The sequence below is a fragment of the Rhodococcus sp. WY5 genome, assembly GCF_018588185.1.
Lineage (GTDB): Bacteria > Actinomycetota > Actinomycetes > Mycobacteriales > Mycobacteriaceae > Rhodococcus_F > Rhodococcus_F qingshengii.
On the sequence record NZ_JAAMPR010000001.1, the window covers coordinates 5,865,619 to 6,276,785 of the forward strand.

395 protein-coding genes, 1 tRNA gene, 6 pseudogenes and 1 riboswitch (1 of these 403 running past the window's edge) are annotated in these 411,167 nt (G+C 61.8%); of the genes and pseudogenes, 198 read left to right on the top strand and 204 right to left on the bottom strand.

The genetic code is table 11. From position 1 onward, the window contains the following. The 4 genes in view from G4D79_RS27035 to G4D79_RS27050 are tightly spaced (at most 28 nt apart) and all read left to right on the top strand, a layout consistent with a single transcriptional unit that may run on beyond the window. Nucleotides 1–357, top strand: the 3' portion of a protein-coding gene (locus tag G4D79_RS27035) for a signal peptidase I (protein ID WP_214514580.1). The gene continues 288 nt to the left of window position 1, outside the view; the window shows 357 of its 645 coding nt (coding positions 289–645); its start codon lies off the left edge, out of view; it ends in the stop codon at nt 355–357. Between the two features lie 28 nt (nt 358–385). After that, nucleotides 386–943 (top strand): SipW-dependent-type signal peptide-containing protein, encoded by a 558-nt coding sequence (locus tag G4D79_RS27040; RefSeq protein ID WP_214514581.1) that lies wholly within the window; start codon nt 386–388, stop codon nt 941–943. Nucleotides 944–948: 5 nt separating this feature from the next. Next, nucleotides 949–2,538 (top strand): signal peptidase I, encoded by a 1,590-nt coding sequence (locus G4D79_RS27045; RefSeq protein WP_214514582.1) that lies wholly within the window; start codon nt 949–951, stop codon nt 2,536–2,538. After that, nucleotides 2,538–3,134 (top strand): alternate-type signal peptide domain-containing protein, encoded by a 597-nt coding sequence (locus tag G4D79_RS27050; protein WP_054782213.1) that lies wholly within the window; start codon nt 2,538–2,540, stop codon nt 3,132–3,134. Before G4D79_RS27045 ends, G4D79_RS27050 begins: the two co-directional genes overlap by 1 nt. 43 nt (nt 3,135–3,177) lie before the next feature. On the opposite strand, the gene G4D79_RS27055 is transcribed toward G4D79_RS27050, so the two are convergent. From G4D79_RS27055 to G4D79_RS27065, 3 genes are read right to left on the bottom strand one after another with little or no spacing between them, the layout of a single operon-like run. Next, nucleotides 3,178–4,401 carry an O-succinylhomoserine sulfhydrylase gene (locus G4D79_RS27055; RefSeq protein ID WP_172403504.1) on the bottom strand — a complete coding sequence of 408 codons (1,224 nt, stop codon included), beginning with the start codon at nt 4,399–4,401 and terminating at the stop codon, nt 3,178–3,180. Further along, nucleotides 4,398–4,826 carry a rhodanese-like domain-containing protein gene (locus G4D79_RS27060; RefSeq protein WP_007726822.1) on the bottom strand — a complete coding sequence of 143 codons (429 nt, stop codon included), beginning with the start codon at nt 4,824–4,826 and terminating at the stop codon, nt 4,398–4,400. Before G4D79_RS27060 ends, G4D79_RS27055 begins: the two co-directional genes overlap by 4 nt. A 46-nt stretch (nt 4,827–4,872) precedes the next feature. Further along, complete coding sequence (locus G4D79_RS27065; protein ID WP_214514583.1) at nt 4,873–5,298, bottom strand: hypothetical protein; 426 nt, start codon at nt 5,296–5,298, stop codon at nt 4,873–4,875. Between the two features lie 230 nt (nt 5,299–5,528). Here G4D79_RS27065 and G4D79_RS27070 point away from each other — a divergent pair, with 230 nt between their 5' ends. After that, nucleotides 5,529–6,926, top strand: coding sequence for an FAD-dependent oxidoreductase (locus G4D79_RS27070; RefSeq protein ID WP_003944405.1), 1,398 nt, complete (start codon nt 5,529–5,531; stop codon nt 6,924–6,926). 109 nt (nt 6,927–7,035) lie between these two features. Beyond that, nucleotides 7,036–7,875: an amidohydrolase family protein gene (locus G4D79_RS27075; protein WP_223304639.1), complete on the top strand. Its 840-nt coding sequence runs from the start codon at nt 7,036–7,038 to the stop codon at nt 7,873–7,875. Here G4D79_RS27075 and G4D79_RS27080 read toward each other — a convergent pair. The 6 genes from G4D79_RS27080 to G4D79_RS35070 form a co-directional block, all read right to left on the bottom strand. After that, on the bottom strand, nt 7,779–8,261 hold the full coding sequence (locus tag G4D79_RS27080) for a DUF456 domain-containing protein (protein WP_042924222.1): 483 nt from the start codon (nt 8,259–8,261) through the stop codon (nt 7,779–7,781). The genes G4D79_RS27075 and G4D79_RS27080 overlap by 97 nt on opposite strands. Next, nucleotides 8,258–9,493, bottom strand: a complete 1,236-nt coding sequence (gene purT / locus G4D79_RS27085) for a formate-dependent phosphoribosylglycinamide formyltransferase (RefSeq protein ID WP_003944342.1) — start codon at nt 9,491–9,493, stop codon at nt 8,258–8,260. The genes G4D79_RS27080 and purT overlap by 4 nt, the downstream gene beginning before the upstream one ends. Before the next feature lie 40 nt (nt 9,494–9,533). Then, nucleotides 9,534–11,039, bottom strand: a complete 1,506-nt coding sequence (locus G4D79_RS27090; protein WP_250887580.1) for a sensor domain-containing diguanylate cyclase — start codon at nt 11,037–11,039, stop codon at nt 9,534–9,536. A gap of 240 nt (nt 11,040–11,279) precedes the next feature. After that, nucleotides 11,280–11,426: a hypothetical protein gene (locus tag G4D79_RS27095; RefSeq protein WP_003944356.1), complete on the bottom strand. Its 147-nt coding sequence runs from the start codon at nt 11,424–11,426 to the stop codon at nt 11,280–11,282. Nucleotides 11,427–11,788: 362 nt separating this feature from the next. Next, on the bottom strand, nt 11,789–11,911 hold the full coding sequence (locus G4D79_RS35065) for a hypothetical protein (protein WP_284731175.1): 123 nt from the start codon (nt 11,909–11,911) through the stop codon (nt 11,789–11,791). A 210-nt stretch (nt 11,912–12,121) separates the two neighbouring features. Then, nucleotides 12,122–12,244, bottom strand: a complete 123-nt coding sequence (locus G4D79_RS35070) for a hypothetical protein (protein ID WP_284731176.1) — start codon at nt 12,242–12,244, stop codon at nt 12,122–12,124. Between the two features lie 320 nt (nt 12,245–12,564). Here G4D79_RS35070 and G4D79_RS27100 point away from each other — a divergent pair, with 320 nt between their 5' ends. From G4D79_RS27100 to G4D79_RS27110, 3 genes are all read left to right on the top strand, one after another. Beyond that, a complete protein-coding gene (locus G4D79_RS27100; RefSeq protein ID WP_021333951.1) occupies nt 12,565–14,298 on the top strand; it encodes an ABC transporter ATP-binding protein in 1,734 nt (577 codons plus the stop codon). Further along, complete coding sequence (locus G4D79_RS27105) at nt 14,295–16,361, top strand: ABC transporter ATP-binding protein (protein WP_042924214.1); 2,067 nt, start codon at nt 14,295–14,297, stop codon at nt 16,359–16,361. Before G4D79_RS27100 ends, G4D79_RS27105 begins: the two co-directional genes overlap by 4 nt. 107 nt (nt 16,362–16,468) lie before the next feature. Continuing rightward, on the top strand, nt 16,469–17,569 hold the full coding sequence (locus G4D79_RS27110; protein ID WP_042924245.1) for a CaiB/BaiF CoA-transferase family protein: 1,101 nt from the start codon (nt 16,469–16,471) through the stop codon (nt 17,567–17,569). A gap of 60 nt (nt 17,570–17,629) precedes the next feature. Here G4D79_RS27110 and G4D79_RS27115 read toward each other — a convergent pair whose 3' ends face one another. Both G4D79_RS27115 and G4D79_RS27120 read right to left on the bottom strand, forming a co-directional pair. Then, complete coding sequence (locus G4D79_RS27115; RefSeq protein WP_054781779.1) at nt 17,630–18,733, bottom strand: bifunctional 2-polyprenyl-6-hydroxyphenol methylase/3-demethylubiquinol 3-O-methyltransferase UbiG; 1,104 nt, start codon at nt 18,731–18,733, stop codon at nt 17,630–17,632. Nucleotides 18,734–18,780: 47 nt separating this feature from the next. After that, complete coding sequence (locus tag G4D79_RS27120) at nt 18,781–20,256, bottom strand: PLP-dependent aminotransferase family protein (RefSeq protein ID WP_214514584.1); 1,476 nt, start codon at nt 20,254–20,256, stop codon at nt 18,781–18,783. 61 nt (nt 20,257–20,317) lie between these two features. Here G4D79_RS27120 and G4D79_RS27125 point away from each other — a divergent pair, with 61 nt between their 5' ends. Continuing rightward, a complete protein-coding gene (locus G4D79_RS27125; protein ID WP_003944349.1) occupies nt 20,318–20,548 on the top strand; it encodes a hypothetical protein in 231 nt (76 codons plus the stop codon). Between the two features lie 45 nt (nt 20,549–20,593). After that, the gene (locus G4D79_RS27130) at nt 20,594–21,064 is read left to right on the top strand and encodes a hypothetical protein (RefSeq protein WP_214514585.1); all 471 of its coding nucleotides are present in this window, start codon (nt 20,594–20,596) and stop codon (nt 21,062–21,064) included. A 52-nt stretch (nt 21,065–21,116) separates the two neighbouring features. Here the strand turns inward: G4D79_RS27130 and G4D79_RS27135 are convergent, their stop codons facing one another. Beyond that, nucleotides 21,117–22,406 carry an adenylosuccinate synthase gene (locus G4D79_RS27135; protein ID WP_003944351.1) on the bottom strand — a complete coding sequence of 430 codons (1,290 nt, stop codon included), beginning with the start codon at nt 22,404–22,406 and terminating at the stop codon, nt 21,117–21,119. Between the two features lie 283 nt (nt 22,407–22,689). On the opposite strand from G4D79_RS27135, the gene G4D79_RS27140 reads away from it, so the two are divergent. The 3 genes from G4D79_RS27140 (at nt 22,690) to G4D79_RS27150 (ending at nt 24,690) form a co-directional block, all read left to right on the top strand. Further along, nucleotides 22,690–23,364 (top strand): hypothetical protein, encoded by a 675-nt coding sequence (locus tag G4D79_RS27140; RefSeq protein ID WP_080961056.1) that lies wholly within the window; start codon nt 22,690–22,692, stop codon nt 23,362–23,364. Then, the gene (locus tag G4D79_RS27145) at nt 23,361–24,131 is read left to right on the top strand and encodes a site-2 protease family protein (protein WP_003944319.1); all 771 of its coding nucleotides are present in this window, start codon (nt 23,361–23,363) and stop codon (nt 24,129–24,131) included. The genes G4D79_RS27140 and G4D79_RS27145 overlap by 4 nt, the downstream gene beginning before the upstream one ends. Nucleotides 24,132–24,201: 70 nt before the next feature. Beyond that, on the top strand, nt 24,202–24,690 hold the full coding sequence (locus G4D79_RS27150) for a GNAT family N-acetyltransferase (protein ID WP_007726792.1): 489 nt from the start codon (nt 24,202–24,204) through the stop codon (nt 24,688–24,690). A gap of 100 nt (nt 24,691–24,790) precedes the next feature. On the opposite strand, the gene G4D79_RS27155 is transcribed toward G4D79_RS27150, so the two are convergent. Together G4D79_RS27155 and G4D79_RS27160 are read right to left on the bottom strand one after the other, a co-directional pair. Continuing rightward, complete coding sequence (locus G4D79_RS27155) at nt 24,791–26,029, bottom strand: HNH endonuclease signature motif containing protein (protein ID WP_214514586.1); 1,239 nt, start codon at nt 26,027–26,029, stop codon at nt 24,791–24,793. A gap of 92 nt (nt 26,030–26,121) precedes the next feature. Continuing rightward, nucleotides 26,122–26,619, bottom strand: coding sequence for a helix-turn-helix domain-containing protein (locus G4D79_RS27160; protein WP_007726791.1), 498 nt, complete (start codon nt 26,617–26,619; stop codon nt 26,122–26,124). A gap of 58 nt (nt 26,620–26,677) precedes the next feature. Here G4D79_RS27160 and G4D79_RS27165 point away from each other — a divergent pair, with 58 nt between their 5' ends. Together G4D79_RS27165 and G4D79_RS27170 are read left to right on the top strand one after the other, a co-directional pair. Beyond that, nucleotides 26,678–28,093 carry an MFS transporter gene (locus G4D79_RS27165; RefSeq protein ID WP_064114292.1) on the top strand — a complete coding sequence of 472 codons (1,416 nt, stop codon included), beginning with the start codon at nt 26,678–26,680 and terminating at the stop codon, nt 28,091–28,093. After that, nucleotides 28,090–29,259, top strand: coding sequence for a thiolase family protein (locus tag G4D79_RS27170; RefSeq protein WP_214514587.1), 1,170 nt, complete (start codon nt 28,090–28,092; stop codon nt 29,257–29,259). Before G4D79_RS27165 ends, G4D79_RS27170 begins: the two co-directional genes overlap by 4 nt. A gap of 28 nt (nt 29,260–29,287) precedes the next feature. On the opposite strand, the gene G4D79_RS27175 is transcribed toward G4D79_RS27170, so the two are convergent. Beyond that, nucleotides 29,288–29,944 carry a class I SAM-dependent methyltransferase gene (locus G4D79_RS27175; RefSeq protein WP_042452162.1) on the bottom strand — a complete coding sequence of 219 codons (657 nt, stop codon included), beginning with the start codon at nt 29,942–29,944 and terminating at the stop codon, nt 29,288–29,290. Nucleotides 29,945–30,184: 240 nt separating this feature from the next. Between G4D79_RS27175 and G4D79_RS27180 the strand changes: the two genes are divergently transcribed. Then, on the top strand, nt 30,185–31,126 hold the full coding sequence (locus G4D79_RS27180) for a DUF808 domain-containing protein (RefSeq protein ID WP_214514588.1): 942 nt from the start codon (nt 30,185–30,187) through the stop codon (nt 31,124–31,126). On the opposite strand, the gene G4D79_RS27185 is transcribed toward G4D79_RS27180, so the two are convergent. After that, the gene (locus G4D79_RS27185) at nt 31,127–32,077 is read right to left on the bottom strand and encodes a YafY family protein (protein WP_214514589.1); all 951 of its coding nucleotides are present in this window, start codon (nt 32,075–32,077) and stop codon (nt 31,127–31,129) included. A gap of 64 nt (nt 32,078–32,141) precedes the next feature. Between G4D79_RS27185 and G4D79_RS27190 the strand changes: the two genes are divergently transcribed. After that, nucleotides 32,142–32,606, top strand: coding sequence for a pyridoxamine 5'-phosphate oxidase family protein (locus G4D79_RS27190; protein ID WP_039972744.1), 465 nt, complete (start codon nt 32,142–32,144; stop codon nt 32,604–32,606). Here the strand turns inward: G4D79_RS27190 and G4D79_RS27195 are convergent. The 3 genes from G4D79_RS27195 to G4D79_RS27205 form a co-directional block, all read right to left on the bottom strand. Further along, complete coding sequence (locus G4D79_RS27195) at nt 32,596–33,525, bottom strand: cation diffusion facilitator family transporter (protein WP_007726784.1); 930 nt, start codon at nt 33,523–33,525, stop codon at nt 32,596–32,598. The two genes, G4D79_RS27190 and G4D79_RS27195, sit on opposite strands and share 11 nt — an antisense overlap. Before the next feature lie 91 nt (nt 33,526–33,616). Beyond that, nucleotides 33,617–34,762 carry an aromatic acid exporter family protein gene (locus G4D79_RS27200; protein ID WP_003944297.1) on the bottom strand — a complete coding sequence of 382 codons (1,146 nt, stop codon included), beginning with the start codon at nt 34,760–34,762 and terminating at the stop codon, nt 33,617–33,619. Then, nucleotides 34,749–35,165: a DUF3151 domain-containing protein gene (locus tag G4D79_RS27205; RefSeq protein ID WP_007726781.1), complete on the bottom strand. Its 417-nt coding sequence runs from the start codon at nt 35,163–35,165 to the stop codon at nt 34,749–34,751. Before G4D79_RS27205 ends, G4D79_RS27200 begins: the two co-directional genes overlap by 14 nt. Nucleotides 35,166–35,290: 125 nt before the next feature. On the opposite strand from G4D79_RS27205, the gene G4D79_RS27210 reads away from it, so the two are divergent. Then, nucleotides 35,291–36,145 (top strand): nuclear transport factor 2 family protein, encoded by an 855-nt coding sequence (locus G4D79_RS27210; protein WP_214514590.1) that lies wholly within the window; start codon nt 35,291–35,293, stop codon nt 36,143–36,145. Between the two features lie 78 nt (nt 36,146–36,223). Here the strand turns inward: G4D79_RS27210 and fbaA are convergent, their stop codons facing one another. Beyond that, on the bottom strand, nt 36,224–37,261 hold the full coding sequence (gene fbaA / locus G4D79_RS27215) for a class II fructose-bisphosphate aldolase (RefSeq protein WP_007726777.1): 1,038 nt from the start codon (nt 37,259–37,261) through the stop codon (nt 36,224–36,226). Nucleotides 37,262–37,442: 181 nt separating this feature from the next. Here fbaA and G4D79_RS27220 point away from each other — a divergent pair, with 181 nt between their 5' ends. Beyond that, on the top strand, nt 37,443–38,180 hold the full coding sequence (locus tag G4D79_RS27220; protein WP_003944390.1) for a VTT domain-containing protein: 738 nt from the start codon (nt 37,443–37,445) through the stop codon (nt 38,178–38,180). 29 nt (nt 38,181–38,209) lie between these two features. Further along, the gene (locus G4D79_RS27225; RefSeq protein WP_003944306.1) at nt 38,210–38,872 is read left to right on the top strand and encodes a DedA family protein; all 663 of its coding nucleotides are present in this window, start codon (nt 38,210–38,212) and stop codon (nt 38,870–38,872) included. 11 nt (nt 38,873–38,883) lie between these two features. Here G4D79_RS27225 and G4D79_RS27230 read toward each other — a convergent pair whose 3' ends face one another. Beyond that, nucleotides 38,884–40,011, bottom strand: a complete 1,128-nt coding sequence (locus G4D79_RS27230) for a GTP-binding protein (protein WP_003944416.1) — start codon at nt 40,009–40,011, stop codon at nt 38,884–38,886. 44 nt (nt 40,012–40,055) lie between these two features. Further along, nucleotides 40,056–41,408: an LLM class flavin-dependent oxidoreductase gene (locus G4D79_RS27235; protein ID WP_058038543.1), complete on the bottom strand. Its 1,353-nt coding sequence runs from the start codon at nt 41,406–41,408 to the stop codon at nt 40,056–40,058. 91 nt (nt 41,409–41,499) lie between these two features. Between G4D79_RS27235 and G4D79_RS35075 the strand changes: the two genes are divergently transcribed. Beyond that, complete coding sequence (locus tag G4D79_RS35075; protein WP_308252609.1) at nt 41,500–42,498, top strand: GNAT family N-acetyltransferase; 999 nt, start codon at nt 41,500–41,502, stop codon at nt 42,496–42,498. Here the strand turns inward: G4D79_RS35075 and G4D79_RS27245 are convergent. The 5 genes from G4D79_RS27245 to G4D79_RS27265 form a co-directional block, all read right to left on the bottom strand. After that, on the bottom strand, nt 42,461–43,168 hold the full coding sequence (locus tag G4D79_RS27245) for an alpha/beta fold hydrolase (RefSeq protein ID WP_054187134.1): 708 nt from the start codon (nt 43,166–43,168) through the stop codon (nt 42,461–42,463). The two genes, G4D79_RS35075 and G4D79_RS27245, sit on opposite strands and share 38 nt — an antisense overlap. Nucleotides 43,169–43,179: 11 nt before the next feature. Beyond that, nucleotides 43,180–44,301 (bottom strand): glycoside hydrolase family 76 protein, encoded by a 1,122-nt coding sequence (locus G4D79_RS27250; RefSeq protein WP_214514592.1) that lies wholly within the window; start codon nt 44,299–44,301, stop codon nt 43,180–43,182. Nucleotides 44,302–44,358: 57 nt separating this feature from the next. Next, nucleotides 44,359–45,051, bottom strand: a complete 693-nt coding sequence (locus G4D79_RS27255; RefSeq protein WP_058227541.1) for a TrmH family RNA methyltransferase — start codon at nt 45,049–45,051, stop codon at nt 44,359–44,361. Then, nucleotides 45,051–45,650: a DUF6636 domain-containing protein gene (locus G4D79_RS27260; RefSeq protein WP_003944380.1), complete on the bottom strand. Its 600-nt coding sequence runs from the start codon at nt 45,648–45,650 to the stop codon at nt 45,051–45,053. Before G4D79_RS27260 ends, G4D79_RS27255 begins: the two co-directional genes overlap by 1 nt. 67 nt (nt 45,651–45,717) lie before the next feature. Further along, on the bottom strand, nt 45,718–46,500 hold the full coding sequence (locus tag G4D79_RS27265; RefSeq protein ID WP_003944309.1) for an SDR family oxidoreductase: 783 nt from the start codon (nt 46,498–46,500) through the stop codon (nt 45,718–45,720). A 34-nt stretch (nt 46,501–46,534) separates the two neighbouring features. On the opposite strand from G4D79_RS27265, the gene G4D79_RS27270 reads away from it, so the two are divergent. Next, nucleotides 46,535–46,978 carry a hypothetical protein gene (locus G4D79_RS27270; protein WP_007726759.1) on the top strand — a complete coding sequence of 148 codons (444 nt, stop codon included), beginning with the start codon at nt 46,535–46,537 and terminating at the stop codon, nt 46,976–46,978. A 4-nt stretch (nt 46,979–46,982) separates the two neighbouring features. On the opposite strand, the gene G4D79_RS27275 is transcribed toward G4D79_RS27270, so the two are convergent. Together G4D79_RS27275 and G4D79_RS27280 are read right to left on the bottom strand one after the other, a co-directional pair. Continuing rightward, nucleotides 46,983–47,696, bottom strand: coding sequence for a lysoplasmalogenase (locus G4D79_RS27275; RefSeq protein ID WP_210378152.1), 714 nt, complete (start codon nt 47,694–47,696; stop codon nt 46,983–46,985). A gap of 49 nt (nt 47,697–47,745) precedes the next feature. After that, complete coding sequence (locus tag G4D79_RS27280) at nt 47,746–48,426, bottom strand: 1-acyl-sn-glycerol-3-phosphate acyltransferase (RefSeq protein WP_003944312.1); 681 nt, start codon at nt 48,424–48,426, stop codon at nt 47,746–47,748. A 64-nt stretch (nt 48,427–48,490) separates the two neighbouring features. Between G4D79_RS27280 and G4D79_RS27285 the strand changes: the two genes are divergently transcribed. The 3 genes from G4D79_RS27285 to G4D79_RS27295 are packed head-to-tail and all read left to right on the top strand — an operon-like array spanning nt 48,491 to nt 50,811. After that, nucleotides 48,491–49,054, top strand: a complete 564-nt coding sequence (locus tag G4D79_RS27285) for a TetR/AcrR family transcriptional regulator (RefSeq protein ID WP_210378150.1) — start codon at nt 48,491–48,493, stop codon at nt 49,052–49,054. Between the two features lie 33 nt (nt 49,055–49,087). After that, nucleotides 49,088–49,531, top strand: coding sequence for a MarR family winged helix-turn-helix transcriptional regulator (locus G4D79_RS27290; RefSeq protein WP_210378148.1), 444 nt, complete (start codon nt 49,088–49,090; stop codon nt 49,529–49,531). 23 nt (nt 49,532–49,554) lie between these two features. Further along, nucleotides 49,555–50,811, top strand: coding sequence for an MFS transporter (locus G4D79_RS27295; protein WP_003944384.1), 1,257 nt, complete (start codon nt 49,555–49,557; stop codon nt 50,809–50,811). 51 nt (nt 50,812–50,862) lie between these two features. Here the strand turns inward: G4D79_RS27295 and pyrE are convergent, their stop codons facing one another. The 5 genes from pyrE to clpB all read right to left on the bottom strand — a co-directional run bounded on the left by pyrE (nt 50,863) and on the right by clpB (nt 56,978). Continuing rightward, nucleotides 50,863–51,396 (bottom strand): orotate phosphoribosyltransferase, encoded by a 534-nt coding sequence (gene pyrE, locus G4D79_RS27300; RefSeq protein ID WP_003944385.1) that lies wholly within the window; start codon nt 51,394–51,396, stop codon nt 50,863–50,865. Between the two features lie 74 nt (nt 51,397–51,470). After that, entirely contained in the window at nt 51,471–52,271 is an 801-nt protein-coding gene (locus G4D79_RS27305; protein WP_037131478.1) for an SDR family oxidoreductase, read from the bottom strand. A gap of 46 nt (nt 52,272–52,317) precedes the next feature. Then, nucleotides 52,318–53,190 (bottom strand): hypothetical protein, encoded by an 873-nt coding sequence (locus G4D79_RS27310; RefSeq protein ID WP_064443500.1) that lies wholly within the window; start codon nt 53,188–53,190, stop codon nt 52,318–52,320. A gap of 87 nt (nt 53,191–53,277) precedes the next feature. Next, nucleotides 53,278–54,267 (bottom strand): hypothetical protein, encoded by a 990-nt coding sequence (locus G4D79_RS27315; RefSeq protein ID WP_209448428.1) that lies wholly within the window; start codon nt 54,265–54,267, stop codon nt 53,278–53,280. Nucleotides 54,268–54,425: 158 nt separating this feature from the next. Continuing rightward, nucleotides 54,426–56,978 (bottom strand): ATP-dependent chaperone ClpB, encoded by a 2,553-nt coding sequence (clpB, locus tag G4D79_RS27320; protein WP_003944290.1) that lies wholly within the window; start codon nt 56,976–56,978, stop codon nt 54,426–54,428. A 182-nt stretch (nt 56,979–57,160) separates the two neighbouring features. Between clpB and G4D79_RS27325 the strand changes: the two genes are divergently transcribed. Both G4D79_RS27325 and G4D79_RS27330 read left to right on the top strand, forming a co-directional pair. Beyond that, complete coding sequence (locus tag G4D79_RS27325) at nt 57,161–58,357, top strand: FAD-binding oxidoreductase (protein WP_042453449.1); 1,197 nt, start codon at nt 57,161–57,163, stop codon at nt 58,355–58,357. A gap of 16 nt (nt 58,358–58,373) precedes the next feature. Beyond that, nucleotides 58,374–59,120 carry an FAD-binding oxidoreductase gene (locus G4D79_RS27330; protein WP_003944435.1) on the top strand — a complete coding sequence of 249 codons (747 nt, stop codon included), beginning with the start codon at nt 58,374–58,376 and terminating at the stop codon, nt 59,118–59,120. A gap of 3 nt (nt 59,121–59,123) precedes the next feature. Here G4D79_RS27330 and G4D79_RS27335 read toward each other — a convergent pair whose 3' ends face one another. Continuing rightward, nucleotides 59,124–60,284 (bottom strand): globin domain-containing protein, encoded by a 1,161-nt coding sequence (locus G4D79_RS27335; RefSeq protein WP_003944359.1) that lies wholly within the window; start codon nt 60,282–60,284, stop codon nt 59,124–59,126. Nucleotides 60,285–60,519: 235 nt separating this feature from the next. Here G4D79_RS27335 and G4D79_RS27340 point away from each other — a divergent pair, with 235 nt between their 5' ends. Beyond that, nucleotides 60,520–61,707: a nitric oxide synthase oxygenase gene (locus G4D79_RS27340; RefSeq protein ID WP_042924169.1), complete on the top strand. Its 1,188-nt coding sequence runs from the start codon at nt 60,520–60,522 to the stop codon at nt 61,705–61,707. A 6-nt stretch (nt 61,708–61,713) separates the two neighbouring features. On the opposite strand, the gene G4D79_RS27345 is transcribed toward G4D79_RS27340, so the two are convergent. Together G4D79_RS27345 and G4D79_RS27350 are read right to left on the bottom strand one after the other, a co-directional pair. Further along, complete coding sequence (locus G4D79_RS27345; protein WP_003944372.1) at nt 61,714–63,099, bottom strand: CitMHS family transporter; 1,386 nt, start codon at nt 63,097–63,099, stop codon at nt 61,714–61,716. A gap of 93 nt (nt 63,100–63,192) precedes the next feature. After that, nucleotides 63,193–64,200: a tripartite tricarboxylate transporter substrate binding protein gene (locus tag G4D79_RS27350; RefSeq protein ID WP_250887583.1), complete on the bottom strand. Its 1,008-nt coding sequence runs from the start codon at nt 64,198–64,200 to the stop codon at nt 63,193–63,195. Nucleotides 64,201–64,357: 157 nt separating this feature from the next. Here G4D79_RS27350 and G4D79_RS27355 point away from each other — a divergent pair, with 157 nt between their 5' ends. Both G4D79_RS27355 and G4D79_RS27360 read left to right on the top strand, forming a co-directional pair. Continuing rightward, complete coding sequence (locus tag G4D79_RS27355) at nt 64,358–66,010, top strand: ATP-binding protein (protein WP_230359592.1); 1,653 nt, start codon at nt 64,358–64,360, stop codon at nt 66,008–66,010. Further along, the gene (locus G4D79_RS27360; protein WP_042452198.1) at nt 66,007–66,690 is read left to right on the top strand and encodes a response regulator; all 684 of its coding nucleotides are present in this window, start codon (nt 66,007–66,009) and stop codon (nt 66,688–66,690) included. The genes G4D79_RS27355 and G4D79_RS27360 overlap by 4 nt, the downstream gene beginning before the upstream one ends. 24 nt (nt 66,691–66,714) lie before the next feature. Here the strand turns inward: G4D79_RS27360 and G4D79_RS27365 are convergent, their stop codons facing one another. Then, nucleotides 66,715–68,289, bottom strand: a complete 1,575-nt coding sequence (locus G4D79_RS27365) for an AMP-binding protein (RefSeq protein WP_031332006.1) — start codon at nt 68,287–68,289, stop codon at nt 66,715–66,717. A gap of 222 nt (nt 68,290–68,511) precedes the next feature. Here G4D79_RS27365 and G4D79_RS27370 point away from each other — a divergent pair, with 222 nt between their 5' ends. The 5 genes from G4D79_RS27370 (at nt 68,512) to G4D79_RS27390 (ending at nt 73,576) form a co-directional block, all read left to right on the top strand. Beyond that, nucleotides 68,512–69,057, top strand: coding sequence for a hypothetical protein (locus tag G4D79_RS27370; RefSeq protein ID WP_042924167.1), 546 nt, complete (start codon nt 68,512–68,514; stop codon nt 69,055–69,057). 126 nt (nt 69,058–69,183) lie between these two features. Further along, nucleotides 69,184–70,380, top strand: coding sequence for a Rieske 2Fe-2S domain-containing protein (locus tag G4D79_RS27375; protein WP_003944428.1), 1,197 nt, complete (start codon nt 69,184–69,186; stop codon nt 70,378–70,380). 51 nt (nt 70,381–70,431) lie between these two features. Next, on the top strand, nt 70,432–71,613 hold the full coding sequence (locus tag G4D79_RS27380) for an acyl-CoA dehydrogenase family protein (RefSeq protein ID WP_003944352.1): 1,182 nt from the start codon (nt 70,432–70,434) through the stop codon (nt 71,611–71,613). A gap of 39 nt (nt 71,614–71,652) precedes the next feature. Then, the gene (gene bphC, locus G4D79_RS27385) at nt 71,653–72,564 is read left to right on the top strand and encodes a biphenyl-2,3-diol 1,2-dioxygenase (protein WP_007726736.1); all 912 of its coding nucleotides are present in this window, start codon (nt 71,653–71,655) and stop codon (nt 72,562–72,564) included. A 229-nt stretch (nt 72,565–72,793) separates the two neighbouring features. After that, nucleotides 72,794–73,576, top strand: a complete 783-nt coding sequence (locus G4D79_RS27390; RefSeq protein ID WP_207624488.1) for an IclR family transcriptional regulator — start codon at nt 72,794–72,796, stop codon at nt 73,574–73,576. A gap of 1 nt (nt 73,577) precedes the next feature. Here the strand turns inward: G4D79_RS27390 and G4D79_RS27395 are convergent, their stop codons facing one another. Next, nucleotides 73,578–74,279: a PadR family transcriptional regulator gene (locus G4D79_RS27395; protein WP_003944324.1), complete on the bottom strand. Its 702-nt coding sequence runs from the start codon at nt 74,277–74,279 to the stop codon at nt 73,578–73,580. Between the two features lie 240 nt (nt 74,280–74,519). Here G4D79_RS27395 and G4D79_RS27400 point away from each other — a divergent pair, with 240 nt between their 5' ends. The 3 genes from G4D79_RS27400 (at nt 74,520) to G4D79_RS27410 (ending at nt 75,764) form a co-directional block, all read left to right on the top strand. Beyond that, the gene (locus G4D79_RS27400) at nt 74,520–75,020 is read left to right on the top strand and encodes a flavin reductase family protein (RefSeq protein ID WP_007726733.1); all 501 of its coding nucleotides are present in this window, start codon (nt 74,520–74,522) and stop codon (nt 75,018–75,020) included. Between the two features lie 112 nt (nt 75,021–75,132). After that, on the top strand, nt 75,133–75,519 hold the full coding sequence (locus tag G4D79_RS27405; protein WP_003944423.1) for a nuclear transport factor 2 family protein: 387 nt from the start codon (nt 75,133–75,135) through the stop codon (nt 75,517–75,519). After that, on the top strand, nt 75,519–75,764 hold the full coding sequence (locus tag G4D79_RS27410) for a hypothetical protein (RefSeq protein WP_007726731.1): 246 nt from the start codon (nt 75,519–75,521) through the stop codon (nt 75,762–75,764). Before G4D79_RS27405 ends, G4D79_RS27410 begins: the two co-directional genes overlap by 1 nt. On the opposite strand, the gene G4D79_RS27415 is transcribed toward G4D79_RS27410, so the two are convergent. Continuing rightward, entirely contained in the window at nt 75,737–76,222 is a 486-nt protein-coding gene (locus G4D79_RS27415) for a flavodoxin family protein (protein WP_003944338.1), read from the bottom strand. The two genes, G4D79_RS27410 and G4D79_RS27415, sit on opposite strands and share 28 nt — an antisense overlap. 119 nt (nt 76,223–76,341) lie before the next feature. On the opposite strand from G4D79_RS27415, the gene G4D79_RS27420 reads away from it, so the two are divergent. Further along, on the top strand, nt 76,342–76,776 hold the full coding sequence (locus tag G4D79_RS27420; protein WP_037131485.1) for a nucleotidyltransferase domain-containing protein: 435 nt from the start codon (nt 76,342–76,344) through the stop codon (nt 76,774–76,776). Then, nucleotides 76,773–77,450 carry a uridine kinase gene (locus tag G4D79_RS27425; RefSeq protein ID WP_214514594.1) on the top strand — a complete coding sequence of 226 codons (678 nt, stop codon included), beginning with the start codon at nt 76,773–76,775 and terminating at the stop codon, nt 77,448–77,450. Before G4D79_RS27420 ends, G4D79_RS27425 begins: the two co-directional genes overlap by 4 nt. On the opposite strand, the gene G4D79_RS27430 is transcribed toward G4D79_RS27425, so the two are convergent. Continuing rightward, a complete protein-coding gene (locus tag G4D79_RS27430) occupies nt 77,428–78,048 on the bottom strand; it encodes a TetR/AcrR family transcriptional regulator (protein WP_042452208.1) in 621 nt (206 codons plus the stop codon). The genes G4D79_RS27425 and G4D79_RS27430 overlap by 23 nt on opposite strands. 91 nt (nt 78,049–78,139) lie before the next feature. Between G4D79_RS27430 and G4D79_RS27435 the strand changes: the two genes are divergently transcribed. Together G4D79_RS27435 and G4D79_RS27440 are read left to right on the top strand one after the other, a co-directional pair. Next, complete coding sequence (locus tag G4D79_RS27435) at nt 78,140–79,510, top strand: cytochrome P450 (protein ID WP_082654885.1); 1,371 nt, start codon at nt 78,140–78,142, stop codon at nt 79,508–79,510. Nucleotides 79,511–79,582: 72 nt separating this feature from the next. Next, nucleotides 79,583–79,825: a hypothetical protein gene (locus G4D79_RS27440; protein ID WP_064114255.1), complete on the top strand. Its 243-nt coding sequence runs from the start codon at nt 79,583–79,585 to the stop codon at nt 79,823–79,825. A 57-nt stretch (nt 79,826–79,882) separates the two neighbouring features. Here the strand turns inward: G4D79_RS27440 and G4D79_RS27445 are convergent, their stop codons facing one another. Beyond that, nucleotides 79,883–81,154, bottom strand: a complete 1,272-nt coding sequence (locus G4D79_RS27445) for an EAL domain-containing protein (RefSeq protein ID WP_082900991.1) — start codon at nt 81,152–81,154, stop codon at nt 79,883–79,885. 236 nt (nt 81,155–81,390) lie between these two features. After that, nucleotides 81,391–81,792 carry an STAS domain-containing protein gene (locus tag G4D79_RS27450; RefSeq protein WP_250887584.1) on the bottom strand — a complete coding sequence of 134 codons (402 nt, stop codon included), beginning with the start codon at nt 81,790–81,792 and terminating at the stop codon, nt 81,391–81,393. 333 nt (nt 81,793–82,125) lie between these two features. Between G4D79_RS27450 and G4D79_RS27455 the strand changes: the two genes are divergently transcribed. Beyond that, entirely contained in the window at nt 82,126–83,559 is a 1,434-nt protein-coding gene (locus tag G4D79_RS27455; RefSeq protein ID WP_054187130.1) for an FAD-dependent oxidoreductase, read from the top strand. Between the two features lie 186 nt (nt 83,560–83,745). On the opposite strand, the gene G4D79_RS27460 is transcribed toward G4D79_RS27455, so the two are convergent. The 4 genes from G4D79_RS27460 to G4D79_RS27475 all read right to left on the bottom strand — a co-directional run bounded on the left by G4D79_RS27460 (nt 83,746) and on the right by G4D79_RS27475 (nt 87,418). Next, complete coding sequence (locus G4D79_RS27460) at nt 83,746–84,048, bottom strand: hypothetical protein (protein ID WP_042924156.1); 303 nt, start codon at nt 84,046–84,048, stop codon at nt 83,746–83,748. A 115-nt stretch (nt 84,049–84,163) separates the two neighbouring features. Then, complete coding sequence (locus G4D79_RS27465; protein WP_063314848.1) at nt 84,164–84,994, bottom strand: mycofactocin-coupled SDR family oxidoreductase; 831 nt, start codon at nt 84,992–84,994, stop codon at nt 84,164–84,166. A gap of 4 nt (nt 84,995–84,998) precedes the next feature. Further along, nucleotides 84,999–85,796 (bottom strand): mycofactocin-coupled SDR family oxidoreductase, encoded by a 798-nt coding sequence (locus tag G4D79_RS27470; protein WP_058038555.1) that lies wholly within the window; start codon nt 85,794–85,796, stop codon nt 84,999–85,001. Beyond that, a complete protein-coding gene (locus tag G4D79_RS27475; RefSeq protein WP_007726712.1) occupies nt 85,793–87,418 on the bottom strand; it encodes an NAD(P)/FAD-dependent oxidoreductase in 1,626 nt (541 codons plus the stop codon). The genes G4D79_RS27470 and G4D79_RS27475 overlap by 4 nt, the downstream gene beginning before the upstream one ends. 357 nt (nt 87,419–87,775) lie before the next feature. Between G4D79_RS27475 and G4D79_RS27480 the strand changes: the two genes are divergently transcribed. Then, nucleotides 87,776–88,216 (top strand): hypothetical protein, encoded by a 441-nt coding sequence (locus G4D79_RS27480; RefSeq protein WP_047269511.1) that lies wholly within the window; start codon nt 87,776–87,778, stop codon nt 88,214–88,216. A gap of 7 nt (nt 88,217–88,223) precedes the next feature. Here G4D79_RS27480 and G4D79_RS27485 read toward each other — a convergent pair whose 3' ends face one another. Continuing rightward, nucleotides 88,224–88,883 carry a response regulator transcription factor gene (locus tag G4D79_RS27485; RefSeq protein ID WP_063314849.1) on the bottom strand — a complete coding sequence of 220 codons (660 nt, stop codon included), beginning with the start codon at nt 88,881–88,883 and terminating at the stop codon, nt 88,224–88,226. 176 nt (nt 88,884–89,059) lie between these two features. On the opposite strand from G4D79_RS27485, the gene G4D79_RS27490 reads away from it, so the two are divergent. Next, complete coding sequence (locus G4D79_RS27490; protein ID WP_007726708.1) at nt 89,060–89,521, top strand: hypothetical protein; 462 nt, start codon at nt 89,060–89,062, stop codon at nt 89,519–89,521. Nucleotides 89,522–89,612: 91 nt separating this feature from the next. On the opposite strand, the gene G4D79_RS27495 is transcribed toward G4D79_RS27490, so the two are convergent. The 9 genes from G4D79_RS27495 to dnaK form a co-directional block, all read right to left on the bottom strand. Then, entirely contained in the window at nt 89,613–90,788 is a 1,176-nt protein-coding gene (locus G4D79_RS27495; RefSeq protein ID WP_007726707.1) for an NADH:flavin oxidoreductase, read from the bottom strand. 132 nt (nt 90,789–90,920) lie between these two features. Further along, a complete protein-coding gene (locus G4D79_RS27500) occupies nt 90,921–91,640 on the bottom strand; it encodes an ABC transporter ATP-binding protein (RefSeq protein WP_003944438.1) in 720 nt (239 codons plus the stop codon). Further along, nucleotides 91,640–93,490 (bottom strand): ATP-binding cassette domain-containing protein, encoded by a 1,851-nt coding sequence (locus G4D79_RS27505; protein ID WP_214514595.1) that lies wholly within the window; start codon nt 93,488–93,490, stop codon nt 91,640–91,642. Before G4D79_RS27505 ends, G4D79_RS27500 begins: the two co-directional genes overlap by 1 nt. A 1-nt stretch (nt 93,491) precedes the next feature. After that, the gene (locus G4D79_RS27510) at nt 93,492–94,349 is read right to left on the bottom strand and encodes a branched-chain amino acid ABC transporter permease (RefSeq protein ID WP_007726703.1); all 858 of its coding nucleotides are present in this window, start codon (nt 94,347–94,349) and stop codon (nt 93,492–93,494) included. Then, the gene (locus G4D79_RS27515) at nt 94,346–95,560 is read right to left on the bottom strand and encodes an ABC transporter substrate-binding protein (RefSeq protein ID WP_007726702.1); all 1,215 of its coding nucleotides are present in this window, start codon (nt 95,558–95,560) and stop codon (nt 94,346–94,348) included. The genes G4D79_RS27510 and G4D79_RS27515 overlap by 4 nt, the downstream gene beginning before the upstream one ends. Nucleotides 95,561–95,892: 332 nt before the next feature. Further along, nucleotides 95,893–96,303, bottom strand: coding sequence for a heat shock protein transcriptional repressor HspR (locus tag G4D79_RS27520; RefSeq protein WP_003944355.1), 411 nt, complete (start codon nt 96,301–96,303; stop codon nt 95,893–95,895). After that, the gene (gene dnaJ / locus G4D79_RS27525; protein WP_003944329.1) at nt 96,300–97,472 is read right to left on the bottom strand and encodes a molecular chaperone DnaJ; all 1,173 of its coding nucleotides are present in this window, start codon (nt 97,470–97,472) and stop codon (nt 96,300–96,302) included. Before dnaJ ends, G4D79_RS27520 begins: the two co-directional genes overlap by 4 nt. A 22-nt stretch (nt 97,473–97,494) precedes the next feature. Then, the gene (grpE, locus tag G4D79_RS27530; protein ID WP_003944430.1) at nt 97,495–98,091 is read right to left on the bottom strand and encodes a nucleotide exchange factor GrpE; all 597 of its coding nucleotides are present in this window, start codon (nt 98,089–98,091) and stop codon (nt 97,495–97,497) included. Next, nucleotides 98,088–99,941 carry a molecular chaperone DnaK gene (dnaK, locus tag G4D79_RS27535; RefSeq protein ID WP_003944365.1) on the bottom strand — a complete coding sequence of 618 codons (1,854 nt, stop codon included), beginning with the start codon at nt 99,939–99,941 and terminating at the stop codon, nt 98,088–98,090. Before dnaK ends, grpE begins: the two co-directional genes overlap by 4 nt. 262 nt (nt 99,942–100,203) lie before the next feature. Here dnaK and G4D79_RS27540 point away from each other — a divergent pair, with 262 nt between their 5' ends. Together G4D79_RS27540 and G4D79_RS27545 are read left to right on the top strand one after the other, a co-directional pair. Beyond that, a complete protein-coding gene (locus G4D79_RS27540; RefSeq protein WP_058038559.1) occupies nt 100,204–100,779 on the top strand; it encodes a hypothetical protein in 576 nt (191 codons plus the stop codon). Further along, nucleotides 100,776–101,780 carry a TIGR03617 family F420-dependent LLM class oxidoreductase gene (locus tag G4D79_RS27545; protein ID WP_042926298.1) on the top strand — a complete coding sequence of 335 codons (1,005 nt, stop codon included), beginning with the start codon at nt 100,776–100,778 and terminating at the stop codon, nt 101,778–101,780. Before G4D79_RS27540 ends, G4D79_RS27545 begins: the two co-directional genes overlap by 4 nt. 19 nt (nt 101,781–101,799) lie before the next feature. Here G4D79_RS27545 and G4D79_RS27550 read toward each other — a convergent pair whose 3' ends face one another. The 5 genes from G4D79_RS27550 to G4D79_RS27570 form a co-directional block, all read right to left on the bottom strand. After that, on the bottom strand, nt 101,800–102,444 hold the full coding sequence (locus tag G4D79_RS27550) for an FMN-dependent NADH-azoreductase (RefSeq protein WP_007726694.1): 645 nt from the start codon (nt 102,442–102,444) through the stop codon (nt 101,800–101,802). 23 nt (nt 102,445–102,467) lie between these two features. Further along, nucleotides 102,468–104,051, bottom strand: a complete 1,584-nt coding sequence (locus G4D79_RS27555; RefSeq protein ID WP_214514596.1) for an MFS transporter — start codon at nt 104,049–104,051, stop codon at nt 102,468–102,470. A 104-nt stretch (nt 104,052–104,155) separates the two neighbouring features. Beyond that, entirely contained in the window at nt 104,156–105,640 is a 1,485-nt protein-coding gene (locus G4D79_RS27560) for a dynamin family protein (protein WP_042452229.1), read from the bottom strand. Next, nucleotides 105,637–107,505 (bottom strand): dynamin family protein, encoded by a 1,869-nt coding sequence (locus G4D79_RS27565; RefSeq protein WP_214514597.1) that lies wholly within the window; start codon nt 107,503–107,505, stop codon nt 105,637–105,639. The genes G4D79_RS27560 and G4D79_RS27565 overlap by 4 nt, the downstream gene beginning before the upstream one ends. Before the next feature lie 123 nt (nt 107,506–107,628). Then, the gene (locus G4D79_RS27570) at nt 107,629–109,926 is read right to left on the bottom strand and encodes an IniB N-terminal domain-containing protein (protein ID WP_007726688.1); all 2,298 of its coding nucleotides are present in this window, start codon (nt 109,924–109,926) and stop codon (nt 107,629–107,631) included. 335 nt (nt 109,927–110,261) lie between these two features. On the opposite strand from G4D79_RS27570, the gene G4D79_RS27575 reads away from it, so the two are divergent. The 5 genes from G4D79_RS27575 (at nt 110,262) to G4D79_RS27595 (ending at nt 118,781) form a co-directional block, all read left to right on the top strand. Continuing rightward, nucleotides 110,262–111,983, top strand: coding sequence for an Hsp70 family protein (locus tag G4D79_RS27575; RefSeq protein ID WP_054187121.1), 1,722 nt, complete (start codon nt 110,262–110,264; stop codon nt 111,981–111,983). Between the two features lie 14 nt (nt 111,984–111,997). Next, on the top strand, nt 111,998–114,433 hold the full coding sequence (locus G4D79_RS27580) for a LuxR C-terminal-related transcriptional regulator (RefSeq protein WP_064114246.1): 2,436 nt from the start codon (nt 111,998–112,000) through the stop codon (nt 114,431–114,433). A 111-nt stretch (nt 114,434–114,544) separates the two neighbouring features. Beyond that, the gene (locus tag G4D79_RS27585; protein WP_047269499.1) at nt 114,545–115,795 is read left to right on the top strand and encodes a hypothetical protein; all 1,251 of its coding nucleotides are present in this window, start codon (nt 114,545–114,547) and stop codon (nt 115,793–115,795) included. A 109-nt stretch (nt 115,796–115,904) separates the two neighbouring features. Continuing rightward, nucleotides 115,905–117,245, top strand: coding sequence for a S1 family peptidase (locus G4D79_RS27590; RefSeq protein WP_054187118.1), 1,341 nt, complete (start codon nt 115,905–115,907; stop codon nt 117,243–117,245). 225 nt (nt 117,246–117,470) lie between these two features. Further along, nucleotides 117,471–118,781: a S1 family peptidase gene (locus G4D79_RS27595; RefSeq protein WP_058038562.1), complete on the top strand. Its 1,311-nt coding sequence runs from the start codon at nt 117,471–117,473 to the stop codon at nt 118,779–118,781. Between the two features lie 79 nt (nt 118,782–118,860). Here G4D79_RS27595 and G4D79_RS27600 read toward each other — a convergent pair whose 3' ends face one another. Next, the gene (locus G4D79_RS27600) at nt 118,861–119,511 is read right to left on the bottom strand and encodes a glycine zipper family protein (protein ID WP_003943407.1); all 651 of its coding nucleotides are present in this window, start codon (nt 119,509–119,511) and stop codon (nt 118,861–118,863) included. Between the two features lie 359 nt (nt 119,512–119,870). Between G4D79_RS27600 and G4D79_RS27605 the strand changes: the two genes are divergently transcribed. After that, nucleotides 119,871–123,068 carry a (Fe-S)-binding protein gene (locus G4D79_RS27605; protein WP_214514598.1) on the top strand — a complete coding sequence of 1,066 codons (3,198 nt, stop codon included), beginning with the start codon at nt 119,871–119,873 and terminating at the stop codon, nt 123,066–123,068. Between the two features lie 173 nt (nt 123,069–123,241). Here G4D79_RS27605 and G4D79_RS27610 read toward each other — a convergent pair whose 3' ends face one another. Beyond that, nucleotides 123,242–123,697 (bottom strand): hypothetical protein, encoded by a 456-nt coding sequence (locus G4D79_RS27610; RefSeq protein WP_029254716.1) that lies wholly within the window; start codon nt 123,695–123,697, stop codon nt 123,242–123,244. Nucleotides 123,698–123,750: 53 nt separating this feature from the next. Beyond that, nucleotides 123,751–124,929, bottom strand: coding sequence for a DUF6745 domain-containing protein (locus G4D79_RS27615; protein ID WP_214514599.1), 1,179 nt, complete (start codon nt 124,927–124,929; stop codon nt 123,751–123,753). A gap of 245 nt (nt 124,930–125,174) precedes the next feature. Between G4D79_RS27615 and G4D79_RS27620 the strand changes: the two genes are divergently transcribed. Continuing rightward, nucleotides 125,175–126,107: a hypothetical protein gene (locus G4D79_RS27620; RefSeq protein WP_042452245.1), complete on the top strand. Its 933-nt coding sequence runs from the start codon at nt 125,175–125,177 to the stop codon at nt 126,105–126,107. On the opposite strand, the gene G4D79_RS27625 is transcribed toward G4D79_RS27620, so the two are convergent. Next, nucleotides 126,097–128,037 carry a prolyl oligopeptidase family serine peptidase gene (locus G4D79_RS27625; RefSeq protein WP_058227559.1) on the bottom strand — a complete coding sequence of 647 codons (1,941 nt, stop codon included), beginning with the start codon at nt 128,035–128,037 and terminating at the stop codon, nt 126,097–126,099. The genes G4D79_RS27620 and G4D79_RS27625 overlap by 11 nt on opposite strands. A 76-nt stretch (nt 128,038–128,113) precedes the next feature. Between G4D79_RS27625 and G4D79_RS27630 the strand changes: the two genes are divergently transcribed. From G4D79_RS27630 to G4D79_RS27640, 3 genes are all read left to right on the top strand, one after another. After that, nucleotides 128,114–129,367 (top strand): pyridoxal phosphate-dependent aminotransferase, encoded by a 1,254-nt coding sequence (locus G4D79_RS27630; protein ID WP_003943683.1) that lies wholly within the window; start codon nt 128,114–128,116, stop codon nt 129,365–129,367. Nucleotides 129,368–129,876: 509 nt separating this feature from the next. Continuing rightward, nucleotides 129,877–131,139, top strand: coding sequence for a YibE/F family protein (locus G4D79_RS27635; RefSeq protein ID WP_003943628.1), 1,263 nt, complete (start codon nt 129,877–129,879; stop codon nt 131,137–131,139). Between the two features lie 384 nt (nt 131,140–131,523). Further along, complete coding sequence (locus tag G4D79_RS27640; RefSeq protein ID WP_308252610.1) at nt 131,524–132,831, top strand: lipopolysaccharide biosynthesis protein; 1,308 nt, start codon at nt 131,524–131,526, stop codon at nt 132,829–132,831. On the opposite strand, the gene G4D79_RS27645 is transcribed toward G4D79_RS27640, so the two are convergent. From G4D79_RS27645 to G4D79_RS27670, 6 genes are all read right to left on the bottom strand, one after another. After that, on the bottom strand, nt 132,813–133,661 hold the full coding sequence (locus tag G4D79_RS27645) for a glycoside hydrolase family 16 protein (protein ID WP_214514601.1): 849 nt from the start codon (nt 133,659–133,661) through the stop codon (nt 132,813–132,815). The genes G4D79_RS27640 and G4D79_RS27645 overlap by 19 nt on opposite strands. Before the next feature lie 103 nt (nt 133,662–133,764). Continuing rightward, on the bottom strand, nt 133,765–134,448 hold the full coding sequence (locus tag G4D79_RS27650) for a glycoside hydrolase family 16 protein (protein ID WP_250888026.1): 684 nt from the start codon (nt 134,446–134,448) through the stop codon (nt 133,765–133,767). Nucleotides 134,449–134,655: 207 nt separating this feature from the next. Then, complete coding sequence (locus G4D79_RS27655) at nt 134,656–134,874, bottom strand: hypothetical protein (protein ID WP_007726658.1); 219 nt, start codon at nt 134,872–134,874, stop codon at nt 134,656–134,658. Beyond that, nucleotides 134,871–137,123: a serine/threonine protein kinase gene (locus G4D79_RS27660; RefSeq protein ID WP_214514603.1), complete on the bottom strand. Its 2,253-nt coding sequence runs from the start codon at nt 137,121–137,123 to the stop codon at nt 134,871–134,873. The genes G4D79_RS27655 and G4D79_RS27660 overlap by 4 nt, the downstream gene beginning before the upstream one ends. Continuing rightward, nucleotides 137,120–139,135 carry a glycosyltransferase family 2 protein gene (locus G4D79_RS27665; RefSeq protein WP_047269050.1) on the bottom strand — a complete coding sequence of 672 codons (2,016 nt, stop codon included), beginning with the start codon at nt 139,133–139,135 and terminating at the stop codon, nt 137,120–137,122. Before G4D79_RS27665 ends, G4D79_RS27660 begins: the two co-directional genes overlap by 4 nt. 2 nt (nt 139,136–139,137) lie before the next feature. Continuing rightward, nucleotides 139,138–140,403: a glycosyltransferase family 4 protein gene (locus tag G4D79_RS27670; RefSeq protein ID WP_308252611.1), complete on the bottom strand. Its 1,266-nt coding sequence runs from the start codon at nt 140,401–140,403 to the stop codon at nt 139,138–139,140. 159 nt (nt 140,404–140,562) lie between these two features. On the opposite strand from G4D79_RS27670, the gene G4D79_RS27675 reads away from it, so the two are divergent. After that, nucleotides 140,563–141,723 (top strand): hypothetical protein, encoded by a 1,161-nt coding sequence (locus tag G4D79_RS27675; RefSeq protein ID WP_007726654.1) that lies wholly within the window; start codon nt 140,563–140,565, stop codon nt 141,721–141,723. After that, nucleotides 141,720–142,406 carry a DUF998 domain-containing protein gene (locus G4D79_RS27680; RefSeq protein ID WP_214514605.1) on the top strand — a complete coding sequence of 229 codons (687 nt, stop codon included), beginning with the start codon at nt 141,720–141,722 and terminating at the stop codon, nt 142,404–142,406. The genes G4D79_RS27675 and G4D79_RS27680 overlap by 4 nt, the downstream gene beginning before the upstream one ends. Nucleotides 142,407–142,424: 18 nt before the next feature. Here G4D79_RS27680 and G4D79_RS27685 read toward each other — a convergent pair whose 3' ends face one another. From G4D79_RS27685 to G4D79_RS27695, 3 genes are all read right to left on the bottom strand, one after another. After that, nucleotides 142,425–143,258, bottom strand: coding sequence for a glycosyltransferase family 2 protein (locus G4D79_RS27685; RefSeq protein WP_054826884.1), 834 nt, complete (start codon nt 143,256–143,258; stop codon nt 142,425–142,427). A 442-nt stretch (nt 143,259–143,700) separates the two neighbouring features. Continuing rightward, the gene (locus G4D79_RS35080; protein WP_284731177.1) at nt 143,701–145,371 is read right to left on the bottom strand and encodes an Hsp70 family protein; all 1,671 of its coding nucleotides are present in this window, start codon (nt 145,369–145,371) and stop codon (nt 143,701–143,703) included. Nucleotides 145,372–145,520: 149 nt separating this feature from the next. Beyond that, nucleotides 145,521–146,840: a UDP-glucose/GDP-mannose dehydrogenase family protein gene (locus G4D79_RS27695; protein WP_054187546.1), complete on the bottom strand. Its 1,320-nt coding sequence runs from the start codon at nt 146,838–146,840 to the stop codon at nt 145,521–145,523. 108 nt (nt 146,841–146,948) lie between these two features. Here G4D79_RS27695 and G4D79_RS27700 point away from each other — a divergent pair, with 108 nt between their 5' ends. After that, a complete protein-coding gene (locus tag G4D79_RS27700) occupies nt 146,949–147,473 on the top strand; it encodes a protein-tyrosine-phosphatase (protein WP_058038968.1) in 525 nt (174 codons plus the stop codon). Here G4D79_RS27700 and G4D79_RS27705 read toward each other — a convergent pair. The 20 genes from G4D79_RS27705 to G4D79_RS27800 form a co-directional block, all read right to left on the bottom strand. Beyond that, complete coding sequence (locus G4D79_RS27705) at nt 147,445–148,869, bottom strand: polysaccharide biosynthesis tyrosine autokinase (RefSeq protein ID WP_064074620.1); 1,425 nt, start codon at nt 148,867–148,869, stop codon at nt 147,445–147,447. The two genes, G4D79_RS27700 and G4D79_RS27705, sit on opposite strands and share 29 nt — an antisense overlap. Nucleotides 148,870–148,999: 130 nt before the next feature. Then, nucleotides 149,000–150,325, bottom strand: coding sequence for a UDP-glucose/GDP-mannose dehydrogenase family protein (locus G4D79_RS27710; RefSeq protein ID WP_165639189.1), 1,326 nt, complete (start codon nt 150,323–150,325; stop codon nt 149,000–149,002). Between the two features lie 55 nt (nt 150,326–150,380). After that, on the bottom strand, nt 150,381–151,349 hold the full coding sequence (locus tag G4D79_RS27715) for a GDP-L-fucose synthase (protein WP_214514607.1): 969 nt from the start codon (nt 151,347–151,349) through the stop codon (nt 150,381–150,383). After that, nucleotides 151,346–152,377, bottom strand: a complete 1,032-nt coding sequence (gmd, locus tag G4D79_RS27720; RefSeq protein WP_007726640.1) for a GDP-mannose 4,6-dehydratase — start codon at nt 152,375–152,377, stop codon at nt 151,346–151,348. The genes G4D79_RS27715 and gmd overlap by 4 nt, the downstream gene beginning before the upstream one ends. A 97-nt stretch (nt 152,378–152,474) precedes the next feature. After that, nucleotides 152,475–153,269 carry a WecB/TagA/CpsF family glycosyltransferase gene (locus G4D79_RS27725; RefSeq protein WP_042452261.1) on the bottom strand — a complete coding sequence of 265 codons (795 nt, stop codon included), beginning with the start codon at nt 153,267–153,269 and terminating at the stop codon, nt 152,475–152,477. Nucleotides 153,270–153,274: 5 nt separating this feature from the next. Next, nucleotides 153,275–154,441: a glycosyltransferase family 4 protein gene (locus G4D79_RS27730; RefSeq protein WP_003943636.1), complete on the bottom strand. Its 1,167-nt coding sequence runs from the start codon at nt 154,439–154,441 to the stop codon at nt 153,275–153,277. Beyond that, nucleotides 154,438–155,334 (bottom strand): glycosyltransferase family 2 protein, encoded by an 897-nt coding sequence (locus G4D79_RS27735; protein ID WP_064074619.1) that lies wholly within the window; start codon nt 155,332–155,334, stop codon nt 154,438–154,440. The genes G4D79_RS27730 and G4D79_RS27735 overlap by 4 nt, the downstream gene beginning before the upstream one ends. Beyond that, nucleotides 155,331–156,542, bottom strand: a complete 1,212-nt coding sequence (locus G4D79_RS27740) for a hypothetical protein (RefSeq protein WP_214514608.1) — start codon at nt 156,540–156,542, stop codon at nt 155,331–155,333. The genes G4D79_RS27735 and G4D79_RS27740 overlap by 4 nt, the downstream gene beginning before the upstream one ends. Next, the gene (locus G4D79_RS27745) at nt 156,539–157,750 is read right to left on the bottom strand and encodes a glycosyltransferase family 4 protein (protein ID WP_214514609.1); all 1,212 of its coding nucleotides are present in this window, start codon (nt 157,748–157,750) and stop codon (nt 156,539–156,541) included. The genes G4D79_RS27740 and G4D79_RS27745 overlap by 4 nt, the downstream gene beginning before the upstream one ends. A gap of 1 nt (nt 157,751) precedes the next feature. Next, on the bottom strand, nt 157,752–159,077 hold the full coding sequence (locus G4D79_RS27750) for an O-antigen ligase (RefSeq protein WP_212633949.1): 1,326 nt from the start codon (nt 159,075–159,077) through the stop codon (nt 157,752–157,754). Beyond that, nucleotides 159,064–160,587, bottom strand: coding sequence for a sugar transferase (locus G4D79_RS27755; RefSeq protein ID WP_214514610.1), 1,524 nt, complete (start codon nt 160,585–160,587; stop codon nt 159,064–159,066). Before G4D79_RS27755 ends, G4D79_RS27750 begins: the two co-directional genes overlap by 14 nt. 1,088 nt (nt 160,588–161,675) lie before the next feature. Next, the gene (locus tag G4D79_RS27760) at nt 161,676–163,130 is read right to left on the bottom strand and encodes a polysaccharide biosynthesis tyrosine autokinase (protein ID WP_064689390.1); all 1,455 of its coding nucleotides are present in this window, start codon (nt 163,128–163,130) and stop codon (nt 161,676–161,678) included. 712 nt (nt 163,131–163,842) lie between these two features. Continuing rightward, on the bottom strand, nt 163,843–165,195 hold the full coding sequence (locus tag G4D79_RS27765) for a UDP-glucose/GDP-mannose dehydrogenase family protein (protein WP_218960347.1): 1,353 nt from the start codon (nt 165,193–165,195) through the stop codon (nt 163,843–163,845). Between the two features lie 99 nt (nt 165,196–165,294). Next, a complete protein-coding gene (locus G4D79_RS27770; protein ID WP_063314873.1) occupies nt 165,295–166,737 on the bottom strand; it encodes a lipopolysaccharide biosynthesis protein in 1,443 nt (480 codons plus the stop codon). Between the two features lie 9 nt (nt 166,738–166,746). Beyond that, nucleotides 166,747–167,490 (bottom strand): polysaccharide pyruvyl transferase family protein, encoded by a 744-nt coding sequence (locus G4D79_RS27775; RefSeq protein ID WP_214514611.1) that lies wholly within the window; start codon nt 167,488–167,490, stop codon nt 166,747–166,749. Nucleotides 167,491–167,527: 37 nt separating this feature from the next. Then, nucleotides 167,528–168,619, bottom strand: coding sequence for a glycosyltransferase (locus G4D79_RS27780; protein WP_214514612.1), 1,092 nt, complete (start codon nt 168,617–168,619; stop codon nt 167,528–167,530). Next, nucleotides 168,616–169,512 carry a glycosyltransferase family 2 protein gene (locus tag G4D79_RS27785; protein WP_214514613.1) on the bottom strand — a complete coding sequence of 299 codons (897 nt, stop codon included), beginning with the start codon at nt 169,510–169,512 and terminating at the stop codon, nt 168,616–168,618. The genes G4D79_RS27780 and G4D79_RS27785 overlap by 4 nt, the downstream gene beginning before the upstream one ends. Then, nucleotides 169,509–170,264, bottom strand: a complete 756-nt coding sequence (locus G4D79_RS27790; protein WP_214514614.1) for a WecB/TagA/CpsF family glycosyltransferase — start codon at nt 170,262–170,264, stop codon at nt 169,509–169,511. Before G4D79_RS27790 ends, G4D79_RS27785 begins: the two co-directional genes overlap by 4 nt. Continuing rightward, nucleotides 170,265–171,665: an O-antigen ligase gene (locus G4D79_RS27795; protein WP_214514615.1), complete on the bottom strand. Its 1,401-nt coding sequence runs from the start codon at nt 171,663–171,665 to the stop codon at nt 170,265–170,267. After that, nucleotides 171,649–173,169: a sugar transferase gene (locus G4D79_RS27800; RefSeq protein WP_007726602.1), complete on the bottom strand. Its 1,521-nt coding sequence runs from the start codon at nt 173,167–173,169 to the stop codon at nt 171,649–171,651. Before G4D79_RS27800 ends, G4D79_RS27795 begins: the two co-directional genes overlap by 17 nt. An 873-nt stretch (nt 173,170–174,042) precedes the next feature. Between G4D79_RS27800 and G4D79_RS27805 the strand changes: the two genes are divergently transcribed. From G4D79_RS27805 to G4D79_RS27815, 3 genes are all read left to right on the top strand, one after another. Next, entirely contained in the window at nt 174,043–175,512 is a 1,470-nt protein-coding gene (locus G4D79_RS27805; RefSeq protein ID WP_232330000.1) for a hypothetical protein, read from the top strand. Continuing rightward, entirely contained in the window at nt 175,506–176,978 is a 1,473-nt protein-coding gene (locus G4D79_RS27810) for a glycosyltransferase (RefSeq protein ID WP_003943718.1), read from the top strand. The genes G4D79_RS27805 and G4D79_RS27810 overlap by 7 nt, the downstream gene beginning before the upstream one ends. A 261-nt stretch (nt 176,979–177,239) precedes the next feature. Next, nucleotides 177,240–177,566: a helix-turn-helix transcriptional regulator gene (locus tag G4D79_RS27815; RefSeq protein ID WP_228232489.1), complete on the top strand. Its 327-nt coding sequence runs from the start codon at nt 177,240–177,242 to the stop codon at nt 177,564–177,566. On the opposite strand, the gene G4D79_RS27820 is transcribed toward G4D79_RS27815, so the two are convergent. The 4 genes from G4D79_RS27820 to G4D79_RS27835 all read right to left on the bottom strand — a co-directional run bounded on the left by G4D79_RS27820 (nt 177,560) and on the right by G4D79_RS27835 (nt 183,942). Further along, the gene (locus tag G4D79_RS27820) at nt 177,560–178,483 is read right to left on the bottom strand and encodes a UTP--glucose-1-phosphate uridylyltransferase (RefSeq protein ID WP_007726597.1); all 924 of its coding nucleotides are present in this window, start codon (nt 178,481–178,483) and stop codon (nt 177,560–177,562) included. The two genes, G4D79_RS27815 and G4D79_RS27820, sit on opposite strands and share 7 nt — an antisense overlap. A gap of 572 nt (nt 178,484–179,055) precedes the next feature. Beyond that, on the bottom strand, nt 179,056–180,204 hold the full coding sequence (locus G4D79_RS27825; RefSeq protein WP_054187559.1) for a cellulase family glycosylhydrolase: 1,149 nt from the start codon (nt 180,202–180,204) through the stop codon (nt 179,056–179,058). A gap of 46 nt (nt 180,205–180,250) precedes the next feature. Further along, entirely contained in the window at nt 180,251–181,984 is a 1,734-nt protein-coding gene (locus G4D79_RS27830) for a glycosyltransferase family 39 protein (protein ID WP_214514616.1), read from the bottom strand. Next, nucleotides 181,981–183,942 carry a hypothetical protein gene (locus G4D79_RS27835; protein WP_054187561.1) on the bottom strand — a complete coding sequence of 654 codons (1,962 nt, stop codon included), beginning with the start codon at nt 183,940–183,942 and terminating at the stop codon, nt 181,981–181,983. Before G4D79_RS27835 ends, G4D79_RS27830 begins: the two co-directional genes overlap by 4 nt. A 306-nt stretch (nt 183,943–184,248) precedes the next feature. Between G4D79_RS27835 and G4D79_RS27840 the strand changes: the two genes are divergently transcribed. Beyond that, nucleotides 184,249–184,971 carry a hypothetical protein gene (locus G4D79_RS27840; protein WP_214514617.1) on the top strand — a complete coding sequence of 241 codons (723 nt, stop codon included), beginning with the start codon at nt 184,249–184,251 and terminating at the stop codon, nt 184,969–184,971. A 33-nt stretch (nt 184,972–185,004) separates the two neighbouring features. Here G4D79_RS27840 and G4D79_RS27845 read toward each other — a convergent pair whose 3' ends face one another. From G4D79_RS27845 to G4D79_RS27885, 9 genes are all read right to left on the bottom strand, one after another. After that, entirely contained in the window at nt 185,005–185,202 is a 198-nt protein-coding gene (locus tag G4D79_RS27845; RefSeq protein ID WP_007726588.1) for a CsbD family protein, read from the bottom strand. 90 nt (nt 185,203–185,292) lie between these two features. Then, nucleotides 185,293–185,556, bottom strand: a complete 264-nt coding sequence (locus G4D79_RS27850; RefSeq protein ID WP_003943661.1) for a GlsB/YeaQ/YmgE family stress response membrane protein — start codon at nt 185,554–185,556, stop codon at nt 185,293–185,295. A gap of 409 nt (nt 185,557–185,965) precedes the next feature. Continuing rightward, complete coding sequence (locus G4D79_RS27855) at nt 185,966–186,550, bottom strand: hypothetical protein (RefSeq protein WP_064689399.1); 585 nt, start codon at nt 186,548–186,550, stop codon at nt 185,966–185,968. Next, a complete protein-coding gene (locus G4D79_RS27860) occupies nt 186,547–187,116 on the bottom strand; it encodes a DUF6286 domain-containing protein (protein WP_064689400.1) in 570 nt (189 codons plus the stop codon). The genes G4D79_RS27855 and G4D79_RS27860 overlap by 4 nt, the downstream gene beginning before the upstream one ends. After that, nucleotides 187,113–187,505 (bottom strand): Asp23/Gls24 family envelope stress response protein, encoded by a 393-nt coding sequence (locus tag G4D79_RS27865; protein WP_099698600.1) that lies wholly within the window; start codon nt 187,503–187,505, stop codon nt 187,113–187,115. Before G4D79_RS27865 ends, G4D79_RS27860 begins: the two co-directional genes overlap by 4 nt. Next, the gene (locus G4D79_RS27870; RefSeq protein ID WP_003943629.1) at nt 187,498–187,677 is read right to left on the bottom strand and encodes a hypothetical protein; all 180 of its coding nucleotides are present in this window, start codon (nt 187,675–187,677) and stop codon (nt 187,498–187,500) included. Before G4D79_RS27870 ends, G4D79_RS27865 begins: the two co-directional genes overlap by 8 nt. 38 nt (nt 187,678–187,715) lie before the next feature. Then, the gene (locus G4D79_RS27875) at nt 187,716–187,904 is read right to left on the bottom strand and encodes a hypothetical protein (protein WP_007726577.1); all 189 of its coding nucleotides are present in this window, start codon (nt 187,902–187,904) and stop codon (nt 187,716–187,718) included. Between the two features lie 70 nt (nt 187,905–187,974). After that, entirely contained in the window at nt 187,975–188,259 is a 285-nt protein-coding gene (locus G4D79_RS27880) for a hypothetical protein (RefSeq protein WP_042452304.1), read from the bottom strand. Next, entirely contained in the window at nt 188,256–188,720 is a 465-nt protein-coding gene (locus G4D79_RS27885; protein WP_003943699.1) for an Asp23/Gls24 family envelope stress response protein, read from the bottom strand. The genes G4D79_RS27880 and G4D79_RS27885 overlap by 4 nt, the downstream gene beginning before the upstream one ends. Before the next feature lie 186 nt (nt 188,721–188,906). Between G4D79_RS27885 and G4D79_RS27890 the strand changes: the two genes are divergently transcribed. Together G4D79_RS27890 and G4D79_RS27895 are read left to right on the top strand one after the other, a co-directional pair. After that, a complete protein-coding gene (locus G4D79_RS27890) occupies nt 188,907–189,485 on the top strand; it encodes an RNA polymerase sigma factor (RefSeq protein ID WP_007726571.1) in 579 nt (192 codons plus the stop codon). Next, the gene (locus tag G4D79_RS27895; RefSeq protein ID WP_233405663.1) at nt 189,482–189,973 is read left to right on the top strand and encodes a hypothetical protein; all 492 of its coding nucleotides are present in this window, start codon (nt 189,482–189,484) and stop codon (nt 189,971–189,973) included. The genes G4D79_RS27890 and G4D79_RS27895 overlap by 4 nt, the downstream gene beginning before the upstream one ends. Nucleotides 189,974–190,193: 220 nt before the next feature. Here the strand turns inward: G4D79_RS27895 and G4D79_RS27900 are convergent, their stop codons facing one another. Further along, entirely contained in the window at nt 190,194–190,442 is a 249-nt protein-coding gene (locus tag G4D79_RS27900) for a hypothetical protein (protein WP_054781913.1), read from the bottom strand. 167 nt (nt 190,443–190,609) lie between these two features. Here G4D79_RS27900 and G4D79_RS27905 point away from each other — a divergent pair, with 167 nt between their 5' ends. The 4 genes from G4D79_RS27905 to G4D79_RS27920 all read left to right on the top strand — a co-directional run bounded on the left by G4D79_RS27905 (nt 190,610) and on the right by G4D79_RS27920 (nt 193,475). After that, a complete protein-coding gene (locus G4D79_RS27905) occupies nt 190,610–190,798 on the top strand; it encodes a PI-type proteinase (RefSeq protein ID WP_233405662.1) in 189 nt (62 codons plus the stop codon). A 259-nt stretch (nt 190,799–191,057) separates the two neighbouring features. After that, nucleotides 191,058–191,477: an STAS domain-containing protein gene (locus G4D79_RS27910; RefSeq protein ID WP_007726563.1), complete on the top strand. Its 420-nt coding sequence runs from the start codon at nt 191,058–191,060 to the stop codon at nt 191,475–191,477. Next, nucleotides 191,474–192,961, top strand: coding sequence for a trehalose-6-phosphate synthase (locus tag G4D79_RS27915; protein ID WP_064075809.1), 1,488 nt, complete (start codon nt 191,474–191,476; stop codon nt 192,959–192,961). Before G4D79_RS27910 ends, G4D79_RS27915 begins: the two co-directional genes overlap by 4 nt. Nucleotides 192,962–193,097: 136 nt before the next feature. Continuing rightward, entirely contained in the window at nt 193,098–193,475 is a 378-nt protein-coding gene (locus G4D79_RS27920; RefSeq protein WP_099698598.1) for a hypothetical protein, read from the top strand. A gap of 24 nt (nt 193,476–193,499) precedes the next feature. On the opposite strand, the gene G4D79_RS27925 is transcribed toward G4D79_RS27920, so the two are convergent. After that, complete coding sequence (locus tag G4D79_RS27925) at nt 193,500–193,802, bottom strand: MerR family transcriptional regulator (protein ID WP_003943719.1); 303 nt, start codon at nt 193,800–193,802, stop codon at nt 193,500–193,502. Between the two features lie 358 nt (nt 193,803–194,160). On the opposite strand from G4D79_RS27925, the gene G4D79_RS27930 reads away from it, so the two are divergent. The 5 genes from G4D79_RS27930 to G4D79_RS27950 all read left to right on the top strand — a co-directional run bounded on the left by G4D79_RS27930 (nt 194,161) and on the right by G4D79_RS27950 (nt 196,392). Further along, complete coding sequence (locus G4D79_RS27930) at nt 194,161–194,319, top strand: hypothetical protein (RefSeq protein ID WP_003943664.1); 159 nt, start codon at nt 194,161–194,163, stop codon at nt 194,317–194,319. 84 nt (nt 194,320–194,403) lie between these two features. Further along, nucleotides 194,404–194,949 (top strand): Dps family protein, encoded by a 546-nt coding sequence (locus G4D79_RS27935; protein ID WP_003943731.1) that lies wholly within the window; start codon nt 194,404–194,406, stop codon nt 194,947–194,949. Nucleotides 194,950–195,022: 73 nt separating this feature from the next. After that, nucleotides 195,023–195,157: a hypothetical protein gene (locus tag G4D79_RS35085; RefSeq protein WP_256082897.1), complete on the top strand. Its 135-nt coding sequence runs from the start codon at nt 195,023–195,025 to the stop codon at nt 195,155–195,157. A gap of 60 nt (nt 195,158–195,217) precedes the next feature. Beyond that, the gene (locus tag G4D79_RS27945; protein ID WP_042925720.1) at nt 195,218–195,889 is read left to right on the top strand and encodes an ANTAR domain-containing response regulator; all 672 of its coding nucleotides are present in this window, start codon (nt 195,218–195,220) and stop codon (nt 195,887–195,889) included. 185 nt (nt 195,890–196,074) lie between these two features. Further along, nucleotides 196,075–196,392 (top strand): WhiB family transcriptional regulator, encoded by a 318-nt coding sequence (locus tag G4D79_RS27950; protein WP_003943622.1) that lies wholly within the window; start codon nt 196,075–196,077, stop codon nt 196,390–196,392. A 9-nt stretch (nt 196,393–196,401) separates the two neighbouring features. On the opposite strand, the gene G4D79_RS27955 is transcribed toward G4D79_RS27950, so the two are convergent. Continuing rightward, entirely contained in the window at nt 196,402–196,839 is a 438-nt protein-coding gene (locus tag G4D79_RS27955; protein ID WP_214514618.1) for a hypothetical protein, read from the bottom strand. Nucleotides 196,840–197,076: 237 nt separating this feature from the next. On the opposite strand from G4D79_RS27955, the gene G4D79_RS27960 reads away from it, so the two are divergent. Together G4D79_RS27960 and G4D79_RS27965 are read left to right on the top strand one after the other, a co-directional pair. Further along, entirely contained in the window at nt 197,077–197,511 is a 435-nt protein-coding gene (locus tag G4D79_RS27960; RefSeq protein ID WP_003943620.1) for an anti-sigma factor, read from the top strand. Further along, nucleotides 197,508–198,290: a SigB/SigF/SigG family RNA polymerase sigma factor gene (locus tag G4D79_RS27965; protein ID WP_003943639.1), complete on the top strand. Its 783-nt coding sequence runs from the start codon at nt 197,508–197,510 to the stop codon at nt 198,288–198,290. The genes G4D79_RS27960 and G4D79_RS27965 overlap by 4 nt, the downstream gene beginning before the upstream one ends. A gap of 16 nt (nt 198,291–198,306) precedes the next feature. On the opposite strand, the gene G4D79_RS27970 is transcribed toward G4D79_RS27965, so the two are convergent. Beyond that, nucleotides 198,307–198,555: a hypothetical protein gene (locus tag G4D79_RS27970; RefSeq protein WP_003943680.1), complete on the bottom strand. Its 249-nt coding sequence runs from the start codon at nt 198,553–198,555 to the stop codon at nt 198,307–198,309. 330 nt (nt 198,556–198,885) lie between these two features. Between G4D79_RS27970 and G4D79_RS27975 the strand changes: the two genes are divergently transcribed. The 3 genes from G4D79_RS27975 to G4D79_RS27985 all read left to right on the top strand — a co-directional run bounded on the left by G4D79_RS27975 (nt 198,886) and on the right by G4D79_RS27985 (nt 200,907). Continuing rightward, entirely contained in the window at nt 198,886–199,323 is a 438-nt protein-coding gene (locus G4D79_RS27975; RefSeq protein WP_054187566.1) for an STAS domain-containing protein, read from the top strand. 86 nt (nt 199,324–199,409) lie between these two features. Then, nucleotides 199,410–200,387, top strand: coding sequence for a YihY/virulence factor BrkB family protein (locus G4D79_RS27980; protein WP_003943713.1), 978 nt, complete (start codon nt 199,410–199,412; stop codon nt 200,385–200,387). Nucleotides 200,388–200,703: 316 nt separating this feature from the next. After that, nucleotides 200,704–200,907, top strand: coding sequence for a cold-shock protein (locus tag G4D79_RS27985; protein ID WP_003943666.1), 204 nt, complete (start codon nt 200,704–200,706; stop codon nt 200,905–200,907). A gap of 130 nt (nt 200,908–201,037) precedes the next feature. Here G4D79_RS27985 and G4D79_RS27990 read toward each other — a convergent pair whose 3' ends face one another. Next, on the bottom strand, nt 201,038–201,277 hold the full coding sequence (locus G4D79_RS27990) for a CDGSH iron-sulfur domain-containing protein (RefSeq protein ID WP_003943717.1): 240 nt from the start codon (nt 201,275–201,277) through the stop codon (nt 201,038–201,040). Between G4D79_RS27990 and G4D79_RS27995 the strand changes: the two genes are divergently transcribed. Next, nucleotides 201,278–202,327, top strand: a complete 1,050-nt coding sequence (locus G4D79_RS27995; RefSeq protein ID WP_099698944.1) for an iron-containing redox enzyme family protein — start codon at nt 201,278–201,280, stop codon at nt 202,325–202,327. It abuts the gene before it with no gap. On the opposite strand, the gene G4D79_RS28000 is transcribed toward G4D79_RS27995, so the two are convergent. Further along, nucleotides 202,284–202,982, bottom strand: a complete 699-nt coding sequence (locus tag G4D79_RS28000; protein ID WP_037131016.1) for a HemK2/MTQ2 family protein methyltransferase — start codon at nt 202,980–202,982, stop codon at nt 202,284–202,286. The genes G4D79_RS27995 and G4D79_RS28000 overlap by 44 nt on opposite strands. A gap of 109 nt (nt 202,983–203,091) precedes the next feature. Between G4D79_RS28000 and G4D79_RS28005 the strand changes: the two genes are divergently transcribed. From G4D79_RS28005 to G4D79_RS28025, 5 genes are all read left to right on the top strand, one after another. Continuing rightward, complete coding sequence (locus tag G4D79_RS28005; RefSeq protein ID WP_003943624.1) at nt 203,092–203,859, top strand: GAF and ANTAR domain-containing protein; 768 nt, start codon at nt 203,092–203,094, stop codon at nt 203,857–203,859. A gap of 219 nt (nt 203,860–204,078) precedes the next feature. After that, nucleotides 204,079–204,783, top strand: coding sequence for a glycosyltransferase family 2 protein (locus tag G4D79_RS28010; RefSeq protein ID WP_042452319.1), 705 nt, complete (start codon nt 204,079–204,081; stop codon nt 204,781–204,783). Next, a complete protein-coding gene (locus G4D79_RS28015) occupies nt 204,780–205,718 on the top strand; it encodes a hypothetical protein (protein ID WP_007726542.1) in 939 nt (312 codons plus the stop codon). The genes G4D79_RS28010 and G4D79_RS28015 overlap by 4 nt, the downstream gene beginning before the upstream one ends. Further along, a complete protein-coding gene (locus G4D79_RS28020) occupies nt 205,712–206,470 on the top strand; it encodes a PIG-L deacetylase family protein (RefSeq protein ID WP_003943643.1) in 759 nt (252 codons plus the stop codon). The genes G4D79_RS28015 and G4D79_RS28020 overlap by 7 nt, the downstream gene beginning before the upstream one ends. Then, entirely contained in the window at nt 206,467–207,081 is a 615-nt protein-coding gene (locus G4D79_RS28025; protein WP_042926398.1) for a class I SAM-dependent methyltransferase, read from the top strand. Before G4D79_RS28020 ends, G4D79_RS28025 begins: the two co-directional genes overlap by 4 nt. A gap of 52 nt (nt 207,082–207,133) precedes the next feature. Here the strand turns inward: G4D79_RS28025 and tatA are convergent, their stop codons facing one another. The 3 genes from tatA to G4D79_RS28040 are packed head-to-tail and all read right to left on the bottom strand — an operon-like array spanning nt 207,134 to nt 209,601. Further along, complete coding sequence (gene tatA / locus G4D79_RS28030; protein WP_003943732.1) at nt 207,134–207,310, bottom strand: Sec-independent protein translocase subunit TatA; 177 nt, start codon at nt 207,308–207,310, stop codon at nt 207,134–207,136. Beyond that, nucleotides 207,310–207,981 (bottom strand): Rid family hydrolase, encoded by a 672-nt coding sequence (locus G4D79_RS28035; RefSeq protein ID WP_007726540.1) that lies wholly within the window; start codon nt 207,979–207,981, stop codon nt 207,310–207,312. Before G4D79_RS28035 ends, tatA begins: the two co-directional genes overlap by 1 nt. Nucleotides 207,982–208,020: 39 nt before the next feature. Then, a complete protein-coding gene (locus tag G4D79_RS28040) occupies nt 208,021–209,601 on the bottom strand; it encodes an FAD-dependent oxidoreductase (protein WP_007726538.1) in 1,581 nt (526 codons plus the stop codon). A 238-nt stretch (nt 209,602–209,839) separates the two neighbouring features. Between G4D79_RS28040 and G4D79_RS28045 the strand changes: the two genes are divergently transcribed. Both G4D79_RS28045 and G4D79_RS28050 read left to right on the top strand, forming a co-directional pair. Beyond that, nucleotides 209,840–211,351 (top strand): APC family permease, encoded by a 1,512-nt coding sequence (locus tag G4D79_RS28045; RefSeq protein ID WP_099698945.1) that lies wholly within the window; start codon nt 209,840–209,842, stop codon nt 211,349–211,351. Continuing rightward, the gene (locus G4D79_RS28050) at nt 211,351–212,103 is read left to right on the top strand and encodes an IclR family transcriptional regulator (RefSeq protein WP_007726535.1); all 753 of its coding nucleotides are present in this window, start codon (nt 211,351–211,353) and stop codon (nt 212,101–212,103) included. Before G4D79_RS28045 ends, G4D79_RS28050 begins: the two co-directional genes overlap by 1 nt. A gap of 3 nt (nt 212,104–212,106) precedes the next feature. On the opposite strand, the gene G4D79_RS28055 is transcribed toward G4D79_RS28050, so the two are convergent. The 4 genes from G4D79_RS28055 to dcd all read right to left on the bottom strand — a co-directional run bounded on the left by G4D79_RS28055 (nt 212,107) and on the right by dcd (nt 214,838). Beyond that, complete coding sequence (locus G4D79_RS28055; protein ID WP_099698946.1) at nt 212,107–213,630, bottom strand: hypothetical protein; 1,524 nt, start codon at nt 213,628–213,630, stop codon at nt 212,107–212,109. Between the two features lie 30 nt (nt 213,631–213,660). Then, the gene (locus G4D79_RS28060; RefSeq protein WP_007726530.1) at nt 213,661–213,867 is read right to left on the bottom strand and encodes a hypothetical protein; all 207 of its coding nucleotides are present in this window, start codon (nt 213,865–213,867) and stop codon (nt 213,661–213,663) included. Between the two features lie 91 nt (nt 213,868–213,958). After that, nucleotides 213,959–214,243, bottom strand: coding sequence for a hypothetical protein (locus G4D79_RS28065; protein WP_054187570.1), 285 nt, complete (start codon nt 214,241–214,243; stop codon nt 213,959–213,961). A 25-nt stretch (nt 214,244–214,268) separates the two neighbouring features. Continuing rightward, complete coding sequence (gene dcd / locus G4D79_RS28070) at nt 214,269–214,838, bottom strand: dCTP deaminase (protein ID WP_003943702.1); 570 nt, start codon at nt 214,836–214,838, stop codon at nt 214,269–214,271. A gap of 305 nt (nt 214,839–215,143) precedes the next feature. Between dcd and G4D79_RS28075 the strand changes: the two genes are divergently transcribed. Further along, nucleotides 215,144–215,217 (top strand) — tRNA-Gly (locus G4D79_RS28075). Nucleotides 215,218–217,454: 2,237 nt separating this feature from the next. On the opposite strand, the gene G4D79_RS28080 is transcribed toward G4D79_RS28075, so the two are convergent. Next, nucleotides 217,455–217,643: a hypothetical protein gene (locus tag G4D79_RS28080; RefSeq protein ID WP_099698828.1), complete on the bottom strand. Its 189-nt coding sequence runs from the start codon at nt 217,641–217,643 to the stop codon at nt 217,455–217,457. Nucleotides 217,644–217,701: 58 nt separating this feature from the next. Here G4D79_RS28080 and G4D79_RS28085 point away from each other — a divergent pair, with 58 nt between their 5' ends. Genes G4D79_RS28085 through G4D79_RS28095 form a run of 3 tightly spaced genes read left to right on the top strand, consistent with a single transcriptional unit; the run spans nt 217,702 to nt 219,733 of the window. Then, on the top strand, nt 217,702–218,064 hold the full coding sequence (locus G4D79_RS28085) for a GntR family transcriptional regulator (protein ID WP_099698827.1): 363 nt from the start codon (nt 217,702–217,704) through the stop codon (nt 218,062–218,064). Further along, entirely contained in the window at nt 218,061–218,996 is a 936-nt protein-coding gene (locus G4D79_RS28090) for an ABC transporter ATP-binding protein (protein ID WP_099698826.1), read from the top strand. Before G4D79_RS28085 ends, G4D79_RS28090 begins: the two co-directional genes overlap by 4 nt. After that, a complete protein-coding gene (locus tag G4D79_RS28095) occupies nt 218,993–219,733 on the top strand; it encodes a hypothetical protein (protein ID WP_007726514.1) in 741 nt (246 codons plus the stop codon). The genes G4D79_RS28090 and G4D79_RS28095 overlap by 4 nt, the downstream gene beginning before the upstream one ends. Nucleotides 219,734–219,882: 149 nt before the next feature. Here G4D79_RS28095 and G4D79_RS28100 read toward each other — a convergent pair whose 3' ends face one another. Beyond that, nucleotides 219,883–220,374 (bottom strand): FBP domain-containing protein, encoded by a 492-nt coding sequence (locus G4D79_RS28100; RefSeq protein WP_007726512.1) that lies wholly within the window; start codon nt 220,372–220,374, stop codon nt 219,883–219,885. A 200-nt stretch (nt 220,375–220,574) separates the two neighbouring features. Beyond that, nucleotides 220,575–221,192 carry a DUF1109 domain-containing protein gene (locus G4D79_RS28105; RefSeq protein ID WP_042452341.1) on the bottom strand — a complete coding sequence of 206 codons (618 nt, stop codon included), beginning with the start codon at nt 221,190–221,192 and terminating at the stop codon, nt 220,575–220,577. Nucleotides 221,193–221,743: 551 nt separating this feature from the next. Between G4D79_RS28105 and G4D79_RS28110 the strand changes: the two genes are divergently transcribed. The 5 genes from G4D79_RS28110 (at nt 221,744) to G4D79_RS28130 (ending at nt 226,211) form a co-directional block, all read left to right on the top strand. Then, complete coding sequence (locus tag G4D79_RS28110) at nt 221,744–223,039, top strand: hypothetical protein (protein WP_180279698.1); 1,296 nt, start codon at nt 221,744–221,746, stop codon at nt 223,037–223,039. Nucleotides 223,040–223,085: 46 nt separating this feature from the next. Next, nucleotides 223,086–224,339: a wax ester/triacylglycerol synthase domain-containing protein gene (locus G4D79_RS28115; protein WP_099698825.1), complete on the top strand. Its 1,254-nt coding sequence runs from the start codon at nt 223,086–223,088 to the stop codon at nt 224,337–224,339. Between the two features lie 137 nt (nt 224,340–224,476). Continuing rightward, complete coding sequence (locus tag G4D79_RS28120) at nt 224,477–225,361, top strand: MBL fold metallo-hydrolase (protein WP_042452347.1); 885 nt, start codon at nt 224,477–224,479, stop codon at nt 225,359–225,361. A gap of 186 nt (nt 225,362–225,547) precedes the next feature. Then, nucleotides 225,548–226,009 (top strand): Hsp20/alpha crystallin family protein, encoded by a 462-nt coding sequence (locus G4D79_RS28125; protein ID WP_007726499.1) that lies wholly within the window; start codon nt 225,548–225,550, stop codon nt 226,007–226,009. Between the two features lie 58 nt (nt 226,010–226,067). Beyond that, nucleotides 226,068–226,211: a hypothetical protein gene (locus G4D79_RS28130; RefSeq protein WP_168422070.1), complete on the top strand. Its 144-nt coding sequence runs from the start codon at nt 226,068–226,070 to the stop codon at nt 226,209–226,211. 356 nt (nt 226,212–226,567) lie between these two features. Here the strand turns inward: G4D79_RS28130 and G4D79_RS28135 are convergent, their stop codons facing one another. Further along, the gene (locus G4D79_RS28135; RefSeq protein ID WP_099698824.1) at nt 226,568–227,284 is read right to left on the bottom strand and encodes a TetR/AcrR family transcriptional regulator C-terminal domain-containing protein; all 717 of its coding nucleotides are present in this window, start codon (nt 227,282–227,284) and stop codon (nt 226,568–226,570) included. Nucleotides 227,285–227,507: 223 nt separating this feature from the next. Between G4D79_RS28135 and G4D79_RS28140 the strand changes: the two genes are divergently transcribed. The 4 genes from G4D79_RS28140 (at nt 227,508) to G4D79_RS28155 (ending at nt 231,078) form a co-directional block, all read left to right on the top strand. Beyond that, nucleotides 227,508–228,839: an ice-binding family protein gene (locus G4D79_RS28140; RefSeq protein ID WP_099698823.1), complete on the top strand. Its 1,332-nt coding sequence runs from the start codon at nt 227,508–227,510 to the stop codon at nt 228,837–228,839. After that, nucleotides 228,840–229,493, top strand: coding sequence for a class F sortase (locus G4D79_RS28145; protein WP_003943710.1), 654 nt, complete (start codon nt 228,840–228,842; stop codon nt 229,491–229,493). Nucleotides 229,494–229,588: 95 nt separating this feature from the next. Beyond that, nucleotides 229,589–230,740: an alkane 1-monooxygenase gene (locus tag G4D79_RS28150; protein WP_007726486.1), complete on the top strand. Its 1,152-nt coding sequence runs from the start codon at nt 229,589–229,591 to the stop codon at nt 230,738–230,740. Beyond that, entirely contained in the window at nt 230,737–231,078 is a 342-nt protein-coding gene (locus G4D79_RS28155) for a hypothetical protein (protein WP_003943650.1), read from the top strand. The genes G4D79_RS28150 and G4D79_RS28155 overlap by 4 nt, the downstream gene beginning before the upstream one ends. Before the next feature lie 78 nt (nt 231,079–231,156). Here G4D79_RS28155 and G4D79_RS28160 read toward each other — a convergent pair whose 3' ends face one another. The 4 genes from G4D79_RS28160 to G4D79_RS28175 form a co-directional block, all read right to left on the bottom strand. Continuing rightward, entirely contained in the window at nt 231,157–231,573 is a 417-nt protein-coding gene (locus tag G4D79_RS28160; protein ID WP_042452357.1) for a hypothetical protein, read from the bottom strand. 13 nt (nt 231,574–231,586) lie between these two features. Beyond that, nucleotides 231,587–232,348, bottom strand: coding sequence for a pentapeptide repeat-containing protein (locus tag G4D79_RS28165; RefSeq protein WP_099698822.1), 762 nt, complete (start codon nt 232,346–232,348; stop codon nt 231,587–231,589). Nucleotides 232,349–232,592: 244 nt separating this feature from the next. Continuing rightward, on the bottom strand, nt 232,593–233,393 hold the full coding sequence (locus G4D79_RS28170) for a peptidoglycan DD-metalloendopeptidase family protein (protein ID WP_235868014.1): 801 nt from the start codon (nt 233,391–233,393) through the stop codon (nt 232,593–232,595). 689 nt (nt 233,394–234,082) lie between these two features. Beyond that, on the bottom strand, nt 234,083–235,798 hold the full coding sequence (locus G4D79_RS28175) for a 3-ketosteroid-delta-1-dehydrogenase (protein WP_003943733.1): 1,716 nt from the start codon (nt 235,796–235,798) through the stop codon (nt 234,083–234,085). Nucleotides 235,799–235,985: 187 nt separating this feature from the next. On the opposite strand from G4D79_RS28175, the gene G4D79_RS28180 reads away from it, so the two are divergent. The 4 genes from G4D79_RS28180 to G4D79_RS28195 all read left to right on the top strand — a co-directional run bounded on the left by G4D79_RS28180 (nt 235,986) and on the right by G4D79_RS28195 (nt 239,073). Then, the gene (locus tag G4D79_RS28180) at nt 235,986–236,126 is read left to right on the top strand and encodes a hypothetical protein (protein ID WP_156423194.1); all 141 of its coding nucleotides are present in this window, start codon (nt 235,986–235,988) and stop codon (nt 236,124–236,126) included. A gap of 159 nt (nt 236,127–236,285) precedes the next feature. Beyond that, nucleotides 236,286–236,834 carry a hypothetical protein gene (locus tag G4D79_RS28185; protein WP_064074889.1) on the top strand — a complete coding sequence of 183 codons (549 nt, stop codon included), beginning with the start codon at nt 236,286–236,288 and terminating at the stop codon, nt 236,832–236,834. A gap of 468 nt (nt 236,835–237,302) precedes the next feature. Continuing rightward, nucleotides 237,303–237,725, top strand: coding sequence for a hypothetical protein (locus tag G4D79_RS28190; protein ID WP_047269059.1), 423 nt, complete (start codon nt 237,303–237,305; stop codon nt 237,723–237,725). Nucleotides 237,726–237,822: 97 nt separating this feature from the next. Further along, nucleotides 237,823–239,073: an amidohydrolase gene (locus G4D79_RS28195; protein WP_042452366.1), complete on the top strand. Its 1,251-nt coding sequence runs from the start codon at nt 237,823–237,825 to the stop codon at nt 239,071–239,073. A 66-nt stretch (nt 239,074–239,139) separates the two neighbouring features. Here G4D79_RS28195 and G4D79_RS28200 read toward each other — a convergent pair. Then, nucleotides 239,140–240,315: pseudogene (locus G4D79_RS28200) on the bottom strand (MFS transporter); the annotation flags it as partial. A gap of 49 nt (nt 240,316–240,364) precedes the next feature. On the opposite strand from G4D79_RS28200, the gene G4D79_RS28205 reads away from it, so the two are divergent. Further along, the gene (locus G4D79_RS28205) at nt 240,365–240,814 is read left to right on the top strand and encodes a helix-turn-helix domain-containing protein (protein ID WP_007726458.1); all 450 of its coding nucleotides are present in this window, start codon (nt 240,365–240,367) and stop codon (nt 240,812–240,814) included. Nucleotides 240,815–240,837: 23 nt separating this feature from the next. Then, nucleotides 240,838–241,440: a hypothetical protein gene (locus G4D79_RS28210; protein WP_099698820.1), complete on the top strand. Its 603-nt coding sequence runs from the start codon at nt 240,838–240,840 to the stop codon at nt 241,438–241,440. 107 nt (nt 241,441–241,547) lie between these two features. On the opposite strand, the gene G4D79_RS28215 is transcribed toward G4D79_RS28210, so the two are convergent. Further along, entirely contained in the window at nt 241,548–241,769 is a 222-nt protein-coding gene (locus G4D79_RS28215) for an RGCVC family protein (protein WP_075832430.1), read from the bottom strand. Between the two features lie 238 nt (nt 241,770–242,007). On the opposite strand from G4D79_RS28215, the gene G4D79_RS28220 reads away from it, so the two are divergent. The 3 genes from G4D79_RS28220 to G4D79_RS28230 all read left to right on the top strand — a co-directional run bounded on the left by G4D79_RS28220 (nt 242,008) and on the right by G4D79_RS28230 (nt 245,008). Then, a complete protein-coding gene (locus tag G4D79_RS28220; protein WP_214514619.1) occupies nt 242,008–242,352 on the top strand; it encodes a nitroreductase/quinone reductase family protein in 345 nt (114 codons plus the stop codon). Nucleotides 242,353–242,586: 234 nt separating this feature from the next. Continuing rightward, on the top strand, nt 242,587–243,318 hold the full coding sequence (locus tag G4D79_RS28225) for a response regulator transcription factor (protein WP_039972719.1): 732 nt from the start codon (nt 242,587–242,589) through the stop codon (nt 243,316–243,318). Beyond that, complete coding sequence (locus tag G4D79_RS28230) at nt 243,308–245,008, top strand: GAF domain-containing protein (protein WP_042452382.1); 1,701 nt, start codon at nt 243,308–243,310, stop codon at nt 245,006–245,008. The genes G4D79_RS28225 and G4D79_RS28230 overlap by 11 nt, the downstream gene beginning before the upstream one ends. A 3-nt stretch (nt 245,009–245,011) precedes the next feature. Here G4D79_RS28230 and G4D79_RS28235 read toward each other — a convergent pair whose 3' ends face one another. Beyond that, nucleotides 245,012–245,392, bottom strand: a complete 381-nt coding sequence (locus G4D79_RS28235; RefSeq protein ID WP_007726436.1) for a VOC family protein — start codon at nt 245,390–245,392, stop codon at nt 245,012–245,014. A gap of 199 nt (nt 245,393–245,591) precedes the next feature. Between G4D79_RS28235 and ctaD the strand changes: the two genes are divergently transcribed. Genes ctaD through G4D79_RS28250 form a run of 3 tightly spaced genes read left to right on the top strand, consistent with a single transcriptional unit; the run spans nt 245,592 to nt 248,374 of the window. Beyond that, a complete protein-coding gene (gene ctaD / locus G4D79_RS28240) occupies nt 245,592–247,334 on the top strand; it encodes a cytochrome c oxidase subunit I (protein WP_099698713.1) in 1,743 nt (580 codons plus the stop codon). Beyond that, a complete protein-coding gene (locus G4D79_RS28245; RefSeq protein WP_099698712.1) occupies nt 247,327–247,578 on the top strand; it encodes a hypothetical protein in 252 nt (83 codons plus the stop codon). The genes ctaD and G4D79_RS28245 overlap by 8 nt, the downstream gene beginning before the upstream one ends. Continuing rightward, nucleotides 247,556–248,374, top strand: coding sequence for a universal stress protein (locus G4D79_RS28250; protein ID WP_099698711.1), 819 nt, complete (start codon nt 247,556–247,558; stop codon nt 248,372–248,374). Before G4D79_RS28245 ends, G4D79_RS28250 begins: the two co-directional genes overlap by 23 nt. A 17-nt stretch (nt 248,375–248,391) precedes the next feature. Here the strand turns inward: G4D79_RS28250 and G4D79_RS28255 are convergent, their stop codons facing one another. The 3 genes from G4D79_RS28255 to G4D79_RS28265 form a co-directional block, all read right to left on the bottom strand. Continuing rightward, entirely contained in the window at nt 248,392–248,865 is a 474-nt protein-coding gene (locus G4D79_RS28255; RefSeq protein WP_003941446.1) for an NUDIX domain-containing protein, read from the bottom strand. Nucleotides 248,866–248,944: 79 nt separating this feature from the next. Next, nucleotides 248,945–251,167 carry a catalase/peroxidase HPI gene (katG, locus tag G4D79_RS28260; protein WP_003941458.1) on the bottom strand — a complete coding sequence of 741 codons (2,223 nt, stop codon included), beginning with the start codon at nt 251,165–251,167 and terminating at the stop codon, nt 248,945–248,947. A 36-nt stretch (nt 251,168–251,203) separates the two neighbouring features. Beyond that, nucleotides 251,204–251,647, bottom strand: a complete 444-nt coding sequence (locus tag G4D79_RS28265; RefSeq protein ID WP_064443491.1) for a Fur family transcriptional regulator — start codon at nt 251,645–251,647, stop codon at nt 251,204–251,206. A gap of 248 nt (nt 251,648–251,895) precedes the next feature. On the opposite strand from G4D79_RS28265, the gene G4D79_RS28270 reads away from it, so the two are divergent. Next, a complete protein-coding gene (locus G4D79_RS28270) occupies nt 251,896–252,204 on the top strand; it encodes an amphi-Trp domain-containing protein (RefSeq protein ID WP_037129603.1) in 309 nt (102 codons plus the stop codon). A gap of 27 nt (nt 252,205–252,231) precedes the next feature. Here the strand turns inward: G4D79_RS28270 and G4D79_RS28275 are convergent, their stop codons facing one another. The 10 genes from G4D79_RS28275 to G4D79_RS28320 all read right to left on the bottom strand — a co-directional run bounded on the left by G4D79_RS28275 (nt 252,232) and on the right by G4D79_RS28320 (nt 265,856). Then, nucleotides 252,232–254,529, bottom strand: coding sequence for a serine/threonine-protein kinase (locus tag G4D79_RS28275; RefSeq protein WP_214514620.1), 2,298 nt, complete (start codon nt 254,527–254,529; stop codon nt 252,232–252,234). Between the two features lie 86 nt (nt 254,530–254,615). Further along, nucleotides 254,616–256,031: an FAD-dependent oxidoreductase gene (locus G4D79_RS28280; RefSeq protein ID WP_099698709.1), complete on the bottom strand. Its 1,416-nt coding sequence runs from the start codon at nt 256,029–256,031 to the stop codon at nt 254,616–254,618. Between the two features lie 60 nt (nt 256,032–256,091). Then, nucleotides 256,092–256,871 (bottom strand): glucosamine-6-phosphate deaminase, encoded by a 780-nt coding sequence (gene nagB / locus G4D79_RS28285; protein ID WP_003941456.1) that lies wholly within the window; start codon nt 256,869–256,871, stop codon nt 256,092–256,094. Continuing rightward, a complete protein-coding gene (gene murQ / locus G4D79_RS28290; protein ID WP_047269010.1) occupies nt 256,872–257,789 on the bottom strand; it encodes an N-acetylmuramic acid 6-phosphate etherase in 918 nt (305 codons plus the stop codon). It lies immediately after the preceding gene. 97 nt (nt 257,790–257,886) lie between these two features. Beyond that, nucleotides 257,887–258,762 (bottom strand): MurR/RpiR family transcriptional regulator, encoded by an 876-nt coding sequence (locus tag G4D79_RS28295; RefSeq protein WP_003941452.1) that lies wholly within the window; start codon nt 258,760–258,762, stop codon nt 257,887–257,889. Further along, nucleotides 258,759–259,955 carry an anhydro-N-acetylmuramic acid kinase gene (locus G4D79_RS28300; RefSeq protein ID WP_054780860.1) on the bottom strand — a complete coding sequence of 399 codons (1,197 nt, stop codon included), beginning with the start codon at nt 259,953–259,955 and terminating at the stop codon, nt 258,759–258,761. The genes G4D79_RS28295 and G4D79_RS28300 overlap by 4 nt, the downstream gene beginning before the upstream one ends. 46 nt (nt 259,956–260,001) lie before the next feature. Continuing rightward, nucleotides 260,002–261,333, bottom strand: a complete 1,332-nt coding sequence (locus G4D79_RS28305) for an MFS transporter (protein ID WP_042452397.1) — start codon at nt 261,331–261,333, stop codon at nt 260,002–260,004. A gap of 104 nt (nt 261,334–261,437) precedes the next feature. Then, the gene (locus tag G4D79_RS28310; RefSeq protein WP_099698708.1) at nt 261,438–262,418 is read right to left on the bottom strand and encodes a linear amide C-N hydrolase; all 981 of its coding nucleotides are present in this window, start codon (nt 262,416–262,418) and stop codon (nt 261,438–261,440) included. Nucleotides 262,419–262,435: 17 nt separating this feature from the next. Then, on the bottom strand, nt 262,436–264,343 hold the full coding sequence (locus G4D79_RS28315) for an alkyl/aryl-sulfatase (protein ID WP_099698707.1): 1,908 nt from the start codon (nt 264,341–264,343) through the stop codon (nt 262,436–262,438). A gap of 109 nt (nt 264,344–264,452) precedes the next feature. Continuing rightward, nucleotides 264,453–265,856 carry an MFS transporter gene (locus tag G4D79_RS28320; RefSeq protein WP_075832419.1) on the bottom strand — a complete coding sequence of 468 codons (1,404 nt, stop codon included), beginning with the start codon at nt 265,854–265,856 and terminating at the stop codon, nt 264,453–264,455. A 112-nt stretch (nt 265,857–265,968) separates the two neighbouring features. Here G4D79_RS28320 and G4D79_RS28325 point away from each other — a divergent pair, with 112 nt between their 5' ends. Further along, nucleotides 265,969–266,571 carry a helix-turn-helix domain-containing protein gene (locus G4D79_RS28325; protein WP_064075792.1) on the top strand — a complete coding sequence of 201 codons (603 nt, stop codon included), beginning with the start codon at nt 265,969–265,971 and terminating at the stop codon, nt 266,569–266,571. Here G4D79_RS28325 and G4D79_RS28330 read toward each other — a convergent pair. Continuing rightward, nucleotides 266,568–267,347 carry an IclR family transcriptional regulator gene (locus tag G4D79_RS28330; RefSeq protein WP_070160312.1) on the bottom strand — a complete coding sequence of 260 codons (780 nt, stop codon included), beginning with the start codon at nt 267,345–267,347 and terminating at the stop codon, nt 266,568–266,570. The two genes, G4D79_RS28325 and G4D79_RS28330, sit on opposite strands and share 4 nt — an antisense overlap. Before the next feature lie 167 nt (nt 267,348–267,514). Between G4D79_RS28330 and G4D79_RS28335 the strand changes: the two genes are divergently transcribed. The 3 genes from G4D79_RS28335 to G4D79_RS28345 are packed head-to-tail and all read left to right on the top strand — an operon-like array spanning nt 267,515 to nt 270,137. After that, nucleotides 267,515–268,282, top strand: coding sequence for a CoA transferase subunit A (locus G4D79_RS28335; RefSeq protein ID WP_007726398.1), 768 nt, complete (start codon nt 267,515–267,517; stop codon nt 268,280–268,282). After that, complete coding sequence (locus G4D79_RS28340) at nt 268,279–268,941, top strand: 3-oxoacid CoA-transferase subunit B (RefSeq protein WP_007726396.1); 663 nt, start codon at nt 268,279–268,281, stop codon at nt 268,939–268,941. Before G4D79_RS28335 ends, G4D79_RS28340 begins: the two co-directional genes overlap by 4 nt. Beyond that, nucleotides 268,938–270,137, top strand: a complete 1,200-nt coding sequence (locus tag G4D79_RS28345; RefSeq protein WP_063314911.1) for an acetyl-CoA C-acetyltransferase — start codon at nt 268,938–268,940, stop codon at nt 270,135–270,137. Before G4D79_RS28340 ends, G4D79_RS28345 begins: the two co-directional genes overlap by 4 nt. A 72-nt stretch (nt 270,138–270,209) precedes the next feature. Here the strand turns inward: G4D79_RS28345 and G4D79_RS28350 are convergent, their stop codons facing one another. After that, nucleotides 270,210–270,425, bottom strand: coding sequence for a BldC family transcriptional regulator (locus G4D79_RS28350; RefSeq protein WP_003945782.1), 216 nt, complete (start codon nt 270,423–270,425; stop codon nt 270,210–270,212). A 111-nt stretch (nt 270,426–270,536) separates the two neighbouring features. Between G4D79_RS28350 and G4D79_RS28355 the strand changes: the two genes are divergently transcribed. Then, a complete protein-coding gene (locus G4D79_RS28355; RefSeq protein ID WP_007734708.1) occupies nt 270,537–270,944 on the top strand; it encodes a RidA family protein in 408 nt (135 codons plus the stop codon). Nucleotides 270,945–270,966: 22 nt separating this feature from the next. Here the strand turns inward: G4D79_RS28355 and G4D79_RS28360 are convergent, their stop codons facing one another. Then, nucleotides 270,967–271,236 (bottom strand): DUF4235 domain-containing protein, encoded by a 270-nt coding sequence (locus G4D79_RS28360; RefSeq protein WP_007734706.1) that lies wholly within the window; start codon nt 271,234–271,236, stop codon nt 270,967–270,969. Nucleotides 271,237–271,424: 188 nt separating this feature from the next. On the opposite strand from G4D79_RS28360, the gene G4D79_RS28365 reads away from it, so the two are divergent. Next, nucleotides 271,425–271,640: a hypothetical protein gene (locus G4D79_RS28365; RefSeq protein WP_003945874.1), complete on the top strand. Its 216-nt coding sequence runs from the start codon at nt 271,425–271,427 to the stop codon at nt 271,638–271,640. A gap of 7 nt (nt 271,641–271,647) precedes the next feature. On the opposite strand, the gene G4D79_RS28370 is transcribed toward G4D79_RS28365, so the two are convergent. The 4 genes from G4D79_RS28370 to G4D79_RS28385 all read right to left on the bottom strand — a co-directional run bounded on the left by G4D79_RS28370 (nt 271,648) and on the right by G4D79_RS28385 (nt 274,203). Continuing rightward, nucleotides 271,648–272,805, bottom strand: a complete 1,158-nt coding sequence (locus G4D79_RS28370) for an AI-2E family transporter (protein ID WP_099696955.1) — start codon at nt 272,803–272,805, stop codon at nt 271,648–271,650. Nucleotides 272,806–272,869: 64 nt separating this feature from the next. Next, nucleotides 272,870–273,346, bottom strand: coding sequence for a hypothetical protein (locus G4D79_RS28375; RefSeq protein ID WP_003945539.1), 477 nt, complete (start codon nt 273,344–273,346; stop codon nt 272,870–272,872). A 135-nt stretch (nt 273,347–273,481) separates the two neighbouring features. Then, nucleotides 273,482–273,637: a DUF6131 family protein gene (locus tag G4D79_RS28380; RefSeq protein ID WP_003945564.1), complete on the bottom strand. Its 156-nt coding sequence runs from the start codon at nt 273,635–273,637 to the stop codon at nt 273,482–273,484. Between the two features lie 164 nt (nt 273,638–273,801). Further along, the gene (locus G4D79_RS28385) at nt 273,802–274,203 is read right to left on the bottom strand and encodes a nuclear transport factor 2 family protein (protein ID WP_003945624.1); all 402 of its coding nucleotides are present in this window, start codon (nt 274,201–274,203) and stop codon (nt 273,802–273,804) included. 101 nt (nt 274,204–274,304) lie between these two features. Between G4D79_RS28385 and G4D79_RS28390 the strand changes: the two genes are divergently transcribed. Further along, nucleotides 274,305–275,660, top strand: coding sequence for a DUF1254 domain-containing protein (locus G4D79_RS28390; protein WP_099696956.1), 1,356 nt, complete (start codon nt 274,305–274,307; stop codon nt 275,658–275,660). 50 nt (nt 275,661–275,710) lie between these two features. Here the strand turns inward: G4D79_RS28390 and G4D79_RS28395 are convergent, their stop codons facing one another. Together G4D79_RS28395 and G4D79_RS28400 are read right to left on the bottom strand one after the other, a co-directional pair. After that, nucleotides 275,711–276,502 (bottom strand): SDR family NAD(P)-dependent oxidoreductase, encoded by a 792-nt coding sequence (locus G4D79_RS28395; RefSeq protein ID WP_007734701.1) that lies wholly within the window; start codon nt 276,500–276,502, stop codon nt 275,711–275,713. Between the two features lie 166 nt (nt 276,503–276,668). Then, on the bottom strand, nt 276,669–276,827 hold the full coding sequence (locus G4D79_RS28400) for a hypothetical protein (RefSeq protein ID WP_156423192.1): 159 nt from the start codon (nt 276,825–276,827) through the stop codon (nt 276,669–276,671). A 156-nt stretch (nt 276,828–276,983) separates the two neighbouring features. On the opposite strand from G4D79_RS28400, the gene G4D79_RS28405 reads away from it, so the two are divergent. The 7 genes from G4D79_RS28405 (at nt 276,984) to G4D79_RS28435 (ending at nt 283,922) form a co-directional block, all read left to right on the top strand. Next, complete coding sequence (locus tag G4D79_RS28405; protein ID WP_099697073.1) at nt 276,984–277,841, top strand: siderophore-interacting protein; 858 nt, start codon at nt 276,984–276,986, stop codon at nt 277,839–277,841. A 41-nt stretch (nt 277,842–277,882) separates the two neighbouring features. After that, nucleotides 277,883–278,064, top strand: a riboswitch (cobalamin riboswitch). Nucleotides 278,065–278,121: 57 nt separating this feature from the next. After that, entirely contained in the window at nt 278,122–279,135 is a 1,014-nt protein-coding gene (locus tag G4D79_RS28410) for an ABC transporter substrate-binding protein (RefSeq protein ID WP_042452430.1), read from the top strand. Continuing rightward, nucleotides 279,136–279,888, top strand: coding sequence for a trans-aconitate 2-methyltransferase (locus G4D79_RS28415; RefSeq protein WP_099696957.1), 753 nt, complete (start codon nt 279,136–279,138; stop codon nt 279,886–279,888). Beyond that, nucleotides 279,885–280,925 (top strand): iron ABC transporter permease, encoded by a 1,041-nt coding sequence (locus tag G4D79_RS28420; RefSeq protein ID WP_042452436.1) that lies wholly within the window; start codon nt 279,885–279,887, stop codon nt 280,923–280,925. The genes G4D79_RS28415 and G4D79_RS28420 overlap by 4 nt, the downstream gene beginning before the upstream one ends. Then, nucleotides 280,922–281,695: an ABC transporter ATP-binding protein gene (locus tag G4D79_RS28425; protein WP_058038896.1), complete on the top strand. Its 774-nt coding sequence runs from the start codon at nt 280,922–280,924 to the stop codon at nt 281,693–281,695. Before G4D79_RS28420 ends, G4D79_RS28425 begins: the two co-directional genes overlap by 4 nt. 25 nt (nt 281,696–281,720) lie before the next feature. Continuing rightward, nucleotides 281,721–282,581 (top strand): hypothetical protein, encoded by an 861-nt coding sequence (locus G4D79_RS28430; protein ID WP_099696958.1) that lies wholly within the window; start codon nt 281,721–281,723, stop codon nt 282,579–282,581. Nucleotides 282,582–282,719: 138 nt separating this feature from the next. Next, on the top strand, nt 282,720–283,922 hold the full coding sequence (locus G4D79_RS28435) for a CaiB/BaiF CoA-transferase family protein (RefSeq protein ID WP_058038894.1): 1,203 nt from the start codon (nt 282,720–282,722) through the stop codon (nt 283,920–283,922). Here G4D79_RS28435 and G4D79_RS28440 read toward each other — a convergent pair. Continuing rightward, on the bottom strand, nt 283,880–284,488 hold the full coding sequence (locus G4D79_RS28440) for a TetR/AcrR family transcriptional regulator (RefSeq protein ID WP_007734687.1): 609 nt from the start codon (nt 284,486–284,488) through the stop codon (nt 283,880–283,882). The two genes, G4D79_RS28435 and G4D79_RS28440, sit on opposite strands and share 43 nt — an antisense overlap. A 115-nt stretch (nt 284,489–284,603) precedes the next feature. Between G4D79_RS28440 and G4D79_RS28445 the strand changes: the two genes are divergently transcribed. From G4D79_RS28445 to G4D79_RS28470, 6 genes are all read left to right on the top strand, one after another. Continuing rightward, a complete protein-coding gene (locus G4D79_RS28445) occupies nt 284,604–286,160 on the top strand; it encodes a long-chain fatty acid--CoA ligase (protein WP_063315142.1) in 1,557 nt (518 codons plus the stop codon). Between the two features lie 12 nt (nt 286,161–286,172). Further along, the gene (locus G4D79_RS28450; RefSeq protein ID WP_063314921.1) at nt 286,173–287,357 is read left to right on the top strand and encodes an acyl-CoA dehydrogenase family protein; all 1,185 of its coding nucleotides are present in this window, start codon (nt 286,173–286,175) and stop codon (nt 287,355–287,357) included. A 59-nt stretch (nt 287,358–287,416) separates the two neighbouring features. Continuing rightward, nucleotides 287,417–287,788 carry a YidH family protein gene (locus G4D79_RS28455; protein ID WP_081557457.1) on the top strand — a complete coding sequence of 124 codons (372 nt, stop codon included), beginning with the start codon at nt 287,417–287,419 and terminating at the stop codon, nt 287,786–287,788. Further along, nucleotides 287,785–288,099 (top strand): DUF202 domain-containing protein, encoded by a 315-nt coding sequence (locus G4D79_RS28460; protein WP_007734680.1) that lies wholly within the window; start codon nt 287,785–287,787, stop codon nt 288,097–288,099. The genes G4D79_RS28455 and G4D79_RS28460 overlap by 4 nt, the downstream gene beginning before the upstream one ends. 132 nt (nt 288,100–288,231) lie before the next feature. Beyond that, nucleotides 288,232–289,557 carry an MFS transporter gene (locus tag G4D79_RS28465; RefSeq protein ID WP_099696959.1) on the top strand — a complete coding sequence of 442 codons (1,326 nt, stop codon included), beginning with the start codon at nt 288,232–288,234 and terminating at the stop codon, nt 289,555–289,557. Nucleotides 289,558–289,631: 74 nt separating this feature from the next. Continuing rightward, nucleotides 289,632–290,843, top strand: a complete 1,212-nt coding sequence (locus G4D79_RS28470; RefSeq protein WP_081557456.1) for a serine hydrolase — start codon at nt 289,632–289,634, stop codon at nt 290,841–290,843. A 15-nt stretch (nt 290,844–290,858) separates the two neighbouring features. On the opposite strand, the pseudogene G4D79_RS28475 reads toward G4D79_RS28470, so the two are convergent. Continuing rightward, a pseudogene (locus tag G4D79_RS28475) lies at nt 290,859–292,234 on the bottom strand (wax ester/triacylglycerol synthase family O-acyltransferase). 369 nt (nt 292,235–292,603) lie between these two features. On the opposite strand from G4D79_RS28475, the gene G4D79_RS28480 reads away from it, so the two are divergent. The 3 genes from G4D79_RS28480 (at nt 292,604) to G4D79_RS28490 (ending at nt 294,999) form a co-directional block, all read left to right on the top strand. Further along, nucleotides 292,604–293,476, top strand: a complete 873-nt coding sequence (locus G4D79_RS28480) for a hypothetical protein (RefSeq protein ID WP_007734676.1) — start codon at nt 292,604–292,606, stop codon at nt 293,474–293,476. A 70-nt stretch (nt 293,477–293,546) separates the two neighbouring features. Beyond that, nucleotides 293,547–294,335 carry a hypothetical protein gene (locus G4D79_RS28485; protein WP_021333197.1) on the top strand — a complete coding sequence of 263 codons (789 nt, stop codon included), beginning with the start codon at nt 293,547–293,549 and terminating at the stop codon, nt 294,333–294,335. A gap of 49 nt (nt 294,336–294,384) precedes the next feature. Beyond that, nucleotides 294,385–294,999: a hypothetical protein gene (locus tag G4D79_RS28490; RefSeq protein ID WP_054827310.1), complete on the top strand. Its 615-nt coding sequence runs from the start codon at nt 294,385–294,387 to the stop codon at nt 294,997–294,999. 124 nt (nt 295,000–295,123) lie between these two features. On the opposite strand, the gene G4D79_RS35430 is transcribed toward G4D79_RS28490, so the two are convergent. After that, on the bottom strand, nt 295,124–295,597 hold the full coding sequence (locus tag G4D79_RS35430) for a MarR family transcriptional regulator (protein WP_349304091.1): 474 nt from the start codon (nt 295,595–295,597) through the stop codon (nt 295,124–295,126). 47 nt (nt 295,598–295,644) lie between these two features. On the opposite strand from G4D79_RS35430, the gene G4D79_RS28500 reads away from it, so the two are divergent. Together G4D79_RS28500 and G4D79_RS28505 are read left to right on the top strand one after the other, a co-directional pair. After that, complete coding sequence (locus G4D79_RS28500) at nt 295,645–296,520, top strand: haloalkane dehalogenase (RefSeq protein ID WP_054827312.1); 876 nt, start codon at nt 295,645–295,647, stop codon at nt 296,518–296,520. Between the two features lie 168 nt (nt 296,521–296,688). Then, the gene (locus tag G4D79_RS28505) at nt 296,689–297,327 is read left to right on the top strand and encodes a PAS and ANTAR domain-containing protein (RefSeq protein ID WP_037132380.1); all 639 of its coding nucleotides are present in this window, start codon (nt 296,689–296,691) and stop codon (nt 297,325–297,327) included. Nucleotides 297,328–297,466: 139 nt separating this feature from the next. Here the strand turns inward: G4D79_RS28505 and G4D79_RS28510 are convergent, their stop codons facing one another. Then, nucleotides 297,467–297,613 carry a hypothetical protein gene (locus G4D79_RS28510; protein ID WP_003945804.1) on the bottom strand — a complete coding sequence of 49 codons (147 nt, stop codon included), beginning with the start codon at nt 297,611–297,613 and terminating at the stop codon, nt 297,467–297,469. 181 nt (nt 297,614–297,794) lie between these two features. Here G4D79_RS28510 and G4D79_RS28515 point away from each other — a divergent pair, with 181 nt between their 5' ends. The 4 genes from G4D79_RS28515 to G4D79_RS28530 all read left to right on the top strand — a co-directional run bounded on the left by G4D79_RS28515 (nt 297,795) and on the right by G4D79_RS28530 (nt 301,030). Next, nucleotides 297,795–298,982, top strand: a complete 1,188-nt coding sequence (locus G4D79_RS28515) for a zinc-dependent alcohol dehydrogenase (protein ID WP_064688498.1) — start codon at nt 297,795–297,797, stop codon at nt 298,980–298,982. A gap of 114 nt (nt 298,983–299,096) precedes the next feature. Further along, nucleotides 299,097–299,624 (top strand): SRPBCC family protein, encoded by a 528-nt coding sequence (locus tag G4D79_RS28520; protein ID WP_007734657.1) that lies wholly within the window; start codon nt 299,097–299,099, stop codon nt 299,622–299,624. A 51-nt stretch (nt 299,625–299,675) separates the two neighbouring features. Next, on the top strand, nt 299,676–300,263 hold the full coding sequence (locus tag G4D79_RS28525) for a TetR/AcrR family transcriptional regulator (RefSeq protein WP_007734655.1): 588 nt from the start codon (nt 299,676–299,678) through the stop codon (nt 300,261–300,263). After that, nucleotides 300,260–301,030, top strand: a complete 771-nt coding sequence (locus G4D79_RS28530; RefSeq protein ID WP_007734653.1) for a glucose 1-dehydrogenase — start codon at nt 300,260–300,262, stop codon at nt 301,028–301,030. The genes G4D79_RS28525 and G4D79_RS28530 overlap by 4 nt, the downstream gene beginning before the upstream one ends. 13 nt (nt 301,031–301,043) lie before the next feature. On the opposite strand, the gene G4D79_RS28535 is transcribed toward G4D79_RS28530, so the two are convergent. The 4 genes from G4D79_RS28535 to G4D79_RS28550 form a co-directional block, all read right to left on the bottom strand. Next, nucleotides 301,044–301,793: an enoyl-CoA hydratase/isomerase family protein gene (locus tag G4D79_RS28535; protein ID WP_099696961.1), complete on the bottom strand. Its 750-nt coding sequence runs from the start codon at nt 301,791–301,793 to the stop codon at nt 301,044–301,046. A 23-nt stretch (nt 301,794–301,816) separates the two neighbouring features. Next, complete coding sequence (locus G4D79_RS28540; RefSeq protein WP_007734649.1) at nt 301,817–303,064, bottom strand: CaiB/BaiF CoA-transferase family protein; 1,248 nt, start codon at nt 303,062–303,064, stop codon at nt 301,817–301,819. Nucleotides 303,065–303,102: 38 nt separating this feature from the next. After that, the gene (locus G4D79_RS28545) at nt 303,103–304,701 is read right to left on the bottom strand and encodes a bifunctional 3-(3-hydroxy-phenyl)propionate/3-hydroxycinnamic acid hydroxylase (RefSeq protein WP_042920183.1); all 1,599 of its coding nucleotides are present in this window, start codon (nt 304,699–304,701) and stop codon (nt 303,103–303,105) included. A 161-nt stretch (nt 304,702–304,862) separates the two neighbouring features. After that, nucleotides 304,863–305,552 (bottom strand): DAPG hydrolase family protein, encoded by a 690-nt coding sequence (locus G4D79_RS28550; protein ID WP_007734646.1) that lies wholly within the window; start codon nt 305,550–305,552, stop codon nt 304,863–304,865. A gap of 257 nt (nt 305,553–305,809) precedes the next feature. Between G4D79_RS28550 and G4D79_RS28555 the strand changes: the two genes are divergently transcribed. After that, nucleotides 305,810–306,970 carry an MFS transporter gene (locus G4D79_RS28555; RefSeq protein WP_250887585.1) on the top strand — a complete coding sequence of 387 codons (1,161 nt, stop codon included), beginning with the start codon at nt 305,810–305,812 and terminating at the stop codon, nt 306,968–306,970. 113 nt (nt 306,971–307,083) lie between these two features. On the opposite strand, the gene G4D79_RS28560 is transcribed toward G4D79_RS28555, so the two are convergent. The 4 genes from G4D79_RS28560 to G4D79_RS28575 form a co-directional block, all read right to left on the bottom strand. After that, entirely contained in the window at nt 307,084–307,821 is a 738-nt protein-coding gene (locus G4D79_RS28560; protein ID WP_042452480.1) for an IclR family transcriptional regulator, read from the bottom strand. 2 nt (nt 307,822–307,823) lie between these two features. Beyond that, on the bottom strand, nt 307,824–308,252 hold the full coding sequence (locus G4D79_RS28565; protein WP_232319050.1) for a nuclear transport factor 2 family protein: 429 nt from the start codon (nt 308,250–308,252) through the stop codon (nt 307,824–307,826). Further along, nucleotides 308,228–309,235, bottom strand: a complete 1,008-nt coding sequence (locus G4D79_RS28570) for a DUF3500 domain-containing protein (protein WP_268959881.1) — start codon at nt 309,233–309,235, stop codon at nt 308,228–308,230. The genes G4D79_RS28565 and G4D79_RS28570 overlap by 25 nt, the downstream gene beginning before the upstream one ends. A 251-nt stretch (nt 309,236–309,486) precedes the next feature. After that, the gene (locus G4D79_RS28575; protein WP_047269287.1) at nt 309,487–310,206 is read right to left on the bottom strand and encodes a FadR/GntR family transcriptional regulator; all 720 of its coding nucleotides are present in this window, start codon (nt 310,204–310,206) and stop codon (nt 309,487–309,489) included. 99 nt (nt 310,207–310,305) lie between these two features. On the opposite strand from G4D79_RS28575, the gene G4D79_RS28580 reads away from it, so the two are divergent. Further along, nucleotides 310,306–311,157, top strand: a complete 852-nt coding sequence (locus G4D79_RS28580; RefSeq protein WP_099696964.1) for a fumarylacetoacetate hydrolase family protein — start codon at nt 310,306–310,308, stop codon at nt 311,155–311,157. Between the two features lie 31 nt (nt 311,158–311,188). Here G4D79_RS28580 and G4D79_RS28585 read toward each other — a convergent pair whose 3' ends face one another. After that, nucleotides 311,189–311,743, bottom strand: coding sequence for an RNA polymerase subunit sigma (locus G4D79_RS28585; protein WP_099696965.1), 555 nt, complete (start codon nt 311,741–311,743; stop codon nt 311,189–311,191). Nucleotides 311,744–312,127: 384 nt separating this feature from the next. Between G4D79_RS28585 and G4D79_RS28590 the strand changes: the two genes are divergently transcribed. The 3 genes from G4D79_RS28590 to G4D79_RS28600 all read left to right on the top strand — a co-directional run bounded on the left by G4D79_RS28590 (nt 312,128) and on the right by G4D79_RS28600 (nt 316,950). After that, entirely contained in the window at nt 312,128–313,015 is an 888-nt protein-coding gene (locus G4D79_RS28590; protein ID WP_047269285.1) for a class I SAM-dependent methyltransferase, read from the top strand. 184 nt (nt 313,016–313,199) lie between these two features. Beyond that, nucleotides 313,200–314,606: a serine hydrolase gene (locus G4D79_RS28595; protein ID WP_099696967.1), complete on the top strand. Its 1,407-nt coding sequence runs from the start codon at nt 313,200–313,202 to the stop codon at nt 314,604–314,606. A gap of 1,165 nt (nt 314,607–315,771) precedes the next feature. After that, nucleotides 315,772–316,950 carry a glutamate--cysteine ligase gene (locus tag G4D79_RS28600; protein ID WP_075832389.1) on the top strand — a complete coding sequence of 393 codons (1,179 nt, stop codon included), beginning with the start codon at nt 315,772–315,774 and terminating at the stop codon, nt 316,948–316,950. Here G4D79_RS28600 and G4D79_RS28605 read toward each other — a convergent pair. Beyond that, on the bottom strand, nt 316,944–317,099 hold the full coding sequence (locus G4D79_RS28605; protein ID WP_003945912.1) for a DUF6131 family protein: 156 nt from the start codon (nt 317,097–317,099) through the stop codon (nt 316,944–316,946). The two genes, G4D79_RS28600 and G4D79_RS28605, sit on opposite strands and share 7 nt — an antisense overlap. 145 nt (nt 317,100–317,244) lie before the next feature. Here G4D79_RS28605 and G4D79_RS28610 point away from each other — a divergent pair, with 145 nt between their 5' ends. From G4D79_RS28610 to G4D79_RS28620, 3 genes are all read left to right on the top strand, one after another. Next, on the top strand, nt 317,245–317,448 hold the full coding sequence (locus G4D79_RS28610; RefSeq protein WP_003945456.1) for a hypothetical protein: 204 nt from the start codon (nt 317,245–317,247) through the stop codon (nt 317,446–317,448). 77 nt (nt 317,449–317,525) lie between these two features. Continuing rightward, nucleotides 317,526–318,608 (top strand): M48 family metallopeptidase, encoded by a 1,083-nt coding sequence (locus G4D79_RS28615; protein WP_003945574.1) that lies wholly within the window; start codon nt 317,526–317,528, stop codon nt 318,606–318,608. 201 nt (nt 318,609–318,809) lie between these two features. Further along, nucleotides 318,810–319,844 (top strand): hypothetical protein, encoded by a 1,035-nt coding sequence (locus G4D79_RS28620; protein WP_007734628.1) that lies wholly within the window; start codon nt 318,810–318,812, stop codon nt 319,842–319,844. A 40-nt stretch (nt 319,845–319,884) separates the two neighbouring features. On the opposite strand, the gene G4D79_RS28625 is transcribed toward G4D79_RS28620, so the two are convergent. Both G4D79_RS28625 and G4D79_RS28630 read right to left on the bottom strand, forming a co-directional pair. Further along, nucleotides 319,885–321,051 (bottom strand): MinD/ParA family protein, encoded by a 1,167-nt coding sequence (locus G4D79_RS28625; RefSeq protein WP_003945525.1) that lies wholly within the window; start codon nt 321,049–321,051, stop codon nt 319,885–319,887. A 309-nt stretch (nt 321,052–321,360) separates the two neighbouring features. Continuing rightward, nucleotides 321,361–322,068, bottom strand: coding sequence for a hypothetical protein (locus G4D79_RS28630; protein WP_003945876.1), 708 nt, complete (start codon nt 322,066–322,068; stop codon nt 321,361–321,363). 220 nt (nt 322,069–322,288) lie between these two features. Between G4D79_RS28630 and G4D79_RS28635 the strand changes: the two genes are divergently transcribed. From G4D79_RS28635 to G4D79_RS28650, 4 genes are all read left to right on the top strand, one after another. After that, nucleotides 322,289–322,819 carry a hypothetical protein gene (locus G4D79_RS28635; RefSeq protein ID WP_007734626.1) on the top strand — a complete coding sequence of 177 codons (531 nt, stop codon included), beginning with the start codon at nt 322,289–322,291 and terminating at the stop codon, nt 322,817–322,819. A 108-nt stretch (nt 322,820–322,927) separates the two neighbouring features. Then, nucleotides 322,928–324,358 (top strand): PepSY domain-containing protein, encoded by a 1,431-nt coding sequence (locus G4D79_RS28640; protein ID WP_007734624.1) that lies wholly within the window; start codon nt 322,928–322,930, stop codon nt 324,356–324,358. Nucleotides 324,359–324,383: 25 nt separating this feature from the next. After that, nucleotides 324,384–324,884, top strand: coding sequence for a copper chaperone PCu(A)C (locus tag G4D79_RS28645; protein WP_003945769.1), 501 nt, complete (start codon nt 324,384–324,386; stop codon nt 324,882–324,884). Next, entirely contained in the window at nt 324,877–326,094 is a 1,218-nt protein-coding gene (locus G4D79_RS28650; protein WP_099696968.1) for a Dyp-type peroxidase, read from the top strand. Before G4D79_RS28645 ends, G4D79_RS28650 begins: the two co-directional genes overlap by 8 nt. An 80-nt stretch (nt 326,095–326,174) precedes the next feature. On the opposite strand, the gene G4D79_RS28655 is transcribed toward G4D79_RS28650, so the two are convergent. Next, entirely contained in the window at nt 326,175–327,311 is a 1,137-nt protein-coding gene (locus G4D79_RS28655; RefSeq protein ID WP_054800699.1) for a GIY-YIG nuclease family protein, read from the bottom strand. A 45-nt stretch (nt 327,312–327,356) separates the two neighbouring features. Further along, on the bottom strand, nt 327,357–327,944 hold the full coding sequence (locus G4D79_RS28660) for a TetR/AcrR family transcriptional regulator (protein ID WP_223304676.1): 588 nt from the start codon (nt 327,942–327,944) through the stop codon (nt 327,357–327,359). A 178-nt stretch (nt 327,945–328,122) separates the two neighbouring features. Between G4D79_RS28660 and G4D79_RS28665 the strand changes: the two genes are divergently transcribed. The 3 genes from G4D79_RS28665 to G4D79_RS28675 all read left to right on the top strand — a co-directional run bounded on the left by G4D79_RS28665 (nt 328,123) and on the right by G4D79_RS28675 (nt 331,330). After that, nucleotides 328,123–329,688, top strand: a complete 1,566-nt coding sequence (locus G4D79_RS28665; RefSeq protein ID WP_003945495.1) for an LVIVD repeat-containing protein — start codon at nt 328,123–328,125, stop codon at nt 329,686–329,688. Beyond that, nucleotides 329,685–330,341: a DUF305 domain-containing protein gene (locus G4D79_RS28670; protein WP_007734614.1), complete on the top strand. Its 657-nt coding sequence runs from the start codon at nt 329,685–329,687 to the stop codon at nt 330,339–330,341. Before G4D79_RS28665 ends, G4D79_RS28670 begins: the two co-directional genes overlap by 4 nt. Before the next feature lie 65 nt (nt 330,342–330,406). Continuing rightward, on the top strand, nt 330,407–331,330 hold the full coding sequence (locus tag G4D79_RS28675) for a DUF2797 domain-containing protein (RefSeq protein WP_054187969.1): 924 nt from the start codon (nt 330,407–330,409) through the stop codon (nt 331,328–331,330). Between the two features lie 7 nt (nt 331,331–331,337). Here G4D79_RS28675 and G4D79_RS28680 read toward each other — a convergent pair whose 3' ends face one another. Next, nucleotides 331,338–331,808 carry a hypothetical protein gene (locus G4D79_RS28680; RefSeq protein WP_003945723.1) on the bottom strand — a complete coding sequence of 157 codons (471 nt, stop codon included), beginning with the start codon at nt 331,806–331,808 and terminating at the stop codon, nt 331,338–331,340. Between the two features lie 704 nt (nt 331,809–332,512). Between G4D79_RS28680 and G4D79_RS34675 the strand changes: the two genes are divergently transcribed. The 4 genes and pseudogenes from G4D79_RS34675 to G4D79_RS28700 all read left to right on the top strand — a co-directional run. Further along, entirely contained in the window at nt 332,513–332,881 is a 369-nt protein-coding gene (locus G4D79_RS34675) for a hypothetical protein (RefSeq protein WP_020906454.1), read from the top strand. 112 nt (nt 332,882–332,993) lie between these two features. Beyond that, the gene (locus G4D79_RS28690; RefSeq protein WP_047269305.1) at nt 332,994–333,359 is read left to right on the top strand and encodes a pyridoxamine 5'-phosphate oxidase family protein; all 366 of its coding nucleotides are present in this window, start codon (nt 332,994–332,996) and stop codon (nt 333,357–333,359) included. Nucleotides 333,360–333,437: 78 nt separating this feature from the next. Beyond that, nucleotides 333,438–333,776, top strand: coding sequence for a hypothetical protein (locus G4D79_RS35435; RefSeq protein ID WP_374223439.1), 339 nt, complete (start codon nt 333,438–333,440; stop codon nt 333,774–333,776). 286 nt (nt 333,777–334,062) lie between these two features. After that, nucleotides 334,063–334,770: pseudogene (locus G4D79_RS28700) on the top strand (HNH endonuclease family protein); the annotation flags it as partial. Nucleotides 334,771–334,811: 41 nt separating this feature from the next. Here G4D79_RS28700 and G4D79_RS28705 read toward each other — a convergent pair. From G4D79_RS28705 to G4D79_RS28715, 3 genes are read right to left on the bottom strand one after another with little or no spacing between them, the layout of a single operon-like run. Next, nucleotides 334,812–335,411 carry a DUF6262 family protein gene (locus G4D79_RS28705; protein ID WP_073511952.1) on the bottom strand — a complete coding sequence of 200 codons (600 nt, stop codon included), beginning with the start codon at nt 335,409–335,411 and terminating at the stop codon, nt 334,812–334,814. Next, entirely contained in the window at nt 335,408–337,615 is a 2,208-nt protein-coding gene (locus tag G4D79_RS28710) for a site-specific integrase (RefSeq protein ID WP_099696970.1), read from the bottom strand. The genes G4D79_RS28705 and G4D79_RS28710 overlap by 4 nt, the downstream gene beginning before the upstream one ends. Then, on the bottom strand, nt 337,612–338,718 hold the full coding sequence (locus G4D79_RS28715; protein WP_073512087.1) for a tyrosine-type recombinase/integrase: 1,107 nt from the start codon (nt 338,716–338,718) through the stop codon (nt 337,612–337,614). The genes G4D79_RS28710 and G4D79_RS28715 overlap by 4 nt, the downstream gene beginning before the upstream one ends. Nucleotides 338,719–338,834: 116 nt before the next feature. On the opposite strand from G4D79_RS28715, the pseudogene G4D79_RS34685 reads away from it, so the two are divergent. Next, nucleotides 338,835–339,005 (top strand): annotated as a pseudogene (locus G4D79_RS34685) (HNH endonuclease); the annotation flags it as partial. A gap of 80 nt (nt 339,006–339,085) precedes the next feature. Beyond that, on the top strand, nt 339,086–339,988 hold the full coding sequence (locus G4D79_RS28720) for an HNH endonuclease family protein (protein WP_070160272.1): 903 nt from the start codon (nt 339,086–339,088) through the stop codon (nt 339,986–339,988). On the opposite strand, the gene G4D79_RS28725 is transcribed toward G4D79_RS28720, so the two are convergent. From G4D79_RS28725 to G4D79_RS28735, 3 genes are read right to left on the bottom strand one after another with little or no spacing between them, the layout of a single operon-like run. After that, on the bottom strand, nt 339,885–340,283 hold the full coding sequence (locus G4D79_RS28725) for a DUF6262 family protein (RefSeq protein WP_047270891.1): 399 nt from the start codon (nt 340,281–340,283) through the stop codon (nt 339,885–339,887). The genes G4D79_RS28720 and G4D79_RS28725 overlap by 104 nt on opposite strands. Nucleotides 340,284–340,301: 18 nt before the next feature. Beyond that, a complete protein-coding gene (locus tag G4D79_RS28730) occupies nt 340,302–342,461 on the bottom strand; it encodes a site-specific integrase (RefSeq protein ID WP_083291452.1) in 2,160 nt (719 codons plus the stop codon). Continuing rightward, a complete protein-coding gene (locus tag G4D79_RS28735) occupies nt 342,454–343,629 on the bottom strand; it encodes a tyrosine-type recombinase/integrase (RefSeq protein WP_058037612.1) in 1,176 nt (391 codons plus the stop codon). Before G4D79_RS28735 ends, G4D79_RS28730 begins: the two co-directional genes overlap by 8 nt. Nucleotides 343,630–343,821: 192 nt before the next feature. Between G4D79_RS28735 and G4D79_RS28740 the strand changes: the two are divergent. After that, nucleotides 343,822–344,094: pseudogene (locus G4D79_RS28740) on the top strand (HNH endonuclease family protein); the annotation flags it as partial. A gap of 16 nt (nt 344,095–344,110) precedes the next feature. On the opposite strand, the gene G4D79_RS28745 reads toward G4D79_RS28740, so the two are convergent. The 4 genes from G4D79_RS28745 to G4D79_RS35290 all read right to left on the bottom strand — a co-directional run bounded on the left by G4D79_RS28745 (nt 344,111) and on the right by G4D79_RS35290 (nt 347,495). After that, nucleotides 344,111–344,281: a hypothetical protein gene (locus G4D79_RS28745; RefSeq protein ID WP_007734610.1), complete on the bottom strand. Its 171-nt coding sequence runs from the start codon at nt 344,279–344,281 to the stop codon at nt 344,111–344,113. 353 nt (nt 344,282–344,634) lie between these two features. Further along, complete coding sequence (locus G4D79_RS28750; RefSeq protein ID WP_235867732.1) at nt 344,635–345,000, bottom strand: hypothetical protein; 366 nt, start codon at nt 344,998–345,000, stop codon at nt 344,635–344,637. A gap of 289 nt (nt 345,001–345,289) precedes the next feature. Continuing rightward, complete coding sequence (locus tag G4D79_RS28755) at nt 345,290–346,408, bottom strand: Ig-like domain-containing protein (protein ID WP_099696972.1); 1,119 nt, start codon at nt 346,406–346,408, stop codon at nt 345,290–345,292. Nucleotides 346,409–346,463: 55 nt separating this feature from the next. After that, the gene (locus tag G4D79_RS35290; RefSeq protein ID WP_235867733.1) at nt 346,464–347,495 is read right to left on the bottom strand and encodes an Ig-like domain-containing protein; all 1,032 of its coding nucleotides are present in this window, start codon (nt 347,493–347,495) and stop codon (nt 346,464–346,466) included. A gap of 476 nt (nt 347,496–347,971) precedes the next feature. On the opposite strand from G4D79_RS35290, the gene G4D79_RS28765 reads away from it, so the two are divergent. Genes G4D79_RS28765 through G4D79_RS28775 form a run of 3 tightly spaced genes read left to right on the top strand, consistent with a single transcriptional unit; the run spans nt 347,972 to nt 350,579 of the window. Continuing rightward, nucleotides 347,972–349,471 (top strand): SulP family inorganic anion transporter, encoded by a 1,500-nt coding sequence (locus G4D79_RS28765; RefSeq protein WP_099696973.1) that lies wholly within the window; start codon nt 347,972–347,974, stop codon nt 349,469–349,471. Between the two features lie 35 nt (nt 349,472–349,506). Beyond that, nucleotides 349,507–349,932, top strand: a complete 426-nt coding sequence (locus G4D79_RS28770) for a MerR family transcriptional regulator (RefSeq protein ID WP_047269546.1) — start codon at nt 349,507–349,509, stop codon at nt 349,930–349,932. A 26-nt stretch (nt 349,933–349,958) separates the two neighbouring features. Next, entirely contained in the window at nt 349,959–350,579 is a 621-nt protein-coding gene (locus G4D79_RS28775) for an L-threonylcarbamoyladenylate synthase (protein WP_003945756.1), read from the top strand. Nucleotides 350,580–350,588: 9 nt separating this feature from the next. On the opposite strand, the gene G4D79_RS28780 is transcribed toward G4D79_RS28775, so the two are convergent. Then, nucleotides 350,589–351,548, bottom strand: a complete 960-nt coding sequence (locus tag G4D79_RS28780; protein ID WP_099696974.1) for a helix-turn-helix domain-containing protein — start codon at nt 351,546–351,548, stop codon at nt 350,589–350,591. A gap of 163 nt (nt 351,549–351,711) precedes the next feature. Here G4D79_RS28780 and G4D79_RS28785 point away from each other — a divergent pair, with 163 nt between their 5' ends. After that, nucleotides 351,712–352,824, top strand: coding sequence for an NDMA-dependent alcohol dehydrogenase (locus G4D79_RS28785; protein WP_054827326.1), 1,113 nt, complete (start codon nt 351,712–351,714; stop codon nt 352,822–352,824). Between the two features lie 43 nt (nt 352,825–352,867). Here the strand turns inward: G4D79_RS28785 and G4D79_RS28790 are convergent, their stop codons facing one another. The 3 genes from G4D79_RS28790 to G4D79_RS28800 form a co-directional block, all read right to left on the bottom strand. After that, complete coding sequence (locus G4D79_RS28790; protein ID WP_235867734.1) at nt 352,868–354,655, bottom strand: alkyl/aryl-sulfatase; 1,788 nt, start codon at nt 354,653–354,655, stop codon at nt 352,868–352,870. A 224-nt stretch (nt 354,656–354,879) separates the two neighbouring features. Beyond that, nucleotides 354,880–355,443: a TetR/AcrR family transcriptional regulator gene (locus tag G4D79_RS28795; RefSeq protein ID WP_054826166.1), complete on the bottom strand. Its 564-nt coding sequence runs from the start codon at nt 355,441–355,443 to the stop codon at nt 354,880–354,882. Continuing rightward, nucleotides 355,440–356,675, bottom strand: coding sequence for a cytochrome P450 (locus G4D79_RS28800; protein ID WP_099696975.1), 1,236 nt, complete (start codon nt 356,673–356,675; stop codon nt 355,440–355,442). The genes G4D79_RS28795 and G4D79_RS28800 overlap by 4 nt, the downstream gene beginning before the upstream one ends. A 108-nt stretch (nt 356,676–356,783) precedes the next feature. Here G4D79_RS28800 and G4D79_RS28805 point away from each other — a divergent pair, with 108 nt between their 5' ends. Next, a complete protein-coding gene (locus tag G4D79_RS28805) occupies nt 356,784–357,629 on the top strand; it encodes a hypothetical protein (protein ID WP_099696976.1) in 846 nt (281 codons plus the stop codon). 113 nt (nt 357,630–357,742) lie between these two features. Here the strand turns inward: G4D79_RS28805 and G4D79_RS28810 are convergent, their stop codons facing one another. Then, complete coding sequence (locus G4D79_RS28810) at nt 357,743–357,901, bottom strand: hypothetical protein (protein WP_156423205.1); 159 nt, start codon at nt 357,899–357,901, stop codon at nt 357,743–357,745. Nucleotides 357,902–358,106: 205 nt separating this feature from the next. Here G4D79_RS28810 and G4D79_RS28815 point away from each other — a divergent pair, with 205 nt between their 5' ends. Beyond that, a complete protein-coding gene (locus G4D79_RS28815; protein WP_042452547.1) occupies nt 358,107–358,868 on the top strand; it encodes an SDR family NAD(P)-dependent oxidoreductase in 762 nt (253 codons plus the stop codon). Here G4D79_RS28815 and G4D79_RS34695 read toward each other — a convergent pair. After that, entirely contained in the window at nt 358,850–358,987 is a 138-nt protein-coding gene (locus G4D79_RS34695) for a hypothetical protein (protein WP_003945592.1), read from the bottom strand. The two genes, G4D79_RS28815 and G4D79_RS34695, sit on opposite strands and share 19 nt — an antisense overlap. A 219-nt stretch (nt 358,988–359,206) precedes the next feature. Between G4D79_RS34695 and G4D79_RS28825 the strand changes: the two genes are divergently transcribed. The 3 genes from G4D79_RS28825 to G4D79_RS28835 all read left to right on the top strand — a co-directional run bounded on the left by G4D79_RS28825 (nt 359,207) and on the right by G4D79_RS28835 (nt 362,477). Further along, the gene (locus tag G4D79_RS28825; protein ID WP_042452549.1) at nt 359,207–360,151 is read left to right on the top strand and encodes an alpha/beta fold hydrolase; all 945 of its coding nucleotides are present in this window, start codon (nt 359,207–359,209) and stop codon (nt 360,149–360,151) included. A 262-nt stretch (nt 360,152–360,413) separates the two neighbouring features. Continuing rightward, entirely contained in the window at nt 360,414–361,187 is a 774-nt protein-coding gene (locus G4D79_RS28830) for a VOC family protein (protein WP_042452552.1), read from the top strand. A gap of 135 nt (nt 361,188–361,322) precedes the next feature. Continuing rightward, nucleotides 361,323–362,477 carry an alkaline phosphatase family protein gene (locus G4D79_RS28835; protein ID WP_007734589.1) on the top strand — a complete coding sequence of 385 codons (1,155 nt, stop codon included), beginning with the start codon at nt 361,323–361,325 and terminating at the stop codon, nt 362,475–362,477. On the opposite strand, the gene murJ is transcribed toward G4D79_RS28835, so the two are convergent. The 4 genes from murJ to G4D79_RS28855 all read right to left on the bottom strand — a co-directional run bounded on the left by murJ (nt 362,463) and on the right by G4D79_RS28855 (nt 367,246). Then, nucleotides 362,463–364,091: a murein biosynthesis integral membrane protein MurJ gene (gene murJ, locus G4D79_RS28840; protein ID WP_235867735.1), complete on the bottom strand. Its 1,629-nt coding sequence runs from the start codon at nt 364,089–364,091 to the stop codon at nt 362,463–362,465. The two genes, G4D79_RS28835 and murJ, sit on opposite strands and share 15 nt — an antisense overlap. Nucleotides 364,092–364,188: 97 nt before the next feature. Next, nucleotides 364,189–365,217, bottom strand: a complete 1,029-nt coding sequence (locus G4D79_RS28845; protein WP_003945837.1) for a beta-ketoacyl-ACP synthase III — start codon at nt 365,215–365,217, stop codon at nt 364,189–364,191. A 161-nt stretch (nt 365,218–365,378) separates the two neighbouring features. Further along, entirely contained in the window at nt 365,379–366,020 is a 642-nt protein-coding gene (locus G4D79_RS28850) for a response regulator transcription factor (RefSeq protein WP_003945784.1), read from the bottom strand. Beyond that, on the bottom strand, nt 366,008–367,246 hold the full coding sequence (locus G4D79_RS28855; protein ID WP_235867736.1) for a sensor histidine kinase: 1,239 nt from the start codon (nt 367,244–367,246) through the stop codon (nt 366,008–366,010). Before G4D79_RS28855 ends, G4D79_RS28850 begins: the two co-directional genes overlap by 13 nt. Nucleotides 367,247–367,355: 109 nt before the next feature. Here G4D79_RS28855 and G4D79_RS28860 point away from each other — a divergent pair, with 109 nt between their 5' ends. From G4D79_RS28860 to G4D79_RS28875, 4 genes are all read left to right on the top strand, one after another. Next, nucleotides 367,356–368,138: an ABC transporter ATP-binding protein gene (locus G4D79_RS28860; protein WP_099696978.1), complete on the top strand. Its 783-nt coding sequence runs from the start codon at nt 367,356–367,358 to the stop codon at nt 368,136–368,138. After that, nucleotides 368,138–370,621, top strand: a complete 2,484-nt coding sequence (locus G4D79_RS28865) for an FtsX-like permease family protein (protein WP_058039136.1) — start codon at nt 368,138–368,140, stop codon at nt 370,619–370,621. The genes G4D79_RS28860 and G4D79_RS28865 overlap by 1 nt, the downstream gene beginning before the upstream one ends. 21 nt (nt 370,622–370,642) lie before the next feature. Further along, nucleotides 370,643–371,275 carry a bifunctional 2-polyprenyl-6-hydroxyphenol methylase/3-demethylubiquinol 3-O-methyltransferase UbiG gene (locus G4D79_RS28870; protein ID WP_058039137.1) on the top strand — a complete coding sequence of 211 codons (633 nt, stop codon included), beginning with the start codon at nt 370,643–370,645 and terminating at the stop codon, nt 371,273–371,275. A gap of 89 nt (nt 371,276–371,364) precedes the next feature. After that, on the top strand, nt 371,365–373,200 hold the full coding sequence (locus G4D79_RS28875; protein WP_007734578.1) for an acyl-CoA dehydrogenase: 1,836 nt from the start codon (nt 371,365–371,367) through the stop codon (nt 373,198–373,200). A gap of 86 nt (nt 373,201–373,286) precedes the next feature. Here the strand turns inward: G4D79_RS28875 and G4D79_RS28880 are convergent, their stop codons facing one another. Continuing rightward, nucleotides 373,287–373,919, bottom strand: a complete 633-nt coding sequence (locus G4D79_RS28880; RefSeq protein ID WP_223304492.1) for a hypothetical protein — start codon at nt 373,917–373,919, stop codon at nt 373,287–373,289. A 179-nt stretch (nt 373,920–374,098) separates the two neighbouring features. On the opposite strand from G4D79_RS28880, the gene G4D79_RS28885 reads away from it, so the two are divergent. Next, nucleotides 374,099–374,821 carry an ATP-binding cassette domain-containing protein gene (locus tag G4D79_RS28885; RefSeq protein ID WP_054826521.1) on the top strand — a complete coding sequence of 241 codons (723 nt, stop codon included), beginning with the start codon at nt 374,099–374,101 and terminating at the stop codon, nt 374,819–374,821. A 5-nt stretch (nt 374,822–374,826) separates the two neighbouring features. Continuing rightward, nucleotides 374,827–376,839, top strand: a complete 2,013-nt coding sequence (locus G4D79_RS28890; RefSeq protein WP_058039138.1) for a YhgE/Pip domain-containing protein — start codon at nt 374,827–374,829, stop codon at nt 376,837–376,839. Nucleotides 376,840–378,273: 1,434 nt separating this feature from the next. Here G4D79_RS28890 and G4D79_RS28895 read toward each other — a convergent pair. Both G4D79_RS28895 and G4D79_RS28900 read right to left on the bottom strand, forming a co-directional pair. Further along, complete coding sequence (locus tag G4D79_RS28895) at nt 378,274–378,810, bottom strand: hypothetical protein (RefSeq protein WP_054781872.1); 537 nt, start codon at nt 378,808–378,810, stop codon at nt 378,274–378,276. A gap of 877 nt (nt 378,811–379,687) precedes the next feature. Further along, nucleotides 379,688–380,266: a nucleotidyltransferase family protein gene (locus G4D79_RS28900; RefSeq protein ID WP_099696979.1), complete on the bottom strand. Its 579-nt coding sequence runs from the start codon at nt 380,264–380,266 to the stop codon at nt 379,688–379,690. 65 nt (nt 380,267–380,331) lie between these two features. Between G4D79_RS28900 and G4D79_RS28905 the strand changes: the two genes are divergently transcribed. From G4D79_RS28905 to G4D79_RS28915, 3 genes are all read left to right on the top strand, one after another. Next, complete coding sequence (locus G4D79_RS28905; RefSeq protein WP_007734566.1) at nt 380,332–380,577, top strand: helix-turn-helix transcriptional regulator; 246 nt, start codon at nt 380,332–380,334, stop codon at nt 380,575–380,577. Further along, nucleotides 380,574–381,062, top strand: coding sequence for a hypothetical protein (locus G4D79_RS28910; RefSeq protein ID WP_003945861.1), 489 nt, complete (start codon nt 380,574–380,576; stop codon nt 381,060–381,062). Before G4D79_RS28905 ends, G4D79_RS28910 begins: the two co-directional genes overlap by 4 nt. Before the next feature lie 86 nt (nt 381,063–381,148). Next, nucleotides 381,149–382,132 (top strand): LLM class F420-dependent oxidoreductase, encoded by a 984-nt coding sequence (locus G4D79_RS28915; protein ID WP_180279551.1) that lies wholly within the window; start codon nt 381,149–381,151, stop codon nt 382,130–382,132. A gap of 4 nt (nt 382,133–382,136) precedes the next feature. On the opposite strand, the gene G4D79_RS28920 is transcribed toward G4D79_RS28915, so the two are convergent. Together G4D79_RS28920 and G4D79_RS28925 are read right to left on the bottom strand one after the other, a co-directional pair. Next, nucleotides 382,137–384,377, bottom strand: coding sequence for a VanW family protein (locus G4D79_RS28920; RefSeq protein WP_099697077.1), 2,241 nt, complete (start codon nt 384,375–384,377; stop codon nt 382,137–382,139). Nucleotides 384,378–384,671: 294 nt separating this feature from the next. Next, nucleotides 384,672–386,027: an acetyl-CoA C-acetyltransferase gene (locus tag G4D79_RS28925; RefSeq protein WP_003945465.1), complete on the bottom strand. Its 1,356-nt coding sequence runs from the start codon at nt 386,025–386,027 to the stop codon at nt 384,672–384,674. Nucleotides 386,028–386,157: 130 nt separating this feature from the next. Between G4D79_RS28925 and G4D79_RS28930 the strand changes: the two genes are divergently transcribed. Further along, nucleotides 386,158–387,504, top strand: a complete 1,347-nt coding sequence (locus tag G4D79_RS28930) for a 3-oxoacyl-ACP reductase (protein ID WP_003945596.1) — start codon at nt 386,158–386,160, stop codon at nt 387,502–387,504. Beyond that, nucleotides 387,504–388,367 (top strand): MaoC/PaaZ C-terminal domain-containing protein, encoded by an 864-nt coding sequence (locus G4D79_RS28935; protein ID WP_099696980.1) that lies wholly within the window; start codon nt 387,504–387,506, stop codon nt 388,365–388,367. Before G4D79_RS28930 ends, G4D79_RS28935 begins: the two co-directional genes overlap by 1 nt. 100 nt (nt 388,368–388,467) lie before the next feature. On the opposite strand, the gene G4D79_RS28940 is transcribed toward G4D79_RS28935, so the two are convergent. Then, nucleotides 388,468–389,067, bottom strand: a complete 600-nt coding sequence (locus G4D79_RS28940) for a TetR/AcrR family transcriptional regulator (protein WP_003945885.1) — start codon at nt 389,065–389,067, stop codon at nt 388,468–388,470. A gap of 72 nt (nt 389,068–389,139) precedes the next feature. Further along, nucleotides 389,140–390,318 (bottom strand): glycoside hydrolase family 3 N-terminal domain-containing protein, encoded by a 1,179-nt coding sequence (locus G4D79_RS28945; protein ID WP_099696981.1) that lies wholly within the window; start codon nt 390,316–390,318, stop codon nt 389,140–389,142. Between the two features lie 101 nt (nt 390,319–390,419). Between G4D79_RS28945 and G4D79_RS28950 the strand changes: the two genes are divergently transcribed. The 4 genes from G4D79_RS28950 to G4D79_RS35295 all read left to right on the top strand — a co-directional run bounded on the left by G4D79_RS28950 (nt 390,420) and on the right by G4D79_RS35295 (nt 396,702). Continuing rightward, entirely contained in the window at nt 390,420–390,887 is a 468-nt protein-coding gene (locus G4D79_RS28950; protein WP_003945900.1) for a universal stress protein, read from the top strand. A 45-nt stretch (nt 390,888–390,932) separates the two neighbouring features. Further along, on the top strand, nt 390,933–392,021 hold the full coding sequence (locus G4D79_RS28955; RefSeq protein WP_099696982.1) for an isochorismate synthase MenF: 1,089 nt from the start codon (nt 390,933–390,935) through the stop codon (nt 392,019–392,021). 129 nt (nt 392,022–392,150) lie between these two features. Then, a complete protein-coding gene (locus tag G4D79_RS28960) occupies nt 392,151–392,324 on the top strand; it encodes a DUF2613 domain-containing protein (RefSeq protein WP_003945488.1) in 174 nt (57 codons plus the stop codon). A 43-nt stretch (nt 392,325–392,367) separates the two neighbouring features. After that, nucleotides 392,368–396,702 carry an alpha-(1->3)-arabinofuranosyltransferase gene (locus G4D79_RS35295; protein WP_099696983.1) on the top strand — a complete coding sequence of 1,445 codons (4,335 nt, stop codon included), beginning with the start codon at nt 392,368–392,370 and terminating at the stop codon, nt 396,700–396,702. Nucleotides 396,703–396,725: 23 nt separating this feature from the next. Here the strand turns inward: G4D79_RS35295 and G4D79_RS28970 are convergent. Further along, nucleotides 396,726–397,775, bottom strand: a pseudogene (locus G4D79_RS28970) (acyltransferase family protein); the annotation flags it as partial. A 216-nt stretch (nt 397,776–397,991) separates the two neighbouring features. Between G4D79_RS28970 and G4D79_RS28975 the strand changes: the two are divergent. Together G4D79_RS28975 and G4D79_RS28980 are read left to right on the top strand one after the other, a co-directional pair. Then, complete coding sequence (locus tag G4D79_RS28975) at nt 397,992–399,125, top strand: DUF3068 domain-containing protein (protein ID WP_099696984.1); 1,134 nt, start codon at nt 397,992–397,994, stop codon at nt 399,123–399,125. 169 nt (nt 399,126–399,294) lie between these two features. Continuing rightward, nucleotides 399,295–400,251: an ABC transporter substrate-binding protein gene (locus tag G4D79_RS28980; RefSeq protein WP_099696985.1), complete on the top strand. Its 957-nt coding sequence runs from the start codon at nt 399,295–399,297 to the stop codon at nt 400,249–400,251. Here the strand turns inward: G4D79_RS28980 and G4D79_RS28985 are convergent. Continuing rightward, nucleotides 400,232–401,458, bottom strand: coding sequence for a lipopolysaccharide biosynthesis protein (locus G4D79_RS28985; protein WP_064688524.1), 1,227 nt, complete (start codon nt 401,456–401,458; stop codon nt 400,232–400,234). The genes G4D79_RS28980 and G4D79_RS28985 overlap by 20 nt on opposite strands. 33 nt (nt 401,459–401,491) lie before the next feature. Here G4D79_RS28985 and G4D79_RS28990 point away from each other — a divergent pair, with 33 nt between their 5' ends. Next, nucleotides 401,492–403,231 (top strand): hypothetical protein, encoded by a 1,740-nt coding sequence (locus G4D79_RS28990; protein ID WP_099696986.1) that lies wholly within the window; start codon nt 401,492–401,494, stop codon nt 403,229–403,231. On the opposite strand, the gene G4D79_RS28995 is transcribed toward G4D79_RS28990, so the two are convergent. Beyond that, nucleotides 403,178–404,392, bottom strand: coding sequence for a glycosyltransferase family 4 protein (locus G4D79_RS28995; protein ID WP_099696987.1), 1,215 nt, complete (start codon nt 404,390–404,392; stop codon nt 403,178–403,180). The two genes, G4D79_RS28990 and G4D79_RS28995, sit on opposite strands and share 54 nt — an antisense overlap. Nucleotides 404,393–404,565: 173 nt before the next feature. Here G4D79_RS28995 and G4D79_RS29000 point away from each other — a divergent pair, with 173 nt between their 5' ends. The 5 genes from G4D79_RS29000 (at nt 404,566) to G4D79_RS29020 (ending at nt 410,176) form a co-directional block, all read left to right on the top strand. Further along, entirely contained in the window at nt 404,566–405,336 is a 771-nt protein-coding gene (locus G4D79_RS29000; protein ID WP_003945692.1) for a bifunctional 2-polyprenyl-6-hydroxyphenol methylase/3-demethylubiquinol 3-O-methyltransferase UbiG, read from the top strand. A gap of 4 nt (nt 405,337–405,340) precedes the next feature. Beyond that, nucleotides 405,341–406,228 carry an ROK family protein gene (locus G4D79_RS29005; RefSeq protein WP_007734524.1) on the top strand — a complete coding sequence of 296 codons (888 nt, stop codon included), beginning with the start codon at nt 405,341–405,343 and terminating at the stop codon, nt 406,226–406,228. A gap of 139 nt (nt 406,229–406,367) precedes the next feature. Then, nucleotides 406,368–407,555: a phosphotransferase family protein gene (locus tag G4D79_RS29010; protein ID WP_007734522.1), complete on the top strand. Its 1,188-nt coding sequence runs from the start codon at nt 406,368–406,370 to the stop codon at nt 407,553–407,555. Between the two features lies 1 nt (nt 407,556). Beyond that, nucleotides 407,557–408,726 carry a hypothetical protein gene (locus G4D79_RS29015; protein ID WP_042452600.1) on the top strand — a complete coding sequence of 390 codons (1,170 nt, stop codon included), beginning with the start codon at nt 407,557–407,559 and terminating at the stop codon, nt 408,724–408,726. A 4-nt stretch (nt 408,727–408,730) separates the two neighbouring features. Continuing rightward, nucleotides 408,731–410,176 carry an aldehyde dehydrogenase gene (locus tag G4D79_RS29020; RefSeq protein ID WP_003945530.1) on the top strand — a complete coding sequence of 482 codons (1,446 nt, stop codon included), beginning with the start codon at nt 408,731–408,733 and terminating at the stop codon, nt 410,174–410,176. A gap of 330 nt (nt 410,177–410,506) precedes the next feature. On the opposite strand, the gene G4D79_RS29025 is transcribed toward G4D79_RS29020, so the two are convergent. Continuing rightward, nucleotides 410,507–411,167, bottom strand: a 661-nt coding sequence (locus G4D79_RS29025) for a (2Fe-2S) ferredoxin domain-containing protein (RefSeq protein WP_214514621.1), incomplete at its 5' end; no start/stop codon positions are given.

A 411,167-nucleotide genomic window follows, 5' to 3' on the forward strand; every position in this document is an offset into this window, starting at 1 on the left:
CGGATCATCGCCACAAGTGAAAACCAGAAGGGTGAAAGAACTTTCATCACCCAGGGCGATGCGAACGGTGAGCCTGACGAGAAGGAAGTGCGGCCGGTGCAGATCCGGGGAAAGGTCTGGTACAGCCTGCCTTATCTCGGTTACGTGAACACCTGGCTGACGGGAGAGCAGCGCACCGTGATCGTGGTGATCGTAGTGACCGCTCTACTGCTGTACGCGTCGTACATGATGATCAGCGGCATCCGTGACGGCCGGAAGGAGCGAGCTCGAGCCCGATTGGCTCCTGACCCTGCAACTTTCGCGCCCGCAGACTCCGCCCAGATCGAGAAAGGCCAGCACGATGCCCTCGCGCCCTGACCGTCCGGCCCATCGGATTCGTCACCTGTTGACCAGCACGCGTTTTCGCGCGCTGCTCGCGCTGGGGATGGTGCTTGGTGTCGGCGGAGTGACCACGCTCGCGGCCTGGACGTCTTCCGCCACGGCAACCTCGGGCAACATCACGACGGGTTCTATCAATCTGCAGTTGAACAGCACCGCCCAGCCCACCCTGACCAAGTCCCTGAATTTCAGTGAGCTTGGCAAGTCCGGAATGATTCCCGGTGATTCGAACACCGCTCTGATCAAGGTCAACAACCTGGGCACAGCGGCAACTGTCCCACTGAAGTACACGATCACGTCTACGAGTGATGGTGCGTTGACGACTTCTCTACGAATGACGGTTTCCTCCAACGGAACTGTTGCCAACAAGTGCACTGACGGCGCCAACGTTGTGTCCTCGCTCGCGCTGACACTCACCGCGAATCAAGCCATCGGTAGCCCCGACCGCCCACTGGCGGTCGGGGCTACCGAGAATTTATGTGTCTCGGTGCAGCTTCCGACAACACCGACACCGCCGACGAACAGCACGTCGAACATCGTCCTGACCTTCACGGCAAAGGTGTGATGGCAATGGCTCGACACACGAAAAAACATGCAAAGGCCTCGATGCCGAACCGGGTACGGGAAGTCCTACTCAGTCTGGGAGCCCTCGCAGGCTTGGTATCCATCATCATTTTCATCGCCGGTCTGGCTTTCGGTATCACCCCGCTGATCTTTCGGAGTGGATCGATGTCACCCACGATCGATACCGGTGCTCTCGCATTCGCGCGCACCGTGCCTGCTTCGGAAGTGCTGGTCGGTGACATCGTCAGCGTCTCCGACAGCCAAGGCACGCGCATCACCCATCGTGTGGAATCAATAGATCAGCAGGGCAACAACCTTGCCGTCGCACAACTGCGTGGTGATGCAAATCCGATCGCCGATCCCGATCCCTACGTCATCACCGAAGCCGATCGCGTCTTCTTCAGCATCAACCGCCTCGGATACGTGGCAGTCTGGCTGTCCGGACCGAGTGGGCTTGTGCTTGGTGCGATTGCCGTCGGCGGGCTCCTGTACATCGCGTTCCGTCGACGTGAGGCTTCCGACGCGGAGGAACCTCAGCGGGATCGTCAGGACATACGCGGCGACTCCCATGCCCTCAAGGCCATCGTCGCCTTGGCTACGGTCGGTCTCACGGTGGTCGGTGTGTCCCAGATCGGTGGTACCAAGGCGGGGTACACCGACACAGCCGCGGCAACAAGCATTCAGTTCGGCACTGCTGCAACCTTTCCCACGTCGCCAAGCACAGCCAGTTGCGCGGTGAATTTTGCGCTCGTTGTTCCGGTCGCAGTAACGATCACTTGGCCCGCGACTGTCGGAAGCTCATACCGCCTCATCGCTCGCGACGCCAGCGGAAACCTTTTGGGGTCGAACGACTACACCGCAACGTCTACTACAGGCTCCATGAGATACGGCTCGGGCGGTACAACAGTCGCGTTCCCGCTCATAGTCGGCACCTACAACATCGAAATCCATGGACTGAGCGGCACGTCGGTCACGCCGTCGTACTCCGGCTACCAATTCAGCATTCTCGTCGGCCTGCTCTACTCGTGTGGCGGTCCGATCAGCGGGACATCTGCTCTCAGTCGATCGGCAGCGCCGGCACTGGCGGCAGACGCTCCGAGCACTCCTACTACGGCCGTCACTTCCACGACCGCCTCATCCACCACGCCCACCACGACATTGGCGCCGGCTGTGACAACCACCAGCACAACTGCACCGTCGACAACCACCAGCACAACTGCACCGTCGACAACCACCTCGTCACCGGCTACAACTACGGCGCCCCAGACGACGACCGCTACAACGACAACGGTGCCACCAACTACGACCACCCCGAGCGAGGTTCCCGTCGACGCCCCGGCGACCACGACCGGTCTCAGCGCCCAGAAGCTCTCGACTGCCAGCGGAACGGTTGTGTCCGTGTCGAATTCATCGGGCGCTGAGGTATATCGAGGTCCCGTTGACAGCGACGCTGTCCTGCATTGGCTCACCGGTACCGATCAGCTATACGTAATCACCCCTTCCGGAGTCACCGTCATCGACACGTCAACGGGAGTCTGGGCCGAATCTCCTACCCCGAGCGAACTTCCGGACGAAATCAAGGCACTGGTGCCGTGATGAAGAAGACGACGAAGGCTGCAATGGCAGTCGCCGCGGCCGGAGCTGTATTGCTCGGCGGCTCGGGTACATTGGCGAAGTGGACCGACAGTGCGACCCTGACAAGCGCCGCTGTCCAGTCCGGGACCCTGGATCTGGGAGCATGCGTGACCACGAACGGCGGGGGCTGGTATTCGCAGGTCTACGTCAACGCGCCCACCAATCCGAATCCACTCGTATATATCCCGGACATCACTACCTACCGGCTCAAGCCCGGATTCAACTACACGTATTTCTGCGATTCGAAGGTGATGGCCACCGGCCCACGTCTGAAAGCGAACGTGACAGTCGACAAGACCAAGTTGAGCGGCGGGCTCGCAGCCGCCAACATCGACCTTCGCACGTACGTCACGGATCAGAGCAACAATCTGCTGTACGACAGCACAGCACCGACGCCGAACCTCATCGCGGTCACGTCGGCCCTGAACAACACCAATCTGACGGCGCAGGTGTTGTTCACGATCTACCCCACCGACACGACAAGCTCAGGTCTCACACTGAATACGACGGCGTTGACGATCGACGTCAAACAACTGGGTCTCACGCCCGCACCGTAGAACGCCTTGCCGTCGGAAGTTCGAGGCAAGGCGCTCCAGCGATTCAGCCGAGTGCTCGCTTCAGATCAGCCAACAGATCAGCCGTGTCTTCGAGCCCGACGGACAGACGGACAACGCCGTCTGTAAGACCCACTGCTGCACGGCCTTCCGGCCCCATGGCCCGGTGCGTTGTCGTGGCGGGGTGAGTGATCAACGACTTGGAATCTCCCAAGTTGTTGGAGATGTCGATGACGCGCAGGCCGTTGAGAACCTCGAACGCCCGCTTCTTGCCCTCTCCGTCAGGCGCATCGAGCTCGAACGTGACAACCGTTCCGCCACCGCTCATCTGAGACTTCGCGAGCTCGTGCTGCGGATGCGACGTCAGGTACGGATACTTGACCCACTTGACGCCGGAGTGTCCTTCGAGGAATTCGGCGATCTCGAGTGCCGAAGCCACGGAGTGCCGAATACGAACCGGCATCGTCTCCAGGCCCTTGAGCAGAGTCCACGCATTGAACGGGCTGAGCGCAGGACCGGTGTGCCGCATCAGTTCTCGAACGGGACCGCTGATGTATTCCTCGGTACCGAGAATCGCGCCACCAAGCACGCGCCCCTGACCGTCGATGTGCTTGGTGCCGGAGTACACCACGACGTCGGCCCCCAGATCGAGGCTGCGCTGCAGAAGCGGCGTCGCGAAGACGTTGTCCAGCACTACCTTTGCACCGGCTGCATGAGCAAGCTCCGACACCCGTCGAACGTCGACGAGAGATTGCATCGGGTTGGACGGCGTCTCGAAGAACACTGCCGTGGTAGGCACGGACAGCGCCTCTTCCCACTGCGCGTTGTCCTCACCGTCGACGAAGACGACCTCGACTCCCCAGCGCGGAAGAATCTCGTTGCACACCACGAAGCAGGATCCGAAGAGACTGCGCGCAGCCACCAATCGGTCGCCGTTGGCCAACAGTGCGCCCAACGCCGTGAAGACTGCCGACATTCCGCTGGCAGTCGCAAAGCAGGCTTCTGCACCTTCGATGAGACGCAGACGCTCTTCGAACATCTTGACGGTCGGGTTGCCGTAGCGGGAGTAGACAAAATGATCCACCTCGCCGGTGAAGGCTTGTTCGGCGGCTTCTGCACTCTCGTAGACGAATCCGGAGTTGAGGAACAGCGCTTCGGAAGTCTCCTCGAACCCGGTACGCATCAGTCCGCCGCGAACACCGAGGGTGCCGAGACCGACGTCGTCCGGCAGCGCTCGTTGAAATGCGCCACCCTGGGGAATTCCGCTCACTGCTGCCTCCATGGCAAGCCGATGGCCCGCCAACCTACAAGTCCGCGATGTCCGTCGGCACCCAATGCGCCTTCGAACCCGTCGAGCACGTTGTACGACGGGCCGATGCCCGCCGCAGTCGCAGCTTCCGCCGCACCGATGGAACGTTGTCCGGATCGACACAGGAAAATCACCGGACGCTCCGACCCGGAGGAATCAGCAGTGATGCCGGCTTCCTTCAACTGGTCGACGAAGTTGTCATTGCGCGCGCCGGTCGGGTGGCTCACCCATTCGATCAGTGCAGCCTGCTTGCCGAGGGAGGACACATCGGGGACACCGACGTACTTCCACTCCGCATCGGTCCGCACGTCGACCAGCACGGCGTCGGGGTTTTCGCGGAGCAGCTCCCAGGCTTGCTCCGGCGTCAGATCGCCTGCGTAACTCACGTAGTCCATGTTTTCACAAGACTGCCGTGAGCGCCTGAGCGGGCCGTCAGTTGCAGACGACCCAACGGTTGCCGTCACGGGTCAGGGCCCAGGTCGAGACTCGCTCGCCCGCTCCGCCACCGGTGATCGTCACGTCGGCCCGGGCGCGATCGCCGTTGACCGCGACCCCGTCCACACCCTTCAGCTCGACCGTCCCGTCGACGCCGGCCATCGGACCAGTGCTCGAATTGAAGCTCGCGCAGGTCAGGGTCTTGACCGTCTCCGCGTCATTCCGATTCTCGGCATCGACGTAGTCGGTGACGGAGCGGCTCACGCGGTCCGACTCGGTGACGTTCTCCTCGGCCGGCGAGATCCACGATGCGACGAAGATTCCACCCAGGATCAAGGCGACGATGGCGACAGCCAAGAGGAACGGCCCCGCAGACGCCTTCTTGCCATCGATGTTGTCGGATTCGCGCAGCTCGTCACTCATAACGCCAATAGTCCCCCACAACTTGAAATTGTGGCCCGTCAAGGATCAGGCCCCTACCCCGGATACCCGAGACAACAGGAGAATGGGAGGAAAGAATAGGTTTACCCACAACCGATCGAGTGAGAGTGTGGATCCGTTCGGCCGCAACCGAGGCACTGTGCTTAGGTTCGGCTAAATTGGATACTTGTCGATATGTTGTCCGAACTTCGAAGAAGGTAGCTGTCCTCACGATGACTGACTCCAACCGCCCACTCCGGGTCGCGATCGTCGGCGCCGGCCCCGCCGGCATCTACGCCGCCGACGCCCTCATGAAATCCGACACCGCAGTTTCCGGCCGCGGCGTCAGCATCGACCTCTTCGAGCGCATGCCCGCGCCCTTCGGCCTGATTCGTTACGGCGTCGCGCCTGATCATCCGCGCATCAAGGGCATCATCACCGCCCTGCACAAGGTGCTCGACAAGCCTCAGGTACGCCTGCTCGGCAACATCGACTACGGCACCGACATCACCCTCGACGACCTGCAGTCGTTCTACGACGCGGTCATCTTCTCCACCGGCGCCAACGCCGACCGTGCGCTCGGCATCCCGGGTATCGAACTCGACGGCAGCTACGGCGCGGCCGACTTCGTCTCCTGGTACGACGGCCACCCCGACGTACCGCGTACGTGGCCGCTCGAAGCCGAGAAGGTCGCCGTCCTCGGCGTCGGCAACGTTGCGCTCGACATCGCCCGCGTTCTCGCCAAGACCGGCGACGAACTGCTGCCGACCGAGATCCCCGCCAACGTCTACGAGGGCCTCAAGAACAACAAGGCCGTCGAGGTTCACGTCTTCGGACGCCGCGGCCCGGCCCAGGCCAAGTTCACCCCTCTCGAACTGCGCGAACTCGACCACTCGCCGACCATCGAGGTCATCGTCGACCCCGAGGACATCGACTACGACGAGGGTTCCGAGCAGGCTCGCCGCAACTCCAAGCAGGTCGACATGGTTGCGAATACGCTGCAGGACTGGGCAATTCGCGACGTCGGAGCCCGTCCTCACAAGCTGTTCCTGCACTTCTTCGAATCTCCCACGGAGATCCTCGGTGAAGACGGCAAGGTCGTCGGCCTGCGCACCGAGCGCACTCAGCTCGACGGCACCGGCAACGTCAAGGGCACCGGCACGTACAAGGACTGGGATGTCCAGGCCGTGTACCGCGCCGTCGGTTACCTCTCGCAGAACATCACGCAGTTGCCGTTCGACGACCAGGCCGGCACCGTCCCCAACGACGCCGGACGCGTCGTCGCCGACGACAACGCCGAGGGCGCAGCCCGGTTCATGCCGGCCACCTACGTCACCGGCTGGATCAAGCGCGGCCCCGTCGGCCTCATCGGCCACACCAAGGGCGACGCCAACGAAACCGTCGCGAATCTTCTCGAGGATTCCGTCGACTTCGCGGGCGCCGCGAACCCCGACGAGAACGCAGTCATCGAGTTCCTCGAAGGCAAGCAGGTTCCGTACACGACCTGGCAGGGCTGGTACCGCCTCGACGCGCACGAGCGCAGCCTGGGCGAGCCCGAGGGCCGTGAGCGCATCAAGGTCGTCGAGCGTCACGACATGCTGAAGGCATCCGAGCCCGACCGCGCGAACTGAGTGCGCGGAAGTAACTGAACAGAAGCCCTCCACCGGCCCGACGCGACCCAGGTCACATCGGGCCGGTGGTGTGTGCAGGGACCCAGGGCAACAGGGCAAAATAGACCCCGTGTTTGACGCCCATGTGCATATCATCGACCCGCGCTTCCCGCTGGTCGAGAATCACGGGTACCTGCCTGAGCCCTTCACCGTGGCCGATTACCGGGCCCGGATTGCCTCGCTGAAGGGCCTCAGCGTTGACGGCGGCGCGGTAGTGACCGCGTCGTACCAGGGCAATGACCAGGAATACCTGAAAGCTGCCTTGTCCGAACTCGGTGAAGGCTGGGTGGGCGTCACTGCTTTGCCACTCGATGCGACGGACGAAGACATCGTTGCGCTGGACGCGCTGGGAGTGCGCGCCGTCCGGTTCAACCTGCGCCGAGGCGCCACCGACCTGCGTCTACTCGCCGATCTCGCCAACCGCGCATTCGATCTGGTCGGCTGGCACGCCGAGTTCTACGTCGATGCCACGCTGTTGCTGTCGTTGGAACCGGTCTTCGCCAAATTGCCCGCGGTGAGCATCGACCATTTGGGAATGTCCACCCGCGGACTGCCGTATCTCCTCAACCTCGTCGACCGCGGAGTGCGCGTCAAAGCCACCGGGTTCGGCCGCACCACCATCTCCGACGTCAGCGATGTGCTGCGCCAGATCCACGCGGTCAATCCCGCTGCGCTGATGTTCGGCACCGATCTACCCGGTACACGGGCACGTCGAGCGTTCGAGGTCCACGACCTGGACGTGATCGCCGACGCTGTCGGCGACGACCTGCCCGCGGTCATGTGCGACAACGCCCGCTCCTGGTACCGCTGCGCTCAGGTGAACGCAACGGCTCCCAGCCACAGCCCCGCCGCGATCAGCGCTCCGAACAGTTCCACCAGCATGGACAATCCGACTGCCTTCACCGCGTGAAGCGTCGACGACCAAGCGATGTCGTAACGGCGCAGCCGCGCTAGTTCCGCGAAATACGTTCCAACGATGAATCCGAGGAACAACCCCACGACCGGAATCACGAAGAACCCGATGATGCCGACGACGCCGCCGACCACCACCGACAGGTTGGGCACTCCCCCGGACTTCATCCGCTTTCCCGGCCACGTGTACTTCACGATCCCGGTGACCACCAGTGCCAGCGCGGACAGCGCGAACACCGTCCACGCCGTGGCACCACCGGTCATGATCGCCCACACCAGAATTGCACCGAAAACGAGAAGCGTCCCCGGGAGAATCGGAACGACGACACCGATCAGACCGACCAGGATGACCAGCCCGACGAGGACCTCGGCCGCTGGACTCATCCGACGGGACGCACCTTCGACGCAGCCTCGCGAGCACGGTCGCGTGCAGTAGGCACATCGGCGGCCGTCGACACTGCAACACCCATGCGACGACGCGTGAAGCTCTCCGGCTTGCCGAAGAGCCGCAGGTCCGTCTCGGGAACCGCGAGCGCCTCGGCGACGCCGTCGAATCCGATCCCCTTTGCCTCCACTCCGCCGTAGATCACTGCCGATGCTCCCGGAGACGTGAGCGTCGTGTCGACCGGCAAGCCCAGGATCGCGCGGGCATGCAGTTCGAACTCCGAAAGTCGCTGCGTCCGCAGAGTCACCAATCCGGTGTCGTGCGGCCGTGGGCTCACTTCGGAGAAGAAGACGTCGTCGCCTTTCACGAATAGCTCGACGCCGAAGATGCCTCGCCCGCCCAGAGCCGTGGTCACCTTCTCGGCGACGTCTCGGGCCGAGGCGAGGGCAACCGCGGACATCTGCTGCGGCTGCCACGATTCGATGTAGTCTCCGGCCTCCTGCAGGTGCCCGATCGGTTCGCAGAACGACGTCTCGACCTGACCGCTCTCACCGACGGCTCGAACTGTCAATTGCGTTATCTCGTAATCGAAATCGACAAAGCCTTCGACGATCACCCGGCCGTGATTCACACGACCTCCGGCCATCGCGTAATCCCATGCGGCGTCGAGATCTTCGGCGGATCGAACCGTCGACTGTCCCTTCCCCGACGAGGACATGACTGGCTTGATGACGCACGGGAAACCGATTCGGTCTGTCGCTGCCTGCACTTCGGCAAGCGAGTCCGCGAAAGCGTACGGCGAAGTGGGCAGGCCCAACTCCTCGGCCGCGAGCCGACGGATTCCCTCACGGTTCATCGTGAGCTGGGTGGCTCGGGCGGTCGGAATGACCACCGCACCCCCGCGTTCTTCGACGAGTGCAAGCGCATCCGTCGCGATGGCCTCGATCTCGGGAACCACGAAGTGAGGCTTTTCCAACTCGATGACGGCAAGCAGTGCTTCCGGATCGGTCATGTCGACGGTATGAGCACGATGAGCCACCTGGTGCCCAGGGGCATCGGGATACCGATCCACCGCAATCACTTCGACGCCCAGACGCTGCAGCGCGATGACAACTTCCTTACCCAACTCGCCTGATCCCAACATCATCACGCGGATGGAGTTCTCGGTCAGTGGGGTTCCGAATCGGAGCGGAAGCGTCGGCAGGGGCGAAGGCGTCGAATCAAGCTGCATGGGTGCGACTATATGCCAATCCCGATGCAGGTCAGCGCGGTTATCGGCCGTCCACCACACCTTCGCGGCCAAATCCTCGCCGGATCGTTCGGGGTAGCGCAGGTTTGCGATAGGTGCGGGTGGCAGTGTCCGGCTCGGAATTCCGTTGCGGCACGGTGTCGTTGCCGACGCGGTGCACTTTCACGAGGTTGCGCCCAGCACGCTTGGCGTCGTACAGAGCCTCGTCTGCGACGCTCATGAGGGTCGACAGCGCCGGCGTCGCATGATCGACCCACGCGACGCCGACGCTGACGGTGCTCGTCACATCTGATTCGGCCGAGTACTCGACTTGCGCGCCGCGGACCGCCTCGGCGACATCGATTGCTCGCGCGTAGCTGCAGTCCGGAAGCAGAACGGCGAACTCCTCGCCGCCGAGCCTTCCGATCAGATCGCCGTCCGACAATCGGTCAGCGGCCCGCTCGGCGAAGTTCGCGAGAACGCTGTCACCGGTCATATGTCCATGCGTGTCGTTGATGCTCTTGAAGTGGTCCAGGTCGAGCATCAGAAGGCCGACCGGAGATTGTGTGCGAGCCGCGTCGGCAAGTTCCGCTTCCGCGTGGCCGAGGAACGCACCGCGCGAGAGGACCCCGGTCAGATGGTCGAATTCGACGGCAAGGAAGAGCTCACGCTCGGCAGCACGGCGTTCCTCGGTCGCACAGGCAACCGCTATCGGCCCCAACGCGATCAGGGTGACCGCTATGGACGTGATGACGTCCTCGTTCCACGTCGAGGCGGCTTGATCTCCGATGTCGAGTCGACCGCTACCCGCCATCATGAGTGACCACACCGACCAGACCACTGAAACGAAGGCAGTGCTCGGAACCGAGATGCGAGTGGCACACCAGAGGAGAGCCGGAATCGGAAGGACCAGCGCAATCGGCCCTTCGATACTGAGGGCGATCGGCACGCAGGCTGCAGTGGCGAGTAGCGGAACGCTCATAGCGGCGACAGTTCTGGCGGTCAGTTTCCTGCGGAACTCGGCAAGGCTCGACGGGATGGAGAGAGTGAGAATGAGAGGAAGGACCAGCAGGTACGCCATGACCTCGGTGGCACCCCAGTGAAAAAACGTGTCGGCAAAGGACTGACCGCGTAAGAGCCGGTCCAAGGCGCCGGCCGTGGCCGCGGTACCAGTCGCCGCGACGAACGAGACGAAGACCATCCATACCAGCGACTGCGAATCGACCAATCGGAACGGTGTGCGCTTCAAGTAGTACAGAACGAGAACACCGAGCGTCACTCCGGCGAGGTTGGCCCCGTTCAACTGCACCGCAAGCGAGAGCGAGTTGCCCGTAATCAGGTCAGCGCAGACGTATCCGACAGCCGCAGCGATCCACGTCCGCCATTCGATCAGGACCGGCCATCTGACCATCATTCCCAGCAGAATGGCGTTGGCGCACCAGAATGTCGCGAGCAAACCTGGTGGGCGCGTGAGGATGCCGATCAACGAAGCCGCAAGTACAACGGCCAGCACTAGGAGAAGGCGCAGAAAGCGACTCGTCCCTACCATGCGTCACCTCGCGGTCGGCTACCTCTGAATTCGGGAGCACCGGACGTCGCGGTGACCGTATGCCGATGTCGTCGAACCATCGTACGCAGGTGCTGCCACTCACAGTTCTGTGTTCACATGCCAAAACGGCAACTACGAACATCTCCGCAAACGCGGATGCCCTCCGGCCACGACAGTGGACAGAGGGCACCTGCATCCAATCCGATCGGCAGAGCCGAATGGACCTGCCGGAAGGGATGACTACTCGGCAGATCCGCTGGACAGACCCGAGAGTGAACCGGTGGACGAGCCCTCGCCCTCGCCGGACAGCGATTCGGTGGGAACGGACTTGAGGAAAGCTCCGAGCGCGGTGAGCAGGGGTCCGAGGGTGCTGAGTGATCCGAACATAGGAGGTTCTCCTGTATGTGAGGTGATGTGATGTTCCAGCGCCATTCCGGCCGCAGGCGGTGGCCGATATGGTTCGGGAACTTCTGCCGCACGGATGGCTGAACCGCCCCCCGAACAACATCCCGAGCTGTGATGTAGCGCACTGACTTGGCGCTGCCTGCATTTATAGACCGGCTTTCCACACTTGTCTAGCTACCTAATAGCTATCAATGCGGACTTTCGGTCACACCTTTACGGATAATTGCAGTTCAAAGCGCAAATTCACCCTCTAGAATGTCCCGTAATGTGATTTAGCTCACAGTGAAAAGCCGAAAAGTGTGACCCGCAGACAACTGCGAGCCACACTTTCGGACAAACTGGACTTACTTATCGGCCGCCGATCCCATCCCAGGGGTGAGAGAGCCACCACCGAGTGCCGTGAACAGGTCCTTGAGCACCGGAATGAACGTCTTGACGACGCCGCTGAAGTCTTCGAATGAACCCATGTCGGGCCTCCTTTTGTCGGAATGCAGTTGAGATGAAGTGAGGACCGAGAACTACTCGGCGGCCGAACCGGCCGAACCCGAGCCGTCTGCCGATCCCGCGTTCAACTTGGTCACGAATGCAAGAACGCTCTTGAGGAAGGCGTCGAGATTCTGAATCGAGGTCATGCGACTACTCCTGTGTTGTTTCGGAAGATTTCTCGAGGTCGAACGTCAGGAGTTCGAGCTCGCGGTGTCCAGCCCCTGAAGGGTTTTGAGCATGTTGACCAGGGGAAGAAGCTGGAGAATGCCCCAGCCCATACCGTTGGCCTTGAGAAGGTTTCCGAAGGATCCCATATGCGACTCCTTGCATGAATATCTATGACACGGCGCACGTTTTGTTCGCTCCACGTCTTTGTAGCCAAGCTAAATACGTACGTCCAGTTTGTTTCTGTCCAAGCGAAAACGTGACATATTGGATGAATATGTAAACCTGCAGTTCAGGTGCTGTGACCTGAATCCAATATCGATTTCAAGTGTGTTCGAGATCACAGTCAATTGGGACAAAAGGATGCAATCGTCAGAGTCGGTGCCAACCTCGACCGCGATCTGTCATACCGTGTGCGTGTGATCAATCGCGAACGAGCGGCAACCGAGGCAACTCACCGGGAACCGTCGTGCTAGCAAAACTCCTCAAGACGTACCTGCCGCCGTACCGCTGGTTGCTTGCCGGGGTCCTCGCACTGCAACTCTTCGGGGCCATCGCGTCGTTGGTCCTCCCCACGCTCAACGCGCGGATCATCGACGACGGCGTCGCCCGAGGCGACACCGGATTCATCATGTCCACCGGCGGGATCATGCTCCTGGTCTCGCTTGCGTCGATCATCGCGTCGGTCGCATCGACCTATCTGGCTGCAAAATCGTCGATGGGCTTCGGCCACGACGTTCGAGGCGCCTTTTACAAGGCAGTCGGCAGTTTCTCGGATCGCGAATTCAACAGTTTCGGTGCGCCGACGCTGATCACACGCAACACCAACGACGTCCTGCAGATCCAGGCCCTGGTCATGCTGACGTCCTCGATGCTCGTCAGCGCCCCACTCATGTGTATCGGCGGCATCATCATGGCTCTGCGCGAGAACCTGCAGATGTCCTGGCTCCTGACGATTTCGGTACCACTGCTCGGCATCACCGTCTCGGTCGTGGTGGCCAAGCTGATCCCACATTTCCGGACGATGCAGACGCGGATCGACAACATCAATCGATCACTGCGCGAACAGCTCACCGGTATGCGTGTCATTCGCGCCTTCGTTCGCGAACCCGACGAGACGATCCGCTTCGACAAGGCCAACAAGGAACTGACCGACACCTCGCTCCTCATCGGCCGGTACCAGGCGGTTCTGCTGCCCACCGTCATGTTGATCGCCAACCTGTCGAGCGTGGCGGTCCTGTGGTTCGGCGCGCATCTGGTCGACACCGGGGACATGCAGATCGGACAGATCAGCGCCTTCCTCGCCTACGTCATGCAGATCCTGATGTCGGTGGTCATGGCGACCATGTTGGCCGTCGTGATCCCCCGCGCGGCCGTGTGCGCCGACCGCATCACCGAGGTACTCGACACCGAGCCGACCGTGCCCGCACCGGCCCAGCCCCTTCGCCCGACCAGCCCATACGGCGTTGTCGAGTTCGGTGGAGCCGGATTCACGTATCCGGGAGCAGAAACGCCGGTCCTGTCGAATGTCTCGATGCGATGCATGCCAGGAACGGTCACCGCGATCGTGGGCAGTACCGGTAGTGGCAAATCGACCCTCGTCTCACTCATCCCCCGACTCTTCGACGTCACCGCCGGCGCCGTCCTGGTCGACGGCTTGGACGTCCGCGGCTGGGATCAGGACGAACTCTTCGCCAACTTCGGATACGTGCCCCAGAAGGCCTACCTGTTCGCCGGCACGATCGCGAGCAATATCCGCTACGGAAACCCGACCGCCACCGACGACGACATCTGGGCAGCCCTCACCATCGCCCAGGCAGACGACTTCGTCCGGGAGCTGTCCGACGGTCTCGAGTCACCGATCGCCCAGGGCGGCGGCAATCTCTCGGGCGGACAAAAACAACGTCTCGCCATCGCCAGAGCGGTGGTCCGCAGACCCCGGATCTTCGTCTTCGACGATTCGTTCTCCGCTCTCGACATGCATACGGACGCCGCGGTCCGACGCGAACTCCGGACGGTTTCGACTCATTCGACGGTCATCATCGTGGCTCAGCGCGTCGCGTCGATCATCGATGCCGACCAGATCATGGTCCTCGAAGACGGTGCGCCGGTCGGCCTCGGCGACCATCAGTTCCTTCTGGCCAACTGTCCGACGTACCAAGAGATCGTGGCTTCCCAGATTCCCGCGGAGATGAGCGCATGACCAGCCCGCAGGACCCGACATGGGGCGGCCCCAACAGCCAGTACTTCGACGATGCCCCGACGGTGGTGTTCGCCAAGATCCCGAGCGAACCTGAATCCGCGGACGGCGATGCGAAGTCGAGTAACCCCGAGACCCCCGACAAAGAGCCGAAGCCCGCGCTGACCGCGACGGACACCAAACCTCGCCACTTCAAGGCGACGATGAAGCGGCTTCTCTCGCTTCTGCAGCCGCACAAGTTTGCAGTCTTCTGTGTCGTCGTTGCGACGATCGCCAGCATCGCGCTGTCGGTCGCAGTGCCGAAAATCCTCGGTCACGCGACAGACCTCATCTTCGCCGGGTTCATCGGCAAGAGCCTGCCCGCAGGACTCACCCGCGAGCAGGCCGCAGACGCCATCCGGGCATCAGGGAATTCGACGTTCGCCGATCTTGTCGCCAACTCGACCGACGTCGTTCCCGGTGTGGGTCTGAACTTCGACGCCATCGGCAAGGTTGTCATGCTCGCGATCGGCGTGTACTTGCTCTCGTCGCTGCTTGCCTGGTTGGAAGCATTCCTCCTCAACATCATCGTCCAGAAGACCATCTACAACCTGCGTGCCTCGGTGGAGGCGAAGCTTCACCGTCTCCCCCTTCCGTATTTCGACAAGACACCGCGCGGCGAGATCCTCAGCCGCGTCACCAACGACATCGACAACATCTCGTCGACGCTGTCGTCGACGTTGACCTCGCTCCTGACGTCGGTGCTCACCGTCCTCGGCGTCCTGACGATGATGTTCGTCATCTCTCCGATGCTCGCCCTGATCGCACTGATCGCGGTGCCGGTATCGGTGCTCCTCGTTGCCAGGGTCGCCAAGCGAGCACAGGTGTTGTACAAGGCTCAGTGGACCGAGACGGGCAAGATCAACGCGCAGATCGAGGAGAACTACAGCGGTCGCGACCTGGTACGCGTGTACGGGCATCAGGCCGAAGCCGAGCGTGAATTCGCCGAGCAGAACAAGAAGCTCCTCGACGCGTCCTTCGGCGCACAGTTCCTCTCCAGCCTGATCATGCCGGTCATGAACTTCGTCGGAAACATCACCTACGTGCTGCTCGCTGTGGTCGGCGCTCTCAAGGTCGCCAGCGGCAACATGTCACTCGGTGACGTTCAGGCCTTCATCGTCTATTCGCGCCAGTTCAGCCAGCCACTGACGCAGATCGCGTCCATGTCGACCAGCCTGCAGTCCGGAGCCGCGTCGGCGGAGCGGGTCTTCGAGCTTCTCGACGAACCCGAGCAGTCGCCCGACATCGACGTGCCGCTTCTCCCCGAGCCCGCCGGACGTCATCGCAACGTCGGTCACATCGAGTTCGAGAACGTCTCGTTCCGGTACGAGCCGGACAAGCCGTTGATCGAGAACGTGTACCTCACGGCTCGGCCCGGGCAGATGGTCGCCATCGTCGGGCCCACCGGTGCCGGCAAGACCACCTTGGTCAACCTGCTCATGCGCTTCTACGAAGTCGACTCCGGCCGAATCACTCTCGACGACGTCGACATCTCGCAGATGCGCCGATCCGACTTGCGCAAGCACGTCGGCATGGTTCTGCAGGACACCTGGCTCTTCGGCGGCACGATCCGCGACAACATCGCATACGGCCGACTCGACGCCAGCGAATACGAGATTCACGAAGCCGCACGCGCTGCCTTCGTCGACCGCTTCATCCACACCCTCCCGGACGGGTACGACACCGTGCTGGACGAGGAGGCGTCGAACATCAGCTCCGGCGAGAAGCAGCTCATCACGATCGCTCGTGCATTCCTGTCGGAGCCGTCGCTGCTGATTCTCGACGAGGCGACGAGCTCGGTCGACACACGTACGGAACAGCTTGTGCAGCAAGCAATGTCCGCGTTGCGCGTCGGGCGGACCAGCTTCATCATCGCGCACCGGCTTTCCACCATCCGTAACGCCGATCTGATCGTCGTGATGGAGTCGGGCAAGATCGTCGAGCAGGGCACACACGACGAACTCATCGCAGCGGCGGGCGCGTACTTCCGTCTCTACAACGCTCAGTTCGAGGGTGCCGCCGTCTAGTGATCGGCGCCTCCCTCGGTGGACACAGTGCCCCGGAGCACACCTGATCGATTCGACACGTTACCGTCGGGTCAGAAGTGTTGTCACCGTCTGAATTGGGAGTGCGTGTGTCTGCAGAAGCTGTGGAGAAGAAGGGCCCGCTCGCGGGCATTCGGATCGTGGAATTCGCTGGATTGGGACCGGGCCCGCACGCCGCGACACTGTTGGCGGACATGGGCGCCGACATCGTCATCGTGCAGCGCGCAGGGCAGATTCCGCAGGACTCGAACGCAACCGACCAGATCAAGCGCGGCCGCCGCATCGTCGAGGCCAACCTGAAGGACCCGGCCGACGTCGCGAAAGTGCTCGATCTCCTGGGCCGCGCCGACGTCCTCATCGAGGGTTTCCGCCCCGGCGTCATGGAACGCATGGGACTCGGACCCGACGTGGTCTCGGAGCGCAATCCGCGCCTCGTCTACGCCCGTATGACGGGCTGGGGACAGGAAGGACCGCTCGCCAACGCCGCCGGTCACGACATCAATTACATCTCACTGACCGGTGTCCTCAACGCCATCGGACGCAAGGGTGAACGTCCCGTCCCGCCGCTCAACATGGTCGGCGATTTCGGCGGCGGTTCCATGTTCCTGATCTTCGGCATTCTGTCGGCTCTCGTCGAGCGCTCGACGTCCGGTAAGGGCCAGGTCGTCGACGCGGCAATGGTCGACGGAACCCTCGCGCTCTCCCACATGATGTGGGCATTCCGCGGTCGCGGCGTCTGGTCCGACGAGCGCGGCGTCAATCTCCTCGACACCGGCGCTCCGTTCTACGACACCTACGAGACCTCCGACGGCAAGTACATGGCCGTCGGATCCATCGAACCCCAGTTCTACGCATTGCTGCTCGAGGGCCTCGAACTCGATCCCGCGACGCTCCCTCACCAGATGGACACGTCCAAGTGGGACGACATGAAGAAGCTCTTCACCGAAAAGTTCCTGTCCAAGACTCGCGACGAGTGGGCCAAGATCTTCCTCGGCACCGACGCCTGCGTCTCCCCTGTCCTGACTTTCGCCGAGGCTCCGTCCAACGAACACATCGCGGCTCGCGGTTCGCTCATCGAACTGGACGGCGTCACCCAGCATGCTCCCGCACCGCGCTTCTCGCGCACGCCCACCACGACGCCTGCTGCGCCAGCGCGTGAGGCGACGGATATCGATACGGTCTGGACCTAGGGCCTTCGGCCCCTGTGCGCCTTTTTGGTAGTTACTGCAACCAAAAAGGCGCACGGGGCGTCAGCCCAACCTGTAGAACCTGAACATCTCGTGCTCGATCGGCAGCACGTCCACCCGCTCGAAACCTGCCGCCTTGGCATAGCTTTCGAGTGTCGAGTGCCTCATCACCGTCCCGGTGGCAATGCTTCCCGGATGCGAAAGACTGTCCGGTAAGCAGCAGGTCAGCGAAAATCCGTACAGCAATTGCTCGATCGGACCCGCCTCGGGATCGAACTCATCCGCCGTTCGTTCGTCCATCACGATCACCGGAGCGCCCGGCTGGGCAATCGCCCGAGCCGTGGACAGAAAACCCACCGGATCCGGAACGTCGTGAAGGCACTCGAAAGCGAAGACGGCGTCGTAGGTCCCGGCATCGGCTCGCCCGGCCTCAGGAGCCTGTCCGGCGACGTCGACCAACGAGAAATGCACGCGGTCGTCCACCCCCCGATCATGAGCGTTACGACGGGCAGCGTTCACCGACGCCGCGTCGACGTCGAAGCCGTGCACTTCGATCTTCGGGTATCCGAGGGCGAGCGCGATCGACGACCAGCCCTCCCCCATCCCGAGATCAGCGACCTGCCCGCCGTCCGTAAGTGTGGCGTGCAGGTCGGTGACTACCGGCAGAAACTGCTGACAGAGCTGCTGGAGATACATCGGCCGGTTCAGCAGTGCCTGACCCTCGCGAGCATCGGGGCCCATCGATTCCCACGTGACTCCCCCGCCGTGACGATAAGCGTCGAGTAGACGTGGCATCGACGACGTCGTCGCGACGAACAGCCTCGCCAACGGCGCCAGGAAAAGAAGGTTCTCGTCGTCGACCAGAACATCGGCGTGGGCCTGCGGCAGGCTGTACCGGCGATCGGCATCCGAATTGACGTCCACATAACCGGCGACGGCCTGCTGCTCGAGCCACTCCCGCGCATATCTTTCGACGGTCCCTGTCCGGTCCGCCAGCTCCGTCGACGTGAGCGGGCCGTGATCGCTCAGCGCGCGGTACCAGCCCAACCGGTCGCCCAGATACACGGCCTGCAGTTCCGATGCCCCGAGCGTGGCCGCGAACAATCGTTCTGCGAGCGCTTCCGCCGCACTGGTTCCCGCTGCGCCTGTACCGTCTACCGCCGTCATGCCCTACCTCCTGGTTTCACACCACTTTCAGGGTGTGTACCCAGTTCTCAGACGACGACCATTCGTTGGTCTGCCGTGTCGCGATCCGTCGCGAGAGTGTCGTACGCAGCGGCGATGGACGCAACGCCGCGAATGAGGTCCTCGGGAGAACGTGCGTACGGCACGCGGATGAATCGTTCGAACGCACCTTCTACGCCGAAACGGGGGCCGGCGGCAAGGAGTACGCCGAAGTTGGGTGCCACCGCCGCCAACGCCGTCGAGACGGGCGCGGACATTCGCATCCAGACCGACATTCCGCCGGAACCGATGGTGGGACGCCAGTCCGGCAGATGCTCGGCCACCGCACCGAGGAGTACCGCACGCTGTTCTCGCAGAACTTCGCGACGCTGTTCGAGCAACGAGCGGTCGTCGGCGAGCAAGTAGGCGGCTGCCAACTGATCCATGACGGGAGTACCGAGGTCGACCGCGGCACGCGCCCCCACCAACTGGGTGATGAGCGCGGCATCGGCGCGAATCCAACCGACACGTAGCCCGCCCCACAGCGACTTCGCCGTCGAACCGAGCGTCACCACTTCGGTTTTCGCTGCGCCTCGCCCATGTGAGGCGACCGGCGCCGGCGGTGGTGCGTCGAGCCACAGATCCACCATCGTCTCGTCGACGACCAGAGTCATTCGCGTTTCGTGCGCAATCTTCGCAAGCTCGGCGCGGCCGGAAGAGTCCATGCAGAGACCGGTCGGGTTGTGAAAGTCGGGGATCAGGTATGCCATTCTGGCAGCGGTTTGCCTTGCTGCACTACGAATCCCGTCGAGATCCCAGGCTCCGGCCGCCGCGAACTCCGGTCGGACCGGAACCGGTACGGGCCGAGCGCCGTTTCGCCGAATCGCTTCCAGCGCATTGGGGTACGTCGGATGATCGACCAGCACTCGCTCGCCGGGTGAGGTGAGCACCGACAGCAACAATCGAAGCGCGTGCTGCGCACCCGAGGTCACCATGATCTGTTCGGCGGTGGTGGGAAGACCCCGCGCCGTGTAGCGCTGCGCGATCACTTCACGCAAGTCGGCGATCCCGACCGGTTCCATCCCGTGCGTGGGAAGGAAGTTCGGAAGTTCCTGCAGCGCAGACGCATACGCCAGTTCGACCTGAGCGGCGGGAGCTGCCATCGCCGCGTAACTGAGGTCGACGACGGGTCCACTCGGCCCGGGTTGATGGGAGCGGAACATCAACCCGTTCGGCCGCGCGCCGGCAGGCAATGCCACGGTGCTTCGCGAACCCTGCCTGCTGATCAGGTACCCCTCGTCTCGCAGCACCGAGTACGACGACGTGATCGTGGTTCGACTGAGTTCGAGTACCGCCGCAAGTTCACGCTCACTCGGCAGTGCGACTCCCAGCGGAACGCGACCGTCGTGCACGAGCAGGCGGATACCGTCGGCAAGCGCACGGTACGCGGGCCTGCGTCCGGACTCTTCCTGCCAGGATCCCAGATCGCGCGCAAGCGAACGGGCACCGAGAACTCGAGTCATCATGCAGTCCAGTATCGACAACTTGGCTATGTAACTCAATACCAGTCGAGTTGATCATATGTCCATGACTACCTTCGCAACCCTGATCGGCATCGGACTCTTCGTGGCACTCGTCTACTTCTTCGCGCCCGCCGAAGGTGAAGGTACATACATTCGTTTGGAGCAGTTTCGCCTGGCAGCACCCCTCGGCGGCATCTTCCACGACAAGACTTCAGACCGCGAGAACGACGCTGTCAGACCCCCGTGCGATTGTGATCAGGGGGAAGAATTCACTGATCTCAGTCCAGTTGCGTAAAACTGGACTCTTTTCGCACTCAGAAAGTCTCCAGAGAGGGTTCCCATGCCGGCTTCCAAAAAGATTCTCTACGTCGATCTCGACAACACCTTGGTCAACTTCCAGTCGGGCATCGATCGCCTGACCCACGGCGTCCGAGAGAAGTACAAGAACGACCTCGACGAAGCGCCGCACATCTTCTCTCGCATGGATCCTCTCGACGGCGCTATCGACGCCTACCACCAACTGGCACAGCAGTTCGACACCTACATCCTCTCGACAGCGCCGTGGAAGAACGCCACAGCCTGGCACGACAAGGTTCTGTGGGTACAAGAGCACCTCGGAATGGAGGAAGGCAGCGTCGCATACAAACGTCTGATCCTCTCGCACCACAAACACCTCAATCGTGGCGACTACCTCGTCGACGACCGCGGAGCAAACGGAGCAGATCGATTCGAGGGCGAGTGGATCAAGTTCGGCAGCACCAAGTTTCCCGACTGGAAGACCGTCACCGCGCACTTGTCGAAGCTGGCTTGAAACACGAAATCCCCGCTCATGCTTGCATGAGCGGGGATTTCGAGGGAACGAACTAGCGGACGATCTCGCGCCGGACGATCGTCTCGTCGCGGCCGGGGCCGACACCGATGCAGGAGATGAACGCACCCGAAAGCTCTTCGAGACGAAGCACGTAGTTCTGCGCATTCTGCGGCAGTTCCTCGAAGGTGCGAGCCTCCGAGATGTCTTCCCACCAGCCGGGCATCTCTTCGTAGATGGGCTTGGCGTGGTGAATGTCGCTCTGTGACATCGGCATTTCGTCGTGGCGGACACCGTCCACCTCGTACGCGACACAGATCGGCACGGTGTCGAGGCTGCTCAGCACGTCCAGCTTGGTGAGGAAGTAGTCGGTGATGCCGTTGACGCGCGTCGCGTAGCGCGCGATGACAGCGTCGAACCATCCCGTACGACGAGCGCGTCCGGTGGTGACACCGACCTCGCCGCCCTGCTTCGCCAGGTATGCGCCGTGATCGTCGAACAGCTCCGTCGGGAACGGACCAGAACCGACACGCGTCGTGTACGCCTTCAGGATGCCGAGCACTGTGGTGATCTTGGTGGGACCGATTCCCGAACCGACCGCCGCACCACCCGAAGTGGGGTTGGACGAGGTCACGTACGGGTACGTGCCGTGGTCGACGTCCAGCAGAGTGCCCTGCGAACCTTCGAGCAGAACGGTCTCGCCGCGCTCGAGGGCGAGGTTGAGCTCCAGGCGCGTGTCCGAGATGCGGTGCTTGAAACCCTCGGCCTGCGTCAGTACCTCTTCGACGACCTGCTGCGGGTCGAGTGCCTTGCGGTTGTAGATCTTGACCAGCACCTGGTTCTTGAATTCGAGTGCTGCTTCGACCTTCTGGGTCAGGATCTTCTCGTCAAGGACGTCCGCGGCACGGACACCGACACGGGCGATCTTGTCCTGGTAGCACGGGCCGATACCGCGGCCGGTCGTGCCGATCTTCTTCGCTCCCAGGAAGCGTTCGGTGACCTTGTCGATGGCCACGTGGTACGGCATGATCAGGTGCGCATCAGCAGAAAGCAGCAGGCGGGACGTGTCCACGCCGCGCTCTTCCAGGCCTGCCAATTCGGTCAACAACACACCCGGGTCGACGACGACACCGTTACCGATGACGTTGTTGACGGCGGGGGTGAGGATTCCGGACGGGATGAGGTGCAGTGCGAACTTGTCACCGTTCGGCAGAACCACGGTGTGTCCGGCGTTGTTACCGCCCTGGTATCGCACGACCCACTGAAGCTGCTCGCCCAGTAGATCTGTAGCTTTGCCCTTACCTTCGTCGCCCCACTGGGCGCCGATCAGGACGATTGCCGGCATGACGTTGTCTCCTACGGTCGACGTGCAGCAGTTGTCCCGCCGCATTGGTACTGCCTGGCTTCCGCGCACATGATGCAGCGCCGAACTGTTGCAGTGACCGAAGGAGCAGTCTAGCCCAGAGCACCAGACCAGACCTGACGGTCCAGAATTTGGCCGGTGACCATCACGATTGCGAGTCGACACAGAGACTCGCACTAAGATCGTCGGCAGTGATTCGGACGGCCATTTCGGGGAAGGGTGGCGAGGTCCCACTACCCGAGAAGAAGTCTTGATCGAGCTAGGAGTGGCTTTGACCCCTGTGGTGCTCAAATGTGGCGATTCGCCGGTTCCACTCCCCCTGGGTGAACTCACGTCGTTCACCGTCCCTGAACTTCCGGAGAAGCAAGACTTCGACGAGGCCCTGTCCCAACTGCAGGTCGTCACGGAACCTCGCTTGATCGTCGTGGGTAACGACGGCGCGTTTGCCGCGGCATTGACGCGGTTGATGCGATTGGAGCGACTCAACGTCGAACTCGCCTACGTCACCGAGAACAGGTCCGACGCAACCGACGCGTACAAACTCGCGACCGGTGCACGAGCTGCGCGCACGGCCTTGAAAGGCACAGTCCACACCGTGCCGCTCATTCGCGACGACGCTGGAATCGCGCTGGTAGGTGCAGCAACTGTCACGGGTCCGGCGGATGCAGACGAACTGATCGGCGAGGCCTACGTCGACGACAACAAGCTGTTCTCCGGTACAGTCCCCGGCATCCGGATAGTGCCGAGCCCCAAGCTCCCCGGGATCAAGGCATCAGTCGACCGCAAGAGCCGCTGGAGCGGGCGACGCTGGCTGGAAGGCCGAGCCATTCAACTGGGCTCGCCGGCAGCGCGACTGGTTCGCGACGGGGTGGCCAACCCACGCGATCTGAAGCGTTCGACCTTCTACCGGCACGACAAGACTTGGTTGTTGGTCAGGTGAGAACCGGAGCAGCACGGTCGGCGGTTCGGCCGAGCCCTGTCTTCCTCGGCGTCGTTGCGATCACTGTCATCGCCGGAATCGTCGCTTGGAACTCGACGTGGGGTTCCATCGCGGGCCGCGCGGGTGTTTTTGTCCTCGTGGTTGCCGGCTGGGTGGTCACGCTCTGCTTGCACGAATTCGCGCATGCCTATCTGGCGTGGCGTCATGGAGACACCGACGTCGAGGCTCGTGGCTACCTGACGCTCAACCCGCTCAAGTACAGCCATCCGATGCTCTCGATCGGTCTGCCGGTGCTGTTCATCGCATTGGGCGGCATCGGGCTTCCCGGCGGCGCCGTGTACCTGCGCACCGGGATGTTCCCGCCCAAGGTGCAGGCCCGAATATCGCTCGCCGGTCCGTTCACGAATGCCGTCGCCGCCGTGATCCTCCTCGTCGTCATACGTACGTACGGCTCATCGGCCGAGCATCTGACGTTCTGGGCCGGCCTCAGTTTCCTGGCTTTCTTGCAGGTCATGGCAACAGTTTTGAACCTGCTCCCAGTCCCGGGTCTGGACGGTTACAACGCGCTGGAGCCCTACCTCGCACCCAATACACGGCACCAACTCGACCAGTTCAAGCCGTACGGACTGCTCCTGCTGGTTGCGCTCCTGTTCGTCCCACAGATCAATGTCGTCTTCTTCGACGCGATCTACTGGATCTTCGAATTGAGCGGCGTGTCCGACTACTACGCCATGCTCGGTAACGCCCTCATGCGTTTTTGGACGTGATCGAGTGCGCTGGAGGAGACTCGTGAGAGTCTGACATTTCAGACATTCATTCTTCTTCAGGGGAGCATCGATGATTGCGACGTCATTTCAGTCCGGCGGAGTGGAGTACACCCTCACGCGGGCCGAGATTCGACACGTGGAGGCACTGATCGACTTGCTCGCCGACGACCCGATCGGCAGCACCCGGGAGACGACCAACCCCGAAGCCCGAACGATCTACGAGGACGCGTTCAAGCGAATCGACGAGGATCCGGCTCAACTTCTCGTCACCGTTCTGGTCGGCGACGCGGTAATCGGCACAATGCAATTGACCTTCATTCCGGGTATGAGCCGGATGGGTGCCACGCGACTGCAGATCGAAGCTGTTCGCGTCCACGAGGACTACCGAAGTAAAGGCATCGGCAGTTCGATGATCCGCTGGGCCTGCGAAGAAGGTGCCCGGCGCGGTGCGTTTCTGGCGCAGCTCACCTCGGATCAAACTCGCAAGGAAGCTCACGACTTCTACGAGCGACTCGGATTTGTGGCCTCCCATGTCGGGTTCAAGAAGTCACTGAGCTGACGCCCTGCCACAAAACTCCCAAACGCGGGGACTCCCAAACGCGAGCTCGAGCACCGGGGCGTAGAGGTGCCCCGGTGCTCGCGTCTCGAGTTGTTTCACTTCAGGCGGCTGTTGGTGGGCTGTTCCCGCCGATCGGCTGCTGATACGGATCGATCGACATCGGTGGATAGAACACTGTTTTCCGATCCGGCCCGATCTCCACCCGCCACTCCGTGTGGTGCATCGTCCGATGATGATGACCGCACAACAAGATCAGATTGTCGAGATCTGTTGGGCCGCCATCGTTCCAGTGAACAATATGGTGAGCATCGCACCACCCCGACGGCGTCCCGCACCCTGGAAACGCACACCCGCCATCCCGAACCGCCAACGCCCGCCGCTGCGGAACCGTCGCGGTCCTTGCTTCCTTACCGCAGTCGAGCGGAACACCATTCTCGTCCAGGAGGATCCGCGTCACGGTGCAGTCGCACGCCAACATCCGGGCGGTATCGATACTGATCGGACCCACCCAATCCGCCCACGCGAAACCCAGTTCCTGAGTCGACGGCAGTAGATCCTTCAATGCTTTGAGGTCGGTCATGTCTTTTGCACTGGCGGTGACTGTGATGTGCGGTTTCACTCCGCCCTCGATCGGACCCAGCCCCGCCCGCTCGTACCGGCGCAGTAATTCGCAGAACCCGTCCGCGCGCCGCAGCGCCGGCGTACGCGTGTCCTTGACGCCGTCTTTCTCCGGCGTCGGCGCAGACAGGCTCGACAGCAACGTGATCAACCGGGCCCCGTTGATCGCATCCAGGTCGCCCTTCACGGTCACCCGCCCGTACAAACCTTTCGACGCGTAGAACTCGTTACGCTCCGAATCCTCACCCACCGGAACGCCGTCCTCACGGTTTCCGTACTGCTTCTCGATCCGCCGAATCGCCGCCCGCACCGCATCACAATCCGCAATGTTCTTCGACGCCAAACCCAACAGGATCCCGCGAGCCTTGTCCACATCCGCCAGGGTCATGTTCTTGGGTGGATGCTGACAAAACGACGCCACCTGACGGGCTTTCAACGCATCCACGTCACCACGATGAAACGCATCGCCGACAACCGGTTCGAGCATCAACAACCGCGCCAACCCGACCAGCAGACTGCACTCACCGATCTCCAGATTCGTCGAACCATGCAACCACTGCGCGATCACCCGAAAACCCTTCCCGCCAAGAACCTCCCGGGAAAACATCTCCACGATCAGCAACACCATCCGCGACTGCAACTCGTGTCGGGCGCGCACCAGATCCAGAACCTCACCCTTGAGGTCCTCGCTATCCAGTTGCCATGCTTCCCGACTGTCCATGCTCAAAGTTTAATCGAACATACTTTCGATAACCAGAGACAAACCGGACAACTTCAAGAAGACCTACACTCGAGAGCTGTTGAGATGCATCGCTATTCGCGCAACCGCCGACGCGATTCGTTGACAGAGACTCGCAACTCCCCCAAAGGCACTTCACGACCCGACTCACTGCGCACCTCGACGCGAACGCGCTCACCAGTAGCGTCGTCGGCCACCTCCAACGGTCCACCTTTTCCGCCGTGCAGATACTTGTCGCCCCACTGCATCAGCGCGAGAACCGCCGGCAGCAGGTCACGGCCCTTCTCGGTGAGCACGTACTCGTGCCGCGTCCGCTTTCCAGGCTCCTTGTACGGCACACGCTCGAACAGTCCCGCCTCAGTGAGTTCTTTCAGCCTCGCCGACGCAACCGCCTCGGTGATGCCGACTCGCGACGCGAAGTCGTCGAAACGCGTTGTGCCGTAATAGGCCTCTCGCAGAATGAGTATCGCGGATCGAGTGCCGACCACTTCCATGGCCCGCCCGATCGAACAGTGCGTGGCCCGCCAGGCGTCGCGATCTTCGAGCACTCCGGTCAGTCGTACAGCGTCCATGCAATTCACCATACCCCCTGGCTTGCCATAACCATAGCCAGAGTCTAGATTGCTGACTATGGAACTTCATAGCCAGCCGGTGCGGACCGGACCCCTGCTCGCGATACTGTCGGGGGCGCCGTTTGTCGCCAGCCTCGATCTTTTTGTGGTCAACGTGGCCTTCGGCGACATCGCCAAGAGCTACCCGGGTCACTCGCTCGGCGAGTTCAGTTGGATCCTCAACAGCTACGCGATCGTCTACGCCGCACTGTTGATACCCCTCGGACGCTGGGCGGACAGGATCGGGCACAAGCGCGCCTTCATCGCCGGCCTCGCGCTGTTCACCCTCGCCAGCGCCGCCTGTGCCTTCAGCCCGTCCTTGTGGGCACTGGTGGCCTTCCGTATCGTCCAGGCAGTCGGTGCCGCTGCGCTCACCCCGGCCAGCCTCGGGCTTCTGATCAATGCGCTTCCCGCCGCGAAACGTCAATCCGGCGTTCGCATCTGGGCAGCCGCCGGCGCTGCAGCAGCTGCATTCGGCCCTGTCGTGGGCGGCATCCTCGTAGAGGCCTCGTGGCGCTGGGTCTTCCTGATCAATGTTCCAGTGGGCATCGTGTTGCTCTACTTCGCAGTCCGACTCGTACCGGATACAACACACAAGGACCCCGATGCCGGTATCGACTTCGTCGGCGCTGCCCTCCTCACCGTCGGAATCGGCTCTCTCGCCCTGGCACTCGTCCAGGGTCCGGACTGGGGATGGACCGACAATCGCGTTCTGATTGCCTTCGCCGTGGCCGCCGTGACACTACTCTCGTTCTGGTGGAGCAACTCTCGTCACCGGACTCCGTTGATTGCTCCGGATCTTCTGAAGATCCGCTCGTTTGCCTGGTCCAACGTCACCGCCATCCTGTTCAGCGCAGCATTCGCCGCGGGTCTTCTCTCGAACATCCTGTGGCTCCAGGAAGCCTGGGGATACTCCGCTCTGCGAACCGGTTTCGCCGTCTCACCGGGTCCGCTTCTCGTTCCGCTGTTCGCCATCGCCGGCGGATCGCTGACGCGGAGGTACTCGGCGGGACGCGTCGCCGCACTCGGCAGCCTTCTGTGGGCAGTCGGAACCGTACTCGTTCTCGTCTCGGTTGATACGACGCCCAACTACGCGACCGGACTCCTACCAGGCTGGATCATCGCCGGGATCGGTGTCGGCCTTGCCCTGCCGACCATCCTGTCGCAGGCCACGGCGGATCTGGCACCTGCCAGATCGGCCACCGGTAGCGCAATCGTCAGCATGAGCCGACAGATCGGAACCGTTCTCGGCGTGAGCGTTCTGATCGCGGTTCTCGGCTCTGCTGTCGACTACGACACCTTCCGCCAGGCCTGGTGGGTGATCTTTGGCGTCGCGCTTGTGTCTGCCCTGGCATCACTGGGAATGACGCCTGCGACCACACCCACCCCGGTTGTCCCTGCTGAATCCGCCATCCCTGAAAGGAATTTGTCATGAGAGACGCAGTTATCGTCGAAGCCGTTCGCACTCCGATCGGCAAGGGAAAGGCGAACGGCGCCCTGCACGGCATCAACGCCGTCGACCTCCTCGCCCACAGCCTCAAGGCGGTAGTCGAACGCACTGGAATCGATGCAGCATTGATCGACGACGTCATCGGTGGAGCGGTAAGCCAAGTCGGTGAACAGAGCCAGAATGTCACTCGCACTGCCCTTCTCGCCGCAGGCTACCCTGAGTCGGTACCGGGAACCACCGTCGACCGACAGTGTGGAAGTAGCCAACAAGCAGTTCATTTTGCCGCTCAGGGCGTTATTGCCGGTGCGTACGACATCGTTGTCGCTGCCGGAGTCGAGTCGATGAGCCGAGTCCCTATGGGCTCGAGCAGCATCGGGCGCGAATCACTCGGCATGGGTTTCGAAGAGCGCTATCCGGACGGTCTGGTACCGCAGGGCATCAGCGCCGAATTGATTGCCGCCAAGTGGGGACTGAGCCGCACCCAACTCGACGAGTTCTCGGCGTCGAGTCATCGGAAAGCCGCGCTGGCAACCGAGAGTGGGTACTTCACCAAGGAACTCGCCACGCTCCCGCAGCTGTCGGTCGACGAGGCCATCCGCCCCGGCACCACGGTCGAGACCCTGGCCGGCCTACGGACCGCCTTCGAATCCGACTACTACGCAAAGCGATTCCCACAGATCGACTGGTCCATCACCGCGGGCAACAGCAGCCCGCTTTCCGACGGCAGTTCGGCGGTGATGATCACGACCAGTGAGATCGCCGCGACACTCGGCCTCACCCCGAAGGCACGGTTGCACAGCTTCGCCGTCGCCGGCGACGATCCGCTCTACATGCTCACCGCGGTCATCCCGGCTACGCAGAAGGTCCTGGCCCGTGCGGGATTGACGGTCTCGGACATCGATCTGTTCGAGGTCAACGAGGCCTTTGCCCCCGTCGTCCTCTCGTGGGCAGCGGACACCGGCGTCGACCTGTCCAAGGTGAACGTCCACGGCGGCGCCATCGCGCTCGGCCACCCGCTAGGTGGCAGCGGAACGCGGATCATGACCACCCTGGTCAACGCGATGGAGCAGCGCGGCGCGCGCTACGGACTCCAAACCATGTGTGAGGCAGGTGGGCTGGCCAACGCAACCATCCTGGAGCGCTTGGGCTGAGCGGTCACCGCTGGACGGCATTCCGACATCAGTGACCGAGTGCCGTCCATTCGGGATCCGGCTTGCGCGCAACGACCCGAAACACGATTCCGCCCCGGCCGCTGCGCTGCACCTCGTCGATCAGGAAACCGGCGTTTTCGAGGTATTCAACCGGTTCACGGGTGAGATGATCGGCACCGAACCGAACAAAAAGCGGTTCGACGACCTTCATCAACGTACGAGCAACAACGTTCTTGCTCGGTCCGTGCTCGGCGAGGACGAATCGACCACCGGGTACCAGGACTCGAAATGCTTCGTTCGCAACTCGGTCCGGATCGGGGATCGTGCAAAAGGCGTAGGTCGAGACCAACGTGTCCACGCACTCGTCGGGAACATCGAGTGCTTGCACGTCTCCGAGTCGTAGGTCGACTTCGGTCTTCACTCCTTCGGAGACCTTGAGCCTGGCCTGATCGAGCATCGCAGTCGAGATGTCCACGCCGATGACGTAATCGACGTCGTCTCCGTAGAGAGGCAGGTTCAGTCCGGTACCCACGGCGATCTCGACCACGCGGCCATGCGCCTGGTCCACGGCCCATTTCCGGGCGTCACCGAGCACAAAGCGTTCGAAGCGCCCGATCTGTCGGTCGTAGTGCGCCGCCATTGCGTCGAAAGTCTTGGCGACCTGTGCAGTGTCTGGTTCACGCATAGTGCCCCGTTTCGATCGATCTTCTGTGCAGTCTTACACGCGAGCACCGGGTCGGGAAGACCTTTCGTGACGAAGGGCAACCGACCTCGCGAGGTCGTCCCTGACGGATGCCCCCGGTATCGTTCCAGGTGACCTGACCTCACCTACGACGATCATGGATAGAGACCTCGTGCGATCAAGTAACTGCGTCACCGGTTCGGTCCGGCCACCTTTTTCCACTGATTCCACTGGAGGTCTGTGATGGCCGGCGGACTCTTCGCCCTGCTCGACGACGTCGCAGCCCTGGCTCGCATGGCTGCCGCCTCGATCGACGACGTTGCCGCCGCAACCGGTAAGGCGACCGCCAAAGCGGCCGGCGTGGTCATCGACGACGCAGCCGTCACGCCGCAGTACGTCCGTGGGCTCGCAGCCGAACGCGAGTTGCCCATCATCAAGCGCATCGCCATCGGATCGCTGCGCAACAAGCTGCTGATCATCCTTCCGATCGCTCTGCTGCTGAGTCAGTTCCTCCCCTGGCTGCTGACGCCACTGTTGATGGTCGGCGGCTGTTACCTCAGCTACGAAGCGGTTCACAAGATCTGGGGTGCAATCTTCGGCCACGGTGACCACCACGAGGCCGCTGACGAGCATCCTCGCGACGAAGAAGCAGTGGTTTCGGGCGCCGTCCGCACCGACCTGATCCTGTCCGCCGAGATCATGGTGATCGCACTCAACACCATCGCAGGCGAAGGCTTCTGGAGCCGATTGGTGATCCTTGCCGTCGTTGCGGTCGTCATCACCGTGGTCGTCTACGGCGTCGTCGGACTGATCGTGAAGATGGACGACATCGGATTGAAGATCGCCGAGACGTCTTCGGGCTTCACCCACAAGGTCGGCCGTGGTCTGGTTCGCGGCATGCCTCACGTGATGTCGGTGCTCTCGGTGGTGGGCACCGCCGCGATGCTGTGGGTCGGTGGCCACATCCTGTTGGTCGGCATCGACGAACTGGGCTTCCACCCGCTGTACGACGCCGTTCATCACGGCGAAGAAGCAGTCAGTGACATCGCCGGAGTCGGCGGGGTACTGGCGTGGATCGTCAACACCCTTGCGTCGGCGGCACTGGGTCTGGTGGTCGGCGCCATCGTCGTCGCAGCTCAACTGGGTATCACCCGCCTGCTCGCAAAGCGTTCTGCAACGGCCTAGTCACTGCGAGTTGTGGCGGAGCACCATCTGCTCCGCCACGGCGCGCAGTCCTTCACGCAACGACCGTGGCTCGAGCGCTTCGACGTCCGCTCCCAGACCGATCAACTGCGAGAGCGCGACAGCTTCGCTCTCGAGTTTCAGCTCCGCACTCACCCATCCGTCGTTGTCCTCTGGCCCCACTTCGACGGCAGCGGCAAGCTCGCCCACCACATCGGGGAGCCGGCGCCTGCCCTCTGGTGACAACCGCACGCGACACTCGAAGCGAAGCAGCGAACGGTCGAACTCGGCCATCGACGCCGCCCACCACGACGGCAGGTCGAAATCCGCCGGGCGGGCGAACGAATCATCCTCTACGACGGCGTTTTTGATGCGGCCGACCCGGAACGAGAGCGTACGTCCGTTCAAACCTGCCACGAGATACCAAATTCCGGCTTTGATGACCAGACCCAGCGGATCGACCGTCCGCTCGCGATCGCGATAGACGAAGCGCAGTCGACGCGAGTCCAGCACAGCGGATGTGACGATCGGAAGCGCAGAGATGTCGTCGACGCCGCCGAACCAACCCGGAACGTCCACGAGAATGCGGTCCTGCCACAGTCGTGCACTCTCGCGCAGGGGACCGGGCAGGGAGCGGAGCAGTTTGGCCCCCGCCGAACCGACGGCGTCGGATCGCCCGAGATCTGCAGCGATGGACGGCACGCCCAACAGCATGAGTGCGGACGTCTCGTCGTCGGTCATACCGGACAGCTTGGATTGCCAACCGTCGAGCAGACGGATGCCACCACCGGGGCCGCTCTCGGTCCAGATCGGCACGCCGGCAGCCGACAACGAGGCCACGTCGCGGTAGATCGTCCGCACCGAAACGCCGAACTCTTCGGCCAACTGATCGGCGATAACGCCGCGACTCCCCTGCAAACGCAGCATGAGTTGGAGCAACCGCGCGGATCTCATGGACCGAACATTACCGAGAATTACTGACAGAAGTTGTCAGGAATAGGGGTGCACAATGACCGTCATGGTCACCTGGAAGCAGTTCTCCGAAGAAGTACCCGCTCTTGCCGACGCGGTCCAAGCACGATTCAAAGCCCACAAGCATCACGTCCTCGCAACGCTGCGCAAGGACGGTTCACCACGGGTCAGCGGCACCGAAGTCGAAATCCTCGACGGGCGTCTGGTGCTCGGTTCGATGTTCGGCGCACTCAAGGCGAAGGACCTCATCCGTGACGGGCGCTACGCCCTCCACAGCAATCCCGGCGAGCACACCATGGAGGGCGGTGACGCGAAGATCGCCGGAATCGCACGCGAGGTGACCGGCGACGAGTTCGAAGCCGTGCTCGCAAGCTACACCTACGAGGTTCCGAAGCCTCTGCACCTCTTTGTCCTCGACATCGACGAGGTGGTGCACACGACTGTCGACGACGAACACATGTATGTCGACCTCTGGAAGCCGGGCAAAGATATCACCCGCTTCACCAAGTGACGTTCTTCTCGCAGTGCTCTCCGTTGGCACACGATTCCACCTGGACGGTGGCGTGGGAAAGACCGTGACTCTCGAGGACGGTGCGCGCGGATTCCAGAACATTCGACGAATTCGCGTCACTGGTCAGGTGGACCGTGGCGACATCCATGCCGGTGGTGAGAGTCCAGACATGTAGGTCGTGGACACCCATCACGCTCGGCAGCGCGGCCAGGTCGGCCTCGACTGCCTCGACGTCGACGTCGGCCGGCGAAGCCTGCGTCAGAATGCGCAGCGATGCTGCGGCCAGTTTGATCGCGCGCGGCACCACCCAGAGCGAGATGAGAACACCGACGACGACGTCTGCCCACGTCCAGTTGAACAGCAGGACAAGGCCACCGGCGATCAGAACGCCGACGCTACCGACGGCGTCGGCAAGCACTTCGAGGTAGGCGCCACGCACGGCCAGGCTGTCCTTGGAATCGCCGCGCAGCATCAGCATCACGACGATGTTCGCGGCCAGGCCGGCGGCCGCCGTGATGATCAGGGCGCCGCCCGGGATCTCGGGTTCGTTACCGATGCGGCCGATTGCCTCGTAGAAGACCCAGGCGGCGACAGCCAGCAGCATCACCGCATTGGCCATGGCGGTCAGCACTTCGGCGCGGTGCCAACCGAAGGTCCTGGCCGCGGTGGTGCTGCCCCTCTTCGCGAGCAGCAGCGCCGTCAGTCCCATGGCCATACCCACCACGTCTGTGAGCATGTGACCGGCGTCGGCAAGCAGAGCCAACGAGTTGATCAGGATACCGACCGTGGCCTCGAGTACGAGGAACGCAACGAGGATCGCAAGCGCGATCGCCATTTTTCTGATGCGTTGCGGTGACGGTCCTACGCCGACCGAATCTGCTGCCGAGTGGCCATGTGAATGACCGTGCCCTGCTCCCATTTGTCCTGTTCCCTCCCAAGTCCTTCTCAGAGCATATGCATACATTCGCATACATACAATGAGTTGCTCAGTGAGCGGGAAACGGCAGAGGTCAGTGATCCGGCTCGTAGGCGGGATGAGGCACGGTGGGCGGCAGAGTGGCGATCGACGAGATTCGCTTCATGCCCGCGACCTGCAACAGGTCGACGACCAGCGATCGAATCTGGGCGAACACCACCGTCGAGGACAGGCCCGCGTTCTCGACTATCGCCGGTTTCAGTTCCTTCGCCACCGAGCGCAGGACGCGCGCTGCTTCGGCCTGATCAGGCTGCTCCCCCGGCTCCGCCAGGATCATGTCCTCGAGAACTTCGACGGCTTTCGACAAGCGCTCGACCTGAGCCACCAGACGCGGATCGAGGATCTCGTCGTCCCTGACCAACGTCAACGAACGACGCGCGAGCACTCGAATGTTGCGCATCGCGTTGTCGATGGGATCGGCTGTCGCCATGAGCCTTTCGAGGCGAGGCCGACTGTTCCAGTACAGCGGGGAGATTCGGCTGATCTCGCGCCCGCCGAGAAGGTTACTGCGCAACCCGTCGATGGCACCCTGAGTTGCGCGCGCCTTCTGCAGTGCCTTCACGATCGGGTCCGGGTCATTCGCGACGAGGCCGTCTGCCACCAATTGCAGTACCTCGGAAGCGGTTCCGAGGATCGATGCGGCATCCTTGCGCGCGCGTCGTACCGGGTGGGTGGGGATGATCGCGACCACCGCGATACCCACCAGGCCACCGACAAGGGCATCGATCATGCGATCGGGACCGCCGCTGCCGCCCGGCGGGATCAGCGTCGCCACCAGCACAGCCGAGTTTCCCGCCTGCATGGAGAAGATCGGCCCGCTGTTGAGAAGCACCGCGACGGACATCGCCAGCACGACAACCAAACTGATCTGCCACGGTCCGCTCCCGATACCGGAGATGATCAGATCACCGATTCCGATACCGACCGTGACTCCCGCAACCAACTCGAACGAGCGTCGTAGTCGTGCACCCAACGACAGACCGAGCGAGACCACAGCGGCAATCGGCGCGAAGAACGGCGCGTGGTGCCCGATCACCGTGGTGGCAACCCACCACGCCAATCCGGCCGCCAAGGCACATTGAATGATCGGTAGCGCCGACGTCTGAAGCCGACGCACCGATTTGCGAGCCCGGTCCTTGATGCCGGCCCGGCTCGGACGGAAACTGCTAACCGAGGCCAAGCGCTTCGGCGGCGTTGGGATCGCAGTCTTCGAGCAGATCGAGGCAACGCGCGTACTCGTCGGCTTCACCGATCGTCTTCGCGGCCTTGGCCAGGACTGCGACGCAACGCAGGAAACCACGGTTCGGTTCATGGCTGTAGGGCACGGGACCGAAACCCTTCCAACCGTTGCGACGCAGTTGGTCGAGTCCGCGGTGGTATCCGGTACGCGCGTAGGCGTAGGCCGTGATGGTTTCGCCCTTGTCCAGGGCAGCCTCGGCCAGGTAGGCCCACGCAATGGAGGCAGTGGGGTGGTCGGCCGCTACCTGGGCCGGTTCAGCGTGGTTGAGCAGTGCCGATTCCGCGTCGTCGTCGCCGGGAAGCAGAGTGGGCTTGGGTCCGAGCAGGTCACCGAATTGGGTCATGCGCTCATTGTGCCCGCTACGCCTTTCTGCCACAGGACCGCCTCGCCGACGGTCGGAGTTATGCCCGGTACATACCGGTCGTTACCCTGACATGGTCATTGCTGCATAACACCGAAGGGTTACCCGTGCCGGACTCGAAAGACGACAACTCGAAAAAGAGCGCAGCACCGAAGGGTGCGCCCGAGAAGTCGGCCCCGACCGAACCTGCGACTGTGGCGATCCAGAAGACAGACAAGGCCTCGAAAGCGGACGGCGACGCCAAAGCTGCCAGCGCACCAACCGTCGCGATCCCCAAGGCAACTCAGGCACCCACAGCAGCACCGACACCCCAGCCCAAGCCGGAGCCCGCCACCGTCGCGATTCCGAAAGCCGCGCAGCCGACACCACCACCCCGGCAGGCTCCGACCCCACCACCACCGCAGCGCGCTGCGCCTCAACCGCAGCAGCGCGCCGCGCCTCAACGTGTGGGTGTCGCAGCGACCCCACCGCCGGCTCAGCCGATGCCGACTCGCATCGAGCCCGCCGCGCCGGAGAAGACCAAGCGCAGCGGCAAGGGCTGGTACATCGCGGCAGCAGCGGCCGGCGTCGCCGTCCTCGCGGCGATCGGCGTCGCCGTATTCGTCTCGTCCAACAGCGGTAGCGGTGAAAGCTCACCCGAAGCTCAGGTCCAGACCGCCATCTCGACGTATGTCGACGCTCTACAGACCGGCGATCTGGCAACGCTGCGAACGTCGACCTGTGGGGCGTTGGGCGAGTACTACCGCACCATTCCCGACGCAGCGTTCGCTCAGGTCCACGACAATGCCGTCGCGCAGAAGACGATCCCGCAGGTCGGAGCCGTCGACGCGGTGCGCATCACCGACGACACCGCGATCGCTCAGGTCCAGGCAAGTTTGCCGAGCACGGGCGAGCAGTCGTGGCGCACGTTCGACCTCGAGCGCCAGGACGGCACGTGGAAGGTCTGCGATCCCAGCAAGTAGGTACCTGAACAGAAATGCGCGCCGGCGAGAATTTCGCCGGCGCGCATTTTGTTCTGTGAAGCGCAGTTGTGAAACCGATCAGCCTGCCGACACCGAGCGTCCGGCCGACTTCAGGTCGTTGCACGCCTCGACGACGCGAGCCGTCATGCCGGCTTCGGCCTTCTTGAGGTAGCTGCGCGGGTCGTATGCCTTCTTGTTTCCGACCTCGCCGTCGACCTTGAGGACGCCGTCGTAGTTGGTGAAGAAGTGTCCGGCGATCGGACGGGAGAACGCGTACTGGGTGTCGGTGTCGACGTTCATCTTGACGACGCCGAAGTTCAGCGAGTCCTCGATCTCCGACTTCAACGATCCCGATCCACCGTGGAAGACGAAGTCGAAGGGCTGCGAACCGGAAGCCAGACCGAGCTTGGCAGCGGCGACCTTCTGGCCCTCTTCGAGAACCTCGGGCTTGAGCTTGACGTTGCCCGGCTTGTAGACGCCGTGGACGTTGCCGAAGGTGGCGGCAAGGAGGTACTTGCCCTGTTCGCCGATGCCCAGAGCATCGACCGTCTTCTCGAAGTCTTCGCTCGAGGTGTAGAGCTTGTCGTTGATCTCGGCTTCGACGCCGTCTTCTTCGCCGCCGACGACACCGATCTCGACCTCGAGGATGATGCGTGCAGCCTTCGAGAGGGCGAGCAGTTCCTTGGCGATGGCCAGGTTCTCGTCGATCGGGATAGCCGAGCCGTCCCACATGTGCGACTGGAAGAGCGGGTTACGACCGGCGTCGACGCGCTCCTGCGAGATCGCGAGCAGCGGACGCACGTAGGTGTCCAGCTTGTCCTTTGGGCAGTGATCGGTGTGCAGCGCGATGGTGACGTCGTACTTTGCCGCGATCACGTGTGCGAACTCGGCGAGCGCAACAGCGCCGGTGACCATGTCCTTGACGCCCAAACCGGAACCGAACTCGGCGCCGCCCGTCGAGAACTGGATGATGCCGTCACTGCCGGCGTCCGCGAAGCCCTTGATGGCTGCGTTGATGGATTCGGAGCCGACACAGTTGATGGCGGGGAAGGCAAAGGAATGCTCCTTGGCCCGACCAAGCATCTCGGCATAGACCTCGGGAGTTGCGATAGGCACGGCGGGAGTCCTCCATATACGTGTCGTTCGGAGCGCTCGGCGATGTGAAAGCGCTTCGTGTGGTCCTAGCAGTATGGCAAGTCCGACTCGTCACGTCTCTTTGCGGTCTCGGCCCGCCGCCACCGACGCGATGACCTGCGGTGGTGGGAAACACTCAGATTCGGCCGGTACTCTGGCCACCGTGAATGTGCAGGCAGCAACTGAATCCGTGACGAACCTGGCCTTGCTGCCCGGCTTCCTCGATCCCGTGAACCTCTTGAATTCCTTCGGAACGTGGGTTCTGGTGGGATTGCTTCTGGTGGTCTTCATCGAATCAGGCCTGCTGTTTCCGCTCTTGCCCGGCGATTCGCTCCTCTTCACCGCAGGGCTGATCGCGGCGTCCAAGTCCACCGAGATCGAACCGTTCGCGCCACTGTGGGTGCTCCTGGTGACGATTCCGATCGCCGCGATTCTGGGTGACCAAGTCGGGTTCTACATCGGCGCCAAGGGCGGAACTGCCCTGTTCAAGACGGACGACGCGCGGTTCTTCAAGAAGAAGTACATCGACGAGTCACACGCCTTCTTCGAAAAGCACGGCCCGATCACCATTATCCTGGCTCGGTTCGTGCCGATCGTGCGTACTTTTGCTCCGGTTGTCGCCGGCGCTTCGAAGATGAAGTACTCACTGTTCCTGACCTACAACATCGTCGGCGGCATCCTGTGGGGTGCCGGCGTGACTTTGCTCGGCTACCTCCTGGGGCAGATCGAATTCATCCGCGACAATGTCGACTACATCTTCATCTTGATCGTCCTGGTGTCGGTTCTGCCGATCGTCTTCGAAATCGGGAAGCGAATTCTGGCGTCGAGACGTGGTGAAACGGCGAATACTTCCACTACGGACAATTCGACGGTGACAGTCCCCGAAGACCCCACCCCCTGATTGCAGAACGAGGCGAAGAACTGACGACGATGACGCTCGCATCCGGCAGTTTCTCCCCGCTCGAGACTGCCGGGCCTCTGTTGGTCTGGATCATCGTCGTCACGTTCGTCTTCATCGAGTGCGCGATCATCCTCGGGTTGTTTCTCCCCGGTGATTCGCTTCTGATCACAGCCGGAATCGTTCTCGCCGGCCACGAATCCGGCGCGGGCCACGTGTGGGCGTTGTCTGTCGGTGCGATGATCGCGGCCATTGCCGGCAACCAGGTCGGGTACGTCATCGGCCACCGGACCGGCAATCACATCAAAGCCCGTAAGGGCGGCAAGTACTTCACCGAGAAGAACCTGCACCGCGTGAACATCCTGTTGGAAAAACACGGGTTCTGGGCGGTCCTGATTGCTCGCTGGGTTCCGTGGGTGCGCACCCTGTGCCCGATGGTCGCGGGCGCAGCCAAGATGAACCACACGCGCTACACCATCGCGAGCACCATCGGCGCGATCATCTGGGCGCCCGTGCTCCTGCTACTCGGTTTCTACGGTGGCTCGTTCCTCGATCGCGTGCCGTGGTTGCTGCCCGCCGTGCTGATCGTGATGATGGTCAGCTTGGTCATCGGTACTGCGCTGGGAATCTGGCAGTACCGCAAGGAGATGGCCCGACCGGCCGAAGACGTCGAGGTCGAAGAAGTCCTCGACTAGAAGCTGACTGCTCAGTGCAGGTGGCTCTGGTCCCACGCCGGCAGCGGGTCTTCGTAGCGAGTCCATGCCCGCGGTCCTTCGCGTAGTTCGTCATCGGTCAGCAGAGCCGGATCGAGGATTCGTGACGGCGCCGCCGGGTCCAGTTTCACTCCGATGAACACGATCTCCTGCCCTGGCACCTCCGCCGCCGACGCCCACAGTTGAGCCGGTTCGATGACGAGGTTGGGACCTGCCTGCGACCAGATCGCGGCGAACTCGGGCCGACTGGCGATCCAGCAGAATCCCTTGCTCCGCAGGAGTCCGGCGAACTGACCGAGCGCGGCCTCGAGTCGCGCCGGATGAAAGGGTCGCGAGGCGCGGTATGTGACGCTGCGTATTCCGTATTCCTCGGTTTCCGGGGTGTGCCCACCGGCCAGTTCCTCGTCCCAACCGGGTACCTGCGCAGCAAGTTCCGGGTTGTAGAGACCGGTTTCGAGGACACGGTCGAGGGTGACTTTGCCGTGATCTGTTCGAATCAGTTGAGCGGTGGGGTTGAGCCTACGAAGCGTCGCCTCGACGGTTCCTGCCGCCCGCGGGCTCACCAGGTCGGTTTTGTTCAGCAAGATGACGTCGGCGAACTCCACCTGATCGACCAGGAGATCGGAGATGCTGCGTCCGTCCCCCTCCCCTGCTTCGAGGTTGCGCTCGTCCAGTCGTTCGCCTTTTGCCAGCTCGCCGAGGAAGGTCGACGCGTCCACCACGGTCACCATGGTGTCGAGCTTCGCGAGCGAGCCGAGGCTGAATCCGTCCTCGAATTCCCAGTCGAAGGTGGCCGCCACCGGCATCGGTTCGGAGATGCCGGTGGACTCGATCACCAACTGATCGAACCGTCCTTCTCGCGCGAGAGCGCCGACGGCGTCGATCAGATCCTCACGCAGCGTGCAGCAGATGCATCCGTTGGTCAGCTCGACCAACTTCTCTTCCGTGCGGTCGAGATGACCCTGGCCCGCGACGAGGGCCGCGTCGATGTTGATCTCGCTCATGTCGTTGACGATGACGGCGACCCTCCGGCCATCGCGATTGGCGAGAATGTGGTTGAGGAGTGTGGTCTTGCCTGCGCCCAGAAATCCGGACAGCACGGTTACCGGTAGCTGCTTCATTCCTTAATGGTAACCATTGTCATTATCGACAACAGTGGGCGGGCCTACTGCACTGCAGAGGCACTACCCGAGAACTGGCTCTCGGGCCTCGGCAAACCGAAATGATCACGAAGGGTCGTACCCGAGTATTCGGTCCGGAACAGACCGCGATCCTGCAGGATCGGGACCACACGCTCGGTGAAGATTTCGAGTCCACCCGGGTAGTACGGCGGCATGACGTTGAATCCGTCAGCAGCACCGCTGGTGAACCATTCCTCGATCGTGTCAGCCACCTGCTCGGCGGTTCCGGCAAACACCCGGTGCCCGCGCGCACCCGCCAATCGATGAAGGAGGCCACGAACCGTCGGACGCTCGCGCTCGACGATGCCGGCGATCACCTGCAATCTGCTTTGCTTGTTGTCGGTGACATCCCCTGCAGCCGCGAACAATTCGACAGGAACCGGTGCATCCAGTTCCAGATTCCGAACATCGGCCCCGGTGAGTGCACCGAGTTGCGCGAGGCCGTACTCCGGCGAAGTCAACTCGTTGAATTCTCGCTCGAGCGCCTTGGCCTGCTCCTCGGTGTCACCGATGAACGGGCTGATTCCGGGCAGGATCTTGACGTGGTCGGGGTTACGCCCGAACTGCGCAGCCCTCGACTTGATGTCGGTGTAGAACGCCTGCGCATCGGAAAGTCTCTGGTGCGCTGTGAAAATCGCCTCCGCGTACTGACCGGCAAACGCGCGACCGTCGTTGGACGCCCCGGCCTGCACCAGCACCGGGTATCCCTGCGGCGTTCGCGGTGCGTTGAACGGTCCCCGCACCCGAAGATGCCGGCCGACGTAGTTGATCTCGTGAATCTTGTTTCTGTCCGCGTAGATTCCGTTCTCCCGGTCCAGACTGATCGCGTCGTCCTCCCAGCTGTCCCACAACCGCACCACCGCGTCGACGAATTCCCTTGCACGCGAATACCGGTCCCCGTGATCCGGGTGCTTGGCCAGCCCGAAGTTGGCTGCCGCCAGATCCGTACCCGTGGTGACGATGTTCCACCCCGCGCGTCCGTTCGAGATGTGGTCGAGCGAGGCGAACAGCCGAGCCAGGTTGTACGGCTCGTAGTACGTGGTCGACGCCGTCGCGATCAATCCGATTCGCTCGGTCGCCACTGCAATGGCCGTCAACAAGGTGATCGGCTCCAATGTTCCTGCGGGACCGTGCTCGACGTCGCTGCGCAACGCGGGACCGTCGGCGAAGAAGATTCCGTCGAACTTCGCCGCCTCAGCAGTGCGAGCGATCTCCTGGAAATACGTGACGTCGAACAGACGTTCCGGGGTTGTCCACGGATGACGCCACGCCGCTTCGTGATGACCGGCGGGGTGGATGAACGCGTTGAGGCTCAGTTGGCGCGGAGAATCAGACATGCCTGAATGCTGGCAACTGCCGCCGCAGTCCGACAGGGTTAGGGTTCGCGTGATTCCAACTCAGGGTGGGCAGGTCGGTATCGTCACATGGGTGAGCCGCGTAGTTGTAGCCGGGTTCGTACCGTCCGGAGCGACAGCAACTGTTCTTCATCAGTGGTGTGAGGTGTTCGCCGAAGGCCAACGTCACCTGTCCGGGACTGCGCCGACAGCGACTGCGCTGATGGAAATGATCGAGGCCGAGGACAATTCGGCCGATGTACGGCGTTGGATTGCACGCGACGCCGGCACCGACGAGGTCCTCGGCATCGCCCAGGCACGACGCAACTCGGCCGAAGCCGATCTCGCAGAGTTTCGGATGTACGTGACACCCCACGCGCAGCGACGAGGGGTGGGACGAGCGCTTGCCGAACTCGTCGAGACCGACATCGCCGGGTTCGGCGTGCGAAGAATCAGAGTGACGGCGCTCGTCGGAAGCGCAGCCGAGCATTTCCTGCGATCGTTCGACGGTCACCGCGTGTTGCTTCGGTTGGCCAACCAGGTTCAGCACCTCAGTGGTCCCACCGCACACAGCGCTCGCCCCGGCTATCGAATCGTCAGTTGGCGCAACCGAACCCCGGACGAGCTGATCCACTCCTTCTCGGAGGCTTTGAATCGACTCCTCGACGCGCCGGGCGCCGAACTGCAGATACCCGAACGTAATTGGGGAGCCGACGAGGTCAGATCGTGGGAACAGAAGATGACGGACGGCTCTCAAGCCCTCCTGGTGTGCTGCGCGGTCGACGACAGCGTCGGCGAAGTAGCCGCAGCGACAGTGGTGACGGTGGACGAACATGACAGCACCCACGCATCGCAGCACGACACCGTGGTACTTCCCCAGCACCGCGGGCACGGTCTCGCTCAGTGGGTCAAGGAGCAACAAGCGTCTGTATTGGCAGCTGAATTTCCCTCCCTTCGAAAGATTTACACAACGGTGAACGCGGAGAATCACCCGATGCTGACCGTCAATCGGAGCCTGGGATACCAGACCGTCGCGGAGCGGATCCTGGTGGAAATCAGGAGAGCCGAGAGTGCGCCGCACAAGCCTCGGTGACGATCTTCCTCCACAGGAGCGGGTGAGACTGCCAGAAGTTGTGCGCGACACCGTCGACGACCTCGAAACTACCGTTAGGCACGAGCTCGGCCAGTTGCTGCAACGGCCACGACGGGCGAATGTCGTCGGCCGCCGCGAGAAATGTCATGGGCACTGGTGAGTCGGCCAACTGCCGAAACAGCTGTGGTTCATGGATCCATTCGATGAACGATTCTTGAAGCGATTGCCAGACAACAGGTTCCCAAGGTATCTGCGGGTCCGGCTCGATTCCCGCTTCGTACTGCTTCGACCATGTCCGGTCCTTGTGGAGGCCGTGCCCCGCGATGCCGACGACGCCGGACACCGATTCCGGACAGTCGAGTGCGTACCGCACCGCCAAGTCGGATCCCCACGAGTGCCCCAGCACGACCCAGCTGTCGATCTCGAACGTGCGGCGGACGAGTTCGAGGTCCGCAACGGCCTGCGCCATCGTATGAGCGCCGCCACCGGACCGGCCGACTCCGCGTGGCTCAGGGCACCACGCGCGCATTCCTTCCGGAACCAGCTCGTCGTGAGCAAGATAGTGAACGCATCCCGGGCCGCCAGAGAGAACCAGAACGTCCGCCCCTGCCCCACCGACATCGACGTGAAGACGTACGCCGTCCGTGTCGACCACGTGCCGGGATTCCATGAGGAAAAAGCCTAACGCTTACGCGGGTATCCAGCCGCCGAGACGACAAATGCCGCCTCCATGAGCATCCACCCACCTACCTGCACCGAGAGGTCTCGCTCGGGCACGCTCGACGCGCGCACGGTTCCGGCGGCGAAGGTGGCGATGTCGCCGGACAGACTCGGCAACTGAGCATCCTTGGTCCAGTCGTGCCCGAACAGCGGCAGACCTTCGATCTGCAGTCTGTTGTTCCAGGCCGCTTCCGCGGAGGACAGAACGATCTGCGCTGCGAGTTCGCGCGCTCGCAGGTCCTCGTGAGTCTCCCAGGACAGGTTCACCACCACGAACGCGAGGTAGCGAGCCAGGATTGCGTTGAACAGCCCGCCGTCGCCTCCGCCACCGCCCGTGATAACTCCGTACTCGGTCATGCCGTCGTACACGGCGTCGACGAGTTTGTGGACTCGCTCGCGGTGACGCGGCTCGCCCAATCGCGTCGACAACTCGGTTTCCAACCCCAGCGTGACGCCCTGACAGTACGAATAGATCCCGCGCTCGAGGGTGCCGTCGCGGCGGATACCGTCGAAGATCAGTCCGGAGTCCGGATCCCGCAGTGTCTCGTGGATCCAGTCGGCCGTTGCCTGCGCACGCCAGAGTTTTCCGGTGCGCGCCAGCATGATTCCGGCGGGTCCGTTTGCCGGTGTGTTGTAGAAATCGGAGCCTTTGCACCACGGAATACCGCCGCCGTCGGCCGGGGACCACGAATCGAAGAGTTGCGATTCGAGCGCCTGAACCGCGGTTCGGTGATCGACCGAGAACATGCGTTGCGCACGTTCGAGCGAGAGGCCCAGCCACGCCATGTCGTCGTAGTAGTTGTTGGTCCACGCCGAGACGTTGCGGACCCGCACACTGCGGGCAACCTTCGCGACCCGGCGACGACGCTTGGGGGTCGGGTCACGTTCGAGTGCGTCGATCGCAGTATCGAGCAGGTGCGCTTGCCACCAGTAGTGCCACGGCTTGAACATCCGCTCGCGTCGAACAGCAGGCCAGGCAACCACGCCGAGTGCTGTCCGGGGCATTCCCCACAGGCGCCGAAGGTGACGACTGACTATCGCGCCCTCAGCCGCATCGGCCCGCTCTGCCCACACTTCCTGCATAACTACCTATCCTGTCTGGTCGAGGCGCTACACGCTAGCCGGAATTCGCGAGCGAGATCAGCGGGAATCGGCGAGATCGGCATGCTCACGTACCCACGCGTGCATCGCGATGCCGGCCGCGACACCGGCGTTGATGCTGCGAGTCGAACCGAATTGTGCGATCGAGACCGTCATGGACGCAACCTCTTTCGCATGATCGGTCACTCCGGGGCCTTCTTGACCGAACAGCAGGATGCACTCCCGCGGCAGGCTTGCCGTTTCCAGCGGCACCGACCCCGGGGTGTTGTCGACGGCCACGATCGTGAGTGAATTCTCACGGGCGTACTCGACGAGTTCGCCGATGTCTGCGTGGTGAACGATGTGTTGGTATCGATCGGTCACCATGGCGCCCCGCCGATTCCAGCGCCGACGCCCCACGATGTGGACCGCGGCCGCGGCAAACGCGTTGGCCGTGCGGACCACCGTGCCGATGTTGGCGTCGTGCGCGAAGTTCTCGATGGCGACATGCATCGTGTGACGGCGCGAGTCGATATCCGCGACTATCGCTTCCCGCGTCCAGTACCGATACTCGTCCAAGACGTTTCGACGATCACCCTCGGCCAGAAGTACCGGGTCGTAGCGCTCGTCGGTCGGCGGTTCCGTGTCGTGCTCCTCGGCCCAGGGTCCGACGCCGTTGGGATTCTCGCCCCACTCGGTGGGTCCCGGTTCACCGGCTCCGCCGGACACGTCGTCGGCTGCGACTTCGGACATCAGAACACCTCGTTGGAATCTGCAGCCACGGTGAAGCCGTGCGTGGTCTGATCGTTGACACACGAGACGTCTGTCGCGGTGGTCGTACAGGTGAAACCCAGTTTGCTCAGCGGTTGACCGGCCGCCAACACCGGATCGGCGTCGGGGCCGCCAGAGGTGTACACCTCTCCGCCCGAACACATGAAAGCACCCTCACCCTCGTCGGTGACGCGAATACCGTTGCCCCAGTTGACCATGCAGCTCTCCGGCCGCGGCGGAACGGGAGTGGTCGTTCCCTCGCACCCGGCTTCGATTCTGGTGGGCAACTTGATGATGCCGCACTGGAAGTTTCCGTCGGGAGTGGTGAAGTAGTACGACTCGTTGCGCTCGAACTGCACGTCCGTGAGTGTCGTCGTCGGTGGCAGCGTCGTGGTCGGTGGTTCGGTGGTCGTGGGGACGACGGGCGCGACGGTGGTGGTTGTCGTCGGCACTGCGGTAGTGGTGGACGAACTGGGCTGCGCCGCTACGGTCGGCGCTGAATCCGCCTCCCCGCTGCACCCTGCGAGCACGAGCGCCGACCCGACGCCCAACAAGACGAACCCCACCCGAACACGAACCACCCGACTACCTCCACACACGTCATCTTGGCCCAGCAACAGCCGACAGTGCACTCTATCGTGTGGTCGACTAAGTGCTGGTGACGCGCTTGTTCATCAGCCGTGAGAGCCACGCGGGCGAGAAGCGCGACGCGCTGAGGAAGAGCTTCGCCTGAGTTCCGACCGGGTAGTGAACCTTGTGCATCCGTCCGGCGCCGCGTGTGGCCGCCCACAGTTCCTGCGCGACGTCGGTTGCAGTCAGCTTGATACCCAACGATCTGGTGGCTCCGGTGTCCATTCCAGTGACCATCGCGGTCTGGACGAACAACGGCCAGAGCGCGAGAACACGGATGTCGTGCTGTGCCCATTCCAGATCGAGCGCCTCGGTCAGGCCGCGGATCGCGAACTTGGTTGCACCGTACGTCGCCAGTTCGGGCTGGCCGTAGATCGCCGAAGCGGAGCACAGATTGACCACCTGAGCGCCGACGGTATCGCGGAGGTACGGGAAAGCCGTGTGCGTGCCGTTGAGGGTGCCGGTGATGTTGATGTCGACCATCCGGCGATGCGCCGCAAGAGAAATATCCTCGAACCGTCCCGACGAGAGCACGCCCGCATTGTTGATCAGGATGTCCAGACGCCCGGACTCCCCGGCAAAATCGGCCAGACACTGCGCCCATCCCGCCGGATCGGTGACATCCAGGACACCCGTCACGACACTGCCGCCGAAACCGTCGATCTCGGCCTTCAAGGAGGCAAGGCCGGCGTCGTCGATGTCGAACGCGCCGACGCGGTATCCGTTGCGCGCGAACAACAGCGACGTCTCCCGCCCGATTCCAGCCGCAGCACCGGTGATGAAGACGTTCGGTTCGCTCATCCGGTCAGGCTATCCTGGATGTGGAGGAAATCTGATGAATCACCGTCGCGTCGTACACACCGTGTGTTTCATCGCGGTGGGGTATCTGATCGTGCTCGCCGTGTGGCTCGGATGGCTGGTCGAGCACACCCCACCTGGCACGCTGCCCTATCAGATCGGCGGGCTGCTCGCCGCTTTCGGCTCGGTTCTCGGATTCGGAATGGCATGGGCCAACCGCCCGACCCGCGCCGAGCGCAAACTCGAAAAGCACGGCCTCGAAGGGTGGGCACGAATCGACACCGTCACACCCCTGCGCCGAACCGTCGACGGCGAATTGGCCAAGCTCGCACTCCACCTCACGGTTCCAGGTTCCGATTCGTACTCGGGCCGGATCGAGTACGAGATCCGACCCGAGTACAAAGACAAGATCACTCCCGGATCCACGGTCACCGTCATGGTGGATCCGAAGAACCGAGACCGAATCATGCTGTGCCCGTGAAAGACTAGACGCTCTTCTTGCGCCCCAGCGCCAACATGCCCTCCACCAGCATCAGCTGCGCTCCCGCGTACGACGCCAGGATCACACCCTCGGCAGCAGCGCGGCCGGCGGTCCCGCGGATGAACAGACGACGCACCACGATCAGTCCGTCGGATGCGGTGAAGAGCACTCCGCCCAATCCGAGCCAGGAGCGTCGATCCTTGTTCGGGACGACCACGTCGAGCACGGCCTTGGACTGCGGTGCCAGAGCGGGGTCCGCCGACAACGTCGAGGTGGTTCCCAACATCAATCCGTATCCGGTGAGCGGCGTCGACACGCTCGGGGCCTTGGCACGGAGCAGTCCGGACGCCGTCGACCAACCGCTGATGCGGGGCCGCAGGGCAGCGCGGGTCGGCCGAGCGCCGCGCCGCAGCAGGAGCGCCGAGTAACTGGCCTGCATCACCGCGAACGAGGACGCGCCCTTGATCAGACGAGCATCGTTGTCCGGGTTGATCATGAACACGTCGCCGACAGTTGCAGCGGCGAGACCGGCCAGAAGCAGTGCGGTATCGGCAGTTTCCGTCTCCGAGCGCTTGCGCAGCACTCGGGCGGCCAGAGCGGGTGCGATCAACGGCTTCGCGATCTGCTGAACCCGCTCGTTACCGACTACTGCCCCGAACACTGTCGCTGCCGTCGCCGCCGCAAAAACTGCGTGCTCGATGCCCCACTTGCCCGCCATCACAATCCTCCTGTTGGTTACACGTCCAACAGCGACCGTACTGGGTCACTCAGGCGGCATCGCCGGATTTGACGTCCGCGCCGTAGACATCGACGTATTCCTGCCCCGACTGGTCACAGAGCACTGCCATCAATTCGTCCGTCGCCGCACGCACGACGGCCTGGTAGCCACGAAGTTCGCGGTACCGAGAGAAGTCGATCGGCTCCCCTACCGTGATCCGGACCTTGCTGAAGCGCCACATCCGCGTACCCGGCGGGTTGACTGCGTCGCCGCCGTGTACGACGACGGGAATGACCGGCGCCCCGGTTTCCAAGGCAACTCGAATCGCTCCGGTCTTTCCCTTGTACAGGCAACCGTCAGGTGATCGTGTTCCCTCGGGGTAGATCCCCCAGACACCACCCTTGTCGAGAATCCCGATGGCCGTGTCCAACGCCGCACGGGAGGCGTCGGCGCCGCTACGGTCGATCGGCACCTGACCGGCCCCACCGAAGAACCAGCGCTGCATCGCGCCCTTCACACCGGTCCCGGTGAAATATTCACTCTTCGCGACGAAGGTGATGCGTCGGCGCACCATGAGAACCAGGAAGAACGAGTCGACGACTGCCCGATGGTTGCCGGCGAGAATCACCGGCCCTTTCTTGGGGATGTGGTGCTGACCCTCGATCGTCGGCCGCCCGAACAGCCAGAGGACCGGGCCGATCAGGACGTATTTGAACAGCCAATAGAGCACAGGGCATCACCTTTTTCCGTCTAGTAGACAGTGTCTACGACGAGAATAGTAGACACTGTCTTCCATGACTGTCAGCAGCCTTCGCGAAACACTCGTCGCCACCGGCGTCGAGATTCTCGATGCCGACGGCGCCACAGAACTGACGCTACGGGAGATAGCGCGTCGGGCGGGCGTGTCGCACGGCGCCCCGCGGAGATACTTTCCGACCCACAACAGCCTGCTAGCCGCAATTGCCTCACACGGCCTGCGCGATCTCGCCGACAGACTCGATCCCGTCCTCGCCGGCAAACAACCCGCTCGTAGCCGATTGATCTCGGCAGCAATCGAATACGTGTCATTCGCCCAGGAGCGACCGGCGATGTTCGAGTTGATGTTTCGCCACGACCTCCTCGAGGGCGCAGGCAGCAACCTCCGAGAGTCTTCTCTCCCACTCTTCGCCGCCCTGCAATCCCTGACCGAAGAGGCCGACGCCTCCGATCCCACCACATCTGCGTTGAACATCTGGACCGGAACCCACGGCATCGCAGTGCTGGCGGCAAATCGAAGCCTCACACTCGTCGCACCCGACCTCGATGTGCCGTCGCTGGTAGCCACCGCCGTGACGGACCACCTGCCGAACACTCGTTGATTTACATAGTTAACCTATGCAATAATATTCTTCGTGACAGACGAAGAACAGCAACTGCACGAACTACTCGTCGACCTCGTGAGCAATACGCACCGCTTCGCGAAGCTGGCAGGCTCCTTCGCGTCCGATCAGTACCCACGCGCCTGGCTGCGCGCACTCTCGTTACTCGAGGAATACGGCGAAATGCGGATCAGCGACTTCGCTCGACTCGACAGAAGCTCGCAGCCCTCTGCCACTGCACTACTGCGCAAACTCGGCGAGAACGGTTACGTCGAACGCCACGCCGACCCCGAGGACGCCCGGGCAGTTCGAGTGGCCATGACGGACAAGGGCCGAAAGATCTTGAACGACGGTCGAAACGAGATCGCCGACGCTCTAGTCCCCCACTTCGTCGAACTCGGGCCCGAGCAGATCAAGAAACTGGCCGACGGATTGGCCGAATTGCGTTCCATCATCAAGACTTCCGATCCCAGCTGAAACACCCACCACTGAAAAAGGAGGTGGCCGTGAGCAACACGACCGCGACATCAACGCACCAGAACGAGGCTCCGCCGAGCCTCCTGAAACAACCGAAAGCGGTGTGGGCGGTAGCCTTTGCCAGCGTCATCGCCTTCATGGGCATCGGATTGGTCGATCCGATCCTCAAACCGATCGGCGAACAACTCGACGCCACACCGTCGCAGGTTTCGCTGCTGTTCACCAGCTACATGCTCGTCACCGGCGTGGCCATGCTCATCACCGGTGTGGTGTCCAGCCGCATCGGCGCCAAGAAAACACTTCTTGCAGGCCTTGCCATCATCATCGTGTTCGCTTCTCTGGCAGGCGCTTCCAGCACCATCGGCCAGATCGTCGGATTCCGTGCGGGCTGGGGACTCGGCAATGCACTGTTCATCGCAACGGCGCTCGCGGCAATCGTCGGCGCGGCCAGCGGCGGCGTGGCACGGGCGATCATCCTGTACGAGGCTGCACTGGGCATCGGTATCGCAGTCGGACCGCTGGTCGGCGGAGTTCTCGGTGACATCAGCTGGCGCGCACCGTTCTTCGGCGTCGCAGCCCTGATGGCGGTCGCCTTCATTCTCATCGTGGTGATGCTTCCGAGCGCACCCAAGCCCGAACACCACACGTCCATCGCTGCGCCCTTCCAGGCGTTGCGGCACCGCGGGCTACTCACCGTTGCCATCACCGCGCTGCTCTACAACTACGGATTCTTCACGCTGCTCGCGTACACGCCGTTCCCCCTCGACATGGGGGCGTACCCGATCGGATTCATCTTCTTCGGTTGGGGCCTGATGCTGGCGATCTCGTCGGTTTTCCTCGCCCCTCGCCTGCAACGACGCTTCGGCACCCTGCCGATGATGATGCTGGCACTGACCCTGTTCGCACTCGACCTGGGCATGATGGCGCTGTTCACCGAGAACAAGATCGTCTTGATCGTCGGTGTCGTCCTCGCCGGTTTGTTCCTCGGCGTGAACAACACACTCATCACCGAAACCGTCATGATCTCAGCTCCCGTGGAGCGGTCGACCGCCTCGGCTGCTTACAGCTTCGTTCGATTCGTCGGCGGCGCCGCTGCTCCGTGGGTAGCCGGCAAGCTCGGCGAATCCAACGTCCACATGCCGTTCTGGGTCGGCGCGGTGCTCACCCTCGCCGCCGTATTCGTCCTGTCGAGCGGACGTAAGGTTCTCGCTCACGTCGACGACCACGATCCCGCGCCGCACAGCGTCGACGAAGCACTCGCCGTCACCGTAGGCGACTGACCCCTGTGAGTGGTTGAGGAGTGCAGGGACTCCTTAACCACTCACGGGGCGTCAGCTCAGGTTCAGATCTTCCAGGCCCAGCAGCGAGCGGTACTCGACGCCCTCGGCACCGATCACCGCATCCGCACCCGTCGCGCGATCGACGACCGTAGCGACTCCGACCACGGTGGCCCCTGCCTCGCGCAGGGCCTTCACTGCTGTCAACGGCGAATTGCCCGTCGTGGTCGTGTCCTCGACAACCAGGACACGCTTGCCGACGATGTCCGGGCCCTCGATCTGGCGCTGCATCCCGTGGGCCTTCGCGGCCTTGCGGACGACAAACGCATCGATCGGTCGGCCGGGAGCGTGCATCACTGCCATAGCGACCGGATCGGCGCCCATCGTCAAACCGCCGACGGCGTCGAAATCCCAGTCCGCGACCAGTTCACGCAGCAGCGAGCCGATCAGCGGCGCTGCCTTGTGGTGAAGTGTCGCGCGGCGAAGGTCGACGTAGTAATCGGCTTCCTTGCCCGAGGACAACGTCACCTTTCCGTGTACAACAGCCAATTCGCGCACCAGCGCAGCCAAATCCTCACGATCGCTCATGAGTGCTCAGCCTACCGACCACTGCCTTGTGTTCGGCTTCTGCCTCTGGGCTACGTCCGGCTTCCGCCTCTGGGCTACGTCCGCCCGCGGCCACGTCCGACGATGTTGGTCAGCCGGCGAACCAGCCCCTTGGGAACGAGACGCCCGGCCGTCGTGAGGACCTTGTACTGGAATCCCGGAATACTGATGACCTTGTCGTCACCGAGATCCTTCATCGACGCCGCAACCACCTGGTCGACGCTCAGCCACATCGGCTTGGGGATCGTGGACATCTCGATGCCCGCGCGCTCGTGGAACTCGGTGCGAATGAAGCCCGGGCACAGCGCCTGCACGCGCACTCCCGTCCCGGCCAACCCGCCGGACAGCCCTTCGGTGAACGAGATGACATAGGCCTTGCTTGCCGAATACGTCGAACCCCGCCCGGACAGCAGGCCCGCGACGCTCGCCACGTTGACAATCGTTCCGTGCGCCGACGCGATCATGCTGGGCAGCGCCGCACGGGTCAGCCGCATCACGGCGGTGACGTTGACGTCGAGTTGAGACTGAAGAAGCGCCGGATCGGCGGTCCAGAACTCGCCGGAGGTACCGAATCCGGCGTTGTTCACCAACACCTCGACGCCCTTCTCCAAACGAAGCGCGACCGTGTCGCGTCCGGCCTCCGATGCGAGATCGGCAACCAGAATCTCCGACTCGGTGCCGAACATCGTCTTCAACTCGGACGCGAGGTCGTGCAATCTGACCTCGTCACGTGCGACGAGAACCAGGTCGTATCCGAGGGAGGCGTATTTCTTGGCGAAACCGGCGCCGAGACCAGAGGTGGGTCCGGTCACCAGGGCAACGGGACGCACAGGGCGATCCGAGTGGGAAGTCGACATACCGGCCACGCTAGTGGTTATCGCGCCTGGACGGGAACCTTAAAGGTCAGTCGACCGGGCGAATTGTGCCCGAGCGCTGCGACGCCGGGCGCTGAGCCGGCTTGTCAGCCGCCTCGGGCTTGCGCAGCGATTGATCCGGACGTGGCGCAGATTCCCGCGGTGCGGGCTCACGCGGGGCAAATTCACGCGGCGGAGCGTCACGGGGCGGCTGTTCTTGACGCGAACGGGGCTGTTCTACCGGATCCGGAGTTGGGCGAGACTTCTCGGCGCCCGGCCGCGGGCGGCTCGGATCGTGATCGACCTCGAGTTCGTTGGGATCGGTGACGGGAGGCAGGACATGCAGAATGCCGGACAGGCGCGCAACCGACTCGATTGCCGCGTCCCAGTCCCGGCCGTTACTGGTCACCGGAAGCGAACCGAGCGTCCACTGCCCTTCGCTCCACAGCATGCTGATCGACGGCGGAACCGATTCGGTGAACGCCACCATGCGCTGATCACAGACACGACGTGCGATCTCGAGATCGGTCGCGAAGACGACTCGTGAACCGATCGCACCCAACAGGTTCAGGTCGCCGTCCTTGGGCGGAGCCGTCGACTTCAACCGAAGATCGATGTCGACGTCCGACCCGATCTCGCGGCGAACGGCCACGATGGTTGCGGTCTCTTCCAGGTCGAACAGCACGAACTGTTCTCCGCGACGGCGGCCGCGGACGACGTCGGTAGCAGTGAGGTAGTCCTGCTTGGCCATGACCGCGCGGTGCCATTCGCCTGCCAGCTGATCGTCAGTGGCCGTGTACGTGTAACCCTGCGCCTTGGCCCAGATCTGACGCACTCGCCCGGATTGATCTCGCCTCGTCCTGTCGACGTACAGAAGCGCACCCGCGCCTGCGAGTGCAATTGCTGCCAGTCCGAACCACATTCCAGTCATCACCCTCCAGGGTAGCGACTCGCGGCCTCAACCTCCCGGCGACACCCTGGTGGACTCGCCCGATGTGTCGTGAACGACTCAGTTGCCGAACTTCGGCAGCGACGTACTCAGAATCGTGTTGGCGGTCATCGTGCCGTTCTCCACCGGCGTTCCGTCCACGACGATGTTGTCTCCCGGTTGCAGATCGGCGATGGTGGCGCGGTTGAGCGCGATGAGCGTGGTGTCCGCGGTGGTCAGAATCGTCACCTGCGAACCCCCGATCGAATCGATGACCAACGTGCCGCCGTCGTTCGACTTCACGGTGCCGACGGCTCCCCCGGCGTCACCGATGACTTCGCCGAGCCCGCCTGGAAGCTGGCTGAGCGGAGAATCCGTCGTCGGAGTCGGCGCCGTGGTGCTGGCCTTCGGCGGTGTCGTGGTCGGCGCCTGCGTCGTGGTGGTCGGGGGAACGAAAGCGGTCTGGGTGCCCTTGTCGTTCGAGCCGAACGCCGAGAACGCGATGATCGCGATCACGGCGACCAGGATCCCGACCACACCGGCGGCCACCCACGTCGCGAGCTTGCGCTTCTTACCGCCGCCCGACGATCCATCGTCGATGAACGGCTGTTCCGGCGGAACTCCACCGCCACCACCGGCAACCGGATACTGCTGTGTATTTCCGTACTGCTGCGTGTTCCCGTACTGATCCGGGTTCCCGTACTGCTGAGCGGTGTACGGCGGATAGGCCTGCGTCGCACCAGGCGGCGGCGCCTGCGGATCGAACTGCGGGTTGTAGGCAGGGAACGCCTGAGTGGGATTCGGCTGCTGCCCCTGCTGCCCCAAGTACTCCGTGTTCTGATCCGGTCCGCCGTAGGGATACTGCTGTGCCCCCGGATACTGCTGTGCCCCCGGATACTGCTGTGCCCCCGGCTGCTGACCGAAATACTCCGTCGGCTGGTTCGGATTCTGGCCGGACACCGTCCCGTACTGCTCCGTCGGCTGGTCGGGCGTACGCCCCCACACCTCGGTCGCCTCGGGATCCTCACGGCGCGGCCCACCCGAGTTACGCGGATCGTTCTGATCGGTCATGCCTGGCTCACCTTCGGTTGGGACGAAAGAGCGTCGGAGTCGTTCGGAGAGGCGCGGGTGCACTCGTCCCCGGTTCGAGCATCCAGCCATCCAGGGTAGAACAAAATGCGAATGCCCCGCCGATCCAAGTGGATCGACGGGGCATTCCGCTTACCGAATCAGGAGAGAACCAACTGATCCGCGTCCTCGCTGACACCGACGTGCACGGTGTCGCCGTCCTGGACCTTGCCGGCCAGGAGCAGCTTGGCGAGCTGGTCGCCGATCGACTGCTGAACGAGTCGACGCAATGGCCGAGCGCCGTACAGCGGGTCGTAGCCGCGCACTGCGAGCCACATCCGAGCCGCACCGTTCACCTCGAGGGTGAGACGACGCGCAGCCAGACGCTTCTGCAACTGCTCGAGCTGGATGTCCACGATGTGCTCCAACTGCTCCTCGGAGAGCGAGTCGAAGATGACCACGTCGTCGAGACGGTTGATGAACTCCGGCTTGAACGCGTGGCGTACCGCATCCATGACCTGCTCCCGCGTGCCACCGGATCCCAGGTTGGAGGTCAGGATCAAGATGGTGTTGCGGAAGTCCACCGTGCGGCCTTGACCGTCGGTCAGTCGGCCTTCGTCGAGCACTGCGAGCAAGACGTCGAACACGTCGGGGTGTGCCTTCTCGACCTCGTCGAAGAGGACCACCGAGTACGGGCGTCGTCGAACTGCTTCGGTGAGCTGGCCACCGGCTTCGTAGCCGACGTATCCCGGAGGAGCACCGACGAGTCGGGCCACCGAGTGCTTCTCACCGTATTCGCTCATGTCGATGCGGATCATCGCGCGCTCGTCGTCGAAGAGGAAGTCCGCCAAGGCTTTGGCGAGCTCCGTCTTACCGACGCCGGTCGGGCCGAGGAACAGGAAGGAACCGGTGGGCCGATTGGGGTCGGCGACACCTGCTCGGGCGCGGCGAACCGCATCCGAGACGGCGACGACGGCGTCGGTCTGGCCGACGACGCGCTTGCCGAGTTCGGACTCCATGCGGAGCAGCTTCTCGGTTTCGCCTTCCATCATCCGGCCGGCGGGGATTCCGGTCCAGGCTGCGACCACGTCTGCGACGTCGTCGGGCCCGACCTCTTCCTTGAGCATCACGTCACCGTCGGAGGCAGCTCCGGAAGCGGCTGCTGCCTCTTCCAGTTCCTTCTCGAGCGCCGGGATACGGCCGTAGCGCAACTCGGCTGCCTTGCCCAGATCGCCGTCACGCTCAGCGCGTTCGGACTCTCCTCGCAGGGTTTCGAGCTGTTCCTTCAGCACGCGCACCGAGTCGATGGCCTGCTTTTCGTTCTGCCAGCGGGTGCTGAGCTGATTGAGCTTTTCGCGGTCGTCCGCGAGTTCCTGACGTAGCTTCTCGAGCCGAGCCTTGGACGCGTCGTCGGTTTCCTTCTCGAGTGCCACTTCTTCGATTTCGAGTCGGCGAACCATGCGTTCCACCTCGTCGATCTCGACGGGACGCGAGTCGATCTCCATACGAAGTCGCGATGCGGCTTCGTCCACGAGGTCGATGGCCTTGTCCGGCAGGAACCGCGACGTGATGTAGCGGTCCGACAGCGCGGCAGCCGCCACCAACGCGGAGTCGGTGATGCGCACGCCGTGGTGCACCTCGTAGCGCTCCTTGAGGCCGCGCAGGATACCGATGGTGTCCTCGACAGAGGGCTCACCGACGAGCACCTGCTGGAAACGACGCTCGAGTGCTGCGTCCTTCTCGATGTACTTGCGGTACTCCTCGAGTGTGGTCGCACCGACCAGCCGCAGCTCACCACGGGCGAGCATCGGCTTGATCATGTTGCCTGCGTCCATCGCGGATTCACCGGTGGCTCCGGCGCCGACGATGGTGTGCAACTCGTCGATGAAGGTGATGACCTGTCCGGCACTGTTCTTGATGTCGTCGAGGACAGCCTTGAGGCGTTCTTCGAATTCACCGCGGAACTTGGCACCGGCGACCATGGACCCGAGATCCAGGGACACGACGGTCTTGCCTCGCAGCGATTCCGGGACGTCACCCGCGACGATGCGTTGGGCAAGGCCCTCCACGATCGCGGTCTTGCCGACGCCGGGCTCACCGATGAGTACCGGGTTGTTCTTGGTACGACGCGAGAGCACCTGCACGACACGGCGAATCTCGGTGTCGCGACCGATCACCGGGTCGAGCTTGCCGCTTCGTGCGGCTTCGGTGAGGTCGGTGGAGTACTTTTCCAGCGCTTGGTAGGTGCCCTCGGGCTCCGGGCTGGTGACGCGAGCGCTACCGCGGACGGTGGTGAAGGCTTCACGCAATGCGTCCTGGGTGGCGCCGTGCCGTACGAGCAACTGTGCGACGTCGGAGTCCCCGCCGGCCAGTCCGTAGAGGACGTGCTCGGTGGAGACGTATTCGTCGTCCATCTCGGTGGCGAGGTGCTGAGCAGCAGTGAGTGCCGCGAGTGCCTCACGCCCGAGTTGCGGGGTGGAGCTTGCGCCGGTTGTCTTGGGCAGGCGATCGACGATTGCCTGTGCTTCACGGTGTACGACCGTGGGGTCGACGCCTACAGCTTTGAGTAGTGGGGCAGCGATGCCGTCGGTCTGGTCGAGCAATGCGACCAGCAGATGGGCAGGCCGGATATCGGGATTACCCGCCGACGACGCCGACTGCAGTGCAGCCGTCATCGCAGCCTGGGTCTTGGTTGTTGGTGTGAACGAGTCCACTTGTCACCTTTCTGGCGAAGTCCAACGGGAAGAGCCGCGACCGGTTGGTATTGCGACTGTGTCAATATGCTCAACGCGGACAAACTTGAGTCTATTCCGCTCAAGTTTGTTTTCGCCAGGCCGAGTTGGTTTCGTAGGTCACATTTTCAGCCGTACTAGAATTGTGGCGAGAGTTGCAGCTGGTGCGAAAGGGGGATGGATTGGATCCGACAGTGATCGCCCGTCTGCAATCCAGCCTCGATTCTCTGACCGACGACGAAGAGAGCCGTGCGCACTTCTCGGCAGTGTTCTACACCGGCCTCTTTGCGGAACATCCTCTGTACCGCTCATTGTTCCCGGCCGGGATGGAATCGCAGGGCCACCGTTTCTTCAGAGCCATCGAGTTCGTCGTGAAGAATCTGCCCCAGCATCGCCGAATCCGGAAGTTCCTCACCCAACTCGGCCGCGACCACCGTCGCTACGGCGTCGAGCGTGAGCACTACGAGGCCGCCGGCGTCGCTCTGAAGCGTGCGGTTCGGTCGATGTACGGCACGAGCGCGCACAGCCGCTACAAGTGGACGCCGGATCTGGACGAGGCCTGGTCTCAGTTCACCGACCTCGTCGTCGGCACGATGGCCGACGGCGCCGAATCCGATACGACCCCGGCGCTCTGGGGCGCAACCGTGGTCAGCCACGAACGAGTCCTCGACGATCTGGCGATTGTGCGCCTCGAAGCCGACCCACCCATTCCGTACGGGGCGGGGCAATACGTAGGTGTTCAGATTCCCCAGCGCCCGAAAATGTGGAGGTATTACTCACCGGCGATTCCGACCAACCCTTTCGGTCAGCTCGAGTTCCACATCCGCAAGGTGTCGGGAGGATGGGTCAGCCCAGCGATCGTCAGCGAAACCAACGTCGGTGACCGCTGGGTCATGTCCACTCCCCTCGGCGGTCTCGAGGTCGACTTCACCAGCGACCGTGACGTTCTCATGATCGGGTCCGGCACCGGTATCGCTCCACTGCGGGCACAGGTGATGGAAATGTCTCAACGCGCGCACAACCCGCGCGTGCACCTGTTCGTCGGCGGCCGCTATCCGTGCGATCTCTACGACCTCGAAACCCTCTGGCACATCTCGCTCAGCAACCCGTGGTTGACCGTCGTGCCGGTTTCCGAAGAACCCGAAAACCCTTGGTGGCACAACGGACCGGTGCTCGAACCACCGTTCGGAATGCACAGCCGGCTGATCGGACCGATCGGAAAAGTGGTCGCGCAGTTCGGTTCGTGGGCCGACCGTCAGGTGCAGATCTCGGGGTCACCGTCGATGATCAAGACAACCGTCTACGCCTTGCGTGCCGGCGGAACTCCGCTCGACCAGATCCGGCACGACCCGCTCTACTGACTACAGGAGAACTTTCATGGCCCAGCGAACCTGGTCGAGCACAGTCGTCGAACATCACCGTCTTCGTGAGGATCTGGCGGTTGTTCGTCTTGTCGGCGACGTCGTCCCGTTCCGACCGGGCCAGTACGTCGACGTCAGCGTCCCGCAGAATTCGCGGTTGCTCCGTCGACTCTCCCCCGCACTGCCTCCCTCACACGACGGGAAGTTGGAGTTTCACGTCAAGACGGTTCCCGGTGGTTGGGTCAGCGGTTCGATAGTCAAGGACACCCAGCCTGGTGACGTCTGGCAGATCCTCGACCCGCGCGGCAACCTGTCCGTCGACGAGAACGGCCCCACCGTCATCATGGTCGCGGGCGGAACCGGTTTGGCCCCACTCCGGTCGATCATTCTCGATCTGGCTCAGACCCCGAACCCGCCGCAGGTGTACCTCTTCTTCGGTGGCCGAACGCTTCGTGATCTCTACGCTGCGGACATGCTGTGGCTGCTCGCCGACCAGTTTCCGTGGTTGCAGCCCATTCCTGTCGTCGAAGATCTCTCCGACGGCGGCCCGCCCGACGGATGGTTCGACCGGTTGAACGTCGACATCGGATTCGGCGACGATCATCTCATCGAAGGCACGCTCGCCGACGTCGTCGCGTCGTACGGTGCGTTCACCGAACATCAGGTCCTGGTGTGCGGATCGGCGGCCATGGTTCGGTCGACGCGTGATCGATTGATCGAGGCCGGAACGCCGGCCGAGGTCATTCAGTTCGATCCGTACTGACGGTCAGTACGTCGGGTCGTTGCGAACGGTATCGACGTCGATGCCCACTGCGCGAAGCCTGAATTTGGTGCTGTTGACCATGGATTCGCTGCCGACGACCTGAATGTCGTAGCCCGCCCAGTCCCCGAACGAGGTCACGACCTTACCGACCTTGCCGACGATGCGCCGCTTCATGCCGATCGGCGGCAGTGGCTCCGCTTCGGTGTGCCACCACGGATTCTCGTCTTCTTCGGAGACCGGGATGATCGTGAGCCACGGGTACTTCTCTGCCAGCTTCCACAGATGTGGAAGGTCGTAGAGATCGCACGGATGCTGTCCGGAGTAGAACAGTTGGACCTTGCGGGTGTTGCCGCGTCGGATCAGTTCGAGGATCTGAGCGCGAAGAGGCGCGACACCTGTTCCCGACGCGATCATCAAAAGGTCCTTGGAGTTCTCCGGAATCCCCAAGGCGCCGATGGGCGAACCGACCACCCAGGTGTCACCGACAGCGGTCTGGTTCACCATGACCGGGCTGACCCACCCGCCGGTGACCTGGCGGATGTGGAACTCGAGGATTCCGGTCCCGTCGTACGGCGTGGCCGGAGAGAGGTAGCGCCACATCCGTGGCCTCGCGGCGACCTGCACGCTGACGTACTGACCGGCGCGGTACTCCATCGTCTGGTCGAGTTGCAGCCGCACGACGGCGACGCCCTTGATGACCGGGCGGCATTCGATGACCGTGGCACTCCACGCGGGCGGACCGTCTTCCGCGTTGGCGGCGTCCATCATCGCTGCCGAGATGATCGCGAGCGCGTTGCGCCACGCGCTGTCGACCTCGTCTGTCCACATTTCGGCGCCACCGAAAGTCTCGAGTGCTTCGATCAGGGCATTGCCGACTGCCGTGTAGTGCTCGTCGGTGACGCCGTACTTGCGGTGATCGCGGCCGAGCTGCGCGAGGTACTCGAGTATCGCGTCGGACTCGTCGAGGCGTTCGACGACGTGAGCGATAGCGCTGACAAGCCGGTCACGCTGCACATCCATCGCTGCCGGAAAGAACTCCCGGGTTTCGGGCGATCGAGCGAACAGGATCGAATAGAAGGTACGGGCGAGCCGTTCCGGACCATCTTCTACCGCAGCGACGGATTTGAAGCTCGACCGGACCAGAGAGATTGCTTGCGAATCCACGCTCATCCTCGTCCCGACTAGACGCGGCAAGACCCGCCGCGGAATTTCGTCTGCAGCTTATGTCACAAATGTCTGACTCGTAAATCATTCTGGACAAGTGTCACAATGCGACCCCATTTCGCGGTGTGACCGTCCCTTTCTTATTCTTGCGTGCAAGATAAACAAGAGCTTCGACACTCTCGATCGCCGAGCTAACGTTCAGCGAAATCTCAACCAGCCAAACAGGAGTCGTGCCGTGGATTTTGTTCGACAGGACGAATTGCCCACCGATAGCGGGCTTACGTCCCAGATCGCCTCCACTACCCCGACGCTGACCGAGCTTCAACGTCGGGAACTCGAGTGCGTCGAATTTTTCGACTCTCCGGAACTGGGCCACCTCCCGACGTCTCGGCGGCGTGAGGCCTTGCGTGAACTCCATCGGACCGGCACCTACACGCACACAGCGGAGGAATTGCTCGTCGGCGCCAAACTCGCGTGGCGAAACCACGCCAGGTGCGTCGGTCGCGCGCATTGGCGGACCCTCAAACTCATCGACGCGCGCGATGCCGTCACGGCTTCCGCTCTCGCCGAAGCATGCTGGGAGCACCTGCGACTGTCGACCAACGGCGGCGCTCTGCAGTCGGTCGTGACGGTCGGACCACTCCCCCGCGAGGACGGTCAGGAGTACCGAATCCTCAGCCCGCAACTGATCCGCTACGCCGGCTACCGGCAGCCTGACGGCACCATTCTGGGCGACCCGTGGCACGTCGATCTGACTGCTCAGGTCACCGCGATGGGGTGGAAGGGCGCCGGTACGCCGTTCGACGTTCTCCCCGTACTGATTTCGGTCCCCGACGAACCCCTGCAGTACTTCGACGTCCCGACCGACCTGGTTCTCGAGGTCGAGATCGAGCATCCCGAATACAGCTGGTTCGCTGATCTGGGGCTTAAATGGCATGCCGTCCCTGCGGTCTCGGACATGAACCTCGACATCGGCGGAATCGTTTATCCCTGCACGCCGTTCAGTGGTTGGTACGTCAGCACCGAGGTAGGCGCACGCAACTTCAGCGACACCGATCGCTACAACATGTTGCCCACCATCGGAGCGATGATGGAGCTCGACATGAGCCACGACCGCACGCTCTGGAAGGACCGCGCACTGGTCGAACTGAACCGTGCAGTTATCCACAGCTACCGCAAGGCCGGCGTCATCATGGTCGACCATCACACTGTCGCAAAGCAATTCATCGATCACATCGCGCGTGAGGACAAGGCCGGGCGCAAGTGCCCGACCGACTGGTCATGGGTGAACCCGCCCATGTCCAGCTCGCTCACGCCGACGTTCCACCGCCTGTACGACGAGCCCGATCTCGACATCCGGCCCAATTTCGTGACAAAAAAGAAGAAGGGCACCGACCAAGGCCGGTGCCCCTTCCACAACTGATCGCGCTCAGAAGGGGATCTGCCCCAATCCGACGCCGACCACGAGCATCGTGATCGAGATCAGGCCCGCTCGCCACAGAACCTTCTTGTGGTGATCCGCCAGAGAAACACCGGCGAGTGTGACCAGTAGCAGGATCGCCGGGACCAGCGGGCTCTGCATGTGCACGGCCTGCCCGGTGATCGAGGCGCGCGCCATCTCCACCGGCTCGATGCCGTACTGCGCTGCAGTCTCGGACAGCACCGGCAGCACACCGAAGTAGAACGCGTCGTTGGTCATGAAGAACGTGAGCGGGATACTCAGGACGCCCGTGATGACGGCGAGGTGCGGGCCCATCGCGTCGGGGATGACCTGAAGCAGCCACTCTGCCATCGCCTCGACCATGCCGGTTCCCTGGAAAACGCCGGTCAGCACCGCTGCTGCCAGCACCATCGCGACCACCGAGACGATGCTCGACGAATGGCGTGCGATTGCTTCACCCTGATCCTTGACCGCCGGGAAGTTCACCGCGAGGGCGATCGACGACGCGATCATGAACAGCACCGGGATGGGCAGGATGTCCATCACGAGTACGACGAGAAGGATCGTCGTCAGCGCAGCGTTGAACCAGAGCAATTTCGGCCGCAAGGTGTCCCGCTTGGGGTCGAGGCCGTCGATGAATCGTCCGGTGTCGCCGCCGTCGTCCTCGGAGTCGTTCGAGCCGCCGGTGCCGGCGCTACCGGTGCTGGAACTTCCACCGTTTCCGACCTTTTCAAGGATGCGCTCAGAAGTCAGGACCAAAGTCCCGATCCTGCGGCGCTCCATGATCCCGAGGTGAATCGCGAATCCGAGCACCATGATCAGGCCGACGATCAACGACGGCACCATCGGCACGAACACGTCGGAGGGCGAGAGTCCCAGCGCGCTCGCGGCCCGGACGGTCGGGCCGCCCCACGGAATGATGTTCATCGTCGCGTTGGACAGGCCGGCGATCACCGTCAGAACGACGGGACTGACACCGAGTTTGAGGTAGAGCGGAAGCAGCGCCGAGGTCACGATGATGAAGGTCGTCGAACCGTCTCCGTCCAGCGAGACCACCATCGCGAGCACTGCGGTTCCGACCACGAGCCTCATCGGATCGTCACGCACCATCCGCAGGATGAGCTTGACCAGCGGATCGAAGAGTCCGACGTCGATCATGATTCCGAAGAAGATGATCGCGAAGAACAACAGCGCCGCAGTGGGTGCGAGCGACTTGATGCCGTCGGTGATCATGTCGCCGATTCCGAGGCCGGCCCCGGCAAGTAGTCCGAAGGCCACCGGAACCAGAGTCAGTCCCACCACCGGGGTCGCGCGTTTGGTGAGGATCAGGAACATGAACACCGCAACCATGAGAAAGCCGAGTGTGACGAGCATGATGAACTCCTTTAGTGCTGAATTGCCGAGAAAAACGGCACGGCAAATCGAGCCGGTGACCTTCGTGGAGGTGAAACGAAACTTCGGTAGTGCTCAGTTGATGCCGGGCGGATCGAGTGTTGCGTCGACGAACCGGGATTGATCGGTGAGGAATGCGGAGAACTCGGGTTCGGTGAGAACTGCACTGTTCCAACCGTTTCGGCGAGACAGCTCGTTCCAGCGCGGGCTTGCCGCCAGATCCCGCACCAAATTCTGCAAGTGCTGACGCTGATCGTCCGTCAGGCCCGGCGGCGCCATGAGCCCGCGCCAATTGGTGAACGTGACGTCGACGCCAGACTCCGCCATCGTGGGCGCATCCACCGCCGGGGTACGGGCCGGCGAACTGACCGCAAGGACCCGAACCGTGCCTGCCGCAATCTGATCGAGGTATTCACCGATACCGGTGGCGGCTACGTCGACCTGCCTCGTGAGCAGTGCGGGAAGCAGTTCGCCGCCGCCGTCGTAGATGCGGTACGGGGAGCGCGACGGATCGACGCCGACCGCCCGTGCGAACAGAAGGCGGAACAACCCGTCCGGTCCACCTTCACTCGAACCACCGCCGATCGAGATCGACGACGGATCCGCCACCCAGGCCTGCGTCAGATCGGCGAGAGTTTTGTACGGTGAATCTGCTGGAACCAGTAGCGCTTCCGGTTCTTCGACGAGTCTCGCAATCGGTGTCACGTCGGCAAGTGTGTGCTCGGACGGCAGTATCTCGAGCGAACCGAGAACTCCGAGCCCCATGACCATGAGTAGGTCGGGATTCCCGCTTTCGAGAGCCAACCGGTTGAGTCCGACGATGCCGCCCGATCCGGGCAGCACAACGACGTCGGCGTCGACGGTCCCTTCGTCGGCCAGTGCTTGCACCATGGTCCGGGCGGTCAGGTCGTAACCACCACCGGCCACCGAGGGCACCAGTACGCGCAGTTCTTCGGAACTCTCACCCGCTCGGCCACCGGCGACGAAGGACTCGACCGGAGTGCATCCGGTCGAGAGCACGAGACTCATCGCGCAGGCACCGAGCAGGGCGATATGCCTGCTCAGCCGCTTCGATGTGCTCATGGCTTCGTCCTTGTCTGCCGGTACCGATGTGTGAACAGGTTTCATACTGACGCACTTTGTGACTGGGGTCACCATTGGGAAAGCAAATTGATTTGTGCTCATTGTGCTCACGAACGGCCGCTTTCCCGGCATCGAACTGAAGGCTAGGGTCTGGCTGGTGTCCTCAGGAAACGAGCAGGCGGAGCGAGAGAGCAAGTCGTCTCTGTTTGCCCGGCTGTTTCGCCGCCGGCACACTCTGGCGACACAACTTCTCGAACTGCAACTTCTGATCGTCGTTGCAGTTCTCGTGTGCGTCACCGCCCTCTCCCTCGCACAGTCGTCCGCGAGTTTCCAACGCGAGGAGGGACGTCGCGCACTCTCGGCAGCGGAATCGCTCGCAGCCAATCCGGCAGTACGCGAGCTACTCCCCCAGGCGCAGACCCGTCTCCGCTCCGGACTACAAGGTTCGGTCGACTCGGTACGCGCCATCTCGGGCGTCACCTACGTCTCGCTTGCCGACGCCGACGGCAGTGTCGTCATTTCGACGCGTCCCGGTGATGTCGGCATCGACGCACGTCAGACAGAGGATCGGTCGTGGACGGGTTTGGTCGACACGCCCTCCGGCAAGGCCGTGGAGGCGCACGTTCCGATTCTCGGCAGCGAAGGAGCGATTACCGGAACCGCGATCGTCGGCATCGAGTACCCCTCGATCTGGACGCGACTGCTGCAATCTGCACCGAACCTCCTGGTATACCTCGCGGTGGCCTCGCTTCTCGGGGGCGTCGGTTCGATCCTGTTGGCCCGCAGGGTCAAACGGCAGACTCTCGGCATGGAGGCCGGCGAGATCCTGGACCTGGTTCGCCAACGTGAGGCGATGCTGCGTGGCCTCAAGGAAGGTGTCATCGCATTCGACGCGCAGGGAAAGGTGGTGCTGATGAGCGACAGTGCCCACCAACTCCTCGACATCCCACGCGGCAGTGCCGGCAGATCGGTGCGGGACCTCGGTCTCGACGACCGCCTCCAGAGTGTACTGACCTCCGGCACAACCGAATCCGATCAGTTGGTTCTTGTCGGCGATCGCCTGCTCGTCCTCAACACCGTCTTGATCGAATCGAAAGGCCGCACCATCGGGTCGGTCACCACTTTCCGCGACCGCACCGAATTGCGCTCCGTGGAAGAAGAACTCGACGTGACCAAAACCAGCACCGACGCACTACGCGCCCACATCCACGAGTTCGACAATCAACTGCACACCATCTCCGGCCTCATCCAGCTCGGCGAATACGACGAGGTGGTCGGCTACGTCGAGGGTCTGACCATGGAGCGCGCGCAGGTCAGCGCGACCGTGACCGAGAAGATCGCCGACGTCGGCACCGCCGCACTCGTGATCGCCAAGATAGGTGCTGCTGCACAGGGGTTGGTCACGGTCGAGCTGGCGGCGGACACGCATCTGGAACCGGTGGACCGCAGACTCGGACGAGATCTCGTGACAGTGGTCGGAAATCTCGTCGACAATGCCGTCGACGCCGTCGGTGAGATGCCGGAAGCCGCGCGCCGCAAGGTTCGGTTGTCGATTCGGGGCCGTGGCACCGCGGTCGAAGTGCGGGTCGAGGACGCCGGCCCCGGTATCGCGCCGGAGAATCGCGACAGGGTGTTCGGCCAGGGTTGGAGCACCAAGGGACAATCGAGTGACGGACACGGTTTCGGTTTGGCGCTGGTGCGCCTGACGTGTCGTCGGCGGGGCGGCGACGTCACCGTGAGCACTCGTTCGGCAGAGGACATCGAGTGGACTGTCTTCAGCGCAGTCCTACACGACGGAGAGGGCGCATGATCCGGGTACTGGTGGTCGACGACGACTTCATGGTGGCGAAGGTGCACAGCGGATTCGTCTCGCGGATAGACGGTTTCGAAGTGTGCGGCGTTGCCCATTCGGCCGAGACCGCACTGGCCGCAGTCGGTGAGTTGCAACCCGACCTGGTTCTTCTCGACGTCCACCTGCCCGGCACCACCGGACTCGATCTGATCGCCCCGTTTCGCGAGCTGGCACCGGAGCTGGATGTTCTTGTCATCACTAGTGAGCGCGAGGCCGGCTCGGTCAAGAAAGCGCTGCGCAGCGGCGTCGTGCATTACCTGATGAAGCCCTTCACGTTCGAGGTTCTCCGTGAGCGTCTCGAGCGGTACCGATCGACATATGCGAATCTCGACAGCTCCGGCGAAGCAGAACAGACAGCAGTGGACGAGGCCTTCGGTGTGGCAGGTGGCGCGCCCGGGGCGTCGTCCCACAAAGGTTTGCCCAAAGGACTCAGTCCTGAGACCCTTCAGCTGGTCGAGGCAGCACTACGAGACGAAACCGAACCCGCCTCGGCCACAGATATTTCCGAGAGGGTCGGCATCTCACGCGCGAGCGCGAGGCGCTACCTCGAATACCTCTACGAAACCGGGCGGTCCACCACTTCGCTGAAATACGGAGTGGTGGGCCGCCCGGAACGTCGTTACGTCTGGAAACGCTGACCCTTCGCTACCCGACGCTGGTTCCTAGACCGCGCGGGCGCTGGTCTCCCAGTACCGCGCACGCAGCGCCTTCTTGTCCAGCTTGCCCAGCGGTGTCAGCGGAAGGGAATCCACGAAGTCGATGCTCTTGGGAGCGTGAACCGAACCCTTGGCCGCCTTCACCTTGTCGACCAGTTCCTCGGTGTCGACGGTCAGTCCGGCACGAAGTACGACACAGGCCTTGACGGCTTCGCCCCACTTGTCGTCCGGCACACCGACTACCGCCACCGACGCGACGGACGGATGCGCCGAGATCACGTCTTCGATTTCGCGGGGGAACACGTTGAAACCACCGGTCACGATCATGTCCTTCTTGCGATCGACGATGGACATGAACCCGTCCTTGTCCTTGCGCGCGATGTCGCCGGTGTGCAGCCAACCACCCCGGAACGCCTCAGCGGTTTCGGCCGGCTTCTTCCAGTAGCCCTTCATGATCAGCGGGCCACGGACGCAGATCTCACCGAGTTCTCCCTGCGGCACCTCGTTGAGGTCGTCGTCGAGCAACCGGACGTCGAGCCACGGCACCGGACGCCCACACGTGGCGAGGCGGGCCGGATCGTCGGCGAGGTGTTCTTCCTTGCGCAGCACCGAGATAGTCATGCCGCACTCGGTCTGACCGTAGAACTGGAAGAAGATCTGACCGAACTTCTTGATGCCCTCCTGCAGTCTGGCGGGAGACATCGCGGACGCTCCGTAAAACAGCGTCTGCAAACTCGAGACGTCCCGCTTGGGCAGATCGGGGTGGTCCATGAGCATGTAGATCATGGTGGGCACCAACATGGTTGCCGTGATCTTGTGCTTCTCGATCGCTTCGAGCACAGCACCTGGCTCGAAGGCAGGCAGGACGATCAACGCACCGCCGCGCAGCAAGGTCGGGATGAAGAACGCTGCACCTGCGTGTGAGAGTGGCGTGCAGATGAGGAAGCGGTTGTCCTCGGGCCACTGCCACTCCGACATCTGGATCTGATTGAGCGCAGCACCCGAACGGAAGGATCCGACAACACCTTTGGGCTTGCCGGTCGTTCCACCGGTGTAAACCATGCTGCTGGCGTCTTCGGCGTCGACGTGCGCTGCCTTCAGCGGCGCGGGCTCGAACGTGGCAGCCAGCGCGAGGATGTCGATTCCCACCTCGGACGGCCCCATCGAGAGCACGTTGGTCAACGAGGGTGACGACGCCTTCAACTCGGCGGCACGCTCTTCGAAGGCATTGGGATCGAAGATCAGCGTCTCGATCTCGGCGTCGTCGACGATGTACTTGTGGTCGTCGAGCGATCCCATCGGGTTCAAGGCGCTCGCCCGGCAGCCGGTGATCATGGTCGCGCCCATACTGATCAGAACCTCGGGGCGATTCTTCGACAGCATCGCGGTGCTGGTGCCCTGAGTGATTCCCAAAGACGCGAGCGCCTGGGCGAAGCAGCTGATCTGATCGCGCATCTGACCGCCGGTGAGGATCACGTCGCCGAGGTACAGCGCGGGCTTGTCGTGATTGCGTTCCAGAGCGGTGATGAGCAGGTCCGGACCGTATACCGGTCGGTGCAGGTCAGCGAACTCGTCTGTCATCTGGTCTTCCTTCTGCTCGGCGCGTGCAGTCATCGAGATGTGCTCCCGGTCACGGATACGATATCCAGAATTGCACAAAACTGGAACAGGTTCCACCTCTTCGATCGAATCCGAGAATGCTCCCGATCAGCGGGAAGCCCGTCGTCACCCGCGAGAGCGGTGGTTAGCGTCGATGTACCCACCGAGACGACAGCGTCTCGGTCGCGTCCAACGGAGAGTGTCATGACTACCAACCTCGGTACCGCCCACTTCACGGCAACTGCTCCGCGTACTGCCACCACGCTCCTCTCCGATTTCGACTCGTTGTACGGCACCGTGCGCTCGGCACCCGACGGGGCCGTCGTCGAGCAGGACGTCGTGTTCTTCGGGCGCCCCGATCCCGGCGCACTGCTCACCGGATCCGTGAGGGCGCTGAGTTCGGCACTCGAGCGGATCACCGAATACCACGACCAGACCGGGCATCTGGTGGCCGAGGTCTTCGTCCGGGAAGCCCCGACAGCGGGCACCGGAACCGATTCCGTTGCCGCCCTTGCTGATTTCGCTGCTCGTCGTTACGGCTCGGCGTCACTACGACGCTTCCGCGGACGTTGCACCGCGACTTCCACGGGAACAGATCTGCACTGCTCCGTGACAGTGCTCGCGACGTACGAGAAGGACCACGAGAGCGTGGCCGACGTAGCTCTGGTCGCCACCGATCCCGCTGGGGTGGTCACTGCCCGGGCCTGGGCGACTTACGCGATCGACGATGTGGCGACACTCGCGAGCTGAATCTCTGCAGGTCACCGAGTAGGCGTTCCATCCAGCGGGAACTGCCGTATCTCCAGCGGACGCTTCGTCGTTGTATGAGACGGATCACATCACTGGAGCGTCGCAAGACGCGGCTCGGAGGAAGACATGGCACTCGGAACCGGCCCACTCACCACTACGGACACCCCGACGCAGACGGGCGCCGGCGAGGAAATTCGAGAAATCGAAGCGGCAGCGCCTCCCGCACGGTTCGCACGTGGATGGCACTGCCTCGGACTGAGCAATACCTATCGCGACGGTCAGCCCCACCAGATCGAGGCATTCGGCACCAGCCTTGTCGTCTTCGCCGACAGCAAGGGCGACATCAAGATTCTCGACGCATACTGCCGCCACATGGGTGGCAACCTTGCTCACGGAACCGTCAAGGGCGATTCGATCGCCTGCCCGTTCCACGACTGGCGTTGGGGCGGTAACGGAAAATGTACGGCGATCCCCTACGCACGACGCGTTCCGCCGCTGGCCAAGACGCGGGCATGGATCACTCTCGAGAAGAACGGTCAGCTGTTCGTCTGGCACGATCCCCAGGGAAATCCCCCGCCCGCCGAGGTCACGATCCCCGACATCGAGGGCTTCGGAAGCGATGAGTGGAGCGACTGGAGCTGGAACACGCTCACCATCGAAGGCTCTCATTGCCGCGAGATCGTCGACAACGTCGTGGACATGGCCCACTTCTTCTACGTTCACTACTCGTTCCCCAAGTACTTCAAGAACATCTTCGAAGGTCATGTCGCGAGCCAGTACATGGAATCGGTGGGACGTGAGGACGTCATCAGCGGCACCAACTACGGCGATCCCAACGCTGTGCTCCGTTCGGATGCTTCATATTTCGGACCGTCGTACATGATCGACTGGATCAAGAGCGAAGCCAACGGGCAGATCATCGAGACCGTCCTGATCAACTGCCACTACCCGATCTCGAACAATGCGTTCGTCCTGCAGTACGGCGCGATGGTCAAGAAGCTACCCGGTATGGACGACGAGTCCACTGCCGCGATGGCCGCGCAGTTCACCGAGGGCGTCGAGATGGGATTCCTTCAGGACGTGGAGATCTGGAAGAACAAAGCTCCGATCGACAACCCACTGCTCTCCGAGGAGGACGGCCCGGTTTACCAGTTGCGTCGCTGGTACAACCAGTTCTACACCGACGTCGAGAATGTCACGGAAGACATGACGAAGCGCTTCGAATTCGAGATCGACACCACCCGCGCAGTGGAGAGCTGGAAGCGGGAAGTCGCCGAAAACGTTGCCGCACGCGACGCCCAGGCACTTGAGACAACCTCCTGATCCGCAGTCGAAAACACTGCTGAGACAACCAGACTGGATGCAAGGAACAACATGACGTACGAAGTGCTCGAACAGATCAACGCGATGGCCGACGACATCTTCGCCGAAGGCATCGAGGCCGAGCGGATCGGCCGGGTGGCCGACGACACCGCCAAGAAGATGAAGGCAATCGGTTCCATCCGCATGCTGCAGCCCAAGGAGCATGGCGGCATGGAGGCGCATCCGCGCGAATTCGCCGAAACCGTCATGCGGATGGCTTCACTGAACCCGTCGGCCGGCTGGGTCCACGGGATCGTCGGAGTTCACCCGTGGCAACTCGCGTTCGCGGATCCCAAGGTGCAGCAGGAGATCTGGGGATCCGATCCCGACACCTGGATGGCATCGCCGTACATGCCCGGCGGAATGTGTATCCCCACCGACGGCGGCTACAAGTTCTCCGGTCGCTGGCAGTTCTCCTCCGGTACCGACCATTGCGACTGGGCATTCCTCGGCGCGATGGCGTGTGACAAGGACGGCAACATGGAGATGCCGCCGCGCATGCTCCATGTGATCATTCCGCGCACCGACTACGAGATCATTGAAGACTCGTGGGATGTCATGGGACTTCGCGGCACCGGCTCCAAGGATCTCGTAGTCAAGGATGCGTATGTCCCCGATTACCGCGTCATGGACTGCGACGAGGTCATCGACGGCACGGCAGTGCGCAAGTACGGGCGCACCGAGACGCTGTACCTCATGCCGTGGTCGAACATTTTCCCCCTCGGAATCACCGCCGCCACGATTGGCATCTGCGAGGGAATGCTCTTCCACGCCAACGAGTACCAAGCCGATCGCATCAACGCGCAGGGCACGGCGATCAAGGACGACCCGTACACCTTGTTCGCCATCGGTCAGGCAACCGCCGACATCCGGGCTGCGCGCGACACCCTGCTTGCCAACGTCGACCGCATGTGGGATCGAGTGGACGCTGGCAAGGAAGTGACCTTCGAGCAGCGCGCGGAGGGACGTCAGACTCAGGTACAGGCCGCCTGGCGCGCCGTCAACGCAATCGATCAGGTCTACCCACGCTGCGGTGGCAACGCATTGCGGATGGACAAGCCGCTTCAGCGATTCTGGCGCGATGCTCATGCTGGACAGCATCACGCAATTCACGTGCCGAGCACCGTTTTCCACGCCGCATCACTGAGCCGTCTCGGCGCAGACCCGCAGGGTCCGCTGCGGGCGATGATCTGATCAGACTTCGACACAAGAAATCGACAGGAAAAAGACACGATGACACGCACCGACATCAAGGGACTTGGCTACGTCAAGATCTCGACCAACGACATGGCACGTTGGCGCACTTTCGCTTTCGACGTTCTCGGCTTCGCCAAGGGCAGTGGGCCGGACGAGAACGCGCTCTACCTACGACTCGACGAGCGTGCTGCTCGCATCGTCGTCGTCGAGGGTGAGCGCGACGAGATCGTCAACATCGGTTGGGAGGTCGCCGACCACGCCGCACTGCGCCGCGTTCAAGAAGCACTCGAGAAGAACGGCACCGAGGTCGAGCAGCTTTCGCTCGCCGAAGCAGATGCTCGACGGGTCGAAGAGGTCATCGCCTTCACCGATCCCGGCGGAGCAGCCATCGAGGTCTTCCACGGAGCGATCCTCGACCACAGCCCCGTGGTGACGCCCTTCGGCGCTCGATTCGTCACCGGCTCACAGGGTCTCGGCCACGTCGTACTCCCCGTCATGGACAGTGCTGCGAGCTTCGACTTCTACACCGAGGTGCTCGGCTTCTACCCGCGCGGCGCCTTCCGCCTGCCGGCCCCGCCTGAATTCGGGCCGCTGCGAATCCGTTTCATGGGCGTCAACGAGCGTCACCACAGCTTGGCCCTGTGCCCGGCACCGCACGGCGGCGCACCCGGCCTGATTCACATCATGGTCGAGGTGGACACCCTCGACGCCGTCGGCCAGGCACTCGACCGCGTGATGAAGGACGGATTCTCCGTGTCGTCGACCCTGGGTCGTCACACCAACGACAAGATGATCTCCTTCTACGTCCGCGCACCCGGCGGCTGGGACATCGAGTTCGGCACCGAGGGCGCGAGGGTGGATCAGGACTCGTACTCCTCCGAGGAGATCACCGCTGACAGCTACTGGGGCCACGACTGGTCCGGAAGCGAACCACTGGCAGCTATGTAGTACCGCCGGTGGCGATCAATACCTGCCGGTGGCGATGTAATACCTGCCAGTAGTTAAACGACGAGGGGGTTTGCGCGAGCATTCGCGCAAACCCCCTCGTCGTTTCCACCGCGACGCGCCCGAAAACAGACCGGTGATCCACTTCACAAATCCGTAACTCTATGACACTATTTCTAATTGAAATAGCCAGTTCACTGGTTGTGGAGCTCTAAGAGAAGTGAGGTACACGATGACACTGCAGGCTGTGGATGCTTTAGGCGCCGATTCGGCCCCGACAGCAATTCTCGATCGCGTCTCGCTGGTTCTCGACGCCTTCGACGGTCCCGGCAGGTTGACGCTCGCTCAAGTCGTTCGGAGCACAGGCCTTCCCCGCTCGTCTGCCCACCGCATGCTCGAACGTCTCGTCTCGATGCGTTGGCTGCGTCGCGACGGCCGTGACTACGAACTCGGTATGCGCCTCGTCGAACTGGGATCGCTCGCGGTTCATCAGGACCGCCTCCACGCTGCAGCCATGCCGCTTCTCCACGAGCTCTACCGAGTCACCGGATTCGTGGTTCACCTCGGCATCCTCGACGGGCCCGATGTGGTCTACATGGAGAAGATCGGCGGACGCCTCGCCGCCGCAGTGCCGACGCGTGTCGGTGGTCGACGCCGCGCCGAGACCACTGCGATCGGTCAGGCACTGCTCGCGTTCGGTTCGCCGAAGTCCCCGGGCTACGCACTGCCCCACCTCGCCAGAATCCGCGAGTCCGGGGTGGCCTTCGAATCCGGAAACGGCCTACCGGGATTCAGCTGTCTTGCGGCACCGATCGGCCCCATCGGCCGCGCCGTCGCCGCGGTATCCATCTGCGCGCCGTCGAAGGCCCTCCGCCTCGACCACGTCAGCGCAGCGCCGGTCCGTATGGCGGCCGCTGCAATTTGGCGAGGCATCGACGGCGGATCGCTGAGCGTCACTCCGACTTTGCAACGTCGTCATCTGCTGCGCAACATGCCGACCGCAGCCGGGGCTTGACTCAGATACTCGAACCGTTGCCGGTGAGCCCGGCTTGCTCGAGCGCCAACACGTACTCCTCGACGTTCTTCCATTTGCCAGGCGTCGAGGGCAACGGTGATCCCAGTCGGTCGTGCTCGGCGACGTTCGCGAACTCGGCGGTCGCACGATCGATGTCGTCGAGCAGTTCGCGAGCAAGTTCGATCTCGGCTCGGAAGTACCGTTCCGACCATCGCAACGTCATGACCGGGAACGACCAGGCCGGCTCGTTCTCGGCATGATCTGCGTGGAGTTTCGCGCGTCGAATCTGCTCTTCGACATTGGCGATGTGGGCTTCCACCAGCGCCTTCAGTCGCTCGGGCTCGTTGAGGTGTCCCATCCACAGACGCAACATCACACCGTGCTTGAGCACCGGAACTTCCACCGGTGCCTCCCGTGACCACGTCCGGACGGCGTCGGTTCCTGACTGAGTAATGGAGTAAAGGCGCTTGCCTCGCACCCCTGGTTCGGAGACGACCCGGGACTCCACGAACCCGATGCTTTCGAGCTTCTTCAGTTCTGCGTACACCTGGCTGATGGACGGGCTCCAATAGAAGAAGCCGACACTCCAGTCAGCCCACTTCTTCAAATCGTTTCCGGTCAGCTCCTCCCCGAACGTCAGCATCCCGAGCACTGCCCAGCTGGTAGCGGGAAGTCCTCGGGACACGTCATCAGGTTCGGACATGCCCGAAGTCTAACAATCACTGGTCATTTGCTGGTTTCGTAGAATCCGAACGGACCGCTGAGCGGGATCAAATTTGCTCGAAACCCCTCCACCTGCCACTCGGTCGGTCCTGACCCGTGCCGAGAAGCCATTGCTGCCATTGAGTGGGACTGCCGCTGGATTACGGCCGCGGCGCCACACATCGTTGCTTCTGAAGCTGTTTGCAGAGTTTTGAACAAAAGATTTGAACAAGGAGACGACATGACCGTGGAAAACGCCGAGCCGCCAGTTCTGGACGGACGCACACTTCGCAACGTGATGAGCAATTTCTGCACCGGCGTCACCGTCATCACCGCTCACGACGGAAATTCACCCCTCGGTTTCACCTGCCAGTCCCTGGTCTCGGTATCGCTTGATCCCCCGTTGCTCTCGTTCTGCCCGGCGAAGACGTCGACAAGTTGGCCGAAGCTTCGCGAAACGGGAACTCTCTGCATCAATGTTCTCGCCCACGATCAGCAGGACATGTGTTCGGCGTTCGCTCGCGGCGGGACGGACAAGTTCCTCGGCGTCGAGTGGGATGCCGCCGGCAACGGTGCTCCGGCGCTGAGCGGCGCGCTCGCCCGCATCGAAGCAACGGTCGAGCAGGAGCACGACGCCGGTGATCACACCATCGTCGTCGCACGCATCACCGATCTGAACGTGCTACGCCACGACGGTCCGCTTCTGTTCTACCGCGGCGGGTTCGGACGCTTCGACGCCTGAGTGCTCAGGCTGTCCCGCTGCGTGGGAGATGCCGGCGCCGAATCGAGCCCGCACCGATAGCGTCCGAAGTAGTTGTCAGACCCTGAACTTCTCGACTGATCGGACTAACTCGATGACCACTCTCGAACCAGACACCACGGCCGCGATCACGGCGACGGTTACCACCTACCTCGACGCCGTGGCTCGCGGATCGTCAGCGGACATCGCCGCCCTCTACGCCGAGAACGCGACGCTCGAAGACCCGGTCGGCAGCGAACCCCGCGTCGGCAAGGCCGCGATCACCGAGTTCTACGGCGCTCTCGAGGGCGGTTCGCAAGAGACGGAACTGCTTACCTTGCGGGTGAGCGGATCCAGCGCGGCCTTCCACTTCCGCGTCGTCACACCGGTGGGCGATCAGGTCTACGAGGTCGAACCGATCGACGTCATGACTTTCGACGAGGACGCCAAGATCACGAGCATGCGCGCCTTCTGGTCACCGGCCGATCTGATTGCACGCTGATGCGTCAGGTCAGTTGCCGCAACTGCGGAAACCGTGTCCTCGTCGAGAAGTACAGCGAAGCGCACACCAGCGTCCAATGGCTCGAAGAGTCGCAGGAAGTGTGCCCGGAGTTGGGTCGCGCGAACAGCCGTGCCAACGCTCAGCGGACGTGTGGCGCTCTGCGCCAGACGATCAACGACCTTGCCGACGCCGGTGAGCTGGAGATGAGCCTGCGCAGCTACCCGGTGCCGGGCAAGCTGTCCTGAACGCTTCCGCGTAGCATTTCGGCGAACATGCGCGCCGATTCCAAGTCGTCGGCGTTCGGCCGCCCCTTCCGGATACCGCCGAAAGGCTTGAACGGGAGATAGGTATCCCACGCACGGGACGAGAAGGCTGCGACCACATCGAAGCCCTTCTGTTCGAGCAACTGAACCAGTGGACGCGAGAAGCGATGAATCCCCTTGTCAGGAAAACCACTGGTGGCGAAGACAAAAGCCTTGGATCGCCGTTCTTCGGGGAGTGCCTCGACGAACGAGCGTAAATCTGCGTGGTACGAGCGTAGGTAGATGCCGGAGCCGAACCCCACCAGGTCGTAGTCGGCGAGCTGCGCGGCGTCGATGTCACCGGGCTCGACCACGCGAGCATCGAGAACTTCTCCGATGACGTCGGCGATCAGCTTCGTATTGCCATGGGAGACAGAGGTACACACGATGATTGCTTTCATCGGCTGAGTTCTCTCATTTTGGACATACGCATCCCTCCGCCTGGTTTGTCACTGACAGTTCCAGGATAGAGGTCCGGGCGAAGCTACGGACAATGGTGGTGATGGGGAATGATGCCGGTATGTCAGCACGATTGAAGGGGCGAAGACGTGCGGTGAACGCGCTGCTCGTCGACGTCGAACGATGGGCCGCTGAGCACGATGACGTCAAAGCTGTGGCGCTGGTCGGGTCCTACGCGCGCGGCGCGGAGCGTATGGCGAGTGATCTTGATCTGATGATCCTGGCCGACGACGCGAACGCGCTCGCAAATGAAGACTGGTTCGACCGGCTCCGCCCCGACGCGCGATTCATCAGAGCCGCCAACTGGGGGCCAGTCCGAGAACGACGCTTCCGCCTACGGTCCGGTCTTCTCGTCGAACTGAATTTCGCGAGCGAGAGCTGGGCCGACCTTCCGCTCGACGCGGGCACTCGACGCGTCCTCGAAGACGGCCACCGAATCCTGTACGACACCGGGCCTCTTCGCGTCGCTACGAGCGCGGGAAGAACTGCTCGATGAGCACCAAGACGGTCTTCGAGACCTTGGCCGCCGAAATAAACGCGCTGCGCGGCTCTCCCGTCGTCGCGATCGACGGCGTCGACGGGAGCGGCAAGACGACATTCACGAAAAGTCTTGCAGCACAGCTGAATGAACGCCCCGCCATTGTGATTCACGTCGACGACTTCCTCAATCCGCCGGAGATTCGCCATCGCAGAGGTCGGCTGTCACCGGAAGGCTTCTGGCTCGACAGCTACGACTACGACGCCCTCGAGCGTCATGTTCTCGCCCCTCTGAGACCGGGAGGTAACCGCGAGTACCGACCACGACGGGACAGCGACGCGTACTTGCATGCAGCCGACGGAGCCGTGGTCCTCGTCGAGGGACTCTTTCTGCATCGGGACGAATTTGCTTCCCGATGGGACTATTCGATCTTTCTCGACGTGCCCTTCGAGATCACCGCCGAGAGAATGAACCTTCGCGAAGGAACGAACGCGGATCCGGAACACCCGTCGATGAACCGTTATGTCGGCGGCCAACGTCTGTACTTCGCGGCTGCAGAGCCCTGGACCCGCGCGGACAGTGTCATCGACAATTCAGACCCGAAACTGCCTCGAATCACGACACATGCCGCCCACTGGAGTTGGCAGTCCGCATCGCCGGCCCCGCGTTTCATCGGTGCGCTGTGGATGTGAATTGGAAGGTTGCGGCATCCACGATCTCAGCGGGCGTGATGTCGATTTCGCCGTTGAGCCAGGCCGTCACCAATTCGGCCAGGCCGCCCACGAACAGTAATCCGTTGATCTCACCCTGATGGGGAGGCCAAGCTCGATCGCCGTACAAGAGCGCAGCCTCGTCGGCCACCATCTGCGCGAACCCACGCAGCGCTCCCCGCCGGTGAGTGCGCAGCGGCTCGTAAGCCACCGACTCGACCATCGCGACACGCCCTTTCCGAGGATCGTCCGTCAGGATGTTGACGAACGAAGCAATGGCGCTCCGCACGCGCTCCTCCCGTGTCCCCTCGGTCGTTCGGAGTGCAGCCATTCCGGCCACGCGCACCTCGTCGACGATTCCGTCGAAAACCTGCTGGAGGAGCTCGTCCCTGCTGGTGAAACTCTCGTAGAAATATCGCTCTGTCAGCTTGGCATGCGCACAGATGGCGGTCATGGTGGCACCCTGCCTGCCCGCGGCCGCAAACACGTCCAGTCCTGCTGCGAGCAAGCTTTCACGCCGAAGCGCGGCCCGCTGCTCACCACTCAGACCGGCATATCGACGGGGCGTGGGAGAAGCCATGAGTCGATCTTGACAGACGACGCGACTGTGACGCAGACTACCCCCATCTGACAGGCACCACTGTCAGATGAAAACGGAAGGCAGGTACGTGATGTCGAAAATCCTGGCCGCTCCACCCATCCGGTCGCAGTTGCGTCCCATCTCAGGCAACTCGGGACTACCCGGAATAGGGCAAACTTTCGAATACATCCGCGACCCTCTCGCTCTGATGCAAAAACGCTGGGATCGTTACGGCGAAGTCTCGTGGTTCTCGATGGCCGGTAGACGATGGGTCGCAGCCCTCGGGCCCGACGCATGCCAAGAAGTTCTCCAGAACAAAGACCGCGCTTTTGTCAACAGCGACGGGTGGTCAGTGCTCATCGGTCCCTTCTTTCACGGGGGTCTGATGCTTCTCGACTCCGAAGAGCACCTACGACAACGACGCATCATGCAACAAGCCTTCACGAGATCGCGTCTCGAAAAGACCGTGGACGTGCTGAATCCCGCGATCGCCTCCGCGCTCGACGCCTGGACTCCGTCCGATGGCTTCCGCGCCTACACCGCTCTCAAAGCTCTCACACTCAACCTCGCGACCGACATCTTCATGGGCGGCGCGGAAGGGACCACTGAAAGCGAAATCGACTCTGTGAAAAAAGCTTTCGTCGATTGCGTGCAAGCTGCAACCTCGGTGATCCGTTATCGAGTTCCCGGCACCAGATGGAAGCGCGGCCTCGACGGGCGCCGAACCCTCGAAAACTTCTTCCGCCGCTACCTACCTGCGCGCCGTTCACGCGAAACCGACGACCTGTTTTCCGTTCTCTGTCACATCGAATCAGACACCGGACAGCGCTTCAGCGACGGCGAGGTGATCGATCACATGATCTTCCTGCTGATGGCCGCACATGACACCTCCACCATCACCATCTCGACAATGATGCAATATCTCGGCCAGAATCCTCAGTGGCAGAACAGATGTCGGGCGGAATCACTCGCACTGAGTACGTCGACGCCGAGCTATGCCGAACTCGACCAACTCGCCGGCTTGGACCTGGTGATGAAAGAATGCCTCCGACTCGTCGCTCCCGTGCCGGTCATGGCTCGCCGAGCGGTGTGTGACACCCAGATACAGGACCACTTCGTACCCGCTGGGACCTACGTGTCAGTGGTGCCACATTTCACTCACCACATGCCGCAGTACTGGCCCGACCCCGAACATTTCGATCCCGAACGTTTCGCGGACCACCGACGTGAAGACAAGGTGCACCGGTATGCCTGGGAACCGTTCGGTGGAGGCGTGCACAAATGCCTCGGCATGCACTTCGCCGGCGTCGAAATCAAAACGATCATGCACCACCTGCTCACACGCTTCGATTGGCAGGTCGCGCCCGGCTACACCGCCCCTCTCAACTACATGTCCTTGCCGTTCCCCTCCGACGGACAGCCGATCGATCTGAAACCACTCACGACTTCTCATGACCGGTAGCGACCGAACCGACGTCAGGATCAACTCGCACATGACTACCGGCACAGACGCTTTCGAAATCCAGAGGAAAACATGAGCACTCGGCCTGCCCGAAACCGGCATGCACGCGCTGCTCCGAAACCAGAGGTCGTCGCAGCGGCGGAGTTCCTACTCGCAGAATCCGACGCCCATGTCTTCCGTCGCCGCTATCTCGAACTGCTCACCCACACCACAGCACCGGATGGCGCAACCGTCACGGACTACACGGTCGCCGAAAGGTATCTACTCAACTCTGCAGCAAAGAGACGTGCTGCGCGGCGCCCGGCCAATCCTTAGCCACGATCGCCGGTCGGGCAGCGCTCGCGGCGAACGTCGAGAACCTCGGCACCGGTTTCACGAATTCGTCGTGGGGTAACGACGAAGAATAGAGTGCGCTGCCTGGGTGACGGCGGTGCGATCGTAGGTTTGCACGAAGTCGAAGGTCCGCTCGAGATCTGGACCGTTGTCATGAAGATCTCGCGCCGACAGCATCGCCGCATGGTGCGGTCCCAGAGTGACGACCGTCCACTCGTTGACGAGATCATCACCCGGGTCGAGCGGCGCGTGTTGAACTTTACCGTCGAGCATCACGGACAGTCCGACACCGTACACACCGGCAAACCCTACGGTATCGGCGAGGTGACGCCACCGTGCTGTTGTGGATGCGGTGAAATGCTCGGCTTGTTGAAAGGTGCCCAGAACAAGCATCGAGGAACCCGATGTGGCGGCTTGCGCTTCGAGGGACTTGCTCAGTTGGATCAACAGACGCTTGGTACCGCGCCGGATCCGGCTGTGAGCAGACACGATCGAGTAGGGAGTGCCCACCTCGGGGATGGGATCACTCCACACCGGACTGTCGGGCATCGCGACGACCGGTTCGGACAACAGTGAACTCGGATCGTCGACTGCGGGATACAACTCACCCGTTCCGTATGTGGCTCCGATGGTGATTGCGGCAAGACGGGACGATTCCGAGTCGACACCCTCGGCAAGGATAATCGCGTTCGATCGCTCGACGTAGGCGCCGAGCGCGTGCACCGTCGTTCCCACTTCGAAATATGCTGCCTTGGAAAGCAATTCAGCGGAAGTGATAATGATGTCGGGTTCGACCAAAGACAGAAGTGTCGCCGAGTGCCTGTCGATGCCGACACCGTCGAGTGCAATCAGACGCCCGCCCGCGCGGGCTTCTCTGATCACTGCCAGAGAGTTGTGGGGATCGGTAAGCACCGATGCGCTGTCAACCGTGATGACGATCCGTTGCAGATTTCTCGTCGCTCCTTCGATACCAGGAGCGTTCAGAGCTGCTCGGGAAGCCGAGTCGACTGCCACCAGCAACGGCAGACGATCCGCGACGGTGCATGCGAGTGCAGTACGGGACATGGCCAGTTTGTGACTGTCGAATTCCGAGCGTTGCTGCATCAATTGCGAGGCGCGACGAAGGGCATGCGCCGAACACAGAGAGGAATTGTCAGGCCCACGCAATTGCAACTCGGCGCCTGCAAGTGCGTGGTCGTCGAGGCGGCGTATCGGTGCGAACTGCATGCTTACTTCCAGACCAATCACATCGGAGAACTGGGTGATCGGAGAATTCGACGATGTCGAACCGTTGCTGGTGTCATACGCCATGGTGTGGCTCTTCACTACGAGTCGGGACCACCAAGCGTTCATGCGGCCGGACGCGTCGATGGCAGCGCCGGCTGCTCGACACCGAACGAGACTACCGCAAATCTCGGCGCAACCCGGTGACGACAACCTGACCCCGCGCCGCAAAGTGCACATCGACACGCAGATCAGACCAGAAACCAAGTCAACGCGTATCGAGCACTGCTCACTTCACATCGTTCGTGGGAGTTGTTTCCGGCTCAAGCACCGAGAGCATCAGCGGTCGACGTGGCATCGCCCGCAATGAGTTCGGAGGCGCCGAGAGCCTGAAAGATCATGGAGACCGCTCGCGTCGGGGCAAACAAGCGAATGCGGTTGTTGCCACGCCCCGCAGCATCGACAACGGCATTCGCCACTCCGGACGACATGAAGGTCACGCCGGAGAGATCGACGTGAATATCGGTGCCGACCAGGAGAAGTCGGTCGAGCGCGTGCACCAATTCCACCCGCTGACCCATGTCCAATTCTCCGGCAAGTCTCAGTACCGCATACGAAGGGGTGTAGCTTTCCACGTCGATACTGTACCGATGCCCTTCTCGGCCGGCGCTGTCGAAGAGATCGAGAACATTTGCAGCTGAAGAACGTTCGTTGATCGTAGTCATGAAAGCCTCTTGTCTGGACTCGGCGTGCCCCACCGCCCGAATCAGCGATGAATCACTGTGCGTCGGATAACCAACCGTGTCGGTCACTGCGTTCCAGACGAACTCTGCCACCGGCAGGTTTCGCCGACACAACCACATCTATAACGCTAGGGTCTCGAAAACGTCACAGCGCGATATCGCACTTTTGGCGCCACCCCCGACGCACTGAACCGCTACCTCGCCTGGCCCCCGACGTGCCTGCGGGGCGACGTCTCTGCGGCGTCGACCACTGGCTTTCTCGCTCATCGGGAAGGTGGGTTCGCCGCACCACCATTCCGCAATACCTTCTGTGACATGGATAACATTGTCGACGTACTCGTCATCGGATCGGGAGCTGCCGGATCGGCCGCAGCGCTCCAAGCGCACGCCGACGGCGCATCGGTCGTGATTCTGGAAAAGAGCGGACCTGATTCCGCGGGCGGCAACACTCGACTGTCCGGCAGTGGATGGTTCGTCAACCAGGACCCCGCTGCCGCCCGAACCTTCCTGCGTTCGTTGAACGGGGAGTTCCCCGTTGCCGAGGACGTCATCGATGCCTGGGCCGAGAACACTCACGGACTGTCCGACTGGATCCGCAGTCTGGGTGCAACTGTAGCGATGACCGGCGATTTCCATTCCGCGGCAGAGTTCGCCGAACTTGACGGAAGTTCTTGTTACGCAGGGATGGACACCGTCGAAGGGAAGATGGGCAATGAACTTCTCTACCGGTTCCTCGTCTCCGCTCTCGCTGAACGCGGCGTCACAACACTATTCGACACCGAAGCCACCGGACTGCTGACGGATGAATCCGGAGCGGTGACCGGAGTCGAGATCCGTTCGGGTGAAAAGACTTCGCAGATCCAGGCACGCCGGGGCGTCATCCTTGCCACCGGAGGATTCGAAGCAAATCCGACGATGGTGCGCGACTACTTGCGTCTGGAGAATCCAAAGATCTGGGGCTCACCATCGGCAACCGGCGACGGTCACCGCATGGCACAGGCCGTGGGCGCCGATCTGTGGCACATGAACAACATGATGACCATTACGGGAATTCCCGGCGACCTCGAAAATCCGACTGGATTCTTCCTCGCACTGTGGAACGCGCACAACTATGTGTTCCTCAGCCGGGAAGGTAGACGCTTCACCGACGAGTCAGCCGAAATGCGGCATGGTCATGTGTTCAGAGAGGGTTCTTACCAACACTTTCCGGTGCAACCGATGAACGTCGTCTTCGACGAGACGATGAGGTTGGCCGGACAGCTGAGCCCCGGCCGCGACGCACTGCCCGTCGGCCACAGGGTTCTCGACGAAGGGTACGAGTGGAGCTCGGACAATCAAGCCGAGATCGACAAGGGATGGATCCTAAAGGCGGACACGCTCGCCGAACTCGCCGAGAAACTCGGACTGGACCCAACAGTCGTGGAAACGAGCGTGCGACGCTACAACGAGGCGTGCGCGGACGGCATCGACCATTCGTTCGGCCGCAATCCCGAAACTTTGGCCCCGGTGGCTACCGCTCCGTTCTACGCCGTCTCCGGGTCGCCACTGCTGGGATGGAGTAGCGGTGGGCCGCGCCGCGACGGTCATTCCCGCGTACTCGATACTGCCCGCAATCCAATTCCTGGCCTCTACGCCGCGGGCGCGGTCAGTTCCACCTACAGCGCGGCGAAGGACGGCGGATTCCACATTGCCGACGCCTTCGCATTCGGCCGTGTCGCCGGGGCCCATGCCGCCGCGCGTAAAGCTTGATATCGCCGGCCTTTCGACTGACTAGCCACGCACGATTACGTGGCTGGTCAGTGGTGATCGATCGTCACGCAGATGAATCCTCTGCGCCGGATGAAACCGGGATTCGTACCGGGACGCTATCGTGGCAGCGTACGACATGCTCGCCGAGAGAATCCGAATCATCCGCGCCGAAGGTCTTCTGCCGATTCACGCCCGAGCAGCCTTGACCTCGTCGAAGAACGCGATGACGGCTGCCTCGTTCTCCGGCGGAACAGTCAGCGATGCCCGTGGACCCGCTACCGCGATCGAGTCGTCGGCGAGCCTGTTCCCGATGGTGAGTTTCAGTCCCGACTTCGACGGTTTCGCCTTCACCGCAATGTGTTCGACATGCCAACGAGCCACTTCGCTCGTGCTCGCGGCGGTGCGGTCGAAGACCTCCACCGTGCGGTGGTCGAGGACCATCACGATGTTGGTCCCGACGGTGACTTCCAGATAGCGCCGTTCCGCCACGGTGTACGCCTTTCGGTTAGGTGAAACCGACGCTACACACCGTGGCGGAACTCAGCGTGTCAAAACCTCAGCTGTTCAAGATTTCAGCTGTTCAAGATTTCAGCTGTTCGAAACCTCAGCGGGACGAACTTCCTGCATCCACCGGCAGGGCGACCGACGTGATGTAGCGAGCCTCGTCGGAAGACAGGAACAGAGCAGCGTTCGCTACGTCCACCGGTTCGATCCACGGAATGGCGAGCATGTTCATCGTCATCGCTGCGGCAGCAAATTCTTCGCGCGTCGGGTTCTCGAGATCGGGGCGGAACTTGCCGCGCACCAACGGGTTTTGAATCATGAGGGTGTCGACGTTGGTGGGATGGACCGTATTGACGCGTACGTTGTGCGGAGCCAGTTCCTTTGCCAGCGAACGCATCAGACCAACGACTCCATGCTTGGCTGCGGTGTAGTGCGCGACTCCGACCAGCCCCCGAAGTCCGGCGATGGAGCTTGTGAGTGTCATCGATCCCCCGCCCCGCGCGATCAAGTGCGGAGCCGCGACGGTCGTGGTGTGCCACACGCCGGTCAGATTGACGTCCACCATGGTCTGCCACATCGTTTCCGACATGGTCAGGGCCCCATCGGAGGACGTGATACCAGCTGTAGCGCAGACGATGTCGAGACCACCGAGCGTTCCGACGGCCGAGTCCACGGCACTGCGTAGTGCCTCGAGATCCCGAACGTCCACTACCGCAGATTCGACCTTTCGCCCCAGCGCCCGGATCTGCGCCACTGTCTCATCGAGATCGGCCTCCGTCGCGGGCGGCGTGACTGTGGTTTCCACCGAGGTGCACACGTCGACCGCGATGATGTCCGCGCCCTCTTCGGCAAAACGCACGGCCTGAGCCCGCCCGATTCCTCGTGCCGCACCCGTGATCAGCGCGATCTTGCCTTCCAATCGAGAAGTCATCAATTCACACTTTCTGGGTCAGGCCGGCGTCGACAACCAACTGACAGCCGGTCATGTAGCGGGACTCCGCGGATGCGAGGAACAGGACCGCATTACTGACGTCCACCGGATCGACCCAGGGAACGGGCAGCAAGTTGCGAGCGCTGAGCACTGCAGCAGCGTCTGCTTCGGTGGGATTCTCGATGTCCGGGCACAGGTTCGCGAACACTCGCTCGTTGATGATCATCGGGGTACGTACCGAACCCGGATGCACGGAGTTGACGCGGATACTCTGCGCCCCCAACTCGTTGGCCAGCGTTCTGGCCAGGCCCACCACGGCATGCTTGGCTGCGCTGTAATGACTTGCTCCGGCAATACCTTTGATTCCCGCTGTCGAGCTGACCAGAACGACGGATCCACCGTCGCCGAAGTGCGGAACGCAGGCCTTGACGGTGTGCCACGCCCCGGTCAGATTGACGTCCAGCGAGCGGTTCCACACTGCAGGATCGATGGTCCACGACGGTCCCGGCGTGTCGTAGACGCCTGCATTCGCGACCACGACGTCCAACCCGCCGAGTTCGGTAACGCACTCGGCCACGACGGCGGCCAGACCGTCGAAGTCCCGAATATCCGCCACACCGGTGACCGCGACACCGCCTCGATCACGCACTGCCTGAGCGGTTTCCGCCAACCCCGATTGCGCCTGTTCGACATCCAACGCGATCACGGACGCGCCTTCCTCGGCGAGCCGCTCACAGTGTGAGCGTCCCATTCCGCCGGCCGCACCCGTCACGAGTACCCGCTTGCCCTCCAGCCGGCTCATGCGTGCACCGCGCTGTTCAGCTCGAAGCCTCGGTATCCCGCTGCTGCCACGTCTGCACAGATGTCGGAGTAGACACCGAAGCCTCCGATGAAGGGCATGAATATCCTCGGCTTTCCCGGGATGTTGGCTCCCATGTACCAGGAGTTCGCGGATGGGAACAATGTTGCCGACGCCCGGCGTGAGCACTCCTCGAGCCAGTTGTCCACGGCTTCGGCACTCGGCTCGATGGTGTCGATCCCCGCCGAATCGAGGTGGTTGATCGCGTCGGCGATCCAGTCGACGTGCTGTTCGGCAGCGAGAATCATGTTGGACAGCACACTCGGGCTGCCCGGCCCGGTGACGATGAACAGGTTCGGGAAGCCGTGAACTCCCAAACCAAGATAGGTTCTCGGACCCGCATGCCAGTTCTCTCGCAAGGTCTCGCCGTTGCGGCCACGGATCTCGATGCGATCGAGTGCCCCGGTCATCGCATCGAAACCGGTGGCGAACACCAATGCGTCGAGTTCGTAGTGCGAGTCGGTCGTCTTGATCCCGGCCTCGTCGATTGCCTCGATCGGTGCGCTCTTGAGATCGACCAGGCTCACGTTGTCACGGTTGTAGCTCTGGTAGTAGTCGGTGTCCGTCACGATCCGCTTGGTCCCGATGGGGTGGTCGTTCGGGATCAGCAGGTCGGCGATGGCCTGATCTTCGACCACCGATCTGATCTTGGCCTCGGCAAATGCGGCCGCCGTCGCGTTGGCGTCGATGTTGCTGGTCTGGTCTGCGAAGGTTTTGGCGAACAGAACACCGCCGAGCTTCCACCGCTCCTCGTAGGCCGCGTTCCTCTCGGCCTCGGACACCTCGAGCGCGCTGCGAGGATCCGAAACGAACGGAGATCCACCGCCACTGCGCTTGGACAGCGCTCGACGCTCGGCGTAGTCGGCCTTGATCTCTGCGCGTCGTTTGTCATCGAGAGGCGTGTTTCCCGCCGGCACACTGTAATTCGCGGACCGCTGGAACACGAAGAGGTGATCGGCCTGCTCGGCGATCAACGGAACGGACTGGATGCCCGACGATCCGGTGCCGATCACTCCCACTCGCTTGCCGGTGAAATCGACGCCCTCGTGCGGCCAGAAGCCGGTGTGGAAGACCTCACCGCCGAAAGTCTCGCGACCTGCAATGTTCGGAACGTTCGCGGTCGAGAGGCTGCCCGTGGCGCACACCACGAACCGCGAGGTGACGTCATGACCACCGTCGGTGTGCACTCGCCACGTCGACGAGTCCTCGTCGAACTGTGCGCTCAGGACACGGGTATCGAAAGTGAACCCACTGCGTAGGTCGAAGCGATCGGCGACGTGATCGAGGTAGGACAGGATCTCCGGCTGCGCGGCGTACTTCTCGCTCCAGTCCCAATCCTGTTGCAACTCTTCGGAGAACGAGTAGGAGTAGTCGAAACTCTCGACATCGCAGCGTGCGCCCGGGTAGCGGTTGAAGTACCACGTGCCGCCCACTCCGGAGCCCGCCTCGAAGCCGTGGACACGCAGCCCCTGCTCGCGAAGTCGGTGCATGGCGTACATGCCGGCGACGCCGGCGCCGATGACTACGACGTCGAGTGGTGCGGTGGAGAAGTCAGGATCGGTCATGGTGGCCACGCTACGAGTGGGTTGAATGGTAGAGGAACAGGTTCTCCCGCTGGGTGGGCGAAGCCTCCACCCCATGACGCTGGGTGGGCGAAGCCTCCACCCCATGACGCTGGGTGGGCGAAGCCTCCACCCCATGACGCTGGGTGGGCGAAGCCTCCACCCCATGACGCTGGGTGGGCGAAGCCTCCACCCCATGACACTGGGTGGGCGGAGAGCGCTGTGTCCACCGATCGGGGGACAGCGATGTCGTCCAGCACTCGGACCCGTAGGTGGACAGACCCGAAGGGATTTCGGGGCCATAGTTGTCTCATCACAGAAACACACGGTCACCAAGACCGACAAATCGAGGAGAACATGATGAGCACCAACACAATTCGACCTGAAGCACTTTCCTTCTCCGGCCTCAGCATGGCAGCTCTGGTTGCCCGCTCCGCCGGTGCGAACACGGTGAAGTCGATGACCGACACATCCGTCACGACGGCGATGATCAGCAATTCGGGTCGCGGGGCCCTGTATCTGGTCGACGCATCCAACCCGAACGGCGACTGGGTCGTCCCGCCGGCGGACTACATCCTCCCCAACATGAACGTGAACGTTGTGGCCACGAGCAAGAACCAGAACGACTTCCCCATCGTGCTCACGTACCGCTCCGACGACGGTGGAGTGTTTGTCTTCAGTGCTACCAACTCGAAGACCAGGGCGGATGCCGGAGGTACGTACGCCCCCGACAGCCACGACGTCACGGTGACGATGACCTCGGGTTACCCGGCCATGAACGTCACGTACGTGCTTCGGTGACGCTTGCTCACTCCAACAATCCCTGCCGCATCGCAGCGGCGACGGCGGCGCCTCGATCGTTGACTCCGAGTTTCTCGTAGAGGCGCTGCACGTGAGTTTTGACGGTGGAGGGCGCAAGAAAGAGTTGTGAGGCGATGACCGGGATGCTGGCGCCCTGCGCGATCAATCCGAGAACCTCACGTTCGCGGGCGCTGAGCGTCGGACCGGACGGTTCACTACGACGCCGAACCTCTCCTACCAATCCGGCGGCGATACTGGGCGGCAACACATCTCGTCCCGCAGCACAGTCGAGCACGGCACTCACGATCTCGGCGCGAGTGGATTCCTTCGGCAGGAATCCGGCAGCACCGGCTTGCAGGGCCTGGTACACGACAGACGATTCGTCGTGAGCGCTGAGCAGAAGCACACGCGTCGGAAGCTCGTCTCGAACGACTGCGGCGGCGACCTGAGTTCCATCCAGGTGCGGCATCCGGAAGTCGAGCAGCGCGACCTGCGGGCGTAGTTCGCGGATCATTGCGAGCGCTGCTGCGCCGTCGTCGGCCTCGCCCAGGACGTCGATGCCGTCACTGCCGGTCAGAGCCCGAACCACGCCCTCACGGAACAGTGGGTGATCGTCGCCGACCACCACGGAAACCTTGCCGGCCAGCGGCTTCGTGCCTTCGCGCATTGCTCACTTTCTCACGCCCGTACCAGCAATGCGAGCACTTACGCCTCCCCCGATCGGGGGACAAGAGATTCAACCCCGCCACGGCCCCGTCGGCGGACATACTGCAGCACTCATTCGCGACAAGATTGATTCATCGCCGAGAACGGCAACCACACACCATCCCAGGAGCAGACATCATGCGTACCAACACCACTCGCTTCGTAGCAGTCACCGCAATCGCCCTCGCTGTCGGCGGAACCGCACTGGGAACCGCAGCGATCGCCAACGCCGGCACCATGCCCACCGACGGCCCGACGGTTGCCATGACCATCACCAACAACACCGACAACCCGATGCTGCTGGACAGCGCGTCCAACCCCTACGGACAGTGGATCAACGGCCCCCGCTCCTACCTGGCCCCGCACACCACCGAGATCGTCACCGCCTACAGCAGCGATCCCCGCGGTATCGGTGTCGACGTCACCTACAACGTCGCCGACGGCGTCCAGACGGTCATGGCTGCCAACAACTACGTCGGCAACCCCACCCTCGACGGGACTCGCATCATCGGCGACCCGACGCACGTCATCCTCACCGACTACATGGCCACCGGCTACCCCACGATGAACGCCTCCTACGACGTCTTCACGCAGAACTGAACCAAGCGTTGATGCAACCACGAACTTGATCCGCTACGGCCCACGACCCGGTATCCGCATGGATGTCGGGACGTGGTGTGCGCTGACCAGCTCAGACGCGTTCGACCAACACGCAGCGGGCGCCACTGAAGATCGTGGGCATGCACTTGTTGCAGTGGATGCACAGTGATTGGGTATCGGATTCGGCCGCGATCCGATTGATCAGATCCGGTTCTCTGAGCAGCGCCCGTGCCATGGCGACGAACTCGAACCCTTCCGCCATTGCGGTATCCATGCCCGCTTTGTCCGTGACACCCCCGAGCAGCACGAGCGGCAACTTCACCGCAGCACGAATCTGCCGAGCCTCTTCCAGCATGAACAACGGCTTGTACGGATAGGTATGCAACATGCTCTTCCCCACCAACTGCACACCGAGTCGAACAGGTTGCGGCATCGCCGCGGCGAACTCGCGGATCGGCGCATCGCCCTTGAACAGGTACATCGGGTTGAGCAGTGAACTGCCCATCGTCAACTCGAGCGCGTCGACGCTTCCGGATGCTTCGAGCCACTGCGCCACCTGGATTGCTTCGTCCACCCAGAATCCGCCTGGCACACCGTCGTCCATGTTCAGCTTGGCCAAGATCGCGACCTTGTCACCGACGGCATCGCGCACACTGCGTGCAGTTTCGAGTACGACGCGAGCCCGGTTCTCCAGCGATCCGCCGTAGGAGTCCTTACGACGGTTGAGTTTCGGGCTCAGGAACGAGCTCGCGAAATAGTTGTGACCGAAGTGGATCTCGACGGCGTCGAATCCTGCCTCGACGGCAAGTCGCGCAGCGCTCCCGTGCGCGGCCGCAATTCTGATGATGTCCGCTGTCGTGGCAGTGCGAATCATCCTCATGCTCAACGGATTGAACGAACTCGACGGTGCCAGCGCGGGCAGTCCGGTCGACTTCTGATTCGCCACGGGACCGGCATGGCCGAGCTGCGCCGACGCAGCAGCACCTTCGGCGTGAATGGCATCGGTGAGCCGCCGAAGCCCGGGGAGGGCATCGGGCCGCATCCAGAGCTGGCCGTATTCGGTGCGCCCTTCCGGTGCGACGGCGCAATACGCGACGGTGGACATCCCGACTCCGCCGGCGGCTGGGCGACGATGGAACTCGATCAGCTCGTCGGTGACCAGGGCGTCGGGAGTTTTGCCTTCGAATGTCGCGGACTTGATGATTCGATTTCGAAGGGTCACCGGGCCGAGCTTCGCCGGGGCGAGCACGTCGGGAGCAGTGGTCATCGAGTTTGCCTCTCGCGGGAGTTGTTTGCAGGACGGTAGATCGATGGCCCCGAGCCGGCTAGGGCCCGTGCCACGGAGCGGGAAACGGCTTCAGCCCGGCCGAGGTGGCCGGGCTGAAGCCGTCATTGCCGTTCAGACGCGTCCGAAATACGCATCCTTGAGCACTGCCAGGTCGTCGATGTCCTTGGCGTCGGCGTCGAGAACCACCTTGCCGATGTCGAGGACCGTCACATGATCGGCGACGCTCATCGCGGCCTCGACTGCCTGCTCGACCAGTAGAACAGCCAGGCCGGTTTCCTTGAGTTGTTGGACGCGGTCCATCACCTCACCGACGATCACGGGAGCGAGACCGCCCGAAGGTTCGTCGAGAAGGAGCAACCTAGGCTGCGCCATCAGCGCTGCGCCGATCGCGAGCATCTGCTGCTGACCGCCCGACATGGAACCGGCGGGAAGCGAACGCTTCTCCCCCAGGATCGGGAACATCTCGTACATCGATTCGACGGATTCCATAAGCTCGCCGCGCTTTGCCTTGCGGGTGTACCCGCCCAGCAGGAGGTTCTGCTCGACGGTCTGCTTGTGGAAGACCCGCTTGCCCTCCTGCACGTACGCCATCCCCTGTCGTACCCGTTTGTGCGCGGGGACTCCGGTGATGTCGGCGCCGTCCATCTCGACGGTTCCGGAGGCCACCTTGTTGAGGCCGGACAGGGCACGGAGCGTGCTCGTCTTGCCTGCGCCGTTGCGTCCGAGCAGGGCGGTCACCTGACCGGGATAGACGTCGAACGAGACATCCCAGACGACGCGCAGATCGCCGTACCCGGTCTGCAAGTTTCGGACCTTCAGAATCGGTTCCATCACTTCACCTCACTGGTCTGATGGTCTACCGCGCCGATTTCTTCGAGAAGTGCTTCTTCGTCACCGGACTTGACTCCGAGGTACTCGCTCAAGACGCGTGGGTGATGTTCGATGGTTGCCGCATCGCCGGTGGCGATCACCTGCCCTTGCGCCAGCACGACTATCTCGTCGGCCAGCGAGAGGACGAGGCGGAAGTTGTGCTCCACCAACACCACTGTCGCCCCGGCATCTCGCAGTACCCGGGTCAGATCTGCCAGGCGTTCGAGTTCGTCCTCGTCGAGTCCGGATGCCACCTCGTCGAAGAGGACGACCCTCGGTTCGGCGATGACGGCGCGAGCAACCTCGAGCATGCGACGCATCCCCAGGGGCAGCGACGTCGCGATCTCGTTGCGCAAGTGCGACATCCCCACGAGTTCGAGGACACGCTCGGCCTCGACGATGTCGGCCTTCGCGATCCTGCGGAAGCTGGGCAGGCGAAGCACAGCCGACGCCATCGACGCTCGGTGCACCGAATAACGTCCGGATGCAACAGCTTCCAGAACCGTGATGTTTTCCGGAATCGTCGGAGTTTGGAACGTGCGCGCCACACCCACGCGCGCCACCTTGTGCGGCGACGACTGCGAGACCACCGTGTCACCGATCGTGATCACGCCCGCATCTGCGGTGTAGAAGCCGCAGATCATGTTGAGCATGGTCGTCTTACCCGAACCGTTGGGCCCGATCAACGCGGTGACCTTACCGGCCTCTGCGGTCAGGGTTGCCGCATTGAGCGCCTGGTTGCCACCGAACGCTTTGGACACTCCGTCGACCACCAACCGTGCTCCGTTGATCGGCGCCAGTTCCGGTGTCCCACCGCTGTTTTCCTTTGCAGTGACTACGCCCAGGCCGGCCTTGCGATCGAGTTTCGAGACGATCGCTCGCCCGACCTTGGTCAAACCCCCGGAGAGAAGCACACCGCCGATGATCAGGAAGCCGCCGTAGAAGATCAGCGAATACTCCTGGAACGCCGTCGACTGGTTGGGACCGAGCTGCATGATCGCGGCACCGACCACGGCGCCGTACACACTTGCCGCACCGCCGAGGATCGACGCCGCCAGAACTGCTGTGGCAAAGGTGAACCCGAAGGCTTCCGGCGAGATGAACAGGTCGGTGTTGGCGAACAGCGCACCCGCCAGACCGGCGGGGAACGCACCGATGGCATAACCGAGCAGCTTCATCCGGAACACCGATACACCCTGCGACGACGCCAGAACCGGCGACTGCTTGAGCGTGCGGAACGCGATGCCGTGCCGCGAGACCACCAGGTTACGCATCACCGCGAACCAGAGCACGGTCACGACGACGACCACCATGTAGTACTGCTGGGTGTCGAGTTCGGAACCGAAGAACGTCGGCGGCTCCATACCGGTGAGGCCGTTTCGGCCGCCGGTCTTGCCACCGAAGATCGCCAGTACGTCCGGTACCAGCAGAACCAGGAAGAACGACGTCATCGCCAGGGACCAGTTGCCCAGGCGCAGACCGGGAACACCGGTCAGGATTCCGACCGCCAGTGCCACTGCTCCGGAGGCAGCAAGCTGAAGCAGAATGTCGGTGTGACCTGCCTGGGACATCAGACCCGCGGTGTAGGCACCGGCCGCGTACATCGCTGCCTGGCCGAGTGCCAGTTCACCGGCAAAGCCGAGGCTCAAGTTCAGGCCACTGACCACAAGTGCCAGGATGCAGGCCAATTGAATCTGACGTGATGTCGACAGGTCGAGTCCCATCACGGGCAGCAGCAGGATCACCACGGCCAGGACGAGTGGGATGATCCAGCTCGGTAGGGAACGGAAAGTCCGCCACGCACTTACCATCTCACACCACCCGTTCTCGGACATTGCCGAACAGTCCAGCCGGTTTGACCATCAAGATGACGATCAGCACCGTGAAGACGGCGATATTGCTGTACTGACTTCCCGCCCACAGGGCGGTGAACGATTCCACCAGGCCGACGGTCAGACCGCCGATCAAAGCGCCAGGCAGAGAGCCGAACCCGCCGATCGCCAACGCCACGAATCCCTTGAGGGCCAACGCTGCACCCAACGTCGCAACTGCAAACGTCTTGGGGCCGACGAAGAGTCCGAGGACACCGGCCAAGGCACCCGAGAAGGCAAACGCTCCCAGTGCCAACCGTCGTACGTTGACTCCTCGCAGCATCGCCGCTTCACGATCCTCGGAGATGCCGATCAGAGCCAGACCCGTCATCGTTTTCTTCGAGACGTAACTCAACCCGACGACCAGTGCGATCGCCGCAACCAGCAGAGCGATCTCGACCGGGTAGGTACGGCCGCCGAGCAGGGTGATCGGTTCGTTCGATCCGAAGAACGGAACCGTGAGAGGTTCACTACCCCAGATCAATTGAGTGGCGCCGTTGAGCAGAGTTGCGACACCCAACGTCGTGACCAACTGGTTCTGGTGATCGGCCACCGGTCTGATCGCGACGATCTCCTCGACCGAGGCGAGGAGCATCACGGTCACGGTAGCCATGACGGCCACCACGAGAACGGGAAGTTTCAGGGTCACCAGACCCGTGTAGGCGACAAAGGTGCCCACCATCATCAGCTGAGCTTGAGCGAAGTTGAAAGTGTTGGAGGAAACGAAAACGATGTTGTACCCGATGGCAACCAGCACGTAAACCGCGCCGAGCGCCAACCCGGACCACAGAATGGTCATGACGCAGCCGGGTTTCCGAACTGACCGTTGAGGATCTTCGTCGGGCTGATGAACTTCAGCTCGCTGGTGTCCGGGTTCGGGCCGTGGTTGTCGGAGCTGAAGTTGTAGCGCGAGAGGAATGCGGTCTTGGCATTCTCCTGGACCTCAGTGGTTTCCAGTGCTTCGGCGAGCTTCTTCGGATCGGTCGAACTGCCGACCTTCTCCGCTGCCGCCGCGACGAGGGGGAATGCGTCGTAGTTGTCTGCGAGGATCAGCGTCGACGGGATGGAGCCCAGCGAAGCCATCGTGTCCACCATCGTGTTGACGAGTGCGTTGTTCGGATCGAACACCGTGCTGCTGAACACCTGCGTCACCAGGTTCTTCACCTGCGGGGTGCCGAGCACGCCGGCGGGCGGATCATTGGCGATGAGGTTGGTGGCAGACACCGAGGTGTTTCCGACCAGCGGCACGTCCCAGCCGAGTCGCTCGAGGCTCTGCAACACGTATCCGAGAGGAGCGCCGTACGCATCCAAGGCGATTGCCGCGGCACCCGAATTCTTGAGCGACTGCAACTGCGCCGTCATGTCCAAAGCGGCGGCGTCGTACTCCTCGTTACCGGCGGCCTTCAGACCTGCGGATTGCAAAGCACTGGTCATTTCTTCGCCGAACAGCTCACCGTAAGCGGTACTGCCGTGCAAGACTCCGACGCTGCTGTAACCCTTGGACTTCGCGTACTCGGAAATTCCGCGAGCGGTATCGGTCGCACCCGGAGCCAGATCGAAGTTGAGCGGGAACTTCGAGGGGTCCGTCGAATCGGGCGAGGGAGCCATGCTCATCGAGAGAATGTTGTTCTGCTTGAGGATCGGCAGAACCGCAGCCGCGATCGACGACGGACCCGAGTTCAGGTAGAGGTCAGGCTTGTTCCCCGAATTGATGGCTTCGCGCAGCTTGGTGACGGCGATGGTTGCGTCACCCGCGTCGTCCACCGTAGTGAGCTCGATCTGACGGCCACCGATCCCCCCGGCTTCGTTCTGGACCTGAACGCCCGCCTTGGTGGCGAGCAGCGAGGTCTGCGAATTAGCCGCGAGGACTCCCTGTGCACTGATCCCGCCGGTCAGCAGCACACGGTAGGGCGAGTCCGCACCTCCGTCGGACTCCGAAGAACCACTGCACCCTGCGAGAGCCAGAGCCGTCACGGCAACTGCCGCAACAAGAATGGGCCGACGATTCATGTCTGCACTCCTAGAACACATGTATGCACCGAACGTCAGGCGAATACCTGACGAAAGAATGATCGGCCGGTGGACGTGCCTGATTTCGAGCACCAGCCAACCAAGCACCCGCTTGATGATCTAGCAAGCAGTTGCTTGGGATGGAGCATAGAATGTGATCTGGATAACGTCAAACGCTGAAAAGTGGAGTCATGGAAGCGGACGCTATGCACATTGAGGCGGCGTCGACAGATCTCTTCCCGCTGGGTGGAAACGCCGAAACGGCTCCACGCCCTGGCGGATTCGACGAAATGAATCCGACAGGGCGTGGAGCCGTTTGTGTAAAGGTCCGACTATCGCTGGTTGCGGGGCTTCCAGACCACCAACGCGTTGTTGCGCGGAATCGGCACGAGATCCCGGCGATAGCCCGCATGGACTTTCGCGATCTCCTCGGCCAATTCGCGGACGCGATGCTGCAGAGCCTCGACCTGGTTGGTCAGTTCGATGATTCGTTTGATTCCGGCAAGGTTGACTCCCTCGTCCTGCGAAAGCCGTTGTACTTCACGAAGAAGCGCAACATCGCGCGGAGAGTAGCGTCGTCCGCCACCGGTGGTTCGATGCGGGGTGACCAACCCGAGTCGGTCGTAGTTACGCAAAGTCTGCGCGTGCATTCCGGCCAACTCGGCTGCCACCGAGATCACGAAGATCTGAGCGTCAGGATCGACCGTCGCATCCCATTGATTCTGCGGTCGCTCTGTCATCATGCACCGGCCCACCCGGCCCGTGGATCGAACCCGCTCGCCTTCTCGGCTTCGAGATAGGTTTTCAGCGCTTCGATCGCCGGGTCGTCCAACTTCTGCGGAACGGATACCTTGACCGTGACCAGAAGGTCACCGGCACCGTCCGGCCGCTTGGGGATACCGCGTCCGCGAACTCGCAGAATGCGTCCGTCCACCGTTCCAGCCGGAACCTTCACTCCGACACGGCCTTCCAAAGTCGGCACGGACAGTGTCGTTCCCAGCACCAGCTCGCCGTAGCTCACCGGAACCGTCAGTGTCAGGTCGTCGCCGTTGCGTCCGAAGACACTGTCCGGCTTGACGCGGATGTTGACGAACAGGTCGCCGGCCGGAGCGCCGCGGAGTCCCGCTTCGCCCTTGCCCTTGAGTCTGATCTTCTGACCGTCGCTCACACCGGCAGGCACGCGAACCGTGATGGTCCGTGTGCGATTGGTGACTCCGCTACCGTGGCAGTCTTCACACGGCGAGTCGATGATCGAGCCGGTTCCCCGGCAATCGTCACACGGCTCACTGAATCCGAAGGCGCCCTGGTTCCGGCTGACCACGCCGGTTCCGTTGCAATGTGGGCACACTCGCGGGCTGGTGCCTGGCTTTGCGCCGCTGCCGTGACACGTGGTGCACGACGTAGGGCTGGTCAGACGAAGAGGGACGGTGACACCGAGCGCTGCTTCACGAAAGGCGAGCGTCGTCTCGGTCTCGAGATCCTTGCCTCGACGCGGGCGGTTGGGCGCAGCTGTTCGCTGGCCCGCTCCCCCGCGGTTGAACAATCCGCCGAAGATGTCTCCGAGACCCGAGTCCTGCCCACCGGCCCCGCCGCCGAACAGGTCGTTGATGTCGAAACCACCAGCGCCGGGGTTGAATCCGCCGCCGCCCTGCGCGCGGGGGCCGAAGCCGCCGCTGGCAAAGAGGCGCCGAGCCTCGTCGTACTCCTTGCGCTTGTCCGGGTCAGACAGAACGGCATGAGCTTCACTGACGGACTTGAAACGCTCTTCGGCCTTCGCATCGTCAGGGTTGGCGTCGGGATGAAGATCCCGAGCCAGCTTGCGATACGCCTTCTTGATTTCGTCGGCCGTCGCGGTGGACGAGACGCCCAGCTCCTTGTAGAAGTCCTTCTCGATCCACTCCCGTTGACTCACTGGGCGTCTCCTCCTCTCACTCTTACTTCGCTTCTTGTTCTGAACCGTCTGCAGGCTTGTCGCCTACCCGGTCCGTCACGGCCACCATTGCGGTCCGAAGGACCCGGTCGCCGAGCTTGTATCCCTTGCGCATGACCGTCCCGAGTACGGGGTCGTGGCCTTCGCCTTCATGTTGCACCGCTTCGTGGAGTGCGGGATCGAAATCGTCACCCTCGCTGCCGAAGTCGGTCAAACCCAGACCCGTCAGGGTCGTGTTGAGTTTGTCTGCGAGTGCACGCAGTGGACCCGATTCGAGGTCACCGTGTGCCCGAGCGCGATCCAGGTCGTCGAGAATTCCGATGAGCTCGGTGATGACCGAAGCCCGCGCGGTTTCCTTGATGACCTGCTTGTCACGCTCGACGCGACGACGGTAGTTGGTGAACTCCGCCTGAAGTCGCTGCAGATCCGCAGTCCGTTCGGCGAGCTGATCGGTGGCGGATGCTTCCTCCACGATCGACTCTGCTTCCTGAACTACCCCTGTGTCTTCCGAGTCGAGCGGCGGCAGGGATTCCCCCGCCGCCTCTCCCTGTGCACCGGTCTCGGGGTCGACCGGGTTGTTCTCGGGGTTGTCCGAGGTCACTTCTTGTCCGAGTCGGTGGGCTCGTCGACAACCTCGGCGTCGACGACGTCGTCGTCATTGCCTGCGCCGTCGGTGTTTCCGGCCTCGTTTGCAGCGGAAGCCTCGTAGATGGCCTGGCCCAGAGCCTGCGACTCGGTGCCCAGCTTCTCCACTGCGGTCTTCACTGCAGCGATGTCGGTGCCTGCCAGGGCGTCGTTGACGTCCTTGACCGCTGCCTCGACCTTGGTCAGGATCTCCTCGGAGACCTTGCCCGCGTTCTCACCTTCACGCTGCTCCTTGACGAACTTCTCCGTCTGGTGGACCAGCGACTCGGCCTGGTTGCGAACCTCTGCCTCTTCGCGACGGGCCTTGTCTTCCTCGGCGTGAGCCTCGGCGTCCTTGACCATGCGCTCGATCTCTTCCTTGGACAGACCGGAGCCGTCCTGGATCTTGATCGTGTTTTCCTTGCCGGTGCCCTTGTCCTTCGCCGTCACGTGCACGATGCCGTTGGCGTCGATGTCGAAGGTGACCTCGATCTGCGGAACGCCACGCGGGGCGGGCGGCAGATCGGTGAGCTCGAAGGAGCCGAGCAGCTTGTTGTGCGAAGCGATTTCGCGCTCACCCTGGAAGACCTGGATCTGCACCGAAGGCTGGTTGTCGTCAGCGGTGGTGAAGGTCTCGGAACGCTTCGTGGGGATCGTGGTGTTGCGCTCGATGAGCTTGGTCATCACGCCACCCTTGGTTTCGATGCCGAGGGAAAGCGGCGTGACGTCGAGGAGCAGAACGTCCTTGACCTCACCCTTGAGCACACCGGCCTGGAGTGCGGCGCCGACGGCGACGACCTCGTCCGGGTTGACGCCCTTGTTGGGCTCACGGCCACCGGTCAGTTCACGAACCAGATCGGAGACGGCCGGCATACGGGTGGAGCCACCGACGAGCACGACATGGTCGATGTCCTTGACGGCGATTCCACTGTCCTTGATCACTGCCTGGAACGGCGCACGAGTGCGATCGAGCAGGTCCGAGGTGATCTTCTGGAACTCGCTGCGGGTGAGCTGCTCGTCCAGGAAGAGCGGGTTCTTGTCCGCGTCGACCGTGATGTACGGGAGGTTGATGGAGGTGCTCTGCGAGCTGGAGAGCTCGATCTTCGCCTTCTCCGCAGCCTCACGCAGACGCTGCAGGGCCATCTTGTCCTTGGTCAGATCGATGCCGTTCTGAGCCTTGAACTTGTCGACCAGCCAAGCGACGACGCGCTCGTCCCAGTCGTCGCCACCGAGGTGGTTGTCACCGGAGGTTGCGCGAACCTCGACGACACCGTCGCCGATTTCGAGCAGGGAGACGTCGAAGGTGCCGCCACCGAGGTCGAAGACCAGAATGGTCTGCTCGGTGTCACCCTTGTCGAGTCCGTATGCCAGTGCAGCCGCGGTGGGCTCGTTGACGATACGAAGGACGTTGAGGCCGGCGATCTGGCCGGCTTCCTTGGTTGCCTGACGCTGTGCGTCCTCGAAGTACGCGGGGACGGTGATGACGGCGTCGGTGATGTCTTCGCCGAGGTAAGCCTCCGCGTCACGCTTGAGCTTCATGAGCGTGCGGGCGCTGATTTCCTGCGGCGTGTACTTCTTGCCGTCGATTTCCACGTTCCAGTCAGTGCCGATGTGGCGCTTGACGGAGCGGAGGGTGCGGTCGACGTTCGTGACTGCCTGGTTCTTCGCGGGCTGACCGACGAGAACCTCGCCGTTCTTGGCAAATGCGACCACCGAGGGGGTGGTACGTGAGCCTTCGGCGTTGGCGACCACTACGGGCTCGCCGCCCTCCAGCACTGCAACTACCGAGTTGGTCGTACCGAGATCGATACCGACTGCACGAGCCATAGTGTTCCTACCTTTCGTTCTGCGGTTCTCTGCCCGAGTGGTTGATCTCGAACATGACCGCGAGTTTTTCGCTTGGTGAGCGTCCTCCGCTCAAGTTTGCCTCCGACCGTGGCCGAGAGTCAACTTGAAGTTGAGCCGAGGGCGCTCAAGCTTGTCGAAATGGTCAACTACAGCCCACGTAGATTTGTTCCCGCCTTCCCCGAAAAGCCGGAAAAGTGCGCCACATCACTTCCGTATCTCTCCGAATGGCTACGATCGGCCGGTGACCGATCCCGACAATTCTCCCGCGCGACCTCCTCGCCCGTCACCTCCACGCCCGGCACCCGAGCGACCCGACGTCTCGGTTCGGCCGCTCCGACCTGCAGCGAGCGACGAGACACCCAAAGCCGTGACATTGTCCACCTCTGCCTGGATCGGCTCGTTCGTCGTCCTGGCCGGAATCGCCGGAGTGGTAGTCACCAGCCTCGACGACGTCCGGTCGGCTCTCGAAGAATCGACTGCGCGCGACAATCCCGGATACTCGTCCACCGACATCTCCGATGCCGTGACCGTCGTACTCGCCGGCAGCGGCGGCGGCGCTCTCGTCCTGGTCCTGCTCGCACTTTTGAGCCTTCAACTCCTCCGCGCACGCAAGAACGCCGGGCGGGTGATGACGGCGATCGTGGGAGTCCTGAGCATCGCGGCCGGACTCGGCTTCATGTCTCTGGTCGACGGCGCAGCAGACATCGGCGCCGGAGTTCTGAGATGGGGTCCGATTCTCTACTGCGCCCTGGTCGCGGTGGCGGCGATCGCTCCGTTCGCTCCCGGTGTCAGCACCTGGCTGCGGGGACGCCGATGAAGGTTCACGTACAACTGGACTCCGCGCCGGGCGCGGGCGCTGCTCGTAGCCGTGAACTCGCGGAGACCGGCGCCGGTGGCCTGTTCACGTTCGAGGGACCACACGACGTGTTCTTCCCGCTCGTCGAAGCAGCATCGGCCGTCGACCTCGACCTGATGACCAACGTCGCCATCGCATTCCCCCGCAGTCCCATGCATCTGGCGCATTCGGCCAACGACCTGCAGTTGCTCAGTCGCGGCCACTTTCGACTTGGCCTCGGATCGCAGATCAAACCGCACATCGAAAAACGCTACAGCGCAACGTGGTCGCGTCCGGCGGCCCGCATGAAGGAGACTGTCGCAGCGGTCAAGGCGATCTTCACTGCGTGGGAGAACACCTCGACGCTGAACTTCCGCGGCGAGTTCTTCACCCACACGTTGATGCCTCCGACGTTCGATCCAGGCCCCAACCCCTATGGGCCGCCGCCCATCCTGATGGGTGCGCTCGGACCGGTGATGACCAGGACAGCTGCCGAGGTGGCCGACGGACTACTGGTCATGCCGTTCCACACGCAACGTCATTTCCTCGAACGAACACTTCCGGCCGTCGGTGCCGGTCTTCGCGAATCCGGCCGCACCCGAGACGAATTCACGATCATCCCGCAGGTCATCGTCGGCGTCGGCCGCGGCGACGATCAACTTGCCGCGGCCGCCAGAGGCGTCCGAGCCCTGCTCTCGTTCTACGGTTCGACGCCCGCATACCGTCCGGTGCTCGACGTCGAAGGGTGGGGCGAGGTCCAACCGGAACTCAATGCCCTGTCGAAGCGAGGTGGCTACACCGAGATGGCGTCGCTGATCACCGATCCGATGCTGACCACACTCGCCGTCGTCGGCACTCCCGAAGAGTGCGCCACCGAGATTCGGCGGCGGTTCGGCGAACATGCCGACGAAGTGTGCTGCTATTTCCCCGGTTACGACGTAGAACCGTCAGACGTGGCGTCGATGATCTCGTCTCTCACCTGAACCCGGTCGAACTTCTTGATCAGGCCCCCAAGGTACGGGCCAGCTCGGTCAACGACTCCCGGGCAGCACGCAGGCTCGCGTCACCCTGCTCGATCAGAGGTGCCATCGCCGGAATACGTTGCGCCAAAGTCAGTTCCGCGGTGATGACGGAGACATCCATTCCCATCGACACCCCGAGCACCTGAACGAGTGGCGGGACGGTGTGATCGTTGGCCTCGTTTCCCGAGCCCGGCGCATAGGTGTTTCCGCGGCTGGAGACGATCACCACCGGCTTACCTGCCAGAGGCTGAGTACGCGTGTCGAAAGGCACCGTAGTCCCCAGGACGTGTACGTAGTCGATCCACGCCTTCAACGTGGACGGGATCGACCAGTTGTACATCGGCGCACCGATCACGACGACGTCTGCAGCGGTAAGTTGCTCGATGACCCGAGCCTGGAGTGCTTCCGCGGCGGGATCCGGAATCTCGCCCTCGACTCGCAAGCGTGGTGCATAGTGCAGGGCCGCGTCCGCGAGGTGCGGCAAGGGATCCCGGTGCAGGTCCAACGTCACCGTCGTGTGATCCGGACTGTTCTTCGACCACTGCTGAGCGAACAGTGCGGTCAGATCACGTGAGGTCGAGTGGTGGAGTTCGGCGGACGAATCGATGTGAAGTAGCTGTGGCATCCCTCATCACTACCAGAGCGCGCTCAACTCTTCTCCGCGGCTAGATCGGATTCCGCTGCGTACTGCGCCAGCAGGACTCGTTCGCGCTCGCGACGCGGATAGAAGAACGTCACCACCGCGGCACCGGCACACACGATGATGATCGCCGCGATGTAGGCGTTTGTATCCCCGTCCAGGAAGGCGTTTTTGGCGGCGGTCATGATTTGGTCCGCGTATTGCGGGTAGCGTTCCGCGAGAACTTCGGCGCTGGAGAAGGATTTGGTGAGCGCGGCCTGAGTTTCGGGAGTCACTTCGGATGCGTTCGGCGAGGACGAGATCGCATTTCCCAACGATTTTGCGTACCCGGCCGTGAGTATTCCGCCGAGAATCGACTGCATGATGGCGCCGCCCAGGTCGCGTTGCAGGTCCGAGGTTCCCGACGCCATACCAGCGCGGTGCACGGGAACGGATCCGGTCAGCGAACGCGATGCCGGTGCGCCGGCCAGACCGACGCCGATGCCGACAAGCGCATAGGCCAGCGCGACCTGCCAATACTGTGTGCTTTCGTTCCACAGGAACAGCGCGACGAACAAACCGAGAACCACGAACAGGTAGCCGGCGAGCAGCGTGACGCGGGCGCCGTACCTTTCGATCATGGTCGCCGAGCGCGGCGCGACGATCACCATCGCCAGCGCAGCCGGAATGATCGCCGCACCGGCTGCCAGCGTCGAGTACCCGAGGACGTTCTGCAGGAACTGCTGGCCGATGAACATCGCGCCCATGAGCGAACCGAACACGACCAACCCACCCACCGCCGCGACCCAGAAGGTCGGGCGCGCAGCTACGTGAAGATCGAACAGCGGATTGGCCGCGCGTCGCTGTTGCAGGAAGAACCCGATACCCGCGACAACTGCTATCGCCCCGAGCACCAGAGCCAACGTGCCCGAACCCTTCACCGGCGCAAAGTTGATGGACAACACCAGCGCCCCGATGAAGACGATCGACACTATGCCGCCGAGGTGATCGACTCGCTCGGTCGTCTCGTTGACGTGAGCGGGAACCAACACCAGGGAACAGATCAGTGCCACAAGGGCCAAGGGAAGGGTGACAAAGAAGACCGAACCCCAGTGAAACTGCTCGAGCAGCGCCCCCGAGACGATCGGACCGAGTGCTGAAATCGCGCCACCGATTGCCGACCACATGGCAATCGCCTTGGTTCGTGCCGGTCCGGCCCACAACGCCGTGATGATTGCCAGCGTGGTCGGGAACGCCAGACCTGCCGAGACGCCTCCGACTATCCGAGCGAGGAACAGCACTTCGAAGTTCCCGGCGAATCCCGCCACGATCGACGCCGGAATGGACAGCGCCATGCCGGTGACCAGCAACATCTTGCGGCCGTATCGGTCTCCCAAGGCCCCCAGGTAGAGCACCGTTCCGGCCAGGCCCAGCGAGTAGCCGACCGCGATCAGGTTCAGTTGCGTCTGACTGGCGTCGAAAGCCCGCCCGATATCGGGCAAAGCGACATTCGCGACCGAGAGATTGAGGTTCGCGACCGCAGCGACCAGGATGAGCGTCCCCAGGACGAGGGTGGCTCGATCCGGTGAAGCGGACTTGATGTCACTCGCCATGCGCGTGCTCCCATCGAGGTGGGACCCGAACCTGGTAGTTATGTCCGGATCATCCCGAACTCAAGATAGAACCCTCGTCCGGCGCTCGCATAGTGAACGGGTCCCTATTCGGGCACAATTTCAGCCAGGACGCCCTCGGCGCTGCGGGCGGCGACCAGGCAGGCGCGCGAGGTGAACCTGTCGAAGAGCGGATGTCTGGACAACTCGCGCCATCTGCGGACAGCCGCCGTGGCCCGCGCACGCTGCACCTCCGGCGATTCTTCCGGTTCGCAGCCCAACCGGTCACTTGCCCGGATTCCGTAGCCGCCGATCAGTCTTTGCAGTTGTGCCAGGTCGTCGGGTGGCAGATCCGTGTGTACCGAACGAAGACGCCCGAGCAGGCGAAGTTCGTGAAAGCCGTGAACATCGGCAAGCAACCGTTGCGCCTCCGCCGCGATCTGATCGCCTTCCTCGCTCGGATCGGCTTCGAGGATTCTTCCCAGCGTCACCAGCGCCGTGTGCGATTTGAGCTGATCTGCCCGCTGCCCGAATTGAACGTCGATCACCTGACGCAGTTCGTCCAGGCCGCTGCGCTCCAACAATTCGGCCGCCAGGGACGGTGAATCAGTGGCCCCCAACTTGATCGACGTCACGGCGAGGCGAATTCCGAAGAGCCCGAACCGATCGGCCAATTGCGCCCGCATGGCCGCATCGACCGGCAGCGGACTGTCCTGCCTGGCAAAGCGATCCGCGGAGAGGAGCGCAAGGCTCAGATCCTCGGCCGGAACCTGCGCGAGCGCCGAGAAGGCCGCGAACTCGCTCTGCCTCATCGTCCGAGCAGCGAGCGCGAGCAGACCTGCCACCGGAACCACCGACTGGCACAGGCCGGTTCGCTCCAACTCCTCGGCAAATCGCGCCGCGACGTCCTTCGCCGAAGACAACGCGTCGAGCCTGCCTGCGCCGACCTCATCGGCACGCGAGAGAACTCCGATCACTCCGAGTGGCCCGGATTCTCCGCCCACGTGATCCGCGATCTTCCCGAGGAACTGCATGTCACTGGCATTGAGAGCCCGCAGGAGGTAGACCACTGCATCCGCGCCTGGTGCCTCACCGTCGGGAACGAGCATGTCCCAGGTGCGGGCCGAGACCTCGGTCGAGAGCGACGAAGTGCCCGGTGTGTCGATGATCGTCGTACGAGCCAATGCCGAAGACGGCCAGTCGACGTCGATGCGGTCCACCGAGTCTGCGGTGTACTCGCCCAGATCGAACGTGAGCCTTCCGTCGCGGCGCGTCACCGGCACGTTGAACTCGGCACCGTTCTCGGCCGTCGCGGTCACCTGCGGCGTCGTCCCGTTCCGATACCAGGTGACGACGCGTGTGCATTCCGTCGCGTCGGTAGGCGCTATATCCTGTCCGACAAGCGAATTGAGCAGCGTCGACTTACCCGCTTTGAGGGAGCCGGCGAGCGCCACCCGGAGTGGCTCGTCGAGCCTGGCCGCACATTCTTCCAACTGGGCGCGCGTCTGCGGCTGATCGGCGTAGGCACGTCTGGCGTGGTCGATCAGGGCGTGTGCCGACTCCACTGCGGTCACGGTGGTCGTGGCATTCATGCGTTGGTCACCTTTGCCGAGGCAGGAGCGGGAGTTTCGCCGTTCAGCGTTCCGGCAACGGCGTCGAGCTCCGCGACGACGCGCATGTCGGTCTCCAGACGCTTGATCCGAGCGGCATGTTCACTCGACTCCAACTGCGCGGCTTCCTGAGTGGCGCGGAGGGATTCGTTGATCGAGCGCAACGCCTGCTCGGCGATGTCGGTGAAGTGATCACGCAACAGCCGCTGCACCAGGCGTAGGCGATCCTTCGACTCCTTGCCCACCTGGAAGCTGACGTCGTCGGCAAACCGTCGGATAGCCGCTTTCGCCTCAGCGCGACGCTTGAGCACCTGAGCCTGCTTGTCTTCACGATAAGCCTTGGTGCCCAGCAGAACCCCGGCGCCGATGGAGATCGGGTTGACCAGAGCCATGCCCATCATCGTGGTGATCAAGCCGAACATGAGCACGCCGCCGTACGAGCCGCGCATGCCGACCAGGACTTTCTGAGTGATGCCGATTCGGCCGGATTCGAGGTCCGCCAATGCACCGACCGGTTCCAGGAAACCGTCGGTGTCGGCGACGTCGAGATGCGGGAGCGCGACGTCACCGGTCTCCGCAAAGTGCTGCGCCACAACTTCTGCCAGCCACTGTGCGCGATCATGCGCCCACACGAAGTTGTCACCGATCGCGGTGGCGATCTCCTGTTCGAGCCACTCCCCCACGACGTCCCAGTCCTTACCGGGATCGCCTTCGTCGACCGTCTCCTCGGCCTGGCGGGTCACCCGGCGCAACCGGTCCCGGAGGTCGTGATCGATGTCGGCGGCGAGGTCTGCGATGCCGTCACCGAGGCTCTGCTGCCACAGTGAGGTCTTCTTGTGCAGTTCCTCGGCCGCTGCCCGGGCACGCTGCAGTCCCGCGACCGCTGCCTGAGCGGTCGACGGATCCTTCAGCGCCGCAAGCTCACTGCCCATCTCCAACGTCAGATGCGCTGCCGCAGAACGCACATCCATCGCAACTGCGCGTCGAGTATTCGATTCGGCACGCGCAACGACGTTGTCCCGCAAGAACTGATAGAGGTCCAAGAATCCGGATTCCGCTTCGAGTTCCTTGTCCCCCAGCCTCAGCGCGTGCGAGCGCAGTACCGAGGAGATCGGAATGAGCGGCAGATCCAACCCGGCACGCTGGAGATGTCCGCGATCGGCGTCGAGGATCTGCCGCCAGTGCGGGTACAGATCGGTCTTGCTGATCAGCCCGGCTACCGCAGGACACAGATTGACGACCTGGCGGATGAATCCCAGCTCCGGTTCGGTGAACTCCTGGCTGGAGTCCGACAGAACCAACACTGCATCGGCCGCAGTGATCAATCCCAATGTTCCTGCAGCATGAGGATTTCCATGACCGCCGACACCAGGGGTGTCGATCAGAACCAAACCGTCGGCCAACAGCGGACTGGGAACACCCACTTCCACACGCAGAACCTCACGCCCTTCGGCGCGAGGCGTGGCCGGGGTGATCCCCATCAGTTCCTCGAGCGGGAGGGGCACCCGAATGGGCGCCGCACCCGGATCGGCGAGAATCAGTTCGGCGACCGCGGTCTCCGCGTACTGAACTACCGTCGCCACGGCCGTGGTCTCGTCGTCACCGACCGAGCACACGTCGATGCCTAGCAGAGAATTGACGAACTGGCTCTTGCCCTGCTTGAGGGGTCCGACCACCACGATGCGAATACGCGGGTCGTTGACTCTCACCTGAGCGTTCTCGAGTCGGCGCACCAGATCCGTGCGCCCGAAATCCTTCGCCACGACGGCTGTTCGTTCGAGCAACGACGCCGTCGACGACGCGACGCGCGCCTTCCGGCTGCTTACCTGACTCGCTGAATCACTCATGAGCTACGTTGACCCGCAATTCTTCCCGACTCGAATATCCGGCCCTGCGAACGCATAGCGCACGCAGGGCCGGATTTGTTACATCAGGTCATTTTGACCGATTTCAGTTCCTGCGTCAGCAGATCAGGGATGCAGGTGATCGACAACCGCAACCGGGTCGATGTGATCGACCGGCGCTGCAACCGAATCCTCGGCGAAGAGCGAGTGTTCGGTATCGGCGCTCAGACCCGAAGTGGAACCCGAACCGAAAGCATCGGTCGCATCGATCGACGACCACGGGTTCAGCGCACCGGTCAACGAACTCGTCAGGTCGGACACTCCGCTCACTGCTCCACCGAGGGATCCGCCCAGGTCAGCGACTCCACCGCCGCCAACGGTACCGCCGCCGTCGACTGTGCCACCGGCAGCTGCGGCTGCGTCGGCTCCGATCGAACCGGTCACGTCGGTGACTGCTCCGACAGCCCCGCCGAGCGATCCACCGAGATCGGTGACGCCGTTCAGTGCGCCGCCGAGCGACCCACCCAAACCAGCCGCAGCGTTCGTGGCCGCGTCGAGACCTGCTGTTGCGTCGAGACCTGCTGTTGCGTCCAGCGCGCCGCCCACAGTTGCTCCGAGGTCGCCGGTCACACCGCCGAGGTTCAGGCCTTCTGCCGCGATGCTTCCGAGGTCGACGGAAGGCAGTTCAGCGGAGATCGGGCCGAGGTTCACAGCGCCGAGGTCGACGGAGGGCAAGTCGGCACCGATCGAACCGGTGTCGATTCCGCCGAGGTTCAGTGCCGTGTCCAGCGCTCCACCGAGTGCACCTTCGGCACCGAGAACGCTGTCGAGAGAGCCCCCCAGCCCGAGGCCCGCGCCCAGCGCACCGTCCAGCGCGCCGGTCAGGTCCGTGCCCACGGAACCGACAGCACCCAAGCCGCCTGCACCTGCGAGGGCGGTGTCGAGAGCCGCAGCGACACCGGCTGCCAAGCCTGCTTCACCGCCCAGACCGAGTGCACCACCGAGGTCGATTCCGGTAAGTCCGCCTGCGCCCAGCGCTGCGTCGAGAGCGCCGCCGAGACCGCCCGCGAGCCCGGCATCGACGCCGAGTGCCGAACCGAGAACACCCTCGAGGGCCGTCGACAGATTCGCGCCTCCGGCCAGAGCTGCCGCGAGGTCTGCGCCGAGACCGCCTTCGAGGTCGAGTGCTCCCCCGAGCAGTCCACCGAGTGCGCCACCCAGGTCGGCTCCGACCGTTCCCCCGGCACCGAGGGCGCCGGAGAGTGCCGCGCTGAGCTGCGCGCCGAGGTCTGCTCCGCCGCCGAGTACGGCGTCGAGGTCGAGTCCGCCGCCGAGACCCAGTGCTGCGTCGAGTGCGCCGCCCAATGCAGTTTCCAGACCGCCGCCGACGCCGAGTGCTCCGCCGAGGGCGCCACTCAGGGCAGCACCGAGATCGAGGCCGCCCGCGATATCGGTGAGAACGCTGACATCCGTGATCGCGCCGAGGACGCCGCCGAGCGATGCACCCAGATCGGCGCCGATCGTGCCGCCGGCTCCCAGGACGCCCGAGAGCGCGCCGGACAATGCCGTGCTGAGGTCGCCTGTCAGAGCGCCGGCAAGATCCAGGCCGCCGCCGAGTGCAAGAGCGGATTCCAGTGCGCCGGTCAGGCTCGTGCCCAGTTCGCCGCCGATGTCAAGGAGACCGCTGAGGTCTGCTGCGCCGCCGAGGAGTCCACCGAGAGCCAGGCCGAGATCGGCTCCGAGGTCACCACCGATGGCGAATACGGGTGCGAGAGCTCCGCTGAGCCCTGCCGTCAGGTCGAGTCCGCCGACTGCGCCGATCGCGGCGTCGAGGGCTGCTCCCAGCTCCGCAGTCAGGCCGCCGGTCACACCGAGGGCGCCGCCCAGAGCCGCGCTGAGCTGTGCGCCCAGATCGAGAGCTCCTTCGAGATCGAGTGCGCCGCCCAAACCGAGACCGGCTTCGATCACAGCGCCGAAGGCTGCGCCGAGTTCGGCACTGATCTCGCCACCGATGGCAAGCGCAGCGCTGAGGGCTGCTGCGAAGTCGCCGACCAGGTCGAACTGGCCGCCGAGGGCGCCTCCGACTCCGATTCCTGCACCGGCGCCGAGACCCAGGCTGCCGCCGAGGCCACCACCGAGACCACCGGTGAGTCCACCACCGAGACCACCGCCGAGTCCGAGACCGCCGCCGATTGCACCGGCAGCGGACGCACCGGCGTTGACGATCGCGGACAGGTCGGCGCCACCACCGGCAAAGAGTCCGGACTCGGCGACCAGCGGAGCGACCGCGACGATGTCGGCGGGGCTGACGTCGCACAGACCGGCAGCATCGAGTGCCGCGGTCGGGTTGGCGCAGTAGTTGGCAGCTGCCTCGTCGTCACGAAGTAGCCCGAGGATGAATTCGAGTACGGCGTTCGTTGCCATGGCGGGTTCTCCTGAAGTTCGTTGACCGGGTTGTTGCCGGTGGGTAGTTGCCGGTGGTCCGGAAACTGGTGCGCTGCCAGAGGTAGCGAGTGGAATCAACGCTAAGAACTTTTGCGAGTGGGGCCAACGGGGAGCACCCCCCTCTTCTCCAGGGACAGGTGGGGAAGCCCCCCATTGGGCTACGCCCGGTCGGAATAGGGGATTTGCCCCGATTAGGGGATCGGTCCCCTACTTCGTCGCGACGCCTCCGATCCGGTAACGATCTAGGTCCTGAAACCGACATCGCAGACAACCGCGACAGTCCTTCTGTCGCCCACGACCAGGGGAGTTCGTTCATGGCGGCAGGGCTCGGCATCAGCATCGGTTCGGCCACTCTCGTAGCTGTCACCGACGGCTCGACCGGTGAAACGCAACAGGTCCGCTTACCCAGTGCGCTGCAATTGGACGACGGATCCGTCATCACCGGATTTGTCGAGCGCGTCGGAGACCCGATTCCGATACTTGCCGCCGACGGTACCGAGTACCGCGGCGAGGCTCTCGCGGCGACAGCGGTCGGCGCACTGGTAGACCAGGCAGGCGGTAACGAAGGGCCAACTGTCGTCCTGGCTCACCCGGTGGGGTGGAACCGCCACACGGCACGCACCATGGAGTCCGCTCTGGACGACGTCGGAATTCACGGGGCGACTCTCGTCGCCGAACCCGCAGCCGTCATGGCGTGGCTCGCCGCTTCCGGAACTGTCGTCAGCGACGGTCTGACCGTCGTCTACGACCTCGGTGCTCGCTCGCTCGACGTCACGATGATGTCCACGACCGACGGACGAAGCGAGATCTTCGGTAAGCCGCTGCGCAGCGAGGACATCGGCGGCGACGAATTCGATCACCTCGTCACCGTTCACCTGCTCGATGCGGTTTCCGACCAGTTCGCAACCCTTGATCCCTTTGCACCCGAGACGATTGCAGCGCTGGAAACTCTGCGCGAGCATGCCCGCGCAGCCAAGGAGGAACTTTCCACCGAGACGGAAACCGTTGCCCGCGTGGCGCTTCCCGGTGCCGTCAGCGACGTTCGACTCGTTCGTTCCGAACTCGAAGATCTGATCCGGCCCGCCCTCACCGAATCGGTGGCATTGGTTCGCGAAAGCCTGCGATCTGCCGGCGTCGAGTCCAGTGACGTCAATCAGGTTGTCCTGGCCGGCGGAAGCTCGTCCATTCCCCTTGTCGCCGAACTACTGTCCGCGGAGCTTCGTGTCCCGGTGATCGCCGACGCCGATCCAGCGTCGTGCGCGGCGTCCGGCGCCGCGGCCCTCGCACTCGACGCCAGAGACTCGCAAGTACCGGCCGCCGCCACTGCAGTGATTCCCGCCGAGCCGTCTCGCAAGCCCGCACCAGTTCCCGCCTTCTCCACTCCGTTGCTTGCCGAGCCGACCGAAGAAGAGAACACGGCGACTCGACGCTCGTCGAGGGTCGGCGTCGTTGCTGCAGTGGTGGGAGCATTCATCGTGCTCGCCGCAGGCGGGCTCGGAATCGGAACTGCCATGGACAAGATCAACGTTCCGTCCAGTTCGGCGAACACCACCAGCGAGTCCACCTCCTCGACCGCTTCGACCACCGCGGGCTCTACTCCCGGCAGCACCACGGCAGCGGAAGCGGCAGGCACCGGATCCACGACTGCGAACAACGGCACTCAAAGCAATCAGCCCGGTTCTCCTGCTGCCGCAGGCGGCTCGACGACGGCGCCGGGGGCAGTTCCGGTTGCCGGCGCACCGGCGGGATCCTCGCCCGCACCGGGCGAGACCGCTCCGTCGGCGCCTGCACCTGCCGCACCCGGCGCCCCGGCGCCCGCACCTGCTCCCGCCCCGGCACCAGCACCCGCGCCTGGAGCCGGCGTCGGGACCGGTGTCGGTGACGCTGCGACCGGCATCGGAAACGGAGTCGGCGGTCTGGTCGACGGTGTCGGCAACGGAGTCGGCGGCGTGGTCGGAGGTCTCGGTAACGTCGTCGGTGGTGTCGGAAACGTGGTCGGTGGTGTCGTCGGCGGCGTCACCGCACCGATCCGCTGACCGGCGGTCTTTCGATGAACCGTGACAACGGCACCGAATCGTCGTTCATCGCAGGACTTTTGCGCGACGTCGACCTGACTGCATCGCCACTGCGCCTATTCGTCACCGGGACCGATGCCAGCGCTCGGCCCCAAGTGACGAGGGTTGTACGGAAGCGAATCGAATCGGGTGACAAGCCCGTGGTCACCGCAGTCACGCATGACGTCCCCGCCGACGCGATTGTGGTGATCGCGGACGCGCAAGCTCTGACCTCCGATGAAATCCGTGCCCTGAAAGAGCTTGTCCAACGTGACGACCTCGGAGTTGTCGTAGCCTCCGATCGGATCGATCCACCACTCGCACCGATCTACTCGAACATCTCGAGTTTCGGCACCGTGTTGCATCTGAACCCGTTGAACCGAAACGATATTCGGAAGATCGCGGCCGAGCGAAGAGTCCCGCTCGACGACCGCGCCGTGGTGGCGCTCGAGCATCTGTCCGGTGGTTCCTTCGGGGCGATCGAAGCGTACTTCGCCGCCGCCTCGGCAGGCCGCCTGGAAATGCCGAACGCCATACGCACACACATCCTCCACCAGGTCACCGCTCTGCATCCGATCGAGCGCGAGATCCTCGAAGTTTCACTCGCCGTCCCGGACATCGACGCCTTCGAGCTCGATCTGGGACAGGAGAAGTTCAGCCTCACAGCTGCATTCGACCGGGCACTGGCGACCGGACTGTTCGGTTCGCGATCACCACTCGTCGCGAGCGTGCTCGCCGAGTCGACGAGCACCGGGCGTATCCGCAGCGAGCTGATCAGAATCGTCGCATCACGCGCACACACGAGAACCCTCGATATCGACACAGCACGAAGACTTTTCGACTCCGGAATCCGCCACCGCGATCTCACGGGTGTACTACGAGACGCCGTCGAGGCGAGCACGCCGGCGGTCGCGGCAGATCTCTTTCGCCGCGTGAATTCGATCGAGCCTCTCGGCGTGGCCGACACGCTGCTGTACGCCCAGGTCTCGGCTCGCAGTGGTGACCTCGACACTGCCTGCCGTCTGGCCGATTCCGTCATCGCCGCACCCGATCTCGACGACGCGAGATTGGCTGCGGCGGTGCGAATCCGCGCAGCTTCGTCCGCAGCATGCGGCCAACTCGGCGCCGCTGCAGATCTCTACACCTGGCTGGGGCCAGGGCGCACCGGAAACGAATCCCCCTTCGCCGCAATCACTTTCCTCGGCATCGGCAAGGTCGATGACGCGAACGCGGCGCTCACCGGACACACCGGATCACCGTCGAGCTCGACGGTCGGCGCTACCACACTGGCCAACGGACTGATGCAATCGGTCACCGGGAGCGCACCGAGTGCGCTCAACACGATGTCGCGCGCACTCTCGCTCCCCGGCGGAGCCGACACATCTGAATTCCAGCCTGATTCCGCCCCGGCGCTGGTAGCTCTCGCACTCCTGCACAACGGCGCCCATGAACGGGCCGCCGCTGTCGTCACGTCCGCGATCGCCGCCGACGACGCAAGCAGCCACACGTGGGCGCGACTTCACCTTCTCGGCGCCTGGATCGCGATGGTCCGCGGGCAGGACACGATTCTCGAAGACCTACCGCAGGAGGTAGTCCGCGGCCCCCTCCGTGAGCGTGACGCACTGTTTCTGCATGCTCTGATCGTGGGTCTCGCTCGGCGTTCCGGCGATCTCGCCCAGCTGCGTCGAGCTTGGTCGGGCGCGGCAGGCACCCTCTCGTCCTGCAGCGTTGATCTGTTCAATCTGCTTCCCATCGGCGAACTGTGGCTTGCGGCAGTACGGCTCGAGGAGACCGAGCAGGTCGAGCATCTCGTCGACGACGCGCGCTCACTCCTCCGCGCGCTCGGCGAGCCGCCGCTGTGGTCGTCGCCGCTGCATTGGTACGGCGTCCAGGCGTCGATCCTCTCGCAGTCGCCGGCCGATCTCCTCCCACACGCCCATACACTCGCCGAATCAGCCAAAACTCACACTTACGCAGCCGGTTTGGCGATCGCCGGACGCCAGTGGCTCCTACTGATGCAAGGCAACGTCGACGCAGACGGTGTCGAAGCCGCCGCACGAACGCTCAGTCGGATCGGACTCCCGTGGGACGCCGCTCGCCTCGCCGGCGAAGCAGCGCTGCGCACCCCGGACACCAAATCGGCCACGGCACTGCTCCACGTTGCGCGCTCGCTACGCACAACGTCGACGGCCGAGACAAGTGCAACCGATACCGCCACAAGTGCGGCGCCACCGTCGGTGTTGACCGAGCGCGAACAAGAAGTTGCCGAACTCGTCGTCGTCGGACTGACGTATCGGGAAATCGGCGAACGCCTCTACATCTCCGCTAAAACCGTCGAGCACCATGTCGCACGCATCAAGCGGCGCGTCGGGGCGCAGTCTCGTTCGGAACTGCTCACCATCCTTCGCAGCATGACACCGCCGAACAAGTAGTTAGCTGCATATTGTCCAGAGGGTTGCGTATATCCGTTTAAGTGATAGTTTTCACAGGAATCAGGACATGCCTGCCGAGCAAAGTTCGGTAACTGTGAAACGGGGATCGCTATGAAGTGGGGAGTCGGACTCGCCGTCGGCAACAAACGAAGCATTGCTGCGATCGCGAGACCTGACTCGGAGCTGGTGACCCTCGAACGCGAATCGGTTCTGCACCACGCCCCCGACGGCACCGTGCAGCTAGGCGGAACCGCGGCGGGGTCCACCGGGTTGCGCGGGTTCCTCGACAGGGTCGGCACCGACGATACCGACAACTTCTCCGAGCACATGACGCGAGGGGAGGAACTGGTAGCGACAGCAATGTATTGCCTGGTCAAGGAAGTCCGAACACTCACCGATCAGAACCTGAACATCTCTGCGGTGATCCCCGCAGGTTGGTCGAGCGATTCCGTCGACGTACTGCGCGGCGCACTCGACAGCATGAATCTCGACGGCGTCGAACTGATTTCAGAAGATGAAGCCTCTGCGGCTTGGCTCGCGGATCCTGACGCCGACGACCGTGCTGCTCGCGGAGCCGCAGCGTTGGCCGCACCCTTCTCGATCACCTCTACCTGTCCCGAACCCCAGCCAACCGATTTTGCCGAGCCAGAGGACACCCCCGAAGAGTTTCCGCCGTTCGTTCTGATCGAACCGGAGCCGGAATCCGGCGTGGAGGCACCGGTCACGAAAGAACCGAGCATCGACGGTTGGCTGAATCGCCAGTGGCGGTCGGAGCGCCGACCGATCATCGCCGCAGCAGCCGCCGCAGTCTTTCTGACGGTGTCGGGTTGCGCGGCAGCGGTCATCATCGGACACACTCCGACCATTTCAGCACCCAGGATTCTCGACGCACAATCTTCCCTGTCCCCCGGGACGGACACAGCTGCCACCCCGACGAGTTCATCCGGGACAGGCACGCAATCAGCGACCTCACCCCCACCGGAAGTACCCGCTCTCGGCGCGCAGCCGACGGCGCAGTCGTGGGCATCCGAAGCGGAATCGACCTCATCCGAATCCCAGCCCATTCCGGTGAGTCCGGGCACCGGTACAGAGAAATCCACTACGGCGAACGTCCCCGCGCAACAGGGATCGCCGATCACCATCCAGATCGATCCCCTTCGGATCGAGAACCTGCCGCCGGTCGTCGGACCGCTGGATCCGGTCGATCCGGATACCCCGGACACTCCCGCCGTGACCGCCCCCACTGATACACAGACAACGCCGACGCAGCCGTCCAACCCGACCGACACAACCGATCCGGTGGTTCCGAATCCCGACATGCCCGTCATGCCATTGGCCCCGAGACCCGGAATGCCAAGTTAGACAGAATAACTCGACTTGCCGACAACAGGCACATATTCCTCGTCGAAACTTTTCCCCTATGGTGGGTGCGGTACCTACCGGCTCGGTGCCGGGGACTTGAAGGGATTTCATGCGTAACTCGTTGGCGATCCGCACCGCTGTGGTCGGCGCCTCGGCACTACTGCTCGCAGCTCCATTCACCACGACGGCATCGGCAGAGCCCGCCTCCGACACGCATGTCGAACAGCTCGGGGCAGATCAGCTTCCGGCTGAGCTGATCGAGGCGATCACGCGCGATCTGAAGATCTCCCCACAGGAGTATCTGGACCGCGCTGCCAAAGCTCAGGAACTCGGTGCATACGCCCAGGAATTCAAGTCCGAGCGCCCTGGCGACTACGCCGGCTCGTGGATGGGACTCGACGGTCAACCCGTCGTAGCCGTCACCACCACCGAAGCTGCACGCATCGCGGCCGACGACGGTTACCGCACGCACGTCGCCCCCGTCTCCGCCGACACCCTCGAGAAGACGCTGGCCGACGTCAACGGATGGATTGCCGGGCTGCCCAAGGAAATCTCACGCGCAGTCAATTCGGCGACTATCGACGTCCTGAACAACCAGGTCGTCATCGACGTCGCGAACAGCCCCGTCGGGCAGGCGCTCAATCTTCCGACCCTGCTCGAGAACACCAAGATCGTTCTCAGCCCGGACGGTGGCGGATCGGTTGATCCCGGAGCACTCGGCGGCGACACCTACATCACGTCGACAGGCCCCATTCGCGAGACACCGACCGAGAACATCTCGGTCTGCTCGTTCGGGTTCAACGCCGTCGACGATCAGAACAATGCTCTCAATATCAGTGCCGGACACTGCAATCCGGCCGAGGGTTCGAAGTCGCCCGTCTACCTGCCGAATCACGCGAACGTCGACGACAGTCAGTTGATCGGAGCATTCTCACAGTCTTCCGTCGGCAACAACGCCGGCGATCTCGATTACTCGGTCATCAAGTTCGACCAGTCCGGCATCGACGCGGGCCTCGACCGTGCTGCCGTCCGCGGTGCCAACGGGACCACCCTCGCGATCACGGGAACAGCACGTCCCGTGATCGGCGCTCCCATCTGCAAGTCCGGCCAGACGTCGTCCTTCACCTGTGGTGTCGTGGCAGCCGATCGCGTCGAAACTCAACTGGTCATGGCGGACGGTGATTCACGAACCGTTCGCGGATTCGCCGGTACCGCGTGCACCCTCGCCGGGGACAGCGGCGGCGCCATCGTCTCCGGAACCTTGGCTCTGGGCATCACCAGCGGCTCCAACAGCAGCGGAGCACCCAGTTGCAACGAAGCGAACCTGGTACTGGCGACCTCCGGTGGAACCTCGAATCTGGGTATTCCGGTCGGAGACATCCTCGACGCGGCAGATCGCGCTTCCGGTGGCGGTGTCGGTGCCGGAATCCGCGTCCGCACTGCAGGTTGACCAACCACTGATTCACGCACTGTGCCCGCCGATCCGTTTCGCGATCGGCGGGCACAGTGCTGTTGTCGGTCGGGGTCAGCGCTGTCTGCTCATGTAACGGGTGGGAATAGCGCGTTCGAACCCATATAGTCATGGTCGACTGTGATCGGCTCACCACAAGTCCGTGAGCCGTATCCGTGTGCTCCCAGGGGGGTGGTACGCGGTCAACGAAGTGGAAAGGCCCACATGCGAAGCTCCATCGCACGTCGCGCCGCAGTGTTCGGTTCGGCCGCGCTGCTGCTCCTCGGACCGATTACCGCGGTCGCGAACGCAGAACCGAACGAATCCGGGGTATCCGATCAGGCAGCCCATCTGCCCGTCGAACTCGCCGAAGCCCTACAGCACGACTTGGCGCTGACGCCCGACCAGTTCGTCTCGCGTTCCGAACTCGCGCAGAAGCTCGCGGAGTTCGCCGCCATCGCGCGCGTCCAGTTTCCCGACTCTTTTGCCGGAGTGTGGCTCGACGACCTCGGCAAGGGCATCGTCGCTCTCGCTGACGGTCGCGACAAGGATGCTGCCCGCGAGGCCGCCGAGAAGGCCGGTTTCGAGGTCAAGGACGTCGCGCAGAGCGAGCAGGCTCTGCAAGGTCAACTCTCGGCACTCAACACCTGGCTCGATTCGCAGCCTGCCGAGGTCGCAGACCTCGTGCGTGGCATCGCCGTCGACGTCGTCGGCAACGGAGTCGCCCTCACGGCCGATCCTGCCGCCGGCATCGAATTGCCTGAATTCCTGAAGCGGACCGTCGTCCATACCGCTGCTCCGCTACTGGTTCCCCCGATCGTCGCGGACCTCATCCCCGCAACCGGATCCGCAACCGGCGACGCTGCACTGGGCGGAGACGCCTTCGGCGCAACCTCCGGTAACACAGGACTGCGTTGTTCATTCGGCTTCAACGGCACCGACGGTTCAGGACGCACAGTCAACATCAGCGCCGGTCACTGCGATCCCAACCGTGCCGCTGCCGGCACCTCGAACTCCAGCCAGGTCTTCCCGATGGTGAACAACCAGACCGGGCCCCGCGTCGGGTACTTCGCCAAGAGCAGCTTCGACGGGCGCGACTACTCGATCATCAACATCGACGACAACGCGAAGTACCGCTTCGAGAACAACAGCGTGCGGGTCCCGTTCAACCGCTCGGTCAACATCACCGGTACCGCCGATCCTGTCGTGGGCGCCCCGGTCTGCAAGGCAGGATCGACCACAGGCTTCAGCTGCGGCGTCGTCACCGGCGTCAACCGCGTCGCAAAGGTTTTGGATCACACCCTCGACAACGGCTTCACCACCAACATCTGCGTCCTGCAGGGTGACAGCGGTGGCCCCATCGTCTCCGGAACGTTGGCAGTGGGCATCACGAGTGCGTCCAACGTCGCCACCTCTCCCCTGTGCGAGATCGCTCAGGCAGAGACACTGTTCGGGCAAGATGCCCCGACCCAGTACGCGACGCCGATCAACGACATCCTCGCCGCCAACCCAGGCCTGAAGGTTCGCGACTACTGATCACACGCATTCCTCGAGACAGCAAAACGGGCGCCACACCTTCTGAAGGTGTGGCGCCCGTTTCGGCATTCGTGACGTTCTACTGGAAGAGAGTTGTTCCAGCCGGAGCGTTCAGAACCTTGATCAGGTCCAAGCCCGCGACGACGGCGGTTCCGCCACCGGCGAGGATGGTACCGGCGACTCCACCGATACCGGCCCCTGTGACCATGCCGGGCAGGCAGCCGACGACCAGGCCGGGCAGACCCACGATGCAACCGATGACCGCCCCGACGATCGTGCCGGTGAGGCTACCGATCTGCGTGGCAAGCCCGAGCTGTGACTGGAACTTCTCGATTGCCTTCTGATCCTCGTCAGGCGAAGCAACCGGGGTGAACTCGGCAGCGACCGGCTTCGGCTTGGAGCTGGCCGGGTCCAGGTTCGGCTTGAGGGTGAGGGTCTTGCCGTCCTCACTGACGGTCTCGTCGAACGGGAACTGAACGTCGCCGAGGTTGAACGCGAGCGGAAGGCTCACGAGAGTTGCGCCCTGGCTGTTCTGCAAGTCGACGTGAGTTCCGTCGCCCGAGACCCGGAATGCTCCGGCGTCGATGGTGGTGACAACGGCCTGGTCGACGACCTCGGCGGTGTACGAAACGTCGGGTGACGTCTCCGGAGCTGCGTAAGAAGTACCTGCAGCGATGCCCGTAGCGGCAATGGTCATCGCTGCGACGGCCGCAGCTTTTCGAATGAACATTTTTGATCCTCCCCGGGATCGGGCGGGCGTCAGTCGATGACTCACACCACCCGTTTCCCCTGTGCGTGACGGGCGTAACGATAACAGCCGGTCGGTTGTTCTCACCTGCTCGGAACCCGACTTAGGGCTGCCTGACAGATGGACACCTGACGGGCACCGCCTAACGTGACGACCAGACATGTCTGCGTCTGGCCCAGCCCGTCCGACGCAGAAGATCGATCTCTCCAGGCCACGAGCGGTTACCAGCCGGTACCTACAGGCTGGTAATGCTAGTTACTGGCGGGTAACATAACGCAGGTTAGTATCAGTGGGCTGTCCCGAGGTGGCCGACGCGTCGCCCTGAAACGAAAGGCCGCGACATGAATGCCCTGACGATTACGTTGGGCACGATTGGTGCTCTGCTGAGCTTGGTGTGTTGGTACATCTTCCTCTCAGGCGCGCTGAGGATGTTCAACACCGTGCGCATCGGCCAGTCGGCACCCGATCGATGGCGCCCGTTCTTCCCTCGCTTCAAGCAGATGATCATCGAGTTCATCGCGCACACGCGCATGAACAAGTTCCGCAGCGTCGGCTGGGCCCACTGGCTCGTCATGGTCGGCTTCCTCGGTGGGTTCCTGCTGTGGTTCGAGGCCTACGGCCAGACGTTCAACCCCGAATTCCACTGGCCCATCTTCGGTAACACGTGGGCGTGGCACCTGTGGGACGAGATCCTCGGCCTGGGCACCGTCATCGGTATCACCACGCTGATCGTGATCCGTCAGCTCAACCACCCGCGTCTGCCCGCGCGCCTGTCCCGTTTCGGCGGCTCCAACTTCAAGGCTGCCTACGTCATCGAAGGCATCGTCCTGCTCGAGGGCCTGGGCATGATCATGGTCAAGGCCGGCAAGATCGCGACCTACGGTCACGCCAACCCGTGGACCGACTTCTTCACCATGCAGGTCGCGAAACTGCTTCCCGCCAGCCCCGTCATGATCTCGGTGTTCGCATTCGTGAAGCTGATGACCGGCATGATCTGGCTCGCGATCGTGGGCCGCAACATCACCTGGGGCGTCGCGTGGCACCGCTTCTCGGCGTTCTTCAACATCTACTTCAAGCGTGAAGACGACGGCACCGTCGCCCTCGGCGCGGCAAAGCCCATGATGTCCAAGGGCAAAGTCCTGACGATGGAGAACGTCGACCCCGACACCGACACTCTCGGCGCCGGAAACATCGAAGACTTCTCCTGGAAGGGCTGGCTCGACTTCACCACCTGCACCGAGTGCGGTCGTTGCCAGTCCCAGTGCCCCGCGTGGAACACCGGAAAGCCGCTCTCTCCCAAGCTGCTCATCATGTCGCTGCGTGACCACGGCTACGCCAAGGCCCCGTACCTGCTCGCTGGTGGACGCAAGGACATGGGCGGCGACGAGATCGGTCTCGTCGACAGCGAAGGCAATGTCAAGGAAGGCGCCCTCGCAGCCATCCCCGAGGCGGCACGCCTCGAGGCCGACCGCAAGCTCGTCGGTGAAACCGTCGAAGGCGAGATGGCCCCGGTCATCGACGCCGAAACCTTGTGGAGCTGCACCAACTGCGGCGCCTGCGTCGAACAGTGCCCCGTCGACATCGAACACGTCGACCACATCATCGACATGCGTCGCTACCAGGTCCTGATCGAATCGGAGTTCCCCTCCGAGCTCGCCGGCCTGTTCAAGAACCTCGAGAACAAGGGCAACCCCTGGGGTCAGAACTCCAAGGACCGTCTCAACTGGATCAACGAGATGGACTTCGAGATCCCTGTCTTCGGCAAGGACGCCGACAGCTTCGAGGACTACGAGTACCTCTTCTGGGTCGGCTGCGCCGGCGCCTACGAAGACCGTGCCAAGAAGACCACCAAGGCTGTCGCCGAACTCCTCGCCACCGCGGGAGTGAAGTTCATGGTCCTCGGCGCCGACGAAACCTGCACCGGCGACTCCGCACGTCGTGCCGGCAACGAGTTCTTGTTCCAGCAGCTCGCGATGCAGAACATCGAGATGCTCAATTCGGTCTTCGACGGTATCGAGCAGAAGAAGCGCAAGATCGTCGTCACCTGTGCGCACTGCTTCAACGCCCTCGGCAACGAGTACCCGGAGGTGGGCGGCGACTACGAGGTCGTGCACCACACTCAGCTGCTCAACCGTCTGGTGCGCCAGAAGAAGCTGATCCCGGTTGCGTCCGTGAGCGAAGACGTCACCTACCACGACCCGTGCTTCCTCGGACGCCACAACAAGGTTTACGACGCTCCCCGTGAACTCATGGAAGCCTCAGGCTCCAAGCTCGTCGAAATGCCGCGTCACGGCGAACGTTCCATGTGCTGTGGTGCCGGTGGTGCTCGCATGTGGATGGAAGAGAACATCGGCAAGCGCATCAACGTCGACCGCGTCGACGAAGCGCTCTCCACCAACCCCAAGAAGATCGCCACGGGTTGCCCGTTCTGCCGCGTCATGCTCACCGACGGCGTCACTGCCCGCCAGGAGCAAGGCCAGGGCGAAGGCGTCGAGGTCGTCGACGTCGCGCAGCTGATGCTGAACTCCGTCACTCGTCTCGATCCCGCCCAGCTCGGCGAGAACATCAAGGTGATCCCACGCGAGAAGGCACCGGTCGCTGCTGAGGCAAAGGCTGAGACCGTCGAGCAGGATCGGGTCGCCGAAGTCGAGGAAGCCGCCGCGACTCCGGAAGCCAAGGCTGCACCGGCAGGCAAGGGTCTGGCCATGAAGGGCCTCGCCAAAGCACCAGGTGCAAAAGCTCCCGGCGCCAAGGCACCCGGCAAGGGGCTCGGAATGGCCGGCGGGGCCAAGGCTCCCGGCGCCAAGAAGGCGGCTCCCGCCGCAAGCGCGGAAGCTCCCGCTGACGAAGCTGCTGCACCGGCAGCACCTGTCGCAAAGCCCAAGGGTCTCGGCTTGGCAGGCGGGGCCAAGGCACCCGGCGGCAAGGGACTGCAGATGAAGGGCGCCGCCAAGGCACCCGGAGCAAAGGCCGCTGCCGCACCGGCAGCGGAAGCTCCGGCTGCTGAGGCTGCTGCACCCGAAGCTGCTGCACCCGTCGCCAAGCCGAAGGGTCTGGGCCTGGCGTCCGGCGCCAAGGCACCCGGCGGCAAGGGACTGCAGATGAAGGGTGGGGCCAAGGCTCCTGGTGCAAAGGCTGCTCCTGCTTCTGAAGCACCTGCTGCTGCTCCGGCAGAGGCTCTGGCAGAGGCTCCGGCTGCACCGGCAGAGGCTCCGGCCGCCCAGGCGGAAGCCCCGAAGGCTCCGCCTGCCGCCAAGGCCGGCGGACTCGGATTCAAATCGGGCGCAAAGGCTCCCGGTGCCCGGAAGGCAGCTCCCGCTGCGGCCCCGGCGCCGGCTGCTGAGGCCCCGGCTCCCGAGGCCGAACCTGTGAAGGCAGAACCCGCCGCCGAACCTGTGAAGGCAGAACCCGCCGCTGAAGCGCCTGCTGAGGCGTCCGCACCCGCGGAAGCTCCGGCGCCTGCTGCCGCGCCGCCCGCCCCCAAGGCAGGCGGACTCGGATTCAAGGCCGGCGCGAAGGCTCCTGGCCGCAAGAAGTAAGCGCACCACACGCGAATGCCCTCACCGTCACGGTGAGGGCATTCGTGTTTGTGCGGGAGCCTTTGCCGACCGAGCACCCTTTCCCTCGACCCGACACACCGTCCAGCACACGGAAACCGGTGCTCGCCCTGTGCAAGTGGTGCTCACTCCCCCGCCAACTCGAGGCCGGCGTGTCAATCGGCGACAAGCATCACCGCACCGCGCGCACGCCCGACGCCCCTTTCCTGCTGCCGGCCGATGACGTATCGTCCCGGAGCGATGCCGGTCGCGCCGTGCTCCGGGTGGATGAGGTACGCGGTCACTCGGGTGTCGAGCATGCCGAGTGCAAGGCCCCGAGCATCTTTCACCGGCGTCGACCACGTGCACTCCCCTTCGTCTGCAACCAGACTGTGGGGGTTCCCTCCCGCCGCACTTCGCAGCAGTTCCACGCCGGAGAGCGGCACTCTCACAGAGCGTGTCCATGGCAGGGGCGCCACGATATTTGCGAGCAGCGAAAACGGGATCACGATGAGATCGCCTTGCGCCTGGAGTCCGTCGATCACAGGAATGGACACTTCCTGGTCCAGGTAGTCGAAGACATCGAGGCCGGTGAGGGTGGTGAGAGCGGACAAGGTCATGTTCGAGTTCATAAGTATCACCCAGGGTTTGAGGATTGAGGGTTCGAGGATTGAGGGTTCGAGATTCAGGTTCGACGAACGAGACGGGAATAGTCGGTACCGGTGATGCCATAAGTCCATCCGGCGGCATCCAACGCGGAGGTAAACCATCCGGGTACGTGAAGGCCGTATCGACGCCGATGCCCGTCGCGTTCGAGAGAACCGTTGACCGCGAGGAGAATCCGTCCACTTCGACCCCAGCCCTCCGGCGACGCGTAGAGCTGCAGCAGGCAACCGGCGTTACCGGGATCGTCGGTTTGGTCGACCAGTGTCAGGCCGGCCAGCTCGATGTAGGAATCCCACCCGATCCGCTCGATTGCACATCGACGGATCTCTACATTGCGCTCGTGTGCGATGCGTTCGGCGGTGGGATCGAGCACCACCCAGTCGGGAACGATCGCTCCGTGTAGAACGAACGCCTTTGTACCGTCGACGAATTCGATTGCGGGGGAATCAGAATGATGCAAGCGTCGTGCCCCCTGCGCGCTGCCCGGTATCGGTTCGGCATGTAAGGCGGTGGGTCGTTCCGCCATGATGCACGCGTCGTCGAACGCCCACCACCACCCGGTCGAGTCAGCCAGTGCGGTCTGCACGTCGAGGAGTTCACGGTCTTCCGAGCGGAAGGTCGCAAGACCGAATCGATGGCATGTGTCGTAGTACGCGATTCGATGTGCGTCCTGCTGCCCGTACCAGGTCACTTCCCCGGCCACCGGGGTCAACATCGTTCGTATCGCAGCTGCGACGCCGTCGAACAGCGTGGTGTGCAACGATTCCCAAATGGACGCCCTGATCAGGCGCTCCCCCTGCCGGCGTTCCATCTGCCAGTCAGTTCTCCGACATTCGATTCGCGCGTCCATGCGTCGGCGCGAAGCCGCAAACATGCTCGCGATATACCCGGAAGCGCAGTCGAGGCCGGTGCCGTCCAATGACATCTTGGTCGACAGTCCTTCGGTGACGATCAGGTCCGAACCAGCAGACGGCGACGGGACCCAGACGAACTCCGGTTTCGGGAGCCCGGAGCGTCGATACAGTTGCGCGACAGAGGCTTCTGCGGTGTTTCGATCAGCAGGACGAGTACACAATCCGCGTTCGAGCCACACGTCGCGGATCTTTTCCAGGGCCAGACTGTCTTCATCGAAGAGATTGAAGTTCTCGGGCAATGTCGCTCGATGTGATGCCGACGAGCGAATCGGTGCGGCGCTCACGCGACGGTGGCGGAGTCCGCCTTTCCTGTAGTCATAGTTGAACAGCCTGGCACGCGAACGCTCCGGACGCAAGGGTTTCCTAGAGCGCGACACCGGGAACCTGCCACCGTTTCCCCATACCGAACACCCCCTCCAGCGACGCGAAACCGGTTCGAACTGTGGACAAGTGGTGTTCACTCACGGCTATCCACACCCCCGGGGTCACGGCTTCCTTTCCAGCGCCGGGCGCAGCAAGATCGATCGACATGGGGGAACAGACACATATCATCCGCAGGCCGGACCAACTGTCGATCGGTCGCACCGATGCCGAGATCCGACAGGCCTGCGCTAGTGGAACCTGGGCCAGAATCCATCGTGGTGCGTACGTGGACAGCGGCCACCTGTCCCGCCTCGACGCATACGGACGACATCGATTGCGGGCAGAGGCCGTGGCCTGCGCCGCTTCACCCGGTGCCACTGTCAGCCACGTCTCGGCTGCGGTTCTGCACGGTTTCGAACTCTGGAACACTCCGCTCGACGTCGTTCACCTGTCCCGGAACCGGCGAGGTGGTGGCCGAAAGTCCGCTCGACGTCATGTGCACTCGACATGGCTGGCGGACAACGAGATCACCGAAGTCGATGGGCTGCGCGTCACGACTCCGGCACGAACTGTTGCGGATCTCGCGAGGACACTCACTTTCGAACAGGCTCTCGTCGTGGGCAATTCAGCGTTGCACCGTTCAAGGTTGACCAAGGACGCGGTTGCAGCCTCGCTGGCACTCAGCCCGAACCATCCGCGCCATCGACATGCGCTCCACGCGCTCACCGCGATGGACTCCCGTATCGAAAGCGTCGGTGAATCACGGAGCCTCGCATTGTTCCTGCACGAACACCTGCCGCTCCCCGAACCCCAGGTCGACATCCACGACGCTCGAGGGTTTGCCGGCCGCGTCGACTTCCTGTGGCGTGAGCAGCGCACCATCGGAGAGTTCGACGGCCGCATCAAGTACGGCCGACTGGTGCCCGCCGGTCGCAGCCCCGAGGACGCGCTCTGGAACGAGAAGCTCCGCGAAGACCGACTCCGTGACGCAGGGTGGGAGGTCGCGAGGTGGACGTGGGCCGACCTGTCGACCCCGTCACTGGTGGCAAGCCGGATCCTGGCGGCCTTCGCGCGCAGCCACGGGGCCGTCAGCTACTGATCGCAGGCTTCCACAGCTCGAGCGTCGGAATGCCGGGTGGAGTGAATCCGAGCACCTGCCCGTAGAAGGACAGCTCGGCGTTGCGTGAGCTGATGATGGTCGACTGCTTGCGGAATCCGTGAGATTCACCCTCGTAGGCCAGGTACGCGTGCGGAATGCCCTTGGCCACCAGAGCATCCCGGAATCGCTCCGCCTGCGAGGGTGGCACGATCGGATCGTCGAGACCCTGGAGAAGCAACACCGGGCAGTTCAACCCGTCGACGTTGTTGAGTGGAGCACGTTCCGCGTACAGGTCGGCAGATTCCGGCAGCGGGCCGATCAAACCGTCGACGTAACGCGATTCGAAATCGTGAGTTTCCTGCACGAACAGGTCCAGTTCAGCCACGCCGAAATAGGAAGCACCACAAGCGAACACGTCGGACGTCGTCAGTGCGGCCAGAACGGTCCAACCACCGGCGGATCCGCCTTCGATGGCAAGGCGGGCCGGATCGGCAAGCCCCTGCTCGGCCAACCCGTTGACGGCGGTGACGACGTCCTGCACGTCGACGACACCCCACTGACCACGCAATCGATTACGGTACTCACGTCCGTAACCGGTCGACCCGCCGTAGTTCACGTCGACGACGCCGATTCCGCGGCTGGTGAAGAAGGCGTAGACGAGGTTGAGGGCCGGTGCGACGTGCGCCGTCGGCCCACCGTGAACAAACGCGACATACGGCGGCAGTTCATCGTCGGGCCCTTTGTATCGCGGACTGCGCGGCGGATAAGCAACGGCGTGAACTTCTCGCCCGTGTCCGTGAGCCACGACGGCTCGCGCTTCCGGAAGATAGGCAGACTCGGGCAATTCTTCGACCGACGAACGGATTTCGGTGAGTTCGCCGGTACCGAGGTCCAGTTCACGTAGCGCGCCCGCCAGTTTCGCGCCTCCCGAGATGAGCAGTAACCGATCTCCGCGAACCTGCATGAGGCCGATGCTGGTGACACCCGGGATCGTGATGTCGCGCAGTTCCCCCGACGCCGGGTCGAGTACCGCCAGCGTGTCGGTTCCGACGGTGCGTGCGGTGAGCAGGTGCCCGTTGCCGAGTTCGACGAACCAGCGCCCACCGAAGCGCCACTGCGGGCCACCGAAATCCGCGTTCACCGGGCAAATCGGGCTGATCTTGCCGCCGACGCGATAGATGTTCCACCAGCCGCTGCGATCGCTGATTGCGTAGAGTTCGTCGTCGGTGATCCACTCCGGCTGCAGGACGGACTCTTCAAGTCCGCCGATCAGCACGGAATACGCCTGAGCGACGCCGTCGACGAGTGGAGCTACCCGCAGTTCGGTACCGTCCCAGGGCATTTGCGGATGGTTCCATGCGATCCAGGCGATCTTGGTTCCACTCGGCGAAAGCCTCGGTGACGAGAGGAAGTCCGAGCCGCCGACGATCGAGCGGATGTTGCCGGAACCGTCCAGCGGAATCGCGCAGATATCGCGAGTGATCGCCCCGTCCTCCGCGTGCGCTTCCCGAACCGCCCACACCTCGCCGTTCACGATCTGCAGGTCTGCGTATCGCCACGCGGCCGGCGACGCCGGTTCGGGCGTCAACGCCCGTGGAGTGACTCCTTCGAGGATGTACACCCGTTGATCGGAGAATTCACTGAAGACCAGTTTTCCGGACTCGGTGACCGTCCAGGCGCCACCGCCGTACTCGTGAACCCTGGTACGCGCGTTCCACGGCGCGGGGAGGATGTCGACGGGTTGGTTGTCGAGACCAGATCGACGGATCGAGGTCCGACCACCCTCGGTCGGACGAAGTTCAGCCCACCAAATCTCGTCACCGACGTATCGTCCACCCTCGACAGGGTGCCCACCTGCAGCCAGATCAGCTGCTCCGATCGGAGAAGTCCACGATCCGTACGGGGCTGCAATCTGCTCGCTGGGGGTCATCGCTCGACAATAGCCAACGGGGCGTGCGACACGGTCCCCGACAATGCACTTGCACAGTGGTGGAATCATGTAACTCGTGAGCACACCAGAACCCGTCCGCCACCGTCAGCCGCAGCGCGAGCTGGAGCAGTCGTCGAAGCTCCAGAACGTCCTGTACGAAATCCGTGGACCGGTACACGCGCATGCCGCCCGGTTGGAGGCGGAAGGACACCGGATCCTCAAGCTCAACATCGGCAACCCGGCACCGTTCGGATTCGACGCCCCCGATGTGATCATGCGGGACATGATCGCCGCCCTGCCCTATGCACAGGGCTATTCGGAGTCGAAGGGCATTCTGTCGGCGCGGCGCGCAATCGTGACGCGTTACGAGCTGGTTCCCGGCTTCCCCGAGCTCGACGTCGACGACATCTACCTCGGCAACGGTGTTTCCGAACTGATCACGATGACCATGCAGGCCCTCCTCAACAACGGCGACGAGGTTCTGATCCCAGCACCGGACTACCCCCTGTGGACTGCGATGACGAGCTTGTCCGGAGGCACGCCCGTCCACTATCTCTGCGACGAGGCCAACGACTGGAATCCCGATATCGCCGATATCGAATCCAAGATCACCGACAAGACCAAGGCTCTCCTCGTCATCAACCCGAACAACCCCACGGGTGCGGTGTACTCGATGGAGGTTCTGCAGCAGTTGGTCGATCTGGCACGCAAGCATCAGCTTCTGCTGCTCGCCGACGAGATCTACGACAAGATCCTCTACGACGACGCCAAGCACATCTCGCTGGCAACACTTGCCCCTGATCTGCTGTGCCTGACGTTCAACGGCCTCTCGAAGGCCTACCGCGTCGCCGGCTACCGCTCCGGCTGGGTGGCGATCACGGGCCCGAAGGATCACGCGGCCGGCTTCCTCGAGGGACTCGATCTCTTGGCGTCGACCCGTCTGTGCCCCAACGTCCCCGGACAGCACGCCATTCAGGTCGCCCTCGGCGGTCACCAGAGCATCGAAGACCTGATCCTGCCCGGCGGCCGCCTGCTCGAGCAGCGCGACGTCGCTTGGGAGCGATTGAACATGATTCCGGGCGTTTCGTGTGTGAAGCCTCGCGGCGCGCTCTACGCGTTCCCTCGTCTGGATCCGAACGTCTACGAGATCCACGACGACGAGAAATTGGTTCAGGACCTGCTTCTCCAGGAGAAGATCCTGATGGTTCAAGGCACCGGGTTCAATTGGCCGAATCACGATCACCTTCGGATCGTCACCCTTCCGTGGGCCCGAGATCTCGCCGTGGCCATCGAGCGATTCGGCAACTTCCTCACCAGTTACAAACAGTAGATTCTCACGCTGAATCCGGCTGAAATCGAGTAAACAATTCGTTGTACAAATGCCCCGTAAACGTAAAACTGCGGGGCATTTGTGCGACCTTGGTCACATTTTTCGCAAACCATGCGGTTTGATTGACTCTTTAACTATTTAGTGACCTGCCCCGATGTGAAAACGGTCCAACCGGTACGTGATTCGTTGTGAAATTGGTAGTTGGACAACGCGCCAAATCGGTTTGAAATTGGGTACATTAGTTAGCAGCACTTCGGTGCCGCGAGCACCTGGTATCCCTCCCCCCCCTGTGGATACCAGGTTGGTGGCGGGGACAACCCCCCCTGTTCCCCGCCACCCAGCTCGACCAATCCCAGTTTCACAACCCCTCATCGGTAGCACCGGTTTTCGCCGACTCTGCCTTGCGGCGACACTGCCTTTCACCGACACTGCCGTCAGAAGCTGACCATTCGCTTCGGAGCCGATAACATTGCACCGGTGCAAATCCCCAGTCCGACACTCAGTTTCCGATGAGTCACGGCCATGGCCACGGTGGCCCCATTCAGATCGGCCCCACCGCATCACGCGTCGTCATCGGGTTGCTCGTCGTCATCGGCATGGTCGTCGTCGCGGCAGCTGTCGCACTGTGGCCGGACAAGAACACCATTCCCGTCCCACTCCCCTTCCAGAATGCCGACGGCAGCTCGGTGGAAACCGAGGCGGGCACCGTCACGATGCAGGATCTCGGCGACTGCGGAAGTTCCTCCGCCGGAAGGGTATTCGTCGGTGCCCCGCAACCGCCGCCTACCTCCGCCTACCAGTGCCAGCGAAGTATCGTCGATATCGAATCCGGGCCGAATGCCGGAACGAAGACATTGCTCGAGGTCATTCCGGGCGCCGGTCAGCCGGACCTTCGCGTGGGTGACCACATTCGGCTGGTGCGTCAGACCGACCCGAACGGAAACACGCAGTACTCCTTCGAAGACTATTCGCGTGGGCTCCCGCTGGCGTTGATCGTCATCGCGTTCGCCGTCGTCATCATCGCAGTCGCACGGTGGAGAGGGCTGCGCGCACTCGTCGGCCTGGTGATCGCCTTCGGCGTAGTCGTCGGGTTTCTCCTACCCGCTCTGCTCGACGGCAAGCCTGCGATACCGGTTGCGCTGGTCGCCGGGGCGGTGATCTTGTACGCGGTTCTCTATCTGGCGCACGGGGTCTCACTCAAGACCAGTTCTGCTTTGCTCGGCACCCTTGCCGCCATGGTGCTCGCCGCGGTTCTCTCCTACCTCTGCATTGAACTGACACACCTCACCGGTTTGTCTGAAGAGCAGAACACCAATGTTCAGACCTATATCGAGCACATAGACATTACCGGCCTGCTGCTGGCGGGCTTCATCATCGGCTCGCTCGGCGTTCTCAACGACGTCACCATCACCCAGGCATCCTCGGCATTCGAGTTGGCCGAACTCGACAAGCATGCGTCCCGTCGAAAAGTCTTCGGCGGTGCGATGCGGGTCGGACGTGATCACATCGCCAGCACGGTCTACACCTTGGTTCTCGCGTACGCGGGTGGGGCGCTGCCACTGCTACTGCTCTTCAGCGTCAGCGGGCGCCCTCTTCAGGACGTCCTGGTCGGTGACGCCGTCGCAATCGAGATCGTAAGGTCCGCTGTCGGCGGAATAGCCCTGGCGCTTTCGGTTCCACTCACCACTGCCATCGCCGTGATTCTCGCCCGTCCGCCCGGTAGCGCGGTCAAGGCCGGCCCCACGTCAGGTGGCCGACACTCCAAGCGTTGACACCAGCTGTTCAGCGAAGCAGACGGGAAAGTATGCTCCCACGACGCTTGAACCTGACGCAGTCACAGAGGGCGCAGTCGGTTCCCGCACGATGATGGCTGTGTGCCACCTCTGCATGACCGCATGCACATACTTCGCCCTCGCCATTAGCCACGGCGCCATCGTACTGGACTGCACAAACCCGACCAGTCGGTCGCATCAGGCAAATCGCTCGCACATGGAGTTTCACAATTTATTCGCGCTATCACCCGCCTTGAAGTGCAACGATTCTCAATAGAGCAATTTTGACCGACCCGTCGACATGCACAAGTTAACTACTGGCAAGTAGCATCGGAAGATCGACTTCCGAAAGTGGACATGACGCACTCATCACCGGTCACAACCGTGGCATCACCAGAAACGCCAGCTACAGACAAGCGCAAGTTCGAGTACGACTCGATCGCCGTGCTGATCTCGGGCGCCGTCACGGCAGTACTCGGGCTGGTGTTCTGGGCAGTCACAGCTCGGATGTATCCGGTCGACGTTGTCGGCCGGGCATCTGCGGTGATCAATTCGGCGGTGGTACTGTCCACTCTGTCTACGTTGAGCCTCGGATCGATGTACGAGCGATTCCTACCTTTGGCAGGAAGCCGTGCCGGCGCACTGGTGGCGCGCGGATATCTCCTCGTAGCGCTCCTCGCGACAATCCTCGCCACCGCACTGTTGATGTTCGGTCCACGTGAAAAACTGTTCTCCTCGGGGTGGGCCATGCTCTCGTATGTAGGGCTCGTCGTTACCCTCGCGCTGTTCGCCCTCGAAGACCAGACCACCAACGGTCTTCGAGTTGCGAGGTGGTCAGCCGCGAAGAACATCGTTCATGCCATCGCCAAACTAGCTCTTGTCGCGTCACTGGCATTCACAGCGCATGAACTTGCTGTCGTCGGAGCCTGGGGTGGGTCGGCGGCGATCGCGGCCCTGGTCCTCGGTGTTGCGATACGTCGGAAACTGCGCACGCGAGGTGAGTCCGCGGCCCAACCGGCACTTCCCCCTGCACGTGAACTGTGGTCGTACTTCGGCCACTCGTACGGCCTCATGACGCTCGGTTCCCTTGCCCCGCTTGCAGTGCCGCTCGTTGTCATTTCACTTCTCGGCGCGGAGGAGAATGCATACTTCGCGATAACCTGGGCATTGGTGAGCGCCCTGTTCGTACTCTTCTACATGCTCATGGGCCCATTCGTCTCAGAGGCGAGCGCCTTTCCGACGCAGATACAGTCACTGACCCGTCGATTCATCGCACTACTGTCCGGACTCGCCGTTCTCGGTGCAATCTTTCTCGCACTCGTGGCACCGGTTGCGCTGGGATCCGTCGGCGATCACTATCGGACAGAAGGCACGACCCTACTTCGCTTGTCTGCGATCATCATTCCGATATCCGCACTCGTCGTTCTACACAACGCACTCGCCAGGGTGTACCAAAGAATGGGCTCGGCTGTTGTTGCGCAAGTACTCAACACCATCGTGGTCATCGCCGGATCAATTGTCCTGACACCTCACGTCGGCATAGCCGGTGTCGGCTGGTCCTACCTCGCGGCCGAAATTCTCTCCGCAGCAATTGTTTCGGTTCCACTGGCCGGAATGTTGCGACGCGCCGCACGTACTCCGACTCAAATCGAATCCAACGAATCGACGGTCGATCACCAGCCGGGGGCATAGACGCTCACCCAATCGATTTCGACGTTCGAGACCGCAGGCGTACCCGCAGATGGACAGGACCCCACTCCCCACGCCACTTTCCGCGCGCAGGCCCCGGACTCGGTTTGCAGTCCGAGCCACATCGGCGTCGCCGGAACCTTGGTTGCAGATTCGAACGTAGTCCACACGCGACCGTTGAGAGTGCCGCGAACAATTCCTGGCCCCCACTCCACTCCCACCGTATTCCAGTTGCTGAAGTCGCCTGTGATGTCTGCTTGCCCCTGACCGAATCCATCTGTCGGTGTATTCCAGTGTACGAACGCCGACATCGACTTCCGGTTTCCGTCAACAGTTTCCGCAATGTCGATCTCGGGGGGCCATATTTCATTCTTCGGCCACAACAGAAGATGGAAGCTGATCTCGTCGGACTTGTCTGCTCTAAATCTCATTTCCCATTTGCCATACTGCTGCGCGCGGGTGAAGTTGGAAACCCCACCCGTGAGCCATCGACCATCTACTTGTTGCGCACGAAGCTGCAACTTGCCACCGTCGAGGCGAACCATCGACGGATCCCACCAGCTCGCCGAATTGCCACCTGGTGCACCATAGTAAGGACCCCAGTCCCCGCCCAGCGAACACCGGTCGAAGTTGTCGATGAAGATCTGGCGCCACTTCGGCCAGGTCGAAATATTCCCGACCGGAGCAGGTTTGGTACCGGAGCTCGCTACCGAAGAACACAGCGGAGCTGCGCTCACAGTTGCCTGCGGCACTATTCCCACAAGAACAGACAGAAGAAGAAGATTGAGCCAACCGAAGAACCGCTTCGAAACACGCTGCCGTGGATTTACCATCATGCCACCGTCTAGTCGCAGTGAATGTTCATCTGCTACCAGAGCATAACGCACCAATTGGGACTAAAGGTATAAATTTTCAGCGACAATTAATCCACAGCTACTACCGACGTGGAGTCAGTTCGATCAGTTCGAGATCAGTACTTCCCGCAGACTCGACAGCTGCCAGAGCCGCGAAATCGGGCGAGTAGACGCTGACCCAATCGATATCGATGTCAGCGATTGCCGGCGACCCCGAAACCGGGCAATCCCCCGTTCCCCACTCCCTCTGCTTGTCACATGCCCCGGCTTGCGCCTGAATCCCCAACCACATGGAAGTCGATGGAACAAAAGATGATTCGAATTCAGCCCACTCACTATCGTCGACAAGGTATCGAACAATTCCCGGGCCCCACTCCACACCGACGGTATGCCATTCGTCGAATCGACCAGTTGTGTCCGCTTGTGCGAAGTGATGCTCACCTTCGTCGGACCAATGAATGAAAGATGACATCGACTCACGTCGACCCGACACACTTTCCGCGATGTCGATCTCTGGCGGCCATACCTCGTCTCGCGGCCACAGCAACACATGATAGCTGATCTCGTCCGATACCCCCGCCCGCAGACGAACCATCCATTTCCCATAAGTTTGCGACACTGCACTGTTAGAAACACCGCCAGTGACCCACTGGTCGCCATCCTGCTGCGCACGCAGGCGCAAAACCCCCTCGGTGACACTGACTTGCTCAGGCTCCCAACAACTGTGAGGATCACCCCCAGGTTGGCCGCTGTACGCCCCCCACATTTCTCCCAGCTCGCAGCGATCGAAGTTGTCCACGAATACTTGCGTCCACCCGCGCAGATCCCCTGTCGGCGCATTCGTGGTGCCTGGCGCGCTCGGTCCTTCTTCACATGCGTCGGTTGGCACGTCACCCGTGACCGAACACCCCACTGACAAGCACAAAGCGACAACTCCACCGAGGGCCGTTATTTTGTTGAACAACAATGTGTTTCACTCCTGACTCGAGATCAGCGCGATCTGGTCGAATCGTAAGAACACCACGGCGACTGCACACAGGACCAGGACGACCCCGAGAACGGTAAGAGCTCTCGCAGCCTTCCCACGGCCGATGGTGCCGAGGTCCGGCACCTGCCGTTCCCGCGTCACCGTAATCAGAGTGAGCACAACGAACAACAATCCGAAGATGCATGCTCCCAACAGATTTGTCATCGCTGTTCCAGGTCGATCTCGGGGGCACCAGCGCGACGCAGCACGGTGACATCGGCATTCTCGACGACGATCTCGAAATTGCCGGACGCGAGCATATCGGCGATGGCATCGTCGAACATTCCCGCAGGGTATCCGTATTGAAGGGATATCTGGGAGGAAGCCTGCTGCGCAACGAATACGTAGTCCGGATCTCGATCAGCGACACATGTATCGAAGTTGTCCAGGCAATCGATCGAATCAACTTGAGAAACCGTCACTCCGGTGAGAATTCGCGGGGAGACCAGTTGCGCGGACGGTCCCCACGCCATGATCGTGGCACCGTCCGGTGCTGACGCGAGGAGTGCATCACCAATCCGGATCTGATAAGGCGACGAGTGCTCGAATGAGGTGTTCAACCCTCGAGTAGCGGTGAGAATGACGGAGAGAACGAGAATCGACAGCGACGCCATGACAACACGCGGTATACGCCCGCCACGCCGTCGTCTCGAATTCATCAGAACGTTCCGAAGCGCAGCGGCACTACGCACAATTGTCACGGCGCCAAGTGGAGCCAGGATCGGAGCTGCCATGACAAAACACCGAATGACCACTTCGCCGCCGTAACTCTGTACTGCCACCAATCCGAAGGGAACCACACACAGCACTCCCGACATCAACCACGTCTTTCGTCCACGTGTCAGAACCCAGCCGAGGAACCCGAGCAATCCCATGAAACCTGTAGCTGCGAGCCGCAGATATTGCATTGCTTGGTAGGTCGGCCCGGAGCCGATGCGTTTGCTGACACCGCCTTGCACCGCGCCGCTCACCTGCCCGACATCCGACAGCAACGCCTGAAGGTGGCCTTTCCAGTAGTCGACTGCGCCGTAGCTGAACCAGACGAGAAAGAGCGCGCCGGCGGCCACCCACAACAACCGATAGCGAGTCGATCCCGTCAGCGTGAACATCAACAGTGCACCGACCATCACCATCGGCGTCAACTGGTGTGTCACAACCATCGCCGCCAGAATCACAACCAGAATCGCCTCTACGGCGAGGGTCTGCGCCGAACTCTGTCCAGGCACACGCCCCGGAGTGCGACGAGATGCGCCGACAGTTCTCGCCACCAACCCTCCCTCGACCACGGGGAGTGGAGCACGACGCAGTTGCCACAAGAGCACTGCAATCACGCTGGTGTAGAACATCATTGCGGTTGGTTGTGGCGCAAAGTAGTCCTGTTGGTACCAGTTGAAAAGCAAATAGACAAACACGCCCAGCCATGCCACACGTCGACTCCGTGATATCGACAACCCGATCGAGTAGATCGGCAACGCGATCATCGCGTTGAAGAACACGGGTGCCCAGATGAAAATGGCGGTGAAATCGGTAATCCCGTAGGCGGTACTCATTTGGGCGCTCCCGGAGAAGAATCCAGCCCAACTGAAGCGCGCGTCGGAGGGTGGTGGAAGTTCTCCGAAATGGACGAGTATCTCGATGAGACCACGATGTACGTAAGCTGTGGGGATTGATGTCACCCCGTCTGCAAGGCTTACCAGCAAAGTCGTGAATGTGATCAAAGTCAGTGCTGCGACAGTCAGCACTACTGCGTCGAGTCTGCGCGAAGTCAGTGCGATCCCGGCTACGAGTGAGACCAGGAAAAGCGCAACGTAGTACGCCCACCCGATTTCTGGAATGATTCCTGCGGCGCCTGCGGCAGCGGTGTCCAGAGTTCGAACTGCCACCGCGAAGAAGAGCACTGCAACCGTGATCGTCACACCGGCGAGCATTCGCCGACGCCCTACCCGCGGCGGTCCGATCTCTCGATAGGGCATAACCTTCCACGCCACCGCACAGGAGAGGAGGGACAGCCCGCACAGCACTGTCTGAATCAAGGTCGGATGAAATGCGCCGATAACGAACTGAGACTGCGCAACAATGATGTTGACCGAGAGTGAGAGGCTTATCCCCACTGCCGTCGTGATCACTGGATCCGGAATGCGAACCATGAGTGCAATAGGCACACCAGGAACCAGAACCGTCGTCGCGACCCCGATCAACACGCGCAGTGAGAATGGAACTCCCTCCCCTCCATCGCGGCGAACAAGCAACGCGAGAATCAGCGCGGTACAGGTCAATACAGCGATTGCGATGAGGACGACATGATCGAGTCCCAGTTGTGCGGTGCGAGTGGTTCCGCCGTCATCGAGGTCACCTCGATGACGACCTCGCTTCGTTTCCGCGTCCCCCTTAGTCGACGCCTGTCCGACGATCATCGGGACAACTGATCCGCCTGCGCCCGCCTACGACGCAGGCGTAGCTTGCTGGAAGCGTACAGATAGGGGCCGGCCAGATACCCGGCCAGTTCCACTCGCTTGAGATCGCCGGGCATCGTTGTACTTCTGTCACCGAAACGCGCAGTGTCGGGAACGAGAAGCATGCGCACACCTCGGGGCACGACCTTCAACAAACCCAGAGCAGTCCGGTCGCCGCCCGAAATGATCTTGACCAAAACCGCGGACATTCCCGTTCCGTAGCCGTACATCTGGTCCCGCAACTCCGCGACACTCGCGCGGTGATGGTGTCCTACTGTTGCCTCGGGGGCGTAAACCAGCGTCGCTCCAGCAAGAACTACCCGCCGAAACAGGTCGAGGTCTTCGCCTCCGAGCGTCGGTGTTCCGGGTCCGAGTGCCTCGTCGAACCCGCCGAGACGTCGGATGCTTTCGGTGCGGAAGGCCATGTTGTTGCCGCTACCGAGTTCGCCTGCCGTGTAGGGGAAAAGCGGTGAAGTCCCCCGCTGACCCAATCCGATCGAAGCAATTTTCGGCGTCTCCATCGCCCACAAGGTCGTGGTATCGCCCTTGTCGAATATGCCCACTTCCTCGAACCACCGTTGTTCGGCGGTGTCGATGCCAATTCCCACAACGCGACCGGTCACCGCAGCAACCTCGTGGGAGGCGTCGAGCACGAAGACGTCCAAAATCTTCTCGATCCACAATGGGTCGGGCTCCGCGTCGTCGTCGGTGAAGGCCACGATTCGCCCGTTCGCGTGGTGAAGTCCGAGATTACGCGCGGCAGAAGCACCTTTGACTGGTTGTCTCAGTATCACGCAACGCTCGTCGTCCATCGCCGACAGGACCTGGTCCACGCGATCGGTATCAGGTTTGTTGTCGACCACCAGAATTTGCAGATTGTGGTGGCTCTGACCCAACAGAGCGTCCAGTGTCCGAGCGAGCGAATCACGGCCGACGGTGGCCACGACCACAGACACCAGTTCATCGGCGTTTATGTCGTCGCAGTCGTCAACCAGGTGCTCTCCACCGAATACGGTTCTCGCCGAAAGGAACCCGAGCAAGGTGGCAAGGAACCCGAAAATCAGAGCTGCCGCGCGGGCTGGCGCGAAGCGATCGCCTCGAATCGAATCCTTGGCTGCGGTGAAGATTCCACTGCTCAAGACACCGACGACGTACGCCCGTTCGTTGGACAACCCGTCCGCGCTCCCCACCGCTTGGGTGAGAATTCGCTTGGACCGACCTTCGTAGAAACAACGTCGACGAAAATAGCGAAACTGCTGGCGGTCGGCAGGAACAAAATGATCGACTGCGAAATCACAGACTCGCAGTATCTTGGCAGTGCGATCCCGCTGGCGGATCTTGATTCCCATCAGCGTCTCCTCACAACCGACCGGCAACGTGCCGACCCGCCCGAGTTCGCTCGAGAACCCGCCGATGGACTCGAGCGCGGTGCGCCGAACCGCCATACATGCGCCGATCGGATTGCGAATCTGTTCTCCGTCTGGTGGGAGGCCGCGGTAGTCGCAGCCGACGACCCAGCCGTATTCCTCCGGAAACCACCGAGCCTTAGACCCCTCGTACCGTGCGTGCACTGCCCCTCCGACTGCCGCAATCGTGGGATCTGCACTCATCGTTGCTCGGATCGCGTCGATCCCGCCAGTTCGGAGGATCGCATCGTCGTCGAGAAATGCCACCAGATGACCGTTGCCTGCACTGATTCCGCAGTTTCTCGCGCCGGACAAGCCCTGCTCGGCAGTGTTGGGCACCACCCGGACCCCCGTTGGTACGTGTGCACGAACATGAGCAAGCATGGACTCGTTGTGATCGATGACAACAACGACCTCGTCGCCTGGGCCGTTTGCCTGGACAGTGGCGGCATCAACCGCAGCGAGCAGCATCTCGAGCCGACTCATGCTGTACGCGCAGATCACCACGGATACCGAACATGTTGTCTTGTCGAGGAATTCGACCTTCGAAACCGGCGACGAAGACATGATCACCCCTGCCCGTTCGAATCGAACCTCGATATTCGCCTCCGCCGTCCTGCGTCACGGAGCAGAGCTCTGTACGTCGTGGCGAACGAATCTGCTCGTCGCTCGATGGACAGGTCGTCTCTGGACCGGCCCAACGCCTCGGCGGCGATTCGGGTGCATAGTGCGGGATCGCTGAGAAGCCGTTGTGCGGCAACGGTCAAAGAATCGACGTCCCCTGTCCGGAAGACCACGCCGGTGCTGTTGTCGTGAACGAAGTCGCGCAATCCTCCACTGTCACTGGCTATCACCGGGACTCCGGAGGCTTGAGCTTCCAACGCGATCAGCCCGAAAGGCTCGTCGCGAGACGGGCACGCGAGGACGTCGACGGCACGCAGAATCGACGGAATGTCATTTCTGGGCGACAGGAACCGATGGGCGCCCGGCATCGATGCCCGCGCCAAGGTGTGCAACGCGTCGACAAATGCAGCGTCATTCTTGGCCGGTGCGCCGACAACAGCCAGATGTACGTCAACTCCCGATCGACGCAACGACCCCAGTGCCTCGATCAACTCGCCGATGCCCTTCTCTCTGTCCAACCTCCCCACCACCGCCACGAGCAATGCTCGGGGATCTGCTGACAGCTCGGCGCGAATCGATGGATCGGCCACTCCCGGACTAAATCGAACAGAGTCGACACCTTGATGGACGACCCGGGTCTTCCTCCGTGCCAGCGGGCCCAACTGCTCGAATACAGCCTCGCTCACGGCGACTGCTGCGTTTGCGGTGGACACCGCACTACTCATCACCAGCCGCCCACCACCTGGGGGCACGATGTCGTGCAACTCGAGCAACGACGGCCTTCCTGCTAGTCGCGCGGCGAGCACGACGTCCACGTGAGTCATCAAGTCGTTCGAATGGACGACATCGAAGGAACGAACCTTCCCGATCAAAGCCTTGACCGCGCGCATACTTTTCGGGACTTGCGAGAAAAAGTCATACTTGGAGTTGAAGCCTTCCCCGCTTGTCGGACGCAATCCAACTCGTTTGGGAATTTCCAGCGGAACATATTCAAGGTTCGATTCTGTCCACCAGCGCCGGGTCGGGGTATCTCCGGACGGGCCTGCCAGCGACAATTGAATACCTTCCGAGGCAAGAACGAGAGCTAGATTTCGGAAGCTGTGATCGGTTCCGCCGACATTCTCCGAAAGCGTCACTCCAAGCACTTTGATAACCTCGCTACGCGTCACTGAATTAGCATACCAAGAAAGAATCACGCGCCATGAGGACACAATTTCCGAAATGTCGCATATCTCCCCACTTTCTACTATTAGAAAGGCCTCACCGTGCGAAATGAGATTCAGCCCACGCGCTACAAAGTTACCGATCTCGACGTTGCCATGGTTGAAAACTGGACATTAGTCGCAATGGGGCCAATCGACCATGGAGGTGTGGAAGGAGTTCGCGCTGCGCTCCGCACGATCGCGTCCGCGGGCCCACACGCGCGAGTCGGACTGATCCCGAGCAGTCGAACTCGGAATTGGGTGTTCGAACCGGACTCACTGCAGCGCGGCGTGCACGAAATCCCTGCTGTTCACACACAAGACCTACCTGCCACCCTCGCCGCTGCGGTCCGCCTGGCCGACGTGTCGCTGCCTATTGCGGTGACGGTCTGCGGCCGATACCTGATCGTGCGACTTGCACACGGAGTGGGAGACGGCCAGACCACAGTCAATCTCACGCGCGCGCTCGCTGACCCTGCGACGCGTACCGGCAAAGTCCCACAATGGTGCACTGCGCTACAACCGACACGATTCCCTCTGACGGCTGCCTCCTGGAATCTTTATGCGTCGAGCCCCGGCAAGCTTCTCCGCAGCGTGACCGCAGGGAGACCGAAAGAGGTTTCTTCACAACCAATTACAGCGAAGTGGCAACCTTCCCATCACGTCGGATTCGCAACATCGTCACCCACTGCGCTTGGCGATCTCGCGGCTTGGAGGAAAGCAAACGCCGTTCCCGCGTCGTTGTCGTCGATCTTCTTCGCCTCCATAGTGCGCGCACTTCGAGAGGAAGGTATCAAGGTGGACAACACCGTAAAGGTCCTGTTCGACGCCAGGCGGTACCTCCCCGAGAACCACCGGACGCTCTCCAACTTCGCGGCAGGCCTGGACTTGTCATTCGACGATGCGGGCTCACCTGCATCCGTCGGGGACGGTATCTCCGCCGCGGCCGATTCGGGTCGACCGCTGCTCAATCTCGCCGCCACTTCAGTAAAGTCCCGACTCGGTCGCATTACGCGCAGGCCGGTGGGAGACGCTGTGACGAGCGCTCCGGCACACCCTCGTGCGCGCATCGCTTACAGCGATATGTCAGGCGCTCCGCAGTTCAAGAATTTTCCATTGACCGGCACCCCGAAAGAATCTGTCTATATCGCGACCTTGTTACCTGAAAGTCCCGAACATATCGTGATTGCAGTCGGACGACTGGGAACCTTGAACAATGTCTCATTTTCGTTTCACGACAATGTATTCGACGCCGAAAGAATCGGATCCGCATTCGAGAATGCATGCAAAAATCCACTGAAGTTCTTCAGAGAAGGAATCGCTGAATGATCCACTCGGACTACAACGAAGAATTCGTCACAAACAAAGGAAACGGCAAATCCTCGCACATTATCGAGCTGTTCGCCAGATACGCGTGGATTTCGACACTCCTGTTTTTTGTGTGTGAATTCTTGACCGCGTGGAGCTGGCGAGGAAACTACTCGCGCCGCAATCAATTCGTAAGCGAACTAGGTGTTCGTGTCTGCGACAGTCGTGCGGGCGTGTGCAGTTGGTACTGGTTGATGAACATTTCTTTCGTGACCACTGCACTGGGAATATCTGTCGGCACACTATTGTGGTGGAAGTCGCGAGTCGTATCGCCTACAGAAGGCTCCTTTCTACTCGTGTCGGCAAGCGGTTTGATCCTGATCGCCGTGTCGTCCCTCGACCGCGGATCGATCCTCCATGGAATCGGTGCAAACATGTATTTCGTCTTGGCCAACACCGCCGTGATCATGATCGCGACCTCGTCCCGGACGCTCCGCAGACCGTCCCCAGCAAAATGGGTCGCCCTCGCAGCCGGAGTACTCGGACTGAGCGCCTACTTCATCCACACAGTCGGCGGTCTCGGCATGCTCGGGATGGGCACGATCCAAAGGTTCACGGTGTACCCCTCACTGATCGGCCTGATCGCGCTGGCGACGGTCCTGGGCTCCGAACCGGCAACCAGACGCGAACAGGAACCGATTTAATGTGCGCTCCAACCTGCTTCAGCTGACGATCGACTCAGGCAACGTCAATTTTTGCGGGTCGAGAGGGATGGAACGACGCGAGGTGGCGCCCCTGCGCGCGCTGCGTCGGCGGCGCCACTCCATCCCGATGATACGCAGCACGCGCATTCCGTCAGAGAAGGCATTGAGGTTGCTGACACCGTGAATTCGATCGGCCTCGAAGCTTCCGACTTCCGCAATTCCCAATCCGGCGGCAGCTACACGAACATTGATCAACGTCTCGATCTCGAATCCGTCACCCCACTGAGCTGCAGCAATGCCTGTATCCGGGAGCTGCATGACGTCGAGTGCATTGCGCCAGAACGCGTTGTACCCATAGCAAAGGTCTGTGAAATGCGTACGAAAGAGGATATTCACCAGGGAATTCAGGCCGTAGTTGCCTAGCCGCCGCAACTTTGTGATGTCCGAACTTCCACCCCCTGCGATAAATCGCGAACCCTTGGCGAAGTCGGCCCCATCCACGAGTGCCTGCACGAAGAGCGGAATCTCGCCGGGGTTGGTGGACCCGTCGGCATCGATCATGACAATTATGTCGCCGGTCGCCGCCTCGAACCCGCACGCCAGGGCGTTTCCTTTTCCTTTGCGCGTTTGTGTGATCACCGTGGCGTCGGGCCACAACATCGTGGCGACCTCGACGGTGTCGTCAACCGAATTTCCATCGACGAACACGATCTCGTCGATTCCCTTCGGCATCTGAGCAGCCACGTGAGGCAGATTCTTCGCCTCGTTCATCGCCGGCACGATCACCGTGACACGGGGGCGCATCGTCGCCGAACGCATACGCTCGTCTGCCGCAGGGGCGTCGTTGTCCATGATGTGCTTCCTTCGGTCGTGTGCCTCACAGTGATGCTCAATCGATACAGATTCATCGAATCGCTACCAATCAGCAAATCGAAACCTACACGAATCTGCGCCGAATGCACGGGATAGTCGTCCGTCTGAGCGCAAACCATGACCTCGTTTGTATAAGCCAAATCGTCGCAAGATACTGTTCGCAAGGCGAATAATTACAGCTCAAAGGGGGAATTGCCTGAATTTTTGGGCGAAAAGAGACCAACAACCCGGTTATTGGAACACGAAAGCAAAGAAATTCGGCACCTAAGTAAAGTAGCTAGAAATTTGCTCATCCAGCCTTCGGGAACCCTGTGAAGTCGATCACCGGACCTGCTTTGCGAAGGCCGCGCCGCCCGTCAGGAACAGCCCAACCGGCCCCAGAGTCCACGAATCGGCGACTCAGGGACCAGGAATCAACTGCTCAGAGTCCGGGAATCGGTGGGAGAACCGGCAACAGAATCGGCGGAAGCCCCGGGATGTAGATCGCCGGCGGTGGCGGCGCGGGCGCGGGCGGCACGTAAGTGTCCTGCACGACTGGCGGAGCCTCGACGACCGGAGGGGCTTCCTCCGTCGTCGTCGGGGGCGGGGTCGTTGTGGTCGTAGGCGGCGGGGTAGTCGTGGTCGTCGGTGCCGTCGTGGTCACCTCGGTTGCCACGGGTCCGGCGTCCTCGGAATCGAAGACCTTTCCTCCGTAGCCCAATCCCAGCCCCACGATCACGATCGCCGCGATCACACCGGCGCCGAGGCCCGCGAACCGTAGCGGGTTTCTCGGCTCTTTGGATGTCGATTCAACGGGTTGTGTCCCGGCGAGCCAGGACGGGTGTGCGGTTCCTGCCCCGGGTCCCTCGCCTTCGTACATCGCCGAGTACGCCTGGGCGTCAACCATCACGGCCTCGGTGTCTGCGTCACGTTCTGTGCCGAATCCGTCCGTGGCCTGGTCGCTGTCGGCGACCACGAGATCTGCGGCCGGATCGAATCGTTGCTCGTGTCGGTTCGGTCGCGGCTGAGGCAGTTCCGCCGCGTAAGGGCTCGGCACCTGTTCCTGCGGAACGGACTTCGTACCGGAAGCGGCTTCGGACAAGGCATTCGGCCGCTCCGATTCCGCGAGCGTTGCCACCCCTCCGTGGCTGAACGCCTGAACCGGAACGGGTACCTCCGCCGGGGTGTGGATCGGATACGGCGCAAAGATCGGCGCTACAGCCGGAACCTGAACCGGGGCAGATACCGCGCGCGCCGATGGCGTCATCGACGACTCCGCGATCAGCGCAGCACCTTGCGCAGTCACGAGTTCCGGCTGCTCGGGCGCGATGAGGGGGCACTCCAGCCACGCGGCGAGGGTCGCCCGCACGATCGGAATGCGTGCACCGCCACCGATCAGGAGAATCGCGTCGGGGTTACGGCCGGACGTTGCGATGACCTCTCGTATCTCGCGTGCGAAGGCCTCCACCGACGTGACGACCAACGAATCGAAAACTTCCCGCGACAGCAGGAGAAGCCCGCCGGGGCCGGGCAGGCACACCGCACTTCGTGAGGACAGCTGTTCCTTCGCGAGTCGGCATCGCGCCTGCAGTTCGGCATCGCCGCCCGGGTCGGCCGGCGTAGCTATACGGCGACGCACGGTCTGATCCGAGTAGACGAGCTCGTCGAAGTGATCTCCACTGACCCGCGTCGACCGGGCGGTGACGACGGTAGACCGCATCTGCCTGTCCACAATGCTGATCGTCGATCCAGAACTACCGATGTCGACGACGACGACTGTGCTCTGGTCGGTCAACGCACCGGACTCCTCGAGCATTCGAAGCGTCGCGACTACTTCGGGAACCAGCTCGAAGTTGTCGATGCCCTTCTGTTCGAACGCTGTTTGGAGTGCTCCGGCCTGCGCTTGATCCCGGTAAGCGACGACCGTATTGCTGCCGAGGTCGGCATTCTCGGTCAAGGCCACGCCGGTTGCCTCCGCTGCGACTTCCTCGGGAATCTCGCGGCCTCGATCGACCGCTCTGGATCGGAACACCGGACCACTGTGGTCGGGCGTCCCCGGGCGCGCCAAACGCACAGCGCTGGCTCCCACCGTCACACCCAAAACCAAGTTCATGATCCACCTTCGTCGACCGTCGACGGGTTCCGTCACCAGACCCCGTCATTCCCCGGCCGGAAGTCTACCCACTGGGCATGGTCTGCGAGGTTCGCGCATCTCACCTAAGGCCTTCTCGCAGCTATTTTCTCGCTACCTGGACGTTCGACCTACCGCCCCAATCCGCGATAGTTCCAACCGGCGGCGCGCCACAGGTCCGGATCGAGGCAATTTCTGGCGTCAACGATCACCCGCCGCCGAACGAGTGGTTCCAAATCGGCGGGCATCAATGAGGCGAACTCGTCCCATTCAGTGGCGATCAAGACCACATCAGCATTCCTGCAAGCTTCTGACGTGGAGGTTGCGTAGTGAAGGGTGGGAAACAGTCGGCGAGAATTATCCATTGCCTTCGGATCGAAAACGGTGACCGCCGCCCCGTGCAACTGCATCATTCCTGCAACGTTGAGCGCAGGCGAATCGCGTACATCGTCGGATTCGGGCTTGAACGCGGCTCCCAGCACCGACACGTTAGCTCCCAGCAAACTGCCATCGCAGGCTGCCGTCACCAGTTCCACAGCTTTTGTCCGTCGTCGCATGTTGATGCTGTCGACCTCGCGGAGGAAGTACAGCGCCTGGTCGACACCCAACTCCCCGGCGCGTGCCATGAACGCCCGAATGTCCTTCGGCAGGCAACCACCGCCGAACCCCAAGCCCGCATTGAGGAATCGTCTACCGATCCGAGCGTCGTACCCGAGAGCGTCGGCCAACATCGTGACGTCGGCGCCGGTCGCCTCGCACACCTCCGCAATCGCATTGATGAAGGACACCTTGGTCGCGAGAAACGCATTCGCAGATCCTTTGACCAACTCGGACGTCGCCAGATCGGTCACGAGGAAGGGCACCCCCGCGTCCAGTATCTCGGCATACACCTCGCGAAGAACGCCTTCGGCGTTTCCCGGCCGGTCACGATCGATCCCCAGAACCAACCGGTCAGGGCTCAAGGTGTCCGCGATCGCGTGTCCTTCACGCAGGAACTCCGGATTCCAGGCCACCTCTACCGAGCCACCCGCCGGCGCAGTCGCTCGGAGCCGCTCGCCGAGAGCCGCTGCCGTGCCTACCGGCACCGTCGACTTCCCGACTATCAGCGAAGGCTTTCGCAACAACGGCGCCAACATGTCGATCACCGAATGAACATGACTCAGATCTGCGGCGTACTCCCCCTTCTTCTGAGGCGTCCCCACACCGACGAAATGGATGTCCGCAAAATCCGCGGCATCGGAGTAGGAAGTCGTGAACTGCAGCCGACCCGACGCCAGATTCTTCTCCAGCATGTCGGTCAGACCCGGCTCGAAGAACGGGACCTCCCCACGAGACAACTTGTCGACCTTGGACTGGTCGATGTCGACTCCCAGCACGTCGTGGCCAAGTTCGGCCATACACACTGCGTGGGTCGCCCCCAGGTATCCCGTTCCGAACACGGTCATCTTCATGTGTTGTTGGTATGCGTCCGAACTTTCCGAAACGCGTACGCCAGGTGGGCGCGAAACCAACATCGGGCGTACGACGAGTGCGTCGCGTGTGCAACCTATGCTTCTGCCATGCACGTTCTCTTCGTTTGTACGGGAAACATCTGCCGATCACCCACGGGCGAACGCCTTGCACGTGCTTATGCCGCCGAAGCCGGGGTCACCGGATTCACCGCCTCGAGTGCCGGAACCCGGGCGATGGTCGGACACCCGATCGAGCCAACTGCTGCGAGGGTTCTCGCGGGGCTCGGCGGCGACCCCACGGAGTTTCAAGCCCGACGCATGACAACAGCGCTGGCCTCGGACGCCGACCTCATTCTCACGATGACCGAAAGTCAGCGAGACAAGGTCCTGGCGATGGCTCCGGCGCGGCTCAAGCGCACGTTCACACTTCGAGAAGCCGCACGGTTGGGCTCGCTCGCAGATGCAGGAACTGTCGAGGACCTCGCCGCCGCCAGACCCCGATTTCGTGCCACCGAACCCGAGGACGTCATGGATCCGATGGGTAAGGAAGAGAACGTGTTTCACGAGATCGGACTTGAGATCGCCGATCTCCTCGGCCCGCTGCTCAGCCGACTTCGCTTCGGTGAGCGTTGAGCGCGGGCACCGCGGTCAACTGCGGTAGCGACTTGTCCGACTCATAGTAGTAGCTGTACTCGTACGCATTGCGTCCGCGAGACGGCGTCATCGTGATGACAGTGCCCAGGACGTGCGCACCCACACTCTGTAGGTTTCCGACCGCGCGCGCCAGTTGATCGCACTTCGTGGAGCCGTGTCGGGCGATCACCAGGGCACCGTCCGACATCGCGGCCAGGACCGCGGCATCCGTGACGGGTAGCAACGGCGAGGCGTCGATGATGACGTAGTCGTATCGCGCCCGCAGTTCCTCGAGAACATGTTTGGCCGTGTCCGTGCCGAGTAGTTCGCTCGGGTTCGGCGGGATCGGTCCGGAGGCGAGCACTGTCAGCCCGTCGAACTCGGTCGGCTGAAGCACATCGTCCAGCGTCGCTTGACCGGAGAGCACCGAACTGACGCCGACACTTCCGAGCAATCCCAAATACTTCGATACTCGCGGCTTCCGGAGGTCGCCTTCCATCAGGCACACTGATTTGCCGGCCTCCGCCAAGACGAGAGCGATGTTCACGGCCGTGGTCGTCTTACCTTCGGAGGGAAGCGAACTCGTGACGACGATGACACGCGGTGGATGGTCCACCTCGAGGAACTGAAGGTTGGTGCGCAACTCACGGAAGGCTTCGGCACTCACGGAACTTCCGTCACTGAAAGCGATCGCGTGATTGACTTCGACGTCCTTGTCGAACGGGATCGTGCCCACCATCGCCGAACCCGCAATCTCTTCTACAGTTCGACGATCTTTCACCGTGTTGTCGAGTCGATCACGAATCAACGCAAGCGCGATCCCCACAACCAGTCCCGCCACTGCGCCGAGCGCGAGGTTGCGCGAAGTCTTGGGTGACACCGGAACAGTCGGCTGTTGAGCCTGCTGTTCGACGACCACACGTGCAGGCGGTGTTCCGCCGTTCTCGGGTGTCTCCAGTTCCTTTGCCAATGCCACGAATTCGGATGAGAGAGTGTTCGCGATCTCGCGTGCGAGTTCCGGTGACGCGTCCTTGACTGCGAGGTCGATCAACACAGTGTCGGGCGCCGACGTCGCAGTGACCTTGGAGGCCAACTCGTCAGCCGACATCCCGCCGACCACCCTCGGTCCCAGTTCGTCGATCGTCCGCTGTGCGAGTGTTCGGCCGGTCAGGAGTTTTGTATAGGACAGAACTCGCTGCTGTGAAAGTTGACTGCCCTGCAGTGCCTCGTTGACCGAGGTACCCGCCGACGTCGAAACGAACAGCCTCGTCGAGGCCTGGTAAACGGGCGTCGAAAGAAGAGAAGCGCCAAGGGCTCCGAGGATTCCGAGCACGGTTACAGCAGCGACGATTCGCCATCTGGCTTGCAATATCTTCAGGTAGTCGACAATTTCCATCTTGATGTCTCCTTCGGCTCACGCATGTCCACTGCGGGTCTGAGCGGTCTTTGCCGGTCGGACCGCGAGGGCGAACCGGGCTTTATCAATTTCGATATAGATCAGCTGCGACGGACGAGACGTCCTGTGCTCACGGGCGTCCCAGTCCGCGGTAGTTCCAACCTGCGCCTCGCCAGTCGTCGGGGGAAAGGCAATTGCGCCCGTCGACGATCACTTTGTTGCGAACCACCGAATCGAGATCGGACGGCTGCAACTTCAAGAATTCGAGCCACTCGGTCAATACCAGGACGACGTCGGCACCTTCGCAGGCCTCCAATGCATTTGCCGAGTAGGTCAGCGTCGGGAACAGCGCGCGCGAATTGTCCATGGCCTTTGGGTCGTACACGTTCACTGCAGCACCTTGGAGCTGAATCTGACCCGCGACGTTGAGCGCCGGCGAATCACGAACGTCGTCCGAGTCCGGTTTGAACGCGGCACCCAGAACTGCGACTCTCGCACCGAGAAGCGATCCGCATGCCTCCCGCGCCAGTTCGACCATGCGTGTACGTCTGCGCATATTGATGTTGTCGACTTCGCGCAGGAACGTCAGTGCTTGGTCGGCACCGAGTTCACCGGCGCGAGCCATGAAGGCGCGGATGTCCTTCGGCAAACACCCTCCGCCGAAACCAATTCCCGCGTTGAGGAATCGACGTCCGATCCGAACGTCGTGCCCGATCGCGTCGGCGAGCACTGTGACGTCGGCGCCCGCGGCCTCGCACACTTCGGAGATGGCGTTGATGAACGAGATCTTGGTGGCCAGGAAAGCGTTCGCTGACGCTTTCACCAACTCCGCCGTCGCAAGGTCCGTGACGAGAAACGGAATCTCCTCATCGAGGAGCTCTGCATAAACTTCGCGCGCAACAGATTCCGCTCGACCGCGGACATTTCGATCGACTCCGAGCACAAGTCGGTCCGGGTGCAACGTGTCCTGGACGGCAAATCCTTCACGGAGAAACTCGGGATTCCACGCGACTTCGACGCCGTCACCGATCGGTGCCAGTTCCCGCGCGCGTTTGCCGAGCCGTTCCGCGGTGCCCACCGGTACTGTGGACTTGCCGAAGATGACCGAGGGCTTGGTGAGCAGCGGCGCCAAAGTCTCGATCACGGCATCCACGTAGACCATGTCCGCGGCGAACTCACCCTTCTTCTGCGGCGTACCGACCCCGAGGAAGAACACGACCGCAAATTCAGCGGCTTCCTCGTACGACGACGTGAACTTCAGTCGCCCTCGATCGATGTTGTTTCGTAGGACCTCGCCCAACCCTGGCTCGTAGAACGGAACTTCACCTGCTGCCAGTTTCTCCAGCTTTGCCGCATCGACATCCACTCCGAGGACCTCGTGACCGAGTTCGGCCATACAGGCCGCGTGTGTCGCGCCCAGGTATCCCGTGCCGAATACTGCTATGCGAGTGCTCATGTTGCTCGATCTGCTTTCTCGAGAGTGTGCGAAGTGTGTTGATGGGAAAAGTGATTCAGGTGCGTACGGCACCGATGTTGTCGCGGTACCACGAGATCGTCGACGCGATTCCTTCGCGCAATCCGATTGTCGGCCGCCATCCGAGTTCACGAATCATGCTCACGTCCAGCAGTTTCTGCATCGTTCCGTCAAGCTTCGAGGTGTCCCACTGCGTCTCGCCGGTGTATCCGACCTCGTCGGCGACCATCGAAGCGATCTCGCGAATTGTGTGGTCTTCGCCGGTTCCGACGTTGACATGCGATGCACCGTCGTAGTTGTCGAGCAGATGCAGACACGCCGACGCCAAGTCGTCGACATGCAGGAATTCACGTCGCGGATTGCCACTCCCCCAGTTGACAACCGACTGGACTGCCGACGACTGCGCCTCGTCGTAACGCCGAACGAGGGCGGGAAGTACGTGCGATCCGCGCGGAGAAAAATTGTCTCCCGGGCCGTACAGGTTGGTGGGCATAGCTGAGATCCAGGGGCGACCATGCTGCCGCCTGGCAGCTTGAACATGGAGTATTCCCGCGATCTTTGCTATTGCATAGGCGTCGTTGGTCGGCTCGAGATGCCCGGTGAGCAGGTATTCCTCCTTGATCGGTTGCGGTGCCAATTTCGGGTAGATGCACGATGATCCGAGGAACAGGAGACGCTCGACGCCGTGTGCGAGGGCAGCGTCGAGCACGTTCACCTGGATGCGCAGATTCTCCGACAGGAAGTCGACGAGGAAAGTGCTGTTCGCCGCAATCCCCCCAACTTTTGCTGCTGCGAGGATCACGTTGGTCGGCTTTTCGCGGGCGAAGAAATCGAAAGCAGCTTCCCGGTCACGTAGATCGAGTTCGGCCGACGTCTTTCCGAGCAACCTGGTGAAGCCCGCAGATTCCAGGTGTCGCCACACCGAAGAGCCGACCAGACCTCGGTGGCCGGCCACGTAGAACGGTGCGCCTCGATCGAGTGGTCGCGCTGCGAATGAATCACTCATCGCGTCGCCGACCAGTCGGGAAGTGCCGGAGTGTCGATCCACGGTCGCCCTTCGTGTTCGAGCGCTTCGATGTCTGCCTCGACCATGATCCGGGCCAGTTCGGGTGTGTGCACGCCGGCCTTCCAACCGAGTTTGCGCTCGGCATGACTCGGATCCCCGATCAGTGCGTCCACCTCGGTCGGCCGAAGATACCGTTCGTCGAATCGAACGTGGTTTTCCCAGTTCAGACCTGCATGTTCGAACGCGACGGTCAGGAAGTCGCGCACCGAGTAGTTGCCACCGGTGGCGAGCACAAAATCCTCAGGCTCGTCGACCTGCAGCATGCGCCACATTCCCTCCACGTACTCCGGCGCATATCCCCAGTCGCGAATCGCATCGAGATTGCCCATGTACAGATGATCCTCGATACCTGCCTGGATGCGTGCGACCGCGCGCGTGATCTTCCGCGTCACGAATGTCTCACCACGCCTAGGGGATTCGTGATTGAACAGAATTCCGTTCACAGCGAAGATCCCGTATGCCTCACGATAGTTCTTGGTGATCCAGTACGAGTACACCTTCGCCGCACCGTAGGGCGAACGTGGGTAGAACGGTGTCTCCTCGTTCTGCGGTGGCGGTGTGGCACCGAACATCTCGGAACTCGACGCCTGGTAGAACCGGCAGTCGAGTCCGGCCATCCGAACCGCTTCGAGTAGTCGGATCGACCCGACGCCAGTGGTGTTCCCGGTGTGTTCGGGTTCGTCGAAGCTGACCCTGACGTGAGACTGCGCAGCGAGGTTGTACACCTCGTCCGGCTTGATCTGCGCGAGTAGTGTCACCAGGCGCGCTCCGTCACTGAGGTCACCGTAGTGAAGAAAAAGTCGAGCATCCGCATCGTGCGGGTCAACGTAGATGTGGTTTATCCTCGAAGTGTTGAACGTCGAGGATCGACGGATCAGTCCGTGAACCTCGTAGCCTTTGGAGAGCAGCAACTCGGCAAGGTAAGAGCCGTCCTGCCCCGTGATTCCGGTAATCAGTGCGCGTTTCATCCTGCGTTCCTTCCGTTGCGGGACAGCCCGCCTGATAGTTGCGAAACCACGGTTGTGGTCCGTAGTCCTCCGAATCGCTCGGCAGTCTTGATCTCGCTCATGCGCGTCCCCCCAAACGGCCGAAGACTTTTCGTATGTCACGTGATGCCAGCCGTATGAATGTCGAGTTACCGAACAGGTAGCGCCGCCACAGACGTTTGGGTTCGGATACAAGTCGATACAACCACTCGAAACCCGAGTTCTGGACGAAAGATGGTGCCTCCGAAACAGTTCCGGCCAAGAAGTCGAAGGCCGCGCCGACACCGACGGCCACGTAGTCGGTTCGATCCGCTATCGCCTTCGTGACAAAGTCCTGCTTCGGCGCACCCAGACCGACCCACACGATGTCCGGTGACGTCGGATCGATCTTCGTGATGATGTCGTCGACGAACTCCTTGCTGAACGCGGCAAACGGCGGGGCATATGTGCCGGCCACCTTGATTCCCGGGTACAACTCCTCGACTCGATCCGTCAAGAGATTCAACGTCTCTTCTGTCGTGCCGACAAAATGGTGACGAAGGCTGTAGCGGCGTCCCTTGTCCAGGGTGGCCTCGAAGAACGACGGACCCCGGACTGGTCGAACACCGACGTGATCGGCGGTGCCGCCGATCAGGCGCATCACCCAGCTGACCGGGGTTCCGTCTGCGAAGTTCACACCCGGACCCTTCAAAACCGCGGAGTAGTCGCGATCACTGTGCGCCGCCGACACGCAGTAGGAATTCGACAACCTCACGGAGACTCCGGTTCCTGCTCCCTCTCGTCTGTCGTTGACTACCCAATCGGTAGCTCTCTCGAGATTGGTCGCGGCAAACGGAATGCCACCCACCTCGATGACCTCGAACGGACTGCTCATCTGTCTCACCACTTTTCCGAGTTCGTATGTCGACGTTCATTGCACTGGCCGTAGCTGCGCGACAAGACCGATGTCAACCGGGACCGAGTCCAATCACGCTGCGGTTCAAAGAGAGAAAGCTCGGTCTCGACAATCGATCGAGCGATACGAGAGGAGAGAGTCGACGCCGGAGCAACCTGGATCGTCACGGCGTTCCTACCTGCCAGTGTCGGCACACCGCCGAGATCCAAACAGACCACCGGCAGGCCCACCGCAGCCGCTTCGGCCGCCACCCAGCCGCCCGAATCGTGCATGCTCGGGAAGAGCAGAGCGGAGGAGGCCCCCATCTCGCTTACCACTTCCGATCTGTCGCGCCATCCGCGAAGCGTGACCTGACCGCGCCGATACGGAAGCGACTTCTCGATCCGCCCGCGGGCGGGTCCCTCCCCGACAAAGGTCATGGACCAATCGGTGCCCAGCTGCTCGAGCGCATCCAGAATCAGGTCGATTCCTTTGTATTGCAACAGTCTTCCTACGAACAAGAGTCTTCGTTTCGGTCTGGGTACCGCTTGCTTCTCGATTCCGTCGTAGTCCAGAACACAATTGGGTTGGACGACGACATTGCGTGCCCGCGGTGCGCCTCGTCCGCTGTCGGAGTTCATCGCGATGAAAGTGTCGACTCGTCCGGACATGAAGATGTGTGTCAGTGACCGAACGGCTTTCGTGGAGCAGGTCCGAACTGCCGTGGTTGCCAGGTACCGCATACCGATGCGCCTGGCGAGCGGCATCGGCGGGTAGGTGTTGCCCCCGGCAGGCCCCCATACCAGTCGTACTCCGCCGGCTCCACCGAACAGCACCGGTGGGGGCAACCAGTCGGAGGCGAACGTTGCATGATGCAGGACGTCGAAGTTTGCCGCTTCACGCCGAACGAACAGTGAGGTGTGCCAGAGCCATCGGAGGTATCGACCGTACGATCCGGCTTCTTCCGCGGGCAAAGTCGCTATTCGCACGACACGAACTTCGCAACCGAGCTGTTCACACTCTGATTCCAATGCGGGAGCCTCACCGGAGCGAGTCACCACCGTGATCGACTCACACAGTTCGGAAGCTGCCGAGAGAAGCGCCCAACCCGCACCGGATTCACTCCCCTGATTCGGATCGCAGGCGTATGCCGTCATCAACAACCGTGTCATCGCGCTACCACCAGCCTCTGTGCGCGCGGCGTCCGAGAATCGCTGCGGCTGAATCGCTCTGAGAACCAACCGATGTTGCGTGCACCGTTGTCGAGAACCACGCGCTTGATCCGTGGACTGATCAAGGCAACGGGGATCAACGTCGCCGACGCGAGGACGAGCAGAGCGCGTTTGGCACTCTGAGCCGCCAACAGTGGCAGCTCGAGCTGTCCCTGACAGACCGCGAGGATTCGTCCGTTGTTGACATACCGGGCGAAGAGCCAGGAATCCCGACGCCGATCCTCGCCTACGGGTTCGTACGCAAGCGCCTCGTCGCACCACAACAACCGGACACCGCCGGCGCTCATCCTGAGCGTGAACTCGGTGTCCTCGCCGCCAGGTAGATCCCAGTCGTCACTGAAGTTCAAGCCGTTCAAAGCCTTCAGGTCCAACAACAGATTTCCAGCGCCTGCAGACGCAACCGGGGTGCCGGTCGAATGGCGAACGCGAGTGTGCAATGGAAGTTCCGAGGCAGGCAGACCCACCGGAATCACAGGACCGGCCACAGCACCTGCGTCGAAATCTGCTGCGCAGGTGAGGAGATTCGACAGCCAGTCGACATCGACGTACTCGTCGTCGTCGACGAAGACGATGTAACGACGATCTCGTGCACGGGCGAGATCGACGAACGCACGTCGCGCCGGAGATACCCCGCCGAATCCGAGATGCAGTCGTTCGATCCCGTCGGCAACATACGTCGGCGTGGTGGATTCCGGATCGTTGTCGCCTACTACGACCTGGGCGGAGGCACCGGAAGCCTGGATCGATGCCCGGACGCTGTCGATGCAGACAGCCAGTTCCGATTCACGACGGAAGGTCAGAATCGCCACTACGACGCCGCTGGGATTCTTCATGAGAGGTCAACTTTCGGTCGGGCGTCACGGTTCATCGAAACCAGAAGTGCGACGCTCGCGCTGACGCACGCCGACGCGGCCAATGCTCCTGCGACGGGTACGGCGCTGTCGGTCAGTCCCGCCCCGAGAACGATCAGAAACTGCAGAGGTAACAGCAAGGCGCGAAATCTGTTGAGGTTTCCCGTCTTGTCCACGACGCGGATCGACGTGCCGACTCCCAGCAGAATCCCGTTGAACGCCACCGCCAACCCGCACAGCAGAATGACCGGTATCAAGTTCGGAAAGTGCGACCCGACCAGATGATCCATCAATCGCACTCCCGAGAATCGAATCTCGAGCGTGAGACAGATCAGCGAAACGCAGATGATCGAAACCCAGAAGATCTGCAAGCCCACTCGGCGGCCGAGTGTCATGCACTCGCTCGGGCTCATCGCTTCGACACCACTGCCGAACTTACGCATCAGAATTGGCGAGATGCCCGCGAACATCAAGGACAGCGGACCGAGCAGTGTCTGGGCAGTTCTGATCTCACCGATCATCGAGATCGACGCCACCACAGTGAGTATCAAGAACATCGCCTGCTGCGCAGCTGATCCCATCAATATCTCGATCGCAAACGGCACGGATCTATATCGGTGAGTGCGCGAGTACCTGATCGACGGTACCGGCGGTACCAGACGCATGGATGCGTGACCGAGAGCGAGCGCGACGAAGACACCGACCGTATAGGTCACGAGTGCAAGTGTCAGATTCTCGACCAGGAAAGCTGCAATAAGGACGAACGAGAGTGTCACGATCTGTATCGACACAGAGATCCAACTCGCACCGTCGTGCATCAGCATCGTGCGTATCACGTCCAACACCACGAAACCAGCTGCAGCCAAGGCGTATACCGTGAGATTCATCGAGTCCGAGCCGGCGATCACGAACAGTGCCCACACCGATGTCACCGATACCGCCGCAAGCACGATCGTGGGCGCCAACGCCGGTCCACGCTCGTCAGACCCCGCCCCTCGCGACAGCCAGACGTCGACGCCGATCGCTCTCCCCAGTGCCAGTGCCAACAGACCCGCCGATTGAATCACGGCAACCTGGCCGACTTCGATCGGACCACCGAGTCGTGCCACCGAGGTGAGAACGACAAAAGTGAGGACGCTCGAAAGCCCTTGATCGGCCATGAATGTCACATGCCGAGTGCGATCTTTCACGATCTCACCTCGTCGATGAGCTCACGCATCGACGTCGCCGCTTTGCGCGATGTGAAGCGATTCGAGTAGTGACGATAAGCGGATCTGCGTATCGCCGATCGATCGTCCGCTCCGAAGATTCGATCGAGGGCCTCGCGTATCGACGACTCTTCCAAGGTATGGAGAGGCGTTCCGCCCGGTCCGACGATGTCCGCGAGTGCACCGTTGGTTGCGTAGATGACCGGGGTGCCAACCGACATCGATTCGATCGCAACGCGTCCGAACGGTTCTGCCCATTGAGACGGCACCACGGACGCCGCACTGTCGCGAAGTATCTCGATCACATCTTCGTGCGAAGTGAATCCGGCCAGCGTGACGTTGTCGAGAGCTGCGCTTATGCTGGAGATCTCGCCGTACTGCGGTCCGTCACCGAGAACTGTGAGCGAGGGACTTCCAGCGCCCTGCGGCCAGTTGCGCACCAAATCCAGGACGCCCTTCTCCGGTGTCAGTCGGCTGACGCACACAACCGAATCAGTGCTCCGAAACTCGGGTTCATTTTCTTCGAATCCGAAGTTCGGACGAACCACGACGCGGCCAGAACTGATCAGTCGTCCTTCGACCAGACGTGCTGTCATCGCGCTCGTTGCGACGAACCTGTGCTGCTTCCACCCAAAGACGCTCAGCTTGACCGCCGTAGCGCTCAGGTAGCAGACAAGGCTCTGCAGTCGGCTGTTTCCGTAGCATCCGTTGCGGACACAACTCGTGAAGTATTTGGTGGAACCGCATTCGGTGCACGTGCCATCTGCGCGCAACTTGGCTGACGGTGTGGCGAGGCGATAGTTCCGAACCGCCTGCAACGTAGGAATTGCGGCGGCTCTTGAGGCCACGAGCAACGAAGCCGAGAACGCCGGCCAGAGATTGTTCACGTAGATGACGTCGGGGCGCTCCGAACGGATGATGCGCAACGCATCGACGAGTACGCGAGGACTGAACACTGCGGTGACTGCCGCCCACGGTCCCCGGGAGATCTTGGAATTCTCGGTGGTGCACTGAACCGTCTCGTATCCGATCGATTTCAGGAGCTTGGATTCGTTGGCGAAGCTCTGCTCCTCACCACCCGGATTCCGATAGATCGCATGGAACATCAAGGCTTTCGGCGGCGTGAATCCACCGGCGGACGTCGGGTGCACTTCAGGCTTCGAACGCGCTACATCGAACGACTTGTACATCTCAGTGACCTCCTCTTCGCTCCGGAGCGAACCTGTACGCGTCGTTCTTGTCGGCACGAACCCCACGGATCGACAACTCGGCGTTGCCCGCATTGTGGGAGCGGTGGGTCGAGGGTCCGTACGGCGCCAGGAAGACCCATGCGATCAGCCACATGGCGCCGAAGAAGAGCGTCGACTCCGTCAAGTCCATCGAGAAGACGAGAGCCATGATCGCGACGACGGCGATGTACTCCGTTCTGCTGCGGGCTCGCCCGAGCGCCGTGCTCAGAAGCAGGTAATAGCCGGCCAACAGCAGCAGGAATCCGATCCAACCGATCTGCAGCCGAATGTCGAGCATTCCGTTGTGTGCGCTGGTCGCCGGAAAGGACAGCTTTGACCGAATCATCTGCCCCACTGCACTGTCCGGCGCCCACACCGAGCCGAAGCCCCATCCGAGCAGAGGCCGCTGTTCGGCGTAGTAGTCGGATACCGTCCAGAGATGTAACCGGCCGGTCAGCGTGACATCTCGCGAGAGTAGCGCCGCGACATCGGGTCCGAGCACCTTCATCGCGCCGGACACCCCGAGGTACAGGCCGATGATCACAGTCGAGGCGAGGTGAGCGTTCGGTGTCCGTCTAAAGCACCTCAGAGCAAGCATCGTCGCCAGCGCAATCCCTGCAGCGACGAGACCGGTCTGGCTCCGGGCCTCGAACAACACGATGCCGGCGACAGCAAGCGCCGCCACCCACGGAATACGCTTGACGTCGGGAAGCATGAGCATGACACCGACAAGTACAACTTCGATGGCAGCCATTCGTCCCAAAGTGTTTTTGTGCGTGAAGATTCCGCGATAAGCAACGGCGCGGGTGTCCACGTCGATGCCAGTCGAAGGATCGAGGAACACGACCATCAGCGACAGCACGAGAAGTACCAGCAAGGTGAGGGCAACAGTCCGCACTCGCACCGCGAAGGTCAACTCACGGGCGACGATGATTCCCGTGATCGCCAGGCACACGACGACGATGCCGGCGACGGCGGAGTTCCGGGGCAGTGTCGACCAGTACCAGCTGGTTGCCGGGACGCCGGCCGAGATCATAAGCGTGAAGACAGGCCACGTCGTATTGCGTGAGTATCGCCGGTCGAGGAAGTAGACCAACGCAAGTGTCGCCGAAAGAACGGCCGAACCGTGTACGAGCAACGATCCGAGCGCTGTCCTCTGCGTGTACGCCTGAAAGGCTCCGCTCGCGCCGATGACCGCGATCACCAATGCCGTTCGCAAGATCAGCGGATTGTTCGGCGCCTCATTTTCGCAAGGCGCCGGTACCGCCTTCTTGTCAGTAGGCGCCATCACTTCCCACCACCGCCTTGAGCGTCTTCGCGACGATCATGACGTCACCCATCATCGACCAGTTGTCGACGTAGGAAAGGTCCAGGCGGACAGTGTCTTCCCACGAAAGATCAGAACGTCCACTGACCTGCCACAGGCCGGTGACACCGGGCTTGACCAGTAGCCGACGACTGACCGCGTCGTCGTACATCTCGACCTCGCGCCGAAGCGGTGGCCGCGGTCCTACAACACTCATCTCTCGCCGGAGGACATTGACGAACTGGGGCAACTCGTCGATCGAGTATCGGCGCATGAATCGACCTACCGTCGTCACACGCGGATCGTCTCGCATCTTGAAAAGCACTCCGGCGCCTTCGTTCTCCTTCATCAGTGCCGTGACCTGTGAATCCGCATTCTGGACCATCGAGCGGAACTTGAGCATGGGGAACGGCTGACCGTCCAACCCCATCCGCTCCGACTTGTACAGAACCGGACCCTTGCTCGTGAGCTTGACGGCGATCGCAGCCGCCAGAAGCACCGGACTGATCACGGCCAGCACGAGCGCCGCGAAAGCAACGTCGAAGGTCGTCTTCGAGAACTTCTGTGCGCCGTGATAGCGCGGACGCTCGACATGAATCAGCGGAAATCCTGCGACCGGGCGCATCGAGAGCCTCGGCCCGGACACATCCAGAATCCCCGGTGCGACAACAAGGTCCACATGATCGCGCTCGAGATCCCAGGCCAGCTTGCGCAGCCCTTCCGGTCCGAGTCGCTCCGACGCCGTCACCGCCACCGTGTCGGCACCGACCTGTTCGAGTGCGTTCGTGACACTGTGCTCGTCTCCGAGCACCGGAATGTCCCGACCGTTCACTGTGACAACTTCGCCCACGTCTCCTCCGTAGCCGGGTACGCAGACTCCGACAACTCGGTATCCATGGGCATCGTCGCGCTCGAGGTTGCGTGCAAGATCGACAACCGCCCCTCGCACACCGACCACAAGTACGGCAGTTCGAAATTCACCTCGGGCTCGCTCACGAGCAATCACCCGTCGCCAGATCCAACGACTCGCGATCAAGGCGGTCAATCCCATCGGAAACGCCACGGCAAGGTACAGGCGCGCGATCTCCAGGTGAAGGAGAAGGCTGGCGATCGCAATCAGTCCGAACAGGCGGAGCGTTCCGACAGCGATCAATCGGTACTCTTCAGGGCCGCTTCCGATCACGCGAGGAGATCTGGTCCGAAATACCCTCAGTACGGCAAACCAGCCGATAATCAGGGCGAAAGACAGTGCGGTGTAGCTGAAATGGCCGAATGCTTCACCGTCGACGACATCCGCGTCGCTACCGAATCGCCACCATTGAGCCAGAAACACAACTGCCGCAACGATGATCGTGTCGGTGATCGCCAGACGACGAAGATACGCAGATTGCCATTTCCTGCGTGCGGAAACTCCACCGGCCCTCTCCGGCGTTACTCGTCGGTGTTGTTGTGGCCGCTCTTTCGTGGGCGCGGCCATCTCGAGAACCGTCATGTGTTCAGAAACCTTTCCCCATGCACAGAATTCGGCCTGAAGATGTTCACCGGCCGAGGTCCATCGGACCGCCTTGCCGATTCCCGAAACTTCGACAGCGAAGCAACTGCTCCGCATTGCTGCGTTCAGTGCGTATGGTCGCATTACGTGCGCCTTGCAGTTAACCCGGCGACTATTGTCAGGCCTCGGCCCAACTGTCGATTATTGCGGCATTGCCGCAGCTCACACCCCATGATTGAAGCAGAGTCCACTAACAACCCAAACACAGGACGATCGGCGATTTCTCCTCGCCCGCTGACGTCGCCGGCCTCGATATTGCCAGGACTCACATCTTGGCAACTCTTCGGCTAGCTGGTCAGTACCAGTGAGGAGTTTGCCACATTCCGGACAGCGTGGCAATAGCGCTTTCCGAAGTTCTTCCCGACGCCAGCATTGACGTCAGTTATTCACCCTCCGACAAGAAGGAGTGAACATTGCCCACCATTACCATTGCGTACCTATAGTTTTCATTGCCTAGCCCATTCGGGCTCCGCGTTTGGACGGAAACCGGCACACAGTTGGTAATCGCTCCGCAAATCGAGCCATCGCGGGTCCGGCGGCGCTGCAATTCTGAACAATCGTCCGAGCTTCGCCGATGAGAGCGTCATGCGACAGTTGAAGACGAACTATTCAGCAAATTGGGCCAGACCCACCATAGGTTGATGCAAGTCGAAAATGATTGCAGTACAGAACTATTCGCAAATTGGGCCGAGCGCCGGCCCGAAACTGCAGTGCGCGGAGCCTGCTGCCGCATGTTACTGGCCCGATGATCATCGGCACTAATGGGAAGGAGAGCACGTCGACTGACGTTCGTAAACTGCTGAATCCCAATCGATCCAGCTCACCCAGACCGAATCAGACGTTGACAGGCCGGGTACTCACCGCATCCATTGGCAGGTTCCGAAACATCGAATCGGTTGGATGTAACGCGGCTCGGCGCGATTCCGCCGAGACCAGCGGATGCGCCGTGACGAGAACGGGCCCCCGAGCATTGCTCGGGGGCCCGTCAGCGCGGACGCGGGTACTACAAAGGTCAGTACTTGACCCATTCAGTTGACTGTCGACGGTGCCCGCACTTCGTTGAGTGCCCTGCCACCGACTGAACTTCCCACAGCCACATCAGCCACATCAGCCACGACAGGATCGGAGTCGTAGTAGTACTTGTACTCGTAAACGCCGCGACCGTTCAGCGGAGTCATCGTGATGACAGCGCCGAGAATCGTCGCACCTACGCTGTGGAGGTTGCCCACCGCCCTGCTCAACTGTTCCCTCTTCGTTGAACCATGACGAGCAATAACGAGAGCGCCGTCAGCCAGAGCAGACAGAACTGCAGCATCCGTAACCGGAAGCAGCGGCGAGGCGTCGATGATGACGTAGTCGAACCTTCGTCGCAGATCGGCAAAGACTGCATGAGCAGTGTCGGTCCCCAGCAATTCGCTCGGGTTCGGAGGAATCGGGCCCGAGGCAAGAACCGTCAGGTCCGCATTGTTCGTCACTTGAAGCACATCGTCCAGGTCTGCTTGCCCGGCCAGGACCGAACTCAGGCCGACACTTCCGATCAGTCCGAGGTACTTCGAAACACGCGGCTTGCGAAGGTCGCCTTCAACGAGACATACCTTCTTGCCCGCCTCGGCCAGCACGAGTGCAATGTTGACGGCGGTCGTAGTCTTGCCCTCCGAGGGAAGAGAACTCGTGACGACGATGACGCTCGGGGGGCGATCCACGGCCAAGAACTGCAGATTGGTTCGCAGTTCACGGTATGCCTCGGCGCTGGCGGAGTTGCCCTCGTGGAAGTTGATCGCCTGATGAACTTCACGTTCCTTGTCGAACGGAATGGTTCCCACCATCGCAGCACCAACGATGTCTTCGACTGTCTTGCGTTCTTTGACAGTGTTGTCCAAGCGGTCACGCAACACAGCCAGACCGATCCCCAGCAGTAGACCGATCACTGCTCCGAGAGCGACGTTCCTCGTGGTTTTCGGAGATACAGGTTCTACCGGGGTTTGGGCTCGCTGCTCGACAACTACGCGCGCAGGCGCAGTGCCGCCGTTAACGGGCGTGCTCAAATCCTTGACCATGAAGACAAATTCGTCCGAGAGCGCATTGGCGATATCGCGGGCCAGCTCAGGCGACGTATCTTGCACGCTCAGGTCGAGAAGTACCGTATCCGGTGCCGATGTGGCCGTCACCTTCGATGAAAGCTCCGCGGCAGAAAGGCCACCGAGGCGATCTGGCCCCACCGCATCGATTGTTCGCTGGGCGAGCGTCTCCCCGGTGAGGAGTCTCGCGTACGAAGTGACCAACTGTTGCGAGAGCTGATTGCCTTGGAATGCCTCGTTCACAGTCGTTCCGGTCGAAGTAGACACGAACAGGCGAGTAGACGCCTTGTACACCGGCGTGGCAATCAACGAGGCACCTAATGCACCCAAGATCACGACCACAGTAACGACAGCGACGATCTTCCACCGTGCCTGCAAAGTCTTCAGGTAGTCCCGTACATCCATCGTCGAATCTCCTTCGGCTCGAATACGTATCGCGCATCCGAGCAGTAATCACCGGCCGTCGGTCGAGCCACTACCCCCGCTCTTGTCTGAACAGGACAGCCATCCGTATTGACGTTCTTCCACGTATCGCGGCAACAAGCTGGCGGAGTAAAGACACAACGATCCCATTGAACGGAAGACAATGCAGGGTGAGAACAACTCACTCCTCGCCCTCACCGGCCCGGTCTGTCAGGTCTTGAACTGCGGCTGATCCCGTGAATCCAAGGGAGCGAACACCACGAAGGGCTGAACTGAACATTACTGTCTCATCACACTTTTCACCACTCCAACCACCGTATACACCCCGCGACTTCGCATCTCGTCGCACCGATGAACGACGTAGGCCACTCATCACGCGCTACGCTTGGGACCTAAGTCCGACAACGAATATCAACGATGAATCCACAACATCCGAGAGGAACGTCCGAGACATGACGCTTATCTCATCCGATCAGTGCGTCGAATCGACAATCGGCGAGTGAATCGTCGACCACCGCGGCGCGGTGGGTTGCTAACGGTGGACTCGCCGGTAGTTGCCGTTCGACACCACACGAATGCCGATGCGTTACCGGATATCCGATCGGAATCTCCGGTGACGACTGGACAATCAACCAACAGACCTTGGTCCCGACTTTCCAAACAGAGTTGAGGTTCGAGCCGATTGAACTGAGCCCTAGGGTCGTCCGAGCCCTCGGTAGGTCCACCCAGCATCTCGCCAGATTGCCGGTTCGAGACAATTCCGCCCGTCGATGACAACCTTCTTTCGAACAATGTCGTCGAGATCCGAAGGCAGCAACTTCCGAAACTCCGCCCATTCCGTCAAGATCAGGACGACATCTGCACCCGCGCAAGCTTCCTCCGTGTTCGCCGAATAGGTCAACGTCGGAAACAACGATCGAGAATTTCCCATCGCCTTCGGGTCGTACACGCTGACAGCCGCGCCTTGAAGTTGAATCTGGCCGGCGACATTCAAGGCCGGTGAGTCTCGAACATCGTCGGAGTCCGGCTTGAAAGCAGCTCCCAGCACAGCTACTCGGGCTCCCAACAACGATCCACATGCCTCGCGCGCCAACTCGACCATCCGTGTCCGGCGACGCATGTTGATGTTGTCTACCTCGCGCAAGAATGTGAGAGCTTGATCTGCACCCAATTCGCCTGCACGCGCCATGAATGCGCGAATGTCCTTGGGTAGGCAACCGCCGCCGAAACCGATTCCGGCGTTGAGAAATTTTCGACCGATTCTCTCGTCGTGCCCGATCGCGTCCGCCAGTATCGTCACGTCAGCACCCGATGCTTCACATACTTCCGAGATCGCATTGATGAACGAGATCTTGGTTGCCAGAAATGCATTGGCTGACGCTTTCACCAACTCCGACGTTGCAAGATCCGTGACGACAAATGGCGTACCCTCGTCAAGGATCTTCCCGTAGACCTCGCGAGCGACAGATTCGGCACGCCCCGGGCGCTTGCGGTCCACGCCCAGTACCAACCTGTCCGGGTGCAGGGTGTCCTTGACTGCAAACCCTTCTCGGAGAAATTCCGGGTTCCAAGCGACCTCGACGTCCTGGCCGGCCGGTGACAATTCTCGTGCTCGGACACCAAGCCTTTCCGCGGTGCCGACCGGCACCGTGGATTTTCCGAAGATCACGGCAGGCCGCGTCAGCAGCGGTGCGAGACTGTCGACGACGGAATCGACGAAACGCATGTCCGCTGCGAATTCCCCCTTCTTCTGGGGAGTACCCACACCGAGAAAATGAATGTCCGCAAATTCCGCGGCCTCTTCGTACGACGATGTGAATCGGAGACGACCTGCCGCGATATTGCGCCGCAGTACCTCCTCGAGGCCGGGTTCGTAGAAGGGAACTTCGCCGGCTTCGAGCATGGCAAGCTTGCTCGGGTCGACGTCGACGCCAAGGACTTCGTGGCCCAACTCGGCCATGCACGCCGCATGGGTCGCCCCGAGATAACCGGTACCGAATACGGTCATCCGGCGCGAAATCGATTCAGTCGGGCGGAGCTCAGTCATTGAAAACCTTTCGGTCGAAGTTCATGTGGACGAGGTCGTCGGGGCGTCCACTCCCGTGTGGCCGAGTACTCCGTTTTCGGAGGTCGTTGAACGGCACTGTCAACCGACCACCTTTCTGCACGTGTCCACCAGCGCATTCAAGTCCGAACGCACCGACTTGGTAGTCAGGGCAACAACTCCCACGAAGACGACGCAGACCATTCCCGCAAGTGCGAGCGCTACGAAATTCGGAACCTGTTGAAAAAGGATTAGAGAAAGTGAAGCAACGCCGAACATCGCAGCGAATAGCACCATCGGCCGCACAGCGCTTCGGACCAAGGGCCCCGTCCCGATTCCGATCCGTGGAATGGCGACAAACGAGTAGATCAACCAGACTGCAACAAAGCCGACGCTGCTCCCGATCGCCGTGCCCAAGCTTCCGAATATCGCACCGACACAGACTGCAACGATCATCAATCCACGTCCCAAAAGGCTATACCGAAGGTGCATATCGACTCGGCCAGTGGAAAGGAACACCCAGTAGTAGATGTATGACAAAGCTTGAAATGCACCACCTACGGCGAGGATCCGGAAGATCGGCGCCGCAGCATCCCAACCACTTCCGAGCACGAGATCCATCAACGGGTTCGCCACGGCTGCCGCGTAGGCAAACGCACCGAGCATGACGTAACACAGTACGGTCTGAGCTCGGACCAGATACGCCATATAGAGAGCAGGATCGGTAATTCGCGAAAGCACCGGCAACGCAACACGTGTCATCGGCGTGGCCAATTGCGCGATCGGTATCTTGAAGAGCTGATATGCCCGATCGTAAACACCGACTTCAGTACTGCCGTGAAGCTTTCCGAGTGCCACGGAATCTGCGTTCGCACTCGAGTAGGTGACCAGTTGCGTCAGCATGGTGTTGGTGCCGAACGACAGCAGGGACCGCATGTCTGCACGACGTGTCGGGAGATTCGGAATCCATCGAAGAAGCATCGCCGAACTGCCCAGGAGTACCGCAGAGACGATGATTTGCTGAGCAACGAGTGACCAAACTCCGTAGTGCAACAGGGCAAGCGGAATCGTTACGGCCAACGCGATCCCCTGTGCGGCAATTTCGGTCACCGTCAGTTTCACGAATTTCAAATTCCGGGTCAGATCCGCTCGCAACTGTACGGTGAGCCCGTTCAGCACGAAGATCACCGACACCGCCCTGACAATGTCAGAAAGCCCGTCGACGTCGTAGAACCGGTCGAACAATGGCGCTGCGGCGAAGACCAGGACCGTCAACAGCAATCCGATTGCCGTGTTGATCCAGAAGAGATTCGAACGCTGATTCTCCGATATCTCCGACGCTTGTACGGAGGCAAGAGAAAGCCCGAAATCGCCGATCACCGTTGCAGCTCCGACCACCGCCATGACCATCGCCATCTTGCCGAAGTCGTCCGGGCTCAGAACCCTCGCAAGTACGGCGATTGAGGTGAACTGAATGAGGAACTTGACCCATTGTCCCCCCAACGTGATTGCGGAGCCGCGCGCAGCAGTTGTACCCAATCCCACTGCGTGCGCCTACTTTCCGAAGAGATCGTGGGGAAACGCTTCGCGAAGCGGTCCGTCATTCCACCCCAGGCCAGGCGCGCCACCCATTGAAATAGCAGCCTTCACAGTTGGTGCGGTGGACAATTCGCGGCCGGTACCGAGGTAATAGTCCGCATACTTGAATTCCGCTTCCGAACCTGAGGGAATCAAACGCGCTGGAATGCCCAGCGCTTCGGCAACGATCACGGCATGAAGCGAACTGCCGACGACGAGTCGACTGCTCGCAATAGTTCGGAGGCAAGTCTGCAAATCCTCGGTTGGGTCGAGAACCGACGGCGTGTCGAACCACCGCGGCAGGTCGTTCAGATTCGGAACGACAACGACGTCGCGCGAAGGGTTCTTCGTGAGTTCGACAAGTTCAGGAAAGACGGAAGGAACGAGCAATCCCGGGTCGCCGTACGTGGGCGGAGTGTGAATTCCGCGTATTTCCAGGAACTCACGCGAAAGCGGTCCACGAACTGCCCGGACGTCGAGCGCATCGAAGCGATACTCGTCAGGAGTTATCTTGCCGTTGACCCCCGTTCCCCAGATGCAGTCTCCAGTTCTCGCCATGTGCATGATGGAACCGACCGCCAGCAGCCGCTGGTCGCGCTTGCTGCGCGCTCGTCTGGCACTCTGCTTCGACATCCATGCGACCACGACCGGACCCAGAAGGTCGCCGAAGTTGTTGATTCGTCTCCCGATCCGCAACTTTCGCGAAATACCTGGGATCACGACTTGGTTCCTGGGATTCCAGTTGACAACCTCGACATCAGACATTCGCGACCCTAGTCGAGGGAACATGAGGAATCGTCTCGTCGAGCACCGTGCGGACAGCAAGCGTCCACTCCCTCGTCGCGCGGATGTCATGATTGCGAGCGGTTTCTGCAACGACAGCGCGGTCCGCCTCGCTTGCGCGGACTGCACAATCAGCGAGCATCTTCGTGTCTCCGGTATCGGCGAGGCTGTCGGTGGAAAGCATTTCGAGGAGAACGTCCGATGTGAAGGCGGCCACGGGCAATCCCACTGTGAGTGCCATCAAGATGGTTCCGGATGCAGTGACATCCCGGTACGGCGCCACCAACACAGATGAGGACTCCATGTATCGGCGTACGTCCACATCCGACATATGTGTAGACGGTTCGGCCAGAATATCGATGTTCTCGGATCGACGGAGAAGGTCGTTCTCCCCAGATGTCAGCCTTCCGATTGCACACTGCAGCCTGATGTTCAGATGCGCCAGATCCTCCGCCAGCTTAGGCAACACGTCGAATCCCTTGTCTGCGCGAGCACTCCCGAGATAGAGGGCTGCCGACGAACTATCTCGAGGAAGGCGCATCGCTCCTTCCGTAGACTCCGACCACGCTAGGTAGGCGGGGTGCGCGGCGACCAGGACGTTCGGATACTCTCCGACTCCCGCAAGGAGCGAAGAGTCGTGAACCAACAAGCCGCTCGCGCCCGAACGAATGGAACGGATGATCGGGTGATCGTCCGCATCGTCCCGACTCTTAACGGGATTGTGCACAACTACGAGCGTCCGGCATCCCGAAAGCTGAAGTCCACGAATGATTCGTCGTTCCAATTCGGAATTCATCCAGCAGACCACGACGAGTGGCCGTCGAACGATTGTGTAGACGACAAATGTCGCAAGCCCCGCCAGGTACTGCACCAGCACCCAGATGTTGCGAGAGCCTGCTGCAGGCGGAGGGAGCAGACCGACGGATCTGACCCGATCGTGAGTGATCCCCTGACCGCGCCGGCCGAAGCGAAGCACCGACTCATGCGTATCCGCAATCACTCGGGCGACTTCCACCCCGTAGGGATTGAAGGGGTTGGGATCCCACACCACGATTTGCCTACTCACGACGCCACCCGCTGACGAAGTCGCTTCCCGAACTCGACCGCACCGTAGAGCGAGACGATCAGTGCCGCTGGATGAACACGGGCCTTCGAAAGCCCGGATGCTGCGTACACGATTCCCCGTCCGTCTCCGGCAGCCAGTGCAGATCTCAGTATTTGAGTGGCGATGAAGTCGCCCCTCGCCGTCTTCCCCAACGACGACGCGTGCTTGTCGTAGAACGGGACGCTTCGCCTCCAATTCCGCACAGTCGAAATTGAACTCTTGCTGGCCTGCTGGACGTGAACGAGAGGCTCGTCTACATACGACACCTTCTCGCCTACTTCTTCTTCGAGACGAACCACGAGGTCCCAATCCTGATGCTTGGAGAGTGATTCGTCCCAGGCGACGTGCTGGGCGAGTCGACGAGTCAGCATGATCGAACTCGACTGCACGTATCCGTGCCCGTGCCGCAACCCAGGCCGCAAGACTAGGTAGTCGCCCATCGACGAGCCCTCACCGTACCGAGTGATCGGAAGAGTACGCACTGTGTTTCCTGAGTGGAAGTAGGTTGCGGTGTAGGAGAACTCGGTTGATTGTCGAGTCATACTGGCGAGCTGCTGCTCGATCTTGGTTGCTTCCCACCAGTCGTCGTCGTCGAGAAACGCGACGAAGCGTCCGGACGCCGCTGCGACTCCCATGTTTCTTCCCACTGCTGCACCGCGACCGCCCCCTGTGGTCAGCACGATGTCCGCTCCGGTTGCAGTGCCACCCTCGTCCATGGCGGTATCCAGCACGACGATGATTTCGATATCGCGGTGCGTCTGGTGCCGAACACTCTCGATCGTGCGAACCAGTTCACTCCGCCCCAGCGACGGAATTACGACGGTGACCAGTTGATCGTTTACTCCATCGGTCACAGAATTCCTCGTCTCTCGAACTGAAACTCGACAGTCACACGCATCAGCTTGAAAGGCTCCACCAGATACCTCGACGCAAGCCTCTTCGGGTCCGAAGCCAGCCTCCACAGCCATTCGATACCCAACTTGCCTGTCCACCGAGGAGCCAGGCGCTGCTGTCCGGACAGTTGATCTATGGCCCCGCCTACAGTTGCAAAAACCGCGGCGGGCAATGCATCCCAGTGATCGAGCAAGAACTCTTCTTGGATCGGCATACCCAATCCGATCAATACGAGATCTGGTCGAAATGTGCGCAGGGACTCGAAGCCTTCGGAAATCAGCGCTTCCTTGCCCGCGTATCCGCTCCACCCTCGAACTTCGCCATGCTCGGCCATTCTTGAAATCGCATCCACAGCAGATGAATTGGAACTCGGGCTGGCACCGATAACCGCGATACGAATCCCATCGTCGATGTCACCGACCAGCGGAATCCAGTCCGTCGAACCACAGCGTTGCGACACGCTTAGCGACGGTTGTTGTCTCCGAAATCTGCGAATTGCCAAAGCCACCAGTATCGGCATTCCGTCGATCAGAGTCAGATCCGAACTGGAATAGAGACTGCGAAACTTTTCATTCGTGAGGTGGAGGTACGTGCTGTGCAGATTATGGTTCAGCAAGACCTTCTTTTCACCCTGATTGTTCCTGATCCATTCGATGACATCATCGGGCGCACAGGGTTTCACGCGTATTCCCCACAGATCGATGGTATCCATTCAACTAACCCGCCCATAGTTATTCTTGCCCGACATAGTCAAAGAATCCTGCGTACTCAGAACAACGGCGACGACCATCCAGAACATCATCGCCACCGACCCGCTACTGAAATGCGAATGAAAGGAAGAAATGACGAGAATCCCGACGAGGGCGATCCCGATTGTGCGAAAACTGGTGACGCCCGGTAGGTCCGAGGTCGTCCATACCTTGCTGACGGCGTAGACGAGAAGTGCCACCTCCAGCACGGCCAACACGACACCACTGGCAACAGCCGTTCTCATCCACTCGGATTCAGGAGACGGCCATCGCAACGTCGAAGGTGCCGTCCCTGCGGAAATGCGGTTGTAGACATTCGCCCCGTGCCCGAACAGCGGACTGTCCAGGACGGCCGGGACAGTCTCGTTGTTCCATATCCCGACGCGGTATCTGATGGTCTCTGGAATCCAGCGAGGGAGACCATCTTTGGACGGGCTGCTCAGTTGCGAGGTCAGTCGATCGCCAACTTGCTCGTCGAACAGCAAGAATGCCGCGCCCCCGATACTGACCAGAGAGAGAAGGCCGATGAAACGAATCTTGACCTGCACTGCCGTGTAGAGCATCGTCACGATCGCGACCAAGATCGGCGCAAACGTGAATGTCGACACTTGAGCGACGAAGAGGATGCCAATGCCGAGAACCAAAGGCTTGGGGATCAGCTGCGAACCCGATTTCTCTACAATCAGATAACAGCCGATGGCGATCGCGATGGCTAGGTATCCACCCAGTGCCGTCCAGTGGCCAAGGGTGCTCGTGGCGCGCAATGGCCATCCGAGATCAAGCCTGCCCTGCAATCCTGGTGCAATGGTGAATCTCACCAGAAGTTCGCTGACCTGACGGCCGCCAAGCATCTGGGCGATTCCCAGCACTGCAACCGGAATCGCTGCAATGAACACGCCCTGGAGCACACGGAGACCGTCATTTGCGCTCGTCACGACCAGTCGGCACGCGAAGTACACAGCAAGCACACCGACCAGGTTCAGAATCGTCGACAGCGAAAAGGCGGCGTCCGAATAGGTTACGTCGAAATACTCGACCAACGCGATGGCCGTCACGTACAGCAGGAGGAATGCATCCAACGCCCGCAAGCGAAACCGAACCATGCTTCCCCGCGGCGATGCCAGGCATGCAATGACCAGAGCCAGTGCTGCGACTGGCAGTGATGCATTAACCGTCGAGGGCAGGCCAGGCAGAGAAACTCCGGTAAGAGCCGCGGCAGCACCGGCAACGATGCCTACCCAGGAGGCGCTCGACATCTTCCGGCTGTGATCATTCGTCGATTCGCTCGGAGCGCGAAGCGCCGACGCGCCAGTCATTTCGTCGTTGCGGGCATCGGTAAGCGGGAAACTAGTAGGCGCCGTCACTGGCCAACACCGCTTTCAACGTTTTGCCGACGATCAATACATCACCCATCAGCGACCAGTTGTCGACGTACGAAAGGTCCAGTCGTACAGTCTCTTCCCAAGAAAGGTCCGATCGTCCACTGACCTGCCACAATCCTGTAATCCCCGGCTTGACAAGAAGTCGGCGACTGACAGTTCCGTCGTAGGCCTCGACCTCGCGGCGAAGCGGAGGCCTGGGGCCGACCACGCTCATCTCGCGCCGAAGAACATTGACGAACTGGGGCAGCTCGTCAATCGAGTAACGGCGCAAGAAGCGCCCGACCGGTGTAACGCGAGGGTCGTCGCGCATCTTGAAGAGCACACCGGCGCCGTCGTTCTGGGCCATCAACGACTCCACCTGTGAGTCTGCGTTCTGGACCATCGAACGGAACTTGAGCATCGGGAATGGTTTGCCGTCCAGTCCCATTCGCTCCGCTCGATACAACACCGGGCCCGGGCTCGAGAGCTTGACCGCCAGAGCCGCGGCCAGGAGAACAGGTGCAATTGCTGCCAGTAACAATGACGCGAAAATTACGTCGAACGAAGATTTCGCAAAGCGTTGCGCACCATGATATTTCGGGCGCTCGACGCGTATCAAAGGCTGACCGGCCACCGGCCGCATCGACAGGCGCGGCCCCGACACGTCGACGATACTTGGCGCAACGACCAGATCTACGTCCCGCGATTCCAGATCCCAGGCAAGCGCACGGATTCCATCCGAGCCGAGATGTTCGGTTGCCGTCACGGCAACGGTGTCTGCGCCGACCAGTTCCAGCGCTTCGACCACCGATGTCTCACCACCGAGGAGCGGTATGTCACGCCCGTCGACTGCGATGGACTCGTCCGCGCGCCGAAGGAACCCCGGCACACACACTCCGACCACGCGGAAACCGTCTGCGCTACCCCGCTCGAAGTTTCGTGCAAGTTCAGCGCCGGCATCCTTGCTGCCCACCACCAGTACCGATGTGAGGCACTCCCCGCGAGTACGCCTTCGCACGATCACCCCACGCCAGAGCCAACGGCTCACCAGTAGCGCGAGAAGGCCGACAGGGAACGCGAATGCGAGGTAGAGCCGGGCGATATCGAGACGAAGCAGAAGGCTTACTATCGCAATGACGCCGAACAATCTCATCGCGGACACCAGGATTCGCCGATACTCCTCAGGACCGCTTCCGATCACACTCGCAGATCTGGTCCTGAATATCTGCAACGTCGCCAGCCACGCGATCACCACGCCGATCGACAAACCGGTGTAGCTGAACTGCCCGAGCTCACGAGCGTCGACGGCGGTCGGCGCGGCGCCGAATCGAAGCCACTGCGCAGCCGAAACCGCCGCTACGACAATCAGCGAATCCGTCACTGCCAGAGCACGTATGTATCGATGCTGCCACGCAGCACGCGAGGAAAACTCCGCACGGGAGTCCGGCACGATGCGCGGACGCCGATACCCGAGCGACGGCGCCATGGACATGTCCAATGCCGACATCTGACCAACCTTCCCGTTTGCGAGCCGCCAGGCCCCGACCGTTCTTCGGAATTTCCCGTTTGCACCCGAACGCTTCAGGCACAGCTAAAGATGGAGAAGAGCAAATGTTCCGCTTAGGTATCGGCAACATTGCAACTCGATAATCCGGAGGCATTGCACGTGCCGCGTGAGTACTATGAGAACATCTCCAAGGCCGGAGTTCAATTCGAATAATATTGCAGGTCAAGACTCTAACCGGCAATTTTTCTTCCCAGCACACACCCAAAGAATGTTGGACGATCGTTCACGTTCAATCGCCGCAATGTCACGGTGCCATTTACGCTGTAGTTACCATTTAGTAGCTATAGTTCAGCTATTGAGTAAATCCGCGGAAACGTCGAGGGCTTAGGTCCCGACGACTGCAATAGCTCACAAAGCGGACATTGCCTCTCACTGCTGACCACAGTTCTTTCGCATGGGTAACTGGACCCGAATCCACGCAACCGAGAACCGTCCCTGCACGCCGGGGACCTATGTCCCCGTAGGTCGAATCCGCCGGACCTGATTGAACTTTCTGCAATTCGCAAGTGAATTGCCCTTCGATATGGAGTAATTCGGCAGACCCGAAATCCCGCCATGCCATCCGGCCAACCCAGACCCGCACTGGGTACCGAAAAAAAAGATTTCAAAATTCCCACTATGTGAGATGTGAGCATGTGAGACGTTCCGGCCGGACTGCTCGGGGACTGGCGCTTCGACGTGGCGAGGGCGATATGTCTCGATCAAGTAATGTCTGCATATGGCGCCGGACCGATGGCGATGGTCGGCAGTCCCCAGCGGTGCGCAGCCTCGAATCGCACGCAGATGTCGGGTAGTAAGCGAATGGAACTGGAAATGTTGAAGATTCGTGAGATCCGCTCCGAGTCCGGGATCATTCCTCGACTCGCAGTGCGGTGGTTGATGATCGCGCTCGCCACGATCTTTGCATTTTGGCCCACCTGGACCAAGCTTTGGCAGAGCACGGCCAGCGGAACTGCCATCGGCTACGTCTTCGCTCTACCGCTCTTGTGCCTGGTTGCAGCCGTCGGAACAGACTTGAGGCGCGGCCCGGAGCTTCCGATTCACGATCGTGAGACCGACAAGATAGTCGGCTGCATCGGTCTCTTCGTCGCGTTGGGACTTCAAGCGCTCCTGCTACCGCGTTTCGCCGAGACCTACGAACTGATGCATATCGACGTCATCGCAGCCTGGGTATTCGTCTGGAGCGCAGCGGTTCTGATGTTCGGCCTCCGTCCGGTCAATCGGTACTGGGCAATCTGGGTGGTCCCGATCATCTTGGCGCCGCTGCATTACCGCGCCATCGCGACCGAAATGGGCGGGACTCGTTTCGACTACAGCGTCCTCATGGTGCTTGTCGCGTCTGCCGCGACCACGATCGCCGTCAGTAGAACGTGGAGGCGAGGGGCGATCGCCTTCGTCGCCGCAACGGTGCTCGGTGTGGTGATTCTCTACTTCACGATTCAGAAGTATCCCACTGCTCCGCTTTTCGCCGTGCAGTTGTTTCCGGCACTCGGAACCGCAATCGTCGTCGGCGGCGCCTTCTATCTGTACGAACGCCGGGGTAAGTCGCTCAAACCGTTCGACCGACCACTCCGAAAGCCTTCGACAGCCACAAGCAACTGGACCATCCTCGCGGTGTTTGCCGCCGCAGTGCTGATGTTCTTCACGCCGCTGCCATCGACAAGTTTGACCGTCAACGTCGGTCCGCCCCCGGCTACTGCGGATCCTCGACTTGTCGTTCCGCTGGGCTGGCATCAGATTGGAGCATCCGAATACGACTGGCCCCGTCGCTACTTCGGCAGCACCGCCGAACTGAGTCGTCAGACCATTCGGGCCGACACTCCGAATCCCGCTTGGGACTCACAGATGCGGCCTCGCACGGTACAGATTGACGTCGTCCAGGTCCGTCGACCCTCCACGCTCGCCGTGTATCCCAGCAAGACCACCTACGACCTGGAGAACGCGAGAGTCAGCCCGACGGTCACGCTGGAGCTGCCGCACGGGATCGTCGCCGAGATGTACACGATCGTCGACGACGCTCTCCTTCTCACATGGAGCAATCTCAATTTCGTCTGGACGCGGGGCGACGGAGCCGCGCAACGAGTCAGCCTGATCAGCGTCGACAATCACGAACCCGACGCCTACTTCCCCGAACCGAAGCCGTCGATGGCGTCCAACGGTAGCAATACCCTCGCCGTTCTACTGCGTGGTGAAACCTCGACCGAAGACACCGAATCCGAGTACAAGGACCTGGACATGCTCGAAGCACTCGCTCGACTACTCGTGGAGGCTCAGACGTGGTGAACGAAAACCGAAGCCAGTCCAACAGTGTCGTGGTCAGCGGTGACCCGGATACAGCGGAGTACCGCGAGGCCGCCCTGCACGATGCAGTGAACGGTCTACGCGAGCGCCATCCGATCTCATCCGCCTCCGTGGCCTTCTATCCGTGGCAGCGAAATACGTTGTTGGCAGGCTTTGCGCTGGTCGTCGTCAGCCTCGTGTTCTTCCTCGTCCCGACTCTCATCGCGCTGACATTGATCTGCACCATTGGATACATCTGGGCGATGGTCGACCGTCTGATCTTGTTCACGAGGGGTCTCGATGCGTCCTCGATCATGACGATCAGTGACGAAGAGGCACTTGCTCTTTCATACGACGACCTTCCCACCTATACCATTCTGGTCCCCGCATACAACGAGCCTGAAGTCGTCGGCGACCTCATCGCAGCCATGCGAGCGATCGAGTATCCGGCAGACAAGATGCAAGTCCTTCTCCTACTGGAGGAAGACGACGCCGTCACTATCGAAGCTGCACTTGCCGCCGGTGTGGACGAGGTCGTCAGCATTCTGAAGGTGCCCGCGGCCGATCCACGAACCAAACCGAAAGCATGCAACTACGGTCTGCATTTCTCGACGGGCGAGATCGTGACGATCTACGACGCCGAGGATTCCCCCGACCCACTCCAATTACGTCGAGTAGTCGCAACTTTCGCGAAACTTCCCGAGAACACTGCTTGTGTTCAGGCCAAACTTGCATTCCACAACGGAACTCAGAACCTGTTGACCGCGTGGTTCACCGCCGATTACGCGCTGTGGTTCAGCTTCATCCTTCCTGGATTGATGCGGAGCAATTCACCGATTCCTCTCGGCGGCACTTCGAATCACCTACGCCGTAGCGTCCTCGACGAGATCGGGGCGTGGGATCCTTTCAATGTCACGGAGGATGCGGACCTCGGCGTGCGGATTGCAGAGAGCGGATATCGCACCGCGGTCTTGAATTCCACCACGCTCGAAGAAGCCAACAGTGACACGATCAACTGGATCAGACAGCGCTCGCGTTGGTACAAGGGCTATTTGCAGACGTGGCTCGTCCACATGCGCCAACCCGTCAAATTATGGCGAGGATTGGGTCCGATCGGCTTTCTCCGATTCACGATTCTCATGGCCGGCACACCTTTGGTCGCCACTTTGAACATGGTGTTCTGGCTCATCAGTCTGGACTGGATTCTCGGACAACCTGAAGTGATCCACCAGGTCTTCCCCAACTATGTCTATTTCCCCGCGTTGATCTCTCTGGCATTCGGTAATGCCGCTGTTCTCTACATGAACCTCGTGGCGTGCCGAGAAACGCGAAACGCGATGCTCCTCCTCGCCTGTCTGACTGCTCCGTTGTATTGGGTGCTGATGAGCATCGCGGCGATCAAGGGGACCTACCAATTGATTCGCAACCCGTCCTACTGGGAAAAAACCTTCCACGGTCTGAACACGTGACAACGCAACCCTCACGTTCTACACAGGTGTGAGTTATGTCTACTGATCCGCCTCACCCACAATTTCACCCGATTTCGGGTTTCACCGGAAAACGCACAGCTAGATGGTTGCAGTAAACACACAATCCAGTCACAAAACTTAACTACCGGTACGCGAGAACTGCGGTGATTGGTTGCCGAATGATCACAGATCAGCCGTCGAGCGCCTTACGTGTCGAGACGGCGCTGGCTTACCGCGCAGCACTCAGGCACTATGACCGGTATGAGCGGTTTTTCGGAATGGGTGAAGCATCAACTGGAACTTCGCCAAGAAACTGACGTAGCCGATGCTGCGCGTGCGCTGGGAATACGCCCCTCCGAGCTCGGTCGGTGGCTGTCCGCGAAACGCCCTCCCACGCAGGACACGATCAGAACTGCTTGCCGCGTCTTCGACGTCCACGTCCAGGAAATTCTTGTCGCGGCGGGCTACATGACACCTGACGAGTCGGGTCTGGACGACAAGCCGATTTCGCTGTCGTCGCTCAGCACGCAAGATCTCCTCGATGAGCTGGCGAGACGCTCCGCGTCGCATAGCCTTGCAAGTCAGTAGGTCAGCTGCGGATCCGGCTGATCCAATCGTTCCTTGAGCCAGACTCGCAACTCCGGTCCGTACTCGGTGCGACTGAGCGCATGGTCGAGAGATGCTCGCAGAAAGCCTCCCGGGTTACCAAGATCGTGGCGGGTTCCGTGATGGACGACGACGTGAACCGGATGCCCCTCCGCGATCAACAGCGCTATCGCATCCGTCAGTTGTAGTTCGCCACCCTGCCCGGGTGAGATTCGTCTGAGCGCGTCGAACACGGCGCGATCGAGAAGGTATCGTCCGGCCGCGGCGAGAGTGGACGGAGCATCCTCAGGAGCCGGCTTCTCAACCATGCCGATGACGGCAAGCACATCGGGATCGCTGCCCTCCACAGGTGTTTGGACGTCGAATACTCCGTAGGCCCCAACACGATCGGGCGCGACGTCGAACGCGCACAGCACAGAACCACCACGCTCGGCACGTACCTTCGCCATCGCGTCGAGAATGCCGCAGGGGTGGACCAGATCGTCGGGAAGCAGCACCGCGAACGAGTCCTCGTCCGCATCCAGCACCGATTCGACCAGACCGACAGCGTGTCCCAATCCCAGCGGAGACTCTTGCACAACCGGCTCCACCGAGATCAGGCCCGGAGCCCGACGCACACGTTCGAGTAGATGGTGCTTCCCGCTGGCGGCGAGCTTGCCCTCGAGCACCAGGTCCTCGACGAAATGCCCGACGACCGATGCCTTGCCCGGCGCAGTGACAATTACCAGACGTTCCGCGCCTGCTTGCGCCGCTTCGCTTGCGACCAGCTCGATCCCGGGTGTATCGACCACGGGGAGCAACTCTTTCGGAACCGTCTTGGTGGCCGGGAGGAAACGAGTCCCCATCCCGGCAGCCGGCACCACAGCAGTCTTGAAAGGCCGTTCAGCGCACCCAGTCATCGTTCACCTCTCCGCTCACACGATGCTCCACACACTTACCGTTACGCGCATGCAGCGGTCGTCCCCTCATTTCGACGACCGAAAGCTCACATCGCATGTACAGCCTGCGCACAAGGTCTACCGGGCGGCCGATGCCGCCGCAAGTTGACTCGAACTCGGAATTCGTTGCGCGCGAGAGCTACACACCACCCCTCGATGTCACTTCCACGAGGGGCACGCCGCACTCCGCGCACTACCCGTTACCGCGGCGAACGGTTGTGATCGTATTTCGACGTTGACCACGGCGGGACGTAGCAACTGGCCAAAGAGACAGGTACGACACAACTTCCGAACTCAGCACCTCAACCGGACCGTCCCCAGCCGACCCGGACGAAGGTCCTGGAAGCGTCGCATCGATGGTCCCGTGCGACTTCACCCGTCTTCAAGTTCGGTTATCCACAGGTGAATGCCACTGAATACCATTGAATACGAACGAAATACGGTCATCACGCCACAACACCAGATTCAGGTTGTTATCAAATCGTGACCATACTCCCACTGGATGGAACTCCCAGTGGACTACTAGCAGTGTCCTAACTTGCCAGTGAAGCAATCACGTCGAAGAGTGGATCGTCAGGCCCGATATCCATTGTGCATTCGTTCGGCCGTGGATCCGGCACGAATGCCCACAGGAGAGCTCCGGCCGTACCGGCCACCTTCTGCCCCGTCAGCTTCGTCTCGATATTCGTGGCTCTGGTCGCCAGTGATTCACAACTGCCTGCCAATTCGCCTGTCTCGGCGACCAACAACGGCTTACCGACGTTCGCGGCCTGTTCGATGCGACGCGCCAGTCCGTTCCACTGGTCGCCCGGAAGCGGAACCCCGTCTGCTCCGTAGTCGTGATACTGCAGAACGTCGACGAAGTCGGACTCGCTCACGTACTGGTAGTCGTCACCCGCAGTGCCGCACTGACCGCCCCCGACGTATCCGGCCGTGATCAGGGTGTTCGGATCGATCGCCCGAAGTTCGGCGCCTGCCGTGTCGAAGAACTCCCGCAACACCTGCGCGGAATCAGACGGGCACGTTCTTGTCCACCAATTGCAGGCGGCATCGGTACACAGGCTCGGTTCCGGCTCCCCCACCAATTCCCACGCCGCGACGGAAGGCTCGTTCTTCCAACGGTCGACGGCGGTGTGCATCCAGTCCTGGAAGCTCATGGTGGCTCGACCTGGGATCAGGTTCGCGACCTTCCACTCGTCGGTGTACCAGTCCCTGGATTTGAACAGCCCGTCATCACACCCGCTGTCCTGGGGTGAGAGCACCGGAATCGTGAACTGATTGTGTCGCGCCGCAGCGTCGAACACCGCGTCCATCGGGCCGAAATCCATCTCCCCGGACACCTTGTTCACCGCGAGCGCCTGGAACGCGTTGAAACGCGTGACGGAGTTCGGTGGCAGAGAACCGAAGTAGGCATCGAGATCGACCATGGCGCCACAGCCGAAGTTCACCGACCAATCAGTGGCCAGTTGATAAGCATTCAGCCCGGTAGGCCACCATGGCTGTCCGTCGAGCGTCAGTCCGCTCGACGACGCTCCCACCCGAACTGTCTTGGGCGAATCGGCAACCACCGGCGTCGTGAACATTCCTGTCACCACCGCGACGGTTGCAAAGCTGACTACAGCGGCAGCGATACGGCGACGCACTGTGCCAGGCACACGCGGACGCACTTCTTCAGAAGACATCTACAACCATCCACGTCATACGGACAATCCTCCCACACGAATTGCCTCATCGACCCGTTTGCCGTTCACCGGTGACGCGATACAAACGCCAGGCCGAAGGGTCCATGCCGCCGTCGTTGGGAACCTCGAGTACCAGCGCTCCCACACCGCCGGCCCCGGTGTCGTACATCGTCGGATAGCGCCGATTGACCGCGTCCGACACACCGCGACCGGTGTTCGGCACCGACAGGATGTATTCGACGTGATGTTCGGCGGGGTTGTTCAGTACGCGCACGAAGTCCGCATCGGAAGGCACGACGAATTGCCGAGGGTTGTTCGACGACGCCACGACGGCATAGCTCTGCACGGTGTCGAGCAGAACCGACCCCTCCGGCAGAGCCAAGTCGTCCAGGTACCTGGCGATGCGACGCTCGGCCGCAAACGTGCGCAGATTCGTCTGCTCCTCCAGGTTCTGCCGGCCCGGAATGATCGCACTGGCAATGGAATGCTCGAGCACTGCGATCCGCGCATTACCCATCGCGACAAACGTGACCAGCGTCGACCCGACCAGCAAGCACAGAGAGATCACAAGGGGCAGAGAGGGCCCCGACTGCTCGGGGTACGTCGATACCGAGCGTGACGCAGCAGCCCCCGGTCGACGCGTGACGACCGGCGCTCCGCGAGGTGCGATCAGGACGACCAACACGAAACACAGCGGAATGATCGAAATGTAGAAGCGCAGAAGGGGAAACGTCGATCCCATCACGTAGAGCAAGGTTTGGGCACCGAGGATGGCGCCGAACAACACAAGAGGCACGACCACTTCGGTGTCGCGCCGCCGAAGTGCGTAGATGATTGCAAGGACCGCGAGCACCGGGAGCGCCGGGCCGAGTACGGCCATTTCGGTAATCGAGAACGCGAGACGGGCGATCGGTGATTCGGTTCCGGCACCAGCCTGCTCCAGGATGGAACTGTTCCCGTAGACCGACGAGAACTGTTGGAACGCTTGACCTGTGATGAGCCAACTGGCAAACGACCACAAGGCGAAGGCAAGGAATCCCGGCATCAGCACTACGGCACCGTCGAGGGCTGCTGCCCAGAGCCGCAAGCCGGGCCCCGCGCCCTCGCCGCGCTCCTCCGCAGTCGGACGGAAACGAAGCCAACTCACCACGGTCACCAGCACCACCGCGACGAACAGCGGGGCCAATGCGTCGTATCTGGTGAGGTACGCCAGAGCGAAAGCGAGGCCGGCACCGATGAGGTCGTGTACGTCGTCGCTTCGCATCCACCGAATCAATCGACGTGTCGCCCACAGAACGAAGAAGAGGAACGGAGCTTCGCTCATTCCGCTCGCCGCGTACATGACGATCATCGGGTTGACAGCGAACAGCACGGTCAGGACGACGGTGACCCATCGCGCACACCCACGGTCGCGGCTGATCCCACGTACCTGAATCACAGCACCAGCCATGAAGGCCGCGGACATCACGACCGCAGTGATGTTCCACCGCAGCAGATCCGGCCACCAATGACCCATCAGGCCCATCGGAATCTGGACTGCCGCCGTCAACGGGGTGAACACGAACCCGATCGCCGCGAAGTGCGGATCACGGCTGAGCAGCATCGCCGACACCGCGGCGACGCGGCTGAGCGAATCGGTGAAGATGAACCCGATACCCGCGTTCATCCACACGCCCAACGCGGTGTAGATCGCGAAGAGCGCGACGAACATCCGCCATGGCTTGCGGCCCGGTAGATCGTGGACCGCGACGGACAGGGCCGGGCGATCGGTGACGGTCACTGTCCGCGACGCCGAGCCACGAGCACACCACCGACGGCAACAGCGATCAGAACCACGGTCCCGAATCCGATCCAGCCGATCGTGACCGCGCTCAGTCCGGTCTCCTCTTCGGCCGAGGTCGCGGTGCCCAACGGGGCGACGTTGACTCCGACATCGAAGGGCTCACTTCCCCGAGGCGCGACCAGGAGATCGCCGGTCAGTTCTGCGAACCGGTCCTTCCCACCTTCCAACCAGTTGAGCAGACCGTCGGCATCGGCCGCATCACCCTCAGAGGTCAGCGCCACCACTTCGTTGTGCGAACCCGAAACCACCTGCAAGGCACCGTATTGTCCACCGAATTCCAGACCCTGCAAGCGCAGGAGCCCTTGATCTGCTGTGTCCATGGGTAGAGCCACCGGAGTGGGAAGCTTCCCGTCCGCCGCAATCAACAACGCCGGCAGCGAACTGGTCGCCGCGTCGCCGAACGGGAGCACACGCGGTTGCAGCGGCAGATAGCTCAACCGCTGCATCGCGACAACGAGGCGCTGCGCGCGAACGAGATCTGCGAAATCACCGTGACTCAAACCGACATCGAGTGTGGGCAGCATCGACTGCGGTAATGCCTGGAATCCTCCAGGCGTCGGCGGGAATCCGGTAGTGGACGTGATGGTGCTTGCCGGATCGACAGTGAGCGAAGACGGGCTACTGGTGCCGCATTGGAAGTCGCCGGTCACATCCATCGAGACTTCGAAGGTCAGGTCGCGACGCAGGAGTTCGTTCGGAACATCGACGCCGATGTCGAAGCGCCCTGTCTCGTTCACCGTCTGCGAAGCAAGCCGTGAGTCCCCCAGCGAAATCGACAGTTCTCCGTTGCGTGAATTCGGCAGCGGTACATAGGAACCGATCATTCGGATCGACACGTCCTTCATCGGACGCCCCAGTTGCGACTGGCTGAACGGGACGTCGACCTCGATGTGATTGAGACCGGAAGCCGTCAACGTTCCGAGCTTCAGCTCACCGACGGTGATGGCGTCCTGGGAAATCTGGGCAACTGTGTTGTCCGGTGACGCGAGCGCCCTGCTCGCCGCCCAGTAGCCGTCGAAGTTCGCCGCCAACAGACTGACCTGAGGAACGAGGGTCTTGTCGTCCCCTGAAATTCGCAGCACTGGTGCACCATTCGGAGCAGCCGCGAGATCGATGCCGGCGTCCCCACTGTTGCCGAGTACTACAGCTCTCTCGAACAGTCCCGGCTCAGCGGACGGCAGACTCTGGCCGTTCGGCAGTTGTTCCACCACCACGGCGTCAGGCTGACTTCCGTACTTGTTGACAATCGCTGCACTCAGCTGCAGAGCCGCACTCTGCTGTGACCGTGACGAACCATCCGTGACGTAGATGGTTGCCTTCCTCAAAATCGGCGGAAAGAAGGTTGCAACAGTCGTGGGCTGCTGCTCGGCACCGTCGTAGGCGACAAAGGCATCCCGGAGCGCAAGGGGCTGGTATCTCGTTCGGTCGTAGCAGCGGTCGTCGACGGGAACGAGGTGAGCGATCATCGACACGGTCACGCTCCGGTCGACCACTTCGAGACCTTGCAACGGAACCGAAATCGGTAGGCCGGTTCCGGCCTGCCCGGCGTCGAAGTCGACGCGGCTCACCAATCTGCCGTCCGCAGTCACTTCGAGCCAACCCCTACTGAAGTCGGTCGGGGCGGTCAGGATTCCGGTCACGGCTGTTGCGGTGAGTCCGTCCGGCACCGGCACGGTCACCAAGACGGGTGCATCATCGGAGGAGAACACGATGTCTGTTCCTCGTCCGAGTTCGGTGAAGGAGATCGGAGTTGTGGCTGCGGCGGCCACCGAAGTATCTGCGTCGTCCTCGAAATCCTGGGCGGAGGCGACACTGCCGAGCGGAAGCAACAAAGTGACCGCGACAGCCACCGGCATTGCCAGCGCGCGCGTCAGCCAGGTTCGAGAGTGGCCCATCAGCGTGTCTCCTCGACATTTCTTGTTTCCGCGCAATCACCAAACACAAATCACGAGTAGCAATCTCGCCAGTTCGCGACGGTCGCAGGTCCGATCGCACCGTTACGGACGAACAAACCATAACGACCAATTTATGCGTTTGGCTAATTATCCCGGCGGGCGAGACTTTTGTTACGGCATGTCACATGATTAGCAATCACCACCACTGGGAAGTCGAAAGACGCCACTGAAAAGCCCGTCAATACGCCTGAACGTCCGTCCAGTCCGGGCGCTTCACGGGCGGAGAATTCTCAGATAAAGGAAGCTGTGACGATCAATTCGATCATCCCCGCCGGCAAGAGTGCGATCGGGAAGCTGGTCGGTGGGCCGTTCCACTTCGCATCATCGCTGCGCATGGCCAGGGTTTTTCACCCTCACGGGATCGAACTGAAGGGAACATTGAAGCCGGCCACCCCATGGTGGCCGGTATCGGAGTCGTCGACGATTACCGTCACCGCTCGAATGTCGAAAGCCCTCGGAACACCCGGAGACCTACCCGACGTACTCGGCCTGGCGCTTCGGTTGCACGATGTCGGCGCAGATGAAAACCCGTGGGACATTCTTCTCGCAACATCAGGACTTTCTACCTTCTCGAAAATGTTTCCAGCTCCGGCTTTCTCGTGGAACGGCGCGAGATACAGCACACTGGTTCCTTACTCACGCGCGGGCGGTGCCGCGGCGTGGCTGATCGTGACACCGCGCGGTGTCCATCCGGCCGGCACTTCTTTGTCTGCATTGAAAGCTGCGGTCGATCATTCCCCGCTGCACTTCTCCGTGTACCTCGCGAGGATTCAACTTCAGTTGATACCGATCGGACATCTCTGCCTCGACGAAGTCGAGGACCACCCGGATTGCCTCCAGCCGTCCTTCGATCCGATTCTGAACACACCGGCCCACATGCGCATGCTTCCGGAGTGGCTCGCAGAAACGCGCAAGTTCGCGTATCGCGGTAGCCGCAACGGCCGGGGAGGCACACAAAAGCGCGGTTGACCGGACGTGCCGATCAACCGCGCTGAAGCTCACTCAGCTTGTGAACTTGTCCTTGATATCCGAGACCTTGTCACTGACAGTGTCTCCGGCCTTCTTGACCTTCGCCTCGCCCTGATCGGCAACACCCTCGGCAGCCAGATCATCGTTGCCCGTGGCGTTTCCGAACTTTTCCTTCGCCTCGCCGATGAGATCCTCAGCGCGGTGCTTTGCCTTGTCGATGAAGTCAGACATGTATTTCTCCTTCTTGGATTCGGTCGTGCGTTCAGCCGTGGAATTCGGTCGTGGATTCAGTCGAACTGGAACTGCGTGGACAAATGCGTGTCAACGTTTTCCGGTGACTGCCTTGACCAGGAACAGCAAGATGACAGCGCCGAGGAGGCAAGTGAGGAAGCTGAAGATCCAGCCCGCGCCCTCGACATCGACCCCGAAGACTCGAAGCAGGAAACCACCGATCAGACCGCCGATCACACCGACAACGATGTTGAGGAAGATCCCCTGCTGCGCATCGGTTTTCATGATCTTACTGCCGATCCAACCCGCCAGTCCACCGATGATGATCCAGGCGATGATACCGAGAGGAAGCATTTGAACTCCTTAGAGTAAAGAGGGGCGGCGCAATGAGAGACTGCCGGTGAAGGGAGAGTTCCGAGCGATCGGCCCGCGCAACTAGACCGTGATCGCGGGTTGTGTTTGCACACAACCGGACTCTCCGCCGCACGACGCGGGGGATCGTGCACTCAGTAGCAGCCACATTGTCTGCTTACCTTTCTATCAGGTGTTCACGACAGAACCAAAATGACTGGCGATTCACCACATACGAGAAACGACACTCACCGACGCGCACATGATCAGCGTCACTACGATCGCGATCGCCATCGAGGTCACGGTCGCAAGGAGCAACGTGACACACAGTGCCACAGCAACATCCATGACTCTGTGCACGATCGGGAGGTCTACCAATACCCGGTCACCGGGAGGCTCAAACCTCGATTGATCAGAGAGTTCTCGGCTCATCGCGTTTCGCGCTTTCCACGGCGATGTGAGTTCTGGTCGCGACGGATGGATCACCGACCATCGACTCGACTTGATCCACCGTATCGGTGACGCGAGAAATCAACTCGGACAACGTTTCCGATCCGGATACGACGCTACGTCTCAATGTCACTCGCAAATCGATCGTGCGAACTCCACGATCGAGCAACGCTTTTCCTCGGACACGCGACACTTCGTCGAAGTCCTCCAGTGATGCGGTCGCTCCTTCCGCCACTGCACCCAGATCCGCGGTGATGGAATTGTGCGAGTTCGACCCAGGGACCGTGACCTCCTTCACCCGACGCAGCGGCACATGCGCGATCAACCACCGCAACGCGAGGAGGACTAGCAGTACTCCCCCAGCTCCGACAGCCCATGGCCACCACGAGTGATCGACAAGATCTTCAGCCCACGGGATCTCGATACGCGCCGGGAAATCCTTGATCACGTCGCGATTCCACAGGATCGCTGCAACTCCCAGCGCTATCGCAAGCATCCCTACGACGCATGTCGCCATACGATCCATCGCCGTCGCCGTCCGAGTCATGACAGCGATCCCGTCTGGATACGAACCTTGATTCGCGGCGATGGTGACAGCGACCCGGCCAAGTCCCCCAGCACCGCACGGATTTCCGATTCAGCGGTGGCGGCTCCATCGGGCGTGACCGAGGCCTTCACTTCCAGCTTGCGCCGGGTCGCGTGTGACGAAGCGGATCGAACCTGGGCCAGTGACTCGACGCGAACAGACGCTATCGCCGCTACATCGGCGGGATCGATCCACGTATTCGCGACTCCGACCAAGGCATTGGCAGTCTTTCGTCGCGGTTTGAGTCCGAGGATGACGAACCACAGGCCGAGAACGACGGCTGCGATCCCCGCCGGCAACATCCAACCCTGGTACGCGAGCCCGTCCACATATGCGGCAGCACTTGGTATCCACTGCGACCCGGTGATCACGCCGGTATCCACCAGCGCGTCGCGGACGCCGACCACGCCGAGCGCAAGTAGCGCCGCGGCGATGAGGAATCCCGTGACGGCCGATCCGGGCACCGCAAGGGGAACAGGAGCAGCAGCCCTCGAGGCAGTGGGTGGTGCGACCTTGTCGGCGGTCATCGCACTTTCCTTCCCGCGTCACGCTTGGTCGATGCCGGGAGAACGCTCACGATCGCCACGTCCACGCCGTCTACGTCCAGGCCCGATACAGACTGCAACTGGGTTGTCACGTTCTCTCGCACCGCGGTACCGATGACCGACAAGGATCCGGGCCACTCGATCGCGATGTCCACCTTGGCCCGTACCCGCTTGCCGGATACCAGCACTCGCGCCCTCGGCAATTCGCGCCCGGTCAGTTTGTCCATGCCGGCGGCGTGATGGCGCACCCCCGGGGTTCCGCGCGTCGCCTCGAGAACCAACTTCTGCGCGACTCTGTCTCGAATCGTCAGCGTTCCGCGATCGCCCGGCTCGGCAAGCACAGACGACTCCGGTCGAGCTGTCTCAGCCACGTCCGCGACCCTTCAGCATCACACCGAGATCGAACTCGCCGTCACGCTGACCACCGACGAGGTATCCGATCACACCGAGAACCAGAGCGATGAGGAATCCGGTGAAACCGCCTGCAGCAGCTGCGACTCCGAGAAGTAGTCCTGCCAGTAGGCCGACAGTCGAGGTGGTCATGTGAATCCTCCGTTGTGAATGATGTTCGTTGGTGCGAGTCAGATCTCGGTGTAGGTTTTGGCACCCGGAAACCGAGCGCGCAAACGCGTGTACTGGGTCCGAGCGGGTTTCGCTATCTGCCGCATCGTGCCGCGCAGTGTCCTGCGCACACCCACACCGATCGGGGACGCGAAGTCCCGGTCGACGCGTTCGAGTGCTCGATTGAGCGCGTCGGCAGATCCGCCCACGTCGGGGTGGTAGTTCCTGATCGCCTCTCGGCGTGCGGATCGTCGATCAGGAACTGAACCCCGAGAGTGCTCAGGCATCGTGCGCACGACCGACTACGTCTTCCACTGTCACGTTCACGGGGCCTGTAACGAGTCCTGAAACCGCTTGGCGGATACGTAAAGCCGTGTCTCGAACGGCGGCGTCGGCGAAGATGCACACATGGATGTCTGTCGACGACTCCGTCACCCGCACGCCGACGACGCGGCGACCGGGGAGGTACGTGCCAACCTCGCCGAACATTCCGGCATGAAGCGAGGCGACCCCAGGTATCCCCGTCACAGCCGCCGCGATGGTGTCGGCGATTTCGGAACTCACTGCACCCGTGCAGTCTTGGGCTCGCCGGTTTCGTCGTCACTGCCCTCGTCGAGGTGAACGTCGTGAACCGTGATGTTCACCTCGGTCACTTCGAGACCCGTCATCCGTTCGAGCGCCGCAATGACGTTGCGGCGAATGCCGGTGGCCAGATCGGCGAGCGATACGCCGTACTCGGCCACGATGTCGATGTCGACCGCTGCCTGCTTTTCGCCGACCTCGACCGATACTCCCTGGGAGTGGTTGACACTCGCGCCGGGGATCCGCTCGCGCAGTGCCCCGACAACCCGCGACGCTCCGCCGCCGACGTCGTACACGCCGCTCACCTCTCGCGTAGCGATGCCGGCAATCTTCGAGACAACGGTGTCGGCGATCGACGTCTTTCCTTGCGAACTCACGAGAGCCGAGTCGTTCGATGATGCAACATCCTTCGTAGATGCTGTCGCAACCTGCGTGCTGACCATTGTCATCTCCTCCTGTTGATCGATCTACCTGTGTAGTCGTCACTCGAAGGCAAAACCGAATGCCCCAGTCAGGTGACGTGCATCACTGACACTTGTTAGTTACTGTCCGTAACATTCAACGCCCCGGCCGGGCGAACAATCTTCGAACGCAGCCGAGTTTTCCGCATTTCCGCGAGAGGAGCGACTGTGGCGTTACCGCACACACAGGGGCTCACCGAAGCACCTGACGGCTTGGACACCGCAACGGTGAACGCTGCGATACTCGGCGACCGAGAAGCATTCGAGTCACTGGTGCACTACTACGGACCTGCACTTCACCGCTATGCGCGTCGAATGCTCGCAGATGAAGGCGACATTCTCGAGGTAGTCCAGGACACCTTCGTGGCCGCGTGGCGCCGACTCGATTCATTTCGTGGCGAATCGTCGATGCGAACATGGCTTTTCGCGATCTGTTCCCGAAAGATCGTGGACAGCTATCGAATCAAGAGAGCGCAACCGATCGACGACAGATTGCTCGATCCTCTCGTGCCGTCTCCCGAGGCCGGCCCGTTCGACACGACCTCGAACTCCGCATTCCTCGAGGCACTGGAAGAAGCGTTGGGTGAACTGCCTTATCGCCAGCGTGCGGCATGGACGCTGCGAGAGGTGGAGATGCTCACGTTCGTTCAAATCGGCAAGATTCTAAGACTCACCCCGGATGCGGTGCGCGGGCATCACCATCGTGCACGGGCTAACCTGAGTGAACGAATGACGAGGTGGCGATGACTGAATCACGAACCGACGCATTGATGGCGCACGCATCCGACGCCCTGCGGAACGCTCCCGAGCCAGGCTGGGATCGAATCAGCGACAAGGTGATCCGGGCGCTACGGTCGACCTCGGCGTCCGGTTGGCCGCTCGACGCACACGCGTCGGAAGGTCCACGTCTAGGCACGGTGTCGGTGAGCGACCACGTACTCCGCACCCACTTGGCCGCCGAGATACGTTCTCGGCACCACTGCTCGCCGAGCAGCATCGAGTTCTTCGTCGACGGCCACGAAATACGTTCACTACGTATCGAACTGGCAGCGCCATACGGAGTGGATCTGGCCGAACTGTCGGACCGGGTTCGGTTCACCGTCGTGGACGTCGTTCACCTGATCCTCGGCGACACGGACCCACCGGTCTCTGCAGAGAGCATCCACGTCGCCGTAGTCGACATCGTCGATGATCTACCTGCCGAAGGGAACACCAAAAGCCACTCCGAACACTAGGTGTTTGTTCGGCAAGTGTTTGGGAACCCGGCACTCATGACCACTCCCCCACCACCGGATCCGGGCCCCGCCCCCGACCCGGGGCCGCCGACACCACCTGCGCCGACACCACCCGATCCGATGAATCCGCCGCCCGTGCCACCGACTCCGACGCCACCGAACCCGTACCCTCCGGATCCGATCCCGCAGATCTGACGTCGGCTGCCCCGAACTTCGGAGTTCAACCGCCGAGTTCGGCGATCATCTCGCTCAACGATTCTGCGGCGATACGTAGTTCACCTTCGTCGGGGTTGTCGGGTGAGGACGGTAGACGTTCGGCCAACTGCTCGCGAGTGACAAGCGAGATACCCTCGAGACCGAACCCTTCTTCATCGGGGACGTAGATCTCGATCTCGCCCCCGACCGCTACCAATTCCGAATGGGGGCCACTGCCCAGCAGTGCACGCAGGTGGTCGGTCGTCACGGTCATATGGTTCACGTGAAATCTCCTGCTTCGGTGACAGCTGACTTTGCCGGTATGGACTCGACGTGACGTACTGGCTCGACGTGACGCACTACCCCCTACTGAGTACCCCTCGCGGGTGAGCAGGAAACGACAAGTACATGAACAACGACTTCCCGAAGGAAACGCACACCATGAGTGAACAGAATTCCACCGATCGCACGGATCAAACGGAAGAGCCGCAGACCACCGGCACCGACCACGGTCCGGGAACCGGCTCCGACACCGCACCCAAGGACGTTCAGACCGATCCGTCGGGCGAGCGTACGTGGGCCGACGAGGGCGGAGCCTCGAGCACCGGCCCGGCGACTGACACCGACTGATCCCGGAAGGTCTCAACCATCGGGACCAAGGTCCCGTGGGCCGACGCTCACGGGACCTTGAAATCCGTACGGATCTAACGCTTTTCACCTGGGTTTTCGCGATGCGGTAAGGTAGGCACTCAGCACGGTTGAGTACCCAGCCGTTGAAGACGAGCACGGTTCGTGCGTTGCTTCCCGTGCCGTTTCCCGGTTTCGAACGAAACCGTTTCGAACCAGACCGTTCGAACGAACCGTTTCGAGCAATCCGTCAGGAGTTTCGATGAACGAGTTTTCGAGAACTACAGATGAGCGTACGGACAGTCCCCCCACCTTCACGACGACCTGTGCCGAAAACATTCAGTCGCTCGTGGTCAGCGGCGAGATCGACGTCCGGTCCCGAGCTGATTTCGCTGCCTGCGTCGACGACCTGATCGGTGAGCGACACCCGTTCGTACTCGACTGCTCGGACGTCCAGTTCATCTCCGTCGGAGGTCTTTCCATCATCGAGACTCTGTCGGCCAAGGCACGGAGGCTCGGCGTGCCGTGGACGCTCGTCGCAGCGCACCCTGTCAGGCGTCCGCTGTCTCTTCTGAAGATGGACACCGACATCGTGTACACCGACTCGACAGCCGATGCAGTCGCGTACCTGTCCTCGACCTCCGTCCTGGACGAGACCCTGGCGGAGCCGATGTCGGCGTGAGTACCGATCTCGAAAAGCTCTCCGAATTCGTCGTCGTCGCAAACCGACTGCCGGTCGATCTCGAAACCGACGAAGACGGAAGCAAGAACTGGAAGCGAAGTCCGGGTGGGCTCGTCACTGCGCTCGAACCCATCCTGCGACAGCGGGATGGCGCCTGGGTCGGCTGGCCGGGGGTCGCGGACGAGAAGGTCGATCCGATAGTGGTTGACGGCCTTCGTCTGTTTCCCGTCGAGCTGACCTCTCAGGACCTCGCCGAATACTACGAGGGGTTCTCCAACGACACGTTGTGGCCGCTCTACCACGACGTCCTGGTGGCTCCGACGTTCGAGCGGTCGTGGTGGCACACCTACGTCGCGGTCAACCAGCGGTTCGCCGAGGAAACCGCGCGTTGCGCCGCGGACGGAGCGACTGTCTGGGTGCAGGACTATCAGTTGCAACTTGTGCCGGCGATGCTGCGCGAGCTGCGGCCAGATCTGACGATCGGGTTCTTTCTTCATATCCCGTTCCCTCCGGTCGAGCTCTTCATGCAGCTTCCGTGGCGCAAGGAGATCGTCAGGGGAATGCTGGGCGCCGATCTGATCGGCTTCCACTTACCTGGTGGCGCAAACAATTTCCTGTTCTTGGCCCGCAAACTTCTCGGCCTCAAGACGACGACCGCGGGCGTCGGTGTTCGAAGTGCGCTCGGGCATGTGGATTTCGATTCTCGCGTCGTCAAGGTGGGCGCCTTTCCCATCTCCGTCGATTCTGCCGAACTCGAGCGCCAGTCGAAAAGCGATTCGGTCCTGCGTCGCGCGCGCGAATTGAAGGAAGAGCTGGGAAATCCCGAGAAAATCTTGCTGGGAGTCGACCGGCTGGACTACACCAAGGGTATCGACCTGCGGCTTCAAGCCTTGAAGGAACTCCTCGACGAGGATCGTCTGGATCCGGAGAAGTACACGATGGTGCAGCTCGCGACGCCCAGTCGTGAACGCGTGCAGCACTATATCGACCTGCGTAGCGTCATCGAAGAGCAGGTGGGCCGCATCAACGGTGACCACAGTCAGATCGGCCGCCCCGTCGTTCACTACCTGTATCAGCCGGTCGACCGTGAAGAACTGATCGCACTGTTCGTCGCTGCCGACGTCATGCTCGTGACGCCGATGCGCGACGGGATGAATCTGGTAGCCAAGGAGTACGTGGCCTGTCGTGGCGACCTCGGAGGTGCTCTCGTTCTCAGCGAGTTCACCGGTGCCGCAATGGAATTACGACAGTCATACCTGGTCAACCCGCACGATTTGGACGGCGTGAAGAATACGATCCTGACCGCGGTTCATCAGGATCCGAAGGAAGGCCGTCGCCGTATGGCTGCGCTGCATCGACAGGTCATGACACACGATGTGCATCAGTGGGCCGAGTCGTTCCTGACTGCGCTTGCCCCACCCGGACCGCTTCCGGACGATCAGTTCGTCACGGAGCGTGAGTCGAACTTTGCGCGCAACAACTGACCCTCACGGGCTTGCGTCAGTGCGCTCGGAGACTCGAGCTAGGATTGGTTTCAGTTCATCGTCAAGCAGCGGCTGCGAACTGATCTCCTCGACATAGCCGTGCAATGCTGCATCGGCCCAGAAAGACAGGCCGACCATGCCCCTCACGATGAAGTACTCCGAAACCTACAACGACGCTCTCATTGCGCTCGCTGCCGCTACTCATCGGCCGGCCAACGTGGTGAACCTGTTCGGCGAGTACGCCATTCGTGTTGACCTCGAATACAACCGGTTCCTTCTGGCGACCAATACCGCGGCTGGACTCTCCGATCGACCCGACAACGGAGAATCATGGATGGTGCGGTTCTTCCAATCCGAGAACACCGACACTCCGGATCGCCTCCTCGCGGAGGCGTCGCATCAATGGTTGGTCGATGCGTTGGACGCCGCGCTCGAACAGATCGCAGCGGCAGGGAACAAAATCTCCGCCGACGCGGACTTCGGCGACCCTACCCGCACCGAAACTCCATCCTGAACGGCATCGTCTCGAGCAGCACCACTAGTCCCCCTCGGCGGTCAACTGGCTGATTCGAGCCGCTAAGACTGCATTCTCGGCCTCGAGGGACAGAATCAGACGAATACCGACGAGATTGACTCCGTCGTCGATCAGCGCGGTGATTCGTCCGAGCGTATCCAGGTCGGCCTCGCTGTACCGGCGCGTACCGCCATCGGTGCGGGTTGGTGTGAGCAAGCCCCTTCGCTCGTAAAGGCGCAGCGTCTGAGGTCCTACCCCGGACAGTTCAGACATCACTGAGATCCCGTACACGCCGCGCAGCGCCCGGGTCTGGGATTCCGACGTCACTGGAACCTCCTAGTTCGGTGTGGGCTGTCTCAATCGGCGTCACCCGACCTTAGCACCATCACGCAGTGAATCTGACGCCCAGGACATAGATTTAAGCGTGTCCAGGACCACTGACAACAAGAATCGTCCAGCAGAAAAGGCGTGAAATGGCAGATCAAAGCCGATTTCGGCAAGATTGCACAATGCGCTTTCCTTCGCCCGCGAATCGAAGTAGCCTTGCCAATTATCTACATCGGCTGATATAGATTTTGTAGCACCTGAAAGCGCCATAACTGGAGCTCGAAGGCGCAGAACACCCAGACGTCGGAGCCGGTGGTTCAGCCGACTCCCTCACGGCACACTCTTCACCGGGAGCAAGATGACGACGATCGACATCCCGCCCACACAGGGCGAGAGCACCACCGGCATCGGAATCACTGTCGCAAGTGCGACTTTGACAACCGAAGAGGTCAAGCGCCGAATCGCGATGATGTACGGCGACCCGGTGACAGAGGAGCCAGTAGCACTCGCGCACTGAACCTGACCGACACGCGATCCGATTGACGATGGCGCGAGACCGCCCCACTGGAGGGCGATCCCCATCAAGACGAGAGGAAAACATATGTCCGAGTTCACCGTACCGGGACTGAGCAGCGCAGACGGTTCGTCCGTCGCCGATATTCTGCAGGAACGCCTCAGCGCCTACAACGATCTTCACCTCACGCTCAAGCACGTTCACTGGAACGTCGTGGGCCCCAACTTCATCGGCGTGCACGAGATGATCGACCCTCAGGTGGAGTTGGTTCGCGGCTACGCCGACGATGTGGCCGAACGTATCGCGGCACTGGGTAACTCACCCAAGGGCACCGCGGGAGCAATCGAGCGCGATCGAACGTGGGACGACTACTCCGTCGGCCGCGACGACGCTCGTGCGCACCTCGCTGCGCTCGACCTCGTCTACACCGGGATCATCACCGACAGTCGCACCGCAATCGACAGCGTCGGCAAGATCGATCCGATCACCGAGGACATGTTGATCGGCCAGACGGCGCAGTTGGAAAAGTTCCAGTGGTTCGTTCGTGCTCACCTCGAGAACTCGGGTGGCAGCCTCGTACACGAAGGCGCGTCCACCGAGCAGGATGCCGCAAATGAGGCGCGTCAGAACTGACGCACCGTCCGCGGTTTCGGCCGATCGGGGGTCGGCCGAAATCGCACTCCCCACAACAGGAAAGGGCAAGAGCATGTCTGCGGACTCGCGCGGCACGTCGACACAAACACGTCGCGAGTATCAGATGTTCGTGTTGCAGCAGCGTTTGTTGTTCGGATCGATCGTGGCAGGCACCGCCCTTGGAGTTCTCGCGATCACCTACTTCTGAAATATCATCTGAAATATCAGGGGCCGCAACCGTCGAAGACAGGACAGAAACGACACAATCATGAGTTCGAGCACTCTCCGCTCGATCGTTCGTAGCGATCGATTTGCGGCAAGCAGTTCTTCTCTTCTGCTCGTGGACAGCGATTTTCGTATCCAGGGCGCAAACGACGAATACCTTGCCGTATCCGGTCGCAGCCTCGATCAATTGCACCGAGTGGAAGTGTTCGAAGCCTTCCCCGACAATCCCGACGACTCGTTTGCCGATGGAATCTTCTCGTTGACAGCGTCATTCGAGCGCACGATGCGGTCCCGAACTCGGGACGCACTGCCGACTCAGCGTTACGACGTGCGCGACGAGCGCGGGAGCGGGATGTTTGTCACCCGCTATTGGAATACGGTGAATTCCGCCGTCACCGATGATGACGGCAGGGTCATCGGTGTGCTTCATCGTGTATACGAGGTTCAACGACCGCTGGCTCAGCAGTCCAGTTCGGCGTCAGACGTCCTCACCCGCCTTCGCGCGGAAAATGACGAACTGAGAAGAGCTTTGGATTCTCGGCCCTTGATCGAGCAGGCCAAGGGATTACTGATGGCCGAGCGTGAGTGCTCGGCCGACCAAGCCTTCGACTTTCTGGTCCAGATGTCGCAGGAATGGAACGTCAAGGTGCGCGACATCGCCGGTGGTCTTGTCGCCGCAGCAGAACGACGTGCCGTGGATCGAAAGAATTCCTGACGACCGGGATTCAAAAGTTGTACGGCTGGGTAATGACCGACCAGAGGTACCCCCGAAATCTTCCCCCTCGAGGGAGGAGCCTCGAAGGTCCCGCCGGTTCAGGCCGGCGGGACCGAGCTTTGCCTTAACACCCGACCTGGATCCGCGATCCGAGTCGAGTTCGTCACGCAGCGAAGGGAACGTCCATGTTCATGCGCTCCTACACATCTCCCAGGCCCCTTGCCGACGAGTGGGATTGGCAACTGTCCGGCACCTGCCGCGACACCGACCCCGCTCTGTTCTACGACGACACGAACGAGCGCGGCTCCAGGCGAGCGAAGCGCGAGAGTTCGGCGAAGCTGGTGTGCGCCAGATGCCCTGTCGTGCAGAGATGCCTGGTGCACGCCATCCAGACCGGGGAACCCCACGGAATCTGGGGCGGCATGACGGCGACCGAGCGAGAATCGTTGCGCAAAGCTCGAACTGAACCACTGATCAGTGCCGCGACGAGCTCACGAGAGTAGACAGGAACCTCAGGGCCTGGCCTCGTGGTGCCGCAAACCGTGCGTGCGGCGTCGCTCCTTCATCTCGGCTTCGAAGAGGTGCGGCACTCCGCCTGCCAGCTTGTCGCGCACCACTTTCTCGCATTCACGAAAAAACGACCAGTAGTTCTCGTCGAACTCTTCGACCAACTGGAAAGTCCAGCGCCCCTCGACCACGTTCCGGCCCATCAACTCGCCCTCGACCTGGTCGGCCAGGTCGTCGTTGCCGCTGGATCGCAGTAGCTCGACGACCTCGTCGAGCATCAGATCGGCATGCCCTATCAGCTGATGGAAGTCGTACAGAGCACCGCGTGCCCGTTCCACCGTTTCAAGGGCGTTCGACAGCACTCCTGCCGCCTTCACCTCGTCATCAGTTACACCTTCCGGTCGTTTGTGTACGGGGATCTGTCTGTCCGAATGGGTGTCCATGAAGCGGCTGTACCCGAACGACGCGAAAATGAAAGATGAGGATTCGGTACGTCCGCACCACAGGTGATGTGTCTCACAATTCATCCTCTAGTTCGGGTAAAGAGGGTTAGTTCGCCGGGCGAAGGGTAATCCAAGGCCATGAATACTTCCGGGGTAGAGATGGCTGGCACGCACGGCCGGTACCGGTCCTTGCCTCGGTCCGCCGGAATTACGCCACATCTACCTACAGGAAGCCCCTTGATCCCTCTGTCGAGTCCGACCGAAACCGAACTAACTCACGACTCCATCGCCTCGCTCCGCGTCCGCGCGTCGTACTCTCAACTTCCCACTCTGCGCGGAATCACCCGAACGGTTGCCAACAACACCGGACTCGATGTCGACGGAACAGCCGACCTTGCTCTGGCGATGGACGAAGTCGCGAGCATCCTCATCGGCCACGCGATACCGTCCAGCGACTTGACCTGCCGATTCGACACCGTCGGCCGCACACTTCGGACTGTCGTGTCCGTGATCGCGCACTCCGAGATACCCGACAAGTCGCACAGCTTCGGATGGTTCGTTCTCGAAGCGCTGGTCGATTCCGTCCGCTTGGAACAGTCGGAAATCGACGCGGACGGTCACATCACCCTGACGATGACGCTTGAAAAGGGCTTGCCCCAGGAGCGTGCGTGACCGCTGTCCCACCGGACAAGAAGGACCAGTACGAAACAGCTGTCGAACTGTTCGTCTCGATGGCCTCGCTTCCGCCGAATGATCCCAGCCGAGAAAAAATAACCACCTCGATCATCGAACTGTGCCTACCCCTGGCCACACACGTCGCTCGCCGATACCAGGGGCGTGGCCAGCCTTTCGAGGACTTGGAGCAAGTTGCTCGCGTCGGGCTCATACAGGCCGTGCAGCGATTCGACGTCGACAAAGGATCGGATTTCCTCTCGTTCGCCGTCCCGACCGTCATGGGTGAGGTTCGCAAGCATTTTCGCGATCACGGCTGGTCCGTGCGAGTGCCTCGTAGCCTTCAGGAACGGCACCTTGCCCTCAACCGGGCGCTCACGACTTTGTCCCAGACGCTCGGCCGTGCACCGACAGTCGCGGAACTCGCCAAGGAACTCGACATCGAACCGGACGAGGTCGAACAAGGTTTGACCGCCGGTAATTCGTACCGAACCACACCGCTCGACACCGCGTCCGCCGGCGACGGGAGTGGTCTGACTCTGATAGACACTTTGGGACAGTACGACGAAGCGATCAGTCGGATCGACAATCACGAAACCCTGCGGCCCGCGCTCCTGGCACTACCGGAGCGCGAGCGCACGATCGTCGTTCTCAGATTCTTCGGCCATCTCACCCAATCCCAGATTGCCGAAAAGGTCGGCATCTCTCAGATGCATGTATCCAGAATCCTCACTCAGTCACTGAAGCAGCTACGCACCGAGATGGGTGAAATCTTCTGAAGGTACGTCTCGAGGATCAGATGTATTCCTGTGCAAGACGTTCCAGCTCGTCTCGATCGATGAGACCGGGCTGGCCGATGTCGAGGGCCTCGAGATACTTGTTGGCGAGGCGGTAATCGTGCCCCCACCGGCCGTGCTCGCCGTCCTGCTCGGTGCGCTGCACACTGGAACCGGGCGGAACCTCGTCCCGCAAACCGTTGGTCTCCGCGCCGATCAGTGTGTCGAGCTTGGTCGAGATGGCCGTGAGTGCATCGCGGTCGTTCATCTGATTCCCTTCGTCCGGTGACGCTGATCTTCCACCATACCGAAGCGTCGAGCCAAAAACATTGCACCGCTTAATATTTGACCTCTCACCTGGACCGATTCACGCCCTCGAGCTACACTGAACGGTACCGAGGTTGAGAATACAGCCGGGGTTGAAGCCACTGGCGCTCGGTTCGCATCAAGGCTCTGGATCAGGTGAGCATTTCCTGCGCACATCTGTACTGTTCATTTCCATTGAGCTCTAAAGCTTTCCACGCCTGGACGCATTAACTTTCCGCGCCGCCAGATCGGTCGTCAGCCTTTCGATGAAAGCACACAGACCGGATCTGCCATGAATCTGAATGAACTCGACCACACACCGATCGATTCCATCGATCCCTCAACACAATTGGGGCCGATCGTGGAAACGCATGGTTTCGCGGCCTGGCGGATAGCGCCCTCGACAGTCCTGATCCAGGTCGAGGTCGACCTCGACAAACTCTCCGCCCCAGCACTACGAGAACTTCTCAACTCGTACGCTGCGGAGTGGTCTCGCGTCATTCTGGACTTGTCCAACTCACTGTTCGTCGGTGCGGTCTGCCTCGAACTGTTCGCCGAGCTGAACTCCCGTTCGCGAGCCAACGACTTCCAGTGGGCCGCGATCGGGTCACACCCGCTTCGACGCTTGCTTCGCGCGGCGCGGGCGGAAGAGGAATTCCCGGTCACCAACTCTGTCGAGGGAGCAATGCGCGCGCTCGACGAAGCAGAGAAGTCACTCGAAGCCTCCTGACGCGACGGCTGCACCGGCGTCGAGCGCCGGGCGCTCGCAGCGACTAAGGTTCGTCGGGCTGTCCGACGAGCTGAGAGAGACCGAGAATGACAATCGCCAAGCGCCTCGATGCCTTGCAACAGAAGCATCCGGCCCTGGGGTTCCCGATAGCGGTCCTCTACAAGTTCCTCGACGATCAAGGTGTTTATCTAGCCGCGCTGATCGCTTACTACGGCTTCGTCTCGCTCTTTCCTCTTCTTCTGTTGCTCTCGACCATTCTCGGCTTCGTGCTGTCGGGCAACCCTGAGCTTCAGCAACAGATCTTGGACTCCGCGCTGCATCAGTTTCCGGTGATCGGTGACGACCTGGGCAATGCGCAACAGATCGGCGGCGGTGTCACGGGTCTGGTGATCGGAATCGTCGGTGGTCTCTACGGTGGCCTCGGTGTCGCTCTGGCTTGCCAGAACGCGATGAACACGGTGTGGTCGGTGCCCCGAAACATGCGACCGGATCCCATCCGCGGGCGTCTCCAAGGGCTACTACTCCTCGGCACGATCGGTCTCGCGATCTTGGGGACCACCGCTGTCTCCAACATCGGCGGTGCGCTTCATCTGGGCGGTTCGTTCAGCTTCCTACTGACCCTTGCGGTAGTCGTCTTGAATGCGGGCATCTTCATCGTCGCTTTCCGGCTCACCTGCGCCCGCCCGCTCTCGGTAGCCGATGTGGCACCTGGAGCGATCGCCGCTGCTGTTCTCTGGCAAGCACTTCAGTCCTTCGGTGCCCTCTATGTGACCTCTGTGGTGCGGGGTGCCTCCACCACCAATGGCGTCTTTGCCATCGTTCTGGGTTTGTTGGCCTTCTTGTTCCTCGCTGCAGCCTCGATCGTCATGTGTGCGGAAATCAACGTCGTGCGAGTCGACAAACTCCATCCGCGGGCGTTGTTGGCTCCGTTCACCGACAACACCGAACTCATCGAAGGCGATCGGCGCACCTTCGCCGATCAAGCAAAAGCACAACGCGCGGTTCCCCACGAGAACATCCATGTGACGTTCGACGGGCACACCAAACCCGACGATTCGGACTGATCTCGACCCCGATCGAGTTGGGTATTTGGTCCCCTCCTCGGTATCGGGGTGGCATTCTGCGCCGCGAATCCAGATTTAACACAGGTGTTGTCATTTCGCGCTGCATCGAAGGGACGAATACATCACAGCAGGTAAACGCGCATAGTTGAACAATCACCTGCTTCCGACGTGGTCCCGGAACGGGACAAAGCCGTCAAATACTGCAACTCGCCATGCATGTAATTGGAGACAGAAAAAGAAGAGCATGGCAGGATCAGGTGTGAGACCGGACTCTCGATGGGAGGGCTCGGCTCGATGGATCCAGGAGAATTTGGTTATGGCTCAGGGCAGTGTCAAGTGGTTCAACGGTGAAAAGGGCTTCGGATTCATCGAGCAGGAAGGTGGCGGACCGGATGTGTTCGTTCACTACTCGGAGATCCAGGGCAGCGGCTACAAGTCCCTCGACGAGGGCCAGAAGGTCGAGTTCGAGATCGGACAGGGCCAGAAGGGCCCCCAGGCTCAGAACGTTCGCGCCATCTGAGTTCGATCCCAGTCTGACTTCAGACTGAAAAGGCTGGACGCTGCACCGCATGGTGCCGGCATCCAGCCTTTTCTTGGTTTCCGGGTCGTCTTGGTTCACGGGTCGGGCTTGTTCCGAATATTGGCACCGGTTACGTCGCTCGCGCCCGCTTCTTCTTGTGGGAGCTGTCGCAGAACGGCGCGATGCCGGTCCGCCCACATCGACACAATGCAACCGTAGAGCGCTTGTTCTCTATCGGGGTTCCGTCGTCACGGAGCAACTCGAAGTCACCACGCACCAGCAGCGGGCCGTCCGTGCAGGCGGTTATGGTGGTGTTGTTACCGGGAACACTCGGTGTTTCGGCAGATGACGATTCGGGAAACGCGGTCATATGTCCTCTTCAGTTCTCGATTCGGCCACTGGTGTGCCCACTTCCATGCCTGTTCCACAGGCCCGCGGCCCACTGAGCGCCACTCTCGTTTCCATTCTGCGCTCCTCGGCCGATCCGAGGGAGATTACGGCTGCCGCTGACGCGTACGAGGATGCACAGTCCACCGACCTCACCTACGACATTCTTCGTGACGACGACGCTCAGCTGACCCTGACGCTCCTCTACGAGCTTCATTTGCAGGGAATCGAGAACGTCTCGGACAAATGGGAGTGGAATCCGGACCTGCTCGCGGTGCGGTCTCGGCTCGAAGAGCGTTTCGAGTCCGCCATCGCGCAACTCGTGGGGACAGTGGAGTCGTCTGGCGACGTCGTGGCCGACCTCTGGTCGATGACCGCCCCCAGTGCAGGCCCAGGTCTTGCGTCCTTCATGGCGAAGGATGCAACGATCGATCAGTTCTCGGAGGTGCTGATTCACCGTTCGCTCAATCAGCTCCGCGAGGCGGATGTGCACACCCTCGGAATTTCGCGTCTCTCCGGTGCCGTCAAGGCCGCCCTCGTCGAAGTGCAGAGCGACGAGTACGGAGGCGGTCGCGCAGAGCGAATGCATTCGCGTCTTTTTGCCGACACCATGCGGGCTGTAGGTCTTTCGGACCGCTACGGCCACTACATCGATTCTGTTCCCGCGGTAACGTTGGCGTCGTTGAATGCTCTCTCGCTCTTCGGTTTTCATCGCCGCCATCTCGGAACGATGGTCGGGCACCTGTGCGCTGTCGAGACCACGTCTGCGCTGCCGAGCAAACGATACAGCGCAGGACTGCGCCGACTCGGATTCGGTTCGGGCGCGACACTGTTCTACGACGAGCACGTGGAAGCGGATTCCGTTCACGAACAGATCGCCGTTCGTGACCTTGCCGGCGGTCTCGCTTCTTCGCAGCCGCACCGGACTGATGACATCTTGTTCGGCGCCGCAGCGTGCCTGGCGTTCGACGATCTTCTCGGCGATCACCTCACATCGAGTTGGGAGAAGGGCAAGACTTCGTTGCGCGAATGATCACGAGTTGTTCGATTTCCTGACCGGTGGTGATCAACCCTCGTGCCTCGAGCATGGTGCGCCTCTCGCGCATCACGGGTCCGAAGGGAACGTACTTCCGCGCTGAAATCTCTACGGCCATACCGTGTTCTTCGAGTATCGCCTCGGTCTTGTCGACCCCACACAGCACCGATTGCAGGAGAAGCAGTGTGCCGCCCGGGACGAGCACCTCGTGAACGGTGGCTGCGATCCTGTCGATGAGGGCGCGTCCGTCCTTGCCTGCGTCCCAAGCACGTTCGATTCCAGCGGTAGGGAGATCATCTGCAAGAGCAGGGACGTACGGCGGGTTGGAGATCACCAGATCGAAGAGTTCGCCGTGCACCGCCTCGGTGAGGTCGCCACGACGGGAGTCGATCGAGGTTCCGTTGAGGATCCCGTTGAGACGAGCATTGGCACACGCTCGGCGAGATATGTCGACCGCGACGACGTGGCCTGCGCCTGCCGCTGATGCCGCGACAGCGAGGGCGCCGGTCCCCGTGCACAGATCCAGCACCCGACTGCGAGCGGTGAGGCGCTCGAACAGCAGCGCATCCGCCAGTAACGACGTGTCGTGTTGCGGTGGATACACACCAGGTAAACGCAGGATCATCATCGGCTCCTCTTTTTCAGGCGACATCGCACATCGCTGCGTGCGGCTACCCAGGAACCTCGGATTTCATGCAACATCGAAGCAAAGACCGCCTGGAACGGTTACATCGCCGCAATTTGCGGAGTAGACCTGAATCATGACAGGCAATGCGGACACCCCACAGGGAGCCGCGGCGTTTGCTTCCGCAGCAGATTCGCTCGACACCCTCGCCGAAGCGATTGCCGGACTCCGGTCCACTCTGAACACGGACGCGCATCTCGACTCCATGCTCCAACGTCTGGCCGAGACGGCGGTCAAAGCGCTGCCGGATGCCGATGCTGTCAGCGTGACAGTGCTGTCCGCCGATGGCCCACGAACTGCTGCATCTACCGCGGACTACCTTTCCGCGATAGACGATGCCCAGCATTCCGCCGATCGTGGTCCGTGCGTTGACGCCGCGCGCACCATGTCGTCGGTTCGGTCGAAGGTGGGTGATCACGACGACAAATGGCCGGAATTCACCGCCGAGGCCCGGAAACAAGGTGTCCGGTCCTACTTGTCCGTGCCGCTCACCATGGGCGAAGGAAGCACCGAACTTCTCGGCGCGTTCAACGTCTACGGATTCGCCTCGACAGAGTTCAAGCCCTTCGACGAAGAGTTGATGAAATTGTTCACCGCCGGTGCGGGCGCGGCGATCGCAGATTCACGACGCTGGCGTCAGGCACACGAGCACATCGAACAGTTGCACTGCGCCATGGAATCTCGTGCCGAGATCGAACAAGCCAAGGGCGTGCTGATCGCCATCCACGGCATCGACGCCGACGAAGCATTCAGCCGGCTCGTTCAGCAATCGCAGCACACCAACGTGAAACTGCACGAGGTGGCCCGGATGCTCGTCGATTCGGTGCGCCACCGCCGGTTCTGAAGATTCTTCGGTGCGAAACCCCGTTTTGCACCCAAAACCCCGTCTTGTACCCCGCCGGCACATCTCTCAAACGTATCCAGAGATGTTTCACCGAAACAGTTTTCGACCTGCACGGCTGCTGGCGGTCGCGCGGCGGCCCCCGTCCGAAATGTGGTTATCTGTTGAGAACCGGGACGAAAGAAGACCCGACCGTACCAGGGTGAGGAAAGGATCGTCACTGTGCCAATCGACCAGGTTCTTGTCGTAGTTCCCGCCCACAACGAAGCCGAAGACCTCCCCAATTGCCTTCGTGCACTCGCAACAGCGGCGTCTGCTTGCGTTGTCCCCGTCCGAGTGGTTGCCGTCCTCGACAACTGTTCGGACGGAACCGCGGGGGTCATCCCCGACGGGGTGGAAGTACTCCGCGTCGAGCATCAGAACGTCGGCCGTTCGCGAGCGACGGGTTTCTCTGCGTTCGGCTCGGATTTGGGGGCCTCAGCGTGGTTCGCCACGACCGATGCCGATTCGGTGGTCGGCCCCACCTGGATTGCGCGCCAATTGGAGTATGCGCGTACTGCGGACGTCGTCGCGGGCACCGTTCGCATCGCGGACTGGGAAGGCCATCCGCACTCCGTTCGCGAACGGTACGAACGTATGTACCACGCACATCCCTATGGTCGACACGGTCACGTCCACGGTGCCAACCTCGGTGTCCGCGCCGATATGTACTGGGACGTCGGAGGATTCTGCGATCTCGAAGAAGACGAGGATGTCGATCTCGTCCGGCGGTTGAGCGAGGCCGGTGCCTGTATCGCGTGGGCAGAGGACATTGCGGTCACCACGTCTGCGCGTCTCGACGGCCGAACTCCGGGCGGCTTTGCCGGACATATCCGTAACCTGGGTGGTACGACCGCCGATAACGAAGAAGCGGAGTTGGCACGATGAAACGACTACACACACTCCTGGACGCAGGTGGACTGTACTTGCCGCTGCCCGGCGGCGGCGCGACGGCCGCACGGTGGACCTCCCTGGCAGAGCTCACACGGGAGAATGTGGTTCTCGGCCGGATGGCTGAGGCTCACACCGATGCCGTCGCGATACTCACCGAACTCGATGGACCGGATCCCGAACCCGGGCAGCTGTGGGGAGTGTGGGCGGCCGAGCCACCCCAACCTGTGGTGAATGCGTCTGAGCACGTGGGGATCTGGACGCTCACCGGTCGCAAGTTGTGGTGTTCCGGCGCCAACACCTGCACGCATGCACTGATCACCGCCTTGGTCGACGGTGTCCCCTCCCTCTTCGCGGTCGAGCTCGGACTACCTGGGGTGCATCCCGTTCCCGATTCGTGGAAGGCCGTCGGTATGGCCGAAAGCGACTCCAGCGCGGTCGACTTCGACATGGTTCCGGCCATACCGGTCGGGACGGCAGGCGACTATCTGAGCCGCCCGGGGTTCTGGCACGGCGCGATCGGCGTGGCTGCATGCTGGTACGGCGGCGCCTGCGGCGTCGCTGATCCGTTGTACGACAAGGCTGCAAGCAGCGAAGACCCCTACGTACTCGCACACCTCGGTGCGGTCGATGCAGCGCTCGCCGCAGCGCGCAACGCGCTCGCAGTCGCGGCGGCCGAGATCGATGCGGATCCCTTCGACGAAAATGCCGAGGCCATGCAGCGGGCACTCCGTGTGCGCGCAATTGTCGAGCGCGCCGCTACCGAGACCCTGGATCGGGTGGGACGCGCTCTCGGCGCCGCACCGCTCTGCATGGACGCCGCGCACGCCGCACGGGTAGCCGATCTCACCGTCTACTTGCGGCAGAGTCACGCCGAGAAGGATCTCGCCGAGCTGGGCCGGATTGCAGCCAAGGGGAAACGGCCGTGGTGAACTCGAAACTGTTCGCGCAGAAGCCTGTCGACGACGGCGGTACTCCCGAATCGACATGGCGGGAGTGGGGAAGAAGTTTTCCGGAACTGGATCTCACCGGATGCTCACGATTGATCATCGTCGCTCCCCATCCCGACGACGAAATACTCGGTCTGGGCGGAACCGCTCTTCTGGCAATACTTTCCGGCATCAGTGTTCAGGTCGTATCTGTCACCGACGGCGGAGCTTCGCATCCCGATTCACCGACCGTGACTCAGCCCGAGATGGAACGCCGTCGACGGTCCGAGTCGGATCGGGCAGCGCGTGTCCTCGGAATTCCCACACCGGTTCGATTGAGCATCCCGGACGGAAAGATCGGCGAGAACCGACAGGAGTTGACCGACCGCCTCAGCTCGATTCTCGGTGATTCCTCGGCGGATACCTGGTGCGCCTCCACGTGGCGCGGGGACGGCCACCCGGACCACGAAGCCACCGGAGACGCGGCGGCGAGGGCGTGCGCGGACACTGGATCGCGCTTGATCGAGTATCCCATCTGGGCGTGGCATTGGGCCGCGCCGGATCATGCGGCAGTCCCATGGGAAAGAGCACGAAAGGTGACCTTGCCCTCCGACGTTCAGGCTGCGAAATCTGCTGCCACCAATGAGTTCACTTCACAGATCGCTCCGCTTTCCGATCATCCCGCGGATGCACCCATCCTCCCCCGCCACGCGATGGAACGACTACTGAGGCCGTACGAGACGGTGTTCGTATGAGCGATCGTGAACTCCCCGCGGATTACTTCGCCAAGATGTATGCCGCACAGTCCGACCCATGGGATTTCGAATCCCGCTGGTACGAGCAGCGGAAGTACGCACTCAGTGTCGCTATGCTCCCGAAACCTCGATACCGTCGCGCATTCGAACCGGGGTGCTCGATCGGGGTTCTCACCGAGAAGTTGTCCGAGCGCTGCGACAGCGTTCTCGCCACCGACATCGTCCCGACCGCACTCGAGAGCGCTCGAGCGAGGCTTACCGGACATGACTCCGAATTTCGGCTCTGGGCGTTGGGTGACGACTGGTCCGACGAAACCTTCGACCTCGTCGTCATCAGCGAAGTCGGCTACTACCTGACCTTCGAAAAGCTCATCGAGGCAATGCTGCAGGTCGTCGAGCATCTCGAGCCTGGCGGAACGCTGCTGTGCGCCCATTGGCGTCACGTCGTACCGGAGTACCCGCAAAACGGTGACGCCGTTCATTCGGCTGTGCGCCAGACGCCGGGGTTGGCGCAGTTCGCGTCGTACCAGGACGAGGACGTGCTGATCGATGTCTTCGTGAAGGGTCCGCCGTCACCACCGTCGGTAGCTCGTTCCGAAGGTCTGATCTAGTAGACCTGTGCGCGGTTGAGGAGTGTGGGGACTCCTCAACCGCGCACGGGGGTCAGTCTCGCTGCTCCAACGCGAGGTCCGTATCCGACTGCAGTTCACCGACTTCGGACTTCAGGATCCGCATCGACCTGCCGAGGCCCCGGGCCGCGTCGGGCAGCTTCTTCGAACCGAACAGCACCACGAGCACTACTGCGACGATCGCCCAGTGAGTCGGGCTGAGCGCGCCCATCAGGCGGGTTCCTTGCCGTCGGGGTACACCGCATCGACCTCTACCTCGACGAGCCAACCGGCAACGGGCAGTCCGGCAACCTCGAGGGCGAATCGGGTGGGCCGGGCGCTGTTTCGCTCGATCGGAGCGATCGGCTCGGCCGTGCCCATCGGCACCAACTCGGTGTCACCCGTGTCGAGATTGGTGTTGGCGAAGAACTGCCGGTACGCGCGATTCCATCCTGTGTAGTCGGCCTTGTCCGATCCCGGCGCGTTGTCGAGGAAGACGCGCATCGTCACGACGTCTTCGAGACTCAATCCCTGAGCTTCGAGGTTGTCGCGGATCTTCTTGAGTACATTGATGCCCTGCGCCTCGGTGACGGTGACACCGGTCGGCAGAACACCGCCGGAGAACTGACCGTCGATGTACGACTCCGGCGAACCTTCCGGCGCCGCCTTGTTTCCTGCCGACGGACCGATGCCGCTGGTCTTGTAGATTGCGGTGTCGCCGCCGATCGCGACGCCCTGAGCGATCATCGGGTTTGCCTGCCCCGCTTCGAGAATCGATTTCGAGACGAACGAACTCGATGTGGTCTCGGCGTCCGCCTCGTCAGACGAGCAGGCAGTGGCGAAGCCCAGTAGCGTGGTGGCGGCGAATGCCGCTGCAAGGACCTTGGTGCTGCGAGATTTCATGATTAGACCTCCAGAAAAAGTGATGGGAAACGAAGCACGTCAGGCAGTTTGCGCAACACGCTGATGCAGGTGGGTCACGACGTCCTGCGCGGACGTGAAGGCCCCGTGCTGCCAGGCGATGGCGTTGGAGAGGTGATCGCCGGCGAAGTAGATCCGGTCGACGGGTTCGAGCAGCTTGGTGTACTCGGGAGTTGCCATGCCGCCGTGGGAATCTCCCGCGCCGGCCCATGATGCCCAGGCGGATTCCGAATACTTGGTGCGACGCCAGCTTCCGGAGAAGGACGACGAGATGTCGCGAGTGTATTTGTCGCCGTGGATTTCTGCGCCTTCGGCGATGGCCTTTGCCAGCCGCTGACGGTGGGTGAGCGATTCGAAAGCCTGTTGACGCTTACCCGAGCTGTAGTACGCGACGACGACGCCGCGGTCGGAATTGTAGTGATCGTAGGGGAACATGATCTGGGAGATGTCGCGGTCGGTGTTGGACGCGCCACCGTAGATGCGGTCCTCGGTCTCCCACCACCGACGCGAGTATTCGATACCGAGCTTGCCCGACGACGACGGCTTGGCTGCATCCAACGCGAGCAGGATGTCGGAGGGCAGATTGTTGTTCAGCCGCTTGATCAAGTGCGGCGGGATCGTGCAGATTGCGTAGTCGGCGGTGATCGACTTGGATTTGCCGTCGACGACGTAGTCGACGGTGACGCCTTCCGGCACGTTCTTCATGCCGCTGACCTCGGCGCCGAACTCGATGTTGTCCATCCCGATCGCGTCCTGGAACTTGTAGTAGATCCGGTCCATGCCACCGACGGGGGTCATCATCGTCATGGCCTGGTCGTAACCGAACTCGAAGGAGAATGCACGCCCGATGCCGCCCTGGATGACATCGCTCATCCCGAATGGTTCGATCTCGGTTCCGAAGTTGAGGCCGGCGCCCGGCTCCGCGGAGTGCCCTCGACGCGAGGATCCGACATAGCGGCCGTCGCTGGAGAGATCGCCGAAGTCGGTGAGGAAGGACGAGAGTGCTTCTTTGTCTTCCTTGCTCAAGACCTGGTCGAGAGCGCCCTGATTGGTGGCCTTCTGCAGCAGCTCGGACATGTATCCGTAGGTGTCGGCTTTGGCTGCTCGGTAGGTGATCGACTGATTCGCCAGCGGCTTGTTGCCGGTGTAGTTGACGAAGGTGTTCGCATTCTGGTTTCCGAACATCTGCAGTTCGACGCCCAGTTCGCGGCAGTAGTCGATGGTGTTGTGATTTTGCGGAATACGCGTCGCACCGAGGTTGTAGAAGTGCCCCTCGGAGAACGAACAGGTCTGTGTCTCACCGTTCAGGTCGGTTTCTTCGGTGCCGTTGCGGATCGACCACACCCGACCACCCGGGCGGTTGCGTGCTTCGAGGACGGTGACCTTGTATCCGGCCTTCTGCAGTTCGTAGGCAGAGCACAGCCCGGACGGTCCGCCGCCGAGGATCACGACGGAGTGATTTCCCTTGACCTTTCCGATCAGGTCACCCGCAGCAGGTGCCTGAAATCGCCTCGGCGTCGACGCCACTGCCGGCGCCAGGCCGATGGACGACATAGCACCGAGTGCCAGGCCGGCGCCGCCGGTGATTCCCAGGCTGCGCATGAAAGATCTACGTGTGTATGGCATTCGAGCTCCCCAGTGTGCTCCCGGTGACCCGGGTGGTTGGTGTTGAACACAGACTTCAGGAGCGTTGGGTCCGGAACTTGACGCGCAGGAAACAGTCGGTGGGGACCGAGTGAGAAACGTGCGAGCGTTCGCATCTTGCTCTCTCACCCGAGTGCGATCAGCGGAAGCATGCCCGCAATATCGGCGTTACAGAACCGGACTAGCGTGACGCGACATGTCCGCTCTCACCGAAGCCATCGCGCGGTCCTTCACCACGCGCGAGAAGCAGCCCCCGGCGCGATCACCGCTGCGGGCGTTGGGCCGTCGGCAACTCTCGGGCGCCGAAGTGCTGGCCCAGTCGGTGGCAACCACTGCCCCTGCTGTGTCGATGGTCGTTCTGCCCGTCACCATGCTGACACACGGCCGGTTGTTGAGCGGGATGATCACCATCATCGCGGCCACCGTGCTGGTGACGCTCATAGCCTTCTGCGTTTCGCAGTTCACTCGCCGAATGGCTGCGTCGGGCGGATTGCACAGCTTCGTCTTTCGTGGCCTGGGCACCCGGGCAGCATTGACCACCGGCATCGCCATGCTGGTCAAGTACGTCGGCAGCGCGGTGATGACGCTCTATCACGGCGGACAGGCCGCAATCGCATTGCTCGGCTTCGCGGGTGTGCACGTGGACAAGACTTTTCACGTCATCGCGCTCTATCTGGGGATAGCCTTGCTGATTCTCGGCGCTCTCGTGCGAAGTGTCAGATTTGCCGCGCTCGCGATCCTCGTCGTCGAAAGCTGTTCACTTCTGTTCATCGTCGGGCTCATGATCCTGGGCGGTTCCGGAAGTCAACAAGCACAGATCGTTCCACCCACCTCCGGCCACGGGTTGTTACTCACCGCCCTGGCTGCCGTGTTCGCTCTCGCCGGATTCGAGAGCGCGGCCTTCTTCGGCCCCGAGGCCCGTCGTCCGCTGGTAACCGTCACCCGCACAGTCCTTCTCACTCCGATCATCTGTGGATCGCTCTTCATCTTCGCGGGCTGGGCCGCTTGGTCCGGGCGCAGTGACACCCTCGTCAACGCCTATCTCCACGGAACGGCGACGGGCGTGAGCCCCGGTGTCGTGATCGCGCTCAACGTCGGTCTGGGGTGCTCGTGGCTGGCGTCCTCGATGGCGTCGTCCAATGCTGCGTCACGCCTGGTCTATTCGTTCGGTGTCGAGCGCCTACTCCCCCGCCGGTTCGCCTCGGTTCACAGTGCCTTCCGTACGCCCTACTTCGCATTGACTACCGTGGTCTGCACCGTCCTGCTGGGCGGCGGAACCTTTGCCGTTCTCGGGCGCGGAGAAATCTTCGACGACGTTCGACTGACTGTTCGCGGCGCCGTCATCGTGGCCTATGCACTGACGGCTATCGCATCCGTTGTCTTCCTGACACGGATCGGCGAGCACACTCCCGGCGTTCTCGCGGCCGCGTCGTGTGGCAGTGGTGCCGGAGCGATAGTCCTCGGTTACCTGGTTTATGCCAACACGATCGACCACGCGTACGTTGCACCGATCGCCGTGCTCGTGATCCTGACTTCGGGCACACTCTGGCAGTTCTACCTGCGACGCCGAAGCCCCGCAAGTCTGCTGCACGTCGGCGCTTTCGACAGTCCCGAAACCGAGGACGTACTACCAGGAGCTGGGGTGTTCGCCACCGACGCAGCCGGAAACATCGTGCTGGTGGGCGAGCCGACTGCCGGCGCCCGCTGATGGTGGGCCGACCACGCGACCTCGGTGGGCACGAACCCCGAGCGGTTCAGCGCGCCCTTGCCCTCCTCGAGTCGGCGGCCAGGCTCGGATCGGGAGCCACCGCCAAGGACATTGCCGCCCTGGCCGACATCCCACCTGCCACTGCGTATCGGTTACTCAACATCCTTGTCGCCGACGGTTACCTGGTTCGGATCGCCGACCTCTCCGGCTTCGCACTAGGCCGACGCACCCGTGAATTAGCCGGGGCTGCCGCCGAACCCACACCCATCGACAATTCGGTGCTCCTCGAAGAACTCCGCGAACAGCTACGGTTCGGCGTCTACCTCGCGTCGTTTGCAGAAAACAGAATTCGGCTCGTCGATCGCGATCCCGACCACGAACTCAGTGGTGAACGGACACTGGTCACAGCCGTTCACGCGTCGGCTATCGGGAAGCTGCTCCTCGCCAACCGACCCGAATTGGCCGAGGCCCCACTGCGAAAGGTCACCGCACACACCATCACCGACGGCGACGCGTTGGAACTCGAGCTCTCGCGGATCCGGCGCGGTGAGGCCGCCCGTGAGGTCGACGAGATTCGTGTCGGGCGCTCCGCCGTCGCCGTCCCGATCCACGACGCGGAAAGGTGTGTCGTCGGTGCCTTGGCTGCGATAGGTCCGACCGGCAGACTTTCCGTCGACGACGCAGACCTGGTGGCACTGCTGCGGGAGTACGCGGAACGCATCGTTGCACCGACGATGTCGAAGGCAAGCTGAAAGTCAGAGGCCGAACACACGTTTGGCAAAGCCGAGATGCTCGTCGGCCCAGCCGATGACGCCGAGCGTGGAATCGAGATTCTGCGGCGGAGTGCGCACCAAGGTGTCGCGTCGGACGAGTCGGTCGAAATCGACCTGAGCGCGGTCGAACTGGACCCCGGCCGTGACCATGATGTTCGCCAGTTCTTGCGCCATCACCCCGTACGCGACTGTCGTGGGATGAACGCCGTCGAGCGAGAAGAGGCCGCCCGAAGCGCGGCCGCCGCGACCGTCGGCGGAGAGGAACAGCGAGTCCGGCACGGGTTGCAAGTCGGTCAGCGCCTTGGGAAGGGGGTACGGCGTCCACCATGACGGCCGCGCATTGACGTCGGTGACGTAGCGCCGTGAGGCCACGCGCTCGAGCAACCCGGCAATATCGCAGAGGTACCAGTCCTTCCCCACCCGACGGGCATTCGCGACGGCTTGCTCGATTCCGTCGTTGTACATGTCGATTGCGGTGTCGACGGCCCACGCCTGCGCGCCGGTGATGTGCTGATCGCGTTGTGGGTCGAAGTCGGTGTCGCGCACCCACGGTCGTGCGTAGTACGGGAAGTAGCGGGATCCGATTTCGATCTTCCCCCCGAGCCCGTGGGCGATCGGTGCGATGGTCACGTGTGGGACGGTGCAGAGGATGACGTGCTGCGCGTTGATCTTCCGGATCGCGGCGAGCACCTCGGCATACTCCGACGCGAAGTGCTCAGGCCGCCACACCGTGTAGTCGCGCTTGCCGACCGGATCACGGAAGTTGTTGCCGCTCCACTCGACTCGGAGTTCGGTGACGGTGCGGAGCGCGTTGTTGGCACCGAGGAAGACGATCAGAGTTTCGATGCCTTCCTTGCCCAACTCCGCTGCTGCGTCGAACGCGGTCATACGCTTCTCGGCGTCGGAGCCTCGCGGCAGAACTCGCAGTGCGGCGCGCTCGCCGTTGTTCTCGACGATCTGGCTGATCAAATCGTCGTGCGGTTGGTGAAGAGCATCCTCGCAGCCCTGCGCCGTCTTGGTCAGAGCGTCACGAAGATCCCACCCGTACACCGAGAGGTTGTGGTTGATTATCGAGAATGTCGGCGCTTCGCTGCCCGGTCCGCGTTCCCAATAGTCCTCTACCTGATCCATGAACGCGCGCGCAGCAAAGAGTGCGAGCGGCACCTCCCAGAGGTCGAGCCGTGGGCCGAAGCGCTCCTCGAGGGTGCGGAGCAACAGTTCGATGTTGAGCGGAAGCCCGCCCGGGCCGCCGTAACGGGGAAAGCGGAACTGGTCGAGCCGGCCCAGCTGGTGAGCAATGATCGCCGGGTACGACAGATCGGTATTGAAGATCGCCCCGCTCTGGAATCCCTGCGACAGCGAATCGCCGATGACCACCAACCGGTGGGGAGCATCTCCCCCTGGCGGAACTACCGGAATCCCCACTGTGGGATCGAACTGCGGAACCCTTGGTCCGCCGGCGGCCGCGGCCACGACGTCGTCGGGAGTATCGGATGGAAGTTCCATGCCCACTCACCTCCGGAAAAGTCGAGCTGGTCAGCTGATCAGTGGTGGCTTACGCCGATCGGCATTGTCCTGCTCCGATTGCTTCTCGATCGACCTGACAACCTCGTCGGCCCACTGTTGATTTCGCCCGTCGAATTCCGCGCGGTCCCGACGCGCGATACCCCGCCCCACCAGGATGGCAATCGGAATGGAACACACGACCCATACGAGTAGTACGCCTCCGACAATCCACCACATAACCAGTAATTGTGCCCGATTCGACGACTGTTGTGCTCCAGGTCGAAACATCTGTCCGAATCGTGGCGGTCAATCCAGGTGAGCGCGCAGGTCAGAAACGATCTGCGCCGACGGTTTCGCGGGCTTTGCGAACCTGATTCCAACCACGAGCGGCGATGCCGAAGGCAACAAGCGACATCAGATCCGAGACCGTCAGACCGTGTTCTCTGTTCAACGACCACAAGACCTGACCTTCCAGCGGTCCATTGAAGAACAGCCACGCCACCCCTGCACAGACGGTCACAACAACACTGGCTTTGGACGGCTTCATCAAACACACGGTGCTGGTCACGAACAACAAGTTCATGAAAACCAGACCGTAGAAAATTCCGATCATGCGACTCCCCCCGAAGTTCGTTCGTTCAGCCGCGGTTGAAGTTCAGGTACGCCTTCGACGGTGTCGGGCCGCGCTGGCCCTGGTATTTGGATCCGGCCTCGGAGCTTCCGTAGGGGAACTCTGCAGCGCTCGAGAGCTTGAGCAGGCAGAGCTGTCCGATCTTCATTCCCGGCCAGAGCGTGATCGGCAGGTTTGCGACGTTGGACAGCTCCAGTGTGATGTGGCCGCTGAAACCCGGGTCGATGAAGCCGGCGGTGGAGTGCGTCAAAAGGCCCAGGCGCCCGAGGCTCGACTTACCTTCGAGACGGCCGGCGAGGTCGTTCGGCAGTGAGCACACTTCGAGAGTCGAACCGAGAACGAACTCGCCGGGATGAAGCACAAACGGCTCGCCCTCTGCCGGTTCGACCAGGCTGGTCAACTCGTCCTGGCGAAGTGCCGGGTCGATGTGCGTGTACCGCGTGTTGTTGAAAACCCGAAACAGACCGTCCAGGCGCACGTCGACGCTCGACGGTTGCACCATGGAGTCGTCGAAAGGGTCGATACCCAGACGTCCAACGGAGATTTCGGCACGGATGTCACGATCGGAGAGCAGCACAGGTAGAGGCTACCGGTTCTGCGGGCAGTGCCGGCCCATCGCCGGGGCGATCACACTGTGGTTACCGAACACGATGCGCGGGTTCTGGACTCCCACTGGAGAGCCCAGCCCCACCTATCTCAAGTTCTCCATCCCGAAAGGTGTTCCTGCGCACAAATTTTGGGCAAATCATTTACCGAAGGCGCCGACTTCGACACGCCTGTGTTGATCAATGGCGGCCGGGGACACCGCCGCTTGAAAGCTCGTCTGATAATGTTCGGAAAGCACGTTGATCGGCGGTGAAAACACGTCCGGTCGGCTGCGACGCCGATGTAGTTCAATGGTAGAACATCAGCTTCCCAAGCTGAATACGCGGGTTCGATTCCCGTCATCGGCTCCACAGATTCTCCGCAGTTCAGAGCCCTTTTGGGGCAGTCGAACTTCGCTTGTTTGGGACCCAATCCTGTGACAGGTACACGGCAGGTACACAACCCCCTCCATTCAGTGATCAGTCAATGTGAATCCAACGAAAATGGGGGTGCTAGAGGACCGCGTCTCGGAATTCTGCAGTTCATCGATGCAGTCCGACTGGTCGTCCCCCGGCCTGAATCGGTGTCCATTGCGCGCACTGTCAGGAGAGTGCTGTCGACCTCGAAGCCGATGGTCGCCGGTACCTCGGTTCGTTTGCCGTCCATCAGTGATTCGAGCGCGACTACCAACCGATGGGGTTGGAAACTGTCTCCGCTCGGACTCCGCGCGCTTATCAGTTGAAGTTTTTGAAACCGATCTGCCGTAGCGCACCCGGACACCGGGGACCACAACTCACGCAAGAATGCAGATCTTCTCACAATCACAACTGTGAAAATACCCAAGTCCGTCAAAAATCACCTTCGAAAAGAATCAAGTACGTATTCTTCCTAAGTATCGGACGCCCTAACCGTAAGTGCCAATGTAAGACCATCGCTCTGCACGGATCCGGAGAGCCGGATAAAGCTCGAAGAAATACCCCAGTTTCGAGGAATGTCACATTAGCGTCGTGCTACCTTCCCGACGATCTTTAGAAACCGGCAGATTGGCCCCAATTCGATAGAAGGCCGTAGGTGTCCAGAGTCGAAACCTTATTCCCCGCAAGCATCGCAGCGCCTTCCCTGGTTATGACGTTCGGAGCTACGGCTTCTCACGCAACTCCCAAACCGGGCAACTTTGGCGCAGGTGCTTCTGGTGGACCTTGGTTGGTGGACTACAACTCCTCGAATCGCCTCGGATATATCAGGACAGTCACCTCATTCGGTCCAGGCTCGCCCGCTTACATTGCAGGTCCCAATTTCGATAGCAGGACATCTGCCCTGTATGCAGTGGCGAATCTTGCCGGGCCCTAGACGGAGCGAGGAGGTGAATTCAAATGGATAACGTCCTCTTTGCTATCGTCAACATGATCGTGGCGATGGCGAACGGTTCCACGATCCCCTTCTCATTAGAAGGCGCAGGGCCACTAACCGCTCCCGACTTGTAGAGAAGATCGGCCGACCGCATGTGGATGACATTTTCAGCTCTGCCTGAAACCTGCATATCAGAAGATGCGTGGATCGTGCGGTGGTCACAAACATAAGCTCCCCTTCCTGGCCAGGAAGGGGAGCTTATGTTTGACAGGTCTCAAATAGTCGGTCGAGGCCGCCCCGAATAGGATCAGCAACCGAATGTCACAGCGCCGACTGGTTTGATCACGCGAGTGTGCACCGTGAGCAGAATTCACACAGAGGTCGATTAATGTGCATCTGCTGAATCAGCCTCCTCAGCTCCGTTTGATCGAATACGTCTGCTGGCTCGACCCTTGCCACGGTGAGGCAAGCTACCGATCTCGGACGCGGGCGGGCGCTGTCTCTTGATGTTGATGTTGACCACGATGGACCTGTACCTAGTTGGCACTGACCAATTTAGGTCGTCGAACAGGTAGCCGGTGGAAGCGCTTCGGTCTTCGGCCTCATCACGAGCGGCCGCTATGTGGTGAGAATCGGTCGGTCTCCTCTTGAAATGTAGTCGGCGAATCGTTCAATTCCTGCTTGTGAGAAGCTTCCTCGACCTGCGCGTCTAAGTGCGGCTTCGACGAATGGGAGCGGTTTCCTGCGGTATGTGCGGTAGATGCTGTCTAGTACTGGTTGCAGTGCCCGGCGTGCGAGGTCTGCTGTTTCCGGGTCTGAACCCCCGAATTTCACTGTCACATTCGGCATAGATACCCCTGCTGGTCGAGTGTCCGATTCCCTGGCCGGAAGCGTACGTATCGGGATTGCAAATCAGTACAGAAACACCAAAACGGGGCGCTAAGTCCCTACTTGCGGTGGATACGACTCCGTCTTTGGGTTGACGAAAAGGGGCCCGACCGCCGCGTGCGGTCCGGCTTCCGTTCTACGACTACGGGTTACGCCCCGAAGCCGAGGCCGCGGGTTTCGTCTGTTCACGTTGGGTGGCGAATTGCCGATGCTGACGGGTGTTTCGGTCAACGCGTACGTGAACTCTCCATCGACAACGTCCATGCAGAATGACCCCCGCGACATAGTTGCCGTCTTCGATGAGGTGGCCGAATTCATTGAGGCAATAACTACCGGCCACCCGAAGGTGCCCCGTCCCGTGGTCAACCACCTAGATCGGCGGTTCCACGGTTCCGCAGAAGCTCAATGCCTGTGCGCAACGCCCCGGGATCTGGAAGTCGTAGCTGGTCTGCATCCAAGCTGTTCCATCAGCCTCTGCGATGAATGCCCCGATGGGTAGCGCTCGGAGACCCACGTCATCGGTGCCAGATTCCGCGATCTCATTGCCAACATGCTCCACGACGTTCTATGGTTCATTACATGAGTAATGAACCAGTGAACACCGGGCGTCGATCATCGTGATCGACGACGGACGACCACTGTTCCAGCAGATCGCCGAGCAGATCGAAGGCTCGATCATCGACGGCTCCCTGCCGGAAGACGGGCAGGTGCCCTCAACCAACGAACTGGCCGCGTTCCACCGAATCAATCCGGCGACGGCAGCCAAGGGCCTCAATCAGCTCGTAGGCGAGGGGATCCTCTACAAGAAACGGGGAATCGGAATGTTCGTCACGGTCGGTGCCCGCGACGCACTCAGGTTCAGACGCCGAGAAGCGTTCGCGCGCCAGTACATCGAGCCGCTGTTCGCAGAGGCCGACCGGCTCCAGATTTCCCTCGACGAACTCAAATCCATGCTGGACGACAGGAAGGCGGACCGATGAACGCGAGCACGACAACGACCAAGTCGCACGTCAGGCGTTTCGACGAGACCGAACTCGTCGCCTCGATGCGTTCGGTGGACAGACAGTACGGGGATGTCGACGCGCTCGCGGACGTCTCGTTCGAGATCAGCCGCAACAAGATCTACGGCCTACTCGGCCGTAACGGCGCAGGCAAGACGACGATCATGCAGATACTGACCGGGCAGGACCTGCACACCAGCGGCGACGTCGAAGTTTTCGGGGCCGCCCCTTTCGAGAATGCCGACGTCCTGGCGAACGTGTGCTTCGTCAAGGAAAGCCAGACGTACCCCGAAGACCTCAAGGTCAAGCACGTACTCGTCGCCGCCGGCCATCTACTCCCGAATTGGGACCACGCGTTCGCCGAGACACTGCTTGACGATTTCCAACTTCCCCTGTGCCGCAAGGTGAAGAAGCTCTCGCGCGGCATGCGGTCAGCGTTGGGAGTGATCATCGGACTTGCCTCCTGTGCACCGCTCACGCTTTTCGACGAGCCGTATCTCGGTCTCGATGCCGTTGCACGCCAACTGTTCTACGATCGCCTGCTTGCGGACTACGCCGAACATCCTCGCACTGTGGTGCTTTCGACTCACCTGATCGACGAGGTAGCCAATCTACTCGAGCACGTGATTGTCGTCGACGGCGGCCGGATTGTCGTCGACGCAGACGCGGATGCACTGCGTAGCCGCGCCGTGGTGGTATCCGGTCCCATTGATGCGGTGGATGCCGTTGCTGCGTCCGGCAGGGTCCTGCGCCGGGAGACACTGGGCGCCCACAGCCGAATCATGTTGCAGGCCGATGTGACAGAGACCGAGCGAAACCGACTGCGGGAGGCAGGAGTCCAAGTGGAACCGGCATCTTTGCAGGAACTTGTCATCGCGACTTCGACGCAGCGCAAGGAGATCACCGTATGAGTATCGCAACGACAGAGCCACGGACGGTCCCGAAGACGCCCGCTCGGTCCAGGATCGGTGCCGTCCTACAACTGCACACGGTCGCGTGGCCGTTGCTGATCGCCTGGCCGGTGGGCATCCTGTTGATCTCGTTCCTGATCAGCTTCACTATCTACGCGATCGTCGGGAATGAGGAGGGTGAGGGATTCACCGGCAGTGTGTTCTCGGTCTACGGTTTCGTGCTGGCGTTCTACCTCCAGTCGATGACGCAGACGTTCCCATTCGCGCTCGGACTGAGCGTGACTCGCCGCGAGTTCTTCACTGCCACCACGGTTATGGCGCTGGCACAGTCCGCAGTCTTCGCAATCGCGCTGCAACTGCTGTCCGTGCTGGAGTCCGCCACCAACGGCTGGGGTGTGCACATGCGCATGTTCGGCATCGCACGCTATTTCACCGACAACACCGCCGTACAGTTGCTCGCACTGTTCGCGACGCTGCTGCTGACCAGTTCGATCGCAATGCTGGCAGGTGCTATCTACCAGCGGTGGAGGATCACCGGTCTACTCGCCTCCCTCACCGGGCTTTTCGGCTTGCTCGGCTTGTCAGCGATCGCGATCACCTGGGCTGGGTGGTGGCCGGCGATCGGTTCGTGGTTTGTCGATACTCCCCGAGTGGTACCGATGGCACTACTCCCTCTGGCCCTTGCCATCGCGTGCATCGCCGGAGCCTGGGCGACGTTGCGTCGAGCAACGCCGTGACCGCGCAATCATGTGCGACGCCACATGTCGCGTCGTCTCGAAGTGCTCGTCGGATCAAACCCGTCTAGACAGCTCGTCCCCCTCCCTGAGTCAGGAAAGGGGGACGAACGTCGCAACAGGGTGCTATCTCGTCCCCGATTTGGTCCGCTCTACTGCCGAGCCACCCGCTCGACAAAACTCGAAGCCCGCAGCACCAGTTCATCTTTCCGGTTCTGGCGCGCAGCGGCGGCATCGTAGCCGGCATACGGGAGCGGGGGGTCGTTACGAACATTGGACGAGCACTGGAAGTCTCGGCAGATCAGTGTTCCGACCGTGCTGCCACGTCGACCGGCGGGCCCGGCCAACTTGGCGCCGTAGAAGACGACCTCGTTGGGGAGTCGCGTGTCGCGGCACCAGGAGCACTGGGCGCGCGATCGCGGAGTGGCCTCGGCTTGAACGAGCAAGACTCCGATGGTCTCCCCGTCGAGTGTCGGGACGATCGCGTAGGCGCGTCGGCCCATTTTCGGATCTCGCCAGCCCAGGTAGTCGAGAGCGTCGAAGTCGATGGTGCCGAAGCCGTCCGGCAGGGTGAGATCGGACTTCTCCTTACGACTCGCGTTGACGAGGCTGGAACGAATAGATGTATCGGTCAAAATGATCATGGGTGTATACCAATCGTGGCTCGGTGAAGGTGGGTACAGCTCATGGCCCGATCAGCACCAAGTGCTGTCGGGTCCGAAATGCGCTATCTGTCGCCGGCGAAGACGACGCCGACAACCCCCTCACGCCCATGGGGCGTCACCGTGTACGTATCCACACCGCGATGGTAGCTACAGGCCTGCGTTACAGGCCACTCGATTTATCAGTCACGCCATACCGCCGTGAACTCGTACCAAGGTCCGCCGAGGTGAGTTGCGGAGAAATCATCGAACCCCGATGGTGGGCCGCTGGGCGAGTACACCCACCCACTCGAGGTGATGAACATGCTGTCGTTGTCGATGAAGTAGACCTCATCCGGCCGCACGACATGGGCACTACTGATATCGAACTGGCCGATCTCGAGCTCTTCCACGGTCGATTCAGGCTGCTCCAAAAGACCAATCGCGATGGTCTCGAACTCTCCGCTCTTGTCGAGGAAAGTTGCCGGCGGCATCAACAACACCAGAGCTACTGCAGCGATGACGGCGATCGGGGAGGACAGAATCCACCACGACCACCGCCGGTCCTGGCCAAGGACATAGAGGGTGCGGATCGCCCACACCAGACCGACCACGATCAAGATGAGCAGAGCCGCGGCGCTGACGAGGAAGGGATCCAACCATCTGTACTCCCCGAACGGCGAAGGCCACCAACCGTAATGCCGGCAGACCAACGCAATGAGCGGAACAACGGTGAATGCCAAAAGAATCGGCCCCGGTGGCTTGGATGACTCCGGAGGGTCAGCTACCAACCATTCACCCAGCGACTTCGGCCTTCTCATCACCCCACCGTATCTGCAGGTCGTGGCAAACTCAGTTACACGGCTAATACCTTTGCAGTACAAGCACTCTCGTTCCACTCACAACAACCAACGCAGCGATCGGCACTCTCGCCGCAACCGACACAGATGGACAAACCTCACAATTCGCAGATTCAACGTGCCGATCATGCGACAATCGGACGGTGAACGAGACCGCGAGTGGAGTTTCGCACCCGCACCGACCGCGACTGCTGAGCGTCGGCGTCCTACTCTCCGCCGCCCTCCTGTGGTCCACTCCCCTCGCCGCTGCCGCGCCCACCGAACCTGGGCCGGCCAGTTGCATATCATTCGGAACCGCCCAACTGCCACCAGGTGCGCCCTCCGGTGGAGGTCGAGTCGGGTTGGCAAACCTGCCGACATTCACCGGTTCAACCGCCCCCAGCTCGGTCCAGATCCGCACGCCAACTACGCAATTCAATCGTTTCTGGGACTTCGCGCTAGTCGACCACGACTTACTCGCTCGGCCGCGAGAGACAGGCGCATCAACGGCTCAACCGTGGCGTTTCGTGCCGATGCCCGAGTGCCTGCGTGGACGACTGGTCGGGATATCACTGGACGACGACGAACTCGTCGCGGTCGACGACAACGGCTGGATCTACACGATGGACAACGCATCCCAGGATCCGCTGGTGTGGAATTGGACCTCGGCATGGGGCGCACCGCTGTGGAGCGGTCCCGGCCGACAACTCCCCGGAGACCACCCGAACGGGTGGGCACTGAGCGTCTCGTCGCCTTGGGACAACCAAACTTTCACCGACGTCGCAGGACGGATTCACTTCGTCGGACTCGCCAAGATGACGATGATCCCCACGTTGACCGGGGACGGCAGCCGAATAACCTACGCGGACCCGTGGCTGCCCAACGACGACAGCTACGAGATCGGCGGCCCGCTCGGCGGGCGATTCCAGGCGGACTCGCTGTCGGCGGCCGGATCAACCACTTTCGTGATGAACAAGTACGGCGACATGTACACCCGCACATTTGATTTCGATTCTTCGGGATCGGACTCGATCTTCTTCCGCTACAGCTGGGAAGATCAGTCGGACAAGCCGTCGGCACCCAACCTCGTGGCCGAAACACTGGACCGCAGCACCGCCGCGATCCAACTTCCGGCCCCCGACTGGGTGCACCAGCCCAAAATTCCCGGTGAAGTTACATCCGCGATCAGTGTGCACTCACTCGGTCCCGGCCCGAACCGGCGGGAATTGCGTGTCGAGGGTCTCCGCGGCGCCGAATCCGGCTTCTGGCACAAGGATCTCGTCGGCGGCGACTGGGAGTTCACACCGACCGGCGCGTCTCTCCTCGGCGCACTGGTCGAAAACGCGCCGACAGACCGGTCGACGGATACCCTGTCCCCCGCTGCCCCCTGGCACTTGTCCACGACCCTGCCCGCCCGCGACGGTGCCATCGACGGTCAGACTCTGATCGACATCGGGTTTCCGTACTCTGTGGTGGATCCGCGTCTGCTCGACGCGATCGGCCAGCACGCACAACCGTCCGGATACCGACTGGACGTGGACCATTTCGACCCGGTCGCCACCACGCGGACCGCGACCGTGACTGCACCGGATGGCACGGTTCTTCCGGTCGTCCTGCACACCGCCGACGGACTACGGATGACTCCCCGCGCATCCGGCCTCGATGCCGATCCGCGCCACCTCGTCGGGGCAATCGAGATCCCGTCGGACGCGTACGCGGATCGGGCATCGAACCCCGCTCTGGACGCGTTCGTGCAGGACTGGATGCATGGAAACCCCATTGCCGCGATCACGCTCAGCGCCACCGACCACGACTTGGTGATCCGCTAGCCGAAACCAGCGCCGTCCACCGTGTCGCCTCGATTAGGCTCAGCAGATGGTCGACACCACACCCGACGTGCCGATATCACCCGTCGACGCTGCGAGCTTCCAGCTCGGTGTGCACGTCCAGCCCTACCTGGTCACTATTGCCGGACTGCTCGCTCCTGGTGGCTTCGTCGATCGAGACGGTCGACCTGATCTAGTGCGACTTCACCGCACTCTCGCCGCTCACATCGCGCAGGAGCCGTTACTGCGGCAGCGACCGATCATACGGAACGGGTCATGGTGGTGGACGGAAAACGACATCGACTTCGACCTCCATCTCTCGCTTGACGAACGCGGGCCTACAGAACCCGACTTCGAATCCGTCTGTGGTCGACTCGTGATGCAACCCCTCGACACCACCCGACCGTTGTGGCACATCGCCTTTGTTCCTGCAGCTCGACCGGGTCTGTGCGGCATCGTCATCCGAGTGCATCATGCGGTTCTCGACGGCGCCAGAGCCAGCGACCTTTTCGAGCGCTTGTTCGCTCCACCTGATTCGAAAAGTACCGACCCGGGCGCTCCCGTGCCGAACATCCCTCCGAAGGCCGCCGGTTCCCTCGACCTCCTCCGATTTCGAATCGGTACTTTCCTGCACCGGCCAATCCGATCACGGGTGTTGCTGGGCGCCTTTGGTCCCACGAGATCGATCTCGTCCGTCAACGTCCGCACCTCTCTGATCGAGCATGCCGCGCAGCAAGCGGGAGGCACTTTGAACGATGCCTATCTCGTTGCGGTGGGCGGCGGACTGCGATTCATCCTCCAAGAATGCGGCGAGCCCATCCCCAAGTCGATTGCGGTATCGGTACCCGTCGCAGTCACAGCGATCGGTAGCGCACGCAATGCCGTCGGGTTCATGATCATCGACCTTCCACTTCGTGAAACCGACCCACAACGCACAGTCGCGATCGTCGCGAAGCAAACCGCTGCGGCCAAACCTTCCGCACGCGCTGCGGGAACAACCTTTCGGTCACCGCGTATCGCCGGCGTTTTCGACAAGCTCGCAAAGCGGCAGCACATGATCGGTGCAGTCGTGTCCAACGTCCATGGACCGCGCGGCCCGCTCACGCTCGACGGGGCAGCGCTAGTCGAACTCTGGCCTCTGGGCCCGTTGGCGGGCAATGTCCGCGTCGGCTTCACCGCAGCGTCCTACAACGACACATTCTGGATCGGAATCCAGGCCGATGCCGAGCATCTCCCACCTGCAAGCAAGATCGCCCGAGCCGTCGAACGGACTCTCGACGAAATAGCCGGCACTGCACACTGACTGGATCTACTGCCACTATCCGATGCACCTCGCCGCTTGGGCAACGGATACTGTCGAGACGTCTCGACAACATCTCCACTGATTCGAGCCTGCAAGCCGGTGTCGTCACGACACGATCGTCACGAGGAAGGCGAAAGATGTTCACACCTGCAGAATTCGGCAAGGTCTCGGTACTGGTTCCTGAGAACGGTGGTGCCGTCCCCTACGGGAACACCGTGGTAGTGCACGGATCTGAAAGCACGCTCGTCATCGACCCTTCGCTCTCCCTCGACCGCGACCCCGTCGGCGCAGACCTCGTATTCGTCAGCCACGGGCACGAGGACCACATCGCCGGACTACGCCATTTCGACACCCCGGCCTATGCGCACCATCTCGACGCACCCGCAGTCGCATCCCTCGACACGATGCTCACCAATTACGGCCTTCCTCCGAACGAACGAGTCGAGGTCCAGCAGTCGATCGCTACGCAATACGGCATACCCCCGACCCACGAGAACGTGTCGGGGATCGCGGGCGGCCACGTCTTCGACCTCGGCGACCGCACTGCGACAGTCATTCATTTGCCAGGGCACACCCGCGGACACTGCGGGGTCCTCGTCGAACCCGACGGCTTCTTCTACGTCGCCGACATCGACCTCACCTCCTTCGGCCCGATGTACGGCGACCTGGGTAGCAGCGTCAACGACTTCCTCGACTCCATCGACCACGTCGCAACGATCGACGCACGCTGGTACGGAACATTCCATCAGAAGGGCGTGGTCGAGGGCAGCGACGAGTTCCGTCGCCGGTTGTCCGCATACCGCGACAAATTACTGAGCCGCGAAGACCGTCTCATCCAATTCCTCGGCGAACCAAAACTCTTGGAAGACATAGTCGCTCATCGACTCGTCTACCGCCCCCACGTATCGGCCCCGTACGTCGACGCCGTCGAACGACGGACAGCTCAGCTACACCTCGAACGACTCATCGCATCCGGTGCCGTCACAGTCGACGAAGACAAGGTGTTTCGCCGGACCCTCTGACATCCCTGGCGAACTGATCGCGCCATTTCGGATACTTCCGAAAATCGGACCGAAGTTCACCGAAAAAATCTGGCACTCGAGGTTGCAGAGTGCCAGTTTGGCTGGTTATCATGTTCTCGCACAGTAAGTTCGGTCGCCGTCGAGGTGACGGTGACCTTTCTTAGACGATACGGGAGGTGTGTTGCTGTGCTTCGTTTCGATCCTTTCACCGACATCGACGCGATCACCAAGTCCCTGCTTGCCACCGGAACCGGCAGCAGCCGAAGTCCACGCTTCATGCCGATGGACCTCTACAAGATCGATGACCACTACGTCCTTCACGCCGATCTTCCCGGCGTCGACCCAGGATCAGTGGACGTACAGGTAGACGGCTCGACCCTCACCCTGACCGCGCACCGCAGCGCCATTTCCGAAGAGGGAGTGACGTGGCTGGCCGGTGAGCGTTTCACAGGAACATACAGAAGGCAGCTGTCCATCAGTGAGGACATCGATTCCGAACGGATCGTCGCCTCATACGACAACGGCGTGTTGACCGTGACCTTACCGATCGCAGAGAAGGCGAAACCGCGGCGGATCGAAATCTCGTCGGGGCCGCCGTCCCGCACCGCAAACTCCGAGGTGAAAACCCAAGGACAGATCGAAGCCTGACCTGAACGGCTTGGCACGAAATCGACTGTACGAGAGCCTTTCATCCAGGAGGTCCACTATGCCCGCGCCAATCATGCCCCCCGCCGCAGCTCTGGCTGAACCGGTCGTCTGGAACGAAGACCCGCAGCGGCAAGGCTGGTGGAAGCGCATCCTCGCGGCCACCCCGCCCGAGAACCCCACCAACGAAGAATTTCAACCCTGACAAAACCAGACCGTGTTCGCCGAATACGGTCACCCACAAATGAATTGATGCCTTCCGTCCGTCCACCGAGGCGGACGGAAGACATTTACAGGCGCTCTACACACGTTCAGCTCGATGAAGCATTCCGGCCGAACCGAAGAGCCATCACCTGCAGCAGGTCAGGAACCGCCCGAAATGGGCGAAGCAGGACGAAACACTCACACAACAAGGACGAAGCTCGCCGCCACCTGCCAACCGTGACTCGTACGGTTGAAATGTAGACGTCAGTGACTGCGCTGACGCTTACCGACCTCGTCGGTCCCCTGAATTGTGTGGCCGTCGAGGTCGTCTCATGTCGATACCCAAACTGAAAGTGGTCAGCCCTCAACCCTCGTCGGAGGAGATGCCGTCGCCAGACCCTCCAGAAGGATTGCCAGACCGCGCTCGAGTTCGTCCTGCCCGTCGTAGTGAGCCATGATCGTAGCCATCGACCGCAGTCTCGGAAACTCGGCAAGCGCAAGCCGATGCAGACCGAGCCGCAAGAGATCGTCCGTCTCCTCGGGATTTTCGACTATTTCCTGAAGCTCGTTGAGAATGTGCCCGTTGAGGAAGCCGAACACTGCTCGGTAGATGTGTAATGCGTCTTCAGGAGTGAAACCGGCCCGTATCAGCAGTTCGAGAATCGCTTCGACGTAGCGCAACGTCCCGGGAGGACGCAATCCGAGCGGGGTGGACAGCGGCCGAGTGACCAGCAAAGGAACCACGTTGGGGTGCGCGAGCGCGAGGCGGCGATACCCGTACGCAACTGCGTGCAGCTGCCCCCTCCAGTCGCGATCGGACGGGTCGACGACCAGTTGTTCGAGCACGGTCTCGACGACCCCGTCCAGCAGGGCCGCCTTGTTGGCCGCGTACCTGTAGAGAGTCATCGGATTTCTGTCGAGCGCTTTGCCCAGTCGGCGCATGGAGAGGCCGTCGGCACCTTCCTCGTTGATGATCGCCAACGCCGTCGAGAGTACGAGCGCCCTGGTGAGGGGCTCCTCGCGGTCCGCGGCGGGAATCAAACCCTTAGTGCGATCTGGCGAGTGTCCGGTCATCCACAAAACATACATCGTATGCCTACGCGTTGACAGAACAGTACGGCTGGTTTACTGTTCGGATACGCCCTATGCATACAACGTATACACACAACGTATACCCGGAATGTCCGGATTTACGTGGGCGCTCATCGATACGTCCCGGCGCCGGAGTCGGCGCGGACGTACGGACTCACTTTCGTCGCATGAGTCCCTTCTTCAAAGGATCGAAGATGAACAGAACATGACAGCACCCACCGCAACACGACGCTCGCGGTTCTTTCAATTCTCGGGTATTGCAACGATTTCCGTTTTCTCCGTCGGCATTCTCGTCTTGCCGGCCGGCACTGCCGGCGCGGAAGCGACTGCTGTCGGACTCGGCACCGCTGAGCCCTTTGCAGTCCTTGCCGGAGCAGGAATCACCAACACCGGACCGACAACCCTCGGCGGCGATATCGGCACGTATCCGACTCCAACCATCACCGGTGTATCGGACCTGACGATTACCGGCACCAATCATGGTGGCGACGCGGTATCGCAGGGAGCGAAACCCGACGTGTTGACTGCCTACAACACTCTTGCCGGTCAGGGACCCACACAACCGACGGGAGCCGACTTGACCGGTCGGACACTGGTTTCGGGTGTCTACAACTCCGGTTCGTCGATCGCACTGTCGGGAACCGTCACCCTCGACGCGCAAGGTGACCCCGATGCAGTCTTCGTCTTCCAAGCGGGATCAACGCTGATCACATCGTCGTCCAGCACCGTTGCACTGATCAACGGAACGCAGGCGTGCAATGTTTTCTGGCAGGTTGGAAGTTCCGCCACCCTCGGCACCAACTCCGTCTTCCGAGGAAACCTCTTGGCGCTGAAAGACATTACTGCCACAACCGAGGCAACCGTCGAGGGTCGACTGTTGGCGATCAATGGCGCGGTCACTCTCGATACGAACACCGTTACGATCCCGACCTGTGCGCCTCCTGTCACGACCACGACTCCGACCACTACGACGACTACAGTCCCGCCTGACACCGCGACGACTACCACCACGACGGTGGTCCCGCCGGAGGTGACTACAACCACGACGGTCGTCCCGCCGGAGGTGACTACAACCACGACGGTCGTCCCGCCGGAGGTGACTACAACCACGACTGGTACACCGGTGGAAGCGACGACCACCACACCAGGGCCGAACGGCACGACTACAACCACTGTGGACGTACCGCCGATCATCACGACCAGCCGAAACATTCCGTCCATACCCGAGATTCCCGGTCTCCCACCACTGCCGGGAATACCTCCCACCGTTCCGGGGACGGTAACCGTCCCGTCTCGGGTGCCGACGACGTCAGCTTCTCGAACGGGTACCCCGACCACTCAACCGGTAGGCCCGGGATCCCCGAATGTTCGAGCCCCTCAGGTGCAGCAGGTACCACGAGGGTCGGTCGACACCGGTGACGGAAGCACACAATCCCAACGCGGCGGACAGTCCAGTGGAGGGTGGATCGCCCTGCTCGTCGGCTTCTTCAGCGTCGTGGCTATGTCGGCCCTCGTCATCCGTCGGACAAGTCGATAGATGAAAGACGAAAACTCCGTGATGGCTCCGCGAACTCGCCGAGCCATCACGGCTCTCGCCCTTACTGTTTCAGTACTCGTAACGGTGGTCGGATGCGCCGGTGGACAATCCGACAGCGGAAATTCACAACCACACTCGTCGCCTCGACAAGACACCACATCCGCGCCACGCGCCACTGACTCTGCACTGCCCGAAAGGGCGCCGGTAACTGCTGAACACCGCCCCGCGCGCCTCGAAATCCCGTCCATCGGCGTCGACACCGACATCATCGATCTCGGACTCGATACCGATGGAGCACTCGAGGTCCCACCGGATGGGAAGGACGCAGGGTGGTACACCGGCGCTCCCGCACCCGGTGAGGTCGGACCGGCAATCATCGCCGGCCACGTCGACTGGCAAGGCACCGACGGGGTCTTCTTCGATCTGCGGAATCTCGAAACAGGAGCCGACATCATCGTCACCCGCGAAGACGGAAGTCGCGCAGTGTTCACCGCTACCAGTGTCGAACACTTCCCCAAAGAGGACTTTCCCACCGACGTCGTATACGGCGACATCGACCACCCCGGACTCCGGATCATCACGTGCGGTGGATCCTTCGACGAAACCGCACGCAGTTACAACGACAACATCATCGCATTCGCAGACCTGGCCTAACCGCCTGAGACGCCGCAGCACACCACTTCGAAAGTCCGCACGAACCGTTGGAGAGCAATGACCGTATTCCACTTTCCCGTGCTCGAGAAGTTTCGATGACAGACACCGACGACATTCGAGCGAGCGCCGAAGCAGGTGTCGACGCTCCTGCATGGCGGGATCGGAAGCGTTACTGGTGGCCGTTGGGATTGCTGATCCCGCTGAGTCCCTTCCTGTCCTGGCTGCTGGTCGAATATTTGCACCTCGGCCTGTTCTGGGCGACCGGTGCCTGGATCCTGATTCTCGTCATCCCGATCGTCGACGTCGCAGTCGGCGCAGATGGCCGCAGCCCACCGGACAACGTGATCGCGGCATTGCAGGACGACCGCTACTACCGATGGTGTACCTACCTGTTCGTGCCACTTCAATACGCTGGCCTCGTCTTCGCCGCATGGTGTTGGGCGCACGCCCCGATGGCAACCGGAGAGAAGATCGCACTGGCGATGACCGTCGGCGTCGTTGCGGGCGTCGGTATCAATGCCGCACACGAACTAGGCCACAAGAGCAGCCGCCTCGAGCGGCGGTTGGCGAAAATTGTGCTCGCTCAATCGTTCTACGGGCACTTCTACATCGAGCACAATCACGGTCACCACGTCAACGTTGCGACGCCGCGCGATCCCGCCAGTGCTCGTTTCGGGGAATCGTTCTGGATATTCCTGCCCCGCAGCGTATTCGGAGGTCTGAAATCGGGCTGGCGGATCGAATCAGCACGCCTGCGCCGGCAGGGTTCACCCGCACTGTCGCCTCGAAACAACATCGTGCAGGCATGGTCGCTGAGCGCCGCACTGTTCGGGACGTTGATCACCTTATTCGGGTGGCAGATACTGCCCTGGCTGCTCCTGCAAGCCTTGGCCGGGATCACGTTCCTCGAGGCCGCAAACTACCTCGAACACTACGGATTGCTCCGTGCGCGAAGACAAGACGGCAGCTTTGTCAAAGCCCGGCCCGAAGACAGTTGGAACAGTGATCATCTCTTGTCCAATTTGTTCCTGTACCAATTACAACGACACAGTGACCATCACGCGAATCCGCGTCTGCGCTACCAATCTCTGCGCAGCGCTCCAACCGCTCCGCAACTCCCTGCCGGATACGCGGTGATGATCGTCTGCGCTGCCGTACCACCACTGTGGCGGCGGATGATGGATCACCGTGTCCTCGGCTACTACAACGGCAACGTCGAGCTCATTCACACCAAGGCGACGATATGAATGACAATGCCCGAGACGACGACCACAGCGACGGGCACTACACGGCCACCGGGCCGACCAAACACGCCAGAGCTGCGTACCAGCCGGCGCGCACCCGGCTCAGACGAGCCGCACCGAGCCTGGACGTCGTCGCTGCCGCGGAGTACCTGTTGACCCAGCCCGACGCATACCTCTATCGCCGCCGATACCTCGACCTGATCACTCAAACCCCCGGGCCCGACGGAACATCGATCACCGACTACGCCGCAGCTGAACGCTACCTACTTGTCACCGCTACCGCGCACCGCAGAACTCATAGTGAGGTTCGTCCATTGCCGGCACCCGGCGATTTTCTGTGAAGTGGTCACCGCAGTGTTTGATGCCAGAGAGTGACAACAGCCTGACGAATTCGGGAGCGCAGCATTTGTCATTTGCCATCACAGCTTTGATTCGCGCTCGCCAATGTCATCGAGGATCAAGAACTCGATCTTCGCTCGCTCCCCGTCCGCATCGAAGTCGTTGTCGCGGTCTGAGACACGCGTGATCAGTTCCGTCAGTGCCGCATGGATCGTCGTGTACAGAAATGCACGCGGGTCGGGCACCCCCATCACGTCGTCAGTGTTCATCTGTACCTGCGCCGTAGCGGTACGCCTGCCCAGAAATACACGCGGAAGCCGGATCCCGGTCGGATCGGTCACCACGGAGATGTCGCCACCAACGACAACAAACAGATCGAAGTCGTACTGCATCGCGATGCCCCTCAGCCGGTGTCTGAGCCGAGTCAACTCCTCGATGAAGTCAAGCGGCACCGACGGTCCACCGAAGACTGTCCTGAACGTGACCCCGCGAGTCATCGATCTGCCCCCTTTACGAATCATCCATTTCAGGATCGAGGGCCATACCCTCTGTGTCCCCCACGCCAAGTGCTCGGGCATATCGACCGGCATACCGCTCCAGTGCGACTGCTGAATCGGCCTCACCTTCCCATTGATCCGGAATCGCGGTGCCGTCACACGTTGTTCGCGACACTTGCGCCTCGGAGAACTCGACAGCGGTCCGGATGAAGGAACACCGCACAAAACTCGTGGCCGCCGAGAATCGTGCGCCGCCGAAAGTGCACTCCACGAATGAGGTATCGGCGAACTGCGCACCAGTCAGGTCTGTGTCGTCGAATGCGCATCGTTCGAACACAGTATTGGGCACGGAGCGGAGCCCGCGTGCTTTGGCTCCAGTGAAATCGCAATCGACGACCCTCGGTCCGAGCGCCAGACGAGAGAGCGTCGCACCCCGGAAACTGCACCGTTCGAATCGGCGATTGAAACGGGGCTGTCCGGTCAGTGCCACGAAATCGAAACGGCAGTCGAATAATTCGGATTCGAAGACGGAGATCGGACCCCGAGCGAAACTCAGATCAATCCGTTCCAACGTGAGATACCGGATGTCCAATCCAGCGCTACCCGCTGTCAGGCCACGCACATCGATCAGCCCGTCATCGGTCTCCGCCCATGGGGAGACGAGAGTGTGGGGCGGCTTGACGATCCGCGACTGATCGAGCAGCTGCGCCCGTAAATTATCGACGCCCTCATCTGACCAACGTCGACGTAGGGAGGTGATCGCGGACCGGTTCACGGGCTCAATAGTATCGGCAAGATCCCCAGCGATTGGCCGTGGCTGCCCTAGAAGCGAACCACCACACATCAGTACTTCGGTAGGAATCACTTCTCGGAGCGCGCAAAACAGCCGGACCGTGAAATGCACGGCCCGGCTGCAGCGCTCACGCGCACGAAGTGGAACTCGGAGTCAACTGGGGTACTGAAACCGGTCGTGTACGAGCCGTTGACTCATCTCCGGATCAGTATCGAATTATCAACTCTCACAAGTTGATCACGTCGCCCACAAGGATCTGATCGGGATTGACGATCTGCGGATTCATGTCCCACACCTGCTGCCAGGTGAGACCTCGTTCTGTCGCGAGGTCGAACAATGTATCACCGGCTGCAACGACTACCTCTGAGCCGGGCGCTGGAGCCTCCGACTCCGGAATGCTTTCTAGCGGTACAGATTCGGATGCCTCAGAGTAGACAACGGGAGCAGGCGCCGGTTCCGGTGCAAATTCGGGTGCTACGTCCTGTGCCGGCGCGGGCGCGGGAACAATACTTGACCCGGTATCGCACGCCCCGATCGAACTCAGGAAGGACATGGGATCGACGGCGCCTCCACTGTGAATGCGGAGATGCAGATGTGGGCCGGTGGAGCTACCGGTGTTACCCGTTGCCCCGATCTCGTCGCCTACCTCAACGTGTTGCCCCACACCGACCCATGTTTCGGAGAGGTGGCCCATCTGAATCTGCTCGCCACTGTCCGCTTCCAACTGGATGTACGTTCCATATCCACCCGGATCATTGGGTCCGGCAACAGAAATCGTGCCCGATGTGGGCGCGTGGAGCGCGGTGCCGACGTTGACAGCGAAGTCGACTCCGTCATGTCCCGCGTGGTAACCCTGCGAAAGTGATCCGCTTACCGGCCACTCCCAATTGCAACTCGCCGACCAGCCCTGCGCACCGGCGGTACCTGCATTGGCTACTGCTCCGGCCCCCACAAGGGCGCCCAGTCCCGCAGTTACGGCGATGAATCGTTTTGTGCTGGAAGGCTTGTGTTTTCTGTGCTTACTCATGTTTTCCTTGACTGATGTGCTCGGAGCAGGTGCAGGCTCTACCCGCAGACAGCACTCAATACGTGCTGAGCTACTTGGTGTATCGCACCAAGACTCCGTTGGAGTGAAATGTTCGGATCGCGCCATGGAGAGAGGTACGGTGACCGCTCTCGAACGCGAGCGCGCGCATAGACCCGCAGGTCTGCATCTCCTGGTGACAGCACAGGAGATACGGGTTCTACATCGAGGCAGTGCCTGAATCGATCGTTGATCGAGGACTACGAATGCCGGAACAAACCGAAGGCTTCTCATTCGAAGATCGACAGGGTGGGTGTCTACCCGGATGGTCGGAAAGGGGGTGGAACATGGAGATCCTTGCGTTGCGGATGAGGAATCACCTCATACGCTGTCGCTTCACGACGCTCCACACCACGGTTGAATTACCTGGGTACATACCTGTTTTTGCGCATTCGACCCGACCGGTCGATATCAGGCGCGCCTTCGGTAGATGGCATCTGGTCGCACAATCGCCAGTGCCCCATGTCACTTCTGGAGACGATACCGCGTCTTGGTCACCCGGCGCGTCAGCGTTACCGAGATGGGACATACAGGCGGCATTGCTCCTACAAGCCGAACGGGAGACCAGTGCACGTTCCCGGCATCGGAAACGCGTGCTGATCTCCCGTTCGGCGATCTGTTGCCTAGTGGATCTACTGCTGAGTCGAAGCTACTTTCTCGGCTGCGTGGTGAGCGGCAATGTATCCGTAAACCAGCCCCTGGCCGATCGTTGCACCGGCGCCCGGGTAGGTGTGACCGAATGCGTTGGCCGCAGTATTGCCGATCGCGTACAGGCCGTCGATCACGCTGCCGTCCTCACGAAGCACGCGTGCATGCTCGTCTGCCTGCACACCGCCGCAGGTGCCGAGGTCGCTGAGCGTCATCTTCACTGCGTAGAGGGCACTCGTGTCGAGCTTCCTCAGGTTCGGGTTCGGGGACACTGTCGGGTCGCCGTAGTACCGATCGTATGCACTTCCGCCGCGACCAAATTCCGCATCGCTACCGGCAGCAGCGGCCTCGTTGAACTTCTCGAAGGACTCGGCAAAAGCCTCCTCGGGAAGACCGACCTTGCGGGCAAGTTCGACCGGACTGCTCGCCTTGTGCGCGATGCCGGAGTCGAAGAATGCCTGCGGAAGCGGCTGACGAGGGAAGATACCGCCTGCGAACACGTAGCTGTTGCGGTACTCCTGGTCGAAAACAAACCACATCGACTCGGCCGGATCTCCGGCCTTTTCCCGTTCGAGCACGCGCTGGCCGAACGACATGTAGTCCGTCGCCTCGTTCACGAATCGACGACCGGTCTGGTCGACGATGAACGAGCCTGGCAGCGCACGCTCTGCGAGCATCACCATCGGCGGGCGGCCCTTGATGCTTGCCACCGCGGGGAACCACCACGACTGATCCATCGATCCGATACCTGCGCCGAGCTCTTGTGCTGCCTCGATCGCTTCGCCGGTGTTGCCCTCTGCGCCCAGGCTCTCGTGCTCACCGAGGCTCTCCGACTGGTACTTGTGGCGCCACTCCATGTTGTGGTCGAACCCGCCGGCTGCCAGAACGACACCACGCCGAGCGGTCACCGTCACTTCACGTCCGTCTTGCACCACAACTGCACCCGTTACGCGGCCATCTTCGGTGATGAGTCGAACCAACGACGTTTCCGTCCACACCGGGATACCGGCCTGGACCACACCTGCGAACAGGCCGGCGGCGAGCGCCTGACCGCCTGCGATGTATTCACGCTTGAGTACGTACTTGCCGTAAACGCCCTGCGCCAGGCGGCGGATGATGCGAGGGAAAGCCTTGCTCGGCTTCTTCACCATCAGGTTCATCCACTTGTAGTCCGCACCTGTCACCGGCATCGGCAGTCCGGCTTCCATCAAACCGGGCCGCAGGCGACCGCGTTCCGCGCCGAGTACCGACGCGTCGAACGGCAGGCACTCGCAGGTACGTCCGGCGGCGCTACCTCCCGGCAGTTCGGGGTGGTAATCGGAGTATTCCTTGGCCCAGAAGAACTTCATGGGCGTCGTGCGGTAAAGCATGTCGACGGTGGCGGCACCGTTGTCGACGAATGCCTCCCCACGTTGGGCAGGGGCAGTATCACCGACCACCGAACGCACGTATGTCTTCGCGCGCTCAACGGTGTCGCCCGCACCGGCTTTCGCCAAGATCGGGTTGGCAGGCATCCAGAAAGCTCCACCGGACCGCGCCGTCGAACCGCCAACGTACTGCGTCTTCTCCACGATCAGCGTGGACAAGCCGAGCTCGTTCGCGGTGAGGGCGGCAGCCATGCCGGTACCGGACCCGATCACCAGTAGATCGACAACGATGTCCTTGGCTTGTGTCGCGGGGGGTGCCTGATTCTTCGCCATTGAACAAATCCCTTCACGTGGTTATCGACGTAGAACGCTAAGGCAGTCGCGGCGCAGAAGGTTCCGGATGCCCAGTCAGCGGGACATTGCGAGTGGATTGGCGAAGAACGGCTCCTGCCACGGTTCGGGCGTTGTGCCCGCCCCAGCAGAATCGCGGCTTGCCTTCTTCGATGTCTACGCTGCTCACGTGAGGACAAATCCCAGCTTCGGCATCGTCGACGAAACGCTCGGCACCCTTGCACGCGGCATGCTTCCCCGCCTACGCCACGTCTTCGAGCAGCACCAGGCTCTTCACCGTCTGGCCGTCGAAGCGATTGTCAACGTCTGACAGACTCGTGCGGTTTGCATTTCATGGACGGGTACTGGCCGGCAGTTCGCTTCAACGGCGACGATGGCGTGATCGAGGTGACTGTCGAATCCTGACCGCGATCCTCGTCTCGGGCTGTCGGCTGATGTTCCTCGGCACTGATGAAGAATAATCATCTACATGAAATGGAACACCCCTACAGAGACCGGCTGGTTCGTCAACCTCGCCGAAGGTGGTTCGGCCGTATCGATATTCGATCCGTCGGGGAACGTTCAAGGCGAACTGATTCCCGCATCCGACGACGGATCGGAGAGCGTTGCCAGCGGGCGGAAGAGGAAATCGTCAACAGCCGAGCAGGATCGATCCAGGCTCACATTCCGCAAAGGCCGACCTGCATCACTTCGATTGTCCGACGGAACGATCGGGACCCTGATCGACCAGAAGCCCAAGGCCATGCGCCGCAAGAACAAGCTGTGCGAAGTCGATATCGCGGGCAGAACATACCTCTTCGTTCATTCATCGGGCCGAAAGGCAACAGCCCGGCGTAACGGAATCGCATTGGCACACATGGAACGTGGCCGATGGTCCGCTAGAAGCACCGTCGCCAGAAGAACCCTCACGGCAACGGACGCCCTTGACGAATGTGTCCTGACACTGTTTCAGAAGGTAGTGACACCTGGACGTACCGGCGCCTTCGATCAGGTACTGACCGACCTCAGCAACATATGACGTACGCCATTCGGTGGATCTCAACCGCACTCGAGATACTGACTTTCAACTCTCAGGTCCACGGACATGCCTTGGACACAATGAGTTTCACATCGCGGAGCGGAAGGCTGAAACCAGATCATGGTCAATGTCGACGCTTTGAACACGCTCGCCCAGCGATTGTCGCCAGGTGCGATGATCACAGATCCAGATCTACTCCAGTCCTATCGGCAGGACTGGAGTTTCGATCCCGCAGCCGGAACACCGGTTGCCGTAGTACGTGCTTCGACGACGGCAGAGGCGGTTCGACGGACGGCATCTGAGGCCGCCACATGTAGCGAATAGCGACGAGTACCTGAATTCTCCTGTGCAACCGGATATGGTGAGGCTGTCGTCTTCAATGCGGCGATGCAAGAAGGGAAGCTACGACCAAAACGTTACGTCGGGGAAGACAAGCAAATCACCTGGACATGGCTGGAGGCCTCCGTGATGAATCTCGTTCGCCGACTGAGCGTCTGCACATCCGTCGTGATCGCTTCTACTCTGACGTCGGTAGCGCTCGCATCCGCCGCGGTGACCATTCCATTCCAGATCAACCCTGCGCCGTACGGCAACCCGAACGGCAGCTTCGACGCGCCGGCCGTCCGCTGCGTAGCTGTCGTCGGTGAACAACCCGGCACGGTGACGATCACCGGAGGCAAGGAAGGCCGGTGGGGATGCCTGCTCTCGTCCGAAGTGCGCTGGCTGAACCTTTCGACCGGGGCCTCCGGCTCCGCTCGGCTCTCGGACGGTCTCAACGGAGTCCCAGCAGAGGCGATCGTGCAGACCGGGACCGGTCAAGTCGCTGTTGCCGTGCTGTCCGTGGCCGGATCCATCATCACCCCAGGTGTCACATCGTTCTACGTGCCGTAGCACCAGACTCCGCATCACCGGCACCGTGGGACCTAAGGTCCTGTTTACCGACCCGTCATCCCGGTTAGCCTGAAAAGACGCTACCGAGAGGACACTCATGACCTCGTCAGTGCACGAAACGATCGCCGTGGATCTGGATTTGATCGACCTGTACAAGGACCTCCACAGCCATCCGGAACTGGGGTTTCACGAGCAACGAACATCCAGTCTGGTGGAAAGACATTTAACAGCACTTGGATTCGACACCACCACCGGTGTCGGGACTACCGGAGTCGTCGGAGTCCTGAAGAACGGAGCGGGCCCCACAGCGCTGCTGCGTGCGGATATGGACGCCCTCCCGGTTCGGGAAGAAACCGGATTGGACTACGCCAGTACCGTGACAACGACCGACGATCAGGGGAAGACCGTCTCGGTCAGCCACGCGTGCGGCCATGACCTGCATACGACCTGCTTACTCGGTGCGGCCCGGATCCTCTCTCAGGATACGACGACCTGGTCTGGCACTCTTGTCCTCGTCTTCCAACCGGCTGAGGAACTTGGCGCGGGTGCGCAAGCCATGGTCGACGACGGACTGTTCGAGCGATTCCCGAGGCCCGACATCGTTCTCGGACAACATGTATCGCCGCTACCGGCAGGCACGATCGCCGGGCACGCCGGCCCCTCGTATGCGGGATCGGACTCACTTCGTGTGAGACTGGTCGGAAAGGGCGCCCACGGATCTATGCCGGAGAACTCGGTCGATCCCGTGGTCATGGCAGCCGAAACCGTGTTGCGTTTGCAAACTGTCATCTCACGCGAGGTCCCGAGTACTGCCACAGCTGTCCTCACCGTCGGCTCCATCCATGCTGGAGATGCCGCCAACGTCATTCCCGGCGAAGCAGAACTGCAACTCAACATCCGCAGCTACGACGCAGGTGTGCGTCAGCGCATCCTGGACAGCGTCGACCGCATCGTCCGGGGCGAAGCGGCCACCGCCGGTGCACCCACCTCACCGACCATCACAGAGACGGAGCACTTTCCGATCGTCGTCAATGATCCGGCAGCGCTGGACAAGACACTCGATGCGTTTGCCGAATGGTTGGGGACGAACAAGATTCTCGATCCCGGTGCGGGAGCAGGTAGTGAAGATGTCGGCATTCTCGCGACCAGTGCCGGTGCGCCACTGTCGTACTGGCTGTTGGGCGGTACCGACCCTTCACTGTTCACGACAGGTGACATGACTGATCCGGCCTTGCGAACCGTGCCGTCGAACCACTCTCCGCACTACGCTCCCGTGATCGAGCCGACCCTGACCATCGGTGTGAACGCCTTGGTCGTCGCGGCCAGGACGTGGCTCCCAACTCCCTAGAGTGTTGCGGGTCCGCAATCGATCGATCGTCCATGCGATCAAGGCTGCAAACGCGTAGGCGCCGCCGAGAATACTTGCAGCGCCCCACCCTGCCGCGTCGAAAACCATAGTGGTGGAAACCGCCCCAGCCGCGCTGCCCAACGAATAGAACACCATGTAACTACCGATGATCTGCCCCGACGATTCCGGTGTGTTCGCGACGATCAGATTCTGGCTCGTGACATGAACAGCCTGTACGGCGAAGTCCAACGCAACAACACCGACTACGAGTAACACCAGCGAGTGCGTCGCCTGCGCGTTGAATACCCACGACAGCAAGAGAACGACCAAAGACGCCCCGGTGACGCGTTGCGCTTTGCCTTGATCGGCCCACCGACCGGCACCGACCGCGCCCAATGCTCCAACCAATCCTGCGATTCCGAAGAGCCCGATCTGTGTGGTCGACAACCGCCATGGTTCCTCACTCAACGGCAGGGCCATTCCGCTCCACAAAGCACCAAAGGACGCGAAAAGGAACAAGGCGATCAGGGCCCGGGTGCGAAACAGTCGGTTCGTAAGCGTCAACGTCACGACAGACCCCATTGCACGCACGTACGAACGCCTATCGTGTTGCAAACGAGGATCTTTCGGCAGCATCGTCAGCGCGACGGCCGCGACCAGTACCGAAATGAAAGTGGATCCCGCGTAGACCGCCCGCCAGCCTGCCAGATCCGCAACTGCGCCGGCGACAGTCCGAGCGAGGATGATGCCGACGACAACGCCGCTGGTGATGACACCGATGTTTGCGCCCCGCTCGTCCGGGTCACTGATTGCCGCAGCATAGGCAACTATGACTTGAACAACTACCGAGAACGTGCCTGCGACCGCCATCCCGATCAACAGCTGCAGATTCGTGGTGGCCAGAGCAACAAGCATCGTTCCCGTTGCAGCAGCGACGATCTGGATTGCGATCAATTTCTTTCGATTCACGAGATCGCTCAATGGCACCAACACGATCAACCCCACCACATAACCGAGTTGGGCGAGTGCGACTACGAAACCGAGGCCGGCCGGAGGAATGGAAAGATCCGAGCCTATTTGCCCGAGGAGCGGCTGTGCGTAGTAGATGTTGGCTACCGAGACCCCGCAGAGCACTGCGAGCAACAGGCGAAGTCCGCGAGACATTTTCAACTTGCCCCGCGAGTTCTCGACAGCATGACGTACAGGCACTTCCACCTCAACTTGGTTGCGTTTTGATACCATTTGGAGGTTACGTCAATACAGTTTCAAAACGCAACCAATGAGGAACTCGATGCCGGATCGCGCACAATGGACAGACCCGCACTGCCCGACGGCCCGAGCGGCCGACATCATCGGCGACAGATGGTCGCTGCTGATCGTGCGTGACGCCTTCGACGGGTCATCGAGATTCAGTCAGTTTCAACGAAACCTGGGCATCGCAAAGAACATTCTCACGGACAGGCTCAAAGTCCTTGTCGAGCAGGGAATCTTCGAAGTCCAACCGAACGCGCAAGGTACCCGCAACGAGTACATCCTGACCGAACGCGGTATGGATCTGTTCATCGTGATCATTAGCCTGCGACAGTGGGGAGAGCGCCACGCCTTCGATGACGGTGAGCCACACTCGATCTTGATCGACGACACCACGGGCGATCCGGTTCCCAGGCTTCGACTGATCAACACACGGAATATCGACCTGGACCCTACAAGTACACATGTGGAGAAGGTCGAGGAAGGTTGACCCGCAACTCGCCAGATTGACAGATGGGCGCACATGATTCGAAGTACGCGCATACTCCGACCATGACTGTCGATCTCGAGTTCTCCTGGCCGCAGTTTCTCTGGATTGCATTCATCTTCGTCGGCGTGCCCGCAACTATCGGCGCGAGCATCATCTGGACAATCTGGCGTTCGGAACGAACTGGCCTGGAGCACTCCACGACCGCCCTCGGCGGCGGGCACACGGGATCGGGCTCACTCGGACTGTGGAGCACCGGCCTGTTGGCCTTTGCACTGGGCTTTCTGTCTTGCGTGGGCTGGCTCAGCTGGTCAGCCGACTACAAAGGCGGATTCCGCGGCCCCGGCCTGCCTGCCCCGACACAGTTCCCCACCTGGCAGGTCGTCGCCTGTGGACTGACAGTGATTCTGGCGTGTTTCGGTTCCGCCCATTGCTCGCGATGGATGAAGGCCGGCGGTATGACGGCCGCTGCCGGCACTGCTGCAGGATTCACCACCGCATTCAGCATCGACGCCAGTGCCGATGTCACCGGACAGGCAGGCGTGGGCGTCGCACTGTCCACAATCGGATGGGGCCTCACCCTTACCGCACTGATGCTTCTGCGCAGCAAGCGGTCGCAACGAGGGTGAATCTGTCACTCAGTGCGGTTCACCCGCGGCGCGTTCAGTGGCGCGGGCAGTGTCGTCGAGGTGACAGTCGAATCTTGGCGTATGAATTGACGTGATGCCCAGGCGGATCAGTATCGCGAGTAGTGCTGAATTTCCTCACGATCGGCAGCGCAGATGCACTTTCGATCGAGACCGCGGTCGGCAGTCACTGCGCAGAAGCGAACCCCGAGCGGATCGTGGGATTCCATACTGTGCTGACACGCCGGGCAGATCGACGGTGTTTTCTGATCCTCGTCAGTCGACTCGGATTGCCCTCGTGCATTCGACACATCGGACGGGTTCGACGCCATACAGGCGCTCCAGTTCTCGGCCGTTCGACCACAGACCGGGTTGGCGTCGAGGACGACATGGCTTGACCGCGCATATTCGAATGACCCTCGACGTACCCCACGCTACTCGCTTCGGCACACCGGTTTGTACCAATTTCTGCCCACGCGACAATCCCGGTCGAGCAGGATAGAACTACTGCACGCACCATTTCCGTGCAGGATTCGAATTCGTGCAGCATTCGTCGTGAAAGGGCTTCTCGTGAACACTTTCCAACGTGTATCCGCCGCCGTGAACGTAGTGGTCCAACCACTGATCGGCGCTCCGACCGTAGGCAAACTACTGGGCCGTTCCATGACCGTCATCACCTACGTCGGACGCAAGTCCGGTCGCACCTTCAGCGCGCCCGTGTCCTACAAACGAAAAGGCGACCATGTGACGATCGGCGTTGCCATGCCGGACAAGAAGAGTTGGTGGCGCAATTTCTACCCGGAACAAGGTCCGATCGTTCTCCAACTGGACGGTATCGATCGCCCCGGCGAGGCACTCGCACACCGAAAAGGCAAGGGTGTCTACGTCTCCGTCGAACTCGCTCCCGTCGACTGAGCGGATCGAACAGCCACCGGTGCAATCACATTCAGCTCACACCCACCGCCTCACGAGATCTGGGTGATTCAGATCTCGTGACGGTCGGGACCTTTGACTCTGTGCAATCGAGACTCGGTCTCGCACCCTTCGACGCGGGTTTTTTGTCGACCATCGGTCGGACAACCCGATCCTGTCGGGACATTACCGTCCGGTAACATCGACGGCAGGCGTGAGCTGGAAGAGGTGACCACCGTGACGATCGGCATCTATCTGGTCGACGACCACGAGATCGTCCGTCGTGGATTGGCAGACCTGTTGAATCAGGTATCGGGATTCAACGTTGTTGGCGAGGCGTCGTGTGTTCGCGAAGCCTCGGCCGGAATACCCGAATGCCGACCCGACGTGGTTGTCATGGACGTCAGACTTCCCGACGGTAACGGTGTGGAACTGTGCCGAGAACTGGCGTCGACCTACCCGAGCGCCGCCACTTTGATGCTCACGTCGTACTCCGACGACGACGCACTGCTCGACGCCCTGATCGCCGGCGCACGAGGATTCGTCCTCAAGAACATCCGCGGCCACGACCTGGTGTCGGCGATCCGCACGGTTGCTACCGGCAAGTCGCTGTTGAACACCCAGGCGGTGATCGGTTTGGTCCGGCGCATCCGGTCCGAACAGGAGTCGGGTACTGCGGCAGCCCTGTTGACCGATCAGGAGCTCTTGATATTCGAGTTGATCGGCAAGGGACTGAGCAATCGAGAGATCAGCTCGCACGCAGAACTCTCGGAGAAAACAGTCAAGAACTACGTCTCACGCATCCTCGAGAAACTGGGTCTCGAACGTCGAACGCAGGCCGCAGTTCTGGCGACAAAGCTTCGTGCGGGCACTTCGCACCCGGATCCTTCGGGCCAGGCGACCACTCACCTGCTGACGCCATCCGGCTCGCCCTTCTCCGCCACCACGGGCACGCACCATGCCAGGTAGCCGCGACGCGCTCATGCTCAGCCTTTTCGGCGACATCGCCGGAAGCGCAGAGCTGACTGCTCTCAACCCGACTGCAATTCCCAAACTGCTCAGTGCCGTGTTGACCGTCGGGTCCACACTCCAGCTCGACGAAACCCTGCAACAGATAGTCGACGTCGCGCGACATCTCCTCGAAGCGGACTACGGCGCGCTCGGCGTGAAATCCCCCGACGGACGCTTGTCCCGATTCATCCACTCCGGTTTGACTCAAGGGCAGGTTGCCAAGATCGGGCATCTTCCCGAAGGACACGGCCTGCTGGGCCTGGTCGTTCGAGAACCGTGCCCGGTTCGAACCGACCGAATCTCCTCACATCCGTCCTCGGCAGGGTTTCCGACCAATCACCCGCCGATGGACACGTTTCTCGGTGTTCCGATCTTCGTCAGGGGCGAGGTGTTCGGCAGCATCTACCTCGCGGACAGCTCAGAACGGACTGCATTCGACGACCGCGACGAGGCTGTACTCCAGATTCTGGCAAATGCTGCGAGCATCGCCATCGACAATGCGCGTCTATTCGAGGAATCCCGGACGCGAGAAGCCTGGCTCAAGGCCGTCGCCGCCGTCAATGCACGTCTGCTCAGCGGCGGATCCCGCGACGAGACGCTGGCGGAACTGGTTCGGACGACGCGGCACCTCACGGATGGAAATCTTGTGTGCGTCGTTCGCTACGACCTCGGCAGAGAGCCGGTAGTCCACGTCGCCGATGCTGCTGATTCCCAGCCTGTCCCCGCGACCGGATCAGCCGTCGATCTGTCCGGGACCGTGATCGACGACGCTGCGCGGAGCCGGCGGCCGATCTCTGCACCACATGGCAGTTCCGTTCCGGCGCTGAACGTTTCCGGCGACGAATCAGTGGTCGCACTCCCCCTCTCCGGGACCTCGTTCGGCGGCGGTGTTCTCTTCGCGTCACGCCGCAGCAACCGCCCGTGGGGAGTGGACGAGATCGAGCAACTGACGGCGATGGCAGACATCGCTTCTGTCACTGTCGAATTCGCAGAACAGCAACGGAAAGAAAGACTGGTCGACGTCCTCGAAGATCGCGACCGAATCGCGCGGGATCTCCATGACCACGTCATCCAACAGCTGTTCGCCACCGGGTTGAGTTTGCAGGGGGTGCTGCAACGTCCAGGCGACGAGGACACCGTTCGAACCGTATTGGACACCTCTGTCGATCAACTCGATCGAACAGTCCGTGAAATCCGCACCGCAGTCTTCGACCTCCATACGAGCGAGATGTCTACTCCCACAAGCCTGCGGCGGCGACTACTCGATGCCGTCAACGGTCTGTCCGGCCACTCGTCGATCACTCCCAGCGTCACTTTCGAGGGAACCATCGACAGTTCCGTCCCGTCTCGACTTGCCCCGCATGCCGAAGCCGTTGTGCGCGAGGGCTTGAGCAACGCTCTGCGGCATGCACATGCCGATGCCATCGACGTCACCATCCGGGCCACCGAGGAGCTTGTCATCAGCATCGTCGACGACGGTGTGGGAATCGACCAGGCAACCAGAATCCACGGTCTCGACAACCTGGCGACCCGCGCTCGTCAGTGCGGAGGCTCGAGCAACATCACCAGCGAGAACGGTGTCACCGAACTGGTGTGGCGTGTTCCGCTGAGCCCCAGGCGAAGTCCGTTGCCGATCCAGCATCGTTGAGCGTCAGAGCGGATCCAGTTGGGCCTTGAGCAGGCAGAACTCGTTACCTTCCGGATCGGCCAGGACATGCCATTGTTCGTGCCCTGTCTGGCCGATGTCGGCCGGCCGCGCACCAAGACTCAGCAGGCGTTCCAGTTCGGCCTCCTGATCGCGATCGGTGGCGTTGACGTCGATATGCAGGCGGGGCTTGCCCTTCTCCGGTTCGTCTCTGCGACTGAGGATGATCGTCGGCTGCGGACCGCCGAACCCTTCGCGTGGGCCGATCTCCAACGAACCGTCGTCCATTCGATCGAGCACGACGAAGTCCAGGACCTCGCACCAGAACCGGCCCAGCACCTCGGGTTCCCGGCAACCGAGCACCAGTTCACTGATACGACATGCCATGACCATCTCGCTTTCTTTCGGCTCGTGAAGACAACTCTCTCGACCGTACCGGACCACGTGATCTACGCCATGCCTCTGTTCCGATCCTAGGGACCTTTTCCCCTCGTCCGAGTTCCCGGTCGCCACGATCATTGCGTTATGTTCCAAAGTCCCAGGCATTCTCGGTCTTTCGTCACGTCGATGTGCGTAGGCGGCCATCGTGGTTGATCTCGCGCCCCGGCCGGTCGGTGAGGTCGATTCCCCCGCCGATGCAATTCCCCGAACCGCTCCGAAGGGTTCGAAACTGGTCGAGATCCTCAGGACCACCGATCACAAGATGATCGGTCTGATGTACATCGTGACATCGTTTGCCTTCTTCTTGATCGGCGGACTGATGGCACTACTCATGCGCATGGAATTGACCGTTCCGGGAATGCAATTCCTGTCCAACGAGCAGTACAACCAGTTGTTCACCATGCACGGCACGATCATGCTCCTGCTGTACGCGACCCCGGTGTTCTTCGGATTCGCCAACTACCTCATGCCACTGCAGATCGGGTCGCCGGACGTGTGTTTCCCGCGACTCAACGCCTTCAGCTACTGGCTCTATCTCTTCGGCGGCCTGATCGCGTCCGCCGGATTCGTAACACCTGGTGGTGCGGCAGATTTCGGCTGGACCGCCTACGTACCGCTCACCAGCGAACTCCACTCCCCCGGCATGGGCGCCGACCTGTGGATCATCGGTCTCGCTCTCGGCGGGGTCGGCACCATCCTCGGCGCAGTCAACATCGTTTCGACGATCGTCTGCCTGCGCGCCCCGGGTATGACGATGTTCCGCATGCCGATCTTCACGTGGAATGCGCTGGTCGCCAGCATGCTGATCCTCCTCGTTTTTCCGCTGCTCGCTGCTGCCTTGATCGGACTGTGGGTGGACCGGCACCTGGGAGCGCACCTGTTCGACCCCGCCACCGGTGGAGTCATGTTGTGGCAGCACCTGTTCTGGTTCTTCGGCCATCCCGAGGTCTACATTCTGGCGCTGCCGTTCTTCGGCATAGTCTCGGAGATCTTCCCCGTCTTCAGCCGCAAGCCGATCTTCGGATACACCGGATTGGTCTACGCAACATTGGGAATTGCTGCACTGTCGATCGCTGTGTGGGCGCACCACATGTACGCAACCGGCGCCGTTCTTCTCCCCTACTTCTCGTTCATGACCTTCCTGATCGCAGTTCCCACCGGAGTCAAGTTCTTCAACTGGATCGGCACCATGTGGAAGGGGCAGTTGACTTTCGAATCGCCCATGCTGTTCTCCGTCGGCTTCCTGGTCACATTCCTGTTCGGCGGACTCTCCGGCGTCATCCTTGCCAGCCCGCCCTTGGACTTTCATGTCACCGACTCGTACTTTGTTGTCGCGCATTTCCATTACGTCCTCTTCGGAACAATCGCGTTCGCGACATACGCCGGAATCTACTTCTGGTTCCCGAAAATGACCGGCCGGATGTTGGACGAGAAGCTCGCCAAGATCCATTTCTGGTTGACCCTGATCGGCTTTCACGCAACATTTCTCGTCCAGCATTGGCTCGGCGCCCAGGGCATGCCTCGGCGGTACGCGGACTACCTGCCGTCGGACAATTTCACTCTTCTCAACACGATCTCGACCATCGGCGCGTTTGTGCTCGGAGCCTCGACGATTCCGTTCATCTGGAACGTTTTCAAGAGCTACCGGTACGGCCGAATTGTGACCGTCGACGATCCTTGGGGCTTCGGAAACTCGCTCGAATGGGCGACGTCCTGCCCACCACCGCGACACAACTTCACCGAACTCCCCCGAATCCGCAGTGAGCGGCCGGCATTCGAACTGCACTACCCCCACATGGTCGAAAGAATGCGCGACGAGGCGCATGTCGGACTGCTTGGTCACAAGACGGTTTCCGACGTGAGAACTGAGGTGAAACAACATGAATGACGGCACGAAGTACCGAGCCTGGGCAGAAAGGCAGCACCACGAACGCCGAGCGAAACCCGGCCATCTCCTCGCCCCGTTGCTCGTGCTCATGTTCGCTGTCACGACGCTCGTGTGGTTGCCCCTGACGACTGCCGCGTGCTCGATAATCGTCGCAGGATTGCTGTTCGGCACTGTCCTGCAAGCTAGTTCGCGTTCAACAGACACAGCTCGAGGAGTTCACGATGAAGCCCGAACTATCGACTGATCTCATCACCTCGGAGTGGTCCGCGGACGGAGCGGTGGTCGTGTGCATCGACGAATCCCCGCTGCGCCCCGACGTGATCACGTGGGCGGCTGAGTTCGCACATCGCCACGGTCTCTGGATGCGAATCGTTTTCGTAGCTCCGAGCGCCGATCTGAACACCTCGGCATCGCCGACCGGCCTGTTCATGGAGGCCATTCAGATCGCCGAGTCGGTGTCGCCAGATCTTCGGATCCGGACCGATCTGATCTCCGGGGAGAACACCGCAATCCTCACCGCGTTGACGTCCGAGGCCGCCTTGATCGTCGCAACACAGGACGATCCCGCCGCACCTGGTCCGACATGTTCGTTCGCAAGAGTCGGAACACCGCGTGAAAGCAGCGCTGCGGCAGCCTTGCCGGTTGTCGTCGGTTTGGACGGAAGCGCCTACAGCGAAAGCGCTCTGGCCATCGCGTTCAAGGAAGCAGAGGCAGCGAACACCGAACTGGTCGTCGTGCACGCAGCGCCGCCAGAGGCCGAGCTGCGTCGAGACTTCGCATCCGGGCACTCGCCCCAGCACTCGACGCCGCTGACGTGGCAACTGTCGGGTTGGGCCACGCTCTACCCTGGCGTCGCGATCCGTCAGATCGAGTTCGACGGCCCCTCGGTTGCCATTCTTGAACAACTCTCCACCGAGGCACGGCTTCTCGTCGTGGGCCGGCGCGGACGAGGTTCGTTCGACGACACCGCTCTCGGCACCACGAGCAGTGCGATGATTCGAAAAGCACACTGCCCGGTCATCGTTGCCAGCGAAGCCTGAATCAGATCCTCACCCGGTCAGAAGCCGTAACTGTGGATGGGTGCGAGCTGACCGGAGTGATGGGCTTCGATTACGAAACGCTCGTGGTCGACCAACTTCTCCGGGAGTTCGTCAACCGGCCACCACCGCAGATCTGCAGATTTTAACGGCTCCATCCGGCGTGGTTCACCCGACCACGTGCGGCATTCGTAGAAGAAGTCCACTCGATGATCCACCGGTTCGCTCCCGTCCGCGTGGCGGCGATGCAACACGGTCAGCGGCTTCAGTTCCGAGGAAAGCAACTCGACACCAAGTTCTTCCGCAGCCTCCCGAACGGCAGCGTCGATCGCCGACTCCCCCAGTTCGACGTGGCCCGCAGCAGCGTGAGCCCAGTATCCGTCCATGAATCCCGTGCCCTCGCGCAATTGCAGCAGCACCTCGCGCCGTTGTACCGGGTTGCTTCGACAGAACATCACGTACACCGCTGGTACCAGCGCAAATTGATCGGCCACACGACCACGCTATCGTGCGCGTGAAATGACGGCGCCCCGCGAGAACAAGCTCGCGGGGCGTCGTCGACGATCTGCCGGATCAGTTCACGTCGAACCGGTCGAGGTCCATCACCTTGGTCCAGGCTGCGGCGAAGTCCTCGGCGAACTTCTGCTTGGCGTCTGCGCTGGCGTACACCTCGGCGAGTGCACGCAGTTGCGAATTCGATCCGAAAACGAGATCGACCGCAGTTGCCGTGTACTTCGGATCGCCCGTCACGCGATCAACGCCGTCGTATACGTTTTCGTCCGTCTTCGACGGCTTCCACTCGGTACCCATGTCGAGAAGGTTGACGAAGAAATCGTTGGTCAACGTCTCGGGACGATCGGTGAACACGCCGTGACGGGTATTGCCGAAGTTCGCGTTCAGCGCGCGAAGTCCGCCGACCAGCACTGTCACCTCGGGCGGGGTCAGCGACAGCATGTACGCGCGGTCGACCAACAGAATCTCTGCCGGAATCTTCTCGCCTCCCTTGAGGTAGTTCCGGAATCCGTCGGCCCGGGGTTCGAGTACCTCGAACGAGTCGACGTCTGTCTGCTCCTGCGTTGCATCCGTTCGGCCCGGCGTGAACGAGACCGTGATGTCCTGTCCGGCGTTCTTCGCAGCCTGTTCGACGGCCGCTGTACCGCCCAGAACGATCAGGTCGGCGAGAGAAACCTTTGCTCCACCAGCCTGGTTGAAGTCCTGCTGAACACGCTCGAGAGTCTGAAGCACCGCGGAGAGAGCTGCAGGCTCGTTGACTTCCCAATTCTTCTGCGGCTCCAGTCGGATTCGCGCACCGTTGGCGCCGCCGCGCATGTCCGTGCTGCGGAAGCTCGCGGCAGACGCCCACGCCGTCGATACCAACTGCGAAATGGACAGCCCGGAGTCGAGAAGTCGACTCTTGAGGATCGCGATGTCTGCGTCCCCGATCAGTTGATCATCGGCCGAGGGAACCGGGTCCTGCCACAGCTGCGGCTCGGGAACCCAAGGTCCCAGGTAGCGCGTGACCGGTCCCATGTCACGGTGAAGGAGCTTGTACCAAGCCTTGGCGAACTCTTCGGCGAATTCTTCCGGATGATCGAGCCAGCGCCGGGTGATCTTCTCGTACGTCGGATCCAGGCGTAGGGACAGGTCGGTCGTCAGCATCGTCGGGGTGCGTCCGGCCGACGAATCGAACGGATCCGGGATGGTGCCCGCCCCCGCGCCGTCCTTCGGAATCCACTGCCACGCACCCGCCGGACTCTTGGTCAGCTCCCAGTCGTAGCCGTACAGAATCTCCAAGAAGGTGTTGTCCCACTTCGTCGGAGTGGGAGTCCACACGACTTCGAGACCACTGGTGATCGCGTCCTTACCCACACCCGTGCCGAAGGCACTCTTCCAGCCCAGTCCCTGCTGCTCGATGGGAGCACCTTCCGGCTCCGGTCCGACGAGGTCGGCCGGTCCGGCTCCGTGCGTCTTGCCGAAGGTGTGACCGCCGGCGATCAGCGCAGCTGTCTCCACGTCGTTCATCGCCATGCGGGCGAACGTTTCTCGGATGTCGCGGGCGGCCGCTACCGGATCCGGTTGCCCGTTGGGTCCTTCGGGATTGACGTAGATCAGGCCCATCTGCACGGCTCCGAGCGGTCCGGACAGCTCACGGTCTCCGCTGTAACGCTCGTCGCCGAGCCAGGTGTCCTCGGGACCCCAGTAGATCTCCTCGGGCTCCCAGATGTCTTCTCGGCCGAATCCGAAGCCGAAGGTCTTGAACCCCATCGACTCCAGGGCACAGTTGCCCGCGAACACCAGCAGGTCGGCCCAGGAAACCTGCTTTCCGTACTTCTGCTTCACGGGCCAAAGCAGGCGCCGGGCCTTGTCGAGGCTGGCGTTGTCCGGCCAACTGTTGAGCGGGGCGAAACGCTGAGCACCTTGGCCGCCACCGCCGCGGCCGTCTGCAATGCGATAGGTGCCGGCAGCATGCCAGCTCATACGCACGAAGAGTCCGCCGTAGTGCCCGTAGTCGGCCGGCCACCAATCCTGCGACGCCGTCATCAACGCGATGACGTCGCGCTTTAGCGCCTCGACATCGAGCTTGGCGAATTCCTGGGCGTAATCGAAGTCGGCACCCATCGGATTCGACTTCGACGAATGTGAATGCAAGACAGAGAGATCCGGCTGATTCGGCCACCAGTCGCTGTTTGTTCTCGGACGATTCCCGGTAGGCGTCGGAGACGGGATTGCGGGGTTTTCACTTTCGCTGGTGCTCTCGGTGTTTCCGTCGTGAGCAACCGGGCAACTATCGGACACGATAATCCCTCCATGAGCGAGTAGAACGGACTTCGATCACGTTTGTGATCGCAAACTCTGAGTTGTCGAGCAGTCGGGACACAGGCCCCAGTAAATGACCTCGGCTTCGTCGAGAACGAAACCGTTGTGCGCCGACGGCGTCAAACACGGTGCCTCTCCGACTGCGCAGTCGACATCTGAAACGACCCCACAGGACCGGCAGACGACGTGATGATGGTTGTCGCCGACGCGTGACTCGTACAGCGCCACCGATCCGGACGGTTGGATCCGCCTGATCAGCCCGGCGTCGGTGAGAGCGTGCAACACGTCGTAGACCGCCTGCCGCGACACCCCAGGCAGAACAGCCCGCACAGCATCGAAGACAGTCTCGGTGGCTGCGTGTGGGCGTGCATGCACAACCTCGAGCACCGTGACTCTGGGACGAGTCACGCGAAGCTCAGCGTTACGCAGTTGGGCTGCATAATCCGGCGTCGAAGGCACCTTTCCACTATTGCGCAATCTTCTGGACTGAACCCAGACTTTCGCGAAAATCATCGCTGACAGGGCCCTCCCGCCCGATTCGTCCGTGCTGGAAGTGAGCCGGATTCCTCGCTCTTTCTGGCGTCCCCACACCGCCTTCAGGTTTGTTGCGCGTCGACGCGTCCTGCTGTGTGGTTCCACAAACTCCGACAATCTCCCCTTCGTCCAACTACCGTGAAAGGGAGAATCCGCCGAGGTCAGGAGTGCTCGTGCCCAAACTGGAGATCAAGAGGAAGTCAGAACTCTCACGGCAGGAAGTCGCCGACCGACTCATCGCCCTCGGCCAAGCCCTCGCCAGTGGATCGGAAGTGGAGCTGGGGTCGGGTGGGGACTCGATCGAAATCAGTGTTCCGGAACAGGTTCGGTGGGAACTCGAGATCGAAGTCGACGGCAACGAAGTCGAGATAGAAATCGAGATTCACTGGCGCGACGACCCTCAGGAAGAATCGGAAGAGAAGTCTCCGCCTCGCACCAAAGCAGTTCGTCGCAGCCGACCACGCAAGAGCACTTCCACATAGGCCGACTCGAATACGGTTGTTCGGCACTTACGGAGACGCCGACACCTCGAGAGACACGACGCGCAGCAGTGCTCGGAGGTCACTTTCGATCCGTCGAAACAGTTGATACACAACGATGAATCCGGCGATCCCGCCCAAACACAGCGCACGGACTGTTGCGTTGAGTTCCTCACCGGCACCCGAACCGACAAAACTGAGCCCCGCGATTCCCACCAGGGGAACCGACGCCGCGACTGCGAGGTAACGCGTGCTGCTCCGACCCAGTGAGCGAATATCGCGTCCGTCGTCGCTTCGTAACTCGCCGTGCGACAACAAGATCGGATACAGACATCGAACCGAGTAATACGTCAGGATGAAGAACGGATACGCGACTGCGACGGCGCCGCACACCGCCAGCGACGACATCAGGTGCACGTAGGCTCGCTGCGGAATTCCGCCGGCGGCAATCTGCAATGCGACCGGATATGCGATACCGGCCAGAACCCACAGCCCGAATGCGATCACCACCGCGCGATGTCCGACATTCAGCGTCGCGGTACGCGCTTTGTTCAAGACCTCCGCGCTGTACGTCTGACCGTTGCGCAGTCCGTGAGGCACGGTGAGTGCAAGCCGACACCAATACAGGATCGCTGCGGCACCGAGAGAGAACGCAGCCACCCCGATGACCAGATGAACCTGCTCGAGATGCTGCTGAGCCTGCGGCGAGAGACCCGAGATGATCAGCATCTTGTTGTAGTAGTAGTTGTAGCCCGCCGCAAGAAGATTCGGATTTCCGATCGCGGCAAGCACTATCGGCAGCGCCCACTTCCACAACGTCGAACGTGGACTCCCTTCCGGTGGGTCCACCAGATTGCGAGCAGACCGGTCCAGACACAGTGCGAACTGACGAGCCAACTTTCGGCCGCCAGACCACCTTCCGTCTCTCTCCGGCGAGAGAGACTTGACCAGAACTCGGCGCAGCGCCGGCGGACAGTCGTCCGGTAGCCGTGCCTCGGCTGCGGGATCCACCCCGCGCCGGCGGGCCTCGAGCGCCTTCTTGGGCGACGGTGGGCTCTCCCCCGTACCGTCGTCCGTGAAAGGCCTACTCCCGGTGAGGAGTTCCCACAACATCACGCCCAGTGCATAGATGTCGCTACGGGTGTCGAGTGTGCCAGGCGCCCCCACCGCACAGGCCTCCAATTGCTCCGGAGACATGTAGGCAAGCGAGCCTCCGACAAAACATGCAGTGTCCTCGGTCGAGACCTCCTCACTCGAGCTGACGTTGAAGTCGGCGAGCTTGGGGATGCCTTCGACGCTGAGCAGGACATTCGCCGGCTTGATGTCCCGATGTAATACGCCGTGCTCACGCGCATACTCGAGGGCATCGGCCAGTCGCATCCCCATCCAGGCCACGGTCTCCGGCCACGACATCGCAGCGATCTCGCTCCTCAGGCTCGTCTCGCTGGGCTTCATCTCTCCCTTCTTCGCCAGGGTCTTGTCGATGGCGTCGAGAAGTAGTTGTCCGGACCGCTGCGCCTGCGGTGTCACGCGGACAAGTTTGACCACGTCGAGCAGGGTCCCACCCGGCACGTATTCCATGAACAGGACTCGCAGTGCGCGTTCCTCGAGCAACCGTTGATCGAAGACCCGGACGATGTTGGGATGGTCGAGCTGGGCGAGAGTCTGCGGCTCGACTCCGACGTTGCGCGAGATTTTCAACGCAACCCACCGCTGCATCGAGAGTTGCCGAGCGAGGAACACTCGGGCGAATGCGCCGTGCCCGAGTTCCAACACCAGCTCGAAATCGTCCAGGTGCTGCCCGATTTCGAACTCGTCGAAACCCGAGAGTCCCAACATCATCACGTCTTCGCGACCGGCCATCGAATCACGGTCGAACATCTGCTCGAAACTCTCTGCCTGCAAGGGAAACTCGCTGAGGTACTCGGCTGCTGCGACGTCCTCCCCACCCTGCTTCCGCAGCCGGAACTCCTCGTACAGGAGCTCGGCCGGTAATGGTTCTTCGAGTAATTCGGGATACTCGGCACAGTAATCCGTGAGCCGTTTCGGGCAATCATTTTTCAGCCAGCGGTACTCCATGTCGATTCCGACCAATTCGATCAGCGCCGCCCGACGAATCTTGGCTGGATCAGGCAGATAGTCGCTCAGGTCGGACGGGGTTCGTCCCTCCTCCCAATCCGCCACAAGGCGGCCGAGGCCGTCTGCACCGTTCTGGCCGTCACGCATCACCGGCAGCGTTGAGGGGCGCAACTCGGTGACGGTGCCCCGTTCGGTCAGGGGCCCGCTCGCGATTGTCGCGTCACTGGCCTGCGCACCACGTTCATTCATGACACTTCTGTTCCGCACCTCGATCACAATGAATCGGAGTGACTCACTTCAGCGTAACCCCGGTGGTACTCCAGACCCCAGCGAATCTATTCGGCGTGAACTGCCGACTCCGTGCCGATGCGAACGAGTTCGTCGCGCTCTTTGATTTTGATCCGATCACGCCCATGCTTCACACCGAGGGCACGTTCGGCGGCATCGATGCGAAGCCATCCGTCCCAATCGACGGGCACCACTCTGCCGGCCCTGAGGACCTCCGCGATACGGCCATGGCCGGCTCGACGCTCGTATGCCGAATCCATCTGTCGCAGCAAGGTTTCGACGGTTTGGCGTGCATCAGGCCGAGCCGCACCGATCAGCCCGGCGGCACCTCGCTTCATCCAGCCCGTCACGAACAAACCTGCGATCGGCGAGCCGCTCTCGTCGACCGCTGCGCCGCCCTGGTGCGCAACATTGCCGCGTCCGTGATCGAAAGGCACCCCGGCAAGTGGCGTCCCGAGAAATCCGATTGCCCGGTACACAGCTTGAACCGGATAGTCGGTACAGATACCCGAAGCGGTGACGTGACCGTATCCGTCCGGGACTGTCCGCTCGACGCGGAGTGCCTCGACTTTCCCGTTGCCGAGAATCTGCGCCGGCTGTCGGTAGAAGTGCAGGTGAACTCGACGCTGGGCAGTTCGGTCGGCAGGCGCAGTGTCCGCGAAACCACGGAGTGTCTCGACTGCCAGTCGGGTGTGCACCAACTGTTTGGTCATCCGCTCGACATGCCGGTCCGGTACGACATCGACAGAATCGACGACAACATCTACGCCGGGTAGTTCACCGAGAGCGCGCAACTCGTTCGGGGAGAAGCGAGCGTCGGCTGGTCCGCGCCGGACAAAGATGTGTACTTCGCGAACTCGACTGCCGGCGATCCCTTCCCGAACTTGGTCGGAGACGTCCGTGGCCTGCAGCGATTGCGCCTCGGCGAGGAGCATACGGGTGACGTCGAGTGCGACGTTGCCACCTCCGATCACTGCGACCGATTCCGCGTTCAGCGGCCACTGCGGCGAGCTGTCCGGGTGATCGTTGTACCAACCGACAAACTCGGCGCCACCGAAAGAACCTGGAAGCTCGACGCCGAGAATGTCGAGAGGTGCATCCCGCGGCGCACCGGTTGCAATGATCACGGCATCGTAGGACGAACGTAGGTCATCGACGGAAAGGTCCTTTCCGATCTCCACGTTGCAGAACAGCCGGAACTCACTGGCGACCAGCGTGGTGTGCAGAGAATGGGCGAACTTTTCGGACTCGGGGTGCCCTGGTGCGAGACCGTAGCGCACCAGTCCGTACGGCGTCGGTAGACGCTCGAACACGTCTGTCTTGGTGCCGGGCGCAAGTTCGGCGAGAGCGCCGGCGGCGTGGATTCCCGCCGGCCCCGCTCCGACGATCGCGACACTGAGCGGTGGTGAGAAGAATCGGGGCGCCGCAGGCGGGGATACCGCTGGACCTCTGGCGTTGATCATCCCCCGAGGCTAGGACCTCAACTGCGCTGGAGATCAAGTCCGCTTTCAGCAGCCCGCTTTTCAGTAACCTTGCTCTGCAGGCTTGTGCTCGGTTGTGTAGCGGTAGAAGTCCGCTAGTTGGAGTTCGCCGGCAGCTGCCTCGTCGACTATGACGGTCACGTGTGGATGCAGCTGCAGCACCGACGCCGGGCAGAATGCCGAGACCGGACCTTCGACCGCGGCCCGGACGGCGGGCGCTTTGCGGGCGCCGTCCGCGATCAGGACGAGATGCCTTGCATCACTGATGGTTCCGAGCCCTTGCGTGATCACATGATGCGGTACGTCGGCTGGGTCTGCAAAGAACCGTGCATTGTCGGCGCGGGTCCTCTCGGTCAAGGTCTTCACTCGGGTGCGCGATGCAAGCGAGGAGGAGGGCTCGTTGAAACCGATGTGTCCGTTCAGGCCGATGCCGAGGATCTGCACGTCGATGGGACCGTTTTCGGCGATGGCAGCGTCGTAACGCCGGGCAGCGTCACTGGGATCCGCGGCCCCGCCGTCGGGGCTGAACACTCGCGCATTGTCGATGTCGAGGTGATCCACGAGTTCCGTGCGGATGGTGTGCGCGTAGGACTGCGGCTGATCGGACGTGAGACCTACATACTCGTCGAGAAGATACGCGCTCATCGCCGCGAACGACACTCCCGATTCTCGATGCCTCTTGATCAGCTCTCGATACGTGTGCAGCGGTGACGATCCGGTCGCGAGGCCGAGCGTCCGCGCTCCGTTTTCGATTGCGCCGCACACGATATCGGCAGCGATTCGCCCGCCGTCCTCAGGACTGGGAACTATGACGATTTCCATTCAGACTTCCTCACTGCTCTTGCCGGCTCCGACGATGGCCTCACGTACCGAACCCGAAGCGCGGTCCAACAGTTCGGTTGCTTCGGCGAAGTCGCATTCGGCCAACAACATGACGACCGCTGCCTTCACATGACCATCGGCATCGTCGATGGTCTCCGCAGCGATCTCGGTATCGACTCCGGTGGCTGCCGCGACGATCCGGTTCGCACGATCGACAAGCTTGGCATTGGTCGGCCGAAGATCGACCATCAGATTGTGGAATGCCTTCCCGGAGCGAACCATACTCGCCGTGGAGAGCATGTTGCACACCATCTTCTGCGCAGTTCCGGCCTTGAGCCTCGTCGATCCGGTGAGGATCTCGGGGCCGGTCTCCACTTCGATGGCCACGCCGGCGTGAGAACTCATTGCCGCGTTCCGGTTGCACGAGACTGCCACTGTTGCAGCGCCGAGTTCGCGGGCGTGATCGAGTCCCCCGATGACGTAGGGGGTACGACCGCTGGCAGCCAGACCCACCACGACGTCGTTGGCGTTCAACGAGATTGCGTCGAGATCGACCCCAGCCGCTCGCGGATCGTCCTCTGCCCCCTCGACGGCGTTCAGAAACGCTCCAGGGCCACCGGCGATGATGCCGATCACCTCGCCCGGATCGGTCCCGAACGTCGGAGGGCATTCCACCGCGTCGAGAACTCCCAGACGCCCACTTGTCCCCGCTCCCAGGTAGATCAGTCGACCACCTTGTGCTCGGGCCGCGACGATCAAGTCGACTGCGGCTTCGATGGCGGGTAGTACCGCTGCCACCGCGCCGGCCACGATTGCGTCCTGTTGATTCATCACCGTCAGCAGACCCGACACCGACATGACATCGAGATCGCGGGTCAGAGGGTTGGGTCTCTCGGTGGAGAGCATTTCCAATTGCATTGTGGCGAGTCCTCCTCGATCGATATTCATTACGACGACTCCTCGTCAGTATTCACAGCGACGACTCCTCGTCAGTACTCACAGCGACGACTCCTCGTCAGTGCCGCTTCGAAGCAATGGCATCATGGCTTCGTTGCAGAGCAGAGAGTGCGCTGGGCAGCGAGTGCGCCACCATCGCAAAAATTGTGTCGACTACCAACAGCTGACCGGTGCGGCTTGCCATCGCAGCCGATCGGAAACCGAATTCTCTACCGGCAGTGAGCAGAACGTGATGTGACTGCACGGCGAGCGTCGATCGTGCCCCTCCGGTGATCGCAGCCGTCGACGCCCCGGTTCGACGGGCAAGGGCAAGTGGTTCCACGACATCCGAAGTCTCACCCGAATGTGAGATCCCCACTGCGATGTCGTCCGGTCCGAGCAAGCTGGCGCTGACCATGGCCGCGTCTCGGTCGAGATGAACCCGGCAGTTGACGTCGATGCGAGAGAGCTTCAACGTGAGGTCTTGCGCGACGATGCCAGAGGCGCCGATGCCGTAGACCTCGACGCGGCGGGCGGATCGAATCCGGGACACAACTTCTTCGAGCGCAGCAGGATCTGTCAATTGCGCCGTGCCCTTGAGTTGTTCGGATTCGAACTCGGCGAGCTTGGCCATCACCTCACCGGCCGAGTCGGCAGCAACGATGTCCACACCGAGCGGGATCGTGTTCTCTGTACCGGACCCGCTGATCGCCGCCAGCGCGAGACGAAGCTGTGGATAACCCTCGAAACCGAGTCGTTTGGCTGTGCGGACCACTGTCGCCGTGCTTGTCGACGCTCGTTCGGCGAGGTCGTTGACCGTCAGGGTGGAGGCCAGACTGGGGTCGGCTTCGATGATTTCGGCAATCCGCAGCTCGGCAGGCGAGAGGCTGCTCAGTGATGCACGAATACGAGCAAGCAGGTCGACGGACGCCGGAGCACTCCGGTCCAAAGTCATAACGCCTCGATTCGCATCGTTTTCGGAGCTGACGGCACCGATGTGATTCTAGGCAGCCCACGGCTTCCTGGCGTCAGAGATCCGAGCACACTGGCGTGACGCGCACCGGTGCACGAAGCGATGCTGCCGGGCAATCCGTGTGCGGTGAGATAGCCGAGAACCGCGAAAGCCAATGCTTCCTTGATATCGGAGGTGACGCCGAGCTCGTCCGAAGAGACAAGCGCGATGTCGCCCAGTTCGTCACGGAGCATCGCCATCAACGTCGGGTTCTTGGTGCCACCGCCTGACACCACCACTTCGGTAGCCGCCAGCGCTTTGACGGAATCGGCGACGGTCCGGGCGGTCAGTGCAGTCAGTGTCGCGACGATGTCGGCCAGAGACAAGGATTCGTAGCCCCGCAGTGCGGCGAGTAGGTAGTCCCGATGGAACAATTCCTTGCCTGTGCTCTTGGGAGCGGGCTGCGCGTAATACGGTTCGCTCAGTAGTTGTGCGAGCAGATCGACGTTCGGTGTGCCGGCTGCGCCCAGAGCACCTCCGAGATCGAACCACTGCTCCCCGGCAGTGAATTCGCCTACCGCAGCGTCGATCAACGCATTTGCGGGGCCGGTGTCGAAGGCAATCGGTACTGCGGCACCATCTGCCGTCGATGTCGGAGCGCCTCCCGGAGCAGTGACGTTCGCGATGCCACCGAGATTGAGCGCGACGGAACCCGAAGTTCTTCCGTTGAGCCACAATACGTCGAACGCACTGACCAGTGGTGCACCCTGACCACCCGTCGCCACGTCGCGAGAGCGCAGGTCCGACACGACCGTGCATCCGGTCTTCTCGGCTATCCAGGCCGGCTGCCCGAGCTGAAGAGTGCCCTTTACTTGCGCTCCTTCGACCCAGTGGAACATCGTCTGACCATGTGAGGAGATCAATTCCGCACTGCCACCGCACAGTTCCTCGTTCGCCCGCGCAGCCACGGCCGCAAATGCCTGTCCGATCTCGGTGTCGAGTTGGCAGATCTGACCGACAGTGGTGGACGCCGGCGGTACCGCAGCCGCCACCGCAGCCCGCAACTCACCGGAATACGGTTCGCTGACCATGCCCAGTGGGGTGAGCACAAGAGTGTCCCCGTCGATCCGGATGTCTGCTGCGGCAGCATCGATAGCGTCGTACGAAGTACCGGACATCAGACCGATGACTCTCATGAAATATCCCTTACTCGCATCGTTTCGGCATTCGGAAGAACTGCGGTCAGTCGACGAGTGCCCGCTTGTGGGCATTCCCTCGCAAGGTACTCAAGGCGATCGCGCTGACGGCGCACGTTGCCATCACGAAGTAGGCCGGAATATCGAGATTGGAAGTTTCCTTGATCAGCCACGTGATGATCAAACCGGCGCAGCCCGAAAAGACCGCGTTGGACAGGGAGTATGCGAGTCCCAATCCGGTGTACCGAACCGAGGTGGGGAACATCTCGGAGAGCATGGCGGGTCCGGGTCCGGCAACAAGTCCCACTGCGGCGCCGGCGGCAAACACTGCAAATCCCTTGGCTGTCAAAGACGTCTGCTCGTTCTGCAGGACGTTGAGCAGCGGCAGAGCCAAGACCAGAATTATCACGGTGCCGGTGAGCATGACCGCGCGTCGTCCGATGCGATCGCTGAGTCCACCCGCGATCGGAATGGTCACCGCGAAGCCCGCATTGGCAAGCACGGAAGCAACAAGTGCCTGATGGAACGTCGCGTTGAGCGAACTCTGAAGATAAGTCGGCATCACGACGAGGAACGTGTAACCGGCAGCAGACCACCCCATCAACCGCCCGATTCCGAGCAGAATCGCCCTGGCCGTCTCTCCGACAGTCGGCTGCACTACCGGCGCCGGCGCATCAGCTGTCGGTTCGGACTGGACTGATCGAGCACGCTCGAACGACGGCGTTTCTTCGAGCCGGAGCCTGAGCCACAGGGCAACCAGCCCCATCGGCAGTGCAAGGAGGAACGGGATACGCCAGCCCCAGTCACCGAGCTGTGACGGGTCGAGGACAGTGGCGAGGAGTGCTGCGATACCCGCACCGGCGAGCAGTCCGAGTGCGACGGTGAACGACTGCCACGAGCCGTACAGCCCACGTCGTCCGGGCGGAGCGAACTCGGTCATCACCGACACCGCACCGCCGAACTCACCACCGGCCGACAATCCCTGCAGAATTCGAAGGACCGTCAAGAGAAGCGGTGCCAGAATTCCGACGCTCTCGTAGGTGGGGAGCACACCGATCAGGGTCGTCGCAGCCGACATCAGCAGAAGAACGATCACCAGGGTGGGACGTCGGCCGATGCGGTCACCGAGTCGACCGAACAGCGCGGCCCCCACTGGGCGGAAGAAAAACGCCAACGCAAACGACGCATACGTCTTGATCAGGCTTTCGAGGTCGCCGGAACCGTCGGCGCTGAAGAAGTTCGACGCGATGATTGTCGCGAAGAACCCGTACACACCGAACTCGTACCACTCGATGAAATTTCCGACGGAGCCGGCGACGAGCGCCCTGCGCCGTTTGAGCTGCGCACCATCATTCCGTGTCTGCACTGTGATGCCCATGCCGTCCTCCGTTGACGAAACCCGAATATGCAACAAAGTTTCATCTGAATGGAGTAGAAATGTCAAGAAGTTTCACGATTGGATTTTTACTACGCCCCGAAGCCTTATGCTCCCGCGAACGTGAATGCCTCCGCCCGTTCGAACTGGTCAGTGGAGTCACCGGAATAGACGGTGCTCTCGTTCGGTCCGAGTCCGAGCTTTCGGACGGGTGTCCCTTCCGCGAGATCCATCGACGCCACGTCCACCCAGAAGGTATTGGGCGTCATTGCCGACTCGAAGAAATAGAGCGTGCGTTTGTGATCGACGACCGTACGCCAACGGGTCGATGAAATGTTGGGCTCGTCGGGAGTCGAAATACCGAGGGGCACCGACACATTCCGAATAACGCTGAAGGTGGATGCCAACGCCGCCCGCGGATCGTCCGTCTGCGGTATCGCATCCACATAGAACGATGCCCGCGCGAATCTGTCAGCGGCACGGTTGGTTCCGGGCAGCATGACGGTTCCGTTGATCTGCTTCCAGTACTCGTTGACGGCGAGTTGCTGATCGAAGATCGGCGAATTGGTCATCACCTGGTACTCACGGCTGTGATGAATCGTCGGGCGTCCACCGACGTACTCGATGATCGCGCTGTCTCCCCCGGCGTCCGAGAGCGACATGTGCAGCGTTGCGAGGCGGTCTTCGCCGGGAACGGCAGCGGTCACTACCGTGAACGGTTCCGACGCGAGCACTTCGACCGCTTCCTGAACTGTCGCAAAGCGATCCAGGACGTATTGCGCCCACGCCGCGATCGACAATCCCGGGGTCGAACCGTCATACGTCGGGTACTCGGACTCGACCAACCACAAGAGATTGGCAGACAGTCCAGCCTCGTTGACCCCGTCGGTCGTGCACATGTCGTAGGCCGTCGCGACAACACTTCCGTATTTCGACGTCCACTGTATCGAGTTCGGACCTGCGCAGCCCCCTCTGGTCATGCCGCGCGGGAAAGCCCAGAGGTTTGTTCCGAGATCGACCTTCCAATCCATCGATCGAGCAGTCATCACAGTGTCGTTGGGCCCCAAGTAGACCAAGCGTGTACACATCGAAAACTATCCCTTCGTTACGGCGTGACGATATTGAAACTGGGATCGAAGGTATCGAGCAACCCTCCCAGCGTCTCGAGCGCTGATTCGTCTCCGTCGAGCGAAATCTTCCCGGCCTTGGCCAGTTCGGCGGCCGCGCCCGGTTGCAGAAGCGCTCCCACGAGTGCCGCTTTCGGGCCCGAGACCGTCAGTTGTGTGTTCGGTGACGCGCCCTTACGTGCATTGAGGACGCCGCGCTTGACCCACGCAGTCCATGCCTCGTCGCCGCGATCGGTGAACACGAAATCGATCCGCAGTTCCGCGTCGGTGGCCTTGTCGCCGATGAGATGTATTGCAACGAAGTCGAAGAGGATGTCGATGGGCATCGCGAGGACACTGTCCTGGCTCGCGGTGACATAGGGGGCGGGCTGGGCGCCTTCACGGAGCTCCAGGGCGGCCGAGAGATAGATCCCACGCCACTGCGGCCCCTCGGCTTGATAACCCATCTGCTCGTAGACGTCGGCTTGCAGATTCCTCGCTTCGGTGTTCTCCGGTTGCGCGAACACCAACTTGTGCAGGATCTCTGCCGCCCATCGGTAGTCCGCGGCGTCGAATGCCCGCTTACCCTCGTCCAGGATCTTCTGCGCGCCAAGGAGATCGACGAACCTCTTCGCCGATTCGACCGGCGGATGAGGATGAAGCGACACCGGATCGCCGTCCCACATTCCCAGTTCCTTGGTGTACACGGCGCGAACGTCGTGGTGCAGAGTGCCGTGATATCCGCGGTTGTACCACTTGCGCCCGAGTTCGTCCGGTAGTTCGATCACCTCGGCAGCTTCGAGCGGCGTGTACCCCTTGTTCGCGAGACGGAGTGCCTGGTCGTGAATGTACTTGTAAGTGTCCCTTTGCGATTCGATGAACGGCACCAGGTTCTCGTTACCCCACACCGGCCACGTGTGCGGTCCGTAGTGAACAGCCGCGTCGTCTCCCCACCGTTCGAGAGTCTCGTCCAGATACCGCGCGAAGTTCCGAGCGTCGCGAGTGCGCGCACCTCTTAAGGTCTGGATGTTGTGGAGCGAATGATTGGCGTTCTCCGCACAGGTCAGCGCGGCGAGTTCGGGGATCCAGATGTGCATTTCCTCCGGGGCCTCGGTATCCGGCGCGTAGAGGAACTCGAATTCCAGACCGGCTATCTCACGCTTCGTTCCGGTCTCCGTGATGCTGTCAGTGGGGGAAATATACGAGACAAGTGGACCTTTCGTGCTGATCGTGCCGATGCCGCAGGTAACCATCCCTTTGGCATCGAGATCGAGCAATCCACCGAAGGCGTAGAAGGACCGTCTCGCCATGGCATTTCCGGCGACGACGTTTTCCCCGATCGCGAACTTGTCGAACGACGCGATCGTGCCCGGTGCGATGATCGGAACTCGCCCGGACGTCACGTCGTCCAGATCGACGATCCCTTTGACTCCGCCGTAGTGGTCGATGTGGGTGTGCGTGTAGATGATCGCCGAAACTGGCTTATCGCTGACGTGCTCACGAATCATCTTCATACCCTGGCGCGCCGATTCGACCCCCGCCATACAGTCGATGACGATCAGTCCCTCGCCACCTTCGACAACCGTCAAATTTGCCAGGTCGTTGTTCCGTACCTGGTAAAGGCGATCCGTCACCTGATACAGACCACCTCGGCGCATCAGTTGTCCTTGACGCCACAGGCTCGGATTGACTGTCTCCGGCGCGGCAACATCGTCACCGAGGTATGCCATCGCATCGGGATCGAAGACCGTATGCCCGTCATCGGCGACAACCTTGCCCGGCAACGGAGCGATCAATCCTCGATCCGCGTCGGCAAAATCCTGCCGGTCGTCCATGGCATACCGTGCGACTGCCTCGCGATTCGCCGTGACTGTGGCCGGTGTTGCGTCCTTAGGTGTCTGGCACATGGCACTCCCCGCTCGGATACGACGATCTGATACCCCATCATCTGTATCGGTTGGGCACGCGCTTGGAATCACCCGCGCAGGGTGAAGCTCCCACGAACACGCGAGGTGATCAGCCGGGGAGTTCCTCGGAATTCCGAGATGCGAGTGCAATCACCAGGACCGCGATCCCACATCCGGCAACCAGGATCCATCCCGACCTCGATGCCTGCGCGACATCCACCGATGCACTGCCGCCGATGATGCCACCGGCCAGCGCAACACCGAGAGCAGCACCGAATTGGCGTGCACTGGAGGTTATTCCACCAGCAAGCCCCGCCTGCGATCTCGGCAACCCGTTGACGGCGGTGTTGGTGATCGGGGCATTCGAGAATCCGAATCCGATACCGAGGAACAGGTAAGCGGCCAAGAGCATCGGAATCGCCGTGTTGTTGTCGAGCGAGACCAGGCACAGCCCGCCGAGTGTCGTGAAGCTACCAGCAATGAGTAGCGGCCGCCGCGGGCCGAAGCGTCCGACGAGTATTCCGGACAACGGCGCGCAGACCGTTGCCGCAACAGCCATCGGAAGGGTGATCGCGCCGGCCAGTGCCGGACTCATTCCGCGGGAGTGCTGCAAGTAGAACGTGCCGAGCAGTAGCGTCACGTTCAACGCCACGAACACCACGACAGCGCCGACCACAGCCGACGAGAACGTTCTGCGGCGAAAGAGTGCCAGATCCATCAGTGGCTCGCGCTTGCGTGATTCGACGCGGATGAATGCGGCCAACGCTGCAGCAACAAAGACGTACCCTGCCGTAGCCGCGGCAGAGAACCATCCGATTCGCGGACCCTCGATCAGAAGGGCGACCGCCCCGCCGACAAGAATCACCAGTAGCAACTGACCGGGAAGATCGAGTCGTCGCGACTGCTGCGCTCGGGACTCCGGTACAAACACAGCAGTCAGGGCGAGCACGGCCAAGATCACGGGCGCGTTGATCCAGAAAACCGATCGCCAGCCGAAACTTTCGATGAGCACGCCGCCGACGATCGGACCTGCCGCCATACTCAGACCGAAGACCGCGGCCCACACCCCGATTGCCTTGGCCCGCTCCTTCGGGTCGGTCATCACGTTGACGACGATCGCCAAGGCAACCGGACTGAGCATCGACCCGCCGACGCCTTGGACGATCCGCGCCGCGATCAACATCTCGACGGACGGAGCGAGCGCGCAGGCAATCGACGCCACCCCGAAAACCACCAGACCGATCTGAAAGACTCGTCTCCTGCCGAAACGATCGGCCACTGCTCCGGACGAGATCAGCAAGCTCGCCAGGACGAGTGTGTATGCGTTGACGACCCATTCCAGACCACGGGTTCCGACGCGAAATCCCTCACCGATCGTCGGCAGGGCCACGTTGACGATGGTGGTGTCCAACCCGACGACGAACAGGCTCGTGCAGCAGATCGCCAGGATGCCCCATCGCCGCCGTGCATCAAGTCCGATCACTTGCGGTTCGATCCCGCTCGAAGGTTTCATGGTCGGACTCCATCTCTCGAAGTGCTCTGCCGTACTCGACTGTCGAAAGGATCGTTGCTCTCCAGCGTCCGAAGTCGGTAAGAATTTTGCGGAAACTGCAAAGATGGACGGCATGGATGCTGAATTCGAGCAGTTGATCACCGATATCGGACCGAGACTGCGCACGCTCCGACGCGATCGCGGATTGACCCTCGAGGGCCTGTCCGAAGCCACCGGCATCTCTGTCAGCGCACTCTCACGCCTCGAATCGGGGAAGCGTCGTCCCACCCTCGATCTGCTGTTGCCGCTTGCCCGAGCGCACCGGGTCGCGCTGGACCAACTCGTCGGCGCCCCCGCTACGGGCGATCCTCGGGTCCATCTCACCCCGAGCCGACGCAAGAACGGCAGTGCCGTCGTTCCGTTGACGCGCTATCCCGGCCGCGTGCAGGTCTTCAAGCAGGTGATCGGTCCGCGTCCACCGAAGCTGGTCACCCACGCCGGCTACGAATGGCTCTACGTCCTCGCCGGGGATCTGCGTCTCATCCTGGGGGCGAACGAGGTTCTCTTACACCCCGGGGAAGTCGCGGAGTTCGACACTGCCGAGCCCCACTGGTTCGGGCCTGCCGATGAACAGGTGGTGGAAATCTTGCATCTTTTCGGCCCGCAAGGCGAGAAGGCACATGTGCGCACGAAGGCAAAAACTACTACTGCACAAGACCTGGTTCCCGAAAGTTAGTTCACTGCATGCGTTTTCAATCGGTTCGACAGTGTGTGAGCGTGCTCGAGGAGCAGCGTTCCCAACTCGGCATGACGCGCGGGCCGGAAGCGTGTTTCCACTCCGGTCAGGCTCAGCGCCCAGGCCGGGCGACCGTTGCGATCGAACACCGCGGCACCCATCCCCCAGCTTCCCTCGACGATGAGGGCTGGATTGACCGCGTACCCGGTGACACGCGTCGACTCGATTCGCTCACGGATCGATGTCTCACTGTGGATCTCACCCCATTCCGAATCCAGATTCACCCGGGCGAAATAGTCGTCGACGTCCCGCGTCGGTAAATGGCTCAAGATGGCAAGCCCCGCCGACGCGACCCCCAACGGGAACCGCTTCCCCTCGTGCAGCACGTGAGATCGCAGTGGAAAACTACCTTCCTGACTCAGGATGCAGACGGTCTCGTCACCTCGGCGTGCCGACAGGAAGGCGCTCTCCCCCGTGACCCGGGCAAGTTCGTCGACGACGTCGCGAGCCCGGTCGGTGATGTCGTACCGATTTCCGGCCGCCGCCCCCAGGAGGTACAACTCCGGGCCGAGAGACCATCGACCGGTTCGTGCGTCACGGTCGACCAGTCCTTCGGCAGCCAGGGACGTGAGCAGTCGGTGCGCAGTGGGCCGAGCGAGGCCGGTGACCTTGCCCAATTCCGTGGTGGAAGTGCCCGTTGGTTCGGACGCGCCGAGGGCTCGCAGAAGTGCAGCCACCCGCGCGACCATGGCCGGCGATTGCCCGTGAGTTGGCATGCAGCCATCCTAGCGTCCATTCAATGAACGAAATTCCTTCAGACGATCAGTAGTCGATCAGTCCTCGGTTGATGTTCGAGATTCCTTGAACCTGTGAACTGGAGATAGTTCACTGGATATCGAAGTGAGTGAGTGTCTACTCAATGAACGCTTGGCAGGGAGAGAACATGACAGCAAAGGTGTACGAGTCCGCAGCGGAGGCGGTCGCCGACATCGTCGACGGCGCAACGCTGGCCGTCGGCGGATTCGGCTTGTGCGGCATCCCCGACGTGTTGATCGACGCGATCGCAGCTACGAGTGCAACCGACCTCGAGGTGTTCTCCAACAACTGCGGCGTCGACGATCACGGTCTCGGAATCTTGCTGAGCGCCGGCCGTATCCGACGAGTGACCGCGTCGTACGTCGGCGAGAACAAGGAGTTCGCCCGGCAGTACCTGGCCGGCGAACTCGAAGTGGAACTGACGCCGCAGGGAACGCTCGCCGAGCGTCTGCGCGCCGGCGGAACCGGAATCCCCGCATTCTTCACACCGGCCGGAGTGGGTAGCCCCATCTCCGACGGCGGAATGCCATGGCGCTACGACGCCGACGGCTCGATCGCTATTGCATCGCCTCCGAAGGAGACTCGCGTCTTCGGAACCAAGCGTTACGTGATGGAAGAGGCGATCAACGCCGACTACGCACTCGTGCACGCCGTTCTCGGTGACACCGACGGCAACCTCGTGTTCGACAAGACCGCGATGAACTTCAACCCTCTCGCTGCCATGGCCGGTCGCATCACCATCGCGCAGGTGGAACGCCTCGTCGAACCCGGTGAAATCGATCCGGCGTCAGTGCATCTACCTGGGGTCTTCGTCCAGCGCGTAGTCCACACCGGACCTCAGAACAAGCGAATCGAAAAGCGAACCGTCAGCGCTTCGGAAGGAACCACACGATGACCGCACCAGTGACAGTGACGGGTTGGACGCGCCAGCAGATGGCAGCGCGGGCGGCCGCAGAGATGATCGACGGCGAGTACGTCAACCTCGGAATCGGCCTTCCCACACTGATTCCCGGATACCTGGGCTCGGACGTTCGTGTGGTCCTGCACTCGGAGAACGGAATTCTCGGCACCGGACCGTATCCCACCGAGGACAACGTCGATCCTGACCTCATCAACGCCGGCAAAGAGACCGTAACCGTCAATCCCGGTGCAGCATATTTTGATTCGGCCCTCTCGTTCGGGATGATCCGAGGCGGCCACATCGACACCGCAGTCCTCGGCGGTATGCAGGTGTCGAAGACGGGCGACCTCGCCAACTGGATGGTCCCCGGGAAGATGGTCAAGGGCATGGGCGGCGCGATGGACCTGGTCCACGGAGCCCGACGCGTCATCGTCGTCATGGAGCACAACGACCGCGACGGCAACCCCAAGATCGTTGACGCCTGCACCCTGCCGCTCACCGGCCAGGGCGTGGTGAATCGGATCATCACCAACCTCGCCGTCATCGACGTGAGCGAAGAAGGTCCACTCGTCCTGCGTGAACTCGCCCCCGATGTCAGCGTCGAAGACGTAGTCGCCGCAACCGGCACCGAACTGAAAGTTGAACTGGCATGACCGACACGACCACTGTGATTGTTGCGGGAGCTCGTACCCCGATGGGTCGACTCCTCGGATCGTTGAAAGACCTCTCCGGGTCCGACCTCGGCGGCATCGCCATCAAAGGCGCCCTCGACAAGTCCGGAGTCGCACCCGAACAGGTCGACTACGTCATCATGGGACAGGTCCTCACCGCCGGCGCCGGCCAGATGCCCGCCCGCCAAGCCGCCGTCGCCGCCGGCATCCCCATGAACGTCCCCGCCCTGAGCATCAACAAAGTGTGCCTCTCCGGCATCGACGCCATCGCCCTCGCCGACCAACTCATCCGCGCCGGCGAATTCGACATCGTCGTCGCCGGCGGGCAGGAATCGATGTCCCGCGCACCCCACATGCTCGAAAAAAGCCGCGAAGGCTTCAAATACGGCGACGTCACCCTCCGCGACCACATGGCCTACGACGGCCTCCACGACATCTTCACCGACCAGGCCATGGGCCTGCTCACCGAACAGGTCAACCAACAAGAAACCGCCCACATCACCCGCGCCGAGCAGGACGCCTTCGCCGCCGCCTCACACCAGAACGCGGCCCGCGCCTGGAAAGACGGCCTCTTCGACAACGAAGTCGTCCCCGTCTCCATCCCCCAACGCAAGGGCGAGCCCATCGTCTTCGCCCAGGACGAAGGCATCCGCGCCGACACCACCACCGAATCCCTCGGCAAACTGCGTCCCGCGTTCAGCAAGGACGGCACCATCACCGCCGGCTCCGCCTCCCCGATCTCCGACGGCGCCGCCGCCGTGATCGTGATGAGCAAAACCAAAGCCGAAGAACTCGGCCTGACCTGGATCGCGGAAATCGGCGCCCACGGCGTCGTCGCCGGACCCGACTCCACCCTCCAGTCCCAACCCGCCCGGGCCATCGCCAAAGCCTGCGCGAAGGAAGGCATCGACCCCACCGACCTCGACCTCGTCGAAATCAACGAAGCATTCGCCGCCGTCGGGATCGCCTCCACCCGCGAACTCGGCCTCGACCCCGCCAAGGTCAACGTCAACGGCGGCGCCATCGCCGTCGGCCACCCCCTCGGCATGTCCGGCGCCCGCATCGCCCTGCACCTCGCCCTCGAACTGCAACGCCGCGGCGGCGGCATCGGCGCAGCCGCACTCTGCGGCGGCGGCGGACAAGGCGACGCACTCATCGTCCGCGTCCCCAAGGCCTGATTACTTCCTGCTGACCAGACAGGTCGCCGAGCCCTCATCATGCTCGGCGACCTGTCTGTTTCGTGCCGGAGGTTATTGGTGATCGAGCGTCGTCGAGCGGTTACGCAGCAACGTCTCGATCTCCGATCGCCGGTACCTCCGATGCCCGCCAAGCGTTCTCAGAGTGCCGACTTTGCCCTCCCTCGCCCATCTGGACACCGTGGTCCTGTCGACGTGGAACAGTGCTGCAACCTGTTTGGTCGTCAGCCACTCGTCGACAGGTGCTGTGTGCTCTTCTTCTCGGCTCATTGGCAGTCATTCGTAGCTGCCGACTGAAGGGATGGGTCCGACGATGAATTGGCAACCCCTGGCGTGCTGTGAAAGACTCGCTGCAAAACTTTACTATTCCTTGGGGAAATAATGTCGAAGTCGGTAACTCTGATCCGTTCCACGTCACTCTCTTCGGTGGCTGAATATGCCTATGCAGCAACGGCTCCCGCCGATGCACGGCTGATCTTCCTGGCCGGATCCTGCCCGTTGAACGAGGACGGCTCCACTGCCGCCATCGGTGACTACGCAGGACAGGCAGCCAAGGCCGTCGACAACCTGAGAACTGCTCTCTCGGACGCGGGCGCGTCCATCACCGACGTGATCAACACCCGCGTCCTGGTGGCGTCGAGCAATCAAGCCGACCTGGTTGCGGCGTGGGAGGTAGTCCGCGACGCGTTCGGTGATCACGACGCCCCGAGCACTCTGATGGGTGTGACCGTTCTCGGTTACGACGATCAACTGGTCGAGATCGAGGCAATCGCGGCCGTCGTCGACTGAACTCGAACCGAACCGGGCGTCCCTACCGAGGATCTTCATGAGCAAGGGCCTGGTAGCCCTTTGCCCCCGCACGATCCACTGCGGCTCGCACAACAGCGAAGATGGCTCCCTGCAGGGCTGCGGCGATCAGGACTTCCTTGCTCGACCTGCTCAAGTCTTTGGGCTCGGGCGCATTCTTGTCGTCACCGATGCGCTTCCACACCTGCTGGAAGACAGCGCCGGCCAAGATGCCGCCCAGGACGCTGGTCGCCAGTGAGAGTGGCTTGTACATCGCTTTCGATACTGCGCTCATTGCGCGGATCCTCCGTGGTTCGATACGTACCGCCTGAGCGGGCTGACCGACTCTCACTACCCGGCAGGCGAGGTGTCGAAACATTGCACCGGCAAGGCACGAAGACGACTGTCGCACGTTGTGTTCCACGGGTTTGCCACTTCTCGAGCCGGGTAGGATCGTCTTAGCGAAAGAAGGTTGTGTAAGTCATGGAAAACTACAGAATCGAACTACCGGACGGTACAACGGTGATGGAAGATTTCGTCTCGGATCGCGCCGCAATCGCATACGCGGTCGATCTGAATCACGGTTGTAGCGAGAAAGTCTCGGTATTCCGTATCACCGCCGAGGGAGAAACCATCCCGACTCGGATGTGCCCCAAGCCGAATCCTGGTTCTCGGCGTCGCGCGCGAAGCGTCCGATAGAAGCCGGTCAAGAAGCGTCGAGGCGCGGAAAGAGCGTCTCCCTTGCAAGCAGCAGCAAGGCCGCAGCGACCGGAATCGCCAGCAATGCACCGACAATACCGAGCAACGCTCCACCCAACAGAACCGCGACAACGGTCACCAGTGCCGGGACCGCCACCGTCTTCCCGATGATCTTCGGAACGAGCAGGTAGTCCTCGAGCAGACGTAACGCAATGAAGAACGCAACTGTCGCCAATGCCGTTGGGACAGAGACTGTCAGGGAGACCAGGGCGACGACAACCCCTGCGATCGTGGAACCGACTATCGGGATCAGATCGAGCAGAGCGACCAGCAGCGCCAGGATCAACGGATACGGCACGTCGAAGATCAACAACCACGCGAAGGTGCACACTGCGGTGATCACGGAGATCAGAACATTGCCGAGGACGTACCCACCCACACTTGCCAGTATCTGATCACCGATGGCGATTGCTCGTGGCCGCCGCGAATGTGGCACCAGCCGATACAGATTCGTGCGGATTCGTGGATAGTCGATCAAGAAGTACGTCGTCAGTACCGCAACGATTCCAGCGTCGGCGACTGCGCTGAACACCGCGCGCCCCGCTCCGAGCAAACCCGTCGCGAGCGCAGACCCCGAACCGTCCAGTTGGGTGGTGAGGTGCTCCTCGAGGTGATACTTCTCGTCGAGGTCGCTGATGATCGGATACCGGTCACGAATGTGTGTCAGAAGTTCGGGAGCGTGCGATGCGAACTGACGTCCCTGCTCGACCAGCGGAGTGATCGCAGCAACGAGAAACAGCGCGAGCATCACCGCAATTCCGAGGAGTACCACGGTGACCGCGATCCAGCGCCGGAAATGTCTCCGCTCAAGCCAGACGATCATCGGTTCGATGCCCACCGCGAGAAACAGCGCGACCACGATCAGGATCAGCATGCCTCGCGCCGCCAGGAGCACTTCGATCACCGCGTACGTCACGGCAACACCGGCCGCCGCGCTCAGACCGATGAAGAACGGTGAACGACGATCGAACCTCGGCCCCGGTTCGCCCAGCGGCCGGACGGGAGTCGCCAATGCTGCGGCTTCACGTTCGGCTTCCGCCATCGGATCTGCCGCTTTGACTTCACTGTCGGAGTCCGGTGAGGTGTCCGCGGAACTGGGATCCATTCAAGCCACCTCACGATCCGCGCGACTTCCCGGCACGGGAGTGAGTACCCGTGCCGTGGCCGGATCAACCTCGAGGCTTCTCCGCTCCGCTTCGGGTCAGCGCGAGACCGGTTCCTACCACTCCGATGATCGACACAGCGATGGCGATGCTGGGCCAACCGTCGCTCTGCCAGTAGACGTCGTCGAGAGTGATCAGTAACGCAGCCTCGTCGACGATGAGCCCGAGTGCGATGCCCAACGCGATGCCCATCCATGTTCTTGCGCGAGGGCTTCGGTCTACGAGTCCGAAGATCGCCACCCCGGCCAACAGCAGAATTCCCCATAAATAGTGATGCAGATGAGTGCCACCGGCGCTGATGTCGCCGACGTCTCTGGTGTCGATCTGGATCAACCACGTCACCAGACGTGCTCCGCCGAACGTCAACGTGAAGGCCACCCACGCCAACACCAAACCGCGGCGCGATTCGTCAACCTGATTCCATCTGCGAGGGAATCTGAATCGCTCGGCAGATTTCTCTTCGTCATGGTCTCGAGAAAGCATCCTCCATGTTTACCCGATACCGCTCAGATCGATAATTTGGGGTAGAGAGACCGAAAACCAGTTGGAGCACAAAAAGCGGTACCCGATCTCCGAAGAGATCGGGTACCGCCTTCTCAGCTACTCGCGCAGTATTGATCAATACCAGACTTTTCGTCCGCCCACTGCGCGCCCGGTAGCACCGAGGATGGACAAAACTGCACCTACGACGACCAAGATGATGCCGACGGTGGTCAGAATGCTCAACCCCGTGAAAAAGCCGATCAACGCCAGAATAATGCCGAGAACAATCATGTGAGAACCTCATCCGGTATGCGTATCAAAATGATCTACTCAACTGACGCTACTACAGAAACTTCACAATCGATAAATCCGATAAATACATTCATAAATGCGAAACTTGTATTACTACCCCATAGCGCCTCCGTTAAAACATCAGCCTTTCTCTTATCTCTACCTCACAGTTCCACGTCCTCGATCTTCGCCTCGACCGTCGGCGTGATGTGGCTCAACACGCAGCGCCAACGACCGTCTCGCCGCGCGAACACGTCGGTGGTCCACTCGTCGGCGTCGTATTGTCTGCCGCCGTAGTGCGCGGTATTGACGATCCGCGTGGTGAACAGTGCGACGTCACCGAAGAAACGCACGCGAGCGCTCCCGACGCGGTCCATCGCCGAATGAGTCAGGTCGCCCGAGGCCACGAAACCCAGGAACTCCGCTTTGGTCGACACTCCGGATTCCGAGACGATCACCCAGTCGTCTGCCATGAAATCGCCGATCCGTTCGGCGTCGTTCGAGCACATCGCGACGTTCCACTCGTCTGCGACAGCGACCAATGCCGCACTCTCCTGATCCGACATGTCTTCTCCCTCTACCGTCGTCACCCTCGGCGGGTGATGCCCCGACGGCAGGGTTCCCGCAGGGTGGACTTCGAACCGACGTGCACGACGAGAGGGCAGAGATGACAGACACCAGTCGCACCGAGCTTGCAGCTCAGGGGTATATCTACGGATTCCCCCTCGTTTTCAATCTCGACCAGGTCCATCGGTATGTTCACAACGGTGTCGGAGCGAACCCCGCCGCACCTTTCAACACCTTCAGCCACGCCCGCACACTGGCCGGGCCGGCAGACACTTTCGTCACGATCAACAACGACACCGTGTACTCCATGGCGCAGATCGACCTCTCTGTCGGCCCCGTTGCGCTGCACGTCCCCGATACCGATGGCCGTTACTACGTCCTCCAGTTCGTGGACGCCTGGACAAACAATTTCGCTTACGTCGGGCATCGGGCCACCGGCACGAAGAGCGGAGACTTCCTTCTCGTCCCACCCACCTGGACGGGAACCCCGGCGGACCAGACCACGGTGATCAGATTTCCCACGAACATTGCGTCGATCGTGGGCCGCTGGGCATGCGGTAGCGACGACGACCTCCCTGCGGTGCACGCCTTGCAGGACGCCACCACGCTGACCGTCGTCGACTCCACCGGAAACTCGGCGGGTCTCCCAGTGCCCGAACCCGGGGTAAGCCAGGACCTCCTGTTCCTCGAGAAACTCCGCATCTGGTCACAGGCGTTTCCGCCGGCCCCACGCGATCGAGAACTCCAGGATTCCTTCTCCCCGATCGGAATCGACGAGCCCGGGGCCTCTCCCTATAGCTCACACTCTGCCGCTTCACTCTCTGCCGACGAGGCAGCCGCGTTGGCTGACGGATTGACGATCGGTGAGAAGAACCTGCTCGAGGCCCTCACGAAAGGCTCCAGCCCCGAAGTCAACGGATGGAAGCTCACATTCCACGCCTTCGACTACAACCTCGACTACTTCGAGGTCGGCACAATCGACGATTCACAATTCAAGATCGCCGATCCCAAGTTGCGCATCGTCGAACGCGCCGCGGCTGCCAAGGGCGGGCTGTGGGGCAACCACCCTTACGAAGCGGCGTACATCATGACCTACGTCGACGATCAGGGCGAGCAGTTGAACGGAACCCACACCTACACAATAAGACTCGACCCCACTCCGCCGGTGAGCGCCTTCTGGTCGCTGACGATGTACTCGGTGCCGGACTTCTTCCTCGTGGCGAACCCCGTCGACCGATACTCGATCGGCGACCGCACTCCAGGAATCGTCCACGACGCCGACGGTGCGTTGACGATCACGATCAGCCACGAGGAGCCGAAAGACCCCACGGCGAAGGCAAACTGGCTGCCCGCACCGCGCGGGGATTTCCGACCGGTACTGAGAATGTACGAACCTTCGCCCGCCGTGCTCGATCAGTCCTACGTCGTCCCCGCCATCACTCGCTCGCGAGAATGACGGCTCGCGTCTGACGGCCTGCCTGTGCGGGCCGTCAGACGGACGCAGAATCAGGCGTGCGTGCCGCCGTCGATCCGGATCTCCGTGCCAGTGATGAAGGCACCATCGTCGGATGCCAACATCGCGATAACTCCCGCAACACTTTCCGGCCCGGCCATGGGGGCACCACCGGACTCCAGATCAGTGCTCAGAATCGGTGACAACTTGCCGAAGAGCGACCAGTCGGTGTCTTCCGGCAAGTACGACGCCGTAGTGTCGGTGATCCCGCTCTTCACACTGCCCGGAGCCACCGCGACGGCACGCAGACCCTGCTTGCCGTATTCGAGAGCCAGTGCGTGAGTGAAGGACTGGATTCCTCCCTTACTTGCGGCATACGCGGCCATGTACGGGTGCGCGAAGGCCGCGGAGGTGGAACTGAAATTCACCACGACTGCGTTGCCGGTGGCAAGGAGAGCCGGCAGTGCCTGGCGGGTAACGAGGAAAGTGCCCGTCAAATTCACGGAGAGCACCTGATTCCACAGGTCCAGCGAGGTCTCGTGGGTGTGCCCACCACGCAGTATCCCGGCGGCGTTGACCAGTACGTCCAATCCCCCGAGAGACGAAATCGCCTGACCCACAACCCTGATGACGGAACCCTCGTCACCGATATCGACGACGAGGGTGTCGAGGCGATCCTCCGTCGAAGCATGTTCTGCCGATTTCCGGGTGTTCGCCAAACCCTGCTCGGAGATGTCGGCAGCGACCACGCGGCCACCTTCGGCGAGCAACCGCAGCGCGGTGGCCTGCCCGATTCCAGATCCTGCGCCGGTGACGAGAATACGACGACCTTCGAAACGATTCATTGCTGTGTACCTTTCACGAAAACGAGTTGGCTGGCATTCCAGGCTCGGTGGCGCCGACACTCACAACTCACCCGCGAGAAATCTCAGGTACGGGAAATGCGCAGCACTGCAACAGGTGTGGCACTGCAAAATCCCGGCGAGGCAATGCTCGCCGAAGTGGCGAATGTCAGACGGATCCGGCCGGTGCGGCCAAGGCTCTTTCGATCCAGACAAGACCGGACGGGCGGCGGTCGATCGCCTTACGCCCACGTCGGAAAGTCGCTACGCCGAATCGGGCCGCGCGCAGTGCACGGCCGGAAGCGAGAGAACAGCGGCGTATGGACATCACAGGCACGGTAGCAGCGCCGGCACCACTCGCTCAACCGCGTCGTTTCGAGACCCGAATCATTCAGGTAATCAGATGTCACTTCTGGACAACTCGCTCGACTTAGGCAGCGCTAACCTGGCGGCATCCCGAAAACCCGATCCAGGAGCACAGTCGATGACACATGCAGACGCCTCGCGCACAACAACTCCCCCGATGACTGTCCTACGGACCGCTGACCACAATCGCGGACTCAACGACGTTCTCGCGATCGTCGAAGCGATGGAGCGACCGAGCGATCACCTGCTGCGGATCACGGCTCGTTTGACGGAGTCGACCGACGATCCGACCTGGTCACGCCCGAATGTGACCGTACGCATGAATCTCGGGCCGGCCTTCGACGACGCTTCGCGCGTGTACACGGTGCGTTCCTACGATTCAGCGAGCGGATCGATCGTCGTCGATGTGGTCCTGCACGGACAGACCAGTCCGATGATGAGGTGGGCAGCAGCGTTGGCCGTCGGTGACACCTTCGGCCTCACCGGTCCGCGGCCACACTTCTTGATCCCTGATGTTCCTGGTCGACGTATCGCACTTTTTCTGGACGGCACCGCAATACCCGCATTGCACTCAATCATCGAGCAGTTACCTACCGACGTCGTCGGAATCGGCTGGGTCACAACAGATGACGAGGTCGCCTTCGCCGAACTGCCCGCCCTCCCCGGCCTGGAGCTTCACCGCGTGAGCGCAGATCCGGCCGAGCCCGACGGCCCACTGGCGGTACGAGCACGCGAGCTCGCCAATCCCGCGAGCTACGTCGTGTGGGGCGCCGGTGAACGCAACGAGATGCACGCAATCCGGAAGCACTTTCGATCGACCGTCGGACTCGACAAAAACGACGTCGCGATATTCGGATATTGGAAGGAGGGCGTCAGCAACACCGAAATCGACCTCCGTCGACGCGAGAACTACGAGCGCATCCTCGCCGACGGCGGAACCCTCACCGACATCGACGACCTGGCCATCGAGATCTGATTGCCTCACACCAGCCGACCTGACCGGCGGTGCACTGCGGTGATAAGTTCCTCTGTGCCAGCGGACCTCCACACAGGGGGTTAGGGAATCCGGTGTGAATCCGGAACTGACGCGCAGCGGTGAGGGTGACCGCCCGGGCTTACGCCACTGGATGAGAATCTGGGAAGGCGCTCGGGTGGGGCGATCTCGAGTCCGAATACCGGCTGGCAGCAGGGGTCAACAGGCGCCTGTTCACACGGTAACGGGCTCCGCGAACGAGCCCCTGCGAGAACGAGATTCCATGCGTCTGTCCAGACTTCGCCTACCCGCCGCCGCCGTCGCTGCCCTGTTGAGCGCGTCGTTGGTTGCCTGCTCCTCCGACGACAGTGCTGCCCGACAATCCAACTCTTCCGAACAATCGCGCGTGACAGTCCAGAACTGTGGCCGAGACGTCACGGTGGAGCGACCGATCGAACGGGCAATCGCGGTAAATCAACCTGCAGCAGAGATGCTGTTCGCGCTGGGAGTGCAGGACCGGATGGCCGGGTACGCCATGAGCGATGACGATGTCCTCCCAGAACTGCGCGAGGCGCGTGGTCAGGTCCAGGCGTTCGACACCGAGTTCCCGTCATTCGAAAGTGTCCTCGAACGCGAACCGGACATGGTTTACACGACGTTCAACTACACGTTCACCTCGGAGGGCATCGCCGACCGGATCAAGTTCACCGACCTCGGTGTCGCGACATATCAGTCACCCAGCGAGTGCACCGGTCAGGATGCCGAGCAGAGCAAGGCCCTCACGCTCGACGACTTGTACGACGAAATCGACGACGTGGCAACACTGTTCGATGCCAAGGACAAAGGTGTCGAGCTCACCGAGAGTTTGAAGGATCGCGCGGCCACCGCCACGGCGGCACTGGGAGCTGAGAACGTGACGCTGGCGTGGTGGTACGCAGCCACGAAGACTCCGTACTTCGCCGGGTGCTGCGGTGCACCGGGAATCATGACCGACGCGGTGGGTGCGAAGAACGCCTTCGACGACAACAAGCAGTATTGGCCCGAAATCGGTTGGGAGAGTGTGCTCGATCGAGACCCGACCGTGCTGGTGCTCGCAGATCTCGACCGCGGTGGAGACGGCGACAGTGCCGCAGACAAGATCGCGTTCCTCGAATCGGACCCGGTCGCCAGCAAGCTCACCGCAGTGAAGAACAAGCGTTACATCATCCTCGAAGGAACGACGATGGATCCCTCGATCCGCAATGTCGGTGGCATCGAACAGCTCTCCGACGGGCTGCGCCAGTTGGGTGTGGTCTAGATGTCCGCGCAGATCAGTGAACTGGTGCGTCGGTGGGACGACCAGCAGGCGGCATACATCGCCGACCGTGAGAAGCGCTTCGACGTGATTCTCGACGTTCTCGAATTGCAGCACGCGCACACCCCGTTCACGGTTGTCGACCTGGCCTGCGGGCCGGGTTCACTGAGCGCCCGAATTCTCGAGAAGTTCGAGCATGCGAGCGTTGTGGGGATCGACTACGACCCGATGCTGCTGGAGCTCGCCCACCAGTCGTCGACGCGTTTCGGTGACCGACTGCAGCTGATCGACGCAGATCTGGCGGGAGCCGATTGGCCGAATTCGGTGGCTGCGCCGGTTCAGGCGATAGTGTCGACAACCGCGCTGCACTGGTTGCAACCGCAGCAGCTCGTCGAGGTGTACCGGCAGTGCCGCGAACTGCTGAGTCCGGACGGAGTCCTGCTCAACGGTGATCACTTTCGTTTCGACAGCCGCTTCCCTGTCATCGGGCGATGGGCGAAGGCTCACGACGAGCAGACGCAACGCTCCGCCTTTGCTGCCGGTGCTCCCGAGTGGGAGAGCTGGTGGGAGGAGTTGCGGGCAACTCCCGGCATCGGACCAATGACCGACGAGCGAGAGCGCAGATTCGCCGGACGTGACGCCACTGCGCCCACGGCCGTCGACTTCCAGTTGGCGGCGCTCGCGCAAGCAGGTTTTCGGGAGTCGGGGACGGTCTGGCAGCTGTTCGACGACTACGTGGTCTACGGCGTGAGATGACGACAAGAGTTCGGCTGCGTGACAACCCGACGACCGTCACCCTGCTGTGGATGATCGGTGTTGTCACGCTGGCCGGATCGGCTGCCGTGGCAATCACGTTGGGGCCGGCCGGTCTGTCGGTCGGTGAGGTGGCTTCGATCGTCGTCGGCCATCTCGGCGGTACCGCGGCGGACGTCACCCCTATCCGTGACGGCATCGTCTGGGACCTCCGTCTGCCGCGTACCCTGCTCGCCGCGCTCTGCGGTGCCGGTCTCGGGTTGTGCGGTGCGATCATGCAGTCGCTGCTTCGCAATCCGCTGGCCGATCCGTTTGTCCTCGGTATCTCGTCCGGCGCCTCGACCGGTGCCGTACTGATCGTGATCCTCGGAGTCGGGTCGGGAGTGATCGGCTTGTCGAGCGGCGCCTTCATCGGCGCGGTGATCTCCTTCGCCCTTGTGTTGCTGCTCGCCCATGCGGCCGGCGGCACGCCGGATCGGGTGATCCTGGCCGGTGTCGCCGCGACCCAACTGTTCTCCGCGCTCACCTCGTTCATCGTCATCACCTCGGCCGATCCCGAGCAGACCCGCGGCGTGATGTTCTGGCTCCTGGGCTCACTCGGCGGCGCCGACTGGCTCGACGTCGCACTCTGCGCTGCGGTGGTCGCAGTCGGCCTCGTGGTCTGTCTGACTCACTCCCGCGCACTCGACGCCTTTGCCTTCGGCGAGGACGCGGCGTCGTCGCTGGGGGTGAACGTGTGGCGGGTGCGTGTGACCCTGTTGTTGGCAACAGCCTTGATGACCGCGGTGATCGTGAGCGTCGCAGGCGCCATCGGCTTCGTGGGCCTGGTCCTCCCGCACGCGGCGCGGGCTCTCGTCGGTTCGAACCACCGCCGACTCCTGCCTGCGTCCGCACTGATCGGCTCCATCTTCCTTGTCTGGGTCGACGCAGTAGCACGCACAGCCATTGCGCCGCAGGAACTCCCGGCCGGTGTGGTGACCGCGCTGGTCGGTGTGCCTGCGTTTGCCGTCATCCTCTGGAGACGGAAGGCCAGGCCATGACACTCGAAGCTGCCGGCGTCAGTTGGCGGGTCGGCGGGGCGCTCATAGTCGACGACCTCGACGTCTCGCCTACAACCGGAAGTACGGTGGGGCTTCTCGGCCCCAACGGTTCGGGGAAATCGACGCTGCTGAAACTGCTTGCCGGGCACAATCGTCCGACGTCCGGTGTCGTGACCCTGGACCGAACCCCGTTGTCCGACTGGAAACGCCGCGACGTCGCGCGTCGGATCGCGACCGTTGATCAGCACAGCAACACCGAGATCGATCTGACGGTCGCGGAGGTAGTCGAACTCGGACGCACACCGCACCGCGGACTGTGGGGTGGGCAGTCGGATTCCGATCGCGACGCCGTTCGGGCAGCGATCGAACACACCGACCTCGCCGGCATGCTGGACCGGTCGTGGCACACCCTGTCCGGCGGGGAGCGCCAACGCGTCCAGATCGCGCGCGCCCTCGCTCAGGAACCTCACGAGTTGCTACTCGACGAGCCGACCAATCACCTGGACATCAACCATCAACTCGAATTGCTCGCGCTCGTGCGACGCCTCCCCACCACCACGATCATGGCATTGCACGATCTGAATCTGGCCGCCATGTTCTGCGATTCGATAGTGATGCTGAACCGGGGATCCATCGTTGCCCACGGAAGCCCGACCGAGGTCCTCACCGCTGACCTGATAGCCGAGGTCTACCAGGTCGACGCCGAGGTTCGCCTGGACGGTCCCGGCGGAGTACCTACCGTGCGATACCTTCCGCCTTGCCACATGTAACCGTTCCGAGTGCCAATATGGATACGTGACCCTCGATGATGTCGCCAACGAACTGTACGGGCTCGACCCCGGCGAGTTCGTCGAGGCGCGTACACATCATGTGAAGGCCGCCCGGGAGGACAACGACCGCACATTGGCCGCGGAAATCGGCAAACTTCGGAAGCCGACCACCGTGGGGTGGTTGGTCAATCTCATCTCGCGCGATGCACCAGAGGATCTGGATGCACTTCTCGCGCTTGGCGAATCGCTACGCGACGCTCAACGCCATCTCTCGGGCCCGGACTTGCGACGGCTGACGACACAGAGGCAGGAGGTGGTGCGGAGTCTCGCCCACAAATCCGGTGAGATCGCGGCTTCACGGGGAAAAAGCGTCGGCGAGGATGCTTTACGTGATGTCGCGCAGACCCTCAATGCCGCTCTGGCCGATGAGGAGACTGCCGCGCAGGTTCGACTCGGACGGGTCGTGACCGCGGCGAGTTACAGCGGTTTCGGACCCGCCGGGCTCGCCGTGGTGAATGAGAAATCACCGCAGCACGCCGCGATTGAAGAGCCGACGACTCCGAAGTCGAAAACTCCGGAACCGAAGGCCGAACAAGCCAGAGCAAAAGCAGAATTGAAGGAAGCCACGGCGCAGGCCGACGAGATCCGCCGCCGGGTGAAGTCCGAGACCGCCGAACTCCAGGAAGCCAGAACGACGCTCTCCGACGTCGAACGGCGCGTTGAAGAACTGCGCACCGAACTCGAGCACGCTGAGCAGCAACGGCAGTTCGCACGGAACGCCGAGAAGACCAGTGACGCTGCGGTTCGAGAATCCGAGAAGGAACTCCGTGTTGCTGAGCGTCGCGTCGACAAAGCAGAACAAAACCTCGCCGCAATCAATTCGTAGACATCCTGTTCATTAATCGATAGTCTGCCAATTATCGATCAGGTTGATCATCCTGGGATCCAGCAGTTACGAACAATGCCGTGCCGATGAGGGTTTGGCGTTATCGGCTACTGCCTCGACAGTCTTCGGAGTGTGAACATGGACAGCGACAACACGTCGGAATGGAGTTTCTTACACGGCAAGCGCGTTCTCGACCTCTCTCGCCTTCTGCCCGGCCCGTTTGCGACGACGCTGCTCGCAGATCTGGGCGCCGACGTGGTCAAGGTCGAGAACCCGAAGCGACCTGATCCCACGCGGGCAGCTGGTGAACGGATGGCTTCGTTGAACAGGAACAAGCGATCGATCGCGCTCGATCTCCGTCTCGAATCCGATCGCGAGACGTTCCTTCGACTAGTCGAGACTGCAGATGCAGTGGTCGAGGGGTTCCGGCCACAGGTACTGGCAGGCATGGGACTCGGCTACGACGTACTTCGAAAAGCCAACCCACGCATCGTATTATGTTCGATCACCGGTTACGGGCAGTCCGGACCCTATGCCGACAAGCCGGGGCACGAATTGAACTTCCTCGGCCTTTCCGGCTTTTTCGCAGTTCCCGGGTGCACCGACGGAGTCGTCACCCGCCCTGGTATCCGGGCCGGTGATCTGGTGGGTTCGATGTACGCAGCACTGTCCATCTCGGTTGCTCTCGCCAGCGTGGACAAGCACGGACGCGGACAACACATAGACATTTCCCTCGCCGAGGCTGCAACCGCCTGGTGCGCGCCTTTCGCGCTCATGATCCGCGATATCGAGAACCCTACCGATTCACCGACCGTCCAGGGAGACAACGACATTTTCGAGACGTCCGACGGTTGCTTGCTTTCACTTGCCACTTTCGAAGACAAGTTCTGGATCGAGTTCCGAACAGCATTCAGCGCTGAGTTTCCGGCACTGAACACACTGCGCTACGACGATCGATGGACCCGAACACAGCACAAGGCAGAGTTGCGGGAACTCCTGGTCACCACCTTCGGTACGCACACATACGGGTGGTGGGAAAAATCGTTGACTGCGATCAATGCCCCGTGGGCGCCGGTGTTCACCGACGCCGGACAACTGATGAGCGATCCCCATGTCGTCGCTCGAAACCTGTTCAGCGAGGTCGCGACCGAAAACGGAGAAAGCTGGCCCCAGATGAGATTCCCGGCGCAATTCAGCTTGGGACTGAACAGTTTTCGACTTCCGACTCCGTACGTGGGCGAGCACACCGAGTCGGTTCTCGACGAAGCCGCCGCGGCAACGGCGAGACGTGACAGCGGCTATTCGGATTTCAATTCGCCGTCGAAACCCGAAGACCAGTAACGTCCCCGCAACGAAAGTTCGAGCAGCATCTCGGTGACTTCTTCCGGCGTCAGCGGTGGCGGGTCGGACTCGAGCCACCACTGCATGACCGCGATCTGTTCACCCACCCATGCCCGCGAGAGTACTTCGATGTCGATTCGCGGAGTAACCCCGAGCGCTTCTGCCCGTGCGGAAAATATCCGCACAGCGGCGACGCTGCGGTCTTCGACGAACTTTCGCAGCGCCTTGCCATCCCCCTCACCACGCAGGATCACACGGTAGACGTCACGTTCCTCAGCGGCATGCCTGAACATCTCGAGCACAGGCTTGCCGGTGAATCCGATCGAAGAGGCGGGAATGAGTGGACCGAGCCGCTCTTGCAGGTCATCGGCCAGATCGGACACGACTTGACCGAGCAAATCGTCTTTGTCGGTGTAGTGACTGTAGAACGTCGCCCGACCCAAATCTGCACGGTCCGTGATGTCTTCGACGGTGATCCCGGCATATCCCCGTTCCAGAACGAGCGAGACCAAGGCATCCCGCAGCAATCGTCGGGTACGCCGGACACGTCTGTCTTCTGGAGGCATTGGGTTCCCTTCCTTCGCACTGTTGTACGAAGCATAGTTCAACATTGACAGGACGATCGAATATAGACAGACTGTCCATTAACATTCGTGATGTCGATTTTCTCTGGAGATGTCCATGAACCTCGGTACTTATCTCGCCCGAAGCGCCAGCTACTACCCCGATCTCGAAGCCCTTGTCTGCGGCGAAGGCCGGTGGACCTACAGCGAGCTCGATACGGCCGCAAACCGTCTCGCGTCCGCTCTCGCAGTGACCGGGACACGGCCCGGACACATGATCGGAACCTTTGCCGGAAACTGCGGGGAACTCGTAGTGACCGAAATGGCCTTGTACAAGGGAGGATTCGTCAGGGTGCCGATCAACGCACGACTGGGCGCCGACGAACTCGGGCATATCCTCGCCGACGCCGATGTGCGTGTCCTCTTCGTCGACCCCGCCCATGCCGAGATGGCGCTGAAGGTCGTCGCCGACGCAGGGCTGAACTGCAGGGTGATCGACTACAGCACTTCGACTCCCGGCGCGGACAGTTATCACGAACTGACGACAAGGGGCAGCGAAGACAACGTCGAGGTGGACGTCGACATTGACGCCCCGGCTGTCCTCAACTACACATCCGGGTCCACCGGCAAGCTCAAGGCTGCGGTCCAGAGTCACGGCAACCGCTTGGCGAACATGCGCAAGCGACTGATGAGCCCCGAAGGCGCGCCGACTGTTGGTGATCGCTACCTCGCCCCCGGCCCGATCACACACGCTTCCGGCATGGTGATGCTCGGAATGTTCGCCAGGGGCGCCGCAGTGGTGATCCTGCCGGCATGGGACACGAGGACGTTCCTGCAGACCATCGAACGTGAGCGGATCACCACCACCATGGTGGTCCCGACGATGCTCAACTTGCTGATGGACCATCCGTCGGTTACCGAAGTCGACCTGAGCTCTCTGCGCTGCATCGGCGTAGGCGCAGCGCCGGTTTCTCCACAACGGTTGCGCGACGCGGTAAAGGTGTTCGGTCCCATCGTCATTCAGGGATACGGGCTCGGCGAAACGACCAGCGTCGTCACTGTCTTGACCGCTGAAGACGTGGTGCGCGGTATCGAATCCGACCCTGAGCTTCTTCTCTCGTGCGGCCGGCCGGCATACGACACCGATGTTCGCGTGGTCGACGACAACGGCGTACAGGTCCCGGCCGGCACGATCGGCGAGATCGTAGCCAGTGGTCCGGACTGTGTCCGCGAATACTTCCACGAACCCGAGCTGTCGGCTGAGACGTTCAGGAACGGCTGGGTCCACACGGGCGATGTCGGCTATTTCCGCGAAGACGGCTACCTGTTCATCGTCGACCGCAAGAAGGACATGATCATCTCGGGCGGATTCAACATCTACTGCAGCGAGGTGGAGGCCGCTTTGTACGAACATCCCGCCGTTTCCGAAGTCTGCGTAGTGGGAGTTCCCGATCCGAAGTGGGGCGAAGCAGTCAAGGCTGTTGTCGTGACCAGAGATGGAACTGACACCACCGCAATGGAATTGATCGCGCACTGCTCGACGCGTCTGGCAAGCATGAAGAAGCCACGTTCGGTCGACTTCGCAGATTCGTTGCCTGTCAACCGAAACGGCAAGATCGATCGCCGCGCGATTCGCGCGACCTACTGGACCACCGCTGACCGTCACGTCAACTGACAGGAAATAGACATGTCATTCGCTCTCACCCCTACCTACGAAGACAATCCAAGACTTCAATCGCTCGTCGAGCGTCTACGCGACTATCTCGACGGCGAACTAGCCGAGTACGAAGCCGAATTGGGTCTCACTCAAGAATCCCACTACATCCGTGAGACACTCGAGCCAGTGTGGAGACGCAGCCGCGAACTCGGCTTCTACGGAATACACCTCCCCACTGAACTCGGCGGCCAGAACCTCACCTATACCGAACTCGCCGCACTCAAAGAAGAGGTCGGTGCATCGCCGCGGGTCCTCGCGACGTCCGTGCTCGGAGACATGGGTGGCCCACTCCGCGCGGGATCGATCTTTCAATACGCCACCGAGCACCAGTTGGAAAAGTACTTGATTCCGGTGCTGCGAGGAGAGAAGGCGTGCTGCTTTTCTCTCACCGAGAACGACGCAGGTTCCGATGTTCGCGGCATGCTCACCACAGCTACCCCGGACGGTGCCGGATGGCGCCTGAACGGCCACAAGGTGTTCTCGTCCGCGGGCCCCTTCGCCGACTTTTCGGTCCTGATCGCAAAGATGGCATCCGACGGCGACGGACCGGATTCGTACTCGGCCTTCCTGGTCGACTTGGATTCTCCTGGCTGCACAGTGGCGGACGGTGACGTCCCGATGTCCGGTCAGCACATCGAAGCGGACATCATCCTCGACGGCTGCTACGTGGGGCCGGAACAGCTTCTCGGAAATGTGGGCGAAGGCTTGAGAATCGGACTCGGTCGAGTCACAGTCAACCGGTTGTTGCACTGCCCCACCGTCCTCGGCGGAGCCCGCCGAGCACTGGAATTGTCGTTGGAGTACAGCAAGACTCGCCAGGTGCAGGGCGCTCCTCTTGCGATGTTGCAGTCCATCCAACACAAACTCGCCGACATGGCGACCGACTACTACGCTGCGCGCTCGATGACCTACGACGCACTCGCCACACTCGATGCCGGTGGGAGTCCGCGTACCGAAGCATTTATGTGCAAGCTGTTCGTTGCCGAGAAGGCCTTCACCATCGCCGACCACGCAGTTCAGATTCACGGAAAAGCCGGGGTCATCCGTGGTTCGGAGGTCGAATCACTGTTCCAGCGGTTGAGGATGTTCCGAATCCTGACCGGCTCCTCCGAGATTCAGAAGAACGGAATCGCGCGTCAATTACTCACCACCTGAAGATCATTCAAGGACAGTCGTATCCAATTTCGCGCCCGCCGGGTCGTCATACGCTCGACGTGACGGCCTGGCGGGCACTCGACATTTCGGAGGCAATCACCGTGATCGATCACGAACCGGACTACAGATTCAGTCTTGCGAACGAACGAACATTTCTGGCTTGGATACGAACTGCGTTGGGGTTGTTGGCAGGCGGCGTCGCAGTCGGTCAGTTCTACGTATCCGAAAACGACAACAATATGTACAAAATGCTCGGAGTCGTGTGCACCGTCGTGGCGTCGGCTGTAGCGCTCGGCGCGCTCAGACACTGGAAGGCCGTCCAAACCGCGATGAGGCGTGATCTTCCCTTACCCACGTCACCGATGATCGCGCTTCTCGTCGGTGGGGTGTGTGTCGTTGCGGGTCTCGGCGTAGGGATGACCGTGTTGTGACGAAAAACGAGCCGCCCGGACTGCAACCCGAGCGAACCGTGCTCGCCTGGCGACGAACTGCCCTCTCCTCTGTGACTGTGTCAGTGATCACCGGTCGCGAAATCGCTTTGCATCCGTCCGTTCTACGAATCGCAGTGTTCGCCACGCTCATCATTACGACTGCCGGAGTCATCGTGGGCACGACAATCCGTCATCGTCGACTCAGTCTGGACGACAAGGATTCTCGAGAAATACCGTTCATTGTCATGGCGACTTTGGCCGTAGGCGTCACGGTTGCGGGACTCGGCACCTGCACTGTCATCCAACTTTGAACAAAGAGATAGACAGTATGTCTATTTATGTATATTGTCTCCATTAATGCTCACTGTGACTCAGTGCACAGTCGACCGCCGAGCGCTGCCCACCGCGCCCAAGCAATCATCGGCATTTTTCGAGAGGGAACAATGACCACAGAACTTGCGGCACCTACTCAGTTTCCACGCAGTCGGCGAGGTAAGAACCTCGCACTCCTGACCGGCTCCACGGCAATGGACAACGCCGAAAGCAGCGTGACGTCCGTGCTCTTCCCGCTCATGCGCGAGGCCATGGGATTGTCATCGGCGGCGCTCGGCACGATCGTTGCAGTGGCCAAGGCCGTCGGGGTCTTCACGGCAATCCCCTGGGCGTTCCTTGCCCGACGATATTCTCGTAAGTCGGTACTTGCCATCTGTTCAGGGTTCTGGGGTGTCTGGGTAATCCTGGCCGGATTGTCCGGCAGTTTCACTCAGTTTCTCGTCCTCTATGCGATCGGCGCCGCAGGTTTCGCCGGCGCCGGCTCGATTGCATTGTCCATCCTCGGAGATCTGTACGAGGACGCCCGGAGGGGCCGCGCAACGGGATTGGTATACGGCGGCGTCGCCGTCATCACCGGCGCGACCGCCCCGATATTCGGGCTTTTGTCTCGCTTCGAAGATGGATGGCGCTACGGATACATCATCACCGGTGCAATCTGCATCGCCATCGGTGTGCTTATCATGCTTTTCCTCGACGATCCTGAATCCGCCGATGCGCGCGCACAGACGACCACCGACGATCTCGGCTCCAAAGCAAGATTCTGGCGCGAAGGGATACGAGAGCTACTCGCTATCAAGACATTCCGATACTTACTCGTACAACGCGCATTCTCGGGCCAGAACGTCATCATGAGCTTCAGCATCGTATTTCTCGTCGAGGAGCACGGATTCACGACCGCAACTGCTTCGATCATCGCACCGCCCTTCGCAATCGGGTACCTGCTCGGCACGTTCGTCGGCGGACGAGTCAACGACGCCGTACACGTCAAACGACCCCGAAACGGTCGCATCATCATGCTTCAGGCCAGCCAACTCGGATTCGCGGCCGCAGCACTGATCGCTACGCAGATTTCCTGGAACAGCATCGGCGTCTACGCGGTCTTGTTCGGGATCGTCGGCGTCCTTCAAGGTCAGGTCCCAGTGGTCAATCGGCCGATTATCATGGCCGTAGTTCGTCCGGAACTGCGAGCCCTGGCCTTTGCCGTCTCCGTCTCGACAGTCGAAGCGCTGGCCTACGCCGGATACGCTGTCTTGGTCGGAACCCTCGGCGACAGAATCGGATTGCAAGGCGCGCTCTTCATCGTCACCGTAGTGCTGACCACCGTCAACGGGGTCGCTTCAGGCGCACTGTATCGCCCCTACGCCCGCGACAGTGCGGCCCTACTCTCCGGGCCATCCGCCAACCCCCTACATGAACAGAATGCGCTTCGGCACTAGGCAATTCAGTTCATCAACTACGAACGCGGCAATCAACACTCCAACTCGGCAATCAAGACGGAAGTAGACCTCAGATGGCACGAAACATCGCAACGGATGACATCCCCTGGGCGCGCGGATTCACCGACCCGGCCGACGTGCGCCAACAAGCCACAACCATACGAGAGATGGTTGCGACTCGCCGTGTGTGGCGCGGCGACGGACCCAAATGGACCCTCCCGACCGACTACACGGATCTGTCCGGTGTCACATTGAACCTTCCGGATCAGCCGAAGCAGACGGTGTCCGAGTTCCTCGCGGGTGCGCACAGTGACGGTATCGCAGTGCTACATCGGGGACGCATCGTGTACGAGAGTTACTTGCACGGTTGCGAACCGCACGAACCGCACCTCAATGCATCGATGGCGAAATCCTACGTCGGTTTGATGGCTGCACTGGTCGAAGCACAAGGATTGTTCGACCGCGACGATCGGGCGTCGAAATTCATTCCCGAGTTGGCAGGAACTGCGTTCGGAGACAATCGGATTCAGGACCTTCTTCACATGGGCACTGATGTAACGTACGGCGGTCGGCCGTTCCATCGCACCATCGAAGCCAGCCGTTTCTGGGCCGTAGTCGCCCCGAAGCTGCGCCCCATGAATTACCGCGGCCCGGAGACCATTCTCGAGCACCTCGCCACGGCACGCACTGCGGGCCCGACCGGCGTCGAATTCCGCTACGAGAACGGCAATGTCGAGACTGTCGGAGAAATACTGCGCCGCGTGACCGGAACTTCACTCGCCGAACTACTCAGTGAGCTGGTCTGGTCAAGAATCGGAGCCGAAGAAGATGCGTTCTACATAGTCGACTCCGCTGGAACGGAAATGGCGGCGGGCGGATTCAGTGCGACCCTTCGAGACGTGGCCAGAGTGGGTGAGATGATTCGTTGTGACGGTGCCGTCGAGGATCGTCAGGTGATCCCACCGCACATCGCGCGATCGATGACCGCGGGAGTGCCCGCAGGCTATCCTTCGGAGGTCAGAAGCCCGCGTGCCCCTGTCGATTCCCCCGCGACGATGAGCTACCACGACTACTGGTGGATCCTCAATGATCCGTTCGGATCGTTCATGGCAAGCGGAATCCATGGCCAGAGGCTCTTGATCTCACGCGACCTGGAGTTTGTGGTCGCGCATTTCGGAGCCCACATCCTTTCGCCTGCAATCGACACCCCGAACTTCGTACCCGCGTTCCTTCAGATCGGCACTCACTTGGTATCGAACGCTCGCGGAGCGGTCCCCGTCAGCTGAGGTTTCCTCACGCATTCAACCTGCGGCGGCTTCGAGCTCACTCAAGGATTCCTCGAGATGGCCGAGGAGCCGCTGCAAGTGCGGAACATTGCGGCGGCAGCCGACGAGCCCGAACTGCATGGTGTCCGCGTAGCCGATGACGGTGATGTTCATCGCCTGCCCGTCCAACGGAATCGATGCCGGGTAACAGCTCTCGAGCTTCGCGCCATTCCAATAGCGCGTCGTTGTCGGGCCGGGGACGTTGGAAATCACCAGATTGAAGACTGGACGCCCAGTGATCAGTCGGGATGAACCAGGGATCAGCGGCAGCCCGAGACCCGCGACGTTCAATGCACTGAGCGCCGTGATCTGCAGGGGCGTCAGGCCCGACATCAGAGACTTGGCGCTACTCATCGAGTCGTGAACTCTCTGAAGTCGGGCCGCCGGATCTGCCAATTCGGTTGCCAGATCACACAACACCGCACCTACGGCATTGCCGGAAGCCTCACCCTCTTCACCTTTGCGAAGGGATACCGGCACCATCGCGATCAACGGTTTGTCCGGCAACTCATCCAGTTCGATGAGGTATCGCCGTAGCGCACCCGCGCACATTGCCAACACCGCATCGTTGAGCGTCACGTCTGCAACGCAGCTGACCTTGCGCAGGCGCTCGATCGGCCACGACTGCGCGGCGACACGCCTCGCTCCGGTGATCGGGACGTTGAAGATAGATTTCGGGGCAGCAAACGGCAACGGTGCGACGTGGTCCTTCACTGCCGAGGCAGCGGCGTTCACTATCGCAGGCCGACCCCGACCACATCTTGCACAGTCTCGATCACGGAGCCCACCCGCCTCTGCAGGTCCAGCCCGCGACCGGCACGAACCCGCCCCGAAGAAGGTCGCTGCGCCCACGGAGGCATCGATTCTCGATCGAGCGGGTCCGACGAGAGGCTGCGGTACCACGCCTGAACAGCAGACACACCATCCATGAGCGCGTGGTGCGTCTTCATGTACACGGCAACTCGGCCGTCGGCGAGACCTTCGATCACGTACGCCTCCCACAGCGGCCGATGCCGATCGAGCAGCGTGCCGTGGAGCATGGAGGTCAGCTCGAGCAACTCGCGGACTCGCCCCGGCTTGGGCAGCGCGAGCAACCGGACGTGATATTCGAGATCGACGTCCTCGTCCTCCGTCCAACGCACCGGCGCGAAGTTCGACAAGAACTGCACCGGCTTGCGACGGAAGAGGGGCCGAATCGAGTCGACGTCGGTCAGCGAACGGTAGAGCGACCTGGCGAATTCGCCGTCGTCCCCTTCCGGCGGAACGAAAAGCGACAGGCCACCGACGTGCATGGGATGCTCCCGTGACTCCATCAGAAGGAACATCGAGTCGAGCGGCAGCATCAGCGTCATGGCGATCCGTTCTCTCGGGCAGCTGCCCGGAGTACCGATCAGCCGCTGTTCGACAAAGTTACTCGCCCTGACTTCCCTCATTGGCGACTCCGACAAAACATTGCCCCCTCGATTTCGACAGGAGTCCGATATTCCCGTCGACGAACGCCTTTTCGGGTCGAAGCACCTCACAGCGATTCGTGGGTGAATGACGAGACACAGAGCACTGCAACAAATTTCAATCCTCACAGCCACAAGTAGTAGCGGAGGCGATCGCAGTAATACTTTTGTCGGAATTGTTTCAAATTGTCTGTACATCCAAGTCACACGTGACTACCGTCACTCATCATCACAATCCCGACTGGTCGGTTGTACCCAAAGGAGAAATACATGTCCCGACGTTCGACGTCGCGTGGGCTTTTCGGCGCACTCGCCACCGCAACTGTGTTCGCCACCGCCGCTGCGGTGGGAAGCTTGTCAGCAAGCATTGCAGGAGCCGCCCCGGCAGCGGAGATCCCCTTCGGCGGTTGGGATTCATGTCCGATCGACAATCCCGAGACCAGCACCTGTATGGACGTCACGGTCACCGGCGGAAACATGAAGATCGGCAAGCTTTCCGTCAGCATTCCCGCCGGGGCGATGCGCATCGCAGGCGGAGTTGCATACCGGGAGAATCCAGAGGCTGAATTCGGATTCGACCAAGTATTCATCCCGCCGAACGACAACAGTCGGGGGATCTACGCCAAACCCATCGACATCCCCGGGGGCGCACTCGGAATCGACCTGCCATTCAACAATCTCTTCGGACTGAACAAGGCTTCGGCCACCGTAGAGTCGACGTCTGCACTCCCCACCGTGGATGCATTTCAGCTTGGTGTGAAGCTACCCGTCAAATTGAAGATCGCGAACCCTCTCCTCGGCGGCAAATGCTACCTGGGCTCGGACAACAACCCCGTCCAACTCAACTTGGATGTGACCGAATACGGTGTCCTCGAAGAGGTTCCAGGTTTCCCGGATACTGCCGTCGTTCGAAACACCGGGCACACCGGACAGCCCTTCGCGGTCCCGACAGCTTCCGGGTGTGGCCCGTTCGGCGTTCTGAATCCAATCGTCAACTGGCGCGCCGGGCTTCCCTCGTCCACCACGTCCAACTCCCTCGCCACGACGAGTGACGTCTACAACATCGGTGCCGACAGCCTCAGGCCCCAGCCGGCCGGCTCACCCGAACCCGCTGCCGTCGTTGCCGAACGTAGTGCCAACTAGCAATCCAACCCACTGCCACAGAACCGTCATCGACGACAGATTGCCACCTCGAAACGGAGTTCACTTGTCCATGCGCACAATACGATTCAGAGCCGCGCTCGCTGTCGTCGCAGCGGGAGTCCTCACTCTCGGGGCGGTGTCAACCGCGACGGCGGCCCCGCTGCCCAATGCGCCGTTCGGGGGCTGGGGAAAATGCCCGATAGCCAATCCGGAGACAAGCACCTGTGTCGACGTCGTCGTCAAAGGCGGCGAAATGAACATCAACGGGCTCAAAGTACCGATTCCTTCCGGCTCGTTGAATATCGCCGGCGGTGTCGCCTATCGCGAGAACCCCGACGCAGAATTCGGGTTCGACCAGATCTTCATTCCTCCCACTGACGGCACCAAAGGCGTCTATTCCAGCCCCATCGAGGTACCAGGAGGAATCTTCGGGCTCGGTATACCGTTCCCCGGCGGCTTGACCACCATCAAGGCAACAGTCGAACCGGTCGCGTTGCCAACAGTCGACGCATTCCAACTCGGTGTCACACTTCCGGCAAGATTGAAGATCTCCAACCCCTTGCTGGGCGGCAACTGCTATCTGGGTTCTGCGAGCAACCCGATCATGTTCAAACTCGGAGTGTCCGAGAATGGTGTCCTGGAAGAAGTTCCAGGATTTCCGGATACCGCCGCCGTCAGAAACGTGACGCACGCCGACCAGACGTTCGCGGTACCGGGCGCATCTGGATGTGGACTGTTCGGCGCATTGAATTGGGCAGTCAATCTTCGCGCCAACGTTCCGTCTTCGAGTGGTCACAACTCGTTGACCACCACAAGCGATGTGTTCAACATCGGCGCCGACAGCCTGCGGACGCAGTAGAGCAAGCACCGGCGACTCACGAAGTATCACCGACAACAAGGAGATATCGATGTCCCATGCAGTTCGCCGCACCACCATCGTCACAGCTGCCGCCGCAGCCGCGATTGCAGTCGCAGCCGGCACCGCTCTGGCTTCGACCGTCGTCACTCCAGCGGGTCAAACCGTGACTGCTTCGAGCAGCAATCTCAGTATCAAGACAGGAACGATCACACTTACCTGCTCCAGTACGACGGGCTCCGGGACCATCCCATCCGCGCCGGGTAATTCCAACACCGGCACCGGCGGAGTCAACGTCAATATCGGCACCCCCAGCCTGACCGGGTGCAAGGCTAACGGCCTACCCGCTGTGGTCACCACCTCCGGCTCGTGGCTATTGAACGTCTCGGCAGACACCGGATCGGCTCAGGGATCCCTGGTCATTCCTGCAGGAGGCGCAGTCGTGACGATGCCCGGATCCACGTGCACAGTCACCGTCGGGGCCAGCACTATCGGACCGCTGCCATTCGATATTCCCAACCAGCGCGTCGTGGCCAGCAACACCGGCACTGTGAACTACACGCGTACCGGCACCGGGCCCGTCTGCCCCGCCGCAGCCACTGGCACGGCAACCATGTCCGGCACACTGCAGTTCGCGTCGGCCTCGCCGATCAACGTGACGCCGTAACGATCGACAGCTAGACAATAGGCTCGTTGGGGGATCGACGCTTCCGTCGCTCCCCCAACGAACGTCCTGAGGACCGGGTCCGCACACGATCGCCTTCGGTTACGCCACGAAGCGGACCGGCGCGTTATCCATCTCCTGCTTCGGTGGCGTCGAGTAACGCGCCAAGGGCGCGGTGGAGCTCGGCGAGTTCCCGCCCTCCGGTTTTCGTCAGCACTTCCGTATTCTTTGCATCCAATTGGCGGACAATGTCTTTAGCGAGCTCTATGACTCGTTTGCCCTCGTCACTGAGATCGAGGCGAACGGCTCGCGCATCGCGACTATCGCGTTCACTGACAACAAACCCGCTCTTCTCCAACGCTCGCACGAGCTTGGATATGTAGATTCGCTGCAATCCTGTGTGCACTGAGAGTTCTCGCTGACTCGGCCTCTCCCCCGCACTCACCAGACCATGCAGAGACGCGAGCACTGAATACTGGGCGTGAGTCAACCCCAGGTGCGCGATCGCTCGGTCAACCCCCGCCCGCCAGCGCAAGCCAAGGTGCCACACCAGCGACCCTGTCGTCCATGTTTCTCGATCTTGCATACAAATAGAATACATGGCTACTATCTCAATTAGAGTATATGGAAACTATTTGAGGAGTCGCAATGCCCACAATTCCCGTGCTCGACTCGACCATGGCCTACCGCTCGCGCGGTGAAGGACCACCCTTCGTACTCATCCACGGAAACCCCACATCCTCGCACTTGTGGCGAAACATCCTGCCGCAGATAGGAAATCTGGGCCGTGCACTTGCCCCTGACCTCATCGGAATGGGGCGGTCAGGCAAACCGCCAATCAACTATGGCTTCCTCGACACCGCCCGCTACCTCGACGCCTGGTTCGACCAGATGGAACTCGACGACGTCGTACTCGTCGGACACGACTGGGGCGGGGCGCTTGCACTGGACTGGGCTGCCCGCCACCCCGATCGCGTCCGAGGTGTGGCCTTCTTCGAAACGATCCTTCGTCCGATGACCTGGGACGAACACTTCCCGGGAGAGGCACGGGCACGGGTGGAAGCTCTGAGGGACTCCGACACAGGAGAGACGAAGGTACTCGACGAGAACTTCTTTCTCGAAATAGCGCTTCACAGAACGGTTCTCGGTGAAATGACCGAAACCGATGCCGAGGCCTATCGCTCCCCTTATCCGTCACGAGAGAGTCGCCGACCCCTTCTCGAGTGGCCACGATCCTTCCCCATCGAAGGAACTCCCGGTGACGTGAATGCACGTGTGGCGGCGTACAGCGATTGGCTCGCAGAAAGCACCGACGTACCCAAACTTCTTCTCACCTTCAGCGGCCCCGCAGAACTTCTCATGATCGGACCTGACGAAGTCACGTGGAGCCGATCGAATATCGCAAATCTCGAGGTGGAACAGTGCGGTCCCGCAGGACATCTCGCCCCCGAGGATCAGCCTGCGGCCATCGCGGCGGCGATCACCGAATGGACACAGCGGCAACACTGTTTCAACCGCGAGTGACGTGGGACCGTCGCCAAGTACTCTGAGGGCCGGTTTCCCCGACCCATGCGGTAGCGATCCAGACGATGCTCCGAAATATGGGACCGACACCACCTCCGCCGGATTTGTCCGATATAACTAACTGGCGAGTACGCCGGTTGGGACGAGGTCGAGAACGAGGGGGCGTGTGTGGTGAACGAGGACGGGTTGGGGCGAACGTCAGGATCGGGGGCTCCACACCGGGTGGGCGGCTTTCTCTATCACCGCAACGGCGATCGGTGGGAGTGGTCGGACGAAGTTGCACGGATTCACGGATACGAACCCGACCAAGTAGCTCCGACGACAGAATTGATGCTCTCGCACAAGCATCCCGACGACCGAAGACACGTTGCTCAAACACTGCACGCCATCCGCACTTCAGGCGGACCGTTCAGCAGCCGCCACCGCATCATCGACACTGCAGGGGACACTCACTCGGTAATCGTCGTCGGCGACAGCGTCGTGGACGAGTCGGGTGCCGTGGTCGGCAGCTCAGGCTTCTACATCGACGTCACCGAAACCCTCGACAGTACGGTGAAAGCGTCTGTCGACGTGCTGGTCAACGAAATCACCGCTTCTCGCGGAGTAATCGAGCAAGCCAAAGGCATGCTCATGGTGATCTACGGCATTTCGGCCGATCGCGCCTTCGACATCCTCGTGTGGCGTTCTCAAGAGACCAACGTGAAACTCCGGGATGTTGCCGAACAGTTGATAGTTCGAACGCTTGACGACTTCCGGGTCCCGACACTACTGCGGACCCGATTCGATCACGTGCTGTTACAGGGTTGAATGACAACAGGGTTGAGGGATCTGCTTAAGGCGGTTCCCGTGGCTGGCTGCTCAACCTCGAGGAACCTCGCCCGCATTGATTCCGGGACGGTCCGATGCGGCCTATCCCCGTTGTTACCCAACGCGGAGTAAAAGGAAACTACTCGTCGTCAGACTTCTCGTCGGAGGTCTCCTCGACCAGTTCAGGCGCCTGTTCTCGCGTTGCCATTCCCCCGTCGCCGCCCTTGTCCACGGGTCCTGGGTGCCCGCCCTTGGGCGACTGGTCGTTGTCGTCTTTGTCGGTCATGCGATCGTCCTCATCATCTCGTCGTCTCGGTCCTGGAGCCGGCGCAAAGAGACCGGGACCCAGCTCCATCTCAATCTAACGCGCTCAGGACTTCTCGCAACCCTCACCGATTTTGTTTGCATTTCAGTGCTTTCGGGCAGGTGACTGCGAACAGCATTTCCACGATGAGAGGTCGATCCCAGTGCGCGCAGTGACTTGGCAAGGCAAACGGAAAGTAAGCGTCGATACGGTTCCGGACCCGAAGATCGTCGAACCCACCGACGCAATCATCAAGGTCACCACGACGAATATCTGCGGATCCGATCTGCACCTGTACGAGACTCTGGGTGCGTTCATGAATGCCGGCGACATTCTCGGCCATGAACCGATGGGAATCGTCGAAGAAGTCGGTTCGGAAGTCACGAATCTCGAGATAGGTGACCGCGTCGTGATTCCGTTCCAGATCTCGTGTGGCAACTGTTTCATGTGCGATTCGAGCCTCTACACACAGTGCGAGACGACGCAGGTCCGCGATCAGGGAACGGGCGCAGCATTGTTCGGCTTCTCCGAGCTCTACGGCTCGGTGCCCGGCGGGCAGGCTGAGTACCTCCGAGTACCGCAAGCACATTTCACACACATCAAAGTTCCCGAAGGTCCCGCGGATTCGCGATTCGTCTACCTCTCCGACGTGCTCCCCACCGCTTGGCAGTCGGTCGAATACGCCGACATTCCGCCGGGTGGGTCCGTGACAATCCTCGGCCTCGGACCGATCGGTGACATGGCGGCTCGTATCGCCCACCACAAGGGGTTTCGAGTAATCGGTGTGGACCGTGTACCCGAACGCCTTGCGCGCCTTGCCGAACGCGGTATCGAGACCCTCAACCTGGACGACTACGGCAGCAAGATCGGCGATGCCATCAGAGACGCGACAAACGGCCGCGGAACCGATTCGGTGATCGACGCTGTCGGTATGGAAGCGCACGGGTCTCCGATCGGAAAGCTCGCGCAGCAGTTCGTCGGACTCCTTCCCGATGCTCTTGCCGCGCCTGCGATGCGTAACGCAGGAATCGATCGCCTTGGCGCTGTCTATTCGGCCATCGACATCGTTCGGCGCGGCGGAACCATTTCTTTGATCGGTGTCTACGGCGGAATGGTCGATCCGCTGCCGCTGATGACCATGTTCGACAAGCAGATTCAGCTCAGGATGGGCCAGGCGAACGTCAAGAAGTGGGTAGAGGACATCATGCCCCTGCTCACTGACGACGACCCACTCGGCGTCGACACCTTTTCCACCCATCAGCTGCCGCTCGATGAGGCGCCACACGCCTACGAGATCTTCCAGAAGAAGCAGGAAGGCGCGGTCAAGATCCAACTGAAACCGCACCTGTAGTTCAACGCCGATCAGTTCGACGGTTCATCCGCCACGTCCGCATCTTGTTCGCGAAACCACCGATCGTCATACTCACACCTCACACACGCTCGACAGAAAGAACCTGAAACCGAAATGGCTCGCGAACTTACCGTCTCCGACAGCATCGTCGTCAGCTCCGACGCGCTTTCCCTCTACGAGGTCATCAGCGATCCCACTCGTATGGGTGCCTGGAGTCCCGAAAACATAGGCGCAACCTTGCGGGGAGACCGCGAAAGCGCTTTCCTGGGCATGGAGTTCGACGGGCACAACAAGCGTGGGCGCGCGCAGTGGACCACGCGATGCACAGTCACCGCTGCCGAGGCCGGGAAGCTCTTCGAATTCCGTGTTCACAAGATCGGCCTCGGTACTCCCCGGATCCCCGCCTCTATCGCAACCTGGCAGTACCGATTCTCGCCGGTGCCCGACGGAACCCGAGTTACCGAAACGTGGACCGACGACAGGCGCGGCTGGCCGGACTTCGCCGCCGACATGTTCGACAAGATTGCCACCGGAGGAAAAACCTTCGCCGACTTTCAGCGCGGCAACATCCGCAAGACGCTCCTGAACCTCAAGAACGCAGTTGAGCAGGAGGTTTCCGGAATCGAAGGTAACGTCGGCTGACCGGCCGACACCATTTGTGGCAGTTTCTGCCACTTTTGGTACAGTGCGGATATGGCAACAGCCCGCCGCACTGCACTACTTCTCCGCGTCTCGCAGAGTTGTGCTGCCGCTTTCGTCGAACGCGGCGACACTTCGACGACCATCGCGGAGCTCGCCGAGCGGGCAGAAATCTCCGAGCGAACGTTCTACCGTTGCTTCGCCACCAAAGAGGAGAGCATCTGGCCGATGCTCGACGAGGGAAACCGCAGTCTGGCCACGGCACTCAGCGCGCAAGCCCGCGAATTCGGGCTCGCAGCGGCTGTGAAGAATGCCTTTATCGCATCGGTCGGCGAGTCATTCGAGCCGATGACCCGATCACTGATGCCCATCATCTTCGGTGATGCGGCACTCCGGAGAGTTTGGGAATCAGCAACTTTCGAGACGATGGAACTGATTCGCCCAGAAGTCGCACGCCTGATCGACCGTCCGGAAACCTCGCTCGACACCACAGCGGCTTCGGGCCAGGCAACACTTGCGGTAGTCGCCGCACTGCGTGAGATGGCAGACCTCCGGACGCCCGCACCCGAGGCCATCACCCGCGCGCTCGGGGCGTTCTCGAAGCCATATCTAGCAACACCAACAGGTAAGGAACAATCATGACTCAGGATCTCTCCGGAAAAGTCGTTCTCGTCACTGGCGGCGCACGCGGCCTGGGCGAGGCGTTTGCCCGCGGCATCGTCGCGGGCAACGGCCGCGTCGTCATCGGCGACCTACTCGACGACGACGGTCGAGCAGTGGCCGAATCTCTCGGCGACGCAGCGCGTTACGTTCACCTCGACGTCACCGATCCAGCGTCTTGGAAGTCCGCCGCCGAGTACGCGGTATCCGAGTTCGGCGCGATCAACGGTTTGGTCAACAACGCCGGAATCTCGGCGTCCGGCCAGACAGTCGCCGAGGAACCACTCGAGACGTTCCAGCGCATCATCCAGATCAACCTGGTGTCCGTGCACACCGGTATCCACACGGTGGTGCCGTTCATGAAGGCAGCCGGCGGCGGATCCATCGTGAACATCTCCTCGGCCGCCGGCCTGATGGGCATGGCTCTGACCAGCGGTTACGGCGCAGCCAAGTGGGGCGTGCGTGGGCTGAGCAAGATCGCCGCCGTCGAACTCGGCCGCGACAAGATCCGGGTCAACTCGGTTCACCCCGGCATGGTCCTGACGCCCATGACTGCACCGACGGGCATCAGCCTCGAAGAGGGCGCATTCCCCAACAATCCGTATCGCCGTGTCGGTCGCCCGGAGGAGTTGGTCGGCGCGGTCACCTACCTGCTTTCCGACGATGCCTCGTACACAACGGGTTCCGAGATCGCCGTCGACGGCGGTTGGACTGCCGGCCCGTCGATCGAATACATCGCCGGCCAGTAACAGCCTTGCAGACTCACGTATGCAGAATTTGCGCGATGCCAAGTTGGAGGTCGCGCAAATTCACGGCCGGACCGAGGGTGTGGTGAGGAGGAGGGCCGGTAACAGCAATCAATGCCTCCTTCGCCGCACGCACGGCTGATGTCGGCTGGCGAACAATCTCCTCTACCAAATCCCGAACAGTCGACGCGAGGAGCTCGCCGTACACACACCGATTCGCCAAACCTGTTGTTACCGCGTCCGGTCCCTTCACCAGCCGTCCGGTGTAGTGCAGTTCAGCGGCCACAGCCGGTCCCACAACACGGACAAGGCGCGCCGCGAATGCCGGACTGGGTCGAATCCCGAGACGCGCAATAGGCATTCCGATTCTGGCGGAAGTCGCCACGACTCGAATATCGCACGCGAGTGCCAACTGACACCCTGCTCCAGCTGCTACGCCGGAAATCTGTGCGATGACAGGAACGGGACAAATTTCGATAGCGCGGAAGGCTGCCTCCATTTGCGCGAACGACTCCTCCACGTCCTCGGCACAGGCACCAACCCACTCGGTGACATCGGACCCGGCGCAGAAGGTATCGCCGACGCCGCGAAGGACGACAACACCGAGCGATGCGTGGGTCGAGACGCCAATGATCTGATGCGCGAGATCTTTCCAAGCATCACCGTTCAAAGCGTTTCGACGACGGCCTGTGCCGATCGTCACCGTCGCGATTGGGCCGTCGAACGTCACATCGACCATGCCGGAGTCGCGCCGGCTCGGCCTCATAGCAGAAACCATCGATGTCTGTCTCATCGGCGTGCTTCGCTGAGCCAACCGGTGATAACAGCGTTGTCTGCACCGAGAAGCGGTGGAGCCGAGTGACAGTTCTTCGTGACCTCCATGCCGTCCACAGAGAAGAACCGGAGTGGGGGTCCAGGAAGCGTTATCCGACCTAGGCTTTCGTGTTCGACTTCGACCATCAACCCCTGCGAACGAGTCTGTTCCCAGCGGTACACCTCGTCGATTCCACGAACACGTCCCGCCGGAATACCCGTACGGTCCAGCTCGAGCAGCAGCTCGTCCGTGCCATACTTCGAAAAAATGCTTTCGATAAGCTGGCGGACCGCCTTACTGTTTCGAACTCGTTCGGAGTTGTCTTCCATCCCGGGGGCATCTGGGGCCAACCCGAAGCCCGAGCAGAACCGCTTCCAAAGTCCTTCACTACCAACCGCAATCTGAACTACGCCGTCAGCTGTCGGAAAGAGCCCGTAGGGGCAGATCGACGGATGGTGATTCCCTTGTGCCTTACCAGTTTCACCAGCGACGGTAAATCGAGTTCCTTGGAAGGCGTGGATACCTACTATGCCGGCCAGCAAAGAGGTTCGTACCGTCTGCCCAACGCCGGTTCGCGCTCGCTCCTGCAGTGCCGCGAGTACACCGAATGCGCCGTACATCCCTGCCAGTAGGTCGGCTATCGGAGTTCCGACCTTTTGGAAGTCGTTGGGACCCGAACCTGTCAGCGACATCAGACCCGCCTCCCCTTGTGCGATTTGGTCGTACCCCGCACGTCCGCCTTCCGGTCCGTCGTGACCGAATCCGCTGATGGACAGCACGACGAGCCGCGGATTCAGCTCCGAAAGTCGTTCGGCGGTAAGCCCCAAACGATCGAGGACGCCGGTCCGAAAATTCTCCATCAGAACGTCGGCGCGTGAGACAAGGGATTCCAGTAGTGCAAGACCCTCTTCAGATTTCAGATCGAGTACGACTGACTTCTTGTTTCGATTCGTGGACAAGAAGTATGTCGATTCTCGCTGTGCACCTGCAGGTTCCATGAAAGGTGGCCCCCAGCCGCGCGTATCGTCGCCGGTACCGGGTGTCTCGATCTTGATGACCGTCGCCCCCAGGTCGCCGAACATCATTGAAGCGTGAGGTCCCGCGAGTGCGCGCGTGAGGTCTGCAACGACTATGCCTGCCAAGGGCCCTCTTCGAACATCGGATCCGGATTGTTCCGAAGATGATTCGACCGAATCGATGTCGTCGGTCACTGAGTTGAACATGTAACTTCCTGTCGATAGTCGATGTGGCGGTCGCGCTGTCAGGCAAGCGTCCGAGCAGGTTCCGGCACACGCAACCTGTGTAGAAAACCTGCTGCCAGCTCGGTTGCCTGGTGCGTTCCAGCAACGCCGTAGACGTGAAAATCCGGTCTGACCAGAACGACATCTGCGTCCTGATCGTCGAGCCAGCGCGTGTAGGTGAGGTCGACGTCGTCGACAACGGTCACGCCCGCCGATTCGGCACCTCCGAGCGCTACGAGGTCGATCCCCAACGTCGCCAAAGCTGTTCGCGTCGCCTCCGGAACTTCTCGCAGCGCGGCCGATGTGCGTGAAATCAAAGCCCCTGGCCCATCGAACGCATCGTCGAACTTGGCAACTTCGCCATCTCCGACTCGAACCTGACCTTGTAAAGCCAGACTGCCACCGGCAGTCCCGACATGTATCCCTGGGCCGAGCCCTGGTCGTGGCGGAGCAGGAGGCTTCATTCCCGCAGTCCAGTTCGCCACCATGCGGGCATCACGTTCAGCAGCTTGCTGCGGGTCGGACATGCAGATGACTTGACCTAGTTCGGTCGAGAACTGCACAAAAGCTTGTGCGTGCCTTAGTCGTTCTGTTCCATATGTATCGAGCAGGTGGTCGTCCGCTGCCGAACGCAACACCGCATCGAGCTTCCACGACAAATTCATCACGTCACGGACACCAGCACCCAGGCCTTGTCCGGCGAACGGCGGCATAAGATGCGCGGAATCGCCGGCGAGCAACACGCGTCCTTGTCGCCATCGCGTCGCCCAGCAAGCCTGAAACGTGTACACGGAATGCCGTTCAAGGATTGCATTGTCAGGGGTCAGCCCATACGGCTCGAGCAGTTCCCATGCCGTGTCTTCGCGCTGAAGGGATTCTCGACTCTCTTCCGGCAGTCGCATGAACTCCCAGCGACGGCGGCCCGGACCACCGGGAACCATCGTGGAAGGGCGTCGGTAGTCGCAATTCTGCGCGGCAACGTTCGGAAAACTGGTTCCGCCCGAAGGTTTGACGTCCACAACCAACCAATCGTAGAAGTACCCCTCGTCGTGCCAGTCGATTTCGGCCCATTGACGAACGCGACTGTTCGCCCCGTCTGCACCGACAATCCACTGCGCATCGACGGCGACACACCTACCGCTGTCCACGGATTGGACGACTACTGTTGCCAGTGCCGAATTCTGCGTCAATGCCACCGCTTCCCACCCCCTCATCACCCGAATATTGGACAACCCGGCGACAATGGCGTCCAAGGCCTCTTCCAATGCGGGCTGACTGAAGAAATAGGTGTTGTACCAACCGGATTCACCTTTACCACTCCAGTCGACCTCCACCAGTGTCCGCCCGTCACCGTTTCGCCACACATACATGTCGTCATAAGGTTCGGTTATCTCGGGAATGGTGTCCGGCGCCAGCCCGACCGACTGCAGGATTCGCGCGAAATCGGCGCAATGGGTTACTGCTCGCGGCAGAGGGTATCCGACTTCATTTCGATCCACGACGACGACATCGTGGCCCTTCCGAGCGAGTTTGACGGCGAGAAGCTTCCCCACCGGCCCGAAACCGACGATCATCACGTCAGCAGCTATCCTCGTTGCTTCGGCGTTGACACTCTGCACAGCGAATTCCGTTCTGGTGAAATAGCTTTGATGTTGAGAACAAGGATCGGTTCGTTAATTCCTTTTGTCACGGATCAGGTCCCGGAAATCGGGACGAGCCAAAATTCTCGGTGCCGCCTGAAACGGCTGCACGACCCTGGCGGGCACCGAGACAACTGCCGTCACCACGGTGCTCGCGGCGGAGATACGTCCCGGTTTTCGGCTACGTAGAGCGACGGCAGGAAACGAGACAAAAATGTGAACTCGTCGTACGCGTGCTGCAGGAGTCCTTGAGCGAACTCCACAGTTGCTTGTGCCGCAATCTGTTCCGCGGTTTGCCCGAGTGTCTCGAGATCGTGTCCGATGAAGAAGTGACTTCGCAGGGCCATCCCCCACTCGGTATCGCGAGCGATGTGCAGCAGCCTGCCGCCGAGCACGCGCCCGTCCGGGAGACGAGGTGGATTGTGGGTGACCCCCAATCGTCCGACAACCACTCCGGACACAGCGCCGGATTCTCTTGCTCTGGAATAGGCGTCTTCGTCGAAGAACTCGGACGGATCCCGAAATTGGATGACCAGATCATCGGCCGGCTGCCCCGAGAAGTATTCGGTGACGACGTGCTCGCTGCCGATATGAGTGTCGTCCGAGAGATTACCCTGCCAACTGCTGTACGTGTGGTCAATGGGATGCCACCAGATGTATTTCTGTGTGTCGCAACGCCAGCGGACCCACCATTCGAGCATCTCGCCGGTGCAACCGTGCATATCCGTACGGACTGCGACGTGCAGCCCTCCAGATGGCAGTCGCTCGTATCCCATCTCCAATTGCAGAGGCTTCGGATCTAGTAGAGCGGTGACTTCTGACAGGTCCATTGATTCAGCTCCTCGGATCGAGTTTTTCCAACGAGCTGAAGGTATGAGCCAGATGTGCTGCGCGTCACCCCATTTGTCCCGGTTTCCGGGACTAAACGGTTACGCCCGAGAAGTCGACATCGGACGATGGCACGCATCACATCGACCGCCCGAATCGGGCTCACTGTCTGGAGAGACAACACATGCATCTCAATGCACCCGCGCGAACCGATGAACGTGGGGAGACTCGATCCCACCCCGCAGTCATCGGGTTGTGCATGGTTATCACCGTGATCGAGGGATTCAACCTGATCGTCTACGGATCTGTTATTCCGTTGCTGTTGGAAGACTCGTACCTGCGCATAACCGATCAACAAGCAGGGCTGGTCGGCGGGCTCGTCTATATCGGAGCCATCGCCGGATCAGTACTGGCCCCTCTCGCTGCCGAGCGCTCCGGTCGAAAGTGGGTTCTCATTGTTGCCATCGCACTGTTCGCTTTCGGAGCCGTGATCACCGGAGCGTCGATCAGCATCGTCATGCTCGCAGTGGGTCGATTTGTCACTGGATTCGGCGTGGGCGGCGCGCTCACCACCGCGATGACAGTCGCTCGCAACAGTGCGGCATCGTCACGGGCGTCGTTGGTCGTCACGATCACAATGGCAGGTATCCCACTCGGCGGCGTCGTCGCGTCACTGCTCGCGATTCCAGTGCTTCCTGCGATCGGATGGCGCCCGATGTTCTTCATCGGTGCATGTACGGCTCTGGTGATCCTCGCCGCCGTCGTGATAATCGACATCCCGACCGACACTCCCCAGGAGGTGGCGGGGCGTTTATGGTCTGGTCGGCAAAAGATTGCCGCACTGTTCACCGGCCGCGGGTCCACAATCGCACTGGTTGTCGCGGTATGCGCAATCTCCAACATGGTTGCGTGGCAGGGACTCAACGTGTGGGCAGCGCAGTCGATTATTGACTTGGGGTACACGCTGAACACTGCTCTTGTGATCACCTTTACTCTGACCGGTGCCGCAGTAATCGGTTCCTTTGCCAGTGCGTGGGCGGCCGACCGCCGCGGGGCCTCAGTTGTAGCGGTAGCCACCAGCGCGTGCACGCTCGTCGGACTTCTCGGAATGGTCTATCTGCCGACATCGTTGACGGGGACCATGATTTGTGTGGCACTGATGGGCATCGGCGGCCATTCCACGATGAATCTGGTGCACACGACCACAGCCGATGTCTACCCGTTGCCTGCACGAGCAACTGCCCTTGGTTGGTCGAACGGGACATCATTCGTCGGGGCGTTCTTAGGCCCGGTAATCGGCGGTACCTCCATTGCGTCGGGTGGAGCCGTCGGATTGTTCAGTACGTTCGCGGGTGCCGCGGCAGTGTGCTTGGTCGCGGTCTGTGCACTCTGTTTTGCAGATAGGCGCATCAGACGGTAGGGATACCACTGATCACGAATCAGTTCCCGACCTCCCAGTAGGAGCCGGGAACTGATTCGCGCGATCTGCAAAAGTCATGGGAGCACACAGAAGAAGCTCTCAGGCAGTCGCATTCAGAATTGCGCTCGCGACAAACCCAGATCCACCTGACTGTTCACCACTTTGAGACCTTCGACCGCGAGTTCCTTCTTCGCTTTGAACCGCCCGGACGGAATGACGATGGCGATCGCTTGAAGCGCGCCAGTCGGTCCGATCATTGCAGTAGCCACGGCGCAGATCCCTACGTCGTGCTCCTCGATGTCGACGGAGACGTGGGAGCGACGCACCTCCGCCAGTTCCGCCAGCAGCGCCGCCCGTTCGGTGATCGTCTTATCCGTAAATCGCGGTAGAACCGGTGACAACAACGCAACTGCCTGCTCCTCCGGCAACTGAGCAAGCATGGCCTTCCCTATACAACTCGCATGCAGCGAAAAGCTCTTGCCGACCTTGGTGACGCCTCTGAGCCTTTCCGGTGAGGCAATCTGATCGACGACGACAACCTCGCGACCACTGAAGATCGCCAACTCCACGTTCTCGTTGACGGTACGAGCCAACGTCGCCAGCTGAGATCGATTGGCCGAGAGTAGCCGTAGGTGAGCATTCATCCCGAACTTGAGTAAGCCGGGGCCCAAGATGTATCCGGATCTGTCCGGAACTCGGACCACGTACAACTCACGTTCGAGAGCTTGAATAACTCGGTGCACCGTCGAACGTGGAAGTCCGGTGCGGGTTGCGAGGTCTGTCAGCGTCATCGGCCAGCGACTCTCGGCGATCGAATCCAGAATCACCGTGGCCCTGCCTATGTTCGCCACGACTAACTCCTCGTCCAGGTCCTGGTTACCGCAAGTTCGATGATGCTCCAGTCTCGTTCGTCGACAACCATCGTGTATTCACCGAGGGTGTGCACCGAGGGATCGGGTTCGAACACCCACCGAGTGTAGTGCGCGTGAGCTTTCCACACTCGGGGGCCAGACCCGGCGAGCACCACGAGGTTGCTGACGTCATGGCGATGTGCGACAGGTGATTTCCACAATTCTGCGAAGAACTTCTCCGCATCGTCCGGATGATCGAAACCCGTCCCGGGGAAGCTAACCCGGGCAGAAGCCAGGAGCCCCACAGCACCGTCGACGTCTTTGCGGTCCGCAAAGTCGACGTACGTGTGAAGTAGGTTCGAAATCCAGTGTCTGGCCGAGACGACTCCCTGGAGCTGACTGCAGGTCACGATTCCGTCTGCTCTTGCCACTGTCGAACGTAGGAACGTCCGTAATCGTTGCCATGCGGAGTGCGCATCACCGTGTGAATATGGAAGGGCTGAGGAGTGTCGTAGTCGAGGAAGACACCGCAGTGGTGATCCAGTTCAGCTATCAAGACCGGGGATTGGATGCGGTAGTAGAAGACGTCTCCAGGGCGGTGCCCGCCGATCCAGCAGAACCATGTCCGGTCCAGGTGCTCTTCGATCTCGCGCAGACGAGCAGTCCGAGGTCCCGCGGGCAACAATGCCACGAACTGTTCGGCGATCGCGAGCACTAGTTGTCTGGCACGCGTGTCCATCTGATCGACGGGAATGCCTTCGAAGGGAATCACTCGGTTGTCCTGAAACGCTCCGGCGAGGTGCCGCTCATCCCCGGGGTGTACTCGCCCGGGAGGCATGGCCGGATCGTTCATCAGCCCGTATACAGTGGCCTCACGCCGCTGGTCGTCAGTGAGTGCGGCCATCAGTTCTATACCGAGTTCGATTCGACCAGTGAATGATTCGATGCCGGCGTGGGGACCATCGTCTATCTCGTTGGGTTCCGCGCCGAGAAAGACCGGACTCACAACCATCCGCCCGCCGATGATCAGACAGTTGACCGCGCAGTGGTGACCGTACAATTGCCATCCCCACGGCGAGACGACACTCGGTTCACCGTACAGAGCGACGTTGTAACTGAATTCGTTGAGTATCGTCTCCAATCCGACAACCTCGCCGAGAAAACCATTGATCAACATCATGTTTCGGACGATTCGGAAACCTTCGGGGCTCAGCGAGGCCTCGACCAATCGCAAAGCCAACTGTCGAACACGTTGCGATTGGAACTCGAGTCGTACTCCGGTGTCGAACTGCATGAACTCGGGGTTCGCCCACGTCTGCCACTCGACAGCATCGATCGGATAACTGATCCTGGAGCGATCGGCGTCACTCAACTCCGCAAGTAGATCTCTCGCAGCATCCACCATTTCATCCACCGGAGCCTCTTCACCGTGCGTGACGGCTGTCAAAGGGTAAAGCCCGTCCGTGATCGTGCCGTTTTCGGTGACTCCTCGAAATTCGTTGAGATATAGCGGCTTCCATCCCTCAACGAGATCACCGGTAAAGGTCCCAGGCCGCCTTGACACATCGCGATAGGCGTAGGGATCCAAACCTCGAACACTCGATAGTCGGCGATGGTCGTGAGGAAACAGATGTGAGCGGAACTCACCGGACATGAATCGTCCTTTCAGACTGGAGTGTTGTGCCGTACGACGGCCGCACGTACTGCAGCCACATCGCCGGCGGAGATTGCGTCGACAAGTTCGACGTGGATGTGAAACCTCTCGGTGCGGTAGCCCGCTGCGTCACGCTCGTTGTCGAACTCGGTGGCCGTGCCGTGCAGCGGGCCCAGAGTGCCGATATAGACCGATCGCGCAAGGTCATTGGGAACGATCGTCGCGATTCGCTCGTGCAAGGCCCAGTTCGCTCGGAGGAAGGTGTCCCAGTCGGGGGCGGATTCCATCCGCTTCAGGTGTGCCCCCAAGTCGGCGATGTCGGCCCGGCTTCGATGCCGAGCCGCAGCAGTGTCGATCAAGATTTCGAGGTGATCACGCAACTCGATGGCATCCGCGACGACCGAGGCCCCCTCGCTGACACTCAGCAACGTATGGCGCAAGCGAACCGCCGGGCTTTTCTCTGCGACAAATAAGCCGCCACCTCGCCCCTGGCGGATCTCCAGCACTCCCCGATCACGAAGCAGTCGAACCGCTTCGCTGACAGTCGAATATGCAAATCCGGTCTCGCCGCGAAGCGATTCCAGCGTGCCGATTGGCGCACCGGGCTCCAGGTTCTGCTCCCGAATCCGGCTGTCGATCGCCGCCGCCAACTGCTCGGCTCGGGTCCCCCTCCCCACCGCTTTGGACAGCACAGAAATCGGGTCACTCGGCGCAACAGAAATCCGGGGCATGCGTCCGCCTTGTCCATCTGGGGTGTCGTGAGGCATAGTCCTATGAAACCATAAACCTCCGAAGGTTTATAGGTTTAATTCGAACCTGAAAGGCAACTGATGAAAATCGTTGGGATTCAGCAACCCGATCGTGGAGTTCAGGTGGCTCGACTGTCCGAGGACGGCTCCCACGTGAGTGTCGTGTGCACTCTCGAAGAGTTCTGGTCGGATCCCGCCGGCAAGCTCGCGACGACTCCGACCGGGCCACACCTGCCGGTAGCCGACATCGAGTTCGTTCCACCGGTCCTGCCGGGCGCGAGGGTGGTCTGCATCGGACTGAACTATCTTGCCCACGTCGCAGAGGGGAGCTACCGCGCAGATCCTCTACCCGCCTATCCGACTCTGTTCGCCCGGTGGCCCAACTCCCTCACTGTCGGCGACACCGATGTCCCCGTTCCAGCCAACGAGCAGGGTCTCGACTGGGAAGGAGAGGTGGTCGCCTGGGTTGGGCAAAAGCTTGCCGACGCCACTCCCGACCAGGCCCTTGCAGCTGTCGTCGGATACTCGACGTTCAACGATCTCACCTGCAGGCGAGCACAGAAACTCACCTCGCAGTGGATACTCGGAAAGAACGGTGACCGATCCGGCCCACTAGGACCGATGGTTCCTGCGAGCGAAGTCGGCGACCTGCGCGACGGCCTGCGAATACAAACCCGCGTCAACGGCGAAATCGTTCAGGACGCCCGCACCGACGAAATGGTCTATACAGTCGGCGACACCCTCTCTCACATCTCTCAGACCTTCACACTGCACCCCGGCGATCTCCTCGCTACGGGCACACCGTCGGGAGTCGGCTACGCACGCTCACCCCAATGGCTACTACAACCAGGCGATCAGGTCGAGGTCGAGGTCGAAAAGCTTGGTATTCTTCGAAATACATTGGTATCCAGGGATACTCGATTCGAAGGCTGAGCAAGAACGAGGCACCATGTCACGAGAGCCATCAGTCCGAGATGGGCGATCCCCCAGATCGCCCTCGACAGACGCCAGAGTGCCAACCTTCGCCGACCTCACGGGTGACTGTCAATACTTTTCTGATTGCATTCGGAGAAGACAACTTTCGCAGTCGCCGCAGCGCCCGATGCAGGTCGAGTGACACCTCGTCTGTCGTACGGGCAAGCGACGTTGCGGTCGCCTTTGTATCGAGCCCGACGATCAGCCGCAACACCAGGACATCGCGTTCGACAATCGGGAGCGTTGTCGGAGGCGGGAGCGATCCACCGCTGAACCCGTCGGATGCCGCCCGAGCAATCGCGATGCTTGTACTCGCGTACAGCACGCGTAGAAAAGGCTGATACGTCTCCGATCCGTCGCACACTGCCGTGAGAACGGCGACGCACGCGGCATCCGCGGCGGAATCGGAAACGGCCTGATCAAGCTCGGCGCGGCACCGCAGCACAACCATCGGACGAAACGCCGCATACAAACTGGCCATGGACTCACGGCTACCGCTCCGCGCCGCGGCGGCCAATACATCCAGCGAGCCTTCCTGCAACATGGGCTCACATCTCTCTTTCTCGACGGGACATTCGTTGTGCGGTCCGAGAGATCAACTGGAACCGAACGGTCCCACGAAGTGGTTCCGGCGGATGGTCATGCCACGATCAATCCCCTGCCCGAAGGATTCTCGAGGCTCTCTCTCAGCCCTGAGGCACACCCCAGTGAAGTCCTGCATCCTTGCCGCTCACTGGCACTGACCTGGCAAATTCCTGGCAGGATGCTGATTCAAACCGAACGCCTTGCACTGCAGAATTTTTCGATCCGGTCAGCGTGTATTTGCTGCTCCAAGTCCGACCGTTCCGTTCCAGGCGACGAGGGGTCACACGGGCGTAGGGTCGAGAGAGTTCGGCTCAGTCGTCAAGAGCGGAAGGACACCCAGACAATGCGGAGCGATGGAGATACGTGGGACATCGTCAGTAGCGTCGGACTTACCGCGCTGGCAGTGGCAACGTTCCGAGCACTGGAGAGCACCCGTCCGGACGCGATCATCGAAGACAAGTTCGCATCGTGGTTCGTAGAAGCTGCAGCCGAGCCGCATTTCACAGCTCTTCTGAAAGATCCCACGCTCCTCGAGGACACCCCCTTCGGCGGTTTCATGGGGTTGCGAACCAGGTTCTTCGACGAATTCTTCTCGTCGTCAACCGAATCCGGAGTAAGGCAGGCGGTAATCGTTGCAGCAGGGTTGGATTCGCGTGCGTACCGGCTGGATTGGAGCTCAGGATCGACGGTATTCGAAGTGGATCAGCCAAAGGTGCTGGAGTTCAAAGCCGAAGTGCTCGCGGCGCACGACGCCCAGCCGAAGACCGATAGACGCACTGTGCCTACTGATCTGCGAAACGACTGGCCGGCCGCACTCGAGGAGGCTGGTTTCGACCCGAACGAACCCACGGCCTGGTCGGCGGAAGGCCTGCTCGCCTATCTCCCCGGCCCGGCCCACGACGCCCTGTTCGAGCGGATCGACGAACTCTCGGCCACCGGTAGTCGCCTGGCGGTGAACGACTTTCCGGCCGGAACCGACCCGAGCAAGCTTGCGGCCATCAGATCCAAGTACTTCGCCAAGGACCCGTTCGGAGACCTGGACATTTCGCAACTGTTCTACAGCGACAAGCGATCCGATCCGGGCCAGTGGTTGGCTGAACACAATTGGACTGTCCGACGCTTCAGCTCGGTCGAGTTGGCAGAACTGTACGATCGCCGGATCCCCGAACTCCCCGAAGAAATCGCAGCGCTGTCAACGCAACCCTCCTTTTTGGCCGCGACCAAGAACTAGCTCTCTCAGTCATCACGAAAGTTCTTCGAGTGCAGCCTTTCTCCCATTTGTCCAGCTGCAAGGTGCGTGTCACCACTACAAGTGGTTGACGGTACTCCAGGATGAAGCGATTCAGTACCTCAGGCTGAGTATGTCTACACCTCAGACGGACGCGCGCCGAAGAAGATGCTGATGAAATAAGTCCATGAAACTCGAACACCCACGCAGGAAAGGCCGCCCGCTCGCGCTGGTAGCACTTGCCTCCGCAGCGGTATTCGCCCTCGCCGCATGTACTTCCGGGACTGATTCCGCACAACCCACTGAAAACAACACAAAGACCTCCCCCACCGCGGCACCCGCTACGGTCACGATCCCTGACAGCTCCGTCGGCAAGCAGATCACCTGGCTTCTCAGTGCGTTCAACACGAGCACGCCGTTGACCCAGGAAGAAATCGCCGAACACTTCGGGCCCATTGCACCCGTAGTCCTGACACCTCCGGACTTCGACTCCATCCGAGCCGGACAGCCTTGGACAACAGTGAAGTACAAGGGAGGCGACTCCGACGGCACAGTTTCCATCACCAGCACCTCCGGCGGTGCGTTCGACGTCAACGTCGTCGTCGACGGCAACGTGCTGATCCTCGGGATGGCGATCACACCGACCAAGGACGTTCATGTGCCGGCGGCATCTTGGCAAGAACTCGAGGCAGCTGTCAAAGCGCTTCCCGCGCCGACCAATCTGACCGTCACCGAGGTCACCGAAGGAAAGAACGCCGAAGTCTTCAGTGTCGGCGACACCTCACCACAGCCCACAGGGTCAACGATCAAGCTGTACGTTCTCGGCGCGGTCGCGACGGCCGTCCAGAACGGGACACTCTCCTGGGATCAGAAGCTCACCATCACCGACGACCTCGAATCGATGCCCGGCGGGACCATGCAGGACCTGCCATCGGGAACTGAAGTCACGGTCCGAGATACCGCCGGCAAGATGATCTCGATCAGCGACAACACCGCCACCGACATGCTGATCGCTGCTGTCGGGCGCGAGCAGGTAGAAGCCGAGTTCGCCCCGATGGGCATGGCAAATCCTTCGCTCAACATCCCGCTCAAGCCGACCCGCGCACTGTTCCAACTCGGCTGGGGTGACCAAGGCGCACAACGTATCGCTTGGCGCGACGGAACTCCGGACGAGCGTCGAGCGATACTCGCGGCACTACCTGGCGGCCTGGTGGACATCCCGGCGTCAGCATTCACCACCCCCGCATGGCCTTTCGACATCGATTGGTTCGCCTCGCCCGCCGACCTGCGTGCCGCGTTGGTCACGTTGCAAGAGAAGGCGAAGACCGAGAGCGGCGCACCGGTTCGAGACATTCTCGCCGAGGATCCGGCGCTCAGTGACGAGTCCGCGAAATGGTTCACTTACGGCGGATTCAAGGGCGGCAGTTCCATCGGGGTCCTCGCGGGTGCCTATTACGTGGAACACGACGATCGTGCCTGGGTTGTCACCATGCAAACTCATGGTGACGACGCTGCACTGGTTGCCGACCCGGCACTGTACTTCGATCCGGTCGACGACGCGATGCTCTTGATCCAGACGGATGCAACCAGTTAGTGCCCAGTGGCGGGCCGAAACCACGCACGCCGATTCATTGCCTTCGCCGATGAAGGCGCCGGATACAGAGAAGCCGCTGCACATCCAGTGTCATCCGGATGCACAGCGGCTTCGCTAAGTCTTAGCCCGTGGGGGGCTCGGTCTCGTCCGACGAGAATCCGTCGAAGAATGCGATGACCTTCTGAAGAAGTGCCGCGATGTCGAAATCTTCCAAGCTACCCATTGCGTTCGTCCTTTCGTTTAACACTGAGGATGAAACGTGCATCTTGCAATTTCCAATGTAAAGCATGAAAAGCATTATTTCTCGACCGAGCGACACTTCGGTTGCAAATACGTCACTCAGCAAGATATGGGCAAATCACCGGAAATAACAGCTCCCACCCGCAATATTTCGGCCTTCCGCAACCCGCTTATTTCCCCAATTCGCAAGTGGGTAAATCTTGAGAAAAATTTCCCGGCGCGTCGATCACGAAAGATATTCCTGGTGAAACTCTCAATCCAAGAACACAAAGACAGAGGAAGCTCCGACACAGCTGACACGCAGTTTTGCCCGCCTTCAAGAGTCGTCATCCACGCACATAGTGGACACTCGTCTGCGATAACGAACCGGTAGCAACACAATCCCAGGCACTTTCTCCCATCTTCTGACTTTTACTCATGACCACTGAAGATTTGCGCTGGTGAAACGCAATACCAGTTCGAAAGTTCCACAACTTCTCCGGATGCTGTGCACGCGATTAACTGATCAAATATCTGTTGACTCACCGAACCCACACACTCCGCCAGAACGTCACATCCGAATGCTGGACGTTAGTTTAGATGGGTTCGTATTCTCGGAATCTGCTCGATAACGGCGGCCCCACGGATAAAACCGAGACTGCACCACCTCAGGCCGCCAGGTCATGATCCGCGACTCGGCGAAGGGTGTGCGGACAAGTCCACACGAGGGTGAAATAGGGGGTGAGACATGCCTTGGGGTCTCGTTTTACCGAGTCCGACACAGTACGTTTTCCCAGGCACGCCAGTCCCCAGATTCATACGGTGTGCAAGGACTCGTTGACGCTTCCGAGATGTTGGCAAGGCCGACCACAGGCCCCGTTCTCCCGACGAGAACGGGGCTTCCTCGGGTCGGTTTCCGCCTTCGACCGACCGGGTAGACGCGAGCATGGGCGCCACCTGCTCGACCGAATCCACCGCTGGCCGCCACGAATCGACGACCCCGACCGTCGGCGTCGAAGAAGAATTCATCCTCGTCGACCCGACCTCCTGGTTGCCGTCCACCGACAATGCTGCGGTTGCGGAAACCGCGTCGACACTGGGTTTGGATCTTCAGCTCGAGTTGTCCCGCTGCCAAGTCGAGACCAACTCTCCCGTGTGCTGTGGCATCGACGAACTCCGAACCCACTTGACCGACATGCGTCGGCTCGCGGCAAAAGCTGCAGAGTTGAACGGCTGCAGGCTGTTGGCCGTCGGCGCACCGCTTTCGGGGCCTTCGCGTTTCGAGATCAGCGACTCGCCTCGTTACCGCCGGATGGGCGAACGCTTCGGCGCCCTCGCTGCCGAACAAAGCATCTGCGGTTGCCACATACATGTGGGCGTCGCTGATCAAGTACAGGCCGTGCAGGTCTGCAATCACGTGCGCATCTGGTTGCCCGCCTTGTTGGCACTGAGCGCCAATTCCCGTGTCCACCAAGGAGTCGACACCGACTTCGCGAGTTGGCGGGCGATCCAATGGTCCAGGTGGCCCGTCGCCGGGCCGCCGCCGTACTTCGAGACCACCGGGGACTTCGACACCGCGGTTGCGAAGATGGTGGATTGCGGCGTGATGCTCGACAAGCGGATGGCCTACTGGGATATCCGACCTTCCTGCCACCTACCGACCGTCGAGATCCGAGTCTGCGACGTTCAGCCGACAGCAGAGGATGCAGCGCTACTTGCAACCCTTGGACGAGCTCTGGTGGCAACTGCGTTACGCGCGATAGACCGGGGCATCGAGGCTCCGAACATTTCCCTCGAGAGCCTCCGCCTCGCAACCTGGGTGTCCGCGAAGGAAGGCGTCCTGGGAGCGTCGATCGATCCGATTACCTCACAAAGAATTTCAGCCACGGAACTGTTGCACCGGCTCCTGATCCATGTCCGTGACTCCCTCGACGAGGGAGGCGAGTACGCGAGCGTGGAGTCGGCGCTGCAGCTCAAGTCAGTCACAGGCAACGGCAGCGACTGGCAACAGCGAACGCTGCGCCAGGTCTGCCTTCGGGAACTGATTGCGCGTGCCGTTCAGCGCACCGTACCGACCGCGCCGACTGGCACGGATACGCACGACGAGCCGACAACGGATCAGTAGTAATGCCGCCGACCACCGATGGCGTGCCCGGCCGCGCCCAGCGCGTACAGGATGATTCCGATCACCAGCAAGACGACACCAATCGTCCACAGGATCGGAATGTTCACCACGAAACCGATTATCAGCAGGATCACGCCGAGGATGATCATCACAAGCTCCTTCAGTGCGTTCACTCGGGCGGATACGCCCGCCTCGAGCCGCATACACCGTGGATACCCGTCGGCAGAGCGTTTCATACCCACTCTGACCGGGTATTTCGCTGGGCACCATAATATTTGAAGAATCGAGCCCGCCATGATGAGAATTGTGACTCTGATCGTTCTGATCTGGCTGATAGTCGGGGCCGTCGCGGCCGGCCAACGCGGCTACTACAGCAGTTCGCCGACCAACTGCGCCGGCGTCGGGACCATCGCGCTCACGGTCATCGCGGGTCCGCTGAACTACTTCGGCGTGAACCCCAAAGTCACCGATTGCACGCTCCCCCAGCCCACCGAGTGAGCTGCCGGAAGTCCACGCTAAACCGACTAGTCGTTACCCTGGAGGTGAGTCGACACACATCGAAGTGAGGGGCCACCATGACCACTGCACCAGATCGCACCCGAATCGAGTTCCCGGACATCAGCTCGCGTGCGTGGGAACACCCAGCCGATCGGGCTGCATTGGTGACGCTCCGGACGCTTCGGGGGTTCGACACTGTTCTGCGGACGCTGTCCGGACTGCTCCAAGAACGTCAGCACCGCCTCATGTACCTCGCCACGTCGGTGCGAGTCGACGAACGCCAGTTCAGCGACCTGAACGACCTGCGCCGTGACTGCGTCGAGATCCTGCAGGCCGACGAGACACCCGAGCTGTTCGTACTCCAGACCCCGATGGTCAACGCCTTCACCATCGGCATGGACAAGCCGTTCATGGTGGTCACTACCGGCCTATTGGACGTGATGAACTACGAGGAACAGCGGTTCATCATCGGCCACGAACTTGGCCACGCGCTGTCCGGTCATGCTGTGTATCGGACCATCCTGATGCATTTGATGCGACTGGCCGGAACCATCGGATGGCTGCCCGTCGGCGGATGGGCATTGCGCGCGATCATCGCCGCCCTCATGGAATGGCAGCGCAAGTCAGAACTGTCCGGTGATCGTGCCGGACTGTTGTGCGGGCAGGACGTACACACCGCGATTCGCGTCCAGATGAAATTGGCGGGCGGATCCCGAGTCAGTGAAATCGACATCGACGCGTTTCTTGCCCAGGCCGCCGAGTACGACGCCAGCGGCGACCTCCGCGACGGTGTACTCAAGCTCCTCAACATCGAACTGCTCTCTCACCCGTTCTCGGTGCTTCGCGCCGCCGAGCTCAAGAAGTGGGTGGACAGCGGAGACTACGCCGCGATTCTGCGCGGAAACTACCCCCGTCGCGGCGATGACGACGGAGCGAAGATCAGCGACGAGTTCAAGAATGCAGCCAAGACCTACAAGCAGAACTTCGACGAGTCGGAGGACCCTTTGATCCGCATGGTGCGCGACATCGGTAGCGGATTGGGCGGTGCGGTGGGCGCCGTGGGGAATGGCGTCGGCGATGTAGCGTCGGACATCAAGGAACGATTCACCCACTGGCGCAAGAGTTCCGACAGGTCGAAGGGCACTGACGACGCCGAGTAAGCAGAATCGGGACCTGCCGCCGAAGGCAGTCGGCGGCAGGTCCCGGGCTCTTGGCGTGAAGGTGATGCAGGCTTCCCTCTGCACCACCCTCACGTTCACAGACAGTACCAGCAGTCGAACAAACGTGCGAACTGAAAGCGGTCGTGTCGAATCACCGGTTGTCGGGTACGCGGCATAGGACCACTACAGAAGGGAGCCGACATGCATGCTGGGCGACTGAAGAAGGTCGGTTCGAGTGACGGCCCGTTTGCCTCCGTGTACTTCGAAGACGTCCGTAACCGGGAAGATGCGCGCGAGCGCTTCGAACTCGAATGGCGCTCGATGCGCAATCAACTCACGAAACAGGGAGCATCGGAATCGCTGATCGCACGACTGGACGAGGTGAAGGACAACCATCACGGCATCTCAGGTCGCGCCGGACGCGCGATCGTCGCCACTTCCGAGGCAGTGCTGATCGACGATATTCTGCTCGAACCTGCCGGCTCCACTATCGCGACCTTGGGCGAACTGCCCTACCTGATTCCACTGATCGCACACGGATACGACACCGAACCGTTCCTCATCGCCAAGGTCGACCACACTGGCGCGGACCTGTGCGTGCGCGATGCTCGCGGGCGTGACGTGTACGGCGAAACGGTAGACGGAGACGGCTTCCCGGTCCACAAGGCACACGTGGGCGGTCAGGAGCGATACACCGACAGCCAAAGCCTCGTGGAGGAGAATATCCGGAAGAACCTGACTCAGGCTGTGGAGCGCGCGGCGGCGCTCGCCCGTGAACACAAGGTCGCGCTGGTAGTTGTCATCGGAGAAGTACAATCCCGCAAAGCTTTTGCACAGCTTTTGCCGTCGACGCTACGGGTGGTGGACGTCGAAAAGGGTTCGCGTTCAGTCGGTTCGACACCCGCCGAGGTGTCCAAGTCGATTCGTGAACTGATCGACACGCAGCGACTGCGCAGAATGGATGTGGAAACCGAACGCTACGTCGCCGAGCAGGGCCGGGACTCCGGCCTCTCCATCGACGGGACCGCACGCGTCCTCGACGCCCTCGAACAGGGCAAGGTCGAGACGCTGCTGCTCACCGATCCTGACGACAAGGAAGTCACCAGTGGAGAGTTGATCGGGCCCGCCGATCGCGTACTCCCCTACATCGCAATCGGGACCGGCACCGAGTTGGTACAGATCGACGAACGCCTCGTTCTCGCCGACGGATACGGCGCGATACTTCGACACCCTTGAACGCCGGAGCCTGCTGATCAGATTCGGTGGCGAGCACGTTCTATCGAGAAGCGTGCTTGCCCACCGAGTCCGGGAACCCATCGGCAATTGCTGCGACGAGTTCCAGATATGCCCGTGCCGTGCGCTTGTTCAACAACTTCAAGTCGATCGGACCGCCTTCGCCCAGGTGATCGTCGTAGGGCAACGTCTTGACCGCTCGCACTCCACGCTGAGCGAAAACGTCCTCGAGTTGATCGAGGTCGAGCGAAGACGAACCCGGCCGCGTCGAATTGATCGCCACGACCGACCTGCTCACCAGATCTGCGTATCCGTGCTTGGTCAGCCAACTGAGCGTTGCTGCAGCACTACGGGCACCATCCTGAGCTGTCGGGCTGACGACAACCAAAGCATCTGCTTCGTCGAGAATTCCGTACATGGCCGAGTGCATGATTCCGGTGCCACAGTCGGTGATGACGATGTTGTAGTGCACCTCGAGAATTCGGAGAGTATCGAGGTAGTCCTGCTCGTTGAACGACTCCGAAGTTTCCGGATCTGCCTCACTCGCAAGGATTTCGAGTCGGCTGTCGCCTTGCGAGGTGTAGTAACGAACATCGCTGTACGTACGAATGTCACCGTCGGCCAACAGATCACGAACGGTCAGGTGATGTTCACGTCGTTCGCGATCAGCCAGGGTCCCCAGGTCGGGATTGGCGTCGATGGCTACGATTCGATCCCCACGGATCGATGCGAACGTCGAACCGACAGTTTTGGCCGCCGTGGTTTTCCCCACTCCACCCTTGAGTGAGATGAAAGCAATCTTGTACACGCCGCGCACCGTTCGGTTGGCACGGCGCACGAGAGCCTGGTGTTCGAGTTCGGCAGCCGACTGCCCAGTGTTGATCCGGCCCCCGGTGAGTTTGAACAACACACTGCCCAAACCGCGTTCGGGTGGACGCTTCGCCCGCTTGATGATGTCCAGGTCGTCGACGGAGGTCATAGGCCTGGGCGTCGAGGTCCGGAAATCGGTCGGCTCTTCACGACGTTGCTGGCGCATCCGCTGACTGGGCAACGGTTTTGCTGCAGGCTCGTCGAATTGTGGTGTGAAGGTGACGGTTCGAATCGACGTTGCATAGCCGTCGTCGGACGCGTCGAAATGGCCGTCGCCCTGAGTCGTTCCGGAGTTGTTCCCCAGGACTCCGTTATTCGAACCGTTGTTATCGCTGCGCACCGTTTTCCTAGGTCGAGTTCGGAATCATTTCGGACATAGCCTCTCGGACGCTATCACTCTGGCGGGCTTGCCGTTCTCTGCTCAATACCGTCGTGGCACAACAGACCGTTACACCCGCACTTCGATGACTTTGGTCCCCAAGCTTGTGCCGATCTCAGCAAATACGAACGTCGTAACGATATGCGGCACAGATATCTTCATCTGCCGCTAGAAACAGCCTTCCGCAATGTCAGGGCAAATCCCTTGGTAACAAACGAGAAAAGGGAGGGCGATCGCCTCGGCGATCACCCTCCCTTCATGGACAAGTGTTCAGCTGCTGCAGAATTCCGAACTACCGAGACTTCCGAAAATCGTCGACAGATCCACACTTCCGAACGAACTGCCCGTATCGCAGCCGTCGGCAGTGAGCGCGAAGTCGACACCGGTGACGTCATTCGTGCTCAGATTCACCGGAATTACTGCTGGATCGGCACCGCATCCGCTGCCGGGAACCACTTCTACGGAATAGCCGTCCTTGGCCGGCTTGTACTGAAAGAAGTAGTCACCGGAATCATCCGTCGTTGTCGTCGCGATTTGCGTGCCGGCATCGAGGAGATTCAACGTCACGTCAGACGCCCCGACCCCGTCAGCACCCGGACACCCAGTGACAGTTCCGACGATGCTGAACACCTTCACCAACTCGAAGTCGATCCCGGTCGCGTCGGACGTCGTCAGATCTACCGCCGTCCTGTCGGGTACGGATCCGCATCCAGCCGGCGAGTATGGACTGACCGTGTAATTGCCCGGAGGAACGTTCGTGATCGTGTATGCGCCACCCACCCCGACAGTGGCCGAGGATATCTGCGTCGAGCCATCCCATACGACCATCCATATCCCGACCGGATCGCCAGTATCGCTACACGAGTTGACAAGGGTGCCCGACACGGAGCGTGTGACCGGGTCCGCCGAGGCCACCGAAGACAGGAAGAGACCGAACGCACCCATCAGGGCGAATATCGCAAAGAATCGACGCCTCATGAAACTCTCCTATGTGTTTGCCCTGCCGTCGACCCGTTGCCGGCGACCAGAGCCAAGTCTGGCACCGGAAAATGACCGTCACGTTTGTTTCACCCGGTCCTCGGCAAAGTTTGGCGAATCGGACAAATCCCCCACCTAACGCGTTCGTCGGTCGGCCACCGAAACGATCTCGACCGATCACCTACTAAGCCCGGTAGTAGGCGCCTGTATCCTTTCGCGTATGACGCCGGGTCCGAAAGATGTCGCGCAGCTGCGCGGCGCTTTCGTGGGCGGCACCTCCGGCGCGGTTTCCGTCGCAGCCCACGCGCTCGGTGGTGGCGGCATGGCCCCGTCCGAAAGCGCTGTCGTGTTGCTGATCCTCGCCTGCGCGAGCGTCGGCGCGGTGGTCACGTCCATCGACACCCGTCGCTCCCCCGCGCTCTTGCTCGCCCTCATGCTCGCTGCGGGTCAGGCCATCGGTCACGCGACGTTGACCATCGCTTCGGATCATCAACACGGCCTGCTCCTGTCCCTTCCGATGCTCGCGGCACACATCGCTGCCGTCGGAGTGTGCGCAGTGCTGATCCGCGGCGCAGAACGCGGATACGTCGTGGCCGCATCGACGGTAGCGGCAATCGTCGCCGTTCTATTGCGCCCGTGGGCAGCTGAACCGTCACCGTTCGCTGCACGTACTCGATACCGCGCCAAAGTTGTTCTACGTCAACTTCTCACCTCAGGCCTGGGCACTCGCGGCCCACCGGCATTCGTGTAACTCACCTCCCCTTTCCTTTCACGCACGTGATTACGTGCGCCACTTTGCTGTGCGCCTTTATTAACCGCCCGCGGTTAACAAAGGCGCACGGCGGGATCGAGTACACGCATGTCCGCACCCGAATTGGAGCGCGCACAGACGCGCGCGTCCAACGACAGTTCTCCCCCGAAGAAGCAGGTTGGCGGGGCCAGACCACTGATCCTGCGTCTGCACTTCTACGCCGGCGTCCTGATCGGACCGTTCATCCTCATCGCCGCATTGAGCGGCGGCCTCTACGCGATGGCACCCACCATCGAGAAGTTCGTTTACAGCGACTACCTCCAGACCGACACCACCGGACAGATCGCGTCACTGAACGACCAGATCCGTTCCGCTCAGCAGTACCGTCCCGACTTGACGGTCTCGGCAGTACGTCCGTCCCCTGCTGCCGGCGAAACCACCCGAGTCCTGTTCACCGATCCGTCACTGGGCGAATCGGAGAGGCTCGCCGTCTTCGTCGATCCGGTGCTCGCACAGCCGGTCGGCGAGCTGGCGGTCTACGGAAGCAGTGGTTCGCTGCCGCTGCGAACCTGGATCTCCCAACTGCATCGCCACCTTCATCTCGGCGAACCCGGCCGCCTCTACAGCGAATTGGCCGCGTCGTGGATGTGGGTGGTCGCACTCGGCGGTGTCTACCTCTGGTTCCGTCGTTACCGCACCGCCCGGAACGCTCGACTGCTCACGATCGACCGAGCATCCACCGGACGAAGCCGGACCCTGAACTGGCACGGGGTCGTCGGCATCTGGATAGCAGTTGCATTGGTCTTCCTCTCGGCGACCGGCCTCACGTGGTCGACCTACGCCGGAGAGAACGTCAGCAATCTGAGAACCGCGTTGAGTTGGACGACGCCCTCAGTTGTGAAAACTCTCGGCGACGCTCCCCCTCCGGCGACAGGCGGGCACGAGGGTCACGACATGGCCCCCGCCGCCACCGGCACGCTGACGGACACCAACGTCGGACGCGTCGACACCGTCCTCGGTATCGCCAGGTACAACGGGATCACCGGTCCTGTCGAAGTATCGATACCCGCGAACGCCGAGACGGCGTTCACCGTCGCCCAGACACGTCAGCCCTGGGTGTACAGCAACAACACCATCGCAATCGACGGAGCGACGCAAAAGGTCACCGACGAGTTGTGGTTCTCGGATTGGCCACTCGCAGCCAAACTTTCGGCCTGGGGAATCCAACTCCACATGGGCCTGCTGTTCGGTCTTGCCAACCAGATCGCACTCGCCGCACTGGCACTCGCACTGGTCAGCGTGGTCATTCGGGGCTACATCATGTGGTGGCGCCGACGCCCCACTCGTGGCTCCGACTGGGCAGTCGGCCGGGTTCCTGCCCGCGGCGGAATCCGCAACCTCTCCCCGGTCGGCCTCGTTGCTCTCGTCGCGATCACGGCGTTGGTCGGCTGGTTCGTTCCGCTACTCGGCATCAGCCTTCTCGCATTCCTGCTGATCGACCTGTGCATTGCGGCGTTCAAACGCCGTGCCACCACCTGACGCTTCACGAATTACGGAGACACACATGACTGTTCGCACAAAGATATTCGCAGCTGTTGCACTGTCCGCAGCTCTCGCCCTGACCGGCTGTTCTTCCAACTCCGACAAGGAAACCGAAGCTGCACAATCCATCACAGTTCAGGATCAATGGGTCAAGGCCGCGCCGGAAGGAATGAGCGCGGCGTTCGCCGAACTCGTCAACTCCAGTGACAAGGACGTACGCGTGGTCTCGGCCACCAGCCCCGCGTCGTCTCGACTCGAACTGCACGAAGTCGTGACCGGCGACGGCGGAACGATGACGATGCGTCCCAAGGACGGCGGTTTCCTGGTCCCTGCCAACGGGTCCGCCTCCCTCACCCCGGGCGGTGACCACCTCATGTTCATGGACCTGTCCGCGCCGCTGCTCCCAGGCGCAGAAACCGACCTCACCTTGATCTACGACGACGGTTCCAGCACCACGTTCACAGCCCAGATTCGCGACTTCTCCGGTAATCAGGAGAACTACGACCCGAATCACGGTGGCTGAGAACACGAACCCGCCCAGCCGAGCACTCAGCCGGCGGCGCCTTCTCGGAGGAGGCGCCGCCGCGCTCGGCGTCGCGGGAATAACTTGGGGCGCAACCACAGTGGTGGAGCGCAGCGAACACGAGCAGCAAGCAGGCAAGCTGGTGGAACCGTTCTACGGCGTCCACCAAGCTGGGATCGCCACCACTCCGCAAGCGCACGGCACGTTCATCGGGTTCGACCTATTGCCTGGAGCCGATCGAGCTGTGGTCGTCGGGATCATGAAGATGTGGTCCGAGGATGCGTCACGGCTGACCGCCGGTAACCCGGCGTTGGCGGATACCGAACGGGAACTGGCCGTGGATCCGGCCCGCTTGACGGTGACCGTCGGCTACGGTCCTGGCCTGTTCACCAAGCTGGGATTGCAAGCACGTCAACCGGACTGGTTCGAGCCGTTGCCGAGCTACGAGATCGACCGACTTGACGACCGATGGGGCGGGTCGGACCTGTTGCTGCAGATTTGTGGCGACGATCCGGTGACCATTGCTCATGCTGTGCGAGTTCTGACCAAGAACGTCCGATCACTGACGACAATCCGGTGGACACAAAAGGGATTCCGCAACGCTCGCGGCACCACGCCCGAGGGAACCACGATGCGCAATCTCATGGGCCAAGTGGACGGGACGGTCAATCCTGCTCCGGGAACAGTGGATTTCGATTCACTGATCTGGCACGACGGCGCCGGTCAACCGTGGCTGGCGGGCGGAACCTCGTTGGTACTGCGACGCATTCGCATGGAAATGGATACCTGGGACGAACTCGACCGTTCGGGGCGCGAACTCACGATGGGGCGCACGTTGTCCAATGGCGCTCCGCTCAACGGAACCAACGAATTCGACGAAGCGGATTTCACACTCACGGACAAGTTCGGGATTCCGGTGATCCCGCCAGGATCACACATCGCGCGAGCCCACCAGACGCATGAGAAGGAGCAGTTCTTCCGTCGGGCATACAACTACGACGACGCACCCGAGAGCGGGCAGACCTCGAATTCGGGATTGATCTTCGCAGCATTCCAACGGGACATCGCCGAGCAATATCTACCGGTCCAACAGCGATTGAGTGACTTCGACGCACTCAACGAGTGGACGACGCCGATCGGTTCTGCGGTGTATCTCATTCCGCCGGGATGCACCGAGAACGACTATCTGGGAAGCGGATTGCTCGGCTGACAACCCCGGGCAACGATATTGTGGGGGCTGGATCCGAACGGATCCCGCCCCCACAATTCCTTCTACCTGAAGTTGTTGCGTTACTTGGACTTACGAGGTCCCGGCATGACCGCACCTGGACGGGCGGTAGTCAACCTCGTGACCCAACCACTGACGGGCCACTTCTTCAGTCCGACGTTGTGTGGGGTGACCTCGGTTCCGACGTACTTGGCAGCAAGCTCGTCGTCGACGGTTCCGTTGAACCGCCACAGTTGGCTTCCGTCGGCATTGCGGGTGGACACCTCCCATGACTGAGCACGGAAGGCACCACGAATGATGCTGTCGGCAAACACCAGAACGGGAATTCCGATCTCGGCACGAACAGCCGCACCGGCAGACCACTCGGCGCGCGCGAGTTCGTAGATCTCTTCCGGCGTTGCTCCCGGACGGGCGGAGGCCGGTACGTGGAGGACGATGCTCGGCGTCGGGAGTTCCGGCGCGGGATCAGCCGAGTAGCGCAATGCGAGTTCCTCGACGCGGGTCGCTCGGGCGTCCTTGTCCGAGGTATCGCCTGCGAGATTGGTCAGACCCTCTCCCGCGTCGGTGATCCGCAAGGCTTCCACGATGCCGCGGACGACCTCGTCGGTAGTGGCGGCCGAATCCGTGGCGGCAGAGACCGAGCGGAGGAGTACGAAGTGCTCCACCGCCGAACCTGCGTCGTAGATCTCGCGGATCCGAGCGATCTTGGCTGCCGTCACAGCACCATTCGACTCGGCCGGAGCGTCCGCTCCTTCGAGGTTCGCGAGTTCACCGAGCGCTTCGAATACCGGCGCGAATACTTGATTTCCCGTGCCGTGCCCGACATGGAACACCTGGTCGTTACGCGGGTCACGCAAAGCAAAGACATACTGCCCCAGCCTCTTCCCGACCTTCTCGGAGAACGGCTGCGGAGCGGGCTTCCTGACGACGACCTCGGTGGACAGAGTGCGCATCACGGCCAGACGTAGTGCGTCTGGCACGCTGGTGGAACCGGCAGCACCGGAAAAGATTGCCGCCGAAGCAGCGCTGATCGAGGTGAACGTGCGGCCGACTTGCTTCTCGAGAGAGGCAGAGACCGTACCGACCGCAGTCAGTTTTGCATCGAGGGTGCCGTCACCCTCGACAAGGAACTCCTTGATCAACGGAGCAACGAGCAAGGTGGAGCCGATAGCGCGAGGAACTGTCCAGACAATAGCCATGCCACGAGCCTAGGCGATCACCTCGAGGCGCGAGGCGAACGCGACTCAGCCCGCCGCTGCCGGCCCGGCCAGTCCCTGCACAAGTAGGTTCCAGGCCGAGTGCGCGACTTCTTTTCGCGAGCTCTCGGCAGTCCGTTCCATGATCGCGGCGAACATCGCGATCGCCAGAATCACGTCCTCAGCAGTCACGGACTCGCGTATCTTCCCAGCTCGACGCGCCTCCTCGAGGCGTCCTTCGAGGAGATCGGTCAGGCGGGTGCCTGCCGAATTCAGTCGTGAGTCGCCGAAGGAGACGGGCTTGATGACCTCCACGAACACGATGGAGGTGGTGATCTGGTCTACCAACAATCGAAAAAGATCGTCGAGAGTCGAATCCGGATCGGCAGCCATATCTTGCAGCTCGACGATGTTCTCGTCGAACACCGCGAGTGCGAGGCTTTCGCGAGTGGGAAAGTGCCGGTAGAGGCTGCCCTGACCGACGCCGGCCGTGCGGGCGATCAGGCTGAGCGGAGCAGCAAAACCCTGAGTGGCGAACACCTCACGAGCTGCTGAGACGAGTGCCGCACGATTGCGCGCCGCATCTCTCGGCCCTCTGTTGAGAGATCCGCTATTGACGCGGCCAGACGATGTCACGCACACTACGATACCAACCGGACAGCATTGTCCGGTTGGTTGCGGCCCGACACCGGTTCACACCCCGACCCGATCGTCGTGAGCGCTCGAACACGCGCCTGCCCTCCGTGCTGCCTGTCCGTGAGATACGTCTGCCCGTGAGATACGAAAGGCAATCCCGCACCGGGAGTTGGACTCGATGAAATCGTTCACGACCATCAGAACCAGATCTGCCATCGCACTCGTCGCCTTGATCACCGTCCTTCCCGTGTGCGTCGCGTCGGCTGAGCCCGCCACTGCCCCGGGCTCGATCCACGAGAACCCGGGTGTCGCTTCCACCGCCGCAAGCCGCGCCGAATGCGGCCCGGGATCGATGCCCGAGACCGGGTTGCAGGGTGATGTTCCGGCCGAGGACCGAAACAGCGGACGCAGCCGAGACGGCTACAGCTGCAACATGTCTCAGATCGGCGGCTACTCGGGTCGCGGCGGCGGGATCACGTCCACCAACTTCGAACACTGCTCGTACGTCGGCAGTTTCTTCCCCGGGAACCTCCTGGGCCCCGCCCAGGGCGTCCAAGTTCTCGACGTATCGGATCCTGCCAATCCTGCTCTCACCGCCACGCTGACCGAACCCGCGATGCTGGCCGGAACGTGGGAGAGCCTCAAGGTCAACACCGCGCGAAAGCTGCTGGTGGGCACGGGCGTTCCGCTCTTGACCGGCGTCGGCCTGATGTCGGTCTACGACATCTCCGATTGCGCGCACCCGAAACTACTCAACCCCGGACCAGGAACCGATCTGGGGATGCTGCTGCCCATCACCAATCACGAGGGAGGATTTTCACCGGACGGGAACACCTACTGGTCTTCCGGCACCGCTCCCGGCGTGGTGAGCGCCGTCGATCTCACCGATCCCGCCAACCCACGCGTCGTCTGGCAGGACCTCATCGGGTTGTCGACGCACGGCTTCGGAATCAGTCCCGACGGAAATCGCATGTACTTGTCGAACAATCTCGGCGGAATACATGTCCTCGACATCAGTGAGGTTCAGCGCCGCGTCCCGAATCCTCGGGTGCGCCAACTGTCCCAGCTCTCGTGGACCGACGGGTGGGCCACCCAACACAGCATTCCGGTCACCTACGACGGTTCGCCGTACCTGTTCACCGTCGACGAAGGTGGTTCCGGCGGAGTCAAATTGATCGACGTCTCCGATGACGACGAACCGTCGGTCGTCAATTCAGTGAAGCTCGAAATCAATCTGCCGGAGAATCAAGACGCTGCGCTGGCGTCTGCTGCCGGCGGATCGCTGTTCGCGTACGAATCTCACTACTGTTCGGCAGATCGCCCGGTCGACCCGACGGCGCTGGCATGTGGATGGATCTCGAGCGGGATTCGGGTCTTCGATGTTCGAGATCCCTTCGACGTCCACGAAATTGCGTACTTCAACCCACCTGCTCGGACCGGCGGCAATCTCGAACTCGCCAACTCGCCACACGCTCTCGCGTCGCTCATCGGGGTACCCGTTCTCAGCACCCCGGCAATCGCGCAGTCGATCGCGCAGGGCCAGTTCGACCCCGGCCAAGCACTGAGTTCGCGGTCGGGCATGGTCGCTCTCGGCGACATCTCGACCGATTGGTGCTTCTCCCCGCCCGAATGGCGCGGGACCACGTTGTGGGCGACGTGCGCCGACAACGGCTTTGTTGCCATGCAACTCGAAAACGGTGTCTACACACCACCGGCTGACCAGAAGACGACCGTGGGATCATGACGGCACCGCGAGCGGTCAAAGCCGTCGCACTCGTGGCTGCAGCACTGATGCTGCTCGTACTCGGCGCAGCACTGCGTCCGCTGTTCGCACCCGAGAACCACACGCAGAGAGCTGTTCTGAGCGAAACCGAAATCGGATTCGTGCACGACATGGCGGCCCACCATCAACAGGCCCTCTTCATTCTCGCGCGTCTGAGTCCCGATGTGGACCCGGCGGTGACGAGACTGGCCCAGCAGATCGACGATGTTCAACGAACGGAAATCGGTGTCATGCTCGGTTGGCTGAGGTTGGCCGGTGTCCCGCCGAACAGTAGAACGCCGATGGCGTGGATGGAGGCGTCGCCGAGCGGCGCGGGTGACTCTCGTCATCACCCGGCAACGCTGGACACCGAGACCGACTCCATGCCTGGTATGGCTACGACCGAAGAACTCGAGAAACTGAGCAGCGCTCGCGGGCTCGACGCCGAGGTCCTTTTCCTTCAACTGATGGAACGCCACCACCGTGGCGGGATCGCCATGGCGCAGGCCGCCGATGCCCTGCTCGAGAGCGGGCCGGTGAAACAGTCCGCCCGCGACATGATCAACACCCAGAGTCAGGAATCCGGGCTGATGACGCTGATGCTCGAACAACGTGGGGCACAACCACTGCACTGACCCGCATGTGCAGTGACTACCATAGGTGTCGACCTGCGAACTACAGAAGGAATCGACACTTCATCATGACCCTGCTCGTTCGCGGAATCGATTGGTCGAACCCGACAGCACCGCGGATCCGATGCGTCGACGACACCACTTCCGCTACGACCTTCTTCACTCACGACTCGGTGCTGCGATTCTCCGTCGACGAGACGAAGGGCCGCCGCTGCCTCGGCTGGCGAGATCTCACCGCCGAAGGTCCAGGACACTCGCCGTGCGACCGCGGGGCGACGGTCACCGCAGGACGCCAATGCGACCGATGCCGAAATCGTGAGGGGTTCACCACGGTTCATCAGGCACACGTCAGCGGCGCGCACATTCATCCGAATGTGCGTACCTACCTCGCACAACCACAATGGCTCTACGTCGACGTATTCGCCGGCGGCCAGATGAAGGTGGGGACGGCTTCCGAGTTCCGCAAGCATCCGCGAGTCGCCGAACAAGGGGCAGTCTGCGCATTGTTCGTAGCGCGGTCGACGGACGGTTACAGCATTCGCGCCCTCGAAGCCCGAGTTTCGGAGCACTTCCACTTGAGCCAGGCAATACGTACGTCTCGGAAAATCGAAGCGTTGACAGGGCCCTTGGATCGAGAGAAACTACGAAAGTCGTTGCACCACTTCGTATCGTCGATCAAAGACGAGCTGAATGACATCGGATCGGACATCGACGGAATCGAGATCCTGGAGGCTCCCGAAGAATGGACGGCGCCGGCGTGCGCTGACATGGTCTTCGATGCGGCACCGTTGATCGCGTACCCGCACACTTTCGAGTCCGGCGAACATTCCTTGTATTTGGAGGGCCTTGCCGGTTCGATCGCCTCGCTGCGGATCGACCCCGACTCTGAATCGCCACGCTTTGTCGCGGACGTGTCCGGACTGGTCGGTCGAACCATCACCGTCGGCGAGTTCGAGTCCCCTGGCGTGGCGATTCAGGAATCGTTGTTCTGAAAGTAGGTCAGCAACTTCCCGCAGTCGCTGCGGCGAATCCGCGAGTGACCTCGGCCTGCTCGTCGGCAGACAGGCTCGACCATTCGGGATAAGCCTGGATGGAGGTCAGCATGTCGTTTGCCAATGATTCACGCGTCATGCCCATTTCCTCTCCGGACTCGTCGATGGCCGGCTGGTAGGCGTCGAGGTACCGGAGAACGTCGGAGCACGCCTGCGCGTAGGTCCGTGGCAGTGCCGAACTCACATTCGGGTCGGACGGGACCTCAGCCGGAGCACTCGAGTCGACCGAAGGGGTCTCGGTAGGTATTTCCGACGACGTCGCCGGAGCCTCGGATGACGTCGTCGACGTCGCCGTGGTGGTCGCCGAAGCAGAGGAAGTGAGTGTTCCGACCTCGGTCGGCTTGTCTCCGTCAGAACCGCAGGCAACCAGCGCCACCAGCGAGCAGGCACCGATGAACCCGGTGATCGTTTTCTTCATCCCTCAAGGATGCCAGAGGGCCACTGGCATTCGAACGGACCGGCATCGCCCGTCAGCGCCAATTGCCCGAGCATCCTGCCGAATCCGAGCGCCTCGCCCTCCCGACTGCGGGATTGGACTATATGCCCCGTTCGCGAACCCATGCTACGGTGACTTAACTGCAAAATAACTACGGGTGGGATTGTCCGGTCTGCCGCGTTCATCCGGAACGCTCCGATCGGAAATAGTTCGTCTATAAGGGGCTGGAACGAGTGGGACTTTTTCGTCGACGAGGTTCCCGCGAGGAAGACGACGATCGCGGGCAAAACCTCGATCGCAGCGACCCCGGGTACGCCGCCTGGTTCGCGAACGTCGCCGACGCGGGTGGTCAGCCGATTCCGTACAAGCGACCGCTGACCGCACCGGTGTATCCGCAACTCCAGCCGCCGGCCCCGGACTACGAGACGGATACGAGACGGCCACTCAACGCACCCGCCGGAGACAGCTGGCTACCCGCAGACCGCATCGACGAATTCGAGTCGTCGAATGGCCGCCCATCTGCACCGAACGGAACGAGCCCACAAATCTCACAAACTGAAAAGTTGCCGCCCGACCCACTCCCGACGCCGCAACCAACGATTCCACCTCGAAATGTACCGATGACTTCACCACCGAAGCATCACCTGGAGTCGCCCCGCGCGACTCGGCCCTACCAAGGAGAAGCAATGAGCAACATCGACAAGATCCTCGGCGAACTGATGCGCATCGACGGTGCCAGCGGTGCAGCCGTCGTCGACGCCGACAGCGGAATGGTTCTCGGCATGAGCGGCAACCCGTCATTCAGCCTCGAGTACGCCGGCGCCGGCAACTCCGAGGTTGTGCGAGCAAAGCTCCGCACGATGAGTAACTTGGGGATTACCGACACCCTGGAAGACATCCTGATCACCCTGAGCAACCAGTACCACCTCATTCGCGTCCTCGAGACGCCCGGACTGTCGACGCTGTTCGTGTACCTCGTTTTGGACCGTGCGCGTGCGAACCTGGCGCTGGCCCGCCACAAGCTGGGCGAACAGACCCCCAAGATCGAGATCTGACGCTTCCACTCCCTTCCCGACAATGCCCGGTCCTCGCCAACGGCGAGGGCCGGGCATTGTTCGTTCCGAACACTCGATTGGTGAACCTCGCGCCGGCGCCGATACTGGGACCGTGACTATCGCGGATGCTCCTTGCGTGTGGTTGACCACCCTCCGAAGCGACGGCTCGCCGCACACGACTCCGGTCTGGTTCTTACTGCATCAGAACACATTCTGGATACCGAGCGCTGAGCAGAATCGTAAGGTTCGGAACCTGCTGGACGATCCTCGGGTCTCGTTGGCAGTCGACGGATCCGCTGGCGACCCATGGGTCGCACAGGGCCTCGCGACAATTCATCACGATGTCGGCGAATTCGTCGACCTCCTGAGACTTTTCGGCGAGAAGTACGACGGCTGGGATGCCGCAGACGAAACTCGTGACGGTCCGCGGGTCCTCGTCTCGGTCCCGGTGACTCGATGGTTTCTTCGACCAGACTGACAGACAGTGCCGGTTAGGCCCGAATTGTCGTGAATGACATACTTGTAGTTCATCTCTCGCAGAAATGGACTCTCACACATGGCACGCACGGCACATCACAGGCGCGGCATCACCGGCGTCACCATCGGCATTGCTGCCGTGATCGTGCTGGGAGGTTGCGCCAATTCCAACGCCGACGCGCCCGAAACATCTTCTCTCGGTTCGGGAATCGGATCCGGTGTCACCACGACGGTCGTGACCGAAGCCTCGGCTCCTTCGTCCGCCGCAATTGAACTGCTGGCACAGATCCCCGTCAAGGGACGCGCACCCAAGACCGGATACGACCGCGCGCTGTTCGGTACCGCCTGGACCGACGACGTCACCGTCGAATTCGGCCACAACGGCTGCGATACGCGTATTATCTGCACGCATTTTTGACATATCTCAAAACCTCGCTGGTAGGGGTTCCATTGTTCGATGTCGACGGTGTGAGTTATGTGAGTGACGATGGTCAGTTCGTGTGGCAGTCGGCTGATTCGACCGCACAGATAGGGACGATGGCATGTTCAAACACGCATGTGGCCGGTTGATTGGTTTCGGAGGATGTGTGGCACGACTGGTCTGATGTCGGGATTTCCCGACAATCATCCTCATGAGTTTTGTTGATAAGAGTGTAGATCCTCTGCACTGCATATGATTTAGGAGTTTCACGTTGCATAGTCGTTTGGTGCGTTCCCGTTCCCTACTGGTTGCCGTCACTGCTTTTGTTGGATTGTCGATGTCCGGTTGCAGTACGACGTTGGCGGATGTGGTCCCAGCAGGATCGTTGTCTGTGGAGAGCCCTGTCGGTCAGCACGATGTTGATGTGGCTTCCTCCGTCGCGCTGTTGGAGACGCTTCCGGTGAAGGGGCGTGCTCCGAAAACTGGTTACAGCAGAGATCAATTCGGTCAAGCCTGGTCTGATGATGTCGATGTGGAGTTCGGGCATGACGGGTGCGATACGCGCAATAATCTGTTGGCTTCGCGGCTGACTGATGTGGTCTTCAAAGAAGGAAAGAAGCTATGTGTTGTTCTCTCTGGCACGTTGGCTGATCCTTACACTGGAAAGACCATCAATTTTGTTCGGGGACAGGACACTTCGACTGCGGTTCAGATTGACCATGTGGTCGCGTTGAGCGATTCGTGGCAGAAGGGTGCGCAACAATTGAGTCTTCAGGAGCGCACGAATCTGGCGAACGATCCCCGAAATCTGATCCCGGTGGATGGGCCGACGAACGCGAAGAAGTCTGATTCCGATGCCGCATCCTGGCTTCCCCCGAACAAATCCTACCGATGCACCTACGTCTCGAAGCAGATCACGGTGAAGTCGATCTACCGCCTGTGGGTGACTCAAGCAGAGAAGGACGCGATGTCTGCCGTGTTGTCCGCGTGTTGATTCACAGTTCTGAGTGGGCGCGATGCCCACTGAGGTATTCATGTCCGGATAGCGTCGATTCGTCGTGCTGGAGAAACGCTTTGAACCATCCTTTTGAGTGAGGCGCGGGCGGCGGTGAGCTCGTCCTGGAGTTCTTCGGTTCGTGTTGTCATGGTGTCGGCGCGTCTGCGTTCGGAGTCGAGGTCCGAGCGCAGCTCGGCTGCGATCTGTTCGAGCTCGTGGATACGGGCGAGCAGTGTGTCGTGTGGCAGGTGTTCGAGTTGGTTGCCGAGTAGGAGTTGCACTTTGGTCTCGAGCTTGGTGCGGTCCGTTCGTAACGCCCGAACTTCCTCACGCGCCATCAACAGTTCGGCGTGAAGACTGTCCGCCGTGGCGGACGTGCGTCCGGCGCTGCTTCTGGTGGCGGTGTGGGAGTGCTCTTCGGTGGCGCGTTCGACGGCGGTTCGAATTGCTGCGGTGTTGTAGATGAACCATGGAGAAACGCCTGCGCGGCGAGCTATTTCGCTGATGTTGATGCGTTCGCCAGCGGACGAGAGGTCGGCGATGACTGTCAGCGTTCTGCGTTGTTTGTCAGCGCTGTCACGTCGACGGGAGGCGATGAGCCGTTGGGTTCGTATGTCACGGTCATCGGCAGTCATCGTTGTTCGTCCTCGTTCGTGTGTGTGGTTACGGACTCGAGCGGGATGAAGGCAGCTGCGGTCCGCGCTTTCCGCAGTTCGCGGGAGGCATCGTCGATGACCGCACGCTGGTCTGCGGGCAGGTCAGCAAGCATTGCGTCCATCGACGAGATGACGTCCGTGAACGCGTGAATTTGGGCGTCGAAATTGGTGATCACCCACGACGCGGAGTCGGTGGCGATTGCAGTTTCTTTGTCTGTGCGCAGCTCTGCGAGATGCTGCTCGATTGCGGGCCGGTAGGACGGGTCCGGTCGGTAGAAGGAGCATCCTGCGCACTGGAATCGGATCGGGCAGTGTTGGCCGCCGGCTTTGATGTTCGAGGGTTCGGTGCAGTTTCCGAAGGGTACTGCCACCGACTGTCGCTCGTACTCCGTTACCGACGTGAATCCCGCCGGTCGTCCGTGTCTGTCGATCGCGAACTTCGAAATCTCCTCGGTGGCTTGGCGTTTACGTTTGAGTGTGACGGAGAAATATCCCATGGTCGTGTCGACGCTGCGATGATCCATCAATTCACGCAGGACGTCCACCGGCGTCCCGTTGTCAGCGTGCCGCTGAGCGTAGGAGTGCCGCAATCCATAAGGAGTGATCATTGATCTGTCGTAAAGAGCTGGGTTTCCGTCATCGTCGAGTCTTTCGTCGACAAGTTCCGGGATTGCATCGATCCAGATGGCGAAGGCCCGGGACCCGAACTGCGCACCGCTCAAGTGCCCGCGGCGAATGTTGTTGCGGGTTCCTGGCGTGGGAAAGAGCCAGTCGCACAGTGTGTCCGGAACGGACAGCGATTGAAGGTGGTCGAGCCATTGGTCGATCACGGTTGCCGTTGCAGTGCTGATCGGCAATCTACGCCCCATTCTGCGACGTTTACGGTTGTCGTAGACGAGTGTGGGCTTGCCGTCGACCCAGTCCAGGCATGAGCGTTTGAGCCCGACGATTTCACTCGGGCGTCGACCGGTGTCCCGGATGATCTGGTAGACCGTCTGATACATCATGGCGTAGTCGTCAGGGTTCCAGCCCGGCGCGGAGTACGTGGAGTGCCTACCCAGCAGCTCGAGGTGTTGATCGAGTTGTGCGATGACATGTTCGGGGATCGTGCGTCCGAAGTCGTCCTCGCTGGTCTCGACCTGGGCAATTGTGTGCGAACGCAGATCGAGTGCGAAGGAGCCGGGGATGTCATCCATTGCGCCCGTGCGGCGTGAGAACTCGAGAAGTCGGCGCCACCACCCGAGCAATGATCTTCGATGGGTGAAGGAATGGGGCTTGCCCTCTCGATCGGCGCTGGTGCGGAAACCCTCGACGACAGCGCTCATGTCACCGTGGTCGAGTAGTTCGGGGTGATCGCCGTTCGTGCGCAGCGAGAGTTGCCGTGAAGCGATTTCGGCGGCATGAACGGTATGCCGCAGTGTCGTCACGGGTGGGCGTACCTCGCGGCCGAATTGTTTGGTGATCTCTCGAAGCCATCGCTGTCTGATCTCTCGGAAGTCCACAACGCCACCGGCCGCACTGTATCGCCGGTCCGGAGCAGCTTGCAGGCCCACGACGGCAGGTTTCCACACGTCGGCCATGGTGGGATCAGTACCGGAGTACACGACGTGCGCCCGCTGCAGATGGGTGACCAACGACCGGAACACACCACCGGCTGCGGCTCCGAGTGCCTTCTCGAACTGGCGATTTCCGGCGACATCGAGCAGTGAGCGACAATCCGGTGGGAGGTGGGAAACTATGCTGCGGATCCGCATCGGAACCAAGATGATCTGATCACGGTCACGCTGCTGCACTCCGTAAATAATCTCCGCCGCAACAGTGCCGTTCACCTCACTGAGTTCGAAATCGACTTTCGAAAAGGCTTTTTCGTCTCTTCGTGGAACCGAATCGGGGTCGAATGTCCGGTCGAAGAATGAAGGTGAGGTCCCGTTGAGCTTGCGGTGGCGTTCGCACCGCCTGCAACGGCGGTCGAAGATTTCCACGACCGTCATGCATTGGTCGACTCGGCACAGATAGACCGCTGTCATTTCGTTGTCGACGTCTCCGGTGAATACCTGTCGGCGTGAATCCCATTCCGCGACTCGCCATTGCGGGTCGATTCGTTCGATCAACCACGCTTTCCAGGTCTGTTCGTTTCCAGTCGAGAGGGCTCTCGACTGGACGGGTAGAGCGGTGATGCTCATATGCCCACTCTTTCCACTGCCGCCCTCAGGTCCTCCGCGTCGGGGTGTTGATAGATCGCGGTCGATGCTCGGCTCACATGACCGAGCAACGACTGAACCACGTCGATACCGGTGCCGTTGCGCGTCCAGATTGTGGCTGCCGTATGCCGGAACATGTGGGGCCGCAATCGGAAACCGGCACGGTTGCCGATCCTTTCCACAATCTGTTTTGCGTTCGAATACGACATCGGCGAACCGGCGTGATGCCCGAGAAGGTTGACGAACACGAAGTCCGAGGTCATTGCGGTGGGCACGCTGTCTCGTTCGAGAAGGTACTCGCGATACTGAGTGACCACCTCGTCGCTGACCGGTACGACTCGGGATTGTCCTTTAGCGCGGGCACCGTTCGAATTGCCTTCACGCCGAACAACATGAACATGAGGTCCACGTTCCTGGCATCCCAGATGAACCGAGGTCGGAAGGAAATGCAGGTCGCTACGGCGCGAACCCAATGCCTCTCCGATTCGGAGTCCGGAACGAACCAGCAACAGCACCAGAAAACGGTCTCGTTCGGTGTTCGCGGAGTTCAGAGCATGCGAAAACTGTTCTTCAGTAATAATTTCCGGAGGCTTTACGACTTCCGGCGCTTTGAGGGTTCTGGCACGAATCAGCCGATGCTGACCGGATTCACCTTCGTGGAAATCGCGGGGTGCGTAGGCCAGATACTTGGGCTGGGACAGCCCAGAAACAACATCTGCGGAGACCAATCCACGCATTCCGCAGAACCTGAGGAATTCGACGACAGCAGTCATCACTGCGTTGACCGATCTGCCGGAGCGCAGCCGGTGGTGGACGGTTGGGGTGTGTTCGACGGCGAATTTGAAACGAGTGAGTTCACCTACACGAATCTCGTGCCAATCCAGTCCGCGACCGGCAGTCCAGTTCAAGAACCAACAGACCCGAGGAACGTATGCGCGGATTGTTTGAGGTGACCTTCCGGCGCCTTGCATGAACAGCACCCACTCGGAAGCCTCCGCGACCGGGCGCATGGATTCTTCGTCCACGATCACCCAACCCGACTGCCCCGTCGTCAGTGAAATGACCTTCTCTACAGCACACGACATCGCCACTCCTATGGCTGTCCCACCTGTGACATAGACGCTATTGGATAACCACGAGGGACAGGCCCACCGACACGCCGTGCCTACCGTGCCTTTCTCCTGATACGGCGCTAGAGATAACTCGCAACGACATCCTGCGGCGTGACCTCACCGACCTGACATTCAAGGACGGCTCCAAAAGCTGCTCGGTCCAAACCGGTACGCTCCGTGACCCGTACACGAACAAGACCATCGCGTTCGCCCGCGGCCAGGACACGTCTTCTGCAGTCCAGATCGATCACGTGTTATCAGCAGCTTTGTCAAGGAGTCTTCCTCTTTCTGCTGGTCATTATGTCGATGTCATGCCGCTGATGGCTGTGGTGGCAGTGCGATGGGCCAGAGCGTGAGCGGCGTCGCGGCGGTGGCTGCGGCGTTCGTTGTCGCTGTTTCTGGTTGCTCGGCCCTTCCTGCTGATGGCGGGACGGTATTCGCCGCTCCGGTGTCGGAGACCGCTGCGCCTGGTGCGCAGGTTGAAGAGGCACTGTCCGCGTTGGAGCAGCTTGCGGTGAAGGGTCGTGCGCCGAAGACGGGGTATGCGCGCAGCGAGTTCGGTGCCGCGTGGACTGATACGAACACCGCTATGTGGGGCGGGAACTCGCTGAGCACTCGCGAGGACATACTCTCCCGTGACCTTATGGACGTCACGTGCAAGGGCCGCTCAGGTGTGGCCGCGCCGCCGTGCGTGGTGCAGTCGGGAGTCCTTCACGATCCGTATACCGGGACCACGGTGAATTTCGTTCGCGGGGAGACGACTTCGCCACTCGTCCCGATCGAGCATGTAGTCGCCCTTGGTGATTCGTGGCAGAAGGGCGCGCAGCAGTTGTCTGCCGCCGAACGTGTCGACCTGGCGAATGATCCGCTCAATCTCATCGCCACTACGCAGGCTCCGAACTCGGCGAAGAGTGACTCCGATGCCGCCTCGTGGCTTCCTCCGAACAAGGCGTTCCGATGTGCTTATGTGGCTCGTCAGGTCGCGGTCAAACTCCGGTATCGGTTGTGGGTGACCAAGGCGGAGAAAGACGCGATTGCCGCTGTCCTGTCGACGTGTCCCGGCCTGGCGCTTCCCTCCAATGCCGAGGCGGCGGGTCGTGTTTCGTGGACGAGCAGCGAAACCGATTACCCTCAGGGCGCTAGCGGGAGTCGGCGAGTCGTCGCCGCAGCGCGAGGTTCTCGCCGTGGGCGACCGCGAGCGCCTTGCGCAGCTCGCCGAGCTCTTCGGCGTGCCGGCGTTTGAGTTCCTTGAGCTGCGAGGACAGTGCTCTGACCGCGGACGATGCGGACTGCCGTTCGCGTTCGGACATCTGTTCCGGAGTTGTTCGGTGGTGCGGGCGCCTGGTGCGGAGGTCGTTGATCTTTGTGCGCAGGTCGGGCTGGTTGTAGAGGAAGTCGGTGGAGACCGTGGCGCGGCGAGCGACGGCCGCGAAGGTGACCGGCTCGCCTGCATTGCTGAGTGCCAGCAGAGCCGCTTCCGCGCGCGCTCTGGTCTCGGTGTGGCGTTGTCGCGCTGCGGCGGTGAGGTGTTCGGGCACGGGCTTGTTCTCCTTGCTCTAGGTGGTGGTTCCGGGGCCGCGAACGGCCTTGTCGGCGGCGGAAACATCGTTGATCGAGAGCAGGATCCGGTTGAGCGAGTCGACCTCGATCCGGCGGCCTTGCAGCCAGATGTTCGTCTCGTCCATCGGGGCGCCGTACTTCGCGGTGAACACTGCTTGCCGGTGTTCGATCAGGGTTTCCGTGTCGGTGAGCTGGGTCCGCAACTGCGGGGCGTGAGTGGAGTCGGTGACGAACTTCGAGCAGGACAGGCAGGCGTTTCCCTTATCGCACAATTGTTTCGGTGGGAGCGTGCACCAACCGTTGGGCAGAATGCGGTCAGCTCGCTTGTCGAGCTGGATCAGATCGTAGAGGTCGGAGCTGTCGATCGAGGCGGTGCGGCCGTCGCGGGTGACTTTCTTGTATCGGAGGAATTCCTCCTCCATGGTCTGCGCAGAGGTCACGGCGTAGTGCAAGGTCATGTCCGGGGAGACATGACCGAAGTAGCGCATCACGACGTGAAGCGGCACTCCAGCGTTGATCAGGTTGGTCGCGGCGGTGTGCCGGAAGCGGTGTGTCTTGGAGACCGCGACCTGACGGCCGACGGAGTCTCTGATGTTGAGCAGTCTGGTGAGCCTGCTGAACCGCAGATGCATTGTCGGAAGCGGGTAAGGCTTGTCGCCCAGTCGGTTTCGGCTCGCGCAGAGGAACAGGTATTTCGGCGTTACGTCAGAGTTTCCGAAGTGCGCCATCATGTCTCGGGCGTGCTTTTGCTGGGCTCGGATGATCGTGACGATCTCCTCGTCCACGGGGATCGTGGGTGCGACGTTCGATTCGATCTTCGTCTGTTGATACCGCATCCGGGCGACGAAGCCCGCGCTGTCAGGATCACCGTATGTGCGATTGTGCAGGATCGGTTCGAGCGGGTCGAAGTCCATCATCAGCACCTCGTTGGCGCGACGTCCGGTGCGCAGCAGAAGCATCAGGATGTGGAAGGCTTGCAGGTCGCCGAGCCCGCCCTCCTTCACAGGCTGTGCGAGCAGGCCGCTGCCCTCGGCGATCTGCTGCATGACATCCTCTTCGAGGACCATGTCGTGTGCCTTGACGTTGGCCAAGCGGGGCTTGTCCTCGGGGCGGAACAGCACGCAGTGCTCGGGTCGCAGAGTGGCCCAGGCGCTGATGCCGAGTTCGGTGGCGGCTTCATCCCGGTGGTCATACATGAACTGGTAGAACTGCTCGATCGCGGTCATGATCTGGCGGCGTGGGTTCGTCGCCAGCGCCTTGCCCGCGCGTACCCCGGACTCGATGCGGTGTGCGAGGAGCATGTCGCAGAAGCCGCGGATGAAGTCCCGCAGGCGGTGTGGGTCCGTTGTCAGGCACGGGCCCTGATCGGCGGTGGTGTCGATGTAGCGTTGCAGCCATTTCAGGGCGTCCAGGCGCGATTTGACCGTGCTCCACGAGTACCGCTCCGTGGTCAGGCCCGCCGAAAGCCAGTACTTCGCTCCTTCACGCAACCACAGGCTGGTCAGGTTGGTGAAGTGCATTGTCGTGCGACCTTGCGGTTCGTGGTCGCGTTGGGGCACCCTCGGGTCGAGGCTGGGATTCCAGACGTTCAGCTCCCACCACGGGCCGCGGTGATAGGCGTACCCGAGCACGGCGGCCATGTGCCCGAGGCGGTAGGTGCCGCCTTTGAACGCAGATTCGCCGATCTTCGCACCGCGCATCTGTGCTTTCCGTGCGGATCGCACCCACTCGTCAGGCGAACGGTGCAGCAGCGATTGCGCCGACCGGCACTCGTCGTCGTGATTCATCGCGGCGCGCAGCAGGATGAAGGCGGCATTCGTCTCGATGACGCGGACGAAGTGACCCAGCTCGATGCGCCGGTGGATGATCCAGGCGATCTCCCAGGTCATCGGCTCCGGCAAACCGCGGAAGTTCAGGTAGCAGGAGGTCCAGCTCCCGCCGACGTTGACTTCGCGGATCGCCGGTCGGTAGTGCGCCGGCATCGTCTTCTTGTCGAAGTGATCGCTGCGGCATTCTTCGGGCAGAGAGTCCCAGAGCCTGCGGGCGATGGTGAGGTCGAACATGTCCGCTAGTGCCAACCCCGGGTCGATCTGGTGCAGTCTCTTGGGGCTGCGCGACCATGACGTGATGGCGGGATCGGTTGCTGGGCTAGACATTCGGGTACTCCCATCCGGCGACGTATTCGCGCCAATTCGCTACCGAGGCCAGCTCGGCGTCCTCGGTGACGTGGCCGTAGATGTTCATCGTGGTCTGCACGCTCGCGTGTCCGAGGCGGCGGCTGACGGTGTGGACGGGACTCCCCGCCAGCAACAGCGCGGTGGCGTGGGTGTGCCGAAACCAGTGCGGTGTCATCAGGTTCGGGAGGGCGGTGTCGTGATGCTTCATCGAGCGCAGGTGCGCATAGACCGACTCGGTACGCAGGGGCGCGAACAGCGGGTTCCGCATCACGTTGCAGAAGATGTAGCTGCTGTCCCAATCATCGAGGGCGACATCGGCGCCTCGGTCGCACAGCCACCACACGTAGTCGGCGTAGAGCCGGTCGAGCCGCGACCCGATGTGGACCTCGCGTTCCCCGGACTTGGCGGACAGGCCGTACGGGTGTGGCCTGCTCACGATCGCGACCCGGGCGCTCTTGCCGCCGATCCCGGTGTTCCAGTCGCGGTGCTCCAACGAGAGGGCTTCGCCGATCCGCATGCCCGATTCCGCCAGGACTGCCCACAGGAACCGATATCGCAGGTCACCTCTCCACTCCTCGAGTGTTGGGTCGTAGGTGGCCTCGGCGCCTTGGAGGGCGTCGATCGTGGTCGGCGCCAGAACCGGGATGGCCTTGCGGGCGGCGCGGATTCGGATGGCGGCGCGCTTCTGTGGCGCTCGCCTGGCCACGTGCTCGAGGAACGAGAGGTAGCGGCCGGATCGGACGTGGGCTTGCTTCCACAGGAACGGCGCAGCGTCTGTTCCGCTGTCGGCTTGGTAGCGGTAGAAACTCATCACTGCGCGCATGCGGAGATTCACCGTGCTGTCGCTGAGCGTCGGTCGGGGGCGGAGTTCGCGGATCGGCGAGTCCTGCTCGCCGTAGCGCAGGGCCGAGATGAAGTCGCCGAAGTCGTGCAGCTTCACCGCATCCCACGACGTGCCGGTCACTTCCAGGAACGACCACCACTGGGCCAGGCTCTGTGCGTAGGCGCGGGTGGTGTTCGGCCGGAAGTCGATTTGCCGCCCGTACTCGAGGTAGGCCTCGACCGGCTCAACGAGACCGAACGATCTGTCGATCACCGTCCAGGTCGTTGTACCGTCGTTGAGAGTGACACGTTGCGCTGTAGCCATCAGCCCGCTCCCGTTCGTCTGAAGTCGAAGCTACGCCCGGCGCTGCCTAATTCGAGGCACCCGAACGGCGCGTGTCTGCGGTGTCATCGGCGTACTTCGCTACCTGCAGATAACACCGTCGCCCACATGTCCCGAATCTGTGGAAGGAAGCTCAGGATGATGTCAACGGCACTAACTACTAGCTACGGATTACATGTAGTCGCACTCTCGGACGCCTGGCAGAAGGGCGCACAACAGCTCGATACACAGACGCGAACCAATCTGGCCAACGACCCTCGAAACCTGCGCGCTGTCGACGGGCCCACGAACCAGAAGAAGTCGGATTCCGACGCGGCGACCTGGCTGCCACCCAACAAGGCCTACCGCTGCCAGTACGTGACTGCTCAAGTGGAAGTCAAAGCGGCATACGGTTTGTGGGTCACCCAAGCCGAACACGACACCATCGCAGACATTCTCGCGACCTGCTGAACTCTTGCGGTGATCAGCGGCCCTTGATCAGATACCGCACAATCGCCATTCCGAGCGCGAGGCCCACTACGGTGGCGAGCGCTGCAACCAGACCGTGACCGGTCAGTGCGACGAACACACCGGTGATGACTGCGACGACGGCAATGATCCCCGCGTCCACTCTGCTTTGACCACGTTCAGGCATGGCACTCTCTCGTGCTGTCAGGTCCGTCCGCTCCCCTCGTAGCGGACGGACCCAGCGGCAATCTGTCGAAATGCGCGAACTCCGGTGGCCTCACCGGGCTGACTTTGCGGGCGGTCCTGCGAGGCCGGCACGTCCCCCGGAGCCAACTCACATCGGTTCACGAAGTCCGTACCTTCGCAGAATATACCGATTGGTAGGTAATTACCGAGGGCTAAAGTCCCTGGTCATGGACTCATGCGACGAGTGGTCGGAAACTCGAGACGAACGAGCACATCCGCGAGGCGAGCGTTAGCCGAGATAGCAGAGGTCCGTGGCCACGGCCAGAGGCCCATCTGGAATCAGAGCGGCGACGTCTATGACCCGAAAAGTGATCCGAGATCCAACGATCCGACTGACGACACTCGCTTCCAATCAGAGCAATATGCGGTGGTGAAGCGAGAATCCGTCAAGAGAATCGTGACTGTCGCCGGTTCGAGGGTGCTTTCGAACTCGAGTACATTCAATTCACCATCGCCGTCGACTTTTGCTCGGCCGTATATGCACGGCATGTCAGCTGATACGGGCCCAGACGTCGTGTAGGTTCCCGGCAACACCTCCCACGGCACGTCGAACAGCCCGTGACCGGGAATCGTTCCCGGCGCTGCTGAGGCCGACGTCCCGATCATTGCCACACCGACAGCTACTGCTGCAGCGGACGCGAGCAAACTAACCTTGCGCATTTTCCCTACCTTGTTCATACCTGAACCGCAGCGGCGAGTTCGAAGGCTTGTTGATGTAAGAACCCGCGGTTCGCGCAGTTCTTCAACTCACGGTAGTAAAAGGGCACGAGTTTTGGTGAGCTACCTTTTTGTGGTTCTGGCCCGATTTCCGTGACGGAGACTCCCATTGAGAAGATCAGAGAACGCCGGCGTTGCGGCTCTCGGCATGATTCGAACCTGTCATTCCAGTATTCGATCACACACCCGCATTCGAGCCGAAACGTCGACGCTCCCCTGCCGTTTGGGTGACTCAGCCTCCGAGTGAGCCCGTCGGCAGCTTCGAGAAGATGTCCCCGAGGCTTCCGGTTCCACCAGGAGTTTCCGGTTCCGTCGGATCCACCGGCTCGACGACGATGACACCAGGCACGGTGACGGTCACGGTCTTGTCCGCAGATTCCGAAGAACTGAACTTCTTGGTACCCAAGAACTTTGCGGTGATGCGATGCTCGCCCTGGTCGCGGAACCGCCAGACCAGTTCTGCATGGCCATTGGAATCGACTGTGGCGCTGCCGATCTTCGTATCGCCGTCGAAGAACTCGACCGTTCCCTCACCCGGGTTCGGGTCGATACTCGCCGCAATCTTGACGTCTTCGCCCGTCAGTGCCTCCAGTACGACAGCGACCATCGTCTCGGTCTGGTTGGTCGTGAAGACCTCGGTAGTCGAGAGGGCGCTGCGTCCCTCGCCCGCAGCAACACAATACCCAGCGGCATTGACCCACCGGGACTCACCGAAACTCATGCTCGTGTCTTTGATCTTGATACTCGGGCTCGTCGCCCCGGCGCGCAGGTGCGTCGTCGCGTTTCCCTCGTCGGACCGAGCTTCGAGTTTCAATTCGACTGCCGGTAAACGAAAGTCCGTGTTGGCCTTGACTTGCAGCCCTTCCTTGGGCTTGTTGTCGTTCGCGCTCGGACCGTCGTTGACTGTCTTGTTGCCGGTACCGGTAATTCGCAGGTACTCACCCGCCGGGTTCGCGTTTCCGTCTGCGCCCACCCGGAGCAGCACCGCAGTCTCGCCGGTCAAGTTGGACGACGAATCACCGACGAGGGAGTACGAAACCAGGGTTGCCCCTTGCGGTAGTGCGATGTCGTACTTGATACGACCGGTGTCCGAATCCGAACTACGCATGGTGCCTGGATGCAATTTCACTGTGAACTGTTCGCCGGGACGCACGGACGTGGGCGCCGTTACCTCCATGTTGTCGGAGAACGACGAATCCCAATCGGTGGCGCCGTCGACCCGGCACTTGTGTTCGAAGGAAACTGTCCGCGTCACGGTATCGGAAGCCGCTGCCACCGGCGCGGACACAGCGAGGAGTCCGGCCGCGAGTGCTGGTACGACAGCGCAAACTGCCAGAGTGCGGGGGTTCATGTGTTGCCTTTCAGAAGAACTCGGCCATTGAAAGTTCAGTGAGGTAGGACCGTGATCACTTGCCACCGAGCGAACCCGTTGGCAGCTGCGGCAGAACGGACTCGAGGCTGCCGAGACCGCCCGGAGTGCCCGGATCGGTCGGGTCGGGATCGACCGGACCTGTGGTGTCACCGGTCACCGTGAGTACGTGTGCCGCCGACGTGTACTTCGCCTCGTCTCCGGTAGCGGTGAATACTGCAGTCACGGACTTGGTACCCGCCTTACCGAAGGTGAGATCCAGGCGCGCAATACCGCGAACCACCGGCCGCGGGTCACCGACGGGTTTGCCGTCGACCATGAACTGTACTGTTCCCGTTGTGTTTTCCGGATCGACGTGAGAAGCAAAAGACACCTTGGTACCGGTCGCGGCGGTAGCCGGTCCTTCGAGCTTAGTCACGATGTCCGCGCCTGGCTCAGGATCAACGGGCCCCAGGTCCCCGTCGATCTTCGTGGATGCCAGGGCGCCGGCACCGGCATTGAGGGGGCCGGTCTCAGCGTCGCGCGGCGAGCAGGATGTGGGCGCCCAGATGGTTCCCGCGAGCCAGTGACTGACCTGAGGGAGGAAGGTCAAAAATGACTCGGGCCCGCCGAAAGTACCTGCAGCACCCGAAGTCCGGACATTGGTTTCGACTGCGCCGGACGGCCCGGCCTTTACGGTGATTCTGATCTTCGGAAAGACGATGTTGGTCTCGACTCCGGACTGAGCATTGATCGCAAGCCCGCCGTGCGCACCCGACGACGATGACGGACTGTTGCCGATCGCTTCGTTTGCGCCGGACAACCGGAGTATCGGACCGTCCGCTGCGGGAGTGCCGTCTTCGTTGACACGAATCACCGAAGCAGGTTTCCCGGCAATAACATTGCCCGGATCGGTGACCGTCGCCGAAACGAACTCCGCGTTGGTCGGAATCGGCAGATCAATCTTCAGACGCGAGATCTTCTTGACGCTTGCGCCGCTCACATCGTTCGGGATCTGGACGCTACCCGGATCCACGTCGATGTCGAAGACCTGACCTGGCGCGACTACCGTCGGAGCCGAAACCCGCACCGTAGCAGGCTTTCCGTCTGACGACCGGAGAACGCACTCGGAACTGCGCGGCACGTGACCTGGAACATTGTTGACGTGGTTTCTGCAACGGGCGCCGCGGTCGCCGGAATCACGGCCGCAGCGGTTCCACCGGCAAGGAGGCCGGTAAGGAGCGCAGCACTCAGTAGGCGTTTTGACATGATGTCCTCTCGGAACAACCTGATTGACGTTTGCCGCCGAACTGTAACGGAGCCAGCGTCCGAGTTGACCCGTTTTCAATAAACAAAACCCACACAGTAGGTAAATACTTGGTAAGAGTTGCCGGTCGTCACATCTGACCGCCGCCGCAGACCTTTCCCCTCTCGATCAATCTCCCGATTCGAGATTCACTGCGGGGAAACACAATTCGACAGAAGTTCGCACCGTAGCGAGATCTCCGGTCATACTCTACCCTTACAGGAGGGTAGAGTATGAGAACCTCGTCAGGACGGAATCTCATGGCAGTAACCATCGCTTCATCCACCAACGACAATTCGGTTCGGGCCGCGCTCCGGTCACCTCACCGTCTCAAAACGGAGGTTTTGGCCGGACTGGTCGTGGCGTTGGCACTGATTCCCGAGGCGATCTCGTTCTCGATCATCGCCGGCGTCGATCCGCGGGTAGGACTGTTCGCGTCGTTCACGATGGCAGTGACCATCGCCGTCGTCGGCGGACGACCCGCAATGATCTCCGCAGCTACCGGCGCCGTCGCACTGGTCGTCGCTCCACTGACGCGCGAGTACGGAATCGACTACCTGATTGCGACAGTCCTTCTGGCCGGCCTTCTCCAGATCGTGCTGAGCCTCCTGGGCGTCGCAAGGTTGATGCGCTTCATTCCGCGCAGCGTCATGGTGGGATTCGTCAACGCACTCGCCATCTTGATCTTCATCGCCCAACTCCCCCACCTGATCGATGTTCCGTGGCTCGTCTACCCACTCCTTGCAGTCGCACTTCTGCTACTCGTATTCCTGCCGAAACTGACGAACGCCGTCCCGGCTCCACTGGTGGCAATCGTTCTACTGACCACCGCCACAGTCATTTTCGCGTTCAACGTCCCCAATGTCGGCGACGAGGGCGAGCTTCCGTCGAGCCTGCCGACGCTACTGATCCCCGATGTCCCCCTGGACATGCACACACTGTCGATCATTGCGCCGTACGCATTGGCCATGGCGCTCGTCGGACTCCTCGAATCGTTGATGACGGCCAAGCTCGTCGACGACGTCACGGATACGCACTCGAACAAGACCCGAGAAGGGTGGGGCCAAGGCGTCGCGAACATCGTCACCGGCTTCTTCGGGGGCATGGGAGGGTGCGCGATGATCGGCCAGACCATGATCAACGTCAAGGTCTCCGGCGCTCGCACTCGAATCTCGACTTTCCTGGCGGGCGTGTTCTTGCTGATACTCGTGGTCGGCCTCGGCGATGTCGTGGCGTTGATTCCCATGGCCGCATTGGTGGCCGTCATGATCATGGTCTCGGTCGGCACTTTCGATTGGCACAGCATCAATCCGAAGACCCTGCGCCGCATGCCGATCGGCGAGACAGTGGTCATGTTGGTCACCGTGGCAGTCACCGTCGCGACCCACAATCTTGCCTACGGCGTGATCGTCGGAGTGATCACCGCGATGGTCATCTTCGCTCGCCGCGTCGCGCATCTCACCGAAGTGATCGACGTCGCGCATCCGGACGAGGACACCCGTGTCTATGCGGTTCGAGGCGAACTGTTCTTCGCATCCAGCAACGATCTGATCTACCAATTCGACTACGCCGGCGACCCGAAGAACATTGTCATCGATCTGTCCGAGTCTCATGTCTGGGACGCGTCGACCGTCGCGACACTGGACGCCATCACCACCAAGTACGCGGCCAGAGGCAAGAATGTCGAGATCGTGGGGCTCGACGACGCATCGGCCGAGCGCCACCTGCGCCTGTCCGGTCGGCTGGGTGACGGTCACTGAGAGTATGGAGGCCCAGCGCGAGGAAAGTGGGAGTGATGTCTGAGCCGGAACATGCGGGCCAAGGGCCGAACATGCAGATCGGACAGGTTGCCGAACGCACCGAACTGTCGATCAAGACGATTCGTCATTACGACGAGGTCGGTCTGGTTACTCCGTCCGAGCGGAGCGCCGGAGGATTCCGCCTCTATACCGAGGCCGATGTCCAACGGCTACTGGTAATCCGACGAATGAAGCCGCTCGGATTCAGTCTCGAAGAAATGAAACAACTTCTCGATTCTCTGGCAGTGCTCGGCGACGAAGCTTCGGACGCGCCAACGCGCACCGCTGCAACCGAATTCGTCACCGACTGCCACACCCGGGCGGAAGAAAGCTGCACACACTTACGTAAGCAACTCGCCTACGCCGAAGAGCTGACGGGTTTGCTCGCCGACCACAGTCTCAACGGTGAACGGCATTCGTGATCTGCAAGCTGAACTAAGCTGAGTTGATGGCCCGATACTTCGACGTTCACCCGGAAAACCCGCAGCCGCGCGCGATCAGCCAGATCGTCGAAATGCTGCGCAACGACGCGGTCATCGCCTACCCCACCGACTCCTGCTACGCCCTGGGCGCCCGAATGGACAATCACTCGGGCACCGATCGGATCCGCGAGATCCGTCATCTGCGTTCGGACCATCACTTCACGCTGGTCTGTGCCGATTTCGCGCAGCTCGGGCACTTCGTCCACGTCACCAACTCTGCGTTCCGCGCGGTGAAAGCGGCTACGCCTGGGCAGTACACGTTCATCCTTCCCGCCACGAAGGAAGTTCCGCGTCGGCTGGCACACGCCAAGAAGAAGACCGTCGGAGTGCGTATCCCCAGCCACCCGGTAGTGCGGGCACTCTTGCAAGAGTTGGGTGAACCCATCCTCTCCAGCACCCTTCTCCTGCCCGGCGCCGAGGAACCGATGACGGACGGCTGGCAGATCAAGGAAGAACTCGACCACCAACTCGACGCCGTCATAGACTCGGGTGACTGCGGAACCGAACCCACCACAGTCGTCGACTATTCGTCCGGTGTTCCCGAAATCGTGCGGGTCGGCGCGGGAGATCCTTCTCGTTTCGAGTAGGCCCCGACGTCAGCTCCGCATTTTCCGAGAGCGGAAGGCCGCCGGAGAGGCCCCGAACCGTTCTTTGAAAAGTCGCGAGAAGTGGCTTGCGTCGGAGAAACACCATCTGGTGGCGATCGAGGTGATCGAGCTGTTCGTGCGACGCAATTCCTCGCGTGCCCTGGCCAACCGCCGCGCCCGTACCGTCCCGTTGAACGTCTCACCAGATCGGCCGAAAACTCGCTGGACCGTCCGGGCCGAGACCGCGTGGGCGGCGGCAACAGAGGTCAACGACAACGACGGATCACTCAGGTGCCCGTCGATCCAGGCATCGATCGACAAGCGCAGCGCGGCGGAACCGACAGCGTCCTCAGTTCCGATGGTCTGGCTCACTGCCCCGTCGAACAGTTCGAGGGTGGCATTTCTGGCCGCTGATATCGCGGATTCAGGAAGTTCGGCCAACGAATCGGCCAGCATCGACAGATAGGAAACCAACAAACGTACCGACGGTGAGTCCCGTTCCAGCGCGCCGCCGAAAGCCGGCCACGCTCGACCGGAGACTTCCGCCAGGGCCGAGCGCGGAATCAGCAGATTTATCGAACGAATCGACTCCAGAACCTCGAACTCGGCCTGATTGCGCGTATCCCACAGAACTACGTCACCAGCGCCCACGAGAGTCGTCTCACCTGCTCGTGTCAGCGCTTCGCGTCCTGACTGGATTGCGATCAGCACCACCCAGTCTTCTGTGGCGTCGGATACCTGAGTTGCGGTTCGCTTTCCTGTGCACGGATCGCAGCTGAGGTCGACGAGACCGAAGTCGTCCAGCGAGCGTCGCTTGACCGATGCGGTGAATCCCTCCCGGAGATCCGATCGGGATACCTGCACATCAAGGGGAATGAACTGCTCCCGCAGACGAGATTCCCACCATTGGCCTCCCATACCGATAGGAATGCCGTCGGCAGTCTTCTCTCCAGACCGGATGGTGACCATAACTAAGATTATCGCAAATTCACTTCATGGATGGGTGAAACGGCGCGAAAACACCAAACCGTGGCGCGCAGATACATGACCGAGGCCCCCGACGGGAGACAGCATGTGTCCAGGAGCAGACGAGATGACACTGCACCGCGAAGCACGCTCGAAGGGAATGTCGATGAAGGCGAAGGCAGCCGTGCTGTGGGATCACAACACACCGTGGAGTGTCGAGGAGATCGAGCTCGCAGATCCGAAAGAACGTGAAGTCCTGATCAAAGTGGTTGCCAGCGGCATGTGCCACTCCGACGATCATGCTGTGACCGGTGATCTGGCAGTCCCGCTCCCCGTGATCGGTGGCCACGAAGGTGCGGGCATAGTGGAGAAAGTCGGCCCCGGCGTACGAGACGTCGAGGTGGGCGATCACGTCGTCCTCTCGTTCATTCCCTCGTGTGGACGCTGCCGCTGGTGCGCAGTCGGACAGAGCAACCTCTGCGACCTCGGCGCCATTCTGATGGCCGGCGCGCAGGTCGACGGAACGTACCGCGCGGCAGCACGCGGGAAGGACGTCGGAACCTTCTCGCTTCTGGGCACTTTCGGCAATTACACGGTTGTACCGGAAGCGTCGGTCGTGAAGATCAACAAATGGATTCCCCTCGAGAAGGCCTGCCTCGTCGGTTGCGGAGTCACCACCGGTTGGGGATCTGCCGTCAACACCGGAGAGGTCTCGCCAGGCGACTCCGTGGTCGTCGTCGGAATCGGCGGGATCGGTGGAAGTGCCCTCCAAGGAGCGAAAATCGCAGGCGCGAGGCACATCGTGGCAGTCGACATCTCGCCGGACAAGAAAGCCATGGCCGAGACTCTCGGAGCAACACATTTTGCTTCGTCGATCGACGAAGCCATGACGCTGGTCAACGAATTGACCTGGGGCGTCATGGCTGACGTCGCGATCCTGACCGTCGGAGTAGCGAGCGGCGACATGATCCAGCCGATGGTCGGACTGATCCGCAAGGGTGGCCGCGTGGTTTTGACGGCAGTCTCACCGATGGGCGCCACCGACACACAGTTGCACCTCGCCGAAATGACCCTGTTCCAAAAACAGCTCCGCGGAAGCCTGTTCGGCGAATGTAACCCTCGCGCCGACATCCCCCGACTACTGAACCTCTACGAAGTCGGACTGCTGAAGCTCGACGAAATGGTCACCACCGAGTACCGCCTCGAAGACATCAACCAGGGCTACGACGACATGAAGTCGGGAAAGATCATGCGCGGAGTCATCATTCACGAACACTGATCACCGATCAGTCGCACCAGTCACGGCGTGACTGGTGCGACTGTCACGGCGTGACGATATCGAACCACAGATCGAAGTCCTCCAGCAGCGAGATGAACGTCTCCAGTTCGGACTGATCTCCCACAGCTTTTGCCGTTCCGGCCTTGATGGATTCGGTGAGCGAGGTCGTTCCCAGATACACCTCGTTGAACACGGCACGGGTCAAGGTCAGAGTCAGGGCGGCCGAAGCATCTGCCTTGTCCATGTCGTAGTTCAGCACGCCGTTGCGCACTGTGACCAGGACGTTGTCCGCGGTATCCGACAACACGAATCGCAACGACAGGTCTACATCGGCTGCTTTGGGACCGTCGAGGCGAACTGCCCAGAAGTCCAGCATCTGCTCGAGCGGCATCACTGCGACCACGGCCGGGCCAGTGGGGTTGTTGGACGGCATCGGCGCCAGCGGATGCCGCAATTCCATCGCTCCGACCAGGTAGAAGTTGCGCCACGTACCGTTCTCGGCTTGGTAGCCGAGTTGTTCGTACGTGTTCGCCAACAACTCTCGCGCTTTCTGATTGCTCGGATCGGCGAACACCAGATGGTTCACCAGCTCGGCCGCCCAGCGGTAGTCGCCGTCGTCGAACGCCTGCTTGCCCTTGGTCAAAAGTGCGTCCGGTCCGCCGACGGCTTCGACGTAGCGCTTGCCGTTCTCCACCGGCGGATGGGGATTGAGGTGAGCGGGAACGCCGTCGAACCAACCGAGATAGAAGGTGTAGATCGCTTTGACGTTGTGACTGAGCGAGCCGTAGTACCCACGGTTGTACCACTGCTTTCCGATCGCGTCGGGTACCTCGATCTGGTCGGCAATCTCTACCGGTGTCAGTCCCTTGTTGGCAAGGCGCAACGTCTGATCGTGCAGATACTTGTACAGATCTGCCTGATCCGACATCAGATTCAAGATCTTGTCGTTGCCCCACGTGGGCCAATGATGCTGCGCAAAGATGATTTCGACGTCGGGGAACAGTTCCATTGCCAGACGCACGTAGTGCGACCACGCTTTGGCGCCGCGAGTCTTGGCGCCGCGCAACGTGTATAGATTGTGCATCGTGTGCGTGACGTCCTCAGCTGACCCGAGAGCCTTGAAATCTGGTAAATAGAAGAGCATTTCGGACGGCGCTTCGGTTCCCGGCGCGAGCATGAACGTCACGCGCACACCGTCGATGACCTCTTCGTGCACCGGTTCGGTGATGACGTCGGTAGGCACGGCGAACGTCGAAGTGCCGTGAGAAGTGGACAGGCCGAGACCACCGGATACCTGCCCTTGTGGCCCCGGACGCAGGAACGATCCGTACATGTACATTCCGCGACGTGTCATCGCCGTGCCGGCAAGTACGTTCTCGGAAATCCCTTCCTCCGTGAAACTGTCTGGTGCGTAGACCTTTACGGCACCGGACTCGATCTCTTCGTCGGTGACAAATCCTTTGACACCGCCGAAGTGATCGCCGTGGGAGTGCGTGAAGATGATTGCCTTGACCGGAACCTTCGGGCGGTGCTGGTAGTACAACTCCAGCGCGAGAGCGGCTGTTTCCGCGGACATCAGAGTGTCACCGATGATCAACCCGGTGTCGCCCTCGATGATCGTCGTGTTCGACAAGTCCTGGCCGATCACCTGGTACAGACGATCAGCCAGCTTGAACAGTCCACCGCCCTTTCCCATTAAAGTGGCTTGGCGCCACAGACTCGGGTTGACGGTATCCGGTGCATCGCCGTCGGCGAACCCGTAGGCGTCGTACGAGAAGATGAACTGCCCTTTGTCACCTTTGACCAGTCCGCCATCGATGAGCGGTGCCACGAGACCTCGAGAAATCAGTTCGAAGTCGAAGGTGTCGTCGAAAGGAAGGTCACGGAGAACCTGGGCATTTGCCAGGCGGTCGCTTCGGTGGCGGGCTTGGGGTCGAGTTCGAACGGTGTAGACATCTTCTCTTACGCTCCTCGGGAACTCGCGATGACCTGTGTCGGGATATCGGTTCATCCTCGATCCCCACGCAGCCCTCGCACATCACCCGGAAGGGATGATCAGGTGGCCCGTCCAGCAATCAACAGCGCAACGACGAACTCACGCACCAACGTCCGCTCGTCGTTCTCGTCCGCCCCCGGCACCATGAGCAGCGAGAGAATCACTCGCACGATCCAGCGCGCCCGCGACGCTGTGCCTGCTCCGAGTTCACCCAGCATCGCGACACCAAGTCCGTTGATGACGTCGGATGAATTGGCAAGTTCACCGGCAAGACTCGCATCACCCGGGGTGAACCATGCAGCCAACGTCGGAGTGCTACGCACCGCGGACACTGCAGTGAGTATGGCCGTCTCCAGACGCTCACTCGGATCGTCGATGGTCGCTACCGATTCCGCGATCGCAGTTCCCAGCCTGCGAGCTTCGCGGTGAACGAACGCAATGTGAAGAGCCTGCCGATTCTCGAAGTACCGATACAAGGTGGCCCGGGAACATCCTGCAGCAGAGGCTATCTCCGCCATACCGACCGCGTTGACGCCTTTCGCGACGAACAATTGTGCCGCGCTGTCGAGGATCTTCTCGGCTGCCGCCAAGGCGCGCCCCTCGCCGAGCCAGTCGTTGCTCATGGCCGAGTCACCGACATCGGAGCCGAGAGCGGACGGCGCACGTAGTTGCCCGGCGCGTATTGCATCGCGTCGATGTCGACATGGAAGTCGGGAATCCGGGAAAGCAACTCTTCCAAAGCAACTCGCGCCTGCATTCGAGCTGCCGACGCGCCCAGACAATGGTGGGCGCCATGACTGAAGGTGAGAATCTTCTGCGGTCGACGCAAGACGTCCAACTCCGCCGCGTCGGGTCCGTACTTCTCGGGATCACGATTGGCCGCACCGTACATCAGCAGAACCTTACGTCCTGCCGGAATCACTTTGCCACCCAAGGCCACATCTCGCGTCGTGGTGCGTGCCAGTCCTTGGACCGGCGAGGTGAGTCGAAGCAACTCGTCGACCGCGTCGGTGATCAATGCGGGATCGTCCAGCAGGATCTGACGCTGATCGAGGCGTTCGGTCAGCATCGCCACCGAACCACCCAGCATTCCTGTCGTGGTGTCGTTTCCACCGGCCACCATGGTGAAGGCGAAGCCCAGAATCGACAGCAGGCCGGACATGTCGCCGTCTTCACCGAGTCCAGCGGCGAGTAGGTGCGAAATCGTGTCGTCACCCGGTTCGACCTTGCGGCGTTCGATCAGCGAAGCGAAGTACATCATCAGCTCACCGGTGGCGGCCTGCGCCGTCGTCGCTGCCGCGGCCACACCACCTGCCGAATTGGCAGCGACAATGGCTTCGGTCCAGCCGTCGAACTGGTCACGGTCCGATTCCGGCACACCCAGATAGTGTGCGACAACCATCGACGGCAACGGTTTGAAGAGCTCGACGACGATATCGCCGCTGCCACGCGCTTTCAGCGCCTCGATACGTTCGACGACAAATTCGCGAACCATCGGCTCGACCGCCGATACCTGACGCGGAGTGAAACCCTTCGACACCATGCGCCGGAACTCCGACTGCACTGGCGGATCCTGCATCACGAACGGCGGATTGTCCTGCATCCCAATCTGTTCGAGTTCACCGTAGACAGTGGTCAATCCCTTTGCCGACGAATACGTCTCGTAGTCGCGAGCGGCGTTGTAGACGTCTTCGTGACGGGTGAGCACCCAGTAGTCGTCCTGCGGCGCAGCGTCCGGCACAACGTTGTGCACCGGGTCGTTCTCGCGCAATGCGTCGTACATGGCCCAGGGCGAACGCCAGGACTCCCCGGTGGAAGGTACAAACCGTGGCGAATGTGACACAGAAGTTGTCATGACTCGACTATGAGACAAATAGCCGAATGTGTCAACGTTCTACGATCAACCGTTCCTACGAGCAGCATTGAGTAACTCGCATCCACGCAGAGCACTATCGTGTGTCGGGTGATCACGGATCCGAAGAATCATCCGAACAGCTCTGCCTCCGGGCGCCGCGCCGTGGTTGCGGTCCTGCTCCCCCGCGAACATCTCCCCTTCATCAGGGACTGGTGCCTGCACCACATCGAGCAAGGCTGGGAGGTTGTTCTCTACGACAACACCGGTTCCGTCGGGTCCACCCGCAAGACAAGCGCATTCAGTCTCAACCGTTGGCACGGCCGCAGCGAGGACAAGAGAGGCAACTCTTACGGCGCCTTCACTCGATCGATGTCGGACAGTGAAGTTCAGGTCGCATTCCGCAAAGAACTGCACGACCTTCCGGTGACGATCGTCGACTGGCAACCGCGCGACGCGGACGGTCGGATCGTGCACGGACAGGTAGAGGCGTACGTCGATTACGTGAGCCGGTACCGCGACACCGTCGCATGGGCAGCATTCATCGACGCCGACGAGTACCTCCAACACGCACCAGGATTGGACTGGGAGGTTCTACTTGCCGGCGTTACTCAAGCGGGTTCGCACCGCGTCGTTCTCGATGCTCTGGTCTACGAATCCAGGTGGACGCGCGACGGGCAATTGCGAGACGTCGAGGAATTGAAATGCCTTGGGCTACAGAGCCATGGTTGCAAGAACATACTGGAGCTGTCGGAGATTTTGCGAGCAGACGTCCACTGGGGATGGAAGACAAGCGAACCGGACAGCCTGGTGCGGCCCGACCGATCCCTCTTCTACTTCCACCATTACCGCGGTTCGGAGGCGGCACTCGACTTCACTCCGCTGCCGAACTTCGGACCCCAAGCCCACGAAGAAGGTGCGGATGTTCCGGCGGCAATTGACGTATCACAGAATTGAATGTGCCTGCAAGACACAGGTATTCATCTGCAGACAAACCTCCGGCCCGCATCCACGAAGGCAATACCTTCAGAATGCGGGCCGGGGGCCGTAAATCCGGTTCAGCGAAGCAATCAAGCCTTCGGCTGCGAGCTTCCTGCGCCACCAATTGCGCCGAGAAGACCTGCAACTGCGCCGATGCCGACGAGAACGCCGCCCAGGCCTGCAATGATCTTCTGGAAGTCGCCGAGAGTTGCGAGGTCCGTCTTGCTGCTGCCAGTGGTGAATGCCATGTCTAGCTCCTCATCATGGAATGTGTACGCGGTCCGCGCGCCCGGTATGTAACGGCGCTCACAATATACGTAAGACGACCGAAATTTGAAGCGGTGCCGCTGAGTGGGACGTAACTCACATCTCATCCAGCGGGAACCCACGAGTAACAATGCGCGATTCGGACAACGCTTCGGGAACCGTTGAATGACGAGCAGGAGAACAGCAGTGGGCAAGTTGGATGGAAAAGTGGCCCTGATCACTGGCGCAGGGCAAGGCGTCGGCCAGGGAGTTGCGTTTGCGCTCGCCAAGGAGGGCGCTTCCGTCGCGGTCGCGGGCCGCACTGAGTCGAAACTCGTCGTCACATGTAACGAGATCGCCGAACGCGGAGGCCGTGCCGAACCGGTGCTCATGGATATCGCCGACGCGGATTCCATCACCGGAGCCGTGGCGCGAACGGTGGAACTGTTCGGCGGCGTCGACATTCTGATCAACAACGCCAGCCTCAACCCGCTCGGCAACGTCCTCGACCTCACTCCGGAGCGCCTTGCCGACGGATTGACGTCCGGCCCCGTCGCGACTCTGCGAACCATGCAAGCCTGTTACCCGTTCATGAAGGAGCGCGGCGGCGGGGCAATCATCAACATGGTCAGCTCCGTGGCCGTCCGCTGGGACGCTGCCGGCTACGGCGGCTACGCGGCCGTGAAGGAATCCGTCCGAGCCCTCAGTCGCGCGGCAGCATGCGAATGGGGCGTCGACGGGATCCGGGTCAACGCGGTTGCTCCCCACGCGTCGTCGCCGGGGCTGCAGCGGTGGGCAGATGCACGCCCGGAGGAGGCTGCCGCCTTTGTTGCCGGGATTCCGCTACGGAGGATCGGCGACTGCGAAACGGACATCGGAACCGCGGTGGCTTTCCTGGTCGGCCCGGATGCCGCGTATCTGACTGGAGCAACAATTCCGCTCGACGGTGGTCAGTCACGCTGGGGCTGAGAGCTGGCGTCGTCGAAGGCAAGCACCGCCGACTTGGCTTCGGCGATCGGGCGGCGGAAAACGAAACCGACCAGAACGGATGCCAAAACCAAGGCGGCCAGAACAATGAGCCCGACCATCCACCACATGGTTTTCAGTATGCCCGAACCGACCTCCGCCGGACGCGCGCCACGGCCGCCGGAAAGCGGCGACAGCCTCGAAAAGTGCTGAACACCAGTCAAATTCCGTTTTGCCCGTTTCCTGAGCTTCTTGAGAAGCCGTGATCGATGACACATATTCGGATCCCGAACCGGAACGAGTGCGTGACTACGACGACACCTCGGTGCATCCTGGCAGGTATGGAATCCGCTGTTTCGGCCCAACTCACCGACGGAAGCACCCTCACACACCCGTGGGGCGGGACAAGCAACATCACCGATCTCGGCGGTGACGTTCACTGGATCGACTTCGGCGGTCCCAGCGGAGCGCCGCCCATCGTGCTCGTTCACGGTCTGGGCGGCTCGCACCTGAACTGGGTGCGGGTCGCACCGGCGCTGGCGGCGCGCACGCGCGTGTACGCACTTGACCTCGCCGGATTCGGACTCACCTCTGCCCGTGGGCGACACACCGGCGTCGACGCCAACGCAGTACTTCTGAATCGCTTTCTCGACACAGTGGTGGGTGAGCCCGCCGTCCTGTTCGGCAATTCCATGGGCGGAATGGTCTCGGCAATGTCGACCCATGCCAGTCCCGAATCAGTCGCCGGCCTGGTCCTGGTGGATCCGGCGCTCCCCCTGCCCGTCCAACTTCCCGATCTGACCGTCGCCGCCCAATTCGCGCTCTACTCGATGCCGTACGTCGGTGAGCAGGTTCTCGGCTTCGGACGCCGAAAGATGTCAGACCGGCAGTTGGCCGCTCAGATGACCAGATTGTGTTTTGCCGATCCGACGCGAGCCGACCCCGCGGTCCTCGACGCGGGCGCTGCCTTGACGGCGATTCGCCGCAACGAACCTACCCAGGATGCCGAATTCCTTCAGGCAGCACGGTCACTGCTGATGACCCTCGCCCGTCCTGCCTCCTATCGAAAGACATTGCGAGAGATCACGACTCCGACGCTCCTGATGCACGGCGATCGCGATCGGCTTGTCCCGGTCGAGGCCGCACGGGCAGCCGCTGCTGCACATCCACACTGGACCACCATCATTCTCGGCGACACCGGCCACACCCCACAATTGGAGATTCCGGACGAGTTCACCCGTCATGCGCTCGCGTGGCTCGATCGCACGGGGCTGATCAGGAGCTGACACGTACCAACACTCCCCGGTGGAACGCCCTTGCCGATCGAGCAAGTGCCCCATCAACTTCGGAGTATCAAGAACGATTCGGCGGTCGTCTACGTTGGCAGGTCCGGCCCACCGGGGAACGCGAAACGGACACATACCCCAAAGCTCTCGAACCCTGGGAATGTGTCGGGGTACGCGCGTAGCGTGAGATTCAGGCCTTCCTCGGCCAAGCATTTCCGCGTCCCCTGCTTGTGTATCCGTTTCGGTTAAGGAGAGTTTTCAGATGCCCGCACGCACAGCGCTCGACGGAACACCCTGTTGGATCGACCTCACCAGCTCCGACACCGAGGTTGCCAAATCCTTCTACACCAACGTGTTCGGCTGGCAGGCTGACACAAACGACGACCCGCAGTACGGCGGCTACGCGATCTTCAGCAAAGACGGGCAGCCCATCGCCGGGCTCGGACCCCAGCAGGAGGGAAACCCCTACGGCAACGTGTGGACCACCTACATCTCCTCGACTGATGCGGCAGCGTCGGCGTCCAAGGCCCAAGCCGCGGGCGGAACGATCATGATGCCGTCGATGCAGGTCGGTCCTCAGGGCAGCATGGCGATCGTGGGCGATCCGGCCGGTGCCGTCGTCGGCATCTGGCAGGCAGATCAGCATCACGGCTTCGGTTTGGTCGGCGAGGCCGGAGCGCCGGTCTGGCACGAGACCTTGTCCAAGAACTACGCCGCGGTCCTGCCGTTCTACACCGACGTGTTCGGCTGGACTTACGAGTCGATCGGTGACAGCGACGAGTTCAGGTACTCACAGGCCAAGCAGGGTGACACCGTCGTCGCCGGTTTGATGGATGCCAGCTCGTTCCTCCCGGCAGAGGCGCCGTCGTTCTGGCAGGTGTACTTCGGGGCGGACGACACCGATGCGGCCGTCGCCAAGGTCGTCGAATTCGGCGGCAGCGTCTTGCGCGATCCCGAGGACACGCCCTTCGGTCGTCTCGCGTCGGTGGCCGATCCACTAGGTGCCAAGTTCCAGATCTCCACGATCATGGAATGAATCTCCGCGCGGAGGCCGCACCGGTCCGCGGTCTCTGCGCGCTGATCATCTGGAAAGTCCGGATTTGACCGCACAGATTTGAACACTCGCCCAGAAGGTATGCAGTTTTCTGCGTCCAACGCCTAATCTCATGGGATGCCCGCCCCCGCCCCTCTCCTCGATGTGTACTCGCAGCCGACTCTGTCGACGCTTGCGCCGTCGGTACTCGCTTCTCTCGGAGTGAGCGGCGAAGCGAACCGTCTCGATCTACAGCCCAGCAAGAAGACCGTAATTCTACTGGTAGACGGGATGGGCGCGAACTTGCTCGCCCGCAACGCCGAACACGCACCATTCCTGAATTCACTCGTCGGAACGCCCATCCGGGCAGGCTTCCCCACGACGACGGCCACCAGCATCGTCTCACTGGGGACCGGTCTGCCTTCGGGAGCGCACGGCATCACCGGCTACCAGTCCTACGTCGAAGAAGCCGATTCGGTGTTCAACTGGCTGGGTTGGCACAGCGCGGGCAAGAAGGAATCTCAGACCGACTCCATCGTCCCGGAGACCCTGCAGCCGCAGGCCACGACGTTCGATCGCGCCGCCGCAGCCGGCATCACCGTTACAACCGTCGTACCGTCGAAGTTCGACGGCAGCGGCCTCACCCGTGCCGGGATGCGCGGTGCCCAGTTCGCCGGAATCCAGGCATACGGAGACCTCCTCGCTCGCACCGTGGCGGCGTCGAAATCTGCCGACCGCACGTTCACGTACTGCTACATCAGCGAGATCGATGCACTCGGCCACGTCTACGGACCCGAGTCCGAGCCGTGGATCTTCCAACTGATGCTGGTCGATCGACTGGTCGAGCAACTCGCCGCGGCTCTCGGCCCGGACGTGAGATTGCTGGTGACGGCAGACCACGGAATGGTCGACGTGTCGGACGAGAACAAGATCGACTTCGACAACACTCCGATTCTGTCCAAAGATGTACTCGCTCTTGCCGGTGAACCTAGATGTCGTCACATCCACACCCGAGAAGGCGCTGCACAAGATGTTGCGGACCGCTGGCGCGCCGAACTGGGTGACCGCATGTGGATCGGGACGAGGTCCGAGGGCATAGTCGCAGGATTGTTCGGGCCTGCAGTGCATTCCGAGTATCACGGCCGGATCGGTGACGTCATCGCCATTGCGTCCGGGGACGTGGCCGTCGTACGTCGATCTGTCGAATCGGGACTGTCCGGCCTCCGTGGACAGCACGGCGCCCTCACTCCGGACGAACTGCTGGTACCGCTCTTGTCCTCAGGACAGCAGTAGGGTTCGCGCCCGGCGAATCTCGGGAACACCGACGACCTTGCATGCGCCCAACAGGACGACGGCACCGACGGCCGCACCCGCCGACAATGAAATAACAGCAGCAAGCCTGGGCTCGGGAACTCGGTTCTGAACCGCCACCACCAAAGCGAGCGCACAACCACCTGCCAGAATTGCCGCCGCCGAAATCCTTCCGACGGTGGCCTGCACGCGACGGAATCCCAACAGCCCGTATCGCTTTCGAAGAAGGATGTGGCCGAGCACCGCTCCACACACGTAGGAGAACGAGCCGGCGGCACAGACGGCCAGGACCAGCCTTTCGTCACTCGCCGACAGTGACGCAAGAAGGACGAGCGCAGTCTTGGCGACCACCATCACCAGGGCGATCACCGCGGGAGTTCGGGTGTTGTTGTCGGCGTAGAACACTCGCAGCTGAAGCATGACCATCGCAAAGGGCACCAGCCCGAATGCACTGACCGCAACGGCCGTCCCGATCAACCGGGCACTGCTGCCGTCGACCCGGCCGAAGAAGATCAAGGTGGTCAACGAGGGACCGAACACCATGAGCGCCACAGTCACCGGGATCAGCGCCACCACAGAATACCGGGCTCCCCGGCCGAGATCGGATACGACGCCGACGTCGTCACCCGCAGCAACCGACCTGGCGATCCGCGGCATCAGCACCGTCAACAACGACACACCGAGAATGCCGTACGCCACTTGAAACAGCAGATCCGCGTGCGTGTACATCGAGTAGACGTGACGGGAGAGAGTGACCTTCATCGTCACCCACACACCGATCTGGCCGGCAACGACGTACACAAGTACCCAGCCGAGCAACGGCACCCCGACGCGCACCGGGCGCCAGGTGTGCGGTACGACCCGCACGCGAAGGCGCCACCGAAACCCGTTGCGGTGCAGCGCTCGAGCAACGACGGCGGTTTGCGCCACGATCCCGAGCAAAGTGCCGACACCGATCACCAGAACCTGCGCGGTGGTCATCGACTCGGGAGTCAGAGCCACCGGCCCCGGGATACACAGGAAGACCGCGACCGTCACCAGAAGGACGACGTTGTTGATCACCGGCGCCCAGGCCGGCGCGCCGAACACCGATCGAACGCTGAGCACAGCCGTCATCATCGCCGTGACGCCGTAGAAGAAGATCTCCGGAAGAAGCAAGTACGCGAAGAGCGTCGTGAGCTCTCGTTGAGCCGGATCATCGATCACGGCCGAGACCAGAGGCGGCGCGCACACCACGGCCACTACCGTCACGAGCGCAAGAGCCAGCGCTCCGACGGTGAGAACGCGCTGCGTCTGCTCTCGTTCGAGCGTCCGCCCACGGCTCCGTTGCCGCGTCAGATACGGAAGCAGGACGCTGGCGAGAATCCCGCCGAGGAGGAGCTGATAGACCATGTTCGGGAAGCTGTTGGCCGCGTTGTACGCATCACTGACCAGGGCGATGCCCAGGACCGCGGCAAGGGCAAGGGTGCGGACGAAGCCGCTGATGCGACTGACCGTGCTGGCGAGCGCCACTTGCCCGCCCATCTTTGCCAAGCTGCCGCCCGTCACACCATTACGTTCGGACTCCCGTTCGGACTCCCCCACGTTCTCGACCATCTCGCCAGAGTGCCACATCGCAGACGTTCGACGATCCGGACGGAAACGGAAGGGCGCCCCGAACCGTGGGTTCGAGGCGCCCTTCCGTAAGGAACAATCAGGCGGATTCTGCTCCAGCCAACGGCGGCATGACGACAACCTGACCGGCGAAGGACAGACCCGCACCGAAGGCGAGAAGCAATGCCTTGTCGCCCGGCTTGCACTGGCCGTCGCGCAGCATCTGCTCCATGGCGAGCGGGATCGAGGCCGCGGACGTGTTGCCCGTCTCGGCGATGTCGTTGGAGACGGGGAAGCCCTCGGGCAGCTTCATGCTGCGAGCGATGACCTCGTTGATGCGCTGGTTTGCCTGGTGCGGCACAAAAGCGTCGATGTCCTCGATACCCAGCCCCGACTTCTCCAGGGTGCGGGTGGCGACCTTGCCCATCTCGAAGGCAGCCCAGCGGAACACCGCGGTACCGGCCATCTTGATCCACGGACGAGGTCCGGTCGGGTTCTTGGTGTAGTCGAGCCAGCTCGGCTCCTGAACGATGGCGTCGGACTGGCTGCCGTCCGAACCCCACTCGACCGGGCCGATTCCGACGGTGTCGCTCGGGCCGACGACAACTGCGCCTGCGCCGTCACCGAAGATGAAGCGCACGCTGCGATCGGTGGGCTCGGTGGCCTCGCTCATCAACTCGACGCCGACGACGAGTACGTGATCAACCGTGCCACCGCGAACGAGGTCGCTGGCCACTGCAAGAGCGGTACAGAAACCGGCGCAACCTGCCGCGACGTCGAATGCAGCCGGACCCTTGATGCCGAGTTCGTGGGCGACGATGGACGCAGCCTGGGGAGTCTGCAGGTCCCACGTCGACGTCGCGATGATCACGGCACCGATCTGCTCGGGTGCAATGCCGCTGACGTCCAGTGCTTTACGGGCCGCGCTGATCGACATCGCGAGGATGCCTTCACCTTCGCCGGAGAACCGGCGCGACTTGATACCCGATCGCGTCTGGATCCACTCGTCGGTGGAATCGATCAGCTCACAGATCTCGTCGTTGGTCACGACTCGCTCTGGGCGGTGAACGCCGAGCCCGAGAAGGACGGACTGCCGACCTCCGGCCACACTGGCAATCGGCTTACCCATTGATCGATCTCCTCGTTGGTTTCTGGTGATGACGCGCATTCGACATCACACGTTACGTACAGGACATAAGCCCCTGCCTCTCAGGTCACCGTTCGATCACGGCAACAACATGAGGCTGGCTCACATTACGCTTCGGTCAGGTATGTAGTCCAGATCCACGATCAGGCGCGCAAATGAGCTAGAACTGCCAAAACACGACGATGCCCGCTTTCGGAAGCCGACAGGCCGAGTTTTGCGAAGATATTTCCTATGTGCTTGCTCACAGCGGTGTCGCTGACGACCAGTTTCCTGGCGATTTCCTGATTTCCCAACCCCTCCGCCATCAGTCCGAGAACTTCGGACTCGCGTGGAGTCAGCGATCTGATCGGATCGTCGGCGCGTCGACGGCTCATCAGTTGGGATACGACCTCGGGATCCATCACGGTTCCACCGTCGACGACCCGGTTCAATGCGTCGACGAACTCGGCTACCTTCCCGACTCGTTCCTTGAGCAGGTACCCGACCCCGCCGGCGCCTCCTGCCAACAATTCACCGGCGTAGCGATCCTCGACGTAAGCGGAAAGGACCAGGACGGGAAAGCCCGGGCGAAGCTTGCGCACCTCGATCGCCGCTCGAAGTCCCTCGTTGGTGAAAGTAGGAGGCATCCGGACGTCGAGCACCGCGGCGTCGGGGGCGGTCTCCTCGAACACCGTGAGGAACTGTGCGGCGTCGGAGACGGCAGACACCTCGAAGCCCTCGCCGCGAAGCAGCAGTGCCAGCCCCTCTCGCAGGAGAGCGTCGTCCTCGGCAATCAGAATCCGCACGGTAGTTCCACCCTCATCGTTGTCGGTCCACCCTCCGGGCTCTCCAATACTGCGGTTCCTTCGAAAGCCTCGACCCGGCGTCGAATACCCGCCACGCCGCCGCCCGGGCGTTCGTTCGCGCCGCCGTGACCGTCGTCGATCACGTCGATGAGCATCGTCTCACCCGACGAGTCGTCCGACGTCTCCGTCCGCGCCGTGACGGTGACCCTGCGCGCTCCGCTGTGTTTTGCGACGTTGGTCAAGGCCTCGGCGACGACGAAGTACGCAGCAGCCTCGACGGCAGCCGGGGCGCGGCGGAGCTCGTCGATCGCGAGTACGCAGGGCACGGCGGAGCGCCCGGCGAGCGCCGAGATCGCGCCCTCCAGCCCCAACTCGTCGAGGATCGGCGGGTAGATGTCGTGCACCAACGTCCGGAGTTCGCTCAACGCCTCGGTGGCCGCATCTTGGGCCCGATGCAGTTGTGGCAGAGCCTGGTCCGGATTGTTCTGCAACGACCGCTCGGCCATCCCCAACATCATCACCACCGCGACCAGACGGTTCTGCGCGCCGTCGTGCAGATCCCGCTCGATGCGCTTGAGTTCGGCCGAATGCGCGTCGAGCGCCGCAGCGCGGCTGGCCGTCAGGGCGGTGACGCGCTTCGAGAGGTCCGAACGCGTATCCGGCGCAAGCAAAGTCGTGGTCGACCAGCTGATCCATTTCGCCATCGCGGGGATCAACCACCACGCGATCAGGAGGTACAGGATGCCGATCAACGGCATTCCGGCAGCGCCCAACCACGACGTCACGGGGTACGGATTGTTGACGGGTTCACCGGCGGGCATCTGCTGCCAGTACAGCGGGACGGCAATCGAATTGAGTGCACCGAGTGGCAGAGCAATGGTCAGCATCGCCGCGACGAAAGCCCCCAGACCGTGAATCGACAACCAGGCCGCGTCGCGCCTCGTCGACTGATCGGTGAGGAACCGGCGCCAATCCCCGAAGGTCGGATTGCCGGGCATCGGTGGGTATCGCTGCAGAACAGGGCGTCCGGTGTACGCAGCCGTTCGCCCTCGAGCCAGGCCGGCCCACCACCGGAGCACTCGCACGTACGACGGCAACAGCAACCAGCCGACGATCAGAATCGAGAGCGACAACAGAATGAGACCGACCATCAGCAAGAACAGGGAGACCACAGCTGCCGCGCCCTCGACGAGCACGTACACCGCAGCCCTGGTTCTCTTCTTCACTGCCCCAGCATGCCGCACCTGACGCCGCGATCCACTACAGCTGGGTACACCATTGATTCGGGACCCTGCTGGATGTCGACGAATGCCGAATCTCCATAGCGTTCTTCCCATGAAGAATCGACACTCGGTCCTCGCCCCGCCGGCCTCTGGTGCCACGGCCGCCCGAACATCCGCCGTGCGACTCGAAGGGGTCAGCAAGGTCTACGGCAACGGCCGCGGCGCCGTGACCGCCCTCGACAACGTCAGCCTCACTCTGCCGCGCAGCACCTTCACCGCCGTGATGGGCCCATCCGGCTCGGGTAAGAGCACTTTCCTGCACTGCGCCGCAGGGCTCGACCGCCCGAGCAGCGGATCGGTGTGGCTGGGCGACACCGAAATTTCACAGCTGAAGCCGAAGGCCCGCAGCATCTTCCGTCGCGACCACATCGGTTTCGTCTTCCAGGCCTACAACCTGCTCGGCGCTCTCGACGTCGAGCAGAACGTCACGCTCCCCCTACTCCTCGCCGGGCGACGAGCCGACAAGCAGTACCTGACCTTCGTCCTCGAATCCGTCGGACTCGGATCACACCGAAAGCGCAAACCCTCCGAACTGTCCGGCGGTCAGCAGCAACGCGTCGCCATCGCACGCGCCCTCGTCACCCACCCCGACGCACTCTTTGCCGACGAACCGACCGGCGCCCTCGACTCCCGCAGCGCCAAGCAGGTTCTGGAGTTGTTGCGCCGGACGGCTGCCGAGTTCGACCAGACCATCGTCATGGTCACGCACGACCCGGTGGCCGCGTCGTACGCCGATCGTGTGCTGTTCCTCGCCGACGGGAAACTTGTCGGGCACATCGACCGCCCGACCCCGCAGCAGATCGCCGAGCGCATGACACACCTCGGGGACTGGTGATGATGAAAGCGCACACCTTTGCGCACCTGAAAGCGCATCGCTCCGGTTTCGTCGCCGTGTTCGTCTCCGTATTCTGCGCAGCGCTCCTCACCTGCGGTCTGGGTGTGCTGCTGGAATCGGGAGTGCGAGGCGGTGTCTCACCACATCTCTACGCCGGTGCCGACGCCGTCGTGAGTGCACCACAGGCGCTCGAGGTCAAGGAAGACGCCGATCAGCCCTTTGCCGAGCGAGTTCTCCTCGACGGCGATACGGTCCGCAAGCTCGACACACTCGATGTCACGGTGGTTCCCGACATCTCCGTGCCGGTCAGCACGGCCGAGGGCGTCGTACTCGATGTACATCCTTGGAACACAGCACAATTGGCGCCGTACTCGCTCACCGAGGGGCGCGCTCCGCAGAGCCGCGACGAGGTGGTCTCGACCACGGGCGCCGCGCTCGGCGAGCGAATCACGCTGGCTCACGGCGCGGTAACGGACGAGTACACCGTCGTCGGCACAGCTGATTCGGCTTCGGTGCCGTCACCCGACCGTCCGGCACTCGTCTTCCTCGACGACGCAGAGGCCGAACGGTTGTGGCCGCACCAGAACGCTGTCACCGCAGTCGGATTGATCGCTCCCGAAGGCGTGGATGCTGCCGCTCTCGCCCGCGATGCACTCGCCGGAACCGGTGCGGAGGTCTCGACCGGCACTGCACGCGGAGGCATCGAATTCCTCGACGCCGGTGCTGCGCGGACGCAGTTGATCGTGCTCTGCGCGTCGTTTGCCGGTCTCGCGTTGATGGTCAGTATGTTCGTCGTTTCCAGCACGCTGTCGCTCTCGATCAACGCCAGGCGCCGAGAGTTCGCTCTGTTGCGGGCAATCGGGGCCACCACGCGGCAAGTGCACGTCATGATCGGACGTGAAGTGCTGCTCGTTGCTGCTGCGGCGGCAGCTCTCGGCGCGGTGCCCGGATACCTGCTCGCCCGAGTACTGGGCGCGCAGTTCGCCGACGCCGGGGTCATGCCCACCGATTTCGCGCTGGCCTACAGCCCGCTTCCGGCGATCGCAGCTTTCCTGATCTGCGTACTCACTGCCCGCGCGGCAGCGGCGATCGCGGCACGACGACCGGCGAAGCTCGACCCCGTCGAAGCGCTTCGCGAATCCGAAAGCGGCCCGGCGAAACTGAGCCGCGGACGCATCGTCACCGGGCTGATCTTCGGCGCCGCCGGCCTCAGCGCCTGCGTCCTCCCTGCTTTCCTGCCCGGCAGCGTGGCGGCCGCTGGAGCCGGTTCGAGCGCACTGTTGTTGATCTTCTCGGTCGCGCTGCTCGGCCCCTTGTTGGTGCGCGGCATCATCAAGGTGATCGGCGGTCCGCTGCGCCGCAGTGGGTCGGCGTCCAAAGTTCTCGCTGCCGCCAACGCCGAATCCAATTCGAGACGGCTCTCGTCGGCGGTTGTTCCGTTGGCTCTCGCAATCGCACTGGGCTCGGTGCAGTTCTTCAGCCAGAGCACCGTCGCCGCCGAGGCGACCAACCAGTCGATCAAGGGCGTCACCGCCGACCTGATCGTCGGCGCACCAGCCGGTATCGCTCCCTCGCTCCTCGAGTCGATCGCATCGGTGCCCGGAGTGAGTGCGGCAAACCCGGTGGTCCGCAGTCAAGTCCTCCCGGTACCCAGCGGAGAGGAAGGCGGCTCAGCCGACAGCGCGATCGCGGCCCAGGGCATCGACGCCGCCAGCGCCGACGCGACCCTCGATCTCGCGGTGACCGAGGGCGACCTCAGCGCTCTGACCGGCGATACCGTTGCCGTGAGCGAAGACGGCGCCTTCACACTCGGAGCCAAGGTAGGCCAGCGCGTCGACCTCTATCTGGGTGACGGAACACTGGTACATCCCATGGTCGTCGCAAAATATGGTCGCGGCCTCGGATTCGGGGACGTGACCATGCCGATCGAGACTTTGCGTCAGCACTCCACCGACGCTCTGATCGACACCGTTCTGGTTGCTGCCGAACCCGGACGGTCGGCCGAAGTCCAGCAGTCGTTGCGCTCGTTCCCCTCGATCGCCGCGATGAACCAGGACCAGTTCGGGGCCGCAGGCGAAGATCAGCGTCGCATGCAGTCGTGGGTCAGCATCCTCGCCGTCCTCGTCCTGCTCGGCTATCTCGCAGTCGCAGTCGTGAACACCCTGGTCGCCGCCACTGCCGAGCGTTCCCGCGAGTTCGCGCTCCTTCAACTGGTGGGCTCGCGGACGAGGCAGGTCCGAGCAATGATGCGCATCGAGTCGTTGATGGTGGTGGGAATCGCCGTCGTGGTCGGATCACTGATCGCCCTGCCGCCTCTGATGGGCATTGCCGTAGCGGTGTCCGGGCAGCCGATCCCGGCGATTTCACCGGCGATCTACGGTTCCATCGTCGCGGTGACCGCTGTTCTGGGATTTGTCTCCATCGCGATCCCGACGCGCGCCGCTCTACGCAAGAACCCGATGGACGGAGTGCGTAACCACTGAGTGGCACTACCGTCGTCATCTATGGATGCGGCGGCCTGGGACAAGAAGTACGAAGAAACCGAGCTCGTCTGGGGCGCTCCTCCCAACGAACTGCTGGTGGAATACGCGACGGCCCTCCCCCACGGCCAGGCACTGGACCTGGCGTGCGGCGAGGGCCGTAACGCGTTGTGGCTCGCGACCCGCGGTTGGGAGGTCACCGGCATCGACTACTCGGCCGTCGCGATCGAGAAAGCCCGCACGATCGCGGCCCGCTCACCCCGATCGGTTCTCGACCGGCTCGACTACCGATGCGGCGACGTCACCGTCGCGGATTACGCCTCGAGGAACGAGCAGGGATACGACTTGGCCCTGCTTCTTTACCTTCATCTGCCCGCACCACAACGCACCCTGGTTGTGAACCGTGCCATAAATTCTCTGAAACCTGACGGAATCCTCATGATTTTGGGTCACGACCGAAGCAACATCGACTACGGCGTCGGCGGGCCACAAGATCCCGAAATCCTTTACACACCAGAAGAATTGATGCAGGAGTTCCGCGGAAAGCTCGAGTTCGAGATCGCCGGAAATCCCCACAGGCACACCGAAACGGGAATCGCGGTCGACGCGCTTGTCATCGGACGCAAATCCGGTGTTGGCAATGCAAAGAACGGCTAGTAACATGTATTAAGTTACCGACGAGTAATAAACTTCGGGCGGTACTAGGAGTGCTGGACCGCACCACCTCACTGGGAGAAGCAGAAGACATGGGCCATTACAAGAGCAACGTTCGGGACCTGGAGTTCAACCTCTTCGAGGTTCTCGGACTGGAGAAGCCACTGAGCGAAGGCGCTTGGGGCGACCTGGATGCCGACACTGTCCGCAACATGCTGGCAGAGGTCGCACGCCTGGCCGAGGGACCGCTTGGCGAATCTTTCGCCGATGCGGACCGCAACCCCCCTGTCTTCGATCCCGAGACGCACACCGTTGCACTTCCGGAATCCTTCAAGAAGTCGTTCAAGGCTCTGTGGGACGCCGAGTGGTACCGCATGGGATTGAGCGAAGAGGTCGGCGGCGTGCCGGTTCCCCGCTCCGTCGTGTGGGCCATCGGTGAGCTGATCCTGGGCGCACAGCCTGCAGCGCACATGTACCAGGCCGGACCCGCCTTCGCGGACGTGCTGTTCAACAACGGCACCGAAGAGCAGAAGAAGTGGGCAGCCACCATCGTCGAACGCGGATGGGGCGCCACGATGGTCCTCACCGAGCCCGACGCCGGCTCCGACGTCGGTGCCGGACGCACCAAGGCGATCAAGCAGGACGACGGCTCCTGGCACATCGAGGGCGTCAAGCGCTTCATCACCTCGGCCGACTCGGACGACCTGTTCGAGAACATCTTCCACCTCGTTCTCGCTCGCCCCGAAGGCGCCGGACCGGGCACCAAGGGCCTGAGCCTGTTCTTCGTCCCGAAGACGCACTTCAACTTCGAGACCGAAGAGTTCGGCGAGCGTAACGGTGTCTTCGTCACCAACGTCGAGCACAAGATGGGCCTGAAGGTCTCCGCCACGTGTGAGGTCACCTTCGGCGGACACGGCATCCCCGCACAGGGCTGGCTGGTCGGCGAGGTCCACAACGGCATCGCCCAGATGTTCGACGTCATCGAGCACGCTCGAATGATGGTCGGCACCAAGGCAATCGCCACCCTCTCCACCGGTTACCTCAACGCTCTCGATTACGCCAAGCAGCGTGTGCAGGGCGCAGACCTGACCCAGATGACCAACAAGGCAGCACCGCGCGTGACCATCACGCACCACCCCGACGTGCGTCGTAGCCTGGCAATGCAGAAGGCATACGCCGAGGGCCTGCGCGCGGTGTACCTCTACACCGCAGCACACCAGGACGAGGTTGTCGCCCAGCTCGTCTCGGGCGCAGACAAGGACACCGCGTTCCGCGTCAACGACCTGCTGCTCCCGATCGTCAAGGGCGTCGGCTCCGAGCGTGCGTACCAGTACCTGACGGACAGCCTGCAGACCCTCGGTGGCTCCGGCTTCCTGCAGGACTACCCGATCGAGCAGTACATCCGCGACTCCAAGATCGACTCGCTGTACGAAGGCACGACGGCCATCCAGGCTCAGGACTTCTTCTTCCGCAAGATCGCTCGTGACCGCGGCGTCGCGCTCGCTCACGTTGCGGGACAGATCAAGACCTTCATCGACAGCGAAGCCGGCAACGGTCGTCTGAAGGCGGAGCGCGCACTGCTCGCCACCGCACTCGAAGACGTCCAGGCCATGGCTGCCACGCTCACCGGCTTCCTCATGGGAGCTCAGGAGCAGCCCACCGAGCTGTACAAGGTCGGCCTCGGCTCCGTCCGCTTCCTGATGTCCGTCGGCGACCTGCTCATCGGCTGGCAGCTGCTCCGCCAGTCCGAGATTGCTCTCGCAGCACTCGACAACGGCGCTTCCGACAAGGACAAGGGCTTCTACGAGGGCAAGGTCGCCATCGCTTCCTTCTTCGCCAAGAACGTCCTGCCCGAGCTCACCGCTTCACGCGAGATCATCGCGAACACCGAGAACGACATCATGGAGATCGACGAAGCAGCATTCTGATTCGTTCCTGATTCATGAAAAGTGCCGGTCCCGAGAACGTTTCGGGGCCGGCATTTTCGGTTGTCGGCACTCGGTGGTGACTGGTGTCATCTGCGCTCGATGGTCGGGCAACTGATCTGCGCGGACAGTACCGACGTCGTCGGTTGCTCGCCCGGTCGTGCCGCCGTACCCGCCAGGGAAAGCGCCACGCGCCTGCGGTCCGGAGAACTGACTATTTCGACGGACTTGTCGTCGCCACCGCCGAAGGACACGAACTGTCCGCTCTGATCCGAGAACTTCATGATCGCGGACCCGTGCTGACCTGGTTCGGGTTTCTCGTTCACGTAGACCTGCAACTGGAAATCACGTCCCGGATATTCGCCGCCGCCGTCGTACTCGTAGAAGGAACTCGTGTGCACCTCGTAGGCCCACTGACGGTGACCGGCGGGCAGCGAATCCGCCCAGTTGTGCTCGAAACACGTGACGGATCCAGGCAGCGAGACATTGGCTGCGCCGCTCCACCCACCGGACAGGGTGATGGCTCCGTATGGCGCTGCTTCGGACTCGTGCCGATCGGAGGGCAAGGGCGGCACCGTCAAGGGTCCGACATTGCGACCGGTGAACTCGAAAAGCCTTTCGCTCGACACGAACGGGGGCGACTCGCGCTCACCGGCACAGGAGACAACCGACAGGGTGGCCATGACCAGCACCGCGCACATCCCGCGTCTACGAACCGGCACCTCGACTCCCCCGTTCCGTTTCCAACAGAATACATACCGTTCGGTCTCCAAGTTGCCGGACGTGTCCGACACATCCCATTCATGGGACAGCTCGCCCGCTACCGATGTGATTGGGTGAGCACGAACGTCCACTGAACCAGCACTCGGTTCTTTCGAAGGCCGAGTAGATCAACAGACAGGTGATCATCGTGGTCGCACCAGAGCACGCACAACCCGATTACGCCCCTGACCTGGCATTGACCGCCACGGACTTGGCGCTCGACGGCCCATGGGGGCCGGTGTTCGGACCCGTCAATCTCGAGATTCGTGCGGGCGGTGTGACCATCCTCGAAGGCTCGGCCGGTTCAGGACGTACGTCCTTACTTCTGACACTCAGCGGGCGAATGAAAGCCAGTTCCGGATCACTGTCCGTCTTCGGTCGAACGCGTCCCCGAGAGATCTTCGAGATCGCCGGGATCGCCGGGTTCGAGGACATCGACGAGCTTGCCGAGTCCGTCACCGTCCGCGATCTGATCACCGAACAAATTCGCTGGGATGCTCCCTGGTACAAACTCGTCGGACGCGCCGGAGACCGCGAACTCGAAGCGGTGTGCGCTCCCGTCTTCGGCGATCATCCGTTGCCTGCGCTCGGCCGATACGTCAGCGATCTCGGGGAACTCGAGGCGACCCTGCTGCGTATCGCCGTCGCGAACACGAAGAAGCCGGCCTTGCTGGTCGTCGACGATCTCGAACAGGTGCGGCGTGACTCCGAGCGCGCATATCTCGTCGAGCGACTGGTCGAGATGGGGAGCTACCAGACCATCATCGCGTCGACCGTCAACCCGCTGCCCGACGGATCACCCATCGATGCCGTCACCCTGCTCCAAGAAGTCACCAATCCCGACCAAGAAGGGGCGAGGTAACCGCGATGCTCGCTGGAATGTCTCTCGGAACCGAACTCAAGCGGTTCTCCCGCGGCGCGATGCCCAGGATCGCACTCGTCACCATCATCTTGATGCCACTGCTGTACGGCGCGATGTACCTGTGGGCCTTCTGGAATCCGTTCGGTGAGGTCAACAAGGTCCCCGTCGCGCTGGTCAACACAGACCGCGGTGCGATGGTGCAGGGTCAGGAACTCAACGCGGGCGACGAGGTAAGCCAAGCGCTGCTCGATTCCGGTGAGCTCGATCTCCACCTGGTCTCACAGCAGGAAGCCGCTCAGGGAGTCTCGGACGGCACGTACTACTTCTCTCTCACCTTGCCTGAGAATTTCAGCGAGGCCGTGGCCTCCCCGACGACCAAGGACCCCCACAAAGCTCAGTTGCAGTTCACCTTCAACGACGTCAACAACTACCTCGGCACCATCATCGGCCAAAACGCCGCCCAGCAGGTCCTCAGTCAAGTCAGCGACAAGATCGGCGCGCAGTCCGTCGAGACGGTCCTGGTCGGATTGACCGACGCGGGTGCAGGTTTGAAGCAGGCCGCCGACGGAGCACTCCAGCTCTCGGCCGGAGTGAACACTGCCAACGCCGGAGCCGGCGAATTGGCGTCGGGCTCGAAAACGCTGGCCGACAACATGGTTACCGCACGTGACGGCGCAGCCACTCTTGCCGGCGGTACAGCGCAACTCTCGACCGGTATCAATACCGCCACGGACGGTGTCCTCGCACTGACCGACGGTTTGGGGCAGCTCGATCTCGGGGCCGTCCAACTGGGCGACGGCGCAAGCCAACTCAGTGGTGGCGTCACCCAGGTCGTCGACCAGCTGAGCGTACTCGGGAACACACAAGCAGACGTCGCACAGCTGGTCGGTCAGGCAGTGGCCAGCCTTCGACTGAACCCGGATCCCGTCAGCCAACAGATCGCCAACGCCCTCGCGCCTGCCCAGGACATGCTGCGCACTCAGGGCTTCGGCGAAGCGACCATGGGTCAACTGGGCGAACTCAAGAGCGGCGCACAACAACTCGCTTACCAACTCGACGATCCCTCGAGCACCTTCCGCGCCGGGCTCAGCGCCGCGGCCAACGGCGGCGGTGAACTCCGCAACGGCCTGGTACAGCTGCGTGACGGCGGTCAGCAAGTCAACGACGGCGCTCAAACCCTCAGCAGTGGACTGGTTCAACTCACCGACGGCAGCGTCCAACTCTCCGACGGTGCAGCCAAACTCGCCGACGGAACCGAGCAACTCCGTGCCGGGTCTGCCGAACTCGCAACCAAACTCACCGAGGGCGCCGGCCAGGTTCCCAGTTGGACCGATCAGCAGCGAACAGCAACCGCTCAAACCCTCTCCAGTCCGGTCGAGCTGCAGGAGACCTACGAGAACCGGGCAAGCACCTTCGGTACCGGTTTTGCTCCGTTCTTCCTGCCCCTCGCACTGTTCGTGGGCGGCATCATCACCTGGATGCTGCTCAAGCCGCTCCAGAACCGGCCTATCGCAAACGGACTCGGCGCGCTGCGAGTGGTCCTCGCCTCGTACTGGCCGGCCTTGCTCATCGGCATCTGCCAGGTGATCGTGATGTACCTGGTCGTGCACTTCGCCGTTGGCCTGCACCCCACGCACGCCCTCGGCACCGTCGGATTCCTGATGCTCATCACTGCCACGTATATGGCGTTGATCCAGGCGTTCAACGCCATCTTCGGAGTCTCCGTCGGACGCGTGATCACCCTGGCGTTCCTGATGCTGCAACTGGTTTCGGCCGGCGGCATCTATCCCGTGGAAACCACCGCGAAACCGTTCCAGATCATCCACCCGTTCGACCCCATGACCTACGCGGTGAACGGGCTTCGACAACTCACCGTCGGCGGCATCGACTCGAGGCTGTGGGTCTCGATCGCCGTCCTCGGCGGCCTTCTCGTCGCCTCACTCGGGGCCAGTTCACTTGCTGCACGCCGAAATCGGCAATGGACCATGGACAGGCTGCATCCGCCGATCGAAGTCTAGGTCAGGGTCTCCGGCCAAGGCTCCACGGTCAGCGCAGGCCATTCCCTGCGCCACCGTGCTGCCTTGGCCTCGTAAACCTCTCGCGGCGCCAGCACCGGGAGGGGCGGACGATCATGTTTTGAAGCTGCCTCGCACGTGATGCAGACCCTGCCAGGAACCTTTACGACAGGGTCTGCATTCGGCTATCTCAGATATCGTCGGAGCTGCCGATCAGCTCACGTCGAATATTCTATTTCGCGCTCATCGATCGAGGCTTGCCCACCCGCCGCCTTCCATTGATGCGGTCCACAACCCGACCAACGTCAGCCCGTAAAACGCTAGCGTGTTCTTGACACTTCCGGTCCAGAAATCAGACGACATGAGTTCACCCTTCTTTACGAGAGTCCGACAAGGAATTGTTGAAGCGGAAACCTAAGGGCGTAGAACGTCATGGTTGCAAGTTCAGCCAGGTCCGTGCTCATTGCGTTGAGCGACATCTAGTTTCTCCTCAGATTGAACAGGGTCACCGGGGGTAACCGAATGACAGTTGGAGCGGGATATCCATCAGATATGTAAATAACATCGGAAGCATCTGTTCTACGGTCTGCCCCAGCGACGCGGTACCTTGCTGCACGGATCCCATCAGCCCTCTCCTCCACTCGCGGACATGTCGAGCGAGATGGCGTTCAATCCATCAAGCCCGTCGCCTAACGATGTTGCAAAGGACGGGATAAATGCCCGCAGGAGGGCCATGAACTGACCTAACATTTGTTACTCCGTTTCCAGTAGGTAATTGCTCTGACTGTGGCGCGGGGCCAGGTCGGTTTATCCGGCACAACAGTGGTTGCCAAGCGAGGTTTTGGGGAAGCCCGCAACTCCTCGTGGTGCCGACAACTGTACCCAAAATTTGCAAATTAGGAACTCGTTCTAGGAATTTTTCTTGCCATAGATGGAATTCATTTAGTTAGCACTAAAGTCCTAGTACTATAGTTCGGTTCATTAAATCTTTAGGACTAGAAATTTTGCACCGAAAGCGAGATGGAACCGCTTGCAGGATCAGAAAGCCACCCGAATCACGGATTCAGGTCGCGCAGCCAACTTCCCGATCACGGCTTCACGAACACTATTCGGTGGCACAAGAATTGATTGCGAGCCAACCTTACGGCGATTGCCCATAAGCCATGACTTCGAGACGATACCGATGCCGTCCAATCCGTGCCGGACGACCGAATTACATCGAGCAGGCTGCGAGACAAAGCCGCAGAGACAGGCCTGCATTCGTCACAGCCGAAGCAGCATTCGCCATCTCCCTGGCGACACCCGCGCCCATTGTCACAATTGCCGAAACACACACCCGAACTCGCAACACGGCGTCATACGGCGAACGGGTTGGAGCACGGAGACCCGCACTCCAACCCGTCCAGGTTCTTACGATCAACCTTGCAGCCGATCGACTTACTGGTAGTAGAAGTTCACCTTCGAGGCCCTATCCGAAAAGATGAACGCATTGCCATGGAGGAGGAACTCCCCTGCATCGATGACGGCGTCCGCCCCGCCGCCCGACCACTGCCCTGTGCGAGTTGTTGTGCCGTCCAACACGGTCGGAGTGTCGGTGGACATCCTGACCTCACCACCGCTCGTCACGGTGCTAGCCATCGCCGAGTCACCCTGCATGCACCATCCACCCGCGGCATTCGTTGTGGCGGTGAAGGTCGTGATCGGAGTCGTGCTGGAGGATGAGCTGTATAGCTTGCCAGTGACCTGGGCGCCCACTACCGCTTTGGCACCAGAAGGCACGCCCGCCACGTGGGCGTCCGGGCCGACGTAGAAATTGCCACATACCTGATACGCAGAGGATGCGGAAAGAGTTACGGCGGAGCCAGCAGCGCCGACGGTGGCAGCGGATGCAATACCGGTTCCGGCGAGCACCATCGCACCGGCTGCGGTACCGAGCAGGACACCTCTGACGGAATTCTTGGCAGTCAACTTCACGAGTTCTTCCTTCGGTTGAATTGATAGACCCCAGGCGTTCAATTCATAGGCGAGAGCGCGGAGTCCTTAACGCTCCAACCCGATCTGTTCTGACCATCTCTTATCACCAACCGACCTGCTATCTTCGGGGCTATCGCCAACTTCGCATTTATGGCCCTGCTCGCAGGGCTACAGCTTTCCCTAAAAGGGAATGCCCTGGTGAGAGCTCGCATTGAACAGGACCCGAAGCTCTGGTGACGTGAGTCACTGTACTCACATTTTGTCCATCCGGGAACAGGTTCTAGAAATTTTTCTTCCAACCTCGATATTTTTCTCAATGAAATTTCGAGCATCGAATGCAAAGCGTTTAAACCGACAATCCAAATAGTCGAGAAGTTTGAAAAGCCTCGACAGTCGTCGAGCAGAAAATATTCCGATATATCGCACGTTGCACGAAAAGTCACATAGACAAACCACACTTTCACCGTAGAATGTTCATTTGTTAGTGATGATTGCTATTCACATTGGAGAAACCTTATTAGCACTAAAGAATTAGACGTAAAGTATTAGAAACAATCCACCAAATATCGGAAGAGATTTTCACCATGAGGGGACCCAGACAATCATGGATGAACGTCGCAGCACACTGAAAGTTCGTGAAATTAGCGCAGACGATTCCGAAAGGCGCAAGGTCTTGCGGGGGTTCAACTACCAGAACTACAGCTGGATGCGTTGAATCCGGCCGGTTGTCTCCATGCACGGACGGACGAGACAGCAGGGTCGACACGGATCGGCCACAGTTCGTGGCCGTGGCGGACGCACTGCGACCAGGGAAGACACGCCTCTCACGCCGAAATCGGCAATGGACCATGGACAGGCTGCATCCGCCGATCGAAGTCTAGGTCAGGGTCTCCGGCCAAGGCTCCACGGTCAGCGCAGGCCATTCCCTGCGCCACCGTGCTGCCTTGGCCTCGTAAACCTCTCTCGGCGCCAGTACCGGATTGGGGCGGACGATCATGTCGAAAAGGTCGTCGTATCCATGCGGGGCATACACGTCGACGGTGCCGTCTGATCCCTTGGTGATCCCGAAACAGCAAGTTGTGGAAGCGAAGTGGTCGACAGCGTCGCGGCAACTGGTGAACGGAACGCCGGGAATCCCGAAATGCTGCTCGTACCACAGGTGCACGCGGGCTTCGTTGCGTACTTCGACATCGGCATCCACATCGGCGAACAGTTCTGCCGCCGAACGAATCACACGGTCCTCCGCGTCGTAGCTCAGATCGCCGGCGTCGAAATAGAAGAGGTCGTAGTCCTTGATCCCGGCGCCGAGGTCACGGCCGTCGATGTGATTCCAGACGGTTTGGAAGAGCCCACCCGCCGTCAGGTACCACTCCGGCAATCCCAGCTTCGGCGCACGATCCACGATCGTTGCGACCACCGGATTGGCCAGGGCGATCTCGAGAAATCGTTCACGCATGCTCTTCGGCCTCTCATATGACAAGCAAACTTGACATCTAGTGACAAGTATTCTTTACTTTTTGCATGACTGGAAAGGCTGGCGACAACAACGTGCGGGAGCACCGACGCCTCGCCGGCCTCACCCAGGCGCAACTGGCCACGGCAGGTCAGGTGAGCAGACAGAGCATCGTCTCCGTCGAACGCGGCGACTATGCACCGAGTGTCTACCTGGCACTTCGCCTGGCCCTGGCGCTGGGGACCACCGTCGAAGCGCTCTTCCCCTTACCCGAATCGGAACTCACCACAGAAATTCCAGAGGAGACGGCATGAGCACCATGATGAAGGCAATGCGGTTCGTCGGAGATCTGGACGACGACTTCTACAAGGACGAGCGTCAGCGCGACGTCTGGAACGAAGCCTCGGCGGTGGGACTCCAGAGTGTCTTCTGGGCAATATTCGTCAGCTCGGCGATTCTGCCCTGGGTCGCCGGCCGAACAGGGGCGTGGATCTCGCTCGCCCTGCTGATCGTTGCGTTGTTCGGCTCGTTGATCACGATCATCTATGCGAAGCGCCGCGATGTGGACGTGTACCTGCTGTCCACCTACGGCCGCCCTCGCGTGGTGATCAGCATCGCGCTCTACCTCGTGGCCGCTGTCGGAATCATGGCCCGTCTCGAATTCGATTCGTACGAAGAATCGTCAACCTGGGTCGGCGCGCTGGTAGGCGCCATCATCGGCGGTGGCATCGCAATCGCAGTCGTCAAACTTCACCAGCAGCGCGCCAAGCGACGCGACGCGGCCGAAGAACTTCTCTGACTTCCGGAAAGTCTGCCCAGCACAACGGAATCCATAGAGTTGGTAAAATCGTGCCAGGTCAACCGATCGCGAGTAACGTCGAAACGGTGAGCACTCGCCTCGGATACCAGATGCCCAACTTCAGCTACGGCGGTCCGGTCAAGGACCTCTTCCCCACCGTCATAGCGCAGGCCCGCGAAGCCGAAGCCGCAGGCTTCGACACTGCATTCGTGATGGATCACTTCTACCAACTCCCCGGAATCGGAGCGCCGGACGCCCCGATGCTCGAGGCCTACTCGGCGCTCTCCGCGCTGGCGACGGCCACCGAGACCATCCAGTTGTCTGCACTGGTCACGGGAAACACCTACCGCAATCCGCCCATGCTCGCCAAGACCGTCACCACCCTCGACGTGGTGAGCGGCGGTCGGGCCATCCTGGGCATCGGCGCCGGTTGGTTCGAACTCGAACACAATTCGTTCGGATACGAGTTCGGAACGTTCACCGAGCGCTTCCAGAAACTCGACGAAGCACTGCAGATCATCGCGCCGATGCTCCGCGGTGATCGCCCCACCTTCGACGGCAAGTGGTACCACGTCAAGGACGCCATCAACGAGCCTCGCGTCCGCGACGACCTGCCGATCCTGCTCGGCGGTGGCGGTGAGAAAAAGACGTTCGGCCTCGCCGCTCGCTTCGCGGATCACCTCAACATCATCTGCGACCCGTCGGAACTGCCGCGCAAGATGGAAGCACTTGCGGCACGCTGCGACGAAGCCGGTCGCGATCCCGCAACCCTCGAGACCAGCTTCCTCACGTTCATGATGATCGACGAGGACGGCGACAAGGCTCGCGCCCATCAGCGAACGTTTCTCGCGGAGCGTGGCCTCGACATCACCACGGCGCCGGAAGACGTGGTCGCCAAGGCCACCGAACGCCATTTCGTCGGCAGCCCGGACGACGTCGCCGAGCAGGTTCAGACGCGCATCCTCGACCAGGGCATCGACGGCGTCGTGATCAACCTGATCACGAACGGCGAAGAGCCAGGCATCGTCGACCTCGCGGGCCGCACCCTCGCCCCACTCGTCGGCAAGTAGTTCCCTACTCGCACTTCACGATCGGCACCGGGTCGTACTTGACGGTCCGGGTGTTCGAGGAAATCTCGGCGCCACTCGCGTGGTCGGTGATCACGCGAGTGTCGCTGACCGTGAACCCGGGCGCACCGCTCGAAGCCACACAGCCAGGCCCCTCCGGCAAGGTCACGGTGTTCGGCGACGTCGGCGACGTCCGCGGGCCGGTCGTCGACGTGACATCGACAGTTTTGGTTCCCCAGATCCGAACGGTGATGTTCGACGACGTCGCAATCGTCTCGATCATCACGCCGGTCTTCGCCGGATTACGGAACTGCAGGTCGATCGCACCATCGAAGATGGTCGCCTCACGAGCCTCGGGGTACCGCGAGATGTAGTAACTGTGCTCGGTGTGCGCGACGTCCTCCATACCTGCGAAATACGTCGCGTTGTAGAGCGTCGTCGCGAGCTGGCTGATACCGCCGCCGACAGCCTTGTCCGGGCGACCGTTGTTGATGATCCCCGACTCGATGTATCCCTGCGCCGCACCGCGCGGGCCCGTGTACTCGTTGAGCGAGAACGTGTCACCGGGCTTGATCACGGCCCCGTCGATCTCCGACGCGGCCAGGCCGATGTTCACACCAGACGCGTATTCGAAACCACCGGTAGTGAATTCGCCGATCACCTCATTGATGCCGAGGGCCTCCGCGGCTTCGGTGGTCAACGCCGGCGGGACCGGTCCGTAAACGGCGGGCGTTGCCCGAGAAGCCGTGCTGCCCAACAGAACCGGAAGTTCCTTGACCGTGTCCGGCCAGTTGATCAGATCACCGACGACACCGGGCACAACCGACGGTTTGCCACCGGCGAAGGTGAACGACGCGTCCTTGGGTTGTACTTCCGTCGACGCCAACTGCGGAGTCAGAATCTTGATCGCAGCATCCGTGTTGTACTGCGGAGTCAGCCCACCCGAGCCGTCGGGTGTGAAGGTCAGAAACTCGCCGATCTGATCGACGCCGAGTGTCGCGACCTTGCCGTCACGGCCGTTGACCACGACGTCACCCGAGACAGCTGGAATAGCGATCTCCTGCAGCGCACGATCGACACCGGCCTGAGTGACCGTCACCGGAACCTCGTCGACCGGAAGATCGACGACGCCACCATCGGACCATTCAGCGGCGAAGGTCGAACCCGCCTGCTGCGTTTCGAGCGCCTGACCGGCAGCGGGCGAAACACCAGTCGCCTTCCCGTTCTCGAACACGACTGCACCTTCGACGGGCGCACGATCGCTGTTCGCCGCGAGCTGCGCCATCGACGCATCCAACGCACCCTGGTCGATTGCCGACACCACGGGCACCTCGCGGGAGCCGAAGAACGACGTGATGCGGGTGATCGGGTTGATGGGCTGAGCGTTCACGCCCGACAGCGTCGCCGACCAGTCGACGTCCACACCCGCAGACGCGGGAACGATCTCGGAGTCGACGCCGCCTGCATGTACCGCTACCGGTTCGACGAGCCTCGGGCCGAGTTGGGCGCGCAGCGTGGCTTCCGCGTCGGCGGGCGTGAGATCACCGATGTCCACCCCGGCAACCTGAGTGCCGCGTGGTGTCTTCCCGGACGAGGTGAAGATGTCCACTCCGTAGGCAATCGCTGCGACGGCAAAGATGGCGCCGACTGCTATCGCCGGTTTGACCCACTTGCGGGAAGACTGCGAAGCGGGCGCCACCGGTTGTTGCGGCGCCGGGGGTGCAACTACCTCTGGTTCTCGGACAACAGGCTCGTACTGCTGCTGGATGGGTTCGAGTTGCTGGGTGTCGTACTGCTGCACGAACTCGGGACGCGGCGGCTTCGGGGGAACCACCACTGCCGGGGGCTCGAACTGCTCTGTCTGCTCGTCGATGGCTTCTGTCGCCGGAGCCGAGTCGACCAATTCCGTCGGCGGTGCGTCCTCCGCTGGGACGACAGGGATGACGGTGGTGACCTCGTTTGCCGATTCGTCGACTGTCGCTTCCGTGGAATCGCTTGCTTCTTCGTCGACAGGCCTTGGTGCTTCGGCTGGTTCAGGTTCTACTGATTCAGCCTCGACAACGGCCTCGGTGTCCTCAGGGGCCTCGGGTTCCTCGACCGACTGGGGTTCCTCGACCGACTGCGTTTCCTCGACCGACTCGGTCTCTTCGACCGCCTGAGGTTCCTCGACCGACTCGAGTTCCTGTTCCGGGAGGGACGAGTCCTCGCTGTTCGTCTTCTCGACGGACGGACCCTCTTCGTCACTCACCTGTTGGCTCCTCGCTGCATCAACCGTCGCTGCGGCGCTCACCGACAACTCAGTACAGGATATCCGGACATACGAGAGCCCCGCGCTGCTGCCAGGTCGGGGGTCAGGCAGCAACACGGGGCTGTCATGAATATCGGTAGCTATTCTGCAGCGTTACACGCCTGCGCGAAAAAGTTTGCAAAGAGTTCGGGGATCCGGCCACCCCTCGTGGCCGGATCCCCGATTACGCATCCCCTCGCGACGATCACTGCAGGTGAGCGCAGTTTTCAGTCGCATGGGGAGATTGTGGAGCGGTTACCGCTCGATGATCGCCGTGACACCCTGGCCACCGGCCGCACAGATCGAGATCAGGCCGCGGCCCGAACCCTTCTCCGCGAGCATCTTTGCGAGGGAAGCCACAATACGTCCGCCGGTTGCCGCGAACGGGTGACCTGCAGCCAAGGACGATCCGTTGACATTGAGCTTGCTTCGGTCGATCGATCCCAATGCGCCGTCGAGGCCGAGACGTTCCTTGCAGTACTCGTCCGACTCGAAGGCCTGCAGGGTTGCCAGAACCACCGAAGCGAAGGCTTCGTGGATCTCGTAGTAATCGAAGTCCTGCAAGGTCAGACCGTTGCGGGCCAGCAAACGCGGGATCGCGTACGTGGGAGCCATGAGCAACCCGTCTTTGCCGTGGACGTAGTCGACGGCAGCGGTTTCGGAATCGACGAGGTGCGCCAGAACCGGAAGATTGCGTTCGGCTGCCCACTCGTCGGTGGAGAGGAGCACTGCAGAAGCGCCGTCGGTGAGCGGCGTCGAGTTGCCTGCCGTCATCGTCGCGTCGCCGAGCTTGGTACCGAAGACGGGCTTGAGCGTCGACAGCTTCTCGACGGTCGAACCGGGACGGAGGTTGTCGTCGCGGGTCAGGCCGAGGAACGGGGTGACGAGGTCGTCGAAGAAGCCGCGGTCGTAGGCAGCTGCCATGTTCTTGTGGCTGGCAGCGGCAAGTTCGTCCTGGTCCTCGCGCTTGATGCCGAATTCCTTGGCGGTGATCGCAGCGTGGTCACCCATCGACTTGCCGGTGCGAGGCTCGCCGTTGCGCGGAATCTCCAGGCCGAGCATGCCCGCACGGACGTTGCCGAGCAGCTTGATGCGGTCGCCCGTGGACTTCGCGCGATTGAGGGAGAGCAGGAACTCGCGCGCCTGATCGTTGACGCCGATCGGGGCGTCGGACGTGGTGTCCGTGCCGCCGCCGATGCCGGAATCGATGCGGCCGGCCGAAATGGCGTCGCCGACGGCGATGATCGACTGCAGTCCCGTGCCACACGCCTGCTGAAGGTCGTACGCCGACGTGTACGGGCTCAGCGCGCTGCCGAGAACGGACTCGCGAATGAGATTGAAATCACGGCTGTGCTTGAGCACCGCACCGCCGACGACCATGCCGAGCTTCTCGCCCTGCAGATTGAATCGGCTCACCAGACCGTCGAGCGTCGCAGTGAACATGTCCTGGTTGGACGCCTGTGCGTACGCCTTGTCCGAGCGTGCGAAGGGAATGCGATTTCCGCCGACGATCGCAACCGGACGGCGCTGACCTGCAGAATTTGCAGCGGCTGCGGCCGGTGCAGTGCGCGGTGCGGCGGGCTTTGCATTTGAACGGGCTTTGCTTGTCACTTGCGTCTCCAAGGATGGTGCGATTAGCTGTTGAAGACTATTCTTACTCAGTAGTAAGTTACTTGTCTATCGCCGCATTCTTTCGATTGCCCGGTGAGAGACAACCCGAAACACAACAGAAGGTAGGACCGTGGCAGCCAGCAAGGGAGCTCCCGACCTCTATTCACAGTTCCTCTCGTCCGCCCCCGGCGCATTCATCGCGTCGAAGGCCGGCCTGCCCAGGCCCGAGAACCTGCGTCGATACAAAGCAGGAGAACCCGCACTCGCCGGACCTGTCCTCATCGGCGGCAAGGGTCGACTCGCAGAACCACTTCGCGTACTGCTCTCCGACTACCCGGCGGCTCAGGCACACGACAGCAGCTTCGGTGGACTCGTGTTCGACGCCACCGGAATCACTCAGGTCAGCGAGCTCGAGCAGCTGTTCGAGTTCTTCCAGCCCGTGATCCGCAACCTCGCACCGTCGGCTCGCGTCGTCGTTCTCGGCACGACGCCGGAAGAAACGTCGAGCGTCGACGAGCATGTCGCGCAGCGCGCTCTGGAAGGCTTCACCCGCAGCGTCGGCAAGGAGATCAAGCGCGGCTCCACCGCTCAGCTGGTCTACGTCTCCCCCAAGGCATCCACCGGACTCTCCGGCGTGGAATCGACTCTGCGCTTTCTCCTTTCGGCAAAGTCCGCCTTCGTCGACGGCCAGGTCATCGTCGTCGGCGCTGAAGATTCCGTCGCGCCCGCAAGCTGGGACAAGCCGCTCGAAGGCAAGGTTGCCGTCGTCACCGGCGCAGCCCGCGGTATCGGCGCCACCATCGCCGAGGTCCTGGCCCGCGACGGCGCGCACGTCGTCTGCGCTGACATCCCGGCCGCCGGCGAAGCGCTGTCCGAGACCGCGAACAAGGTCGGCGGCACGTCCCTCGCCCTCGACGTCACGGCAGCCGACGCAGCCGAGGTCCTCGCAGCTCACCTCCTCGAGCGTCACGGTGGAGCGGACATCATCGTCCACAACGCCGGCATCACCCGCGACAAGACCCTCGCCAACATGGACGAGGGCCGCTGGAACATGGTCATGAACGTCAATCTTCTTGCACCGCAGAAGATCACCGAGCACCTCGTCGAGAAGGGCGCTCTCAAGGAAGGCGGCCGCGTCGTCGACGTCTCCTCCATCGCCGGCATCGCGGGCAACCGCGGGCAGACCAACTACGGCACCTCCAAGGCCGGCGTCATCGGCCTCGTACACGCCGAAGCTCCCGTCCTGGCGAAGAAGAACATCACCATCAACGCCGTCGCACCGGGCTTCATCGAGACCGCCATGACCGCAGCCATCCCCTTCGCCACCCGCGAAGCCGGCCGCCGCATGAGCTCGCTCCTGCAGGGCGGCGAGACCGTCGACGTCGCCGAGACCGTCGCATACTTCGCCAGCCCGGCCTCCAATGCCGTTACGGGACAGGTCGTTCGCGTCTGCGGCCAGAGCCTCCTGGGCGCATGATGGCAACAAAGACCGTCGCGCTCACCGAGCAGCCGAAGACCCTCGACATCTACTCCCGCGCGGTACTGGGATTGTTGCCGTGGAACAAGTCCAACTCGCGCTCGGTGCCACAGCAGACCTTCACCCTCACCGGACTGAAGGTCGACACCGACAATCTGGCGGCGTACTGCCGCGTGACCGGACTGCGGTTCGGCGACACTCTGCCGATCACGTACCCCTTCACCTTGGCCTTCCCGACCGTGATGAAGCTGATGGTGTCGAAGGACTTCCCCTTCGCCGCCGTCGGCTCCGTTCACGCCGAGAACGTCATCGAATCACTGCGGCCCATCTCCGTCAGCGAACCGCTTGACCTCTCGGTGCATGCCGAGAACCTGCGTGAGCACCGCAAAGGCTTGCTGATCGACGTGGTCACCGAAATTCGGGTGGGACGGGAACTGGTCTGGCGACAGACCTCGAGCTTCCTGAACCAGCAGAAGACCTCCCTGTCCGGCCAGCCCGGTCCGGAGCCCAAGGCCGACGAGGTCCCGCCGATGCCGATGAGCACCATCCGCGTCGACCAGACCACGATCAGCAAGTACGCCGCTGTCTCCGGCGACCGCAATCCGATTCACGTCTCGTCTCTGGGCGCGAAGGCTTTCGGTTTCCCGAAGACCATTGCTCACGGAATGTGGAGTGCCGCGGCAGTTCTGCGGACCGTCGAGGGGTCCGTCGCGGACAAGGTCACCTACAGCGTGCGTTTCGGGAAGCCGATTCTGCTACCGGCGACGCTGAATGCCTACGCTGATCGCACCGACGACGGCTGGGATCTGTCACTGCGCCACCCGAAGAAGGGTTACCCGCACGTCACTGCGACGCTGCGCTGACCTGAGTTTTGTCGGGTTCCCACCCGCCCCAATTGAGCGAACGTACCTTTCGGCGCCTTGGATGCGCTGAAAGGTACGTTCGCTCAGATTGGTTTGAGAGCTATTCGGACTTCTTCTTGCCCGACAGACCGCGCCACGCGAGGGATTCGAGTAGATCCGCTGCGGCATCCACTTCGATTTCCCCACCCGCGACCCGGTCGGCTACCGCCTCACCGGCGCCGACGAGCGCGATGGCGATGATCCCGTAATCATGCGCGGCATCAGGATCCTTGGTGCTGGACTCGAGCAGATGCGCGGTCAACTCGATCAACCGATCGCGGCTGGACTGCACGGTTCCCGCAAAAGCCTGCTGCCCGACGGCCTGACGGTAGAGCACCATCCACGACTTGCGGTTTGCGCCCACGAACCCGAGGAAGCCCTCGAGAGCGGCGCGCAATTGTTCACGCGGAGTCAGGTTCGGCGCGCCGGCCGGGGCGAGGGCCTCGAGGAAGCGGAGCCCTTCACGATGAATGCACGCCGCGAACAACTCTTCCTTCGAGCCGTAGTACAGGTACAGCATCGGCTTCGAGATCTCGGCTTTGGCTGCGATGGTGTCCATCGAAGTTTCGTGAAACCCCCTGTCGGAGAACACGTCCACAGCCGCGTCGAGCATCTGCTGCTCACGCACTGCGCGTGGCAGTCGCTTGGTACCGCCGGCCATGCTTCCTCCAACCACAGGGTAAATGTCGATCTTACTCTACGGTAAGATTGCGCGTCGAATCCTGACTTCGACTCAGCAGGTCACGGCACCTTTGGCAGCGGCAACTGTGACCACAGCCTGATCGACCCGCGTCTGCGGAAGCTCACCCGACGCGACGGCCTGCTCGAGATGATCGAGAACCCGCGGAACGTCGTCGGTGGTCAGCCACAATGCCTGATCGACTCCAGCCACCAGCGCAGCCTGAACCGCGTCGGCAATATCGTATCGGTCGGTGATCGCCTGCATTCCGCTGAGGTCGTCGGTGAATACCGGGCCGGTGAACGGCGCTGCGCCGTAACCCACTCCGTCGCGAAGCAACGCAACGGCTGCGGGGCTGATGCTGGCAGGGGTACCGGGCTCGGTCAGACCGGGAACCTCGAGGTGACCCATCATGACGCCGACTCCCGTTCCCGACAGCTCACGGAAGGGAATCAGGTCCGACGCGATCAGATCCTGCAGCGGCGGCGTGGTCACCTCACCGCGGTGCGAGTCACCCGACGCGCTGCCGTGCCCCGGAAAGTGCTTGATCACCGGGAAGATTCCGGCGTCGCGCATCCCCTGCGCGTACGCACCGGCGTAGGCAACCACGGTCTGGGGGTCGTCGGAGTACGAGCGGTCCCCGATCACGGAGTCGTCGGGTTGGCTGCTGACGTCGACGTCGGGGGCGTAGTTGACGGTGATCCCGAGATCCTTCAAACCGCGTCCACGCTCGAGTGCCATCTGGTACGTCTGTTCCACTGTCATGGTCTGCGCCGTTTCCCTGGCCGACGGATCGGGCCCGAGGATGTCCGCGACGCGCGAAACCCGTCCACCTTCTTCGTCGATCGTCACCATCAACGGCAACTTCGACGCCGAAGCAACCTGCGGCACTTCGCGATTGGTGAGCATCGACTGATCGGTCCAACTTCCGACGAAGATACCGCCGATCTCCTCGTTCTGCACTATCGACAACGCGTCGTCGGTCCCGGTGACGCCGACGTTGAGCAGCTGGGCAAGTTTCTGACGCAAGGACAGCGAGGCTAGAAGGTCGCTACCGCACGATGCGGCGACGGGTGCGGAGCTCGATGCCGCAGACGTCGACGTGATCTCGGTGCTGGTGCTGGTCGGGGCGCTCGAAACCGGATCGGCGGTCCCGTTTTCGCCCGAGCATCCCGCAACCAACCCTCCGCACAATGCAATGGTCGTTGCAGCCTTCAGAAACTTGATCCGCATACCTCGACCGTAACGGACCCGGTACCCATACACTCCCTCACGGGCACATCGGGACGGTAGCCTGGAAGAGAACCGATTCCCCCGCTGACGAGGAGGTCGTGATGCCACAAGGTCTGATGCTCATCGCGTACGACGGTTCCGACAACGCCAAGCGTGCAGTCGACTATGCGGGGCGTTTCCTCTCCGCCAATCGTGCTGTTCTCGTCACTGCCTGGGAGCCCATGGTTCGCCAGGCCGCTCGCATGTCCGGCCTGTCCGGGGTGATGCAACCGGAGTGGGTTCCCGACGACGACGTCGAGGACATCGCCTACACCGACGCCAAAGTCACCCTCGCCGAGGGCGTCGCACTGGCCGAGGCCGCAGGCCTGACCGTCGAAGGCAGAAGCGCCGAGTGCCGATCCGCGATCTGGTCTGCAATCTGCGAAACCGCAGACGAATTGGACGTCGACATCATCGTGACCGGCACCCGTGGCACCACGGGTTTGCGGTCGCTACTGCAGAGCAGCGTCGCGGATCATGTTCTGCGTCACAGTCATCGGCCGGTGTTGATCGTCCCTCCGGGGAAGTGACCTTCGCGCATTCCTGATCCGTGGCCGACTAGTGTCGAAAGCACCATGGACGGTTTTGTTCTCTCGCGCCCCGATCACAGCGTGGTCACCCGCGGCGTACGACGCAGCTTCGACAGCTCCGACGCGGCCACCAACGCTCTGTCGGCAGGTACGACAAAGCTGATCGTCGGAGCGCTCCCCTTCGACCCCGCTGCCGCAACGGCGTTGTACGAACCCGCCGAGGCGACGATCGCGTCGCGGCCGTGGCAACCGCGCGATCCCCAGGCCCTGCCCACGACCCGGGTTGACCGGGAGATCCCGTCGTCGTCGGAGCATCTTCGTCGAGTGGAAAAGTTGATCGGACGCCTCCGCAGTGGAGAGATCGACAAGGTTGTCGCGGCTCGCACTGTGGAACTTCGCACGCAGACCCCGATCTCCCCAACCGCGCTCGCCGCACGCATGGCGGCGCTCAATCCCGTCGCCAACACCTTTGCCGTCGACCTCTCTGCTGCGGGAGCCGAATTCGCGGGCCACAGCCTGGTCGGCGCGACGCCCGAAGTATTGGTCAGTCGACGCGGGCGCGTCGTGACGTGTCGCCCGTTGGCCGGGACCACCAAGCGATCCGCCGACGCCGATCAAGACCGCGAGGCAGGCGAAAGCCTTCTGCATTCGACGAAGAATCTGGCCGAGCACGCCTTCGTGACGTCGTGGATCCGCCAGGTCCTGCAACCGATGTGCAGTGATCTGTCGGTGCCGGCAACTCCCGAACTGACCAATACTCACGAGGTCTGGCACTTGGCCAGCCCGATCCGCGGCACACTGCGAAACGACACCACTGCGCTCGACCTCGCCATCGCGCTGCATCCGACGCCCGCGCTGTGCGGAACACCCACCGACGCGGCACTGAAGGTCATCCGCGAGACCGAGGAGCCTCGGCGTTTCTACGGCGGCGCCGTGGGATGGTGCGACGAGGCCGGTGACGGCGATTGGGTGGTTGCCATCCGCTGCGCCGAGATCAGTGCCGACGGCCGCAACGCCTGGGCCAGCGCGGGTGGTGGAATCGTCGCCGAATCGGATCCGCAGGACGAACTCGACGAGACATCTACGAAACTGCGCACTCTGTTGACCGCGCTTGGCGCCGAAACCCTCGACTGACCAGCACGTCACGAGGGTAATCGTCCGGATTCTCGAGTGCGGGTGATACCTTGACCCGAGCAGTTCGTACGGGCCGGTAAGTCCGTCCGACCGCGAACGACCGACTAACGACCAATTGGGAGATCCGCGATGACGAAGTTCCTTGTCCCCGGTGTGGCCAGCGCTGTCATCGGTGCCGTTCTGGGTGCCGGCGTCATCTTCGGTGTCACGGCCGCCGCGTCGGACAACACTCGTCCCGAGATCGACCGCAGCGGAAACGCAGATTCTTCCGTGCTGAACCAGGTTGAGTACGGCAGCCGCTGAGAGCGCAGGCCTCGCGAGTTCCCGTTCTTCCGCCGACGCAGCGGTGTCTTCGGTAGACACCGCCCCGTCGGCAGAGCCCCTGTCGAAGCGGTGGCTGTTCGGCGCCTCCGTCGTAGCGTTTCTTCTCACTTTTCTGCAATCGCCGGGTCTGATCACCGCTGACACCAAGTACGACCTGACGCAGAATCCGTTCGGTTTTCTCGAACGCGCCTCGCATCAGTGGAGTAGTCAGGCCCCGCTCGGCCAGGTTCAGAACCAGGCCTACGGATATTTCTTTCCGCACGGGCCGTTCTTCGCGCTCGGCGAGTTGGCGAACGTTCCGCCGTGGGTCACCCAGCGCATCTGGTGGGCGCTGCTTCTGATCGCGGGTTTCTGGGGCATCATCCGCGTTGGCGAGGCTCTCGGAATCGGCAGCCGTAGTTCGCGCGTCATCGCAGCGGTTGCCTTTGTTCTTTCTCCCCGCGTGCTGACCACTCTCGGTTCGATTTCCTCGGAAACCCTGCCGATGATGTTGGCGCCGTGGGTGTTGTTGCCGGTGGTTTTGGCCTTCGGCCCTGTGCGTGGAAAAGGAGTCCCTGGACTCCCTAACCGCTCACGGGGGTTGAGGCGGTTGGCCGCACAATCCGCGCTTGCCGTCGCACTCATGGGTTCGATCAACGCCGTCGCCACCGCCGCGGCCTGCCTGGTCGCGATCATCTGGTGGCTCTCGCACAAACCCAACCGAACATGGCTGACGTTCACCGCCTGGTGGGCCCTGTTCGTCGCTCTCGGCACCCTCTGGTGGATCGTGCCGCTCCTGCTGCTCGGCAAGATCAGCCCACCGTTTCTCGACTACATCGAGTCCGCCGGTGTCACCACTCAGTGGGCATCGCTCGCCGAGATACTTCGCGGCACGGACAGTTGGACCCCGTTCGTCTCCCCCGAACGCATTGCCGGCGCCGTCCTGGTCACCCAACCCGCAGCAGTCGTCGCCACCGGCCTGGTTGCCGCCGCCGGCCTCGCCGGGCTCTGCATGCGGTCCATGCCTGCTCGCGGCCGGCTGACGCTCATCCTGTTCGTCGGTATCACCGGCCTGGCCGCGGGTTACGTGGGTGAACTCAGCTCGCCGGTGTCGGAGTCGGTGCGCCTGTTCCTCGACTCGGCAGGCGCGCCGCTGCGCAACGTCCACAAGCTCGAGCCGTTGGTCCGTCTGCCGCTGGTGCTCGGACTCGCACACCTGCTGGCCAAAGTGCCGCTGCCGGGATCAGTTCCACTCGCCCGATGGCGGCGTGCGTTCGCCCATCCCGAGCGCGAACCGATGGTCGCACTGACCAGCCTGATCCTCGTTGCCCTCACCCTCTCGACCGCCTTGGCCTGGACGGGAAAGCTCGCTCCCCGCGGTGCGTATCCGGACGTCCCCTCGTACTGGAACGAAGCAGCGCAGTGGCTCGAGGACAACACCTCCCCCGGATCGGAAGCCGAACGTGCCCTGGTCGTCCCGGGAGCGCCCTTCGGCAGCCAAGTCTGGGGTCTGACGCGCGACGAACCGCTTCAGGCGTTGGCGAGTACGCCGTGGGCAGTACGTGACTCGGTCCCCCTGACCCCTCCCGGCGCCATCCGAGCGCTCGATTCGGTGCAACGTCTCATCGCCGACGGACGTCCGTCGGACGGCCTCGCACAGACCTTGCTGGGGCAGGGCATCCACTACCTGGTGATGCGCAACGACCTCGACGGCGAAACGTCGCGCTCGGCCAGACCGATACTCGTGCACCAGGCGGTCGAAGGCTCGCCGGGGATCAAGCGAGTCGCCCACTTCGGTGAAGACGACAGCCCCGAACCGATCGAAGGGCTGGTCGCGGACAGCGATCTGCGGCCCGGTTACCCAGCCATCGAGATCTTCGAGGTCACCCCGCCCGACGGCACCACGGCGGTCAGCGGCCCGTACTCCGTCGACCTGAACCAGGTTCCGCGTGTACAAGGTGGGCCGGAATCGTCTGTGCGACTTCACGAAAGCGGGCTGGTTCCGGGGACCGGGCCGATGATTCTTGCCGCCGACGCCGAAGCTGCGGGACTGCCCGTCGATTCGGTCACCGTCACCGACACACCGCGCGATCGAGAAACCGATTTCGGTCAGGTCGACAACCACAGTTCCGCCCTGCGCACCCCCGACGACGCTCGTCGTACCTACAATCTGGTGCCCGACTACCCGGTTGCGAACACGCCTCTCGTGGAAGGCCGTTGGAGCGGAGCTTCGATCACCGTCTCCAGCGCCGCCTCGGATGCCACCCAGCTGGGCGGCACTTCACCGTCGAGCAGTCCGGCATCGACGGTCGACGGCGATCCCGCCACCGGCTGGTTCAGCAACGGCATCGAACGAGCCCTGGGCCAGTGGTTGCAGATCGACTTCGACACACCGATTTCCAGTGGGTTGCTTCATCTGACAACCAGTGCCGCGGCAATCGGTGCTCCCGTCAAATGGCTCGAGGTCTCGACACCGAACGGCAGCACGGCGGTGAAGGTGGAGCGTCCCGGTGAGCCCATCACCGTCTCGATTCCGGGTGGCAACACTCCGTGGGTACGCGTCACAGCGACTCACACCGAAAACGGATCGCCTGGAACACAGTTCGGCATCAGCGAACTCTCCGTCGAAGACTTCTCCGATCGCAGCGCGCCGAAGACCGTACCGATCCGTTTCGACACGGTCCTGCCGAGTACGCCGACGGGCGCATCTGTGAACGCGTGGAACCTGAGCCAGGAGTTCCCCGGCCGCAACGCCTGCGCCGACTCGACCGACCGCGTGCGGTGCAGCAATGCATTCATGGCGATACCGGAAGAGCCGAGCCGCTTCCAGCGCACGCTCACGGTGCCCGAAAACACAGTCGTTGCACCGACACTGACCGTCCGAGCGCGTCAGGGCAACGCCCTCGAAGATCTGCTTTCCGTCCCAGGCCGAATCACGGCTTCGGGTTCGAGCGACATCGGCGACACACGCGGATCTGCCTTCGCTGCCACCGACGGCGACGCACGCACCACGTGGTCGGCGCCGCAGAGCACCACCGAACCGGGCGGCCCGAAACCGACGCTGACTCTCAATCTTCCCGAGCCCACCCTGGTCACCGGCCTGGACATCACGCGGGGACTTGGCACTCTGCCGTCGCTGCCGACCAGTGTCGCGGTGAATCTCGGCAACGGGCCGCAGGTGCGAGAGCTGCCCGAGCCCTCGGACGACACGCCTCAAACCAGTCGAGTTACCCTCTCCCCCTTCGTCACCGACAAGATCGTCCTGAGCATCACCGATTGGGAACCGGTCCTCGATCAGACGGCGCTCGGCTTCGCCCAGGCGCAGCCCACCGGCCTCGCCGAGGTCGGCGTCGTCGGTGCCGACGGAACCCCGATCGCCGGTTCCGGAGTGCAGGGCTCGGACTCATTCGACAACCGCACCGTCACCGTCACCTGTGGCGACGGACCGACCATTTCGGTTGCCGGACAGCAGTTCCCCACCTCGATCACGGCGACGGCAACGCAACTCCGGACCGGCGCACCCGTCGAGGCACGTGTGTGCGATCTGGACGCGTCGGCGACTTTGCCGGCGGGACAGCCTGAAGTGGTCGTCGAACCAGGCCCCGCACTCTCGGTCGACAATCTCGACCTGACTGCGGTCGGTCCTTCAGCCGCGCAGCGGAATACACCGCTCGAATCGACCGCGTGGACGGCGAATCACCGCGAACTCACCGTCACGAACTCGTCCGCCGATCAGCTGATCGTCAATCCCGAGAGCACCAGCATCGGTTGGATCGCCACGGCGCCGGACGGTTCCGAGCTGACGCCGGTGGTCGTGAACGGTTGGCAGCAGGGCTGGATCGTGCCGGCAGGCACCGCGGGAACCGTCACCATCGACTTCCCCAGCGACCGTTGGTACCGCCTCGGCATATTCGGCGGGCTCGTGTTGCTGATCCCGCTGCTGTTCGCGGCACTTGTCCCTACGCGCCGAGAGCCCAAGTCCCTCACACCACCCCGTCCGTGGCGCAGCGTCGCGGCAGGATGGGTGGGCGTGCTCGCGGCGGCCACCGTCATCGGCGGCGGAGTGGGAGCGGCGATCGCAGTTGTGTGCTCGATCCTCGGACTTGCCGCGCTGCGAATCTTCGGCCCCGCTCGGACCGCACGCATTCTGGTCGGCACTGCCGGCGTAGCCGCGATGATCGGCATCACGCTGCTCTCGACCGGACCGTGGCGGGCACCGGGCGGCTATGTGGGCGATTCGTTCGCGATTCAGTTCTCGATGTTGGTGGCCTTGGTCGTGACCGGGTTGGCCGCGTTGCCCTTTGCCGGTTCACCGATATGGCGGCGCTTCTCCCAGCGCGTGACCGCGACGCGCGCCGGTTCCTCCACCAAGGCGTAACTGGCCGAGGCCACAGCGACGCTCAGGACGACCGTCAGCGCCAGGACGTAGAAGAAGTTGCCCGAGAACGGAACTATGCCGAACACGGGGAACACAGCGTTCAGTACGGCCAGGTGCCAGATGAACAGGCCGTAGGACCAGCGTCCGATTGCCAGCGCCAGCGGGCTCGCCAGGAATCGATGCTGCGATTGATCGCGCAGAACCAGTGGAGCGATCAACGAGAAGCTGATGATCGCACCGAGTGCAATCTTGATCGCGTACTGCCACGGCTCAGGCCGCACCAGACCTTCGGGCCCGGCCAGATCAGTGCACGAGAGAACGAAGGCGATAAAGGCAATGAGGGTCAGGAGTACCCGACGGTGCGCGAGGCGATGCACCCACGTCGACGGGCCCACGGCCAGCTCGGCCAGCACCATGCCGGCGCCGAACCACGGCAGGTAGCCCGGCAGCCAGTTGTCGTGGTGAATGGCGTCCGGAGTCGGGATCGGAATGAAAGCCCACGTCAGCGCCAACACTGACACCCCGAGCAGAAGCGGTAGCCGGAACCGGGCCGAGTTTCCGCGTAGTCGCACCATCAGATACGCGAACAGCGGCAGTAGTACATAGAACGCAACCTCGACCGACAGGCTCCACATCTGCGTGAGGCCCTCGGTGAGTGTCAACGGCACGAACACCTGCGCCAACCCGAGATTCGCCAGCCATACCTGGTAGCCCCCGCCGGCTCCGGGCAGGAACAGCAGGATCAGCACCACCGCCACCCAGTACGCCGGCAGGATTCGCGTTGCACGGGAGATCCAATATCGGACCGTCGGCTGCGGTTGCCCGATTCCGCGGGCCTTTGCCGCGTGGGGGCGCCACAGGAGAAATCCGGACAAGGCAAAGAACACCGCTACGGCGAGATCGAGTCGACCGAACGCGCGCCCGAACGCGCCGGACTGCGCTTCACCGGTTTGGAACGCGACATGGGTGACGAGGACACCGAGCGCCGCCAATCCACGCATACCGTCCAAAGCCGGAACGAAGCCCCGAGCCTGTGGCGGGACCGTCTGAGGGGAATTCGTGGAACTGATCATCACGGATAAGTGTGCACCCCAGGCCGATTGAGGGAAACCACCAGGGACTCACAATAAAATGCCTGGCCAATTCATGCCCTCATGCGACAAACCGGGCCGGTGGACTGTTAGTGTTCTGCCACACATGGTGTCCATCGGGGGCCCCATGCGATCTGCGCAGCTCATATTGTGCCGGTTGGGGAACCTCGAAAGACTTAACGGGTTAGGAGTCACAGCATGGCGGAACGCTCAGGGCCGAGCCGGATACTTCCTTGCATTCTGGTGGGCCTCGGTGCCTTCCTTTTGGCCATCGCCATCCTCATTCCTACCTACACGGTAGGCAAGCTGGAGAAGACGCCACTCGACCTCGAGGTGACCACCGTCGCCACAGGCACCGGTAGCGTCCTCAACTCGGCGGCCCTCCTCGCCGGTAAGGCGCAGGTCGACAACAACGTGCCGATCGTCGCTCAGCGCTACGTCACCACGCAGGACCCGTCCGACGCCGACATCATCACCGTCGAAGCCGGCCAGACCGTCCGTCGTACCGACAAGCAGGGCGACACCGGACTGCTGACCGCAACCCTGGACCGCGTCACGCTCGATCGCGTCAGCTCGATGCCGACCAACGATCCGGTCGGAACCGTCCAGACGTCCAGCGACCAGCCCGCCGAAGAAGTTTCCCGCGACGGTCTGCAGTACAAGTTCCCGTTCAACACGGAACAGAAGAGCTACCCCTACTTCGACCTGAACGCTCGCGCCACGAAGGACATCGACTTCGTCGAGGAGACCGAGATCAACGGTCTGAAGGTGTACCACTTCCAGCAGACGATCGATCCCGTCGACCTGTCGAAGGTCGTCAACTCCCCCACCAACAAGCTGAGCCTGCCCGCCGACACCTGGGGCGTTCCCGGTGGCGCTACTCCGATCACGATGACGCGTTGGTACACCAACGTCCGTGACCTGTGGGTCGAGCCCAAGACCGGCGTCGTCGTCAAGGGCCAGGAGCAGTTGCACCAGTACTACGGACGCAACAAGGACTCGGTCGACGTCGAGGTTCTCAAGGTCACGCTGCCCTTCGACGAAGCAACCATCGAGTACCAGGTCCAGCAGGCACGTGACGGCATGGACAAGCTCTCGCTGTTCGGCCGCACAGTCCCGATCGTGGCAGGTGTGCTCGGCGTCATCGCGCTGATCGCCGGTATCTTCCTCGGCATTCGCGGCGGCAAGGGCGGAACTCCGGCCCGCGGTGCACACGGCGGAACGAACCAGAATCCCAGCGGCCAGGGCTCGCCCGAGCCGGCTCCGGGTGAGCACGACTGGACCTCGGACGACACTCAGGTGATTCCGCGTCCGGATCTGCGCAAGGACTGATTCAGACAGTAAGCAGAGCGCCCCTTCCACACGGAAGGGGCGCTCTGCTGCGTTTCGGGGCTTTGTTGCCGGATCGGCGTACGGATTGGCGCAACGGGTCGTTCCCTCCGCGTGGTTGCGGGCTTAGCGTTTTCTGGAAGTCCAGACCACCCCGAACACGAGGAGCCACATGCCCGCATCAACAGTTCTGGGTTCGCACATCTGTGTCAGCGATCTGACGCGACGGAGATTTGTTGTCGGCACGGCTGCATTCTCCGGGCTGTTCGCCGCCGGTTGCGCGAGGTCCGCCGATACCGAGGGCGATTCGGCCGGGATGCGCACGGTCACGACCTCGCTCGGAACCTACGACATTCCGGTGACACCGAAACGCGTCGTCGCCATCGACTCCAGACTCGACCTCGAACCAGCCGTTGCGATGGGCCTGCCGGTCATCGCGTACAGCTTCGACGCCGCCGAGCCGTGGGTTCCGGCCGATCCCACGGCACAGGTGTTCGAGGCACCGGTCAACGTCGAGGCAATTCTCGCGCTGGAACCGGACCTGATCATCTGCACCGACATCGGTGAGGCCTCCGACATGTGGCCGCTACAGCAGTTGAGCCAGACAGCGCCTGTGCTTCCGATGGACTTCACGCGTCCGTGGCGCGAGAACATCGATCAGCTGGCGAGTTGGCTGAATCGCACCGAGAACCCCGACGTCCGTCAGGTCATCGGAGCGTACGAGGACAAGGCAGCCGGATTGAAGGAACGTCACGCCCCGAGCTTGGCGAGCAAGCAGATCGTGCTGCTGAACTACGTGAATCAGAAGGTCAACGGCGTCAACCGCAAGGGCATCTCCACGCAGGTGGCCGAAGACCTCGGCGTCCAGCTCCAGTGGCCGGTCGAGGGACAGAAGGAGATCTCTACCGAAAACCTGGTGACTTCCCTCGACTCGGCCGACGGAATGATCGTCACCACCGCGCCCGGCGTGGATCCCGTCACCGACGACCGCGCGATGTGGAACCGTATCCGCGCAGTACAAGGCGACAACGTCGTCTACACGGGTGGGAACATCAACTACGGATCCGTCTACACCGCGATGCGTACGCTCGACTACTTCGACGATTTGTTCACGCGTCTGGAGAACTGACGTCGCTGTGAGGTGCCGGCCGGGCGCGGTCGGCACTTCGCACTGCGGCGACGGACACCGCCAAGGCCGTCGTCGACGCAACCACCACGGCGACGCCGATCAACTCTCCCGGCGTCTTCGCCCACACCAGCATGACCGTCGCCTCCACAACCAGTCCTGCCCACGCCAGAAGGGCCACTCGCGTGCGTTCTGACGCGATTGCGGACAGCAAAGCACCCTGGAGTACCGCCAGCGCTGCACCGTGCAGGGCGAAGGCCCACAGCATCGGAGCCACGGCGGCGTACGCGTCGCCCACGAGCATCGGCACCAGCGGGCCGGCAACCGCCGCCCCCAGAACCAACACGGCGCCGATACCGACGAGCACCGCCAACGCCGAGCGAACCGCTTGCGCCGAGTGCGCCGGATTCGCCATCTTCGGGTACAGCACGACGCCCACTGCCTGTGGCAGCCAGAACGCCACCTTCGTCGCGACGGCGCCGAGTGCGTAGACACCGGCGTCGTACTCACTGAGGACGACGCGGACGATCAGCAGGTCCAGCGAAGACAACGCGATCAGCGCGAGCTGAACCTGAGACGCCGCGAGCACGGAGACGACGCCGATACGCACCGGCCGGTCCTCGCTCACCGTGACGGTTCGGTCGACCACTCGAACTATCGCCACCAGCAACGCAGTTCCGGCCGCGCCCGCGACCAATGCCGCGCCTGCTCCGCCGCCGAAAGCCAGAACGATCACTGCCGGAAGGACTTTCATCACCCCGGCCCCGGCCAGTACGGCGCTGAGAGTGCCGAATCGACCGTGTCCTTGCAACAACCCCTGCTCCGTGGCCAGCAGAACCAACATGGGCGCAGTCACCAATGCCGAGAACGACGCCACGATTCCGGTGTCGAGCAGCCACGCCATCGCCGGAGTGAGCGCCACCGCGAGGACGGCGACGATCGCGGTGCATCGATACCCCAACGACCGCAACGCATCTGTGCTCTTGCCACGCACCGCCTCGCGGGCGACCACCGTCTGCAACGCCAAAGCCGGAACCGCAAGTACCAACTGGGCGGCAAGCAGACTCGCGAACTCTCCGTAGCCGACCGGACCCAACCATCGGCTGGCCAACCATGCCAACAGGTACGACGCGACATTGGCCGTCATCGATCCCACCAAAACCATGCCGACCCCGGCCGCGGCGGCGCGATCGAGTGGTTGGCGAGGCATGGCAGTAATGATGCACCACGTATCGTGCGCGTCATGACAGTGCAAGCCGGATACCGCCGTTACCTGCCTGCGGCGTACAGCCTGGCGCTGGCACTGTTGATCCTCGGACCGCTGCTCGGCCCCGGCTACCTCCTGCTGCGCGACGCCGTCAGCACGCCGCGCTCGTACCTGACCGACTCCGCCCTCGGACTCACCGACGCCGCGGCCCGCGCCGTTCCCCAGGATGCGCTGATCGCAGCGTTGAGCACCGTGATCGACGGCGGACTGGTGGTCAAGTTCACCCTGCTCGTGGCGCTCTGGCTCGCCGGTTGGGGTGCGGCGCGCATGGTCGCCGTCCTACTGCCGACGGCCGGTGTCGGTCCACAACTCGTCGCGTCGACGGTGATGCTCTGGAACCCCTACGTGGCCGAGCGCCTGTTGCAAGGACATTGGAGCCTGCTGACCGGATATGCCGCACTGCCGTGGATCGTGTGTGCCGGAATCGGAGTTCGCCGAGCCACGCCCGGGTCCTGGTGGGCGTTGGCCGCGTCACTGGCATTCGCGGGCCTGACACCTACCGGCGCTCTGCTCGCTCTGACGGCCGCGCTGGTGGTGGTAGCCACCCCCGGAGGCCGAACCTCGGCCATGCGGCGTGTCTGCGGCACTATCGGACTGTTCCTCGTCGCCGCCTCGTCGTGGTTGGTCGCCACCTTCGTATCCGGAGCAGCAGGCGACGGTTCCGATCCGGCGGGAGTCGCCGCCTTTGCCGCCCGAGCAGAACCGGGACTCGCGACGCTGGGCAGCCTCGCCGGTCTCGGCGGTATCTGGAACTCGGCAGCGGTACCGTCCACGCGCACAACACTCTTCGCATTGGTGGGAACGGTTCTTCTGCTCGTCGTCGTGTTCGCCGGTATGCCCGCTCTGTGGCGCCGACGCCGGAATCCTGTTGTCAGTGGACTCGGACTACTGGCCCTGTTCGCGGTGCTGGGTCCGACCATGGGCGCTACCCCGTGGGGTCTCGACGCCGGCCGATGGTCGGTCGAGGTGTTCACCGGCGCCGGTCTACTGCGTGACGCGCAGAAGTGGGTCGCGCTGGCCGTCCCGTTCTACGCACTTGCTGCGGCCGCCGCGGTGATGTGGGCAGGCAATCGGTTCTCCCTCCCCCGCCCGGCATTCTCGGTTGCCGCCGTCGTGGTGACGATCGTGGCACTGCCGGATCTGGTGTGGGGTGTCGGCGGCGCGTTGAAGCCCGTGCACTACCCCGGTTCCTGGACCGTGGTGGCCGAGCAACTGCGAGACGAAACCGGTGACGTTGCAGTGCTTCCCGCCGGAATGTTCCGCGCGTTCCCCTACAGCGGTGATGCGCCGGTACTCGACCCCGCACCACGCTTCCTGCCCCTCGACGTTCTGCAGACCGGCCAACTGGTGGTTGCCGGTGGTGCTGTCGGCGGCGAGGGGACTCGGGCAACCCAGGTCGAGGACCTACTGCTGGCCGGCGGAAGTCCTACGCAGTTGGCCGATCTCGGAGTCGGATGGCTACTGATCGAGCGCGGGACACCAGGTCAACTCGGCAACTCGGCAACCACGCTCGACGGCTTGGAACAGGTCTTCGCCGACAACGATCTCGCGCTATTCCGAGTACCGGGAGACATTGCCACGCAGGAAGCCTCGACCAGTGCCCGAACTGCCGTCGTAGTTGCGCATCTCGCGTGGGTACTGATGGGTGCGATCGCGCTGATCTCAGTCGGACTGAACCAGAACCGAATTCGACTCGCGCGGCGCGGCCAGTCCTGAGACCCACCGACCGTCCTTGTGCGCGGTCAGCACCTCGAGCACTCCGGTGCCGGTCTGCTCCCAGGAGAACTCACCGGACCACACCCGAGCTTTCTCACCGAGCACCATGCGAAGTTCGTGGTCGCGGAGCAGAGTGCCGGCAGCCTGCGTCAGATCGGCGATGTCGCCGTCACCGGCATTCTCGCCCCCGACCAGAAGGCCCGTCACTCCGTCGACGATCGAGTCGGTCAGACCCTTCGAACTGCGGTAACCGATCGTCGGAACACCGTGCTGCGCAGCCTCGATGACCGCCAGGCCCCACCCTTCCTTCCGCGAAGGCATGAGGTGGATCCACGATTGCGCCAGCAGTTCGTGTTTGCGAGCCTCGTCGACGTGGCCGTAGAACGAGACGGCGTCACCGATCCCCAACTCAGCGGCGCGATCGCGCAGGTTCTGCTCCCACCAACCACCACCGATGACGTCGAGATGGATGTCCGGAAGCGTCGGCCGCAGGGCTGCGACCGCTTCGAGTGCGTCCTCGATCTGCTTGTGCGGCACCAGCCGTGAGAGAACCGAGATGGTGGGACGCTCGGCCCTGGTGATCGATCCGCCCGCGTCGACGCCGACGGGGAGCCGATCGGCACCGTTACGCACCACGGCAATTCGTTCGCGCTCGACACCGAGGTCCACCAATTCTTCCGCTGAGGGAAGCGACACCGTCAGATACTGACTACGTCGATGGGTGCGCGGTGACAATCGCGATTCGACCCACCAGCCGATCCGGCCGACGAGCTTGCCTGCCACCGGCCACTGTTCGCGATGGCAGTGGTGGACCAGAAGCGTGACCGGTGCACCCGCCACGGTCTTCGAGAAGAAGGGGATGCCGTTCTGGGTGTCGATCACCGCGTCGGGGCGGATGCCCTTGAGCGATCCGAAACCCAGACGTCCGGAAGCAATGGCGGCCAGAGCGCGGGGGTACACGCTGAAACGTCCACCGGCCCGGCTGATCGTGATGCCGTCTCGAACCTCCGACGCGGGCGCCCCGGGATACGACGCCGTCCGCAGCGTCACCTTGATACCGCGCTCGGCCAATTGGGATCCGACCTGCTCGAGGTAACGCTCGCTTCCACCGCCCTGGGGATGCCCGGTATCGCGCCAGCAGAGCAACAGAACCTCGCGCACGTGCGTTACTCCCTGAGTTGGTCGGTGGCCACCCCGGTTCGGGCGATCCTGCGGGATGCCCCGCCTGACCGGCCGGTAACCCTGCCGAACACCCTAACTGTTCGAGCGTCCGTATTGCCGCGCTCCTGACGGTGTTCGTGGACCGGGCGACCCAGTGGCTAAAGTTGCTACCCGTGACCAAGCCCGCAGTGACCCGCATTTTCGGCCGACGGGCAACCCTGAAACGCTCGTTCGGCCTGCTCAGCGACTTCCGCCACGAGCAGTCCGCGCCCGACATCTTCTACGGCGCGCTTGCGCGCGACTCCGTCGAATTGATCTCGGACCTGCACGAAGGTCACACCGGACGATCCCTCGACGGTCTCACTGTCCTCGACGTCGGCGGCGGTCCGGGCTATTTCGCGGAGGTCTTTCAAGCCGCAGGTGCCCGCTACATTCCCGTCGAACCCGATCCGTCGGAGATGCATGCTGCGGGTCTGACCGTGGGCGGCGCGGTGCGTGGATCCGGTTTGGCACTGCCGTTCCTGGACTCGTCCGTGGACATCTGCTTCTCCTCCAACGTGGCCGAACACGTCAGCGAGCCCTGGCTGATGGCCGAGGAAATGCTGCGCGTGACCAAGCCCGGCGGCTTGATGGTTCTCTCGTACACCCTGTGGTGGGGTCCGTTCGGCGGCCACGAAACCGGACCGTGGCACGCGCTGGGGGGCGAGTACGCAGCCAAGCGGTACCTACGCAAGACCGGACGCGAACCGAAGAACAGATTCGGGGTCTCGTTGTTCAAAGTCGGCGCCACGGACGGCTTACGCTGGGCCCGTGGAACCAGCCAGGGCACATTGCTCGCCGCGATCCCGCGCTACCACCCGTCGTGGGCGTGGTGGATGGTCCGAGTCCCCGGTCTGCGGGAGTTCCTGGTGAGCAACCTCGTCGTGGTTCTCGAAAAGCGATAGCGACATGCGCCTCGCAGTCGACATCGGTGGTACCAAGATGGCTGCCGGGGTCGTGTCCGAGGACGGCCGCGTTCCCGTGTTCGACAGCGTTCCGACGCCGCAGACCGACCCGTGGGGATCCTGTGCGGCGCTGCTCGAACGAGTCGCAGACGGCCGAGAGGTCGACGGTGTCGGCATCGCGTGCGCCGGGCCGGTGGACACCGTCGCCGGCGTCGTCGCTCCCATCAACATCACCGAGTGGGCACAGGGATTCGAGCTCGTAGCGGGCGTCCGCAGCGTCTTTCCCGATGCCGGAACCGCCCTCGCAATGGACGGAGCCGCAGCGGCATTGGCGGAGTTCCACCACGGCGCCGGACGCGGAACCCCGAACCTCCTGAGCCTGGTCGTCTCGACGGGAATCGGCGGCGGAATCGTTCTCGGCGGTGAGATTGCTCGGGGTCGCACGGGGAACGCCGGTCACATCGGCCACATCGTCGTTCCAGGATCTGCCGAACCGTGCAGCTGCGGGGGCGTCGGCTGCCTCGAGACGGTGGCAAGTGGACCGTCCGCGGTGCGATGGGCTCGTAGCCAGGGCTGGTCGGGGAACACCGGCCGTGAACTAGCCGAGGGTGCACGCAGCGGCGACGCGATCGCCGTGGACGCGCTTCACCGTGCAGGCACGGCGCTCGGTGGTGCCATCGCCTCGGCGGCTGCCCTCCTGGACGTGGACCTCGCGGTGATCGGCGGCGGTTTCGCCCAGTCGGGTACACCGCTGTGGGAACCGATGCTCGACGCGGCTGCCCGACATGCCCGTTTGTCGTTCGTCGCCGGGCTCCGGATCGTTCCCGCCGAGCTGGGTGGCGCCGGAACTCTGACCGGTGCGGGCTTGCTCGCGCTCACCGCCGTTATCTGACACGCGTTCTTCCCCGATAAATCCGCAGGGAGTCCCACTAAACGGGTGCCACCTGTTCCCAATTTCTGTAACGTGTTTTAGTGTTCTGACTCACACCGTTACGGGCATTGCACGTGACGCCTACGGGAAGGAGGTGACCGTGAGCCCAGACGCTTCCTCATCTGACGTTGCCTCGACTGCTTCTTCGACCGATGAAACCGAGCATCACGCCCAGGTCGCCCGACCAAGCGATTCCCTCCGCGACACCGAAGACCTCCGTGAGCGCCTGGAACGGTGGATGGCCGGCAAGGTGCCGAGCGGATCCACTGTGACCGTCGCCGACGTCACCTTGCCCGCAGCCAACGGCATGTCCAGCGAAACCATCCTCTTCGACGCCACCTGGGACGGCGAACATCATCCCTTGGTCGCTCGGGTGGCGCCGACGGAATCGACCATGCCGGTCTTTCCTGCCTACGACCTCGAATCCCAGTTCCGCACCATGGCTCAGGTGCGCGAGCACTCGGCAGTGCCCGTACCCGCGGTGTACTGGTCGGAATCCGACCCGGACGCGTTGGGTGCGCCGTTCTTCGTGATGGAACGCATCTCCGGCGACGTGCCACCGGACGTCATGCCGTACAACTTCGGATCGTGGGTCACCGAAGCGTCTCCCGAGCAGCGAAAGACCCTGCAGCGCAGCTCGGTCGACGTCCTGGCTCAGTTGCATGCCATCGACAAACCTGGTGAGCGTTTCGACTTCCTCCGACTCCCGAATTCGGGAACGACTGCACGAGAAGCATTCACGGCGCACATCGCCGAGCAGCGCGCGTACTACGAGTGGGTGGTCTCCGACGGGATCAGATCACCGCTCATCGAACGTGCCCTCGACTGGATCGAGGAGAACAATCCCGCGGACGATTCGCCGGCAGTGCTCTGTTGGGGCGACTCGCGCATCGGCAACGTCATGTACCAGGACTTCGCGCCGGTAGCCGTACTGGACTGGGAAATGGCAACTCTCGGCCCGCGGGAGATGGATCTGGGCTGGATGGCATTCCTGCACAGGTTCTTCGAGGACATCGCCGGACTGGCGAACCTACCCGGTCTTCCCGACTTCCTTCGACTGCCGGATCTCGCGCAGACCTACGCCGAGATCACCGGCCACACCCCACACGATCTGGAGTTCTACGTTACCTATGCCGCACTGCGTCAGGCGGTCATCATGTGGCGAATCCAGGCTCGCGCCATAGCTTTCGGCCAGTCACAGCGACCCGAAGACCCCGACGACATGATCATGCACCGCGCTTCGCTCGCCGCGATGCTCGACGGTACCTACTGGGAGAGGTTGGCCTGACATGCTCTCACCGATGGACGACTATCCCGTTCACCAGATCGCCGAACCGATCCGTCACGTAGCCACCTCGGATCGAAACTTCTACGACCGCTACTACTTCAACTGCTACCCCACCGAATCCCCCGACGTGTTCCTCATCGTCGGACTCGGCCAGTACCCCAACCTCGGCGTCATGGACGCCTTCGCGGTACTGCGCCGCGGTGACGACCACATCGTTGCTCGTATGTCGAAGGCTCTGGGCGCCGACCGCACCGACACCACCGTCGGACCTTTGCGCATCGAAGTGCTGGAAGGACTGCAGAAGCTCCGCGTCGTCCTCGAACCAGGCAGCGAATACGATCTCTCCTTCGACATCACCTTCGACGCCACCATCCCGGCGGCGCTCGAGCCCAAGCACTTTCGCCGTCAACTCGAACGAGTCACGTTCGACACCTCACGCTTCCTGCAGACCGGAACCTGGACCGGATCGCTCACCGTCGACGGGGAGGACTTCGCGATCGACCCGAAGACGTGGCGAGGTAACCGCGACCGCTCGTGGGGTGTGCGTCCGGTCGGTGAAGCCGAACCGCAAGGCAGACGCGCCGTCGACGGAATCCAGAACTTCTTCTGGATCTACGCGGTCATGCAGTTCGACGAGTTCACGATCTCGGTGATCATGCAGGAAGACGAGCAGGGCAGGCGCATCGTCGAAGAAGCCATGCGAGTGTGGCCGGACGAAGCCAGGGACAACGAATGGCTCGGCCGGCCCGAACACGAGCTGACGTTCTGCCCCGACACCCGCGACGTCACCGGAGCGACCATCACCTTCCACCGGCCAGGCGGTGAAGTCCTCACCGTCGCCTGCGAACTGCTGCTGGCCAACTACATCGGAATCGGCACCGGCTACGGGCTCGAACAGGACTGGCGTCACGGAATGTGGCAGGGCGAACTCGTCGTACAAGGGCTCCGCCACAAGGTCCACGAGATCGAACCGTTCCAACGCATGTTCTCCCCCGTCGACAACCTCGCGTCCTTCACGCTCACCGAAGGCACGAACACCAACACCGGCACCGGTCTTTTCGAGGTAGCCGCCATCGGACCGCACGAGAAATACGGATTCACCAGTTTCACCGACACCGCACAGGCAGACGACGCGTATGCCCTCGCGGCGACCGACAACACCGAGGAATGAATTGATGACTGACTACGACAAGCTCTACATCGGTGGAGCATGGGTGGCCCCGGCCACCGACCAGGTACTCGAAGTGTTCTCTCCCGCAACGGAGGAGCGCGTCGGCAGCTGTCCCATCGCAGCACCGGCAGACATCGACGCGGCCGTGTCCGCAGCCCGCGCGGCGTTCGAGGGACCGTGGTCACGCACCACCCCCGCCGAGCGCGGCGCGATCCTCGCCAAGGCCGCCAAGCTGATCGAAGAGCGCAGCGCGGAGATCAACCAGCTCATCTCCAACGAGATGGGCCAGCCGCCCGCCATGGTCGGCATGATGCAGCAGACCCCGTCGATGGCGACGCTGGGCTACTACGCCGAGCTGGCCGACAAGTTCGCGTGGGAAGAGAAGCGCACCGGCGCTTTCGGGCAGACCAAGGTGACCCGTGAGCCCGTCGGCGTCGTCGCCGCCGTGCTGGCCTGGAACGTCCCGCTGTTCCTGGCGATCAACAAGCTGGCCCCCGCACTGCTCGCCGGCTGCACCGTACTGCTCAAGCCCGCACCCGAATCCCCTCTCTCCGTCCACGTGATCGCCGAGATCTTCACCGAGGCAGGCGTTCCCGAAGGCGTCATCTCCGTGCTCCCCGGCGGAGCCGAGACCGGCGAATACCTGGTCTCTCATGCGGGCATCGACAAGATCACGTTCACCGGATCCAGTGCCGTCGGCCGCAAGATCGGTGCCATCGCCGCACAGAACCTCAAGCGCTGCTCCCTCGAACTGGGTGGCAAGTCCGCCGCGATCATCCTCGAGGACGCCGACATCGCCGCCGGAATGCCGATGCTCGTCATGTCCGGCCTGATGAACACCGGTCAGGCCTGTGTCGCTCAGACCCGAATCCTCGCTCCCCGTTCGCGTTACGACGAGGTCATCGAGGGAATGAAGACCGCCGCAGGCTTCATGACCGTCGGCGATCCGTCCGATCCCGCAGCACAACTCGGCCCGCTGATCTCCGAGAAGCAGCGCGAGCGCGTCGAGGGCTATATCGCCAAGGGTAAGGAAGAAGGCGCGCGCGTCGTACTCGGTGGTGGACGCCCCGCCGGCCTGGACAAGGGCTGGTACGTCGAGCCGACCATCTTCGCCGACGTGGACAACTCGATGACCATCGCACGCGAGGAGATCTTCGGACCCGTTCTCTCGGTGATTCCGTACGACTCCGAGGACGAGGCCATCAAGATCGCCAACGATTCGGATTACGGCCTCGCCGGATCGGTGTGGACCACCGACATCGATCACGGACTCGAAGTTGCTGCGCAGATCCGCACGGGTACCTACGCGATCAACTGGTACGCCTTCGATCCCGGATCGCCGTTCGGTGGTTACAAGAACTCCGGTATCGGGCGCGAGAACGGACCTGAGGGCCTCGAAGCCTTCTGCGAGACCAAGTCCGTACTCATGCCGCCCGGCTACGTGGGCTGACCCACCCGGGAGTTGGCACCCTTTGCTGACAGTTGGCACCCGTTCCGACCTGCCGGAACGGGTGCCAGCCCCATGAAATGGGTGCCAACTCCCAGCGAATCCACAGATCCACCCGGTACCGTCGAAAACGAATCAGTCATCTCACAAAGGACATTCATATGCTCACCAACGCCATCAACGCTTTCCTCGCACTCTGGGGCAGCGCCTCCGTCGGCAGCAGTGGATACCAGATCCCGCCGGGAACCCTTCCCTTCGGTTCCTGAGACAGGACAACAGAACCCGCTGAGCGCACTTCGCGCTCAGCGGGTTCTCTGTTTCGCCGACCTGTATCTACCGGTCCAGAACGTGATCCTCCAATTGATTCTCCTGACCTGCGACCAATGCTTCAGCGTCACCGGCGTCCACGTGCCCGAACCAGGTACCGCCGGGGTTCGCGATCACCAACGGCCCCAGGTTGCACGGGCTCAGACAACCGGTTCCGGTCACCTTCGACGAGGTACCTTTGGCCGCCGCGCTCATCGCCCGGTGCAACGGTCCTGCTCCGTACGCCATACAGCGAGGGCCCTTGCACACCAACAGATGCCTATCGTGCTGCTCGATCACGGACCACGCCGGACTGCGATACAACGCCGGACTCGCGGTGATCGGCTTTCCGGCCGCGCCGAGTTCGTCGATCACCTGCCCGGCCACCGCACCTTCGAGCGTTTCCGTTTCATGGAGCGTCACTTCCAGTTCGGCGTCGATCCGGGTTTCGCGCCAGTTCGCAACCGCCTTGCTTGTCCACGTGAGCAGGTACCGATCCCTCGGCACCGCAACTGGAATCAACACGACCTTGTCGACGTCATCGACATGGGCTCGATCGAGTTCCTCGTGAAGGCTCGGCGAGGAGACATCGAGGTACGCAACGCGAACGTCGGCGTCGGTGCCCGCCTGAACAGCGTCGAACATCCGTCGCGCGGCCGACTCGTCGAGGCCGCTGACGGTCGGCCGT

Excerpts from the sequence above, each read along its gene's own strand:
- G4D79_RS27045 (WP_214514582.1), top strand. The coding sequence starts at position 949 with ATGGCTCGACACACGAAAAAACATGCAAAGGCCTCGATGCCGAACCGG.
- G4D79_RS27050 (WP_054782213.1), top strand. The coding sequence starts at position 2,538 with ATGAAGAAGACGACGAAGGCTGCAATGGCAGTCGCCGCGGCCGGAGCT.
- G4D79_RS27065 (WP_214514583.1), bottom strand. The coding sequence starts at position 5,298 with ATGAGTGACGAGCTGCGCGAATCCGACAACATCGATGGCAAGAAGGCG.
- G4D79_RS27070 (WP_003944405.1), top strand. The coding sequence starts at position 5,529 with ATGACTGACTCCAACCGCCCACTCCGGGTCGCGATCGTCGGCGCCGGC.
- G4D79_RS27080 (WP_042924222.1), bottom strand. The coding sequence starts at position 8,261 with ATGAGTCCAGCGGCCGAGGTCCTCGTCGGGCTGGTCATCCTGGTCGGT.
- purT (WP_003944342.1), bottom strand. The coding sequence starts at position 9,493 with ATGCAGCTTGATTCGACGCCTTCGCCCCTGCCGACGCTTCCGCTCCGA.
- G4D79_RS27090 (WP_250887580.1), bottom strand. The coding sequence starts at position 11,039 with ATGGTAGGGACGAGTCGCTTTCTGCGCCTTCTCCTAGTGCTGGCCGTT.
- G4D79_RS27095 (WP_003944356.1), bottom strand. The coding sequence starts at position 11,426 with ATGTTCGGATCACTCAGCACCCTCGGACCCCTGCTCACCGCGCTCGGA.
- G4D79_RS35065 (WP_284731175.1), bottom strand. The coding sequence starts at position 11,911 with ATGGGTTCATTCGAAGACTTCAGCGGCGTCGTCAAGACGTTCATTCCG.
- G4D79_RS35070 (WP_284731176.1), bottom strand. The coding sequence starts at position 12,244 with ATGGGATCCTTCGGAAACCTTCTCAAGGCCAACGGTATGGGCTGGGGC.
- G4D79_RS27105 (WP_042924214.1), top strand. The coding sequence starts at position 14,295 with ATGACCAGCCCGCAGGACCCGACATGGGGCGGCCCCAACAGCCAGTAC.
- G4D79_RS27115 (WP_054781779.1), bottom strand. The coding sequence starts at position 18,733 with ATGACGGCGGTAGACGGTACAGGCGCAGCGGGAACCAGTGCGGCGGAA.
- G4D79_RS27120 (WP_214514584.1), bottom strand. The coding sequence starts at position 20,256 with ATGATGACTCGAGTTCTCGGTGCCCGTTCGCTTGCGCGCGATCTGGGA.
- G4D79_RS27125 (WP_003944349.1), top strand. The coding sequence starts at position 20,318 with ATGACTACCTTCGCAACCCTGATCGGCATCGGACTCTTCGTGGCACTC.
- G4D79_RS27130 (WP_214514585.1), top strand. The coding sequence starts at position 20,594 with ATGCCGGCTTCCAAAAAGATTCTCTACGTCGATCTCGACAACACCTTG.
- G4D79_RS27135 (WP_003944351.1), bottom strand. The coding sequence starts at position 22,406 with ATGCCGGCAATCGTCCTGATCGGCGCCCAGTGGGGCGACGAAGGTAAG.
- G4D79_RS27150 (WP_007726792.1), top strand. The coding sequence starts at position 24,202 with ATGATTGCGACGTCATTTCAGTCCGGCGGAGTGGAGTACACCCTCACG.
- G4D79_RS27155 (WP_214514586.1), bottom strand. The coding sequence starts at position 26,029 with ATGGACAGTCGGGAAGCATGGCAACTGGATAGCGAGGACCTCAAGGGT.
- G4D79_RS27160 (WP_007726791.1), bottom strand. The coding sequence starts at position 26,619 with ATGGACGCTGTACGACTGACCGGAGTGCTCGAAGATCGCGACGCCTGG.
- G4D79_RS27165 (WP_064114292.1), top strand. The coding sequence starts at position 26,678 with ATGGAACTTCATAGCCAGCCGGTGCGGACCGGACCCCTGCTCGCGATA.
- G4D79_RS27170 (WP_214514587.1), top strand. The coding sequence starts at position 28,090 with ATGAGAGACGCAGTTATCGTCGAAGCCGTTCGCACTCCGATCGGCAAG.
- G4D79_RS27175 (WP_042452162.1), bottom strand. The coding sequence starts at position 29,944 with ATGCGTGAACCAGACACTGCACAGGTCGCCAAGACTTTCGACGCAATG.
- G4D79_RS27180 (WP_214514588.1), top strand. The coding sequence starts at position 30,185 with ATGGCCGGCGGACTCTTCGCCCTGCTCGACGACGTCGCAGCCCTGGCT.
- G4D79_RS27185 (WP_214514589.1), bottom strand. The coding sequence starts at position 32,077 with ATGAGATCCGCGCGGTTGCTCCAACTCATGCTGCGTTTGCAGGGGAGT.
- G4D79_RS27190 (WP_039972744.1), top strand. The coding sequence starts at position 32,142 with ATGGTCACCTGGAAGCAGTTCTCCGAAGAAGTACCCGCTCTTGCCGAC.
- G4D79_RS27195 (WP_007726784.1), bottom strand. The coding sequence starts at position 33,525 with ATGGGAGCAGGGCACGGTCATTCACATGGCCACTCGGCAGCAGATTCG.
- G4D79_RS27205 (WP_007726781.1), bottom strand. The coding sequence starts at position 35,165 with ATGACCCAATTCGGTGACCTGCTCGGACCCAAGCCCACTCTGCTTCCC.
- G4D79_RS27225 (WP_003944306.1), top strand. The coding sequence starts at position 38,210 with ATGACGCTCGCATCCGGCAGTTTCTCCCCGCTCGAGACTGCCGGGCCT.
- G4D79_RS27230 (WP_003944416.1), bottom strand. The coding sequence starts at position 40,011 with ATGAAGCAGCTACCGGTAACCGTGCTGTCCGGATTTCTGGGCGCAGGC.
- G4D79_RS27235 (WP_058038543.1), bottom strand. The coding sequence starts at position 41,408 with ATGTCTGATTCTCCGCGCCAACTGAGCCTCAACGCGTTCATCCACCCC.
- G4D79_RS27245 (WP_054187134.1), bottom strand. The coding sequence starts at position 43,168 with ATGGAATCCCGGCACGTGGTCGACACGGACGGCGTACGTCTTCACGTC.
- G4D79_RS27250 (WP_214514592.1), bottom strand. The coding sequence starts at position 44,301 with ATGCAGGAAGTGTGGGCAGAGCGGGCCGATGCGGCTGAGGGCGCGATA.
- G4D79_RS27255 (WP_058227541.1), bottom strand. The coding sequence starts at position 45,051 with ATGTCCGAAGTCGCAGCCGACGACGTGTCCGGCGGAGCCGGTGAACCG.
- G4D79_RS27265 (WP_003944309.1), bottom strand. The coding sequence starts at position 46,500 with ATGAGCGAACCGAACGTCTTCATCACCGGTGCTGCGGCTGGAATCGGG.
- G4D79_RS27270 (WP_007726759.1), top strand. The coding sequence starts at position 46,535 with ATGAATCACCGTCGCGTCGTACACACCGTGTGTTTCATCGCGGTGGGG.
- G4D79_RS27275 (WP_210378152.1), bottom strand. The coding sequence starts at position 47,696 with ATGGCGGGCAAGTGGGGCATCGAGCACGCAGTTTTTGCGGCGGCGACG.
- G4D79_RS27285 (WP_210378150.1), top strand. The coding sequence starts at position 48,491 with ATGACTGTCAGCAGCCTTCGCGAAACACTCGTCGCCACCGGCGTCGAG.
- pyrE (WP_003944385.1), bottom strand. The coding sequence starts at position 51,396 with ATGAGCGATCGTGAGGATTTGGCTGCGCTGGTGCGCGAATTGGCTGTT.
- G4D79_RS27305 (WP_037131478.1), bottom strand. The coding sequence starts at position 52,271 with ATGTCGACTTCCCACTCGGATCGCCCTGTGCGTCCCGTTGCCCTGGTG.
- G4D79_RS27310 (WP_064443500.1), bottom strand. The coding sequence starts at position 53,190 with ATGTGGTTCGGACTGGCAGCAATTGCACTCGCAGGCGCGGGTGCGCTT.
- G4D79_RS27315 (WP_209448428.1), bottom strand. The coding sequence starts at position 54,267 with ATGACCGATCAGAACGATCCGCGTAACTCGGGTGGGCCGCGCCGTGAG.
- G4D79_RS27330 (WP_003944435.1), top strand. The coding sequence starts at position 58,374 with ATGGCCCAGCGAACCTGGTCGAGCACAGTCGTCGAACATCACCGTCTT.
- G4D79_RS27345 (WP_003944372.1), bottom strand. The coding sequence starts at position 63,099 with ATGCTCGTCACACTCGGCTTTCTCATGGTTGCGGTGTTCATGTTCCTG.
- G4D79_RS27350 (WP_250887583.1), bottom strand. The coding sequence starts at position 64,200 with ATGAGCACATCGAAGCGGCTGAGCAGGCATATCGCCCTGCTCGGTGCC.
- G4D79_RS27360 (WP_042452198.1), top strand. The coding sequence starts at position 66,007 with ATGATCCGGGTACTGGTGGTCGACGACGACTTCATGGTGGCGAAGGTG.
- G4D79_RS27365 (WP_031332006.1), bottom strand. The coding sequence starts at position 68,289 with ATGACAGACGAGTTCGCTGACCTGCACCGACCGGTATACGGTCCGGAC.
- G4D79_RS27370 (WP_042924167.1), top strand. The coding sequence starts at position 68,512 with ATGACTACCAACCTCGGTACCGCCCACTTCACGGCAACTGCTCCGCGT.
- G4D79_RS27375 (WP_003944428.1), top strand. The coding sequence starts at position 69,184 with ATGGCACTCGGAACCGGCCCACTCACCACTACGGACACCCCGACGCAG.
- G4D79_RS27380 (WP_003944352.1), top strand. The coding sequence starts at position 70,432 with ATGACGTACGAAGTGCTCGAACAGATCAACGCGATGGCCGACGACATC.
- bphC (WP_007726736.1), top strand. The coding sequence starts at position 71,653 with ATGACACGCACCGACATCAAGGGACTTGGCTACGTCAAGATCTCGACC.
- G4D79_RS27390 (WP_207624488.1), top strand. The coding sequence starts at position 72,794 with ATGACACTGCAGGCTGTGGATGCTTTAGGCGCCGATTCGGCCCCGACA.
- G4D79_RS27395 (WP_003944324.1), bottom strand. The coding sequence starts at position 74,279 with ATGTCCGAACCTGATGACGTGTCCCGAGGACTTCCCGCTACCAGCTGG.
- G4D79_RS27400 (WP_007726733.1), top strand. The coding sequence starts at position 74,520 with ATGACCGTGGAAAACGCCGAGCCGCCAGTTCTGGACGGACGCACACTT.
- G4D79_RS27405 (WP_003944423.1), top strand. The coding sequence starts at position 75,133 with ATGACCACTCTCGAACCAGACACCACGGCCGCGATCACGGCGACGGTT.
- G4D79_RS27410 (WP_007726731.1), top strand. The coding sequence starts at position 75,519 with ATGCGTCAGGTCAGTTGCCGCAACTGCGGAAACCGTGTCCTCGTCGAG.
- G4D79_RS27415 (WP_003944338.1), bottom strand. The coding sequence starts at position 76,222 with ATGAAAGCAATCATCGTGTGTACCTCTGTCTCCCATGGCAATACGAAG.
- G4D79_RS27420 (WP_037131485.1), top strand. The coding sequence starts at position 76,342 with ATGTCAGCACGATTGAAGGGGCGAAGACGTGCGGTGAACGCGCTGCTC.
- G4D79_RS27425 (WP_214514594.1), top strand. The coding sequence starts at position 76,773 with ATGAGCACCAAGACGGTCTTCGAGACCTTGGCCGCCGAAATAAACGCG.
- G4D79_RS27430 (WP_042452208.1), bottom strand. The coding sequence starts at position 78,048 with ATGGCTTCTCCCACGCCCCGTCGATATGCCGGTCTGAGTGGTGAGCAG.
- G4D79_RS27435 (WP_082654885.1), top strand. The coding sequence starts at position 78,140 with ATGTCGAAAATCCTGGCCGCTCCACCCATCCGGTCGCAGTTGCGTCCC.
- G4D79_RS27440 (WP_064114255.1), top strand. The coding sequence starts at position 79,583 with ATGAGCACTCGGCCTGCCCGAAACCGGCATGCACGCGCTGCTCCGAAA.
- G4D79_RS27445 (WP_082900991.1), bottom strand. The coding sequence starts at position 81,154 with ATGGCGTATGACACCAGCAACGGTTCGACATCGTCGAATTCTCCGATC.
- G4D79_RS27450 (WP_250887584.1), bottom strand. The coding sequence starts at position 81,792 with ATGACTACGATCAACGAACGTTCTTCAGCTGCAAATGTTCTCGATCTC.
- G4D79_RS27455 (WP_054187130.1), top strand. The coding sequence starts at position 82,126 with ATGGATAACATTGTCGACGTACTCGTCATCGGATCGGGAGCTGCCGGA.
- G4D79_RS27465 (WP_063314848.1), bottom strand. The coding sequence starts at position 84,994 with ATGACTTCTCGATTGGAAGGCAAGATCGCGCTGATCACGGGTGCGGCA.
- G4D79_RS27470 (WP_058038555.1), bottom strand. The coding sequence starts at position 85,796 with ATGAGCCGGCTGGAGGGCAAGCGGGTACTCGTGACGGGTGCGGCCGGC.
- G4D79_RS27475 (WP_007726712.1), bottom strand. The coding sequence starts at position 87,418 with ATGACCGATCCTGACTTCTCCACCGCACCACTCGACGTCGTAGTCATC.
- G4D79_RS27480 (WP_047269511.1), top strand. The coding sequence starts at position 87,776 with ATGAGCACCAACACAATTCGACCTGAAGCACTTTCCTTCTCCGGCCTC.
- G4D79_RS27485 (WP_063314849.1), bottom strand. The coding sequence starts at position 88,883 with ATGCGCGAAGGCACGAAGCCGCTGGCCGGCAAGGTTTCCGTGGTGGTC.
- G4D79_RS27490 (WP_007726708.1), top strand. The coding sequence starts at position 89,060 with ATGCGTACCAACACCACTCGCTTCGTAGCAGTCACCGCAATCGCCCTC.
- G4D79_RS27495 (WP_007726707.1), bottom strand. The coding sequence starts at position 90,788 with ATGACCACTGCTCCCGACGTGCTCGCCCCGGCGAAGCTCGGCCCGGTG.
- G4D79_RS27500 (WP_003944438.1), bottom strand. The coding sequence starts at position 91,640 with ATGGAACCGATTCTGAAGGTCCGAAACTTGCAGACCGGGTACGGCGAT.
- G4D79_RS27505 (WP_214514595.1), bottom strand. The coding sequence starts at position 93,490 with ATGGTAAGTGCGTGGCGGACTTTCCGTTCCCTACCGAGCTGGATCATC.
- G4D79_RS27510 (WP_007726703.1), bottom strand. The coding sequence starts at position 94,349 with ATGACCATTCTGTGGTCCGGGTTGGCGCTCGGCGCGGTTTACGTGCTG.
- G4D79_RS27515 (WP_007726702.1), bottom strand. The coding sequence starts at position 95,560 with ATGAATCGTCGGCCCATTCTTGTTGCGGCAGTTGCCGTGACGGCTCTG.
- G4D79_RS27520 (WP_003944355.1), bottom strand. The coding sequence starts at position 96,303 with ATGATGACAGAGCGACCGCAGAATCAATGGGATGCGACGGTCGATCCT.
- dnaK (WP_003944365.1), bottom strand. The coding sequence starts at position 99,941 with ATGGCTCGTGCAGTCGGTATCGATCTCGGTACGACCAACTCGGTAGTT.
- G4D79_RS27545 (WP_042926298.1), top strand. The coding sequence starts at position 100,776 with ATGAAGGTTCACGTACAACTGGACTCCGCGCCGGGCGCGGGCGCTGCT.
- G4D79_RS27550 (WP_007726694.1), bottom strand. The coding sequence starts at position 102,444 with ATGCCACAGCTACTTCACATCGATTCGTCCGCCGAACTCCACCACTCG.
- G4D79_RS27555 (WP_214514596.1), bottom strand. The coding sequence starts at position 104,051 with ATGGCGAGTGACATCAAGTCCGCTTCACCGGATCGAGCCACCCTCGTC.
- G4D79_RS27560 (WP_042452229.1), bottom strand. The coding sequence starts at position 105,640 with ATGAATGCCACGACCACCGTGACCGCAGTGGAGTCGGCACACGCCCTG.
- G4D79_RS27565 (WP_214514597.1), bottom strand. The coding sequence starts at position 107,505 with ATGAGTGATTCAGCGAGTCAGGTAAGCAGCCGGAAGGCGCGCGTCGCG.
- G4D79_RS27570 (WP_007726688.1), bottom strand. The coding sequence starts at position 109,926 with ATGGCAACGAACGCCGTACTCGAATTCATCCTCGGGCTACTTCGTGAC.
- G4D79_RS27575 (WP_054187121.1), top strand. The coding sequence starts at position 110,262 with ATGGCGGCAGGGCTCGGCATCAGCATCGGTTCGGCCACTCTCGTAGCT.
- G4D79_RS27580 (WP_064114246.1), top strand. The coding sequence starts at position 111,998 with ATGAACCGTGACAACGGCACCGAATCGTCGTTCATCGCAGGACTTTTG.
- G4D79_RS27585 (WP_047269499.1), top strand. The coding sequence starts at position 114,545 with ATGAAGTGGGGAGTCGGACTCGCCGTCGGCAACAAACGAAGCATTGCT.
- G4D79_RS27590 (WP_054187118.1), top strand. The coding sequence starts at position 115,905 with ATGCGTAACTCGTTGGCGATCCGCACCGCTGTGGTCGGCGCCTCGGCA.
- G4D79_RS27595 (WP_058038562.1), top strand. The coding sequence starts at position 117,471 with ATGCGAAGCTCCATCGCACGTCGCGCCGCAGTGTTCGGTTCGGCCGCG.
- G4D79_RS27600 (WP_003943407.1), bottom strand. The coding sequence starts at position 119,511 with ATGTTCATTCGAAAAGCTGCGGCCGTCGCAGCGATGACCATTGCCGCT.
- G4D79_RS27605 (WP_214514598.1), top strand. The coding sequence starts at position 119,871 with ATGAATGCCCTGACGATTACGTTGGGCACGATTGGTGCTCTGCTGAGC.
- G4D79_RS27610 (WP_029254716.1), bottom strand. The coding sequence starts at position 123,697 with ATGAACTCGAACATGACCTTGTCCGCTCTCACCACCCTCACCGGCCTC.
- G4D79_RS27620 (WP_042452245.1), top strand. The coding sequence starts at position 125,175 with ATGGGGGAACAGACACATATCATCCGCAGGCCGGACCAACTGTCGATC.
- G4D79_RS27625 (WP_058227559.1), bottom strand. The coding sequence starts at position 128,037 with ATGACCCCCAGCGAGCAGATTGCAGCCCCGTACGGATCGTGGACTTCT.
- G4D79_RS27635 (WP_003943628.1), top strand. The coding sequence starts at position 129,877 with ATGAGTCACGGCCATGGCCACGGTGGCCCCATTCAGATCGGCCCCACC.
- G4D79_RS27645 (WP_214514601.1), bottom strand. The coding sequence starts at position 133,661 with ATGGTAAATCCACGGCAGCGTGTTTCGAAGCGGTTCTTCGGTTGGCTC.
- G4D79_RS27650 (WP_250888026.1), bottom strand. The coding sequence starts at position 134,448 with ATGTGGGGGGCGTACAGCGGCCAACCTGGGGGTGATCCTCACAGTTGT.
- G4D79_RS27655 (WP_007726658.1), bottom strand. The coding sequence starts at position 134,874 with ATGACAAATCTGTTGGGAGCATGCATCTTCGGATTGTTGTTCGTTGTG.
- G4D79_RS27660 (WP_214514603.1), bottom strand. The coding sequence starts at position 137,123 with ATGATCGTCGGACAGGCGTCGACTAAGGGGGACGCGGAAACGAAGCGA.
- G4D79_RS27665 (WP_047269050.1), bottom strand. The coding sequence starts at position 139,135 with ATGTCTTCGTCGCCGGTTTCGAAGGTCGAATTCCTCGACAAGACAACA.
- G4D79_RS27680 (WP_214514605.1), top strand. The coding sequence starts at position 141,720 with ATGATCCACTCGGACTACAACGAAGAATTCGTCACAAACAAAGGAAAC.
- G4D79_RS27685 (WP_054826884.1), bottom strand. The coding sequence starts at position 143,258 with ATGGACAACGACGCCCCTGCGGCAGACGAGCGTATGCGTTCGGCGACG.
- G4D79_RS35080 (WP_284731177.1), bottom strand. The coding sequence starts at position 145,371 with ATGAACTTGGTTTTGGGTGTGACGGTGGGAGCCAGCGCTGTGCGTTTG.
- G4D79_RS27695 (WP_054187546.1), bottom strand. The coding sequence starts at position 146,840 with ATGAAGATGACCGTGTTCGGAACGGGATACCTGGGGGCGACCCACGCA.
- G4D79_RS27700 (WP_058038968.1), top strand. The coding sequence starts at position 146,949 with ATGCACGTTCTCTTCGTTTGTACGGGAAACATCTGCCGATCACCCACG.
- G4D79_RS27705 (WP_064074620.1), bottom strand. The coding sequence starts at position 148,869 with ATGGAAATTGTCGACTACCTGAAGATATTGCAAGCCAGATGGCGAATC.
- G4D79_RS27710 (WP_165639189.1), bottom strand. The coding sequence starts at position 150,325 with ATGAGCACTCGCATAGCAGTATTCGGCACGGGATACCTGGGCGCGACA.
- G4D79_RS27715 (WP_214514607.1), bottom strand. The coding sequence starts at position 151,349 with ATGAGTGATTCATTCGCAGCGCGACCACTCGATCGAGGCGCACCGTTC.
- gmd (WP_007726640.1), bottom strand. The coding sequence starts at position 152,377 with ATGAAACGCGCACTGATTACCGGAATCACGGGGCAGGACGGCTCTTAC.
- G4D79_RS27725 (WP_042452261.1), bottom strand. The coding sequence starts at position 153,269 with ATGAGCAGTCCGTTCGAGGTCATCGAGGTGGGTGGCATTCCGTTTGCC.
- G4D79_RS27730 (WP_003943636.1), bottom strand. The coding sequence starts at position 154,441 with ATGACACGGTTGTTGATGACGGCATACGCCTGCGATCCGAATCAGGGG.
- G4D79_RS27735 (WP_064074619.1), bottom strand. The coding sequence starts at position 155,334 with ATGAAGAATCCCAGCGGCGTCGTAGTGGCGATTCTGACCTTCCGTCGT.
- G4D79_RS27745 (WP_214514609.1), bottom strand. The coding sequence starts at position 157,750 with ATGTACAAGTCGTTCGATGTAGCGCGTTCGAAGCCTGAAGTGCACCCG.
- G4D79_RS27750 (WP_212633949.1), bottom strand. The coding sequence starts at position 159,077 with ATGGCGCCTACTGACAAGAAGGCGGTACCGGCGCCTTGCGAAAATGAG.
- G4D79_RS27755 (WP_214514610.1), bottom strand. The coding sequence starts at position 160,587 with ATGACGGTTCTCGAGATGGCCGCGCCCACGAAAGAGCGGCCACAACAA.
- G4D79_RS27760 (WP_064689390.1), bottom strand. The coding sequence starts at position 163,130 with ATGGATGTACGGGACTACCTGAAGACTTTGCAGGCACGGTGGAAGATC.
- G4D79_RS27765 (WP_218960347.1), bottom strand. The coding sequence starts at position 165,195 with ATGACTGAGCTCCGCCCGACTGAATCGATTTCGCGCCGGATGACCGTA.
- G4D79_RS27790 (WP_214514614.1), bottom strand. The coding sequence starts at position 170,264 with ATGGATACCATCGATCTGTGGGGAATACGCGTGAAACCCTGTGCGCCC.
- G4D79_RS27800 (WP_007726602.1), bottom strand. The coding sequence starts at position 173,169 with ATGTCGGCATTGGACATGTCCATGGCGCCGTCGCTCGGGTATCGGCGT.
- G4D79_RS27805 (WP_232330000.1), top strand. The coding sequence starts at position 174,043 with ATGTTGAAGATTCGTGAGATCCGCTCCGAGTCCGGGATCATTCCTCGA.
- G4D79_RS27815 (WP_228232489.1), top strand. The coding sequence starts at position 177,240 with ATGAGCGGTTTTTCGGAATGGGTGAAGCATCAACTGGAACTTCGCCAA.
- G4D79_RS27820 (WP_007726597.1), bottom strand. The coding sequence starts at position 178,483 with ATGACTGGGTGCGCTGAACGGCCTTTCAAGACTGCTGTGGTGCCGGCT.
- G4D79_RS27825 (WP_054187559.1), bottom strand. The coding sequence starts at position 180,204 with ATGTCTTCTGAAGAAGTGCGTCCGCGTGTGCCTGGCACAGTGCGTCGC.
- G4D79_RS27835 (WP_054187561.1), bottom strand. The coding sequence starts at position 183,942 with ATGGGCCACTCTCGAACCTGGCTGACGCGCGCGCTGGCAATGCCGGTG.
- G4D79_RS27845 (WP_007726588.1), bottom strand. The coding sequence starts at position 185,202 with ATGTCTGACTTCATCGACAAGGCAAAGCACCGCGCTGAGGATCTCATC.
- G4D79_RS27850 (WP_003943661.1), bottom strand. The coding sequence starts at position 185,556 with ATGCTTCCTCTCGGTATCATCGCCTGGATCATCATCGGTGGACTGGCG.
- G4D79_RS27855 (WP_064689399.1), bottom strand. The coding sequence starts at position 186,550 with ATGACTCGGACGGCGACGGCGATGGATCGTATGGCGACATGCGTCGTA.
- G4D79_RS27860 (WP_064689400.1), bottom strand. The coding sequence starts at position 187,116 with ATGACCGCCGACAAGGTCGCACCACCCACTGCCTCGAGGGCTGCTGCT.
- G4D79_RS27870 (WP_003943629.1), bottom strand. The coding sequence starts at position 187,677 with ATGACCACCTCGACTGTCGGCCTACTGGCAGGACTACTTCTCGGAGTC.
- G4D79_RS27885 (WP_003943699.1), bottom strand. The coding sequence starts at position 188,720 with ATGGTCAGCACGCAGGTTGCGACAGCATCTACGAAGGATGTTGCATCA.
- G4D79_RS27895 (WP_233405663.1), top strand. The coding sequence starts at position 189,482 with ATGACTGAATCACGAACCGACGCATTGATGGCGCACGCATCCGACGCC.
- G4D79_RS27900 (WP_054781913.1), bottom strand. The coding sequence starts at position 190,442 with ATGACCGTGACGACCGACCACCTGCGTGCACTGCTGGGCAGTGGCCCC.
- G4D79_RS27905 (WP_233405662.1), top strand. The coding sequence starts at position 190,610 with ATGAGTGAACAGAATTCCACCGATCGCACGGATCAAACGGAAGAGCCG.
- G4D79_RS27910 (WP_007726563.1), top strand. The coding sequence starts at position 191,058 with ATGAACGAGTTTTCGAGAACTACAGATGAGCGTACGGACAGTCCCCCC.
- G4D79_RS27920 (WP_099698598.1), top strand. The coding sequence starts at position 193,098 with ATGCCCCTCACGATGAAGTACTCCGAAACCTACAACGACGCTCTCATT.
- G4D79_RS27930 (WP_003943664.1), top strand. The coding sequence starts at position 194,161 with ATGACGACGATCGACATCCCGCCCACACAGGGCGAGAGCACCACCGGC.
- G4D79_RS27935 (WP_003943731.1), top strand. The coding sequence starts at position 194,404 with ATGTCCGAGTTCACCGTACCGGGACTGAGCAGCGCAGACGGTTCGTCC.
- G4D79_RS35085 (WP_256082897.1), top strand. The coding sequence starts at position 195,023 with ATGTCTGCGGACTCGCGCGGCACGTCGACACAAACACGTCGCGAGTAT.
- G4D79_RS27945 (WP_042925720.1), top strand. The coding sequence starts at position 195,218 with ATGAGTTCGAGCACTCTCCGCTCGATCGTTCGTAGCGATCGATTTGCG.
- G4D79_RS27950 (WP_003943622.1), top strand. The coding sequence starts at position 196,075 with ATGTTCATGCGCTCCTACACATCTCCCAGGCCCCTTGCCGACGAGTGG.
- G4D79_RS27955 (WP_214514618.1), bottom strand. The coding sequence starts at position 196,839 with ATGGACACCCATTCGGACAGACAGATCCCCGTACACAAACGACCGGAA.
- G4D79_RS27970 (WP_003943680.1), bottom strand. The coding sequence starts at position 198,555 with ATGAACGACCGCGATGCACTCACGGCCATCTCGACCAAGCTCGACACA.
- G4D79_RS27975 (WP_054187566.1), top strand. The coding sequence starts at position 198,886 with ATGAATCTGAATGAACTCGACCACACACCGATCGATTCCATCGATCCC.
- G4D79_RS27980 (WP_003943713.1), top strand. The coding sequence starts at position 199,410 with ATGACAATCGCCAAGCGCCTCGATGCCTTGCAACAGAAGCATCCGGCC.
- G4D79_RS27985 (WP_003943666.1), top strand. The coding sequence starts at position 200,704 with ATGGCTCAGGGCAGTGTCAAGTGGTTCAACGGTGAAAAGGGCTTCGGA.
- G4D79_RS27990 (WP_003943717.1), bottom strand. The coding sequence starts at position 201,277 with ATGACCGCGTTTCCCGAATCGTCATCTGCCGAAACACCGAGTGTTCCC.
- G4D79_RS27995 (WP_099698944.1), top strand. The coding sequence starts at position 201,278 with ATGTCCTCTTCAGTTCTCGATTCGGCCACTGGTGTGCCCACTTCCATG.
- G4D79_RS28000 (WP_037131016.1), bottom strand. The coding sequence starts at position 202,982 with ATGTCGCCTGAAAAAGAGGAGCCGATGATGATCCTGCGTTTACCTGGT.
- G4D79_RS28005 (WP_003943624.1), top strand. The coding sequence starts at position 203,092 with ATGACAGGCAATGCGGACACCCCACAGGGAGCCGCGGCGTTTGCTTCC.
- G4D79_RS28015 (WP_007726542.1), top strand. The coding sequence starts at position 204,780 with ATGAAACGACTACACACACTCCTGGACGCAGGTGGACTGTACTTGCCG.
- G4D79_RS28025 (WP_042926398.1), top strand. The coding sequence starts at position 206,467 with ATGAGCGATCGTGAACTCCCCGCGGATTACTTCGCCAAGATGTATGCC.
- tatA (WP_003943732.1), bottom strand. The coding sequence starts at position 207,310 with ATGGGCGCGCTCAGCCCGACTCACTGGGCGATCGTCGCAGTAGTGCTC.
- G4D79_RS28035 (WP_007726540.1), bottom strand. The coding sequence starts at position 207,981 with ATGAAATCTCGCAGCACCAAGGTCCTTGCAGCGGCATTCGCCGCCACC.
- G4D79_RS28040 (WP_007726538.1), bottom strand. The coding sequence starts at position 209,601 with ATGCGCAGCCTGGGAATCACCGGCGGCGCCGGCCTGGCACTCGGTGCT.
- G4D79_RS28045 (WP_099698945.1), top strand. The coding sequence starts at position 209,840 with ATGTCCGCTCTCACCGAAGCCATCGCGCGGTCCTTCACCACGCGCGAG.
- G4D79_RS28050 (WP_007726535.1), top strand. The coding sequence starts at position 211,351 with ATGGTGGGCCGACCACGCGACCTCGGTGGGCACGAACCCCGAGCGGTT.
- G4D79_RS28055 (WP_099698946.1), bottom strand. The coding sequence starts at position 213,630 with ATGGAACTTCCATCCGATACTCCCGACGACGTCGTGGCCGCGGCCGCC.
- G4D79_RS28060 (WP_007726530.1), bottom strand. The coding sequence starts at position 213,867 with ATGTGGTGGATTGTCGGAGGCGTACTACTCGTATGGGTCGTGTGTTCC.
- G4D79_RS28065 (WP_054187570.1), bottom strand. The coding sequence starts at position 214,243 with ATGATCGGAATTTTCTACGGTCTGGTTTTCATGAACTTGTTGTTCGTG.
- G4D79_RS28090 (WP_099698826.1), top strand. The coding sequence starts at position 218,061 with ATGAACGCGAGCACGACAACGACCAAGTCGCACGTCAGGCGTTTCGAC.
- G4D79_RS28095 (WP_007726514.1), top strand. The coding sequence starts at position 218,993 with ATGAGTATCGCAACGACAGAGCCACGGACGGTCCCGAAGACGCCCGCT.
- G4D79_RS28100 (WP_007726512.1), bottom strand. The coding sequence starts at position 220,374 with ATGATCATTTTGACCGATACATCTATTCGTTCCAGCCTCGTCAACGCG.
- G4D79_RS28105 (WP_042452341.1), bottom strand. The coding sequence starts at position 221,192 with ATGAGAAGGCCGAAGTCGCTGGGTGAATGGTTGGTAGCTGACCCTCCG.
- G4D79_RS28110 (WP_180279698.1), top strand. The coding sequence starts at position 221,744 with ATGCCCGAGTGCCTGCGTGGACGACTGGTCGGGATATCACTGGACGAC.
- G4D79_RS28115 (WP_099698825.1), top strand. The coding sequence starts at position 223,086 with ATGGTCGACACCACACCCGACGTGCCGATATCACCCGTCGACGCTGCG.
- G4D79_RS28120 (WP_042452347.1), top strand. The coding sequence starts at position 224,477 with ATGTTCACACCTGCAGAATTCGGCAAGGTCTCGGTACTGGTTCCTGAG.
- G4D79_RS28130 (WP_168422070.1), top strand. The coding sequence starts at position 226,068 with ATGCCCGCGCCAATCATGCCCCCCGCCGCAGCTCTGGCTGAACCGGTC.
- G4D79_RS28135 (WP_099698824.1), bottom strand. The coding sequence starts at position 227,284 with ATGACCGGACACTCGCCAGATCGCACTAAGGGTTTGATTCCCGCCGCG.
- G4D79_RS28140 (WP_099698823.1), top strand. The coding sequence starts at position 227,508 with ATGACAGCACCCACCGCAACACGACGCTCGCGGTTCTTTCAATTCTCG.
- G4D79_RS28145 (WP_003943710.1), top strand. The coding sequence starts at position 228,840 with ATGAAAGACGAAAACTCCGTGATGGCTCCGCGAACTCGCCGAGCCATC.
- G4D79_RS28150 (WP_007726486.1), top strand. The coding sequence starts at position 229,589 with ATGACAGACACCGACGACATTCGAGCGAGCGCCGAAGCAGGTGTCGAC.
- G4D79_RS28155 (WP_003943650.1), top strand. The coding sequence starts at position 230,737 with ATGAATGACAATGCCCGAGACGACGACCACAGCGACGGGCACTACACG.
- G4D79_RS28160 (WP_042452357.1), bottom strand. The coding sequence starts at position 231,573 with ATGACTCGCGGGGTCACGTTCAGGACAGTCTTCGGTGGACCGTCGGTG.
- G4D79_RS28170 (WP_235868014.1), bottom strand. The coding sequence starts at position 233,393 with ATGAGTAAGCACAGAAAACACAAGCCTTCCAGCACAAAACGATTCATC.
- G4D79_RS28175 (WP_003943733.1), bottom strand. The coding sequence starts at position 235,798 with ATGGCGAAGAATCAGGCACCCCCCGCGACACAAGCCAAGGACATCGTT.
- G4D79_RS28185 (WP_064074889.1), top strand. The coding sequence starts at position 236,286 with ATGAAATGGAACACCCCTACAGAGACCGGCTGGTTCGTCAACCTCGCC.
- G4D79_RS28190 (WP_047269059.1), top strand. The coding sequence starts at position 237,303 with ATGAATCTCGTTCGCCGACTGAGCGTCTGCACATCCGTCGTGATCGCT.
- G4D79_RS28195 (WP_042452366.1), top strand. The coding sequence starts at position 237,823 with ATGACCTCGTCAGTGCACGAAACGATCGCCGTGGATCTGGATTTGATC.
- G4D79_RS28205 (WP_007726458.1), top strand. The coding sequence starts at position 240,365 with ATGCCGGATCGCGCACAATGGACAGACCCGCACTGCCCGACGGCCCGA.
- G4D79_RS28210 (WP_099698820.1), top strand. The coding sequence starts at position 240,838 with ATGGGCGCACATGATTCGAAGTACGCGCATACTCCGACCATGACTGTC.
- G4D79_RS28215 (WP_075832430.1), bottom strand. The coding sequence starts at position 241,769 with ATGGCGTCGAACCCGTCCGATGTGTCGAATGCACGAGGGCAATCCGAG.
- G4D79_RS28230 (WP_042452382.1), top strand. The coding sequence starts at position 243,308 with ATGCCAGGTAGCCGCGACGCGCTCATGCTCAGCCTTTTCGGCGACATC.
- G4D79_RS28235 (WP_007726436.1), bottom strand. The coding sequence starts at position 245,392 with ATGGCATGTCGTATCAGTGAACTGGTGCTCGGTTGCCGGGAACCCGAG.
- G4D79_RS28245 (WP_099698712.1), top strand. The coding sequence starts at position 247,327 with ATGAATGACGGCACGAAGTACCGAGCCTGGGCAGAAAGGCAGCACCAC.
- G4D79_RS28250 (WP_099698711.1), top strand. The coding sequence starts at position 247,556 with ATGAAGCCCGAACTATCGACTGATCTCATCACCTCGGAGTGGTCCGCG.
- G4D79_RS28275 (WP_214514620.1), bottom strand. The coding sequence starts at position 254,529 with ATGAATGAACGTGGTGCGCAGGCCAGTGACGCGACAATCGCGAGCGGG.
- G4D79_RS28280 (WP_099698709.1), bottom strand. The coding sequence starts at position 256,031 with ATGATCAACGCCAGAGGTCCAGCGGTATCCCCGCCTGCGGCGCCCCGA.
- nagB (WP_003941456.1), bottom strand. The coding sequence starts at position 256,871 with ATGGAAATCGTCATAGTTCCCAGTCCTGAGGACGGCGGGCGAATCGCT.
- murQ (WP_047269010.1), bottom strand. The coding sequence starts at position 257,789 with ATGCAATTGGAAATGCTCTCCACCGAGAGACCCAACCCTCTGACCCGC.
- G4D79_RS28295 (WP_003941452.1), bottom strand. The coding sequence starts at position 258,762 with ATGACTTTGGACCGGAGTGCTCCGGCGTCCGTCGACCTGCTTGCTCGT.
- G4D79_RS28300 (WP_054780860.1), bottom strand. The coding sequence starts at position 259,955 with ATGAGAGTCATCGGTCTGATGTCCGGTACTTCGTACGACGCTATCGAT.
- G4D79_RS28305 (WP_042452397.1), bottom strand. The coding sequence starts at position 261,333 with ATGGGCATCACAGTGCAGACACGGAATGATGGTGCGCAGCTCAAACGG.
- G4D79_RS28310 (WP_099698708.1), bottom strand. The coding sequence starts at position 262,418 with ATGTGTACACGCTTGGTCTACTTGGGGCCCAACGACACTGTGATGACT.
- G4D79_RS28315 (WP_099698707.1), bottom strand. The coding sequence starts at position 264,343 with ATGTGCCAGACACCTAAGGACGCAACACCGGCCACAGTCACGGCGAAT.
- G4D79_RS28320 (WP_075832419.1), bottom strand. The coding sequence starts at position 265,856 with ATGAAACCTTCGAGCGGGATCGAACCGCAAGTGATCGGACTTGATGCA.
- G4D79_RS28325 (WP_064075792.1), top strand. The coding sequence starts at position 265,969 with ATGGATGCTGAATTCGAGCAGTTGATCACCGATATCGGACCGAGACTG.
- G4D79_RS28330 (WP_070160312.1), bottom strand. The coding sequence starts at position 267,347 with ATGCCAACTCACGGGCAATCGCCGGCCATGGTCGCGCGGGTGGCTGCA.
- G4D79_RS28335 (WP_007726398.1), top strand. The coding sequence starts at position 267,515 with ATGACAGCAAAGGTGTACGAGTCCGCAGCGGAGGCGGTCGCCGACATC.
- G4D79_RS28340 (WP_007726396.1), top strand. The coding sequence starts at position 268,279 with ATGACCGCACCAGTGACAGTGACGGGTTGGACGCGCCAGCAGATGGCA.
- G4D79_RS28345 (WP_063314911.1), top strand. The coding sequence starts at position 268,938 with ATGACCGACACGACCACTGTGATTGTTGCGGGAGCTCGTACCCCGATG.
- G4D79_RS28350 (WP_003945782.1), bottom strand. The coding sequence starts at position 270,425 with ATGAGCCGAGAAGAAGAGCACACAGCACCTGTCGACGAGTGGCTGACG.
- G4D79_RS28355 (WP_007734708.1), top strand. The coding sequence starts at position 270,537 with ATGTCGAAGTCGGTAACTCTGATCCGTTCCACGTCACTCTCTTCGGTG.
- G4D79_RS28360 (WP_007734706.1), bottom strand. The coding sequence starts at position 271,236 with ATGAGCGCAGTATCGAAAGCGATGTACAAGCCACTCTCACTGGCGACC.
- G4D79_RS28365 (WP_003945874.1), top strand. The coding sequence starts at position 271,425 with ATGGAAAACTACAGAATCGAACTACCGGACGGTACAACGGTGATGGAA.
- G4D79_RS28370 (WP_099696955.1), bottom strand. The coding sequence starts at position 272,805 with ATGGATCCCAGTTCCGCGGACACCTCACCGGACTCCGACAGTGAAGTC.
- G4D79_RS28375 (WP_003945539.1), bottom strand. The coding sequence starts at position 273,346 with ATGCTTTCTCGAGACCATGACGAAGAGAAATCTGCCGAGCGATTCAGA.
- G4D79_RS28380 (WP_003945564.1), bottom strand. The coding sequence starts at position 273,637 with ATGATTGTTCTCGGCATTATTCTGGCGTTGATCGGCTTTTTCACGGGG.
- G4D79_RS28385 (WP_003945624.1), bottom strand. The coding sequence starts at position 274,203 with ATGTCGGATCAGGAGAGTGCGGCATTGGTCGCTGTCGCAGACGAGTGG.
- G4D79_RS28390 (WP_099696956.1), top strand. The coding sequence starts at position 274,305 with ATGACAGACACCAGTCGCACCGAGCTTGCAGCTCAGGGGTATATCTAC.
- G4D79_RS28395 (WP_007734701.1), bottom strand. The coding sequence starts at position 276,502 with ATGAATCGTTTCGAAGGTCGTCGTATTCTCGTCACCGGCGCAGGATCT.
- G4D79_RS28400 (WP_156423192.1), bottom strand. The coding sequence starts at position 276,827 with ATGTCCATACGCCGCTGTTCTCTCGCTTCCGGCCGTGCACTGCGCGCG.
- G4D79_RS28405 (WP_099697073.1), top strand. The coding sequence starts at position 276,984 with ATGACACATGCAGACGCCTCGCGCACAACAACTCCCCCGATGACTGTC.
- G4D79_RS28410 (WP_042452430.1), top strand. The coding sequence starts at position 278,122 with ATGCGTCTGTCCAGACTTCGCCTACCCGCCGCCGCCGTCGCTGCCCTG.
- G4D79_RS28415 (WP_099696957.1), top strand. The coding sequence starts at position 279,136 with ATGTCCGCGCAGATCAGTGAACTGGTGCGTCGGTGGGACGACCAGCAG.
- G4D79_RS28420 (WP_042452436.1), top strand. The coding sequence starts at position 279,885 with ATGACGACAAGAGTTCGGCTGCGTGACAACCCGACGACCGTCACCCTG.
- G4D79_RS28425 (WP_058038896.1), top strand. The coding sequence starts at position 280,922 with ATGACACTCGAAGCTGCCGGCGTCAGTTGGCGGGTCGGCGGGGCGCTC.
- G4D79_RS28435 (WP_058038894.1), top strand. The coding sequence starts at position 282,720 with ATGGACAGCGACAACACGTCGGAATGGAGTTTCTTACACGGCAAGCGC.
- G4D79_RS28440 (WP_007734687.1), bottom strand. The coding sequence starts at position 284,488 with ATGCCTCCAGAAGACAGACGTGTCCGGCGTACCCGACGATTGCTGCGG.
- G4D79_RS28445 (WP_063315142.1), top strand. The coding sequence starts at position 284,604 with ATGAACCTCGGTACTTATCTCGCCCGAAGCGCCAGCTACTACCCCGAT.
- G4D79_RS28450 (WP_063314921.1), top strand. The coding sequence starts at position 286,173 with ATGTCATTCGCTCTCACCCCTACCTACGAAGACAATCCAAGACTTCAA.
- G4D79_RS28465 (WP_099696959.1), top strand. The coding sequence starts at position 288,232 with ATGACCACAGAACTTGCGGCACCTACTCAGTTTCCACGCAGTCGGCGA.
- G4D79_RS28470 (WP_081557456.1), top strand. The coding sequence starts at position 289,632 with ATGGCACGAAACATCGCAACGGATGACATCCCCTGGGCGCGCGGATTC.
- G4D79_RS28480 (WP_007734676.1), top strand. The coding sequence starts at position 292,604 with ATGTCCCGACGTTCGACGTCGCGTGGGCTTTTCGGCGCACTCGCCACC.
- G4D79_RS28485 (WP_021333197.1), top strand. The coding sequence starts at position 293,547 with ATGCGCACAATACGATTCAGAGCCGCGCTCGCTGTCGTCGCAGCGGGA.
- G4D79_RS28490 (WP_054827310.1), top strand. The coding sequence starts at position 294,385 with ATGTCCCATGCAGTTCGCCGCACCACCATCGTCACAGCTGCCGCCGCA.
- G4D79_RS35430 (WP_349304091.1), bottom strand. The coding sequence starts at position 295,597 with ATGTATTCTATTTGTATGCAAGATCGAGAAACATGGACGACAGGGTCG.
- G4D79_RS28500 (WP_054827312.1), top strand. The coding sequence starts at position 295,645 with ATGCCCACAATTCCCGTGCTCGACTCGACCATGGCCTACCGCTCGCGC.
- G4D79_RS28510 (WP_003945804.1), bottom strand. The coding sequence starts at position 297,613 with ATGACCGACAAAGACGACAACGACCAGTCGCCCAAGGGCGGGCACCCA.
- G4D79_RS28520 (WP_007734657.1), top strand. The coding sequence starts at position 299,097 with ATGGCTCGCGAACTTACCGTCTCCGACAGCATCGTCGTCAGCTCCGAC.
- G4D79_RS28525 (WP_007734655.1), top strand. The coding sequence starts at position 299,676 with ATGGCAACAGCCCGCCGCACTGCACTACTTCTCCGCGTCTCGCAGAGT.
- G4D79_RS28530 (WP_007734653.1), top strand. The coding sequence starts at position 300,260 with ATGACTCAGGATCTCTCCGGAAAAGTCGTTCTCGTCACTGGCGGCGCA.
- G4D79_RS28535 (WP_099696961.1), bottom strand. The coding sequence starts at position 301,793 with ATGAGGCCGAGCCGGCGCGACTCCGGCATGGTCGATGTGACGTTCGAC.
- G4D79_RS28540 (WP_007734649.1), bottom strand. The coding sequence starts at position 303,064 with ATGTTCAACTCAGTGACCGACGACATCGATTCGGTCGAATCATCTTCG.
- G4D79_RS28550 (WP_007734646.1), bottom strand. The coding sequence starts at position 305,552 with ATGGACCTGTCAGAAGTCACCGCTCTACTAGATCCGAAGCCTCTGCAA.
- G4D79_RS28555 (WP_250887585.1), top strand. The coding sequence starts at position 305,810 with ATGGTTATCACCGTGATCGAGGGATTCAACCTGATCGTCTACGGATCT.
- G4D79_RS28575 (WP_047269287.1), bottom strand. The coding sequence starts at position 310,206 with ATGCCCCGGATTTCTGTTGCGCCGAGTGACCCGATTTCTGTGCTGTCC.
- G4D79_RS28580 (WP_099696964.1), top strand. The coding sequence starts at position 310,306 with ATGAAAATCGTTGGGATTCAGCAACCCGATCGTGGAGTTCAGGTGGCT.
- G4D79_RS28585 (WP_099696965.1), bottom strand. The coding sequence starts at position 311,743 with ATGTTGCAGGAAGGCTCGCTGGATGTATTGGCCGCCGCGGCGCGGAGC.
- G4D79_RS28590 (WP_047269285.1), top strand. The coding sequence starts at position 312,128 with ATGCGGAGCGATGGAGATACGTGGGACATCGTCAGTAGCGTCGGACTT.
- G4D79_RS28595 (WP_099696967.1), top strand. The coding sequence starts at position 313,200 with ATGAAACTCGAACACCCACGCAGGAAAGGCCGCCCGCTCGCGCTGGTA.
- G4D79_RS28600 (WP_075832389.1), top strand. The coding sequence starts at position 315,772 with ATGGGCGCCACCTGCTCGACCGAATCCACCGCTGGCCGCCACGAATCG.
- G4D79_RS28605 (WP_003945912.1), bottom strand. The coding sequence starts at position 317,099 with ATGATCATCCTCGGCGTGATCCTGCTGATAATCGGTTTCGTGGTGAAC.
- G4D79_RS28610 (WP_003945456.1), top strand. The coding sequence starts at position 317,245 with ATGATGAGAATTGTGACTCTGATCGTTCTGATCTGGCTGATAGTCGGG.
- G4D79_RS28615 (WP_003945574.1), top strand. The coding sequence starts at position 317,526 with ATGACCACTGCACCAGATCGCACCCGAATCGAGTTCCCGGACATCAGC.
- G4D79_RS28620 (WP_007734628.1), top strand. The coding sequence starts at position 318,810 with ATGCATGCTGGGCGACTGAAGAAGGTCGGTTCGAGTGACGGCCCGTTT.
- G4D79_RS28630 (WP_003945876.1), bottom strand. The coding sequence starts at position 322,068 with ATGAGGCGTCGATTCTTTGCGATATTCGCCCTGATGGGTGCGTTCGGT.
- G4D79_RS28635 (WP_007734626.1), top strand. The coding sequence starts at position 322,289 with ATGACGCCGGGTCCGAAAGATGTCGCGCAGCTGCGCGGCGCTTTCGTG.
- G4D79_RS28640 (WP_007734624.1), top strand. The coding sequence starts at position 322,928 with ATGTCCGCACCCGAATTGGAGCGCGCACAGACGCGCGCGTCCAACGAC.
- G4D79_RS28645 (WP_003945769.1), top strand. The coding sequence starts at position 324,384 with ATGACTGTTCGCACAAAGATATTCGCAGCTGTTGCACTGTCCGCAGCT.
- G4D79_RS28655 (WP_054800699.1), bottom strand. The coding sequence starts at position 327,311 with ATGGCTATTGTCTGGACAGTTCCTCGCGCTATCGGCTCCACCTTGCTC.
- G4D79_RS28665 (WP_003945495.1), top strand. The coding sequence starts at position 328,123 with ATGAAATCGTTCACGACCATCAGAACCAGATCTGCCATCGCACTCGTC.
- G4D79_RS28670 (WP_007734614.1), top strand. The coding sequence starts at position 329,685 with ATGACGGCACCGCGAGCGGTCAAAGCCGTCGCACTCGTGGCTGCAGCA.
- G4D79_RS28675 (WP_054187969.1), top strand. The coding sequence starts at position 330,407 with ATGACCCTGCTCGTTCGCGGAATCGATTGGTCGAACCCGACAGCACCG.
- G4D79_RS28680 (WP_003945723.1), bottom strand. The coding sequence starts at position 331,808 with ATGAAGAAAACGATCACCGGGTTCATCGGTGCCTGCTCGCTGGTGGCG.
- G4D79_RS34675 (WP_020906454.1), top strand. The coding sequence starts at position 332,513 with ATGAGCAACATCGACAAGATCCTCGGCGAACTGATGCGCATCGACGGT.
- G4D79_RS35435 (WP_374223439.1), top strand. The coding sequence starts at position 333,438 with ATGGCACGCACGGCACATCACAGGCGCGGCATCACCGGCGTCACCATC.
- G4D79_RS28705 (WP_073511952.1), bottom strand. The coding sequence starts at position 335,411 with ATGACTGCCGATGACCGTGACATACGAACCCAACGGCTCATCGCCTCC.
- G4D79_RS28710 (WP_099696970.1), bottom strand. The coding sequence starts at position 337,615 with ATGAGCATCACCGCTCTACCCGTCCAGTCGAGAGCCCTCTCGACTGGA.
- G4D79_RS28715 (WP_073512087.1), bottom strand. The coding sequence starts at position 338,718 with ATGTCGTGTGCTGTAGAGAAGGTCATTTCACTGACGACGGGGCAGTCG.
- G4D79_RS28720 (WP_070160272.1), top strand. The coding sequence starts at position 339,086 with ATGGGCCAGAGCGTGAGCGGCGTCGCGGCGGTGGCTGCGGCGTTCGTT.
- G4D79_RS28730 (WP_083291452.1), bottom strand. The coding sequence starts at position 342,461 with ATGTCTAGCCCAGCAACCGATCCCGCCATCACGTCATGGTCGCGCAGC.
- G4D79_RS28735 (WP_058037612.1), bottom strand. The coding sequence starts at position 343,629 with ATGGCTACAGCGCAACGTGTCACTCTCAACGACGGTACAACGACCTGG.
- G4D79_RS28745 (WP_007734610.1), bottom strand. The coding sequence starts at position 344,281 with ATGCCTGAACGTGGTCAAAGCAGAGTGGACGCGGGGATCATTGCCGTC.
- G4D79_RS28750 (WP_235867732.1), bottom strand. The coding sequence starts at position 345,000 with ATGCGCAAGGTTAGTTTGCTCGCGTCCGCTGCAGCAGTAGCTGTCGGT.
- G4D79_RS28755 (WP_099696972.1), bottom strand. The coding sequence starts at position 346,408 with ATGAACCCCCGCACTCTGGCAGTTTGCGCTGTCGTACCAGCACTCGCG.
- G4D79_RS28765 (WP_099696973.1), top strand. The coding sequence starts at position 347,972 with ATGGCAGTAACCATCGCTTCATCCACCAACGACAATTCGGTTCGGGCC.
- G4D79_RS28770 (WP_047269546.1), top strand. The coding sequence starts at position 349,507 with ATGTCTGAGCCGGAACATGCGGGCCAAGGGCCGAACATGCAGATCGGA.
- G4D79_RS28775 (WP_003945756.1), top strand. The coding sequence starts at position 349,959 with ATGGCCCGATACTTCGACGTTCACCCGGAAAACCCGCAGCCGCGCGCG.
- G4D79_RS28780 (WP_099696974.1), bottom strand. The coding sequence starts at position 351,548 with ATGGTCACCATCCGGTCTGGAGAGAAGACTGCCGACGGCATTCCTATC.
- G4D79_RS28785 (WP_054827326.1), top strand. The coding sequence starts at position 351,712 with ATGAAGGCGAAGGCAGCCGTGCTGTGGGATCACAACACACCGTGGAGT.
- G4D79_RS28795 (WP_054826166.1), bottom strand. The coding sequence starts at position 355,443 with ATGAGCAACGACTGGCTCGGCGAGGGGCGCGCCTTGGCGGCAGCCGAG.
- G4D79_RS28800 (WP_099696975.1), bottom strand. The coding sequence starts at position 356,675 with ATGACAACTTCTGTGTCACATTCGCCACGGTTTGTACCTTCCACCGGG.
- G4D79_RS28810 (WP_156423205.1), bottom strand. The coding sequence starts at position 357,901 with ATGGCATTCACCACTGGCAGCAGCAAGACGGACCTCGCAACTCTCGGC.
- G4D79_RS34695 (WP_003945592.1), bottom strand. The coding sequence starts at position 358,987 with ATGGTCGGGCTCATTGTTCTGGCCGCCTTGGTTTTGGCATCCGTTCTG.
- G4D79_RS28825 (WP_042452549.1), top strand. The coding sequence starts at position 359,207 with ATGGAATCCGCTGTTTCGGCCCAACTCACCGACGGAAGCACCCTCACA.
- G4D79_RS28830 (WP_042452552.1), top strand. The coding sequence starts at position 360,414 with ATGCCCGCACGCACAGCGCTCGACGGAACACCCTGTTGGATCGACCTC.
- G4D79_RS28835 (WP_007734589.1), top strand. The coding sequence starts at position 361,323 with ATGCCCGCCCCCGCCCCTCTCCTCGATGTGTACTCGCAGCCGACTCTG.
- murJ (WP_235867735.1), bottom strand. The coding sequence starts at position 364,091 with ATGGTCGAGAACGTGGGGGAGTCCGAACGGGAGTCCGAACGTAATGGT.
- G4D79_RS28845 (WP_003945837.1), bottom strand. The coding sequence starts at position 365,217 with ATGGGTAAGCCGATTGCCAGTGTGGCCGGAGGTCGGCAGTCCGTCCTT.
- G4D79_RS28860 (WP_099696978.1), top strand. The coding sequence starts at position 367,356 with ATGAAGAATCGACACTCGGTCCTCGCCCCGCCGGCCTCTGGTGCCACG.
- G4D79_RS28865 (WP_058039136.1), top strand. The coding sequence starts at position 368,138 with ATGATGAAAGCGCACACCTTTGCGCACCTGAAAGCGCATCGCTCCGGT.
- G4D79_RS28870 (WP_058039137.1), top strand. The coding sequence starts at position 370,643 with ATGGATGCGGCGGCCTGGGACAAGAAGTACGAAGAAACCGAGCTCGTC.
- G4D79_RS28875 (WP_007734578.1), top strand. The coding sequence starts at position 371,365 with ATGGGCCATTACAAGAGCAACGTTCGGGACCTGGAGTTCAACCTCTTC.
- G4D79_RS28890 (WP_058039138.1), top strand. The coding sequence starts at position 374,827 with ATGCTCGCTGGAATGTCTCTCGGAACCGAACTCAAGCGGTTCTCCCGC.
- G4D79_RS28900 (WP_099696979.1), bottom strand. The coding sequence starts at position 380,266 with ATGCGTGAACGATTTCTCGAGATCGCCCTGGCCAATCCGGTGGTCGCA.
- G4D79_RS28905 (WP_007734566.1), top strand. The coding sequence starts at position 380,332 with ATGACTGGAAAGGCTGGCGACAACAACGTGCGGGAGCACCGACGCCTC.
- G4D79_RS28910 (WP_003945861.1), top strand. The coding sequence starts at position 380,574 with ATGAGCACCATGATGAAGGCAATGCGGTTCGTCGGAGATCTGGACGAC.
- G4D79_RS28935 (WP_099696980.1), top strand. The coding sequence starts at position 387,504 with ATGGCAACAAAGACCGTCGCGCTCACCGAGCAGCCGAAGACCCTCGAC.
- G4D79_RS28940 (WP_003945885.1), bottom strand. The coding sequence starts at position 389,067 with ATGGCCGGCGGTACCAAGCGACTGCCACGCGCAGTGCGTGAGCAGCAG.
- G4D79_RS28945 (WP_099696981.1), bottom strand. The coding sequence starts at position 390,318 with ATGCGGATCAAGTTTCTGAAGGCTGCAACGACCATTGCATTGTGCGGA.
- G4D79_RS28950 (WP_003945900.1), top strand. The coding sequence starts at position 390,420 with ATGCCACAAGGTCTGATGCTCATCGCGTACGACGGTTCCGACAACGCC.
- G4D79_RS28955 (WP_099696982.1), top strand. The coding sequence starts at position 390,933 with ATGGACGGTTTTGTTCTCTCGCGCCCCGATCACAGCGTGGTCACCCGC.
- G4D79_RS28960 (WP_003945488.1), top strand. The coding sequence starts at position 392,151 with ATGACGAAGTTCCTTGTCCCCGGTGTGGCCAGCGCTGTCATCGGTGCC.
- G4D79_RS28975 (WP_099696984.1), top strand. The coding sequence starts at position 397,992 with ATGGCGGAACGCTCAGGGCCGAGCCGGATACTTCCTTGCATTCTGGTG.
- G4D79_RS28980 (WP_099696985.1), top strand. The coding sequence starts at position 399,295 with ATGCCCGCATCAACAGTTCTGGGTTCGCACATCTGTGTCAGCGATCTG.
- G4D79_RS28985 (WP_064688524.1), bottom strand. The coding sequence starts at position 401,458 with ATGCCTCGCCAACCACTCGATCGCGCCGCCGCGGCCGGGGTCGGCATG.
- G4D79_RS28990 (WP_099696986.1), top strand. The coding sequence starts at position 401,492 with ATGACAGTGCAAGCCGGATACCGCCGTTACCTGCCTGCGGCGTACAGC.
- G4D79_RS29005 (WP_007734524.1), top strand. The coding sequence starts at position 405,341 with ATGCGCCTCGCAGTCGACATCGGTGGTACCAAGATGGCTGCCGGGGTC.
- G4D79_RS29015 (WP_042452600.1), top strand. The coding sequence starts at position 407,557 with ATGCTCTCACCGATGGACGACTATCCCGTTCACCAGATCGCCGAACCG.
- G4D79_RS29020 (WP_003945530.1), top strand. The coding sequence starts at position 408,731 with ATGACTGACTACGACAAGCTCTACATCGGTGGAGCATGGGTGGCCCCG.